Annotated in this window: 408 protein-coding genes, 19 tRNA genes, 6 rRNA genes, 1 other RNA gene, 17 pseudogenes, 2 riboswitches and 2 other annotated features (1 of these 455 cut by a window edge); of the genes and pseudogenes, 381 read left to right on the top strand and 70 right to left on the bottom strand. The window is 42.0% G+C overall.

Features of this window, described 5'->3' with window-relative positions:
• From CJ190_RS08920 to guaD, 4 genes are all read right to left on the bottom strand, one after another.
• Positions 1–383 carry the 5' portion of a DUF3021 domain-containing protein gene (locus CJ190_RS08920; protein ID WP_070598187.1) on the bottom strand. It extends 10 nt beyond the left edge of the window, so 383 of the gene's 393 nt are visible here — the first part of the coding sequence; it begins with the start codon at positions 381–383; its stop codon lies off the left edge, out of view.
• 13 nt (positions 384–396) lie between these two features.
• Positions 397–858, bottom strand: coding sequence for a LytTR family DNA-binding domain-containing protein (locus CJ190_RS08915; protein ID WP_070598188.1), 462 nt, complete (start codon positions 856–858; stop codon positions 397–399).
• Positions 859–1,100: 242 nt separating this feature from the next.
• A complete protein-coding gene (locus tag CJ190_RS08910; protein WP_256374869.1) occupies positions 1,101–1,226 on the bottom strand; it encodes a hypothetical protein in 126 nt (41 codons plus the stop codon).
• Positions 1,227–1,312: 86 nt separating this feature from the next.
• Entirely contained in the window at positions 1,313–2,674 is a 1,362-nt protein-coding gene (gene guaD, locus CJ190_RS08905; RefSeq protein ID WP_083307100.1) for a guanine deaminase, read from the bottom strand.
• Positions 2,675–3,016: 342 nt separating this feature from the next.
• Between guaD and CJ190_RS08900 the strand changes: the two genes are divergently transcribed.
• The 20 genes and pseudogenes from CJ190_RS08900 (at position 3,017) to CJ190_RS08805 (ending at position 24,865) form a co-directional block, all read left to right on the top strand.
• Entirely contained in the window at positions 3,017–4,243 is a 1,227-nt protein-coding gene (locus tag CJ190_RS08900) for a dicarboxylate/amino acid:cation symporter (protein WP_070598189.1), read from the top strand.
• A gap of 109 nt (positions 4,244–4,352) precedes the next feature.
• Positions 4,353–4,573, top strand: a binding site (T-box leader).
• Between the two features lie 112 nt (positions 4,574–4,685).
• Positions 4,686–5,984, top strand: a complete 1,299-nt coding sequence (serS, locus tag CJ190_RS08895; protein WP_070598190.1) for a serine--tRNA ligase — start codon at positions 4,686–4,688, stop codon at positions 5,982–5,984.
• 176 nt (positions 5,985–6,160) lie between these two features.
• Positions 6,161–6,685, top strand: coding sequence for a peptide-methionine (S)-S-oxide reductase MsrA (gene msrA / locus CJ190_RS08890; protein ID WP_070598191.1), 525 nt, complete (start codon positions 6,161–6,163; stop codon positions 6,683–6,685).
• A 320-nt stretch (positions 6,686–7,005) separates the two neighbouring features.
• Positions 7,006–8,046, top strand: a pseudogene (locus CJ190_RS08885) (branched-chain amino acid aminotransferase); the annotation flags it as partial.
• 281 nt (positions 8,047–8,327) lie between these two features.
• Positions 8,328–10,520, top strand: a complete 2,193-nt coding sequence (locus tag CJ190_RS08880) for a copper-translocating P-type ATPase (RefSeq protein WP_230081173.1) — start codon at positions 8,328–8,330, stop codon at positions 10,518–10,520.
• Positions 10,521–10,660: 140 nt separating this feature from the next.
• Complete coding sequence (locus tag CJ190_RS08875) at positions 10,661–10,927, top strand: hypothetical protein (RefSeq protein WP_143739145.1); 267 nt, start codon at positions 10,661–10,663, stop codon at positions 10,925–10,927.
• Between the two features lie 219 nt (positions 10,928–11,146).
• Positions 11,147–12,343 carry a MalY/PatB family protein gene (locus tag CJ190_RS08870; protein WP_070598194.1) on the top strand — a complete coding sequence of 399 codons (1,197 nt, stop codon included), beginning with the start codon at positions 11,147–11,149 and terminating at the stop codon, positions 12,341–12,343.
• Positions 12,344–12,465: 122 nt separating this feature from the next.
• Positions 12,466–12,828 (top strand): MerR family transcriptional regulator, encoded by a 363-nt coding sequence (locus tag CJ190_RS08865; protein WP_070598195.1) that lies wholly within the window; start codon positions 12,466–12,468, stop codon positions 12,826–12,828.
• Positions 12,829–12,935: 107 nt separating this feature from the next.
• Positions 12,936–14,291: pseudogene (locus tag CJ190_RS08860) on the top strand (flavocytochrome c); the annotation flags it as partial.
• 257 nt (positions 14,292–14,548) lie between these two features.
• Positions 14,549–15,259: an HAD family hydrolase gene (locus tag CJ190_RS08855; RefSeq protein ID WP_070598196.1), complete on the top strand. Its 711-nt coding sequence runs from the start codon at positions 14,549–14,551 to the stop codon at positions 15,257–15,259.
• 172 nt (positions 15,260–15,431) lie between these two features.
• A complete protein-coding gene (rpiA, locus tag CJ190_RS08850; protein ID WP_070598197.1) occupies positions 15,432–16,124 on the top strand; it encodes a ribose-5-phosphate isomerase RpiA in 693 nt (230 codons plus the stop codon).
• 12 nt (positions 16,125–16,136) lie between these two features.
• Positions 16,137–16,796 (top strand): HAD family hydrolase, encoded by a 660-nt coding sequence (locus CJ190_RS08845; protein WP_070598198.1) that lies wholly within the window; start codon positions 16,137–16,139, stop codon positions 16,794–16,796.
• 202 nt (positions 16,797–16,998) lie between these two features.
• Entirely contained in the window at positions 16,999–18,996 is a 1,998-nt protein-coding gene (tkt, locus tag CJ190_RS08840; RefSeq protein WP_070598199.1) for a transketolase, read from the top strand.
• A gap of 99 nt (positions 18,997–19,095) precedes the next feature.
• Positions 19,096–19,743, top strand: coding sequence for a fructose-6-phosphate aldolase (gene fsa / locus CJ190_RS08835; RefSeq protein ID WP_070598200.1), 648 nt, complete (start codon positions 19,096–19,098; stop codon positions 19,741–19,743).
• 608 nt (positions 19,744–20,351) lie between these two features.
• Complete coding sequence (locus tag CJ190_RS08830) at positions 20,352–20,756, top strand: TM2 domain-containing protein (protein WP_070598201.1); 405 nt, start codon at positions 20,352–20,354, stop codon at positions 20,754–20,756.
• Positions 20,757–21,273: 517 nt separating this feature from the next.
• Positions 21,274–21,930 carry a nitroreductase family protein gene (locus tag CJ190_RS08825; protein WP_070598228.1) on the top strand — a complete coding sequence of 219 codons (657 nt, stop codon included), beginning with the start codon at positions 21,274–21,276 and terminating at the stop codon, positions 21,928–21,930.
• Positions 21,931–22,285: 355 nt separating this feature from the next.
• Positions 22,286–23,239 carry an NAD(P)/FAD-dependent oxidoreductase gene (locus CJ190_RS08820; RefSeq protein WP_070598202.1) on the top strand — a complete coding sequence of 318 codons (954 nt, stop codon included), beginning with the start codon at positions 22,286–22,288 and terminating at the stop codon, positions 23,237–23,239.
• A gap of 60 nt (positions 23,240–23,299) precedes the next feature.
• Positions 23,300–23,611, top strand: a complete 312-nt coding sequence (locus CJ190_RS08815) for a thioredoxin family protein (RefSeq protein ID WP_070598203.1) — start codon at positions 23,300–23,302, stop codon at positions 23,609–23,611.
• 12 nt (positions 23,612–23,623) lie between these two features.
• On the top strand, positions 23,624–23,911 hold the full coding sequence (locus CJ190_RS08810) for a hypothetical protein (RefSeq protein ID WP_101562079.1): 288 nt from the start codon (positions 23,624–23,626) through the stop codon (positions 23,909–23,911).
• Between the two features lie 165 nt (positions 23,912–24,076).
• Positions 24,077–24,865 carry an inositol monophosphatase family protein gene (locus tag CJ190_RS08805; protein WP_070598204.1) on the top strand — a complete coding sequence of 263 codons (789 nt, stop codon included), beginning with the start codon at positions 24,077–24,079 and terminating at the stop codon, positions 24,863–24,865.
• Between the two features lie 55 nt (positions 24,866–24,920).
• On the opposite strand, the gene CJ190_RS08800 is transcribed toward CJ190_RS08805, so the two are convergent.
• A complete protein-coding gene (locus tag CJ190_RS08800) occupies positions 24,921–25,874 on the bottom strand; it encodes a LysR family transcriptional regulator (RefSeq protein ID WP_070598205.1) in 954 nt (317 codons plus the stop codon).
• A 233-nt stretch (positions 25,875–26,107) separates the two neighbouring features.
• On the opposite strand from CJ190_RS08800, the gene CJ190_RS08795 reads away from it, so the two are divergent.
• The 3 genes from CJ190_RS08795 (at position 26,108) to CJ190_RS08785 (ending at position 29,319) form a co-directional block, all read left to right on the top strand.
• Complete coding sequence (locus CJ190_RS08795) at positions 26,108–26,893, top strand: enoyl-CoA hydratase/isomerase family protein (protein ID WP_070598206.1); 786 nt, start codon at positions 26,108–26,110, stop codon at positions 26,891–26,893.
• Between the two features lie 57 nt (positions 26,894–26,950).
• Complete coding sequence (locus tag CJ190_RS08790) at positions 26,951–27,898, top strand: NAD(P)H-dependent flavin oxidoreductase (protein WP_070598207.1); 948 nt, start codon at positions 26,951–26,953, stop codon at positions 27,896–27,898.
• Between the two features lie 167 nt (positions 27,899–28,065).
• Positions 28,066–29,319: a CaiB/BaiF CoA transferase family protein gene (locus tag CJ190_RS08785; RefSeq protein ID WP_070598208.1), complete on the top strand. Its 1,254-nt coding sequence runs from the start codon at positions 28,066–28,068 to the stop codon at positions 29,317–29,319.
• Positions 29,320–29,539: 220 nt separating this feature from the next.
• Here the strand turns inward: CJ190_RS08785 and CJ190_RS08780 are convergent, their stop codons facing one another.
• The 3 genes from CJ190_RS08780 to CJ190_RS08770 form a co-directional block, all read right to left on the bottom strand.
• A complete protein-coding gene (locus CJ190_RS08780) occupies positions 29,540–29,794 on the bottom strand; it encodes a Txe/YoeB family addiction module toxin (RefSeq protein ID WP_070598209.1) in 255 nt (84 codons plus the stop codon).
• Entirely contained in the window at positions 29,794–30,039 is a 246-nt protein-coding gene (locus CJ190_RS08775; protein WP_070598210.1) for a type II toxin-antitoxin system Phd/YefM family antitoxin, read from the bottom strand. Before CJ190_RS08775 ends, CJ190_RS08780 begins: the two co-directional genes overlap by 1 nt.
• Before the next feature lie 155 nt (positions 30,040–30,194).
• A complete protein-coding gene (locus CJ190_RS08770; RefSeq protein WP_070598211.1) occupies positions 30,195–30,932 on the bottom strand; it encodes a cyclase family protein in 738 nt (245 codons plus the stop codon).
• 320 nt (positions 30,933–31,252) lie between these two features.
• On the opposite strand from CJ190_RS08770, the gene CJ190_RS08765 reads away from it, so the two are divergent.
• Positions 31,253–31,687, top strand: coding sequence for an OsmC family protein (locus CJ190_RS08765; protein ID WP_070598212.1), 435 nt, complete (start codon positions 31,253–31,255; stop codon positions 31,685–31,687).
• A 643-nt stretch (positions 31,688–32,330) separates the two neighbouring features.
• Here CJ190_RS08765 and CJ190_RS08760 read toward each other — a convergent pair.
• Positions 32,331–32,978 (bottom strand): hypothetical protein, encoded by a 648-nt coding sequence (locus CJ190_RS08760; RefSeq protein WP_070598213.1) that lies wholly within the window; start codon positions 32,976–32,978, stop codon positions 32,331–32,333.
• Between the two features lie 171 nt (positions 32,979–33,149).
• The gene (locus CJ190_RS08755; protein ID WP_070598214.1) at positions 33,150–34,292 is read right to left on the bottom strand and encodes a DUF6287 domain-containing protein; all 1,143 of its coding nucleotides are present in this window, start codon (positions 34,290–34,292) and stop codon (positions 33,150–33,152) included.
• Between the two features lie 662 nt (positions 34,293–34,954).
• Here CJ190_RS08755 and CJ190_RS08750 point away from each other — a divergent pair.
• From CJ190_RS08750 to CJ190_RS08735, 4 genes are read left to right on the top strand one after another with little or no spacing between them, the layout of a single operon-like run.
• Positions 34,955–35,767, top strand: a complete 813-nt coding sequence (locus CJ190_RS08750) for a MetQ/NlpA family ABC transporter substrate-binding protein (protein WP_070598215.1) — start codon at positions 34,955–34,957, stop codon at positions 35,765–35,767.
• A 1-nt stretch (position 35,768) separates the two neighbouring features.
• Positions 35,769–36,740, top strand: a complete 972-nt coding sequence (locus CJ190_RS08745) for a methionine ABC transporter ATP-binding protein (RefSeq protein ID WP_070598216.1) — start codon at positions 35,769–35,771, stop codon at positions 36,738–36,740.
• Between the two features lie 2 nt (positions 36,741–36,742).
• Positions 36,743–37,402 (top strand): methionine ABC transporter permease, encoded by a 660-nt coding sequence (locus CJ190_RS08740; protein WP_070598217.1) that lies wholly within the window; start codon positions 36,743–36,745, stop codon positions 37,400–37,402.
• Between the two features lie 39 nt (positions 37,403–37,441).
• Entirely contained in the window at positions 37,442–38,455 is a 1,014-nt protein-coding gene (locus CJ190_RS08735) for a uroporphyrinogen decarboxylase family protein (RefSeq protein ID WP_070598218.1), read from the top strand.
• A 121-nt stretch (positions 38,456–38,576) separates the two neighbouring features.
• Here the strand turns inward: CJ190_RS08735 and CJ190_RS08730 are convergent, their stop codons facing one another.
• Positions 38,577–39,230, bottom strand: a complete 654-nt coding sequence (locus CJ190_RS08730; protein ID WP_070598219.1) for a DUF6287 domain-containing protein — start codon at positions 39,228–39,230, stop codon at positions 38,577–38,579.
• Between the two features lie 494 nt (positions 39,231–39,724).
• Between CJ190_RS08730 and CJ190_RS08725 the strand changes: the two genes are divergently transcribed.
• The 45 genes and pseudogenes from CJ190_RS08725 to CJ190_RS08520 all read left to right on the top strand — a co-directional run bounded on the left by CJ190_RS08725 (position 39,725) and on the right by CJ190_RS08520 (position 87,889).
• Positions 39,725–39,919: a CPCC family cysteine-rich protein gene (locus CJ190_RS08725; RefSeq protein ID WP_070598220.1), complete on the top strand. Its 195-nt coding sequence runs from the start codon at positions 39,725–39,727 to the stop codon at positions 39,917–39,919.
• A gap of 264 nt (positions 39,920–40,183) precedes the next feature.
• Positions 40,184–42,289 (top strand): DUF262 domain-containing protein, encoded by a 2,106-nt coding sequence (locus tag CJ190_RS08720; RefSeq protein WP_070598221.1) that lies wholly within the window; start codon positions 40,184–40,186, stop codon positions 42,287–42,289.
• A gap of 467 nt (positions 42,290–42,756) precedes the next feature.
• Positions 42,757–44,145 (top strand): group II intron reverse transcriptase/maturase, encoded by a 1,389-nt coding sequence (gene ltrA, locus CJ190_RS08715; RefSeq protein WP_257876541.1) that lies wholly within the window; start codon positions 42,757–42,759, stop codon positions 44,143–44,145.
• Positions 44,146–44,319: 174 nt separating this feature from the next.
• A complete protein-coding gene (locus CJ190_RS08710; protein WP_101562074.1) occupies positions 44,320–45,108 on the top strand; it encodes a type I restriction-modification system subunit M N-terminal domain-containing protein in 789 nt (262 codons plus the stop codon).
• A 77-nt stretch (positions 45,109–45,185) separates the two neighbouring features.
• Positions 45,186–45,431: a hypothetical protein gene (locus tag CJ190_RS08705; protein WP_000340428.1), complete on the top strand. Its 246-nt coding sequence runs from the start codon at positions 45,186–45,188 to the stop codon at positions 45,429–45,431.
• A gap of 80 nt (positions 45,432–45,511) precedes the next feature.
• A complete protein-coding gene (locus CJ190_RS08700; protein WP_101562073.1) occupies positions 45,512–46,285 on the top strand; it encodes a replication initiator protein A in 774 nt (257 codons plus the stop codon).
• Positions 46,282–47,109 carry an ATP-binding protein gene (locus CJ190_RS08695; RefSeq protein WP_101562072.1) on the top strand — a complete coding sequence of 276 codons (828 nt, stop codon included), beginning with the start codon at positions 46,282–46,284 and terminating at the stop codon, positions 47,107–47,109. The genes CJ190_RS08700 and CJ190_RS08695 overlap by 4 nt, the downstream gene beginning before the upstream one ends.
• A complete protein-coding gene (locus CJ190_RS08690) occupies positions 47,102–47,587 on the top strand; it encodes a PcfB family protein (protein ID WP_000606600.1) in 486 nt (161 codons plus the stop codon). Before CJ190_RS08695 ends, CJ190_RS08690 begins: the two co-directional genes overlap by 8 nt.
• Positions 47,584–48,318 (top strand): BRO family protein, encoded by a 735-nt coding sequence (locus tag CJ190_RS08685; RefSeq protein ID WP_101562071.1) that lies wholly within the window; start codon positions 47,584–47,586, stop codon positions 48,316–48,318. The genes CJ190_RS08690 and CJ190_RS08685 overlap by 4 nt, the downstream gene beginning before the upstream one ends.
• Positions 48,311–48,877, top strand: a pseudogene (locus CJ190_RS08680) (type IV secretory system conjugative DNA transfer family protein); the annotation flags it as partial. The gene CJ190_RS08685 and the pseudogene CJ190_RS08680, both read left to right, overlap by 8 nt.
• A 54-nt stretch (positions 48,878–48,931) precedes the next feature.
• Entirely contained in the window at positions 48,932–50,602 is a 1,671-nt protein-coding gene (locus CJ190_RS08675) for a recombinase family protein (RefSeq protein WP_101562070.1), read from the top strand.
• Between the two features lie 55 nt (positions 50,603–50,657).
• On the top strand, positions 50,658–51,377 hold the full coding sequence (locus CJ190_RS08670; protein ID WP_270598258.1) for a class I SAM-dependent methyltransferase: 720 nt from the start codon (positions 50,658–50,660) through the stop codon (positions 51,375–51,377).
• Between the two features lie 93 nt (positions 51,378–51,470).
• The gene (locus CJ190_RS08665) at positions 51,471–51,791 is read left to right on the top strand and encodes a DUF3847 domain-containing protein (protein ID WP_070606385.1); all 321 of its coding nucleotides are present in this window, start codon (positions 51,471–51,473) and stop codon (positions 51,789–51,791) included.
• Positions 51,792–52,031: 240 nt separating this feature from the next.
• Entirely contained in the window at positions 52,032–53,492 is a 1,461-nt protein-coding gene (gene mobQ / locus CJ190_RS08660) for a MobQ family relaxase (protein ID WP_101562069.1), read from the top strand.
• A 103-nt stretch (positions 53,493–53,595) separates the two neighbouring features.
• The gene (gene bsh, locus CJ190_RS08655) at positions 53,596–54,570 is read left to right on the top strand and encodes a choloylglycine hydrolase (protein WP_070606383.1); all 975 of its coding nucleotides are present in this window, start codon (positions 53,596–53,598) and stop codon (positions 54,568–54,570) included.
• Positions 54,571–54,640: 70 nt separating this feature from the next.
• Positions 54,641–56,140, top strand: a complete 1,500-nt coding sequence (gene cls, locus CJ190_RS08650; RefSeq protein WP_219350624.1) for a cardiolipin synthase — start codon at positions 54,641–54,643, stop codon at positions 56,138–56,140.
• 124 nt (positions 56,141–56,264) lie between these two features.
• Positions 56,265–56,429, top strand: a pseudogene (locus tag CJ190_RS09290) (nuclear transport factor 2 family protein); the annotation flags it as partial.
• A 10-nt stretch (positions 56,430–56,439) separates the two neighbouring features.
• Positions 56,440–56,808, top strand: a complete 369-nt coding sequence (locus CJ190_RS08645) for a nuclear transport factor 2 family protein (RefSeq protein ID WP_070606376.1) — start codon at positions 56,440–56,442, stop codon at positions 56,806–56,808.
• Positions 56,809–56,912: 104 nt separating this feature from the next.
• On the top strand, positions 56,913–57,077 hold the full coding sequence (locus CJ190_RS08640) for a transposon-encoded TnpW family protein (RefSeq protein WP_070606374.1): 165 nt from the start codon (positions 56,913–56,915) through the stop codon (positions 57,075–57,077).
• Positions 57,078–57,118: 41 nt separating this feature from the next.
• Positions 57,119–58,357 (top strand): annotated as a pseudogene (locus CJ190_RS08635) (VirD4-like conjugal transfer protein, CD1115 family); the annotation flags it as partial.
• 658 nt (positions 58,358–59,015) lie between these two features.
• Positions 59,016–59,207, top strand: a pseudogene (locus CJ190_RS09245) (helix-turn-helix domain-containing protein); the annotation flags it as partial.
• An 18-nt stretch (positions 59,208–59,225) separates the two neighbouring features.
• Entirely contained in the window at positions 59,226–59,486 is a 261-nt protein-coding gene (locus tag CJ190_RS09240) for a hypothetical protein (RefSeq protein ID WP_308216819.1), read from the top strand.
• Between the two features lie 37 nt (positions 59,487–59,523).
• Positions 59,524–59,949: pseudogene (locus tag CJ190_RS08625) on the top strand (TraM recognition domain-containing protein); the annotation flags it as partial.
• A gap of 63 nt (positions 59,950–60,012) precedes the next feature.
• On the top strand, positions 60,013–60,531 hold the full coding sequence (locus tag CJ190_RS08620) for a ClbS/DfsB family four-helix bundle protein (protein WP_101562066.1): 519 nt from the start codon (positions 60,013–60,015) through the stop codon (positions 60,529–60,531).
• A 37-nt stretch (positions 60,532–60,568) separates the two neighbouring features.
• The gene (locus tag CJ190_RS08615) at positions 60,569–60,991 is read left to right on the top strand and encodes an SRPBCC family protein (RefSeq protein WP_101562065.1); all 423 of its coding nucleotides are present in this window, start codon (positions 60,569–60,571) and stop codon (positions 60,989–60,991) included.
• A 67-nt stretch (positions 60,992–61,058) separates the two neighbouring features.
• Positions 61,059–61,676 carry an SAP domain-containing protein gene (locus tag CJ190_RS08610; protein WP_101562064.1) on the top strand — a complete coding sequence of 206 codons (618 nt, stop codon included), beginning with the start codon at positions 61,059–61,061 and terminating at the stop codon, positions 61,674–61,676.
• Between the two features lie 222 nt (positions 61,677–61,898).
• Positions 61,899–62,210 (top strand): single-stranded DNA-binding protein, encoded by a 312-nt coding sequence (locus CJ190_RS08605; protein WP_101562063.1) that lies wholly within the window; start codon positions 61,899–61,901, stop codon positions 62,208–62,210.
• A 1-nt stretch (position 62,211) separates the two neighbouring features.
• Positions 62,212–62,340: pseudogene (locus CJ190_RS08600) on the top strand (Maff2 family mobile element protein); the annotation flags it as partial.
• 726 nt (positions 62,341–63,066) lie between these two features.
• Positions 63,067–64,926, top strand: coding sequence for a group II intron reverse transcriptase/maturase (gene ltrA, locus CJ190_RS08595; protein WP_101562062.1), 1,860 nt, complete (start codon positions 63,067–63,069; stop codon positions 64,924–64,926).
• A gap of 151 nt (positions 64,927–65,077) precedes the next feature.
• Positions 65,078–65,176, top strand: a pseudogene (locus CJ190_RS08590) (Maff2 family mobile element protein); the annotation flags it as partial.
• A 10-nt stretch (positions 65,177–65,186) separates the two neighbouring features.
• Complete coding sequence (locus tag CJ190_RS08585; RefSeq protein WP_000466914.1) at positions 65,187–66,050, top strand: VirB6/TrbL-like conjugal transfer protein, CD1112 family; 864 nt, start codon at positions 65,187–65,189, stop codon at positions 66,048–66,050.
• A gap of 9 nt (positions 66,051–66,059) precedes the next feature.
• The gene (locus CJ190_RS08580; RefSeq protein ID WP_047211601.1) at positions 66,060–66,350 is read left to right on the top strand and encodes a hypothetical protein; all 291 of its coding nucleotides are present in this window, start codon (positions 66,060–66,062) and stop codon (positions 66,348–66,350) included.
• Position 66,351: 1 nt separating this feature from the next.
• Entirely contained in the window at positions 66,352–66,762 is a 411-nt protein-coding gene (locus tag CJ190_RS08575) for a PrgI family protein (protein ID WP_004827263.1), read from the top strand.
• Complete coding sequence (locus tag CJ190_RS08570) at positions 66,653–69,076, top strand: VirB4-like conjugal transfer ATPase, CD1110 family (protein WP_101562061.1); 2,424 nt, start codon at positions 66,653–66,655, stop codon at positions 69,074–69,076. The genes CJ190_RS08575 and CJ190_RS08570 overlap by 110 nt, the downstream gene beginning before the upstream one ends.
• A gap of 7 nt (positions 69,077–69,083) precedes the next feature.
• Positions 69,084–71,657, top strand: a complete 2,574-nt coding sequence (locus CJ190_RS08565) for a CD1108 family mobile element protein (protein WP_101562060.1) — start codon at positions 69,084–69,086, stop codon at positions 71,655–71,657.
• Positions 71,658–71,671: 14 nt separating this feature from the next.
• Positions 71,672–71,911, top strand: a complete 240-nt coding sequence (locus CJ190_RS08560) for a hypothetical protein (protein WP_001080402.1) — start codon at positions 71,672–71,674, stop codon at positions 71,909–71,911.
• Positions 71,898–74,249 carry a leucine-rich repeat protein gene (locus tag CJ190_RS08555; RefSeq protein ID WP_101562059.1) on the top strand — a complete coding sequence of 784 codons (2,352 nt, stop codon included), beginning with the start codon at positions 71,898–71,900 and terminating at the stop codon, positions 74,247–74,249. Before CJ190_RS08560 ends, CJ190_RS08555 begins: the two co-directional genes overlap by 14 nt.
• A 14-nt stretch (positions 74,250–74,263) precedes the next feature.
• Entirely contained in the window at positions 74,264–75,124 is an 861-nt protein-coding gene (locus tag CJ190_RS08550; protein ID WP_101562058.1) for a CD1107 family mobile element protein, read from the top strand.
• 74 nt (positions 75,125–75,198) lie between these two features.
• Complete coding sequence (locus CJ190_RS08545; RefSeq protein WP_101562057.1) at positions 75,199–75,810, top strand: DUF6088 family protein; 612 nt, start codon at positions 75,199–75,201, stop codon at positions 75,808–75,810.
• Positions 75,803–76,786 (top strand): nucleotidyl transferase AbiEii/AbiGii toxin family protein, encoded by a 984-nt coding sequence (locus CJ190_RS08540; RefSeq protein WP_101562056.1) that lies wholly within the window; start codon positions 75,803–75,805, stop codon positions 76,784–76,786. Before CJ190_RS08545 ends, CJ190_RS08540 begins: the two co-directional genes overlap by 8 nt.
• Positions 76,787–76,879: 93 nt before the next feature.
• Positions 76,880–78,601 carry a DNA topoisomerase 3 gene (locus CJ190_RS08535; RefSeq protein WP_101562055.1) on the top strand — a complete coding sequence of 574 codons (1,722 nt, stop codon included), beginning with the start codon at positions 76,880–76,882 and terminating at the stop codon, positions 78,599–78,601.
• Positions 78,594–79,559: a DNA cytosine methyltransferase gene (locus CJ190_RS08530; protein ID WP_101562054.1), complete on the top strand. Its 966-nt coding sequence runs from the start codon at positions 78,594–78,596 to the stop codon at positions 79,557–79,559. Before CJ190_RS08535 ends, CJ190_RS08530 begins: the two co-directional genes overlap by 8 nt.
• Positions 79,560–81,816: 2,257 nt before the next feature.
• Positions 81,817–83,425: pseudogene (locus CJ190_RS09305) on the top strand (Eco57I restriction-modification methylase domain-containing protein); the annotation flags it as partial.
• 209 nt (positions 83,426–83,634) lie between these two features.
• Positions 83,635–87,189: pseudogene (locus tag CJ190_RS09300) on the top strand (helicase-related protein); the annotation flags it as partial.
• 43 nt (positions 87,190–87,232) lie between these two features.
• Positions 87,233–87,889, top strand: coding sequence for a DNA-binding protein (locus CJ190_RS08520; RefSeq protein ID WP_101562052.1), 657 nt, complete (start codon positions 87,233–87,235; stop codon positions 87,887–87,889).
• Positions 87,890–87,977: 88 nt separating this feature from the next.
• Here the strand turns inward: CJ190_RS08520 and CJ190_RS08515 are convergent, their stop codons facing one another.
• Complete coding sequence (locus tag CJ190_RS08515) at positions 87,978–88,091, bottom strand: hypothetical protein (RefSeq protein ID WP_017645383.1); 114 nt, start codon at positions 88,089–88,091, stop codon at positions 87,978–87,980.
• A gap of 355 nt (positions 88,092–88,446) precedes the next feature.
• On the opposite strand from CJ190_RS08515, the gene CJ190_RS08510 reads away from it, so the two are divergent.
• From CJ190_RS08510 to CJ190_RS08485, 7 genes and pseudogenes are all read left to right on the top strand, one after another.
• Positions 88,447–89,073 carry a TetR/AcrR family transcriptional regulator gene (locus tag CJ190_RS08510; RefSeq protein ID WP_000587963.1) on the top strand — a complete coding sequence of 209 codons (627 nt, stop codon included), beginning with the start codon at positions 88,447–88,449 and terminating at the stop codon, positions 89,071–89,073.
• A gap of 84 nt (positions 89,074–89,157) precedes the next feature.
• Entirely contained in the window at positions 89,158–90,039 is an 882-nt protein-coding gene (locus tag CJ190_RS08505; protein WP_070431247.1) for an ABC transporter ATP-binding protein, read from the top strand.
• A gap of 25 nt (positions 90,040–90,064) precedes the next feature.
• Positions 90,065–91,678 carry an ABC transporter permease gene (locus CJ190_RS08500; RefSeq protein WP_048943006.1) on the top strand — a complete coding sequence of 538 codons (1,614 nt, stop codon included), beginning with the start codon at positions 90,065–90,067 and terminating at the stop codon, positions 91,676–91,678.
• 550 nt (positions 91,679–92,228) lie between these two features.
• Positions 92,229–92,354 (top strand): erythromycin resistance leader peptide, encoded by a 126-nt coding sequence (locus tag CJ190_RS09285; RefSeq protein WP_017771940.1) that lies wholly within the window; start codon positions 92,229–92,231, stop codon positions 92,352–92,354.
• Between the two features lie 57 nt (positions 92,355–92,411).
• Positions 92,412–93,143 carry a 23S rRNA (adenine(2058)-N(6))-methyltransferase Erm(A) gene (gene erm(A), locus CJ190_RS08495; RefSeq protein ID WP_000810833.1) on the top strand — a complete coding sequence of 244 codons (732 nt, stop codon included), beginning with the start codon at positions 92,412–92,414 and terminating at the stop codon, positions 93,141–93,143.
• A 216-nt stretch (positions 93,144–93,359) separates the two neighbouring features.
• Positions 93,360–93,884 carry a phosphotransferase gene (locus tag CJ190_RS08490; RefSeq protein ID WP_001176020.1) on the top strand — a complete coding sequence of 175 codons (525 nt, stop codon included), beginning with the start codon at positions 93,360–93,362 and terminating at the stop codon, positions 93,882–93,884.
• Between the two features lie 284 nt (positions 93,885–94,168).
• Positions 94,169–94,381 (top strand): annotated as a pseudogene (locus CJ190_RS08485) (recombinase family protein); the annotation flags it as partial.
• A gap of 399 nt (positions 94,382–94,780) precedes the next feature.
• Here CJ190_RS08485 and CJ190_RS08480 read toward each other — a convergent pair.
• Both CJ190_RS08480 and CJ190_RS08475 read right to left on the bottom strand, forming a co-directional pair.
• Positions 94,781–96,112, bottom strand: a complete 1,332-nt coding sequence (locus CJ190_RS08480; RefSeq protein WP_101562076.1) for a relaxase/mobilization nuclease domain-containing protein — start codon at positions 96,110–96,112, stop codon at positions 94,781–94,783.
• A gap of 1 nt (position 96,113) precedes the next feature.
• A complete protein-coding gene (locus tag CJ190_RS08475) occupies positions 96,114–96,470 on the bottom strand; it encodes a plasmid mobilization protein (protein WP_002839242.1) in 357 nt (118 codons plus the stop codon).
• A 308-nt stretch (positions 96,471–96,778) separates the two neighbouring features.
• Between CJ190_RS08475 and CJ190_RS08470 the strand changes: the two genes are divergently transcribed.
• From CJ190_RS08470 to CJ190_RS08440, 7 genes and pseudogenes are all read left to right on the top strand, one after another.
• Complete coding sequence (locus CJ190_RS08470) at positions 96,779–97,402, top strand: TetR/AcrR family transcriptional regulator (protein ID WP_002839244.1); 624 nt, start codon at positions 96,779–96,781, stop codon at positions 97,400–97,402.
• A 137-nt stretch (positions 97,403–97,539) separates the two neighbouring features.
• Positions 97,540–99,258, top strand: coding sequence for an ABC transporter ATP-binding protein (locus CJ190_RS08465; protein WP_172976488.1), 1,719 nt, complete (start codon positions 97,540–97,542; stop codon positions 99,256–99,258).
• Positions 99,259–101,043: an ABC transporter ATP-binding protein gene (locus CJ190_RS08460; RefSeq protein WP_071152533.1), complete on the top strand. Its 1,785-nt coding sequence runs from the start codon at positions 99,259–99,261 to the stop codon at positions 101,041–101,043. It begins immediately after the preceding gene.
• Positions 101,009–101,590 (top strand): MptD family putative ECF transporter S component, encoded by a 582-nt coding sequence (locus tag CJ190_RS08455; protein WP_004835163.1) that lies wholly within the window; start codon positions 101,009–101,011, stop codon positions 101,588–101,590. The genes CJ190_RS08460 and CJ190_RS08455 overlap by 35 nt, the downstream gene beginning before the upstream one ends.
• Positions 101,590–102,315, top strand: a complete 726-nt coding sequence (locus CJ190_RS08450) for an energy-coupling factor transporter transmembrane component T (RefSeq protein WP_034439174.1) — start codon at positions 101,590–101,592, stop codon at positions 102,313–102,315. The genes CJ190_RS08455 and CJ190_RS08450 overlap by 1 nt, the downstream gene beginning before the upstream one ends.
• An 11-nt stretch (positions 102,316–102,326) precedes the next feature.
• Positions 102,327–103,772, top strand: a complete 1,446-nt coding sequence (locus CJ190_RS08445) for an ABC transporter ATP-binding protein (RefSeq protein WP_071152534.1) — start codon at positions 102,327–102,329, stop codon at positions 103,770–103,772.
• A gap of 67 nt (positions 103,773–103,839) precedes the next feature.
• Positions 103,840–104,025 (top strand): annotated as a pseudogene (locus CJ190_RS08440) (sigma-70 family RNA polymerase sigma factor); the annotation flags it as partial.
• Between the two features lie 100 nt (positions 104,026–104,125).
• On the opposite strand, the gene CJ190_RS08435 reads toward CJ190_RS08440, so the two are convergent.
• From CJ190_RS08435 to CJ190_RS08420, 4 genes are read right to left on the bottom strand one after another with little or no spacing between them, the layout of a single operon-like run.
• Complete coding sequence (locus CJ190_RS08435) at positions 104,126–105,208, bottom strand: virulence RhuM family protein (protein ID WP_101562050.1); 1,083 nt, start codon at positions 105,206–105,208, stop codon at positions 104,126–104,128.
• A complete protein-coding gene (locus tag CJ190_RS08430) occupies positions 105,201–105,683 on the bottom strand; it encodes a ligand-gated ion channel (RefSeq protein ID WP_071152536.1) in 483 nt (160 codons plus the stop codon). The genes CJ190_RS08435 and CJ190_RS08430 overlap by 8 nt, the downstream gene beginning before the upstream one ends.
• Before the next feature lie 8 nt (positions 105,684–105,691).
• On the bottom strand, positions 105,692–106,240 hold the full coding sequence (locus CJ190_RS08425) for an ImmA/IrrE family metallo-endopeptidase (RefSeq protein WP_000062396.1): 549 nt from the start codon (positions 106,238–106,240) through the stop codon (positions 105,692–105,694).
• A gap of 8 nt (positions 106,241–106,248) precedes the next feature.
• A complete protein-coding gene (locus tag CJ190_RS08420; protein WP_000852883.1) occupies positions 106,249–106,650 on the bottom strand; it encodes a helix-turn-helix domain-containing protein in 402 nt (133 codons plus the stop codon).
• A 194-nt stretch (positions 106,651–106,844) separates the two neighbouring features.
• Between CJ190_RS08420 and CJ190_RS08415 the strand changes: the two genes are divergently transcribed.
• From CJ190_RS08415 to CJ190_RS08380, 8 genes and pseudogenes are all read left to right on the top strand, one after another.
• On the top strand, positions 106,845–107,360 hold the full coding sequence (locus CJ190_RS08415; protein WP_219350625.1) for a hypothetical protein: 516 nt from the start codon (positions 106,845–106,847) through the stop codon (positions 107,358–107,360).
• 269 nt (positions 107,361–107,629) lie between these two features.
• Complete coding sequence (locus tag CJ190_RS08410; protein ID WP_101562049.1) at positions 107,630–108,040, top strand: RNA polymerase sigma factor; 411 nt, start codon at positions 107,630–107,632, stop codon at positions 108,038–108,040.
• Between the two features lie 541 nt (positions 108,041–108,581).
• Positions 108,582–108,737: a hypothetical protein gene (locus CJ190_RS08405; protein WP_002837550.1), complete on the top strand. Its 156-nt coding sequence runs from the start codon at positions 108,582–108,584 to the stop codon at positions 108,735–108,737.
• Positions 108,738–108,837: 100 nt separating this feature from the next.
• Positions 108,838–110,508 carry a recombinase family protein gene (locus CJ190_RS08400; RefSeq protein ID WP_101562048.1) on the top strand — a complete coding sequence of 557 codons (1,671 nt, stop codon included), beginning with the start codon at positions 108,838–108,840 and terminating at the stop codon, positions 110,506–110,508.
• Complete coding sequence (locus tag CJ190_RS08395; protein WP_101562047.1) at positions 110,508–112,178, top strand: recombinase family protein; 1,671 nt, start codon at positions 110,508–110,510, stop codon at positions 112,176–112,178. The genes CJ190_RS08400 and CJ190_RS08395 overlap by 1 nt, the downstream gene beginning before the upstream one ends.
• Positions 112,171–113,664: a recombinase family protein gene (locus CJ190_RS08390; RefSeq protein ID WP_101562046.1), complete on the top strand. Its 1,494-nt coding sequence runs from the start codon at positions 112,171–112,173 to the stop codon at positions 113,662–113,664. The genes CJ190_RS08395 and CJ190_RS08390 overlap by 8 nt, the downstream gene beginning before the upstream one ends.
• A 76-nt stretch (positions 113,665–113,740) precedes the next feature.
• Positions 113,741–114,652 (top strand): annotated as a pseudogene (locus CJ190_RS08385) (type I restriction-modification system subunit M); the annotation flags it as partial.
• The gene (locus CJ190_RS08380; RefSeq protein WP_070598395.1) at positions 114,652–115,272 is read left to right on the top strand and encodes a restriction endonuclease subunit S; all 621 of its coding nucleotides are present in this window, start codon (positions 114,652–114,654) and stop codon (positions 115,270–115,272) included. The pseudogene CJ190_RS08385 and the gene CJ190_RS08380, both read left to right, overlap by 1 nt.
• 239 nt (positions 115,273–115,511) lie before the next feature.
• Here the strand turns inward: CJ190_RS08380 and CJ190_RS08375 are convergent, their stop codons facing one another.
• Entirely contained in the window at positions 115,512–115,790 is a 279-nt protein-coding gene (locus CJ190_RS08375) for a type II toxin-antitoxin system RelE/ParE family toxin (RefSeq protein WP_070598393.1), read from the bottom strand.
• Entirely contained in the window at positions 115,790–116,065 is a 276-nt protein-coding gene (locus CJ190_RS08370) for a type II toxin-antitoxin system RelB/DinJ family antitoxin (protein ID WP_070598390.1), read from the bottom strand. The genes CJ190_RS08375 and CJ190_RS08370 overlap by 1 nt, the downstream gene beginning before the upstream one ends.
• A 291-nt stretch (positions 116,066–116,356) precedes the next feature.
• Between CJ190_RS08370 and CJ190_RS08365 the strand changes: the two genes are divergently transcribed.
• From CJ190_RS08365 to CJ190_RS08355, 3 genes are read left to right on the top strand one after another with little or no spacing between them, the layout of a single operon-like run.
• Positions 116,357–117,277: a site-specific integrase gene (locus tag CJ190_RS08365; protein ID WP_070598388.1), complete on the top strand. Its 921-nt coding sequence runs from the start codon at positions 116,357–116,359 to the stop codon at positions 117,275–117,277.
• Positions 117,278–117,331: 54 nt separating this feature from the next.
• Positions 117,332–117,577 carry a type II toxin-antitoxin system Phd/YefM family antitoxin gene (locus CJ190_RS08360; RefSeq protein WP_070598386.1) on the top strand — a complete coding sequence of 82 codons (246 nt, stop codon included), beginning with the start codon at positions 117,332–117,334 and terminating at the stop codon, positions 117,575–117,577.
• On the top strand, positions 117,577–117,831 hold the full coding sequence (locus tag CJ190_RS08355) for a Txe/YoeB family addiction module toxin (protein WP_070598384.1): 255 nt from the start codon (positions 117,577–117,579) through the stop codon (positions 117,829–117,831). The genes CJ190_RS08360 and CJ190_RS08355 overlap by 1 nt, the downstream gene beginning before the upstream one ends.
• Positions 117,832–117,882: 51 nt before the next feature.
• On the opposite strand, the gene CJ190_RS08350 is transcribed toward CJ190_RS08355, so the two are convergent.
• Positions 117,883–119,010, bottom strand: a complete 1,128-nt coding sequence (locus CJ190_RS08350; protein ID WP_070598382.1) for a restriction endonuclease subunit S — start codon at positions 119,008–119,010, stop codon at positions 117,883–117,885.
• Between the two features lie 216 nt (positions 119,011–119,226).
• Between CJ190_RS08350 and CJ190_RS08345 the strand changes: the two genes are divergently transcribed.
• Together CJ190_RS08345 and CJ190_RS08340 are read left to right on the top strand one after the other, a co-directional pair.
• Entirely contained in the window at positions 119,227–122,268 is a 3,042-nt protein-coding gene (locus CJ190_RS08345) for a type I restriction endonuclease subunit R (protein ID WP_070598407.1), read from the top strand.
• An 80-nt stretch (positions 122,269–122,348) separates the two neighbouring features.
• Positions 122,349–123,026, top strand: a complete 678-nt coding sequence (locus CJ190_RS08340) for a hypothetical protein (RefSeq protein ID WP_070598381.1) — start codon at positions 122,349–122,351, stop codon at positions 123,024–123,026.
• A gap of 637 nt (positions 123,027–123,663) precedes the next feature.
• On the opposite strand, the gene CJ190_RS08335 is transcribed toward CJ190_RS08340, so the two are convergent.
• The gene (locus CJ190_RS08335; protein WP_070598379.1) at positions 123,664–123,942 is read right to left on the bottom strand and encodes a hypothetical protein; all 279 of its coding nucleotides are present in this window, start codon (positions 123,940–123,942) and stop codon (positions 123,664–123,666) included.
• Positions 123,943–124,165: 223 nt separating this feature from the next.
• On the opposite strand from CJ190_RS08335, the gene CJ190_RS08330 reads away from it, so the two are divergent.
• Positions 124,166–124,894, top strand: a complete 729-nt coding sequence (locus CJ190_RS08330) for a hypothetical protein (RefSeq protein WP_070598377.1) — start codon at positions 124,166–124,168, stop codon at positions 124,892–124,894.
• 281 nt (positions 124,895–125,175) lie between these two features.
• Positions 125,176–126,039, top strand: a complete 864-nt coding sequence (locus CJ190_RS08325; RefSeq protein WP_070598376.1) for a TPM domain-containing protein — start codon at positions 125,176–125,178, stop codon at positions 126,037–126,039.
• A gap of 145 nt (positions 126,040–126,184) precedes the next feature.
• On the opposite strand, the gene CJ190_RS08320 is transcribed toward CJ190_RS08325, so the two are convergent.
• On the bottom strand, positions 126,185–126,775 hold the full coding sequence (locus CJ190_RS08320; RefSeq protein ID WP_083307116.1) for a helix-turn-helix domain-containing protein: 591 nt from the start codon (positions 126,773–126,775) through the stop codon (positions 126,185–126,187).
• 652 nt (positions 126,776–127,427) lie between these two features.
• Here CJ190_RS08320 and CJ190_RS08315 point away from each other — a divergent pair.
• From CJ190_RS08315 to CJ190_RS08270, 10 genes are all read left to right on the top strand, one after another.
• Positions 127,428–128,351, top strand: a complete 924-nt coding sequence (locus CJ190_RS08315; protein ID WP_143739143.1) for a hypothetical protein — start codon at positions 127,428–127,430, stop codon at positions 128,349–128,351.
• Positions 128,352–128,511: 160 nt separating this feature from the next.
• On the top strand, positions 128,512–128,952 hold the full coding sequence (locus CJ190_RS08310) for a hypothetical protein (protein ID WP_070598372.1): 441 nt from the start codon (positions 128,512–128,514) through the stop codon (positions 128,950–128,952).
• Positions 128,936–129,094: a hypothetical protein gene (locus CJ190_RS08305; RefSeq protein WP_168162792.1), complete on the top strand. Its 159-nt coding sequence runs from the start codon at positions 128,936–128,938 to the stop codon at positions 129,092–129,094. The genes CJ190_RS08310 and CJ190_RS08305 overlap by 17 nt, the downstream gene beginning before the upstream one ends.
• A 68-nt stretch (positions 129,095–129,162) precedes the next feature.
• Positions 129,163–129,696 (top strand): sigma-70 family RNA polymerase sigma factor, encoded by a 534-nt coding sequence (locus tag CJ190_RS08300; RefSeq protein ID WP_070598370.1) that lies wholly within the window; start codon positions 129,163–129,165, stop codon positions 129,694–129,696.
• A 155-nt stretch (positions 129,697–129,851) separates the two neighbouring features.
• On the top strand, positions 129,852–130,049 hold the full coding sequence (locus tag CJ190_RS08295) for a DUF1659 domain-containing protein (protein ID WP_070598368.1): 198 nt from the start codon (positions 129,852–129,854) through the stop codon (positions 130,047–130,049).
• A 31-nt stretch (positions 130,050–130,080) separates the two neighbouring features.
• Entirely contained in the window at positions 130,081–130,323 is a 243-nt protein-coding gene (locus tag CJ190_RS08290; protein WP_070598367.1) for a DUF2922 domain-containing protein, read from the top strand.
• Positions 130,324–130,433: 110 nt separating this feature from the next.
• Positions 130,434–130,718 carry a hypothetical protein gene (locus CJ190_RS08285; protein WP_070598365.1) on the top strand — a complete coding sequence of 95 codons (285 nt, stop codon included), beginning with the start codon at positions 130,434–130,436 and terminating at the stop codon, positions 130,716–130,718.
• Between the two features lie 21 nt (positions 130,719–130,739).
• The gene (locus CJ190_RS08280; protein ID WP_230081172.1) at positions 130,740–130,943 is read left to right on the top strand and encodes a phage holin; all 204 of its coding nucleotides are present in this window, start codon (positions 130,740–130,742) and stop codon (positions 130,941–130,943) included.
• Positions 130,918–131,769, top strand: a complete 852-nt coding sequence (locus tag CJ190_RS08275) for a CHAP domain-containing protein (protein WP_070598364.1) — start codon at positions 130,918–130,920, stop codon at positions 131,767–131,769. The genes CJ190_RS08280 and CJ190_RS08275 overlap by 26 nt, the downstream gene beginning before the upstream one ends.
• A 145-nt stretch (positions 131,770–131,914) precedes the next feature.
• Positions 131,915–132,673, top strand: coding sequence for an SDR family NAD(P)-dependent oxidoreductase (locus CJ190_RS08270; protein WP_070598362.1), 759 nt, complete (start codon positions 131,915–131,917; stop codon positions 132,671–132,673).
• Between the two features lie 120 nt (positions 132,674–132,793).
• On the opposite strand, the gene CJ190_RS08265 is transcribed toward CJ190_RS08270, so the two are convergent.
• Positions 132,794–133,726 (bottom strand): sugar-binding transcriptional regulator, encoded by a 933-nt coding sequence (locus CJ190_RS08265; RefSeq protein ID WP_070598360.1) that lies wholly within the window; start codon positions 133,724–133,726, stop codon positions 132,794–132,796.
• Positions 133,727–134,032: 306 nt separating this feature from the next.
• Here CJ190_RS08265 and CJ190_RS09280 point away from each other — a divergent pair.
• Together CJ190_RS09280 and CJ190_RS08260 are read left to right on the top strand one after the other, a co-directional pair.
• Positions 134,033–134,131 (top strand): annotated as a pseudogene (locus CJ190_RS09280) (MurR/RpiR family transcriptional regulator); the annotation flags it as partial.
• A 207-nt stretch (positions 134,132–134,338) separates the two neighbouring features.
• Positions 134,339–134,638, top strand: coding sequence for a phosphoheptose isomerase family protein (locus CJ190_RS08260; protein ID WP_230081171.1), 300 nt, complete (start codon positions 134,339–134,341; stop codon positions 134,636–134,638).
• An 805-nt stretch (positions 134,639–135,443) separates the two neighbouring features.
• Here the strand turns inward: CJ190_RS08260 and CJ190_RS08255 are convergent.
• Positions 135,444–136,205 carry a sulfite exporter TauE/SafE family protein gene (locus CJ190_RS08255; protein ID WP_308216818.1) on the bottom strand — a complete coding sequence of 254 codons (762 nt, stop codon included), beginning with the start codon at positions 136,203–136,205 and terminating at the stop codon, positions 135,444–135,446.
• Positions 136,206–136,444: 239 nt separating this feature from the next.
• Between CJ190_RS08255 and CJ190_RS08250 the strand changes: the two genes are divergently transcribed.
• The 4 genes from CJ190_RS08250 to CJ190_RS08235 are packed head-to-tail and all read left to right on the top strand — an operon-like array spanning position 136,445 to position 140,466.
• A complete protein-coding gene (locus CJ190_RS08250) occupies positions 136,445–137,749 on the top strand; it encodes a PTS sugar transporter subunit IIC (RefSeq protein WP_102164684.1) in 1,305 nt (434 codons plus the stop codon).
• A 16-nt stretch (positions 137,750–137,765) separates the two neighbouring features.
• Entirely contained in the window at positions 137,766–138,092 is a 327-nt protein-coding gene (locus tag CJ190_RS08245) for a PTS sugar transporter subunit IIB (protein ID WP_070598358.1), read from the top strand.
• A gap of 5 nt (positions 138,093–138,097) precedes the next feature.
• Positions 138,098–139,591 (top strand): sulfatase, encoded by a 1,494-nt coding sequence (locus tag CJ190_RS08240; protein WP_070598356.1) that lies wholly within the window; start codon positions 138,098–138,100, stop codon positions 139,589–139,591.
• Between the two features lie 14 nt (positions 139,592–139,605).
• Positions 139,606–140,466, top strand: coding sequence for a formylglycine-generating enzyme family protein (locus tag CJ190_RS08235; RefSeq protein ID WP_070598355.1), 861 nt, complete (start codon positions 139,606–139,608; stop codon positions 140,464–140,466).
• Between the two features lie 387 nt (positions 140,467–140,853).
• On the opposite strand, the pseudogene CJ190_RS09295 reads toward CJ190_RS08235, so the two are convergent.
• Positions 140,854–141,168 (bottom strand): annotated as a pseudogene (locus CJ190_RS09295) (ISL3 family transposase); the annotation flags it as partial.
• 388 nt (positions 141,169–141,556) lie between these two features.
• Positions 141,557–142,393: a DeoR/GlpR family DNA-binding transcription regulator gene (locus CJ190_RS08230; protein WP_070598353.1), complete on the bottom strand. Its 837-nt coding sequence runs from the start codon at positions 142,391–142,393 to the stop codon at positions 141,557–141,559.
• A 194-nt stretch (positions 142,394–142,587) separates the two neighbouring features.
• On the opposite strand from CJ190_RS08230, the gene ulaG reads away from it, so the two are divergent.
• From ulaG to CJ190_RS08185, 9 genes are all read left to right on the top strand, one after another.
• The gene (gene ulaG / locus CJ190_RS08225) at positions 142,588–143,664 is read left to right on the top strand and encodes an L-ascorbate 6-phosphate lactonase (RefSeq protein ID WP_070598351.1); all 1,077 of its coding nucleotides are present in this window, start codon (positions 142,588–142,590) and stop codon (positions 143,662–143,664) included.
• A gap of 35 nt (positions 143,665–143,699) precedes the next feature.
• On the top strand, positions 143,700–144,149 hold the full coding sequence (locus CJ190_RS08220; protein ID WP_070598349.1) for a PTS sugar transporter subunit IIA: 450 nt from the start codon (positions 143,700–143,702) through the stop codon (positions 144,147–144,149).
• A gap of 21 nt (positions 144,150–144,170) precedes the next feature.
• Complete coding sequence (locus CJ190_RS08215) at positions 144,171–145,652, top strand: PTS ascorbate transporter subunit IIC (protein WP_070598347.1); 1,482 nt, start codon at positions 144,171–144,173, stop codon at positions 145,650–145,652.
• Between the two features lie 45 nt (positions 145,653–145,697).
• On the top strand, positions 145,698–145,991 hold the full coding sequence (locus CJ190_RS08210; RefSeq protein WP_070598345.1) for a PTS sugar transporter subunit IIB: 294 nt from the start codon (positions 145,698–145,700) through the stop codon (positions 145,989–145,991).
• Positions 145,992–146,035: 44 nt separating this feature from the next.
• On the top strand, positions 146,036–146,674 hold the full coding sequence (locus CJ190_RS08205) for a 3-keto-L-gulonate-6-phosphate decarboxylase UlaD (protein ID WP_070598344.1): 639 nt from the start codon (positions 146,036–146,038) through the stop codon (positions 146,672–146,674).
• A gap of 75 nt (positions 146,675–146,749) precedes the next feature.
• On the top strand, positions 146,750–147,445 hold the full coding sequence (locus CJ190_RS08200; protein WP_070598342.1) for a GNAT family N-acetyltransferase: 696 nt from the start codon (positions 146,750–146,752) through the stop codon (positions 147,443–147,445).
• 37 nt (positions 147,446–147,482) lie between these two features.
• Complete coding sequence (locus CJ190_RS08195; protein ID WP_070598340.1) at positions 147,483–148,340, top strand: L-ribulose-5-phosphate 3-epimerase; 858 nt, start codon at positions 147,483–147,485, stop codon at positions 148,338–148,340.
• A complete protein-coding gene (gene araD / locus CJ190_RS08190) occupies positions 148,333–149,049 on the top strand; it encodes an L-ribulose-5-phosphate 4-epimerase AraD (RefSeq protein ID WP_070598338.1) in 717 nt (238 codons plus the stop codon). The genes CJ190_RS08195 and araD overlap by 8 nt, the downstream gene beginning before the upstream one ends.
• 111 nt (positions 149,050–149,160) lie before the next feature.
• On the top strand, positions 149,161–149,841 hold the full coding sequence (locus CJ190_RS08185) for an HAD family hydrolase (protein ID WP_070598336.1): 681 nt from the start codon (positions 149,161–149,163) through the stop codon (positions 149,839–149,841).
• Between the two features lie 152 nt (positions 149,842–149,993).
• Here CJ190_RS08185 and CJ190_RS08180 read toward each other — a convergent pair whose 3' ends face one another.
• Both CJ190_RS08180 and CJ190_RS08175 read right to left on the bottom strand, forming a co-directional pair.
• Positions 149,994–150,674 carry an HAD family hydrolase gene (locus tag CJ190_RS08180; RefSeq protein ID WP_070598335.1) on the bottom strand — a complete coding sequence of 227 codons (681 nt, stop codon included), beginning with the start codon at positions 150,672–150,674 and terminating at the stop codon, positions 149,994–149,996.
• Positions 150,675–150,686: 12 nt separating this feature from the next.
• The gene (locus CJ190_RS08175) at positions 150,687–151,358 is read right to left on the bottom strand and encodes a fructose-6-phosphate aldolase (protein WP_070598333.1); all 672 of its coding nucleotides are present in this window, start codon (positions 151,356–151,358) and stop codon (positions 150,687–150,689) included.
• Between the two features lie 236 nt (positions 151,359–151,594).
• Between CJ190_RS08175 and CJ190_RS08170 the strand changes: the two genes are divergently transcribed.
• Genes CJ190_RS08170 through CJ190_RS08145 form a run of 6 tightly spaced genes read left to right on the top strand, consistent with a single transcriptional unit; the run spans position 151,595 to position 156,742 of the window.
• A complete protein-coding gene (locus tag CJ190_RS08170) occupies positions 151,595–152,395 on the top strand; it encodes an SDR family oxidoreductase (protein ID WP_070598331.1) in 801 nt (266 codons plus the stop codon).
• Between the two features lie 15 nt (positions 152,396–152,410).
• A complete protein-coding gene (locus CJ190_RS08165; RefSeq protein WP_070598330.1) occupies positions 152,411–154,267 on the top strand; it encodes a BglG family transcription antiterminator in 1,857 nt (618 codons plus the stop codon).
• Positions 154,264–154,746, top strand: coding sequence for a transcriptional regulator GutM (locus tag CJ190_RS08160; RefSeq protein ID WP_070598328.1), 483 nt, complete (start codon positions 154,264–154,266; stop codon positions 154,744–154,746). The genes CJ190_RS08165 and CJ190_RS08160 overlap by 4 nt, the downstream gene beginning before the upstream one ends.
• A 3-nt stretch (positions 154,747–154,749) precedes the next feature.
• Complete coding sequence (gene srlA, locus CJ190_RS08155; protein WP_070598326.1) at positions 154,750–155,304, top strand: PTS glucitol/sorbitol transporter subunit IIC; 555 nt, start codon at positions 154,750–154,752, stop codon at positions 155,302–155,304.
• A gap of 11 nt (positions 155,305–155,315) precedes the next feature.
• Positions 155,316–156,335 carry a PTS glucitol/sorbitol transporter subunit IIB gene (gene srlE / locus CJ190_RS08150; protein WP_070598324.1) on the top strand — a complete coding sequence of 340 codons (1,020 nt, stop codon included), beginning with the start codon at positions 155,316–155,318 and terminating at the stop codon, positions 156,333–156,335.
• A 50-nt stretch (positions 156,336–156,385) separates the two neighbouring features.
• Positions 156,386–156,742 carry a PTS glucitol/sorbitol transporter subunit IIA gene (locus CJ190_RS08145; protein ID WP_070598322.1) on the top strand — a complete coding sequence of 119 codons (357 nt, stop codon included), beginning with the start codon at positions 156,386–156,388 and terminating at the stop codon, positions 156,740–156,742.
• 613 nt (positions 156,743–157,355) lie between these two features.
• On the opposite strand, the gene CJ190_RS08140 is transcribed toward CJ190_RS08145, so the two are convergent.
• Both CJ190_RS08140 and CJ190_RS08135 read right to left on the bottom strand, forming a co-directional pair.
• Positions 157,356–157,868, bottom strand: a complete 513-nt coding sequence (locus tag CJ190_RS08140; protein ID WP_070598320.1) for a type 1 glutamine amidotransferase domain-containing protein — start codon at positions 157,866–157,868, stop codon at positions 157,356–157,358.
• A gap of 167 nt (positions 157,869–158,035) precedes the next feature.
• Positions 158,036–158,410 (bottom strand): type II toxin-antitoxin system death-on-curing family toxin, encoded by a 375-nt coding sequence (locus CJ190_RS08135; protein WP_180754110.1) that lies wholly within the window; start codon positions 158,408–158,410, stop codon positions 158,036–158,038.
• Positions 158,411–158,939: 529 nt separating this feature from the next.
• Between CJ190_RS08135 and CJ190_RS08130 the strand changes: the two genes are divergently transcribed.
• A complete protein-coding gene (locus tag CJ190_RS08130) occupies positions 158,940–159,872 on the top strand; it encodes an NAD(P)H-dependent flavin oxidoreductase (RefSeq protein WP_070598318.1) in 933 nt (310 codons plus the stop codon).
• A 369-nt stretch (positions 159,873–160,241) separates the two neighbouring features.
• Here the strand turns inward: CJ190_RS08130 and CJ190_RS08125 are convergent, their stop codons facing one another.
• The gene (locus CJ190_RS08125) at positions 160,242–162,212 is read right to left on the bottom strand and encodes a fructose-bisphosphatase class III (RefSeq protein WP_070598316.1); all 1,971 of its coding nucleotides are present in this window, start codon (positions 162,210–162,212) and stop codon (positions 160,242–160,244) included.
• 281 nt (positions 162,213–162,493) lie between these two features.
• Between CJ190_RS08125 and CJ190_RS08120 the strand changes: the two genes are divergently transcribed.
• From CJ190_RS08120 to CJ190_RS08100, 5 genes are all read left to right on the top strand, one after another.
• Positions 162,494–163,726: a NupC/NupG family nucleoside CNT transporter gene (locus CJ190_RS08120; RefSeq protein ID WP_070598401.1), complete on the top strand. Its 1,233-nt coding sequence runs from the start codon at positions 162,494–162,496 to the stop codon at positions 163,724–163,726.
• Positions 163,727–164,205: 479 nt separating this feature from the next.
• On the top strand, positions 164,206–165,123 hold the full coding sequence (gene rihC, locus CJ190_RS08115; RefSeq protein ID WP_070598314.1) for a ribonucleoside hydrolase RihC: 918 nt from the start codon (positions 164,206–164,208) through the stop codon (positions 165,121–165,123).
• Between the two features lie 288 nt (positions 165,124–165,411).
• Positions 165,412–165,609, top strand: coding sequence for a hypothetical protein (locus CJ190_RS08110; RefSeq protein ID WP_070598312.1), 198 nt, complete (start codon positions 165,412–165,414; stop codon positions 165,607–165,609).
• Positions 165,610–165,622: 13 nt separating this feature from the next.
• Positions 165,623–166,498: a HipA domain-containing protein gene (locus CJ190_RS08105; RefSeq protein WP_070598310.1), complete on the top strand. Its 876-nt coding sequence runs from the start codon at positions 165,623–165,625 to the stop codon at positions 166,496–166,498.
• Positions 166,499–166,611: 113 nt separating this feature from the next.
• Positions 166,612–166,779, top strand: coding sequence for a 2-hydroxymuconate tautomerase (locus tag CJ190_RS08100; RefSeq protein ID WP_070598309.1), 168 nt, complete (start codon positions 166,612–166,614; stop codon positions 166,777–166,779).
• A 69-nt stretch (positions 166,780–166,848) separates the two neighbouring features.
• Here the strand turns inward: CJ190_RS08100 and CJ190_RS08095 are convergent, their stop codons facing one another.
• From CJ190_RS08095 to CJ190_RS08085, 3 genes are read right to left on the bottom strand one after another with little or no spacing between them, the layout of a single operon-like run.
• Positions 166,849–167,697, bottom strand: coding sequence for a hypothetical protein (locus CJ190_RS08095; RefSeq protein ID WP_070598307.1), 849 nt, complete (start codon positions 167,695–167,697; stop codon positions 166,849–166,851).
• Complete coding sequence (locus tag CJ190_RS08090) at positions 167,697–168,308, bottom strand: DUF1700 domain-containing protein (RefSeq protein WP_070598304.1); 612 nt, start codon at positions 168,306–168,308, stop codon at positions 167,697–167,699. Before CJ190_RS08090 ends, CJ190_RS08095 begins: the two co-directional genes overlap by 1 nt.
• 3 nt (positions 168,309–168,311) lie before the next feature.
• Positions 168,312–168,623: a PadR family transcriptional regulator gene (locus CJ190_RS08085; protein WP_070598302.1), complete on the bottom strand. Its 312-nt coding sequence runs from the start codon at positions 168,621–168,623 to the stop codon at positions 168,312–168,314.
• Positions 168,624–168,986: 363 nt separating this feature from the next.
• On the opposite strand from CJ190_RS08085, the gene CJ190_RS08080 reads away from it, so the two are divergent.
• The 20 genes from CJ190_RS08080 to whiA all read left to right on the top strand — a co-directional run bounded on the left by CJ190_RS08080 (position 168,987) and on the right by whiA (position 202,443).
• On the top strand, positions 168,987–170,879 hold the full coding sequence (locus CJ190_RS08080; RefSeq protein ID WP_070598300.1) for a purple acid phosphatase family protein: 1,893 nt from the start codon (positions 168,987–168,989) through the stop codon (positions 170,877–170,879).
• Positions 170,880–171,038: 159 nt separating this feature from the next.
• Positions 171,039–171,527 (top strand): prolyl-tRNA synthetase associated domain-containing protein, encoded by a 489-nt coding sequence (locus CJ190_RS08075; protein WP_070598298.1) that lies wholly within the window; start codon positions 171,039–171,041, stop codon positions 171,525–171,527.
• A 1,008-nt stretch (positions 171,528–172,535) separates the two neighbouring features.
• On the top strand, positions 172,536–173,159 hold the full coding sequence (locus CJ190_RS08070) for an alpha/beta fold hydrolase (RefSeq protein ID WP_070598296.1): 624 nt from the start codon (positions 172,536–172,538) through the stop codon (positions 173,157–173,159).
• A gap of 272 nt (positions 173,160–173,431) precedes the next feature.
• The gene (gene uvrA / locus CJ190_RS08065; protein WP_070598294.1) at positions 173,432–176,260 is read left to right on the top strand and encodes an excinuclease ABC subunit UvrA; all 2,829 of its coding nucleotides are present in this window, start codon (positions 173,432–173,434) and stop codon (positions 176,258–176,260) included.
• A 402-nt stretch (positions 176,261–176,662) separates the two neighbouring features.
• Positions 176,663–177,829, top strand: a complete 1,167-nt coding sequence (locus CJ190_RS08060; RefSeq protein WP_070598292.1) for an exonuclease SbcCD subunit D — start codon at positions 176,663–176,665, stop codon at positions 177,827–177,829.
• Positions 177,830–177,852: 23 nt separating this feature from the next.
• The gene (locus tag CJ190_RS08055; RefSeq protein ID WP_101562090.1) at positions 177,853–180,975 is read left to right on the top strand and encodes an AAA family ATPase; all 3,123 of its coding nucleotides are present in this window, start codon (positions 177,853–177,855) and stop codon (positions 180,973–180,975) included.
• A gap of 245 nt (positions 180,976–181,220) precedes the next feature.
• Positions 181,221–181,577, top strand: a complete 357-nt coding sequence (locus tag CJ190_RS08050) for a PspC domain-containing protein (protein ID WP_070598288.1) — start codon at positions 181,221–181,223, stop codon at positions 181,575–181,577.
• The gene (locus tag CJ190_RS08045; RefSeq protein WP_070598286.1) at positions 181,570–181,935 is read left to right on the top strand and encodes a phage holin family protein; all 366 of its coding nucleotides are present in this window, start codon (positions 181,570–181,572) and stop codon (positions 181,933–181,935) included. The genes CJ190_RS08050 and CJ190_RS08045 overlap by 8 nt, the downstream gene beginning before the upstream one ends.
• 263 nt (positions 181,936–182,198) lie before the next feature.
• Positions 182,199–183,170 carry an alpha/beta hydrolase fold domain-containing protein gene (locus tag CJ190_RS08040; protein ID WP_101562089.1) on the top strand — a complete coding sequence of 324 codons (972 nt, stop codon included), beginning with the start codon at positions 182,199–182,201 and terminating at the stop codon, positions 183,168–183,170.
• A gap of 272 nt (positions 183,171–183,442) precedes the next feature.
• A complete protein-coding gene (gene hprK / locus CJ190_RS08035) occupies positions 183,443–184,423 on the top strand; it encodes an HPr(Ser) kinase/phosphatase (RefSeq protein WP_070598280.1) in 981 nt (326 codons plus the stop codon).
• Positions 184,420–185,310: a prolipoprotein diacylglyceryl transferase gene (lgt, locus tag CJ190_RS08030; RefSeq protein ID WP_070598279.1), complete on the top strand. Its 891-nt coding sequence runs from the start codon at positions 184,420–184,422 to the stop codon at positions 185,308–185,310. Before hprK ends, lgt begins: the two co-directional genes overlap by 4 nt.
• A 46-nt stretch (positions 185,311–185,356) precedes the next feature.
• Positions 185,357–186,439 carry an NAD(P)H-dependent glycerol-3-phosphate dehydrogenase gene (locus tag CJ190_RS08025; protein ID WP_070598277.1) on the top strand — a complete coding sequence of 361 codons (1,083 nt, stop codon included), beginning with the start codon at positions 185,357–185,359 and terminating at the stop codon, positions 186,437–186,439.
• Between the two features lie 171 nt (positions 186,440–186,610).
• Positions 186,611–187,486: a UTP--glucose-1-phosphate uridylyltransferase GalU gene (gene galU, locus CJ190_RS08020; protein WP_070598275.1), complete on the top strand. Its 876-nt coding sequence runs from the start codon at positions 186,611–186,613 to the stop codon at positions 187,484–187,486.
• 89 nt (positions 187,487–187,575) lie between these two features.
• Positions 187,576–188,520: a thioredoxin-disulfide reductase gene (gene trxB / locus CJ190_RS08015; RefSeq protein WP_083307108.1), complete on the top strand. Its 945-nt coding sequence runs from the start codon at positions 187,576–187,578 to the stop codon at positions 188,518–188,520.
• A 680-nt stretch (positions 188,521–189,200) separates the two neighbouring features.
• Positions 189,201–195,935: a collagen-flanked surface repeat-containing protein gene (locus tag CJ190_RS08010; RefSeq protein ID WP_101562088.1), complete on the top strand. Its 6,735-nt coding sequence runs from the start codon at positions 189,201–189,203 to the stop codon at positions 195,933–195,935.
• A gap of 247 nt (positions 195,936–196,182) precedes the next feature.
• The gene (locus tag CJ190_RS08005; RefSeq protein WP_070598230.1) at positions 196,183–197,424 is read left to right on the top strand and encodes an MFS transporter; all 1,242 of its coding nucleotides are present in this window, start codon (positions 196,183–196,185) and stop codon (positions 197,422–197,424) included.
• Positions 197,425–197,663: 239 nt separating this feature from the next.
• On the top strand, positions 197,664–199,385 hold the full coding sequence (locus CJ190_RS08000; protein ID WP_070598232.1) for a phospho-sugar mutase: 1,722 nt from the start codon (positions 197,664–197,666) through the stop codon (positions 199,383–199,385).
• 208 nt (positions 199,386–199,593) lie between these two features.
• Positions 199,594–200,493, top strand: a complete 900-nt coding sequence (gene rapZ, locus CJ190_RS07995) for an RNase adapter RapZ (protein WP_070598233.1) — start codon at positions 199,594–199,596, stop codon at positions 200,491–200,493.
• Positions 200,490–201,491 carry a gluconeogenesis factor YvcK family protein gene (locus CJ190_RS07990; protein ID WP_070598236.1) on the top strand — a complete coding sequence of 334 codons (1,002 nt, stop codon included), beginning with the start codon at positions 200,490–200,492 and terminating at the stop codon, positions 201,489–201,491. The genes rapZ and CJ190_RS07990 overlap by 4 nt, the downstream gene beginning before the upstream one ends.
• Positions 201,492–201,519: 28 nt before the next feature.
• Positions 201,520–202,443 (top strand): DNA-binding protein WhiA, encoded by a 924-nt coding sequence (gene whiA / locus CJ190_RS07985; RefSeq protein WP_070598238.1) that lies wholly within the window; start codon positions 201,520–201,522, stop codon positions 202,441–202,443.
• Positions 202,444–202,555: 112 nt separating this feature from the next.
• On the opposite strand, the gene CJ190_RS07980 is transcribed toward whiA, so the two are convergent.
• Complete coding sequence (locus CJ190_RS07980; protein ID WP_070598240.1) at positions 202,556–202,912, bottom strand: single-stranded DNA-binding protein; 357 nt, start codon at positions 202,910–202,912, stop codon at positions 202,556–202,558.
• A gap of 198 nt (positions 202,913–203,110) precedes the next feature.
• On the opposite strand from CJ190_RS07980, the gene CJ190_RS07975 reads away from it, so the two are divergent.
• The 6 genes from CJ190_RS07975 to CJ190_RS07950 all read left to right on the top strand — a co-directional run bounded on the left by CJ190_RS07975 (position 203,111) and on the right by CJ190_RS07950 (position 209,352).
• Positions 203,111–203,827, top strand: a complete 717-nt coding sequence (locus tag CJ190_RS07975) for a response regulator transcription factor (protein WP_070598242.1) — start codon at positions 203,111–203,113, stop codon at positions 203,825–203,827.
• A 2-nt stretch (positions 203,828–203,829) separates the two neighbouring features.
• On the top strand, positions 203,830–205,302 hold the full coding sequence (locus CJ190_RS07970; protein ID WP_070598244.1) for a sensor histidine kinase: 1,473 nt from the start codon (positions 203,830–203,832) through the stop codon (positions 205,300–205,302).
• A gap of 108 nt (positions 205,303–205,410) precedes the next feature.
• Positions 205,411–205,542: a hypothetical protein gene (locus CJ190_RS07965; protein ID WP_257876532.1), complete on the top strand. Its 132-nt coding sequence runs from the start codon at positions 205,411–205,413 to the stop codon at positions 205,540–205,542.
• Entirely contained in the window at positions 205,539–206,177 is a 639-nt protein-coding gene (locus tag CJ190_RS07960; RefSeq protein WP_070598246.1) for a VanZ family protein, read from the top strand. The genes CJ190_RS07965 and CJ190_RS07960 overlap by 4 nt, the downstream gene beginning before the upstream one ends.
• Positions 206,178–206,180: 3 nt before the next feature.
• The gene (locus tag CJ190_RS07955) at positions 206,181–207,365 is read left to right on the top strand and encodes a class I SAM-dependent rRNA methyltransferase (protein ID WP_070598249.1); all 1,185 of its coding nucleotides are present in this window, start codon (positions 206,181–206,183) and stop codon (positions 207,363–207,365) included.
• 268 nt (positions 207,366–207,633) lie between these two features.
• The gene (locus tag CJ190_RS07950; protein WP_070598250.1) at positions 207,634–209,352 is read left to right on the top strand and encodes an Mbeg1-like protein; all 1,719 of its coding nucleotides are present in this window, start codon (positions 207,634–207,636) and stop codon (positions 209,350–209,352) included.
• Between the two features lie 148 nt (positions 209,353–209,500).
• Here CJ190_RS07950 and CJ190_RS07945 read toward each other — a convergent pair whose 3' ends face one another.
• From CJ190_RS07945 to CJ190_RS07930, 4 genes are all read right to left on the bottom strand, one after another.
• Complete coding sequence (locus CJ190_RS07945; protein WP_111818535.1) at positions 209,501–209,596, bottom strand: type I toxin-antitoxin system Fst family toxin; 96 nt, start codon at positions 209,594–209,596, stop codon at positions 209,501–209,503.
• 122 nt (positions 209,597–209,718) lie between these two features.
• Positions 209,719–210,477 (bottom strand): SDR family NAD(P)-dependent oxidoreductase, encoded by a 759-nt coding sequence (locus CJ190_RS07940; protein WP_070598252.1) that lies wholly within the window; start codon positions 210,475–210,477, stop codon positions 209,719–209,721.
• Positions 210,478–210,781: 304 nt separating this feature from the next.
• On the bottom strand, positions 210,782–211,207 hold the full coding sequence (locus tag CJ190_RS07935) for a lipocalin-like domain-containing protein (RefSeq protein WP_070598254.1): 426 nt from the start codon (positions 211,205–211,207) through the stop codon (positions 210,782–210,784).
• Between the two features lie 159 nt (positions 211,208–211,366).
• A complete protein-coding gene (locus CJ190_RS07930) occupies positions 211,367–212,056 on the bottom strand; it encodes a hypothetical protein (protein ID WP_070598255.1) in 690 nt (229 codons plus the stop codon).
• 273 nt (positions 212,057–212,329) lie between these two features.
• Here CJ190_RS07930 and yaaA point away from each other — a divergent pair, with 273 nt between their 5' ends.
• The 41 genes and pseudogenes from yaaA to CJ190_RS07725 all read left to right on the top strand — a co-directional run bounded on the left by yaaA (position 212,330) and on the right by CJ190_RS07725 (position 252,063).
• Entirely contained in the window at positions 212,330–213,049 is a 720-nt protein-coding gene (gene yaaA / locus CJ190_RS07925) for a peroxide stress protein YaaA (protein ID WP_070598257.1), read from the top strand.
• A 268-nt stretch (positions 213,050–213,317) separates the two neighbouring features.
• Positions 213,318–214,388, top strand: coding sequence for an IS30 family transposase (locus tag CJ190_RS07920; protein WP_101562109.1), 1,071 nt, complete (start codon positions 213,318–213,320; stop codon positions 214,386–214,388).
• 257 nt (positions 214,389–214,645) lie between these two features.
• The gene (locus CJ190_RS07915) at positions 214,646–215,086 is read left to right on the top strand and encodes a PTS sugar transporter subunit IIA (RefSeq protein WP_070598055.1); all 441 of its coding nucleotides are present in this window, start codon (positions 214,646–214,648) and stop codon (positions 215,084–215,086) included.
• A gap of 168 nt (positions 215,087–215,254) precedes the next feature.
• Positions 215,255–216,736, top strand: coding sequence for a glutamate--tRNA ligase (gene gltX, locus CJ190_RS07910; RefSeq protein ID WP_070598081.1), 1,482 nt, complete (start codon positions 215,255–215,257; stop codon positions 216,734–216,736).
• A gap of 182 nt (positions 216,737–216,918) precedes the next feature.
• Positions 216,919–217,284, top strand: coding sequence for a DUF488 domain-containing protein (locus tag CJ190_RS07905; RefSeq protein ID WP_070598056.1), 366 nt, complete (start codon positions 216,919–216,921; stop codon positions 217,282–217,284).
• 15 nt (positions 217,285–217,299) lie between these two features.
• A complete protein-coding gene (locus tag CJ190_RS07900; protein WP_083307082.1) occupies positions 217,300–218,133 on the top strand; it encodes a hypothetical protein in 834 nt (277 codons plus the stop codon).
• A gap of 21 nt (positions 218,134–218,154) precedes the next feature.
• Positions 218,155–219,069, top strand: coding sequence for an FAD:protein FMN transferase (locus CJ190_RS07895; protein ID WP_070598058.1), 915 nt, complete (start codon positions 218,155–218,157; stop codon positions 219,067–219,069).
• Positions 219,070–219,170: 101 nt separating this feature from the next.
• On the top strand, positions 219,171–220,514 hold the full coding sequence (locus tag CJ190_RS07890; RefSeq protein WP_070598059.1) for an alpha-amylase family glycosyl hydrolase: 1,344 nt from the start codon (positions 219,171–219,173) through the stop codon (positions 220,512–220,514).
• 21 nt (positions 220,515–220,535) lie between these two features.
• Positions 220,536–221,342, top strand: a complete 807-nt coding sequence (locus CJ190_RS07885; protein ID WP_070598060.1) for a Cof-type HAD-IIB family hydrolase — start codon at positions 220,536–220,538, stop codon at positions 221,340–221,342.
• 51 nt (positions 221,343–221,393) lie between these two features.
• Complete coding sequence (locus tag CJ190_RS07880) at positions 221,394–222,026, top strand: NUDIX hydrolase (RefSeq protein WP_070598061.1); 633 nt, start codon at positions 221,394–221,396, stop codon at positions 222,024–222,026.
• A complete protein-coding gene (locus tag CJ190_RS07875) occupies positions 222,019–222,600 on the top strand; it encodes an ECF transporter S component (protein ID WP_070598062.1) in 582 nt (193 codons plus the stop codon). Before CJ190_RS07880 ends, CJ190_RS07875 begins: the two co-directional genes overlap by 8 nt.
• Before the next feature lie 89 nt (positions 222,601–222,689).
• Positions 222,690–223,421: a pseudouridine synthase gene (locus tag CJ190_RS07870; protein WP_070598063.1), complete on the top strand. Its 732-nt coding sequence runs from the start codon at positions 222,690–222,692 to the stop codon at positions 223,419–223,421.
• 66 nt (positions 223,422–223,487) lie between these two features.
• Complete coding sequence (locus CJ190_RS07865) at positions 223,488–224,810, top strand: uracil-xanthine permease family protein (protein ID WP_070598064.1); 1,323 nt, start codon at positions 223,488–223,490, stop codon at positions 224,808–224,810.
• A gap of 205 nt (positions 224,811–225,015) precedes the next feature.
• Positions 225,016–226,308: a hypothetical protein gene (locus CJ190_RS07860; protein ID WP_070598065.1), complete on the top strand. Its 1,293-nt coding sequence runs from the start codon at positions 225,016–225,018 to the stop codon at positions 226,306–226,308.
• 222 nt (positions 226,309–226,530) lie between these two features.
• Positions 226,531–227,928 carry a sugar transferase gene (locus tag CJ190_RS07855; protein ID WP_070598066.1) on the top strand — a complete coding sequence of 466 codons (1,398 nt, stop codon included), beginning with the start codon at positions 226,531–226,533 and terminating at the stop codon, positions 227,926–227,928.
• A 535-nt stretch (positions 227,929–228,463) separates the two neighbouring features.
• A complete protein-coding gene (locus tag CJ190_RS07850; RefSeq protein ID WP_070598067.1) occupies positions 228,464–229,948 on the top strand; it encodes a nicotinate phosphoribosyltransferase in 1,485 nt (494 codons plus the stop codon).
• Between the two features lie 45 nt (positions 229,949–229,993).
• Positions 229,994–230,824 (top strand): ammonia-dependent NAD(+) synthetase, encoded by an 831-nt coding sequence (gene nadE, locus CJ190_RS07845; protein WP_070598068.1) that lies wholly within the window; start codon positions 229,994–229,996, stop codon positions 230,822–230,824.
• A gap of 533 nt (positions 230,825–231,357) precedes the next feature.
• Positions 231,358–232,773 (top strand): cysteine--tRNA ligase, encoded by a 1,416-nt coding sequence (gene cysS / locus CJ190_RS07840; protein ID WP_070598069.1) that lies wholly within the window; start codon positions 231,358–231,360, stop codon positions 232,771–232,773.
• A complete protein-coding gene (locus tag CJ190_RS07835) occupies positions 232,773–233,177 on the top strand; it encodes a Mini-ribonuclease 3 (RefSeq protein WP_070598070.1) in 405 nt (134 codons plus the stop codon). Before cysS ends, CJ190_RS07835 begins: the two co-directional genes overlap by 1 nt.
• A complete protein-coding gene (gene rlmB, locus CJ190_RS07830) occupies positions 233,167–233,928 on the top strand; it encodes a 23S rRNA (guanosine(2251)-2'-O)-methyltransferase RlmB (protein WP_070598071.1) in 762 nt (253 codons plus the stop codon). Before CJ190_RS07835 ends, rlmB begins: the two co-directional genes overlap by 11 nt.
• Positions 233,929–233,953: 25 nt before the next feature.
• Entirely contained in the window at positions 233,954–234,490 is a 537-nt protein-coding gene (locus tag CJ190_RS07825; protein WP_070598072.1) for an NYN domain-containing protein, read from the top strand.
• Between the two features lie 12 nt (positions 234,491–234,502).
• Positions 234,503–235,123, top strand: a complete 621-nt coding sequence (locus CJ190_RS07820) for a sigma-70 family RNA polymerase sigma factor (RefSeq protein WP_070598073.1) — start codon at positions 234,503–234,505, stop codon at positions 235,121–235,123.
• 111 nt (positions 235,124–235,234) lie between these two features.
• On the top strand, positions 235,235–235,387 hold the full coding sequence (gene rpmG / locus CJ190_RS07815) for a 50S ribosomal protein L33 (protein WP_060785005.1): 153 nt from the start codon (positions 235,235–235,237) through the stop codon (positions 235,385–235,387).
• Positions 235,388–235,409: 22 nt separating this feature from the next.
• Positions 235,410–235,574, top strand: coding sequence for a preprotein translocase subunit SecE (gene secE, locus CJ190_RS07810; RefSeq protein ID WP_070598074.1), 165 nt, complete (start codon positions 235,410–235,412; stop codon positions 235,572–235,574).
• A gap of 125 nt (positions 235,575–235,699) precedes the next feature.
• Entirely contained in the window at positions 235,700–236,260 is a 561-nt protein-coding gene (gene nusG / locus CJ190_RS07805) for a transcription termination/antitermination protein NusG (protein WP_070598075.1), read from the top strand.
• A gap of 32 nt (positions 236,261–236,292) precedes the next feature.
• Positions 236,293–236,556, top strand: coding sequence for a hypothetical protein (locus CJ190_RS07800; protein WP_070598076.1), 264 nt, complete (start codon positions 236,293–236,295; stop codon positions 236,554–236,556).
• Positions 236,557–236,712: 156 nt separating this feature from the next.
• Positions 236,713–237,138, top strand: a complete 426-nt coding sequence (rplK, locus tag CJ190_RS07795; RefSeq protein ID WP_070598077.1) for a 50S ribosomal protein L11 — start codon at positions 236,713–236,715, stop codon at positions 237,136–237,138.
• Between the two features lie 108 nt (positions 237,139–237,246).
• Complete coding sequence (rplA, locus tag CJ190_RS07790) at positions 237,247–237,948, top strand: 50S ribosomal protein L1 (RefSeq protein WP_070598078.1); 702 nt, start codon at positions 237,247–237,249, stop codon at positions 237,946–237,948.
• Between the two features lie 153 nt (positions 237,949–238,101).
• Positions 238,102–238,240 (top strand) — a sequence feature (ribosomal protein L10 leader region).
• A gap of 37 nt (positions 238,241–238,277) precedes the next feature.
• Complete coding sequence (rplJ, locus tag CJ190_RS07785) at positions 238,278–238,796, top strand: 50S ribosomal protein L10 (RefSeq protein ID WP_070598079.1); 519 nt, start codon at positions 238,278–238,280, stop codon at positions 238,794–238,796.
• Positions 238,797–238,864: 68 nt separating this feature from the next.
• Positions 238,865–239,236 carry a 50S ribosomal protein L7/L12 gene (rplL, locus tag CJ190_RS07780; protein ID WP_060778761.1) on the top strand — a complete coding sequence of 124 codons (372 nt, stop codon included), beginning with the start codon at positions 238,865–238,867 and terminating at the stop codon, positions 239,234–239,236.
• A 523-nt stretch (positions 239,237–239,759) separates the two neighbouring features.
• Positions 239,760–240,740, top strand: a complete 981-nt coding sequence (locus tag CJ190_RS07775; RefSeq protein ID WP_070598080.1) for a LacI family DNA-binding transcriptional regulator — start codon at positions 239,760–239,762, stop codon at positions 240,738–240,740.
• A gap of 184 nt (positions 240,741–240,924) precedes the next feature.
• Positions 240,925–241,995, top strand: coding sequence for an IS30 family transposase (locus CJ190_RS07770; protein WP_101562109.1), 1,071 nt, complete (start codon positions 240,925–240,927; stop codon positions 241,993–241,995).
• Between the two features lie 364 nt (positions 241,996–242,359).
• Positions 242,360–243,307 carry a sugar kinase gene (locus tag CJ190_RS07765; RefSeq protein WP_070598054.1) on the top strand — a complete coding sequence of 316 codons (948 nt, stop codon included), beginning with the start codon at positions 242,360–242,362 and terminating at the stop codon, positions 243,305–243,307.
• A 15-nt stretch (positions 243,308–243,322) separates the two neighbouring features.
• Positions 243,323–244,315, top strand: a complete 993-nt coding sequence (locus CJ190_RS07760) for a 2-keto-3-deoxygluconate permease (RefSeq protein WP_070598053.1) — start codon at positions 243,323–243,325, stop codon at positions 244,313–244,315.
• A 374-nt stretch (positions 244,316–244,689) separates the two neighbouring features.
• Complete coding sequence (locus CJ190_RS07755; protein WP_070598052.1) at positions 244,690–245,292, top strand: class I SAM-dependent methyltransferase; 603 nt, start codon at positions 244,690–244,692, stop codon at positions 245,290–245,292.
• A 276-nt stretch (positions 245,293–245,568) separates the two neighbouring features.
• Positions 245,569–246,786: a quaternary amine ABC transporter ATP-binding protein gene (locus CJ190_RS07750; RefSeq protein ID WP_070598051.1), complete on the top strand. Its 1,218-nt coding sequence runs from the start codon at positions 245,569–245,571 to the stop codon at positions 246,784–246,786.
• Positions 246,779–248,525: pseudogene (locus CJ190_RS07745) on the top strand (ABC transporter permease/substrate binding protein). The gene CJ190_RS07750 and the pseudogene CJ190_RS07745 overlap by 8 nt, the downstream one beginning before the upstream one ends.
• 173 nt (positions 248,526–248,698) lie before the next feature.
• A complete protein-coding gene (locus tag CJ190_RS07740; RefSeq protein WP_070598048.1) occupies positions 248,699–249,142 on the top strand; it encodes a hypothetical protein in 444 nt (147 codons plus the stop codon).
• 127 nt (positions 249,143–249,269) lie between these two features.
• On the top strand, positions 249,270–249,533 hold the full coding sequence (locus CJ190_RS07735) for an ACT domain-containing protein (protein ID WP_070598047.1): 264 nt from the start codon (positions 249,270–249,272) through the stop codon (positions 249,531–249,533).
• 14 nt (positions 249,534–249,547) lie between these two features.
• Positions 249,548–250,903 (top strand): PFL family protein, encoded by a 1,356-nt coding sequence (locus CJ190_RS07730; protein ID WP_219350627.1) that lies wholly within the window; start codon positions 249,548–249,550, stop codon positions 250,901–250,903.
• Between the two features lie 425 nt (positions 250,904–251,328).
• On the top strand, positions 251,329–252,063 hold the full coding sequence (locus CJ190_RS07725) for a glycerophosphodiester phosphodiesterase (protein WP_070598045.1): 735 nt from the start codon (positions 251,329–251,331) through the stop codon (positions 252,061–252,063).
• Between the two features lie 265 nt (positions 252,064–252,328).
• On the opposite strand, the gene msrA (CJ190_RS07720) is transcribed toward CJ190_RS07725, so the two are convergent.
• Positions 252,329–252,844: a peptide-methionine (S)-S-oxide reductase MsrA gene (gene msrA / locus CJ190_RS07720; protein ID WP_180754107.1), complete on the bottom strand. Its 516-nt coding sequence runs from the start codon at positions 252,842–252,844 to the stop codon at positions 252,329–252,331.
• Between the two features lie 347 nt (positions 252,845–253,191).
• On the opposite strand from msrA (CJ190_RS07720), the gene rpoB reads away from it, so the two are divergent.
• The 5 genes from rpoB (at position 253,192) to CJ190_RS07695 (ending at position 271,662) form a co-directional block, all read left to right on the top strand.
• Positions 253,192–256,788 (top strand): DNA-directed RNA polymerase subunit beta, encoded by a 3,597-nt coding sequence (rpoB, locus tag CJ190_RS07715; RefSeq protein WP_070598043.1) that lies wholly within the window; start codon positions 253,192–253,194, stop codon positions 256,786–256,788.
• A gap of 169 nt (positions 256,789–256,957) precedes the next feature.
• Entirely contained in the window at positions 256,958–260,638 is a 3,681-nt protein-coding gene (gene rpoC, locus CJ190_RS07710) for a DNA-directed RNA polymerase subunit beta' (RefSeq protein ID WP_070598042.1), read from the top strand.
• Between the two features lie 294 nt (positions 260,639–260,932).
• Entirely contained in the window at positions 260,933–263,512 is a 2,580-nt protein-coding gene (locus CJ190_RS07705; RefSeq protein WP_070598041.1) for a vitamin B12-dependent ribonucleotide reductase, read from the top strand.
• A 2,140-nt stretch (positions 263,513–265,652) separates the two neighbouring features.
• The gene (locus CJ190_RS07700; protein ID WP_101562084.1) at positions 265,653–270,179 is read left to right on the top strand and encodes a collagen-flanked surface repeat-containing protein; all 4,527 of its coding nucleotides are present in this window, start codon (positions 265,653–265,655) and stop codon (positions 270,177–270,179) included.
• Between the two features lie 889 nt (positions 270,180–271,068).
• The gene (locus tag CJ190_RS07695; protein WP_060778746.1) at positions 271,069–271,662 is read left to right on the top strand and encodes a cob(I)yrinic acid a,c-diamide adenosyltransferase; all 594 of its coding nucleotides are present in this window, start codon (positions 271,069–271,071) and stop codon (positions 271,660–271,662) included.
• 388 nt (positions 271,663–272,050) lie between these two features.
• On the opposite strand, the gene CJ190_RS07690 is transcribed toward CJ190_RS07695, so the two are convergent.
• The gene (locus CJ190_RS07690) at positions 272,051–272,764 is read right to left on the bottom strand and encodes a prepilin peptidase (protein WP_070598025.1); all 714 of its coding nucleotides are present in this window, start codon (positions 272,762–272,764) and stop codon (positions 272,051–272,053) included.
• A 142-nt stretch (positions 272,765–272,906) separates the two neighbouring features.
• Between CJ190_RS07690 and CJ190_RS07685 the strand changes: the two genes are divergently transcribed.
• The 22 genes from CJ190_RS07685 (at position 272,907) to holB (ending at position 288,244) form a co-directional block, all read left to right on the top strand.
• Positions 272,907–272,979: transfer RNA gene (locus CJ190_RS07685), tRNA-Val, on the top strand.
• Positions 272,980–272,983: 4 nt separating this feature from the next.
• Positions 272,984–273,056 (top strand) — tRNA-Lys (locus tag CJ190_RS07680).
• 34 nt (positions 273,057–273,090) lie between these two features.
• Positions 273,091–273,162: transfer RNA gene (locus CJ190_RS07675), tRNA-Gly, on the top strand.
• Positions 273,163–273,192: 30 nt separating this feature from the next.
• Positions 273,193–273,278: transfer RNA gene (locus CJ190_RS07670), tRNA-Leu, on the top strand.
• Positions 273,279–273,297: 19 nt separating this feature from the next.
• Positions 273,298–273,371, top strand: a tRNA-Arg gene (locus CJ190_RS07665).
• Positions 273,372–273,375: 4 nt separating this feature from the next.
• Positions 273,376–273,449 (top strand) — tRNA-Pro (locus CJ190_RS07660).
• 56 nt (positions 273,450–273,505) lie between these two features.
• Positions 273,506–273,579: transfer RNA gene (locus CJ190_RS07655), tRNA-Pro, on the top strand.
• A gap of 513 nt (positions 273,580–274,092) precedes the next feature.
• On the top strand, positions 274,093–274,332 hold the full coding sequence (locus CJ190_RS07650) for a DUF739 family protein (RefSeq protein WP_070597965.1): 240 nt from the start codon (positions 274,093–274,095) through the stop codon (positions 274,330–274,332).
• A 140-nt stretch (positions 274,333–274,472) separates the two neighbouring features.
• Positions 274,473–275,177 carry an ABC transporter ATP-binding protein gene (locus tag CJ190_RS07645; protein WP_070597964.1) on the top strand — a complete coding sequence of 235 codons (705 nt, stop codon included), beginning with the start codon at positions 274,473–274,475 and terminating at the stop codon, positions 275,175–275,177.
• Entirely contained in the window at positions 275,170–276,798 is a 1,629-nt protein-coding gene (locus tag CJ190_RS07640) for a hypothetical protein (protein WP_070597963.1), read from the top strand. Before CJ190_RS07645 ends, CJ190_RS07640 begins: the two co-directional genes overlap by 8 nt.
• A 195-nt stretch (positions 276,799–276,993) precedes the next feature.
• The gene (locus CJ190_RS07635; RefSeq protein ID WP_168162768.1) at positions 276,994–278,115 is read left to right on the top strand and encodes a cation diffusion facilitator family transporter; all 1,122 of its coding nucleotides are present in this window, start codon (positions 276,994–276,996) and stop codon (positions 278,113–278,115) included.
• 118 nt (positions 278,116–278,233) lie between these two features.
• Positions 278,234–278,692 carry a CtsR family transcriptional regulator gene (locus CJ190_RS07630; protein WP_070597962.1) on the top strand — a complete coding sequence of 153 codons (459 nt, stop codon included), beginning with the start codon at positions 278,234–278,236 and terminating at the stop codon, positions 278,690–278,692.
• 30 nt (positions 278,693–278,722) lie between these two features.
• Positions 278,723–281,242 carry an ATP-dependent Clp protease ATP-binding subunit gene (locus tag CJ190_RS07625; RefSeq protein ID WP_070597961.1) on the top strand — a complete coding sequence of 840 codons (2,520 nt, stop codon included), beginning with the start codon at positions 278,723–278,725 and terminating at the stop codon, positions 281,240–281,242.
• A gap of 67 nt (positions 281,243–281,309) precedes the next feature.
• Positions 281,310–281,522 carry a hypothetical protein gene (locus CJ190_RS07620; RefSeq protein ID WP_070597960.1) on the top strand — a complete coding sequence of 71 codons (213 nt, stop codon included), beginning with the start codon at positions 281,310–281,312 and terminating at the stop codon, positions 281,520–281,522.
• Positions 281,523–281,708: 186 nt separating this feature from the next.
• Positions 281,709–282,653 (top strand): 2-dehydropantoate 2-reductase, encoded by a 945-nt coding sequence (locus CJ190_RS07615; RefSeq protein ID WP_070597959.1) that lies wholly within the window; start codon positions 281,709–281,711, stop codon positions 282,651–282,653.
• A gap of 168 nt (positions 282,654–282,821) precedes the next feature.
• Entirely contained in the window at positions 282,822–283,310 is a 489-nt protein-coding gene (gene tadA, locus CJ190_RS07610) for a tRNA adenosine(34) deaminase TadA (RefSeq protein ID WP_070597958.1), read from the top strand.
• Between the two features lie 47 nt (positions 283,311–283,357).
• An RNA gene (ffs, locus tag CJ190_RS07605) (signal recognition particle sRNA small type) lies at positions 283,358–283,447 on the top strand.
• 196 nt (positions 283,448–283,643) lie between these two features.
• Entirely contained in the window at positions 283,644–285,539 is a 1,896-nt protein-coding gene (gene dnaX, locus CJ190_RS07600) for a DNA polymerase III subunit gamma/tau (RefSeq protein ID WP_257876531.1), read from the top strand.
• A gap of 24 nt (positions 285,540–285,563) precedes the next feature.
• Positions 285,564–285,878 (top strand): YbaB/EbfC family nucleoid-associated protein, encoded by a 315-nt coding sequence (locus CJ190_RS07595; RefSeq protein WP_060778736.1) that lies wholly within the window; start codon positions 285,564–285,566, stop codon positions 285,876–285,878.
• Positions 285,879–285,961: 83 nt separating this feature from the next.
• Complete coding sequence (recR, locus tag CJ190_RS07590; RefSeq protein ID WP_070597956.1) at positions 285,962–286,558, top strand: recombination mediator RecR; 597 nt, start codon at positions 285,962–285,964, stop codon at positions 286,556–286,558.
• Between the two features lie 13 nt (positions 286,559–286,571).
• Positions 286,572–287,213: a dTMP kinase gene (tmk, locus tag CJ190_RS07585; RefSeq protein ID WP_070597955.1), complete on the top strand. Its 642-nt coding sequence runs from the start codon at positions 286,572–286,574 to the stop codon at positions 287,211–287,213.
• A 17-nt stretch (positions 287,214–287,230) separates the two neighbouring features.
• Entirely contained in the window at positions 287,231–288,244 is a 1,014-nt protein-coding gene (holB, locus tag CJ190_RS07580) for a DNA polymerase III subunit delta' (protein ID WP_070597954.1), read from the top strand.
• A gap of 60 nt (positions 288,245–288,304) precedes the next feature.
• On the opposite strand, the gene CJ190_RS07575 is transcribed toward holB, so the two are convergent.
• Complete coding sequence (locus CJ190_RS07575; protein WP_070597953.1) at positions 288,305–289,096, bottom strand: GNAT family N-acetyltransferase; 792 nt, start codon at positions 289,094–289,096, stop codon at positions 288,305–288,307.
• 194 nt (positions 289,097–289,290) lie between these two features.
• Here CJ190_RS07575 and CJ190_RS07570 point away from each other — a divergent pair, with 194 nt between their 5' ends.
• Genes CJ190_RS07570 through mscL form a run of 6 tightly spaced genes read left to right on the top strand, consistent with a single transcriptional unit; the run spans position 289,291 to position 293,093 of the window.
• Positions 289,291–289,656: a DNA replication initiation control protein YabA gene (locus CJ190_RS07570; RefSeq protein WP_070597952.1), complete on the top strand. Its 366-nt coding sequence runs from the start codon at positions 289,291–289,293 to the stop codon at positions 289,654–289,656.
• 12 nt (positions 289,657–289,668) lie between these two features.
• Positions 289,669–290,412, top strand: coding sequence for a tRNA1(Val) (adenine(37)-N6)-methyltransferase (locus CJ190_RS07565; RefSeq protein WP_070597951.1), 744 nt, complete (start codon positions 289,669–289,671; stop codon positions 290,410–290,412).
• A 19-nt stretch (positions 290,413–290,431) separates the two neighbouring features.
• A complete protein-coding gene (locus CJ190_RS07560) occupies positions 290,432–290,752 on the top strand; it encodes a GIY-YIG nuclease family protein (RefSeq protein ID WP_070597950.1) in 321 nt (106 codons plus the stop codon).
• A gap of 4 nt (positions 290,753–290,756) precedes the next feature.
• Entirely contained in the window at positions 290,757–291,659 is a 903-nt protein-coding gene (gene rsmI / locus CJ190_RS07555; RefSeq protein ID WP_070597966.1) for a 16S rRNA (cytidine(1402)-2'-O)-methyltransferase, read from the top strand.
• Positions 291,656–292,693: a YdcF family protein gene (locus tag CJ190_RS07550; RefSeq protein WP_070597949.1), complete on the top strand. Its 1,038-nt coding sequence runs from the start codon at positions 291,656–291,658 to the stop codon at positions 292,691–292,693. The genes rsmI and CJ190_RS07550 overlap by 4 nt, the downstream gene beginning before the upstream one ends.
• 31 nt (positions 292,694–292,724) lie before the next feature.
• Complete coding sequence (gene mscL / locus CJ190_RS07545; RefSeq protein ID WP_070597948.1) at positions 292,725–293,093, top strand: large conductance mechanosensitive channel protein MscL; 369 nt, start codon at positions 292,725–292,727, stop codon at positions 293,091–293,093.
• Positions 293,094–293,181: 88 nt separating this feature from the next.
• Here mscL and CJ190_RS07540 read toward each other — a convergent pair whose 3' ends face one another.
• Positions 293,182–294,282: an NAD(P)/FAD-dependent oxidoreductase gene (locus CJ190_RS07540; RefSeq protein ID WP_070597947.1), complete on the bottom strand. Its 1,101-nt coding sequence runs from the start codon at positions 294,280–294,282 to the stop codon at positions 293,182–293,184.
• Positions 294,279–295,307, bottom strand: coding sequence for a hypothetical protein (locus CJ190_RS07535; RefSeq protein WP_070597946.1), 1,029 nt, complete (start codon positions 295,305–295,307; stop codon positions 294,279–294,281). Before CJ190_RS07535 ends, CJ190_RS07540 begins: the two co-directional genes overlap by 4 nt.
• 184 nt (positions 295,308–295,491) lie before the next feature.
• Here CJ190_RS07535 and CJ190_RS07530 point away from each other — a divergent pair, with 184 nt between their 5' ends.
• Complete coding sequence (locus tag CJ190_RS07530; protein WP_064292600.1) at positions 295,492–296,643, top strand: pyridoxal phosphate-dependent aminotransferase; 1,152 nt, start codon at positions 295,492–295,494, stop codon at positions 296,641–296,643.
• Positions 296,644–297,040: 397 nt separating this feature from the next.
• On the opposite strand, the gene CJ190_RS07525 is transcribed toward CJ190_RS07530, so the two are convergent.
• Both CJ190_RS07525 and CJ190_RS07520 read right to left on the bottom strand, forming a co-directional pair.
• The gene (locus tag CJ190_RS07525) at positions 297,041–298,408 is read right to left on the bottom strand and encodes an HD domain-containing protein (RefSeq protein WP_064293168.1); all 1,368 of its coding nucleotides are present in this window, start codon (positions 298,406–298,408) and stop codon (positions 297,041–297,043) included.
• 6 nt (positions 298,409–298,414) lie between these two features.
• Positions 298,415–299,275, bottom strand: coding sequence for a lipoyl protein ligase domain-containing protein (locus tag CJ190_RS07520; protein WP_064293169.1), 861 nt, complete (start codon positions 299,273–299,275; stop codon positions 298,415–298,417).
• A 180-nt stretch (positions 299,276–299,455) separates the two neighbouring features.
• Here CJ190_RS07520 and CJ190_RS07515 point away from each other — a divergent pair, with 180 nt between their 5' ends.
• From CJ190_RS07515 to CJ190_RS07490, 6 genes are all read left to right on the top strand, one after another.
• Positions 299,456–299,896 carry a DUF1934 domain-containing protein gene (locus CJ190_RS07515; protein ID WP_082888681.1) on the top strand — a complete coding sequence of 147 codons (441 nt, stop codon included), beginning with the start codon at positions 299,456–299,458 and terminating at the stop codon, positions 299,894–299,896.
• Between the two features lie 48 nt (positions 299,897–299,944).
• Complete coding sequence (gene rpoE, locus CJ190_RS07510) at positions 299,945–300,586, top strand: DNA-directed RNA polymerase subunit delta (RefSeq protein WP_064293171.1); 642 nt, start codon at positions 299,945–299,947, stop codon at positions 300,584–300,586.
• Positions 300,587–301,655: 1,069 nt separating this feature from the next.
• On the top strand, positions 301,656–302,921 hold the full coding sequence (locus CJ190_RS07505; protein ID WP_013668528.1) for a UDP-N-acetylglucosamine 1-carboxyvinyltransferase: 1,266 nt from the start codon (positions 301,656–301,658) through the stop codon (positions 302,919–302,921).
• A 30-nt stretch (positions 302,922–302,951) separates the two neighbouring features.
• Positions 302,952–304,253 carry a transcription termination factor Rho gene (gene rho, locus CJ190_RS07500; protein ID WP_064293247.1) on the top strand — a complete coding sequence of 434 codons (1,302 nt, stop codon included), beginning with the start codon at positions 302,952–302,954 and terminating at the stop codon, positions 304,251–304,253.
• Between the two features lie 104 nt (positions 304,254–304,357).
• On the top strand, positions 304,358–304,624 hold the full coding sequence (locus CJ190_RS07495) for a type B 50S ribosomal protein L31 (protein WP_013669986.1): 267 nt from the start codon (positions 304,358–304,360) through the stop codon (positions 304,622–304,624).
• A 190-nt stretch (positions 304,625–304,814) separates the two neighbouring features.
• The gene (locus CJ190_RS07490; protein WP_064293246.1) at positions 304,815–305,522 is read left to right on the top strand and encodes a class A sortase; all 708 of its coding nucleotides are present in this window, start codon (positions 304,815–304,817) and stop codon (positions 305,520–305,522) included.
• A gap of 459 nt (positions 305,523–305,981) precedes the next feature.
• On the opposite strand, the gene CJ190_RS07485 is transcribed toward CJ190_RS07490, so the two are convergent.
• Positions 305,982–306,692 (bottom strand): SMI1/KNR4 family protein, encoded by a 711-nt coding sequence (locus tag CJ190_RS07485; RefSeq protein ID WP_101562083.1) that lies wholly within the window; start codon positions 306,690–306,692, stop codon positions 305,982–305,984.
• Between the two features lie 70 nt (positions 306,693–306,762).
• Here CJ190_RS07485 and CJ190_RS07480 point away from each other — a divergent pair, with 70 nt between their 5' ends.
• The 14 genes from CJ190_RS07480 (at position 306,763) to CJ190_RS07415 (ending at position 319,474) form a co-directional block, all read left to right on the top strand.
• Positions 306,763–307,536 carry a hypothetical protein gene (locus CJ190_RS07480; RefSeq protein WP_064293244.1) on the top strand — a complete coding sequence of 258 codons (774 nt, stop codon included), beginning with the start codon at positions 306,763–306,765 and terminating at the stop codon, positions 307,534–307,536.
• A 2-nt stretch (positions 307,537–307,538) separates the two neighbouring features.
• Complete coding sequence (locus CJ190_RS07475) at positions 307,539–308,609, top strand: D-alanine--D-alanine ligase (RefSeq protein WP_064293243.1); 1,071 nt, start codon at positions 307,539–307,541, stop codon at positions 308,607–308,609.
• 4 nt (positions 308,610–308,613) lie between these two features.
• Complete coding sequence (locus CJ190_RS07470; protein ID WP_064293248.1) at positions 308,614–310,002, top strand: UDP-N-acetylmuramoyl-tripeptide--D-alanyl-D-alanine ligase; 1,389 nt, start codon at positions 308,614–308,616, stop codon at positions 310,000–310,002.
• Positions 310,003–310,133: 131 nt separating this feature from the next.
• On the top strand, positions 310,134–311,660 hold the full coding sequence (locus CJ190_RS07465; RefSeq protein ID WP_064293242.1) for a DEAD/DEAH box helicase: 1,527 nt from the start codon (positions 310,134–310,136) through the stop codon (positions 311,658–311,660).
• Positions 311,661–311,673: 13 nt separating this feature from the next.
• Positions 311,674–312,030, top strand: coding sequence for a holo-ACP synthase (acpS, locus tag CJ190_RS07460; RefSeq protein ID WP_064293241.1), 357 nt, complete (start codon positions 311,674–311,676; stop codon positions 312,028–312,030).
• A 141-nt stretch (positions 312,031–312,171) separates the two neighbouring features.
• Positions 312,172–312,768: a DUF2179 domain-containing protein gene (locus tag CJ190_RS07455; protein WP_064293240.1), complete on the top strand. Its 597-nt coding sequence runs from the start codon at positions 312,172–312,174 to the stop codon at positions 312,766–312,768.
• 276 nt (positions 312,769–313,044) lie between these two features.
• Positions 313,045–313,788, top strand: a complete 744-nt coding sequence (locus tag CJ190_RS07450) for an MFS transporter (protein ID WP_224783437.1) — start codon at positions 313,045–313,047, stop codon at positions 313,786–313,788.
• Positions 313,789–313,800: 12 nt separating this feature from the next.
• Positions 313,801–314,292, top strand: a complete 492-nt coding sequence (locus CJ190_RS07445) for an MFS transporter (protein WP_224783436.1) — start codon at positions 313,801–313,803, stop codon at positions 314,290–314,292.
• A 37-nt stretch (positions 314,293–314,329) separates the two neighbouring features.
• Positions 314,330–314,374: riboswitch (PreQ1 riboswitch) on the top strand.
• A 6-nt stretch (positions 314,375–314,380) separates the two neighbouring features.
• On the top strand, positions 314,381–314,884 hold the full coding sequence (locus tag CJ190_RS07440) for a QueT transporter family protein (RefSeq protein WP_060778710.1): 504 nt from the start codon (positions 314,381–314,383) through the stop codon (positions 314,882–314,884).
• Between the two features lie 461 nt (positions 314,885–315,345).
• The gene (locus CJ190_RS07435) at positions 315,346–316,083 is read left to right on the top strand and encodes a MerR family transcriptional regulator (RefSeq protein WP_064293254.1); all 738 of its coding nucleotides are present in this window, start codon (positions 315,346–315,348) and stop codon (positions 316,081–316,083) included.
• On the top strand, positions 316,076–316,279 hold the full coding sequence (locus tag CJ190_RS07430; RefSeq protein ID WP_064293252.1) for a PLDc N-terminal domain-containing protein: 204 nt from the start codon (positions 316,076–316,078) through the stop codon (positions 316,277–316,279). Before CJ190_RS07435 ends, CJ190_RS07430 begins: the two co-directional genes overlap by 8 nt.
• Positions 316,279–317,175: an ABC transporter ATP-binding protein gene (locus CJ190_RS07425; RefSeq protein ID WP_070597943.1), complete on the top strand. Its 897-nt coding sequence runs from the start codon at positions 316,279–316,281 to the stop codon at positions 317,173–317,175. The genes CJ190_RS07430 and CJ190_RS07425 overlap by 1 nt, the downstream gene beginning before the upstream one ends.
• Positions 317,172–317,942, top strand: coding sequence for an ABC transporter permease (locus CJ190_RS07420; RefSeq protein WP_082888693.1), 771 nt, complete (start codon positions 317,172–317,174; stop codon positions 317,940–317,942). The genes CJ190_RS07425 and CJ190_RS07420 overlap by 4 nt, the downstream gene beginning before the upstream one ends.
• Positions 317,943–318,148: 206 nt before the next feature.
• Entirely contained in the window at positions 318,149–319,474 is a 1,326-nt protein-coding gene (locus CJ190_RS07415) for a hemolysin family protein (RefSeq protein ID WP_064293250.1), read from the top strand.
• A gap of 57 nt (positions 319,475–319,531) precedes the next feature.
• Here CJ190_RS07415 and CJ190_RS07410 read toward each other — a convergent pair whose 3' ends face one another.
• Positions 319,532–319,903 (bottom strand): thioesterase family protein, encoded by a 372-nt coding sequence (locus CJ190_RS07410; RefSeq protein WP_064293249.1) that lies wholly within the window; start codon positions 319,901–319,903, stop codon positions 319,532–319,534.
• Between the two features lie 437 nt (positions 319,904–320,340).
• Here CJ190_RS07410 and CJ190_RS07405 point away from each other — a divergent pair.
• The 3 genes from CJ190_RS07405 to rrf (CJ190_RS07395) all read left to right on the top strand — a co-directional run bounded on the left by CJ190_RS07405 (position 320,341) and on the right by rrf (CJ190_RS07395) (position 325,196).
• Positions 320,341–321,888: ribosomal RNA gene (locus CJ190_RS07405) — 16S ribosomal RNA — on the top strand.
• A 211-nt stretch (positions 321,889–322,099) separates the two neighbouring features.
• Positions 322,100–325,003: ribosomal RNA gene (locus tag CJ190_RS07400) — 23S ribosomal RNA — on the top strand.
• A 77-nt stretch (positions 325,004–325,080) separates the two neighbouring features.
• Positions 325,081–325,196: ribosomal RNA gene (gene rrf / locus CJ190_RS07395) — 5S ribosomal RNA — on the top strand.
• Together the 16S, 23S and 5S rRNA genes form the textbook arrangement of a ribosomal RNA operon.
• Positions 325,197–325,281: 85 nt before the next feature.
• Here rrf (CJ190_RS07395) and CJ190_RS07390 read toward each other — a convergent pair.
• Complete coding sequence (locus CJ190_RS07390) at positions 325,282–326,811, bottom strand: IS1182 family transposase (protein WP_101602523.1); 1,530 nt, start codon at positions 326,809–326,811, stop codon at positions 325,282–325,284.
• Positions 326,812–327,131: 320 nt separating this feature from the next.
• Complete coding sequence (locus tag CJ190_RS07385; RefSeq protein WP_101562096.1) at positions 327,132–328,457, bottom strand: ISL3 family transposase; 1,326 nt, start codon at positions 328,455–328,457, stop codon at positions 327,132–327,134.
• 351 nt (positions 328,458–328,808) lie between these two features.
• Between CJ190_RS07385 and CJ190_RS07380 the strand changes: the two genes are divergently transcribed.
• The gene (locus CJ190_RS07380) at positions 328,809–329,351 is read left to right on the top strand and encodes a 5' nucleotidase, NT5C type (protein WP_064292861.1); all 543 of its coding nucleotides are present in this window, start codon (positions 328,809–328,811) and stop codon (positions 329,349–329,351) included.
• A 23-nt stretch (positions 329,352–329,374) separates the two neighbouring features.
• Here the strand turns inward: CJ190_RS07380 and CJ190_RS07375 are convergent, their stop codons facing one another.
• Positions 329,375–330,319 carry a glycosyltransferase family 2 protein gene (locus CJ190_RS07375; protein WP_064292862.1) on the bottom strand — a complete coding sequence of 315 codons (945 nt, stop codon included), beginning with the start codon at positions 330,317–330,319 and terminating at the stop codon, positions 329,375–329,377.
• Positions 330,320–330,460: 141 nt separating this feature from the next.
• Between CJ190_RS07375 and CJ190_RS07370 the strand changes: the two genes are divergently transcribed.
• The 5 genes from CJ190_RS07370 (at position 330,461) to CJ190_RS07350 (ending at position 334,577) form a co-directional block, all read left to right on the top strand.
• Complete coding sequence (locus tag CJ190_RS07370) at positions 330,461–330,826, top strand: thioredoxin domain-containing protein (RefSeq protein WP_082888651.1); 366 nt, start codon at positions 330,461–330,463, stop codon at positions 330,824–330,826.
• A gap of 130 nt (positions 330,827–330,956) precedes the next feature.
• Entirely contained in the window at positions 330,957–331,403 is a 447-nt protein-coding gene (locus CJ190_RS07365; protein ID WP_083307078.1) for a ribonuclease domain-containing protein, read from the top strand.
• A gap of 10 nt (positions 331,404–331,413) precedes the next feature.
• The gene (locus CJ190_RS07360; protein ID WP_064292863.1) at positions 331,414–331,758 is read left to right on the top strand and encodes a barstar family protein; all 345 of its coding nucleotides are present in this window, start codon (positions 331,414–331,416) and stop codon (positions 331,756–331,758) included.
• 14 nt (positions 331,759–331,772) lie between these two features.
• Entirely contained in the window at positions 331,773–332,609 is an 837-nt protein-coding gene (locus CJ190_RS07355; protein ID WP_064292864.1) for a hypothetical protein, read from the top strand.
• Between the two features lie 21 nt (positions 332,610–332,630).
• Positions 332,631–334,577, top strand: coding sequence for a DUF975 family protein (locus tag CJ190_RS07350; protein WP_064292865.1), 1,947 nt, complete (start codon positions 332,631–332,633; stop codon positions 334,575–334,577).
• A gap of 78 nt (positions 334,578–334,655) precedes the next feature.
• Here CJ190_RS07350 and uvrC read toward each other — a convergent pair whose 3' ends face one another.
• On the bottom strand, positions 334,656–336,476 hold the full coding sequence (uvrC, locus tag CJ190_RS07345) for an excinuclease ABC subunit UvrC (protein WP_064292883.1): 1,821 nt from the start codon (positions 336,474–336,476) through the stop codon (positions 334,656–334,658).
• Between the two features lie 193 nt (positions 336,477–336,669).
• Here uvrC and CJ190_RS07340 point away from each other — a divergent pair, with 193 nt between their 5' ends.
• The 63 genes from CJ190_RS07340 to rpsI all read left to right on the top strand — a co-directional run bounded on the left by CJ190_RS07340 (position 336,670) and on the right by rpsI (position 390,885).
• Positions 336,670–337,782 (top strand): metallophosphoesterase, encoded by a 1,113-nt coding sequence (locus tag CJ190_RS07340; RefSeq protein WP_064292866.1) that lies wholly within the window; start codon positions 336,670–336,672, stop codon positions 337,780–337,782.
• Between the two features lie 2 nt (positions 337,783–337,784).
• Positions 337,785–339,098 (top strand): DEAD/DEAH box helicase, encoded by a 1,314-nt coding sequence (locus CJ190_RS07335; RefSeq protein ID WP_064292867.1) that lies wholly within the window; start codon positions 337,785–337,787, stop codon positions 339,096–339,098.
• 59 nt (positions 339,099–339,157) lie between these two features.
• Positions 339,158–340,546, top strand: coding sequence for a bifunctional UDP-N-acetylglucosamine diphosphorylase/glucosamine-1-phosphate N-acetyltransferase GlmU (glmU, locus tag CJ190_RS07330; RefSeq protein ID WP_101562122.1), 1,389 nt, complete (start codon positions 339,158–339,160; stop codon positions 340,544–340,546).
• Positions 340,547–340,630: 84 nt separating this feature from the next.
• The gene (locus tag CJ190_RS07325; protein ID WP_060778693.1) at positions 340,631–341,620 is read left to right on the top strand and encodes a ribose-phosphate diphosphokinase; all 990 of its coding nucleotides are present in this window, start codon (positions 340,631–340,633) and stop codon (positions 341,618–341,620) included.
• A 596-nt stretch (positions 341,621–342,216) separates the two neighbouring features.
• On the top strand, positions 342,217–343,605 hold the full coding sequence (gene ltrA, locus CJ190_RS07320; RefSeq protein WP_257876541.1) for a group II intron reverse transcriptase/maturase: 1,389 nt from the start codon (positions 342,217–342,219) through the stop codon (positions 343,603–343,605).
• Between the two features lie 101 nt (positions 343,606–343,706).
• Positions 343,707–344,270: an aminoacyl-tRNA hydrolase gene (gene pth, locus CJ190_RS07315; protein WP_064292869.1), complete on the top strand. Its 564-nt coding sequence runs from the start codon at positions 343,707–343,709 to the stop codon at positions 344,268–344,270.
• Positions 344,271–344,291: 21 nt separating this feature from the next.
• Positions 344,292–347,837 (top strand): transcription-repair coupling factor, encoded by a 3,546-nt coding sequence (gene mfd, locus CJ190_RS07310; RefSeq protein ID WP_064292884.1) that lies wholly within the window; start codon positions 344,292–344,294, stop codon positions 347,835–347,837.
• 2 nt (positions 347,838–347,839) lie between these two features.
• On the top strand, positions 347,840–349,465 hold the full coding sequence (locus CJ190_RS07305; protein ID WP_064292870.1) for a putative polysaccharide biosynthesis protein: 1,626 nt from the start codon (positions 347,840–347,842) through the stop codon (positions 349,463–349,465).
• A gap of 9 nt (positions 349,466–349,474) precedes the next feature.
• Positions 349,475–349,756, top strand: coding sequence for an RNA-binding S4 domain-containing protein (locus tag CJ190_RS07300; protein WP_064292871.1), 282 nt, complete (start codon positions 349,475–349,477; stop codon positions 349,754–349,756).
• A 76-nt stretch (positions 349,757–349,832) separates the two neighbouring features.
• On the top strand, positions 349,833–350,285 hold the full coding sequence (locus CJ190_RS07295) for an FtsB family cell division protein (protein WP_064292872.1): 453 nt from the start codon (positions 349,833–349,835) through the stop codon (positions 350,283–350,285).
• A gap of 17 nt (positions 350,286–350,302) precedes the next feature.
• Positions 350,303–350,761 (top strand): S1 domain-containing RNA-binding protein, encoded by a 459-nt coding sequence (locus CJ190_RS07290; RefSeq protein WP_064292873.1) that lies wholly within the window; start codon positions 350,303–350,305, stop codon positions 350,759–350,761.
• A gap of 88 nt (positions 350,762–350,849) precedes the next feature.
• Entirely contained in the window at positions 350,850–352,268 is a 1,419-nt protein-coding gene (gene tilS / locus CJ190_RS07285) for a tRNA lysidine(34) synthetase TilS (RefSeq protein ID WP_064292874.1), read from the top strand.
• Positions 352,269–352,373: 105 nt separating this feature from the next.
• Positions 352,374–352,907, top strand: coding sequence for a hypoxanthine phosphoribosyltransferase (hpt, locus tag CJ190_RS07280; protein WP_064292875.1), 534 nt, complete (start codon positions 352,374–352,376; stop codon positions 352,905–352,907).
• A 65-nt stretch (positions 352,908–352,972) separates the two neighbouring features.
• Complete coding sequence (ftsH, locus tag CJ190_RS07275) at positions 352,973–355,123, top strand: ATP-dependent zinc metalloprotease FtsH (protein WP_064292876.1); 2,151 nt, start codon at positions 352,973–352,975, stop codon at positions 355,121–355,123.
• Positions 355,124–355,299: 176 nt separating this feature from the next.
• Positions 355,300–356,181: an Hsp33 family molecular chaperone HslO gene (hslO, locus tag CJ190_RS07270; protein WP_064292877.1), complete on the top strand. Its 882-nt coding sequence runs from the start codon at positions 355,300–355,302 to the stop codon at positions 356,179–356,181.
• Positions 356,182–356,260: 79 nt separating this feature from the next.
• Positions 356,261–357,118, top strand: a complete 858-nt coding sequence (locus tag CJ190_RS07265; protein ID WP_064292878.1) for a pyridoxal-phosphate dependent enzyme — start codon at positions 356,261–356,263, stop codon at positions 357,116–357,118.
• A gap of 256 nt (positions 357,119–357,374) precedes the next feature.
• Positions 357,375–358,424, top strand: a complete 1,050-nt coding sequence (gene dusB / locus CJ190_RS07260; RefSeq protein WP_064292879.1) for a tRNA dihydrouridine synthase DusB — start codon at positions 357,375–357,377, stop codon at positions 358,422–358,424.
• 88 nt (positions 358,425–358,512) lie between these two features.
• A complete protein-coding gene (lysS, locus tag CJ190_RS07255; RefSeq protein ID WP_064292880.1) occupies positions 358,513–360,015 on the top strand; it encodes a lysine--tRNA ligase in 1,503 nt (500 codons plus the stop codon).
• Between the two features lie 346 nt (positions 360,016–360,361).
• Positions 360,362–362,053 carry a hypothetical protein gene (locus tag CJ190_RS07250; protein WP_064292990.1) on the top strand — a complete coding sequence of 564 codons (1,692 nt, stop codon included), beginning with the start codon at positions 360,362–360,364 and terminating at the stop codon, positions 362,051–362,053.
• A gap of 326 nt (positions 362,054–362,379) precedes the next feature.
• Positions 362,380–362,793, top strand: a complete 414-nt coding sequence (rpsL, locus tag CJ190_RS07245) for a 30S ribosomal protein S12 (RefSeq protein ID WP_013669654.1) — start codon at positions 362,380–362,382, stop codon at positions 362,791–362,793.
• Positions 362,794–362,819: 26 nt separating this feature from the next.
• Entirely contained in the window at positions 362,820–363,290 is a 471-nt protein-coding gene (gene rpsG, locus CJ190_RS07240; protein WP_013668505.1) for a 30S ribosomal protein S7, read from the top strand.
• A 102-nt stretch (positions 363,291–363,392) separates the two neighbouring features.
• The gene (fusA, locus tag CJ190_RS07235) at positions 363,393–365,486 is read left to right on the top strand and encodes an elongation factor G (protein WP_013669335.1); all 2,094 of its coding nucleotides are present in this window, start codon (positions 363,393–363,395) and stop codon (positions 365,484–365,486) included.
• 136 nt (positions 365,487–365,622) lie between these two features.
• Positions 365,623–366,807 (top strand): elongation factor Tu, encoded by a 1,185-nt coding sequence (gene tuf, locus CJ190_RS07230; RefSeq protein ID WP_060778677.1) that lies wholly within the window; start codon positions 365,623–365,625, stop codon positions 366,805–366,807.
• 178 nt (positions 366,808–366,985) lie between these two features.
• Positions 366,986–368,401, top strand: coding sequence for a L,D-transpeptidase family protein (locus tag CJ190_RS07225; protein ID WP_064292991.1), 1,416 nt, complete (start codon positions 366,986–366,988; stop codon positions 368,399–368,401).
• Between the two features lie 410 nt (positions 368,402–368,811).
• On the top strand, positions 368,812–369,120 hold the full coding sequence (rpsJ, locus tag CJ190_RS07220; RefSeq protein ID WP_013668846.1) for a 30S ribosomal protein S10: 309 nt from the start codon (positions 368,812–368,814) through the stop codon (positions 369,118–369,120).
• Between the two features lie 45 nt (positions 369,121–369,165).
• Positions 369,166–369,801, top strand: a complete 636-nt coding sequence (gene rplC, locus CJ190_RS07215) for a 50S ribosomal protein L3 (RefSeq protein WP_013669423.1) — start codon at positions 369,166–369,168, stop codon at positions 369,799–369,801.
• Between the two features lie 22 nt (positions 369,802–369,823).
• Entirely contained in the window at positions 369,824–370,447 is a 624-nt protein-coding gene (gene rplD / locus CJ190_RS07210) for a 50S ribosomal protein L4 (protein WP_064292992.1), read from the top strand.
• Positions 370,447–370,749, top strand: a complete 303-nt coding sequence (gene rplW, locus CJ190_RS07205) for a 50S ribosomal protein L23 (protein WP_060778673.1) — start codon at positions 370,447–370,449, stop codon at positions 370,747–370,749. The genes rplD and rplW overlap by 1 nt, the downstream gene beginning before the upstream one ends.
• Before the next feature lie 11 nt (positions 370,750–370,760).
• Entirely contained in the window at positions 370,761–371,597 is an 837-nt protein-coding gene (gene rplB / locus CJ190_RS07200; protein ID WP_064292993.1) for a 50S ribosomal protein L2, read from the top strand.
• Between the two features lie 34 nt (positions 371,598–371,631).
• Entirely contained in the window at positions 371,632–371,910 is a 279-nt protein-coding gene (rpsS, locus tag CJ190_RS07195) for a 30S ribosomal protein S19 (protein WP_013668682.1), read from the top strand.
• A gap of 22 nt (positions 371,911–371,932) precedes the next feature.
• A complete protein-coding gene (gene rplV, locus CJ190_RS07190; protein WP_013669907.1) occupies positions 371,933–372,289 on the top strand; it encodes a 50S ribosomal protein L22 in 357 nt (118 codons plus the stop codon).
• Positions 372,290–372,292: 3 nt separating this feature from the next.
• Positions 372,293–372,943, top strand: coding sequence for a 30S ribosomal protein S3 (gene rpsC, locus CJ190_RS07185; protein ID WP_013668835.1), 651 nt, complete (start codon positions 372,293–372,295; stop codon positions 372,941–372,943).
• Positions 372,944–372,945: 2 nt separating this feature from the next.
• Positions 372,946–373,374, top strand: a complete 429-nt coding sequence (gene rplP, locus CJ190_RS07180) for a 50S ribosomal protein L16 (RefSeq protein ID WP_013669835.1) — start codon at positions 372,946–372,948, stop codon at positions 373,372–373,374.
• Positions 373,367–373,561: a 50S ribosomal protein L29 gene (rpmC, locus tag CJ190_RS07175; protein ID WP_013670083.1), complete on the top strand. Its 195-nt coding sequence runs from the start codon at positions 373,367–373,369 to the stop codon at positions 373,559–373,561. Before rplP ends, rpmC begins: the two co-directional genes overlap by 8 nt.
• Positions 373,562–373,593: 32 nt before the next feature.
• Positions 373,594–373,860: a 30S ribosomal protein S17 gene (gene rpsQ / locus CJ190_RS07170; protein WP_013668808.1), complete on the top strand. Its 267-nt coding sequence runs from the start codon at positions 373,594–373,596 to the stop codon at positions 373,858–373,860.
• Positions 373,861–373,887: 27 nt separating this feature from the next.
• On the top strand, positions 373,888–374,256 hold the full coding sequence (gene rplN / locus CJ190_RS07165; RefSeq protein WP_013669368.1) for a 50S ribosomal protein L14: 369 nt from the start codon (positions 373,888–373,890) through the stop codon (positions 374,254–374,256).
• Positions 374,257–374,283: 27 nt separating this feature from the next.
• The gene (rplX, locus tag CJ190_RS07160) at positions 374,284–374,592 is read left to right on the top strand and encodes a 50S ribosomal protein L24 (RefSeq protein ID WP_060778672.1); all 309 of its coding nucleotides are present in this window, start codon (positions 374,284–374,286) and stop codon (positions 374,590–374,592) included.
• Positions 374,593–374,617: 25 nt separating this feature from the next.
• Positions 374,618–375,160 carry a 50S ribosomal protein L5 gene (gene rplE, locus CJ190_RS07155; protein ID WP_013669078.1) on the top strand — a complete coding sequence of 181 codons (543 nt, stop codon included), beginning with the start codon at positions 374,618–374,620 and terminating at the stop codon, positions 375,158–375,160.
• An 18-nt stretch (positions 375,161–375,178) separates the two neighbouring features.
• The gene (locus CJ190_RS07150) at positions 375,179–375,364 is read left to right on the top strand and encodes a type Z 30S ribosomal protein S14 (protein ID WP_041705886.1); all 186 of its coding nucleotides are present in this window, start codon (positions 375,179–375,181) and stop codon (positions 375,362–375,364) included.
• A 29-nt stretch (positions 375,365–375,393) separates the two neighbouring features.
• Complete coding sequence (gene rpsH / locus CJ190_RS07145; protein ID WP_060778671.1) at positions 375,394–375,792, top strand: 30S ribosomal protein S8; 399 nt, start codon at positions 375,394–375,396, stop codon at positions 375,790–375,792.
• 34 nt (positions 375,793–375,826) lie between these two features.
• The gene (gene rplF, locus CJ190_RS07140; RefSeq protein ID WP_064292994.1) at positions 375,827–376,366 is read left to right on the top strand and encodes a 50S ribosomal protein L6; all 540 of its coding nucleotides are present in this window, start codon (positions 375,827–375,829) and stop codon (positions 376,364–376,366) included.
• A 42-nt stretch (positions 376,367–376,408) separates the two neighbouring features.
• Positions 376,409–376,774 carry a 50S ribosomal protein L18 gene (gene rplR / locus CJ190_RS07135; protein WP_064292995.1) on the top strand — a complete coding sequence of 122 codons (366 nt, stop codon included), beginning with the start codon at positions 376,409–376,411 and terminating at the stop codon, positions 376,772–376,774.
• A gap of 20 nt (positions 376,775–376,794) precedes the next feature.
• Positions 376,795–377,301, top strand: a complete 507-nt coding sequence (gene rpsE, locus CJ190_RS07130) for a 30S ribosomal protein S5 (protein WP_013668649.1) — start codon at positions 376,795–376,797, stop codon at positions 377,299–377,301.
• 11 nt (positions 377,302–377,312) lie between these two features.
• Positions 377,313–377,495 (top strand): 50S ribosomal protein L30, encoded by a 183-nt coding sequence (gene rpmD, locus CJ190_RS07125; protein ID WP_013669956.1) that lies wholly within the window; start codon positions 377,313–377,315, stop codon positions 377,493–377,495.
• A 23-nt stretch (positions 377,496–377,518) separates the two neighbouring features.
• On the top strand, positions 377,519–377,959 hold the full coding sequence (gene rplO / locus CJ190_RS07120; protein ID WP_013669395.1) for a 50S ribosomal protein L15: 441 nt from the start codon (positions 377,519–377,521) through the stop codon (positions 377,957–377,959).
• Positions 377,959–379,257 carry a preprotein translocase subunit SecY gene (secY, locus tag CJ190_RS07115; RefSeq protein ID WP_064292996.1) on the top strand — a complete coding sequence of 433 codons (1,299 nt, stop codon included), beginning with the start codon at positions 377,959–377,961 and terminating at the stop codon, positions 379,255–379,257. Before rplO ends, secY begins: the two co-directional genes overlap by 1 nt.
• A 20-nt stretch (positions 379,258–379,277) precedes the next feature.
• A complete protein-coding gene (locus CJ190_RS07110) occupies positions 379,278–379,931 on the top strand; it encodes an adenylate kinase (RefSeq protein WP_064292997.1) in 654 nt (217 codons plus the stop codon).
• 99 nt (positions 379,932–380,030) lie between these two features.
• The gene (infA, locus tag CJ190_RS07105) at positions 380,031–380,249 is read left to right on the top strand and encodes a translation initiation factor IF-1 (protein WP_013669764.1); all 219 of its coding nucleotides are present in this window, start codon (positions 380,031–380,033) and stop codon (positions 380,247–380,249) included.
• Between the two features lie 23 nt (positions 380,250–380,272).
• Positions 380,273–380,386 carry a 50S ribosomal protein L36 gene (gene rpmJ / locus CJ190_RS07100; protein ID WP_083307092.1) on the top strand — a complete coding sequence of 38 codons (114 nt, stop codon included), beginning with the start codon at positions 380,273–380,275 and terminating at the stop codon, positions 380,384–380,386.
• 25 nt (positions 380,387–380,411) lie between these two features.
• Complete coding sequence (gene rpsM, locus CJ190_RS07095) at positions 380,412–380,777, top strand: 30S ribosomal protein S13 (protein ID WP_060778667.1); 366 nt, start codon at positions 380,412–380,414, stop codon at positions 380,775–380,777.
• Positions 380,778–380,808: 31 nt separating this feature from the next.
• Positions 380,809–381,204 carry a 30S ribosomal protein S11 gene (gene rpsK, locus CJ190_RS07090; protein ID WP_013669034.1) on the top strand — a complete coding sequence of 132 codons (396 nt, stop codon included), beginning with the start codon at positions 380,809–380,811 and terminating at the stop codon, positions 381,202–381,204.
• Between the two features lie 76 nt (positions 381,205–381,280).
• Entirely contained in the window at positions 381,281–382,225 is a 945-nt protein-coding gene (locus tag CJ190_RS07085; RefSeq protein ID WP_064292998.1) for a DNA-directed RNA polymerase subunit alpha, read from the top strand.
• 27 nt (positions 382,226–382,252) lie between these two features.
• A complete protein-coding gene (gene rplQ / locus CJ190_RS07080) occupies positions 382,253–382,633 on the top strand; it encodes a 50S ribosomal protein L17 (RefSeq protein WP_013669270.1) in 381 nt (126 codons plus the stop codon).
• Between the two features lie 209 nt (positions 382,634–382,842).
• Positions 382,843–384,726 (top strand): acyltransferase family protein, encoded by a 1,884-nt coding sequence (locus CJ190_RS07075; RefSeq protein WP_064292999.1) that lies wholly within the window; start codon positions 382,843–382,845, stop codon positions 384,724–384,726.
• 51 nt (positions 384,727–384,777) lie between these two features.
• A riboswitch (FMN riboswitch) is annotated at positions 384,778–384,903 on the top strand.
• Between the two features lie 65 nt (positions 384,904–384,968).
• Positions 384,969–385,808, top strand: a complete 840-nt coding sequence (locus CJ190_RS07070) for an energy-coupling factor ABC transporter ATP-binding protein (protein WP_064293000.1) — start codon at positions 384,969–384,971, stop codon at positions 385,806–385,808.
• Positions 385,784–386,662 (top strand): energy-coupling factor ABC transporter ATP-binding protein, encoded by an 879-nt coding sequence (locus tag CJ190_RS07065; protein WP_064293001.1) that lies wholly within the window; start codon positions 385,784–385,786, stop codon positions 386,660–386,662. The genes CJ190_RS07070 and CJ190_RS07065 overlap by 25 nt, the downstream gene beginning before the upstream one ends.
• Positions 386,652–387,446 carry an energy-coupling factor transporter transmembrane component T family protein gene (locus CJ190_RS07060; RefSeq protein WP_070598121.1) on the top strand — a complete coding sequence of 265 codons (795 nt, stop codon included), beginning with the start codon at positions 386,652–386,654 and terminating at the stop codon, positions 387,444–387,446. Before CJ190_RS07065 ends, CJ190_RS07060 begins: the two co-directional genes overlap by 11 nt.
• A 103-nt stretch (positions 387,447–387,549) precedes the next feature.
• On the top strand, positions 387,550–388,344 hold the full coding sequence (gene truA / locus CJ190_RS07055) for a tRNA pseudouridine(38-40) synthase TruA (RefSeq protein WP_064293003.1): 795 nt from the start codon (positions 387,550–387,552) through the stop codon (positions 388,342–388,344).
• Positions 388,345–388,443: 99 nt separating this feature from the next.
• Positions 388,444–388,635, top strand: coding sequence for a hypothetical protein (locus tag CJ190_RS07050; protein WP_064293004.1), 192 nt, complete (start codon positions 388,444–388,446; stop codon positions 388,633–388,635).
• An 83-nt stretch (positions 388,636–388,718) separates the two neighbouring features.
• Positions 388,719–389,678, top strand: coding sequence for a serine hydrolase (locus CJ190_RS07045; RefSeq protein ID WP_070598122.1), 960 nt, complete (start codon positions 388,719–388,721; stop codon positions 389,676–389,678).
• A 56-nt stretch (positions 389,679–389,734) separates the two neighbouring features.
• Complete coding sequence (locus CJ190_RS07040; RefSeq protein ID WP_013668826.1) at positions 389,735–389,896, top strand: hypothetical protein; 162 nt, start codon at positions 389,735–389,737, stop codon at positions 389,894–389,896.
• 139 nt (positions 389,897–390,035) lie between these two features.
• Complete coding sequence (gene rplM, locus CJ190_RS07035) at positions 390,036–390,479, top strand: 50S ribosomal protein L13 (RefSeq protein ID WP_013669478.1); 444 nt, start codon at positions 390,036–390,038, stop codon at positions 390,477–390,479.
• A 13-nt stretch (positions 390,480–390,492) separates the two neighbouring features.
• Positions 390,493–390,885: a 30S ribosomal protein S9 gene (gene rpsI / locus CJ190_RS07030; protein WP_013668580.1), complete on the top strand. Its 393-nt coding sequence runs from the start codon at positions 390,493–390,495 to the stop codon at positions 390,883–390,885.
• A gap of 189 nt (positions 390,886–391,074) precedes the next feature.
• Here the strand turns inward: rpsI and CJ190_RS07025 are convergent, their stop codons facing one another.
• Positions 391,075–392,274 (bottom strand): MFS transporter, encoded by a 1,200-nt coding sequence (locus CJ190_RS07025; RefSeq protein ID WP_064293006.1) that lies wholly within the window; start codon positions 392,272–392,274, stop codon positions 391,075–391,077.
• A gap of 473 nt (positions 392,275–392,747) precedes the next feature.
• Here CJ190_RS07025 and CJ190_RS07020 point away from each other — a divergent pair, with 473 nt between their 5' ends.
• Together CJ190_RS07020 and CJ190_RS07015 are read left to right on the top strand one after the other, a co-directional pair.
• Positions 392,748–393,815, top strand: a complete 1,068-nt coding sequence (locus CJ190_RS07020; RefSeq protein WP_070598123.1) for a hypothetical protein — start codon at positions 392,748–392,750, stop codon at positions 393,813–393,815.
• A 60-nt stretch (positions 393,816–393,875) separates the two neighbouring features.
• Positions 393,876–401,369, top strand: a complete 7,494-nt coding sequence (locus CJ190_RS07015) for a YPDG domain-containing protein (protein WP_102723042.1) — start codon at positions 393,876–393,878, stop codon at positions 401,367–401,369.
• 206 nt (positions 401,370–401,575) lie between these two features.
• Here CJ190_RS07015 and CJ190_RS07010 read toward each other — a convergent pair whose 3' ends face one another.
• Entirely contained in the window at positions 401,576–402,718 is a 1,143-nt protein-coding gene (locus CJ190_RS07010) for an MFS transporter (RefSeq protein WP_064292195.1), read from the bottom strand.
• 310 nt (positions 402,719–403,028) lie between these two features.
• On the opposite strand from CJ190_RS07010, the gene CJ190_RS07005 reads away from it, so the two are divergent.
• Entirely contained in the window at positions 403,029–404,219 is a 1,191-nt protein-coding gene (locus tag CJ190_RS07005) for an oxidoreductase (RefSeq protein WP_064292194.1), read from the top strand.
• 90 nt (positions 404,220–404,309) lie between these two features.
• Entirely contained in the window at positions 404,310–405,239 is a 930-nt protein-coding gene (locus tag CJ190_RS07000) for a diacylglycerol/lipid kinase family protein (protein ID WP_168162790.1), read from the top strand.
• A gap of 155 nt (positions 405,240–405,394) precedes the next feature.
• Here the strand turns inward: CJ190_RS07000 and nth are convergent, their stop codons facing one another.
• Entirely contained in the window at positions 405,395–406,057 is a 663-nt protein-coding gene (nth, locus tag CJ190_RS06995) for an endonuclease III (protein ID WP_064292192.1), read from the bottom strand.
• 181 nt (positions 406,058–406,238) lie between these two features.
• Positions 406,239–408,110 (bottom strand): flavocytochrome c, encoded by a 1,872-nt coding sequence (locus CJ190_RS06990; protein WP_064292191.1) that lies wholly within the window; start codon positions 408,108–408,110, stop codon positions 406,239–406,241.
• A gap of 278 nt (positions 408,111–408,388) precedes the next feature.
• Between CJ190_RS06990 and CJ190_RS06985 the strand changes: the two genes are divergently transcribed.
• From CJ190_RS06985 to CJ190_RS06975, 3 genes are all read left to right on the top strand, one after another.
• A complete protein-coding gene (locus CJ190_RS06985) occupies positions 408,389–409,930 on the top strand; it encodes an ABC transporter permease/substrate-binding protein (protein ID WP_064292190.1) in 1,542 nt (513 codons plus the stop codon).
• Positions 409,930–410,898 carry an ABC transporter ATP-binding protein gene (locus CJ190_RS06980; protein ID WP_064292189.1) on the top strand — a complete coding sequence of 323 codons (969 nt, stop codon included), beginning with the start codon at positions 409,930–409,932 and terminating at the stop codon, positions 410,896–410,898. The genes CJ190_RS06985 and CJ190_RS06980 overlap by 1 nt, the downstream gene beginning before the upstream one ends.
• 129 nt (positions 410,899–411,027) lie before the next feature.
• Positions 411,028–412,035 (top strand): ornithine cyclodeaminase family protein, encoded by a 1,008-nt coding sequence (locus CJ190_RS06975; RefSeq protein ID WP_064292188.1) that lies wholly within the window; start codon positions 411,028–411,030, stop codon positions 412,033–412,035.
• A 92-nt stretch (positions 412,036–412,127) separates the two neighbouring features.
• Here CJ190_RS06975 and CJ190_RS06970 read toward each other — a convergent pair whose 3' ends face one another.
• Positions 412,128–412,727, bottom strand: coding sequence for an SOS response-associated peptidase (locus tag CJ190_RS06970; protein ID WP_064292187.1), 600 nt, complete (start codon positions 412,725–412,727; stop codon positions 412,128–412,130).
• A 158-nt stretch (positions 412,728–412,885) separates the two neighbouring features.
• On the opposite strand from CJ190_RS06970, the gene CJ190_RS06965 reads away from it, so the two are divergent.
• Positions 412,886–413,650 carry an NADPH-dependent oxidoreductase gene (locus tag CJ190_RS06965; protein WP_070598272.1) on the top strand — a complete coding sequence of 255 codons (765 nt, stop codon included), beginning with the start codon at positions 412,886–412,888 and terminating at the stop codon, positions 413,648–413,650.
• A gap of 597 nt (positions 413,651–414,247) precedes the next feature.
• Here CJ190_RS06965 and CJ190_RS06960 read toward each other — a convergent pair.
• Complete coding sequence (locus tag CJ190_RS06960; RefSeq protein ID WP_064293507.1) at positions 414,248–414,952, bottom strand: RluA family pseudouridine synthase; 705 nt, start codon at positions 414,950–414,952, stop codon at positions 414,248–414,250.
• 161 nt (positions 414,953–415,113) lie between these two features.
• Between CJ190_RS06960 and CJ190_RS06955 the strand changes: the two genes are divergently transcribed.
• The 8 genes from CJ190_RS06955 to CJ190_RS06920 all read left to right on the top strand — a co-directional run bounded on the left by CJ190_RS06955 (position 415,114) and on the right by CJ190_RS06920 (position 423,312).
• Positions 415,114–416,034 (top strand): L-lactate dehydrogenase, encoded by a 921-nt coding sequence (locus CJ190_RS06955; protein WP_064293508.1) that lies wholly within the window; start codon positions 415,114–415,116, stop codon positions 416,032–416,034.
• 580 nt (positions 416,035–416,614) lie between these two features.
• On the top strand, positions 416,615–417,535 hold the full coding sequence (locus CJ190_RS06950) for a phosphate/phosphite/phosphonate ABC transporter substrate-binding protein (RefSeq protein ID WP_224783447.1): 921 nt from the start codon (positions 416,615–416,617) through the stop codon (positions 417,533–417,535).
• A gap of 61 nt (positions 417,536–417,596) precedes the next feature.
• Positions 417,597–418,361 carry a phosphonate ABC transporter ATP-binding protein gene (gene phnC / locus CJ190_RS06945; protein WP_064292531.1) on the top strand — a complete coding sequence of 255 codons (765 nt, stop codon included), beginning with the start codon at positions 417,597–417,599 and terminating at the stop codon, positions 418,359–418,361.
• A 1-nt stretch (position 418,362) separates the two neighbouring features.
• Positions 418,363–419,142, top strand: a complete 780-nt coding sequence (gene phnE / locus CJ190_RS06940; protein ID WP_064292532.1) for a phosphonate ABC transporter, permease protein PhnE — start codon at positions 418,363–418,365, stop codon at positions 419,140–419,142.
• A 3-nt stretch (positions 419,143–419,145) separates the two neighbouring features.
• Positions 419,146–419,922 (top strand): phosphonate ABC transporter, permease protein PhnE, encoded by a 777-nt coding sequence (phnE, locus tag CJ190_RS06935; RefSeq protein WP_064292533.1) that lies wholly within the window; start codon positions 419,146–419,148, stop codon positions 419,920–419,922.
• A gap of 14 nt (positions 419,923–419,936) precedes the next feature.
• A complete protein-coding gene (locus CJ190_RS06930) occupies positions 419,937–420,731 on the top strand; it encodes a metallophosphoesterase family protein (RefSeq protein ID WP_064292534.1) in 795 nt (264 codons plus the stop codon).
• Between the two features lie 217 nt (positions 420,732–420,948).
• The gene (locus CJ190_RS06925; protein ID WP_064292535.1) at positions 420,949–421,950 is read left to right on the top strand and encodes a YhdH/YhfP family quinone oxidoreductase; all 1,002 of its coding nucleotides are present in this window, start codon (positions 420,949–420,951) and stop codon (positions 421,948–421,950) included.
• Positions 421,951–422,055: 105 nt separating this feature from the next.
• Complete coding sequence (locus tag CJ190_RS06920) at positions 422,056–423,312, top strand: amidohydrolase family protein (protein ID WP_064292536.1); 1,257 nt, start codon at positions 422,056–422,058, stop codon at positions 423,310–423,312.
• Between the two features lie 59 nt (positions 423,313–423,371).
• Here CJ190_RS06920 and CJ190_RS06915 read toward each other — a convergent pair whose 3' ends face one another.
• Positions 423,372–424,595, bottom strand: coding sequence for an NADH-dependent flavin oxidoreductase (locus tag CJ190_RS06915; protein WP_064292537.1), 1,224 nt, complete (start codon positions 424,593–424,595; stop codon positions 423,372–423,374).
• Positions 424,596–424,748: 153 nt separating this feature from the next.
• On the opposite strand from CJ190_RS06915, the gene CJ190_RS06910 reads away from it, so the two are divergent.
• The 6 genes from CJ190_RS06910 to CJ190_RS06885 all read left to right on the top strand — a co-directional run bounded on the left by CJ190_RS06910 (position 424,749) and on the right by CJ190_RS06885 (position 430,583).
• Positions 424,749–425,750 carry an LLM class flavin-dependent oxidoreductase gene (locus tag CJ190_RS06910; RefSeq protein ID WP_070598270.1) on the top strand — a complete coding sequence of 334 codons (1,002 nt, stop codon included), beginning with the start codon at positions 424,749–424,751 and terminating at the stop codon, positions 425,748–425,750.
• A gap of 174 nt (positions 425,751–425,924) precedes the next feature.
• Positions 425,925–427,202 carry a mechanosensitive ion channel gene (locus tag CJ190_RS06905; protein ID WP_064292566.1) on the top strand — a complete coding sequence of 426 codons (1,278 nt, stop codon included), beginning with the start codon at positions 425,925–425,927 and terminating at the stop codon, positions 427,200–427,202.
• Between the two features lie 246 nt (positions 427,203–427,448).
• Complete coding sequence (locus CJ190_RS06900; protein WP_060778637.1) at positions 427,449–427,781, top strand: glycine cleavage system protein H; 333 nt, start codon at positions 427,449–427,451, stop codon at positions 427,779–427,781.
• Positions 427,782–427,851: 70 nt separating this feature from the next.
• A complete protein-coding gene (locus CJ190_RS06895; RefSeq protein ID WP_064292567.1) occupies positions 427,852–428,664 on the top strand; it encodes a protein-ADP-ribose hydrolase in 813 nt (270 codons plus the stop codon).
• Entirely contained in the window at positions 428,665–429,537 is an 873-nt protein-coding gene (locus CJ190_RS06890; RefSeq protein ID WP_070598268.1) for an SIR2 family NAD-dependent protein deacylase, read from the top strand.
• A gap of 17 nt (positions 429,538–429,554) precedes the next feature.
• Entirely contained in the window at positions 429,555–430,583 is a 1,029-nt protein-coding gene (locus CJ190_RS06885) for a lipoate--protein ligase (RefSeq protein ID WP_064292569.1), read from the top strand.
• 69 nt (positions 430,584–430,652) lie between these two features.
• On the opposite strand, the gene CJ190_RS06880 is transcribed toward CJ190_RS06885, so the two are convergent.
• Entirely contained in the window at positions 430,653–431,186 is a 534-nt protein-coding gene (locus CJ190_RS06880) for an LOG family protein (RefSeq protein ID WP_064292570.1), read from the bottom strand.
• 249 nt (positions 431,187–431,435) lie between these two features.
• On the opposite strand from CJ190_RS06880, the gene CJ190_RS06875 reads away from it, so the two are divergent.
• Complete coding sequence (locus CJ190_RS06875) at positions 431,436–432,431, top strand: D-2-hydroxyacid dehydrogenase (RefSeq protein ID WP_013669562.1); 996 nt, start codon at positions 431,436–431,438, stop codon at positions 432,429–432,431.
• Positions 432,432–432,543: 112 nt separating this feature from the next.
• Here the strand turns inward: CJ190_RS06875 and CJ190_RS06870 are convergent, their stop codons facing one another.
• From CJ190_RS06870 to CJ190_RS06860, 3 genes are all read right to left on the bottom strand, one after another.
• Positions 432,544–433,425, bottom strand: coding sequence for a LysM peptidoglycan-binding domain-containing protein (locus tag CJ190_RS06870; protein ID WP_064292571.1), 882 nt, complete (start codon positions 433,423–433,425; stop codon positions 432,544–432,546).
• 167 nt (positions 433,426–433,592) lie between these two features.
• Positions 433,593–434,606, bottom strand: a complete 1,014-nt coding sequence (gene galE / locus CJ190_RS06865) for a UDP-glucose 4-epimerase GalE (protein WP_064292572.1) — start codon at positions 434,604–434,606, stop codon at positions 433,593–433,595.
• A gap of 278 nt (positions 434,607–434,884) precedes the next feature.
• A complete protein-coding gene (locus CJ190_RS06860) occupies positions 434,885–436,156 on the bottom strand; it encodes a uracil-xanthine permease family protein (protein WP_372592626.1) in 1,272 nt (423 codons plus the stop codon).
• Between the two features lie 243 nt (positions 436,157–436,399).
• Here CJ190_RS06860 and CJ190_RS06855 point away from each other — a divergent pair, with 243 nt between their 5' ends.
• The 5 genes from CJ190_RS06855 (at position 436,400) to mutY (ending at position 440,767) form a co-directional block, all read left to right on the top strand.
• Positions 436,400–436,747 carry a helix-turn-helix transcriptional regulator gene (locus CJ190_RS06855; RefSeq protein WP_060778629.1) on the top strand — a complete coding sequence of 116 codons (348 nt, stop codon included), beginning with the start codon at positions 436,400–436,402 and terminating at the stop codon, positions 436,745–436,747.
• Positions 436,748–437,006: 259 nt separating this feature from the next.
• Complete coding sequence (locus CJ190_RS06850; protein ID WP_013669101.1) at positions 437,007–437,264, top strand: helix-turn-helix domain-containing protein; 258 nt, start codon at positions 437,007–437,009, stop codon at positions 437,262–437,264.
• Between the two features lie 369 nt (positions 437,265–437,633).
• The gene (locus tag CJ190_RS06845; RefSeq protein WP_064293202.1) at positions 437,634–438,485 is read left to right on the top strand and encodes a hypothetical protein; all 852 of its coding nucleotides are present in this window, start codon (positions 437,634–437,636) and stop codon (positions 438,483–438,485) included.
• Between the two features lie 54 nt (positions 438,486–438,539).
• On the top strand, positions 438,540–439,556 hold the full coding sequence (locus CJ190_RS06840; RefSeq protein ID WP_082888686.1) for a RecX family transcriptional regulator: 1,017 nt from the start codon (positions 438,540–438,542) through the stop codon (positions 439,554–439,556).
• Entirely contained in the window at positions 439,553–440,767 is a 1,215-nt protein-coding gene (gene mutY / locus CJ190_RS06835; protein WP_070598267.1) for an A/G-specific adenine glycosylase, read from the top strand. The genes CJ190_RS06840 and mutY overlap by 4 nt, the downstream gene beginning before the upstream one ends.
• 359 nt (positions 440,768–441,126) lie before the next feature.
• Here the strand turns inward: mutY and CJ190_RS06830 are convergent, their stop codons facing one another.
• Complete coding sequence (locus tag CJ190_RS06830; protein WP_064293535.1) at positions 441,127–441,714, bottom strand: DUF402 domain-containing protein; 588 nt, start codon at positions 441,712–441,714, stop codon at positions 441,127–441,129.
• A gap of 150 nt (positions 441,715–441,864) precedes the next feature.
• Here CJ190_RS06830 and CJ190_RS06825 point away from each other — a divergent pair, with 150 nt between their 5' ends.
• Both CJ190_RS06825 and pulA read left to right on the top strand, forming a co-directional pair.
• The gene (locus tag CJ190_RS06825; protein ID WP_064293534.1) at positions 441,865–443,085 is read left to right on the top strand and encodes a hypothetical protein; all 1,221 of its coding nucleotides are present in this window, start codon (positions 441,865–441,867) and stop codon (positions 443,083–443,085) included.
• A gap of 197 nt (positions 443,086–443,282) precedes the next feature.
• Positions 443,283–445,283, top strand: coding sequence for a type I pullulanase (pulA, locus tag CJ190_RS06820; RefSeq protein WP_070598264.1), 2,001 nt, complete (start codon positions 443,283–443,285; stop codon positions 445,281–445,283).
• A 75-nt stretch (positions 445,284–445,358) separates the two neighbouring features.
• On the opposite strand, the gene CJ190_RS06815 is transcribed toward pulA, so the two are convergent.
• Positions 445,359–446,474 carry an FUSC family protein gene (locus tag CJ190_RS06815; protein WP_070598263.1) on the bottom strand — a complete coding sequence of 372 codons (1,116 nt, stop codon included), beginning with the start codon at positions 446,472–446,474 and terminating at the stop codon, positions 445,359–445,361.
• A gap of 183 nt (positions 446,475–446,657) precedes the next feature.
• Between CJ190_RS06815 and CJ190_RS06810 the strand changes: the two genes are divergently transcribed.
• Positions 446,658–447,113, top strand: a complete 456-nt coding sequence (locus tag CJ190_RS06810; protein ID WP_064293531.1) for a Fur family transcriptional regulator — start codon at positions 446,658–446,660, stop codon at positions 447,111–447,113.
• Between the two features lie 128 nt (positions 447,114–447,241).
• Here CJ190_RS06810 and proC read toward each other — a convergent pair whose 3' ends face one another.
• The gene (proC, locus tag CJ190_RS06805) at positions 447,242–448,039 is read right to left on the bottom strand and encodes a pyrroline-5-carboxylate reductase (RefSeq protein WP_070598261.1); all 798 of its coding nucleotides are present in this window, start codon (positions 448,037–448,039) and stop codon (positions 447,242–447,244) included.
• Positions 448,040–448,103: 64 nt separating this feature from the next.
• Between proC and CJ190_RS06800 the strand changes: the two genes are divergently transcribed.
• The 16 genes from CJ190_RS06800 to CJ190_RS06725 all read left to right on the top strand — a co-directional run bounded on the left by CJ190_RS06800 (position 448,104) and on the right by CJ190_RS06725 (position 455,432).
• On the top strand, positions 448,104–448,925 hold the full coding sequence (locus CJ190_RS06800) for a DUF1189 family protein (protein WP_070598259.1): 822 nt from the start codon (positions 448,104–448,106) through the stop codon (positions 448,923–448,925).
• A 485-nt stretch (positions 448,926–449,410) separates the two neighbouring features.
• A 16S ribosomal RNA gene (locus CJ190_RS06795) occupies positions 449,411–450,958 on the top strand.
• 212 nt (positions 450,959–451,170) lie between these two features.
• A 23S ribosomal RNA gene (locus CJ190_RS06790) occupies positions 451,171–454,074 on the top strand.
• Between the two features lie 75 nt (positions 454,075–454,149).
• Positions 454,150–454,265, top strand: a 5S ribosomal RNA gene (gene rrf, locus CJ190_RS06785).
• 13 nt (positions 454,266–454,278) lie between these two features.
• Positions 454,279–454,352 (top strand) — tRNA-Asn (locus tag CJ190_RS06780).
• Positions 454,353–454,386: 34 nt separating this feature from the next.
• Positions 454,387–454,473, top strand: a tRNA-Ser gene (locus CJ190_RS06775).
• 13 nt (positions 454,474–454,486) lie between these two features.
• Positions 454,487–454,558 (top strand) — tRNA-Glu (locus CJ190_RS06770).
• A gap of 21 nt (positions 454,559–454,579) precedes the next feature.
• Positions 454,580–454,652, top strand: a tRNA-Val gene (locus CJ190_RS06765).
• 13 nt (positions 454,653–454,665) lie between these two features.
• Positions 454,666–454,738, top strand: a tRNA-Asp gene (locus tag CJ190_RS06760).
• A 12-nt stretch (positions 454,739–454,750) separates the two neighbouring features.
• Positions 454,751–454,823, top strand: a tRNA-Phe gene (locus CJ190_RS06755).
• Positions 454,824–454,830: 7 nt separating this feature from the next.
• Positions 454,831–454,911 (top strand) — tRNA-Tyr (locus tag CJ190_RS06750).
• Between the two features lie 29 nt (positions 454,912–454,940).
• Positions 454,941–455,011, top strand: a tRNA-Trp gene (locus CJ190_RS06745).
• Positions 455,012–455,040: 29 nt separating this feature from the next.
• Positions 455,041–455,113: transfer RNA gene (locus tag CJ190_RS06740), tRNA-His, on the top strand.
• Positions 455,114–455,120: 7 nt separating this feature from the next.
• Positions 455,121–455,192, top strand: a tRNA-Gln gene (locus tag CJ190_RS06735).
• Positions 455,193–455,266: 74 nt separating this feature from the next.
• Positions 455,267–455,337: transfer RNA gene (locus CJ190_RS06730), tRNA-Cys, on the top strand.
• A gap of 11 nt (positions 455,338–455,348) precedes the next feature.
• A tRNA-Leu gene (locus CJ190_RS06725) sits at positions 455,349–455,432 on the top strand.
• Between the two features lie 191 nt (positions 455,433–455,623).
• Here the strand turns inward: CJ190_RS06725 and CJ190_RS06720 are convergent.
• Together CJ190_RS06720 and CJ190_RS06715 are read right to left on the bottom strand one after the other, a co-directional pair.
• On the bottom strand, positions 455,624–456,190 hold the full coding sequence (locus tag CJ190_RS06720) for a chromate transporter (RefSeq protein ID WP_064292968.1): 567 nt from the start codon (positions 456,188–456,190) through the stop codon (positions 455,624–455,626).
• A 2-nt stretch (positions 456,191–456,192) separates the two neighbouring features.
• The gene (locus tag CJ190_RS06715) at positions 456,193–456,780 is read right to left on the bottom strand and encodes a chromate transporter (RefSeq protein ID WP_082888666.1); all 588 of its coding nucleotides are present in this window, start codon (positions 456,778–456,780) and stop codon (positions 456,193–456,195) included.
• Between the two features lie 156 nt (positions 456,781–456,936).
• Here CJ190_RS06715 and CJ190_RS06710 point away from each other — a divergent pair, with 156 nt between their 5' ends.
• On the top strand, positions 456,937–458,265 hold the full coding sequence (locus CJ190_RS06710) for an FMN-binding protein (RefSeq protein ID WP_070598410.1): 1,329 nt from the start codon (positions 456,937–456,939) through the stop codon (positions 458,263–458,265).
• 76 nt (positions 458,266–458,341) lie between these two features.
• Here the strand turns inward: CJ190_RS06710 and CJ190_RS06705 are convergent, their stop codons facing one another.
• Positions 458,342–459,967 carry an aryl-sulfate sulfotransferase gene (locus tag CJ190_RS06705; protein WP_064292966.1) on the bottom strand — a complete coding sequence of 542 codons (1,626 nt, stop codon included), beginning with the start codon at positions 459,965–459,967 and terminating at the stop codon, positions 458,342–458,344.
• 320 nt (positions 459,968–460,287) lie between these two features.
• Between CJ190_RS06705 and CJ190_RS06700 the strand changes: the two genes are divergently transcribed.
• Complete coding sequence (locus CJ190_RS06700; RefSeq protein WP_168162794.1) at positions 460,288–460,860, top strand: YdcF family protein; 573 nt, start codon at positions 460,288–460,290, stop codon at positions 460,858–460,860.
• Positions 460,861–461,373: the final 513 nt, after the last annotated feature.

Raw genomic sequence — 461,373 nt, 5'->3', positions numbered from 1 at the left:
TTCTTTTTCAGGAAACGATTAATTTTGTTGATTTTATGGCGGTTATAGAAGTAGTAGCAGGTCCAAATGGCAAAGAAAATGAGAGCAAATTGGAGCGTTGCGCCCACTAGAATAGCGAGGTCGAAGGGGATCCAATGATTGCTGATACTCATCAAGAGAAAGGCTAAAAGTGAGACTGTAAAATGGATGGCGACCTTAGCCAAGAGAGGCCAAGCGCTGTATTCATAAATCACTGAGCTCCCGCCGATCACTGCGCCAAAGAATATGACGGAAGCTAGCATAGAGACATAGGTCCAGTCCTGTGTGTAGATAGCACCCATGATGACCCAGATAATAATGGCTAATGAGACGCTTTGGGAGATAGCATTGACAATGTTTTTCATGGTGAAACTCCTTTCAGATTCCTAAGCGATCTTTGAGCTGGTTGACAAAACGACGGGAAACATTCACCCGCTGCCCGGTCCTTAGATAGGCGTACATATTCCCAGAAAAGGCCATCTCCAAACGCTCAATGGCTTGGATGCGTACCATAGCGTACTTAGAAATACGGATAAAATCTTGGCGGTTCAATTTGTCAGCTAGGCTAGAGAGGCTTTGCCGGCATTGGTAGTTGCCCTTGCTGGTGGTAATGGTTAAGAGGCCCTGGTTGACTTCCAAGTAGAGGATGTCCTCAGTATGGAGGATAAAGTACTGGTCGTCGATTTTCAGGGCGATATCTTTCGGGTTTGGTCTTAAGTAGGAACTGAGTTGCTTTGCTAAGATTTGGGCTTGGTCCTCGCTTGGGGCATGGATGGTGATATAAGTTTCTTTTAGGCTAGGATCAATAGCTTGGCGAATATTAATCGGGCTGTCATCCATTGCTTCACTCCCTTTCTTTAGGTAAATACTGAAATGAGGCGGTCCTTGCTTCAGTTTTAGTATAGCAAATCGCTTGAAAGCTGACGGCTTTTCCAGCTAAGCGGTGGGAAAATTGGTCTAAGCGGTGAAAGGGGAAGGCTGGAAATAAAAAACGACCGACCGTGATTTTAGTCACAGTGGGTCGTTTTGATGGCTTTCGCTATAGTTTATGAAATGAGTTTTCTTTAATTGATTTAAGGTCTCTATTTAGCTAATTCTTCATAAAGCTTTTTGTTACTTTTAAGTAATTTTTCAGATAAGGCCATGACTTCTTCATCGCTAGGAGTAGAGATATCAATATGTTTAGGGAATCTTGAAGTGATATTCATTAGATTACCTCCTTATAAGGTCATGATACTCGCTCGATAAGGTGAAGTAAACAATTTTGTCATTTTGAAAAAATTGTTTTAGATCCCTATCCCTTATCCACCACTAAGTCACCTTGAACCCAAACTTTACGGATGTTTTCCGGGGTGACTAGGTAAATGATTCGTTCAAAGATTTCTCTAGGATCATTAAAGACAGCAAAGTCAGGGAGGATATTGTTGGCATGCTTGGTGTCGATTAATTGTAGGTCACAAGCTTGACCACTTTCAATGCTACCGAGTGGGAGGTCGAGCGATTCACCGCCGCCTTTAGTTGCTAGGTAGAAGGCTTCGACCAAGGAGATCCGGCTGTCTTTAACCCCGCGTTCATCTGGGGCGATTTGGGTATCCACCCCGTCTTCTAGGATTCTTGAAGACACCACGGCTTGGCGGATATTTTCGTAGAGACTCGGTGAGAAGCCCCCGGAAATATCTGTTCCTAAGCCGATATTGACTCCTTGAGCCTTCAAACGCTTGACCGGCAGAACCGCATTAGCGAAATAGGCGTTGGAATAAGGGCAGTGGCCGATCCCGGTCCCGGTTTCTTGGAAAATCTTACCGTCTGCTTCGTTGAGGAAGTTACAGTGGGCCATGACTGATTTAGGACCTAACAGACCGAAGTCGCGTAAGACTTCCGTATCGCGTTTGCCTTGGAAACGTTCCATCACAAAGTCGTGTTCCCATTGGCCTTCGCTACAGTGGGATTGGACATGGGCTTGGTATTTTTGCGCCAAGGCCCCTAATCCAGCTAGGGCTTCATCGGTGCAACTCGGGACAAAACGCGGAGTAACTACTGGGTAGACCCCTTGTTTGTAGTCTTTAGCTAATTGACGGACCTTTTGGATAAAGGTCTCGGTGTCTTGAAGGGCTTGGTCAGTTGAAGCATCCCGGTAGTAGGGTGGGTTAGCTTCAGGGTCATCCATGACTACCTTACCTACTAGACCGCGTTGACCAGCTTGAGCGCAGATCTTGGCGAGTTCATAGGAAGATTCCAGATGAGCAGAAGCAAAATAAAGGCCGGTCGTAGTGCCACGAGCCAGTAATTGTTGGACCAGGTCGCTATAAACGGAGCGGGCAAAGTCCAAATCGGCATACTTGGCTTCTAAAGGAAAAGTACATTCATCCAACCAGACATTGAGGGGTTCATCCAAGGCAATCCCGGCTTGGGGCCATTGGGGTGCATGGATATGGAGATCTACCAGGCCCGGTAGAAAATATTGGCCAGCTTCTAAACGAACAAAATCGCTGCTAGCTTGGGCTTTGGTCAATTCTTCATTGTAAGCAGGGTCCTCTTGGCGGGTGACGGCTTCAATCTTTCCTTGATCATCCACTGCGATTAGCGCCTGGGGGACATAGTCTAACTGGCCGTAAATGGGAGTATGGAAGAGGTCACCTTGGAAATACTGGGTCATCGATTGAATATCCTTTCTATATGTGACGCTTATCGGCTAAGGGGATAAGCGACGATTAAAAGTAAAATAAGTAATAATAGCTATAAAATGATTTAAATGAGAATCAATCTCAGAAGACAACACGTTTATTTTATCAAAAGGCGAACTAAAATCAATATAAAATTAAAAATATACGGAAAAAACAATAAAAATTAGTTAAGCTGGCCCGCGCCAGACCCCTCGGCTAAGGTATTTTTTACATTGTTATGCATAGAGGGCTATCCAGTCAGTTTTACAAAGTGATCACTTTTTGCTAACATGATAAGAATACCATGATAAGAAAATGAAAGTGAGGTGGGAAAGTTGGCAAGAGTACTTGAAAAAAGGAAAATTGGCCTCGTTCCCCGGATTTTATTAGCAATTATTTTAGGGATTATTGTCGGGCAGCTGGCCTTTGTCCCGGAGTGGTTCTTTCGACTTTGTGTCACTTTTACCGGGATTTTCTCGAGTTTCTTGAGCTTCGTGATTCCCTTTATGATTATTGGTTTTGTGGTCCAAGGGATTGCCGATTTGGGCCAGGGAGCGGGTAAATTATTGGGCATTACCGTCTTAACCTCCTATGTATCGACCATTGTTGGCGGTTTTTTGGCCTATTTAATGGCTAGTCAGCTCTTTCCCTTCTTTATTAGTGAGCGTTTAGTCGAGCGCTTAACCCAAACAGCTCCCAAGTTGGAACCCCTCTTTGTGATTCCAATCGAGCCTTTCTTTGACGTGACTGGGGCGATTATTTTTGCCTTTATGATGGGACTTGGAATTTATTGGCTGCGCCAACATGGCCGTGGCCAGGTGCTTTATGAAGGCTTTAGCGATTTTGGTGGGATTATTAGTCAGGTCCTGGCTAAAATTGTGGTGCCATTGTTACCCATCCATATCTTCTGTAATATTAGTAATCTGTCCTATAGTGGTTCGGTGTTTGCGATTATTTCGGTCTTTTGGAAGGTCTTTCTCTGTGTGATTCTCCTACAGATTCTTTATGTGGCTTTTCTATTTATTTTATTTGGGACCTATGCGGGCAAGAATCCTTGGGAGCTGATGAAGAACCAAATTCCGGCCTATATGACTGCCATTGGGACTCAGTCTTCAGCGGCAACCATTCCGGTTAACTTGAAGTCAGCTGCTAAGAATGAAGTGTCTCAAGACATTGCCAACTTTGTCGTGCCCCTCTGTGCTACCATCCATTTGACTGGATCCATGATTACCATTACCGCTAATGCCACGGCCCTCTTATTAATTTACGGCATGCCCCACCAGCTCACTACGATTCTAGGCTTTATCTTAACTCTCGGGGTGTGCATGGTGGCTGCTCCGGGAACGCCAGGGGGAGCGATCATGTCCGCCTTACCTTTCTTACCGATGATCGGCATTGTGGACCCTGGCATGCAACAAATTATGATTTCCTTGCACTTGACCCAGGATTCCTTTGGGACCGCGGCCAATATTTCCGGAGATAATGCCATCGCTGTCTTCATCGACAAGATTTACCATAATTACATCAAAAAAAGCGATACAAAAAGTTCAGACCTGGCCTAGAAAGGTAAAAGACCAGACAAAAGCCATTTGACAAGGCGGTCTTTTCTTCTTAAAATAGGGGTAGCTTTGGAGTTTGACTCCGATAAAGTCTTTCGGGATTTTATTTATAGATCAAGTAATGCTTGTGACTAGTAATCTAGGAAACTTTTTAGCGAGTCCATGGTGGGTGAGAATGGACAAGGAACCTGGGTGAATCCACACAAGGACTGCCTACGACTTAAGAAATAAGGAAGTAGCGCCGGCACAAACCGTTATTTGTAAGTGTAAGGCAAGTCGCTTGCCTTGAAGCAGGGTGGTACCGCGCATAATGATGACCATTTCGTCCCTTTGATAAAAGGGCGGAATGGTTTTTATTTTGCTCAAGCATTGTGGCTGAGGAATTGCTGTTTATCTCTTTTATAAATCAAGGAACCGTACTAATAAAAAGAAATGAGGAATTATAATGATTGATGTGCGTTTATTACGGGATAATTTTGACCAAGTGGCTGAGGCTTTAAAGGGTCGGGGTGTTGAGAAGGAGACTCTCGAACACCTACGCGACCTCGACCAAAAACGCCGCCAAGTGATTGTAGAAGCGGAAAATTTGAAAAAGGAACGCAATATTGCTTCGGACGCCATTGGCCAACTCAAGCGCAATAAGGAAAATGCTGACGACAAGATCCAAGAAATGAAGGCTTTGGGAACCAAGATCAAGGCCTTGGATAGCGACTTGGATAAACTTGACCAAGAGGAACATGATATCTTAGCCCGGATTCCTAACCTTCCTGCTGAAGGCGTGCCGGTAGGGGCAGATGAAGACGAGAACGTGGAAATTCACCGCCACGGAGACCAACCTGAATTCGACTTTGAAGTCAAGGCCCACTGGGACCTCGCTGAAGACCTGGATATCCTTGACTGGGAGGCAGGGGCCAAGGTCTCGGGCTCACGTTTTGTCTATTATAAGGGCCTCGGGGCACGTTTAGAGCGGGCCTTATATAACTTCATGCTGGACCAACACCAAAAAGAAGGCTATATGGAAATGATCACGCCTTTCTTGGTCAACGATACGGCCATGTATGGGACTGGGCAATTTCCTAAATTTACCGAAGACGTCTACCAAATCACTAATGAAGACCAAGACCTCACCTTGATCCCAACGGCAGAAGTGCCTTTAACCAATTATTTTGCTAAGGAAATCTTGAAGGAAGAAGACCTGCCAATTCGAGTGACTGCTTTATCTCCTTGTTTCCGTTCTGAAGCCGGTTCCGCTGGACGCGATACCCGGGGCTTGATCCGCATGCACCAATTCCAAAAGGTGGAAATGGTGAAAGTGGCAACCCCTGACCAATCCTTTGATGAACTGGAAGCCATGACCGAAAACGCGGAAAATATTCTCGACTTACTCGGTTTACCTTACCGTCGGATTGTCCTCTGCACCGGAGACATGGGCTTTTCATCCGCTAAGACCTACGACATTGAAGTGTGGATGCCTGCCCAAAACACCTACCGGGAAATTTCTTCTTGCTCTAACTGCGTGGACTTCCAAGCACGCCGGGCCCAAGTTCGTTACCGCGATATTGACGGGAAGACCCAACTGGCCCACACCTTAAATGGATCAGGTTTGGCGGTAGGTCGGACCGTGGCTGCCGTATTAGAAAACGGGCAAAATGCTGACGGGTCGATCACTATTCCTGAAGTCCTAGTTCCTTACATGGGTGGGGTAAGTCAAATTACCAAGGAAAACGCTCGTGGCCTCAACTAAGACGCTTTTTGAATAACATTACCTGAATCAATCGCTCGCTCAAGTGGTCTACTTGGGGAGCGATTTTTATTTCGTCAAGTAAAATCTCCTCCTAAGCAAAAGAGTTGTTTTCACCAGGAGCAGTCTTTAAAATGAATCATGATTGTAAGACTAAAGTATAGAAAGAAGGACTAAGGATGAGTCAAGCATTAGCAACTTTTGCCGGGGGCTGTTTTTGGTGCATGGTGGCACCTTTTGAAAGGATGCCCGGTATCTTAAAAGTCGTGTCTGGTTACACAGGTGGTCACACTGAAAACCCGACTTATCGCGAAGTGTGTCGGGGAGGAACGGGCCATACCGAAGCGGTACAAATCACCTATAATCCTGAGTTAATTTCCTACCAAGACCTGGTGGAAATTTATTGGCAACAAACGGACCCCACTGACGCTATGGGCCAATTTGCTGACCGGGGGGACTCCTACCGCCCGGTGATTTTCTACCACAATGACCAACAAAAAGCCATCGCCCAAGCCTCTAAGGAAGCCTTGGAAGCAAGCGGTCGTTTTGACCAACCCATTGTCACTCAAATTGAACCCGCCCAAACTTTCTATCCTGCTGAAGACTACCACCAAGACTTCCATGCCAAGAATCCTGACCACTACCAAGCCTATCGCCAAGGATCGGGCCGGCAAGCCTTTATCGACAAGCACTGGCAGGATTAAGCAAGAGGAAAAAACGCATAGCCCCGCCTTTCTTGCTGGGAAGCTGGGCTAGCTAAGAGATAAAGAATGATGAGTGACAAGTAAGCTGGGCCAGTCCCGGCTTATTTTTATAGGATAAATTTCTTCTTGCTTAGCCATGCAAAAGGCATTAAAATATGCTAAATAAAAATTGTCTTTTAATTAAATTGTCGAGCAATTCAAACAAATTACGCCAAAAGTATTTACAAATGAATTTGAAAAGGGTATTATAAGTCTACTTAACTAATGGGCGCCGCTTTTAGAACCTAGTTCAAGCGAGTGCCCAAAATCGTAATTTTGAAAGGGGAATGACAATGTCTGTAAATATCGATTGGAATAATTTAGGTTTTGCTTATATGGACCTTCCTTATCGTTGGCGTGCTTATTGGAAAGATGGCGAATGGTATAAAGAAGGCTTAGAAGAGGGAAAGACTTTTCCAATTGCTGAAGGTGCTCCAGCCTTACACTATGGCCAAGAAGCATTTGAAGGCTTGAAGGCTTACCGTCGTAAAGATGGTCAAATCCAACTCTTCCGTCCAGACCAAAACGCTAAACGGATGGCTAACTCCGCCCAACGAATGTTGATGCCAGCTTATCCTGAAGAAAAATTTGTTGAAGCAGTCGTAAAAACTGTTCAAGCGAACGCTGACTATGTCCCACCTTATGGGACCGGTGCTTCTATGTATATCCGTCCATTATTAATTGGGGTAGGCGACAACATTGGCGTTTCCCCAGCTAAGGAATACATCTTTACGATCTTCACCATGCCAGTAGGTCCTTACTACCGTGATGGTTTAGCACCAATGCCATTTGTCACCAGCAAGTATGACCGCGCTGCTCCATACGGGACCGGTGCTTCTAAAGTTGGTGGGAACTATGGTGGTTCGCTCTTACCTGGTGAAAAAGCTAAGAAAGCCGGCTATGGTGACGTGGTTTACTTAGACCCAGCGACCCATACCAAGATTGAAGAAGTGGGTTCCGCAAACTTCTACGGTATCGAAAAAGGGACCAATAAGTTTGTGACACCAAAATCACCTTCAATCCTTCCATCCATCACCAAATACTCCACCATGTACCTAGCTAAAGAACGTCTAGGTTTAGAAGTGGAAGAAGGCGACGTATACGTGGACGAATTAGACCGCTTTGCTGAAGCCGGGGCTATGGGGACTGCTGCGGTTATTTCACCAGTTTCACGGATCGACCACGGTGACCGTACCTTCAACTTCTACTCCGACAAAGAAGTTGGACCAATCACCCAAAAACTCTACGATGAATTAGTGGGTATCCAATATGGGGACATCGAAGCACCAGAAGGCTGGATTGTCGAAGTTCCTGAAAAATAAAACTTTTGATTTCTCATAAGAAAAAACTAAGTCCGTTTTTTCAAATCATCCTTTTAAAACCTGTCCTTCAATTGTGACCCAATAAACAATTGATGAGAATAAAAGAACCGTCTAGTGAAAGCTAGGCGGTTTTTTCTACTTTAAACAAGCTGACAAGCAGAAAGACTTGCAATTTTAAGTGGAGGCTCTTATACTAAAAGTGTAACGTGATTACAAATGTAGTCAACGCATTAATTAAGTATCAAACAATGAAACCAATTGAGAAAGAAAGGATGAATGAAATGACAACAGCTTGCTTAAATGCCTGTCCCCATGCTTGCCGGCAAGGGGCGAGGTGCACCTGTCAAGAACAATCATGTGGCGGCCATGAAAGTCAAGAATCCGTGAGATCTAATCAACAGGCAGGCGCTAAGAGCTACAGTCAAGCAGCTGACCACCATCACCATGAAGCGGCCTCCTGCCACAGTGATGCTGGTCATGGCGATCATGCTAGCCACGCAGACCACCAAGGCCATGGCGGGCACCACATGGGGATGATGGCAGATATGCAAGAACGCTTCTGGGTGGTCCTAGTGCTCACCCTACCGATTGCGGTCTTATCCCCTATGTTAATGATGATTTTTAATTATTCCATTACTTTTCCGGGCCAAGGCTGGGTTGAATTTCTCCTCGGGACCATCGTTTTCTTCTATGGGGGAAAACCTTTCTTAGAACATGGCTGGATGGAAATTCAAAATAAGCAACCTGGCATGATGCTACTCATTACTTTGGGGATTGTGTCTTCCTACCTTTATAGTGTGTTGACCACCTTTTTCTTAGATGCCAGCATGAATTATTACTTCGAACTGGCCACTTTGATTCTCATCATGCTGCTTGGCCATGTGATTGAAATGAAGTCGCAAATGCGGGCCAATGATGACCTGGAATCCCTGGCAAATTTACTCCCTAATGAGGCCAGCCGCATCACCGCTGACGGAGAGATTGAAGTGGTTGCCATTGACCAACTGCAAGTCGACGACCGCGTCCTCGTCCGTCCTGGGGAGAAGGTGGCTGTTGACGGCGTTATTGTTAGTGGACACTCTAGCCTGGATGAAGCGGTCATTACCGGGGAATCCGTGCCCGTTTCCAAAGAGGATGGCGACCAAGTCATTGCCGGCACCATTAATGGCGATGGCGCCCTGCAAGTTCGAGTGGCTAAGGCAGGCGCCGATTCCTATGTCCAACAAGTCCTAGACCTGGTCAAAGGGGCCCAAGCCCAAAAATCCAAGGCCCAAAGCTTGGCTGACCGCGTAGCAGCTTGGCTCTTCTACATTGCCTTTGGAATAGGGGTTATCGCTCTCGCCATCTGGTGGAACCTCACCACGGCCGCAACCGCCATTCAATTCATGGTCTCTACCTTTGTGATTGCCTGCCCCCATGCCCTAGGACTGGCTATTCCTTTGGTTAATGCCAAGTCTACTTCCCTAGCGGCGCGCTCTGGTCTTTTAGTCCAAAACCGGATTCCTTTCGAGCAAGCCTACCAAGTGGACACCGTGGTTTTCGATAAGACCGGAACTTTAACCAAGGGTGAATTTGCGGTGGATGGGATTTATCCACTGGCTGGTCACAGTGAAGACCAAGTCTTAACCCTAGCAGCCAGTCTGGAACAACAATCCGAACACCCTATTGCTAAGGGCATTGTCAAGGCAGCCCAAGGCAAAGAGGTTAAATTAAAAGCGGTGACTGACTATCACAACCACAGTGGAGCTGGTTTAGAAGGACGAATTGACGGCGACTTAGTCCAAATCCTCAGCCCCAAAGCCACCCGCCAGGCCGGTTATGACTATGACCCAAGGCAATTGGAAAAGATTACCAAGCAAGCCAAGACTGTGGTCTTTGTGATTCAGGCTGACCAAGTGATTGGGGCCTTGGCCGTCTCTGACCAAGTCCGCCCTGAAGCGAAAGCAGTGATCCAAGAACTTCATGACCAAGGCGTAGAAGCGGTCATGCTGACTGGTGATAATGACCAAGTGGCCCAAGCCGTGGCCAAGGAAATCGGCTTAGACCAGGTCTTTAGCCAAGTGCTTCCTGACCAAAAATCAGCTGCCATCCAAAGCCTGCAAAATCAAGGCAAGTCCGTCATGATGGTTGGTGACGGGGTCAACGATGCCCCTGCTCTGGCCCAAGCCCAAGTGGGGGTCGCTATCGGTGCCGGCACCGATGTGGCTATGGATTCAGCCGATATAATCCTGGTGGAAAGTCAATTAAAAGATGTCTTAAATAGCCTGAGTCTCTCCCAAGCCACCAACACTAAAATTAAGCAAAACCTAGCCTGGGGAGCGGGTTACAATATCTTCGCTATCCCACTCGCAGCAGGTTTACTTGCCCCGCTGGGTTTGACTTTAGGACCTGCCCTATCCGGCATTCTCATGTCGCTTTCGACGGTTATCTGTGCGGTTAACGCCCAAAGTCTCAATTTTGAAAAATATGACTAAGCATGACAAGCCAAGTGACTCTATTAGGAGGACTTGGCTTGTTCTTGGTTATTCTATAATAATGATAAAAACTATTTCTTTTCTTATGATTATTGACTATAATAACTTATCCAAATCCTTCGTGAGTAGGTGATAAGATGTTGAAACAAGTGATAGCTTTGGGTCATAAGTATTGTTTTTGGTTAGGGATTGTCGTGATTGTGCTGTCTATTATACTGCCCGACCTCTTCGGTCCCACCATGCGGCCCTTGGCCTATGCCACCCTGTTTGTTTGTCCGGCCTTGGGACTGCTAGGCGGTCTACTTGCCCTCTACCATAAAAGCTTCGGCTACTTTCTCGGCAATCTTTGCCTGATCTTTTCCTTTGGGATTCTCTGGTTTGTGGGGACTTTAATCTTTGGCCCTTAAAAATGAGTGAAATCACAGGGAAACGGCTGCTACATTTTACTCTGGGCAGTCGTTTTTTTCATGCTGTAAGCAGCGGACAGATTATGTGATGGTGATCGGTTATCGCTTTTAGGGATAGCTAGTGATCAGCTTTTAATATGGCGGGCGAGGGGTCTAGGGCCAGCTCCGCCTTGAATCTATGCTACACTTATAGAAAAGACTGGGAAAGGGAGGAATTTGATGAATAAAGCAGATTTAATCGTAGATAGAAGAGGGACGCAAACCACCAAGTGGGGACAGCTAGAAAATGCCTTTGGGGACAGTGACTTGATTCCTTTGTGGATCGCGGACATGGATTTCGCGACAGCACCGGAAATCAAGCAAGTCCTTCACGACTATGTGGAACAAAACCAATATGGCTACGCCCCTGTGCGGCCGGAATACTACCAAGCCATTATTGACTGGACCAAGAAGCATTTCGACTATGACACCGAAAAAGACTGGTATTTCTACACCCCGGGAGTGTGTACTGGGATTGCCTATGTCTTAGTGGCGCTCTTGAATGAAGGCGATAAGGTCCTCATTCAAAATCCGGTCTACAATCCCTTCCGTACTGTGGTGGAAGAAGCCAACCGCACCTTAGTGATGCAAGACTTACTTGGCGACGATGACAGTGGCTACAGGATTGATTTTGTGGCCTTAGAAAAAGCCTTCAAGGAAGACGATATCAAGGCTCTCCTCTTCTGTTCACCGCAAAACCCAACCGGTCGGGTGTGGACCGAGGAAGAGCTCAAGCAAGTCGTTGCCCTCTGTAAGCAATATGATGTCTTACTAATTAGTGATGAAATCCACCGTGACTTTGTCTGGCAAGGCCACCATCACATCGCTATCGATCAATTGGCCCAAGCACAGGATTTTGACCAAGTGATTACCTTAACAGCAGGCTCCAAGACCTTTAACTTGGCCCAATTCACTCACTCCCTGATGATTGTCCGTGACCCGGACTTACGGGCTAAGATCCAAGCCTTCTATGACAAGTTGCATTTGAATAATCCTGGGTCTCCAGCTGGATATCTAGCTCTTGAAGCGGCTTACCGCCACGGGGAAGACTGGTTAGCGACCATTAAGGAAATCATTTACCAAAACTACCAAAACTTGCGTGATACTCTCAAGAAAGCCTTACCTGAGATCAAGGTGGCCGACTTAGAAGCGACTTATCTGATGTGGATTGACTTGGGCGCTTACGTGCCAAGTAAGGACTTGAAGCATGTGGTCCAAGACAAGGCTAGACTAGCAGTGAATTATGGACATACCTATTGGCCTACTAAGGCGAAGGATACCCATATCCGGATTAATCTCGGGACAGACCCCGCGCTCATTGAAGTGGCCGGCAAGAACTTGGTCCAAGCCATTAAAGACTATCAAAGTGAAAATTAAATAAAAATAGTGACAAGTGAATAAAACATAAAAGGGCAAGGGACTTGCCTTTTCATGTGAGATAAAGTAACATATTCATGACAGAAACTACTTAGTCAAGAGAAAGAAAGTGGGGTTTTAGGATGGCAGAGAAACAATTGCGGCGGTCACGGGCGGTTTTTCCGATTGGGACAGTGATGAAACTAACCGATCTTACCGCGCGACAAATTCGTTATTATGAGGAGCAAAAATTAATTGCCCCCCACCGTACTGATACCAATCGGCGGATGTATTCTTTGAATGATGTGGACCGTTTACTGGACATTAAGGATTATCTTGATGATGGCTATAGTATCCAGATGATTTATAAAATTTATAATGAGCCTAAAGACGTGCTCCATGAGAGTAAGCAATTAACTGAGGATGATGTCCGTCGTATTCTTTATAATGAGTTTCTCGCCGCCGGGGGCTTTGATAATGTCCCAGGAGAGAAACCGCGCTTTTAAAGCGATACTAAGCTTCACAGTAGCAGCCTGTCCTTTGAGGGCGGGTTGCTTTTTGTTTTGGGGATAGGAAAAGAGTGGACTCCATTTATATTAAGAGTGAAAGGCAGACTAATATGGTCAACATAAAAGATTCTTATGATGTGATTATTATCGGCTCTGGGGGTGCGGGGATGACCGCTGCAATTACAGCAAGCGACCTCGGACTTGATCCGATAATTCTTGAAAAAACGGACAAAATCGGTGGCAATACCAATAAGGCATCGAGTGGGATGAATGCCAGTGAAACGAGCTATCAAAAGCAAGCCGGAGTGGACGATAAGAAAGAAGACTTCTTTCAAGAAACCCTCAAGGGAGGGCATGGGACTAATGACCAGGATCTGCTCCACTACTTTGTTGATCATTCCGCCCAAGCCATTGAATGGCTGGCTGATTTAGGGATTGTTCTTGATAATTTAACCATTACCGGTGGCATGTCTAAGGCACGGACTCATCGCCCTCACGATGGATCAGCTGTGGGTGGCTACCTGGTTAAAGGCTTAAAGGCTAATGTAGAAGAGCGCCAAATCCCACTTTTAACCCAAGCCAATGTCAAAGAAATATTACTGGAGAAGGGTGAAGTGTATGGGGTTAAAGTAGCAATTGATGGGCAAGACTATGAAGTAAACAGTCAAGCGGTTATTATTGCGGCCGGGGGCTTTGGTGCCAACGCTAAATTAGTCGAAGCAGCCCGTCCTGAGCTGGCAGGTTATGTGACCACTTCTGGTCCTGGGATTACTGGAGACGGGATCCTCATGGCCCAAGCACTGGGAGCGGGCACGGTTGATATGGACCAAATCCAAGTCCACCCCACGGTCCACCAAGAGGAAGGTATCTTAATTGGGGAAGCCGTTCGGGGGGAAGGCGCCATTTTGGTTGACCAACAGGGCCAACGTTTCACTAATGAATTAGGTACCCGGGATGTAGTTTCCCAAGCCATTACCGACCTCCCAGACCACAAGGCCCGCTTGATCTTTGACCAAGGCGTCCGTGACCGGGCCAAGGCCATTGAGTTTTACGCGGCTAAGGGCTATGTGAGTGAGGGAGCCGATGTGAAAGATTTAGCTGAAAAGATCGGCCTTCCACCAGAAAAACTCGTCCAAACCTTATCGGATTATAATCAAGGGCTCACTGACGGAAGCGATGCCTTCGGACGAAGCACAGGTCTCCATCCCCTTGACCAGGCGCCTTACTATGCTATTGAGATCGCTCCTGGCGTCCATTACACCATGGGGGGCTTAAGCATTGACCAAGAAGGCCGGGTCCTCAAAGCGGATAGTAGCGGCTATATTCCTGGACTTTACGCTTGCGGTGAAGTGGTCGGTGGTCTGCACGGATCAAACCGGATCGGTGGCAACTCCATCGGCGAAATTATAGTCTTTGGTCGTTTAGCCGGGCAAAAGGTGGCTGAACGGGTGAAAGGCTAGTTTAACCATAAAGAAAATCAGGAGCTTCAATGATGACGGAGCTCCTTTTTTTATTTTGAAAATTAATGAAAACGCTACATTATAGGATTTCATCTGGCACTTGATCGACTTTATGTTAAAATCGATTTTAGGAAGAAAACAAACTAAGACGGTGAGAAGGGGATCAGCAAGAAGTCGCCCAACTGGCGGCTTTTCTACTGAGTTTACTTTTCCCTTTTTGTCTAACTTAGTGATTATAAATGAAAAGGATGAGACCCTTGATTCAAGCAGTAGGCTGGGATTTGGATGATACCCTATATGACCGTAACTTACCTTATTTAGCCGTTTACCAGTATATGGAAGAGAACGTGATCGAAACTGGCATTGGTTTTGAGACCTTTAATTATTTCTATCAAATGAATAGTGACATTGAGTTTCGTCGCTATACGGATGGACAAGCTTCAGTGGACCAATATCGTAACAACCGAGTCTTGATGACCTATGCGCAGTTTGGTTTTACCATCAAGAAGAAGGACGCCATCCTCTTCAACCAAAAGTATGAAGAAGCCAAAGAAGATATCGTCTTACGACCAGGGGCTAAGGCCTGCTTAGACCTCTTACAAGAGGCAGGGGTACAGCTCTTCCTCCTAACTAACGGCCCTGCCCAACAAGCGCATAAGGTGGACCTCTTAGGGCTTGAGGACTATTTTGACGCAAAGAATACTTTCATCTCTAGTCAGATGGGCACCGCTAAACCAGCAAAAGAAATTTTTCAAAAAGTGGAAGAGTCTTTAGATCTAAATCCAGCCACGACCCTCTATATTGGCGATAACTATGAAGCGGATATGTTAGGGGCCACGCATGCTGGTTGGCAGGGTTTGTTTTTAAATGTCCACCACAAGAAAGCGGAAGATATCGAGGATAAGATTCCGGTTTGTGAAGATATGGAAGCTGTTTATGACTTTTTGAGTCAGGCGGAACTTAACTAGAATAAATAGAATTTAGGGAAATATTGCTAAGGTATTTCCCTTTTTCTATTGTGACAAAGGAAGACATGCCCTATGGCAAATTCTGGTATAGAAATCATAAAGAAATCGGTAACATTCTTATACATTCAAGGAAAAATAGGTATAATGAAGGCAAAAAGGAGGACATAGAAAAATGGATAATAAAGAATTAGTTGGACGTCAAGCAGCTTATTTAGTAGAAGACCATACTGTAGTCGGCCTGGGTACTGGGTCAACGGCCTGGTATTTTATTGATGAATTGGGCAAACGGGTTCAAGAAGAGGGACTTGATTTACAGGCGGTTTCTTCTTCAGTGAAGTCCATTGACCAAGCCAAGGCCTTAGGCATTGAAGTGTTGCCGATTGACCAAGTTGAAGCGGTTGACTTAACCATTGATGGGGTGGATGAATTTACCGATGATTTTGACGGCATTAAGGGGGGCGGTGGTGCCCTCTTAGAGGAAAAGATCGTGGCAACCTATAGTCAACGAATTATCTGGGTCGCTGAGGAACGCAAACATGTGAAACAGCTAGGCGCCTTCCCGCTCGCCGTTGAAGTGATTAAAAACGGTCACCAACACCTCTTTAAACACTTTGAAGACAAGGGTTACCAACCCACCATGCGGAAAACGGAGACTGGCGAGCTCTTCCATACCGATAATGATAACTATATTATTGACTTACACTTAGAAGCCATTAAAGACCCACAAGCCCTCGCCGATGAACTCATCCATTTAGTTGGGGTGGTGGAACACGGCCTCTTCTTAGGGATGACTGAGGACGTTTTGTTAGCCCAAGACGGGGAAGTTTATTTCGTTTCGGGACGTCCCTTCCCCAAAGTACAATAAGTGAGGTGACTTATGCAGGCAGTATTATTTGATATGGACGGGGTCCTGGTTGACTCTGAATGTACCTATCTGGAAACCAAGACACAAATGCTTCGGGACCGCGGCATTGATAAGGATGAGAGCTACCAATATCAATTTATGGGTACCACTCATGAACACATGTGGCAAGTCATGAAAGCAGAATGTCAACTACCAGAAAGCGTTGCTTATTACATTCAAGAAATGAACCAAAGACGCCATGACATGATCGCTCGTGATGGGGTCAAGCCGATTAAAGGGGTAGTGGACTTTGTCAAGGCCTTGCATGGGGCTGGCCTGCCCCTAGCTGTGGCTTCCTCTTCCCCGCGGGCAGAAATTGAACATTTTATGGAAGAATTAGGCCTCAACGACTGCTTCCAGGTCTATGTCAGTGGGGAAGAAGTCGCCCATTCTAAGCCAGCTCCTGATATTTTTATCGAAGCAGCCCGACAATTAGGCTTATCTGCAGGGGATTGTGTGGTCTTTGAAGACACAAAGAATGGTAGTTTAGCGGCTCATCGTTCAGGGGCCTACACCATTGGCTTTGAAAATCCTGACTATCCCAGTCAAGATCTATCGGCCGCTGATGAAATTATTTCTGATTTTTCTAAAATAAATTTAGCGGACTTCCTCAAAGATTTTGAACAAAAGTAAAATGCAAAGTAGGGTGGAAAGTCTAGGGAGAATGGGCTTAAGATAGAAATCTGATAAAATGACGGATTCAGTGAACAAATGAACAGAGAATGGCTGTTGTAAGGGCCATGATTTGGCTGATTATCTGCTTGAAATCGATTCCAAAGTCCGATATAGTTGTTTTTAGAAGATGCATAAATCAATAGCAGTAAAGGAGAAAATGATGTTTAATCAAACAGATGAACTCGCTGTTAATGCAGTGCGTATGTTAAGTATTGATATGATTAACAAGGCTAATTCCGGCCACCCCGGCCTACCAATGGGCTCGGCACCTATGGCCTATGCTTTGTGGGCTGAACACATGGTGCAAAATCCGAGTGACCCCCATTGGACCAACCGCGACCGCTTTGTTTTATCAGCGGGACATGGGTCTGCCTTACTCTATAGCTTGTTACACTTATCCGGCTACCAAGTGACCATGGATGACATTAAACAATTCCGGCAATTGAATTCCAAAACCCCTGGCCACCCAGAAGTCCACTTTACCGAAGGGGTAGAAGCGACGACAGGGCCTTTAGGACAAGGTTTTGCCAATGCAGTGGGCATGGCTATGGCTGAAGCCCATGACGCTGCCATCTATAACCAAGGTGACTACAAGATCGTGGACCACTACACTTACGCCCTTTGTGGGGACGGCGACTTAATGGAAGGTATTTCTCACGAAGCGGCTTCCCTAGCTGGCCACTTGCAATTAGGCAAATTAATTGTCTTCTATGACTCTAATGATATCTCCCTTGATGGCCCAACAGACAAGGCCTTCACTGAAGACAATAAGGGTCGTTTCGAAGCTTACGGCTGGCAACATATTCTCGTTGAAGATGGCCGCGACTTAGAGGCTATTTCTAAAGCCCTAGAAGCTGCCAAAGCGGAAAGCAATAAACCAACCATTATCCAAGTGAAAACTGTGATCGGTTATGGGTCAGAAAACCAAGGGACTTCTGCTACCCACGGGAACCCCATTGGGGAAGAAGACCGGGCCCATGCCGCTAAGGTTTACGGTTGGGAACATGCCCCTTTTGATATCCCTCAAGAAGTCTATAATCGCTTCCAAGAACGGGTGGCTGACCGCGGAGCCCAGGCGCAAGAGGTATGGCAAGAACAATTCAAGGCTTATGAAGCCGACTATGCCGACCTAGCCGCTCAATATAAACGGGCTTATGCCGGCGAACTGCCAGCGGATTGGGCAGACTGCCTCCCAAGCTATGATGTTAATGATGAAGCTATGGCTTCACGGAAGACTAGTCAAAAAGCCATCCAAGCCATTGCCCAAACCCTTCCTGAATTCTGGGGTGGGTCAGCGGACTTGAAGTCCTCGAACAACACCTACATTGATAGCGATAGTGACTTTGAAGCGGGTAATTACGCTGGCCGCAACATTTGGTATGGTGTCCGTGAATTTGGTATGGGCGCAGCCATGAACGGGATTCGTTTACACGGCGGGTCAATCCCTTATGCAGGCACCTTCTTTGTCTTCTCGGACTATCTCCGGGCAGCTATGCGGGTAGCAGCATTATCCCATCTCCCATCAACCTTTGTCTTTACCCATGATTCCATTGCGGTTGGGGAAGATGGACCAACCCACGAACCCATTGAACAATTAGCCGCCTTCAGAGCTATGCCTAACATCAACACCATCCGTCCTGCTGACGGGAACGAAGTGTCAGCCGCTTGGAAAATTGCCATCGAAGCCAAAGACACCCCAACCGTTCTAGCCCTTTCCCGGCAAAATCTCCCCGTTCTCAAAGGAACGGCTGACAAAGCCATGGAAGGCGTTGCTAGAGGGGCCTATGTCTTATCTGATGCCAAAGGCGAGACGCCAGATGGGATTTTGATTGCGACCGGTTCCGAAGTCAACCTGGCGCTTGAAGCTCAAGAAGCATTAGCCCAAGACGGTATCGATGTGCGCGTCGTTTCCATGCCTTGTCAAGAACTCTTCGACCAAGAAGACCAAGCTTATAAGGAAAGTGTCCTCCCAAGTGCTGTTAAAAACCGGATGGCGATCGAAATGGCCGCAACATTTGGTTGGGAACGTTATGTTGGCGACCAAGGAGTAGTCCTCGGCTTAGACCGCTACGGTCAATCAGGTAAGGGCGGCGAAGTGATGGACGCCTTAGGCTTTAACTTAGACAATGTTGTGAAAACCTACAAAAACGCCTTTTAATAAATAGTCAATATTGGAAAAAAAGAAAATGAATGGATTAGCGTTGTTACTTAGGAATTGAATAAAAAACCGCTGCGATTAGTTTTCAAGGAGGCTATCATGAAATTTTTCTTAGATACAGCAAATATTGATGAAATTAAACGGATTAATGACCTGGGTCTATGTGACGGAGTAACCACCAATCCATCCTTAATTAATAAGGAAGGCCGGGACTTTGAAGAAGTGATCAAGGATATTGCTTCTACCGTTGACGGACCGGTGTCTGCAGAAGTGACCAGCTATGATTATGAAGGCATGGTGGAAGAAGCCCGTCAATTAGCGGCTTGGGCTGACAATGTTGTCGTAAAAATTCCCATGACCGAAGACGGCTTAAAAGCGACCCACACCCTCTCTCAAGAAGGCATTAAAACCAATGTGACCCTGATCTTTTCCGTATCCCAAGGCCTCTTAGCGGCCAAAGCCGGTGCCACCTACATCTCACCATTTATTGGTCGGATTGACGACATGGGCGAAGACGGCCTACGTTTAATCGCAGAATTACGTGAAGTCTTAGATATCTATGGCCTAGACTCACAAATCATCGCTGCATCCATCCGCCATATCGGCCACTTTGAAGGCGCAGCCCTAGCCGGCGCCCACGTCGCTACCATCCCAGGGACAATCTTCCCTAAACTCTGGAGCCACCCACTCACCGACAAAGGCATTGAAGGCTTCAAGAAAGACTGGGACGCATTCACGAAAAGATAGAGTGTGACTGGTGCGTCGAAAGGCAAGATCTCTGGAGCTAAAGGTTGAAAGAATTCTTAATGAGAATTCGTCAACCTTTAGTGAAGAGGACGCTTTCCTTGCACCAGGAACAGGTTTGGATAGAGTGCGACAAGCGCGTCAAAGAGTAAGATCGCTGGAAGGAAATGGCGTAAAAATTCTTAAAAAGAATTTGTCGCCATTTTCTGAAGCGGACGTTCGTCCTGTGATGCTGTGCTAAAGGGCGATCCTTCTTATTAATCAGCAGTAATCGCTTTTTAATCAGCTTTTGACGCGAATATTTTGTCACTTTTCTTGCTAAATCCAATAATTGTGTTAAAATTGTATCAGTTCACTCCTATATGGGAGAACTAGTTATCAGTGCATGGTAAAGAAGAGAGGTTGTGACTTCGGTCGCAGCCTCTTTTTCTATGAATAGATATTTCAGTGTGAGAGACTTTTTTCGATTATCGGACAGAAGCCTACTAAGTTATGACGATTTATCCTTACAGATGAAACAAGATGTTCTCTTATAAAATATTTTAGATTTAATTTTATTAGGACACATGATAAAATATCTATGTTTATTTTATTTTCGTAGGAGGAATAGTATGGGAGAAATATTAAAAATTGAAAATGGCGAAGTAGTAGTAGGAAAAGAAGATGGCAACATTATTCGTATTCCTTTAACTCAATTAGATTTCGCACCCAAACCTGGCGATAAAGTTAAAATATTCTCTGATGACGGTACATACTATATTCAACAAAGCAGCAATCAAATAAAAAATACTCAAACTAATGAATCAGGGAAATATCCTGTAAACAAAATAGCCTATGTTGTTCTTGCTTTTCTTTTAGGGGGGATTGGCGCTCATAAATTTTATGCACATAAATATTTATTAGGAATTCTTTATCTAGTATTCGTATGGACTTATATTCCAGCACTTATTGCTTTGATTGAGGCGATAATAGCTCTTACAAAAAAAGCTGATGAAAACGGAAATATTTTTGTTTAATTTCATACTCAATTTAATATAGAATTTATCTGAACTAAAAGTGGAAGAACTCTAAGCACTTAATTTTTGAGGATATCACATTAGGTGTCGATAAAAGCTGTTAGCTTTTTATCGGCACTTTTTTGATAGATAAAACTTTTTGATATAAAAGGTAAAACGATGGATGAGAAGAAAGGGAATAGGCTGTGGCTCTCAAGTTTTTGACATTTTCATTTATGAATACTGAGAATTTCTCGATGACCTTTAGACATAACCAATCACTTTCTGACCATATCTGTTTTTATTTGGTTCATGGCCTACTTTAGCATGTTTATATTATTGTTCTATCCGCTACAGGAAGAAATAATTCTCATCCACACTATTTGATTGAGAATCCTTATTTTTGATCACCATTGCCGGCGCTTTCTCTTCGCATGATCGTTAAAATCTCGTTGACAAGTAGATGGCAAGGGAGTATATTTTATGTGAAAATAATTACATGATCTATTTTTTATTTAATGGGAAAGCTGGTTTAATAATGACTGGATTAAAAAACAATGATTTTTCGGATGTGGTCTTTAAGCGGCGGTCCGTTCGCCACTTCGATCCTGATTTCAAGATTAGTCGGGACGAATTGAAAGAAATCATCAAAGAAACGGTAACCGCCCCTTCGGCATGTAATCTCCAATCCTGGCATTTTGAGATTGTCGATAATGAAGCGGGCAAGGAAAAGTTGAAATCCTACTTTATTCCTTTTAACACCCCGCAAATTGATTCCTGTTCTGCCATGGTCCTAATTTTTGGTGATACCCAATCCCATAAAAATTACCGTAAAGCCTGGGAAGACGATTACCACGCCGGGAAGATTACTAAAGAAGAAATGGAAGACAATTTCTCAAGAATCCTCTTCCGCTATGAAGAAGGGGCCCGTGACTTCCTTGTTAATGATGCCACGGTGGATGCGGCAATGGCGTCCATGCAGCTGCTTTTAGTGCTACGGGCCCACGGTTATGAAGGTAACGCCATCGCTGGTTATGATACCAAGGCGGCTGCAGAAACCTTTGGCTTGGATCCTTACCGCTATATTCCGGTCATGGCGGTTGCTGTTGGGGTACCCGCTAAAAATGGACCAGCCGAAGAAGACCATTCTGATCGTTATGGCCTAGATACGATTTTACATTTCGTGGATGAATAAAGAGGCTAGTCTGATCACCATATTATCAAAAGCATACTTGTTTATTTAACATCCTAATAATCACTCCTTATTAAAGCCCAAGCTCTTAATCTGTGAAGCTTGGGCTTTTTTATTGGCAAGTGAAGGATTGCGAAGCAACTACTCGCATGTAAAAAAGTCACTGACTCATTGAGTGAGTGACTTTTTCCTTTTTAAGCTAAAAGTGTTGGCACGACAACAGGACTCCAACATTTCTTCTGCTATAATATTGGTGTAGAAATAAAGCGCTCTCATGTGATATGTTGAGCAAAATCAAGTTAGACTGCTGGAATGCTAGTCAATTGACGATGAATAAATAATATGAGGAGGAAAGACGATGTCACAATATGATTTAGTGATTGTGGGTGCCGGCCCAGCCGGAATGACTGCAGCGATTTATGGGGTAAGGGCCGACTTAAAGGTCTTAATGTTAGATAAATTAGCTCCCGGTGGCCAAGTGATTAACACCAATGAAGTGGATAACTATCCCGGGAAACCCAAGATTAACGGGGCAGAATTATGTATGGACATGTTCCAACATACCCAATCCTTAGGAGCTGACTTCGACTACAAGACCGTTACCCGGGTCCAAGTAGCGGATGATGGGGTAATGAAGACGATTTACTTTGCTGAAGACGACGACACTGTCCAAGCCCCAACGGTGATTGTAGCAACGGGTACCCGGTCACGGACCTTAAACATTCCTGGGGAAGAACAATTCAAGGGCTCAGCTATCTCATGGTGTGCGATCTGTGACGGGGCCAAATACCGCGATAAGGACGTTGTGATTATCGGTGGGGGAAATTCTGCCGTCGATGAAGGCACTTACCTAGCCGGTATTGTCAACCACTTAACTATTGTTACTGACTTTGACTTGACCGCTGATCCGGCTTCTTGTGACTACCTGCGTTCTTTAGATAATGTCACAGTTTATCCTTATAAGGCGGTTCAAAGCTTCGAAGCCAATGAAGATGGCAGCCTCAAAGGCGTTAAATTTGCCGATAAGGATACCGGCGATAACGAGCAAGTGGTGGAATGTGATGGGGTCTTTGAATATATTGGTGCCGTTCCAAGTACGGAATTTATCCAAGACCTAGGGATTACCGAGTCGCACGGCTACGTTGAAACCGATGCCCATATGGCCACGGCTGTACCCGGAATCTATGGGGCCGGTGACTCCAATAGTAAATTCTTACGCCAAATTGTCACCGCCACTGCAGATGGTGCCACCGCAGCCCAAGAAGCGAGCGGCTACATCAAGAAATTACGGGCAGAAGGCAAGTACCAATAAGCGAAAAGTGTGTATTTGTGCTAAAGTATCAATAAATCAATAAATAAGGAGTGACCCCTAGTGATCAAAGAATTAGAAAAAGATACGTTCAAAGAAGATTTACAAAAGGGGACCGTCTTGGTGGATTTCTATTCCAAAACCTGTGGCCCCTGCAAGATGTTATCCTTCATCTTAGACGATGTGGACAAAACCAAGGGCGATGACCTATCCATCATCAAGATTTCCTTTGAAGAAAACCCTGACTTAGTTGAAGAATACGGCGTCGAAGGCTATCCTACCTTGATCGCCTTTAAGGACGGGGAAGAAGTCAGCCGTAAAGCCGGCCTCCAACAAAAACCTGTCATCCTAAAAATGATCGAATCCGCTGAATAGAGAGTGTGACTGGTGCGCAAAAAGGCAAGACCTCTGGAGCTAAAGGTTGAAAGAATTCTGAACAAGAATTCGTCGACCTTTAGTGAAGAGGATGCTTGCCTTGCACCAGAAGCAGGTTTGAATAGAGTGCGACTGGTGCGCAAAAAGGCAAGACCTCTGGAGCTAAAGGTTGAAAGAATTCTGAACAAGAATTCGTCGACATTTTCTGAAGAGGATGCTTGCCTTGCACCAGAAGCAGGTTTGAATAGAGAGAGTGACAAGCGCATCGAAGAGCAAGATCGCTGGAGGAAAAAGGCGTAAAAATTCTCAACGAGAATTTGTCGTCATTTTCTGAAGCGGACGCTTGCTCAGCGCTTGGAACAGGTTTGAATAGAGTGTGACAAGCGCACTTACTTTTAAAGTAGCTTTTTAATAGGAGCTGGGTAGGATTCTGCCAGCTCCTTTTTAATAAAAGAAGGTGGAAATATGGACAATCAGGCTATTGCTGAATTCATATTGGGCTGGGCCCAAGAAGCCCGCAAGCTGGTCCAAGCGGGTGTAGACCAGGACTTAGGGGTGAAGGAAAAGACCGGGGCCCGCGACTTAGTGACGGTTTTAGACGGTGAACTGGAACGTTTTTACCGCCAGAAAATTAATCAGTATTTCCCTCATGACCGTATTCTTGGCGAAGAAGGCCAGGGCGACCAAGCCCAGTCGCTTAAGGGGGCGGTCTGGATTATTGATCCTATTGATGGAACACTCAACTTTGTCAAGCAGCGGGCCCACTATGTGACTATGCTGGCTCGCTATCTGGATGGGGTCGGCCAGCTGGGCTTGATTTATGGCTTGGACTCGGGTCAGTCGCTCTTGGCCTTGGCTGGGGAAGGGGTCTATTTGAATGGCAAGGCTCTTGACCTTACTAAGCAAAAAGCGATGACTGAATCCAGCTTAGACCAGGTTCTTATGTCGACTGAGGCTCTACCCTTAGATGGGGACTTGGGGCTCTATCAGCTGTCTAAGGCCAGTCTAGGCTTACGGATTTTTGGTTGTGCAGGTTTAGATGTGGTTCACTTAGCCCTGGGACGGACCGGTCTCTACCTTAACCACCTTTACCCATGGGACAATGCGGTGGCCTTGATCCTAGCTGATCTTTGCGGCTTTAGGGTGACTGACTTTAAGGGTCAGCCTCTGAACTTACTTGACCGCCAGTATGTCGTCATGGCTTATCCTAAAATTCATGCCCAGGTTCTCAATTATCTCAAGGACCGGCTTTAAATTTTCCCCTTTGATCTATAGTGATGATCGAAAAGCGCTGAGTAGGAAATATTCCCTAGTCAGCGCTTTTTTCATGGTTAATGGACTGAAAGAGGGGGCCTTTTTCTTGGCTGAAGAGCTGGATGAAATCTTGGGCTGCTTGGCTGAGCTGGGCCTTGGCCTTGTAGATCAGATAAGTCTCCCGGTAGAGCTCCATGTCCTTCACTTCCAGGTATTTGACTTGGGGATAGGATCGACTGGCGCTTTTAGTGGTCAGACTAATGCCAAAACCGGATTGGACCAGGGAAATGATCGAGGCGTCATTCATGACCTTGTGGCGGATATGGATGTCGTTGTAATGAATATCTCCGGTAGAACGCCCGTATTTTTCCATGGCTAGTCGGCGCAGGTGTTCGGAGTCATAGGTGCGAAAGAAAGTCTCCCCTTGAATTTGCTTAAAAGTGATGGCGTCGTCATAGGCCAAGGGGTGGTCTTTGGGGACTAGGATGCCTAAGGGCTCTTTGAGCAGGCGGATACTGTTTAAACCGGGAAAGGCAGGGTCGAATTCCTCGCCACTGAGGCAGGCCAGGTCGTAGCTGCCGTCCATTACCCCCATGACTACTTCTTGACTAAGGACTTCAGTATAGTTGATGGCGCTTTGGGGAAAGTGGTCCTTAAAGGCTTTGAGCAATTCTGGGATGACAAAGTAGGTGGTGGAAAAGAGATTGGAAGAAGCCAGGGAGAGGCTAGCGGTGTTTTGGGCCAGTTCTTCTTGGATCTCCTTAATACTATCGCTGATGTAAGTCATCCCTTGAACGAGGCGCTGGGCGAGTTTGCGACCGGCATAGGTCACTTGGATGTCGCGACCCGATTTGACAATCAGCGGGATGCGGAGCTTTCTTTCCAATTTGGCGATGGCCTTGGAAAGGGTGGAGGGTGACAGGTAGAGTTGGGCAGCGGCTTTAGTCAAACTTTCACATTCGACCACCTTGATAAAGTAAATCAGGTGTTGCCAGTTGAGTTCCTTCATGGTCAGGATCCTTTCAATATTTGAAAAATATTCATCAATAATAGAAATTATTTCAATTTATCTTTTCATTAGAATAATGTATGATTAATCACAAGAGGATTAGTAACCGCTTCCATCATGGCATGACTTAATTCTTGAGTCAAGGGTTAACTTTCCTCAGATCCGCTGATGATTGATAAATTATGAATATTTTTCACTTAAAAGCTTTTTTTGAGCCAGGGAGGAGCTGAAGCATGTTTGATAATTTACTTTATGAAATTGATCACCAAGTCGCGGCCATTACCATGAACCGTCCCGACTCTGCCAATGGCATGGACCAGGGGATGATCAGGGACTTAGTGGCCGCCTTTCGCCAGGTAGAGACCGAGCCGGATGTCCGGGTGGTTGTTCTCCGGGCCAAGGGCAAGCTGTTTTCTGGTGGGGGTGACATGGAGTGGATGAGTCAGATGGTGGACCAAGGGCAGACCTTTGACGCTAGTGATATCTACCGAGCCAACGAAATTGCCCAGGCGATCCGGAATGTCTCTAAGCCCGTTCTGGCCGCGGTTCATGGGACCGTGGCGGGAGGAGCTGCTGGGGTGATTATGGCTTGTGACTTCCGGGTGATGAGCGATCAGGCTAAGATCGTGCCCGCCTTTTCCAATATTGGTTTAAGCGGCGATAGTGGCTTGATCTATTCCTTGATGCTGTCGCTAGGCTTTAGCCGAACCTATGAAATAATGGCATTGGGCCAAGTGATTAGCGCCCAAGACGCCAAGGATTGGGGCCTAGTCACCCGCTTAGCTTCTCCAGAAAATTTTGAAGCGACAGTTAATGACTTTATCGACTTATTACTGAACCGACCCACCCTAGCCTTGGCCAGACAAAAAGCGGCCATGAATGCATTTTTCTACCAAGACTTGGCCAAATTTGGCCTCAGTGAAGCCGTCAATATCCCTTATCTTTCCGGGACTGAGGACTTCAAGCAAGCTATTAAGGGCTTTGTGAATAAGGAAGCTGTCGATTTCCAAGGCAAGTAGGCCAGATGAAGCGACGAATGATTAAATGATAAACAGAAAACTAAGGAGGAAATGTCAATGACCGATGTATGTCACATGTTAAATATTAAATACCCTATCTTTTGTGGAGCGATGGGAGGAATTTCCCGTCCAGAATTGGTTGCTGCTGTGTCTAATGCTGGTGGGATGGGCATCTTGATGACCGCAGGCATGAAAGACGAAGCCAAGATTCGTGAAGCCGTGCAAAAAACTCGGGAATTAACCGATAAACCTTTTGGGGCTAACGTGGCCATTATTTCCGGTAATGCCAAAGAAGTTCTCGAAGTCTTAATTGACGAAGGCGTGAAATTCTTTACGACCGGTGCTGGTGACCCCATCCCATTCATTGATATGATCCATGAAGCGGACGCTAAGATCTTCCCAGTAGTCCCTAGTGCTCGCGTTGCCCGTAAGGTGGAAGACGCTGGCGCTGACGGGGTAGTCGTTGAAGGGATGGAAGCAGGTGGCCACGTGGGTCAAGCCACGACCATGACCCTGACCCGGCAAGCGGTGGAAGCAGTCGACCATGTGCCGGTGATCGCTGCTGGTGGGATTGCAGACGGCCACGGTTTAGCCGCTGCCTATGCCCTCGGAGCTGACGGCGTCCAAGTGGGGACGGTTCTAGTTGCCTCTACCGAAGCGCCTATTCACGACAACTACAAACAAGCCATCGTTGATGCTAACGATACCGCCACCTTTGTGTCTGGTTCGATGACTGGAGCACCTATCCGGATTGAAAAGAACGCCGCCGCTAAAAAACACCATGACATGGACATGGACCCTGAAGTGGATGTCAAAGGCATTGAAGCCTACACCATCCCTTCCCTGACTAAGGCTGCCGCTGATGGGGATGTGAAGGATGAAATCGTAACCTACGGACAAATTGCTGGCTTGGTCCATGAAGTGCGTCCGGTAAAAGACATCATTGAATCCATCTTCCAAGAAGCCAATGAAGTGATTGACGCCTTAGCGGATAAGAAAATTTAAGCCAGGGCGCGTGACAAGCGCGATTAAGAGCAAGACCGCTGGCAGAAAAGGGTGGCAAAATGCTCAAAGCGCATGGAATGCCATTTTCTAAAGCAGCCATCAGGGCTGACTGTTGTTCCAGCCTTATTATTAACAAGTTGAAAATTATTCAAGGAGGAGTAAGAAGCATGACAGAAACACGTAAAGACTTAATTCCTGAATATGGTCCCTTACACGGGGTGAGAATCCTGGGTTTAGGGTCGATTGTGGCCATGCCGCATGCCGGAAACCTCTTAGCTGACTTAGGGGCGGAGTTTATCCAAATCGAACGCCCTGGCACCGGGGATTCCCTCAGAATGTTGGCACCATTTTCCAAAAAAACTAAGGTCTCCAACGGCTGGATGCAAGACGCCCGGAACCGTTTAAGTATTACCCTCGAATCTAACCTCAATAATGCAGAAGCTAAGGAAGTTTTCCTTGACTTGATCAAAGAAGTTGATATTTTCATGGACAATATGGTCTGGTTGAAGAAGTTGGGTATCGATGACGAGGAGATGTTAGCAGCTAACCCAAAACTAGTCATCTGCCACGTGTCTGGTTTCGGTCAAGAAGCCTTTGGTGGAGCGGAAGGCGTTTCTGGTCGGGCCTCCTTTGACATGATCGGTCAAGCCTATGGGGGATTCTTGAACCTAAACGGGGAACCGGATGAGGCACCAATGATCGTTAAACCTTACTTAAATGACTATGTGTCAGCTTTAAACGCGACTTATGGGGTACTCGCTGCCTATATCTACGCCCAAAAGACCGGCAAAGGCCAAGTGGTCGACGTGGCTCAATATGAAGCCATGGCCCGAATCCTCTCAGACACCTTCGTTACCTACACTGAAAATGGGGAAGATAAGGAACGGACCGGCAACAAGACCACAGCCTTCCAACCTTACGGGCTCTTCTTTGACAAGAATGGCGAATACGTGGTGGTTGGTGCCTTTGGACGCAACGTTTACAATCGTTTCCTGGAAGCAGTTGGTTTTGACAAGGAATACTTCGCCTATGAAGTAGCAGGAAACGGAGTCGACGCCGTGATGTCCGAACGTGGTCAAGAGTTAGACCAAAAGATCAAGGAGTGGTGTAGCCAACGGACCGCTAAAGAAATTGAAGAAACTCTGAACGCTCATCGGGTACCCGCTTCCAAGGTCAATAAAGCATCAGATGCCTTGAATTCCGAACACTTCAAGGCTCGTAACAACTTCGTCACCTATACTGACCAAACAAGTGGTGAAGAAGTTACTGCCTTCGGGGTAGTGCCGCATATGAGCGAAACCCCAGGGAAAGTATGGCGCGGGGCTCCAGCCATGGGTCAAGACAATGAATTAATCTATGGCGACCTGCTCGGTTACTCTGAAGAGAAGATTGCTGAACTCAAAGAAAAAGGCCTAATCTAGAAATAAGGATGTGAGGAAGGATCAGGGAGGGAGATTCCTTGGAAGAAAAGATGAAAAGATCAGCCTGCTGGTCGTTCAACTTTTCTGAAAGGATATCCCCTCACCCTTCCGAACTCAACTAGAGAGTGCGCCTGGTGCGATAAAGAGCAGCTCCCCTGCAAATGTGATAGGACTTGTGGGGGAGCTGTTCTTTGTTGTGTAAAAATACTGGTTAGTACATTTAATAATGGTACTTACAAGATAGGACCTCAATAGCAGATGCCTTTATTCGGTAGACTAAGCGGACCTGTCTGCTTAGTCTGCGGGACCAGTAACCGGTCAGATCATATTTAAGGGGTTCCGGTTTACCTAAGCCCTGGTAGGGATCTTCTTTAATCGCTCGTAGAAGCTTATAGAGCTTGTTGTAGGTTTTAGGGTCATGAGCTTTCCAATAATCTCTTTCAATGACCGCCCGCTTACTCCAATGGACTTCCATTATATCTCCTCAACTTCATAATCGCCCTGGTCAAGTTCTTCCATGGCTTGGTAGAGGTTTTCACGATTGGCTCGACTAGAAAGGAGATGGTAGGTTTCCATTAAGCTATCAAAATCCGATTTTGACATGACGACGACATCATTACCGTTTTGTGAAGTGACCGTATATTCGACAGAGTCTTCATTAATGACATCCATATATTTTTTCATATTTTGTCTAAAGTCACTATAATTAGTAATTTCCATAGCACTCACCTCATCATTATTGTACAAGTTTTTGTACAAAACAGCGAATAATTACTCAAGGAAAAACTCCCCTACAAATGTGATAAGACCTGTGGGGGAGCTGTTTGGTTAGGAAATAAGAAATGGCTAAGAAATGATTCTAGTTAAGTGGATTCTTACTCGTCCTCAGGAACCAAGGCATAGACCCGGGCCGGGAAGCTGGGGGCGCCTTGAACCTTGAGGGGAGCGACCACAATGACGGCTCCTTGGGTAGGGAGGGCAGAGAGATTGTTTAAGACTTCGACTTGGTAGCGGTCTTGGTCCAGCCAGTAGAATTCACCGGGTAGAGCTTCTTGGTCATGGTAGATATGACCAGGATCGGTATCCAGGTTCTCATGGCCAATGGCTTTGACGTCGCGTTCATGAGCGAGAAATTCTAAGGCTTCCACTGTCCAGCCTGGGGTGTGAGCTTGACCGTTTTCGTCTTCATTATAGAAGGCTTCCGGGTCGTCCCAGCGTTTGGACCAGTCGCTAGCAAAAGCCACGAAGGTTCCCGCGGGAATCTTGCCATGCTCGGCTTCGTAGTCTAGGATCACGTCTTTGGTGACGGAGAAGTCGGGGTCGGCTGCGACTTCTTTTTCCAGGTGTAAGACATAGAGAGGCAGGATGAGTTCATCCAAGCCCACCCCATCTAAGAGGCGCTTGCCTTGAGAAAAGTGGCCGGGCGAATCGATATGGGTCCCGTAAGAAGTGGCTAGGGTGTATTCCTTGGCGTAAAAGCCGTCCGCTTCAATGGTATTTAGGGTCTTCTCTTGGATAGGACTAAAGGCATTGAAAAGAGGAATATTTTCATGCAATTTGTGGGAGAGGTCCACACGTTTGGCCTTGAGTAATTGGGATAGATCTTGTGACATTAGGCATCGCTCCTTCTTCATTGATTGATTCATTCATTAGGTATTTGAATTGTTCTTATCTTAAGTAAGTCGAGCTAGAAATGCAAGGGTGAAGAGGCTTGGTGTTAGTCATTAGACTTTGAAAAGGCTGTTATAACAGGCTTTTGAGTGGGAGTATAGGATAGTGATCAATGGTGATTTTAGGAGAAAGAGGCTATTTTCCCTCATAAAAAGCTGGATTTTTTAAAAGATGAGCAGAGGTTTTGCCTTGGGAAAAAGAATAGGTTATCCTTGTAAGTGAAAGTTGTAACAAATTGTCATAATATAGGAGGAATTATAGAATGGCAGATCAACAATTTCAAGCAGTAGTTGATGTTGTTAATGGGATGGAAGTGCATAGTCATGTTAGAGACTTTACTTTTGTGATGGATGAACCGACATCTGTTGGAGGAACAAATAAAGGGATGAATCCAATCGAAGCGCTCTTATCCGCACTTGGTGGCTGTAAGGCGATTGTTATTCAAGTTTTTGCTCGCGCGCGTAAGATGAAGATTAATAAGGTATCTATTACGGTTGATGGGACGCTTGACCCTGATGGTCATAGTGGGAAAAACCCTTCCGCTAAGGTAGGTTTAAGTAAGATTAAAACCACCTATCACATTGAAGCCGATAATAGTCCAGAAGAAATTCAAGACTTTGTTGACTTTGTTGAAAAGACTTGCCCGGTCTTAGATTCTATTGTCAATGCGCCGGTGATGGAAGTGGAAATTGATTAAGTACTTGCTATCTAGAAACTAAGCAATAATGTTTTGCGAATAGAATAAAAGAGAGCTTCTCCCAGATCAAGCAAGGTCTAGCTTGAGGAAGCTCTCTTTTTTGACTTTGAATGGCAGCTCAGGGTCGATCAGTGGCGGTAGAAGTGGACAGGGGAATAGTTATTCATTGGATATCGCTCTTTATCAGTTAAAACGATTAGTCATCGGAGAGAAGGGTGAGTCTAGTGGAATTCGCTTTTGTCAATCAAAAGTTAATGAAAAAGCCCATCATAATAGGGATTGACAAGCTTAGATCAAGGCACTATGATTGGACTACAATAACTTATAACTAATGAACGAGCGGGAGTAGCGTTTGACAGGGCATGACGTCCCATTTGACTGAAAAGCCCTTGGTCAATCCTCCCGCGACCTTCTAGCATTGTTGAAAGCCGACTGCCGCAAAATATCCTAGCAGACCTCCATTTAGGCTGCTGAATAGCTTGTGGCGGGGGTATGGAAGAGGTGGTTTAGCGAAAAATGATCGGTCGAATGTTAGTCAGTAAGAAAAAGGACTTGATAAAGAAAGCCTTGAGGCAGTAACTTCTCTGGAAAAGAAGAACTGAATCAAGGCTTTTTTCTTTGCCCTAAAAAGCAAGTGATCGCTTTAACGTTGCAATTTTTGAATGGTTTGAATGACACGGTCAGGCGCATTAGGTTCCACTGCTATTCGTTTGGTTGTATTAGCCATTTTAACCGTTTCATTGATGTAAGTGGACTCCGGTATGGCGTTAAAATCAGGCAGATCGAAGCGCAGAGGGATATTGTAAAGGTTAATGGTGCCGTCACGGTTGCTGGAGTAGGTCACCACCCCATCGACCAGACGATTACCAGCCAGTTGGGTAACGGTTTCTGGGTAGCTGGCCCCATGAGTAAGATAAGGATTAATCAGCGTTCCCTGAGGGATAATGTGAACATTGATGGCTTCAGCCGCTGGGTTAGCGCCCAGTTGGAGCCAGATGCGGGCGTATTCAATAGCTAAGGGGTCATAACTAGCGAGCGGATCACTAGTTACTTGGGAGTCTTGGACCTCTTTTGTGGCTGCTGGTTTGGGAGCGGATTCGCTCGCTATGGCAGAGGACGCTTGGGAAGACTCTTGGCTATTGGACTCTGATGATTGGGAAACATTAGCCGTTTGACTTGATTTTTCTTCAGTTCCTGCTGGTTCTTTGTCGGTTTCTCGTGATGGGGAACAGGAACATCCTGCTAGAGTGGTAGCAACAAGGAGCAAGTAAAGTAAGTTTTTCCATTTCATGATCAATCACCTCTTTACTTAATCATAGCATATTTTGACCGATTATGAAGCGCTTCCAAAGTTAATAAACTCCTATTCAGAGCAAGCAAAAAGACACAGGCACATGCGGGTTAACATGTCCTGTGTCTTGTCTTAATCATTTTAGGGTTTTAAAGATCAACCCAAAATCTATTAATCGACCCGGTAAAAGAAATTCTCTGGAGACTCAATGACACTCTGATCCTGTACACCTATCAAGCGATCACGGCTGTGGTCGGAGGCATCGGTATAGGAGTCGTTGGCATCCCCAATTTGACTACCTGCAGGAGCAATGATTAAAGCAGCACTTCCGGGACCATTAGCGATTAGATCACCTGCTAAAGTGTTGTTTATCACTTTAGCATGGGCGACACTGACCCTTAAGTTAGGACCGGCTTGGCCATTTTGATCAATAGTCATTTCATAGCCCCTGCCATTGCGCCAAGTCCCTACCAAGGTTGAAAAATCACCTTCTTGGATTTGATGGATATCCAGTCCTTGATGGTTAGAGCGAGGAACCGGATCACTCGCCGTTGTCGGGGCGGATTCTTGCTTGGCTGGTGTTGGGACTAAGCTTTGCCAATCGAAGGTCTTGATATCCAGTTCTTTTTCCTTGTCTAAGCCGAGCAGGGGAGCGGGATCCCTGGTATCCTGTAAGTCGTAATCCACCTTTTTCACTTCTTCTGCTTGGCCCTCAGGGGTAATTCGGTAATTGGTGGCGTGGGCTTCCGGTCTAGGCGAGTGGAAGTTATTGTAGATAAAGGTACCGTTGTCATAGATCGTCAGGATGCGACGTTCACCACCGGAACCGGCAACGCCGCCTGCCTTTAACAGGACAGGCTTATCATTTTGTAAGCTATAAATAGCAATAATAGCGTACTTATCTCTAAGAATTAATTCATCCTGGCCGTCCTGATTGATATCGTAAAAGCTGTATTGGATATCCTTGCCATGGGAATCGTTAATAATGGAAACCACATAGGAAGTCTCAGCGTCACCGGGGTTCGCTTTTTGGATTTCTTTGTTTTTAGCAAGCTGTACAATCTCTTGATACCAGTCCAAGGTGCCTTGGTAGAGTTGATGAACTTCTTCTGGTGTTTTACTTTTAGTCGTTTCTGCTTGGGATGTTTGGCTACTTTCTTTTGCTTGATTGTCTTCTTTCTCAGAGCTGCTTTCAGAACTTACCGACTCCTGGCTTTGGGACGTCGCTGTGGATGGCTCAGTATCCTTCTGACAAGCGGTTAAAAGCAAGGTCAGTAGCAGGGGGATGGCAAGTAGGCGGTGTGTTTTCTTCAAGGTTATTTCCTCCTTAAGCTTAAAATTTTACCAGTTTATATCCAAACTAAATTATTCATTTTGTAAATTGAAAACCTTTTCTTTAATTAAAATCCTTGTGGTTGACTTTGTCAAGAGGATTTGAGTAAGGAAGGAGCTTTGTGAGGCTAGTAAGCCGTAGCTCCTTGCTAGCAATTCACATGATATAGAAAGGAAAGACACAGAAGTCTGTTTGGGATAGAGGGGATTCTGTGTTTTTTGTTACGCCCTAAAATCAGCCCGCTTCTATTGTATGAGCTGGCTGAATTTTTTCGTTAAGCATTTCATCGATTGCAATCAGTAACTGATTACTATTGATCGTCTAAGGAAAATCTTCCTAGAATTGGACAGATTAATCGATCAATCCTTACCGGTTAAAAAGGCTGAAGTGTGGCCTTTTTCACCAATATATCCAATCGAGTGAATGTCTTTTTATTGGCTAAATAGCAAAAGAACTGAAGACTCGATTATCTCTGATAGCCAATGGGTATGCTGGTGATATTGCGAGACCGCGAGTCCCTATGCTAAACTTCCAAACTAATAACTGAATAGTTATTAAAAACCTTGAAGAGAGCGATACGAGCGGCGTGCCCGTATTTTTTCTTGAATAGGGGTAAATCGAAATGACCTTTGGAGGTATACACATGAAAAAAATTGTTTTATCAGTTCTTGCGATAGCCATCGTTGCTGCGGGTTTTCTATTCTTTTCCAAACAGCAGGATGAGAAGAAAGTCGTTCTCGGCGTCAGTGGGCAGAGTGCAGGAATGGTTAAATATGTTGAAAAAGCCTTGAATGAAAAGGGCTATAAGCTCGAACTGTCTGTGGCCGAGAGTACCATTGCAAGTAATGAAGGACTGATGGATGGGTCAGTCGATGTCAATATCATGCAACACGAAGCCTATATGAATCAATTTAACAAAGACCGCCAGGCCAACTTAGTCAAGGCCGGTAAACCGCTCTTTGAACAATTTATTGGTGTCTACAGTAAAAAGCATCAATCACTGGATGAGCTGCCTGATGGGGCCAAAGTCGCTATTCAAAATGATGCCTCCAATACTCAACGGGCCCTACGTGTCTTAGAACAAGCCGGATTAATTGAAGTCAAAAAAGATATTCCTAAAGGAGAAACCCTCACTCCGCTCGATGTGACCTCTAATCCACATAATCTTGAATTTGTGGAATTAGGTGGAGGCACCTTGATCGAGTCACTCAATGACGTGGATATTGCGGTATTTTGTGGGCTAGCGGCACATAAGGCCGGCTTTAAGACCGAAGATGCCCTGTATAAATTTAAACCTAATGATTTAAAGGCCAATGCCCTCATCCTAGCAACCAAGGACGGCAACCAAGATAAAGAAGCTATCAAGATTATCCATGATGCCTTTGAATCGAAGGAATCCGCTGAATTGGTCAAAGAGGTAAGTGGAGGGACCTGGTTCCCTTATACAGGTGATTAAGATGACGAAGCCTTTAGTAGAGATCAGACATTTACAAAAAAACTACGGGAATTTTCAGGTGCTATCAGATATCAATCTAACCATCAATGAAGGCGATATCTATGGTCTCGTCGGAAAGAGTGGGGCTGGTAAATCCACTCTCCTGCGTTGCATTAATGGTTTGGAAAGTTTTGACGCAGGATCCATCCATGTTTTAGATGAAGATATTCAAAACCTATCCGGCGATTCACTGAGACATTTGCAAAAAGAAATTGGCATGATTTTTCAGCAATTTGAGCTCATTAATCGCAAAACCGTCCGTGATAATGTCGCCCTGCCTTTGAAATTATGGCATATCGAAGAGAATGAACAACGTATCCAAAGTTTGTTAGATTTAGTCGACATGTCTGATAAAGCGGACGCCTATCCCAGCAAACTATCCGGTGGGCAAAAACAGCGGGTCGGCATAGCCAGAGCCCTCTCTTTGAACCCTAAAATTCTTCTCTCTGACGAAGCGACTTCTGCTCTCGATCCCTCAATTACCCGCTCGATCATCGACCTCTTACAGGAGATTAACCAGAAGTTGAAGTTAACCATTATTGTGGTCACCCATGAAATCGACGTGGTGAAAAAGATATGCAATAAAATAGCCATTCTTGAAAATGGAAAGATTGTGGCTGCCGGGAATACGGTGGACTTGTTCCTTGACCAACCTCCCGCTTTACGGCGTTTAATGGGACTGGAAACGGAGGCTGAGCCAGCCGTTGAAGCGGATCGCTTTGAATTTAAGTTGGTTCTCCGTGATGTTGACCAGCAAAAAGATCTCTTATCACGAATATTCTCCGACTTACAGATCCCTTACAGTATTGAAGACGCCCATTATGAAGCGATTAATGACCGGACGACCGCTTATTTTAAAATTCAAATCGCTTCACAGCACCAATCCTTGTTAGAAACGTATTTGAAGGACAAGCAGATTGAATGGAGGGTATAAGAATGGAACAAAGTTTATTAAAATTATCAGCCGTTTTGGGGCCATCGGTTTTTGACACGGCTTATATGGTGTTTTTCACCATGATTTTATCGACCGCTCTAGGTTTTGTTATCGCGGTGGCCTTGTATTATACCGATAAGGAAGGCTTAAGGCCCAATGCACTCATTTATAGCGTTTTGGATGTCTTCATCAATATCGTGCGCTCCTTCCCCTTCATTATCTTGGTCGTGGCCGTGATCCCCTTAACCCGAGGTATTGTGGGCGGTGTGATTGGACGCACTGCTGCCCTAGTCCCCTTAACCATTAGTGGCACCGCCACAGTGGCTCGCCTATTAGAGAATTCCTTCCGTGAGGTGGGTCGGCCCCTGATTGAGGCCATCCGTTCCTTTGGGGCCAGCGACTACCAAATCATGAAGGAAGTCGTCTTAGTGGAAGCCGCTCCCCTAGTGATTGTCAACCTCACCGTGGCAATTATTGGCATTATCGGAACCACTTCAGCTGCCGGAACCGTGGGGGCTGGAGGCTTAGGTTCCGTGGCGATTAACTACGGCTACAATAGCTTTGACTCGGTAATTATGTACGGGACAGTCCTTGTGATTATCCTGATTGTTCACTGTGCCCAATTTGTCGGCAATTACCTCTACAAACAGTCCTTAAGATAGTAGACACTGTCAAATCATATGATAATGGAGAAAACAAAAATGAGTAAAATAGAACGAATCAAACGAATTATTAATAAAGAAACCACCGACTATGTCCCTTTTTCCTTTAAATCCCACCTGCCCCAAGTCGACCATGACCCGGCAGCATTTGCGCAAGCGCTCGAAGAGAAAGTGCAGCAATATGACTTGGATTATGTTGGGCTCAGCAGTAACGGGATGTTCACGGTGGAAGACTATGTGGATGAAGTCGACCACTCCCCCGTCTTTAAGGGCGGGGTATCCAAGGTGGTCAAAACCCCTTACCAAGAGCCATTGGATTTAAAAAAGTTGCCTAGTGACCTCGATATCAATACGGCGAGTTATCAGCGCGAGTTAAAATCGCTGACTTACTTACTCGATCGTATTGGGGACCAAGTGCCAGTCACAGTGACTTCCTTCAGTCCACTCACCATTCTCGACAAGCTGACTCAGGGTCAGGCGGTCAAATTTATCCGTAGTGGGGAAGACGAACTCATTCATAAAACCTTAGAAAACCTAACCAATGTACAAATTCAATATGTCCAAGCAGCCTTAGACTTGGGAGCTTCTGGGATCTACCTGGCTTCTCAGTTTATTAGCTATGACCGGGTGACCGCTGAAGAATATTTAGAATTTGGCAAGCCCTATGACTTAAAGATATTAGAAGCGGCTAAGGCCGGCTGGTTTAACAGCTTCCACGCCCATGGCACCAATATTATCTTCGACCTGGTTAAGGATTATCCCATTCAGGTCTTTAATTGGCATGCCTTTGAAGCCCTACCTACCGTAGAGGAAGTCTTCCAGTATACCGATTTCGTCCTTAATTGTGGTGTTGACCGCTTTAGCTTTAACGCCTTTAACCGGAATGTGATCCGTGACCAAACCTATCAAATCTATAAGGCGACCCAGGGGCAAAGATTATTACTCAGCCCCTCTTGTGGGACCAATAGTTTCTTTGATCCCGAGCTTATTGACTATATTAAGCAAGTGAAAGAAGAAACCGACCGCGTCTTTAATCTAAGGACTAAGGCTTAGTAGCGAGTTGCCGGTTGAAGATTGAACAATTAAACAATAAAAGACACAGCAGACCCTTATTACTTGAAAGAATTGCTGTGTCTTTTTTAGTGGGTAGAAATCTTGAGTGGATTAGGAATTTTTAGTTGACCCGGTAAAAGAATTCTTCTGGGTATTCGATAGCTTCATAGGTATGTCCACCAAGCAGACGGTCACGACTTTTGTCGGAGGCATCGACAAAGGAAGGGATTGGAGTGACAACTTCTGAGCCTGCAGGAACAATATATAAGGCGGCTCCACCAACACCATTGGATCTTAGATCTGCCCATAAAAATCCATTATCTCTTCTGAAATTACTTAGATTAAGATAGCTATCAGGATCAACGCGACCGTCTTCATAAAAGACAAACTCTTGTCCCCGGCCATTGCGCCAGGTGCCTACCAGAGTGGAAAGGTCGCCTTGTTGGATTTGGTCAATATCAAGGGCCGGATGATTGGAAGCAGGGACAGGATCGGTGCTTGTTTCAGGAGTAGCTGGGCTGTCTGCTGGTTTTACCTGGCTGACTTCTGCTTGATTCTCGCTTTGGCTTTCTTCTTTGCTTGTCGCTGCTTCTTGACTGGTTTTTTCTTGGCTGGATTCTTTTTCTTTACTTTCTTCTTGTGAGGAGCTGCTTTCAGAACTGACTGATTCTTGACTTGGGGAAGTCGCTGTGGATGGGTCAGTATTGTTCTGGCAACCTAGTAAAGTCAAGGTCAGTAGCAGGGCTAGGGGCAGGCGGCTGTATTTTTTCTTCATTGATATTTCCTCCATTGACTGGCTATTTGTTGGGATGAGACAAGCTTAGTTGATGTAAGCCCTTTCTTTAATTAAAGCCTGCGGGGAAGGCTTTGTCAAGGGGATTGTGGCTATTTTGTTTTTTTATATAGATAATGTGAAATTTGAGGGTGCCTAGTAAAGTTAGTCAGCCTTGTTTAGCTTGTGATAGCTAGTTTTGATTTAGCAAGAAAAGAAGATTGGGTCTGTTGAATATGATCGGCTATTCTCATAACTGATCATTTAGAATATTGATTAAACTTTATATATAATAAAGTCAATCGCTGTTCAGTTGAGATAACTGTTGAACTTCAACACGAGTAGCGCTTTGACCACAAAAACTATATTTCAGTCAGATTATTCGCATCAATTAAAAGCTAAAAGAAAGAATGGCTGTTTAAATAAGATGCCAATTTTTGGAGTTCACATCATTATCGGCACAGGGGCAAATATTTATAAAATGAGGCTGAATCACCATGAAAAATATGATCATCATCGACGGCTGGGAATATATTCATTGCCCAGTTTGCCAAGAATTAGTCGAAACCTATGATATTTGCAGTCATTGCCACTGGCAGAACACGGGAGAAACGAACATTGATGGCGGTCCGAATAAAATGACCCTCGCTGAGGCGAAAGAAGCCTATGCTAAAGGACTGAAGATCGAATAATATGGAGTGAGGGGAAGGCATTTGAATCATTGGAGAAGTGCAGAGCATGGTGAGGGCATCATAGTGACTTTCCTTTATCGAATGGAAGGCAGCATAAGAGGAAATAGTAAAAAATGATTTTGTACATCATGAAATTCGTAAAAAGAAAATAGGGTTTTTAGAAAGTTAAAGCAAAATGAGAATATGACTCGTGGAATTACATAAATACGTTTAATCTTTGTTATACTTAAAAGAAAAAAAGACTTTAAGGAATTAGGTGTATTTATGGACGGCAGTATTCAAAATTTAGCTAACTTCTTGAAAAGATCAGCCAAGATTATTATTCCTGTCTACCAACGTAATTATGATTGGAAACTGGATAACTGTAAGCGTTTGTTTTCAGATTTAATGGCTATCCATGAGGAAAAACGGCGGACACATTTCTTTGGTTCAATCGTCGTCAAACCTGGGACTCTGATTGATGAGACCATTGTTATTGATGGCCAACAGCGGATTACAACAGTCTCCTTGTTGTTTTTAGCTTTGTGTAACTGGATGGAAGATAATAATATTAGCGAAGGCTCATTCACCAGTGAGAATATTCGCGATGAATACTTGGTTAACCGCTTATCCAATGAAGCCGACAAATACAAGTTACGCTTGAATATCGAAGGCGATAAAATTTTTAAACTATTATTGACGGATCCTAAACACGCGGATCGGGCAGTTGACATTGGAAATACTAATGTATTGGACAATTATAATTATTTTTACCAACAAGTCGATCAAACGTCTCTTTCAGTAGTTGACTTGATCCAGGTCATTTCTAGATTGGAAGTGATGGGGGTTAATCTGAGTTCACCAGATGATGATGCTCAGTTAATTTTTGAGAGTCTTAATTCTACTGGAGTAGACTTGACTGAAGCGGATAAGATACGGAACTTTCTCTTAATGAATGAAAGCCAAGAAGACCAAAATCGATATTTTAACACGTATTGGCATCCCATTGAAAAACGGACACAGTATGATTTGAGTCTGTTTTTCTGGTACTATATGGCCGTTCAACGGGGGAAATATCCGGTGAAGTCGCGCTTATATGAAGACTTTAAAAAGTATTATGAGAATAATTACACAGATAAGGAAGTCTTCTTTAAAGAGATCAATGATTATTCCTACGCCTTCCAGGAAGTGATTGGGGCGAATACAGGCAATCAAGCCATTGATGATATTCTCTTCCGCCTCAATCAAATCGACCTCACAGTGATGCGACCTTTTCTGATGTCCTTGATATTGGCCTTTAATAAAGGGGATTTGTTAGAGGATGAGGCGATTGCTATGCTAGAACTGATCGAATCCTTTACTGCCCGCCACATTATCGTTAAATCCTCAACAAGTCTGTTTAATAAATTCTATTCTTCTTTATACCGTGATTTTCAACGGCTATATGATAAAGCTCAAAAAGAAGGAGAGATTGTCGAGAAAGTAGACCTTCTTGCTGCGATACTGGTGAATAAGTCGAATAACCTGGCCTTTCCTAAAAATGAAGAGGTATTGGCTGAATTACGTTCGAGAGATTTCTATAATATTCGCCCGAATTATCGTACTTATCTCTTTGAGCGTTTGGAGAATTATAATCATCATGAAATCTTGAATATCTATCAAGGTATCGAAGAAGGCAATTACTCCATCGAGCATATTATGCCACAGAAGTTAAGTAAGACTTGGATCAATGAGCTAGGCCCAAATTATGAAGAAATTCATGAAAGCTACCTCAATCGTCTAGGTAATTTAACCATAACGGGTTACAATTCTAAATATAGTAATAAGTCCTTTCAAACGAAGAAGACGATGGAAAAAGGCTTTGATGAGAGTCACTTCGTTTACCTCAATGCCCTACCAAGAGAAGTTGATCATTGGAATGAGGAGACCATCAAGGAAAGAACGCGTCTCTTAGCGGATAAAGCCTTAGAAGTGTGGCCTTATCCACCAGTCAATTATGTAATTAAAACCGAGAATCAGGACGGCTTGGAATCCTATGATGGGATAAAAGACTATAACAGCTACCAAATTAAAGGATATATTTTTAGAGACCAAGAATATCGTCCAGTAAAGAATTGGAAAACCTTACTGATTGAGGTCTTACAAGAACTTGCTTATTTGGATTATGATATTATTTATCAAGTGGCAGAAGAACAAAGATCGCGTGGCTGGCAAACTCGCTTGTCGATAAATCATTATGGGAATCTTAGTCTGGTGACGAAAGATATTTATATCGATACAGGTATTAGTAATTGGAATAAGATGAATATTATCCGACATCTCTTTGATATGTATGGTATTGATTATAGTGAACTTCAGGTAGACGTGCGTCCGCCTAAGAATAAGAGATAATAGAGAAAGAAATAAAGGCTGAGACGATAGTCAAAGCCTTTTTTAGTGGTGCGCCTGGCATGGGCGACAACTAGGTGGTGAAAGTCCACTACAGACCTTTGCAGTAGGAACTGTTAGCTAAAGACAAGGGTGTCCACCGTGAGGTGGAATCTGAAGGAAGTTGGAGGCAAATACTTGCACTGACGTACAGAAACTTCATAAAGAAAGGCTGTCAAAAGATGGATGAGCTTGCCAAACAAAGTGAAGTCCAATACTGCACGAATCTGAGACAGTAGATGAAGCAGTGACATGAGTAGAAAGTTGTCGTTCTTACCCAGGGAGATCTCACAGACGGCGCAGGAGTCCCCTTATAAGAAGCCGGTCGAAAAAGGTTTACTGTGAGAAGTCAGCCGAAGTCATAGTAGTTTCCTAAGGAAACGAAGGACTGAACAATATCAATGTTTGATTAGATGGGAGGTAGCTCAATTATGGGAAAAGCAGAAAAGTTGCGAAAGCAACGCAGCCTACAAAGGCATAAGGTGGAACCTGAAAAGTATGTAGGTGCGCTTAGTAATTCAGCTATTGAATATATGAAAAGACATGATGGGTCTCTAATGAGTCTCGTCGTCAGAGAAGAAAACCTCATGCGAGCGGCTCAAGCGGTTCGAAAGAACAAAGGAGCAGCTGGTATTGATGGGGTTTCCGCGAAATCTGCGGAAGCCGAAGTAAGGAAGTACCTCAAACCCTTACAACAGAAACTAATAAACGCGACATATAAACCTCAACCGGTGAAACGGGTAGAAATTCCCAAAGCCAATGGGGGAGTTCGTCAATTAGGCATTCCTGTTGTCAGGGATCGGATTGTTCAACAAGCCATTCGACAAATTATTGAACCAATCATTGATCCTCAACTATCATCAAATAGCCATGGCTTTCGTAAAGGTAAGAGTGCACATAGTGCACTGAAACAGTGTGTCGAATATTACGAAGCCGGCTATAAAATTGTCGTTGATTGTGATCTCAAGAACTGTTTTGATAATTTTAATCAAGATAAGATGATTAACTACTTAGAAGGAATGGTTAAAGATCCGGCAATATCACGTATTCTCAGACGTTTTATGAGTGCAGGTGTTATTGATATGTCTGGTCAATTCATTGATAGTCATACGGGCACCCCCCAAGGGGGTGTCATCTCACCGCTTCTATGTAATGTTTATTTGAATGAACTGGATAGAGAATTAGAACGTCGTGGGCATCGTTTTGTGCGCTATGCAGATGATTTTGCGATTTTCGTTAAATCAAAACGTGCAGGCGAACGGGTATTAAAGAGTATTACTACTTACATCGAGAAAGATCTTCGATTAACAGTTAACCATGAGAAGAGTCAAGTGGGTTCGCCAACCCGTTTAAAATTCTTGGGTTGCCTTATCATGCCTACCCGAAAGGGTTGTCGTTTTCGTCCGACGTATGAAGCAAAGAAGAAATTCAGAGCAAAGTTAAAACGTCTGACAAGTCGAAAGCGACCAGGCACCTTTAAAACCATTGTAAAAGAGATCAACCAAGTGACACAAGGTTGGATCAACTATTTTGGAATAGGTTATATTAAAACTTATATTGAAGAAATAGAACAATGGTTAAACCATCGCCTAAGGCAACTCATTTTGAAGCGATGGAAAAGCTGTCAAACGAAGATTGTACGCCTCATGCGGTTAGGATTAGATAGTAATAGTGCGAAACGTATTGCTTTCTCACGTAAGAAATATTGGCGTCTATCTAAAACACCGGAGGTGCACAACGCTCTGACAACAAAAAGACTCCGCCAGTGGGGATTAAAATCATTAACCCTCCTGGCGGAGTCTGCCTATTTAAGATATTGAACCGCCGTATACGGAACCGTACGTACGGTGGTGTGAGAGGTCCTCTGTCCGATTAACGGACAGAGTCCTACTCGATTCTAGAGAGAAGCAAGGATCTTTCCGGAAATTTTTACTGATTTACAGTATAATTAGAATTAAAAACTTTTTTATTATGTGAAGGTGGAGTGAATAGTAATGTCTGAACAAGTAACGACCATTCAACAGGCCCTATGGAACTCGGCCAATGTGCTGCGTTCCAAGATGGATGCCAATGAGTATAAGAACTATACTTTAGGAATTATTTTCTATAAGTTTCTATCGGACCAATTGTTAGAGAAGACCTGTGATTTAATGGGGGAAGACTTTGTTGACCTCACACAAGCGCAAGCCTTGTACGAGGAAACTTATCATGACGAAGAGGACGGAGAAGATCTCCTTAATGAGCTAAGGTATACCTACTCCTATACCATTCACCCCGACTTTACCTTTACCAAGTTCATGGAAAAGATTAATGATAATAATTTCATGTTGGAGGAGTTAGCCCAAGGTTTCCGTGATATTGAACGGTCGCATCCTGACTTTGAGAACTTATTCGAAGATGTTGACCTCATGTCACGTCGCTTGGGGCCAACGCCACAGAAGCGTAACCAGACCATTACCGCCGTGATGAAGGAATTAGCCGGGCTAAACTTTGCTAAGAATGCGGACTTATTAGGGGACGCTTATGAATTCTTGCTGGGCCAATTTGCCTCTGAATCTGGGAAAAAAGCGGGCGAATTCTATACCCCACAGCCTGTCTCTGAACTCATGACTCGGATTGCTATCCAGGGCAAGGAAGACAAGCTCGGTTTGACCGCTTACGACCCCACCATGGGGTTTCGTGTCATAATAGTGATAGAGGCAAATAGTTATGTAAATATAAGGAGTTCAAGACTTCTACCAAAGTTTAAAACTCAAAAAATAAATAGTTGGTGTGCTGCTTAGAGTATCCATTTTAATAATGGGTATTGTAAATAGCATACCAATATAAATAAAGATTATAAATTTTATAAGGAGGATTTATGGATTGTATAGAAGCTCATAAGTATTCTTTTGCAAATAAAACTATGCTTAAAAATGAAAAGAAGTGTGGTTGTTTTTATTGTTGTAAAATCTTTTCTCCAAGTGAAATAGAAGATTGGTGTGAAGATGAACCAGATTGGACAGCTATTTGTCCATATTGTGGGATTGACTCTGTGATAGGAGAATCTATTGGATATCCACTAACAAAAGAGTCGTTAGAAAAAATGCACAAAGAATGGTTTTAGTAAAAATTTAATATGTAAATTTTAGACGATAGAAAGTAATAATTCTGTCGTCTTTTTTATTTCAAAGAAAGGAGGTAAGAATGAATTTTGATTATTTCTATAATAGGCAATCTGAGATGTATAACTTCATTAGGTTACCTATGGTATTAATGGAAGATGAAATTTTTGAGAGTATTTCTATTGAATCTAAAGTTTTGTATTCATATATGCTTAATCGAATGGGTCTTTCATATAAAAATGGCTGGATAGATGAAGATGGAAAAGTCTTTATTTACTACACAATTGAAAGTATAAAAGATCAATTTAATTGTGCCAGTGAAAAAGCAAATAAATTAATAGCTGAGCTTGATATTAAATCAGGAATAGGACTGATTGAAAAGAAAAGACAAGGACTGGGAAAGCCTAACAGAATTTATGTTAAAGACTTTATGAGCATATTTAATAATATGGAATTAAAAAATCAAGAAGTTCGAAAAACAAAATTCCAGAAGTTCGATAATCGAAATTCAAGAGATTCGAATATCGAAAGTCAAGATTTTCGAAAATCGGAAGGTAACTATAACAATATTAGTAATAATGAGTTAAGAAAGAATGATTTTAGTAAAGGGCAAAAGCCTTATGGAATATATAAAAACATATTTTTGACTGATGAAGAATACAAGGACTTAACAAATGAGTTAGGTAGCAGAATTGATGAATACATTGATAGGCTCTCGTCATATATGAAAGCAAATAACAGAGAATATCAAGACCACAAGGCTACGATAATCAATTGGTATCTTAATGATCAGGCAAAAAATATTAATGAAAGCTCAACAAGAAAAATGAATTACGATATAGGAGAGAGTTTATGAAAAGATTAAAATATTTTGTATTAAGAGAAAATGATATTGAAAGAAATTGTCATATTTATTGTAAATTATGTGGTAAAAGAGTCGATGGAGAATTAGTTGACCTTGGATTTACAAAGTTTATTCCCAGAATTAAATGTGAGTGTGAAATAAAAAGAGATAAGGAAAATGAAGAAAAAGAAAGACTGATGAAAATATTAACACTTAAAAGAGATTGCTTCTCATCGCCGCTCCAACACCAATATACTTTTGAGAAATTCCTAAATGAAAAGGGACAAGCTTACAAGGTTGCTTACAACTACGCTAAGAGCTTTGAACAAATGAAAAAAGATAATGTTGGACTTTTATTTTATGGAGATGTTGGTAGTGGGAAGACTTATCTTGCTTGTTCAATTGCAAATGAATTAATCGAAAGAAAGCAAGTTAAAGTTAAGATTATGAATTTATCTCAGGTTATAAACCAAATACAAAAATCAGCATTTAAGCTAGATTCAAATGAAATTATCAATAACCTCTCTAATATTCCGTTGTTAATATTAGACGACCTTGGAATTGAAAGGGATACATCTTATGCAAGAGAACAAGTATATAACATTATAAACTCAAGATACTTAAAAGGTAGGCCGACAATTTTCACTACAAACTTATCATTAGAAATTATTCAAAATCCTAATATTGACCTTGAGTATCAGAGGATATATTCAAGAATACTTGAAATGACAATACCAGTTAAAGTTATAGGAGAAGATTTTAGAAGAAAAATCCATCAAGAGAAGTTAAGAAAATACAAAGAGTTACTTTTATATGGAGGTGGAATAGATGATTAATGAAGAAGTATCAAGGTCAAGTCTTAATCTTGAAGTAAGACTTGCAAAAGCAACAAGTAAAGCAATTCTTGATGCCTTAAAGAAAGTACACAAGCAAATAGAGGAACAAGGAGGCTTGAAAAATGTAATAAAAAATAACGGAGAAGAAGTAAAACTAAAGGATATGGTTAAAAAGGGACAGTTAGAAGAAATTAATCTAAAAGATCCTGAGTTAAAAGAATTAAAGAAAATTTTAAATAAACACGGAGTGAAGTTTTCTGTTATGAAAGATAAGGAAACTGGCAACCACTCTGTGTTTTTTCAATCTAAGGATATAAAGGTAATGGAACATGCCTTTAAAAAAGCAGTTAAGGCTTCTGAAAGAAAGGCCGATAGAAAAGATTCAATAACAAAGACTATAAATAAGTTTAAAGATATGGCTAAGGACACCATCAGCAAAGATAAAGTTAAAAATAAACATAAGGAGCAAAGCTTATGATAAGTAATTTAAAAACATTTGAAAATAAGAATTTTGGGAAACTCACTGTTATAGAAAAAGACGGTGAGTTTTTCTTTATAGCAAATGAAGTAGCAACTATGTTAGGTTATGTCAATCCGAGGAAAGCTGTTTATGACCATGTAGATGAGGAAGATAAGGGTGTAACGAAATGGAACACCCCTGGAGGAATACAGAATATTTCAATAATTAACGAATCAGGATTGTATTCACTTATCCTCTCATCAAAACTACCACAAGCAAAAATATTTAAAGCTTGGGTAACTAGAGAAGTCTTACCAAGTATTAGAAAAAATGGAGGATATATAGTAGGGCAAGAAAAGAAAACTAATGAAGAGTTACTTGCAGATGCAATTCTAGTAGCCAATAGAATTATTGCCGAAAGAGAAGAAGAGATTGAATTATTAAGACCAAAGGCAGACTATTATGACAAATTAGTAGATTATAACCTACTTACAAACTTTAGAAATACTGCCAAAGAGTTAGGAATACCACAAAATCAATTTATAAGTTTTTTAATGGATAAGGGATTAATTTACAGAGATAAGAAAAAGAAACTCTTACCTTATGCAGATAAGAACAATGGATATTTTGAAGTAAAAGAATGGGTTGATCCATTAGGTACACTTGTAGGAATACAAACATTTATAACACCAAAGGGAAGACACTACCTACTAATTTTATTAGATAGTGAAGGTTTCTACGATGAATAAGATATTAGAAGCCATTCTTTCTGATATTAAAAACTTAATTAAAATAGACAACCCAAAGAAATTTATATTATCAAACATTCCTTATTTATCATTCTTATACATTGGAAATATCTTTTCTAAGCACATCAATTCTTATGTTGGAGGAGATATTATTGATAGAATAATGGTGGGAATTTCTGATATAGGAACTTTATCCTATGTACCAAGTATTAATCCAAGGGACTTGTTAGTAGGTATTTCAGTTGCTGCTACTGTTAAGCTAATTGTTTATAGCAAAGGTAAAAACAAAAAGAAATATAGGCAAGGTAAGGAATATGGATCTGCAAGATGGGGAGAAAGTAAGGATATTGCTCCATACATTGATCCTAAGTTTGAAAACAATGTTCTAATAACTAATACCGAAAGACTAACAATGAACTCAAGACCCAGAAATCCTAAATATGCTAGAAATAAAAATGTATTAGTAATAGGTGGTTCTGGATCAGGTAAAACAAGATTTTATGTAAAGCCAAATCTAATGCAAATGCACTCTTCCTATGTAGTAACAGATCCTAAAGGATTAACCTCTTAGGGACAGAGAAAATAATAAAAACTTGGAAAGGAGGTAATTCTCATGTCAAATACGAAAAGAACAGGACAAACGGCACTTTATGAGCGTTTAAGTCGTGATGATGAAATGCAAGGAGAAAGCAATTCCATCACCAATCAAAAACAGCTGCTTGAAAGCTATGCGAAAAGAAACGGTTTTGTAAATATCTATCACTATACCGATGATGGAGTAAGCGGAACGACCTTTGATAGAGAGGGATTTCAAAAGATGATAAAAGCAGTAGAAGAAAACAAAGTATCTACTGTGATAGTAAAAGATATGAGCAGGTTTGGCAGAGATTACCTCAAAGTAGGTTTTTATACCGAAATACTTTTCAAAGAAAAGGGAGTAAGATTTATTGCCATCAATAACGGAATAGATAGCGAAAAACAAGCAGAAAGCGACTTTACCCCATTTCTAAATATTATGAATGAATGGTATGCAAGAGATACCTCAAGAAAAATACAATCCATCTTTAGAGCAAGAATGGAAGAGGGTAAAAGAGTATCACCCAGCGTTCCATACGGCTATTATAGAAACCCTAAGAACAAACAGGAGCTACTTGTCGATAAAGAGAGTTCAAAGGTCGTAAAACGCATTTATAGGCTTGTAATAGAGGGATATGGAGTAACTCAGATAGCAGATATACTAACCAAAGATAAAGTCCTTATTCCATCAGCCTATGCAGAAATACACTATCCTGAAAATAACCACAGCTCCAAGAAAAGAGGAATAGAAGACCCATATTTTTGGACACCAACCACAGTAAGCTATATCTTAGAAAAGCAAGAATATATGGGACATACTGTATTGGGAAAGACAATTAGTGTAGACTACAAAACCAAGAAACGCAGAAAGGCGAAAGCAGATGAACTCATTATCTTCAAAAACACCCATGAAGCGATTATTGACGAAGAAACATGGAATAATGCTCAAAGGTTAAGAAAAACAGTAAGAAGAAGCCCAAAGTATGGTACAACCTCCCACCCATTTACAGGACTTTTAATCTGTTCTGATTGTGGAGGAAAGTTAAGTTACAGAGAGCCGGCAGAACATAAAGAAAAGAAATACGATTGTGATTATTGTTTTGTGTGCCAACATTACAGACACAGAAAAGGCACTTGCAGTATGCACTACATCAAAGTAAAGACAGTGAATGAAATTCTCTTGAAATCAATTAAAGAAATCACAGACTTTGCCAAAGAAGATAAACAAGAATTTCTAAAAGTGATGAACAAATTGTCCGATGAAAAAAGAGAAGAAAAGTATCAAGGGGATAAAGAAAAGTTAGAGAAACTGTCATCAAGAAATGCAGAATTAACAACCCTTATTACAAAGCTATATGAAGACCACGCACTTGGAAAAATTCCTGTAAAACACTTTGATAGATTATTTAATACCTATGATACGGAGCAACAAGACTTAGAAAATCAAATACAGTATTTTGAAGATGAAATAGAAAGTTATCATCAGAGAAAAGTTGATACTGATAAATTCTTAAAGATGATAGAAAAATATACCGATATTGAAGAACTGACAGTACCAATGATAAATGAGTATATAGAAAAAGTTGTAGTCCATGAAGCAACAGGAGGAAGAAAAGGCAAGGAGAGAAAACAACAGGTCGATGTGTATTTTAACTTTATAGGGAACTGTCAAATTCCACAGAAAGCTGATATGGAAAAAGCACCTTAAAAATGCTATAATATTTAGTAATTTAGACAATAAAAATATAAATAGGAGGTAGAATATCGCTGAAAATTGGACAGCATTATTAGATAAATACATTAACAAACTTATTAGTCCCGATGGGAGACAAACCTACGAAAGTAAAGATGAGTTAGTTAATCTTATGCTTAAATTAGCTGAATTGAAAAAAAGCGATAAGGTAATGGATATAGGTTGTGGTTGGGGAAATTTTTCAAAGGTATGTAGTAATTTTTCAGATGAAGTTATTGGTATTGAGCCAAATGCAGATAATTTACAGGAAGCTATAAATCGTAGTAATGGAAATGTAAAATATATTCAAGGAAGTTTTGAAGCATTAAATTGCAATCAAAGCGTTAATAAAGTTATTAGTATGTTAGCATTCCATCAAGTGCCATGGGATTATAAAGAAAAGTCGTTAGAAAATATTTCAGAGATACTTACAACGGATGGTTATTTTTATTTGTGCGATACCATGCTTTTATTTGACGCAGAAAAGGATACCGAATTATTTAATAAGGTATATAGATTTTTATTAAAAGAAACCACGCCTGAAGAAATATATAAAAATTATATAGAACCATACCTTAAAGAAAATGAAGTTTATACGGTTGAAGATATGAGAGAAAATAGTCCCAAGGATAATTGGTTCTATTCTATGAAAGAGTTGAAACATTGGTCAGAAAAAGCAAATATGGAGTTAGTAAAAACGGTAGCTATTTGTCCATTTTTTGGAGTCGTGGTTTTTAAGAAAAAGAAGTAACTAACAATTTAATAAAAAATAACACACTAACAGTAAATCAAAAATGGTTTACTGTTTTTTCTTTGTCCAAAAACAGAAGAAAGGAAAACAGAAATGAAAAACATAGATGAAAAAATTTTAATGACAGAAGAAGAAATCAAGCAGTTACAAAACAAAAGAAAAAAGCTCATCAGTCAACAGAAACAGGAAGAACGAAAGAAAAGGGATAGACGGATTTATGAAAAAGGAGCAGTCTTTGAAAGTATCTTTATTGAAAGCAAGGATTTTACCAAAGACGAATTTTATCAGCTAATCACATTCCCAAACATCAAAGAAGAAGTCAATCAAAAAATCTTAAAAATCATAGAAAAGCGAAAAGAAAATCAAAATCAAAACACAGAAAACCAAGAGGAAGAAACGGACATAGAGGAATAGTCCCTTGTTTACAAGGGCGCACTTATACACCCTAAAGGGTGTGTGCGTTCTCCGAAGGCTCTTGCAGAGAGCATATCAGCTAACGCTGATACAGGGGAGCTACACTCCCCTACGGAAATAAATTTCCTACCCCTTGTGTACTTCCCAAAAGAAATCGGATAAAAAGCAATCCGATTTTTTTTAGTAAGTCTTTATCATCGCCATCGTCCCCACATTAAAAAAGAGAGGAGGTTTTTTCTTATGGCGATATATCATCTTAGTATAAAGATTATTTCAAGAGGAAAAGGCAAAAGTGCAGTAGCAGCTTCCGCCTATCGTAGTGGCGAAAAGATAAAAAACGAATATGACGGAATAGTCCATGACTTTACAAGAAAAGGCGGAATAGCCTATACCGAAATTCTATTACCACAAAATGCACCACAGGAATTTTCAGACAGAGGAACATTATGGAACAGTGTAGAGAAAATAGAAAAAAGTAAAAACTCACAGCTTGCAAGAGAAATAGAAATCGCCCTACCAAAAGAATTAAGCAGGGAAAAACAGATTGAGCTTGTAAGAGAATATGTAAAAGAAAATTTTGTGAAAGTTGGTATGTGTGCAGATATTGCCCTACACGATAAAAATGATGGAAACCCACACGCTCACATATTATTAACTATGAGACCATTAAACGAAAATAAGACATGGGGAGCAAAATCAAAAAAGGAATATATCCTTGATGAAAACGGAGAGAAAGTAAAACTTAAAAATGGCAACTACAAAACAAAGAAAATAAATGCAGTAGATTGGAACGAACAAGACAAAGCAGAGCATTGGCGAAAAGCATGGGCAGATATTACAAATAAATATCTTGAAGAAAATAGCATACAGGAAAAAGTGGATCACCGTTCCTATGAAAGACAGGGCATAGAACAAATACCGACCATTCATTTAGGCGTATCAGCCACCCAAATGGAAAAGAAAGGCATAAATACCGACAGGGGAAATATCAACCGAGAAATCAAACATCAGAATAAGATATTAAAAGAGATTGCAAGAAGAATAAAAGCCTTACTAAATTGGATAAGAGGAATAGGAAAAGAAGAAAAGGCAGAAACTGATAATCTCAAATCTACCCTCCCATCCAAAGAAAATTTGCTATCCGTTTTTAAAAATCTTATCCGTAAAAATGCAGATAACCATAATACAGATTTAGAAAAATACATCGAAAGCTATCAATTCTTAAAAGAGAAAAACATTATTTCCTTATCTGAACTGAAAGAAAGTATAGTTACTTTAAGAGATAAGAATTACAAGACCACAAGAGCCTTAAAAGATACCGAGAAAAAGATTGATGAAAAAACACAACTCATCGACCAGTCAGAAAAATATTTGAAGTACAAGGACATCTACAAAGCCTATGCAAAGTTAAAGAAAATAAAACAGGAAGATTTTTATAATGAGCATACGGCGAAGCTTATTCTATTTGAAAGTGCAAGGAAACATCTCAAAGAGCATTTAGGGGAAAGTAAGACCTTAAATATATCCAAATGGAAATCGGAACTTACCACTTTGAAGAAAGATAAAAAGAGCCTATATAGTAAAATATTAGAAATACGAGAAGAAGTAGAACAGGCTGAAAAAGTTAAGACCTGTATAGAGCAGTTACAGGAACAAGAAAAACAACTATCACAGGTAAAGAGGAATGAGTTAGACCTATAAAACTAAGTGAAAAAATGGTATAATTAAATATAATCACTAAATAGTAATTTTAAAGAGAGTTATATAAAAGATAAGAAATAGTATTAGAAAGAAGGGAAAGAATATGTGTACAGCAGCAACTTATAAAACGAAAGATTTTTATTTTGGAAGAACATTGGATTATGAATTTTCATATGGAGATGAAGTAACAATAACACCAAGAAACTTTGAATTTAAATTTAGAGAAGTAGATGACATTAAGAGTCATTATGCGATAATTGGAATGGCATTTGTTACTGAAGATTATCCATTATATTACGATGCAATAAACGAAAAAGGGTTAGCAATAGCAGGTTTAAATTTTGTTGGAAATGCTCATTATAAAGAAAAACAGGAAGGAAAAGATAATGTTGCTCAATTTGAACTGATACCATGGATTTTAAGCCAATGTTCAAATGTAAATGAAGCTAGAAATTTGATTGAAAAAATGAATGTGTTAAATACTCCATTTAGTGATAAATTACCATTAGCTAGCTTACATTGGATTATTTCCGATAGCACACAATCAATAACTGTAGAGTCTGTTATTGATGGAATAAAAATATATGATAATCCAGTAGGGGTATTAACTAATAATCCATCTTTTGATAAGCAAATGTTTGCCTTAAATAATTATATGTATTTATCACCTAAATCTCCAGAGAATAAATTTAGTAAAGAATTAGATCTAAGTTTATATAGTAGAGGAATGGGAGCAATAGGTCTACCAGGTGATTTATCATCGCAATCAAGATTCATAAGAGTAGCGTATACTAAATTAAATTCTTTTTCTAAAGAAGATGAAAAATCAAGTGTTAGTCAATTTTTTCACATTTTAGGTAGCGTTGATCAACAAAGAGGATGCTGTGATTTAGGTGATGATAAATTTGAAATAACAATTTATACATCTTGCTGTAATGTAAATAAGGGAATTTATTATTATACAACATATGATAATCATCAAATAACAGCAGTTGATATGCACAAAGAAAATCTAGATAGTAATGTACTTATTCGTTATCCTTTGATAAAGGAAGAACAGATAAGAACTCAAAATTAATGTTTATCTATAAAGAAGATAAAAGTATTACATATAAAAATGAATTAGTATGAGGAGAAAAAATATGTGGATGGCAGTAAAAAGAGGAATTGTTGTAGCAATAGGTTTATTAATACAAATTCTATTAACATTATTTATATATTTAAAATTTGGAGAATTTATAAGTATTATTCATGTAGTTTATGGTTTACTTAGTATTATAATTGTTTTAATGATTATCAAGTATAGTAAAAGATTAAGTAGCGATTTAATATGGATATTACTGATTATGCTTTTTCCATTAATTGGAACACTTCTATATATCATACTTAGTAATAATATGAAAAGAAGTAAAGTTTTAAAGAATATTAATGAAAATATAGAAAATGGTCAAAAATACTTAATACAAGATGAATTTATAAAAAAAGAAATCGATACTAAAAATTTAGGACAATTAAAATATATAAGTGAATTTGCAGGATTTCCTGTAACGAAAAACAATGAGATAAACTATTATTCTCTTGGTGATGACGTTTATCCTGTTATGTTAGAAGAACTAAAAAAAGCCCAAAAATTTATTTTTATAGAATATTTCATTATTAATAATGGTACTATGTGGCAAGGAATTTTAGATATATTAAAAGAAAAAGCAAATTCAGGACTAGATGTAAGAGTATTATATGATGATATGGGTTCTTTTGCTATGCTACCTAGTAATTATCCAAAGTTACTGGGGAAATATGGAATAAAATGTATGCAATTTAATAAATTATCGCCATTTGCAGGTATTATTATGAATAATAGAGATCATAGAAAAATGATGATAATTGATGGACATACTGTTTTTTCTGGTGGAATTAATATTTCAGATGAATATATAAATATAAATAGTAAATTAGGAGTATGGAAAGATAATGGAATTAGGATAAAAGGTGAAGCTGTTTGGAATTTTACTGTTATGTTTCTAGAAATGTGGAATTCATTTAAAAAAGAAGATAATGATTATAATAAATACAAATATAATTTTACTGAAAAGTATAAGGAAAATGCTTTCGTTGTACCTTATGGGGAAAGTCCATTAGATGATGTTATAACCGGCGAAGATATTTATCTAAATATTATCAATCAAGCGAAAAAGTATGTTTATATTTATACACCTTATTTAATTATTGATACAGATATGATAAATAGTTTAATCTTAGCTGCAAGAAGAGGAGTAGATGTCAGAATTGTTGTTCCTGGAATACCCGATAAAAGAATTGTATATGATTTAACCTCTTCTTATTTTTATACATTAATTAAAGGTGGAGTAAAAATTTATACTTATACGAATGGTTTTGTACATAGCAAAGTATTTTTATCCGATGATGAAATAGCAACTGTAGGAACAATAAACTTAGATTATAGAAGTTTATATTTACATTTTGAATGTGGTATTTATATGAAGGATACAAATGTAATAAAAGATATCAAAAAAGATTTTGAGGATTCCTTTAAAGAATCACATAAAGTAGATGAAAGAGAAGCAAAAAATGGTTTATTTAAAGGACTATGGCAAGCTATTTTAAGATTATTTGCTCCAATAATGTAAACGATATAATAAAATTAGATAAATAGAAAATTATAATTTGTTGAGAAAGTGTACATTTGTAAATGATGTGAGACCAAAAACAGGAGAGAGAATTTCCTGTTTTTGGTCTCACATCAATTGTATCTCTACAGGGAAAGTTGAAGAATTTGACGGTATTTCTTTGATTGTTTGGACAGCCGATAATAAGATAAAAGTATTGAAAGAGTTTGGCTGTAATTGTAATAACTACAATCCTTACAAAGAGAGTGAAACACCATTGTTTAGAGATGAAAAAGTGAATTGGTTTTAAGGTGATTACTATGGATATAGATAGATTTTTCAAAACGGTTTTATCACAAAATGCAGAAGAACTTAGGAAATATTTTCAAAAGAATGCTGTTATAAAATGGCATTGCACAAATGAGTTTTTTACCTTAGATGAGTATATAAGGGCAAATTGTGAATATCCCGGAAATTGGAACGGAGAAATAGAGAGAATTGAAGAAAATGAAGATACTATTATTTTAGCTTGTCGGGTTTTTCCAACAGATAATAGTGAGTCTTTTCATGTAGTAAGTTTTATCTATCTTGAAGATAATTTGATTGTTGATATGGATGAATATTGGTCTTATGATGGATTGGCACCAGAATGGCGTAAGAAAATGAAAATTGGGAAACGCATTAGGTAAATTTCAATTTTGAAAATCAAGCAATTTAATAAAAACTAACACAGTAACAGTAAATCAAAAATGGTTTGCTGTTTTTTATTGTCTAAAAATGGAAAGGAGAACTTATGGAAGAAGAAAGAAGAAAAATACAAGTACCACCACATAAACAGTTAGTTATGGATATTGGGAAGACAAAATATACTGTAAACCTACATTTTAAGCAAGGTACAGGCGAAACATACAAGGATAAAATATTAAAGCTAATCAAGAGAGAAACAGAAAAGATATAAATTTTTCAAAGAAATTTTGTTTATGTCCTTGACAAATCTTCCCAAAAGGCACACTTGTGTTAGAGTGTGGAAAAATGCTTTATGAAAATGGATATGACATAAAGATTTTAAATACAATAAACTTTAAAAAATCTATGAAATACAATCCATTTGCCTATTTGAGAAGTGAAAAAGATATTTTAAAACTTGTCCAAACAATTATTGCCAACACCAAGGGAGATGGAGAAAAGGCAGGAGAAGATTTTTGGGTAAAGGCTGAAAAGCTCTATTACACTGCCCTTATCGGTTATATTTATTATGAAGCACCAGAAGAAGAAAAGAACTTTAAGACACTTTTAGATATGATTGACGCAAGTGAAGTCAGAGAAGATGACGAAACCTATATGAACCCAATTGATAGGCTCTTTGAAGCTCTTGAAAAGAAAGATCCAAGTCATTTTGCAGTTAAGCAATATAAGAAATATAAGCTGGCAGCAGGAAAAACTGCTAAGTCAATTCTAATTTCATGTGGAGCAAGACTTGCACCTTTTGATATAAGAGAGCTTAGAGAGCTAATGAGTGAAGATGAATTAGAACTTGATAAAATTGGAGATAGAAAAACGGCTTTATTCGTAATAATATCAGATACAGATGATACCTTTAACTTTGTAGTTTCAATAATGTATTCTCAATTATTTAATCTACTATGTGATAAGGCAGATGATGTGTATGGTGGTAGACTTCCAGTTCATGTTAGGTGTCTACTTGATGAGTTTGCAAATATAGGCTTAATTCCTAAATTTGAAAAACTAATAGCGACAATTCGTTCAAGAGAAATATCAGCAAGTATAATTCTGCAAGCACAATCTCAATTAAAAGCAATTTATAAAGACCATGCAGATACAATAGTTGGTAACTGTGATTCAACACTCTTTCTAGGAGGAAAAGAAAAAACAACAGTAAAAGAATTATCAGAAACCTTAGGAAAAGAAACCATAGACCTATATAACACATCAGAAACAAGATCAAATCAAAAATCTTTTGGTCTAAATTACCAAAAAACTGGCAAGGAACTTATGAGTCAAGATGAAATAACTGTAATGGATGGTGGTAAGTGTATATACCAGCTAAGAGGAGTAAGACCTTTCTTATCTGATAAATTTGATATTACAAAGCATAAGAATTATAGATTACTTGAAGATTATGATAAGAAGAATTTATTTGATGTGGAGGAGTTTTTGAAAAACAGAGACAAAATAAAATTAAACTCAAAATCGAAAATTCTCAAAATAAATTTATGATACAAAAACAATTTGTGACTTATAGACGGTTGACTTATAGTCGACAAAGTGCTAATATATAATTATACAGAGGTGCTATTGTATGATCAAAAAAGAATTAGGTCAGGAAATTAGAAAATCATAGAGGAGGAAACATGAAAAAAATTATACATTTACTTTTTTTATGCTTAATTTCAATATTTGTTTTTTTCTGTATTGAATATGTTGTATATAAATTCTTTATTCTCCACAATCCATTATATATAGTTACATTTATATTGTTTTTGGTTGTGTTTTCTTTGGATATTCATTTGTTGAATAAAATGAATTTTCCATATAAGATAATTTCCCCAGCGATTGCGTTAATAACAGTATTTTTAGGTTTGGCACTTTTGAAGTTTTTGCTACCTATTTTGAAATAAATATCGGTTAAAATTAGGCTGAGGAAAGAGAGAATTTCTATGACTTGCACAGAAGAATTACAAGTTATTGGAAGATTATGATAAGAAGAATTTATTTGATGTGGAAGAGTTTTTGAAAAACAGAGATAAAATAAAATTAAACTCAAAATCGAAAATTCTCAAAATAAATTTATGATACAAAAACAATTTGTGACTTATAGACGGTTGACTTATAGTCGACAAAGCGCTAATATATAATCATACGGAGGTGCTATTGTATGATTAAAAAAGAATTAGGTCAGGAAATTAGAAAATTAAGAACAGCTCGTGGATTTACACAAGAAACATTTTCTAAAGCGTGTGGATTGGATAGAACATATATTGCGGATGTAGAGCTTGGCAAGAGAAATATATCAATAGAAAATATTGATAAAATCGCAAAAGGACTTCAAATTACTTTGTCAGAATTATTTAAGTTTAATTCACCTATACAAAAAACAATCATCTTAAATATAAATGGCGAGCAGTTTATTTTAGAAAGTGATACAGAACTCACAATGGATAAGAAAAATTATATTGAAGCAATATGTGAGACAATGTACGATGAAAGTAATGAATGGTATGAAGATATATATGATATGTCCCCATATGATATAGCTGAGCTATTTGAAAAAACAGTAAAAGAAGAAGTAGGAATAACTGTTACATTTAAAGCGATAGACCTTGAAGTATCGATTTTAGAAGATTAGAAATAAGGTATTAATAGGCGATAGAAATTAAAAACTCTCAAGGAAAATATCAGCAAGCATAATACTGCAAGTACAATCTCAATTAAAAGCAATCTATAAAGACCATGCAGATACAATAGTTGATAACAATGATTTTACACTCTTTCTATGGGGAAAAGAAACTATAGACCTATATAACACATCGGAAACCAGATCAAATCAAAAATCTTTAGGTCTAAATTACCAAAAAACTGGCAAAGAACTTATGAGCCAAGATGAAATAACTGTAATGGATGGCGGTAAGTGTATTTATCAGTTAAGAGGAGTAAGACCTTTCTTGTCAGATAAATTTGATATTACAAAGCATAAGAATTACAAGTTGTTGGAAGATTATGATAAGAAAAACTTGTTTGATGTGGAAGAGTATTTAACGAATAGAGATAAAATAAAAATAAATAGGAACAGTTTGATTACAAGATTATGAATTATCCTTAGGATAAAAATATTTTTGATATAATATCTATATATAAACCATGGAGGTAGGCATATGAGGTCTTATGAAAGTAAGGAAGAATTAAAGAATGAGATAAAGAAAACTTTCGAAAAATATATTTCAGAGTTTGATAATATACCAGAAGAACTAAAAGATAAAAGACTAAAAGAAGTTGACAGAACACCAGCAGAAAATCTTGCCTATCAAGTAGGCTGGACGGCTTTAGTATTAAAATGGGAAGAAAATGAGAAAAAAGGTATAGATGTTAAAACACCATCAGATAAATTCAAGTGGAATCAACTTGGAGAATTATATCAATGGTTTACAGATACCTATGCCCATAAATCTCTATATGAACTAAAAGAACAACTAACAGAAAATGTAAAAAAAATTTATCTTATGATAGATGAATTAACAGATGAAGAATTATTTAAACCACATATGAGAAAATGGGCAGATGAAGCAACCAAAACTGCTACTTGGGAAGTATATAAATTTATTCATGTAAATACAGTAGCGCCATTTGGAACATTTAGGACTAAGATTAGGAAATGGAAGAAATTAGTTCTATAGATAGAAAAGTATAAATAAGTTTACTTAGGAGGATTTTATGGCAGTTGCAAATATCAAAGTTACATTAAATTGCCCAATAGAAAAAGTATGGGATAAAGTTACTGACCTTCGTGATTTTGGTTGGAGAAGTGATATCAAAGATATCAAAATTATTGTTGATAAGAATTTTGTAGAGATTACAAAAGATGGGATAGAAACAAATTTTAAAGTTATAGAATGTACGAAACATCAATGCTGGTCTTTTGAAATTGAAAACGCAAATATAAAAGGAACTTGGATAGGAAAATTTTATTCGAATGGAGATAAAACAACATTAGATTTTACAGAAAATATTATTTCTAAAAAATTTATATTTAAACCTTTTGTAGGACTATATTTAAGAAACCAACAAAAACTGTATTTTAAAGATTTGAAGGAAGCACTTAATTGTGAAGAAGCAAGTCATGTTCAAGTGTTATGAAAATAATGAAATAGATAAATTGGAGTAGCCTATTCATATATTTAGATCTTTTCGAAAGGATAAAACAATGATAGAAAGTAGACCTAAGTTTGATAAAATCACATCGTTTGATGAGTTTAATAAATACTATTGGTATCGTGAAGAACTTTCACAGATATGCAAGTTATTAGGATTAGAATATAGAGGTACAAAACAAGAACTCAATTATATTATTGAGCAGTACTTTAAGGGTGATGTGATTAAAAAGTCATCAATAAAAAACATAAAGAAACAAGTTGATTATATTACTTTAGATATGCCTTTACTTGAGTGTGGATTTTCCTTTAATTCAAAATTCAGAGAATATTTTTCTGTTGTAACAGGTGTTTTGCCTTTCAAATTTACTGCAGATATGGCAACGGCTTGGAGAAAAGTGAAAAGACAAAATGATTTGAGTTTTACTATTCAAGATATGCTCAAAGTTTATTATGGAAAATCAGATTATGCTAAGTATGATAATTCGGTTTGTCAATGGAATCAATTTTTAAAGGATTTTTGTGCAGACGAAAATAGTTGTAACTACTCTAATAAAATACAAGTAGCTGCAATTCTTTGGAAAGAAGTCAGAGATTCAAAAAACAAAAAAGTTTATTCACGAGAACTTATAAAAAAATATGAGGATAAAATAGAAGACTATCACAAGTAAACAGAAACTATTTTTTTGAATGAAAAAAATTAATACAGATAGATGTTAGGCGATAGAAATTAAAAACTCTATCGTCTTTTTTTATACTCAAAATTAGGAGGTAAAAATGGTAAGGATAAGAAGTCCCACTTAAAACAATTTAATATATAAGACATTTAGCGATTGAAATATAAGTTCAGTCGCTTTTTTAATTGAAATTTATGGATTAAGGAGAAGAAATTAATGTATAGAGAAATGATAAATATTAATGCAAATTTAGTTAAAGAAGTGGAATTATCAGAATTTGAAAGAGATGGAGAAAAAGTAGATGTAGCAAATTTTACTCTCATTAAAAAATATGGTAAAGGAAAAGAATATACAAATTGTTCAGTCTACGGAGAAAAAAGCGAACGTGCAAAAGAATTAGATAAAGGAGATCTAATCCATGTCTTTGGATATTTCAAAGAAAACAAAAAAGGAGATAAGGTCTACAAGAATTTTATAGTTAAATCACTAAACAAAATAGAAAATAAGAAAGAAAACGAGGAGGAATAATATGGAATTTTTTACAGCTGGAGTTGGAGTTTTAAAAACACTTGTAACTGCAATTGGTGCAGGTTTAGGAGCATGGGGAGTTATTAACTTAATGGAAGGTTATGGTAATGATAACCGTGCGACACGTTCATAAGTGAAAAGCTTATGCACTAAGTCGAAGGACTGAAAGTTCAAAACTTAGGAGAACTGACAATCTGATAGGTAGAATGACGGGGTAACGCCCTGAAATGCCTACACTGATACTCCGATTGGCAATGAATATTAGACTATTTCATTGTCAAAAGCTCGGTGAAGTCGGCAGAGAGTAGCCGTAAGACTGATATTTCATATCAGACACGAAAGCTGTTCAGAGGTGGACGGTGCTACCTATATGTCGGGTGTCGAATACGCATGGTGAGAATGTGTATACCAAAGCACTGACGTACTTCCGAATGTAAGGGTCTAAACGTTTGAATTTGCCTAACGGCAATTCCCATCAAAGATGGGGTGTTTGTGGATGAGTAAGAATGGTTGTTATGAAAATCCATATATCGTTACAGGCGATATGGTGAAAACTAAACACAGGCTTAGAGGAAGAACCTAAACGTATTCAAAGATAAGATTGTCGGAACGTGGTAAGCCAAGAGCATGGAAGCAGTCTAATGCTAATGAAGTGTTGAATGGGAAAATGACTGAAAAAAACAGCATATAACCGTTCTTTATCTTGGTGAAAGCGGTGGCACAGTACCTATGAAGCGAAAATAATAAGTTCGTGGAGGGATAGCCACCAGTCACAGGAAAGTACAAGAACTGAAATTAAGACAAACACAGCTTCGAGTATGACAAAGAAAATCAAATCCGAAAGGAGATGGTGACTGTGTCCACTTCGAAACAAACACTGAAACAAAGCAAAATCCGTTATACGGAATACTATGACTTGCAAAAAGTCCTTGATGATTTATATGAAGATAGCAGTAAGAATAAAGTATTTTCAAATTTAATGGAGTTGATAACTTCAAGAGAAAATATAAAACTTGCCTATCGCAGTATCAAAGGGAACAAAGGAAGTCATACAGCCGGAGTAGATGGCAGAACAATAAAACATCTATCAAGGCTAAATGAAGAAGAATACATTTCTCTCATACAAAAACAGTTTCATTGGTATAAACCACGCCCTGTAAAGAGAGTGGAGATACTAAAGCCTAATGGGAAAATTAGACCTTTAGGAATACCAACTATTGTAGATAGAATTGTACAACAATGTATCTTGCAAATATTAGAGCCGATATGTGAAGCCAAGTTTCATGACAGTTCCTATGGGTTTCGACCTAACAGGAGTACGGAACACGCTATTGCAGAATGTGCAAGACTAATGCAGATACAGCACTTACACTATGTAGTCGATATTGATATACAAGGATTTTTCGATAACGTATATCATGCAAAGCTCATAAGGCAGCTTTGGAATTTAGGAATCCATGACAAAAAGTTACTTTGTATCATTAAGGAAATGCTTAAAGCAGACATAGTTATGCCCGATAAAAAGGTAATTACACCAACAAAGGGAACACCACAAGGCGGAATATTATCACCGCTACTATCTAATGTAGTCTTGAACGAATTAGATTGGTGGGTTTCATCTCAATGGCTGACAATGCCTACGCATTATCCATATAAACAGAGAACGAACAGTCAAGGAACAGAGATAAAAAGCCATACTTACAGAGCTTTAAGAACAAGCAACCTAAAAGAAATATACATTGTAAGGTATGCTGATGATTTTAAGATATTTTGCCGTAATTACTACGATGCAAAAAGAACCTATCAGGCAGTTACAAAATGGTTGCAAGACCGATTAAAACTAAATGTGAGTGAAGAAAAATCTAAAATAACAAATCTAAAACAAAGGTATTCGGAGTTCTTAGGATTTAAGCTTAAGGTTAAACCAAAAGGCAAAAAGTTTGTTGTACAGTCGCATATAAGTGATAAGGCACTGAAAAATGCAAAAGAAAATATTTCTAAATGTGTTGCGGATATAAAAAGACCTGCAAACGAAAAGGAACAGTACAAAGCAATAGCCAAGTATAATGCCACTGTCTCAGGCTTGCATAATTACTACCAAATAGCAACAAATGTAAGTTTGGACTTTGCTAAAATAGCCTTTCACATTAAAAAGCAGATGAACAACAGACTTGATATTAAAACCAGTGGAATGCTAAACAAAGGATTTATCAAAGAAAAATATGGAAAAAGTAAACAGCTTCGCTTCCTTAATGGACATCCGCTAATTCCAGTTGGATATATTAGGACAAAGGACGCAAAACACAAGAAAAAGGTTGTAAATAAATACTCTGTAAAGGGCAGAGCTTTTATTCATAAAAATCTGCAAATCGATGTAGATACACTTGTTTGGTTGATGAGACATCCTGTACTTGATAAGAGTATAGAGTTTGCAGACAACAGAATCTCGCTCTTTGCAGCTCAATATGGCAGATGTGGGGTAACAGGTGTAAAACTTACACCAAACTATATACATTGCCATCACAAGATACCGCTTGAACAAGGCGGTACAGACAGTTATAGCAACTTAATTCTTGTTACAGAAGCAGTTCATATACTTATCCATGCAACAAAAGAAGATACAATCCAAAAATATATAAAAGAGCTTGGCTTAACGGTCAAGCAGATCGAGAAATGTAATAAGCTTAGAAAAATGGCAGGATTGCCACTAATTTAGAAAAAAATAATTTGTTACGAAGTGTGTAAGTCTTAGTTAAAACGTGAAAATCTTTCTTGTGATGGAACGCCGTGTGCGGTGAAAGTCGCATGCACGGTGTGAAGTGGGGGAAAATCCGGAGATAACATCAAAGGATTACCTATCACTATCTGGTGCTAAATCTCAAGGTATTAAGCAGCTTATGGCTGGTGGAGGAATTGTGCTAATCGGTATCAAATTAATTCCACTACTTGCAAATGCTTTAAAATAGGAGAAAGTCTATGTTTGGTATCTTTGACAAGCTAACTGAATTTTTTAAGGATATGCTACTCGGAGGTATCAAAGCAAATCTTGAGTCCATGTTCTTAGATATAAATGACAAGGTAGGAGTTATTGCAACTGATGTTGGTAAAACACCTATGGGTTGGAATGGAGAAGTATATAACTTTATAAAAAACATTAATGATAATGTGATTGTTCCAATAGCAGGTCTTATCATAACAGCAGTTTTATGTATTGAACTCATAAATATGGTTATGCAAAAGAATAATATGCACGATACAGATACTTTTGAGTTTTTCAAATACATTATAAAGATGTTTATAGCAGTCTACCTTGCAAGCCATGCCTTTGAATTTTCAATGGCAGTCTTTGATGTGGCACAAAATCTTGTAAACAAAGCGGCAGGGGTAATCACTACTTCTGCCACTGTTTCAGGAGATCAAATAGTTGCTATGGTTGATACATTAAAAGAAAAAGATGTTGGTGCATTAATAATGATATTAGTTGAAACAAGCCTTGTAAGGATTGCAATTCAATGTATATCTTTAACTATTACCTTAATAGTATATGGGCGTATGTTTGAAATATATGTCTACTCATCAGTATCATCCATACCATTTGCGACTATGGGAAATAAAGAATGGGGTCAGATTGGAACAAATTATATCAAGGGACTTTTTGCCTTGGGACTACAAGGTTTGTTTTTGATGGTATGTTTAGGTATCTACACCGTTTTAATAAGAACGGTACAGATTACAGATATTCACGCAAGCTTGTTTAGTATATTAGGATATGCTCTACTACTTGGACTTATGATGTTTAAGAGTGGAACAGTTGCGAAAAGTATTATGAATACGCACTAGGAGGAATAAATGTTAAAAAAGAAAAATTGTGCTTTATTAGGACTTGGAATTTTATTGGGAGGAACTTATGAGATCTTAAAAGAGAAAAAAAGAAATGAAGAGATTAGAAACTTAAAGAAAAGAATAAATAGACTCGGTAGATGTCACAATGAATTTGTTATGTATCAAGGAGAATACAATGACAGAAATGAAGAAAAACAAGAAGAATTAGAAGAAAGAATTAGCTACCTAGAAGAGGAAACAACATCTAATTATGACCATATACTTGAACTTTCCAAAGAAGAAGTAGAGGGAGATTAAAATGGCGTATGTACCAATACCAAAAGATTTGGACAAGATTAAAACAAAGGTTGCCTTTAACTTAACTAAAAGACAACTTATAGGTTTTTCTGTGGCAGGACTAATTGGCATACCAACCTATTTATTTATGAAGAAATATCTACCTAATGATGTTTCAATCATTGTAATGCTAATAGTAACCCTGCCAATCTTTTTTATAACCTTATATGAAAAAGATACCTTAACTTTTGAAAAATATTTTAAATTTTTCTATCTTCATAAGTTTTATCAACCAACTAAGAGAATAAGAAAGGAGGCATACCTTGAAGCAAAGAAAAAAGCAAATCAGCGACTTAAATCTAAGGGAAAAACAATTAAAAAAAGACCGAAAGGAAGTAAGAAGGCTAAAAACAAAGAAAGATCCAACAAATAGTCTTCTAAGTGTTCTTTTAAAGAAAGAGAAAAAGAGATTTACTGTTGAGGATACAATTCCATATATAAGAATGTTACCAGAGGGCATTTGCCAGTTAGATGAAAAAAATTATTCAAAGACAATTTCATTTCAAGATATAAATTACCAGTTGGCATTGGAAGAAGATAGAGATTTAATTTTTAACCAATTTGCCAACTTTTTAAATTCTTTTGATCCAAGTGTCCACATTGAACTATCATATGTAAATCAATTAGGAAGAAATAGAGACCTACAAGATGCAATTAAAATTGCTGATAAGGGAGACTTTTATGACGATGTAAGAAAAGAGTTTAGGGAGATGTTAAAGCTTCAACTTGCAAAGGGAAATAACGGACTTAAAAAGATGAAGTATATAACCTTTACAACAGAAGCCGATAACCTAGAGCAAGCACGAGCAAAGTTAAATAGACTTGAAGTAGATATTTTATCTAACTTTAAATCTATGGGAGTAAGAGCAGAAAGTCTTGATGGCGAAGAAAGGTTAAGACTTGTTCACGATATGTTAAATCCAGACAAGAACTTTGATTTTTCATATAAAGATTTGAAGAAGAAAGAGTCTACAAAGTCACATATAACTCCCAATATCTTTAATTTTGCACCAGCAAATAATTTTAAATTTGGTAAATATATTGGAGCAGTAAGCCATTTTCAAATACTTGCAAGTGAGTTATCAGACAGAATGTTATCTGAGTTTTTAGATATTGATGACAATATTTATGTAGCTTTTCATATAGATGTAGTTGAACAAGCAGAAGCTATTAAACTCATTAAGAGAAAAAACACAGACCTGGACAGAATGAAAATTGAAGAACAAAAGAAAGCAGTTCGTGCTGGATATGATATGGATATTATTCCTTCAGATATAAATACTTTTGGGGCTGATGTTAAGTCCATGTTATCTGACTTACAAAATAGAGATGAAAGGCTATTTGTAGTTACCATAGTAATGATGAATTTTGCAAGAACTAATCAAAAATTAGAAAACACTATTGCTCAAATATCATCAATTGCAAACAGACATAATTGTCAGGTAAAAAGATTATCTCATCAACAAGAACAAGGACTTGTTTCTGTCTTACCTCTAGGAGTTAACCAAGTCGAAATAAAAAGATTTTTAACTTCATCATCAACGGCAGTATTTATGCCTTTTACAACAGAAGAGCTGTTTATTGATTCAGCAAATTCTTTGTATTATGGATTAAATGCCCTTAGCCAAAACTTGATTATGGCAGATAGGAAGAAACTCAAGAACCCTAACGGACTAATATTAGGAACACCAGGTTCTGGTAAATCTTTCTCAGCAAAGAGAGAGATGGCAAATTCAATTCTTGTCACAGATGATGATGTAATTATTTGTGATCCAGAAGGCGAGTATTCAAACCTTGTAAAACAATTTAATGGAGAAGTTATTAAAGTTTCGGCAAAATCAAAGGACTATCTAAATCCATTAGATATTAATATGAACTATGGAGATGGGGATGCACCTTTAAAGGATAAGGCAAACTTCATAATGTCTATGCTTGAACTTGTAGTAGGAGGATCTGGTCTTACTGCTGCAGAAAAATCTGTTATAGATAGGTGCTTACCAAAGATATACCAAAAGTATTTTGAAGACCCTAAGCCAGAAAATATGCCTATATTAGGAGATTTATACGATATGCTCCTATCCCAAGAAGAGGGAGTTGGCAGAAAACTAGCAACAGAAATGGAAATTTATGTTAAGGGAAGTCTTAATGTCTTTAATAATAGGTCAAATGTTGACCTAAATAGGCAACTGCTCTGTTTTGATATAAAAGAGCTAGGAACACAACTTAAAAAAATAGGTATGCTTGTAATTCAAGACCAAGTTTGGAACAAGGTTTCCTTAAATAGAGGAAGCAAGTCTACAAGATACTATATAGATGAGTTCCACCTTTTATTAAAAGACCCACAAACTGCTTCATATTCAGTAGAAATCTGGAAAAGATTTAGAAAATGGGGTGGTATTCCAACAGGTATAACTCAAAACGTAAAAGACCTTTTAACAAGTCAGGAAATTGAAAATATCTTTGATAATACAGACTTTGTTCTAATGTTAAATCAAGCATCTGGAGATAGAGATATTCTTGCTAAGAAATTAAAAATATCGCCTTATCAGTTAAACTATATTACTAATTCAAATGCAGGTGAGGGATTACTATTCTTTGGAAATACTATTGTTCCATTTATAGATAAATTCCCTAAAGACACCATGTTATATAAGCTAATGACAACAAAACCAGAAGAAGCTAAGTAGGTGTGATATGGATAAAAAACTAAAAAAAGATTTTCAAAAGAAAATTATACGAAATAGGGACGCTCCTGAAAAGAATGTAGATAGTAAACTTGTTCATTCAGATGATTATACAAATAAGATTATTAAGACTAAGGATAGGTTCGGAGATAAAATTTCAGAAAAAGAATCTAAACTTATCCATGAAAATGTATTAGCTAAAGAGCAAAAACAAGATAAACTAAAAGACTTTCAGAAGGCTAAAAACAAGGAAAGAATTAGAAAAGAAGTTTTAGAAAATAAGGATAAGGCTGAAGAAACAAAACAAACTAATCTTGAAATAAGGACAGATGAAAGCTTTAAACTTGATGAAGACTTAGATGTAGACTTCAAAAAGGTAAATTTTGATAGTGAAAACAGTAGAAATATTAATTCTAATAAATTAACAACAGATGATATTTCAGCTAAGGCTCAATCAATAAATAATAAAAAGGCATCAAGTAGAAGACAAGTTCTTAAAAATTATGAGGATAAACTTATCCATAATAAGGATAAATTCCAAGACAAAATTAACGTGAAAGAGTCTAAGCGAATCCAGACAAGTGAAGATAAACCTATTGAAGCAAAGAAAAGCAAGAGAATATATAGAAAAGATAAGCTTGTTAAAGATGAAGTAAGCAAGAACGACAGTAATGCTAATATCGATAAAAAACAAAAGCTTTATCAAGAAAAGAAGTTTAGAGATAAGGAAAAATTTTCTAAAGAGATAGATAAAGAGAGTAAGCTAAGCCAAGTTGATACAGATAAGACTCTTGATAATTCTGAGCTTAAAGACAATAATCAAGAATTTATAAAGGATGAAAAGGAAACAAGCCTTAAACCTTCAGAACAAAAGAAAGTTAATAAAAAGAAGACTTACTACAAAAGAAAAAATTATGAAAGTGATAAATTCACTCGAAAGAAAATTGATGACTTAAAAAATGAATCTAAGAAAGCTACACCGAAAGATTCTAAGAAAGTACAAGATATTAAAGACTTTATCTCAGATAAAAAGATTGGAGAGCTTGAAAAGTCTAAAAGTAAGCTAAAGGATAATATCCTAAAAAATAAAACTAAAGGAAGTCTATCTTCTGGGGTTTTATTATCTGGAGCTAAGTCATCAGAGTTAGTGAGAGATTATTTAAGTTCAGGATCTGATAATACTGGTGTAGAATCTGGAGAAAAGGCCGCTAATGTAAGCTCTAAACTTCATCATGGAATAAGGAAGTATAAGCTAGACAAAAAGAAAAAGTCATTAAAAAAGCTATCTACACTTGATAAGAAAATAAGAAAGAGAAAAAGCAAGTTGGAGTTTAAAAGTGGCTTGGAAGATCTAAAAAAGTCAGATGCCTATATAAAGAAAAATAGATTTAAGAAGTTTTACCAAAGAAAACAAATGAAAAGCATGATAGCTAAAAAGCACGAAACAAGACTTGTAGATAGGGTTAAAAAAGCTATTTTAAGTTTAGGTAAGGCTTCTAAAGAACTAATAGTAAGAAAAAGTAAGATAATTCTATTTTTAGTAATAGGACTAGGTCTTATGCTATCAATCATGGTTGGTGGTGGAAGTGTTGGTATGAGTGGACTAAGCAATTCAGTAAACTCAGTAATGACAACAACATACCTATCACAAGACACAGTTCTAAGTGAAGTTAATCAAGAATTTTCATCAATGGAATATGACCTACAATCACAAATCGAAAGTGTAAAAACAAGTCATCCTGGATATGACGAATATATCATAAACAAAGAAGGAAAAATTGGTCATAATACCCATGAACTTTTATCCTATATAACTTCAAGATGTGGAGAAGTAAAATCAGCATCTGAAGTAAAAGGAATTTTAAAAGAACTTTTCGATAAGATGTATAAGCTTGATTTTAAAGAAGAAATTGAGATTAGAACAAGAACAGTAGCAAGAACTAGATATGATAGTCGTGGCAATCCTTATACTAGCTATGAAAAAGAAGAGTACGAATATAAAAAGTTAATTGTAACTTTAAAGAAAAAAGAAATGGATGAAGTTGTTAGGGAAATATTTAAAGATTATCCAGACAATGTAGTTCATTATGAAGCTCTTCTTGAAGCTAAGGGGAATATGGGAGATGTTTTTGGATCAGGTAATGGGGACTTAGGAGAAATAGTAGATAATCCAAACTTTGGAAATCCTGGTCTTGCTTTTGATTCAGCTACTGCCAAAGCCTTATTTAATGAAGCAGAAAAACATATAGGCAAAAGATATGTGTTTGGAGCAAGTGGACCATCTAACTTTGACTGCTCAGGTTTTGTATGTTGGTCATTTACAAAGTCTGGTGTAAAGAGAATGCCAAGAACAACTGCATGGAGAATATACAAAGACTATTGTAATCCAGTAAGTCCAAGTGAAGCTCAACCTGGAGATATTATATTTTTCCATTCAACATATAACAGTGGAACACCAATATCTCACGTAGGAATATACGCAGGTAATGGAATGATGATTCACGCAGGAGATCCAATTCAATACACATCAATAAATTCAAAATATTGGAAATCACACTTTTATGGTTTTGGAAGACCTAGATAGAAGGGAGATATTATGTGAACAGGAAGCTTATAAGTATTAGAAACAAAAAGAAAAAAATAGAAGAGAAATTGAAAGATTTAAATGCAAAATACAAGGAAATTTGCGATGAAGAAATACAGGTTGAAAATGAAGAAATAATTGTAACTCTTAGGAGGAACAATATTAGCTTGGAAGAATTAATGGAGAAAATCAATGATAGAAAAAGAGAAGAAAAATTAAAAGAAAAGGAGAATATTCATAATGAAGAAATTTAATACGAACAGACTAAGAGCCTTTTTTATGGCTCTTTTATTAGTTTTAACATCAACTGTGCATACAAGTGCATTTGCAAAGTCTGATGTTACTTGGACGGAAGATGATTTTATGTATTCCTCTGAGGGGAATATAATTGCCTTTAGTGGTAAAGGCTTAGAAAAGAAAGAGAAGACAAATATTCTAGTATTTCCTGAAGGAACGAAGTCTATAAATGGAAATTATTCTTTAAGTCATTCAAACGATGAACTTAGATATAAAAGAGAATTTGGACGTGGCAAACATTGGGATAAAGTAATTATTCCTGATTCTGTTAAGCATTTAGGCTATGCTGCCTTTTACGAAGCAAGTATAGACGAGGTAAAACTATCAAATAGTCTAACTTATCTTGGTGGTTTAGCATTTTTCAATTGTGGACTTAGAGAAGTGACTTTACCTGATACTTTGGTAAATATTGAACATAATGCTTTTGAAAGAAATAATCTTCAAGAAATAATTATACCTAAGTCTGTGAAGACAATTGAACAGTATGCTTTTTCAAGAAATAAATTGCACACTATAAAAGTTTTAGGCAATCCAAATATTAACAGTAAGGGAGTATTCCATAATCAAGAAGTTGAATATAGACCAAAACAAAATCCATTTTGCGAAAATCATTTTGGTTTCAACGGAAATCAAGGATTCAAATCTATTCCTAATGGATTAAGTTATGAAAATGGAGAGTTTGTCTTTGATAAGAATGTAGATAGTGTAGAACTTGAATTTGATTATAACAATGATATGTATCAAGGAAAGATGACTATATACAATCCAAATAAATATTCCATTGATACTCAAACAGATTTAACAGGACAAGATATTGATGAAAAGAACAATAAGATTGATGATTTAACTAAAAACATTAAGGACTTAGAAAATCAGATCAAAGACTTAAATGATAAGAAACAAGAAGACCAATCAAAGATAGATGAATTAAAGGAAAAGTTAGAATCTTGCAAAGATAATGGAGAGAAACTAAAGCAAGAAAAAGCTAAGCTAGAAGAAGAGATTAGAGATAAAGACAATAAGATTGCTCAATTGAATAAAGAAATTGAGAATCTTAAAAATTCTAATAATGATGAACTAATAGCAGAAATCACTCAGCTTAAAGATGAATTAAAAAGATTACAAGATGAAAATGCAAAACTAAAAGAAGATTATTCATCTACAAAATGGGAGTTAGAGGCTGAGAAAGAAAAGACCGATAAAAACGAAAATAAAATCAAAGAAATGCAAGAAAAGCTTGAGTCTTTAGAAGGAGAACTTGCAAAGAAGACTAAAGAAATTGATGATAAAGATAATAGAATTAAGGACTTAGAAAAAGCTCTTGATGAAAAAGATAATAAGATAAAAGACCTTGAGTCTAAAAGGAAAGAGACAGAAAATTCTAAGTCAGAATGCTGTAAGAAAATTGAAGAGCTTCAAAAGGCTATTGATAGTTTAAAAGAATCTTCTGAAAATACAAAAAAAGAATTAGAAGAGAAAATTAAAGGACTAGAAGAAAAACAAAAAGCTTCTGAAGAAGAAATTAAAAAGTTAAAAGAAGAGTTAGATAAGAAAATTGAAGAAGCAAAGAAGTTAATCGAGGAAGCAAATAAAAAATCGAAAGAAGAACTTGAAAAACAAGCCAAAGATGAAAAAGAAAAAAATCTAAACCAAGACCTATCAAAGAAATTAGATGAACTTCTAAAACTCCAAAAAGAAAACAAAGAGAAGAAAGAAGATAAGAAATCTCAAGATAAGAAGTGGGACGAACTTTTGAAAGCTGATGACAAGAATATCCTAAATCAATTTGATCTTAACAAGATGAAAAAACAAGAGGAACAACTATCCAAAAAACAAGTTAAAAATGAAAAAGAATTTGCAGTTTTCCAAGTAGACAAAAACTTCTATAACATTATTAACAAAGATGATAAGACAACAGTCTATATGGATGTAAAAACTTATGTAGATCAAGGAAGAACTATGATTCCAGTAAGATATATTGCTTATACTCTAGGTTTTAATGTTGAGTATGACAACTCTACTCGTGAAGCTATTTTCTCCAATAAAGAGAATAATATCTTAGCTAAAAAGACATTAAGACTAAATATTGATACTGGTGTTATGAAAGATTCAGATGGAAAGGTCTACAATTCAGATGTTAAGCCAGTGATTATAAATGGAAGAATTCATGCTTCAATTTCAAATATTGCTAAAGCTTTTGGAGCAAGTCATGGAGATATTAAAGATGGTAAAAATCAAACAATAGAATGGGACAATGCTAGAAAAGCAGTCTATGTATTTAAAAATGTAAAATAAGAAAGGATAGAAAAATGAATAAGAGTATTAAACGAGGAGTAGCCATAGCGTTACTCCTTTTTACATTTACAGTACCAGCAACTACATTTGCTATGACCAATGAAGGACAGATAGAAAGTCAAAACGAGTCAATATATGAACCACAAAAAGAAGAATTTGAAAAAATGTTGAAAGATGATGTTTTTACACCATCAAAAGAAGAAATTCCTTATCAAGATGTTCCAAGAATACCAGGAAATACAAGTGAAGCAAATAAGCCTTCAACTAATCCTCCTAAGAAAACACCACTTGTAAAAGGTGGTAATACTAAGGCAGTAAATAATCTTGCGACTGGGGAAAATAAGGCAAGAGGTTCAGTAATTGAAAATGTAGATAGGAATGGAAAAGATATTACACCAAGTGGAGACACAGAAAAAGATAAAGAAAATCCAGTAGATGTAAGACAATTTTTAACATTTCAAACTAAAAGTGGAAAAACTATGCACCTAATAGTGGATCACTCATCAAATCAAGATAATGTAAGGCTATTGACAGAAGTAGGAGAGCAAGACCTACTTAATATGATTGAATCAGAAGACAAAAATACTATAAAGGTTGAAGAACCTAAGAAAGAAGAAGTAAAAAAAGAAGAGCCTACGGATGTTCCAGTAAAAGAAGAAAAGAAAAGTGGAATAGGTTCATTTCTAATTATTGCACTTGTAATTGGAGGGGTTGTAGGAGCAGGATATTATTTTAAAGTAGTCAAAGCTAAGGAAGATAAAATGTTGGAAGACTTTGAAGAAGATGATGAGGATTATATTAGTGAGTCAGAAGATGAGTCTGACAATGAAGAAAGCCATGAAGAATCTCTAGATGAAGATGATGAACTATTATAAGGATATGAAAATTTAATCTAAATTGATTATTTCTCCCGAATATGATACAATATTCGGGAGAAAGGTGGTGCAAAATGAATTCCTATTTAGATCAAATAAAAAATAGAATTAATGATTTTGATAGCAGAAAAGTTTTTATAAACAATGATTTCTTAGATATAGCAGGAAATGAAACTGTTCGTAGAACTTTAAATCAACTAGTTAGTGAAAATAAAATAAAAAGAGTAATTAATGGATTCTATTATAATCCAATATACAGTGAATTAATCGGAGAGTACGAAGCAGTATCAATTCACGAGTTAGCACTTGCCATAGCAAGAAAATACAATTGGAATATTGCACCATATAGTAGCACAGCCTTAAACTTATTAGGACTTTCAACACAAGTTCCAACTCACTATAAGTATATATCTAGTGGAAGATACAAAGAATATAAAATTGGAGATACAATTTTAGAATTTAAAAAAGTAAATACAGGAGAGATTGCTAATATGTCCCTAAAGACTGCAACAGTTATTCAAGCAATTAAGTCTTTAGGGAAAGAAAATATAACCAACGAAGTTATACAAAAGATAAGAGAAAACTTAGCTGAAAAAGAAAGAACAGACTTAATGAATGAATCAAAATCAGTGCCATCATGGATATATGAAGTAATAAGGGAAATTTGTGAGGGCAAAAATGAATAAGTTTTATATAGAGGACAAAGAAGACTTAAGAGTTTTAATAGTCAATACTGCAAGAAAGAAAAATATATCTGAAGCAGTCATTGAAAAAGACTATTGGGTTACTTTTATCTTAGACTATCTATTTAATGAAAATAAATGGAAAGATTATTTAACCTTTAAAGGTGGCACATCACTTTCAAAGTGTTTTGGACTGATTGAAAGATTTTCTGAAGATATAGATTTAATCTTAGATTGGCGAGTATTAGGATATGAAGAAAAAGAACCATGGATAGAAAGGTCAAATACCAAGCAAGATAAATTCAACAAAGCAGTTAATGAAAAGACAGAAATATTTTTAAGAGATGAATTTTTAAAAGTTTTAGAAGAAGATTTAAAGGATATGGACTTTGAATTTTGGGTTGATAGTCATGATCCACAAACAATTCTGTGTAAATATCCTAAAATTTTTGAATCTAATTATTTAACACAAAATATAAGACTTGAAATAGGAAGCCTTGCAGCATGGACACCTGCAATTGATATTGAAATATTACCAATAATTGGAGAAGCCTATCCAAACGTATTTAAAGAAAAAACCAATATAAGAACAGTATCAGCAGAGAGAACATTTTGGGAAAAGGCAACTATACTTCATCATGAAGCGAATAGACCAGAATCTTCTCCTATGCCCTACAGATATGCAAGACACTTTTATGACCTATATAAAATAGCAAATTCAGATTTCAAAGACAGAGCCTTAGAGGATAAGGAGTTATTAAAGAAAGTAACTGAATTCAAAATGAAGTTTTATCCTAGGAAGTGGGCAAGGTATGAAGAAGCATTAGATGGTAGATTAAAATTAGTCCCAAGAAAATACCGATTTTCTGAAATAGAAAAAGATTATAAGGCTATGGCAGAAATGATATATGGAGAATATCCAAACTTTGAAGAGATTATAAAAGTTCTTAAAGAATTAGAAAAAGAAATTAATAAGTAAATCGAATTCTCCCAAAAATAATATAATATTCGGGAGAAATACTTTGAGCGAGAGAGAAATCTTTCGCTCTTTTTTTTATTTATGGAGGTATTAATGAAGTTAGTAATAGCAGAAAAGCCAAGTGTAGCAGTTACGATTGCAAAAGTAATTGGAGCAAGAACAAGAAAAAACGGATATTATGAGGGTAATGGATACATTGTTTCTTGGTGTGTCGGTCATTTAATTCAAATGGCAAGTCCAGATAAGATAGACGAAAAATGGAAGAAATGGACAATAGACACTCTTCCTATAATTCCTGAAGAATATATTTATAAAATATCTAAAAGCACAAAGAAACAATATGGAGTTTTAAAGAAACTTTTAAACGATAAGAACATCGACACAGCAATAAATGCTTGTGATGCTGGTAGAGAGGGAGAACTTATTTTTAGGCTTGTATATAATCAAGCTAAATGTAAGAAGAAAATTCAAAGACTATGGATATCTTCAATGGAAAACAAAGCTATTGAAGATGGCTTTAGAAATCTTAAAGACGGAGAAAACTTTGAAGACTTATATAGATCAGCAAGTGCAAGAGCAATTGCGGATTGGTTAGTGGGAATGAATTTAAGTAGGCTTTATTCTTGCATTTATAAGGAAACATATTCAGTTGGTAGAGTACAAACACCAACTTTATATTTAATAGCTAAAAGGGATAGTGAAATAAACCTATTTAAAAAGCAAAAATATTATACAGTTGACCTATCTTATGGAGAATTGAAACTTGTATCAGATAGGATTGATAGAATTGAAGTTGCAGAGCAACTATTAAATCTACTAGAAGATGAAATAGTTATTACAGAGGTAGAAGATAAAGAAATAAGCACAAAACCAGATAAGCCTTATGATCTTACTACCTTACAAAGAGAAGCAAATAAATATTTTGGATATTCAGCAAATGACACCTTAAACCTGGCACAAGGCTTGTATGAAAAGAAGCTAATCACATATCCAAGAACAGATAGCAGGTATTTAACCGACGATATGGTTAATACTATAAAAGAATTATTAGAAGGACTTGAAGATGATTTTAAAATCAATGAATCAAACTTTAAGTCTATTTTTAATTCATCTAAGGTTACAGACCACTATGCGATTGTTCCTACTATATCAGGTATTGGAAAAGCCAAAGATTTATCTGATAAAGAAAGCAAAATATATAATCTAATTAAGGATAAATTACTTGCTTCATGTTCGGATAACTTAAAGGAATCTAGTAGAAAAATCAGATATGAATATGACAAGTTTAACTTTAATGCAAGTGGCAAGACTGTAATAGATGAAGGTTATACAAAATATCTAAAGGCATATGGAAAGGAAAGACAAGAAAATGAATTACCAGATGTAAAGACAGGAGATAAAATTAAGCTAACTTCTAAAAATATATCGGAGAAATTCACCAAAGCTCCAAGTCATTATAATGAAGATACACTTTTAAAGGCTATGGAGAATGCGGGAGTAGAATCCCTGGATAAAGATATAGAAGTGGAGAGAAAAGGCTTAGGAACACCAGCTACAAGAGCAGGAATTATTGAAAATCTTATCCATAAAGGTCTCATAATAAGAGATAAGAAAAATTTACTTGTAACTGAAAAAGGCAATAGACTTGTATCGATTGTAGAGGATAAGTTTAAGTCGGCTGAAACAACATCTGAATGGGAGATGAAACTTTCAAAGATCAGCTCTGGCAAGGTAGATAAAGAAGACTTTTTAAGAGAAATAGAAAATAGTATATGGGAGCTTGTAGATAGGTACAAGAATAATCTAAATGAATAAGGTAAAAATATTAGAGCTTTTCGGTGGCATAGGTGCTATTAGAAAGGCTTTTATTAATTTAAAGATACCTTATGAAGTTGTTGATTATGTAGAAATAGATAAGGCTTGTGTTAAATCATATAACGCACTTTATGGAGAGAGTTATAAGCCAAAATCAGTAGTAGGATATAAAGCTCCTGATAAGAAGATAGATTTAGTTATGCATGGAAGTCCTTGCCAAGACTTTTCAAGAATAGGAAAAAAGCAAGGAGGAGTAAAGAATTCAGGCACTAGATCAAGCTTACTATTTGAAACAATTAGAATAATTAAAGAAATGAAAAATAAACCTAAATGGATAATTTGGGAAAATGTAAAGGGAGTCCTGGATAGAAATATGAGGGACTCCTTTTTTATTTATCTAAAAGAACTAGAAAACCTTGGATATGAAAGTAAGTATGAAATATTAAATGCAATTGACTTTGGGATACCTCAAAAAAGGGAGAGGATATTTGTTGTTTCATGTCTAGGAGCAAATAACTTTTCTTTTAATAAATTGGAGAGGAAAGAAAAAAGACCACTAAGTGAATTTTTAGAAAAGGATGTAAGTGGGCTTTATACAATGACCCAACCTTATATGCTGAAATTTTTAAATAAAGGCATAGATAACAGTTTTAGAGGGCGACTAAAAGTGATTAAAGATTTTTCTTATACTATTTCTACAAAACAGATGAGAGTACCTAATTCTGGAATAATAGATATTGGAAATGGTAGGTATAGGTATTTAACAGAAAGAGAATGTTTAAGACTCATGGGTTTTGATGACAGTGATATAAACAAATTAGAGAAAGTACATCCAAGAAGAAAAAATTGCACTTCAAGCAAACTATATAAGCAGGCCGGCAATTCTATTGTGGTTGATATTTTAATGGCGATTATAAAAGAAATTCATAGAATGGAGGTAGAAAATGCAAGTAAATGATTTTAAGAATATACAAGAAGCTATAAAGTATGAAGTTTTGCAAGATGAAAAAGAATATTTAAAACTCTTAAAAGTTATAGGGAATAATCAGAAATATGATTTTTTTAGCCAACTAAGTATATACAACAAAGAACCTGAAGCTAGAGCTTGTGCGACATTTGATATGTGGAAAAAATATTTTGGCAGAGTTGTTATGAGAGGTCAAAAAGGTATTCCAATTTTAGTTGGAAGTGATGTAAATCAAAGAATTTCATATATTTTTGATATTAGTCAGACAACATCAATGGATAGGAATATTAATGAGGTTAGCTTATGGCAATTTGACCACGAAAACCATAACGAGGCTTTACAAGAAATAATAAGAGATTCTTCATTTGAAGCTAGTGATTCACTTAATGAAAATATATTTTCTTTGAGCCGAATTTATGGAGATGAATATATTAACTTGGCTCTTGCTGATTTGAGAATAGATATAGAGGATAGACTTAGCTTTGAAAAGTTTATGAGAGACTCAATATCCTATGCAGTAGCTAATAGGTTTAATACAGTCTATCCTATGGATATAGAAAATTTAAAAAATAATTTTTCTAGGATTAATACAATTTCTTTAGAACAGATAGGTATTGTAATATCAAGGGTTAGCGAAGATATTATAGATGGCACAATAGAAAAATCTAAGGAAATAGATCGTGCTAGGCTGCTGACAGAAAGGGCCGGTGGCGACTATAATAGAGATATAGAAAATATAAATGAAGATAGAGGAGGTAAAGATGATTTATATAGACGAGATGATAGGTCAAGAAGTAGAGATGGACGAATTTTCACAGATGGAAGCGACAGAGGAAATAGCGATGAAGATCGAAGAGAAAACCTTGGACATGATGGAGAAGGATCTGGAATTTATGGAGAGATTTCCGAATCCAACATACGCAGTTCTAAGACTGTCTTACCTGGTAGGGAGCGAGGACATGGAGAACTGGAAGAAACTTCAGGAAATGTACGAGGAGAAAACACTTTTGAACCACCTGAAGGAAATTCAGACTCAGGCAGTGGACTATATCAAGAGAGAGAAAGTCAAGATGATGAAAGCACAAGGATTGACAGAGAAGATGATGATAGAAAATCCAGAGGAATACCAAGGACAGATGAACAACTTGATGGCAACAGTCAAGAAAATGGCAATCAAGGAATACGTGGAAGCTTAGAAAACGAAATAAGCCAAGAAAAGGAAGCTGATGAAGCTTCTTTTTTTGATGACAAAAACACTGAAAATAGAAAAGATTACTGGATTGTAGAATTTAATGAAAACCACGAATTAGTTCCCGATTATAGTGGGCAGATAGTAACCAAAGAATTAATAAATGTCCTAAGACAAAAAGATATCAATGTTAAAGACCATAATCAAACTTATGGAGAAAATGAATTTGGAGAAATGACTGATGATTATATCGGATATTTCAAATTCTATTTTGACCACTATGTAGACGGAGAAGTTGTCGAGCATTATAGGATTGACCTTGGTGATGGTGAAGAAGTAAATGAGCGTGAATTTTCATATTTAGAAGAACAAGTTGCACTAAGTGAGGAGAAATCTTTACAAGAAGAAGCTAAAGAAAATATAGAGCCTAAATTTAAGATAGGCGATCAGGTTAGATATAAAGATAAGGACTTTACTATTACAGATTTTGATGAACTAAGTGGAGGACTTAAAACTGTCACTATCAGAGACAATATGGAGTATATGGGAGGTATGATTAGGGGTTCGGAAGTAATTCCATATAGAAACGATTCGTACCTTGAAGAAATCTTTGAAAATCTAAGTCAAACATCAGAAAAACTAGCAGTAAAAGTTGGTAAAGAATTTATTTTAGAAGATGAGAATACCTTTGATGGAATTAACTTGATTGAAACTGGAACAAAAGCAGAAGTTAATGGGGAAGAATTTCCTTTATATAAGGGCGAAACATTTGAAGAAAGTAGAAAGATTGATGACCTTTTAGATAGTGGAAATTATGAGATATACAAATTATCTGAGCATGAAAAACAAATTGAAAGACAAGTAGAACAAGAAAGCTTTATAGATAACCACAATCTTGAAATTGACCAAATGATGGATAGATACAATGTTCCAAGAGAAGCAGCCGAAAACTTATTGAGGGGTAAAGAAGAGTTAAAAAATCTAGGCTATGAACCTAATAAGGAAAGACTAAGTTTTGCTAGAAATTATGACTTAAAAAATCATATCTACTCAGAATACCTAACACCATCAGAAAGGCTAGATAAAAATATAAAAGCTATTAAAATGCTAAAAAGACTTGAAAATGAAAATAGGAGTCCAAGGGAGTATGAGCAAGCCTATCTTGCTGATTATCTAGGTTGGGGTGGTCTTGCCGATGTCTTTGATGAAGAAAAGGGAGGACAATGGCTTGAAGCAAGAAATATTTTAAAGGAAAATCTAACAAATGAAGAGTATTTGAATGCTAAAGAGTCTACTTTAACGTCATTTTATACACCTAGAGAGGTAATGGATGGAATATATAAGACTCTAACAGATATGGGTTTTAAGACCGGGAATATCCTTGAACCATCTGCAGGAGTCGGCAATTTCATTGGCAATATGCCAAGTGAAATGAAAGCGTCTAAAGTCTATGGAGTAGAAAAAGATAGCCTTAGCGGAAGAATAGCAAGAGAGCTTTATCCTGAAGCTAATATTCAAATTAAAGGTTTTGAAGAAACAAACTTCTCGAATAATTTCTTTGACTTGGTAATAGGAAATGTTCCCTTTGGAGATTTTAAAGTTAACGATCGTGAATATAACAGAAATAACTTTCTGATTCACGATTATTTTTTTGCAAAGTCAATAGATAAGGTTAGGAATGGAGGAATTATTGCCTTCATAACTTCGTCTGGAACTATGGATAAAAAAGATGAATCTGTTAGAAAATATATTAATGCAAGATGTGAGTTTTTAGGAGCTATGAGGCTACCTAATACAACATTTAAAGGACTTGCTGGTACAGAAGTTACTTCGGATATTATTTTTTTAAAGAAGAGAGATTCAGTTATAGAAAGAGATGACGATTGGATTCATCTAGCAACTGATAAAAAGGGTTTGACTTACAACAAATATTTTGTAGATAATCCTCAAATGGTATTAGGGGATATGAAAGAAGTATCTGGAAGATTTGGAAATACAATTACTTGTGATGAAAGAGAAGACGAAAATCTAAAAGATTTAATGGATCTTGCAAGTAAGGAAATATCTTCAAATTCAAAATATGAAGAGGTCGAACTATTGGAAGATGAAGAATTAAGTCTTCCAGCAACAGATGATGTTAAAAATTTTTCTTATACTATTATTGACGAAGAAGTCTACCTAAGAGAAAACTCAGTCTTAATTAAGCAGAATATATCAGATAAAAATAAAGAAAAGATAAAAGATTACCTTGATGTAATGAATGCTTTAAAAGATGTAATAGAAAAACAAAAGGACGATTTTTCTGATGAAGAAATAAAAGAGTCACAAGCAAAGTTAAATGAAGTCTATGATAACTTTTCAAAGAAACATGGCTTTATTAACTCCTTATCAAACACTAGAGCCTTAAAGGAAGACTCAAACTTTCCTTTGGTTTCATCAATCGAAATACTTGACGATGAAGATAATTTCAAAGCAAAGAGTGATATATTTTCAAAAAGAACAATAACAAAGGCAAAAGTAGTAGACCATGTAGATACTTCCCTTGAAGCCTTAGTCTTATCAGTTTCACAAAAGGGATATGTAGATTTTGAATATATGGAATCTATAACAAGTAAAGATAGGGACACCTTGATTGGTGAGCTTGAGGGTGAGATATTTTTAGATATTAAGGATACTGACCTAATAAATAACAGAATGCCCTTTGAAAACTTTAACAATGACGATCCATTTCATTTTTCATATGTATCAGCTGATGAGTATTTAAGTGGAAATATTAGAGAGAAAATTGGCTATCTTAATTCATATATCGGAGAAATTGAAAATGTAATAGATTTAGCACCTTCTGAAAAGAAAGACACATTATTAAACGAGTTAGGCAAACTTAAATATCAAAGAGAAAAATTACAAGAAGTTATGCCTGAAGAACTCACAGCTTCTGATATAAATGTAAGATTAGGAGCAACTTGGATACCTCAAAAAGATATAGAAGACTTTACTTTCAATCTTTTAAAAACACCAGGTTATGATAGGTGGAATATAAATGTTAGGTTCTCACCACATACAAGTGAATGGAACATTGAAGGTAAAAGTGTTGACTCAACTAATGACCTTGCTAACATGACTTATGGTACAAGTAGAGTAAATGCCTATAAGCTAATTGAAAATGCTCTTAATCTAAAAGATACAAAGGTATTTGACCAAGTAATAAATGATGATGGTTCGAAGACTTCTGTATTGAATAAAAAAGAAACTATGCTTGCAAGTCAAAAGCAGGAACTGATTAAGGAAGAATTTAAGAACTGGATATTTGAAGATCCTGATAGAAGATATAGGCTAGAAAAGATTTATAATGAAAAATTCAATTCAATTAGAAATAGAGAATTTGATGGTTCTAACTTAACTTTTGATGGAATGAATACTGAAATTAGACTTCGAGAACATCAAAAAAATGCAATAGCTAGGACTCTTTATGGTGGAAATACACTACTTGCCCATGTAGTAGGAGCAGGAAAAACTTTTGAAATGGTAGCTTCTGCTATGGAATCTAAAAAGTTAGGACTTGCAAGTAAATCATTATTTGTAGTTCCTAACCATCTAACTACTCAAATTGGTAGGGAGTTTATGCAATTATATCCGTCAGCAAATATTATGGTGGCCGATAAAAAAGACTTCCAACCTAAAAATAGAAAAAGATTTATTGGCAGGATTGCAACGGGAGAATATGACGCAGTTATCATAGGACACTCTCAATTCGAAAAAATACCAATGTCTAAGGAATATCAGGTAAGACATATACAAGACCAAATAGATGATATAGTTTCCTTTATTGATGAGAACAAAAGAAATAGAGGAGAAAACTTCACAGTAAAACAACTAGAAAAGACCAAGAAGAAACTCTTGGTAAGGCTTGAAAAGCTAAATGACGACTTTAAAAAAGATGATGTAATAACCTTTGAAGAGTTAGGAGTAGATAAGTTATTTATAGACGAAGCTCATAATTACAAAAACTTATTCTTGCATACCAAAATGAGAAATGTTGCTGGTATTGGTCAAAGTGAAGCCTTTAAGTCTTCTGATATGTATATGAAATGTAGGTATATGGATGAAATGACAGATGGCAAGGGAGTTGTATTTGCTACTGGTACACCAATATCCAATTCAATGACTGAGCTTTATACTATGCAAAGATACCTTCAATATGACGATTTAAAGGCAAGAGGATTAGAACATTTTGATGCTTGGGCTTCTACTTTTGGAGAAACAGAAAACACCTTTGAATTATCTCCAGAAGGTACTGGATATAGGCAAAAGACAAGATTTTCAAAGTTTTATAACTTGCCAGAGTTGATGAGCATGTTTAAAGAAGTAGCAGATATAAAGACTTCAGATATGTTAAATTTGCCAGTACCAGAAGCAAATTTTGAAGTTATTAAAACAAAACCTACTGAGGAACAAAAAGAAATATTAGAAGCTATTTCAGAAAGAGCAGACGCAGTTAGAAACAACCAAGTCGAACCAACAGAAGATAATATGCTAAAGATTACAAATGATGGTAAAAAACTTGCCCTTGACCAAAGGTTAATAAATCCACTACTTCCCGATGATCCTAATTCAAAGGTAAATGTATGCGTTAAAAACATCTTTTCGATCTGGGATAAGACAAAAGAAAATTCATCGACCCAATTAGTATTTTCAGATATGTCCACACCAAAAGGAGATGGAGAATTTAATATCTATGATGATATTAGAAATAAGCTAGTGAATATGGGAATACCTAAAGAAGAAATAGCCTTTATCCACGAAGCAGATACAGACAAACAAAAAGATGAATTGTTCTCTAAAGTAAGAAGAGGAGAAGTAAGGGTATTATTAGGCTCTACTCAAAAAATGGGAGCAGGTACAAATGTACAGAACAAATTAATAGCCTTACACGATTTAGATGTCCCTTGGAGACCGTCTGACCTAGAGCAAAGAAGTGGTAGAATTGTTCGTCAGGGCAATGAAAATGATAAGGTAAATATCTTTAGATATGTCACAGAGAATACCTTTGATTCTTATTTGTGGCAGACAATAGAGAATAAGCAGAAATTCATATCACAAATAATGACAAGCAAGACACCTGTGCGTGTTGCAGAAGATGTTGATGAAGCAAGTCTATCTTATTCAGAAATTAAGGCTTTAGCTACTGGCAATCCTCTGATTAAAGAAAAGATGGACTTAGATAACGAAGTTACAAAACTAAAAATGCTGGAAGCTAACTATAAGTCTAATAAATATAAGCTTGAAGATAAGGTAAATAAAATTTATCCTCAAAGTATTTTAAAAACTGAAATGGAAATAAAAGCAGTTAAAGAAGATATTGCAAATATTGAGAAATTAGGAGAAGGAGATAGCAAATTCACTTCAATCAGTCTTAGTACAAATAAAATTTTAGACAAGAAAGAAGCTGGAGAGAAGCTGTTAGAGGAAATAAAAAAGGTAAAGATAAATGATAGCAAGGTCATCGGTAAATATAGGAACTTAGACTTACAAGTTTCATATAACTTCATGACTAATACTCACACCTTTAAACTACTAGGAAAAGCAGAATACTTTGGAGAGTTTTCAAACTCTACTGATGGTAATATAACAAGACTTGATAATGCCATTGAAAAAATGCCTTCAAGACTTGAGAGGTTAAATCAAAACCTTGAAAACTATAAAGAATCTTTAGAAAATGCCAAAGTAGAATTAACTAAACCATTTGAAAAAGCAGATGAGTTAAGGGATAAGACACTAAGACTAGCTGAAATTAATAAACTTTTAGATATGGGAGAAGTGGAAGAACTAGAAAACCAATCACCATTATTAGAAGATTTAAAAAGGGCGATAGTTGATTATTCCAACTATGAGTTTTCAGAATCTAATAGCTATGAAGACTTTGACAAACTATACCCTGATTTAAGTCATATAGGACTTGCCTATACAGAAACACCAGATGGTAAGCACTCTATTCAATATGAGGTAAATTTGGAAGAAAAAACATGGACTCAGTATGTAGATAATGTTGCTATTAGAACAGAATCTTTTGTAGAAGAAGATATATCTAATTCACAAGCTCTTAAAGATATGACTGAAGCCATAAAGATGTCAAGTTTTGATGATCTGGTATCAGTAGATGAAGAAGATTTAAAACAAGCTCTAGGATTAGAAATAGATGATGATGGAAACTTCTATGATCCACTGGCAAAAGATCTTGATAATGATGGAATACCAGATAGGTATGACAATGATTTTAAAGACAGTGATTACTTTGAATCAACTTATGATGTAGAGGATAATTTTAACGCAATAGAAGAGAAACCATCAATATTGGGACAAATATCAAAATTCAAATCAGAAGAAGAAAAAGATAAAAATCAAGAAAAAAGTGAAAAAGGACAAGAAAGATAGAGGAGGGCGAAAGGCTCTCCTTATTTAATACAAGGAGGAAATTATGGAATACAAAGATATTAGAGAAAATTTAGAAGAAATGATGAATGATAACTACAAGGATTTTATAAAAGCACTTGTGAGCATAGAAAAAGGTGTTACTGACGAAAAGGCACTTGAAGAAGTCTATGTTTTATATATGAACAATGATACAACAGGTCTACTAAATGATGACTTTGACTATATGATTGATGATATGAAAGAACAAGGTAAAATTGTTGAAAATACCAATGAACTTGAAGAAAAAGATGACCTCATAAATCTCGTGGGTAATATAGCTGGCAAAGTAGAAAATCTTGAAAGAGAAAATGCTAATGGAGAAAAGTTCAAAGTAAGTAACTTTTCTCTTGTTTCAAAAGATGACGATGGGAATAAAGTTTATACCAATTGTTCAGCCTACGGAGATAAGGCAAAAGATTTAGAGAACTTAAAACAAGGAGATTTTGTTAAAATATTTGGGCAAGTAAAAACAAGTATTGGTAACAATGGAAAGGAACATAAAAATGTTCGTATTTTATCTTCTAAGCTCTTAAAAGCAAAAGAACAAGTAAAGAGTCAAGATAAAGATAAAAAGTCCATATTAGGGCAAATAAAAAGCTTTAAGACAGATGACAAAACTAAATCAAATAAGAAAGAGCATAGCAAAGGAACAGAGAGGTAAATATCGGCAGTCTACGGACTGCCTTTATTTTTTATATGTATATAGGTTGTATAATGACGTAATAGGGGAAAGGCGTTTTAAATATATTTCATATATTTTTTGACCACTCTACTGTATCTTCCATCCGATAACTTTTCTCCCTAGACATATCCATAATATGGGCCCTATGAGCAAGTCTATCAACGATAGCCCCAGTAAGCATAGAATCTTTAAAAACCTACTCCCATCTTTCAAAGTTCAAATTCATTGTTAAAATTATTGATTCCTTATCAATTCTAGATGATAAGAGTTTAAGGAATCTCACATCCTATCTTATCAAATGAAACATAATCAGGCTTTGAGGTGAATTTACGTAAAGAGCAATGCTAAAGCTTAAAAAATACCTATCTAACAAAGGTGAATTTTTATTTTTATCATATTATGTAGATGGATGTAAATGAATATTATTTTTAAGTATATGTTATTTTTAATTGCTTCATTTCATATTGACTAGATCGGTCAATTTTGATATACTCTAAATGACTAGTTGGGTCATCGGTTTATAAAGAAAGGTGGTTTTGATCATTTATTCAAAATTTAATAACTTAAAACCAGAAAAACAAAAGCAAATTATTAACGCAGCTATAAAAGAATTTGTTCGAAATGGTTTTGAAAAAGCATCTACTAACGAAATTGTAAAAAGAGCTAATATTTCAAAAGGCTCGCTGTTTAACTATTTTAACAGTAAAAAGGATCTTTACTTGTACTTGATTGAGTATAGTAGTAAAGCAATCGTGAATCTAAATGAAGAAATTGATTTGTCTGAAACTGATTTATTTAAAAGAATCGAAAGAGTTGCTTTACAAAAGTTCTATGTTCAACAAAAGTACCCACAGGCATTTGAATTCTTGGCATCAACTAAACAAGAGGAGTCTGTAGAAGTAAAGGATATCATTAAACAAAGGCTCAATCCAATCTATAATCAAGCCATAAATAAATTATATAAAGACATTGATTACTCTAAATTCAGGGAAGGAGTTGATATTGAAAAAGCAATTGAGATTTTGAATTGGACGATGTTTGGTGTAGGAGAGAAAGGACTAAAGGAATTGTTTACCTTTGATGATATTGGTAGATTTGGAGAGAAATATCTAGAAGAGTGGAACGTTTATGCCGAATTACTGAAATATAGCTTTTATAAATAAAACTAAATTAAAGGTGTATTGAAATGAAAATATAATAGCTTTAGATTTTTATCTAAAAAAATTTTAAAGGAGTGTGTCTATATTATGACCGATATAGTAAAAGTACAAGGATTACAAAAAAAGTTTGGTAAATTTCAAGCATTGCGTGACGTTTCGTTCACGATAAAATCGGGGGAAGTGGTTGGGTTTATTGGTCCTAATGGTGCTGGGAAATCTACAACTATTCGTGCACTATTAGGAATTATAAAACGTGATGCTGGTATTGCCGAGATATTCGGTAAGGATGTTTGGAAGGATAGCTTTGAAATTCATAAGCGAATTTCTTATGTCCCTGGAGATGTTGCCCTTTGGGAATCTTTAACGGGAGGAGAAATTATCGATCTCTTCATTAAATTACATGGTAGTGGAGATAAAGAAAAGCGCGATTATTTAATTAAACGTTTTGAATTAGACCCTAAGAAAAAAGCCAAAGGATATTCAAAAGGAAATCGTCAAAAAGTTGGATTGATTGCAGCATTATCTGTTGATTCTGATTTATATATTTTTGATGAACCAACATCTGGTCTTGATCCTCTAATGGAACAAGTTTTCCAAGAAGAAGTTGAAAAAATTAAAGCATCTGGTAAAGCTATTTTATTGTCCTCCCATATTTTAAGTGAGGTAGAACGATTAGCAGATAAGGTTGTAATTATACGCCAAGGTGAAATTGTTGAAACTGGAACCCTTGATGAATTACGACATTTAACTAGGTCTACTGTCACTTTAGTGACAAGTGGAGACGTATCAAAAATGGCTTTTGTAGATGGAGTACATGATTTTGTTCAAAATGATAGCCAAGCAACATTCTCTGTCGATAATCAATATCTCAATAGTATTTTAATTGAAGCTAGCAAATTAGGTGTCACAAGGTTTGAATCTATACCGCCAACACTTGAAGATTTGTTTATGCGTCATTATGAAAGCTAAACCGTGGGAAGGTGGAAAAATTATTATGAAAGAAAAATTTGCTCGTTGGGACACATTGTTTTTACAGTATTTAAAACGAGATTGGAAAAAAATTATTATATGGGTATTGGGACTTGGCATGTTTTCGGCTGGATTTGTTCCAGCTTTCAAAGAAATAGCAAAAGGGCAAGGTTTAGTCGGAATGTTCGAAACTTTGAAAAACCCTGCAATGATATCTATGGTAGGGCCGACTCCAGTTGAAACAGGAGCTGATTATACCTTAGGAGCAATGTATGCAAATGAAATGTTGTTGTTTTGTGGTTTGTTTGCGATGATAATGTCTATTTTACACGTGATAGGTCATACTCGTAAAGAAGAAGATCTTGGCCTTAATGAGCTACTGCGTTCCTTTCAAATAGGTCGTCAAGCAAATTCTCTTGCAGCAATAGCAGAGATAGTCTTTATCAATGTTATACTAGCACTTTTTATTGCAGGAGTAATGATAAGTTTCGGTGCCGATACGATTTCTATTTTTGGTTCCGTGTTATACGGGGCATCAATTGGAATGGCAGGGATTATTGGTGCTGGGATTGCTCTAATAATGGCACAAATTATGCCCACGTCATCGGCTGCAACAGGATCATCATTAGGAATTGTAGGATTACTATACATTGTTCGTGCTGGAACAGATATCTCCAATGTTGACTTATCTATGATGAATCCTTTGGGCTGGACATATTTAACTTTTCCTTTTACAGATAATAATTGGTTTCCACTTATTTTTGCTTTAATTTTCAGTATAATAGTGGTGTTCATAGCTTTTTCACTTGAAGGTGGCCGCGATATGGGGGCTGGATATTTACCGCAAAGAGAAGGGCGTGAAAGTGCAAAGCAGTCTTTGCTGTCCGTCCGAGGATTATTTATAAATATTAATAAAGGTGTCATTATTAGTTGGTTAATCGCATATGTTGTTATGGGTGCTGCCTATGGTTCGATTTATGGAGATATGCAGACATTCCTAGAAAGTAATGAAATGATGAAACAAATGTTTTCTCATACAGGATTTTCTATTGAAGAATCATTCACAGGCACAGTTATGATGGTTTTGATTGGTTTAGTTTCCATTCTACCAATTGCGATTGTAAATAAACTCTTTTCTGAAGAAAGACGATTACACTTAAGTCAGATTTATGCAACAAAAGTAACCCGCAGTCAATTATATTGGACTAGTATAGGGTTATCGATATTAAGCGGATTATTAGGAGTTTTATTAGCAGCAGGTTGTCTTGGAGGTACTGCTATCTCTGCGATGGGGAATAGCGGAGAGATGGATATAGTTGACTTTTTTGCTGCTGGCTTTAACCTTTTCCCTACTGTTTTATTCTTTATAGGTCTGGCAGCGTTAGCTCTTGGATGGGCACCTAAACTAGGTAAAATAGTGTATATTTATCTTACATTCTCTTTTTTATTAAATTTTTTTAGCGGCTTAATAGACCTCCCGGAATGGTTTTTAAATACTGCTATACAAAGTTGGATGCCTCAAATGCCAATGGATGATTTTGAAGCATCAGTTTTTCTTACAGTTACTATAATTAGCATTGCTTTAATAGTAATAGGTTTCTTGGGGTATAGTAGAAGGGATATGAATGAAGGAGCTTAAATTGATTGAATAGTAAATAGTGTAATCTAATGATTTAAATTCTTGTGTTGTAGGTTTTAACATTAGTCGATGAAAGCAATTAAATTTTATTATTACAGTTTCATATATTTGATAAGGATAGAAGTATTCTAAACTAGAATTATATTTCGATTCTTTTGGCGACCATTAGAAAGCTAGTCGTTATGTTCCCACGAACGTACAAATTAGTCGATATGTTCCCATATACAACAGTTTCGCTAAAAATCATAAATACATCAATTCTATCAACTCGTCCCACGTTGAAGCAGCAATTCTGATGACGTATTGTGGTTTGGACAAGGAATAATAGGAGTCAACCACAACATGTAGTGGTTTGAGTACGAAAATTGGGTCAAAAACAGGCTAAAAAATACCGTTTTTTGACCCTTTTAAATAGGGCATTTGACAGATGACATTTGATGTTTCGGGATTAAAAATCCATAGGGTGAGGTAGATTAGCACAGAACTTTATTGAATAGAGAAATTAAAAGTGATATAATCAGTTGCATAAGGAGGAGTTAAATATGTGTACATGTATTGCAGTAGTAGATATTACTTTATCTCATTTATAATGAAAAAAATTAAAGGAGGTAAAGGTATGGGTATGTTTTCTATATTTGTTATTGAGAGATTTCATTATCAACCAAACCAAAAATAATTGGTTATAATGAGCTCTTAAGATTAGTTCATTATAACCGGCAAGGAGAAGGATATAATGAAACAGAAAAACCCGAAAAATACGCAAAATTTCATTACATCTAAAAAGCATGTAAAGGAAATATTAAAATATACGAATATCAATAAACAAGATAAAATAATAGAAATTGGGTCAGGAAAAGGACATTTTACCAAGGAACTTGTGGAAATGAGTCAACGGGTGAATGCTATAGAGATTGATGAAGGTTTATGTCATGCCACGAAAAAAGCAGTTGAACCTTTTCAGAATATAAAAGTTATTCATGAGGATATTTTGAAGTTTAGCTTTCCTAAAAATACAGACTATAAAATATTTGGTAATATTCCCTACAATATTAGTACTGATATTGTAAAAAAGATTGCTTTTGATAGTCAAGCGAAATATAGCTACCTTATTGTAGAGAGGGGATTTGCTAAAAGGTTGCAAAATACCCAACGAGCTTTGGGTTTGCTGTTAATGGTGGAAATGGATATAAAAATTCTTAAAAAAGTGCCACGAGCATATTTTCACCCTAAGCCTAATGTAGATTCTGTATTGATTGTACTTGAAAGGCATAAACCATTTATTTTAAAGAAGGACTACAAAAAGTATAGATTTTTCGTTTATAAATGGGTAAACAGGGAATATCATGTTCTTTTTACTAAAAATCAATTAAGACAGGTGCTGAAGCATGCGAATGTTACTGATCTTGATAAATTATCCAATGAACAATTTTTGTCTGTTTTCAATAGTTACAAATTATTTCAATAAATTAAAAATAATTAAGCGTTCTCTAACTTTAAGAGAACGCTTAATCTTATTACATTGAAAAATGCATTCTATTATTTTCAATTATTATGATATAACATAACTATCATTTTACTTATTTGCATATTTGCACGAAAATATAGTTATCGACGACTATTCTGATAATAGCAACTAATATAGTCAATGATAACTCAAAATTTATTGATATAGTAGGTATATGTGCAACTAATTAGGGAAGATTTTAGCTTGCCATTTCTGAAACAGCTAAAACAAGTATTGCGTAAAGAATGCGCCAGTCTTCCCATGGACTTAAAATGCTTGCTTGGGGCACACATAAAACCCCTTGAACAATCTATTGACAGAGTTGAAGGACTGTCGGAGATTCTAAGACGAAGTAATCCTAAAATGGCCCTATGCCATACAGATATTCATAATTGGAACTTGATGCAACGGGATGAGCAGTTAGTTCTAATTGACTGGGAAGGCTTGAAATTGGCTCCAGTAAAAGCTGATCTCATGTTTTTTGTTGATAAGCCATATTATGATGTATTTATGAACATATACCTGAAATTACACAAAGATTTTTTAATCAATACGGATGCTTTGTTATTCTATCATATTAGACGTAAACTAGAAGATATATGGGAGTTTATTGAACAACTTTTATATGACAATCAAGAGGATAAGGAAAGAAATGAAACTATAAAAGTTCTTGATGGTGAACTGAATAACTTAGTGTTTTGAAAAAAGAATAACGTATTATTAAGCTAAATAATATTGGAGAAGAAAATGAATAAACAAGAATTATATCAAATTGCTTTCAGTATAATTAATCATAAAAAGTTACGGAACTTTGGAACTTCAGGGCATGTGGAGACGGTGGTATTGATGTCAAGGAAAATAAGATAATAGGCTATAAAAGTGTTGAAATTAATGGTTTTTGGGGTTTTAGAAGAAATCCTAAAAGCCATTTTTCTATTTAGATAAATATCTTAATTATAATTAAAGAATAAATTGAGGATCAAGAACCTCAATATTATATAGAAAATAGCCACGAAGCGATCATACCAAAAGAAATCTTCATGCAAGTCTAAGAAGAAATGGATAGACGAGCTAATATGGTAAGTGGCAAAGGGAAAAGAAGAATCTATTCCAGTAAATACGCCCTTTCAAGTATTGTCTACTGCTCTATATGTGGGGATATTTACAGGAGAATAGCATGGAATAATAGAGGAAAGAAAAAAACAAGTTATTTATAGTGTTAAATTACCAACACTCTTATTACTTCCTATGTAATGTTTACAGTTCTAGTATCATAACTTGTTCAATTAGAGGATTTAAACAGCTTTTTGTGGGCTGTTTTTTCTTTTATAAAAAATGATATAATAAATTATGAGATGCGTATTTATTGCTTATTCTCACATGCTTGTCTGTCCAATTATTGGACTAGTAGGTTTAATACTTGGGGTAAGGGAAAAAGATAGGTTTTTTATGGCATTAAATGTCCTTTTTATCTTATTACTTCCTATAGCAATGTTTGCTAGTCATCTAGTAGGATCTCTTTAAGTAAGATAATAAGTTTAGAATAAAAATTTGTAAATAATTTTAAAAAAGCTATAAGTTTATCCGCTTATAGCTTTTTATCTCTCCACTTCCTTTCCATAATAATTTTCATAGTTTTTCCTATACTGAACAAGGTCAGAAAATTGTTCTTTATTCAAAGAATACTCTTGCATAAGGGTGTTCTTTTTTTCTTGCAATTTATCGAGATTTGATAGTATTTCTTTTGTGCTTGGAAGCTTTTTATAGTTTTCTAAAATTTCTTTAGCGGCTATTTTATAAACAGAAAGTTCACTATAATATTCTTCTGCAAATTGCTTATCTTCAGGATTTTTCTTGTGGTATTTATAGATTTCACGATACTTATTTATAGTATTTATATTTTCCATATCTTGAGATAAGCTCCTCATTTCAGCTTCAAATTTCTTTATTTTATCTAACAAGTCTTGTCTATCATCAGCAGATTTTTTGATTAGATCATCAAGCTGGGTAATTGAATTAATTCCTTGTTCTCTTAATTTAATTATTGAATCTGCCATTGTTTTGATATTATGTTTTCTTGTCCAGACTTCGTAACCTTTAGAGGATTGTGCTTTTTCATTAGTAGATATATCAATAACATTTCCTACACGCTTTTTAGTAGGATTAGCTTTATTTTTAATTGCTAAATCTATTCTTTCTTTGATTTTTTCTTCAGTATAATCTTCTCCGATAGTCTTAGCTCTTGTAAATCTTTGCTTATCTTTATGGCGAAAAGCAATATGTTTACCAAATTTAATTTCATAATCAAGAGATTCCATATTTTCTAAAAACTCTTCCCAAGATTTAGACTTATTAATCATTCTATCTATATCAAATTGCAGTTTAGACTTCCAAGAATTGTCTTTCTTGTTTTGATCATATTCATACCAGGATTTACCAGCAGTTTTATATTTTCTTTTGTAAGCTTCATAGTATTCATCAATAACTGAAAGCTTATTTTCTTTACATAATTCATCACTTTGATACCTGATTTTATGGTAAGTTTTTTTGTTAGATTGGTAGCATTTACCAGTCTTGTAATTAACGTTATTAAAAATAACATGGTTGTGGATATGCCCTCTATCTATATGAGTTGCAAGAACAAACTCATAATCATCTTTTAAAATTTTCTTACATAATTCCATTCCAATTTCGTGAGCTTTTATAGGATCAACCTCTCCTGGTAGAAAAGATTGGATTAAATGCCTAGCTAAAACTGTACCTTTAGTATCATTGTCTTCTCGTGTTTTCATAAATTGAATATGGGCAGTAGATGGATGACAGTTAAATGAAGAGACTAAGATTTTTTCATCAGTTTTTTCACTCTTAGTTATATAATCTATTGCCAAATTTAGAGTTGATTTTATAGGATGTATTTTTGTAATTGCCATACTAATCACCAGAACTTTCTTTTGATTTATTAAGAAGTAGGGAATGGATCTGCCATATTTCTTTTGATAAATTTTCTATCTGTTTATTCATTGATTCGATTTCATTCTTGTAAATAACACCAGTTGTATTAGTAGCTTTTGCAATCTGGTTTATGTTATTTGTTACATTCGAAAGTAGCCATTGTAGGTTTCTAAATGGTTCTAAATCTACAACATAAATTTCTTTTTCTAATACACATTTTCTAAGAAAATGGGACATAGTTTTGCAGTTTGCAAGTTTCATTTTCTTTTCAAAGATTTCTTTTTCTTCATCTGTTAAATATATTTTGAGTTGATTATTTCTTTTTCTATTATCCATGGTATATCTCCTTATCATAAAATATTGGGGTCTTAGGGTTCTCCCTAACAAGGTAAAATTGATAAAAAAAGAAGCAGTCCATAAAGGTTCTGCTTCATCAATTTTTCGTAAGTGGGTACTCACTTACTGTGCTTGCTATTAAAGTTATAAGCGTTAAGCCTGTATTTAATTATTAGTAATTATATCATAATTAAGTATGATTTTCTACTGTTCCTATTGACAAAAATAAGATAAGAGTATATAATGATAACTAAGTTATCTATATGCCGCAAACTTATAAATTTAGCCGTTAGTAAAGGAAGTGGGATATGACAGAAATTACTGGTTATGATTTAACACATAAAAAGATTATGGATAGTGGTAAAGTTAATTTTTTAAATGATGGCTATGAACGAGCTAATTTAAGAAAAATTTGCAAAGATGCTGGGGTTACAACTGGTGCTTTTTACAGGCATTTTAATGATAAAGAAGATTTATTTATCAGTTTAGTTGATCCATTGGCAAACGAACTTTTGGGTTTTTATAGCAAGTTTGAAGAGGAATCTTTTCAAAACATAGAAAAAAATTGTGGAGAAGATTTATCAAAAATTAACATTGAAGGGTCAATTGAATCTGCATTATATATGTTTAGCAAAAAAGATTTATTTAATCTTTTAATATTTAAATCATATGGTACGAAATATGATAATTTTATAGAGCTTCTTGTGGAAAAGGAAGATATAAACAGACATAAAGCGTTTCAGATTATTTCAAAGAAAAAGAATATAAAATCAGAAGTCCCTAAAGATGCAATGCATTTGTTAAACCATGCCTATATTAATGCATTGTGTGAAATTATAATGCATTCTCAAACAGAAGAAGAAGTAAAGTTAAACACAAGAATAATTTCGAAATTTTTTTATGATGGATGGGAGAAATTGAGAGGTTTTTAAATATAAGGGAAAGGGTATTAAACACCCTTATATTTTTAAAGTAAAGATAACTAAGTTAGCTAATATAGTTATCTATAATATGGAGGTGTTAAAGATGAAAGAAAAAAGGAAAGGAGATTCCATTGAAAAATAATTATATGAAACGCCTATGGCAGCTGGCAGAAGGAGAACATAAAGGCCTCAAGCTTTCCATTTTCTTGGCAGTTATTGGGGTTCTTTTAGGTATGTTGCCTTATTTTGGCGTAAGCAAAATTGTTTATGGTTTGTTTGTTGGAAATAAAGATTTTTCCTTCTACCTACCTTGGTGTTTTCTAATCTTGATTGGCTATTGCTTAAAACCAATTTTTTACGCCAAGGCCTTGGCAGAGTCCCATAAAGCAACCTTCTCTGTTCTAAGAAATGTACGAATCATGCTTTTGGAAAAGCTGCCTAAAATGCCTCTTGGTACGATTATTGATACCCATAGTGGTGATTTAAAGACAACCATTGTTGATCAAGTAGAAAAAATGGAACGACCTTTGGCTCACTTATTGCCTGAGATGACGGCGAATATTTTAGGGCCTGTATCCATCTTCATCTATCTATTAATTTTAGATTGGAGAATGGCTTTATTGTCACTCGTTTCAATTCCGGTAGGTATGTTTTTTATGTCATTAATTATGAAAGGTTATGCAGAAGATTATAGTAAGTCGGTTGCGACCAATACCGAAATGAATAAAACAATTGTTGAGTATGTTGGCGGAATTGAAGTGATTAAAACTTTTAATCAAGGCGAAAAATCCTATGGGAAATTCACCGATAAAGTGATAGCTAATGCTTCATTTTATTATCATTGGATGAAAAAATGTCAAATGCTGGTGTCCTTATCCAAGAACATTTCACCAACAACTTTGATTACGGTATTACCTGTTGGTTGGATTATGTTTATTAATGGAAGTTTAGAGATGTCAACCTTTATTACGACCATCATTCTTTCTCTTGGTATAGCCGGTCCCTTACTAGCTGCTATTAACTTTGTCGATGCCTTAGCTCAAACAGGGACAACTGTCGGACGAATTGATGAAATCTTAAATGGGACAGAACAAGTTCATCGTAGAGAAAGAGTTCATTTAAAAAATCATGACATTGCTATCAAGAATCTACATTTCTCCTATGAATCAGGAGAAGAAGTTATTAAAGGAATCGATATGGTAATTCAAGAGCAAAGTTTAAATGCCTTTGTTGGGCCAAGTGGTTCAGGAAAGTCAACCATTGCCAAGTTAATTGCTGGTTTCTGGGACGTAGAACAGGGAGAAATATCGATTGGCGGAATTAATTTATTCAATATTCCACTTGAACAACTCTATGATTTAGTTGCTTTTGTTTCGCAGGATATTTTCCTTTTTAACGATACCATCATGGAAAATATTCGAATGGGCAAGCCTTCGGCTAGCGATGAAGAAGTGATTGAAATTGCCAAAGCTTCTGGTTGCCATGATTTTATTATGTCTTTAGAGCATGGATATCAGACCAAAGTAGGGAGTGGAGGAAACCATTTATCAGGCGGTGAAAAACAGAGGATCACCATTGCTAGAGCCATGATAAAAGATGCTCCAATTATCATATTAGATGAAGCGACGGCTTATATTGATCCTGAAAATGAGCAAGTTTTACAAAAAGCAATTAATAAGCTTATTCAGGGAAAAACTATCATTATGATTGCTCATAGGTTATCAACAATAACCAATGCAGACCAGATTTATCTCATCGATCATGGCAAACTTGTAGCAAGTGGCAATCATGAAGAACTTCTTAAAGAAAATAAACTTTATCAAGCCATGTGGGAAGCACATATCGGTGGAAAGGAGGTGGCTTAGATGTTAAGTGGACTTCGAAAGATATGGGCATTTGCAGATAAGGAACGAATAAATTTAAACAAGTCTGTTATTTTTGAATTTGTGTATGCCATCTTCAATATGTTGCAAATAGGAGCCATTTACTTTGTGCTTCAAGCCTTGGTGACAAAAGATTTTAATTCCTTTATAGCACTGAAGGTTTTTCTTATGTTGTTGGTAAGTATTGTTGGAAGGTCTTCTGCCAACTATTTTGCTCAATTAGATCAAACGCATGCTGGGTATTTTATGGTAGCTAATCGAAGAATAAGTATAGGAAAAATGCTGAAGACGGTTCCAATGGGATTCTTTAATGAAAATAATATTGGAAAAGTGACTGGTGTTTTAACAACTGTTCTAGATGACGTTGAGAATACAGCTCCTATGGTTTTAGTTGTTATGATGAGTGGCTTCATTAACTCATTTGTGTTCACCCTGATGATTTTATTTTTCGAGTGGAGAAATGGGCTGATTGTTATAGCAGGAACGGTTTTATATCTATATATTACTTCTGTCATGGAAAAAAAGTCGAGGACACTTGCTCCAAAAAGGCAAGAGGCACAATCTCTTTTAGTAGAAACGATCTTGGAATATATCCAAGGAATGCCGATCATTAAATCCTTTAATTTAACAGGAAAAGGGGACCAAACCGTACGCTCGGCACTAGAAGAAAGTCGCTCAGCCAATCTAGCCTTGGAGAAATTATTTACACCCTATACCATCGGGCAAGAGCTCGTTTTAAGAATTTCCAGTGTTGCCATGATTGTCCTTTCACTTTATTTTTATATCAATGGCACCATGGATTTATTGAAAGCAATTATGTGTATCATCATGTCATTCCTGGTGTTTGCAAGTATTCAATCCGCAGGATCCGCCATGGCGACATTAAGAGTTGCAACAAGTTCTATAGAACAAGTAGAAACAACAGAAAATATGCCTCAGATGGATATTGAGGGCCAGAAGATTACGCCTCATCATACAGATATTGAATTCAATAATGTTAGCTTTTCTTATGATAAAATACCTATTTTAAGGGAGGTTTCCGTTCATATTCCGGAAAAGGCTATGACAGCCATTATTGGACCAAGTGGATCTGGTAAGAGCACCATGTGTTCGCTTATTTCTAGATTTTGGGACGTGGATCAAGGCAGCATATCGATTGGAGATGTCAATATTAAAAACTACACGCTTGAATCCTTAATGGATTTAATTAGCACCGTATTCCAAAATGTTTATCTTTTCCAAGATACCATCGAAAATAATATAAAATTTGGCAAACCACAAGCTAAGAAGGAAGAAGTCATAGAAGTGGCAAAAAAAGCCCAATGCCATGACTTTATTATGAATTTGCCAGAAGGCTATCAAACCATCATAGGCGAAGGCGGCACATCTCTTTCAGGCGGAGAAAGACAAAGAATATCAATAGCAAGGGCTATGATAAAAAATGCCCCGATTATTATTTTTGACGAAGCTACAGCAAATGTTGATCCAGAAAATGAGGATAAACTTCAAGAAGCCATAGAAAGTTTAACAAAAAACAAAACGGTTATAATGGTTGCTCATAGGTTAAAGACTGTTAAAAATGCGAATCAGATTATAGTTCTTAAAGACGGAAAATTAGAGGAGGTGGGGAAACATGAAGATTTAATTAGAAAAGAAGGCACTTATAAGAAATTTATAGAAGCAAGAGAAGAAACAGAAAGCTGGAAGATTAAACAAAATAAGGAGGATTTCAATGAAGAATCGATTAACAGCAAAGGATTTAATTAACGTAGGAATTTATACAGCTATTTATTTAGTCATATTTTTCGTAACAGGAATGCTAGGGGCTGTGCCAATACTTTATCCTACCATATTTATATTAATCCCAATATTAACAGGTATTCCATTTATGCTATTTCTAACCAAGGTAGAAAAGTTTGGAATGGTATCTCTAATGGGAATCATTTTAGGAGTATTTTGGTATTTTATGGGTTACACTTGGTTAGCACCAGCCGTGTATATTCCAATGGCAATTATTGCTGATGTAGTTATGAATACTAAAAAGTATAAAAGTTTTAAAGTTAATACAATAGGATTTTGGTTGTTTTCATGTGCTGAGTTAGGCTGTCAGATGCCAATGTGGGTTATGGCAGATACCTATATGGAAGGAGTAAAACAACAAATGGGTGAGCAATTTGCGACCGATTTAGCGAAATATATGCCACCATGGATGGGAATTGCTGCAATTGGCATCATGTTTGTTGGAGCAGTGATAGGTGCTAATCTAGGCAAGAAAATGTTGAAAAAACATTTTGAAAGAGCTGGAATTGCTTAATGGAGGCTTATAAAACTTATGTTCCCCCAATAAAGAAAGGCTTTTATTTAGATCCGAGAACAAAAATATTATTTATGGTATTCATTAGCACTATAATGTTTTTTGTCTATGACAATATAGGTATAGATATAGCGATAGTTTCTATCGCTATATTCTTGCTTGTATCTAATAAAAATTACAAAGCTGCAACCATATATGGAATTTTATTTGTTTTGGCTGTTATTTCAAGCAAAACTAAAAATATGTATGAATTACCATCCATATTAAACATGATTAATGTATTGCTCAACTCATTAGTCATAAGGCTTTTTCCTATTTTCATGATGGGATACTATACGATTAGTTCCACCAAACCAAATGAATTTATAGCAGCTATGGTAAAGTGGAAAATTCCAAATGCGTTTATTATTCCTGTTTCTGTAGTATTTCGTTTCATACCTACTCTAAAGGAAGAAAATAAGGCTATATCAAATGCTATGCGAATGAGGGGGATACGATTTAATAGTAAAAAAACAAAAGCCAATCCATCATTGTTTTTAGAGTACAGAATTATCCCGCTCCTGTTTTCTGTTGTCAAAATAGGTGATGAACTTTCTGCATCAGCATTAACAAGAGGATTAGATAATGTTAAAGGCAGAACGAGCCTTGTTGAGGTTAAATTTAGCAAATATGATTTTTTGATTTTTCTATTGATTATAGGATTGATAGTTTGGTCTTTAGTATGAGGGGGAAAGAGATGATAAAATTTAACAATGCTAGCTTTACCTATAAGAGCAAAGAAAGACAAGGTGGCGTTTTTAATATAAGTTTATCCATTGAAGAAGGAGAATTTGTGCTACTAACAGGTGAGTCTGGATGTGGGAAAACTACTCTTACGAGACTAATTAATGGCCTTTCCCCTGAATATTATACTGGAGATTTACAAGGTGAAGTGGAGATCAATGGAGAAAAAGTAGGACAAACTAGCATTCAATCACTTTCAAAGGTAGTCGGCTCTGTATTTCAAAACCCAAAATCACAATTTTTCAATGTGGATTCTACAAGTGAAATAGCTTTTGGACTTGAGAATATGGGTGTTGATAGAATGGATATGCTTGACAGGATAGGAAAGATAGCTTATGCATTAAACATTCATGAACTGTTAGATAGGAATCTATTTAATTTATCAGGTGGTGAAAAGCAAAAAATTGCTTGTGCATCTACAGCTGTGATGGAAGCCCCTATTTTAGTTTTAGATGAGCCTTCATCAAATTTAGACATTGAAAGCATTGATGATTTAAAAAATATACTTAAATATTGGAAACAACAAGGCAAAACAATTATCATAGCTGAACATAGGTTATATTATTTAATGGACTTGGTCGACCGAGTTATTTATATGAAAGATGGTCGAATTAGCAAGGATTATAGCATTGAGGAATTTAAGGATATTTCAGACAAGAAGTTGCACGAGATGGGATTAAGATCTTCTCATATTCCTAAGTTTGAGAGTAAAGACATTGAGTATACCAATGAAATAGCACTTGATAATTTTTGTGTATATTACAATAAAGTGGTTGGATTAGAAATCAATCATCTAGATCTTCCTAGAAAACATATAATAGGAATTCTTGGGAAAAATGGTGCTGGAAAATCTACCTTTGCCAATTGTCTGTGTGGTATTGCAGAAGAATCAACAGGGATAATGACCTTAGAAGGAAAAAGCTACGATAGCAAAGAAAGGCTTGAGATTTCTTATATGGTCATGCAAGATGTGAATAACCAACTCTTTACAGAGAGTGTCAAAGAGGAAATTTCAGTTAGCCTTAGTTCAGATGAAATAAGTGGACAAGTAGATGAGATTTTAGCTCAATTAAATTTGTTGGAATTAAAAGAGCTCCATCCCATGTCGCTATCTGGAGGACAAAAGCAAAGAGTAGCTTTAGCTAGTGCCCTTGCTTCAAATAGTCGCATACTAATATTAGATGAACCTACCTCTGGTCTGGATTATCATAATATGTTAGATGTGGCTCAAAGTTTAAAGCAGATGAAAGATAAAACTATTTTCCTCATCACTCATGATCCTGAATTACTAAAGGAGTGTTGTGATTATTTTATTTTTTTGGAAAACGGATATGTGGAATGGTCAGGAAACTATACTGAAGAAAATATTCACAAATTAAATGATTTCTTTAAAACATAAAGATAAAAAAAGAATGTAAGAAACATAAATGACAAAATAATATTACCTTTATGTCGGTGGGCGAAAAATCAAAGTAAGCGAGCAGATATACAAAGTCTACTGGCAAGAAAGAGAACATGAAAAATATTTAGAGCAGGTAGACAAGAAAAAACACTTGCTCTTTTTTCCCCTAAACCATGATGGGAATTTTGAAGATAATCTAGAAAAAAATGTTGATGTAGAAAAAGTTGTAGCCACACAAATGAAGATTAAGAATAAAAAATGTATCAACCCTTACCCTTTAATCAGGATTTAGGTTGATACACAAAATTATTTACACTTCCGCCCCTTATAAGCGTTAATCGTATATTAAGTTATTTTTCTAAATCTTTAGTATTATCTTCAAGCTCTAAGAACTTATCAAAATCACTTTTGTAGAGTCTATCTTGTATAATTCTATATTTTTCAAACTCACTCTCTGCGTGTTTTTTAGCAAGAGCTGCAGATACTTTTCCTGCATCGTTTAAGATTTCTTTATCCCATAATTGTAAAAATCCATTCAATCTTTTTTCCCAATCTTCCATAGTCATAGGGATATGTCTTTCTGCTTGTAGTTCTGCCATGTCCAAATAAGATGAAACAATTCTTTGCATTTGATTTAATTCTTCTTCGTTTAGATAATTTTTTGCAACGACTACATCATATTTATGAATTTTTGAATCTGGAGAGCCTTCCCAAGTTGTAAGTCCCATATTCTTAGTTTTGTGATTGGCTCTATCTACAATTAATTCGGCTGCAGTTTTTCCATGAATGGCATAGTGTAATTTGTTTTGAATAGCTGCAAAAAACCTTTTTGTTGCTTTTGCAGATGGGTCATAGTCTAAAGATGTGGCATAAATATCTGTGATTTTTTGATAGAATCTTCTTTCAGATAATCGAATCTCACGAATTTTTACAAGTAATTTTTCGAAATAATCCTTGGTAAGTTTTGTGCCAGAGTTTTTGAGTCTTTCATCATCCATTGCCCAACCTTTAATTGTAAAATCTTTTACAATTTGGTTTGCCCACTTTCTAAATTGGACGGCACGTTCGTTATTTACTTTAAAGCCTACTGCAATAATTGCTTGCAGATTATAGTGTTTTGTTCCCCTTGAAACATTTCTAGAACCTTCTTTTTGAACTATTAGGAAATTCCTAATAGTTGCTTCTTCTTGTAATTCACTATCGGCATAGATTTTTTTAAGATGTTCATTTATTGTGGCTACACTAACATCATAAAGAGCTGCCATCATCTTTTGAGTTAGCCAAATATTTTCATCTTCATATCTAATTTCAATAGCTTCCTGGTCATCACCATTTGCTGCAATAAATGTCAAGTATTCAGCAGCAGAAGATCTGATTTGAAGTTCTTTTTTTTTCTGATTTTCGTCTTTATTTTTATCCATTTCTTTACTCATAAGTCCCTCCAAGTATAAATTTCATTCTACCTTTAAACACTGGAATACTAATCAAGAATACAATTAAATAATGTATAAAGGAATTTATCATCATACTTTTTGTTATTGGTAATTGATGATAAGTTTGACCGATTATTTTAAAAGCGGCTAGGGTGTTTGTTATAAAATCAAGTGCCAACCATAGGGCGACTGATGATCCTATAAAAGCAATTATATAGTTTAAAAACCTGCTAACCTTTGGTAGCTTTTGATTTATTAAAACTAGCAATATTCCATAAATTATTACTACTGTAATTGAAAGGGGAATAGCTAATTTGTTATCTAGTTTATCTTTTATGGATATATAAAATCCTAAACCTACAACTATAAAATCAATCAAAAATGCTGAGATTTTTACAGAGTAGGTAGTGATGAGATAGTAGAAAACTATTCCAGAAAGGATTAATAAAAAATATCCTGCAATAAAAATTCCCATAGAGTCTCCTAATAATAATCATCATGTTCAGGGCGATAGTTTTTAAGAAAATCTCCCTGAGGAGTATTAACATTAATTGGTTTATTAAACTTGCCCATTTTTGCTAACTCAGAAATTTTTAGATTTAGTAAATTTATATCTACACCTAACTTTCCAGCGATTTCATAATCACATACTTGATCATTGATATTATCAAAGACATCTTCATCACTTATTAATAAATGAGCTGCAAAAATATTTGCTTCAGTTTCAAATTTATTTGTAGGGTTTAGCACTGTCTGGTCATGAAAAGCTCCACCACTCATACAATAATCTCTGTGTAGTTGATCGTGACCTAATTCGTGTGCTAATATCGTCTTTCTATTAAAATTTGTGTTACTACTTATAAAAATAAATCTGTTCCTTTGAATATAATGGTACATTCCTAAAAGTATTTTTGTTTCAGGTAGATATACCAGGTTAATATTCAAAGCTTCTATTAATTCGATAGGATCTCGTGTCTTATATTTTTTTATAAGTCGATTAACCTTATCATATATATAGCGATTCATGCTCATAAAATCACCTAATCTTTTTTCTTACGACCGTATTTCTTGTTTTCTCTTTTAGCTTCCCAATAAGCACGAGTAATAGCTTCAAAAGCAGCATCTTTATCTTCGTCAGAAATTTCTCCACCAGCAAATAAAGAACTTAGACCTTCTGTTAATGCTCTAGCTTTTTCTAATTCTTTTTTGCCACCCATGTTATAAACTCGATTTAAAAACTCGTCACTTTCTTCTAGAAGATAATTGTAATCACAGTCCATAACTTCAGCTATTTTTTTGTAAACCTCGACATCTCTTGGGTATCTTTCTCCGTCTTCATAATGTACAAGAGTTCTTGTACTTATTCCTATCATCTTTGCAAAATCTGCTTGACTTAATTTTTCTTTTTCACGAAATTCCTTTAATCTATCCGCAAAAGCCATAACTTTAACCTCCTGTACTAATGTGCATTTATAACTTTTAATACGAACAATAGTGCTTGAATTATTTTTCAATTTGAGATATAATACAAACTGAACTTATATTCGTATTATAGCACAAACATTCAGGTTTGTAAATAAGTTGTATTGGGGTGATTAGATTGAGAATAAGTAAAACTTTAAAGAATATAATGAACTTGTATGCAGATAGCAACTTGAAATTTGAAGAAATTAGTTCAGCTGCAAAACTTATTTTAAGTTTATATAGACAAGTTACCTGGGCAGTAGATAGCAGGGCAAATTTTATGATGTTTGAGAGTAAAGAAAACTATGGATCAACTTCAGAATCTGCTTACTTGTATCTTTCTACATTTGCTCCAGAAAAAGTTGAAGAAAAGTTTAACAATAGAGTTTCCAATGTAATGGATAGTAAGCTTATGCTTTTAATAATTTATGACGCCTGTGTTAGGTTAAAAGTTTATCCAGAGTATGGAGAAATCTATCATAAGATTATTTATAACTACTACATTGCTGAAAAAAAGATTACTGATGAAGCTTGTATGAGAAATGTATCTTTAGAGAGAACCGTTTATTATCAAAGAAAAAAGGAAGCAATTGCATTGGTTGGTGTAATAATTTGGGGATATACTATACCGACTGCTATTAGTCAACTTGAAGACGGTCGTAGCATTGAAGAAATAATGAACATCTAAGAAATTAATTTATGACGAACTTATTGCGTACTATTTCCGAATGAAAAAAGTACCATATACGAATTTTATGTGTACTTAAGTGCATATATAATATCCATGATGGGTGGTTTGCACCTAAATTTAATATTGGCATTTATTGACCGAAAGAATTTATTTTCTTTCGGTCTTTTTTTATGCCCAGGAGAATATATGCATAGAATTAGAAGTCCTCCTTGTGTGAATTTCATTTTCAAACAAAAGAAATTCATGTCAACAAGGAGGAAAAATTAATGGACAAAGAATATTATTTATTTGTAGAAGGGAAGAAAGTAGTTGTTAGCAAGGAAGTATATCTTGCTTATCATAGTGAATTAAATAAAGAGAAATATCAAATAAGAAGAGACAGGTTAAATAACTGTTTCTTTTTTTGTTCCTACAATCATGATGGAAACTTCGAAGAAAATTTGGAAGATCTGGAATTTGATGTTGAAAAAATTATCGAGACAAAGGAAATGATTGAAGAAGTAAGAAGAGCTATTTCTAAACTCAACCCTGTTGAAAGGGATTTGATAGAAAGTCTTTTTTATAAAGAAGAAACAATTAGAGATGTAGCTGCTAAACTGAATATTTCTCATCCAGCCGTTATTAAAAGGCGTAATAAAGTCTTAGAAAAACTAAAAGAAATGCTAGAAGACTTTTAGATGACAGTTACCAAAAGGGTCTAGTTTTCACTGTTACTTATGCAGTGGGAATTGGACCTTTTTATTTAACTAAATTTATTTTTGAAAATTGGTTACCAAGAAAGACTTCTTTTCACTGTTAAGTATAAGAGGGTGATTTTAACAATTTTGTTTCATCAAGATAAGTATTTTCTGATGGTCAAATATTAAAAAGATTAATAGCTCTCGATAAATTTTGAACCTTAACAATTGAATAGACCAAGACAAGACATTAATCATTTTTGGAGCGTGATAACCTATCCGCCAAGATTTTTCTGCTGGATAATTCGGCAAAACAAGTACTGCTAAGCTAAAAGCAAGGGAAGAAGAAAGGGAGCGATAAGTAAGAGTTTGAATATAGGGAGGGATACCCTATTCGCTATGAAGAAAATGAGGATAATGATACTTCTAAGGTTGAAGCCGGCTCATCCTGAACAGAGGCGGAGGTGAGATTCCTATGTTGTTAATCCAAGGCACTTGTCAATGTCAAAAAACTTAAATTTTATATTGTGAGGTAAAACCTATGAATACAAAAGAAAAGAAGAAATATAAACCTAAAGAGCAAATATCAAAAGAAGATTATTCTAAAAAAATTACTTACACTCAAAGTGATAAAGAGTCCCTCGACTTACTAGATATTGTTGAGCTTTATTTATGTAGAGCTTGTATAAGACTATAAGCTGGGGTGCTGACTTAAAAACTTGGGTGCGGTAAAATATAAGTGGTAGAAGAACTCCTTAATGACTATTTGCCCAAATACAAATTAAGGAGGTTTTGTGATGGAAAAATTTGCTTGTATGTATCTTCGTTTATCGAGAGAGGATGGAGATAGCACAGAAAGTAATTCTATTTCAAATCAAAGACAGATTATCAAATCATATGCAAAGGACAATGATTTTAAAGTTGTTGCTGAATATGTAGACGATGGCTTTTCGGGATCTAATTTTGACAGACCAAAATTTAAGAAGATGATTCAAGATCTTGAAGAGAAGAAGTTCAAAACAATTATTGTGAAGGACTTATCCCGTTTTGGGAGGGATTATATCGAATCAGGTAAATATCTACAAAAGATATTCCCAGAAAAAGGTATAAGATTTATATCCGTAAACGACAACTATGACAGTGAAAATGCAGATGTAAGCGATACACACTTAATTCTTCCGATAAGAAACTTTATTAATGATTCTTATTGTAGGGATATTTCTATGAAGGTTAAATCTTCTAAAGAAATTAAAAGAAAGAATGGTGAATTTATTGGTGCATTTGCTCCTTTTGGTTATAAGAAGGATAGCAAAAACAAACATAAGTTAGTCGTTGATACAGAAGTTTCACACATAATTGAAAGAATCTTTAATATGAAGATAGACGGTTATTCATCTAAGGCTATTGCAGATTTTTTAAATAGCATAGGTTGTGTAACACCATCTAAGCATAAAGAAAATTCTGGCGATAATCATACCACTGGTTTTATTGTTAAAGACTCTAAATGGGACGCAAAAATGGTCAATAGGATTATTACAAACAAGGTCTATATAGGAGTGCTTGAACAAGGAAAAACTAGAAAACTAAATTACAAGTCTAAGAGAGAAGTAGAAGTAAATGAAGAAGATTGGATTGTAATAAACGACACTCATAAGCCTATTATTTCAAAAAGCATTTATGCTTTGGCTAATAAGATGATGCTACGAGATGTAAAACAATCGGCAGATATACCACATATTTTATCAGGAATGCTTTATTGCAAAGATTGTGGATCTTCAATGGTTAGAAGAAAGGTTAAGTCCAAGAATGGATATAATATTTTTTATATTTGTTCTCACTATAATAACAAAGGAGATTGCACAAGACATAGTATAAAAGAAAACTATCTACTGGATATGACTCTTTTTGCACTTAAAGATTATTTGCAAAATTATAATGAACTACTAAGTCAAGTTAATAAGTTAGATGTATCGAAAGTAACATTTAACATAGATTTTGAAAGCTTAAACTCAGAAAAGAGAAAGTATGAAAGACTTAGACAATCTTTATATATGGACTTAGAAGACGAACTTATAACTTCTGAAGAGTTTGAAAGATTTAGAAAAAATTATCTTATTAAAATCAGGGAAATAGAGAAACAAATTGCTACAAAGAAAAATATACTTGCCAACTTGCAAGAAAAGATGAAAAAAAAGGACAGTTTGGTTTCCGAAATTGTTCCCACTGATTTAAGCAGTCTAAATAGACTAACAATTGTATCTTTTATAGATAGAATTGAAATCGGAGAAAACAATGAGATTAATTTTGTCTTTAATAATTTGGAAACAGTTAACTTACTGAAGACCCTTATAAAAGAAGAAAGTGAAAGCAAGTCCGAAGTAAAAAAGAATTTAATTTCAATAAATAAGGTCTTTGGAAATGCTCCTGAAAATAAGACTCCAATGCAATTAGCTGGAGGTGTTTTATAATGGCAAGAACTTCCAAAAGATATATTGAAAAGAAAAGTGAAAAGACAGAAAGAAAAGTCTTTAAGGCCGGAATTTATACAAGACTATCTAACGAAAGAACAGAAGAGTGGAGAGAAAAATCATATTCAATAGAAACTCAAATACTGTCTTGTAAAGAATATGCATTAAAAGAAAATATAGATGTTTTAGAAGTTTACACTGACTATGAATATAGTGGAACAAACTTTGAAAGACCATCATTTCAGAATATGATGCAAGATATTAGGGATAGAAGAATCAATTGCATTATTATCAGAGATTTATCAAGACTTGGAAGAGAATATCTCGAAATGGGAAGATTGATTGATAAAGTTTTTCCATTTTTAGGTGTTAGATTTATTTCAGTTAATGATAAATTAGACACAGTCAAAGAAACAGATTCAAAGAAATCTTTTGAGGTTACTCTTAAAAATATTATCAACGATATGTATGCTAAGGATATTTCAGTTAAGATAAAGACCTCAAAACACAATAGAGCAAGAAATGGATACTTTATTGGATCTGTTCCACCTTACGGGTACAAGATTAAAAAATCTAAAGAAGGTCAAAAGCTTGTAATTGATGAAAATGTTAGATTTATTGTGGAAGAGATGTTTGATTTGACTCTTCAAGGCAAAAGCCAATATGAAGTCGCAAAGCATTTTAATGAAAAAGGCTATGCTCCTGGAATGATTTACTATAAAACTGGGAGAGTTTACAGACAAGATGATGATCCTGAATGGAATAAAGGGACAATTTCAAAAATGCTTACAAACCCAGCTTATACGGGGACTTTAGTACAAGGAGTTAAGCAACAAAATCTTGCAAAAGGAATTAAGCAACATTTTGTAGATGAAAGTCAGTATATAATTTGTGAGAATGCACATGAAGCAATCATTTCTAAGGAAGTTCACGAAAGAATCTTACGAGAAAGACAAGAAAGAAAGAAAAATCATGTTTTCAGTTCGCCAATGCACAATTTTGAAAATAGGGACTATGAGAACAGATTTAAAGGTCTTGTAATCAATAATAATACTGGCAAAGAACTTAATAGAAGAACTCGTATCTATGGTAAGAATAGAGATAGACTTTACTATTCATTTCAGAATGAGAGATTTAGTGGAAGTATAAAACCCGAAAAATCAGTATTCATTATGGAAAGAGATTTAGATCAGGCTATTAGTGATAAAGTTTCTGAGTTTATTATGAAGACAACTAGCAAGACAAAATTTATAAATCGAATTAAAGCTAGGTTTAATAAAGCGACAGATACTTTTAAGAAAGACATTGAAAATCTTAAAAGAAAAAATATAAATGAAGAAAATATCATTCAAAGAGCCTATGAAGAATATAGTCTAGGTAAGATTGATAGAGATGAGTATATATTAAGAAGAGAGATTGCTCAAAGTCATATGTCTACATTTGATAACGAGATTTCAGCAATTGAAGTTAATATATCAAAGCTTAAAAAAGAAAGATTAAAATCAACAAAATGGATAAATGATTTATATGCTTCAAAGAATTTGGAAAAGCTACCTGGCGATTTAATCCATAGCTTAATTGAAAAAATAATAGTTTATGATAAACACGAATTTGAAATAGTCTTTAAATTCAATATAGATAATTTGGTAGGAGGAACAGACGATGAGTAAGATTGCTCTTTATATTAGATTATCCGTTGAAGATATGATAAAGACTGATGAAAGTGAAAGTATCATAAACCAAAGAGCATATCTAAACGATTATCTCGACAAGAATGAAGAATTTAAGAACTTCACAAGAGAAGAATATGTTGATGACGGATATTCTGGAACAAATGAAAATAGACCAGCCTTTCAAAGAATGCTGGAAGATGTAAAGAAAAATAATATCCAGACGATAATTGTAAAAGACTTGTCCAGATTTATGAGAGATTATATAACGCTTGGAGATTATCTTGAAAATATATTTCCATTCCTTGGAGTAAGATTCATTGCCATAAATGATGGCTATGATAGTAACAAAGAAAAAGGAAATGGAACAGATTTAGATATTCAATTCAAGGGACTATTATATGATTTCTACACAAAAGATATTTCTGAAAAGGTAAAGTCATCTATGACTACACTTAAAAAACAAGGAAAGTTTTTAGCTTGGAGTCCACCTTTAGGATACATGAAAGATCCTAATGATAGACACAAAATCATAGTTGATGAAGAAACAGCTTGGATAGTAAAGAAGATTTTTAAACTTGCACTTGATGGTATATCTTCAAGAAATATAGCTAAGATATTGAATGAAGAAAAGATACCAACACCATCAAAAAGAAAGAGTGAATTAACCAATCTTGATTTTGAGTATTCAATTATTAGGACTGCGAAAAAACCTAGACCAACTTGGACTAATGGAAATGTAATAGATGTATTAGCAAATGAAAATTATACTGGAACTTACACTTTCAATATGCAAGACAAGTCAGTTTTAAATCCATCTTCTTTTAAATTCAAACCAAAAGAAGAATGGGGAAGAGTTGAGAATAACCATGAAGCTATTATATCTAAAGAAGACTTTGAAAAAGTTCAAAAAATTAAAGAGAAGAATCTGTTTATGAAAGGTAAAAATACCGATTATGAATGGAGAAAGAAATCTCCACTACAAGGTTTTGCAAAATGTCCAACCTGTAATCACATTCTAGGATGTACTCAATCAAAACACAAAAGACCTGATGGAAGCCTTAGAGTACACACATATTTTACTTGTAGGATATGTAAGTGTAATAATGTAAAACATAAGAACTCAAGAGCAGGAAGCCTTGAAGAGCAAGTATTTGAATCAATAAAAGAAAAATACGGTTTAGAAGATCCAATCAAGGATGAAAAAGTAAAAGTTAAACCTATGGAAAAATCTATCGAAGATCTTGAAGCTAAAAAAATGCAAAGTTTTGAGAAGTATAAATTGGGCAAGATGAATAGACAAAAATTCATTGACTCTAAAAATTCGATAGATGAAGAAATACAAGCAATAAAAGAAAAAATAAAAAAAGCAAAAGAAGAAAAAGAAGTAATAGACAACACTAAACTTACCAGAGAATTGATGGAAAAATATATAGACTCAGTATTCTGTGAAGGAAACGAAGTGTTGAACATAATATGGAAATAGCAAAGGGAGTGAGCAATCACTCTCTTTTACATTACATAACTATAACCCCTTTTTTGTCATAAGCTTGACATGAGAGGGCTCGGGCTCTTTGCTCCTAAATACTAAGAAATATGCCGATGAAAATGTTGAAAATTCTATCCGTTACTTCGGTCAAGAAATCAATACCTCGACCTACAACCTGGCTAAGATGAACATGATGCTCCACGGGGTACCAAATGACCATCAAAAATTGCGCAACGGAGATACCCTGGATGCTGACTGGCCAACTGACGAACCCACTAACTTCGATGTGGTCCTAATGAATCCCCCTTATTCGCAGAAGTGGTCGGCTGATAAGGGCTTCCTCGATGATCCACGCTTTGCGGCCTATGGGGTCCTACCGCCTAAGTCACGGGCAGATTTTGCCTTCTTGCTCCATGGCTTCTACCACTTGCGGACAGATGGCACCATGTGCATCGTCTTGCCTCATGGGGTGCTCTTCCGTGGCGCATCCGAGGGGAAATTACGTCAGGCCATGCTTGAGAATGGGTATATTGATGCGGTGATCGGTTTACCTGAGAACCTCTTTTACAATACCAGCATCCCGACAACGATTATTGTCTTGAAGAAGAATCGAACTAGCCGTGATGTTTTCTTTATTGATGCGTCTAAAGAGTTTGAAAAGGTGAAGACGCAAAATATCTTAACGGAAGACCATATTAATAAGATTATTGATACCTACAACCGCCGTGAAGACGTGGAAAAATATGCGCACAAGGCAAGTTATGAAGAAATTCAAGAGAATGACTATAACCTCAATATCCCTCGCTATGTGGATACCTTCGAAGAACCTGAACCCATTGATATTGTCCAAGTCAGCAAGGACATGCAAGAGATCAACCAAGAACTGGAAAAAACGACAACCGAATTCCTAGACATGGTGGATGACCTGCAGGTGACGGACGATACCGCAGAACTCATTCAGGCGATAAAGGATGTGTTTAAATAATGGCAGAAGAAAGAAAACAACCTGAGCTAAGGTTCAAAGGATTCACGGATGATTGGATTCAGCGTGAGTTGGGTGATGTTGCAGAATATAGAAGAGGATCTTTTCCTCAACCTTATGGTGATCCTAGGTGGTATGATGATAATGGTATGCCCTTTGTTCAAGTTGCCGATGTAAATGATAATTTTCAATTACATAAGAATACTAAGAGGAAAATTAGCAAAAAAGCTATGCCGAATAGTGTCTATGCCCCACAAGATACTATTGTTATTACTTTGCAAGGAAGTATCGGGCGAGTAGCGATTACACAGTATCCTGCATACGTAGATCGAACACTCTTAATAATAGAAAAACTAAATCAAAATTTAAATAAATTGTTTTTTACTTTTTTATTAAGTAACCTATTTATAGAGAAAGCTAGAAAAGCTCCTGGAGGTACCATTAAAACAATAACTATAAAAGAATTGAGTAAATTCAATTTAGTGTTGCCTAAAAATCTATTGGAACAAAAAAGAATTGGAAAAATACTTGAAACAATTTTAAACATTATTACTCTTGAGCAAACTAAACTAGAGAAGTTAAATGCCCTAAAACAAAAACTTCTCTCTTCGCTATTTGTCTAAGTTAAGTAAAATCTCCTCTATCCAGGAAACATAGAGGAGATTTCATTTTGAACTGTGGAAAAATTTCTAATCGTTGATTTTCTTTCGATTACTCTTCTTCCGACACTTCTATTTCAATAATGATATTACAGAACAGGACTTTTCATAACTTACCCTCAAACCTGCAGGAAACTTACAAGCCTAAATTATCACCCGTGTCGGACGCACTAAAAAATGACCACTCCTATTAGAAGGACCATTTATAGGTTGAATAGATCTGAGTGACTACCTGTATCGATAAGCGTGAGGGTAAGAATATCATCTTCTATCAGATAAATGAGTAACCAATCCGGTTTAATGTGACACTCAAAGTAACCGGAGAACTTTCCTTTTAGCATGTGGTTTTTGTATCTAGGATCAAGTTGAATACCTCGCCTTAAGTTATCAACCACTTCATCTAAGAGGGAGAGATCGACTCCACGTTTAAACATGCGCTTATAGCTTTTCTTATAAGCGTTCGTGAACTTGACTTTGTACATCACTCAGACAGTAGTGCTTTCTTTAGCTCTTCCATAGAAGAATAAGAGGGTGTGTCAGGATCTCTGGAAACTCTTCTAGCCTCCGCCATCGCATTTAGGGTAGCTTCATTGAATCGAGGAAGTTCCACGCTAAAAGGAAGACCACCACGTAGAATGCACTGACGCAAGAACATGTTTACGGCACTAGACATATCAATGCCAAGTTCATTGAAAAGTTCATTTGCTTCTGATTTGACTTTAGCATCAATACGAATTTGAGTAGGACTTGTTGCCACGATATCATCTCCTTTCAAAACAACAATAATACAATTAGTATACATTGTCAATCAAAAATATGCCTATAGACCATTTGAGAAATCTAACTCTCTATCGATATTTGAATTTGAATGAGCAAAAGAAGATAGCATCTATCAGTAAAAAATCTATAAATGATCACTCTTGAATAAACGAAATAAAAAAATACCAAGCCTTAAAAATCAAACTTCTTCAATCTTTATTTAACTTCTCAGTAAACTTCCTGATAATAATAAAGTTCATTTGAACAAATATTATCAGGAGGTTTTACTATGGTAAGGAAACGAAAGATTCTTTTTCACCAGTATTTTAAGGAGTGGTTTGAACTCTATAAGTTAGGGGCCGTGCGGGATGTGACCTTGAGGAAATATGATCTAACTTGGCGGCATTTGAAAAGTCTAGCGCCAGACTTAAGCTTGGACCAGTTGACGAAGAAGAATTATCAAAGTTTACTGAATCAGTTTGCCCAGACTCATGAGAAGCAAACCACCTTAGACTTCCATCACCTGGTGAAGGGGGCGATCCTTGAAGCTTATGATGAGGGATTGATTGACCGTGACCCCACGCGAAAAGTTGTGATTAAAGGGATCAAGGGAAAAGCTAAGAAAGCTAAATATTTAAATCAAGAGGACTTGCATAAACTATTGAATCAATTGCACCTGCAGCCGGAGATTTCTTATGATTGGCTTATTCTCTTGGTCGCCAAGACCGGTTTACGGTTCAGTGAAGCATTGGGTGTCACACCTGAAGACTTTAATTTCAGCCAGCACATGCTGTCGATTAATAAAACCTGGGACTATAAGAAGAGCGAAGGTGGATTTGTACCGACGAAGAATGCTTCGTCGGTCCGTAAGATTCGTTTGGATTGGCAGTTAACCCTACAATTCCAACAATTAATTCAAACTTTTCCACTTCAGCGTCCGATTTTTGTCCAAGGTCGTATCCATAATTCGACAATCAACCAACGTCTGGCTAAATTATGCCAGCAAGCGGAGATTCCAGAAATCACGATTCATGCCTTGCGTCATACCCACGCTTCCTTGCTACTTTACGGTGGCGTATCGATTGCGAGTGTGGCTAAACGTCTGGGTCACGCTAATATGGCGACTACTCAGAAAACTTACTTGCATATTATCCAAGAGTTAGAAGATAAGGATAATAACAAGATGATGGAAATTCTTTGTAGATTATAGTTGTTAATTGAAAGCTTGTACAAGTTATTGTACAATATTAATGAGGTGAGAAGGATGGAAGTAACGAATTACAGTGATTTTAGGCAAAATATGAAACATTACATGGATCAGATTAATGAGGATGCCATTGAATATACTGTCACATCTCAGAACGGCAATGATGTGGTTGTGATGGCTAAATCCGATTTCGATAGTTTGATGGAGACTTATCATCTCTTATCCAGTCGTGCTAACCGTGAGAACCTCTATCAAGCCATGGATGAACTCGATCGTGGCGATTATGAAGTTGAGGAGATCTGATGAAAGTTCATTGGAGTCGACGGTCTGTGATTGAACGCGAGGCCTGGAGAGAAAATGATCAAAAAGTTTATGATAAAATCTACCGCCTCTTGCGAGCCATTAAAGAAGACCCATACCAAGGCTTAGGTAAGCCGGAGCCCTTGAAGTATGACCTATCTGGCTATTGGTCACGACGGCTGACGAGACAAGATCGCTTAGTCTATCGCGTCACAGACGATGCCATTGAAGTCCTGTCTTGCAAATACCATTATTAAAAATAAAATCGCCTTTGCTGATTTAACTAGCAGAGGCGATTTTATTGATTTTTAGATGAATAATGATGAGAGAAGTTTTTGTTTTAGGGCACTTAAATTGTCGAGTTTAGTTTGCTCAAGAGTAATAATAGCTTCTAGTTTATGGATAAACTTACTAATCTTCTCTTGTTCTTTGGGTTTAGGAATATTGAAATATTGGTTGGTGATAATTTTCCAATCCGCCCTAGGCATTCTACTTCCTGAAGATATATTAGCTGATTTATAAAAGGTAAAACTTTGTACAAGAAAATATAAAAATAAGTTGGTTATGCGACTAATAGGGTACAACGCCCATATTTCTCCACTTTTATTACCATCTTCTGAAGCAAGCCACCATTTATTAAGATAGGGGCGTAAACGACCATACAGCACATCACCTTTGTAGAATATTGAATTAGATTCGTTTCCCTCACTAGTATTTCCAATCAATCTTCCGGTAGAACTCTCTATATTTTCTAATTGTATATTTTTTCTATAGCTTTGATCGCTGGTTTCATTTCTCTTATTGAATATATTTTTCCCCTTATCCTGAATCCACTCTTCTGTAAAACCACTAAATCTAACCTTAGGATAGCCACTTTCATCAGCAAACATATTCTGCAAAAGATACTCTTTCAACAGCTCTAATTTCTCAATTTTTTTCTGCTCAAGAGTAATAATAGAGTCTAACGACTTAAAGAAGTAACTAACCCTTTTTTGTTCTAAAGAGTTCGTTTTTCGAATGAACAGATTGCGTATTTTCTTTAATGATATAAATTTTTGAGTTCCCCCGTCCAAGCTAATAAATAACTGTTTAGTAATATATGGAGATTGAAGATAATAATATAAAAAAAGATAAAATATTTGTTGAGTATCCTTGATTAATGCCACGTTCTTAATAGCAAACGAAGGTTCTGTATGGATGAGTGCTAAATTGCCAATAGTTCCTATCATTCCCATAAGAATATCATTAATGTCAACTTTTGAGCGAGTATTGATCTTTTTATAATCCTCTAAGGATATGTAGTTAACTCCATCGTAATTAATTTGTCCATTACTCACGTTTTTAGAAGTAACTAATGGAATTCCTGCTGATAGATATTTGGGAGAATCATGTGTACCATCTCTAACATCGGCAACATCCTTTAGCTTATCCTGAATCCAAAAATATTTGAGTAATAGTCTTCAATTTTGAAAGTATTCTTAAATTATCAAGCTTTCACAACAAAAATATTACATTTTTCAACGGATGAAGTTCTTCTGTAAAAAAAATTCACTGAAAGCCTTTATTTTCTTTGCTATACTGAAAGTATTATAAAGAATTGAAGAGCAAATGAATTTTGTATCAAGTGAAGAATGCAACAGGATAGTGATGATATGCCAAAAATTTTTACTCAAGAGCAGCAAATGGAAGAACGCTTAATTGATTTGCTAACGAAAAGGGAATCGCAATGGACCTACCGTTCGGATTTAAAGACAGCGGACGACCTCTGGGGTAACTTCTTCCAACAGTTAGAAGCTAATAATACGGCGAAGTTAGATGGTGTCCCTTTAACTAGCCAGGAAAAGCTGTCGATTAAATCACAATTAGACTTTCCTTCTTTTTATGCAGCTGGAGAATGGCTAAGTGGTGAGAATGGGGTAGCTCAAGTTGAGCTTCATCGTGAGGACGCCTCGCTAGGTTCTTGCCAGTTAATTGTGATTAACGGGAATGAGATTGCTGGGGGTAGCTCTCATTATGAAGTGATTAATCAATTTCGCAGCGAAAAGCGTGATTTTCTTGATCAAGATGGGCGTTTTGATGTGACTTTAATGATTAATGGGATTCCTATGATTCAAATTGAACTCAAGAATCGTTCAGAAGGGTATAAAAAAGCCTTTAACCAAATTGATCGCTACATCAAAACTGGTAAGTATCATGGAATATTCTCCATGTTACAAATGTTTGTGGTGTCCAATGGTGTCGATACCAAATATATTGCTGCCAATAGTAAGCTGAATGCTAAGTTTTTAACGGGTTGGGTGGATGAAGAGAATCAACCAGTAATGAACTTAGAAGATTTTGCAAGCTCTGTGCTCTCAATCCCAGAAGCCCATGAGATGATTGCCAATTATTCCGTCTTAGACAAGTCTAGTAAGTCAGTTATTTTACTACGTCCCTATCAAATTCATGCTATTAAGGCCATTCGACAAGCGAGCTATGAACAAAAGGGGGGCTATGTTTGGCATACAACAGGGTCGGGAAAAACACTAACCTCCTATAAGGTAGCACGCAACCTGCTTAAAATCGCTTCAATTGATAAGACAATCTTCATTGTTGACCGTAGAGACCTTGACCAACAAACTGCTAATGCCTTTACCTCCTATGCTGAAGCAGATTTTGTGGATGTTGATGAAACGGCCAATGTCAATGACTTGATCAAACGTTTAACGGCTAAGGACCGTTCCTTAGTGATTACCACGATTCAAAAATTAAATCATGTGATGAAACGTTACCAGCAAAATCCTGATAATAAACGTTTAAATAAGTTAAGAGATTTAAGGTTGGCAGTCGTTGTTGACGAATGTCATCGTGCAGTGACACCACAGAAGCAATTTGAACTGGAAAAGTTTTTCCAATCTTCACTCTGGTACGGCTTTACGGGAACGCCACTTTTTGCGGAAAATGCTCGGGATGCATTTGGCGATCTTGCTCGAACAACCGAAGAGCAGTACGGGGAGTGTTTACATAAATATACCGTTCAAGAGGCCATGCATGACCAGGCTGTCTTAGGCTTTCAAATTGAGTATAAACGCCCCTTTGATGAATACCAACTCGATCAACTGGTAACGGACAAGTTTCCGAATACTAACCTTGCAGCGATTGATACGAAAGAAAAAGAAGCTCAGTTAGATCCAGCTATATTTGACCATCCCAACCATATGGAAGAGGTTGTGGATTCAATTATCAATAAATCGAAAAATAAATTTGGTTTCAATAACGGGGTTGGTAAGACCTATGATGCGATTTTAACTACAACTTCTATTGACAAAGCCATTGCTTATTACAAACTCTTTAAAGAGGTTAAAGCAGGTAAGCATCCTCGGGTTGCTGTGAATGAATCGACAAAACGAGCGATTTTAGATTTTCCTAAGGTGGCGATAACCTTCTCGCTATCTGATAATGAACACGATTCCCAAGATCGTAAAGAAGCGATGAAAGAGATTCTAACGGATTATAACCGAGAATTTGGCACGAATTTTTCTCTTGAAACCTTGAACGCTTATAACCAAAACCTTAATAATCGCTTGGCACGTAAGTCAGATACCTATAAGGTGCGTTCTGAACAAGTGGACTTGGTAATCGTTGTCGATCGTTTACTGACTGGTTTCGACGCACCGTGTCTGTCGACATTATTTTTAGATCGGCCACCTATGAAACCACATCACCTTATCCAAGCTTTCTCTCGAACTAATCGTTTGTTTGATGAGCATAAGAAATATGGGCAAATTGTCACCTTCCAAACGCCAGCGATCTATGAGGAAGCTGTCAAAGAGGCTCTTATACTTTATTCCAATGGTGGGGAAGATCAGATTCAAGCACCGAGTTATGAAGAATCTAAGCAAGAACTTGATGAATCCGTTAAAGAGTTAAGAGCACTCGTCCCCAATGCGGAGAGTTTCAATAATTATACTGATTTAGCCGAAATGAAACGAGTAGCCAAGGCCTTTCAACGCTTTGACAGTATCTACAAGACGATTGAAGTTTATAGTGACTTTAGTGAAGATGAATTTGTGGCTCAATATGGTTTTGACCGTAAAGAATTTGAAGACTATACCGGATCCTATAATAATCTTATCGAACGGATCAAAGATGAGATAAATGAAGAGGATGACGTTGATGAGGACTATTCAATCGATATCGAGTATGAGATTGAATCGGTTCGGACTGAGCAAATTGATTATGATTATCTCGTACTGCTCATTGATCGTTACCGTGAGTCGACGGAAGAACAAGACAAAGAAAAACTCAAACATGAAGCTGAGAAAACTATTGATGAATTTGGGCGCCGGAAACCTGAATTAAGTGAAAAGATCCGGGACATTTTCCAAGCCATTATTGCCAGTCCGGATAAGTATAAAAATCAGTCAACGGATGAGATTCTAGCTAATGAAATAAACGGTTACAAGGAACGTGTCTTAGAAGACTATGCCAAGGCAGAGTTTCTTGACGAAGATCTTCTTAAATATGTCGCAGCTAACTATGATGAGGACCGTGAAGGCACTCAAATAGGCGAGAGTGAAATGATTAACACAGCCGATTTCGATGCTTATAAGGCGAATACCGAAAATCCCGAATCAAAATTGCAGTATCGTAAGAAAATACGTAATGGCTATAAAGATTTGATTCACGAGAAAATTATGCCTTATGATGTGTAGAAAATAAAGAAATAGTAGAGGTTGCACTAATATATTATAACTTTTATAATATTATATGAATTGATTAGAAAGGTAGTATAATGAACGATAAGAATAAAAAATTGAAAAATAACCAATTCATTGGCGAGGATGGAAAAGTATATCAAACTGTGCAAGTTAAACCTTGGTATAAGAAGTGGTATATATGGACGATCATCATATTAGGGATTCTATTCTTGCTCGCCCTTGTACCTGTTGATCATTCTAATGGTAATCAATCAGAGAGTGCTTCTCATGTAAGTTCACAAGAAACACAAGGAGCGCGGTCGACAGAATCAGGTGAAAATAAGAAAACGATTAGAAAGGCTAATGAAGAAGTTATTTTAGAGAATGCTGATGGAAACAAGGCATCGTTAACCATCAAATCAGCTAGCGTAAATCCGGATAGTATACCTAATTATATGCATCATAGTGATTATTTCGATTCTAGTAGAATGGTTGTTATTGATTTCTCTTATAAAAACTATGATCTTCCGAAAAATTTTGTAGTTAATACTCATGATCTTCAAGTTTATGATGAAGAAGGTCATGCATTAGAACGCATTAGTAAGCAAACAGGTTACGACGAAATAGCTCCTGGTAGGTCAGCTGACTCCCAAGTCTATTTCATGTATCCCGATAAAGAACATAAACCCAAAAAAATACAGATAGATTATGTTCCGACGAATTCTACAAAGCATTCCCCAGTTGCTACTATTGAAGTTGAAGTTAAGCAATAAACTCGACTTATCTAATAGTTAATAGGTCTGCTTATTTCAATTAATTGAATAATAAAAATGATTCTTAAAAATGATATGTAGTAACCCCCTAAAGTTAGAAATAAAAACTAACTTTAGGGGGTTACTACATTCGTATCACAATTCTTGGTTTTAATATATCTGTTTATTTAAAAATGTGTACATCTTATAGATGTTGCAGCTTATTATCTATACCTTAGACAACAATCGCTGGAAGGGTAAGAGTTTGTACCCATAACTGCTTCGTATGAGTATAGTCCTGAAGATACACCATAAACTGCTCTGTAATTATCTTCTAATATTTTAGAACCGCTAACCATATCACTTGGTATCATTTATCACAAATTAAATCAAGGCTTATATAAATACGTATTAAGGCTATGGTAAAATGTCAGCTTTTTTGCAAAATATGAATCTTCTTATCAAAACATGTTCTATAGGCCAGCTCCTACATCCATTGTTCCAGTGATCTAGGCTACTTTTGTCTTTTGTCGCACTTTCTATAGATTGTTTTAGCTAATATTAAAAAAGCGGATAACCAAAGTTATCCGCCATAGCCCTTTAGGCTCTATAAATTGTTTAGTCCTTAAGACTCTATTAATGCTATAACAGGTTTAAATTATTTGTCAAAAATAAATATCTCTTTCAATTTATTGTTTAGAGTGTCCATGTTTTCTTCTCCAACTTTTATCCCGTGTAGTGCGTCTGAAGAGAATCGTGGATTAATGATCCTATTTTTACTAATAATGCGTAGTTGCTCAACTTTAGCAATTGAACCAGACTTCATAAATTTTAATTCTTGGATCAATTTACGATTTCGTAACAAGAGATTATCGTAAAATAATTTTTCTGAGAAATTTATTAAGTAATTTTCATATCGACCATAATAATGCTTCATTACTAAACTCCTTAATCCAAACTCTCTCGCCCTGGTCTGCGTATAGAAATCGACATGAAGCGTGGAGAGTTTCTACTAATGATCTAAGAAAAATAATTATCATTTTCAATTTATTACCTAAAATAAAGGTTATTTATATTATAATAAGTTTATATATCATACATTTATAAATGATTTAGTCATTTTGATGACAAGATATTTATAGGATGGAAGGAGACTTAGTATGGACCAAGAAAATAAAGACTTTAACAATCAGCCGTCTAATGGTGAAGAGGAGAAAGTACGTCAAACAGTAAAGGAAAAAGCTTGGTATAAGAAGTGGTATATCTGGGCGATTATTCTATTAGCCATTCTATTATTGCTCGCTATTGTTAGTGGTGGTCATTCTAATGAAAATCCCTCAGAGACTTCCCCTCAAGTCGCCTCACAAGAGTCGCAAGAATCACAAAAAACAAAAGCATCACAAAAATCAAAAAAATCTCCAAAAATATCAGAACCAGAAGAGGGAAATTTTATAGAAGATAGCCAAACGATTAACAAAGCCAATGAGGAAGTCGTTTTAAAAACTGAAGCTGGCGATAAGGCCTCATTAACCATTCAGTCAGCTCGAGATAATCGGGAAATTTTGCCTAGCGATTTGTATAATAATGAGTATTATGCTGGGAGAACGATTGTCATTGATTACAGTTATAAAAACGATGATCTTCCGAAAAATTTTGTCGTAAAACCCTCTGATTTCGTGGTATACGATGAAGAAGGTTATATATTGGAATGTATTGATCGAGAAACGGATGCTGCTGAAGTCGCCCCTGGCAAATCAGCGGATTCACAAGGCTATTACAAGTTCAATGATGTGGACATCAGACCCAAAAAATTAAAAATTGATTATGTACCAAAGTATACGACACCGCTCGCCCCAATCGCTTCAATTGAAGTGGATGTTGAGCAATAAAAACGCCTAATCTCCTGGTAAATTGGGGTCTTCATTCCAGTGACCTAATCAATAAAAACGATTCTTAAACCGCCTAGCTAGTGGTCTAAGAATCGTTTTTTGTATTACTCATGAATTTAGAATAACCCTAGCCAGCCTGCTTTAAAGAAGGAGTAATCTAAATTAACTAATTAATAAATTAACTTTATTAATTAATAAAGTTCTCATAAAAAGCCAAAGCAAAGCGTGTAAAGATAAAATAGCATATAATAAAAGAAAAAGCACTAGGCGAGGATAGAAAAATGAAAAATGAGAAGAGAAAGCCCAAATTAATCAGTTGCTCGAGTGAGCTTTCCCTGCTGGCGATTCTCTTAGGAATTACTGCCATGTATTATTTTACCTTTCGGACTTACCGGCAACCGGATTATCCAGCGGTTAGCCAAGAATATTACGTGTCCGACTATAGCCAGCGTTTGAATGACTTCACCACCCAGCACATTATGACTGAGGGCTACAAGTTGGAGGAATTAACCCAGGCCAAGCTCGCCGTGGTTGTCCTACCCCGAACTGAAAATGTCAATCGGTCAAAGTATAGCCAGACCCTGGCCAGTCAGTGGGGAATGACGGCTACCCCTGACAATGAATGGGCCCTCCTCCTCTTTAAAACCGACGTCAGCTATCCCAGAGAAACCAGCGTGGACAACCCTTACTTGCATTTAGAAATTGGTGGAGGCTTGAAAGACGAGCTGACTAATCCAGAGATTGAGGCAGTCGTTGACCAGTATGATAATGATATTTACCACAACGTCAATAACTACGACCAGGCCGCCTTTGACAGCTTTAATGCTGTGGCCGGTCAAATCTACCGGGCCCACCAGCAGGAAGTGCCCAGTTCACTGACCCAGTCCTATGAGGAAGTGGCCCAGGACTCTAATCATCAAAGTGAAATCAATAGTTCACTGATGCAAGCCGACCTCAAGCAGGCCGAATCGAAAACCCTAAAGAATCCCGCCCCCCTTTATCGGCAGTTGGGCAAGGCTTTCTTTGCTGCTGTCTGCACCTTACTGGCCCTAGTCGTCACTTGCCTCGTTGCCTTCTTTTTTGCAACAGGATGTATTTCCTTAGCTAAATTCATCGCAAAAATCTTTCATTGGGAAGAGGACTAAGCGGATTTTCCAAAAAAGCTTATCTTATAGTAGATAAAATGAGTGTTCTATTAGTTATTTCTCAGAAATAACCCATTCTTCTCAAAATAGCCCAAATAAAAACACCGTTCCATCTGAATATCAGCTTCAGTGGAACGGTGTTTTCTTATACTCGACCGAGGTGGGCGAAGACCTTACCGAGAACTTCAAAGGCTTCACTATCCTTCACTTGGCTTTTGTCGCCTAGTGGGAGGTAGAGAGGAAGGTCTTGATAAAATTGATAGCGGGCGAATTGTAATTGGCCGGAAACCTTATCAGCTAGACAGAGAATATCGCCGGTCTTGATATCGGCCAAGGGGTCAACTAGGGCGTAGTCCTTTTTACTGAGGGGGGACTGGATGGCGGGATTGTTAATTTTCACCGCAAAGATTTCCTCATTGGGGAGTCCCATACTGGCGAGTTCAAAGAAGTGCTTTTTCTTAGCGGCTTTGAGCTTGCCTTTTTTGTATTTCTTATAGACGGGGACTTCAATGACGTCGGCGCTCTTCATGTCCGAAAAGCCCCGTAAGTGGAGTTCGGAAACCCCGTAGAGATTGGCTAACTTGGTCAAGGTGTCTTGGTTGACTTCCGACTTGCCCTGTTCGTAGCGCCAGACGGTGGATACCGACTTACCAATTTTTTCGCTGACGGCTTCGATAGTCAGTCCGGCCGCCTCCCGCGCTGATTTGAGGCGTTGGGCGAGTGTAAGCATGGTCATTCCTCCTTTGCTTCTTGCAAGATGGCAGTTTTTTCATTTTACTTATTTTTGAAAGGCTCAGTCACTTTTTCCAACGTCGTGGAAAAGCCTGCTTTCCAAAAGGCATTTTTAACTTTTATATATTATACCGAAAAAGGGGAGGAAATACTCGTCAGAATTGTTAAATGAGAAAAATAACACGTGACGTGTGTTAAATAGTCAGAAAAATTTTCATCAAAGTTCCCCTGAGGAAATTCTACCCTGAGTAGACTCCTAGCTGATGATGCTACAGATTGTAGAAATAGAAAAATATTATCGAAATATGAATATACCATAGGATTAGAATTTATGCAAAATATTATAAAAAGCCTTGCTTTTTTCTATTGCATATAATATGTTTAAAAATAAAAAAAGTCAGTGAGCTCTTTTCGTTGGCAGCAGCCCGGGATTTAGCAGGGGAGGAGGATGGTGTAATCAGAACATGTAGCAAATAGGAATAGTGGCCAGAAAGTGTCATCTTTTGCATAGTTAAGAAATAACCTTTCAGTCACAAGAAAAATAGTAGTGCAAGGAGGACTTTAAGTTTTTGAGAAAGCAGTCAGTTCTTATTGATAGCCGGGTGATTTCTCAAGACTTAAAAGCAGTCAGCCGATTGATTCATAAGGAGGTATTCATGACAGTACGACGTGTGGTGCCAACCAGCTTTTGGCGGTCGCTCGAAGCTTTGGACCATTATAGCCAGGAAGAACGTTATTTTGCCTTATATCTAATGACCAATCCCAAGTGTAGCCAGGTGGGGATTTATAGTTTGCCCAAGCGTTTGATTGCCTTTGAGACCGGCTTTAGTCTGGACCAAGTGGAATCCTTACTCAAGCGTTTTAGCCAGGACTTTAAGAAGATTGCTTACTCTCACGCCCAGCAGGAAGTGACCCTCTTACACTCCCTGTCCTACTCCATCTTTGTGGGTGGGCGGCCAGTCATGGATCTCTTGGAGAAGGAATTGGCCCTCGTCCAGGACGGCAGTTTGATCGAAGCCACCTTTGACGCTATGTGTGATTTCTGGTTGAAGTCTAACCGGCGGGTGGACCAGGCCATCATGCAACTTTTCGTCAAGGAGATTAAAAAACGCCGTTATGTGGCCGAGGGCGATAAGAAGGAGGAAGGGGGTGAGAGTGATAAAGAGAGTGGGGATGAAAAGAACAATGAAGAGTCGGCGGACGAGTCGTCCCTGTCTCTCAAGCTTCAAAAACCGCCCTACCAGGATGACTATGAACAGCAGGTCCTCGATCGGATCAAAAATCGCTACCAGATTCTTTTTAATGAAGCCATGCCCGAGGCTGACTTGGAGAAGTTAAAGGCTTATTGCCTGCTCTTTGATGACAAGCTCCTCGAAGAAGCCCTCTACCGGGCTAAGGCAGCCAAGCACCCTTTGTCTTATTACTTTAAGATTTTAGAGCGCTGGGATAAGGACCACATCTACCGCTTGGAAGACCTACCGACTACTAGTGAGGACGAGAAAAAGCTCCAAGCGAAAGTCCAGAAAAAGACTGGTTACCAAGAGATTGTACCTGCTTGGTTCAAGAGCCAGGTTAACTGAGTGGAGGGGACTATGGAGAGTTGTCCGGACAGTCACCTTGATGGGTGCACTTTGGCTGTTGGCAAGGTTTTGCTTAGTGGTTGGGTCAGAGGACAAGGCGCTCTGCCATTGCTTTTTCCTTTGTCCTAAGTGAATGAATATTGAGTAAAAAGGAGTAACCATGACTTTACAAAATAGCATACATTTAATTGAACATTACAACCGTCTCTATGGTTTTGATTTGTTGGATGCTTATGACCATTGTGTCTTGGTATTGACCAAGTTTGCCCTCTTGGACCAAGCCCGAAGCCAAGACCTTGGTCAAGTGCAAGTGGCGCTGGCGGATTGCTATATTGCTTTAGTGATGATGGCGGATTCCTATGCCCGCGTCGAGGCTTTAAGCACAGAAGGTCGGGATGATTTACCACCCCTGGCCCAGGCCTTTACGAATTTGGCCTTGGACCTTAGCTTTGACCGCGATCTGACGCCCGCTTTAAGTGACTTAGTGGGCCATTTATGGCAGGCAGCGGCAGAGTGGGAGCTAGATTTAAAGGACTGTCTGGAAAAGCGGGTGACTGCTTGGTTGAATACGGAGGAGATGGATTATGCGGCAATGGGTTAAAGATTTTATTGTAGCGGTTTTAGCGATTTTACTCTTTCAGTTACGGGGCTTTCTGGTGTCCTTTGGGATGATCGTCCCCTTACTCCTGTGTAGTACGTTAGCGGTCCTCGTGATGGCCCTGTATGAAGGTATTACGGATTAAAGTGGGGAGCTTGCCCTTTTCAAAGATTGTGATGAAGCCTGTGCGATGAAGCAAGAAAGGAAGACAGAATGTTACTTGATAAGTTATATGCCGACCGCTTGTTGCGTGAATTTGAAGCCTTGATCCACAAGACCCTGGCGGACTTAAATATTAGAAAGTGCCACGGCGACTACCAGGACTATGCCCAAGAATTACGACTCAAACTCTTGGATGTGGCTGAACGCTTCGAGGGTAAGCCTCTGGGCCAAGACCGCTACCGTTTTGTCGCTTATGCTGGCCGTTACTTGCGCTGGTCTTTACTGGACCTCTTGCGTCAGACAGAGCGCTTGCCTCAGCTGACCTTATCCGAACATCAAGATTTACTGGCAGATTCCACTTCTTCACAAGGAGAAGCATGTGAAGCGGGGGCAGTGGACTTCCTCCAGGCCGCCCAAGCCAGCTTATCAGAGCGTGACTACCAGCTGACCCTGGCCTTGGCAGAGCCGGATTTATCGATCACTGATATCGCTCGTTCCTTTGGCGTAGCCCGAAAAACCATCTACGCCTGGAAAAAACGTCTGGCTCAGCGCCTCCAGCCCTTGAAGGGATTACTAGAAGATTAAGATGCATGTTAAATACGGTTAATAAATTGGCTCACCCTGGGGTGGGCTTTTTTGATGTTTTTTTTAATATAATCAACTTTCCGAGTAACACTTTACCTTTCTTAATTCGTTTATAGGGTGTAGCTAGCTACTAAAGAAAAAAAGGAGTGATTGGAATGCAAGAATTTATCGATAACAAGTTAGTGGTTAAGGTGACCAATTTTGAAACGGATAAGGAAATGAAGACCACCTTTAATGATCTAGTGGAAAAGCCTGACCTGGCAGCGATTTATGCTGTGCGCGATGCGGTGGCTAGTTTGACCAAGGATCCGGTAACGGAAGTGGAAACCGTTTGCCGTCATGTCTATGTCTAAGTCAGTAGATGAAAAGTAAGGAGGAAAAAGTATGCCAAGCCAAGAAAATTTCAATTTAGAGCTTTTGTTCAAGACCGAAGAAGGCAAATCTAAGAAAGTTACCATTAAAGAACCCAAAGAAGATGTGTCGGCTGAAGTGGCTCAAGCAGCCTTAGCAGCGATTGTTGATGCCAATATCTTCTTGAATGAAGACGGTTTTGATCCCTATGCAGTGGCAACTGGTGCCCGTTATGTACGCCGGACAGTGACAGATATTTACCAAGTCGAAGCCTAACCAAGGGATTGACCTCCCAAGCCCTGCTTAGCGGGGCTTTTTTTATGAGATAGAAATAAGTTAAATAGGAAAAAAAGGAAATAAAATCAGAAGGAGAAAGGAGTGGGGGCATGACAGTGATCGAGATGGGCGGTTGGGCCAGTGCCTTGGTGGCCATTATCACCCTAGTCAGTAAAATCATCCAGTTAATTACGGCAATTCAGCGTTTGATCACTCGTCTAGACGTGATGGCTCAAGAGCTGGACCAGCAAAAGACTCAGCAACAAGCCCTCAAGGACCGGATTCAAATGGTGGAAAACACCTTAATGGAGACGGCCTTTCGCTTCCAGGCGGTGGATAAGAAGTTAAATCACTTAGTGGATTGGGTAAAGGAGATGAGTGAGGAATGCGTTTAAGTAATCAGAGCCTATGACCGCTTGAAGTGGCTAGCCTTGGTCTTTATGCCGGCCTTGAGCGTCTTAGTGAAGGGACTGGGGGAAGCTTATGGTTTGGTAGGGACCGATCTGGCGGTAGTGACTTTGAATTTGTTGGCGGTTTTTCTAGGGTCCATCTTGCAATTGTCGAGTGAGGACTACCACAAGGGAGGTGGCGGCCATGCTTACCGCACAGCAAGTGCTTAAAACTGCTCAAAAGTACCTGGGCATGACCATGGGGTCCAAGGCCCATCGCGACATGGTGGACCGCTATAATCGCGTTCTGCCACGACCGGTGGGTTATGTCGCTAAATATAGTGATGACTGGTGTGACATTTTTGTGACTGCCGTGGCTGATGAAGCGGGAGCTACGGCTTTGATTGGTCGGGAGTGCGGAGTTCAACGCCATATCCATGTCTTTGCTGGTTTGGGGATTTGGCTGGGGCGTGTTTATCCTCAGCCGGGAGATATTGTGTGCTTTGACTGGGATGGGGGTGGCTTTGCGGACCATATTGGTTTTGTAGAAACTGTTACCGGCTCGACGATGACCACGATTGAGGGCAATGCCAGTCGCCGGGTGGCTAGGAACCGTTTTGTTTGGAATGATTGGCGGATCAAGGGCTATGCCCGGCCTAAGTACGGTCGCCTGCTCAGCCGTGCCGAGAAGACGGTGGACCAGTTGGCTCGTGAAGTTTTAGCGCGTCAGTGGGGCAATGGGGCTGAACGGGTCCGACGTTTGCAGGCGGCGGGCTATGACTACCAGCTGGTTCAAGACCAGGTCAACCGCTTAGTGGCTCAGCGTGCTAAGGATGGAAAGGGCGCTGAAGTGGTAGCCGTAGGGAGCACGGTTCGGGTCGATGATCAGGCCACTCACTGGCAAACGGGGCAAAGTATTGCTGACTGGGTCAAGGGCCAGGTCTTTGCCGTGATGGAGCGCAAGCAGATCAATCACCCGCAAAGTGACTGGGCTTATTTATTAAGTAACCGCGGGATTCCCATTGGTTGGATTTTAGCACAGGATGTTAGGGCGTAGTTAGGAAGGGAGAAGGAAAGCAGCCTTGAGGGGCTGCTTTTTATGTTGAGCAATAGAGACTTAGATACAACGGTTTGTAATCGCTTTCTAAACTATTTTTCCTTATAATGAAACTGTAAGAGAAAATTTGAATGGAGGAATGTCAATGTTTGATTTATCGAATCGTGTGGCTGTAGTAACTGGTGGCGGGACCGGAATTGGTAAGCAATTTGCGACAGCTCTAGCTAGTCAAGGGGCTAAGGTAGCGATCCTATCCCGGCGGCAAGAAGTGCTTGATGAAGCAGCCAAAGAGATTGAAAAGAAAACGGGTGCAGAAATTTTCCCCATTTCGACGGATGTGACCGATCCTGAATCGATTAAGGAGAGCCACCAAGCGATTTTAGATAAGTTTGGTAAGGTGGATATCTTAGTCAATAATGCGGGTGGAGGAAATAATGCCCCACTAACGGAAATTACCGATGAAGCTTGGCACAAGACCTTCAACCTTGACGTGGACGGAATGATGTACATGACCCGTGAATTTGGGGCCAAGATGGTTGATAATGGCTATGGCCGGATAATCAATGTGGCATCGATCCTTGGTTTCGGAGGTTTGCCAGAGTTACCAATTATTGACTACGCTGCTGCTAAGGGTGCGGTGGTTAACTTTACCCGGGCAGCGGCAACAGAGTGGGCAACCACTGGTGTGACCGTTAATGCGATCGCCCCCGGTTTCTTCGCGTCTGAAGCTAACGACGCCGAAGCTATGGAAGCGATGAGTGACTTTATTGAAGTTAGAACCCCGATGAAACGCCCAGGTAAGCCTGGCGAATTAGCCAGTGCCGTGGTTTTCTTAGCTGCCGACGAGTCCACTTATGTGACCGGTCAAATTGTGGGTGTTGATGGTGGCTGGACTGCGATTTAGGTTTGATGTGATTGTTTAGTGATTAAAATTTTACTAATAGAAAATGAAACAGGCCTATGATAAGCTTCTGACTTATCATAGGCCTGTTTATTGGATGGGTATAGGCGATGGATTAACTAGCTAAATGTTTTCACACAGAAAGCGTGCGGTATCAATGTCGGTAATTAATTCATCAATATACTGACTCTTGATGGCAGAGAGGATACTGATATGTTTCTTTCTCCCGCCTGCGATACAAATTTTACGGTCAATTTGAGCGAAAGCTTTTTGAGAGACACTAATCCGACGTTCCTCTAATTCTTGAAGGATTTCATTCCCTTCTTGGTTCAGAAAGATAATCGAGGCAATATCGCTAGCAGTATCACTTTCCTTGATGAGGGCAGTTTCTTTTTCAGACAGGTAACCTGTGGAGATGATGTTATTTTCTTCGTCGTTAGGGTTACCAATACTGAAAATGGCGAGGTTAGCCTGGCTAGTCTTATCGATGGTCGCTAGGACGTTGGGGTCATGCATATACATATCCGCAGCGACCTGACTTTGGGCAAAGGCAGGGGCTAGGATTGTGGCTGATTTGGCTAGGTAGTTCTCGGCCAACTGGTTAGCAATGGAATTAGAGTGACGGTTGAAGTTTTTATCCCCGTGGCCACCAATTAGGGGGGTAAAGAGGGCTTTTTTATTGAGGTTGCCATAGCAGTGCTTGGTTAATTCTTGGAGGGTTTGCCCCCAACCGACAGCGATGATGTCATTTTCTGCTAGAATGGTATTTAAATAATTGCCCGCCATTTGGGCCAAAGAGGCGCGAACGTCATGGTTATGGATATCGGTAACCATGACGTTTTTGAGTTGGAATCTTTCTTTAATGATGCGCTCCACGTGCTCGTAGTTAGGCGTGTCATTGACGACGACGGTAATAATGCCCATGTCACGGGCTTTCTTGAGCATACGAGAAACTTTAATCCGGGAAATGCCTTCTTGGTCAGCAATCTCTTCCTGGGTGAGATTGTGGTAGTAGTATGATTTGGCAACGCGGATAAGGTCTTTTTTACTGTTCATGTGATCACCTCGTGGTATATATAACAATGATACGGGAAGAGGGGAGGGAAGGCAAGAAATTTATAAGCTTTTTGGAGACGAGAAGCGAGCCAAGTTTATCCGTTAATAATATACAATATTATGACTACTGTTTATATTTTTGCCAGGAAATGCTTTCTGCTATAATATATTTTATCGGGAATGCTTCACTAAGGAGATGTATTTATGGAAACTAGCATAGCAGAACTGATTAAGCAAAAGTATAACCATTTGCCTAAGTCACAAAGAAAAGTAGCTGATTATATTTTAAATCATTCTGACTAACTAATTAATAATACATTATCAGACCTGGCGGCTGCATCAGGAGTCAGTATTCCTAGTGTAGTTCGCTTTACTCATGCGATTGGCTACTCTGGTTTTAGTGAGTTTAAGAAGTCGATTCTATTAGAAACAGGCCAACAACAAAATCAAAAGAATGGTTCTGAGAAAACCTCTCGTGTTAACCTGGATTTTTCTCCAAATGATTCCTTGAGTGATGTTCCCGAAATGGTAGTGAACAAGTCCATACGTGGAATGCAAGAAACTTTAAATTTATTAGATCATCAAGATTTTGAGGAAGCTATACAAAAAATTGTGTCAGCCAGACGTGTGAGTATTTATGGGATCGGAACCTCTTCTAGTGTTGCCTTAGACTTTGTCAGTCGCCTGATTCGTATTGGTATACCTGCTAGTTATTATTCAGACATTCATCTACAGCAATTGGCCGTTCTTTCATATACAGAAATAGAAGGAATGAATAACGAAACAAAACTCCTTAAGCGAACAGGTTATGTCTATCAACGTTTTGACCATTTACGCACAAGAATACTTCTGATTTCTCGATTAGTATGTAATCAATTTGACCCACGACTAATCACCTTTTCAGAAGAGTAATAGTTCCTCTCTTCTGAATTCCATTGGTTATTTTAAACATGTTTATTTTTAATCTAATTGATTCGCCGCAGGTGAAAATGAAGACTGTGGCAGACTATTTTATTCTGGCGATTATCACTGCAAATAAAATGCCATACCTTTTTGAGGTATGACATTAACAATTAAAATTCTCATCAACAGTATTTGACAAAGAACCCTATTAGAATTCTTATTAACACTATTTGACATAGAACCGAATAAGTGAAAAAATTATGCTTTTCCAAACAAGGGCGGCAAGTCTTTGTGGGTATATGTTCCAGAAATTTGATATATTTTTTTAGGTGTCAGTATTATAAACTGTATGCAAAATACAATAAATAATCTATTCCTAATGAACATCGATCTCACAACGTGTTTCAGTTATAACGTTTATATCGAGCATTTCTGTATATTTTAATGAAGTAATAAGTTCGGTAATGATGCTCTCTTTTTACATTTTAAAATGTATTTAACTCATCATAAGAATAAAAGATTCACTTAGTTTTATATAAAGGAAGGTATGATTTTGTAAAAACTCTTGATTTGTATTGCATATTTTAAATATGATAGCAGCTTTATTTCTGTGACAATATACAACGTATCACGTTAATATAGTTTTATATATCTATTTTTTACATTGAAGAGTTATTGTAAACTATTAAAAAATTTCTGTCATTAAAATCGCTCATTTTATTAATATAAGTTCAAAACGCGGGATGTTTTGTATCAAGATATCGATAATAAGAAGGAAGTATTTTCATTAAAGTTTCATAAAAGTGGTGATACATTATGATAATATTTGATAAGCATTATAAATATTTATAAATATAACAAAAAGTATAATAATTTTAAATAAATATTTTATCTTATTTTCAGATATTTTATTAGATATAACTGCACCTAATTTCCCACCTATTAGTGCTGCAAAAATGATAAAGGGAATCATTGAAATATCAATATCTATTAAACTAGATGTAATAAAAAATGTGACTAATTTAGATAATTGCGAGAAGAAGATAATGCATATCGAATAAGTTGTAGCTCGCTTAATTGGAAAATTAAACATCAGCATAAGTAATGAAACATTAATTGGACCGCCACCGATTCCTAAAAAGCTAGCTAAGAACCCTAATAAAAGTCCACAAAGTAAATATGATATTGTATTATGTAATTTGAAATTTTCCCATATATTCATGGAATGCAAGTAAGAAAATAATAATGAAATAATTGTTAATATAACTTGTATTATTGTTATATAATTTTCATTGTTTGTCATTATTAATAAATAAGTATATGTATATTGCCCTAATATTCCACCTAAAATAGAACCAATGGCTATTTTAAATATCATATTCCACGAAAAAGAGTTATTATTTTTAATTTGTGTTCTTGTAGAAATTATTGACATAGTGAAGACAGCTAAGCTTGAAAAAAAAGAAATTTCTTTAGGACTATGAATATTAATAAAATCAAGCATTGGTTTTATGATAACACCTCCCCCCATTCCAGATATAGAACCAATAGTATTAGCGATTAGAATAATTATCATGTATAGTATCCCTATTATTAACAAGTTAAAAACCCCTATCTTTTCTGTACTTAAATTTATCTTTTGGAAACGCTTACTATATTATAATAGTTATTTTGGTTAAAAAAAGATTAAGGTGACATATTTAGTGTTTGAATAAACATAAAATGTTTGAAATTTATAAACTAAACATATAAATCTTTGTAAGCGCATTCAAATTCTAATAAAATGTTTTATAGAAAGATGAGGAGGTTAAGGACATGCAAATATTAGAATTTTTACAAGCGTTATTGTTAGAACCTGTTATAGTTATTGGACTATTAGTTTTTATTGGATACTTATTAAGTAAAAGTGGAGCTGTAAAAACTATTACCGGCACAGTCAGTGCTATGGTTGGTTTATTACTCATTCTTTTTGGTGGATCAATGTTTTCAAATACATTTAAGCCAATTGTTGAAGCTGTGAGCTCTCATTATGGTATAACAGGTTACCTTATGGATCCCTATGCTATGCGGTCTGCAACTCAGGAGTTATTAGGTGATCGATTTGGTTTTGTTGGATATGTATTTATTATTGCTTTTTTTGTTAATTTATTATTTGTATTCTTCGGCAAATATACAAAAGCTAAAGGTATTTTCTTAACAGGGAATACTGGGGTTGCACATGCACAAGCATTCCTATGGTTAGTTATATATATTTTTGGATTTGGAACATTAACAAGTTCAATAGTAGCCGGTATAATCCTAGGTATATTTTGGGCGTATGGAACAACTTTGCCTATAAAAACTATTAATCACGTTACAAATGATGCTGGTTTTACAATTGGGCATAATCAAATGTTTGGGATTTGGTTTTTTGGTAAAATAGGACGGTTTTTTGGAGATCCGGAAAAAGAAGATGCTGAGAAATTAAGTTTACCTGGGTGGTTAGGAGTTTTTGATCATAATGTAACTGCTATAGCCATCATAATGACAATATTTGTTGGGGGGTTCTTATTATCTATCGGTATCCCTAACGTTCAGGAACTAGCGGGAAAAGAACATTGGCTAATTTATATTATTAAATTAGGATTACAGTTCTCTATGTATATGGTAATTCTACTCCAAGGTGTAAGAATGCTTGTCGGCGAAATAAACCAATCTTTTAAGGGAATTCAAGAACGATTAATTCCCAATGCAGTTCCAGCTGTTGATGTAGCTGCTTTATTGCCTTTTTCACCTAATGCAGCAACACTAGGATTTATTTTTACAACACTGGGAACTGTATTTACAATGGGACTTTTAGTTCTTTTTAAGAGTCCAATAATGGTTTTACCAGGATTTGTACCTTTATTCTTTTCTGGGGGACCAATAGGTGTAGTTGCTAATAAATATGGTGGGTATAAATCTACTATTATTTGTACATTCTTACTGGGAATTATTCAGACTTTAGGTACCGTTTGGGCAATATTAATATCAGGTGTTGGTAATAGCATCGGATGGACAGGAATGTTTGACTGGGCTACAGTAGTTCCATTTATTACAGAAATAATGAGATTTGTTGCTAAAGTGTTTGGGTTAGGATAAAGTGGAGGTATATTTGATGACTAAAGAATTAATAAAAGTAATTTTTGTATGTGGATATGGTGTAGGAAGTAGTGCAATGAGCGCTATGCTAGTTAAAAAAGGACTAGATAAATTAGGTATTCCTAGCGAAGTTGAACATACTGCAGCAGGTGAAGCTTCGAGTTATTCCAATTGGGCGGATATTGTAGCAGTAAATAAGAAATTAATAAATATTGTTAATGTTGATTCATTTCCAGAGCAAGACATTATTGAAGTCGAAAATATAATGGATGGAGATGGAATAGCAAAGCAAATAAAAGATATTGTGGAAGAAAAATATCCTGAACTTATAAAAGGAGATTAAAAAGCATGAAAGCAATAGTTGTGTTATTTGATAGCTTGAATAAAAATTTTTTACCATGCTATGGTGCAAAAGATGTATATGCACCAAATTTTGAAAGATTAGCAAAAAAAAGTATAAAGTTTGAAAATAGTTATGTTTCAAGTATGCCATGTATACCTGCAAGAAGAGAATTGCATACTGGTAGAAAAAACTTCTTACATAAGGAGTGGGGACCTCTGGAACCTTTTGATGATTCTATGCCTGAAATATTGAAAAAGAATGGGATATACAGCCACCTAATAAGTAATCATATTCATTATTGGGAAGAAGGTGGAGGTAATTTCCATACCAAATATTCATCTTGGGAAGTGGTAAGAGGTAGAGAAGGGGATCACTGGAAAGGAAAAGTTGGAGACCCATATATACCTGAAAATGCATACACTCCTACGAATCAAGCAGGTACTAGCGTTTCTAGTGGCTGGCGAAGTGATTGGGTAAATCGAGAATATATTAAGAATGATAATGATCAACCTCTAATGAAAGTTTTTGATTTGGGAATTGACTTTATTAAGGAAAATTTTGATGAAGATAATTGGCTTTTACAAATTGAAACATTCGACCCACATGAACCATTTCTTGTTATGGATCATTATATGAAAAAATATAATGATGAGTATAAGGGAAGACATTTTGACTGGCCTAGAGGAAAAGTCAAAGGTGAATCAGAAGAAGAAATTAGTCATGTAATAAATAAATATAAAGCAGCCCTTACAATGTGTGATATGCAACTAGGTAGACTTTTAGATTTAATGGATCTAATAAATTTATGGGAGGATACTCTATTAATAGTTGGAACTGATCATGGCTTTTTATTAACTGAGCACGATTATTGGGGAAAGAATCAAGCTCCATATTTTAATGAAGTTGCCAATACTCCTCTATTTATTTATGATCCTAGATTGGACATTAAGAATGAGACGAGAAAATCTTTAGTCCAATTTATTGATTGGGCACCGACAATTTTAGAGTTTTTTAATATTGATATTCCTAAAGATATGGAAGGTAAGTCGTTAAAAGATGTCCTAAAGGATGATGATGAGATTAGGGAAGCTGCTTTATATGGCGTCTTTAGCGGTCATGTAAATGTTACTGACGGTAGGTATGTTTATATGAGAGCTGCTGAAAAAGGAAAAGAAAATCATATTTATAATTATACTTTAATGCCTTCCTATATACATAATGCCTATGGGGTTGAAGAACTAAAAAACGCTGAATTTGTTGATGGATTCAGTTTTACAAAGGGACTGAAGGTGTTAAAAGTTCCTGCTAAAGATAAATATGGTGTAAATTCATTTGGAAACCTTCTATATGATCTGCAACAAGATCCTAAACAGTTACATAATTTAAAAAATAAAACATTAGAAGAAAATATGATAAATAAATTAGTCAAGCTAATGAAAGAAAATGATGCTCCTATGGAACAGTATGAGAGATTGGGAATAGAGGACTATTATGAATAGAAAGGAGTTTAAATATGATTTCTATAGATGAGGGCTTTTATAGAATTGGTACAGATGATAAAAATATAGGCTTAGCAACAGATGTCGAAACTCCAAATATATATTATTATTCGAATAGTTTTCAAATTTCAAAATATACAGTAACTAATCTAGAGTTTTCAAAATTTGTAGATAGTACAGGGTATACAACTATTGCGGAAAAAAAAGGGTATTCATATGTTTTTCACTCCCTATGTTCCGAAGATCAAAAAAATAAAGCTGTTCATATAAAAGATTTACCTTGGTGGTTAGAAATAAAGGGGGCTTATTGGAAATCTCCTGAGGGAGAAGATTCTAATATTGAAAAAAGGATGGATCATCCTGTGGTGCATATTTCTCTAGAGGATGCCATTGCATATTGTATTTGGGCAGGAGAAAGACTACCTACTGAAGCAGAATGGGAAATAGCAGCCAAAGGTGGAACAAATTATGACAAATATCCTTGGGGAAATGATATAACATTAAATGGAAAGTACATGTGTAATGTTTGGCAAGGTGATTTTCCTGTATATAATTCACTTGCTGATGGATATTTGGGCACAGCACCAGTTAACACATATCCAAGCAATCAATTTGGTTTATATCAAATGATCGGTAATGTTTGGGAGTTATGCTGTAACCCACCTAAAATTGATTTAAATGAATTTAATTCGGTAACTTCCGAGCAGTTCTGGAATACTTGTGTAGAAAAGGGTTTTGATTATTGTGCTATGAAAGGTGGCTCATTTTTATGTCATCCTTCATATTGCAATAGGAATAGAATTGCGGGAAGGAATGGAGTACGTAAAGACACGACATCAAGTAATTTAGGTTTTCGAACAGTAAAGTCATATTAATAATTATAATTTTAAATAATATAAATTTTTAATGGGGATAAAAGGTAACATTTTTCATTATTCCAAGAGATATTTTGATATCATAAAATAAATTAATTTACAAAGTTTAGTTCTAATACAATGCTTTATTATAATTGTATAAGAGATGGTGTTAATGAGAGCTGTCGTTCTTCATGGACACCATTTTTTATATGCAGTGAAAGTCGCTAGAATGAAAGAAGTCTGCCACAGGCGAAAAAGAAGCCTGTGGCGAATCGATGAAATATAGAAAAGAAGGACTAGACTCCTATTAAAAAGTGATTGGTCGTAGGTCAAATTGATTACATACTAATCGAGGAATCAGAAATATTCTTGTGCGTAAATGGATAGCCATAACCTGTTCGCTTAAGGAGGTTTCGCATTAAAAGTTGTTCGGCAATGTTTACATAGGAAACGTTGTTTCGTAAGACGTAATGTCACCGGGTGATTGCCATTGATAGTATTGAGAAGAATTTCACTTGAATAAAAACCATTTTAAACGATATCTGCATGTGCTTCGTTTGTGTGACCACAGTGTGGGCAATGAGTAGGCTGATCGGTTAATTTTCAAAAAATAATTTTATGGAAAACGTCTCCTTTTTTCTCGTCTACTACTTTTTCTTTTAATTCTATATTTTTATCTTTTATATTAAAGAGATTTTGTATACAATTGCACTGGGTCATGGAATCCGCCTTTCTGTGTTTTGGTTTGTATTTTCAGTATAGGCATTCCATAGCTTTTATATATCAAAAAATGTGCCAATGAAGAGCCTATGGCCTTCACCAGCACCAATTATTATAGAGCCCTAAAAAATTATGAAAAAAATAGGAAATTATTGATATTGTTGAATATTAAGTAAAAATTATACATTTTATGTTTATTTTTTATTTAATAGTATAAAAATTCTCCTAAATTAGATTTTTTCTATTTAGGAGAAAATGCTAAATAATCAATACCTAAATTTTATAAATATACTATTTTAATAAATTATTGTATAGAAATTTTATTTTTATATCTGTATTTAGTAATAATTAAGGAGTAAATATGTCGATGTGTTAAATAAATATGTATTTAAGTGAAATGTTGGTCGATTTCTTCTTTTGAAATGTTAGAATCAACTGTTACTGTAATTACTTGTATACCTGACTCTTCGATTTCTTTTATAGCCATACTATCGCAAAATTCATCAGTTATCAGTATGTCTATATTTTCAGAACCACATACGTAAAAATTAGAATCATTATTAATTTTTCTATAATCTGCAACAAGTATAACTAATCCATTTGTTTTTTCAACCATTAAACGATTAATTTTTGATTCATTGGCATTACTCGTCGTAACTCCATTTATTAAACTAAAACCTGAACATCCAACAATAGCAACATTTGCAAATACTTTAGAAATAGCTTCTTCTGCAATTTGACCAGTCAACGCTTCTTTGGGAAGACGAAGTTCACCACCAGTTAATATAGCGCTAGAAGCAGGGTTAATGGACTCTTTATGTATTTTTTCGTGAATTTTTAAATTGTTAGTAACAATTGTAATTTCTCTATTTGAAAGAAAATCCAATGCGTATAAAGCAGTAGATGAAGTATTTATGAATACAGTATCACCATTTTTAATGAATTTTGCTGTCATCTCACCTATTGATATTTTTATTCGTTCAATATTTGAGTTAGTGGGGCTGCTGTCATGAAAATCATAATTAGAGCTAATTATAGCATATCCATGGTGCTTTTTTATAATACCCATTTTTTCCATTTTATTTAAATCTCTTCGAATGGTCATTGTAGAAACATTAAATTTTTTTGCTAAATCACTCACCTTGATTCCAGAATTAGGAGAAGATTTTAGTAATTTCTCTATATTATTATGTCGTTTTTGTATCTCTTCTATTGAATTTTTCATTACTGATCCTCCTTTCGATAACTATTTAATAATATATTAACATACACTTTTAAAAAGATTTAAAACAGATTAATAAAACGTAAATTCAAACATAAAATAAGCAAAAGATCATATAATATGTTGTAAGCGCTTTTGTTTATTCGTATAATGAACATGTAAACAAAGGAAATTAAATTAATTAGGAGGAATACCTTATGGCTAACTTTGCTAAGAATATTAATGAGATCACTAAAGAAATGTGGCTCAAAAACACTTTTCCTGAATGGGGAACTTGGTTAAATGAAGAAATTGCTAATGCTGAGGTTCCAGAAAATACCCTATCTATGTGGTGGTTAGGAAATATGGGGATTTGGATTAAATCAGATCAAGGGACTAATGTTGTTATCGATATGTGGAATCAAACAGGAAAACAAACGATTGGTTCCGGACAAATGAAAAAAGGCCATCAAATGATGCGTATGTCTGGGGTACGTAATTTACAACCTAACCGTCGTAATCAACCTTTTGTTATTGATCCATTTGAAGTAAAAGATATTGATGTTTTATGTGTGACCCACTCTCACTCAGATCACTTAGATCAAACCACTGCTGCAGTAGTTACAAAGAACTGCCCGAACGCAACTTTTGTCGGTCCTCAAGATGTTGCCGATAAATGGATCTCATGGGGCGTTCCAGAAGATCGTATTCATGTATTGCATCCAAATGAATCGGTGAAGGTTAAAGATGTTGAAGTTGTAGGCTTAGAATCATTTGACCGTACAATGCTCTTGACAGTTGATGATCCAGAGGAATCATTAAAAGGAAAACCTGTTCGTGATATGGATGAACTAGCATTAAACTATTTAGTGAAAACTAATGGTGGCTCTGTATACCATGCAGGAGATTCCCACTATTCAAATATGTATGTAAAACATGGTAAAGAACACGATATTGATATTGCCTGTGTAGCCTATGGTGAAAACCCAATTGGTATTACTGATAAATTAACATCATCAGATGTTTTAAAAGTGGGCGAAGCTTTACGGACTAATGTTATTATTCCAGTCCATTATGATATTTGGTCTAACTTTATGGCTGATCCTAAGGAAATTCTTTACTTATGGAAATACCGTAAAGACAGAATGAATTATCAATTTAAACCATTTGTATGGCAAGTTGGTGGGCGTTATGATTATCCAGGCGATACTGACCACTTTGAATATATGTATGATCGTGGATTCCACGACGCATTTGATTATGAAAATGATCTTCCTTATGATTCCTTCCTATAATTAAAAAAGTTTAAATAAGAAAGTTGCGTGCGAACATGCTGAAATATTTTTATGACAAGGGATTGATAAACTATCCTGAAAAACAACCTAAGGATTGGGAAGAAGCTGTTCGTGTGAGTTGTGACAAATTAATTGAAAAGAATTTAATTACAAAAGATTATGTAGATGCCATTGTCCAATCGGTTAAGGATAATGGCCCCTACATTGTAATTGTTCCTGGTATTGCCATGCCACACGCACAAGCAGAAAATCCTGGTGTTCTAGGTACAGGAATAAGTTTTACTAAATATATGAAGCCAGTGAAATTTCATGATGAGAATACTGGAGAAGATCATTATGCGGAGTTATTCTTTACTTTAGCTGCTAAAGACCCCGATGAGCATTTACAGAACATTCAAAATTTAATGGAATTACTGATGGATGAAGATATTGTTGAAAAACTAAAAGAAACAAATAGTATAGAAGATTATAAAAAATTGCTTTAGTTGCTCTAAAAGGGGGAGAATATGGTGGAAACTTTAGGAAATTGGCTTTTAGCTATTTGGACATTCTTTGCTCAAAATATTTTAACTCAGCCTGCTTTTATGATTGGCTTTATTGTTTTAATTGGGTATATCCTTTTAAAACGTCCGTGGTATGATTGTTTAGCTGGTTTTTTAAAAGCAACTTGTGGATATTTAATATTAACGGTAGGTTCCAGTGGTTTGATTAGTAACTTTAGACCGATTTTAGTAGGTTTAAAGGACCGCTTCAATTTAGATGCGATGGTTATTGACCCGTATTTTGGTCAAAATGCTGTTACAGCGGGTGTTGAAGAAGTCTTTGGACGTACATTTGGTGATGTCATGCTTCTATTATTAATTGCTTTTATTGTTAACATTGTTTTAGTTCGCTTTAACAAACTAACTAAATTACGTGCACTATTCACCACAGGTAACGTACAAGTTCAACAAGCTTCTACAGCATTTTGGATTATGTTATTCTGTTATCCAATGATGGATCGTTGGTGGGTATTGATTATTATGTCAATTATCCTAGGTTTGTATTGGGCTGTAGGTTCAAACTTAACTATTGGTATTTGTCAAGATTTAACTGATGGTGGGGGCTTCGCTGTTGCCCATCAACAAATGTTTGGTTTAACTTTCTTTGCTAAATTAGCCGAAAAATTTAAACCTAAAGATGGTAAAGAATTAAAGAGAATGGAAGATATTCAACTTCCAGGTTGGTTATCTATCTTTAATGAAAATATGGTATCTACCTCTATCCTAATGCTTTTCTTCTTTGGGATTATTCTAACAGTGTTAGGAAAACCTTATTTAGTAGAACTAGGTGCTTTAAAAGCAGAACAAAACTTCTTCTTCTATATTATTCAAAGCTGTCTTTACTTTGCGGTATATTTAGCAATTTTACAGTTAGGTGTCCGTACTTTCGTTGGAGAACTAACGGAGTCATTCCAAGGTATTTCAAATACAATTTTACCGGGAGCTGTGCCAGGTATTGATATTGCTGCTACTTTTGCATTTGGTTCACCTAATGCGTCAACGGTAGGGTTCTTATCAGGTGCTATCGGGCAATTCTTAATGATCGCTTTGTTAATAATCTTTAATTCACCGACAATTGTTATTGCTGGATTCATTCCTATGTTCTTCGATAATGCAGCTATTGGCGTCTTTGCTAACAACCGTGGTGGTTATAAAGCAGCCATTGTCTTGCCATTTATCTCTGGTATTGTGCAAGTTATTGGGTCAGCCTTGTTTGCAACTTGGATTGGGCTATCTACCTATGGTGGATACCTTGGAATGTTGGACTGGGCAACCGTATGGCCAGGATTTACAATTATTATGAAAGCCTTAGGTTACGTGGGTATTGTAGTAGTCATTGCTATTTTATTCGCAATTCCACAATTACAATATCGGAAGAATCCAGAAGGATATTTCATGGAAGTAGAAGATTACGAACAATATAAAGAAAAATTTGAAAAAGCTTAACTTGATTAATAAAGAGATGTAAGTAATAAAAGAGGAGGGTTCTACATGCGTGTATTAGTATCATGTGCCAATGGATCAGGAACAAGTTTAATGTTACAAAAAAGTGCTCAAAAAGCCTTAGAAGAATTAGGTTTTAAAGTGACTGCAATTAACCATACTTCAATTGCAGAAGGAAAATCAACAGCTAAAAATTATGATGTTGTCTTTACTCCTTTAAACTTTGTGAATATGTTTGACCAAGCGGCTAAATCAGGAGTAACAGTTATTGGTGTCCAAAACGTCATGTCAGCAAAAGAAGTAAAACAAAGAATTGAAGAAAGCGACCTCAAACCTGAATAGGCTATTTGGATAGATATTTATGAAAGAAAGGGAAGAAGATAAAAATGTCCTTACCTAAATTACAAATTGCTTGTGACCACAATGATTTACCTAGTGCTCTAGCTGATATTAAAGCTGTGGGTGAAATAGTGGATATTATCGAAGCTGGAACGATTTTGTTATTACAAGAAGGTAGTGAAGCTGTACGTTGTTTCCGCGCACTTTATCCAGATAAATTAATTGTTGCAGATCCAAAATGTGCAGATGCTGGTGGTACGGTGGCTGCTAACTTTAACTCAGCAGGAGCTAACTTTATGACTTGTATTTGTTCAGCAACTATTCCTACCATGGAAGCTGCTGCTAAAGAAATTGAATCAGTTCAAGTTGAACTTTATGGTGATTGGACCTATGAACAAGCTCAACAATGGTTGGATGCTGGGATTGATCAAGCAATCTACCATCAAAGTCGTGATGCTTTACTAGCTGGTGAAACTTGGGGAGAAAAGGATCTTAATAAAGTGAAAAAACTTACTGAGATGGGCTTCAAAGTATCTGTAACTGGTGGTTTAAATGTAGATATTTTAGATCTCTTTAAAGGAGTCGATGTGTACTGCTTTATAGCCGGACGTGGAATTACACAAGCCGATGATCCTGCTCAAGCAGCAACTGATTTCCAAAATAAAATTAAAGAAATTTGGGGATAGATAATTACTTTCGAAAGTTCAGTGTTTTGTACTTATTTACACTGAACTTTTCCTTTATTCTGCTTTGGAGGAGATATGAGACTAAATCGATTTAACCAAACAATAGGTGACGAAATTGAAGATGAAGAAATAGAAGAAATTCCAGTTATTCACTGCCTTAATGGTAATACTGTTCAAATAGAAAAACTGAATTATTCTAAGCATAGCGAGGACTTGTATCCTTTATTAGGGCCATCATCTCCATTAGAATTATGGACTTATCAAAGTAAGTTACCCCCCAAAAATCTAGCTGCTTATGAGCATCGGTTAAGAAAAATGGAAGAATCAGATGATCCTTATTATTTAGTAATAGTGGATAAAGAGAGTAGAAACGCTGACGGAAGTTTTGCACTTCAATCTATTGATTCAAAAAATTTTGCTATTGAAGTTGGTCATGTCTTTTATAGCAAGAATCTTCAGAAAACCATTCAAGCAACTGAAGCACAATTTTTATTAGCTCAATATGTGTTTGAAAAATTGAAATATCGGCGTTATGTATGGAAGTGTGATAGTTTGAATAAAGCTTCTTGGCATGCAGCTGAGCGGTTAGGTTTTAAATATGAAGGAACTTTTAGACAAGAAAAAATTTATAAAGGGAGAAACCGTGATACAGCATGGTTTTCTATGCTTGATAGTGAGTGGCCTTTAAATAAAAAGAGAATATTAAAATGGCTATCACCTGAAAATTTTGATGAAGGTGGAAAGCAAATACACTCGCTATCTTCTATGTAGTTATAAATCATATATATTAGTAAAAGAGGGATATATTGTGGTAACATTAGGGATTTATGAAAAAGCTTTACCTAAAAACATTACTTGGTTGGAACGACTTCAACTAGCTAAAGAATTAGGTTTTCAATTTGTAGAAATGTCAGTTGATGAATCTGATGAGCGCTTAGCTCGTTTAGATTGGACTAAAGAAGAGCGCAAAAAAGTAGTCGATGCGATGTATGAGACTGGTGTTAGAATATTTTCAATTTGTTTGAGTGGACATCGTCGCTATCCTTTTGGATCGAGTGATCCAAAAATTAGAGAGCATGCCTTAGAAATGATGGAAAAGGCTATTGATTTAGCTGTTGACTTGGGAGTTCGTAACATTCAATTAGCTGGATATGACGTATATTATGAAGAGAAAACATTAACTTCCCGTGCTTTCTTTATGGAAAATCTTAAAAAAGCTGTTCATATGGCAGCTTCTAAGCAAGTGATGTTATCGATTGAAATAATGGATGATCCATTTATTAATTCAGTAACGAAATTTAACCGTATTAAAAGCCAAATTCATTCACCATGGCTACAGGTCTATCCTGATTTAGGAAATATCAGTGCATGGCCTGAAAATGATGTTGCCTATGAACTCGAATTGGGAATTGATGAAATTGTAGCCCTGCATGTGAAAGATACGAAAAATGTCACTGATGATTACCCAGGAAAATTTAAGGAAGTGCCTTTTGGAGAAGGCGATGTCGATTTCTTAGGCTGTTTTAAAACATTGAAGCAGTTAGATTATCACGGAACATTTATGATAGAAATGTGGTCAGAAACATCAGATGATCCCGCTGAAGAGATCAAGAAAGCAAAAGATTATGTTCTACCAATTATGAAGGAGGCAGGCTTCAATGTCTAGAGAAGAAATTATTCAACAAATGAAAGAAGATGTTTGTGCGGCTAATTTAAAACTACCTGAATATGGCTTAGTTACTCTTACTTGGGGAAATGTTGCTGAAATAAATAGAGAACTTGGTGTTATTGTTATCAAACCTAGTGGTGTTCCTTATGAGACCATGAAGCCCGAAGACATGGTAGTTACTGATTTAGATGGTAATGTTCTAGAAGAAGATAGTCTTAGACCTTCTTCTGACTTACCTACAGACGTTGTGCTCTTTAGAGAGTTTCCAGAGATAACGGGGATCACTCATACTCACAGTATTCAAGGTGCGGCTTGGGCGCAAGCAGGACGTGATGTTCCAGTTTATGGGACAACACATGCTGATAATTTCTACGGACCTATTCCTTGCACACGTGATCTAACCGAAGAAGAAGTTGAAGAAGCCTATGAAGAGAATACAGGTCATGTTATTGTAGAAACTTTCAAAGAACGTGATATTGATCCAGTAGCTGTGCCTGGCGTTTTAGTACGCAATCATGGGACCTTTTCCTGGGGCGATTCAGCGATGAAATCTGTTGAAGTTGGTAAGGTCATTGAAACGGTATGCGAAATGGCTGAAAGAACCGAAACCCTTTCAAGAAACGCTCAGAAACCAATTCCACAATATTACTTAGATAAACACTACTACCGTAAACACGGTAAAAATGCTTATTACGGACAAGGTTAAAAGTAATATAACTACACTTTATGAGGTGTTGACTTAGGATGTGGTCAACACCTTTTGATTACTTTACTTTAGAGTCATCGATAGCTAAAAATAGAAGGAAGTGTACGAATTTTGGAAACTTTTAAAGATATAAAATTGGTAATTTTTGACTTAGATGGTACCTTGGCAGATACTATCTACGTTTATCATGATGGCTGGAGAAAAGAATTAGAAAAATATAATGTAGATGTTTCCCAAGAAACTTTAAATTCTATGATTGGTCAAACCAGTGATCATAATAATAAAGTTCTAATGAATTTAGCAAATTGTAGTGAAAAAGAAGTTCAAGATATCATGAAAAAAAGAGATGAATATTTTTATGATCAATTAAAAACAGGAAATGTAAATGAAAAAAATGGAGCGATGAGTTTAATAACATCATTAAATGAATCTGAAATACCTATTGCTGTAGCAACGTCATCGCCTGAAAAGCGTGCTCAAACAATTTTAGATACTCTTGGTTTTTCGCCATATGTTTCATATGCTATTTATGGTGAGCAGGTCAAACAAGGAAAACCGGATCCCGAAATCTATCTTAAAGTATTAAATCATTTTTGCTTAAATGCAGAGCAGGCTATAGTTGTAGAAGACTCTTTCGCTGGATTATTAGCAGGCACTCAAGCAAAAATATCAACTTTTTTTGTTCCAGAAATCTCTTTAACCAATTCACAATTATCGAAGGTTGATAATGAGTATTTTGAGGGAACTTTTGAAAATTTATATGATGTAAAAAATTATATTTATAATCATTAATTGCTTATTTCTTGAAAATTATTTGAATTGCATCAAAGAATAGTATATGCTCCTTTGATTTTACCAGGCTATTACAAACTTTAAGTAAAAAAATAAAAACCAGCACCTACTAAAGCTATCTAAGCTTCGGTAGACGCTGGTTTTTTTGTATTTTATTTATCGAATACGTCCTTTATTTCTATTAAAGAATTATAAACACCAATGACATACTGCTCATCCACTTGGTCAAATTCACCATCTCTTAAAGGAATTTCCGGGACGTAAAAGGTGGCTAGCTTGGCACGGCTACTAGCTAATAAGCCGTTTAATGAATCCTCGATTACTACAGCCTCTTGGCTACGGACTTGGAAATGCTCCAAGACTTTAAGATAAATATCTGGCTGAGGCTTGCCGTGTTCGATTTGATTGCCATAAATGACGAAATCGAAATAAGGCATGAGACCACTAATTTCTAAAATATCCTTTCCGCGGTCAAGGGGAGAAGAAGTGGCTACAGCGAGCGATAAACCAGCAGCTTTCAAGTGGTCTAACAAGTCGACTGCTCCCGCTTTTAAATCAATCTTTCCTTGCTTAATGACTGCTTGAAAATACGCATTCCGTTTTTCGCGCGCTTCTTTAGCTAAGGTCTCGTCACCTCCAAGAATCTCTTGGATTAAACGATTATTATGTTGGCGGGTTCCTCCCCGCATTTTTTCGAGCTGGTCTTGGCTAATGCTAGTATTATAATCCTTCAACACCGTCCGCCAGCCTGCTTGATAGATCTTCTCGGTATCCACTAGGGTACCGTCTAAGTCAAAGATAACTAATTTGATTTGCTTAAGGTCTGTCTTCATCGCATCCATTCCCTAAACAAAACTCTCTCGGTCATGCATAGCGGTCCAGTCGGCTGAGAAATCGGAGACTGCTTTTTTTATATTAGCGTTTTCCACAAATTTGTCCACAACGTCATCGCCAACAGTAATATACTGGGCCCCGGCTTCGAGGGCAGCGGTGACTTGGTGGATATTCTTAAAGGAAGCGGCAATGATTTCAGTCTGGCTGTTGCTGCGAGCGAGTTGGTAAGAAACTGATGAAATCACTTCATAAGGGTCGGTATCCAAGTTCAGCATGCGGTTCACGTAAGGAGCTAGGAAATCTGCACCTAATTCAGCTGCTAGCAAGGCTTGAATTTTGGAATAAATGGCAGTAGCGGTAATCCGGACTCCTTCTGCTTTCAAGGTCTTGATGGCCCGTAAACCGTCTTTATTAACTGGAATCTTGATGCAAACCCGGTCATTAACAGCTTTAAGAATCGCATGGGCATCCCGAATGATCCCGTCATAATCCTTGGCAACGACTTGGACATGGAGATCCTTGTCAGCGCCAATTACTTCTTGGATCTGCTGCAAGTGGTTAACCACATCAATCTTACCCGCTTTTTTCAGGATGCTGGGGTTTGTGGTGACTCCTTCTACAGGTAAGTAGGTCACATAGTCTTTAATTTTGTCTAAATTAGCGGTATCCAATACCAATTTCATGGCAATCGTCCTTTCTTCACTGATTAATGATCCGGCCTCTCTCATGGAGGCCTTTTTTTCTTCCTACTATCTCTAGTTTACTAGAAATATCAAAAATGTCAGCGCTTTTATTTAAAGATTAATCAAAGACTTTTTCCATCGGGTGAAAATTCCTTGTATTAATTTTGACAGCGCTTACCGTTACAATACTAAGTGTAAAGAAAAGAACAAAAAATTTTTAGAGAGGTGAATCGATTATGGAAAATTGGTTAGGTATTGAAGGAAAAGTAGTTATTGTCACCGGAGCATCTTCTGGGATTGGGGCTGCTGTAGTGGAAGAATTATTAAATGATGGCTGTAAGGTGGCCAACTTTGATATTTCAGATAACCACGTTGAACACGATAACTTACTCTTCGTCAAAACTGACGTGTCTTCCCGGGAAAATGTGGAAGCCAGTGTTCAAAAAGTGGTGGACCACTTTGGTACGGTTGACGCTGTAGTGAACAATGCTGGGATCAATGTTCCTCGTTTGTTAGTCGATCCTAAAGATCCTAACGGAAAATATGAACTAGATGATGCAACTTTTGATAAAATGGTAGCTATCAATCAAAAAGGTGTCTTCTTGGTTGCCCAAGCGGTGGGTCGGATCTTAGTAGACAAGGGCCAAGGCGTGATTATTAACATGGGTTCTGAATCTGGACTCGAAGGTTCTGAAGGCCAAAGTCCTTATGCAGCAACTAAGGCTGCGGTTTACTCATTTACTCGCTCTTGGTCGAAGGAATTAGGTAAACACAATGTCCGTGTAGTTGGGGTAGCGCCTGGGATTTTGGAAGAAACTGGTTTGAGAACCTTGGCTTATGAAGAATCCCTCTCATATACCCGTGGCATTACCGTCGATGACTTGCGTGCCGGCTATTCTAAGACAACAACAATTCCTTTAGGCCGTAGCGGTAAATTAAGTGAAGTGGCTGATGTGGTGGCTTACTTAGTATCTGACCATTCTTCCTACATTACCGGAGTAACCATCAACGTCGCAGGAGGTAAAACAAGAGGCTAGTTAAGGAGAGGTTTTATGGCACTTGTTGATCGTTGGTATGATATTTTAAATAGTTTATATATGCATCCCAAAATTCCCCAAGCGGAATTTGAAGCGGGACTGAAGACAAGTCGCCAGACCCTCAAAAAAAATATCCAGCTCCTTAACCAGGAGTTGGGAGGCATTGCCAGCATTACTTTAGAAGATAAAGCCTATCACTTGCATATTGAAGATTTTGCCGCTTTTAAGAAAATTCTAGCGGGCAAATTTCGCCAGGATACCGACTTTAATTCTTCCAATAAACGGCAAGCCTATATCCTTAAAGTGCTTATCGAAGAACAAGAGCCAGTCATCATCGATGACCTGGCCGAAGTAACCATGGTTAGTCGTGGAACCGTCAATAATGATATCAATCATTTACGGCAAATTCTTTCTGATTATCAGCTAGCGATCGTAGGGGTTCCGAATAAGGGGCTTAGTCTTAAGGGGCATGAAATCGATATCCGTACTGCCTATGTGAATATCGTGCTTTCTTACTTCAAGGAAGACCAGTTTAGTCTCAAAGACAAGACGCATTTATTAAACTTAGCGCCCAATTTCAATATGACCAATTTCACCAAGGATTTACTCTTGAAAGTTGTCTATGTCACTCTACTCCGTGTCCGTCAAGGGCACGGTTTAAGGAGTGAGATGGCTCACTACCAGAATTTCTTACAGGGGCAAGAGGACTATGAAGGGTTCATTGCAGAAATTGAAGACTATTTTAATTTGACTTTGAGTCATTACGAATACCAGTATCTGGCCTATCCCTTTAATATTTACAATAAGGAAGACATTGTTCCGGAAAGTTTTGACTCCCACTTTGTTGATCAGCTTTACCAGAAAGTCCTCCAGGCCATCCAACGGGACTTGCCGATTGAGTTTGACCAGGAAAAATTATACCAAGCGATGCGCAATCATCTTATTTTCCTTATTCATCGTTTATTATTCCGGGTCAATAGTGATGACTTATTCTTCCATGAGGTCCAGCAGCAATACCCGCTCTCCTTTACCCTAGCGGAGATTACGAGTCGGGTCCTGGAAGAGGAATTGGACCGGGAAGTGCCGGGAATTGAAACCTCCTATCTTAGTCTCTATTTCGAATTGGTCATCAGCCGGCAGGTTAATTTAAAAAGTCAAAAAATTGCCATTGTTTGTCATACGGGCAAGGGAACAGCTCGACTGATTAAGCTACAAATTCAACGCATCCTAGGGACAAGCTTAGAGTTATCGACTTTCTCGGAAGGGGAATTTAATCAGGAAGATCCTAGTCAATACTTTGCCATCTTCACCACCATCCCCCTCGATAAGGCCAAGATCAAGCGGCCCATTATTCAACTGGATAATTTGTTCGATGAGTCCTATATCCGTTCCCAATGGGATAGCGTCCAACGCCATAATCCCCTATTTTCCCAATTGTTGTATTTGGATGTCATCAGTCTCGACCAAGAGGGAGAGTATGCTGATCTGCTCGATGTGATGACTGACCGGGTGATTGAAGCGACCGGGATATCCAGTGGCTTTAAACAGGCCATCTTTGACCGGGAAGCGGTGAGTGATACGGTCTTTGACCAAGGGATTGCTATGCCGCATGCGGTGGTGAATGATTTTGACCAGATTATTTTACTGCTTGGTCAGGTTCAACAACCCATTCAAGAAAAGGGGCGGCCTATTGATCTGGTCTTTCTCTTGGGCATTCCCAGTCAGACTAATCAGGTGATGGACGAGTTACTGATTAATATCTATGAAGCGATTTTTGCGGTAGCTAATAATCAGCCCTTAAAAGACCTATTGAAAACAACGGATTCGCTCGAAGATATTCAAGATATTTTACAAGGAGATGACGCATTGTGAGCTTTATGATCGTATTTGGTGGGATGGCCCTACTTGCCTACTTAGGCCAGGCCTTTCTTGGTTTCCTACAGATCAAACACTTTAACCAAGTCTACCAAAATTTGCGCAAACAAGGCAAAGTGGCCATCGGTAGACGGGCAGGCAAGCTTCGCCAAGGGACGATTGTGATGTTTGCAGTCAATGACCAAGCTAAAATCCTCGATGCTTATAAGATGCAAGGGGTGACCGTATTAGCCAAGTTCAAGCGTCTCCCCCAATATATCGGGCAGGATCTCTATCTGATCGATCGCAAGCATCCCCTAGTACAGAAAGAAAATAAACTCACCCAAATTGCTATGGAAGACGCCCGCGAAGTCTATATTCGTGTGGAAATCGGTGACTACAAAGAAGAAAAACCACAATCCACCTTCCAACAATTAGGTAATTTGGCTACACAGATGAAATATACACTGTCAAATAAAGTTAAAGGACGTGGATAAAAAATGGAATATATTGTTAAATTTGCGGAAGGGTTTATGAACCTCTTCCAAACCGGTGCCGATAACTTCATTGCCTGGATGGGATCCATTGTTCCTCTGGTATTGATGTTAATGGTTGCCATGAATGCTATTATTAATCTTTTAGGGGAAGAACGGGTAACTAGTTTAGCCCGGGTCGCTTCCAAAAATGTCTTTACCCGTTACATGATCTTACCCTTTGTTTCTGCCTTTATGTTAGGTAATCCGATGTCAATGACTATGGGACGTTTCCTGCCTGAATTCTATAAACCCGGCTACATTGCTGCGCAAATGCAATTCTGCCATACCTCCAACGGGGTCTTCCCACATATTAACCCTGGTGAATTATTCGTTTGGTTAGGGATTGCTCAAGGGATTGAAGCGCTCGGCCTCAACCAAATGGAACTAGCGATTCGCTACCTCTTAGTAGGGTTAGTGATGAACTTTGTTGGTGGTTGGGTGACTGACTTTATCACCGCTCGGGTATGTAAACAACAAGGAATTACCCTTTCAAAAACCGTTGATGCGGACATTAATTAAGGAGAATTATCATGAGTGAATATAAAAGCATAAAAATTGTTAAAGGGTCAGGCGGCTTTGGTGGTCCCCTAGTGATTACCCCGACAGAAGAAAAACACAAATTCATTTATGTGGTGGGTGGCGGTGAACGTCCAGCCATTGTGGACCGCATTGAAGAACTTTCTGGTATGGAAGCTGTGAATGGCTTTAAAACTTCCATTCCTGATGAAGAAATTGCCTTAGCGATTATTGACTGTGGGGGAACGCTTCGTTGCGGGATCTATCCTAAGAAAGGGATTCCTACGGTAAATATTATCGCTACCGGTAAGTCCGGCCCCTTAGCTCAATACATCACTGAAGACATCTATGTGTCTAATGTTGGCGTCAATCAAATTGCTTTGGCAGACGGCAGTGAAGAGCCAGTAAGTGCGGTAGCTGCTAGTGAAACTGCTAGTCAAGCGGACGACAAAGCTGACAAGGCCAGCTATGACACCTCTAAGAAAATTACCGAACAAACTGAAAATCCTAGCTTTATCGCTAAAATCGGTATGGGCGCTGGTAAAATTGTTGCTGTCTTCAACCAAGCCGCCCGTGAAGCGATTGAAACCATGTTACATACCGTGATTCCTTTCATGGCCTTTGTTTCCCTATTAATTGGACTTATCCAAGGATCAGGGGTTGGTGACTGGATCGCCCGGGCCTTAACCCCATTGGCTGGTAATGGACTCGGTCTAGTGGTTATTGGTTTTGTCTGCTCCCTACCATTCTTATCACCTTTACTAGGACCTGGTGCGGTGATCAGCCAAATCGTTGGTACCTTGATCGGGGTTGAAATTGGTAAGGGAAATATTCCCCCACACCTGGCTTTACCTGCTCTATTTGCCATCAATACCCAAAACGGTTGTGACTTCATCCCGGTTGGTTTAGGTTTAGCAGAAGCTTCTTCTGAAACCGTTGAAGTCGGAGTGCCAGCTATCCTTTATTCTCGTTTCCTAAACGGGGTGCCTCGTGTCTTAGTGGCCTGGCTAGCAAGTATTGGTCTCTATAGCTAATTATGATAGTAATGCTCTAATCAAAGAAAAGTACAGAAAGGAAATCTACGATGACTATTTATCAAACAGAAGTAAAAAATATTGGTGCCGATGCTGAATTATTCAAAAGTGAAAACATGATCATCCTCTTTGGAGAAGACGCCCCTGCAGACTTAGCTGATTATTGCTATAATATCGACGTTAACCCTATCCAAGGAACGATTGAAGCAGGGCAAACCATCTCTTTTGATGACCAAGACTATAAAATCACTGCTGTTGGTAGCGTCGTAGAGAAGAACCTGACTAGCTTAGGTCACATTTCCGTACGTTTCGATAATTCCACTGACGCTGACCTAGCTGGGACCATCTATGTGGAAGAAAAAACACTCCCTGAAATTACCGTTGGTACCAAAGTAACGATTCATTAATAGAGAGTGTGACAAGCGCGTCGAGGAGCAAGACCGCTGGAAGAAAAAGACGTAAACATTCTCATAAAGAATGTGTCGTCATTTTCTGAAGCGAAGGCTTGCTCTGCGCTTGGAACACGTTTGAAAAGGATGTGAGGAAGGGTCAGAGAGGGAGATTCCTTGGAAGAAAAGATGAAAGGATCAGCTATAAGGATGTGAGGGAGCCGTTAGAGACGTGAATCACTGGAAGAAAAACCATAAGCTCAGCTAGCCTGAGCGTTGGGATTTTCTGAAGTGACTTCATGGCTGGCTCCCGAACTCAACTGTCTGGTCGTTCAACTTTTCTGAAAGGACATCCCCTCATCCTTCCGAACTCAACTAGAGTGTGACAGTCATAAAAAGGACGAAATCGCTGGAGAAAACTGGGATAAGCTCAGCTCGTCTGAGCGTTACCAGTTTTTGAAGCGGACGTTCGTCCTCTGACTGGAACACATTTTAACTAAGAAGTGACAAGCACAAAAAGAGCGCCTTAGCCTCTTTGCCTTAAGCTAAAGTCACATTAGAATATCCAACAAAAAACCAGCGCCCACCGAGCTCGAGTAAGCTTTGGTGGGCGCTGGTTTTTATTTTTATTCTATTTTAGAGCATCAACAATGGCTTGGTTAAAGGCAGGGAGGTCATCTGGTGTCCGGCTAGAGATTAAGCCAGAGGAGTCGATAACGACTTCTTCATCGAAGTAATTAGCACCAGCATTCTTCACGTCAACGGCCACTTGGGCAACAGCGGTAATGTCTTTACCGTGTAAGACGTCAGCGTTAACTAAAAGTTGTGGGCCATGGCAGATAGAGAAGATGGGTTTATGCTTGTAAGCAAAGTGACGCACAAAGTTCAAGACATCTTCATACTTACGGATTTTATCTGGGGAGTAGCCACCAGGAATCAGCAGGGCATCGAAGTCTTCGCCTTTAGCAGAATCAATGCCAACTTCAATTTCTACTTCAGTCCCGTCACTTTTACCCGTCACGGTCACGCCTTTTTCTAAACCGACAGGGACCACTTGGTGACCTGCCGCTTCGAGGGCTTCCTTTGGGGAAGTATATTCAGAATCTTCAAAGAGGTCGGTCATAATACTTGCAATTTTTGCCATAAGTTTGTTTCCTCCTTATTGGTCTTTTGCGTCAGTGGGTCAAGTGTCGAGCCACTGACCAAGTACTTGTCTTTTTACGACTATATTTTTATCCTAGCATGACTGAATGAGAATTGCGAACCTCATGCTCATTGAGTCATTTCCTAGTAGATTGAAGAGGGAGCTACTTAGATATCAAGAATGTCTTTAATGATTATTTTTAAGTCATCTTTACTTATGGAGTTTTCTGCAACTTTTACTACTATATCTTCCATTTCAATAATGAAGTCATCAACCGCATAAGTGTAATGATTGAGGTTCATAAAATATCCTCCTAGAGATATAGCGGTTCGTTTGTTCCCGTCATTAAACATATGGAACTTAACTAATGAAAAAACGAGATGGGTTAATTTATCCAAGAAACTTGGATAGTAGTCATCATTTTGAATATGTATAAGTACACTTTCTAACTGACCATAATCTTTGATACCTTTTAAGCCGCCAATTTCATCAATTACATAATCGTGAATATTAATTGCAAAATCAATATCAATATAGTTCATCTCTACTTATCCTTTAAGCGTATAAAGACATCTTTGTGTTGTTTAATTTGTTTTTTGATTAATTTCAATTGCCGTTCTTGTATTGCACGCTTGTCTTCTTTAACTTTTGACATATTATTTCATCCTCCTTGAATCAAGTCGCTTTAAAAGGCGTTTGTTTAATTAAATTATATAAACGTAATTGCAGTTATAGATTTTTACTAAAGTTATGTGACCGAACTATACATACTATACTTGTTTAACTCTATTATATGAACCATTGAAGAAAACAACAACAGCTAGGCCTGACATTTTCGGTATTAGATTACTACTAAGGTTCTTGGAAATTTTAATCTTCAGCACTTTTTCCACTGCTAAGAAGTAGTCACATTGCTCACTCTTCCTAATATACCTATAACAATATAGTTATCTCAGCGTCTAAAACTTAGCATTTTACAAGTTGTGAATATAAGCACATAATAAACTTGTTAGAACTATTTCTTTTACGTATAAAATTGTTGAGAAAAAAATCATAAAGAGGAGAGATTGCATGAACCGAGTGTGTGAATTATTAAATATTGAGTATCCGATTATCCAAGGTTCCATGGCAGGGGTTGCTGAAGCGCCTTTAGCCGGTGCTGTTTCTGAAGCTGGCGGTTTAGGGGTTATTGCTACTGCTGGCCGTAAGGGAGACTGGTTGCGCGAACAAATTAAAGCGGTCCGCGAAATCACTGACAAGCCCTTTGCTGTGAACTTGATGTTGATGTCTCACAACACGGAAGAAATCATGGAAGTGATTATTGACGAAGGCATTCAAGTGGTCACGACTGGTGCGGGGAATGCTGCCCCTCTCATCGCGCCTTTACATGAAGCAGGCGTTAAGGTGGTACCGGTTGTAGCTAACGCTCGCCAAGCCAAGAAAATGGAAGACGCTGGTGCGGATGCTGTGGTCTGTGAAGGCACTGAAGCCGGTGGCCACGTTGGTGAAGTGACTACCATGCCTTTAGCCCGTGCGGTCATTGCTGCAGTGGATATTCCGGTAATTATTGCTGGTGGGATTGCTGATGGCCATGGTTTAGCAGCAGCCTTTGCTCTTGGTGGGGAAGGGGCTCAATTAGGGACAGTATTCTGTGCCAGTGAGGAAGCCCCAATCGCTCAAGGGTACAAGGAAGCTATCGTTAACTGTGGCTTAACCGATACTGTCGTTGTAGGTCGGTCTATTGGTGCCCCTGTGCGTTTGATCCAAAATGACATGGTGGCTAAACTCCAAGAAGAAATCGATAACGGCTCTAGCCGCGACGAATTCGAAAAATCTAACCTGCAAATGTTACTAACCGCTATTACTAAGGGTGACACCGAAAAGGGTATCGTTACCATCGGCCAAGTAGCTGGTAACATCACTGCCATCCGTCCAGTCAAAGAAATCATCGACAGCATCGTTGAAGAAGCCTGTCAAGCTTTAAACAACATGCCAAGTATCTAATAGAGTGTGACAAGTGCATCGAGGAGCAAGACCGCTGGAAGAAAAAGGCGTAAACATTCTTATAAAGAATGTGTCGCCATTTTCTGAAGCGGACGCTTGCTCTGCGCTTGGAACAGGTTTGAAAAGAGTGTGACAGTCACAATAGAGGACGAAATCGCTGGAGAAAACTGGAATAAGCTCAGCTAGACTGAGCGTTACCAGTTTTTGAAGCGGACGCTTGCTCTGCGCTTGGAACAGGTTTGAAAAGAGTGTGACAAGTGCATCGAGGAGCAAGACCGTTAGTAACACTTCCGGATAGATTGTTCATCATTTTAAAAAGGGCTAGGAAAATTCCTAGCCCTTTGTTGTCTAGATTTTTAGACAGAAGGTCTATAAGATTTTCTCCCCAACGACCCCAGCTTGGTAGGCTTCAATTAAGGCTTTGAGGGCTTGAACCTGGCAAGTCAGCTGCTTACCAATATCGGTTTCTCTAACGGAAATCCGCTCTAATTCCTGGTCCACCACACGGCGGGTCGATTCGATATCGGTTTCGTACTTAATGGCGTCTTCCTTGCCGTGGAAGGGGTGGTGGGCTACCAGCTGCATACCATAGGAATTATAGAGTAGGGTAAAGCCTCCCAGCCCGGTCGTCTTTTGATAGGCCCGGGCAAAACCACCGTCGATAACTATCATCTTCCCACCAGCCTTAATAGCGTCTTCCCCGTCTTTAGCCTTGATGGGGGTGTGGCCGTTAATGATATGGCCCTTGTCGGGGTCGATAGCGAACTCTTCTAAGACCCGGCGGACAAAGTCAATGTCCTCGCGCCAGGAGTAATAGACGTTGCGGTGTTCTTGGTGGGTTTCCTTATCCGCGATAAAGTAGCGTTCAAAGGTAGCCATTTGTTTCTTACCAAAGAGGGCTGAGCCTTCCCCCTGCCAGAGATACCAGGCAAAGTCGAGGTCGGGGTTTTTGCTTTCGTCACTTTGCCGCTTGGCATACATACGGCGGACCACCTGGTCAAACTTGTCCAGTAGGTCCTGGCCAGCCAGGGTTTCTCCGTCGATAGTCGCCGCCATGAAAGTCCCGTCCTCGTTCATAGGGATACAGCCATGGAACATGAGATTATTGTTATAAATCTTATACATGGAGCCCTTGTTGATCAAAAAGGACACATGTTTTTGCAGGCGTTCACTATCCAGAAAGGCGGCCTGCAGGGCTTCCATCACTGCTGCTTCGTCTTCAGTGAGTTTATAAGGGTCCTCTGGATCAACGGTTGGGAAGGAGGTGTTGACCAAAGGATAGGTCTTGCCCTGCCAGTCGATGGTCCCAGCTTGGTAGTCGATTTTGTCCAAGAGGAGGCGGTTATCACAACCAAATTCAGGATGACGGCGGATGACCTGGGCTTCTAACTTAAACTGGATAATGGCCATGGCGAGTTGCATCCGGGCCAATTGCTCGACTTCATCATGGTGGTAGTCGTGGTCTTGGGCCAGTTTGGGCATAAAGCCGGTCAAGTCAGCCTGGCGGTATACCGTATCAGCCAGGTTGACCAAGGGACGGAGCGGGATTCCATAAGCATGTTCGATAACAGAAAGGTTATCATAGCGGGCTTGGATCCGGACCACGTTAGCGATGAGGACCTTGGATCCAGAAGCGGCGCCCATCCAGATCATGTCATGGTTACCCCATTCAATGTCTAGGGAATGCTTCTCCATTAAGAGGTCTAAGATCCGGTCTGGAGCTGGGCCGCGGTCATAGATATCGCCTAGGATGTGGAGGTGGTCGACTACCAGTTCCCGGATCAATTCAGCCAGGCAGGTGATTAATCGGGGCGCTTCGTCCAGGGCAATCACGCTTTGGATAATGCGCTTATAGTAGTGCTCCTTGTTGGAGAGGATAGAGTCTTTGAAGATCAATTCATCCATAATATAGGCCATATCGGGATTCATGGCCTTGTGGACCTTGGAGCGGGTGTATTTAGAAACCACAAACTGGGTCAATTCAACTAGCCGGCTGGTGGTCAGGGTGTAGAACTCATCAATTTCTTCTTGGGAGTCCATCTCCTTGGTCAAGGCCCGGAGTTTCTCCTCGGGGTAGTAGATAATGGTGGCTAGTTCAGCCCGACGCTTAGAGGACAGGCGGTCACCAAAGATTTCGTTGATCTTTTCCTTGATGTTTCCCGACCCGTTGCGCAGCACATGGTTGACGGCATCGAATTCGCCGTGCAGGTCGGTCATGAAGTGTTCGGTGCCCTTAGGCAAGGACATGATTGCTTCTAGGTTAATCATTTCCGTGGATGCGGCGGCCTTGTTGGGAAATTTCTCGGCCAGTAATTGTAAGAATGCAGGACTAAATGCCATGGACTTTCCTTCCTCTCTGAGCGCTTAAGTAGCTAGGGCGGCTCAAGCGCTACGCTTAATGTGCCTTCATTTTACCTGAAAGCGCTGTCGATTTGTCTTTTCAGAAGATGATTTTAAAATTATTTAGAGATTATAGCATTATTTAGAGAATTTGGGTAAAATATGTGTGAAAGCGTTTTAAAGTTCGGCTTTAGTCTCGAACTGCAGGTAAAAGGGGGCGGTCGACTTTCTTTTCGAGGTCAATGAATAAGCTGGAAAGCTTTAGAAAGGTTAGTGATTCGATGAGTATTGTACAAGGCCTGCTGGGTCTAGTGGTCGTTTTTGGCCTCTGTTATTTCCTGTCCTTTGACCGGAAAAATATTAAATATAAAAATGTAGCCATTATGTTAGTGGCGGAAGTGATCTTGGCCCTGGTATTATTCCGGACCAGTCTGGGGTTGACCATTTTGAATGGGATTGCCAGCGGGATGGACTGGTTGATGGCCCAGGGGATTGAGGGGGTTAACTTCGTCTTTGGCGGGATCCAACTGACCGCTGACGGTTTTGTCTTCTTCCTCCACGTCCTTGCGCCCCTGGTCTTTATTACTGCCCTAATTGGGGTCTTAAACTGGCTGGGCGTTTTGCCTTTTGTGGTCAAATGGGTTGGTTTTGGGATTAATAAGCTGACCGGGGCTGGGGAATTGGAATCTTACTTCCCGATTGCCTCAACCGTCTTTGGGACACCCACCAACTATCTATCGGTCGTCGACCAAGTCAAACGGGCCAGTGAGAAGCAATTATTCACTCTCGCTGTTATCCCCATGTCGGTAGTGACTGTCTCCATGTTAGCGGCCTATATGAAATTGGTAAAACCTCAATACGTGGTGGTTGGCGTTCTTATGCAGCTACTTTCGGCCTTAGCGGTCTCTGTGATTGTCAATCCTTATGACGCTAAGGAAGAAATTGCCAAAGGAAGCGAGGCCTACCGAGAACGGGAAGGCCTTGCCGGCGACCAAGGGGAAGAGGAGGAAGGCGAAAAGGAAAAAGAACCCTTCTTCTCCATGCTCAGTGACTACATGATTACAGGATGGAACACGGCCGTTATTGTGGCGGTCATGCTGATTGGTTTCGTGGCGCTCATTTCTATGTTGAACAGCCTCTTTGAAGGGGTCATCAACATTTCCTTTACCGAGTTAGTCGGCTATGTCTTTTCACCATTTGCTTTCTTGATGGGGGTACCTAAAGAAGACATGGTTCAAGCCGGGTCCGTTATGGCCCAAAAGGTCTTGGCTAACGAAGTCGTAGCCATGACCTCCCTATCCGCCCTAGAAGGCTTAAGTGAAAAAACCGCCGCTATTATGGGAACTTATTGCATGAGTTTCGCTAACTTCGGAACCCTAGGGATGGTTATCGGCGGGGTCAAAGCCATCGACGCCCACCAAGGCAATGTCGTGGCCAAATTCTCCCTCAAAATTGTTCTCGTCTCCACTCTTGCCTCCATGGTCACCGCCACAATCGTAGGTTTCTTGTTTTAAAAATTAGGACGTGAGGAAGGATCAGTGAGGGAGATTCCTTGGAGGAAAAGATGATAAGGCCAGCTCTAAGGATGTGAGGGAGCCGTTAGAGACTTGAATCGCTGGAAGAAAAACCATAAGCTCAGCTAGCCTGAGTGTTGGATTTTCTGAAGGGACTTCAAGGCTGGCTTCCGAACTCAACTTGCAGATCGTTCAACTTTTCTGAAAGGACATCCCCTCACCCTTCCGAACTCAACTAGAGTGCGACAGTCACAAGAAAGGACGAAACCACTGGAAAAAATGGGATAAGCTCAGTGAGTGAAGCGGAGCGTTACCAGTTTTTGAAGTGGACGTTCGTTCTGTGACTGGAGCAGGTTTAAATAGAGTGCGACTGGAACCGCTTGGAAAAGCATGTGCCAGTCACAAGTTATGAAAAAACGCATATTAATAAAAGTTATTGGATAGAAACGTCACTTAGAATTTTTTAGGAGGAATTTTTCATGGTAAGAAAAGTCATTTTTGATACAGACCCAGGGATTGATGACGCGATTGCGACTGCTATTCTCTTGAACTCTGACCAGGTCCAAGTGGAATTGATTACTGCTGTCGGTGGGAACGTGGCCTTAGAAAAGACCTCCACCAACGCTTTAAAATTAGTCAACTTCTTTGAAAAAGACATTCCCGTCGCTGCTGGTAATCGCGGACCGCTCTTGACGGAATTTACTGATGCTTCTGAGGTTCACGGAGAATCAGGCATGGACGGTTACGACTTTCCGGAACCGGACAAGAGCCAACTCTTAGAGGACCATGCCGTTCTAGCTATGCGCAAGGTTCTCATGGCAAGTGATGAAAAAGTAACCATCGTGGCAGTGGGCCCGCAAACCAATGTGGCCCTGCTCCTAACCATGTATCCTGAAGTCAAGGATAAGATTGAAGAAATTATCATCATGGGTGGGTCTTTCACCCGGGGCAACAAGCACGTCATGGATGAGTTCAACATCGGGACCGACCCCGAAGCCGCTCAAATGGTGCTGCAATCTTCGGTGAAAACCGTCATGGTGGGCTTAGATATTGGTTACATTGCTACCATCAGCTTGGAAGAAGCGGCAGAATTGGCAGAGAAAACCGAAACCGGGAAGATGATCCACTCCATGCTCCAACACTATCGCTCGGCGCAAACCAACCAAGAGTGGGAAATGTATGACCCTACCGCGATCGCCTATCTCTTAGAACCAGAAATGTTTGAAGAAGTCGAGTGCAATGTGGAAGTAGAACTAGGCAGCCCGCTCACTTACGGGCAAACAGTCGTTGACCTTGACCACAAAACCGACCGCCCCGTAAACTGTGTCGTCCCCACTAGCATTGACCGCGACCGCTTCAAAGAATGGTTCAAGGAAAGCATCTTGAAATGTAAATAGAGTGCGACGGGTGCGTCAAAAGGCAAGATCTCTGGAACTAAAGGGTGAAAGAATTCTCAAAAAGAATTCGTCGACCTTTAGTGAAGAGGACGCTTGCTCTGCGCTTGGAACAGGTTTCATCTCGTTTTTTAGCTAAAACTTAAATCAGAAATATTTTTATACAAGCGATCTACCATAGCTGTTGAGCCTTGGGCAGATCGCTTTTAGAATAGAGGTTGACATTTAGATTATGATATAATTAACAGTAGATTTGAAGGATATATATCGTGAACTAAAGGAGGGGTATCGGTGAAACTTGATTTGAGAACTTTACCAATTTACATTGAAAAGGATATTCGTGCCCTTCTTCATGAACAGGAAGTGGGAGGCTCCTTTGTAGGTGATATTGCTTGTGAGCTCTACGGGTCCATTAACTCGGCCATGTGGGACAAAGAAATTTCTAAAGAAGTAGCGGATTATCTGTTCTCTAAATATTTAGGATTATAGAAGGAGAATGCCTGTGTCTGTGCTTGATTTTACAAAATGTGAGGTTGACCCAACACGGATCTATGGGGGGAGAAATGGAAATAAAATTGGCATTATTTATCAGGGTGTAACCTGGATGCTTAAATTTCCTGTGATTTCCAAGCTAAATCCATATATGCATTATTCAAATAGTAATATTAGTGAATATTTGGGCTGCCATATCGTTAATATATTAGGACTGGAGGCCCAGGAAACTTTATTAGCTTATTATGGAAATCAAGAAGTAGTTGCTTGCAAAGATTTCGAACAGAATGATAAGGTCTTTAAAGAGTTTGCCTTCTTAAAAAATTCCATAGTTGATTCGAGTCAATCAGGCTATGGAACCGAATTATCTGATATCTTAACTTCCATTGATGAACAAGAATTAATAAATCCTGAAAGATTAAGAAAATTTTTCTGGCATTTATTTATAATCGATACTTATATTGGTAATTTTGACCGTCATAATGCAAATTGGGGATTTTTAATTAATCAAAGAACTAGGCAAGTGGAGATTGCTCCAGTATTTGATTGCGGATCATCCCTATATCCTCAAACAGACGAAAAAAGTATGGCTGAATTCCTAAAAGATTCTTCATTAAGAGATAAGCGAATTTATAAATATCCTAACTCAGCTATTAAGATAGATGATGTCAAAATAAACTATCTTACTTTTCTGAGTAACACCAAAAATCAGGACTGTATTCGTGCATTAGAGACAATTTATGAGCGTATTAATCAGAAAGAATCGCTGATTAATCATTTAATAGACAAGACACCCTTAATGACAGAAACACATAAATCTTTTATTCAAGTCATGCTAAAAGAAAGGAAAGAAAAAATTTTAGAAAAAGCTCTATCCTATCATTAGTAATATCTATTTTAATTAGCTAAAAATATAGTTAATAATCAATTCCTTAGATTGATCGCTTTCCTTCTTTTAAGGTATAATTTAAATGAAATTCTTATGAGGAGGTTTTATCCATGCCAGTTGTCAACATTCAACTCATCGAAGGACGGTCCAAGGAAGTTAAGGCAGCGATCGCTAAGGAAATTACCGAAAGTATTTCTAAGCACGCTAACACCCCTAAAGACCATGTTCATGTGATCTTTAACGACATGAAAAAAGGCGATTACTACAACAACAATTAAGACGATAGCGTAAAAATAAGCCCAGTGCCTTTTTAAATAGGACCTGGGCTTATTATTTTTTCTTATTTTTTACTTTTCAGGGTAGCGGATACTTATTCGGTTTTCCATGCCATTGAAGTGGATGGGGTCACGGCCGTCACCGATTTGGTGGACAAAGGGTTGGCTATTTGGACGGCTGACTTCTTCATAGCTCTTAAAGTCTTCATGGCCTTCAGAGTCTTCGCCGATTTCACTTGTTGGAATTTCCAGACTTTTACCATTGATCGATACTTGGGCATCGCCTTGGTTGAAGGATAACTTGGCATTGGCTTCCTCTACCGTCAGATCCACATTCACATCTTCACCGCTAAAGGCCATGGGGAAGGTGGATGGGCTCTTGATTGTGACTTGGCCGTCGTAAACATCCCAATAAAGGTCCTTGAGGGCTTGGTTGAGACTAAGCTCAGCATAGTTACCGCTGGCGTTGAGCCGGGTTTGGGAGAAGTCGGGACCAGCAATTTGGATCCGGATGGGGTGGCGACGGAAGTGGCCGTTACCGAGAATCTTCTCATTAACTTTTAAGAAGGCACCGTCTGCTTGGACATCAAAGAATGTCGTATCACTAGGAATGTCTTCATTATCCAAGTCTTCGCCCTTGACGTCCCAGATCTTGATGGAGTAAGTGTCGGCAGGGATGACTTCAATTTCGCTATGGTCCTTGATGTCGATCTCAACCAGGTCAAAGGCCGATTCAAAGGCCTCTTCATGGACGAGTTGACGGTGGTCAGCTTGCTGTTCGGCCTGGTAGGCCTGGATTTCACTGACGATATGGTCATAGTCAAAGTAGAAGAAAGACATGAAGCCTAAAACCAGGGCCAGCATGGCGACCCCAAAGATGGTCCAGATGCTACGAGTTACTGCATTGCCTTGTTTCTTCATTAGTAATCACCTCGTTTGCGTCGCCATTGAATGGCATACCAAGCTTTCTTGATCATGTTCCAGCAGCCCTTAATCAGCCTGAAGACTAGGTAGATGAGAATGATCACCATACAGAAACAGAAGATGATGACGAAAATCTTGGTTAGGGGATGGAGTTCATTCATCAAGCCTAGTTGGATGGGGCCACTCATAAAGACCTGGGGGTTGACCAGGCTAGCGAGCAGGGTGATGGCGATCACAAAGACGGTAAAGATCACGGCTAGAAAACCGACTAAAAGGCTAAAAACTGTGCCGCCTAGGCCTAAGAATAAGGCAATCAGGAAGGGCAGGCAGATAATGAAGAGCAGGGCCAGGAGAAGATTGCGCCAAGTCTTATGACCGCTGGGCGCTTGCTGGGGACGTTCATCGATAAAGACCCGCTCATTTTCCAGGTATTCCTTGGCAATTTGCTTGGGGCTACCGAGTTCCTGGCAGATTTCTTCCTCTGCTTTGCCTTGGTTTTGAGCGATTTGGAAGTGTTCCTGGTAATCGCTTAGGATATCATTGACCACTGATTGGGGCAGTTTGTGTAAGTAGAAACGCAATAAGTCAAAAAATTCTTCTTTTTTCATGAGCTATCCTCCTTCAAGGATGGCATTGACTCTTTGGACGAAAGTTTGCCATTCCGCAATTTGTTCTTGGAGCGTGGCCAAGCCTTGACTCGAAATGCTGTAGTATTTCCGGGGCGGGCCAGACTCGGATTCCTTCAAATAAGTGGTGACCAGGGCTTCTTTGTTGAGTCGGCGTAGGAGTGGGTAGATGGTGCCTTCGGAAATGGCGATATGCTCAGAGATTTCTTGCACCAATTCATAGCCATAGCAATCCCGCTCCCGAAGCTGCTGGAGGACCAGCATTTCCAGGACGCCTTTTTTTAATTGACTGTTCACATGGACAACTCCCCTCACTATTTTAATTCAATCAGTATCTTGTAATACCTAGTAGCTCTTTAAGTAAAGTATAGCACACTAGCTTGCATTGCACAATAGCTAAGGCCTCGATTTTGGATGGCGCATGTTGTCGGCTTAATAATCACTATAGCTAGCTTGGCAAGGGAAGGAGTTTTTTTATTTTTATTATTTTTTAACGATGAACTTTATTGTCAATAAAATGAGTATTATTCGTCTTATTTGCCTTTACTTCACTTTTACCTAAAACTAACCGCAAATTTACAGGTTTTTTACAATGCTTTGATACAGTGACAGTAAGTTAGTTATAGTAAAAATGATATTTTGAAAGGAGAAAGCGACTCTATGCATTGGGATGACCGTATCAAAAAGGTGGGCCTCTTACTGACTTCGATCTTTGTCTTGGGGGCTTGTGCCGAATCAGGGGATAACAGCGAAACTGCTTCAACGAATAGCGCGGTAGAAGAAAGCCAGGCAACAAATGACAATGGCTCGTCAGAAAGCTCTGGGGAATCCACGGATTCTAAGGAAGGTGAAGCGTCCGAGGAAGTTGACCCGGTTTATGGGGAAGAGAATGGTTTAGATTTAATCGAACTCCAAGAGGATAAACCCGAAGTAGCCCCTGTTCCAGTCAATAATGAACCTAACCGGATTGCCACCAACCTCTTAGAAGAAACCCATGATGCCATGGGCTTTAACTGGTATACCACAGATGAGATGCCAGATGCCAAGGTGAAAATCTCAAAATCTGAAGAGATGTCCGATCCGATTGAATTCCCTGCCGAAGCAACGGAAGTGACTTCTGAATATGCCGAGCGTGATAAGGATGGCTACTATATCTATGCAGCAGCCAAAAAAGATGAAGACGGTAACTTCATTGTCGATGAGAACGGGGAACCGGAAGAAGTTGAAGGCTACTTCACCGACGAACAAATCACTACCGACAACACCCAATGGACCTCTGAAGGGAGTTCCTTAGGTTACTTGGAGCTCCAAGACGTGACCGAGTACTCCTACAAGGCGGAAGCCGATGACCTCGAACCAGATACCCAATATTATTACCAAGTCGGTTCTGATGAGGGTGGCTATTCCAAGGTGGGCTCCTTTAGAACCTCGGGTGAAAAGGGCGAACCCTTCCAATTCATCCACTATACCGATACCCAGAATGCTTACTGGAATGCCAATGTCAATAATGAAGCCGCTTATGGGGCGGATACCCTAGCCCATGCCCTCGAAGTGGCACCGGATGCGGACTTCGCCCTCCATACCGGGGACTTCGTTGAAGTGGCGGAAGTGGAAGATGAATGGGTAGATAATTTAGACCTGTCCCAAGACCAAAACCTCCACTTACCTCATGCCTACACCCCAGGGAACCATGATGAGTACACCGTCTTAGGGGATGAGAAGGACTTGACTGCCTTCAACGAGCATACCAATGTGCCTGTCACGAATGATGCAGTGACTGGGGGTTCTTACTATTCCTACGACTACAATGGCGCCCACTTCGTTGTCCTAAATACTAACGATAATAAGGAATCCGAAGATAATCCCGAACAAGGGGCGATTGGTAAGGAACAGATGGAATGGGCCAAGCAAGATATCCAAGCAGCCCGTGATAATGGGGCCAACTGGATCATCCTGGCCTACCATAAACCCATCTACTCCGCTTCCTACCACGCCCTCCAAGATGAAGACGTCCAAGTGACCCGGGAAGAGTTCGCTAAGTTAGCCGATGAATTGGACGTGGATGTGGTTCTCCAAGGCCATGACCACAACCTCACCCGGACCAAGTCTCTGGTTTACACCAGCGATAACTTCTCTTATGGTGAAGTAGAAGATACGGAGAAGGTTGAAAAAGATGGCGTAGAATACCATGTCAATCCAGAAGGGGTTACCTATATCATCCCGAACACCTCCGGGACTAAGGCCTATGATGCCATCTATATGAAGGGCGTCGACCATGTCCACAAGGTGCGTCCAAAATTAGACTGGATGACCCAAGACGATGTGGAGCTCTGGAACAGTCTCTTCGATGTGGCTGAACAACCCGATGATTCACCGAAGTTCGACCACAAACACGAAAACTACCGCCAATCCCAAAAACAAAACTTTGCGGTTTACACGGTGACTGAAGACGAATTCTTGATTGAATTCTACCAAATGGATGGTAACCTCCATGAAGGAGAAGAGCGAACGGTTGAACTGGTTGATTCTTACGGGATCAAGAAAAATAAATAGACTGTGACAATAATTAAAGTGAACTAAAGTCGCTGGCAAGTGTCAGCGACTTTTTTATCTCGTCAAGCAAGTTCGCTAGGGAGTTCAAGAAAGGGCTAAAATTCGCCGAGCTATAAGCTCTTATGATAAGATAGAACAAATTTAAGGGGAGTGATCATCATGAATCAAGAAGAAATATTCCAATTACTCGATAGTCAAAACATTGATTATGAAGTCAGTCACCATCAAGCGGTCTACAATATGGCGGAACTTGAGTCTATCGATTTGCCTTATCCAGAATATGACGCCAAGAACCTCTTTATCCGGGATGACAAAAAAAGAAATTACTATTTACTTTCTATTAAAGGGGATAAACGGATTGATTTGAAAAAATTTAGACAAGACCAGGGAACCCGGGCCTTGAGCTTCGCTTCTGATAAGGATTTATATCACTATTTGGAACTGACCCCGGGTTCGGTTTCTCCCTTCGGCTTACTTAATGACGCTGACAAGAAGGTCCACTTTTATATTGATAAGGACTTTGTTGATTCAGATAGTTTGATTGGCTGCCACCCCAATGACAATACCGCGACCGTTTGGCTGAAAACCAGTGACCTGATCCAGCTGATTGAAGACCATGGTAATCCTGTCCATGCCTTTACTGTTTAAGTAAATTTGGCCGTTTACGTTAAGGACTAAGAACTTTCACTAAGGGCTTGGTCACTGTCTTTAAAAAGCCAGAAAAACATAAATCATGATAGAGCTTGGGATTTAGTGTTCTGACCGCTTTTTATCTATTAAAAAAGGCGCCAATGGGGAGCCGCTTGCTCTCACCAACACCAACTAGTTAAATTCATTATAATTTTTCAATCGATTGATAGCTATAAGAGCCAATGTAATAAGGCATAAGTCAGTATATCGCTGGAAATAGCAAAATATTCTCTTATTTCGTGATTTACTACTAAGGGCAGTTCAGTTTACCGAAGTATACTTTTATTCATTATTTAACCCGCTCTATTTTGATCGTTAAGAGATAACCCAACTATTAAAAAAATATTGTATTGAACAAAGAAAGAGAGTATTCTTCCTATACTAAAAAGTGAAAAGATAATAAGATTCATTGTTTCTTTTATCACATGACTCCTTGTTATTAGTTATTACAAATTCAACTGCACAAGCTAGTGAAAATATTTCAAATAAAATAATTAAATGAATCGTTGATACAACCGCTATTACTGAATGAGCTTCTGGAGTTGTCTAGCAGGTAATAGTGGGCTAACTATAGGAGGTGGCCTTGTTGGGTTTGCTACATTTTGTTAAAAAAATCGCCGATTATCCTGAGTGTAGGATAAGTGTTGTCTGTATCGACGTACTATTACTTTTATGGCTTTTCAGCGGAGATGGTCATTTTTTTACCTAAAATTTATGTTAATATCGAGTTTTTATAGCTCTACATCAGCCCTCTATAACTCAATAAATAAAAACAAGAAATAAAAACAAGAAATAACTAAAAAGCATATAAAGAGAGCCCCAAAAGTTAGAGTGACAACTCACTTTACGGGGGTCATTTTATGTCTAAAAACATAGCTACGAATTGTAACCTTTACTTGGCTTGGTTGCCTAAAATGAAATCATTGCTTGTATAATATTTATAGATAAGTTGATGGAGGTTGATTGATGAAGAATATTTTAATCCATGGTTTAGGTCAAGATAATAGAAGTTGGGAGGCCGTTCAAAAGCTTTTGGAAACTGAAAATTTGACGACGCATTGTCCCAAGCTCTTTGACTTACTTAAGGACGATCCCTATACTTACGAAAATCTATATCAAAAGTTGGAAGAACAGCTCAATCATTATGATGATAAGGTCAACTTGTGTGGGCTTTCTTTAGGGGGGTTACTGGCTTTAGACTATGCCAAAAACTACCCAAACAAAGTCAATTCCTCAATCTTAATCGGCGTTCCCTATAAGATTCCCCCATTACTCATGACTATACAGTCCCTGGTCTTTAAGCTCATGCCCAAAGCAAGTTTTATCAAATTAGGTCTGACCAAGGATGAATTTATCCGCTTGATATCCTCCACCAAATCGCTAAGCATCCATACTGATCTCGAAAAAATAAGTTGTCAGACCTTAATCATTTGTGGCGAAAAAGATAAATTAAATCTGAAAAGTAGCCAACTGTTTCATGAGGCGATTAAACAGAGCGCCTTGAAAACGATAAAAAATGCAGGCCATGAAGTCAATAGAGATAATCCTAGCGACTTAGCCGGGCTTATATCAGCATTTTGGAAGAGATAAAATAGTATAGATCAAGTCATTGAGGCGATAGGAATTAAAGATTCTATCGCCTATTTTTAATGCAAGTGGACGCTTCAACTTGATTGCTTTCATTCCCAGGCGGGGCTAGTTATAATGAAGAGTGCATCCCGACCGCGGCTATTTGAGCTGGAATTTCTAGGTCTGGGACTCGATCTATGGTAAACTATTCATGAGAACACCTGTTTGTGTTAAAGAAGCGAGCGAAAAGAAAAATCTTAAGACAGCTTTGCGCTCAATTAAGGAAGTGACCGATTGTGAAAGAAGAAATTGTCGTGCGTGGTGCACGCTCTCATAATTTAAAAGATATTAATGTGACCATCCCTCGTAATCAGATGGTGGTCATTACCGGCCTGTCCGGCTCAGGGAAGTCCTCCTTGGCCTTTGATACCCTCTATGCTGAGGGCCAACGCCGCTATGTGGAATCCCTGTCGGCTTTTGCCCGGCAATTTTTGGGGAATATTAAGAAGGCGGATGTTGATTCCATTGATGGTTTGAGCCCCGCTATTTCTATTGACCAAAAGACGACCAACCGAAATCCCCGGTCAACGGTGGGAACCATTACCGAGGTGAATGACTATCTAAGATTGCTCTTTGCCCGGGTGGGTCACCCGATTTGTCCCAATGACGGGACCAAGATCCAAAGCCAGTCGATCGACCAGATGATTGACCGGGTTAAGAATTTGGAAGAACGGACTCGCATTCAAATCCTGGCGCCCATCGTCTACGGCAAGAAGGGTCAACATAAAAAGCTCTTGGAAAAGGTCCAACAACAAGGCTATGTCCGCGTCCGCATCGATGGTGAGATGTATGACGTGGATGACCTGCCGGAACTCAATAAAAATAAGAAACATGACGTTGATGTCGTGATTGACCGCTTGGTGATTAAGGAAGGGATCCGGGCCCGTTTAGCTGACTCCCTAGAAACTGCCCTCCGCCTCACTGAAGGTTACGCCTTGGTTGATATTATTGGCGGGGAAGAGATCCTCTTCTCCGAACACTATGCCTGCCCCTTGTGTGGTTTTACGGTTGGGGAATTGGAACCGCGGCTCTTTTCATTTAACGCGCCTTTTGGCCGTTGTCCGGAGTGTGACGGGATCGGCTCCAAGATGAAGGTGGATGAAGACATTGTGGTGCCTGACCGGACCAAAAGCATAGAAGAAGGTGCTTTGGTACCTTGGTATAATAAGGCTTCCGGCTATTATCCCGCTCTCTTAGACCAGGCTTGTCGGGCTTTTGATATCCCGCAAGATAAGCCATTTGAAGAACTTAGTGACGACCAACAAGACTTACTTCTCTACGGGTCAGGCGACCAGACCTTCCATTTCAACTACCAGAATGAATTTGGTAATGTCACCGACAAGGATATGGCCTTTGAAGGGGTGGCGAATAATGTGGAGCGCCGCTATCACCATTCGACCTCTAACATGATCCGGGAAAGCATGCGCCAATACATGGCCGAATTGCCCTGCCCAACTTGTCACGGTAAGCGCCTGAACGAGCGGGCCTTGGCGGTCAAGGTGGCCGGCTTAGATATTGCTGAAGTGACCGAAAAAGCCATAGGACAGGTCATTGACTTCTTCAAGGATTTAGACCTAGAAGACCAAGATGAAAAGATTGCCCGACCCATTATGGAAGAGCTCCACGCCCGTTTAGGTTTCTTAGATGAAGTGGGCTTGGATTATTTAACTTTGGACCGTAATGCCGGATCGCTCTCAGGTGGGGAGGCCCAACGGATCCGCTTGGCTACCCAAATTGGCTCTAACTTGTCAGGAATTATGTACGTTCTCGATGAACCCTCTATTGGTCTCCACCAACGCGATAATGACCGCTTAATCCGGTCCTTGAAACGGATGCGGGACCTGGGCAATACCTTGATTGTGGTGGAACACGATGAAGATACCATGCGGCAAGCGGACTATCTGATTGATATGGGTCCAGGAGCCGGTGCCCACGGTGGCGAAGTTGTTTCAGCCGGAACTCCTGAAGAAGTGGCCCAAGACCCTGATTCCCTAACAGGCCAATACTTGTCGGGGGAAAAGGCCATTGCAGTGCCAAAAGAACGTCGTCAAACGGATAAGGGTTGGCTGGAAGTTAAGGGGGCAGCTGCTAATAACTTGAAGGGGGTTGACGTTAAATTCCCATTGGGCTGCTTTAACCTGATTACCGGTGTTTCCGGTTCGGGGAAGTCCAGCCTGGTTAATGAAGTGGTTAAAAAGTACCTCCTTCGTCAGCTCAACCGGGCCCAAGTAGTGCCAGGTAAGGTGAAATCGATTGAAGGTTATGAGTCCTTAGACAAGGTCATCGATATTGACCAAAGTCCGATTGGCCGGACGCCCCGCTCTAACCCAGCCACCTATACCTCGGTCTTTGATGATATTCGCGACCTCTTTGCCCAAACCAATGAGGCCAAATTGCGGGGTTATAAGAAGGGGCGCTTTTCCTTTAACGTGAAGGGTGGCCGCTGTGAAGCCTGCAAGGGTGACGGGATTGTTAAGGTGGAGATGAACTTCTTACCGGATATTTATGTGCCGTGTGAGGTCTGCAAGGGGACCCGTTACAATGCGGAAACCTTGGAAGTCCACTACAAGGGCAAAAATATTGCTGAAGTCCTAGACATGCGAGTGGACGAAGCGTTGGAATTCTTCCAATCCATTCCCAAAATCCACCGCAAGCTCCAAGCTATCGCTGATGTTGGCCTCGGCTATGTGGCTTTAGGCCAACCGGCGCCCTCCCTGTCTGGTGGGGAGGCCCAACGGATGAAGCTGGCTAGTGAACTGCAAAGAGTGGCCAGTGGTAATACCATCTACATCTTGGATGAACCCACTACTGGTCTTCACACTCATGATATTAAACGTCTCATTGGTGTTCTCCAACGCTTAGTGGATGAAGGCAATACCGTTCTAGTGATCGAACACAATTTGGATGTGATCAAGACGGCCGACTATATTGTCGACTTAGGCCCTGAAGGCGGAGACGGTGGCGGAACCATTGTTGCCACCGGAACACCAGAAGAAGTCGCCAACAATCAAGCCTCCTATACCGGCCAATACCTCAAACCATTGTTGGGGAAGAGAGTGTGACAGTCACAATGAAGGACGAAATCGCTGGAAAAAACTAGGATAAGCTCAAGCTATAAGGATGTGAGGAAGGATTAGGGAGGGAGATTCCTTGGAAGAAAAGCTGATAAGATCAGCTTGCTGATCGCTCAACTTTTCTGAAAGGACATCCCCTCACCCTTCCGAACTCAACTAGTCTGAGCATTTCCAGTTTTTGAAGCGGACGTTCGTCCTGTGACTGGAGCACATTTGGATAGGCTGTGAGGACGCTGTCAAGACTTGATTTCCTAAAGCGGAAGCTTGCTCTCTCCTTGCCAGGCGATTAGAGAAAAAGTAAATTTTATATGTGTCAAGCTCTCCAAGTGGGGAGCTTGGCTTTTCTTGAGGCAAATCGAGATGACAATGATGAAATGAAGGAGCTGACCCATGAAATTTATCCATACTTCTGATTGGCATATTGGTAAGATTGTCAACGACCGGTCCATGCTGGCTGACCAAGAGGTAGTCCTCCACCAGCTGATTGATGACTTTAAGGCAATTGGCCCCGACCTAGTGATTATTGCTGGGGATTTTTACGACCGCTCTTTACCTAGTCGGGACAGTGTCCGTTTGGCTAATGATCTGATTGACCGCATGATGTTGGAATTAGATTGCCCAGTGGCGATTATTGCTGGTAACCACGATGCCGGCGAGCGGATTGCCTATGGGGCTAGGGCCTATGAGCAGCAAAATGTCCACCTAGCCGGTCTGCCACAAAAAGTGCCCCAATCCCTTGATTTACCAGGGGCCCGAGTCTACCTCCTGCCTTATGCCGACTACCAGGTCATCCGTGAGCTTTATCAAGATCCGACCATTGATAGCCTGGAAAAAGCCGCCGCTAAGCAAGTCCAAGCCATTACGAGCCAGGAGAGTTTTGATCCCGAGCGCTTAAACCTGATTGTCTACCATGGTTACGTGACAGCTTCCAGCTTGGAAGAGGCGGGCGCTGACCTGGAAGAATCGGAGTCGGAGCGTCCCTTGAGTATTGGCACCACGGAATACGTCCCCAGCCGAGTCTTTCAGGACTTTGATTATCTGGCTTTGGGTCACTTGCACGGGGCACAGCGGGTCAAGGGGGAAAACGTCCGCTACAGCGGGAGCCCGCTCAAGTACTCCAAATCTGAAGCCCATCATCACAAGCAGTACCTAGAAGTCGATTTGACTAAGGAAAGGATTCAAGTGACCAAGCACATGATCCAGCCACTTCATGATGTGCGTGTGATTACGACCAGCTTTGACCAGGCCTTAGCGGGAGAGTCGGAGGATTATATTTACTTTGAATTGACTGACCAGACCCCTGTCCATGACGGGATGAATCGCTTGCGGGAAAACTATCCCAACATTATGAACCTGGAATACCTCAATATTGGCCAGGTCAGTGCCCAGCTCCAGGGGAAAATGACTAAGGAGAAGCTCAGCCGCCAGGTCGCGAATCCCATAGAACTTTTTTCCACCTTCTACCAAGACATGTTGGGTCAATCCCTAACAAAAGGACAAAGCCAGGCCGTGGAGACAGCCTGGTTAGAAGCTCAGAAGGAGAGCGAAACGGACTAGTTGACTGAGAAAGGAAGTGGACCATGATTCCCTTACGTTTAGAAATGAATGCTTTTGGTTCTTACCGCGACCAGACTGTGATTGACTTCGACCAGGTCCGGCCTTATGGCTTGTTTATGATTTCAGGAGATACTGGGGCGGGTAAGACCACTATCTTTGACGCCATTACCTATGCCCTTTATGGGGGCGCTTCGGGCTCGAGTCGGGAAGCGAGTGAACTGAAGTCGCGTTTTGCCACGGACTTGGACCTGGCCTATGTGCGCTTTACTTTCGATAGTGATGGCCACCACTACCAGGTCTATCGTCAACCCAAACAAACAGGGCCAGGCGCTGTAAAAGGGCGGTCTAAGGAGTATCCGAGTGAGGTTTTAGAAGTCAAAGTGGATGGCCAGTTAGTCTCCGGTAAGAAAAATGAGCTGGATACTTATCTTAAAACGGCTATCGGTTTAGACAAGGCCCAGTTTACCCAAATTGTCATGCTCCCTCAGGGGGAATTTAAACGCTTGCTCGAGGCCAGCAGTCGTGACAAGGAGGCTATCTTTACCCATATTTTCCATACGGAAGCCATTAATCGTTTTCAAGATTACTTGCAAGAACAATACAACCAGGTCAAGGACGACTTGGACCGGCTTAAAGAGAACTATTCTGCCGCGCGAGAGCGGTTAAAGGGTCTGCTTAGTTCAGAAGACCAGGCCCTTTTAGCAGACCGCTTAAGCGATCAAAGTGATGCTCACTTAGGGGACTTTTTGACTGACTTTTTAGCTGATAAGGAAGCTGACTTCAAGAAGGCTAGCCAAGACTTAGAAGACCTAGAGGCTAAAAGTAAGCAGTTGAGCCAAATCTTAGAATACTTTGATGCTCAAGCAGACCTAGCCTTAGAAAACGACCAGCTCAAGGAAAAGAAAGCTGAGATGGCCGACTTGAAAGCGGCCTACCAGAATTACCAGGACTCGCTTAACTATTACCAGGCCTTAAAAGACCAGGCCCAGGTCCAAGTCGAAGCCCAAGAACTAGCTCAAAGTCAAAGCAGACTGGACCAGGAGGAAAAGGACTATCAAGCAGCCCGAGCGGCTTATGATAAGGACTGGAAGGCTCAAAAGGAAAACCTGGACCGTCTACCGCAAATTAAGGCAAAAATTGACCAGATCCAAGCCGGCCTTAAAGATTGGGCGACTTATGAAAACCTTCAAAAAGAAGTCCAAGCGGGTCAAGCGGAATTAGCAGATTTAGAGGCCAGCTATCAAAAGACGCAAGACCAAGTTGCTAGTCTAGCAGAAGCAATTATCCAGGGGCAGGATCAAATCGACCAGTTAAATCGAGCTCTTCTTGACCCAGCCGACTTGAGTCAAGAAAGGGAGGCCCTCCAGAAAAGCGAGCGTCAACTGGCTGACTTACAAGCTGGTCTTGACCAGCTTAAAAAGTGGGACCAAGCCATCCAAAAGGGAGAAGCCGACTTTGCCCTGGCGGAAGCAACCTGGCAAAAAGATAACCAGGCCTATCTCGCCGCCAAGCAGACCTACCAACGCAACCTGGCGGGGATCATGGCCCAAGAGCTTAGTCCAGACAGCCCCTGTCCAGTCTGCGGGAGTTTCGATCACCCGGATCCGGCCCAAGTGAGCTCAGATAGTTCAGCCCAGTCTTTGGATCAGGAACAGGTGGATCAATTGGAAGCCAGAGCCCAAGAAGCCAGCCAAGCCTACCAAAAAGTTAGCCAAGATCTTAGCTATCACAAGCAAAGTCGGGCTGACTTATGCAGGCAATATGACTTTGACACCCAAGCTAGTGCTAGTGACTGGCAAGACCGGCTGGATCAAGCCCAAGCCAGCTATAGCCAAGCCCGGGTGGCCTACCAAGAAAAACAGGAAAAAGACCAGGCTAACCAAGAAGCCCTGGCTGAAAAAAAGGACCAGGTCAAAGACCAAGAAGATCAAGTCCAAGCTCTCAAGCAAGACTTATCAAAAACAGAAGGACAGATCAGCCGGCAAGCGACCTATTTGGACCAAGTACAAGGACGGCTCAAACAGGCTCAGTCCCTGTTAATTGGAGATTCTCAGGCTGCCTTAAATCAACAAGCCCAAGCTCTCAAGACAGAAAGCCAAGACTTGGAAAGGTTAGCCCAAGATCTGACTCAAAGGGAGCAGGCTCTGAAAGAAAAAGCGGCTGTTTTAACCACTAAGAAGAACTACCAAACAGCGGCCGTCCAGAAAAAACAAGCGCAAAACCAGGCGATTGAAAAGCGCTTGGCGCAAGCCCGCCAAGCATCTGACCTTAGTGATGACCAGGTCAAGGCCCTCCACCAAAGTGACCGGGACTGGCAAGCCATTAGTCAATTACTATCTGACTATTCTAACCAGGTCTATGCCTATCAAAAGTCGGTTAAGGCCCTAAAAGAGAAGCAAAAAGCCTTGGCCATTGATCAAGACCAAGCCACTTATCAAGAGGAGAAGGGCAAGCTGGACCAAGATTATGACCAAGCAAGCAGCCGAGTAGCCAAGCAGCGCGAAGACTTGATCCGACTCAAGGACCAAGCGGCGCTCTTAACTGATTTGTGGCAGAATTACCAGGACCGCTACCAAAGTTTTGGTGACTTGAAGAACTTGTCCGATGTCGCCAATGGTAAGCTCAACAAGAGCCAGCGGATTTCCTTCCAGCGCTACATTTTAGGGATTTATCTGGATTGGATCGTTGAACGGGCCAACCAGCGTTTCTATCAAATGACTAACGGCAAGTTTTACTTTAAACGGGCTGAGGATGAGATTGGCGGCAACCAGGCCAAGGGGCTCAACCTCAATGTCTTTGATTCCTATACCGCTAGCGAACGCAGTGTTCATTCCTTGTCAGGGGGCGAGAGCTTCCAAGCCTCCCTGGCCTTAGCTCTGGGCCTCAGTGATGTGATCCAGGAAGAGGCGGGGACGGTCGACGTGGGCATGCTTTTTATTGATGAAGGCTTTGGTACCTTGGATTCGGAAACCCTCCAACAGGCCCTCGATACTCTAGTTGATCTCCACCAACGCTCGGGACGCTTGATTGCGGTTATCTCTCACCGGGAAGAGCTCAAGCAGGAATTGCCTATCCAGTTAAATGTGGAAATGACCCCTAGTGGGAGTCGTTGTCACTGGCAAGGTCTGCCAGGAGCGGAGGAGTAGTTTTTTCGCATAGTCCTTTCAATGCCCTTCCTGAACCTTCTTCACATCCTTGATTTCTTTAGAATCTTTTAAATTCGGCTTTTAGCAGGTGGGGAGAGTCGAGTCTTGGTTGTGCTTATGGTAAAATAATCTTATATCCCGCTGCTAATATCCTTAATTTTGTTTACATCTTAGCTGCGATTGTCTAATTGCTTGAGCTGGCGGGATCACTATGACTTGTTTGAATCAAGAAAAGGAGAGATTTTATGAAAGCACTGAAACGCTCATTAACTAATCGAGTTTTTGCTGGGGTCTGTGGCGGTTTTGCTGATTACTTTGGCATTTCCGCTCTTTGGCTCCGCATTGCCTTTGCGGTAGCCCTCTTTACCCCGCTTCGTTACCTGGCTATTTTTATTTACCTGTCCTTAATGGTCTTAATCCCTAATGAAAGTTTGGCTAATTTTAAACGCACTTTCTTTGGTGGGGGACAAGACAGAGCGGGTCGGGCTAATCCTCGCCAAGAGGCCTATAGCAAGCGCGAAGATGACGTAGAGCCGGTTTACCGGGACTTAAATAAACGCCAAATTAAAGAAGTCGAGAAGGTTAAGGTTGACCATGATTAGAAATATTATTCGTCTCTTGATCCAAGCCATCCTCCTCCAAGGATTGGGTCGGATCTTCTGGCCCGAGGTGTATATCCAAGACTTTGGCTCGGCAGTGATTGTGGTATTAGTTATCGCTATTCTCTACAAGTTGGTTTATCCGATTTTGAGAATTCTAGCCCTGCCAATTAACTTTCTCACCCTGGGCTTATTTAACCTGGTGCTGAATGGTTTTATCTTCTGGCTAGCCTCCTCCTTAATGGGGAAAGCTTATTTCTGGATTTCTTCCTTCTTCTACTGCATGGTCCTGGCTTTGATCTATGGCCTGGCCCAAGAGCTCTTGAAGAAGATTTTTAATCCCTATCGGAGTGACTATTAATTCAAAGTGAGACAAGTATTCATTGAAGAGACTGCAACTTCGGTTGTGGTCTTTTTTTATTATTCGCGTTTGGCATGGGCTTACCCAACGAAGTTCAGTTCGACTTTTGGGGGAGAATTTTTGTAGATTTTTTATACTGAGAATAGTACGATAATGGTATGTATTAATTATTATTAAACAAAGGAAGTGAATGCTTTTCAATTATCTATCAATCTTTTTATCGTTGAATAGTAAGACAGGGTATAAGCATAGGAGTGGTTGATATGAAGAAAAAATTAGGCATTTTAACAGGAGCGTTTGCAGCCTTATACGGATATAGTCATTTCATTGAAAATCGCTCCCTTTCTAGCTTTTTGATAGAGAACGTGTTTAAAGTCGATAAGCTATTAAATAAAAATTCTTCTTCCGAAGATATTATTTATGAGACATTAGAAAAGTCCGTGGAAGAAAGCAAGCATCCCTTAGACTTACCAAAAAAATATGTTAGATCTGATGTTTCTGAGTTCTTTTTTCAAGAGATGCAGGTCTTTTCTTGGAACGATAAACAAGATGTGAATCAGAAGATAATTTTTTATATTCATGGCGGAAGCTATGTTGCTGCACCACTTTCTTTTCATTATCGAATGGTAGACAGTATTGCTCGACAAACTGGTGCAAAAGTGATTTTCCCTATATATGAAAAGGTCCCCCTTGCAAACTACAAAGATGTTTTTCCAAAAATGCTCGCTTTATATAAAAAAGTTTTAGAAGAAAGTCTCTCAGCAGATCGGATCACTATCATGGGAGATTCAGCCGGTGGTGGCCTGGCCTTGGGCTTATGCTTATTACTTAAAGAGAAAGAGATGGTTCAACCTAAAAATATCATCCTATTATCGCCGTGGTTAGATATTACTAATCGCCATCCTAAAATTGCTAAAATAAAAAAATACGACCCCATGTTAGATCCTGCTCAACTTGATCGGTTTGGTCAGATGTGGTCGGATGGAGACATCAATAATCAATTAGTTAGTCCCATACACGGTGATCCTAGAGGCTTAGGCAAACTATCCATTTTTGTTGGGATCCATGAAATTTTCTATCCAGATATTATGAAGTACCATAAGATGCTTAAAGATTTGAATATTGACCATAACATGATTATCGAACCAAGGATGAATCATGTATATGTCATGTATCCAATCCCAGAGGCTAAAAAAGCTCAACGGAAAATTGCTCAGATTATTCATGATGACTAAGAAGTCATGTATTTCTGAGTGAAAGACTTGTTAAGAAAGAAACTGAAAGTAGAAGAAAAAGGCGAGAAAAGTACACACTGAAGAGTCTGAGAGCTTTTGTTCCAGGCTTTTTTAAAATACGAGCAGTCTAATTAAAACGTGTTCCAAAAGTTAGCTCTTCAGGGGTCTTTTGACTTTTGTCACACTCTCTTTTTATTCAGTCGTCAAGCCTTACTAAAGGCCTAGGCCTATGGTAAAATGAAGTGAGATTTAAAAAGAGAAAGGAAACAATTATGGAAGCAGTAACCGTTAAAGAGCTCAGGGACCAACTTGGGCTAAAGGTGCTCCAGGGAGAGGCGTATTTAGACCGCTTGATCCAGACTAGCGACATTTCGCGTCCGGGTTTGGAATTATCGGGTTATTTTAACTATTATCCCTCGGAACGGGTCCAATTGTTTGGCCGTAATGAGCACTCCTATTTGAAGAAAATGACTAGTGACGAACGGCTTTTGATCATGCGGCGGATGAGTCGGGAAGATACGCCGGTTTTTATTTTTTCTCGTGACTTGATGCCTGAGTACGAGGTCTTTCAGGCGGCTGAAGAAAATAAAATTCCCATTCTCCAAGGCAGTGCGGTAACCACCCGGCTATTTTCCAATATCACCACCTATCTGCAGGAGCGTTTGGCGCCGCGGGTCTCCAAGCATGGGGTCTTTGTGGATGTCTATGGTTTGGGAATCATGATTATTGGTGACAGCGGGATTGGTAAGTCAGAAACCGCCCTAGAATTAATTAAAAACGGCCACCGCCTCGTGGCAGATGACCGGGTAGAACTCCACAAACGCGATGACTATTCTATAGTGGGGGAAGCGCCGGCTATCCTACAGAATATGATCGAAATCCGTGGTCTGGGAATTATTAATGTCCTCACCCTCTTTGGAGCCGGGGCTGTGAAACAGGCTCAACAACTTCATTTGATCGTCCGCTTAGTGATGTGGGATGACGATGAAGATTATGAACGTTTGGGCTCTGAGCCAGAAATGGTTTCTCTGTTAGGGGTTGATGTCCCTCAAATTACTGTTCCTGTCCGTACCGGTCGGAATTCTTCCAATATTGTGGAAGTGGCGGCCATGAACTTGCGGGCCAACAATATGGGCTATAACGCCGGCAAGGAATTTGAAGAAAGATTGACCCAGCTGATCCAAGCCAACCAAAGTGCAGATGCTAAAGCCCATGAAGAAAAAGACCAGGCTAAAGCGGGCGATGAGTCATGATGGCTAGTCTAGTTACTAATCTTCAATCAGGCCTGAATTTACTAGCTATTGACCCGGTAGCCTTCTCCTTTTTAGGGATTGAGATTCGCTGGTACGGGATTATTATTGCTCTGGGCATGTTTTTGGCGGTAGAACTCATCCTCAAAGAAATTGAGCGCAAGGGTTTTGATAGTGACCAGGTCATGGACATGATCATGTGGGCAATTCCTATTGGCTTTATCGGGGCCCGGCTGTATTATGTGATTTTTGAATGGGATTATTACCGAGAGAACCTGGCTGAGATCATTGCTATTTGGCAGGGAGGCATCGCCATTTATGGGGGTGTGATTGCCGGAGCCTTAACGGCGATTATTTATGCCAAACGTCACGGGATGAAGGTAAGCTTCTTAGCGGACGTGATTATGCCTTACCTACTCCTGGCCCAAGGAATTGGTCGCTGGGGCAACTTCGTTAACCAAGAAGCCCATGGCGGTCCAGTTAGTGAAGGTTTCTTACGGGAGACCCTCCACCTACCTGATTTTATTGTTGACCAGATGTTCATCAATGGCCAATATTACCACCCAACCTTTCTCTATGAATCCGTGTGGAACATACTGGGTGTAGGGCTCTTGCTATTTCTCCGCCACCGCGATAAGACCTTGAAATTAGGAGAGACGGGGCTCTTATACCTGATTTGGTACGGGACGGGACGCTTCTTCATTGAAGGCTTACGGACCGATTCCCTTTACTTGGGCCCTTTCCGAGTCTCTCAAGCCCTGTCCTTAGTCTTGGTTGTTATCGGTTTGGCTCTCTTTATTTACCGCCGCACCAAGCAACCTGACCTCACTTATTACAGTGATTATAACTATTTGACCAAGCGGCGGGCTCAAGTTAAGGGAGAACAATAATTGAGAGAACTTGATCAAGTGAAAGACTAAATTAAAGGAGAAGATAATGGTAAAAAAAGCAATTAGCTTACTCGGTGCTGGCTCTTGGGGGACAGCCTTGGCCATGGTCTTAACGGAAAATGGCCACCAGGTGACCCTCTGGACCCACCGACAAAGCCAGGCGGATGAAATCAATCAAAAGCATACCAATGCCGCCTATCTTAAAGAGGTCTCCTTGCCCGAGGAGATTGTTGCCACCTCTGACCTGGAAGCTGCCCTTAAAGGAGCCGAAGTGATCGGTTTTGTGGTACCCACTAATGCTATTCGCGGAGTGGCGGGCCAAGTGGCTGCTATTTTAGGTCAAGCGGATAATCAGACTGACCGGCCCCTGGTCTTCCATGCAGCTAAGGGCCTGGAATTGGAGAGTCATGAACGGGTGTCTGTTATCCTGGAAGAGAGTCTTAAAGACTTAGCTATCCAAGGTCCTGTGGTCTTATCGGGGCCCAGTCACGCTGAAGAAGTGGCCCGCCACGATATTACCGGCATTACCGCTGCTTGTCAGGATTTAGCGGCCGCTGAAGCTCTTCAAGATCTCTTTATGAATGCTTATTTTCGGGTCTATACCAATGATGATGTCATCGGGGTGGAACTAGGGGGCGCCTTAAAAAATATCATTGCCCTCTGTTCGGGAGCCTTAGCTGGCTTGGGTTTTGGTGATAATGCCAAGGCCATCTTGATGACCCGGGGACTAGCGGAAATTACCCGGCTGGGCGTTGCCTTAGGGGCTGATCCCTTTACCTTTGCGGGCTTGAGCGGAATTGGAGACTTAATTGTGACCTGTACCTCGCCTTTTTCCAGGAACTGGCAGGCCGGTTATCAAATTGGCCAGGGCAAGTCAGTCGCTGAGGTGCTGGAAGGCATGGGGATGATTGTTGAAGGTGTTCATACCACCAAGTCGGCCTATGAATTGGCCCAGGCGGTAGGGATTGAAATGCCGATTACCCAAACCACCTACCAGGTCCTCTATGATCACAAGGACTTAAAAACATTAGTGGAAGATCTGATGAAACGCCAAGGCAAGCAAGAAATCGGTTTAGACCGTTTGGCGCTCGAACAGTCCTTGGCCAAACAAGCCCGACTTAAGGACTAGAAGGATGGCTTAGAAGAGCACTATAGGGAAGTTTTAATCGATAAAAAAGTAATAAGAATATCCTTAAGGCTTGATAAATCTTCCCACAACTTTTACATTAAGAGAAGAGACTAGTGACCCTGTTGTCACTAAGATTACCGTGACGATTAATTCACGAATAAAGGAGTAGCTATGACAAAAGTAAGAAAAGCCATTATCCCTGCGGCTGGTTTAGGAACCCGTTTCTTGCCAGCTACCAAGGCCATGGCCAAGGAAATGTTACCAATTGTTGATAAACCCACCATTCAATTCATCGTTGAAGAAGCCCTAGCCAGTGGGATTGAAGATATTTTAATCATTACTGGGAAAAATAAACGCCCTATCGAGGACCACTTTGACTCCAATATTGAATTAGAAGAAAATCTCCACGCCAAGGGCAAGGATGACTTATTAGAAATTGTCCAAGAAACCATTGGCCTCAACCTTTTCTTCAAGCGCCAATCCTATCCTAAGGGACTGGGAGACGCGGTTTTACAAGCTAAGGCCTTTGTCGGGGACGAACCCTTTGTGGTGATGCTGGGCGATGACTTGATGGAAGATGCCGTTCCTTTGACAAAACAATTGATCGACGCTTATCATGATACTCATGCCTCAAATATTGCCGTCATGCGGGTACCCCATGAAGAAACGGGCAAGTATGGGATTATTGATCCTGAAGCCCAATATAAAGACGGTATCTACAATGTCCGCCAATTCGTGGAAAAACCGGACCCCAGTGAGGCGCCGAGTGACTTGGCCATTATCGGTCGTTACCTCTTGACCCCAGAAATCTTTGACCTCTTGGAAACCCAAGAACCCGGGGCAGGTAATGAAATCCAATTGACCGATGCCATTGACCGCTTGAATAAAACTCAGCGTGTCTTTGCCTTGGAATTCACGGGCCAACGCTATGATGTCGGTAATAAGTTAGAGTATATGAAAACCTGTATCTCCTATGGTCTCCGCCATCCTGAAATTAAAGACGATTTACGCGCCTACCTCCTGGACTTAGAGAAGGACCTGAAATAAAGCGCCAGCTAGCCTGGTCCGAGGAGCGCCTGTCTAAGGGATTTGGTTGGGACCAGGGTGACTGAGTTGAAAAAAGTGGAGGAATCAATGTGAGTGAAGCGATTAAAACTTATGATGTTATTGTTATCGGGGCCGGTCCGGCTGGTTTAACCGCAGCCTTGTATGCGTCCCGGGCGAATTTAGCGGTTGCTGTTTTAGAGCGGGGCGTCCCTGGTGGGGAACTGATCAATACCGCCACTGTGGAAAATTATCCCGGTTACAAGAGTATCTCAGGGCCTGACCTGGCCAATAAGATGTACGAAAGCGCCATGCAATTTGGGGCGGAGTATGTCTTCGGTAATGTGAAAAAAGTGACCCCCGGTAAGCCTTATCATCTCATTGAAACCGATAATGGCAGCTTTAAGGCCAAGGCTATCGTTATCGCAACCGGTTCCGTGCACCGGACCTTAGATGTGCCTGGAGAAGAGGAATACAATGGCCACGGCGTTTCCTACTGTGCCGTTTGTGACGGTGCCTTCTATAAAGGGCGTGACATTAAGGTGGTCGGCGGGGGCGACTCCGCGGTTGAAGAGGGCAGCTACCTGACCCAATTTGCCAACAGCGTTGACATTATCCACCGCCGCGACCAATTACGGGCCCAAAAAATTCTTCAAGATCGCGCCTTTGCTAACGACAAGATTTCCTTTACCTGGGATAGCGTAGTCAAGGAAATTAAAGGCGACGGCAAGCAAGTGACCAGCATCCTGGTGGAAAACGTCAAGACCAATGAAGTAACTGAAGTGCCAGCAGGCGGAGTCTTTATCTATGTGGGCCTCTTACCCAATAGTGAAGCGTTTAGGGACTTAGGGATCACTGATGAAGAAGGTTGGATCTTAACCGATGAAAACATGGCCACTGCTGTGCCGGGAATCTTTGCCTGTGGGGATGTCCGGAAGAAGAAATTACGCCAAGTTTCTACTGCAGTCGGTGACGCCGGTAGTGCTGGTCAAGAAGCCTACCAATACGTTGAAGCCTTGGAATCAGAAATCGAATAGCTTCTGCTCAAGGGCAATTGCTAATAAACAAATAAATCCAAGAGATGGAAACTAGGGGAAGTTCACTTCGCCTAGTTTTTTTGTGCTCAAAAAAGCCATTTCCGATGGCGCTTATCTGGAGGGACCTGGCCAGGATCAGCTGGTGAAAGTTTTGCTCGATTATACTTAATCGAAGACAATTATCAAGTAAAAAAACACATTCCTTAAGTAAAACAAAAAATAGTTTAAATTTTACTAAATTATGTGAATTATAAATACAATAAAATGTTTTTAGGCTATTTTTCAATTGAAAAATATATACCGTGAATAAAAAACAAACCCCTTGAAATCAAGCTTTCAAGCCCTTTTCAAATAAGAGAATTTTTAAAATAAAAAAATTATCAATCCTTTTGACATAATTTTTTAAAATCACTAGTTTTTTAATCCCTTTTTTGCTTAACTAATAGCAAATTTTTATATTTTATAAAACATTATTTTATTTTAATGCTGATAAAAATCCCAAAAGTAATTGAAGGCTCTTTGTCTATTAGTGAATCAAATGATTCGACCTGGGTTTACTTTGGACCGTTTAGAGACGACACATCGTCAAGTCCTCAATTCGTCTCAGACTACAAGCAAACCATTTTCTACAGACCTTCTTACTTACGTTTTTTAGAATATATGAAAGGGGAAAATACTTAATGTTAGGAAAGAATAATACTAAATTATATCGTGAAAAAATGGCGAATAAATTGTATCGTTATTCCATTAAGCGATTAAATATTGGAGTGGCTTCAGTGGCTGTGGCTGTTGGTTTGCTCTTTATGGGAGACGCTACGGTAGCTCGTGCAGCCGCTAATGAAACAGTAGCTGCTGAAGCAAAAGTCACTACTCCAAATCCTCAAGATCAAGGGTTAAGCTCAGGACAAGGGCAAAGTAGCCCAGCAGAATCAGCCAGTCAAAACAAGGCCCAAGCTGTTGACAATAAGGCTGCAAACAGTCAAGCAGCCAGTCCACAAGCCAATGACAAGCAGCTAAATGATCAGCCCCTCGCTGAAAATACCCCAGTCAGTCCAACAGCGACCGCGCCTACAGAAAGGTCTAAAGCTGAAGAGGCCAAGAGCGCAGTAACCTCGCCAGCGTCGACAGCTGAAGCGCCAACAGCGGCAGATGCCAGCCCAGCTCTAGCTTTAACTGCAGTCGCTCCAGTAGCAAAGCCAGCAGAGGCCGATACAGCAACTTACTATACTGGACCAGAAAATGAACAACCCGCTGTAAATACAGATAAAGAAGCTCATTCCCTCAAGGTTGAAAATGAGAATCTTGAAGGCGATAAGGTCGGCAAACGTTATCAAGACTACTTTGCCGGCCGAGCAGAAGCTGGTAAAACAGTCAAGGCGGTCTACATTCATGATGGCGTAGAAACACCACTTGAAGAGACGGTAGCTGAAGCAGATGGCTATTGGAAAATCCCATTAAATCCTGTCAAAAGCTTAGTGGACGGGGATAAGGTTCGCGTAACTGATGGAAAGACCACTAAAGAAATTCCGGTTGCCAGCAAGTTTGGTGGCTTTATTACAGATTCCCCTCAATTGACCAACGAAAAAGGTAATGGGAACCTTACCCTAGCCAGCAAGAAATTTTATTTATATTTCTTAAATGGAGAACGAGAGAATCTAGTGGCTTTAGGGGCCAAGGCAGTGATTACTTATCCAAATGGGGAAAAGCAAGAAATCCCGATTACCAATACTGAGGATAAAGTGACGGTTAATATTCCTGAGAATCAATTGCCATTAAAGGTTGCAGAAGGTTATCAATTAAATGAATTCGCAAATTCCAACATCAGTATTACCTATGTTGATCGCAATGGCAAACCTATTGCTTCTGCCAACGGTCTTGATAAAGAGTCTAAAAATATTGTTTATAAGGATAAGGAACGCCACTTCAATGTTTTATCTGCTTATGCAGAAGAAAATGTTCCACAAATTGTTGATATCTATAAGATTTCTGGGACCGTCTATGATGACAAGAATGGCGATGGGGCAAGCACAGGAGACAAAGCCCTCAGCAATATCAAGGTGAACCTGTATAATCCTGATACAGGAAAACTTCTTGATAGCACCACAACCGACTTAGAGGGACGTTATACTTTTAAAGACTTACCAGGTTATAATGCCTATACAGTGAAATTCGAAGAACCCAATCGTTTTGCTTCTGTTAAGAAAGGGAAGCAATTTGTTGGGAAGGAAAAATTCATTAGAAACCTCACGAAAGATGAAGTCGTTGATACAGCCTTCCGTAAGATTAAACATTATGAAGTGCGTACGGAAACCGACAAGCACACTTCATCGGTTGAGACGACCCCTCTGCTCCCTAAAGGCGTTCGAGTGGTTAAACAAACCGGCCACGACGGTGTGAACCGAGTAATCTATGAACAAACACGTGACGTCTTAGGCGATGAGAATCTAACGGAAGAGAACTTTACCGACTACTACACCAAGAAGAATTCGAAAACATTAATTGAGCGTCAAGATGAAGTCGTTCTTGAAGGAACAGGCCCAGCTCTTCCAGACCTAGCAATTGATGTTCAAACCAAGCCTGGTGAAAAAGATGGTAAAAAGGGAACTTATGTGACCTTTACCTATCCAAAATATGACCAAAATGGTAATAAAACCATTGAGACCAAGACAGCCTTCATCCCAGATGGCGAACGTGGCCCTCAAGGTGAAAAGGGTGAAAAAGGTGACACCGGCGCCCAAGGATCAAAAGGTGACAAGGGAGACCCAGGTAAAGACGGTGGAACGCCACGGGTAGAAATCATAGGGAATGTGAAGAAAGATCCTAAAGACCCTAAATCTTATACAATAAAGATTACTAATCCCGATGGAACGAGTCACCAAGCGGTTATTACAGACGGTAAAGATGGCAAGTCTCCTGAAATTGACTGGGTGGATAATAAAGATGACACTTATACAGTAAAAGTTAAAGATGTTGACGGTACCACGCATTCAGCCACGATCCGAAACGGTAAAGACGGCCTGACACCAAAAGTAACCGCTGTTCGCAACGCAAACAATGACGGCGTAACCCTCACCATCACTCCTCAAGTTCGTGATGAAAAGGGCAATATCATTGACGGCAAACCACAAACCGTGGAAATCAAGGACGGACTGAAAGGTGACAAGGGAGACACCGGAGCCCAAGGCCCACAAGGTGAAAAAGGTGACACCGGAGCCCAAGGCCCACAAGGTGAAAAAGGTGACACCGGCGCTCAAGGACCAAAAGGCGACAAAGGTGACACCGGAGCTCAAGGCCCACAAGGTGATAAAGGTGAACGTGGTGAAAAAGGTAAAGACGGAGTCGACGGTAAATCGCCAGAGATTTCAACCACTGAAAACCCAGATGGCAGTCACACAGTCACCGTCAAGAATCCAAATGGCACGACCACTTCCTTCGTCGTGAAGAACGGTGAAAAAGGTGACAAGGGCGATAAAGGTGAAACTGGTGCCCAAGGAGCCACTGGTGAAAACGGAAAAGATGGGCTTGCACCAAAAGTAACTGCTGTTCGCAACGCTAACAACGATGGCGTAACCCTTACTATCACTCCTCAAGTGCGTGATGAAAAAGGTAACGTCGTAGACGGCACGCCACAAGTGGTAGAAGTCAAAGATGGAGCCAAGGGTGCCAAAGGTGAAAAAGGCGACCGCGGAGAAACCGGTGCCCAAGGGGCCGCTGGAGTTAACGGTAAAGATGGGATCGACGGAAAATCCCCTGAAATTTCAACCACTGAGAACCCAGATGGTAGCCACACAGTCACCATCAAGAATCCGAATGGCACCACCACTTCCTTCGTTGTGAAGAACGGAGCGAAAGGTGACAAAGGTGATAAGGGAGACAAAGGTGAAACTGGTGCTAATGGTAAAGATGGCCTCACACCAAAAGTAACCGCCGTTCGCAACGCATCTAATGACGGCGTAACCCTCACCATTACTCCTCAAACACGTGATGAAAAAGGCAACATCGTAGACGGCACCCCACAAGTTGTGGAAGTCAAAGATGGAGTCAAGGGCGACAAGGGTGACACAGGGGCCGCTGGAACTAACGGAAAAGATGGTGTCGACGGCAAATCACCAGAAGTTTCAACCAGTGAAAACCCAGATGGCAGCCACACAGTCACGATCAAGAATCCAAATGGAACGACTACTTCATTTGTCGTGAAGAACGGCCAAAAAGGTGACAAGGGCGATAAAGGTGCTGCTGGAACGAACGGCAAAGACGGCCTCACACCAAAAGTAACCGCCGTTCGCAACGCATCTAATGACGGCGTAATCCTCACCATCACTCCTCAAGTTCGTGACGAAAAAGGCAACATCGTCGATGGTACCCCACAAGTCGTAGAAGTCAAAGATGGAGCTAAAGGAGACAAGGGTGAAACCGGCGCTCAAGGTTTACCAGGTGAGCGTGGTGCTCAAGGTATCGCAGGAACCAACGGAAAAGATGGTGTCGACGGAAAATCCCCAGAAGTTTCAACCACTGAAAACCCAGATGGCAGCCACACAGTCACGATCAAGAATCCAAATGGCACGACCACTTCCTTCGTTGTGAAGAATGGAGAGAAAGGTGATAAGGGTGATCAAGGTGCTGCTGGAACGAACGGCAAAGACGGCCTCACACCAAAAGTAACCGCCGTTCGCAACGCATCTAATGACGGCGTAACCCTCACTATTACTCCTCAAACACGTGACGAAAAAGGCAACATCGTAGATGGTACCCCACAAGTCGTAGAAGTCAAAGATGGAGCCAAGGGTGATAAGGGAGACACCGGCGCTCAAGGTTTACCAGGTGAGCGCGGTGCTCAAGGTATCGCAGGAACTAACGGAAAAGATGGTGTCGATGGTAAATCCCCAGAAGTTTCAACCAGTGAAAACCCAGATGGCAGCCACACAGTCACGATCAAGAATCCAAATGGAACGACTACTTCATTTGTCGTAAAGAACGGCCAAAAAGGTGACAAGGGCGATAAAGGTGAAACTGGTGCCCAAGGTGCGGCCGGTGTAAACGGTAAAGATGGTAAGGATGGCAAATCCCCACTCATCTCAACTAAGGATAACGCTGACGGTTCTTACACCATCACCATTACTAATCCAGATGGGTCAACCTCCAGCACGACCGTTAAGAATGGAAAAGACGGTCTCAACGGAAAAGATGGTAAGTCTCCAGAAGTTTCAGCCACTGAAAACCCAGATGGCAGTCACACAGTCACCATCAAGAATCCAAATGACACCACCACTTCCTTCGTTGTGAAGAATGGTGAAAAAGGTGACAAAGGTGACAAGGGAGACACCGGCGCCCAAGGAGAACGTGGCGCTCAAGGCGTCGCTGGTGCAAACGGTAAAGATGGCAAGGATGGCACGACCTACCTACCAGTGGTGGAAAGAAAGCCATATGGAAATGAAATTAAATTCTACCCTGTTAACCCAGAAACCGGGAAAGTGGACACCACTAAGGAACCTGTTGCCAGAGCCATTGTCAAGGATGGCCAAGACGGTTTAGCACCTAAGATCTCCGCGCGTCGGAACGCTACGAATGATGGGGTCATTATCACAGTAACGCCTCAAGTCCGTGGTACAGACCGTGCAGTTTCTGATGGAGCACCTGAAGTGACGGAACTGAAAGACGGTAAAGATGGTGTCGATGGGAAATCCCCAGATATTGATCTATCGACAGATGCTAACGGCAACCATGTGGTGACAATTACCAAAGCAAACGGTAAGCAAAAAACAGTCACCATTACGAACGGTAAGGATGGCAAAGCCCCAATTGTTGAAAGTCAACCAGGTAAAGATGCAAAAGGACATAGTGGTACTCGAATCCTGGTCAAAAATCCAGACACTGGCGCTGTCATTTCTGAAAGCTTTGTCAAAGATGGTAAAGATGGAAAAGACGGTAAGGACGGTAAAGATGGTAAAGCTCCAATTGTTGAAACCAAGTCTGGTCAAGACCGGGCAGGACAACAAGGTACTTACATTATCGTCAGAGACCCAGATACCCATGCAGTTCTCAGCGAAAGCTTTATCTCTGATGGTAAGGACGGACAAACGCCTAAGGTTGAAACCACTCCAGCCATCAATGAAAAAGGTGAAAAAGGACATGACATCAGCTTTATCCATCCAAAGACTGGTCAAGTTATCAGCAAAGTCTTTGTCAAAGATGGTAAAGATGGAAAAGATGGCAAGAACGGCCAAGACGGCTTAACACCTGATATTAAAGCGGTCTTCGATAAGAATGGCAAACAAATCGGTGTTGAAATTCGCTTAACTGATCGCAACGGGAAGCTATTGAGTCGAGAATTCATCTATAATGGTGAAGATGGCCAAACCCCAATCATTGAGACCGAACCAAGCGACAATCCTAAAGAACCAGGTACCAAGATTATCTATAAGAATCCAAAAACTGGTGAAGTGATCCGCCAAGTCTTCGTTCGTGACGGTAAAGATGGCAAGGATGGTCGTGACGGTCGTGATGGTAGAGACGGTAAGGATGCGAAGGGTGTCGAAAAGATCACCGTCAACAATAATGGCGATCTTGTGATTATCAACAGCAATCACACAACGCAAGTGATCCCACGTCCAAATAATGGAGGCATTAAAGATGCCAAGGTTGATGAAGCAGGCCACCTGATCATCAGTCTGGAAGACGGTCGGACCATTGATGCGGGACATGTCCGCGGTAAAGATGGTCGTGACGGTCGCGATGGTAAAGATGGCAAAGACGGTAAAGACGGTCGCGGCATTAAGAATGTGAAGCTTACCGACAATGGGGACTTCATCGTGGTCTACACAGACTACAGCATTGAAATTGTGGGCAATGTCTGTGGAACATGTCCAGCCCCAACAAAACCTAGCCATTCTGACCAACCGACTCCAGAGCAAGCAGAACACTCAGACGAGCCTGGTAAATTAGACCAAGGAAAATCATCTGACCAAGGGGACAAAGCTGAGTCTAAAGACAAAGCGAAGACCCCAGAAAGCCCTCAAGAGACGGTAGTTCCTCAATCACCAGAAGGTCCTCGTCCAGCAGATACAGATCATCCAAAGGGACAAAAAGACTTAGAAGAGATTCCTACTGAACCTTCAGACCAAGTGGTGACCACCACAGTTAAAAACAAAAAGCTTGCGCCAGTGAAGACCTATAAACTCACTCATCAAAAAGCCTTCAAGACGAAAGAAAATGCATCATTAAGTGTTCAACATGTCAATGCCCTTCCTAGTCATGAAGCCAAGCAAGAAGTGGCTCAAGCCAAGAGTCAATCAGCCAGCTTGCCAAAAACAGGCTCAGAAGCTGATTCCGCTCTTCCAGTACTCTTAGCTGCTGCCTTCTTGCTCACTGGAACAGGACTGGTTACAATCAGTAAAGAGGATGAATCCGTTCAATAGCAAAGGGTCATGCTTAAATAACAAAGAATCAATCAGTCATAAAACGCTTTTTAGAGGCCAAGACAATCTAGTCGAGGCCTCTTTTTTATGGGGAAAATGAGTGATGAGCGAGTCTGGGAGCAGCTGACTGGATCAGAGAGTGGGGACGTCTCAGCGCTAGTAAGGGCTTTCCTGATCAAAATTCCAAACAAAATTCCAAAAAACTGGTATAGTGAATGAGTAAAGTTTTATAGAAATGAGGAATTCAATGAAAGAAAATAAGTTATTTTATGGTTGGTGGGTCGTTCTCGGCGCCATTATCATGTTAGCAGTCATGGGACCTGCCTCGGTGGCGGTGGCCAACCTCTTTCAACCTTACGTCGTTGAAGAATTTGGCATTGCCAACTCAGCCTTTGCCATTGTCAACTCCATTGTTTTAGGGATGGGAATCTTTGTTTCCCCCTTTGTCTCCCAACAATTTGCTAAGAAGGGCAACTTCAAGCGCTTCTACCTGATTGGTGTGCTTGCCTATGCCATTTCTTACGGTTTGTATGCCTTTGCCCCTAATATCTATGTCTTTTATTTGCTCTCTATTGGGGTAGGTTTTGGTTATACGGCTACGACGATTATTCCAGTTTCCATGCTGGTGAATAATTGGTTTGTCAAGAGCCGGGGGACAGCCCTGAGTCTTTCCTTTGCTGGACTTGGTCTAGGAGGAATTATCTTCAGTCAATTACTGACTGCTTTAATCGGTAATATGGGTTGGCGGATGGCTTACTTGGTCTACGCCATTATCATGTTAGTGGTAGGAATTCCTATTGTGATGATGCTCTTTGTGGAACATCCTGAAGACAAAGGCCTCCATGCCTTAGGAGCAGCTGAAGCTGATGATACAAGTGACGACCAGGAAGTGGACCATTCTGGGGTGAAGTTGCCTACCCAAGAATCCTTCAAAAAGCCTTTCTTTATCATGTTATTAATCGGTACCGTCTTTATCGGTATCTCTAATAACGGGGGCTTGGGGCAATTCCCTCCCTTTGTCCAACAACTCCATGGTGCTTCTAAGATGGCCCAAATGGTCTCCATCTATTCTGGGGTCGGTATCTTAGGCAAGTTAATTCTTGGTGTCGTTAATGATAAGTTTGGCGTCCGGATTGCAACGCTTTATGCTTCGCTACTTTGCGCCTTAGCTTACTTCTTGATGCTCTTCAGTGGCAATTACACCTTTGTCTTCCTGATGGCCATTTTCTTTGGTTTAGGGAATGCTATTGGGACTGTCCTACCGCCATTGATGACCTCATCGATTTTTAACGCTAAGGATTATCCTAAGGCCTACGGTATCGTCCAAAGTGCCTTGATGTTAGGGATGACTTCCGGGTCACTCTTGGCAGCTACCCTAGCAGATGTTTCTGGGACCTATCAAACGGCCTGGATCTTCCTCGCTGTCCTATCTGCCTTAATTGCAGTCTTCTGGATTTCAGCCCACAAACAAGCACAAAAATATATGTAAGTAATGACTTAAGCCATTGACCTCTTGGTCTTCTATAGGGAGACTAAGGGGTCTTTTTTATTTGGGGATTTCTCTTGGAATGCTTAAAATGGTTTAGGGAGAAAAGTTACTTGATTCAATCTTTTAAGAACGATTGGCTTCTTTACGGCAATGCGAGCGCTTGTTCTGGGAGAAAAGACAGCAAAGCCAAGGAGAATTTGGTACAATAGAAGTACGAAAAATAAAAGAGGAGTGATCCCATGACTTGGAAAGATGCTTATGAGCAATGGAAGAATTTTCCTGATTTAGATGCTCAAGTTCGTGCTGAATTAGAAGAATTAGAAAAAGACGAAGATGCCCTCCAGGAAGCTTTCTACAAAGAGGTAAACTTTGGAACGGCCGGAATGCGTGATTTAATGGGTCCCGGGACCAACCGCTTGAATATTTATACCGTCCGTCAAGCGACAGAAGGTTTGGCGCGCGTGATGGAAGAGTATGGTCAAGAAGCCGTTGATCGTGGGGTTGCCATTGCCTATGACGGCCGCCACCATTCCCTAGAGTTCGCCCAAAATGCGGCCCGAGTGCTCGGTCAACATGGGATTAAGTCCTATATCTTTGATGGGGTGCGCCCAACGCCAGAACTCTCCTTTACCGTCCGCCATTTAGGGACCTTTACCGGGATTATGATTACCGCTAGCCATAATAACGAATACTACAACGGTTACAAGGTTTACGGGGAAGATGGGGGCCAAATGCCACCACAAGACGCTGATGCCTTAGTCAACCACGTCAAGGATGTGGATATGTTAACCATCCCTCTGGCTGACTTGGAGGAGATCAAGGCCAAGGGACTCTATCAAGTGATTGGTAAAGAAGTCGATGACGCTTACTTGAAGAACTTGGAAACCGTTACCGTTAACCCCGACATCATTGACAAGATGAAAGACAAGGTGACCATTGTCTATACTCCACTCCAAGGGACAGGACAAAAGTTAATGGAACAAGCCCTGGACAAGGCTGGCTTTGAAAACATTGTCTACGTGGAAGAACAAAAAGAACCGAATGGGGACTTTTCCACTTTGGATGAACCCAACCCCGAATATCCCGAAGCCTTTACTTATGCGATCCGCTACGGGAAGGAAAACCATGCCGACTTGCTGATTGCTACTGACCCGGATGCTGACCGGATGGGAGCAGCGGCTTTAATGCCGGACGGTTCTTACAAGATTATTTCTGGGAACCAAATTGGGGCCCTCTTGACCCACTATATCCTCACTGCCCGTAAAGAAGAGGGAACCTTGCCAGCTAACGGTGTGATCGTGAAGTCTATCGTGTCGAGTGACCTCCCAGCTAAGATTGCGGAATCCTTTGATATTGCGACTGAAAACACCCTGACTGGCTTTAAGTTTATCGCTGAAAAGATCCAAGAATATGAAGAAACGGGTGAACACAGCTTCCTCTTCGGCTTTGAAGAAAGTTATGGTTACTTGATTAAGCCATTCGCCCGCGACAAGGATGCGGTCCAAGCCGCCCTCTTATTTGCGGAAGTAGGGGCCTTCTACAAGGACCAAGGCAAGACAGTTTATGACGGGCTCCTAGACCTTTACCAAGACTATGGTTACTACCTCGAAAAAACCATTTCCCTGAAATTTGAAGGCCAAGCAGGAGCTAAGAAGATTGAGAGTATTATGGCCAACTTGCGCCAAGAACAACCCCAAGAAATTGGCGGCCAAGCGGTGATTCTTACCGAGGACTTCCAAACTGGGGAACGGGTGGACGCTCAAGGTCAGGTGGAACACTTTGACATGTCCCGGTCCAACGTGCTCAAGTACCAACTTGAAGATGGCTCATGGATTGCCGTGCGCCCTAGCGGCACCGAACCTAAAATTAAGTTCTACATCGGTGTGAAGGCCGATTCCGAAGACCAAGCGGCCCAAAAAGTGGACCAATATCGCCAAGTCATGCAAGCCTTGGCTAAATAGTGGGCCTGGGATAAGGTCTAAAAGATAAGCCAATACGTTAAAAAGGGCGCTGGGATTGATTTCCAGCCTCTTTTTGCCTAAGGGGTGGTCTTTAGGATCTTTTCTAGAGAAGGCTCTTGAGTATTTTTAGGATTTATTTAATTGCTGCTTATCTGGATGCTTGCTATAATGAATAGGATTATGACGGTGTTAGACCAAAGGAGACATTATGTCAGAAAATAATGAATTAAATATTGTAATTATTACCGGGATGAGTGGAGCCGGGAAGACGGTGGCCTTACAGAGCTTTGAAGATATGGGTTACTTTTGTGTGGATAACTTACCGCCTTCTCTCTTACCGACCTTTTCCGAGTTGATTAAGAAGTCCAAGGACATCAACCGGGTGTGTTTGGTGATTGACTTAAGGTCGCGGGAATTCTTCGATGAGTTTGTTCATGCTCTCCAACTCTTGGATGACAATCCTCAAATTCATTCCCAACTGGTCTACTTAGAGACTAGTGATGCGGCCTTAGTGGCTCGTTACAAGGAGAGTCGCCGGAACCACCCCTTGCAAAAGGATGGGGGAACGATTTTAGAGGGGATCCAACGGGAACGTGAGGAGCTAAGTCCAGTCCGGGCCCTCTCCCACCTAACCATTGATACTACCTCGATCACCCCCAAGGAATTACGGGCGGCCTTGAACCGGGAATTTCATGTCTCGGATGCGTCAGGCTTTATCATTGAAGTGATGTCCTTTGGCTTTAAATACGGGATTCCGATCGATGCGGATATCGTTATGGACGTCCGCTTCCTTCCTAACCCTCACTATATTGACGAATTGCGTCCCTTAACCGGGGAAGACGAGTCGGTCTATAACTATGTTATGGACCAAGATGATACCGAAATTTTCTATCATAAATTTATTGACCTCTTAGACTTCACCCTGCCCCTCTATGAAGCAGAAGGCAAGGCTAGCTTGACCATTGCCATTGGCTGTACGGGTGGACAACATCGGTCAGTGGCCTTGGCCCGCCGGATTGGTCAACATATTATGGACACGACGAACTACACCACCCACATCAGCCACCGCGACCAGAACAAGCGCAAAGGAACGGAGCGAAATCAATGAGTGAGTCAAGGAACTATTATCCTAAAATTACTGTCATCGGCGGAGGAACCGGACTACCCATTCTCTTGTCCGGTTTGAAGAGCGCCAACTGCGATTTGACTGCCGTGGTGACAGTGGCCGATGACGGCGGCTCTTCGGGCAAATTGCGGTCGGCCTTGAACACCATCCCACCGGGGGACCTGCGCAACTGCCTGGTCGCCTTGTCGGATACCAATAGCCTCTATAAGGATGTCTTCCAATACCGCTTTGCCCCTGAAGACCAGGAATTCTCAGGGCATGCTATCGGCAACCTGATCATTGCGGCCCTGACGGAAATGCGGGGGAGTATTTATTCTGCCTTGAAATTATTATCAGTGACTATGGCGGTCAAGGGGAGGGTCCTACCTGCCTGTGAAGAACCGCTCATCTTACAAGCCCACTACCAAGAGGGCGATATGATTGAAGGGGAGACCACCATTGTTGAGGAAAAACGTCCCATCCAGTCCATCGCTGTCCGCCTGGCTAACCAAGAAGCTAAAGACCAAAGCGTGAAAGCAGGGCGGGGCGTGGTGGAAGCCATTATGGGGGCAGATATGGTAGTTTTAGGACCTGGTTCCCTTTATACATCGATTTTACCCAATATTGTTATTCCAGAAATCCGTCAGGCCCTCCAAGAGACCTCGGCCACGGTAGTTTATATCTGTAATATTATGACCCAGCTGGGGGAGACAGAAGGCTTCTCCGATGCTGACCATTTACGGGTGGTTAACGATCATTTAGGAGGCCATTATGTCGATGCCTGTCTATTGAACCGGACGACTGTCCCTTATGAATACATTGAAAACAATGAGGTCCTCGATTATCTGGTCCAAGTCAGCCACGACCGGCAAGGCTTGAAAGACCAGGGGGCTGAAATTATCGGTTGGGATTTCTTGAACCTTAAGGCTTCAGGGGTCTATCACGATAAGGATAAGCTGGTCCAAGCCCTGATCCAGGTTTACCGCGACCATCATCACTAATTATTAAGAAGAGAAAGTAGGCGATCATGTGGTTTCTTTTGCTGCTAGTGTCAAGAAAGAACTGACCCAGTTACAGCTTGACCAAGAGGAAGCGCGTGCAGAACTATCCGCCATTATTCGTATGAACGGTGCTTTGCAGATCGTTGAAGGCGAACTCTCACTGAACATTCAAACGGAAAATGCTGCTATTACTCAAAGAATTTATACCCTCTTAAAAACTTACTTCCAGGTCCATGGGGAAATCTTGGTCCGTAAGAAGATGAAGTTAAAGAAAAATAATGTGTATATCGTCCGGGTCAAACAAGCCGTTGACCTGCTCTTAGATCAATTGGGGATCTTAGGAGACTCCAGTATCTTGGAGACTGTCCCCAGTGCTATCATTATGAATGACTCCACTCGCAGGGCCTATTTAAGGGGGGCTTTTCTCGCTGGGGGATCAGTGAATAATCCGGAAACATCTTCCTATCATTTGGAGATCTATTCCAGTCATGAAAGCCATGCCTTGCAACTGGCTGATTTAATGAATCTCTATCATATGAATGCTCGGACTACTAACCGGCGTAAGGGGGTCATCACCTATCTCAAAGAAGCTGAGAAAATTTCTGACTTCTTAGCCTTACTTGGGGCAAGCAGTGCCATCTTGCGCTTTGAAAATGTCCGGGTTACCCGCGATATGCGCAATTCGGTCAACCGCATGGTGAACTGTGAGAACGCCAATATGAATAAAACCATCGATGCGGCTGCCAAGCAGATCGCAAGCATCCAGCACATTCAAAACACCATTGGCCTGGATAAATTGCCGGAAAAACTCCAAGAAGTCGCCCAAGCCCGCCTAGATAATCCCTCGGCGACTATTAAGGAACTCGGCGAACTTCTCCCCTCCGGTCCCGTCTCCAAGTCCGGTATCAACCACCGCCTAAGAAGACTCAACCAATACGCGGAAAACATATGATGTGACAAGCGCATTAAGGAGTAAGATCGCTTGATTTCCATGACGACTTAAAGTAAACAGCCAGCTGACTTAGTTAAGATTCAGCTGGCTGTTATTCTTTGTTTGATAATGGTTATAGCTTAGTGACTTCAATGTTAATATCTTGGACGGCTTGATCGCCTTGTTTCTTACGTAAGAAGAAGACTTCGCGGACGATAACTTCCAATTGGTAAACTTCTATTTGGTCTTTATTGGTATAGTGGTTCATGTGTAAGTTACCAACGATACCCATTTCATCGCCCTTATCGAGGTATTTATCGATGAGTTGGGCGGTTGCATTCCAGGCGGTAATCGGAATAAAATCGGTCTGCTTTTCTCCTGCCACAAAACGGTTGACAGCCAAGGCATTGTTTAGGACCTGGTGTTTATTTTCGGTTTGGTTGAGTTCAATGTCCCGGGCTAAGCGGCCAATTAGTTGGACTTGGTTCATCTCTTCACCTCCTCTCCTTCTATTAAGCCGCAAAGCGAAACAAATTTTGTCCTTTAAGAATTATTTATCTTTCACATTCTTTGACAATTTTTTCATAAATTTGCTTATAATAGGAAGGGAATACCCTATGCCAATGAACCATCGCCTAGGATAAGAAAAAAGTCTTCAGAACGAAGCAGTAAAAAGGAGGACCATGGCGTGAAAATTTTGATGATTGAAGATAATACCAGTGTGGCAGAAATGCTGTCCATGTTCCTTGACCAAGAAGAGGGCTGGGAGAGTCACTTTTCCTATGATGGGCAGGAAGGTTACGACTATTACAAGGCCCATGAAGATGAGATTGATATTGTGATTTTAGACCTCAACCTGCCTTCTAAAGATGGCATTAGTATTTGCCAAGATATCCGCAAGACCAACCAAGAGGTCATTATTATCATGCTGACGGCACGCGATAGTGAGAGTGACCAAGTGTTGGGGTTGGGGATTGGGGCGGATGACTATATTACCAAACCCTTCAGCCCCTTGACCCTGGTAGCTAAGATGCACGCTCTCTTAAGGCGGCGGGATGCCAATGACAAGCGGGAGAGCCCAGAACAAGAAGAGAAGCGTCTGATTAAGACCAAGTATTTAACGATTGATACCAACACCCGGGAGGCTTCCTTCCACGGTGAGCCTATCACTAACCTTACCCCCAAGGAATTTGATATTTTAGCCCTTTTGGCTTCTCACCCCAAGCAGGTCTTTACCCGCGACCATCTCTTGACGAGTTTGTGGGAAGACCCTTTTTACGGGGATGAACGCACAGTGGATGCCCATATCAAAAAGCTCCGTCAAAAGATGGAAAAGAATGGCCCCCAAGTCATCCGCACCGTCTGGGGCGTGGGCTACAAGTACGATGAAAGTGGGGAGAAATAAGCTTGCGTTATTTATACCAACAATTAGCTTCCTTTGCGATTTTGGTTTTGGTGACGGTCTGCGGGCTTTCCTTTACTTTTTTTCGTTATACGGAGAGTCAGATCTACCAACAGGTATTTGATGATTTAGAGACCGTCTATTCTGAGATACAGGGCCGGCAGGTCTCCCGGGAGATGCTGGAGGAAGCCCAAAATTGGTTTGAGGATTCCTTTCAAATTAAAATATTCTGGTATAACGCGGATAACCAGCGTATCTATCCCCAGTCCTTAACGGATAAGGATAATGGCGACTATGCTAATCAGGGTTTGCCCCCAAAGGACATTGCCTTGATGAAAGAAAAAGGCCGCTTGGGCTTATTTGACTACGACTTGGGATTTACCGGAGATAGTCCTGATGCCTATGCCATTGCAGTTCCCTTAGAAGACGGAGAAACGGGCGCCTATTCGGGCTACTTGGTGATTGGCCAGGCGGCTGGTGGGATTCGTCAAACCATCAATAAATTAAAGATGAATATCTTCCAGGGCGTGGCGATCTCAGTAGTGGCAGCGGTGATCTTAGCCATTATGATGGCCCGCTACCAAACCCAGCGGATCAACCGTTTGCGCCAGGCCACCCGGGCCGTTACCCAGGGCCATTACCTGCAAATTCCCTCCGCCCACCGTGATGAATTAGATGACTTGGCGGATGACTTTAACGATATGACGGCATCTTTGGCTGAATCCGAAGTGGAAATTAGTCGCCAAGAGCAGATGCGCCACCAATTGATTATGGATATTGCCCACGAATTACGGACGCCCCTGACAACCATGAACGGACTCTTGGAAGGCTTGCGCTACCATGTCTTCCCCAAGGACAAGGAAGAGCGCAGCTTGGAGCTCTTGCATAAGGAAACCCAGCGTTTAATCCGCTTAGTCAACGATAACTTAGACTATGAGAAAATTCGGGCCCATGAGATTGTCCTCAACCGGGTGACTTTTTCCGTTAAGAAAGTCTTAGGAGAAATTGTCATCCAGGCCAAGGAACTCACCGCCAAAAAAGACGACCGGATCGTCTTGCACTGTCCCGACCAGCTGACGGTCTATGCGGATATGGACCGCTTCCGGCAAATTATTTTTAACTTGGTCCACAACGCTATTCAATTTACCGAATCCGGGACCATCACGATCGACGCTGACTTAGGCGAAGACCAGTGGACCACGATCCGTGTCCGAGATACGGGGATTGGCATGTCTGAAAGTGACTTGGCTAATATTTGGGAACGTTTCTATAAGGTGGACCAATCACGCAAGGCCTCGGCTTACGGCGAATCTGGGCTGGGACTATCGATTGTTAAGCAACTGATGAAGGTCCACCAAGCAGATATCCGAGTAACTAGTGAAGTCGGTAAGGGGACCCAGTTTACCCTGCGCTTCCCTCCAGAAAGCCAAGTCCAGGCTGATGAAGCAGCTGCTGACTCGGAAAATAGTGAGGATTGAAAGCCAAAAACACGCCCCTGACCAGGATAATCCCAGCTAGCAGTACGACCCTATCTAGGATCAGTTTGCTAGGAAACGATAAAATTTAACAAAAAGGAGACCTTCTCCATGTGTACCTATTCCTATCCAGATAGGATCCAAGTGCTAGTACTGATGAGTAGACGCTTGCTTCTTGATCCCGACAGTAGAGCAGGGGTTGAAGACAATGACCGGGCAAGTAGGAAGTGGCATGCCTTATGATTTTTCTCGGCCCACTTTATCAGTTACTCGCTGACTTACTGGCGGACCGGGTGAACCATTTTCCCCTGATCCGCCTCTTAATTTTTTCCCTGGATAAAACCATTCTTTATACTTTAGTCTTTATTGGCCTGTCTGCGCTCTTTAGCTATTTCAAAAAGCATCGCCAACCCCAGTGGCGCTTGGATTGGTCCAAGTATGGCCATGTTTTAGCGCTTTTTATTTACTTGGTTCTCCTCCTCCACCTCACGGTCTTGCGCTACGACTGGCAATGGTGGCACTTGTCCCTGGTTCCTGGCCTTAGCTTGAGGGACTTTCATTGGCTGCCCTTGGTAGATACCATCAAACTGGCCTATGGGGATTCGAGTTTTTCTTATTGGTATAACTTTTTTGGCAATGTCCTTTGGTTTATTCCCTTTGGTTGGTTGCTGGCTTATTTCTACCGTGGCAAGAAGCGTTTCTTCCGCGTCCTCCTATTGGGGATGAGTTTTTCCTTTATGATTGAATGTGGCCAACTCTTTTTAGGGACAGGCCTTGGGCATATTGATGACGTGATTTTTAATAGTATGGGCGTGGTGATTGGCCATTTTGCCTATGACTGTAAACAGTTCTTCCTAATGAAACATGAAAGCAGGTAAAGTATGCGAACACTCACTCTTAGAAAACGCGCCAGCCAAGCAGCACGCGCGGGACGCTTATTATTGAAAGAAGATGATTTTATTCAGCCGGTTCACTTTGAAGAGGGCGACTTGGTCCAAATCAAAGACCATCAAGGCGACTTTCTAGCCTTGGCCTACCTGGCCCGGCAGCATAAAGGGATCGGCTGGATCTATAGTTATGACCGCCAGACGAGCTGGGGGCAAGACTTTTTTCAAGAACTCTTTCAAAGGGCTAAGGATAAACGCCAGGCCCTCTTTTATGATGACTTGACCACGGCCTTTCGGGTTTTTAATGGCGAGGGGGACGGTTTAGGAGGCCTGACGGTGGACTACTATGCCGGTTATCTGCTTTTGCAATGGTATTCTTTAGGAATTTACCAAAATAAAGCGGCCATCATTGCTGCCTTAGCAGCGGTCTACCCTGAAGCCCTAGCCATGGAAGGGAAAAACCGTTTCAAAAGCCAGCAAGTTCCCCATAAAAACGAATTACTCTGGGGACAAGCCACTAATCAACCGGTCTTGATCAAAGAAAACGGGATCAATTATGTCACCCGGCTTTCAGATGGCTGGATGACCGGGATCTTCCTCGACCAAAGAAGGGTTCGTGATTATTTAATGTCGCGTCTGGCCCTGGGAAAGCGGGTCCTTAATACTTTTTCCTATACGGGGGCCTTTTCTTTGGCCGCAGCTATGGGAGGGGCCTTGTCGACGACCTCAGTGGACCTGGCCAACCGGACCAGGGAATTGACCGCTGAACAGTTTGAAGCCAATGGCATTGACTTGGGTGATAATCATAAGGTTTATGTTATGGATACCTTTGACTATTTTGCCTATGCCAACCGTCATGACCTGACTTATGATGTGATCGTGATGGACCCGCCTAGTTTCGCCCGGAATGGTAAGCAGGTCTTCAAGGTGACCGAACAATACCCCCAATTGGTTCAGGATGCGCTGGCCATTCTCAGCCCCGGCGGCTACCTCATCTGCTCGACCAATGCCGCTAACTATTCGCCTAAGACTTTTCAAGCGGATATCTTAAAGGGGGCCCAGGCTGGAAATGAAGTGCTAGAACTGGTGGAGAGCTTTCACTTACCAGAAGATTTTCCCGTACCGCCCAAAAGTCCTGAGAGCGATTATTTAAAAGTTAGAATCTATCAAAAGCAGTGAGAAAGTGGTCAAGGCTAGGAAGGTATGAATAATTAAATAGTTATGGCAAAAAAATAAAAAAAGTATATGTAAGCCCTTACATATCTCAATTCTTCGTGTTACAATAGATGCGAAGCAATCGAGAGATTGCATCATCCTTTCATTTTTGTTTTTTTCCTTTACAACCCACTCAGACAGTGGGTTGTTTTTTATTGTCCATATTTCTTTTTTGCTTTCCGACCAGGATTCTCTATAATAATGGTAAGTCAAGGCTATGAGGAGGGAAACGATGCGGATTCTTGATTACTTACAAGCTAAACAGGACCAAAGCTTTACTGATTTGGCCCTCAATGAAGTGGATATTGCGGCTCTAACTGAGTTAAGCAACCTGCCCCTGGCGGGACTCTTAACTAATAACCTATCCGGAGAAAAATATATTGATCTAGCTACCCTCTACCAGGCCTTATTGGATCAAGACTATTCCTATCAGGGCTTGTGGGAGTGGATCATGGCGGGGCGCTATCAAGTCTTGGAAGCTATGGCTAATAGTCAGCGTTACCAAGACATTCGTCTTTATGGTTTTGTTTCCCAGTTAAATCGGGAGGCTGTCCTCCAATTTGCAGGCTTGGTGGTAGAAGTGCCTGATCATTTTAAAATAATCGCCTTTCGGGGCACAGATGACCACCTCGTCGGCTGGCGGGAGAACTTCAAACTGGCCTATCAAAAAGCCATGCCTTCGCAAAAGGCAGCAACAGATTACCTCCGCCAAGTTTTGGATTATTCAGTCGACTCAGAAGAAAAACTTATCGTTTCTGGTCATTCTAAGGGAGGCAATTTGGCTATTGTCGCTGCTATCCAACAAGAAAAATCCTACCAGGACCGCTTGACGGCGGTCTACGCCTTTGATTCGCCAGGTATCCACCGAGAGACCTTGGCGCAGGAAAACTTCCATCGCCTGCAAGGGCGGATCCATGAATATGTACCGGAGGACTCCTTAGTGGGCATTATTCTCCATGCGGCGGTTAAGCCAGTGGTGGTGAAAAGTTCGGGAATTTCTCTTATGCAACACTTGATGGAGATGTGGCAGGTGGAGGAGGACCATTTTCAACGTGTTCAAAGCACGACCCCGGCCAGCCAGTTGGCCCAAGCCACCATGAATGTCTGGATGCAGTGGCAGGGTCAAGAAAATATTGAGCGCTTCTTCTTCCTCGTTTTTGAACTCTTGAGTCAAACCGGTATCGATAGTTTCAAGGATATTGACCAGGATTTCTCGGGCTTCATCGGTAATTTGTACCGGGGAGGCAAGTCTTTAGACCGGTCGACCCAGCGTTTTCTGATGTCGACCTTGAATGATTTAGTTTTGATTGGGCGGGCCTTGAAGCGTAGGAGACGGACCAGTGAGGATACTTACTATCCCCAATCCATCAAAAATGAAGTCCTCCAACAAGTCAGCCACTGGCACCAAGACCACCCCTGGGTGAGTGTCCTGGTGGGGGGAGCTTTAATCTTTTCGGGGCTGGTTCTTTTAGTCAAGCCCAGCTATGATTTGAGCTTCCTGGCAGGTTTTTTCCTGTTAGTCATCTTTATTTCCGGACTCTGGGACTTGCGCTACTTTTGGACCCAGCCTCAATCACGCTTGCGGGGAACTTATTTATTAGCAGCCGTTTTGGCCTTTGGGTTATCAGGGGCAGGCATCTATCTGGGCGGTCGTTTCCTTCCTATTCAAGTGGGCGTGTGGATGATTGGCTTGAGTCTGATCCGGATCTGGCAATTTTATCGGATTCATACGGATCATTGGGACATTCCCCTGAGCGGGATCTTGCTCTCCCTAGTCACTTTTGTCATGGGAATCCTGCTTATCAGCCAGCCCCGCCTATCTACCTACCTTCCCCTTCTCCTGGCCTTAGCTTTTATCCTCTTGGGCTTAGTGATGGTGGTGTCATTAATCATCTACCAACGGGAAAGTAAACTCTATGACTTTATCGACCGCTGGGAAGAAGAGAAGTAGGGCAGAATTGTTTTGAAAATTGGTCGATTGATGACGTCATTGAAATGCGGCAGGGTAAAAATTTTCGATTTGAAAAGCAAAATAGCCATCCCACTGCCATGGGATGGCTATTTTTCGCTCTGCGGCTTAGCGTGTGGGCTGGTGGCAACTAATCATCGTCTCGTGTCTCTAGCCAGAAACGGAACAGCTCAATCACTATTCTCACTAATAGTGGAGCGATAAATAGGGGGTTGCCAGGCTTCAAAGCATGGCATAAATTACCCTGATTTGATAGTAATAATACCCTAGTGTTAATAAAAAGCAAACAAGCCCAGGTGACTATAAGACCTGGGCTTGTTCGTTATTTAATCTTAGCTAGTGATTATCCTATTCGCCACCGGTGATCCCGATCGCTTCGCCGGTAATCTTCGCAGCCCCGTCAGAAGCTAGGAAGACGGCTAAGGCACCGATTTCTTCGGGTTCAATGAGTTCTTTCATCCATTGAGCGCCTAAGATATGGGTTTCCAGGGCTTCTTGTTTAGAAGTCCCGTCTTTTTCGGCCAGGTCACCTAATTGATTTTGGATTAAATCAGTATTGGTAGCCCCTGGGAGAATGGAGTTAGCGGTAATGCCGGCCTGGGCATATTCCATAGCGACAGTATTAGTGAAGCCGATTTGGCCGTGTTTAGCCGCTACATAAGCTGACTTGTATTTATCGGGACGACGACCATGTCCAGAAGAAATGGTAATCACCCGGCCCCATTCATTTTTGGTCATGTAGGGGAGGGAGTACTTGGTCATGAGGAAGGTCCCGGTTAAGATGGTACCGATCACTTGGTCCCAGTCAGATAGGGGGAAGTCTTCCACGGAATGAATTCTTTGCAAACCTGCATTATTGACTAAGACGTCAATGTCACCGAGTTCTTTGGCGATGGCTTCGGTCGTTGCTTTGACTTCGTCTTCGACTTGGATGTCACAAGGGAAACCGTAAAGATTGTCATTCCCTTCAGCAGCCTTGTCTAATTTTTCCTTAGTCCGACCGAGAATAGCCACCTTATCTCCGTTTTCTGCAAAACTTTTAGCGATAGCGAGACCAATCCCTGACCCGCCACCAGTGACTACAACAACACGATTGGTATTTGCCATAAATGAGTCCTCCTTATGAATGTCTATTAAAAATTGTTTCTAAATCTTATCAGATGTGACTGTCGCACTTTAGTTGAGTTCGTACGCCGGCCTTGAAGTCCCTTCAGAAAATCCAACACTCAGCCAGTTGAACTCGGAAGGGGTAGGGGATGTCCTTTCAGAAAAGTTGAACGATCAGCAAGCTGATCTTTTCATCTTTTCTTCCAAGGAATCGCCCTCCCTGATTCTTCCTCATATCCTTATAACTGCGCTTATGGGATTTTCCTCCAGTGGTCTTGCCTTTCGGTGCACCCGTCGCACTCTTTTATTGATGGGGTTCTACGCGTTCCCATTTGAGTTGGTCTTCGGGGTGGAGGCCGTTATAGATCGATAAGATCTTGCCGTCAATTTGACCGACCCGGGGTTGGGCTTGGCCTTCCCAAGTAGGGTTCATGGAAACGTCCATGTGGTGGGTGACTTCCCCTTTTTCTTCGTCCACTTCAAAACGACCTGAGTAGGCCATGTAACCGTGGGCTGCTTCAGCCATTTCTTCGGTAGTTCCCGTGTGGATGTCTCCAGATTCATATGGGGTCCGACCCACTTTGGATAATTGAGCTGACATGTAGCCATCAGGATTGTACATAATAAAGCCCTTAGCGTCTTCGCCGAAAGGATAAACTTTTTCGCCGTCTTTTTCAGTTTCGTAAGAAAGCAAACGCCAGGTACCGATTAATTGATCACGCATTGACATCGTCATTCCTCCTCATGTTTTATTTTTGGTGGCCAGTATTTGACCACCTACTACTTTTATTATAAGGGTAAGAAGCGGAAAAAGCTGGAAATTAGACTTAGGAGCGAAGAAGAAAAAAGCCCCCAGCCATTTTTTAGCTGAGGGCTCACTTGATTGGATTTAGTCTTTATCAATTAGACGGTTAAGTTGGTCTTGGAGTTCCTGGGCCACGTGGTCACGTTCTTGGCGGAAATTTTCTTTAGACCCTTGGAAGGTGACGGCTTGTCCGCAATAGATTTTATGGGTTTTGCGGTTGGCGTAGAGGGGAACAAATTGAATATGCTCTTGGTATTTACGGTAGTAGAGCTTCTCTAAGTGGAGAAAGCCTTCATAGATTTTTCCTACCGGCTGGTCTTTACTTTGATAGTCCACATCAGGAAAGATAGTCACCGGGATACGCTCTTCTAGGGCTTGGAGACTACAGGTAAAGGTCTTCTTGAGTTGGCGGCTACCGCGATAAACGGGGATAACCCGGGCTTGGTTGAGAAAGAAAGAAGCGATCCAGGCTGCTGGAAAAGCCAGTAATTTGGCAATGGCTTTGGGCAGGTGGAAACGTTGGGTAAAGGTATAGTCCACAAAGTGTTGGTAGCAGGCCTTGGGCTCAGTTAACTTAGCCAAGACCCAGATCCGCATAAAAATGGTAGTCCAGATGATGATTTTAAGCGGGCCTCTAAGGTTTTCATGGTGGGAGACAAAGACAGTTGGCTGGTTCAAATCAACCGAAGCGTCTTGGTCGATGCGGTAGGTAGGTATAAATAAACGCACGATTCTTCTACAAAAACCCAAGACTGGACCAAATTCTCTTTCCATTTTCCTCTACTCCCCTAAAAAACTGATAAAAAAACCATAATATAATTTGACTTTTTTGTCCAATAAAGTTATTTAATCAACAATAAATGGTAGAGTGTGACAGTCACACAAGAGGACGAAAGCACTGGAGCAAACTTATGGGAGATAGGCGACAGCCTACCGTAAATAGTTTGTGAAGTGGACGTTCGTCCTGTGACAAGCGCGTCAAAGAGCAAGATCGCTATGACTCTATGGTAAAATAAGACCAGCAGAACTCTTTAAAGGAGACTTTTCATGAAAATTATTTTCTCACCCGCAAAAGAAATGAGCCTCGATCATCCCTTAGCAAGCGATTGGCAGCTAAATTCTAAAAGTCAAGCAGTGGTCCAGGCACTTCAATCACTGAGCCCTGAAGCAGTGGCGAATACCTTGAAGGTAAAGGACAAACTCTTAGCGACCAACTTAGCTTACATCCAGGCTTTTGACCAAGAGCGTACCTATCCGGCCATTCGCCTCTACCACGGTTTGGCTTACCGACAGCTGGACTTGGACTTAAGCGACGCCAGTATTAAGACCTATCTGAAAGACCAGGTGCGGATTTTGTCTGCCCTCTATGGGCCCATCCCTGCGACCCAGCCCATTAAGGCCTACCGTTTGGACTTATCCATGCCCTTGAAAGTGGCAGGCCAGTCGTTAAGGAAGTTTTGGCAGGGGGCTTTTGATCAAGCCTTTGAACCGGGAGAGACCGTTCTTAATCTAGCCAGCCAGGAATTTGCCAGCCTGCTCGATCCCGACCGCTATGACTGGATCGATGTGGATTTTTACCAAGTGAAGGATGGTAAGCGTAAACAGCATTCCACGACTGCTAAAAAGGGCCGGGGGCAATTACTTAATTACCTCATCAACCATCAAGTGACTGATCTCAGCCAGGTGAAGGCATTTAATGAGGCAGGTTACCGCTACCTGGCCCAAGAATCAAACGCCCACCACTTGACCTTTATAAAAAAGGCTTGAGTGAGTGGAAGATCCAAGTGGGGAAAATTCCAGGAAAAATTCTGTTATTCTCAACCTTTCATGGTAAACTATCCCTAACACGAATTGACGGGCCAGCGACCCTTGCCAGAAGGTTAAGCGCCCATTAAAAGGAGCAGGAAGATGTTTGATTTCTTAAAGAAAAAAGGTAAATTGTAAAATGAAGTGCATAGAGAAAAGGACGACAAAAAACCAGTGATGCTCTATACTTAAAAGCGTCTAAACCCAAGTAAAGGAGCACTCACTGGCTATGAAACATTCTAACACGAAACCTAGATCATATACACACCTTTCTGCAGAAAAACGCGGAATTATCCAAGCAATGCACCAAGAAGGACATAAACAGAAAGAGATTGCTGACGCCGTTGGCGTCAATCAATGCACCATATCTCGTGAACTAAAACGTGGAAAAACACGTCAAATGAACTATGATCATACCTACGTTGATGTCTATCTTGCAGAAACTGGCTCGCGTGTTTATAAAGATAATCGGTCAAATTCTAAAGCCAGAGGCGCTTTGTATGGAAAATCTAACTTCATTAAAGCCTTTGAGGAAGCCTTACTGACACCTAAAGAAGACCGTATTTTCAGTGTTGATACGTTTATTCATGATTACCGCAGAAAACACCCTTTAGAAAGAGTTCCTTGCACCAAAACCATGTATAAATATATCAATCTTGGTTTATTAAATGTGAGGAATATTGATCTTCCTATGAAAACAAGGATTCGTCCAAGAAAACAACCTAGTGAACCGCGTGGGACGAATAAAAAGGTATTTGGAAAAAGCATTGATCAGCGATGCCCAGACGTCCTTTCAAGAGAAGAATTTGGTCACTGGGAGCTTGACCTCGTGATAGGAAAGAAGACTAAAGGAGAGCCATGTCTTATTACTCTAGTTGAACGGAAAACGCGAAAATTCCTCACCAAGAAGACTTGGAAGTGGGATGCAGATTCCATTGTAAAATCGGTTAAAAAGGTGATTCTTAAAGAGGGTCAAGCGTGTTTTAAAACCTTAACGACCGATAACGGCAGTGAATTTTCTAAACTATCTCAGCTTGAGTATGCTCTGAAGGATTTGGAAGTCTTTTTCGCCCATGCCTATTCAGCTTGGGAAAAAGGCAGTAATGAGAGACATAATCGCATGTTAAGAGAATTCTTGCCCAAAGGGACAAGCTTTAAAAAGCTGACATACCAGGAACTCGCACACTATACGAATACAATAAATAATCGCTTTAGAAAGGTCTTAGATTATCAAACCCCTAACGACTGTTATAACCTAGAAGTTGCGAAACTTCAGGAAACGCTTAAAGAAGCAGGCTAAAGTGCTTAACAAAGCATAGAGATTCAGTGTGGGCCAGTCAAGGTCCGCTTCGCTCTCCACCTTGACAGCCCCACCCTGAATCTCTAAATGATAATCAAGCACTTTAAGCTAGAGAAAAACGGGCCAAGAATTATTGACTTTATCAGCTTTTTAGTTATTTGGCATGACACTGGGATTTTTTAAAATAAATATGCACTTGATATTGCAATTTACCCTTAAAGAAAAAAGCTAAAAATACCCCAGTAACCCTCGAAGCGATTGCTAAGGGAGAATTAGTGCCTTTAGAGACAGTCTCTGACCCGGTCTTTAGCCAAAAGATGATGGGGGACGGCTATGCCATTGAGCCCGATGACGGCGCCATTTATGCCCCAGTGACTGGGACGGTGACTACAGTATTTCCTACCCAACATGCCATTGGTATGGAAAGTGAGGAAGGACTCGAAATCCTCCTCCATTTAGGCTTTAACACTGTTGATTTGGATGGAAAACCGTTTAACTCTAAGGTAGCTGCCGGTGACCAAGTCAAAGCCGGCCAGCTCTTGACCCAAATGGACCTGGAAGCCGTTCGCCAAGCGGGAGCAGAAACGACTTGTGTGCTGGTTTTAACCCAAGCGGACCAAGTGGAAAGCTTGCAGCTGACTGATCCTAAAGCCGTTCAAGCAGGGGATAAGGTTGGTCAAGTGACTTTGAAGGGCTAGGAGTGGACTGCTGACGAGCTTGTTCGAATTTGAAGTACTTTTTTGGGGGGATCCCCTTACTTGCAGGAAGTCTTCGCTTTTTGGCCCATTCCTTTTTATGCAGGGCCAAGTTATGGTAGAATAGAAACGATTGAAATCTTTACAGACAAAGAGGAGATGGCTAAATTTATGTCCGATAAGATCAGAGTGCGCTATGCGCCAAGTCCAACGGGTTACTTACACATTGGCAATGCGCGTACCGCTTTGTTTAATTATTTATTCGCACGTCACGAGGGTGGCGACTTCATTATCCGTATCGAAGACACCGATAAAAAACGGAATGTGGCTGATGGGGAGAAGAGCCAAATCGATAACCTGAAATGGTTAGGTTTGGATTGGGATGAAAGCCCAGAAAACCCAGGCCAATACGGTCCCTACCGCCAATCAGAGCGTTATGATATCTATCAAAAATACATTGACCAATTGATTGAGCAAGGGGACGCTTACTATGCTTATGATACCGAAGAAGAACTAGAAGCGGCCCGCCAAGCCCAAAAGGCAGCTGGAACCATGCCTCACTATGAAGGTACCTGGCGCGATCGTTCCGAGGAAGATATCCAAGCAGCCCGAGAAGAGGGGCGTCCAGAAACTGTTCGTTTCCGGATTCCAGAAGGGGAAACTTATACCTTTGACGACATGGTGAAAGGAGAGGTCAGCATCCATTCTGAAGATATTGGTGGCGACTTTATTATTTGGAAGAATGATAAGTCACCAACCTATAACTTCGCTGTGGTTGTCGATGACCACCTCATGGCCATTACCCATGTCTTACGTGGGGATGACCACTTGTCTAACACCCCTAAACAAATCATGATCTATCAAGCACTAGGCTGGGAGCCACCTGTTTTTGGCCATATGTCCTTGATTACCAGTGCCGAAACCGGGAAAAAACTCTCCAAACGGGATGGGTCCATCATCCAATTCATTGAGCAGTACCGTGACCTGGGTTACTTACCTGAAGCGATCTTTAACTTTATCGCCTTATTGGGTTGGTCACCAAAAGGGGAAGAAGAAATCTTCTCTAAGGAAGAATTTATTGAAATTTTTGACCCTAACCGTCTCAGCAAGTCGCCGGCTGCTTTTGATAATAAGAAATTGGAATGGATCAATAACCGTTACATGAAGGCAGCTGACGAAGAAACCGTCGCTCGTTTGGCCATTCCTCACCTGCAAGCAGCGGGACGGGTCTCTGAAAACCCAAGTGAGGAAGAATTGGCATGGACTAAGAAATTAGTATCCTTATATAAGGATGAAATGTCTTATGCGAAACAAATTGTCGACTTATCCGACATGTTCTTCCATGATTCCCTAGAAGTGGATGAACGCGGTAAGGAAATCCTGTCCGCAGACACTGCCTATGAAGTGGTGAACGACTTCAATAATAAGTTGGACGCTATTGAACCTTTCGATGAAGAACACATCATGGCGGCCATTAAACAAGTCCAAAAAGACACTGGCATTAAAGGAAAGAACCTCTACATGCCCCTGCGTGTTGCTACTTCAGGTAAGGAACACGGTCCTTCCATCGGCTTAACCATTGAAGTCATGGGTAAGGAAAAGACCAAACATCATTTAGAAGAAGCCCTCAGTAAGATGGGACAAGCTGAATAAGAAAAGGTAGTCAAGTCAAGGCTAGGACAAAAGTCCTAGCTTTTTTCAATATACGAACTATCAAAACCTGCTCCAAGCGCAGAGCAAGCATCCTCACATCCTTCTTATTTCTCCTGTTTGTTGGGATTTGTTATACTATATTTATGATATTGATGTTTTTTTAGAGATGAGGGTGTGTTTTGATGGAGATTGCGATTAAGCGAGCTTATGCGGACTATGATCCTAGTGATGGGGAGCGGATTTTAGTGGATCGCTTGTGGCCACGGGGGATCAAGAAGGAAGATGCCCATGTGGACGAATGGGAGAAAGATTTGGCCCCGAGTGATGACTTGCGCAAGACTTTTCACCAAAACCCTGACCACTTTGACCGCTTTAAGTCAGCCTATAAACAAGAACTCAACCAGAAGCAAGCTGCCCATGAGGCCTGCCAACGTCTATGTCGAAAGGCGGCTGACCATAAGATTACCCTAATCTATAGTTCCAAAAATGAAAGCGAAAATAATGCTGTTGTGTTACGTGAGCACCTGTTAGCTATGCGGGTGTATTAGAAAGAAGTGAGGCCGATGAAGCGATGGCTTAGAATAGCCTTAATTGGTATAGTGATGTCTGCTTTACAGCTGGTATTTGACTTATTTTTACCCAACCCATCCTTTCAAGGAATCCTACCGCCTTCTTCCTTGCTGGAGTCTGGAAACTATCCGCTCTTGGCGTTTCTAGTGGGTTGGCTGGTCTTTAGTCTGATGAGTGCGGGCTATGAACTGATCGATTTACGCCTGCCAGGGACCAAACGCTATAAAACCTGGGTCTACTTGGCTTGTGAGTTGGTAGTTTTCATCCTTTACCTGTGTGAACCCTTGCCCCACCGCCTGCCGGTTGATTATTTCTTAAATAGTCTGAAGGCAGTTCTTCTCTTCATGGTCCAAGGGGCTTTGATTGAGAAATTATTGGCGACTAAACGCCATCATTATCAACGCAAGCCCTTTATCTATAACCGGGCGCTTGTGGTCTATACTTTGGCCATGGTGATTTTTCGTTTCTTTGCCTACCGGGGCTTAGACATTTATAGCATGGGGGACGATTATTTAACCATTTCCCTCATTTGGTCAGCTATGCTGGGCTTGACCCTTGGTGGGGTCTTTTGCGTCTTGCAACGTTATCTCAAACGTCAAGATAAGAAAGGCAAAAACTACCAGTTTACCTGGGGCTTTTTTGCACCGGCAGTTCTGGCTTACCATGCCTTCTTTGCCTTACGTTATGAGATTGCCCTGGTCGATCTGGTGAGTCGGGCGGGTCTTGATATTATGGCTGTCTTCTTAGCCACTTGGATTGTCCTTCACTGGCAAATCGATGAATTGGCGGGAGTGAAGCAGGAACCGACCGTGTCGGGTGAAATTTAATGGATAAGAAAGGGGAGACACATGGAAGCAGTAAAATTAGTTGAATTAATGGGAACCGTGATCGAAATGAAGGTTGGCCACCCCAAGGCCGAGGCCCTCTTAGAAGCGAGCGAAGCCAAGTTGCGCGATTATGAATATCGTTTCTCCGCTAACCGCGATGACTCCATGCTGATGCGGGTCAACCAGGCAGCTGGTCAAGCGGCAGTCAAGGTGGATGAGGACCTCTTTGACCTGATCCAACTGGCTAAAAAAGTCTCGCTCTCGACTGAGGGGCGCTTTAACTTGGCGATTGGGCCTTTGGTGAAGCTCTGGCATATCGGCTTCTCCGATGCCCAGGTGCCTAGCCAAGAAGAGATTGAAGACCGGCTGGCTATCATTGACCCCCATAAGGTCCAGCTTGACCCCACGACCTGCAAAGTGTATTTAGAAGAGCCGGGGATGGAGATTGACCTGGGGGCGATAGCTAAGGGGTATTTTGCCGACCAGATTGTGGCTGATTGGCGCCGGGCCGGGGCGGATTATGGACTGATTAACCTAGGCGGTAATGTTTTGGTGATGGGGGATGCCCCTAACCGGGAGAATGGTTTTTGGCGGATTGGAATTCAGCGACCGGATGCGGTTCGTGGAGAAATCATGGCTACGGTCCCGGTCAAAAACCAGTCAGTGGTGACTTCGGGAATCTATGAACGTAGCTTTAAACAAGAAGGGCATTCCTACCATCATATCTTGGATTCTCGGACAGGTTATCCGATTGAGACGGACTTGGCCAGTTTAACGATCATTGCTCCCCAATCGGTTTTCTGTGAGATTTGGACCACTGCCCTCTTTCCCTTAAGGGCTGAGGAAGCCGTGGCTGCCATTAATGACTTAAAAGGCGTTGAAGGTTTGGCAGTCACCCAGGATGGAAAAATTTTAGTCAGCCAAGCGCTAGCCTAATCGCCTAGAGAAATTAAGCGCTTTTTTAGGCCCTGATGTGATATGATAAAAGCGACTAAGGAAAGGTGCAGGCACTTAAAAAAGGAGCGTGAAATGGACCGATGGCGAAGGTAACCAATTTGACCTTAAGGCATAAGTTAGCTTATAAAATTTTTATCCGGAATTATAGCGAAGCGGGGACTTTTCAAGCAGTTATCCCTGACTTGGCCCGCTTGAAGGCCTTGGGTGTGGATATTTTAATTTTAGCGTCGATATTTCCCGTGACCGACCAACATCCGGAAGGAGAGGTCGGCAACCCTAACTTTGTGAAGAATTTTAAGGATGTTGAGCCCACTTACGGGACTATGGAGAACTTCAAGGACTTGGTCCATGCGGTTCACCAAGCAGGTATCCAGTTAGTGATTGAGTTTCCTATGACTCAACTGGCTAGGGATTCCCAAGTGATTGAGGAGCGGCCGACTTACTTCATGCGTAATCAGGAGGGCCAGGTCTATACTCGTTTTCCCGGTTATGAAAAGGGGGTTGACCTCGACTTTTCTAACCCTAAGCTCTGGGACGAATTGATCGACACCTTGAAGGAGTGGGCCCTCTATGTGGATGGTTTCTCCATTCGCGACGCCCAATTAATCCGCACCGAGTTTTGGAATAGTGCCCGGGCCGAAGTGGAAGATGTCCATCCTTATTTCTATTGGATGGGGAACCTTCTGGCTGACAATACCATGTTTCGTTTGCGGATGGATAATGTCCAGTATTCGACAGAAGGGGAGCTCTACAGTAATTTCGATGTTCTGGACGAGGGCAATTTGGCTGAATTTTACCTCCGCTATTACCATGGAATTTTGGATTTGGATAATCTGATCTATGTCCTGAATTTAAGTGAGATCCAGCTGCCTTTTACCGCTGTGAAAAACCGGGCCCTGGAGTTCGCCAACCACCCCCGGGTCGCTTCGCTTGTGAAGAGTCAGGCGGATTTGCGAAATTGGACCGCCTTTTCCCTCTTTAAGAAGGGCATGGCCCACTTGATCATGGGACAAGAGTATGGCTTGGCCGATCCCATTCCCTGGGATAAGGCAGAAAGTATGGATTGGACTGTCAAAGAAGACATGACTGAGATGATCCAGCGGCTCTCTCAAATTAAGAAGCGCGAAGCTTGCAAGAGTGGCTACTTCTTCTACCGGGGAGTCAAGCCTAATGTGATTATTTGTGGCTACCACTATTACAACCAACACTTATTTGGTATTTTTAAATTGAAAGCCGATGGGGAAGACTTCTGTGAGGTAGAATTATCCCTGCCCCAAGGCGACTATACTAACCTGTTGAACGATGACATCTATACTATTAATGAGGGTCGTTTACGCTTGGGAGCAGACCCTGTCATCATTTCCTATGAAGGCGATATGGAGGTTCAGGTCAATAGCCAAGCAGACTACTTCTTAAAGCATTAAACAATGAAAGGAAATTAAAGCATGTATCGATTAGCTGCATTTGACGTTGATGGCACCCTCTTAAAGAGTGACTCCAGCTTGAGTGAGGCCACCCACCAGGCTTTGAAGACGATGAAGGAAGCAGGTATTGAAATTGTGATCTCTTCCGGCCGCCCCTTACCTGGGGTGGAATTGATCCAGGACCTGGTTGGTAAGGACTTGGTCCGTTATTTATCCAGTTTTAACGGGGGCCGGATTGTTGACTCCTGGTCCGATAACCAGGTCATTTTTGAAGCTGTTCTTCCCCCAGCGGAAGTTGATGAAATCTGTGACTTTTTAGCCGACTACGATGTCGATATCAACACCTATGATGACCATAATGTCCTCGGTCTCAAGTCGCCTAAGCATGACTATATGGCTCATGAAGCCAAGTTGACCGGTATGCCGATAAAAATTGAAGACTTCCGCGAGACGGGGGCTAAGGTCAATAAACTGATGGTGACTGGGGAGCCCAGTTACTTAGAGACTGTTCGTCAAGACCTACCAAAAGAGTGGTTTGACCGCTGGAATATTGTCAAATCAGCTCCTTATTTCTTAGAATTTAACCCGCTTGAGGCCAATAAGGGGTCGGGCTTAGCCCATTTGAGTCAAGAAATTGGGGTTGACCAAGAGCAAACCATGGCTTTTGGCGACCAGGAGAATGACCTGACCATGGTGGAATGGGCCGGCTTAGGCGTGGCCATGGGCAATGCAGTAGCTAGTGTCAAAGCGGTGGCGGACTTTGTGACCCATACCAATGATGAAGAAGGGATTAGCCACGTGGTGGACCAGTTTATTAACACAGACTAGCTGGCTCATTCGCCCAAGTGAGCGGTTAAGAAGCAGTAAGGAGGACCGGCCATGTTAGAAGACTACCAAGCCTTTTTTAAGGCCTATGAGGGGCAACCTTTAGGGGTAGAACGCTTTTATGCGGTGTTAATCCCTATCGTTTCTTTGGCAGGTCAAGACCCAGCCTTGCTCTATGAACACCGGGCTCCGGGGATCTCCCAAGCCGGCGACGCTGCCTTTCCGGGTGGTCGGGTAGAAGCGGGAGAGAGTTTTGCCCAGGCGGCGGTCCGTGAAAGCCAGGAAGAATTGGGAATCGCCCGAGATAAAATCCAAGTTCTCGGTGAAATGGATTATATTGTTCAGAGCAAGCGGGTGATTGCAGCCTATGTGGCTTATTTAGCCATCGATCACTTAGACGAATTGGCCATTAATGAGGATGAGGTCAAGCATGTCTTTACGGTTTCCTTGGCTGAACTGGACCAGGACCAGCCTGAAATTTATCGGATGGAATCCAGACTTGACCGCGGCCATCACTTCCCTTATGATCGTATTCCAGGAGGGAAAAATTACCGCTTCAAGAACTATGTGGAGGAAATCCCTTTTTACAATATTGATCAAGAAAATCTTTGGGGGTTAACGGCCCAACTGACGCATCGCTTTGTCCAGTTGACCGCTCACTTACGGAAAGGAGCTAGCGATGGCTAGAAGAAAACATACCGCCCTTCAAAATAAAACCATTAGTAGTTTATTTATTGCGATTTTAATTATGCAGACCTTTGTTCCTTGGATCGGTTACATTCCGCTCGGGCCAGCTAATGTGACTATTATCCATATCACGGTGATTGCTGGGGGTATGGTCTTGGGTCCGGCTGCAGGAGCTATGCTGGGTTTGGTATGGGGCGTTTTGTCCCTCTTCCATAATATGATCCAGCCCACCATCCTCTCGCCAATCTTTTTAAATCCTTTGGTATCTGTTCTCCCGCGGGTCTGTGTCGGTTTCTTGTCAGGCTGGGCAGCGACTTTCTTAACAAAATGGCTACGTCCTGAAATCAGCCGGATTATTGTGGGAGCCCTAGGAACCATTACCAATACTTCGCTGGTGATTGTGATGACTGCTCTCTTTAGTGCTGAAGCTTATGCCAAGGCCTTGAATATCCCGGAAACGGCGGTTTTAGGTACCTTTGTGGGGGCCTTAGGACTTAATTTTATTTTTGAAATTATTGCTGCGGCCATCCTGGTTCCTATTATCGGCAGTGTTTTTGACCGGGTGAAAAAATAGTTTTTTTTATTTTGAATCCCATTGAGCGAACGTCCCGCTTCTTACTTTTTCTCTTAGTAGGAAGGGACGTTTTTTAAAAGGAGTTTTTTATGCGTTTATTGGATCTTGTGCAAAAAGTATGTCACTTATCCGCCACCAAGGCCAAGCGGCTTATCCATGAGGGGGAAGTCAGCTATAAGGGGCAGCCCCTAATCGATGTTAACCAGGCCCTTGACCCTGATTTGATGGCGATTTTTTACCGGGGGGAACGGATTGGACAGGGCTTAGGCCATCATTACATCATCTATAACAAGCCCGCTGGCCAAGTGTCCGCCAAAAAAGACCCCCACTGGCCCACGCCTTACGACAACCTACCCAAAATGTACCAGGGGACTAGTATTGTGGGCAGACTGGACCGGGACGTGGAGGGCCTTCTCTTACTAACGGATAACGGCCAGCTTCATTACTTTCTGGAACATGCCCGCTTCCATATCGCTAAGACCTACCAAGTGAGTGTCAATGGCGACCTCGAAGCTGACCTGGTGGGAAAATTTCAGGCTGGGGTGACTTTTGCTGATGGGACCACTTGCCGGCCTGCCCAACTAGATATTACTGGCCCAGGTCAGGCGATCTTAACCATTGACCAAGGGATGCGCCACCAGGTTAAGAAGATGTTTCTCGCCAATGGGCTCAAGGTTACCCACTTAAAACGTCTGTCTCTAGGGCCACTCCAACTGGATTCTAACCTGAAAACTGGTCATTTTCGCCCCTTAACGAGAGTAGAAAACGAACAAATTGTAAAAATAATGGAAAATAATTCGCGAAACGACTTGAAAAGATAAAAGGATTCCGTATAATAGGAATGTATGATTTAGTAATGTTCGTGTTTATGAAAGGAAACTCTACTTATGACAAGCACGTCTCGCAACTCACACTTAGAAGCCGGTATCGATGATCACATTCCGGTTTCTGAAGCGTTGACCCTGGGTTTACAGCATGGCCTGTCCATGAATGTTTATATTGGCCCCATGATTATCGCTGGGATTGTCGGCCTGAGTACCGGTCAAACTTCAGCAGTGATTCAATCAACCTTTATCGCCTGTGGTCTAGCCATGATTATCCAAACCAAGCTCATGCACCTGCCAGTGGCGCAAGGGGCTTCCTTTATTCCGATTGCGGCCATTAGTGGGATCGCCATAGCTAATGGCGGTGGCATTGCCGGTTGGGGCGTAGCCATGTCAGCCGCTCTAGTGGGGGCCTTGGCCTTACTCTTACTGGGCTTTTCTGGTTTGATGGATAAGTTTGTCGATTACTTCATCCCTCAAATTGTGGGCGCGGTCCTCTTGCTCTGTATTGGTCTGTCTCTAATGCCAGCGGCTGTGAATAACATCTACACCGCCCCTCAAGCCAGCGTCGGCCAAAATGTAGTCCTCGGTGTGGTAGCCATGATTAGTATGGTGACTGCTACGCTCTTGGGGAACCGTCTGACCGGTTTAGTAGGGAAAGTGTGCCGGATTGGCTCCATATTGATTACCTTTTTGATTGGTTGCTTATTGGCCCAGTTTATGGGAGTTTTAGACCTCAGTCCGGTAGCGAACGCGCCATGGTTTAGTTTGCCAATGCTGATGTTTAAGGATTTTTCTTTCCAATTTGACCTGCCATCAGTGCTAACTATGCTAGTGATCTATTTACTGCTCTTGTCCGAATCGACTGGGGCTTGGATTGCTCTATCCAATGCTTCAGAAACCCCATTAACCAAGGACCGGATTAATAAAGGGGTGGTGGGAGAAGCCCTAGGTTGTCTCTTGACTAGTTTACTGGGAACCAGCCCGGTAACAGGATTTTCTTCTAATGCCGGGATTATTTCACTTACCCGGGTGGCCAGCCTCCCTGTCTTCTACTATGCTGGTGGGCTCTTTGTCCTCTTTGGCCTGTCCGGAAAATTATCTGCCTTGATTTCAGTGATCCCAGGAGCCATTATTGGCGGAGTCTTTTTGGTCATCTGCGGAACGATCTTCCTCGCTGGCCTACAAAGCCTGCAAAGCGTGGAAATCAAGCAAAAGGAAACTTTCCTCATTGCCTTATCGGTCGGGACAGTGGTTTTAATCCAATACATGCCGAGTGACTTTCTCTTGACCCTACCGCCTGTCCTCCAATACTTCTTCGGTTCACCGATTTCAGTGGCTAGCATTGTGGCCATGGTCTTAAACAAGGTCTTACCGGAAGACTAATCATTATGAAATCAGTTAAAGCATTCTCCTCTGAGGATGCTTTTTTCTTGTGATCAGGTGCTTTTTCATAAAAAATCCTTAAAAAGGCTGCATTTATGGGAAATAAATAGTAGAATGAAGACTAAATGTCTAATGAATGGTAAAATTTATTAAGTAAAACTGAGACTTTGATCTCAATAAATTAAGTAATGAGGAGCGAAGAAATATGAAGAAAGGACTGAATTGGAAAGCAGTCATTGTGGCCTTACTTTCCGTTGTGGTCGTCTTGGGTGGCGGTGTTTACGCGGTCATGCAGAACCAAGACATCAAGCAGGAAAAAAGTGATGGGAGTGTGGAAGCCGCTGAAAAGGCAGTCAGTGCCCTCTACTATGATGACCATAAAACTTTCCTAAAAGAAAATATCGCCAAAACTGAAATTGAAGCCGTGAGAAGCCAAGTTGAGGGCTTAAATCGCTATTCAGGTGCCCGTAAGGAGCTTAATAATCAGTTGGACCAAGTGGAAGCACGCTTTAAAGCTCAAGAAGGGGTTAATAATCTCTTTGAACGCATCAAGGATAAGCCCGCACTGAATGGGGCGACGGTACAAAAATATGTCCTCATCAATAAGAACCTTAAAGAGGATGACCTGAATCAGTTTAAGGAAGACCAACAAAAGCACTGGCCAAGTGATGGCGACGAGTTCTACCAAGCGCTCAATGGCCTGGTTGACCAAGCCGACCAACAAGGGCAACGCTTTAAGGCATTTGAGGAAGACATTCAAAAACTTAAAGACAATGCCAGCTTGACCTATGACCAATTAGACCAAGCCATTGATGACATGAAGGAAAAAATTGAAAAAGAAGAAAATCCTTATCTGAAGGCAGAATTATTAGAGCGCTTAGGCAAGGCTCATAAAGAAGTGGTTGATATAATCCGCAACCGCAAGCTGCAAGCAGCCAATGAAGCCAAGGCAACGCCCGAAGAGAAGAAGAAAATTGAAGCGGAAGCCAAGAAAGAAGAGGCTCGGGTCGACGAAGAGAATAAAAACCTCCAAACAGAAACCCAACGCTTGCGCCAAGCAGCTGACCAAGCCAATGCCCAACATGAGCAACAAGTCCGGCAAAATCGTCCGGCTAAGCCAGTGGAACAAGCCAAAGCAGAGAAGCCTGATAATACTCAATCTCAATCCCAATCTCAATCTCAGGTTCAAGAATCCTCTTCTAAGGCTCAATCGTCAAGTCAACCAGCCTCACAAAGCAGCCAGGCTAGCCAGGCTTCTCAAGCTGACAAGCCACAAGAAGCTAGCCAAGGGAACCAAGCCAGTTCAGAAAATAGTCAAGGCAGCGCGCCTTCAACGAGTCAACCAACGACCCCACCAGAGAATCCATCGCCTCAACCAAGTGTCGAGTCGAAGCCGGCACCAACTGGGGATGTGCAACCGACTACGCCAAGCGAAAGTAAAGTCGTTGAAAGTACGCAGCCACCAGCTGCTGAGAATGGAGCGGCTAGTGGTCAGTAAGATTTAAATGAATCTTAACAGGGCAGCTATTTTCATTGCCTGCTTTTGTGCTAAAATAGGCCTTATGAAGGAGGGGCTGGGACAAAAGTCCTGGCCTCTTTTAAATTGCAATTAAAAATAAAAAACGTGTTAAAAAGTTCGCCCTGGTCCCTACTTCATACAGAGGAGACTGGGGGTGCTGATCACTTTTGGCGCACGTTTACCAATAGGAGGCTGTAAGCCATGCAAAAAAATGGAGAATGGACCAATTGGTACCGCATTGTCATTTGGGCAACTGAGGCGCTGATTTTATTCCTTTCCTATCTTATTTCCTTTTTAATCCGTTATCAAAGTCGCTATATCCCCTTAGAAAATGGGGAGGCCTTCCAGAGTGTCTTTCCATGGATCATGCTGATTTTCTTAGTGATCAACCTCCTGTCTGGGGTCTATGTGCTCTATAACAAGACCCGGGGGGACTTATTTTTCATTACTCTGATCGACCAAGGCTTGATTGCGGCTATGACCATGATCTTGAGCTTTATCGGGCGTTGGTTTGCCTTTCCCCGTTTGGTGATATTGATTGACTTTTTCGTCAGTGTGACCCTCTTATATTTCTTTAGGAGTCTGGTCTTTAGTATTTACCGCCGTTATGCCTCGACCAAGCGGGTGATGATTATTGGTTACGAAGACGAGGTCTTTTCGGCCATTTATAACTTTAAGAATAGTAAGAGTTCCCGCCACTTAGTCACCCATGTGGTCTTGTCGGACTTTTATAATAATATCTGTAAACGCTTGGACGATATTGATATTGTTTACCTGGCTTCCTCCATCCCAGAAAAAGAAAAATTAAAAATCTACGGGCTCTTAATGCAGAAGGAGAAGAAGCTCTTCCTCAATTCCAAATTTGAGAACCTGGTCATGGTGAACCCGAATATCATGAGCTTTGAGGACGAATCCATTATTGAAACCTCGGACTTTCGGATTCCTGCTGACCAAGCCTTGATCAAGCGGGGCTTAGATATTATCTGCTCGCTACTATTGCTCATTATTGCCTCACCGATCATGCTGGTCACTGCGATTGCCATCAAGTTAACTTCTCGCGGTCCGGTTTTCTACCGGCAAGTACGGATTACTGAAAATGGTAAAGAATTTGATATCCTGAAGTTCCGCTCCATGGTGGTGGATTCAGAGGTCCAATCGGGTCCAGTGATTGCCCGTAAGAATGACTCGCGGATTACCCCGGTAGGGAAGTTTATCCGGGCCGTTCGGATTGATGAACTGCCTCAGTTAATCAATATTTTAAAAGGGGACATGTCCTTAGTTGGTCCTCGTCCAGAGCGGCCATTCTTTGTGGACCAGTTTCAAAAACAAAACCCCCACTATTACTTGCGCCATAATGTCAAAGCCGGCCTAACCGGTTATGCCCAAGTCTATGGCAAATATGCCTCTGACTTTAATAGTAAGTTGAACTTTGACCTTATTTACATCAAGACCTATTCCTTGATATTGGATATGAAGATTCTCCTACAAACCATTAAAGTCCTCTTCGAAAAAGTCTCCTCCAGTGGGATTGACGAAGATAACCTACCCACCGAAAGCCGCGAAGACATCGAGAAAATGGGCATTGAACTCGTTGAGTAGGATGTGAGGACGCCGCTAGAGACTTGAATTGCTGGAGGAAAATACCATAAGCGCAATTATAAGGATATGAGGAAGAATCAGGGAGGGAGATTCCTTGGAAGAAAAGATGAAAAGATCAGCTTGCTGATCGTTCAACTTTTCTGAAAGGACATCCCCTACCCCTTCCGAGTTCAACTGACTGTGCGTTGGCATTTTCTGAAGCAACTTCAAGTCTGGTGTCCGAACTCAACTAAAGAGTGCGACAGGTGCATCAAAGTTCGATAAAGCTACGGATACTGTAACTGTAACTCGTTCGGGCTTGGAACACCTTTCTAGAAAAATAGTCATCCATTCAACAGGCTGGGAGAAAGTCCCGGCCTGTTTTTGTTTTGATCAGACGGGTATGACTAAAGTCTGTAGATAAAGCGCTTACTGATAGCTTATTTATGTTACAATGGGGGATAAATCTATGGCTTTAGCTGGTAAAATGGTATAATAGAAACACTCAAATAAGGCTATGTTGAAGCAAATTTAAGAGAATGTGGAGTGAAAGAAAATGACAACTTATCCAGATGATAGTCTGGCCTTACACACTGACCTTTATGAAATTAATATGATGAAGACCTATTGGGAAGCGGGAAATGCTGATCAACGCTGTGTCTTTGAAATGTATTTCCGTAACAACCCTTTTGAAAATGGCTATGCCATTTTTGCTGGTTTAGAGCACTTGACCCAATACTTGGATAATTTAACCTTTAGCGAAAGTGATATTGCCTACTTGCGTGAAACCCAAAATTATCCGGAAGAATTCTTGGAGTATTTGGCCAATTTCCGCTTTAACGGGACTATCCGTTCCATGGTGGAAGGGGAAGTCTGCTTTGCTAATGAGCCCCTGCTCCAAGTTGAAGGTAGTTTGGCTGACTGTCAGCTTATTGAAACGGCTCTTTTGAATATTATTAACTTCCAAACCCTGATTGCTACTAAGGCTTCTCGGATTCGAACTGTGTGTGGCAATGACGCCTTGGCTGAATTTGGAGCGCGCCGGGCCCATGAATTAGATGCTTCTATTTGGGGAGGACGGGCCGCTTATATCGGCGGTTTTGACTCCACTTCTAATGTCCGGGCTGGGAAGATTCTTGGCGTTCCCGTTTCCGGGACCCATGCCCATGCCATGGTCCAAGCCTATCGGTCTGATTATGAGGCCTTTAAACATTATGCGGAGTCGCACAAGAATTGCGTTTTCTTAGTGGATACCTATGACGTCTTAAATTCTGGTGTCCCCAATGCCATTCGGGTGGCCCGGGAAATGGGCGATAAGATCAACTTTGTCGGTGTCCGTATCGATAGCGGGGACATTACCTACCTCTCCAAACGCGTTCGTAAGATGCTCGATGAAGCTGGCTATCCTGATGCCATTATCGTGGCTTCCAATGACCTGGATGAAAAAACCATCCTTAACCTAAAAATGCAAGGGGCTAAGGTCGATTCTTGGGGAGTCGGGACGAAGTTAATTACGGCCTATGACCAAGCTTCCTTAGGTGGGGTCTATAAGCTCTGTGCCATTGAAGACGAAAAGGGCGACTTGGTGCCAACCATGAAGCTTTCCTCTTCGCCAGAGAAGGTAACCACCCCAGGGAAGAAACAAATTTGGCGGATTACTAATAACCTGGATGGTAAGTCAGAGGGCGACTATGTGACGGTTGAAGATGAAGTCCTCGATACCAGTCAACCCCTCTACATGTTCCACCCTACCTATACCTATATTAATAAGACAGTCGAAGACTTTTCTGCCCGTCCGTTACTACAGACCATCTACCAAGATGGAAAACGGGTCTATGACTTGCCGGCTTTAGAAGAAGTGAAGTCCTATGCTGAAGAAAGCTTAGCAGCGCTCTGGGATGAATACAAACGGATCCTCAATCCAGAAGCTTACCCAGTCGACCTGTCACAAGAACTCTATGACTTGAAGATGGACAGTATCCATGCCATCCATGAACGGGTCAAGGCGGGGGCGAAGAAGAACCCAGTGAATGAGTCATAGTCCAAACAGCGCCTTTTGATTTAGTAAGATGAGGAGAATACCAGCATGCGAAAACAACAAGCAGAGATTATCCAGGCCTTAAAAGTGGCGCCTAGTATCGACAGTGCTTATGAAATCGAACGCAGCCTGACTTTTATTACGGACTACCTCAAGCGCTACCCCTTTCTAAAAACCCTAGTATTGGGCATCAGCGGGGGACAGGACTCGACCTTAGCAGGTAAGTTGTGTCAAATGGCCATTGAGCAGATCCGTCAAGCGACCCAGGATGATTCCTACCAATTTATTGCGGTAACCCTGCCTTATGGTCAACAAGCCGATGCCCAAGATGTTAAGGATGCTTTGGCCTTTATCCAGCCTGACCAGGTCCTCGATGTCAATATCAAGGGGGCGGTCGACCAACAAGTAGCTGCCTTAGAAGCAGGGGGGCTTAAGCTTTCGGACTTCAACAAGGGGAATATTAAGGCCCGTCAGCGGATGGTCGCCCAATACGCCATCGCTGGGCAATGCAGTGGGGTCGTTGTGGGGACTGATCACGCCGCTGAAGCCGTGACTGGTTTTTATACCAAGTTTGGGGACGGGGCCTCTGACATTGTTCCTCTCTGGCGCTTAAACAAGCGTCAAGGCAAGCAGCTACTTAAGGCTCTGGGTTGTCCCGCCCATCTCTATGACAAGGTTCCCACGGCTGACTTGGAAGATGACCGGCCCCAATTGCCGGATGAAGAGGCTTTGGGGGTTTCCTACCCAGCCATTGATGATTACCTAGAAGGCAGGCGGGTGAGTGACCAAGACGCCCAAACCATCGAAAATTGGTATCAAAAATCAAAACATAAACGCCACCTGCCTATTAACCTTTATGACACTTGGTGGCGAGAATAATAAGATAAAGAGTGAAAGAGGCTGCTGACTGAGGTCAGGGCCTTTTTTCTTGCTTGAGTTCGCTTTTTGGCCTTGGCCATGCCGTTTGCCTATCTATAAATCCCTTTTTGAGCGTTTTCTACTCTTGTCTATAGCCCAACCGAGAGGAACTTTAATTTTCTCTTAGGCTATTCTCATGAGATCGCTCTCATTGCTTAGATAGGATATGTCTTTTTTATCAGGGCTGATCAAGAGAGGCTCAGAAAGTCTTTTGATTCCAAGAAGCGAATTTTTTAAACTGAAGATGAAGGGAAGGCTAATGGAAGAAACGCTCGGTGCTATTGGCTTGGTTGACAGTTTCCTGAGAGATTGGCTTTAATGAAGGGGCAGTGAGAATGCTATTTATTCCCTGCTAAAAATAATGATTTAGGGAGAGGAGGATGCTCTCGGTCACAGCTTGCTAAGGAGAGATTGTTAAAAAGCGGCAATCAATGGTAAAATGATCCTAAGATTCTATTTGAACTATTGAATTTATTGCTGAAGGGATTTTAAAAATGTTAACAGTTTACAATACCTTAACCAAAGCGAAGGAAGAATTTCATCCTATTAACGACGGTAAAGTGAATATGTATGTGTGTGGACCGACTGTCTACAACTATATTCATATCGGTAATGCCCGCAGTATCGTGGCCTTTGACGTGATCCGTCGCTATTTGGAATACCGAGGCTATGAGGTGAACTTTGTATCTAACTTCACCGACGTTGACGATAAAATAATCAACCGGGCCAAAGAAGAAGGTCTCACTAGCCGAGAAGTCGCTGACAAATACATTGCAGCCTACTATGAAGATATTGACAAACTCAATGTTAAGCGGGCCACCCTCAACCCCCGAGTTCTGGAAAATATTGATGCTATTATTGAATTTGTCCAAGACCTGGTGGATAAGGACTATGCCTATGTGGTGGACGGGGATGTCTATTACCGGGCGCGGAGTTTTTCTTCTTACGGTAAATTGAGTGACCAATCCATTGATGACTTAAGAAGCGGTGCTAGCGAGCGTGTGAGTGCCGATGAGCAAGGAAAGAAAGAGGACAGTGTCGACTTTGCCCTCTGGAAGGCAGCCAAGGCTGGCGAACCTTCTTGGGATTCTCCTTGGGGGGCAGGGCGGCCTGGCTGGCATATTGAATGCTCAGTCATGTCTACCCGTTACCTGGCCGATACCCTGGACATTCATGGCGGAGGCGCAGACCTAGTCTTCCCTCACCATGAAAATGAACGGGCCCAATCGGAAGCCCGTACCGGAAAAACTTTCGTTAATTATTGGTTACATAATGGTTTTGTGACCATGGGTGATGACGGAGAAAAGATGAGTAAGTCCTTAGGTAACTTTGTCCTGGCTCACGACCTCTTGAAGGAAGTTGACCCTACCATTGTGCGTTTCTTCCTAGCCAGTGCCCACTACCGGGCGCCGGTCAAGTTTAGCCATAGTAACTTGGAGGACGCCAAAAGAAACTTGGAACGCTTGCAAACGGCCCATGATAATATCAACTATCGTTTACAAGATGCTAAGGAAAGTCTAGCAGATGATGAGAAACAATTAGGTGAATTACAGGCCCTGGATGAACATTTTATTCAAGTCATGGATGATGACTTCAATGTTCCTAATGCCTTAACCGTGATTTATGACGCCCTCAAACGGATTAATATCTATATGGAAGCTCCCCAAGTCTCCCAAGCAGTTCTTAAGGCTTATGACCAACAACTTAGCCAATGGTTAGCCGTTATTGGTATTGAATTTCAAGAGGCTACTCTCCTGGACAGTGAAGTTCAAGCCCTCATTGAAGAGAGAGACCAAGCCCGCTTGGATAAAGACTATGAGCGCAGTGATGCTATTCGCCAAGAGTTGCTTGACCAAGGGATCGTCTTGGATGACACCCCTCAAGGAACGCGTTGGAGAAGAAGTAAGTAATGGATAGGAAAGCAGTCAACCAATTAAGTGGCCTTACCCTGGCTTACCTGGGCGACGCGGCTTGGGAGATTCAGGTGCGGACCCATTTAGTGGCTAGTGGACTCACCCGCCCCCATGATCTCCATGAGCGGGCCACCCACTTTGTCAGTGCCAAGTCCCAAGCCAAGCTAGTCAAGCATTTATTGGATAGTCAGGCCTTAACTGAAGTGGAAGTGGGCATTTTTAAGCGGGGACGTAACAGCCAAAGTCACAGCTCGGCTAAAAATGCGGATATCCATTCTTACCGGCAAGCGACGGGTCTGGAAGCTTTAATGGGCTATTTATACCTGGTGGATACAGACCGTTTCCAGGCCTTGACCCAAGCCAGCATGGCCTACTTAGAGGAGGAAGAGCATGAGTTCTAAGTCAAAAAAAGCCGCTACGGATTTCGTCTTGGGCTACCACGCGGTACAAGCTGCCTTAGGGAGCTCACAAAAAATCTATCAGGCATACCTGCAAGAAGGCCAACATTCTAAGCGCCATCAAGCCATTGAAAAGGAGCTGAAGGAACACCAAATTCCGACGAGCTACCGGTCAAAAAGGGATCTCGACCAGTTGACTCAGGCGGCTAACCACCAAGGCTTTGTCTTGGAAGTAGCTGCTTACCAGTATTATACGGTGGACGACTTATTCCACAGAGCCCAAGCTTTAGATGAAGATCCTTTCTTTATCCTTTTGGATGGGATTATGGATCCTCATAACCTGGGCAGTATCTTACGGACGGCAGATGCCTGTGGGGCTCATGGAATTATTATTCCTAAGCACCGGGCTGCTGGCGTGACACCCACTGTAGCTAAGATTTCTACCGGTGCTATTGAATATGTTCCTGTAGCTCGGGTAACCAATATGACCCAAACTATTGAACAATTAAAGGAAAAGGGGGTTTGGGTCTTTGGTACCGATATGGCGGGCCAAGATTATTGGGATATGGATGCCAGTTTACCGATTGCCCTAGTCATTGGTAACGAAGAGAAGGGAATTTCTCCTAGGGTCAAAAAGTCTTTAGATGGGGTCCTAACTATTCCCATGCGGGGCCATGTCCAAAGCTTGAATGCCAGTGTAGCGGCTGCTTTAGTCATGTATGAAGTCTATGGGAAACGGCGGCTGACTCCTTAACATTTCCAAGGTGGTGAAAAGGTGTATGCGCAGGGAAGTACTTATTGTGGATGGTTATAATATGATCGGGGCTTGGCCAGAATTAGTCAAACTCAAGGGCCAAGACGATATTGAAGGTGCCCGCGACCAATTGCTACAGCGCTTATCTAACTATGCGGCTTACCATGCCTTGGAATGCTGGGTGGTTTTTGATGCCATGTTTGTCCCTGGACTCTCTAAGTCCTATAAGAAGTACCGCTTGAATGTGGTCTTTACCTCTGAAGGGCAAACGGCTGACTCTTACATTGAAGCCATGATCCAGCGTCAAGTGGGGGTCTTAACCAATGTTACGGTGGCTACCTCTGACCTGGCTGAACAGCGGCTGGTCTTTCAACAGGGGGCTATCCGTCAATCAGCCTTAGAACTCTTAAAGGATGTCCAACAAACCGAAAAAAACATCCGCCAAGGTGAAAAAAATCACGACCGGCTCGCCTTAAATTACCAAAGGCGTAATCCGTGGACCTATCACCAATTACAAAGCCTCAAGAACCTGCTGGATGATCTCAGTCAGACAGAGGAGTAATGGAGTGATACCGTGGAAGAAAAGCTTTCCTATGAGGAAATGGACAATCAATATTTAATTCATTTGTTAGTGGAAGGCCGCGATGACCGGGCCTTCGAAGTCTTATATGAGCGCCATCGTTCAACCGTTTATTTCTTTTTGCGTAAGTATTATGGCCATATTGAAGATGTCGATGATTATTTTCAGTTAGCGGCCATCAGTCTCTATGAAGTTTGTCAGGACTACCAGGCCAAATCCCTAGGCTATAGCTACAGCCTTTTTGCTGCTCTAGGCAGGCGGATTGAGAGCCGGATCATTGACCAAATGCGCAAGCAAGGCTCTAAAAAACGACTTCCCAAAGCAAAAAGAGTCTACTATGACGGTATCCTTTGTGAAGACGGGGAAGCTGCCTTCCTTAACCAGATTCCCCAAAGGCACTATTCCAGTCCCGACCAGGCCTTATTAGTGAAGGAAAGCTATCAATCTTACCAGCTGACCCTCTCGCCCTTAGAAAGGGCGGTCTTAAATGGCCATCTCACTCAAAGAAGTGATGAGGCGATGGCCCAAGACCTGGGTGTTTCGGTTAAGCAAGTCAGGCAAGCTTATTACCGCTTGCGGGCTAAGTGGCGCCGACACCAGGCTGCAGGGGATTAACTGGCAAGCTTTATCAGAAGAGGCTGTTAGGGCACTTTTCCTAAGAAAAAGTTGACTTTGCCACTTAAAGTCGTTACCATGTTTAAGATGGAAGAGTAAAGGAGCTTGACTATGGCATCCAATAAAATCATTTTAGCTTGTTCTGAGTGTGGGTCCCGTAATTACACCATTAAGAGTAATAACACCGCCCGTACGGAGCGACTTGAAGTCAAGAAGTACTGTCGCTTTTGTAACAAGCACACCTTGCATAAGGAAACCAAGTAGGATTAGTTATTGAGGAGAGCATATGATTAACGCATTTAAAGAACTAAAAAAGGTGACCTGGCCGAGTGGACGTGAATTACGTCGCGACACCGCTATTGTTATCATTACTATTATCATCATGGCCATCTTCTTAGGCCTCACTGATGAAATTGTTACCCAACTATTTAACCTCTATATCCAACTCTAAGCGAGCAGTCAGGCAGCTCACTGGGCGCTTGCCTCTCTTTGTGAGTGTGGTATAATTAAAGCAAGTAAACAAAGGACCTTTCCCTAGTGGAAGGTTTTTTCATTTAGGATAAAAAGGAGAGACTTATGGCGACTGAAATTGAACCACAAAAACAATGGTATGTCCTGCATACTTATTCAGGATACGAAAATAAAGTCAAAGAAAACTTAGAAAGTCGGATTACTTCCATGGATATGGAAGAATATATCTTCCGTGTGGTCGTTCCGGAAGAAGAAAAATTACAAAAGACCAAATCAGGCCAAGAAAAGGTCGTCAAGACGCAAACTTTTCCGGGCTATGTTTTCGTGGAAATGATTATGAGTGATGAAGCTTGGTTTGTGGTCCGGAACACCCCGAATGTGACCGGCTTCTTAGGCTCTCATGGTCAAGGGTCCAAGCCCGTGCCCCTACTTCCAGACGAAGTGCACCGTCTCTTACGTTCCCAAGGTATATCTGCACCCAAACGCGATATTAGCTTTGAAAATGGTGAAGTGGTGGAAGTTATCGATGGGGCCTTCTTAGGCTTAGAAGGTCGCATTGAAGAGATCGATGCAGAACACCAAAAACTAAAATTAACGATCGAAATGTTTGGTCGGGAAACCATTGCGGAAGTGGACTTTGACCAAGTGGATAAATTAGACGCCTAAGTCTAGAAAGAATGATTCAGGGAGGTAGGACCTTGGCCTGGCTATGGATTTTTTTATTGGCGGTAGGTATTGGTAGCCTTTTGGGCCAAGTGCTTAACCATAAGGTCAAGGCGGGTGCCAGCCTAGCTTGTATTTTTTGGACCTTCCTCGGAGCAGGACTGGGTCAAGTCTTAGTGAGTGGTGGGAAGCTCTTTGTGACCCAGCTTTCCTGGCTGACTGTCCTGCCCCTGGCTCTTCTCTTTGCTATGGTTTATAGTGCTTACTATAATTACCGCTATCGCTATCGCCATGAATAAATAGAGAAAAGTGAAAATATCACTTGCAAAGCGAATTGCTTTGTGCTTTAATAATACATTGTGTACGTCCTCATAGAAGACGCTACAACTGTGGGAGGAGAAATCTTTAAACTCCACTAAACCACAACACGGACAAGAACTAAGGAGGAATGTTTCGTGGCTAAAAAAGTAGACTCAGTTGTTAAATTACAAATCCCTGCTGGGCAAGCAAGTCCTGCACCACCTGTTGGTCCTGCATTAGGTCAAGCGGGTATTAACATTATGGGATTCTGTAAGGAATTTAACGCTAAAACTCAAGAGCAACAAGGTTATGTTATTCCTGTTGTGATTACTGTTTATGAAGACCGTTCATTTACTTTTGTTACTAAGACCCCACCAGCAGCAGACTTATTGAAGAAAGCCGCTAAAGTGGAAAAAGGTTCCGGCGAACCTAACAAAAACAAAGTCGCTACCGTAACAAAAGATCAAGTACGTGAAATTGCAGAAACCAAAATGCAAGATCTTAACGCAGCCGACGTTGAAGCTGCTATGCGTTTGATTGAAGGTACTGCACGTTCAATGGGAATCGTTGTAGAAGGCTAATTCCTAGCAAACGTTGTCTAGATCGCTCAGTCAATCGCCATAATACCTTATGGGTGTTATGAGTGGGAGGACTATCCGTTAAAACCACATAGGAGGAATGAAAATAAAATGGCAAAACAATCTAAGAAATTAAAAGCAGCATACGAAAAAATCGATGCAAGTAAAAAATACGATGCCAAAGAGGCTATCGAATTATTAAAAGAAGTTGACTTCGCTAATTTTGATGCTTCCTTTGAAGTATCTTACCGTTTAGGGATTGAAGTGAAGAAAAACGACCAACAAATCCGTGGGGCTATGGTTCTACCTAAAGGAACCGGTAAGAGCCAAACTGTTTTAGTCTTTGCTCAAGGCGAAAAAGCTCAAGAAGCTAAAGACGCTGGTGCAGATTACGTTGGTGACGACGACTTAGTTCAAAAAATCAACGATGGTTGGATGGACTTCGACGTTGTTGTAGCAACTCCAGACATGATGGGTAAAATTGGTCGTTTAGGTCGTGTCTTAGGACCTAAAGGTTTAATGCCAAACCCTAAGACTGGTACTGTTACCCAAGATGTAACTAAAGCAGTTAACGACATTAAAGCTGGTCAAATTGAATACCGTGCTGACAACGGTGGGAACGTTCATACCTTAATTGGTAAAGTTTCCTTCAGCACTGAAGACTTACTTGAAAACTTCAAGGCTATTCATGATACCTTAGTTCGTGAAAAACCAGCTGCAGCTAAGGGTCGTTACATCAGAAACTTAGTCATCACCACGACCATGGGCCCTGGGATCCAAGTGGACCCAAGCTCAATCGGTGAAGACATCTAACTTAAATTAGTAAGGGGGCTGTGATATACCGCAGCCTCTTTTTAATTAGACGGCGACAGTCACAACAAAGGACGAAATCATGAGGAAGTTGATATTTTTTAAAAACAAGTATTGACAAGTTCAAGTGATTTCAGTATTATATTTAATGTTGATTATTTCAATCAAAGCGAACCGAAGACAGTTAGTGGCTTGAAGCCTTAATTTCTAACCGAGGGAGATAATAACACTATAAGACTTATAGTGTCTGGCAATCTCTGTGTCTTTTGGGGACATGGAGTTTTTTATTGCTTATAAAAAACTCTATCTTATTTTATCGGAGGTGAAACTGAGTGAGTGAACAAGCTATTGCTAAAAAACAACAAGAAGTTGATGCAATTGTTGAACGTATTAATAATTCAATTTCCTTCGTGGTAGTTGACTATTTAGGTCTTACAGTTTCTGAGGTTACTGAGTTGCGTAAACAATTACGTGACGAAGATGTTTTCTTCAAAGTAATTAAGAATACCATGATGCGTCGTGCTTTAGACCAAGCTGGTATTGAATACCATGAAGAAGTCTTCCAAGGACCTACTGCTGTGGCTTTTTCTGCCGAAGACGCTGTTGCACCAGCCCGTATCTTAGCTAACTTTGCTAAAGATGCTGAAGCCCTATCACTTAAAGGTGGGGTTATCGACGGTAAGATCATGACTAAAGAAGAAATCCACAAGATTGCTTCCTTACCAAGTCGCGACGGTTTACTATCCATGTTACTTTCTGTATTGCAAGCACCAGTCCGCAATGTGGCTTACGCTGTTAAAGCAGTACAAGACAAGTTGGAAGAAGATGCTCCAGCTGAAGCAGCTGAATAATCAGTGGCTTTTAGCTTAATGATGTAAAATCCTAAACAAAATACTTAAATAAATGGAGGAATTTAAAGATGGCTTTAAATATTGAACAAATTATTGCTGACTTAAAAGAAGCAACAATCTTAGAATTAGCTGACTTAGTATCAGCAATTGAAGAAGAATTCGGCGTTTCTGCTGCAGCTCCTGTAGCAGTTGCAGGTGCAGGTGCTGGCGAAGCAGCAGCTGAAGAAAAAACTGACTTCGACGTTGAATTAACCGAAGCAGGCGCAGCTAAGATCAAAGTGATCAAAGCTGTTCGTGAAGCAACTGGCTTAGGCTTGAAAGAAGCTAAAGACTTAGTTGACGGCGCTCCAGCAGTTGTTAAAGAAGGTCTTCCTAAAGAAGAAGCCGAAGCTCTTAAAGCTGCTATCGAAGAAGCCGGCGGTAAAGCTGAACTTAAATAATCTAAGTAGAGCGTGACAAGCGCGTCAAAGAGTAAGACCACTGGAAGAAAAAGGCGTAAAATTCTCAACGAGAATTGTCGCCGTTTTCTGAAGTGGACGCTTGCTCTGCGCTTGGAACAGGTTTGAGAAGGATGTGAGGAAGGATCAGGGAGGGAGATTCCTTGGAAGAAAAGATGATAAGATCAGCTTGCTGGTCGTTCAACTTTTCTGAAAGGACATCCCCTCACCCTTCCGAACTCAACTAGAGAGTGTGACCAGTGCGTCAAAGAGTAAGACCACTGGAACACTTTTTAAATGACATTCATAATGAAAAGAGGTTAAGATTTTTGTCTTAACCTCTTTTTTTATTGTCTGATAAAACTGCCAACAGCCCAGCTCATTTGAAATTAAGCGGTAATGAAGTGGCAATTACTTAGTGCTGAGAATAGACTTGTTGAAGCAGCAGAAGAAGGCATATTTTGTGCCAAAAAATCCCCTTTAGGTCTGCTATAATAGATAAGACTAAATGGGAAAGGGAATGTTGATGAATAAACGTGTAACCATCCAAGAAGTAGCCGACCAAGCCGGAGTGTCTAAAACCACGGTGTCGCGCTATCTGAATAAGAAATATCATAAAATGTCGCCTGCTACCAAAAAGCGAATTAAAAGCGTCATTGAAGACTTAGGCTACCGGCCCAGCCGTCAAGCCCAAGCTCTAAAGTCCAAGCGCTCCTATCTCATTGGTGTGGTGATTGCTGATATTTCTAATATGTACGCCTCCTTACTGCTCAAGGGGATGAGCCAGGTCTTTAACCAGGCCAAGTGGCAGATGATTATTTTGGACTCCTTGGGGGAGGTTAACTTGGAACGCCAGTACTTGGAGCGCTTAATTGATCAGAATGTGGATGGAATTATCCTCCAACCAGCAGCCATCACCAGTCAAAATTACCAGTTTATTGAGGAGTTGCAGCTTCCTCTCATCCTGGCTGACCGTAAAACCTATCCCAGCAAGTGGTTAACCATTGGCACCGATAATGAAGCAGTGATCACTCAGCTGTTTGCCCAGATTAACCTCGCTGACTACCAAGCCTTTGTGGTGGTGAGTGAAGTTTTGGCCCCGGTTTCTACCCGTCAGGACCGCTATCAAGCCGTTGTGGCTGCTTGTGACCCGGACCCTGTCCAATTAATTGAAGTTGGTCAGGCTCACTGGCAGGAAGCCATCTTAGACCTGGCTGGCCAGCGGAAGACCCTCTTTTTTTGTAATAATGGTCGGGTTATGATCGAAGTTTTGCGTATTTTGAAGCAGGGCCAATTCCAAGTCCCCCAAGAGGTGGGGGTGACGGGCTTTGATGATTGGCACATGACCGATATGATTGGCCCTGGCATTACCAGTATTGAACAACCCACTGAGAAAATAGGAGCAGCCTTAGCCACAAACTTACTGCAAGCTATCCAGGCAGAACAAGAATTAGAGCCAGGTTACCAAGCTATTCCTTCTCATATCTCTTTACGGTCCTCACTTTAATAAGGGACCAATGGATTTATCGTTTTTATCGACATAATTAAGAAAGAAGTGTCTCCAGGAGGCACTTTTTTTTATAAAAATGGTAAATTGTAAAATGAAGTGCATAGAGAAAAGGACGACAAAAAACCAGTGATGCTCTATACTTAAAAGCGTCTAAACCCAAGTAAAGGAGCACTCACTGGCTATGAAACATTCTAACACGAAACCTAGATCATATACACACCTTTCTGCAGAAAAACGCGGAATTATCCAAGCAATGCACCAAGAAGGACATAAACAGAAAGAGATTGCTGACGCCGTTGGCGTCAATCAATGCACCATATCTCGTGAACTAAAACGTGGAAAAACACGTCAAATGAACTATGATCATACCTACGTTGATGTCTATCTTGCAGAAACTGGCTCGCGTGTTTATAAAGATAATCGGTCAAATTCTAAAGCCAGAGGCGCTTTGTATGGAAAATCTAACTTCATTAAAGCCTTTGAGGAAGCCTTACTGACACCTAAAGAAGACCGTATTTTCAGTGTTGATACGTTTATTCATGATTACCGCAGAAAACACCCTTTAGAAAGAGTTCCTTGCACCAAAACCATGTATAAATATATCAATCTTGGTTTATTAAATGTGAGGAATATTGATCTTCCTATGAAAACAAGGATTCGTCCAAGAAAACAACCTAGTGAACCGCGTGGGACGAATAAAAAGGTATTTGGAAAAAGCATTGATCAGCGATGCCCAGACGTCCTTTCAAGAGAAGAATTTGGTCACTGGGAGCTTGACCTCGTGATAGGAAAGAAGACTAAAGGAGAGCCATGTCTTATTACTCTAGTTGAACGGAAAACGCGAAAATTCCTCACCAAGAAGACTTGGAAGTGGGATGCAGATTCCATTGTAAAATCGGTTAAAAAGGTGATTCTTAAAGAGGGTCAAGCGTGTTTTAAAACCTTAACGACCGATAACGGCAGTGAATTTTCTAAACTATCTCAGCTTGAGTATGCTCTGAAGGATTTGGAAGTCTTTTTCGCCCATGCCTATTCAGCTTGGGAAAAAGGCAGTAATGAGAGACATAATCGCATGTTAAGAGAATTCTTGCCCAAAGGGACAAGCTTTAAAAAGCTGACATACCAGGAACTCGCACACTATACGAATACAATAAATAATCGCTTTAGAAAGGTCTTAGATTATCAAACCCCTAACGACTGTTATAACCTAGAAGTTGCGAAACTTCAGGAAACGCTTAAAGAAGCAGGCTAAAGTGCTTAACAAAGCATAGAGATTCAGTGTGGGCCAGTCAAGGTCCGCTTCGCTCTCCACCTTGACAGCCCCACCCTGAATCTCTAAATGATAATCAAGCACTTTAAGCTAGAGAAAAACGGGCCAAGAATTATTGACTTTATCAGCTTTTTAGTTATTTGGCATGACACTGGGATTTTTTAAAATAAATATGCACTTGATATTGCAATTTACCTTTTTATAAAAATATCGAAGCGCTTACATTTTTCCTTGACTTTTCTTGTTGTTCACTTTATTCTTAATTTAGGAAACCGGTTAACCTAATCAAATAATAGGTTAAGCCGATAGAACCGTGTTGCGAACAAATTTAGAGGAGGACATATCGATGCATTTAGATTTTGTAACTTTTGGTGAACCTTTATACATGTTTTATGCCAATGAACCGGGCGCTTTGGAAGATGTCAACGACTGGTCTCGAGCCTTGGCGGGAGCGGAAACCAACGTGGCCGCAGGCTTATGCCGCTTAGGCCATCAAACGGGTTTGGTGACCAAGTTAGGTGAAGACATGCTGGGCCGCTTTATTACCAAGGCTATGGCTAAGGAAGGAATCGATACCACTGGTGTTCAAACGACGGATGAACGTTTTACCGGCTGGTACATTAAGGAAAAGAATGAGGAAGATGACCCCGCCATTGAATACTTCCGTAAGGGCTCTGCCGCTTCAACCATGAGTGTGGAGGACTTTGACGAAGACTACTTTGCTTCAGCAGATTATATGCATGTGACCTCAATCTTCGCCGCTTTATCAGAAGATTGCTATAATTTTTCCAAAAAAGCGGTTGAATACATGCATAAGGCTGGCAAGGTGATTTCCTTCGACCCTAACTTACGTCCTCAATTATGGGACCATGACCGCATGGTGGAATTCGTCAACGAAACGGCTAAATCAGTAGATATCTTCCTGCCTGGTTTAGAAGAAGGCAAGCTCTTAACTGGCCTTGATAAGGCAGAAGACATTGCCCAATTCTATCTCGACCGGGGGGTAAAAATTGTTATTGTTAAAACCGGCGCTTCCGGAGCCTACTATGCAACCAGCGAGGGCCAAAGCGGCCAAGTGGCAGGCTATCAAGTGACCCCAATTGACACGGTCGGAGCAGGGGATGGCTTTGCTGTCGGCGTCATTTCTGGCTTGAAGGAAGGCCTTTCCTTAGAAGATAGCATCTTACGTGGTAACGCCATTGGGGCCCGTCAAGTGACCTTTGAAGGAGATAATGACGGTTTACCTAACCAAGAAGAATTAAAAGAATTTATGGCCAATACCAAGCGGGCTTAAGGGGGTTAGTCTAAGATGAAAATTGAAAAAACCATTGCGAAAATCCCGGGCGGGAATATTATCGTTCCGCTCTTAGCCGGGACCTTACTGAATACTCTTTGGCCTACTGCCCATGAATATTTTGGTGGAGTGACGGGAGCTTACTTAACGGGGTCGTCAGCTGTTTTATTCTGTTTCTTCTTCTGTGTAGGAGCCTCAGTAAACCTTAATGCTTCTGGGGGCTACATTGCCAAGAAGGGCTTGCTCTTATCAGGAGGTCGGCTCTTAATTGCTTTGGCACTAGGGTTAATTCTAGGAGCAGTTTTACCTGCTGAAGGGATTCAAAGTGGCTTGCTCACTGGGGTGTCTACCCTGGCTGTGGTGACTGCCTTTAGTCAAACCAATGGGGGCCTTTATGTGTCCATTATTCCTGAAGGGCGCGAATATGATCTCGCTGCCTTTCCCATGATTGCCATTCAATCGGGGCCTTTCTTTACCATGTTGATCTTAGGTTTGACCGGGGCGAGTTTCCCCTTCGGTTCCATCGTCTCTACCCTCTTACCCTTTGCTTTAGGCTTAATTGGGGGGACCTTGGACTCCGATGTGCGGGATAAGTATGCTCCTGGGGTAGGAATTTTGATTCCTTTCTTTATCTTTGCCTTAGGTTATACGCTGAACTTTAAGACCATCTTCCAAGCCGGGCTTAGTGGCGTAATTGTTGGTGTGGCTGTAGTATTAATTACCGGTGGCTTGCTCTCCTTCTTAGATATTAAGTGGTTAGGGTCAGACGGCGTAGCTGGTTGGGCGCAATCATCCACCGCGGGGGCAGCGGTAGCCGTTCCAGCCGTGATTGCGGGAATCTCTGAACAGTTCCAACCGGTTGCTGAATCGGCGACCGCCATTGTGGCAACCTCAGTCATCGTGACGGCTATCCTCACCCCATTAGTCACTTCATGGGCGAAAAAACAAGCTGAGAAGAAAAATCTTCCTGAAGCACCAAGTGAAGTCTTAAAAGAAGTGAAAAAATAAGTGCTTATACCAGGACCTTGTTCCTGATAGCAAAATAAAGGAAACAGCGATGGAAAAACTTGCCGTCGCTGTTTTTGTATTTTTTTCTTGTGGACGGGGACAACTACCAGTAGAATAGGAATAAAGGATGCGAGGAAGGATTAGGGAGGGCGATTCCTTGGAAGAAAAGCTGAAAAGATCAGCTATAAGGATGTGAGGGAGCCGTTAGAGACTTGAATTGCTGGAGGAAAATACCATAAGCACAGGGAAGCTGTGCGTTGGCATTTTCTGAAGCAACTTCAAGGCTGGCGTCCGAACTCAACTTGCTGATCGTTCAACTTTTCTGAAAGGACATCCCCTACCCCTTCCAAGCTCAACTATAAGGATGTGAAGTGATGAGTCATCAATATTTTGAAGATAATAGTCAATTGGCCCATGATAAGAAGACCTGGCAAACAGTGGTTAATGGGCGGACTTATGAATTCATAACGGATAGCGGGGTCTTTTCGCGGGGACGCTTAGACTATGGGACGCGGGTCATGCTGGAGGCCCTTTTAAAGAAAAATAAGACTTACCATAAGATCCTGGACTTGGGTTCTGGCTATGGGCCAGTAGGGGTGGTTTTAGGCGACCATTATCCCGATGCTGATTTGGACTTGGTTGATGTCAATGAGAGAGCTCTTGCCCTAGCTAAAGAAAATCTAGCTTTGAATCAAGTTGGACCAGCACATTTTTATCTTTCCTCTGCTTATGAGGGGATTAGTCAGCAGGATTATGACCTCATTATCACCAATCCACCCATTCGGGCCGGGAAAAAAGTGGTCCATGGCTTTATTGAGGGTGCCTATGATCACTTAGAGCCGGGCGGAGACCTGGTCGTAGTGATTCAAAAGAAGCAAGGTGCCCCCAGCGCGAAAAAGAAAATGGAAGAGGTCTTTTGTAATGTGACTGAAATTGACCGCGATAAGGGCTACTGGGTCCTGGTCAGCCAGCGTTAGCTGGACGAAAAAAGGGATATTTTAGCTTGAAATTTTAAGAAAAATAAAAATTCTTAGAAAAGCCTTTACATTGTATTAAAAATTAAAAAAGACTAGAAAAAAAGCCGCCGCTTATGCTTATAGCTAAGCGGTTTTTTATATTTATGAGAATAAAATGAGAAAAATGAGAAAAACTCTCTCTGAGAGAGTGGGCTAGCCATAAGTTTTGAAATATGGTCAGGCTTTTGTTAGGTTAATTATTGTGTTTTTACTATCAATTGCGAGAGAGGAGAAATTATGGCGTCAATAAAAGTAGAAAATTTGACTAAAATTTTTGGCTCAGCCCAAGCCATAGATAAAGCGAAAAAATTAGTGGAAAAGGGTGAAACGAAAGAAGAGATTGTTAACCAAACTGGTGCCACAGTGGGGGTTTACGATGCCTCTTTTGAAGTCAATGATGGCGAGATCTTTGTCATTATGGGGCTTTCTGGTTCAGGAAAGTCAACCTTACTTCGGATGCTCAATCGTCTCATTGAACCCACTCATGGACAAGTCAGTATTGATGGGGAAAGTGTCACCCAAGCTAATGACGAAGAATTGCGCAATATCCGCCGCAAGAAAGTCAGCATGGTTTTCCAAAGTTTTGCGCTTTTCCCTCATAAAACCATTCTCGAAAATACTGAATTTGGTCTAGAAATCCAAGGTGTCGATGGCGATGAGCGACGCAAACGGGCCCAAGATGCTCTAGAAACTATGGGCTTATCTGCCTACCAAGACCAATTGCCTGACCAACTCTCTGGTGGGATGCAGCAAAGAGTGGGGCTAGCTAGAGCTTTAGCTAGCGATACTGATATTCTCTTAATGGATGAAGCCTTTTCAGCTTTGGACCCCTTGATCCGGGCCAACATGCAAGATGAACTGATTGAACTGCAAAGTAAGCTCAATAAGACCATTGTCTTCATTACCCATGACTTGGATGAAGCTTTGCGCTTAGGTGACCGCATTGTATTGATGCGTAATGGCCACATTGAACAAATTGGTACCGGGGAAGAGATCCTGGAAAATCCTGCTAATGACTATGTGGAAACCTTTGTTGGCGGCGTGGACCGGTCTAAGGTCTTTACCGCAGAAAACGCTATGGAAGCACCTGGCTATGTCTTCAATAAGGACCGGGTAGGTGCGCGGGTAGCCTTGAAGATTATGCAAAATGAACATACCTCCACCTTGTATGTCATAGACGGTGACCGCAGGATCCATGGTTATGTGACTGACAAGGACCTGGCTGATCTAATTCGTCAAAACAAACAAAGCAAAAATATTTATGTGGACGAAATTATCCGTACCGATAACCCCTTGGTCAATCAAAATACACCAATTAATGAAATGTATGATCTCATGAGTGAAACCAATATGCCGATTGCGGTTGTCGATGATGATAAACGTCTGCTCGGCTACGTGGACCGGCGCTTGGTGATCGACCAATTATCTGGACAAGGAGGCGATAACAATGAATAACATTTTACTATTTCCCTTACAACCCCTACCCGTTGCTGACTGGGTGGAAGCGGCCACCAATTGGCTGACCACGACTTTCTCAGGACTCTTTGATGTGGTGCAAAGTATCGGGTCAACCGTGATGAACTCGGTGAATGATGTTTTACTCTGGTTCCCACCATTTCTATTCATTCTCTTAGTGGCTGCCTTGGCTTACTTTGCCACTAACCGCCGCTTTGGGGTCCCAGTCTTTGTCCTGGTTGGTTTAGGTTATGTGCTCAACCAAGGTTTGTGGAGTCAATTGACCCAAACCATTACCCTGGTTCTCATTTCCTCCTTGGTGTCCATTATTATTGGGATTCCGTTAGGGATTTTATCGGCCAAGAGTAAGTGGGTTCACATTATCCTAAAACCGATCCTTGACTTTATGCAAACCATGCCGGCCTTCGTTTACCTGATTCCGGCGGTTGCCTTCTTTGGTATCGGGATGGTACCGGGAGTCTTTGCTTCTGTTATCTTTGCCCTACCCCCAACGGTACGCTTTACTGAATTAGGCATTACCCAAATTTCTACGGAGTTAATCGAGGCGGCTGATGCCTTCGGGTCAACCCCATGGCAAAAACTCTTCAAAGTCGAGCTTCCCTTAGCCCAAGCGACCATTATGGCTGGGGTCAACCAAACCGTGATGCTAGCGCTCTCCATGGTCGTGACCGGGTCCATGATTGGGGCACCTGGTTTAGGACGCGATGTCTTATCTGCCTTACAACGGGCCCAAGTTGGTAGCGGCTTCGTGGCTGGTTTAGCTATCGTGATCTTAGCCATTGTGGTTGACCGCATTACCAATGGCTTTGCTTCACGTGACAAGTAAAGGAGGATGAAGAATGTTTAAAAAAATTGCCCTCGCGCTCTTAGCTGCCTTAGGTTTACTTTTAACCTTTGGGAGTGAAGATGCTTATAAAAGTAGCCTCTTTTCAGCTGGCGGGGCTGGCGGAGAGACCGTTACCCTGGCCTATGTGAACTGGGACAGTGAAGTGGCTTCTACCCAAGTCATTGCTGAAGTTTTACGCCAAGAAGGTTTTAATGTTGAACAAGTCCCCTTGGATAATGCCATCATGTGGTCTTCAGTAGCTAGTGGGGAATCGGATGCCATGGTATCCGCCTGGTTGCCTATTACTCACGGCGAACAAATTGACCAATATGGCGATCAAATGGTCTTTGCTGGTACCAATTTAGAAGGGGCACGTACTGGTTTAGTGGTCCCTACTTATATGGATCAAGTGAATTCCATTGAAGACTTATCTTCAGAAGCAGGCCAAACGATTACCGGGATTGAACCTGGTGCTGGGATCATGGCTTCAACAGAAAAGGCTCTGGAAGAATATCCTAACCTTGCTTCTTGGAATTTAGCTTCTTCCTCGTCAGGGGCCATGGCGACTTCGCTAGGCCAAGCTTACAATAACCAAGAAGAGATTGTTGTGACTGGCTGGAATCCTCACTGGAAATTTGCCGAGTACGATTTAAAATATTTGGAAGACCCTAAAAAGGTTTATGGTGAAGGAGAGACCATTAATACCTACACCCGCCAAGGTTTCCAAGAAGATAATCCTCGGGCTTATCAAATTCTGGCGAACTTCCATTGGAGCTTAGAAGACATGGAATCCGTCATGCTAGATATTGCTAACGGCATGGATCCTAGTCAAGCGGCCCAAAAATGGATTGAAGCTAACCCAGACAAGGTCAGTGAATGGACCGCTGAATAAGCTAAGCGGATGAGCAAAGCAGTAAAATAAAAACATGAATTCACAAGCAAGCTTTTTTTAAAAAGAAAGCTTGCTTTTTTGTTTGAGGTCATAGTATAATTGATGTGTGAAATAAATCACTAACTTTGGTTAAAAAGTTAAAAAAAGCAAAGATAAGAAAGGAAGTTATTCGAATGACAAAATCAATGAAGTCCTTAGAGTTTCATTTTCATAATGGTGGGGTATGGGAAGTCCCGATCGAACATATCGGTGATGTCTGGATTGGTCGGATTACCACCTCTTATGGCCGTATTAACGGCCAGGGGGATATTGTGGAAATCCATCCATGTAAGACCTTCAAAGTTGAAATTCTTCCTGATGCGGACGTTTTCCAATCCCAAAGCATTGTACAAGGTGGCTTAATGGGTGGCATGTTTGAGAATGTGGTTAATAATAATGACCTGGAATACCTCACCATTCATTGGTCTAGTGGCCGGGAATCAGAAATCTACTTCCAATTTAAAGCCAGCACCAGCGACAAGGTCGATAATGTGTACATGAGCTCAAAAGTGAAAGAAAATGGTAATCTTTATATTGTAATTAATCGCCAAGCGACTGTTGATGACATCTTTGAATAAGCGAATGAAATAGCCTTCATTCGATTGGAAGTTGGGACTGAAAGTTCTGACTTCTTTTTTCATATTTTAAGAAAGTTTAACTTATGCTATTATAGTGGGGCATAAAAATTAAGGAGGTTTACTGCTTATGAATGCGGTAATTACTGTTGTAGGTATTGATCAAGTCGGAATTTTGTCTAAGGTAAGTACGGCTTGTGCCGAGAACCAGGTGAATATTGTGGATGTTGCCCAAACGGTAATGGATAATTATTTCACCATGACCATGCTCGTGACAGTCGACGAAGAGCAAGTGGCTTTTAATGACTTCCAAGAGAGTGTGGAAAACTTAATACCGGGCATGCAGATTACGGTCATGCATGAAGATATCTTTAAGGCCATGCATCGTTTATAGGAGGCAGACTCGTGATAGAAATTAATGATATTCTAGAAACTGTCAATATGATTGCCAAGGATCACCTCGATGTTCGTACCATCACTATGGGGATCTCCTTACTCGATTGTTGTGACACAGATATTGAGCGGTCCTGTGAGAAAATCAAGCAAAAAATCAGTCAAAAGGCCAAAGACTTGGTTCCTGTGGCTGATCAGTTGAGTCGACAATTGGGGATACCAATTATTAATAAGCGCCTTTCGGTAACCCCTATTGCCCATCTGCTGGCCGTTTCTGGTGGCGATCCTGTCCGCTACGCCAAATGCTTAGACCAAGTCACCAAGGATATCGGCATTGACCTCGTCGGAGGTTATTCTGCCTTAGTACAAAAAGGCTTCGCAGCGGGGGACCGAGACTTGATTGCGTCTATTCCTCAAGCCTTAAGTGAAACGGATAATGTCTGTTCGTCAGTCAATATCGGCTCTACCCGGTCAGGGATTAATTTAGACGCCGTCGCTTTAATGGGGGAAACTATCCGCCAAGCTGCTGAAGTGACAAAAGACCGGCAATGCATTGGGGCAACCAAGTTGGTCGTCTTTTGTAATGCGGTTGAGGATAATCCTTTTATGGCTGGAGCCTTCCACGGGAGTGGGGAAGCGGATTGTGAGATCAACGTGGGGGTCTCTGGCCCTGGGGTGGTCCGTCAAGCCTTAGAACGCCTACCTAAGGATGCACCGATTAACCAAGTGGCTGAAACCATTAAAAAGACTGCCTTTAAAGTGACTCGTATGGGACAGTTAATCGGAAGCCAAGCTTCCAAAGCGCTAGGGGTTCCCTTTGGTATTGTGGATATTTCCCTAGCACCAACTCCTGCAGTAGGAGACTCGGTAGCTCGAATCTTAGAAAGTATGGGGTTAGAAACAGTCGGTGGTCACGGGACCGTTGCTACGCTAGCTCTCTTAAATGATGCTGTGAAGAAGGGTGGCCTGATGGCTGCTGAACGGGTAGGGGGCCTATCTGGTGCTTTTATTCCGGTTTCTGAAGATGAAGGGATGATTGCCGGCGCCCAAGCCGGGGTTTTAGACTTACAAACCCTTACCGCGATGACGGCGGTATGTTCAGTAGGACTTGATATGATTGCAGTTCCGGGGGAAACCACAGCTGAAGTCTTAGCGGCAATTATTGCTGATGAAGCAGCTATCGGGATGATTAATGGAAAGACAACAGCGGTTCGTTTAATCCCAGCCATTGGTTACCAAGCCGGAGACTGCTTAGAATTTGGTGGTCTCTTCGGTTCAGCACCAATCATGCCGTTAAAAACCTCTTCGCCGGAAGTCTTTATCCGCCGCGGTGGCCATATTCCTGCACCAATTCAAGGATTGAAGAATTAATCATTAAAACGTTTCTGTATCAAAAAGACAATGAGACTGGGTTCAATCCCAGTCTTTTTTTGTTGGAAGAAAGGGAGCATGCCTTTTGCACACCAAACGCACTTTCTAAACCCCTTCCAAGGAATCTCCCTCCCTGATCCTTCCTCACATCCTTTTCAAACCTGCTTCTGGTGCAAGGCAAGCGTCCTCTTCAGAAAATGTCGATAAATTCTCTACGAGAATTTTTTACGCCATTTTCCTCCAGAGGTCTTGCCTTTCGGCACACCAGTCGCACTCTAACTCTTTACTTTATTTTTACAAAATTCATGGGAAGTTTACTCCAAATTTACTCTGGCTTAATATAGGCTGGTTAGAATAAGGGTGATGTAGCTGGGTTGACCAGTTTTAAAGACTGGAAAAGGAAGATAAGGAGATGCCAAAGGATAATGAAATTATATGCCCACCGAGGCTATAGTGCCCGCTATCCCGAAAATACTATGCTGGCCTTTATTAAAGCCTATGAAGCTGGAGCAGATGGGATTGAGTGTGATGTCCAGTTGACCTTAGATGGCCAAGTAGTGGTTTGTCACGATGAGCGCTTGGACCGGACGGCTAATGCGAGCGGTTGGTTGCGAGACTATAAGTATGCTGACTTACGCTGTCTCCGCTTCGACCGCCTCCATAACCAAGCTGATGCGCTTGACTTGGTTCGCATCCCCCATTTAAGTGAGTTATTAGCCTGGGCTGCGCCCTTGGACTTGACCCTGAATATTGAATTAAAGACGGGCCTCTTCCCTTATCCCGGTCTAGTCGAAGCGGTGATTGACTTAGTAGAGGCCTACCAGATGCAAGAGCGGGTAATTATCTCTTCTTTTAACCACCAGAGTATCCTTAAACTTAAGGACTTAGCGCCTGACTTGGCTTGTGCTTTCTTACAGGAGGACTATTTGGATAATCCTGGTGCTTATTGTGCTGCTAGGGGAGTGGGCTACTATCATCCTGACTATAAATTGCTGGACCCGGCGACGGTGAATAACTTACATGACCACGGCATTATGATTAATGCTTGGACAGTAGACGATCGAAAGATTTATAAAAAATTCAAAGAGTGGGAACTAGCCGGCTTGATTACTAATGATAGTCATTACCTGGAAAGTGCTCCAGTCTTAGCTAGTTATTAAGCTGTCTGATGGCAATGAAAAAAAACAGCAGGGAAGTCGATCCTTGCTGTTTTTAAGGTTTAAAAATAATGGATAAAAAAGGATGTGGGACAAGTCAGCCTTGTTCTGACAGCTTGTATCGCTGCCCTTCGCTTGTCACACTCTATTTAAACCTGTTCCAAACGCAGAGCAAGCGTCCGCTTCAGAAAATGACGACAAATTCTCTTCGAGAATTTTTACGCCCTTTTCCTCCAGCGGTCTTGCTCTTTAACGCGTTTGTCACACTCTATTTCCATTTATCTTCGATGAAGCGGTGACGGGCGATGGCGCTTTCGTCGGCTTGGTATTTATCGGGGCTCTTCTTATAAAAGTCTTGGTGGTAGTCTTCTGCTGGGTAGAAGGGGCCGGCTGGGGTGATTTGGGTGACGATGGGGTCATCGAAACGCCCGCTTGCTGCTAGAGCTTTTTTGGAAGCTTCGGCAGCTTGGCGTTGGTCCTCAGATAAGTAGAAGATCTCGGGCCGATAGGACGATCCCCGGTCCTCGAACTGCCCCATGGCGTCAGTTGGGTCAGTTTGTTGCCAGTAAATTTCGAGTAATTCGTCATAGGAAATAATGGCGTTATCGAAGCGAATTTCTACCGCTTCGGTATGGCCAGTTTTTCCGCTTTTAACTTCATGGTAGCTGGGATTAGCAACATGTCCTCCCGTATAGCCAGAGACGACCGCTTCAATGCCTGGTAACTGGTCAAAGGGTTGGACCATGCACCAGAAGCAGCCGCCTGCAAAGATTGCACGTTCGATAGCCATAATGACATCCTTTCTCTTTTGTTCTTGCATCTATTATACAAAAGCTTCAGCCGAGAAGCTATCAAAGATTCACTTTTAAGAAAAAACTTCTTGACATCTAGGAAAATAGCTAGTAATATAGTTAATGATTGATTATTAAATAGAAGAAGTGTACGAAATATTGTCCGTAGGCTTTGATGGGATAAAACAAAAGAAGTAGGCTCGGCCTTGAATCTTTTGTCTTTTTTTTGCCCAAAAACGGGTAAAAAGAGGCGATTTTATCACATTTTAATCATTTCTTAATAGTTTCTTAATAATTGCAGGCTAAAAGATTTACTTTTTGGAGAGGTGGCTACTCATTCATGGCAGGACATAATGTTGAATACGGCAAACACCGCGTACGGCGTTCTTACTCGCGCATCAATGAAGTGCTCGAGTTGCCAAATTTGATTGAGATTCAAACCGAATCTTATCGTTGGTTATTGGATAAGGGGATTCGGGAAATGTTTAATGATATTTCACCGATTGAAGACCACGGGGGCAAATTGGCCTTGGAATTCGTGGATTATTCCTTCCAAGAACCCAAATATGACATGTCTGAATCGCGTCAACAAGACACTAACTATGCGGCGCCAATGTATGTTAAATTGCGTTTAATCAATAACGAAACCGGTGAGATTAAGGACCAAGAAGTTTTCTTTGGGGACTTCCCATTGATGACCGATAGCGGGACTTTCATTATTAACGGTTCAGAACGGGTTATTGTTTCGCAATTGGTCCGTTCCCCTGGGGTTTACTACAATGATAAAGTAGACAAAAATGGGAAACTCTCTTACGGAGCGACTGTGATTCCTAACCGGGGAGCTTGGTTAGAAATGGAAACCGACGCCAAGGATATTTCCTATGTGCGGATTGACCGGACCCGTAAGCTGCAAATGACCGTTTTGATGCGGGCCTTAGGTTTTGGTTCGGATGACCAAATTCGTGAACTCTTTGGTGACAGTGAAACTCTGAATTTAACCTTAGAAAAGGATGTCCACAAAAACCCATCAGACTCACGAACTGAAGAAGCCTTAAAAGATATTTATGAGCGTCTCCGTCCTGGTGAACCTAAAACGGCAGAATCTTCCCGTAACTTATTAAATACGCGTTTCTTCGACCCACGTCGCTATGACTTGGCCGCTGTTGGACGCTACAAAGTCAATAAGAAATTAGATTTAAAATCTCGTCTCTATAAACAAACCCTAGCGGAAAACTTAGTCGATAATGAAACTGGTGAAATTGTCCTTGAAGCTGGGACTGTTTTCACCCGTGAAGTCTTAGATGAAATTAGCGATAAGTTAGATAATGGCCTAGGTTTAGTGACGGTCTATCCTAATGATGACGCTGTGATCACTGATCCAGTAGATATCCAACTCATTAAGATTGTTGCACCTAAGGATCCTGACCGGGTAGTGCATGTGATCGGTAATGCGATGCAAAATTCCGACTACAAGTCGCTAACCGTAGCTGACGTGTTAACCGCCATGAACTACTTCTTGAACCTCTATGAAGGTTTAGGAACGACCGACGACATCGACCACTTGGGTAACCGTCGGATCCGTTCTGTGGGTGAATTGTTACAAAACCAATTACGGATCGGTTTAAGCCGGATGGAACGGGTGGTCAGAGAGAGAATGTCTATCCAAGACATCGATACGGTTACCCCGCAACAATTAATTAATATCCGTCCTGTGGTGGCATCGATTCGTGAATTCTTTGGGTCATCCCAATTATCCCAATTCATGGACCAAAACAACCCACTCTCTGAGTTAACTCACAAACGCCGTCTATCTGCTTTGGGACCTGGTGGTTTAACCCGGGACCGGGCCGGTTACGAAGTGCGTGACGTTCACTATTCTCACTATGGCCGGATGTGTCCAATTGAAACCCCTGAAGGACCTAACATCGGTCTGATCAACAGCTTGGCGACCTATGCCAAGATTAATGACTTTGGTTTCATTGAAACCCCATATCGCCGGGTAGACTGGACTACCCACAAGGTTACCGATAAGATCGATTACCTAACGGCGGATGAAGAAGACCGTTTTGTTATCGCTCAAGGGAACACGCCTTTAAATGAAGATGGTTCTTTTGCGACAGATACCATTATGGCACGTAAGATTGAGGAAAATATTGAAGTTTCCCCTGAAGAAGTCGACTACATGGACGTTTCCCCTAAACAGGTGGTTTCTGTCGCAACCGCATGTATTCCTTTCTTGGAAAACGACGACTCCAACCGGGCCTTGATGGGGGCCAACATGCAACGGCAAGCGGTGCCACTCTTAAACCCTCATGCGCCTTTGGTTGGGACTGGTATGGAATATAAGGCAGCCCATGACTCCGGTGCTGCAGTAACCTGTAAGCGGGCCGGTGTGGTGGACTATGTCGATGCCCGTGAAATCCGCGTACGGACGGAAGAAGGCGCCTTAGATAAGTATGAATTAGTGAAATTCTACCGGTCTAATGCCAGCTCCTGCTACAACCAAACCCCATTGGTACATAAAGGCGACCAAGTGGACAAGGATGAAATCCTAGCCAATGGACCTTCCATGGAAGGTGGGGAATTAGCACTTGGACAAAACCCAATCATTGCCTTCATGACCTGGGATGGTTATAACTATGAAGACGCGGTTGTCCTTTCTGAACGTTTGGTTAAGGAAGACGTTTATACCTCGATCCATATTGATGAACTTGAATCCGAAGCTCGTGACACCAAATTAGGGCCAGAAGAAATCACCCGGGAAATTCCTAATGTGGGTGAAGATGCCCTCCGTAATCTCGACGAAAACGGAATTATCCGCATCGGTGCTGAAGTAACCGATGGCGATATCTTAGTGGGTAAGGTCACTCCTAAGGGTGTGACTGAACTCAGCCCAGAAGAACACCTGCTCCATGCCATCTTTGGTGAAAAGGCTCGTGAAGTTCGTGATACTTCCCTACGAGTACCTCATGGTGGCGGCGGTATCGTTAACGACGTCAAAGTCTTCCACCGTGAAAACGGCGACGAACTCAAACCGGGTGTTTCCATGATGGTGCGTGTCTACATTATCCAAAAACGGAAGATCCAAGTTGGGGATAAAATGGCTGGTCGTCACGGTAACAAAGGGGTTGTCTCCATTGTCCTACCAGAAGAAGACATGCCTTACCTACCAGACGGGACCCCAGTAGATATCTGCTTGAACCCATTAGGGGTGCCTTCGCGGATGAATATCGGGCAGGTCTTAGAACTCCACTTAGGGATGGCTGCCCGTAACTTAGGTATCCATGTGGCTACGCCTGTTTTTGATGGGGCCCAAGATGAAGACATTTGGGAAACCGTTAAAGAAGCCGGTATGGCTGAAGACGCGAAGACTGTTCTATATGACGGTCGGACGGGGGAACCATTTGATAACCGCGTTTCTGTAGGGGTTATGTACTACTTGAAACTCTCCCACATGGTGGATGATAAGCTCCATGCACGTTCCATTGGGCCTTACTCCCTAGTTACCCAACAACCATTAGGTGGTAAAGCACAGTTTGGGGGACAACGTTTCGGGGAAATGGAAGTTTGGGCACTGGAAGCATACGGTGCTGCTTACACCCTACAAGAAATCCTTACCTACAAATCAGACGACGTGGTAGGCCGGGTCCAAACCTATGAAGCGATCGTGAAAGGTGACCCTATTCCTAAACCAAGCGTACCGGAATCTTTCCGCGTCCTCGTTAAAGAATTACAATCCCTAGGTTTAGACATCCAAGTCCTCGATGAAAACGATAAGGAACTTGACTTACGTGATGAAGATCCTATCCAAGTTGCCCGTCGTGATCACAAAGAAAACCAAGAACAAGAAGATGAAGACAAGGATAAGAACCAAGAAGAAAAACAAAACGAAGGCAATGACGAAGAAATCATCGCCAAAAAACAAGCAAATGAATAGGTCGTTTAACTGTTAAAGGATGTGAGGACTCCGTCAGAGACATGATTTTTCTGAAGCGGACGCTTGTTCAGCGCTTGGAAGAGCTTTAGAAAGTTTATTATTTAAAAGAATCGTATGAATTTGTTCTCGCTTTTAGCAGTTTCAGTGATTAATGAGGGAGGTTGACCTCTTGGTCGATGTAAATAAATTTGAAAGTATAAAAATTGGTTTAGCCTCACCAGATAAGATCCGTTCCTGGTCCCATGGTGAAGTCAAGAAACCAGAAACAATCAACTACCGTACCTTAAAACCAGAAAAAGACGGTCTTTTCTGTGAACGTATTTTTGGGCCAACCAAGGACTACGAATGTGCTTGTGGAAAGTATAAACGGATCCGTTATGCGGGTGTAGTATGTGACCGTTGTGGGGTTGAAGTAACCAAGGCTAAAGTCCGTCGTGAACGGATGGGACACTTGGAACTCGCTTCACCAGTTACCCATATTTGGTACTTTAAAGGCATTCCTAGTCGGATGGGCCTGATCTTAGATATGAGCCCACGGTCTTTAGAAGAAGTGATCTATTTTGCTTCCCACGTGGTGATTGATGGGGGTGACACGCCTCTAGCGCCTAAGCAATTGCTTTCTGAACGGGAATACCGGGAGTATAAGGCGGAGTATGGTGACCGTTTCCAAGCGGGCATTGGTGCTGAAGCCATTAAGGAACTCTTACGCCGCGTAGACCTGGACCGTGAATGTGCGGAATTAAAAGAAGAATTACGGACTGCCAAGGGTCAAAAACGGACCCGGGCTATCCGCCGCCTAGACATCATGGATGCCTTTAGAAAATCCGGTAACAAACCGGAATGGATGGTTCTTGATGTGATCCCAGTGATCCCACCTGAACTACGTCCGATGGTGCAATTAGATGGGGGCCGTTTCGCAACCAGTGACTTAAACGACCTCTACCGCCGGGTGATTAACCGGAATAACCGTCTAAAACGTTTATTAGACCTCAATGCACCAAATATTATTGTTCAAAATGAAAAACGGATGCTCCAAGAAGCTGTTGACGCCTTAGTGGACAATGGCCGTCGCGGTCGTCCGGTGACTGGACCGGGTAACCGGCCACTCAAATCTCTTTCACATATGTTGAAAGGGAAACAAGGTCGTTTCCGTCAAAACCTCTTAGGGAAACGGGTGGACTATTCAGGTCGTTCCGTTATCGCCATTGGCCCGCACTTGAAGTTCTATCAATGTGGTCTGCCTAAGGAAATGGCTTTAGAACTCTTTAAACCCTTCTTGATTCGGGAATTGGTGGACCGTGAAATTGCCACCAATGCTAAACATGCCAAACGGATGATTGAACGCAAGGATGATGCTGTGTGGGAACCCCTCGGCGAGATCATGCGTGAACACCCGGTATTGCTTAACCGGGCACCTACCCTCCACCGTTTAGGGATCCAAGCCTTTGAACCAGTCTTGGTTGAAGGAAAGGCTATCCGCCTGCACCCATTAGCCTGTGAAGCCTATAATGCCGACTTTGACGGGGACCAAATGGCGGTCCACTTGCCTTTAGGAGAAGAAGCCCAAGCCGAAGCCCGTATCTTAATGCTGGCTGCTTCCCATATCCTAAACCCTAAAGATGGACAACCTGTGGTCACCCCATCTCAAGACATGGTTTTAGGGAATTACTACTTAACCCAAGAAGAAGCTGGGATGACTGGGGAAGGAATGAAGATTTCTTCACTCAGCGAAGCCCATATTGCTTATGCCAATGGGGCGGCCCAATTGCATACCCGGGTTGTGATTAGTCCTAAACACTTCCCTAAATATGCTTGGACCGACCAACAAAAAGAACAATTAATGATTACCTCCATTGGTAAATTGTTCTTCAATGAAATCATGCCGGCTGATTTTGCCTATATTAATGAGCCCACATCAGAAAACTTAAATGGCCAAACGGCTGATCGTTTCTTCGTCAACCCTGGGGAAGATACTGACCAAGCCATTGCGCAATTAGAAACTACCGCTCCATTTAAGAAGGGCTACTTAGAAGAAATTATTGCCGCTATCTTCAAGCGCTTGAAGGTTACCGAAACCTCACAATTCTTAGACCGCTTGAAAGCGTTGGGTTACTACTACTCCACCAAGTCAGGGATTACCGTTGGGATTGCTGATATTACCGTTTTAGACTCTAAGAACCAATACGTGGATAAGGGTCACAAACGCGTGGACAATATCATGAAGCAATACCGTCGTGGTTTAATTACCGATGACGAAAGATATGACCAAGTCATTAACACTTGGAATGACGTCAAGAACGACATTGAAAAAGAATTAACCCACAGTCTGTCCCCAGACAACCCCTTCTTTATCATGATGGACTCTGGTGCCCGTGGTAACATCTCCAACTTTACCCAATTAGCGGGGATGCGTGGTTTGATGGCAGGACCAAGTGGTAAGATTATTGAACTGCCAGTTACTTCTAACTTCCGTGAAGGGCTATCGGTTCAAGAAATGTTTATCTCCACTCACGGGGCCCGTAAAGGGATGACCGATACCGCCTTGAAGACAGCCGACTCTGGTTACCTAACCCGTCGTCTGGTTGACGTTGCCCAAGACGTGATTATCCGGGAAAATGATTGTAATACCGACCGTGGTTTAACCGTTTCAGCCATTAAAGAAGGCAACGAAATGATCGAAAGCCTAGCTGAACGTCTCACCGGTCGTTATATCCAAAAAACTGTCCGTGATCCAAAAACCGGTGAAATTCTTGCTCACCATAATGAGCTGGTTTCACCAGAAACTGCTGCTAAGATTGAGGATGCTGGCATCAAGCAGGTCACCATTCGCTCCGCCTTCACTTGTCGGACCCGTCATGGAGTATGTAAGTACTGCTACGGTTCTGACCTTGCAACCAATGGTGAAGTAGAAGTCGGTGAAGCAGTTGGTATCGTGGCTGCCCAATCCATTGGGGAACCGGGTACCCAGTTGACCATGCGTACCTTCCATACCGGTGGGGTTGCCGGGGATGACATTACCCAAGGTTTACCTCGTGTTCAAGAAATCGTTGAAGCCCGTCATCCGAAAGGGCAAGCGGTCATTACTGAAGTGACCGGTGAAGTGGTTGCCATTGATATTGAAGAAGAAACCCGGACCAAGACAGTTACCGTTAAAGGGGAAACCGATGAACGGGAATACAAGGTGCCTTACACTGCCCGCATGAAGGTGAGTGAAGGGGACTTGATTGAACGTGGTGCCCAATTGACGGAAGGGTCCATTGATCCCAAAGAATTGCTCCGGATTACCAACTCCCTCACCGTAGAAAACTACATGTTAGCGGAAATCCAACGGGTTTACCGTCAACAAGGGGTGGACATTAACGACAAGCACGTGGAAGTCCTCTTACGTCAAATGATGCGTAAGGTAAGAGTCTTAGACCCAGGCGCTTCTGACTTGTTGCCAGGGCACTTAATGGACATTGGTGACTTTGAAGATGCCAATGAGGAAATCATTAAGACTGGCCAACAACCGGCTACCTGTCAACCAGTCCTTTTAGGAATTACCAAGGCAGCCTTGGAAACCAAGTCCTTCCTATCTGCCGCTTCCTTCCAAGAAACCACCAAGGTCCTCACCGATGCGGCCATTAGTGGTAAACGGGATGAGTTACTCGGATTGAAAGAAAACGTCATTATTGGTAAGATAATTCCTGCGGGTACTGGTGTCGGACGTTACCGTCACATGGAACCAGAAAAATTAGGCGTGGAACAGGTTGTTGAAGTGCCGGCCCATGAGCCATCCGACAACGAAAATTTAGCAGAAATTGCTACAATTACCAAACCAATCGATGAAAACTATAGCGGTATGCCTTAATCAGGTATGAAGCATTTAAAACAGGATAGGCGCATATCCGACTACAAGATATGCGCCTCTCTTTTTGCCCAAGGCGATGAGACTGGGCTTTAACCAATTTGAGTCAAGCAACAACACTACATATAGTGTTGTTGCTTTTTAATTGATACTATATATTGATTTTTAGCTTGCTTTATGCTTAAGTTTTTCCTATAATAGCAATGCAGCTAATTTTTAGCCGATAGACCATTAACTTAACTCACGCTAAAGCAGCTGAAAAGTCTACTAATAAGTAAAGTATAAAGGAGATTCATTATGGAAACTGCGATGAAGAATATAGTGGAATGGAATAAAGAGGCCCTCAACCAAGCCATCCAATCCTTTCCCCAAGTTTATCCGATGACAGAAGACATGAACAAAAGCTTTTCTGGGATTAGTCGGATGGTCATGTTGGACCGTTATTCCTTTAAAGATACCATGAAGGAAACCCTGGCTCCAGGTGACTTGGTGGTCCTAACTGTCCGTCCTGACCCTCAATATCCTGGACGGGGGATTGGGATTGTCCAAGCCATTGATAATAAGACAGTAACCATTTGGGTTGAAGAAGCTTATCGTGGTTCCTTAATGGGAGAAGAACAGGAAACTGGTATTGTTCAACGCCCCTTGGATGAAATCGACAAACCTTTAGAAATCTACTATGAACAAATTGCTAAACGGAACGCCCATGGTCTAGCAGCCATTGACCGTGACGAAGACCACCGTCAAGACATCGAAGCAGCCTTCTTCCGCGAAGAAGCGGCTGGAAACTTCGTGCCAGCGGGCCGGGTTTTATATGGTGCTGGGTCAGGAACTGACGTGACCTACTTTAACTGCTACGTGATGCCTTACGTGCCTGACTCTCGGGGTGGGATTGCTGACCACCGTAAGGAAGTCATGGAAATTATGTCTCGTGGTGGGGGTGTAGGGACCAATGGCTCTACCCTAAGACCACGTCATTCTTTAGTTCGTGGGGTTAACGGCAAGTCCTCTGGAGCAGTTTCTTGGTTGGACGACATTGCCCAATTAACCCACTTGGTGGAACAAGGGGGCAGCCGTCGTGGGGCCCAAATGATCATGTTAGCTGACTGGCATCCAGATATTTTAGAATTTATCATTTCTAAGATGCAAAACCCTCGCATCCTTCAATTTATCAAAGAAAGCTCCAAGGACAGCTACATTAAGCAATTAGTCGATGAAAAGTTAAAATTCGTCTACTCCACCCCAGCTCAAATTGACATGTTCCAAGCGGTCGTTGACCTCAAGGAAAAACAAGGCGGTGAGGTGAGTGATGCCGCCTATGCGGAAGCCAAGGAAAACTTGGAACTGGGTGGTCACTACGAAGTCAATGAACCGGACTTCTTAACTGGGGCCAATATTTCGGTAGCGATTTCCTCCGACTTTATGGAAGCTGTTAAGGAAGGCAAGGATTGGACCCTACGCTTCCCCGCAGTGGAAAAATATGACCAAGAAGAAATGGAAGCCTATGATAGCCAATGGCAAGAAGTTGGCGATGTGCGCGAGTGGGAAGCCATGGGTCATGAAATTACCGATTACCGGACCCTACCTGCCAAAGAACTATGGCAATTGATCAACATCTGTGCCACCTATGCGGCCGAACCTGGGATTTTCTTTATTGACCGGGCCAACGAAGACACCAATGCTGTGGCTTATGGTCAAAAGGTGGTGGCGACTAACCCTTGTGGGGAACAACCACTAGCGCCTTATTCTGTATGTAATCTGGGTGCCATTAACCTGGCCCAAATGGCAGATAAGGAAAACAAACGTCTCGATAAAGAAAAATTACAAGAAACGGTAGCTACCGCCATCCGCATGCAAGATAACGTCATCGATGCCACACCTTACTTCTTGGAAGCCAACAAGAAACAAGCGCTCGGTGAACGTCGGATTGGTTTAGGGGTAATGGGCCTGGCTGACCTCTTAATCTACTGTGAAAAACGCTATGGCTCTGAGGAAGGTAATCAATTAGTCGATGAAGTCTTTGAAACCATCGCCGTAACGGCTTACCAAACCTCCATCGAACTCGCCAAAGAACGGGGCAGCTTCCCCTTCTTAATTGGAGAAACAGAAGAAGAAACCCAAGCATTAAGAGAACGCTTTGTCCAATCCGGTTTCATGCAAAGAATGCCTGAAAGTATCCGTGAAGGCGTCTTGAAGTACGGAATCCGCAACTCCCACTTACTTACCGTGGCGCCAACCGGAAGTACCGGGACCATGATGAATGTTTCTACCGGGCTAGAACCTTACTTTGCCTTTAAATACTACCGGACTGGTCGCTTAGGTAAATTCATTGAAGTGAATGCTGATATCGTCCAAGAATACCTGGACCAACATCCAGAAGCCGATGCTGACCATCTCCCTGACTTCTTTGTTTCAGCCATGGACTTAAGCCCAAGAGAACACGTTGATGTGCAAACCACTATCCAACGTTGGGTAGATAGCTCCATTTCTAAGACGGTGAACGCACCTAAGGGTTACGCTGTTAACCAAGTGGCTGAAGTCTATGAAAAACTTTATGAAGGTGGCGCTAAGGGTGGGACCGTTTATGTTGACGGGTCGCGGGATTCCCAAGTTCTCACCTTAAATAAGGATGAACATGAAGACAGTGACCAAGCTTCCCAAGCCGATCAAAACAAACAAGCCGATGTGGTTGTCGTTGATGACAGTGACGAATTACGTCAATTAGTCGACCAAGCCCAAGCTGAAGCCAATGAAGAAGTCGTCTTCGGTAGCGAACTTGGCAATACCTGCCCAATTTGCCGGACCGGGATTGTGGAAGAAATTGGCGGCTGCAACACTTGCTCCAATTGCTTCGCCCAATTAAAATGCGGCTTATAATAAAATAACTTTAAAAGAATAAACTAGATTAATGTAGTAACCCCCAAAAGTTGAATTCAAGATTCAACTTTTGGGGGTTATTTTAGGTTCTATAATATCTGTATTATTATAAATCTGGTATTGACACTTGCCCCTAATCTGCTCATTTTATTCGTTTAAAGAAAGCCTTGCTACGCAAATTACAAGTTCCAATTCAAGCCTTTTTATTTGATTTTAACTAAGAGTATTACTAAAGTGAAAGTGAAAACGCTATCAAAAAATATTTAGAGGTGGTTTTATGTTGTCCTCGAGAGAGCAGAGACTAGCGTTATTAGGTTATATTATGTTGATGGTATCTTTATTAGGATTTTTCTCGATTTATTTACATAGTTCATCATCCCCACTAAGTATTTGGGTAATTTTAATGTTGGTTGGAGGAAGTATTGTAGGGTGGAAAACGTTGAAATTTTCTTCTCAAATACAAATAAAGTTGGTTTTATGTGATTTATTGTTTATTTTAAACTTTTATATTCTTTCAAAATGGGAGCTTAAGTATGGTTTAAATTATATTTTAGCAGGGTTTTTGGGATCAATATTGATAACTTATATTAATGAAAAATTTTTAAAATAATAAGATAATTATGGAAAGGGATTGTTAGCCATCGTTAGGAGCTTGCAAAGATTATTAAATCGGATTCTTATAAAATTCTGAATCATCACGTACTATTAAATCTTGTTATATTGTTCATGGAAATCTTCATAAGAAATTGTGAGATAGATGAATCTAAAGGAAGCTATTTTCTGGCTCTTTTTTATTACATATCTCATTTATTTCGGCTATTTCCTTCTACTAGTTGGAAGGAAGCGCATTCATTTATCGACTCAAATAATTCTTATAAAAAACTATTTTGATTGGTGTTGTTGTATCAAGGGTTAAGTGTTGTAAAAGGTTACTGATATTAGTATTGCAATCTTTACTATCTTTATCCTTTTGTTTATGATTAATTATATTAGGGATAGATAATTTACTAGAACCCTTAAAATTGAATTGTTTGAATAGGTCTATCAGTTTGATAGTTAACTTAATGAGTGCAATCATTAAGTTAGATGTAGTGCCCCTAAAGTTGGATTTTGAGTTCATCTTTTGGGAGATTAGATTTAGACTTATAGTCCTTTTTGTATGTTAGCCCCTAATCCCACTCCTGACTCGAATATATTACCGTGTGAGACAAGCTGGAGTTGGCAATCAGAATTTATATTAGAAGAAGCGTCCCCCATAGTGGAGACCTTGAGGCCTTGACTCAAGGTCAGCAAACTTTAGGGAAACTTTTTGTTATTTAGCTTAACTTGGCTCATCGGGTCGTAGCAGGGGTGGACTACTGGGGGCGATAGTCAGGACAGCCCCAGGCTGACCTGGCCTGGGGGGAGACAGGGAGTGGGCACTTTATGGCGTGGTAGTTAAGGAGAATGATGTTATTTAATATTTACCTTCAAAAGAACTATAGCGTTAGCTTTCAGTAAATAAACTTAGCTCTAGAAATTACACACTAAACATTGTTAAAATAAATGCTTATAGAAGGAAGAAATTCTAAAAACTATAAGAAAAGCCAATAATTTAGTATATAAATAAAAATAATAATCGTATTTATTGATAAATATATACAGTTTATTTGTAAAATAAATTAAAGTTTAAAGTGAGCGAAGAATAATTACATATAAGCCAGATTTTTTATTTAGCAGGATATTACGGCTATTAATTAATATATTTATGTAATTTGATAAATTTGATTCAATGCCATTTGTAATATCTCCCACGTCACCTTTATTGATTCTTCACAAATATACGTAAACTATCTAGCATATCCAACATATATAGTCAATTGGAAAGGAGATGAAGCCGAATGACTTCATCTTTTTTTTACATGGAACAAAAATGTATTTTAATTGCGTTGAATATTTCCTTATTATTTAGACAATTAAGATTAAAAACCTACTGTTATTTGAATTTATTTTATATTTGCATTATTTATTTTAAAATAATCAAAAATAAATATCAGTATTATTTGATGAAATCCTTGCGTTTTTTTTTGTACGATTCTCATGCTTAGATTGATTTAAGCGATGATCTATTTTTTAAACTAAAGAAAACGGAGGGGAATTTATGATTGGTAAGAATAATCTTAAATTACTTCAGAAAAAAAGAAGTAATAAATTTTATCGTTATTCAATTAAACGTTTGAATGTTGGCGTTGCATCAGTAGTGGTAGTAGCTGGCTTACTTTTCATGGGGAATGCAGCAGTCGTTGAAGCTGCAAGTAACCAAGAAGTAAGTGCACCTGTCGCTGAAACTGTATCAGCACCAAGTAGTAATGAAACCAGTGAAGTGACAGAAGCTCAGCCAAGCTTGCCAGAAACAAGCGCGACTGAATCTGACACAGTCGTAGCTTCTGAAAAAGAGGAAGCTAAAGCTGAAAATGACCAAAACCCGGATGGGAAGAATGCAGAAGCAGGAGACCAAGAAAGGCCTGAACGCGCAGGTTTTTATGCAGCAGATGCGGCTAAGGACGATACAAAAGAACGTTTAGCCTTGTATGCTAATGCTAGCCAGATTCCAGGGAAAAACGTGAATAGTGAGATTCAAAATGTTGAAATCAACATTTCAAATCCAAAGAGTCGAGTAGGAGAAGGAACCGTTCAACCTCAGGCAAGTGGGTCTTTACGTGTTGATACATCTTTCAATATTGGCAATGGCGCTAAAGCTGGTGACTATTTTGATATTCAATATAGCAACAATGTGAACCTGAATGGGGTAATGCAAGATGCTGCGGTTTCTCTTAAGCCAATTTACTTCAAAGGGGCCGTTCTAGCTGAACCAGTTATCCTGCCACAAGACCAACGTCGGATTCGCTATGTCTTAACACCTACAGCTGAATTGCTGAATAATGTTAAGGCAAATGTCAGCTTCCCAATCTTTATCGATCCGAAAACTGTTCCCCAAGATGGCCCTCAGACGATCATGGTATCAGTAGGCGACCGTTCTCAAAGCCACGTGATAAATGTAGATTATCAAGGCATTGGTAGAGATCAACGAACAGGTGTAAGTAACGAGATCCTCGTTCAAAATATCGACGGAAATGAGCAGAGTTTCCGTGTTCAAGGGGTAGCCAATGCGACACACATCAACCTGCAAACTGGTGCTTATCCACTAGAAGCAGATTACCAAGCAGTTAACCGACATTTAAACCCTGGTGTTCCAACAATTGCGATTACTAAGAAGGATGCTCAAAGTGACACAAGCTTTAGCCCATCGGATACGGTCCATGTTTACCGGATCCCTAAAGGTCAAGAAATTAACCAAAGCTTATATCACAATCCAAATACCCTCCAAGAAGTAACCAATAACTTAAATATCAAACGTACGCCTGATGGTATCTTTATCGAACTACCTAACGGCACTACCGATGCTTATTACTACACTGTAGATACTAAGTTTAAACCAGCAGCAGATGGGCAAACCACTGTATCTGCCAAGGGTACCTTATATGCGAACAATTCGCCATTCTACTGGACCTTTGATATTACGAAAGAAACCAATAAAGCGGATGGTACAGGCCAAGTCGCTCAAGAATATAATATTGGGGACTACGTATGGGACGATGCCAATAAGAATGGCATCCAAGATGAAGGTGAAACTGGTATTGCAGGGGTTAAAGTAACCTTACGTGATGCACGTGGTGAAGTCATTGAATCTACCGTAACGGATGCACAAGGCAACTACCACTTCCTTCAAAAACCTACCGGCGTATACATTGTGTCCTTTGATACACCAGCTGGCTATCTACCAACTCAAGCAAACCAAGGCACAGTTGGTAAGAATTCACGCGGCAATCAAGTAGTTGTTACCCTTGAAAATGGCAATGACCTGACTGTTGACGCTGGCTTCTACAAAGAAGAGAAAAAAGAAGATAAAAAATACACCAGCTTTGAAATGACGACTGAAGAAGTTCCATTCGAAGTTCAAACCCGTGAAAATAACAATTTACCTAAAGGGGTAACCGTTGTTGTTCAAGGTGGTGTGAAGGGCCGCGACCGCATTATTTATAAACATGAACTTGTTGAAACAACAGAAACAGGTAAGGATACCATTCAAGTAGATGGTAAGAATTATAAATCTTACTTTACTGAAGTCAGTCGTGTGCGTGAGCTGGAGCCCCAACCTGAAATCCGTGAAATTGGGACGAAAGAAATCGTTGAACCTAAGGACGGCAAATCATCATTTGTCAAACTTGAACCAGGTACAGACCAAGAAGGCCGCCAAGGTAAATGGATTATCACCTACTTTGATAAGAATGGCGATAGCCAATTTGGCGAAGATGAAGTAGTCTCACGTGAATTTGTAGCTGATAGTAAAGATGGTGCGCCAGGTAAGAATGGTGAAAACGGTAAGTCATCCTATGTTCACGTCGTGAAGGGACCAAATGAAGCAGGCGAACCAGGTCAATGGATCATCTCTTACTTCGATAAGAACGGTGACGGCAAGTTCACTGAAGATGAAATCGTCTCAACTGAATTCGTAGCTGATGGTAAATCACCTAAGGCTAACGTGACAGACAACGGCAATGGAACTCACACTGTAACCATCACTAACCCAGACGGCACTAAGAGCGAAACTGTTATCAAAGATGGTAAGGATGGCAAGTCTGCAACTGCTGAAGTGACAGATAACGGTGACGGCACCCATACCATTACTATTACCAACCCAGACGGCAGCCAGACCACAACTGTGGTTAAAGACGGTGACAAGGGCGAAAAAGGTGACAAGGGCGACCCTGGTAAAGACGGTAAGTCACCTAAGGCTGAAGTCACAGATAACGGCAACGGTACTCACACCGTAACTATCACCAACCCAGATGGCACTAAGACTGAAACTGTTATCAAAGACGGTGCTAAGGGTGAAAAAGGCGACCCTGGTCAAAATGGTAAATCCGCTTACGTTCACGTCGTGAAGGGACCAAATGAAGCAGGCGAACCAGGTCAATGGATCATCTCTTACTTCGATAAGAACGGTGACGGCAAGTTCACTGAAGATGAAATCGTCTCAACTGAATTCGTAGCTGATGGTAAATCACCTAAGGCTAACGTGACAGACAACGGCAATGGAACTCACACTGTAACCATCACTAACCCAGACGGCACTAAGACCGAAACTGTTATCAAAGATGGTAAGGATGGCAAGTCTGCAACTGCTGAAGTGACAGATAACGGTGACGGCACCCATACCATTACTATTACCAACCCAGATGGTACGCAAACGACCACTGTGGTTAAAGATGGTAAAGATGGTAAGGACGGCAAAGATGGTAAGTCACCAAAGGCCGAAGTGACAGATAACGGCAACGGTACTCACACCGTAACTATCACCAACCCAGATGGGACTAAGACTGAAACTGTTATCAAAGATGGTAAGGATGGCAAGTCTGCAACTGCTGAAGTGACAGATAACGGTGACGGCACCCATACCATTACCATTACTAACCCAGATGGTACGCAAACGACCACTGTGGTTAAAGACGGTAAGTCACCTAAGGCTGAAGTGACAGATAACGGCAATGGTACCCACACCGTAACCATCACTAACCCAGACGGCACTAAGACCGAAACTGTTATCAAAGACGGTAAGGATGGCAAATCTGCAACCGCTGAAGTGACAGATAATGGCGACGGGACCCATACTATTACCATTACCAACCCAGATGGTACGCAAACGACCACTGTGGTTAAAGATGGTAAAGATGGTAAGGACGGCAAAGACGGTAAGACTCCTTCAGTTAAAGTACAGCCAGGTCAAAATGATAAAGGCGAAAAGGGTCAATGGATTATCGTCTTCGATGGTGATAACAAAGAAATTTCACGTGAATTTGTACGCGATGGTAAAGATGGACAGTCTCCACGTGTAGACATTCGTGATAATGAAAACGGAACCTATACTATCATTGTAACGAACGTGGATGGCTCCACTCAGGAAACAATCATTCGTGATGGTAAAGATGGCAAGTCACCAAAAGTTACCGTAACTGATAATAAAGACGGTAGCTATACCATTACTGTAATTGATACTGATGGCACCAAGACTGAAACGATTGTTCGCGATGGTAAAGACGGTAAAGATGGTCGTGGTATTGTTAATGTATACTTTGATGAAAATAAACATTTAATCATTGAATACACAGATAAAACCAAGGTCGACTTAGGCTACATTTGCAACATCTGCAAGAAAGAAGATAAACCAGGTACCCCAGGCGGTAATACTCCAGGCGGCGACACTCCAGGTGGTACTACCCCAGGTGGCGACACTCCAGGTGGTACTACCCCAGGTGGCGACACTCCAGGCGGTAATACCCCAGGCGGTAATACCCCGGGCGGCGACACTCCAGGCGGTAATACCCCAGGCGGCGACACTCCAGGCGGTAACACTCCAGGTGTACCAAACGTTAAACAAACGAACCATGTAGTTGTTAAGAAGACTGACACTCCTCAATCTGCAAGAAAAGTTGTTAAGGATAAGCAATCTGTTAACACTAAACTACCTCAAACAGGAGCAGTAGCAGGTGTGTCGACAGCAGCTCTTACTGTATCAGTACTATTGGGCTTTGCTTCATTAGCTTTAGGATCAAAGAAAAAAGATTAATAAAAAATAATCGCAGGTATTTCTACTCAATATCTTCCCAATATGTATAAATGATAAAAAGGTATATCAATGAAGCCAGACGGTCGATTTGATATACCTTTTATCTATTATGATGAGATTAAATTATTGTACTTTGAAAAAGATGAATTAATTTTAGAAGCGATATTTTACTACTCACCCCTAACCCCCACCCCAAGAACAGGGCCCATCCCCTGTCTTCCACCGGGCCAGGTCAGCCTTTCAGTCTGTCCTGGTCAGCGGCTCCAGCCAGGGGATGGGGCGTGACATACTATTTATGATACAAATGCTAGTGGCCAAGATTAATTCATATTCACTAATAAGGAAAACCTCCATCTTAAGTACACATACTACTCTTTGTTGTTCGAGGATGTACTCGATGTAAAGTTAGTTCAAAAGTGACTAGGGCATGTTGACATTTCGACAATATTAAATATCTATACTCATGTGATTAATGCTAAGCGAGTACTTGATGATGATTTATTTGCATATTTTATAGTTGATATGTAGTTTTTTTGCTTAATTCCATTATTAGTATATTGCACAGTTTTCATGATTTTTGTCTGACTTTTGAAAAATAGACTAAGAACTAAAAACACCGTGATAATAAGATTTGCAAATGTTTGTTATCACGCTGTTTATAGATGATGGACCGTGAAAGGCTCGAACTCTCGACAGATGGATTAAGGGCGTAGAGCATCTGAAAAGAATCATAAACCATAGTTAAGCAACTATCGATTATTATTCGTGAAGTGGACGTTTAGGCTGCCTCTTGCAACATGTTTTCAAAGAGTGTGTCACACATTAATTTATCACCATTTAAATCGTATTTATTGGCCAAATACTTTATAATGTAAGTGAGGTGATTAATATGCAAATTTATACCCGAACAGGGGATAAGGGGACGACCCGGATTATCGGTGGCCAGGAAGTTCCTAAAGATTCTCTACGTGTCAATGCCTATGGGAGTGTTGACGAATTAAATTCATGGATTGGTGTCACAATTAGCGAAAACGAGTCATGGCCGGAATTAAATGAGGAATTAATTCAAATCCAACAGTATTTATTTGACTGTGGCAACGACTTTGCCACTCCTGAGGGCAAGGGCGAGTACCGCTTAAAACAAGCCGCGATTGATTGGTTAGAGGAGCGGATTGATACCTACAATCCTCAAGCCCCTGCGGTGGAATCCTTTATCCTACCCGGTGGTAGCCGTTTAGCCAGTCGTTTGCACTATGCTCGGACCGTGACCCGCCGCTGTGAACGCCACATTGTTTCCTTCATGCGTGAAGAAAGTTCCAGTCCCGTCGCTTTGAAATTTATTAACCGCCTATCCGACTACTTCTTTGCGGTCGCCCGCCTTGCCAATGTCAAGGTCGGCCTATCTGACATCCTCTACGAACGTAGTGGCAAGGTCTTCCATGACGAATCCGAATTGAGTAAGGCTGACCTCAAAGACGATTAGCCCTTATTGATGAGGGGGCATTTATCGATTTGCCTAGCTGGGACTTCTCCCAGCTTTTTAAAAAATACGAACAGTCTAATTAAAACGTGTTCCAAAAGTCAGCTCTGACGTCCACTTCATAAAGGGTGTGAGACTTGGCGCATAGGCTTGGATGATTGGAGCAAGTCAGAATAAAAGCGAAATATTCGCTTGTTTCTGACTTGTGAAATCACTTCAAGCCTGCCAAGCCAAACCCAACTACGAACTATGTGCGATAGGCCTTCGCCTATCATTCATAGTTCGTTCCAGTTGCTATAGCTGTTCGAAGCGCAAGCGAGTTACAGATATAGTATGCGTAGCTCTTCAGGGCTTTTTTGACTTTTGTCACACACTCTTTTTTGCTTAAAATTTAATAGGCAAAGATTAAGGTCAAATCAAAAGCCAACCAGATCAAAGGGAAGAAGGCTAGGGGTTCTTTGAGAGAGCGTTGCTTCAAGTAGGCGGCCAGAAAAAGATAAGCCAAGGCCAAACCGGAAGCCAGGCAGATAAAGAGGGGATACATTCTAGCTGGAAAAAAGAGAGAAAGGCTAAGAAAAATTTTGATATCGGCTCCTCCCAAACTCCCCGGCAATAAATAGATGAGTAGCCCTAAGACTAGCCCACAGGATACAAGCTGAAGCAAGAGACTGGGATAGTGACTAGCGGGGGTATAGAGGCCATGGTAAGCGATCAAGCTTAGAAAAAAGAGGACTTGAAAGCGATCAGGGACCCACATTTCCTCCAGGTCAGCCATAGCCATGACAAAAAGCAGGCTGTGAAGGTAGACCAAATAAGACCCTCGCCCAGGAGAAAAACGGGCAAGAATAAAGAGACTCAAGAGGGCAAAAACGCCTTCAAATACCGGATAGGTCCAGGCAATGGGCTGCTGACACTGAAAGCACCGGCCCTTTGACAAGCAATAACCGATTAGGGGAATAAGCGCCAGGGCGGATAAAGTGACCTGACACTGGTCACACTGGGACCGGGCCCAAAGAAAAGGGAGCTTTTTTAGGTAACGGTGGCTAAAGGCCATCAGGCAGGAAGCCAGAGCGGCAAAGAAGAAAAATTGTAGGTAAACCAGCATGAAAGCACCTCCTAACTTATTCATCCGCAAAACATAAAGAAATTATTTGACCAGGAAAATTTTTATCAAATTCACTTGACGATTATAAGTAAAAGTGGTATTATTTAATAGTTGTCTGATCAGGACAGCAAAAATAACTCAGGGAGAATTAGCTCAGCTGGGAGAGCGTCTGCCTTACAAGCAGGATGTCGGGGGTTCGAGCCCCTCATTCTCCATTATGATTCGTTAGCTCAGTTGGTAGAGCATCTGACTTTTAATCAGAGGGTCGGGAGTTCGAGCCTCCCACGGATCATTATTGTAAGCATACCTCGTATTGTCTTACAAATGCGGAAGTAGTTCAGTGGTAGAACATCACCTTGCCAAGGTGGGGGTCGCGGGTTCGAATCCCGTCTTCCGCTTAGCCAAATGGCTTTGAAAATTATTATTATGCCGGGGTGGCGGAACAGGCAGACGCACGGGACTTAAAATCCCGCGGTGGTTAAACACCGTACCGGTTCGATTCCGGTCCTCGGCATAACCGTTTAAATGATCAAGCACCCATGGCTCAACTGGATAGAGTACCTGACTACGAATCAGGCGGTTGCAGGTTCGAATCCTGCTGGGTGCATTACCGGGAAATAGCTCAGCTTGGTAGAGCACTTGGTTTGGGACCAAGGGGTCGCAGGTTCGAATCCTGTTTTCCCGACTCGATGGAAAGCGTCAGTAAGGCGCTTTTTATTTTTCTTAAAAAACAAAGGATGACGGGAAGTAGCTCAGCTTGGTAGAGCACTACGTTCGGGACGTAGGGGTCGTCGGTTCAATTCCGGTCTTCCCGATAAGCTGATTAAACAAGCTATTTAGCGATCTTTGGATCGCTTTTTTCTTTTTTCGATAAAATGGCAAAAATAAGTAAGAAGTCTAAAGCTTTTGGGCAATCAGCAAGTGATTATTTATTAAAGAAAAAAATAAATTTGTTAAATTTAACATAATTTAGAAGGGCTTTTAATAGATTTTTAGACAGAATAGTGTATAGTAAGTGAGTGGGCACTCATTTATTAAGATGACTGTAACTTAAGCCGATTGGCCTCATGGCTTCTGGTCCTTGGACTGATGAGTGGACCAATTGATAAAGGCTATGGCGCTTGCTACTAAGATTGCCTTTGGCTCACTTGAATGATCGAGATGAAGTCACAGCCCTTTATCAAAGAGAGGACTAGAGGCTTAAGCAATTATTGGGGATAAGTCCACAGCGATACAGGCTGGGAGCCTCATGGCCCCTTGCTGATGATCCTTATCCTCATGAGTGATTGAATGAGTTTTAACAAGTGAAAGTGGATTGGAGTGTGTTTATGGAATTCGACTATCGAAGATTACGTGGCAGGATTATTGAAATTTATGGTTCGGTGAAGAATTTTTCCAAGGCGATGGAATTGTCAGAACCGACTATGTCCATGAAGTTAAATGGTGGCTTATCTTTTAGCCAATCACAAATTTATAAGTCTTGCGAATTATTGGATATCGACCATGAAGAAATCGGCCGTTATTTCTTTACTCCTAAAGAAAATCAGGCAGAAGCAAATGACAATTAAAGAATCGTGAAAGCGATAGGCATGATGAAGGGCCTATCGTTTTTTCTTAGCGACTATTTGCCTTTAAGGCCCCGGGATTCTTTGTTATACTAGAAGGGCAATGACTCCAGAGGGAGAAAATACACATGGAGGCGAGTAGCATGGAATTGCACATTGAAAATATCGACAAGCATTTTCAAGAACAGGAGGTTCTTAAGGGCGCTTCCTACACCTTTGAAGCCGGTCATATTTACGGACTCTTGGGACGGAATGGGTCAGGGAAGACGACTCTCTTTCGGATTTTATATGGGGACTTGGAAAGCGATGGTGGCCGGGTCTCCTTAGTCGAAAACGGCCAGGAGCGAGCCATTGAACCGGAAGATATCGGTATGGTCTTTGCCGAAAACTACCTGCCTGACTTTCTTACCGGCTATGAATACATCAAATTTTACATGGATATCCATGCTCCCAAAGATACTTATTCAGTCGATGATTACTTAGACCGCTTGGGCTTTAGTCAGGAGGCCCGCCACCGGATCATCAAGGGCTATTCCAGTGGGATGAAGAGCAAGTTGGCGATTCTCTGCCTCTTGATTTCCAAACCGAAAATCATTCTCCTTGACGAACCTTTGACAGCCATTGACGTGATTTCCAGTCTCGAAATTAAACGCCTGCTTTTAGACTTGGGTCAGGACCATATTATGATTATGTCTACCCACATGATCCAATTGGCCAAGGATATATGTGATGATATTGTTCTCTTACATCAAGGCCAGCTGCGTCACTTTGAGAGCGCCCTGGAGGACGAGAACTTTGACCAGTCTCTTATTGAAGCCTTGAGCGTGGAGGATGAGGGCCATGACTAATTACCAATTCCTTCAGCAACTCAAGGCGACCCGCTCGCTGAACATCTTTCTTTACTATCTCCAACGCCTCCCCCTAATTGGTAAATATATTCCCAATCGCTGGTTTGAGGCCAAGCATGTTAAGCGTCTGATCACTTGGCTGGGCACAGTGGGGGAAGTTTTTAAACAAATATTTGGCAAAGCTTTTTATTTTGTGGCTATTTTCCTCCTCGGTTACATTGGCGACCCTGGGCAAGAAAATACGGTTCGTTTACTGGCTATTTTTTGCTTTTCTTTAGTCTTAGCGACCTTCTGGGTCAAGTTAATTGATCCCAACCAAACCTTTGACCGCCTGTGTATTTATTACTTAAAGATGAATCCCAAGCGCTATTACTTGAATATGACCTTTATGGAGGGTTTAAATTTTGTCATTTTCTACGGGCTAGCTGCGACCATCACGCTAAAAGCCATGGGGCTTTCTCTTTTTAGTGGAATGAATATGACCCTCTTTTTCCTCGGCTTACGCGTCTTAGCGCAATCCCTCTACCTGAAGCTGGTTAATCCCAAGCGCCAAGTTCCTAACCAACCCTTTACGGTAGTGATGATCGCCATGATTTTTGTCGCTGGGGGGCTTTTTGTGGGCTTGTCGATTATGGAAAACTCGGCCAGCTTCCACTTACCTATCAACTGGCTCTTCCAGCCCCTCACCGCGCTTTTGGGAGTGGTCATGGCAGGGGTTGGGGCCCATTGGCTAGCAAAATCCGACAAATACCAGGCCTTGGCCCGGTCAAGCATCAACCATGACAGTATCCGCCATATCGATCAAGCTGTGACCAATGCCCAGTCCGCTAATGTTAAGGTGGATGTAGAAGATATCAAGGTCCCGGCTAGTTCCGATCAGTATGACCACTTACAGGGGATTAGCTATATTAATGCCATCTTCTTTGACCGACTGGGCCATCGCTTGAACAAGCAACGCCGGATTATCTTTATGATTGTCTTAGGTCTCTTTGCCTTAATCAGTGGGGGAATCTTTATCTACCAATTCTTCTTCCACGGTGACTTAGGCATTAGCCAGGCTGACTTGGAAGAGGCCTACCAGACCTACTTGGTTGTGATGGTGATTTATGCCTGTCTGTTTTTGAATATTGGGGAATCCTTTACCCGTTTTTGCTTTTTCAATATGGACCGCTATCTGATGCATAATAATTATTATCGCAATCCTGACCTTTTGGCAGAGGCTATGGTGATCCGCTTTCAGCGTTGCTTCCGCTATAATTTACCCACCTTGCTGGTTCTCATGCTAGGTTCTAGCCTGGTCTACTTCCAGTTGGGCGGCCAACGCATACTGCCTTTGGGGGTTTTACTCCTTAGTCAAATCGTGGTCATGGTTTTCTTTACGGTTCACTACCTCTACTTATATTACTGGCTCCAACCTTTTACCGCCAACCTGGAAAGCAAGAGTCCACTCTATAATATTATCCGCTCCTTGAGTATTTTTATTCCCTACCTACTTTATATGAATGCCGAATCCATTGGACCACGAGTGATTTTAGGTATCTACCTCTTTATTATCGCCTATATTATTTTAGGTTATCTCCTGTTGAAGTTTATCGGGCCTAAACGCTTTGTCTTACGTTAGACCTTAGACCTTGTCCTTACTGCGGGCAGGGTCTTTTTTCTGAAGGCTGTTAATAGATAGGGTTTTAGTTTTAGACTAAGCGACTTTATTTAATAACTAATTAAATTTACTTAAAATATGAGACTACAGAAGTAGTTATTGTTTGTACTGGAAAGAAATGATGATATGATAGGGTATCATAAGGAGAGTGAAAACATGGAAACACTTTACAGGATAGTCGGTATCGAAAGCCAACGTCAATATGATTGGTTAGCTCAGCAAATAAAAGACCTCAACCAAGATAAGGGCTTTGCCATTCAATTAGACCAGGATATCGTCCGCTTAAACCGCCAGGAAGAATTACTTTACTTACGTCGTTTTTTAGCCTTTGAACAATTTTCCCTTGTCCCCTTAGATTCCGAGGGCCAATTAGATGAGAATAAGCGTTTACAATTTAGAAATAGCCAAGAAACGGCTAAGAAGATGCGTTTGGTTCTCTTTCTCAATGCCTTTTTCACGGTCTTTGAGGCCTTCTTTGGCTGGACCTTAAACAGTGCAGCCATTCTCTCGGATGCCATCCATGACTCAGGGGACGTCTTAGCTATTGCCATTGCTTGGTTCTTTGAAAAAATTTCTGGCCGTGAGGCAGATAATCGTTATTCTTATGGCTATCGCCGCTTTTCCCTGCTTGGTGGACTGATTACAGCAGTCTTTCTCCTCATCGGATCCGCCTTTATCCTAGTGACTTCTATTCCTAAGCTCTTTAATCCTGAACCGATCCATGTGACGGGGATGTTCTGGGTGGCTGTCTTTGCTGTAGTGGTGAACGGCTATTGTTCCTGGATGATGCATAAGGGCCAGTCAGCCAATGAGCAGTTACTCAACCTCCACCTCTTAGAAGATGTCTTAGGCTGGGTAGCGATTTTGATCCTCTCGGTGATCCTCCGCTTTACCAATTGGTATTTCTTAGATCCACTGCTGTCGATTTTGACTGCGGCTTGGATTATCAGCCAAAGTTTCCCTCGCTTCCTTAATATTTCTAAGATTTTCCTCCAAGCGGTTCCCGAAGGTATCGATGCCCAAGCCATTGGCCAACAGATCTTAGATTTAGACGAGGATATCGATGGCTTATCCCACCTGCATATCTGGTCAACCGATGGGGAACAACATATGGCCAGTGTTACCGTTCTTACCTGTCGCTTAACGGCGGATGAACAAGAAGAACTTAAACAAAAAATCCGCTCCTTGGTAGCTAAATATAATATAAATCATATAACCATTGACACGGTTTACGATCCTGACCATTCTATTCAAAGAGAAAGTAGCCAGCGTAACTAGGTCAAAGCCTAATGAGGTCGCTATTTGTGAATTAAATAGTTGACCTCATTCCTTTTTTTGCTTATTATTAAAGTATATTAGTCAAAGTTAGTCAATAATTAGTGAAGGAGGTGAGGACATGAGCAACCGGAATATGTCAGATATTATTGAAGCCTATCTAAAAGAGGTGCTTCAGGATACTGAACGGGTCGAAATCAGACGGAGTGAAATTGCTGACCGCTTTGAATGCGTGCCTTCACAGATTAATTATGTGATTAATACACGTTTTACCCCCAAGCAAGGCTATCAAGTCGAAAGTAAGCGGGGTGGTGGTGGCTATATCAGAATTATGAAATTGAATATTATCGATGATGCGGACTATATTGATAATATGATTAGCCTCGTAGGCAACGACATTTCTTTGCGTGATGCTGTATCGATTCTCACTAATTTGATGAAGAATGAACTGCTCAGCGAGAATGAGGCGGCTATCATGCACTCAGCCATTGACAAGGAAGTCATGTCGAATTTTAAATCCCCGGATCGTGTCCGCGCAGTGATACTTAGAAACATGTTAGAACATTTGAAATATCACTAATTACTCCGGTAATTAGAAAAGGAGACAACTATGAAAGACATCTATACTGAAAAAGCCAAGACCGCGATTGGATTTGCCAAAGAAGAAGCTGAATACTTTCGTCATCCAGCCATTGGTAGCGAGCATATGCTTTTGGGCTTATACCGCGAAAGTGAAGGTGTTGCTCATGCCGTCTTAAGCGACTACTTGCCAAGTTATGAGAGTCTTCGCGAAGAGATTGAATTTGTTACCGGCTATGGGACCAGTGACACAGCGACCAGTCAGGAAGACCAGGTACAGTTTTCCCCACGGATGCAAGAAGTCCTCAACCAAGCCAGAGACTTAGCCAAGTCCATGCAGGCTTCTTTAATTGGTACGGAACACTTATTATTGGCCTTGATCAATGAGGAAACCCTGGCTAACCGCCTGCTTAAGAATCTCGATATAGATGTTAATCGCCTGCGTAGTGATGTCTATCAGATGTTAGGGCAAAAAGAACCGGTCAGAAATCGGACGAAAAAGCCACGGGGCAAACAAGGCAAAAGCAAAACGCCAACCCTGGATAGTATTGCCAAGGACCTGACTCAAGCTGCCAAGGATGGCAAGTTGGACCCAGTGATCGGCCGCCAACAAGAAATGCGCCGGCTTATGCAAGTCTTAAGCCGCCGGACCAAGAATAACCCTGTTTTAGTTGGTGAACCGGGTGTCGGCAAAACCGCCATTGTTGAAGCCCTGGCCATCCAAATGAGCCAGCACCAGGTTCCCGAAAACTTGCTGGATAAACGCCTCATGGTCTTAGATATCGGGTCTTTAGTGGCTGGGACTAAGTACCGTGGTGAGTTTGAAGACCGGATGAAGCATTTAATTGAAGAAATTGAAGATCAAGGCAATATTATTCTCTTTATCGATGAAATTCATACCATTATTGGTGCTGGGGGAGCAGAAGGGGCGATTGATGCCTCCAACCTGCTAAAACCTGCCCTGAGCCGGGGCCAAGTCCAATTAATTGGGGCAACCACCCTCAATGAATACCAAAAATACATTGAAAAAGATGCGGCCTTGGAAAGACGTTTTGCTAAAATTTTAGTTGAAGAACCAAGCCTGGAAGATACTGAGGCCATCCTGAAAGGGATCCGGCCTGCTTATGAAAAATACCACCAAGTGGCCATCCCTGATGACAGCATTAGCGCCTGTGTACGCTTGAGTTCCCGTTATCTGTCGGACCGTTTCCTACCGGATAAGGCTATTGATGTTATGGACGAGGCAGCCGCTACCAAGCGTCTGGATAATCCGATAGCTAATGGGGCTCGGCGAAAGAAATATCAAATTGAACAGGAATTAAAACGTCTCAACCAAGAAAAAGAATACCATGTCCGTAACCAGGCCTTTCAAAAGGCGGCTGCGGTCCATGCCCAACAAGCAGACTTAGTCAGAGAGCTCGGTCGTTTGGAAGAAGATGAAGGCGACCAAGAGGGTCAAGACAGCTATGACTTAAGCTTGACTAGCCAAGACGTGGAAAACTTGATCCATGCGTGGACCGGTATTCCTGTGCAAGAGCTGAGTCAAAGTGACAATGACCGCTTAATTCACCTAGAGGACCGTCTCCATGACCGGATCAAGGGCCAGGATGAAGCAGTCAATGCCGTCGCCCGGGCCATCAAACGCTCACGCAGTGGTTTAGGACAAAGAAACCGTCCTATTGGTTCCTTTATGTTTCTCGGCCCGACCGGGGTTGGGAAAACCGAATTAGCCAAGACCTTAGCCGAAACTCTCTTTGGCTCCCAAGAGGCCCTGATTCGATTAGATATGTCTGAATACATGGAGAAATATTCTTCTAGCCGGATGATCGGGTCAGCACCTGGTTATATTGGCTACGAAGAAGGGGGCCAACTGACTGAAAAGATCCGTCAACACCCTTATTCTATTGTCCTCTTTGATGAAATTGAGAAGGCCCATCCGGATGTTTTTGACCTCTTACTCCAAGTCCTCGATGACGGTTATATCACTGACAGCAAGGGTCGGACGGTGGACTTCAGAAATACTGTGGTTATCATGACCTCTAATATTGGGGCCACTGAATTACGGGATGAGAAGTTGGTCGGCTTTGGCCAAGGAAACCAAGAAAAAGACTATCAAACCATGAAGAAGCAAGTCTTGGATGCTTTGAAGAAGACTTTCCGACCGGAGTTTCTTAACCGGGTTGACGAAGTGATCGTCTTCCACGCCCTGAGTCAAGATAACTTGAAGGAGATTGTCCGCAAATTTACCGATCAAATTAGCCAACAAGTTGAAGAACAAGGATTGACCTTACGCTTTACCAATGGGGCGATTAAGCAACTGGCTAAGGACGGTTATGACCCAGAAATGGGCGCCCGGCCAGTTCGCCGTCTCATCCAAAGACAAATTGAAGATGCCCTGAGTGACTTGCTTATTGAAGGCAAGGTCCAAGCGGGAGACCGCCTCCAAGTGGGTAGTCGCCAAGGCAATTTCTACATCCGTACCCAACACGGAGACGGCAGCGAAAGTCAGGCTGATTTGGCCAAGGTCGAGGAAAGTCTGTCCCTCGGATAGTCCAAAGAAGACTTTATATCGCTTTTAGTGTATGATAAAGACAAGCTTAATAAAGAGGAGGGTTACTATGGACAAGACAACAAAATTAGTATTAATTGGTTTAGGTACAGCTGCTGCTATTACAGCCATTGTCGCCTTGGCAATGTATGAAGAAGACCAAAATCAAACGCTAAGCAAGGCTTGGGACGATGTTTCTGATAAGGCACAAAAGCAAGGAAAACGTCTAGCTAAACAAGTTGATCAACTTGATTTACCTGAATGGGTAGAACGTTTTGCCTAAACTCTCATCGATGCGAGTGCTTTGGCACTAAACAGCAATACTTAACTACATGAAGCGGTTATGACTCGGTCAGACCGCTTTTTATTTTATTATAAAAGCTTTTTGTAATTGGGAAAATCCATGCTACAATAGACAAAAGTAAATTTAACACATTGTATTTTGCCAAACAGTGAAGGAGGAAAAAAGATGAAAATTGTTATATTGGGTGCCGGTGGTATGGGTTCCCGTTTCGGCTTAATGTTTAAAAAAGCTGGTAAGGATGTTGTCTTACTCGATGGGTGGGATAAGAATATTGCAGCCATCCGCGAACACGGAATCCGCGCTAACTATAACGGGGAAGAGGTTCAAGTCGATATTGATATCTATTCATTCGATGACTATGACCCTGACTTGAAGGCAGACTTATTAATTGTTTTCACCAAGGCCATGCAATTGGAAGACGCTATCCAAGCAACTCGCTCCATTGTGACTGACCAAACCAAGGTTTTATGTCTCATGAACGGGATTGGCTATGATGACATCCTCCGTCAATATTTTGATGATGAACAAATCGTTTTAGGAAACACCATGTGGACAGCTGGCTTAGAAGGCCCTGGGCGTCCGAAGTTATTCGGTAATGGCTATGTGAACCTACTTAACCTGGGTAAGAGCGAGGAATCGGCAGCAGCAGCTAAGAAAATCGTTGAATTACTCGATGAAGCTGGCCTAAACGGGATCTATGAAAAAGAAATCTACTACCTCATCTACAAGAAAGTCTGCGTTAACGCCACCATGAACGGCTTGTGTACGATCTTAGAATGTAATATGGCAGACTTGGGAGACGCTCAAGCTTCCCACGATCTCATTAACCAATTAGTTAAAGAAGTGGTTGATGTGGCCAATGCCGAAGGGGTGGAAATGGACCTGGATGAAATGATCGAACACGTGGGTGAATGCTTTAACCGCGAAACCATTGGTGGTCACTTCCCATCCATGTACCAAGACTTGGTTACCAATCACCGCCTTACTGAAATTGACTACATTAACGGTGCTATCGCCCAAAAGGGTGAAAAACTCAATGTGCCAACCCCTTATAACCAATTCTTAACCAGTCTGGTTCATACTAAAGAACAATTACTGAACGCTAAATAATCATTTTAGCTCTTGGCTGCTGCAGTCAAGAGCTTTTTTTTCTGAAAGGGGTGCTTAGCCTGAAGCAAAAGCAGACTGCTTCAAGTGATTAAGGAAGACTCCTGGTCACACTTGCTCCTTTCGTCTGCTCTTAGTTATAATAAAAGGAAGTTAGAGGGGGGATGAGCCATGGATGACAAGGCAGATGATTTTATGCAAGCCGCCATTGACCTAGCCAAAAAGGCCCAAGCGATTGATGAGGTTCCCATTGGGGCAGTGGCCGTTTACCAAGGTCAGGTGATTGGACGGGGTTATAATCTACGCGAAAAGAGCCAGGATGCTACTGACCATGCCGAAATGCAGGCGATTCGCCAGGCCAACCGCTACTTAAATAATTGGCGCTTGAATGATGTTGACCTCTATGTCACCCTAGAGCCTTGTAGCATGTGTAGTGGGGCCATTGTCTTGAGCCGGATTCGCTGCCTCTACTATGGGGCCAGTGACCCTAAGGCGGGAAGCTGTGGGTCACTCATGAATTTGGTCCAAGATCCCAGGCTCAACCACCAAGTTGACTTAGTGAGTGGGCTGAGAGGAGAGGAATGCAGTCAACTCCTCAAGCGTTTTTTTAAGGACCTGCGCAAGCGTCGCAAGGCCGCTTCCCGCAAACCCAAGTCTTAGGGTTTGACAAGTGAGCTAAAAACATGCTAGTATATAATTTGTCGAAAGACCGTACGACAAAGGCAAGGGTGTGAACCGAGTCAGATCCGGAAGGAAGCAGCTATAAGCATTTGCTTGTCTTGTGTTGTACGTTATGCACTTATTCAAGGTTGGGACAAAGGTTCCAACTTTTTTATTTTCAAAAAATGACTAAGAATTTTCCCTTAATCCCTAAAGACTTGGCCCAAGAGCCGTACTTTTACGAGCTAGCTGGCCGAGAGTATTTTAGCTCATCCATGGATATCTAGAGGGGATTTGGTTATAATGGTTGAGAATGAAGGAAGGGAGGCCATGATGAGTTATCAAGCTTTATACCGGAAGTGGCGGCCGCAGACTTTTGCGGATATTGTCGGCCAAGAAGCGGTTTCAAGGACCTTGAAGAATGCTATCAGCCAAGATAAGACCAGCCATGCTTATTTATTTAATGGCCCGCGGGGAACAGGGAAGACCTCTGCCGCTAAAATTTTTGCTAAGGCGATTAACTGTCCCCAACAAAAAGATGGTGAACCCTGCAATGCATGCCATCTCTGCCAGGCCATTACCGAAGGCCGTTTGGCGGATGTGATTGAAATCGATGCGGCGTCTAACAATGGGGTGGAGGAAATCCGGGATATCCGCGACAAGGTCCGTTATGCCCCTACTGAGGCGACTTATAAGGTCTACATTATCGATGAAGTCCACATGCTCTCAACCGGGGCTTTTAATGCCCTGTTAAAAACCTTGGAAGAGCCACCCAGCCGGGTCATCTTCATCTTAGCGACTACCGAAGCCCACAAAATTCCGGCAACTGTGATTTCACGTACCCAGCGCTTTGACTTTAAACGGCTCTCTAACCAAGCCATCAAGGAGCGGATGGCCTATATCTTAGACCAAGAGGGGGTTACTTATGAAGCCGAAGCCTTGGACCTGATTGCCCAAGATGCCAATGGAGGCATGCGGGATGCTTTGAGTCTCTTGGACCAGGTGATTTCTTTCTCCCAAGGGACGATTACCACGGCCATGACCCGACAAGTGACGGGAATTTTAAGCGATGAGCAAAAAATTAGCTATGTCGCCGCCATAAGCCAAGGCGACACGGACCAAGCCCTGGAGGTTTTAAGGCAGATCCTTCAAGCGGGCCGAGAAGCCAGCCGTTTTGTTGAGGAAATGTTGCTCTTTACTCGGGACCTCTTATTAGCTAACCAAAGTCAAGCCGCTCAAGAGACGGATCTGATAAAAAACTATGACCAGTCCTTCTACGACTTGGCCAAGGGCTTAGACCGCCAGCTGATCTACCAAATGATGAAAGAATTTCGCTCGGTTCAAGAAGATATTCGCTTTGCTATCCAAGGCGATATTTATTTAGAAGTGGCCACCATTAAGTTGGCTGACTGGCCAGATAGAGAAAGTAGTCCCTCGCGAGCGACTGACCAGGTTCCAAGTGATGGGGAACAAAAGCACTTGACCCAATTAAATCAAGAAGTCCAAGCCTTAAAAGAAGAACTTGCTCAACTGCAAGCCAGTCAAGGGCAAGCCTCAGCCAGCCCCGCCCCTGCTAAAGAGGCAGCTAAGTCAGCGAATGATAAGCGGCCCAAGCAGGTCCAAGGGCAATTTAAGCCGGCCTATTCAGCCATCTATAAAACCCTGAGCCAGGCCACAAAAACCGACCTCAACCAGCTAAGCAGTGTTTGGGATCAGGTGGTCGGGTCTCTTCCTACTGTCCAACAGGCCCTCCTCCACCAAACCGAGCCGGTAGCTGCCAGCCCCGAGGCCTTTGTCTTGAGTTTTGACTATGAAATTTTCTGCCAAAGGGTATTTGAGGACAAGGAATTACAAAAGGCAGTCGCCAACCACTTGCAAAATCAAATTAACCACCCCGGCCGGATGCTGGTGATGACTAGTGATCAATGGCAGGAAGCCAGGGGCCGTTATGTCAAGGCCTACCACGAAGGCCGCAAGGATGAACTGATCCAGTCCCAAGCCGAAAAGGAAAACAATGGATCCGACCAAGCCGACAGTCCAGCCAGTCCAGTCGCTGACCAAGAGGCTGAAGTTCCTGCAGACCAAAAAGCCGATCGCTCACAAGCGCAAGAGGAGTCGACTTCAGCATGGCTGGCAAAGGAAGACCAAGAAGCCCAAGATCCGCTCACCCAGACCATGGCTGATCTTTTTGGGGCTGACAATGATCATATAACCCTCAGCAATGATTAATCAAAGAAGGAAAGAGGAAATGAAATGGCAAACAATATGATGAATATGCAAAAAATGCTCAAAGAAGCCAAAAAAATGCAAGCAAAATTAGAAGAATCGCAAAAGGACTTGGAAAAACAAGTCTTTGAAGGCAAGGAGCCCTCAGGTATGATTAAGGCCAAGGTGGGAGGCGACCGCCGGGTCAAAGCGATTGAAATGGATCCAGCAGTGATTGATCCTGAAGATCCTGATATGCTCAGTGACCTTCTTATTGCTGCAGTCAATGACGGTTTAAGTAAGGTGGATAGTGCTCAAGAATCGAATATGGGGAACCTTTCTAAAGGCTTTCCCGGCTTCTAGGAACTTGCTTTAGGAAGTGGGGGAGCTCAGACTCAAGTTGTCTGAAGACTTTCCCCACTTTTTCATTAGAAGGAGTTGAAACTATGCAATATCCCGAACCGATCGCTCGCCTGATCGATAGCTTTAAGAAATTACCTGGGATTGGGGCAAAGACGGCGGCTCGTTTAGCATTTTTTGTCCTGGATATGGACCAGGCCGATGTGAATGATTTTGCCGAGGCCTTGCACCGGGTTAAGCAGGAAATGACTACCTGCTCGGTCTGTGGCAATGTTACCCAGGAAGATCCTTGTTTAATCTGCCGTGATGATGACCGGGATGGGTCTGTGCTGATGGTGGTTGAAGAGGCCCGTGATGTGATGGCTATGGAGAGAATGCAAAATTACCACGGCAAGTATCATGTCCTTCATGGGGTGCTCTCACCCATGGATGGGACCGGGCCGGATGACTTAAATATTCGCTCGCTCCTGCAACGTTTACAGGATACTCAGATTAAAGAAGTGATCATTGCTACCAATGCGACCGCTGAAGGGGAGGCGACGGCTACCTATCTAGCGCGTTTAATTAAGCCTGCCCAAATCAAGGTCAGTCGGATTGCCTATGGCCTTTCGGTGGGTAGCGATATTGAATATGCGGATGAGATGACACTCATGCGGGCCCTTGATGGTCGTCAGGAACTCTAAGAGGAGGATAAGGATGTCAGGTGTATTTATAAGCATTGAAGGACCGGATGGGTCAGGAAAAACCACCCTAATCAAAGGACTCAAGGCACGTTTGGACCAGGATTTAAAGCAGGCCCCCATTTTTTCTAGGGAGCCGGGTGGCGACCGGATCGCTGAAGAAATTCGTGATATTATCCTTTCCCCAGCGAATACGGCACTCGATGCGCGGTCGGAGGCCCTACTCTATGCGGCGAGTCGTGCCCAGCACCTGGCTCAAAAGATCCGGCCCGCTCTAGTCGCTGGGAACATGGTTCTCTGTGACCGCTATGTGGATAGTTCCATTGCCTACCAAGGGTATGGGCGAGAACTTGGGGGCCAGGCTGTCAAGTGGATCAATGACTTTGCTACCGACGGCTTACTGCCCGATTTAACCCTCTACTGTGATATTTCCGCCGAAGAGGGCATTGCCCGGATTGAAGCCGGCCGGACTGATGAGATCAACCGCTTGGACCAAGAATCCATCGCCTTTCACCGCCGGGTGATTCAAGGCTACCAAGACCTCTTGAAAGAAAACCCTGACCGGATTGTCGCTATTGATGCGAGCCAACCCGCCGCAGCCATGCAGGCAGACGCTTATGAGTTGATTCGTCAGCGCTTTCCCCAATTTTTTTCTTAGTAGAAAGGACAGCCATAATGACCCAAGCCTTTGCCATTGAAGAAAAACAAAGCCAACTGGCTCAGTTGATGCGCCAAGTCATCCAGAATAGACGTTTAGCCCATGCTTATTTATTTGAGGGCAACGCGGGCTCTGGTCAAGCTGACATGGCGATCTTTCTGGCAGCGGCTTTATTTTGTAGTCAAGAAGATAAACCTTGTGGCCGCTGTGACCACTGCCAGCGGGTAATCCGAGGCGACCATAGTGATGTGGAATGGCTGACTAAGGATGCTAACAGCATTAAAATTGACCAAATCCGTGAGCTCAAGCACAATCTATCCCTGACCGGTTTAGAAGGCCGGGTCAAAGTCTTTGTGATTGAGGCAGCGGAATCCATGACGCCGCAAGCGGCTAATTCTTTATTGAAATTTCTAGAAGAACCCCATCAAGATGTCTATATCTTCCTCTTGACCAATAACCGGGAGGCGATCTTACCGACCGTTCAATCCCGCTGTCAGGTGATTCACTTCCCTTCCCTAGCGGTTGACCAGGCCGTCCGTCTCTTTGTTGATCAAGGGATTGCTAAGGCCCAGGCCCAGGTGATTGCCTGGTTGACGACGGACTTGGATAGTGCTTTGGCTTTAAATGAGAATCAGGTCTTCCATGACCAGTGCCAGCGCCTCGACCAATGGCTTCAGCTCATTGTGGCCAGAGACGGGCGCGCCTTTACCATGGTAGCTACTGATTGGATGAAAATCTCCCGCAGCCGCCAGGATAACCAGCTCTTGTTGCAACTGTTGACCCTCTTACTTAGGGATTGTCTCTTAATTAAGAGTCAAAGGAAGCAGGAGACCTTAGACCAGGTCCTCGTTCGCCCGGATCTAAAAACCAACCACCAGGCCAAATACCAGGCCTACCCTGAAGGCTTATTCCTTGACCTGTTAAAATTAGTGACCAAGGCGCAAAAAATGATCAAACAAAATGTCAGCCCCCAGGCCAGCTTGGAATACTTTGTCTTAGAAAGCTGGAACTTAGAGAAAAAATACCTGTAAACCAAAGAAAAAGTGCTTCTCGCAAGTTAGAAAATTTGCGAGAAGCACTTTTTTAATGGTCTAGTCTTGATAGTAAAATTGCTCTTTAAAGTCCTGGTCAATCGGTCGAGAGAAGGCTAATTCAAATCCCTGGCCCACAAAACCTAGGTGGTCGTAAAATTGCCGGGCTGGACTATCCGCGTCACAAACTAAGATCAGTGTCTTCTCAGCTTCCTGTCCCTGCTTATAAGCCCATTGGACTAGCCAACGGCCAATTTCCTGTTTCTGCCAGTCTTCCCTCACGGTCAGGTGGTCAATCTCAATGTAGTAGCGAGAAGTGATCACTTGCATGACTGCGATTACTTGCCCTTGGTCAAAGACGGCCAACTGATGAATATTGTCCTTCAGAAAGGCTTCGCGGTAGTAGCCCTGCATTTCCTCTTGGTAGGCTAAACCATAGTCCTTATCATAATGGGCTTGAAAGGCTAGAAAAGCGGGCAGGCTATCAGCGGTAATTTCTTTTAAGTCAAGATTTTTGGGCTGATTTTTGCCGCTCGGGGTCGGCTTGCTTGCTAGACTGACCAGCTCAGTGATTGCCAATTGGTAGCCGGCTTCAGAAAGATAGGCATAAAGTGCCTCATCCACCCCTTGGTTCATGGGCAGGTGGATACTGATTTCGGGCAGGTCGAAGGCACAAGCATAGTCCATATACTGCTCCTCCAAGATCAGCCATTCGTCCAGACCGGGCTTAAAATCGAGGGCCATGAAGTTACTGAGCGGCACATGGCGGGCGGCTTGGTTAATAAAGAATTGGTAGAGTTCATTGTCCTCATAGTGACTAATCCAATGGTAAGTGGCATTAAAATCTAACATACTGGCTCCTTCTCGCTGATTTTATCCTTAGTCTACTGGAAAAAAGGGCAAATGAGAATAAGACTGGTTCAATTTTTTCCTTGTTTTAAAAAGCCAGAAAAAACTTCAGTCTCTCCCATCGAAAAAAATAGAAATATGATAAAATAGGTTTTGAGTTTAATGGTCTATCAGAATATGTAATAAGGAATGATAGTATGGAGACAAGAGATATTGTCACTCGCCTCAATACCCTCAGCGAGCAACTGGGCCAAATGCAGACCGAACTAGAGACAATTACCGATGAGTGGGGTAAAGAATTAATCAAAAATCAAGACCTACAGATGGAAAACCATTATTTAAGAGAGCGGGTCAACCAATTATTAGCCAACGAACAGCCGGAAGAGAAGGAGACCGCTCCCGAAGAAAAGGATGGGCAACGCTCACCGGCCTTACAAAACCTCTTAAATATTTATGAAGATGGCTTTCATATTTGTAATATTTCCTATGGCCAAAGACGAGAAAATGCTGAGCAATGTATGTTTTGCTTAGATATTCTTTATGGTATGGAAGGTAAGCGTTAGAAAGGGGATTGGATGACGCTATTAGCCAATGAGCGCATTGATCAATTAAGCCAATTTGACCGTAAGATCATCCAAAGTGATGATACTTTTTCCCTGTCGACAGATGCCTTGTTTTTGGCCTACTTTGCCCGGGTGAGAAAGACCAAGAAGCAAAAAATTGTCGACTTCTGCTCTGGAAATGGGGCCATCCCTTTGATCTTATCCGCCATGACCCAAGCCTCAATCGAGGCGATTGAAATTCAGCCTGAATTAGCTGATATGGCCAGACGGTCGGTAGCTTTAAACCATTTAGAAGAGCAAATCACTATCCATACCGGCAATATTCAATCTGCCACCCGCCTGGTCAGGCCAGAATCGGTGAATGTGATTACCTGTAATCCGCCTTATTTTAAGGTCTATCAGGACTCATGGATTAATCCCAATGACAAAAAGGCCCTGGCCCGGCATGAAATTGCCATGACCTTGGAAGATATTTTTAAGCAGAGCCAAGCCTTACTGAAGGAGCGGGGGCGCTTAGTCTTGGTCCACCGGCCAGAACGCTTGACCGAAATAATCCAAGCTGGGCTTAAGTACCGACTCATTCCCAAGCGCTTGCGTTTTGTCCACCCTAAGCCCGATAAGCCAGCCAATACGCTCCTCATTGACTTTATGAAGCGGGGGCAAGAAAAGGGTCTACAAGTCCTGCCCCCCCTCTATGTTTATACTAAGGACAATGTGTATACGGAAGAAGTGAAGGCTTATCTCCACCAAGGCTAATAAGCAGTCCTGTCACTACATGTATGTTCTTCTCTGCCATGATGATAGCCTCTATACGGGCTACACTACCGATGTCGAGCGGAGGCAGGAAGAACATAATAGCGGCAAGGGAGCTAAGTATACCCGACCAGCCAGCCGGCGACCCTGTGCCATGGTCTTTGCTAAGGCTTTTTCCAGTCGCCAAGCCGCTACCCAAGCGGAGTACCGCTTTAAGCAATTTTCACGTGCCGAAAAGATTAAACGACTAAAAGCATATGGTGTGAAGGATTTTCATTACCGGCCGGGCATCCCCTGCCAATGGATCGGTTTAGATGATGACTGCAGTAGAGAAAGAAGGTGAATCCATGCAACAACAAAAAAGTTTTGCCAATGAAGAGACTCAGGGGAATCTTTATTTAGTGCCTACCCCGATTGGTAACCTGGAAGACATGACCTTCCGGGCTCTTAAAGTCCTCCAAGCGGTGGACTTGATCTTGGCTGAAGATACTCGCCACACACAAAAATTATTGAATCACTTTGAAATTGATAAGCCACAAAAGAGTTTTCATAAGTATAATACCCAGGAGCGCATCCCTGAAATTCTCTCCCTTTTGGCAAGTGGCAAGAACTTAGCCCAGGTCAGTGATGCTGGTATGCCAGTAATTTCTGACCCAGGAAGTGAATTGGTCCAAGCCTGCCTAAAAGCGGGTATCCCAGTGATCCCTCTGCCAGGGGCCAATGCGGCCTTGACCGGGCTGGTTGCTAGTGGACTAAAGAGTGAGGCTTTTACCTTTATTGGTTTCTTACCCAAGAAGGCTAAGGACCGCCGCCAGCAATTAATGACCTATCAAAATGCTGGAGAAACCCTAATGATCTACGAGTCCCCCTACCGGATCAGTCAGACCATTGAGACGGCCATTGAAGTCTTTGGTCCCGACCGGCCAGCTTGTGTGGTCCGGGAATTGACCAAGTCTTATGAAGAATTTAACCGGGGCTCCTTGGCTGAATTAGGCACTTATTACCAGGAAAACCCCGCCGTCAAGGGGGAAATTTGCTTTTATATTGAAGGAAATCCCCATCCCAAGTCAGCGGCGGAACAGTTACAGGCAGGGATTGACCACCTGCCTCTCAAAGGCCAAGTCGAGTGGTGGATGGAAGAAGAAAGGCTATCCTCTAAAGAGGCCATTAAAAAAGTGGCCAAGAATAAAGGCTTAAAGAAACAAGAAGTTTACCAGGCCTACCACGAAATCGGTGGGGAGGCCCCATGATTTTCTACCTAGGAGGTGGTTTACTTCTTGCCATCGCTTTATTACTCTTTATTCTTGCCCCGCGTAATTTGTGGGATTCTTGGATTGCTAGTCTGGGACTCATTATTCTTTTTTACGCCATGGGAAAAGACCCGAACTTTGCGGAATCCCAATGGCTGTCCCTAATCTTTCATGGGATAGAGGGCTTCGTCAATTACATTGCCCCTTCCTTACTTTTAATTTTTGGACTGGCCATGTTTACCTATGCCTTGTCTCTCTTTCAGGAAGAACATAGTTACCTCCAGCTGGTCATCGGACTGAGTCTGGCGGCTTTCCTAATTCTAGTGGGCTTTGTGCATTATTATGTCCGTTTCAATCCCGAACTGATTGCGGATAAGCACTGGCTGCATATTTTAGACTTTGTGGTGGCCTACTATGTCTTACTTTTGATCAACTTTCTGGTCAATTCTTTGAGACTATGGCTGATTGAGGATGATCGCAAGCAGGATTATATTATTATTCTAGGCTGTTTATTTAATAGTGATAATACTGTCTCCCGGATGCTAAAGATGCGCTTGGATGCATGCTTAGCCTATGTGGGACGTCAGAAGTTCCTCTACCATCACATTCCCATCCTCATTGTTTCTGGGGCAGCCACGGTATCTAAGAGTGACTGGTCGGAAGCTGATGTTATGGCCCAGTACTTGAAAGACCAAGGCATCCCTGAGGATAAGATTTGGCGAGAAGACCAAGCCACCAACACCCATGGTAACTTTGCCTACAGTAAGCAACTGATCGAGCGGGTCCAACCTGTCAAGAGCGCTCATATTGCTTTTATTACCAGTGCCTTCCATCTTTATCGGAGTCAACTCTATGCCAACCTGGAAAGCCTCTACCAAGTCACCGGTTTTGGGGCCAAAACCACACTGAGAGAAACCTTCAAACATGGAATTAGAGAGTTTGTCGCCATCTTATTTATGCACCGCAAGTTGCACTTATTGATGACGGTGGTCATGTTTGGAATCGGTTGGCTGAATTATATTCATTTTGATTAAGAGTTTTTTTATCTAGAGAGGAGATTATGATATGTTACAAGAATTTAAGGCTTTTATTGCTAAGGGGAATGTGATTGAATTAGCCGTCGGGGTTGTTATGGGGACTGCCTTCACCGCTATTGTGAACTCCCTGGTTAAAGATATTTTAACGCCTCTATTAGGGATTATTTTAGGCAACATCGACTTGTCGGCTTATAGCATTGAAGTTGCCGGCGCCACATTTGGTGTAGGGAACTTTGTTAACGCTATTATTTCTTTCTTATTAATTTCTCTGGTCTTATTCTTTATTGTTAAAGCCTTTAGCCACTTCAAACATGAAGAAAAGAAAGCGGAAGCAGCTAAAGCAAGTAATGAAGAAGTCTTATTAACGGAAATTCGTGATTTATTAAAGAACAAATAGAAATTCAGACGGAAAGCGACTCGACTCGTTTATTGTAGGCAAATAAAAAGCGAAGCTAGTGCAATGGCTAGTTTCGCTTTTTATTTGATTAGCATTTAATGTAGTTTTCAACCGGGTAGTCACTGGGATCGAGCTGTAAACCGCTGCCTGTGACCATAGCGGCGAGTTCGTGGCCGATAATGGGCCCGGTGGTTAAGCCGCTAGAGCCTAGGCCAGAAGCGACATAGATGTGGTCATATTTAGGCAGGGGCCCGTAAAAGGGGGCAAAGTCGCTGGTATAGGCCCGGGTGCCGACCTTGAGGGCTTGGTAGTTTGAAAAATCAATGGCGGGCAGTAAGTCCTGAGCCGTTGTCATGATTTCCTCTAAAGCGTTTAGGTCGGGAGTCAGGTCAAAGCCTTGGTCATTTTCATGCGTGGCCCCTAAGAAGAGGCGTTGGCCCTGGTGAGGAATGATGTCCGCTTGACCCTCAGGCATAATTAGCGGCCATTGTTCAGCCTGACTGATATGGTCGTAAACCAATAATTGACCCTTTTGAGGCCGGATATCCACACTTTCTGTGTATGGGGCCAGGATTTCTCCTAGCCAAGCGCCTGCTGCGATAATGACCCGGTCATAGCTTTCTTCTTGAATGATGACCTGGGTTGAATGAATGGCGTCAATGGAGACCGCTTCAGGGATAATAGTCAGTCCCTTAGCTTGGGCTGCGCTGAGTAGTTCTTGGCAGAGTAATTCGCCGTCAATAACGGCCGCTCCAGAATCAATTTGAATCAGGTCCTGGTCATAAGTCCAAGGAGCTAGGGCCGAATGAGCCTGGCTAGGATTTAGGCGACGGATCTGACCAATAAGCGGGGCCTTTTCCTTACGACGGTTAGCGATGGCCATGAGTTCATCAAGCATTTTTTCCCGCTTTTTCAAAAGCCAGGTCGTCCGTTTTTGGTAGGCCTGGGAAGTGATGCCTGCTTGGGATAAATCGCTGATCAATTGGGGGTAAAAATGGGCCCCGGCATTGGCCATCCGGTACCATGGCTTATTGCGACGCTTGGAGAACCAGGGGCAGATAATGCCGGCTGCTGCCTTAGTGGCCTGACCCATGCCACGATCGTAAAGGGTGACTTGGCAGTCAGTCTGGCTAAGATAAAAGGCAGTCACCGAACCGACAATTCCTCCACCAATGATCGCTATTTTCATTCTTGATCTTCCCCTTTCTTATCTTTTTCACTGTCTTGGTCATGTTTTTCTTGGCGGGCAGCCTTGAGCTTGGCTTCTTTTTCAGCCTTGGCCCGCTTTTTCTTTTGCGACCGGTAGGAAGCCCGACTGATCAGTGGGGTATTGAAGAGTAAGGTCTCCCAAATTCCGGTCCGATTCGTCCTGTCTTCCTCAATTTCAAGGTCATCAGCCTCTAAGGCATGGCCATGTCCGCTAGCCAGACGGACATCATCATCGTTTTCTTCTTCCTGGTCATCATCAAGATCTTGCTTTTCCTTGTCTGGGCTAGCCAAGGCCTTGTCATAGATTAGGTAGCCACTGGCGGTCAGGATGAGTAGAAAGACCAGCCAAATGGGGAGCTTAATGACTAAGACTTGGTAAAGTAAGGAAAAATAAGGAACTAAGCCGATGAGGAGGAGAATAATGGTAATAATGACTAAGTAGACCCAATTATAGCCTTCATTCCAAGCATCTCCGTAGTCACTGGATCGGGTGAATTGAAAGGCAAAAAAGATAAACATGATGGAGAGTAAAAGCTCCAATAAAAGACCCAGGACACTTAGGGGTAGGGGCATATTTAAAGCCTGTCCCAAAGAATGATAGACGCTGAACCCTTGAAAAAAGATTAAGAGGGCGTAAAAGCCATAAGAAATGACTAGAAAGAGTAACAGGTACTTAGTCAGGGTGTGGGGTTGGTCATGGATAGTGACTAAGTGGTGCCTTCTGATAATCTGGCGGGCATAGGCCTCGGCATCATTCGGAAAGAGGTATTTGGGTAAGAGATGGCGGGTTTGGGCCCCTTCCAAACGGTCAAGGAGTTGGGTCAGGTCTTCATCGATTGTCAGTTGGGGTTCGGCATGGGTGTAGAGATAGGCCTGGCACTGGAAGAAGTACTGCCGCCAAGGTTGGTCGAGGTCTTTAGCCCGTTTTTGATTGCTTTGGTAGACCTTTCTGGCTTGGTCTTTTTCTTTTTTTAGCGCTGCTTTTTCTTCACTGGTTTCAAACACGTCTATTACTCCTTTATTAAAAGCATCATTATTAGCTATATTTTAAAGGAAGTCAGTCAAAATAGCTACTCCTCAACTATAGCGAGGAATTTTTATATTTTCCGCCACTTCATATTTTCTATGCTATAATAATCAATAAAAATTTATATATCTAATGTTTTCTAAAGGAAAGGAAGGATTTTTTGTGAAAATAAATCATCGTTACTTAAATACAGCCCCCTCTATTATTCGCGAGTTTGCTGAAACTTTTGCCCAAATTGATGGTCTACTTCCCTTCACGATCGGGGAGCCTGATCTTAATGCCCCTGAAACGGTTAAAGACGCCATCAAAAAGGCTCTAGATGAAAATAAGACCCACTATGCATCGGCTAAGGGGCTTGGAGAATTGGTCGAGGCCATCGTTGCTTATTTTAAACGTACCCAAGATCTTGATTTAAAAGCTGATAATGTGATTATTACCAATGGGGTCACCGAAGCTGTAAAGATCGCTATGGATGTTTTCATTAATGAAGGCGATAAAATTATTGTTCCTTCTCCTTTCTTTGGCCTTTATGAAATGACAGCAGCGATTGCGGGGGCAGAATTGGTAACCTTAGATACCAGCCAAACCGACTTCAAGTTAACCCCTAAGGCCTTGGAACGAAGCTTGGACGCTAACCCAGAGACGCGTTTAGTCCTCCTAAACTACCCTAATAATCCGATTGGGAATACCTATACCAAGGATGAAATTCGTGAATTAGCCGAAGTGATTAAACGCTATGATGTCTTTGTCATTAGTGATGAAATTTATTCAGACATGATCTATGACCAAGACCATTATTCCATCTACAACGAAATCCCCAACCAAACCATCTATCTCAATGGTCCTTCCAAGAGTTACGCCATGACCGGACTTCGGATTGGTTTCATCCACATGCCTGATGGCTACGTGACCCAAGGCTTGGTTTCCCACCAAACCATGGTTACCAGCGTGTCTACCCCTGATCAACACGGGGCCATAGCTGCCTATAATGAGTGTGATGACTTCGTCGTGGAAGCCCGTGATAAATTTAAGAGTCGCCGCGACCTGCTCTTAGAAGAATTACCTAAGATTGGTTTAGAATTTGTTCACCCAGCTGGAGCCTTCTATATCTTTATCAAGGCACCAGAATCATATCATGGTGATGACAAACAATTTGCCCTTGACCTAGCCCACCAAGCCAAGGTCGGGGTGATACCAGGCTTTGCCTTCGGTAATGCCGGTAAAGGCTATGTCCGTTTCTCCTACGCCTCTTCTTACGAATCCATTCAAGAAGGATTGAAACGTTTAAAAAACTTTGTTGACCAATTAGGTTAAAAGGATGTGAGGAAGGATCAGGGAGGGAGATTCCTTGGAGAAAAAGATGATAAGATCAGCTTGCTGATCGTTCAGCTTTTTTGAAAGGACATCCCCTCACCCTTCCGAGCTCAACTTCAAGGCTGGCGTCTGAACTCAACTAGAGTGTGACGGGTGTACCAAAGATCGATAGAGCTACGCATACTATATCTGTAACTCGCTAAAGCTTCGAACAGCTATAGCAACTGGAGCTAAAGAGCAAAAATTCTTGAAAAGAATTTCTTGCACTTTAGTGAAGTGGAGATCGATCTGCACCCGGAACACGTTTTGACTAGAGTGTGACAAGCTCCCATGAAACCATAAGCTAAAAAATAAGCCTTCCCACATCAAGCGGGGAAGGCTTTTTTAACTTGTTAAACTAATCTAGGGCTTTTAATTTACCGGTCTTGGTCATGTCATGGATAGCCTTTAAATCAGGTTCAAAGAGGCTGATCTTGTCATGGTTCTTCCCGTAGTAGAGTTCATTAGGGAAATAGAGGCGCTCATCACCTAGTTCTTGGCCGGTAAAGGCCCGGATGAGCTGGCTGGCTTCCGACAGTTCTATAATAGTCCCGTCTTTTTCCAATAATTCAATCTGGGTCCGGGGGTTCTTTTTGCTGGGGTCATAGAGGTCATAGGGCAGGTCATAGTTACTGTTATAGGCAGTATAGTAGTTAATATCGTAGCCCATTTGTCCAATCTTCTCTTGGAGATCTTGGGCAGTTTCTGCTTGAGCATTGGAGTCAAAGGTGACCGACTTAAAGGGCTTACGGTTGATGAAACGCTTGGACAAGTCCACCAGAATCGGGTCATCACTGGTTAAGATCCAGTGTTGGAAGTAGGTTTCCATCACCCCATCATCGACATGGAGGTAGTCGGTGAGGTCCCACTCATTTTTCAAAAAGGGCACCAAGAGTGGCGAGTGCTTGATAAAGTACTTGGGATTGTCTTGGTAGAGGTCTTTAGCCCGTTTTAAGAGGCGGTTGAGGATCATTTCCATGGCCCGAGAAACCGGGTGGAAGTAGACCTGCATATACATTTGATAGCGGCTGACAATATAGTCTTCCACCGCATGCATGCCGGCATAGTCAAACATAATCCCTCCCTGGTAAGGACGCATGACCCGTAATATCCGTTTGAGGTCAAAGGCCCCATATTCAGCCCCGGTAAAGTAGGAGTCTCTTAAGAGATAGTCCATCCGGTCGGCGTCGCATTGGCTCGAAATCAGTTGGACCACTTGGGGGTTGGGGTAGCTGTGGTTGATGACGGCAGCTACTTTATTGGGAAAATCAGGAGAAACGGTAGTCAAGATTCGGTTGACCTCCGTCTCAGGGGACATGATGATAGCCCGGGTGACGGCTTCATGGTCAGTACCAAAAAGTTTTTCAAAGGTGTGGGAGAAGGCACCGTGGCCGATATCATGGAGGATAGCAGCACAGAGAACCACTAGGCGTTCTTGGTCATCCCACAAACCGTCGCCTGGCTCTTGACTGGGATAATTGCGTTGGAATTGGTTGACAATCCGGCGGGCAATTTCATAAACCCCCAGGCAATGGGCAAAACGGGTGTGGTCCGCCCCATGGAAGGTAAAGCTGGTTGTGCCTAATTGTTTAACCCGGCGCAGGCGTTGGAATTCCTTGGTATTAATAAGGTCTAAAAAGATTTGGTGTTGGATATGGATATAACCATGGACCGGGTCACGGAAGACTTTTTCCCGGATCCGGCGGTTAGCTTCTTCAAATGACATAAATAACTACCTTCCTTCAGTTAAACGTTGGTTACGTTTGATCATGCGTTGGACCTGGTCATGTAAAATCTTTTGATCTAAAGCCGCCAAGTCGATCTCTTCAAAGTAAGTCCCTAAGTCTTGGCTAATGACTTCTTCAAAGGCCTCGGTCACTTGGTCTGTGCTTTGGAGTCTGGGCAGGCTCGCCTTGAGGTTGGCCATGCTGTCGGGGTTAATGATAGGGTACTTGGTTTTTGTGGCTTGGTCTTGCTTACCTAGTTGGTAGAACTTTTTCACCACTTGGCCGCGGTAATCTTGTTGACCGTAAAGGGAGAGGTAAGTAAAGATTCCAATGGCTCCACCAATCCGTCTTTGGGCAATACCGGCAATTTTTTTACCTGCTAAGCTGACATCAAATTTACCCGGGCAGTAGGAATCACTCACTTCTCCGGTGGTTAGTTGCAGTTGGTAGGGGGCCAGTAAGTCCTGGAGGAGTTGGACCTTGATTTGGTAGGCCTGGTCAATACTCAGCTTATCGGGATAACTATGGGGACCCAGGTGGAGGGTATAATTGACTACCCCAGGTTCACTAATGACCGCCAAGCCCCCGGCCGGTCGCACCACCGCTTGGTAGGGGGTTTTTTCTTCGACGGCTTCCAATGCCTGATTCAGATAGGGTAGGCGGGTGTCCTGCATGCCTAGAATGAGGGTGGGGTCGGTGGTCCAGGTGTGTAAAATCAAATCGTAGGGGAGGGCTTCCTTGTTGAGGCCGTTTAATAGGTAGTCGTCAACGGCAAAAGGGAGTAAGGGCGTCTCCTTGGCGTAGTGCACATTGAGACGGGCGATTCTTAGCCTTGGCCCCTGATGAAGATAATTCTTGATTAACATGCAATCCCTCCTCAATAATTTGCCTATATTATAGCATAAAGTGAATAAACAAAGCCCCTTTCAGTGACCAGACAAGCAGGAAAAAGCCTTGACTTTATTAAAAAAATTCACCTATGCTATACTCATTGAAGAGAAACAGACTACTTTGTAAAAAACAGTGAAAGAGTGAGAGGTGGACTAATGAGTAGAATGAAGGAGACCATTCATATCCGTGGCGTCAACCACATCCAGCAGGCGGGGGAAAAGCAGGAATTGATCATCGACCAAAAAGGCACTTACTTTGCCCATCCCCACGCTTTCTTTATTGAATATGAAGAAGATTTTCAAGGAGCTAAGAGCCGGGTGCGGTTGAAGTTTGACCACAAGCAGGGCCTAACCATTAAGCGCTCAGGTCATTCTGTCCAGGCCACGATTCCCTTAGAACTGGGAAAAAGGCAGAGCTTTCTCTACCGGATCAAGGGTTTGCCTAACTTAAGTCTGTCCAGTGAACTGGACCAGATCGAGGTGGAAGAGTTTGAAGAAGGGGGCAGGATTAACTGCCACTACCGAATTTTTGAAGACTTGGACCAAGAATTGGGCCAATATCAATTGCAATTGAAATATACTTATGATGTAGTGTAAAATAGATAGAGTATGACAAATTTTTTAGCCTGAAAGGATGACGCTTGAGTGAACTTACAACGCCTAGACCACCAAAATAAGGAGGAGCTATCTTTATTAGAAGTGGCTTATGAAATTTTGGCTGAGAGTAATGAAGTTTATGATTTCAATCAATTATTAGCAGCTGTGCAAGAATATCTTGACTTGACCGATGACCAAGTGGCTCAACGCATGGTCACCTTCTATACCGAATTAAATACTGATGGAAGTTTCATTTCCTTGGGTGAAAACCGCTGGGGCTTACGGGCTTGGTACCCAATTGATTCCATTAACGAAGCCATTGTTTCTTCCATGGATGATGAAGATATCAAAGAAAAACATAAGACTTCCCGTCGTAAGAAAGTCAACGTCTTTGATGAAGGCAATGAGGACATGATCGACTACAATGCCGATGACCCAGAAGATGTTGATGCTTATGAAGCAGACTTTGATGATGAAGATTACGACGAAGAAGACTATGACGATGTCGACGTGGATGACGACGATGAAGATAGTGACGAAAATGACGAATTGAAAGATTATCAATCTGACTTGGATGAGTTAGGTGATGATGAAACCGAAGATGACTTAGAAGATGGTCTGGAAGGCGACTTAACCATTCTCGATGATGAGGACTTGGAAGACGAAGAGGAAGACGACCACGACTTCTAAATATCAGAGTGCGACAGTCACGCCAGAGGACGAAAACACTGGAGAAAACTGTTATAAGCTCAGCTAGCCTGAGCTTTGACAGTTTTTGAAGTGGACGTTCGTCCTGTGACTGGAGCATGTTTAAGCGTGTGACTAAAGTTAAGAAGGCTGGTATAAAAACCAGTCTTTTTTGTATACCCAGCTCCCCTCTTGACGCGCTTGTCGCACTCTATCCAAACCTGCTCCAAGCGCGAGGTGAGCTCCATTTCAGAAGTCTTTGCAAATCCTCTTTGAGGATTTACTGCAAACTTCTTCCAATGGTCTCCCCTCTTTTTGCGCTTGTCGCACTCTCTAGTTGAGTTCGGAAGGGGTAGGGGATGTCCTTTCAGAAAAGTTGAACGATCAGCAAGTTGAGTTCGAACGCTAGCCTTGAAGTCACTTCAGAAAATACCAACGCACAGACTTGCTGTACTTATGGTATTTTCTTCCAGTGATTCAAGTCTTTGGTGGCGTCCTCACATCCTTATATCTGATCTTATCATCTTTTCCTCCAAGGAATCTCCCTCCCTGATCCTTCCTCACATCCTTTACAAACCTACTCGCTGACAAAAGTGAACTCCGCTTCAGAAATATTTGGCAATCCTTTTCAAGGATTACCGCATATTTCTTCCAGCGTTTCACTTTTTGTCGTCAGCTCGCACTCTTCTTTCCTTCACAAAGTTTTTTTAGGAAGTGGATCGGGAGTTTTTCAACTTAGCTGTTAAAAAGGCTAAATTTTTTATTAAGAATTTTTTGACGGATTTTACCAGGGCTTTAACTGCTGGATGAATTTGTGATCGATTTCATTAGTTGGAGCTTATTTTGATTGAAAGGGCATTAGGCTTGATACCAAGGGCTTTTAGGGAGAGAAAGGAATTAAAACAGAATTTATTTTTACTTTTCCTAAGAAAAAGATTTAAGCCAGAATAACTTAAAAGCTCGAATACATCGATATAGACTGACTTGGTATTTTAGTATACAATAAATCAGTATAATTATTTTACCCCCCAATCCTCAAATCCTCACTTGTGAAAGGAATTTTATCAACGAAATGAAAAAATTTATTATCGAAGGCGGACGACCACTTAGCGGAGAAGTGTTAGTTTCTGGGGCTAAGAATAGTACTGTGGCGCTGATTCCTGCTGCTATTCTGGCAGATAGTCCTGTTGTCTTAGAGGCTGTTCCAACGATTGATGATGTTGATTCGCTGATTAGTATTTTAAGAGATTTTAATGTCAGTGCTGATTTCCAAGAGCACGTCCTACGTATTGACCCCAGCCAGATGGAAAATATCCCCATGCCCGAAGGAAAGATCCAAAGTTTGCGGGCTTCCTACTATTTTATGGGGGCCTTACTGGCTAAGTATGGTGAAGGCACCGTGGGGCTACCGGGTGGGTGTTCCCTCGGCCCCCGTCCTATTGACCTCCATATTAAAGGTTTTGAAGCCCTAGGCGCTAAAATTGAAAGTGAAAATGGGGCCATCCACTTTTCCACCCCTAATGGCTTAACTGGGGCCGATATCTATCTGGATGTCGTTAGTGTTGGAGCGACTATTAATATTATGTTGGCGGCTGTCAAGGCTAAGGGCCAAACGGTGATCGATAACGCTGCCCGGGAGCCTGAAATTATTGACGTGGCTACCCTCTTAAATAAAATGGGGGCTAACATTAAAGGGGTAGGGACCTCAACCATCCGGATTGAAGGGGTTGACCACTTACACGGGGTCAGCCATGCCATTATCCCAGACCGGATTGAAGCCGGGACCTATCTCACTGCCGCTGCCTTAGTTGGCCAAGGGGTTTATGTGAAGAACGTGATCTTTGAACATATTGAAGGTCTAGTGGCTAAGATGGGCGAAATGGGCGTCAAGATGGATGTCTATGAAGACAAGATCTATGTCCACCCCCAAGCCGATGATTTGGAGATGGTTAATATCAAAACCGCTGCCTATCCCGGCTTTGCCACGGACCTCCAGCAACCTATTACCCCACTCCTGATTACTGCCCATGGAAGTGGCGTGATCGAGGACACCATCTATCCTAAACGGGTCAACCATGTTCCTGAATTACAACGGATGGGAGCAGATATCCATGTGGTAGATGACACCATCCATATCAAGGGGCCTAAGTCCTTAACCGGTACCAAGGTCACCGCTTCTGACCTCAGAGCAGGGGCTTGTTTGATCAATGCCGGCTTGGCTGCTTCTGGACGGACCGACCTCTACGGGGCTGAGCATATCCTGCGGGGTTACGATAACATTTGTGAAAAATTACAGAAATTAGGAGCCAAGATCGACCTGGTTGATATCGACGACTAAGGGCCTTTACTCCTTTAAGAAAGGGTGCCTATGACTAAGAAGAAAGCAAAATTTGAAAAAGATGAGCTCTTAACCTGGGAAGATCTGGAAGGCCTCACCCTCAAGCAAATCTATGACTACGCCAAGGAATATAAGATTCCTTACTACAGTCAAATGAATAAAAAGGAACTGATTCTAGCCGTTATCCGGGCCCAAGAAAAGAGCCAAGGCTATTTTTCAGTGGAGGGCATCCTGGATATTACCGGTAATGAATTTGGTTTCTTGCGCCCGATTAACTATTCCCCCAGTCAAGAAGATATTTATATCTCTAATTCCCAGATGCGCCGCTTTGGCTTACGGAATGGGGACCTAGTCTCAGGGACTGCCCGGCCACCCAAGAATAATGAACGTTATTTGGGCTTGATGCATGTCTATGGGGTCAACGGCAAGGATCCTGAAGAAGCCAAACAGCGTTCGCACTTCCCAGCTTTAACGCCTATCTACCCTGACCAGGCCTTGCGCTTAGAATCGGCACCTAACCGCCTATCGACTCGGATGATTGACCTCATCGCTCCGGTCGGTTTTGGCCAACGGGGCTTAATTGCGGCCCCTCCCAAGGCTGGTAAGACCGTCCTATTAAAAGAAATAGCCAATGGTATCAGTGAAAACTACCCGGAGGCAGAATTGATTATTCTCTTAATTGATGAACGCCCCGAGGAAGTGACTGACCTCGAGCGCAGTGTTCAAGGGGAAGTGGTCAGCTCGACCTTCGACCAAAAACCCGACAACCATGTCCGAGTAGCTGAATTGGTCTTAGAACGGGCCCGACGTTTGGTCGAAGATAAGCGGGATGTCATTGTCTTGATGGATTCCATCACCCGTTTAGCCCGGGCCTATAACTTGATTGAACCGCCTTCTGGTCGGACCTTATCCGGAGGATTGGATCCGGCTGCCTTATATGGTCCCAAGCGCTTCTTTGGTTCCGCCAGAAATATTGAAGATGGCGGATCACTGACCATCCTAGCTACCGCCTTAACCGATACTGGGTCGCGGATGGATGATATGATTTATGAAGAATTCAAGGGCACCGGCAATATGGAATTACACCTGTCCCGGCAACTGGCCGAGCGCCGGATTTTCCCCGCCATTGATATTAAGAAGTCAGGCACCCGCAAAGAAGAACTGCTCTTAAGTGACCAAGCCCTAGAAGCCCTCTGGCAACTCCGCCAAGGCATGCAGGGGAATAGCCAAGAGTATACCGAGAGCTTCATTCATGAGTTATCGCAAACCAAGACTAACCAACAATTTATCGAACGCTTGGCTTCTTTTGGTCAAGCTTTGAAAGAAAAATAAAAAAGTCTTGAAATCAAAAAAACTCTGTGATAGTATATTGCTGTTATGTAAAAATAATCTCTAAATTGAAAAAGATTTAGGGCGCAAAGGAGAGTAGACGACTAATGAAACAAAATATCCATCCAGATTACCATCCAGTCGTTTTTATGGACACAAGTACAGGTTTTAAATTCCTATCTGGTTCCACAAAAACTTCTGATGAAACCGTTGAATGGGAAGACGGTAACACCTATCCATTGATTCGTGTGGAAATTTCTTCCGACTCCCACCCATTCTATACCGGACGTCAAAAATTCACCCAAGCCGATGGACGTGTGGACCGTTTCAACAAGAAATACGGTTTTGCCGACGCCAACGCCAAGAAAGACTAATAAGATTACAAGAAGGAGCTTGCCATTCATGTCAAGCTCTTTTTTTATGCCTCGTGACTTTCGCCTGAAATTTTTAAGGATTTACTTAAACTTTTCTATAAAAGTCTTTACTTCAACTTCCTGACTTGTTTTTTTATAAAAAGTGGGTAATAATTAGAACGATTTCGTTATGCCAAATAAAGGAGTTATTATGAAAAAGATTAACTGGAGCCGCATATTGGGAATTCTCCTGATTCTTGTAGGAATCGGTTTTATCATTTACCAATACGTTCCCGCTGTGCAAGTGTATATTAACCAAAAAACTTATGCCCTAAGCAATGTCGACCGTGACCAAGTTCTCAAGAACCAGGAAGATAACTCAGGAAACTACGACCCTAACCAAGTGACTATGGTAACCCCTGAGATGGTCCGGGCTGCTCGGAAACGGATCCGCGAAGGCAGTGACGAACTCAATGTGATCGGCGCCTTGGCTATGCCCAAACAAAATATTTCGATTTCGGTGATGAATGGCTTAAGTGAGAGTGTTCTTTTAAGTGGAGCAGGGACCTTTTACCCCAACCAAGAGATGGGGGTCAATAACTATCCCTTGGCCAGCCATAATATGGATGCCATTGCGCCAGGCTTGTTGTTATCTCCCATGGTGGAAAATACTTCTTTAGGGGATAAAATTTACTTGACTGATATGAAGAACATTTATGAGTATGAAACCTTCTATGCCCAACAAACCGATCCTAGCCGGGTAGACATGGTCACGCTTGAATCCAAGGAGCCGATAGTGACCTTGGTGACTTGTGAAGAATCCACTTCCGCTGCCATGCGTTATATCGTCCAAGGCAAGCTGGTTAAACAATGGCCTTTTGAAAAGGCACCTAAAGAAGTGATTGAATACTTTAGTTAAGAAGCTTCTTAACCCAAAAATAAAAACTGCCTCCTGTCGTATGGACAAGGGGCAGTTTTTCTATCTATTGATATTTTTACTGTATTCCAAAAGCATAAGGAATGCTCATCGATTGCTTTGATAAAGAAGTTAATTACATAAATAAACTTCTAATTAATAAACCGATGATTAAACCCACCACAAAAATTAAAATATAGCGCAGGGTATTGTTATTATTCTCTTTCATAAGTTTTCCTCCTTAATGAATGGCTATTTATCACTTAAATGTTACATCCTTAGCCTAACAAAAAAACAGCGCTTTCAAAGAATTTCACTCAGTCCGTATCTAAGCCCTCCTGGCTAGCTTGATAGGAATAAAAAGTTTGGCCTTAGATACCAATAAAAAACACCTTAAGAAAACTTGATTGAAGCAGTCTTCTTGAGGTGTTTTATCGTCGGATTCGAGCGGTTGTCAGTGATTTATTTATTTTCCAAGTCTTTGAGGTAGGCCCAGGCCAGGTCACGGTAGCTTTCCTCTGGGTGCTGACTAAAGTAGGTGACCCATTTTAAAAACCAGGTCTGGTTAGGATGGCGTTGGTAGCGTTGAAGGAGTCTGTCTAAATCAGCCGAACCATTGACATGGAGAAAGGCGGCATTAGCCCGGTGGTAGCTATCGATCGGGGGCGCGGGTAGGGGAAAGTGCCGTCTTTGTCCCAGACTAAGAAAAGTTTGAAAGTCTTCAGCCAGTAGGAGTTTTTGTCCTGTGGCAAAATTCTGATAGTAAACTTTAGGCTCACTCCGGCTTTCCCTTAAGTCTTTGGGAAAGGCCAGGTAGGCCACTGCGGCTTGATCTTCATAGAAGATAATCTCATGGTCGTCTAATTCCTTTGAAAATTGGAAGGTCGCTTGGTCCAAGAGATTGGGTACCAGGTAGGGGCGGTTGACAGGTCTGGGATAAAGCCCGGCGATATAGGGAATATAGACGGCATCCAGGGCATCAGGACTGGGTTTAGGGCTTTTGAAATAGCCTTTAGAGCTATAGCCACCATTAACCTGGTTGACTAAGTTGTGGTAGGCAATAGGGAGGTCATGGACCATGATCGCTCCTTTGATGGGTGTTTGTGAGAGATAAGTATAGTAATGTTTTTGGAAGGGGAGGGCGAGCAAGTGAATATTATGAGCGCCTTTCATAAAAAGATGTGTCACTCCTGTCTAAAGTTTGGTATCATTATATGGTACTGTGAGGAGGGAGCTGGTGGTTATGAATTATATTTATATTTTGCTTGATCCAACAAGTAATCATGTAACCAGTCGTGGTCTGGGGGTTTTGCACCTGAAAAAGGCCATGAAGAAGTTGCCCCGTAATTTAGTGCTCCTGTCTAGCCCTAAAGATATGGGCTCCTTTGATGATTATACACGTTTTGAACTGATTCGCGGAGAAAAAAGCGTTTCTGATTTCTTGATTGAACAGGAAAGCGTGGCTAATCCCCATGTCAAATGGATCGATTATGATTCTCAGGAGTTACTGCATCAGTTAGATCCCGGTGAAATTGCCGAAATGCTCTATTTGAGTCATGCCAACCGGCACTGGCATTCACCCTTCTTCTATAAATTACAGAATAATTATGTCTGCCTACCCATGGAAAATCATCTGGTAAAGGTTTATTATCGCTATATCAATGAATTTTTCTATCAATTGGCACTTAGAATTAAAGCCTGTGTGGAAGATAGCGGGGTAGGCAAGCGGTCACTGTTTTTCTTAACTAGCTCTTTAAGCACTAAGGAAATTCCCCTCCCCTCACTGGAAACCATAGAAGAATTACGACCCTTGCTTTATGAAGGGGCTATTTTTGATTTTTCCCAGGTGGATTGGGCCCGGCAAAGTGACCTAGTTATTCCGATTTATTTGGCAGAGGACCAAGTGGATGAAACCATCAATCGACTATCAGAGGCAAAGTTATTAGCCAAGCTGACCTATGATTCAGCGAAGGGTTGGTCGATTAAAGAACTTTCGAACGAAATATTTGGAGGCTAATTATGAAGATTGTCTTACTATACGGAGGACAAAGTGCTGAGCATGATATTTCTATTATGACGGCGCAATCAATTATCAAGCATATTAATTATCAAAAGCACACCTTGTTGCCTGTCTATATCACTCAGGACAACCAATGGATTAAGGGGACGGCGATTGACCAAGCGCCGGAAGCGGACCTTCCGCTCCGTTTTAATCCTGCATTGGACGCTAATGACCCTGAACACGGCGACTTAGTCAGTCCTTGTCAGGTCTTTAATGGGGAAGAAGTCATCGCCTTCCCAGCCTTACATGGTCCCCACGGAGAAGATGGTAAGATTCAAGGCTTATTTGAAAGTTTGAATGTACCTTATGTGGGCGCGGGTGTTCTAGCTAGTGCAGCGGGCATGGATAAAATTATTTCCAAGCAGCTCTTCCAACAAGCCCAAATTCCCCAAGTGCCTTTTACCTCATTGACACATTTTGAATGGGACCAAGAACGGGCCAAAAGCCTCACCCGGATTGAGGGGGAATTGGTTTATCCGATCTTTGTTAAACCGGCTAACCTAGGGTCTAGTGTGGGGATCTCCTGCGCTAACGACCGGGAAGAATTAATCCAAGCCATTGAGCTGGCCTTTAACTATGACCGCCGGGTAATTGTGGAACAAGGGGTGGAAGCTCGTGAGGTCGAAGTGGCCGTGCTCGGTAATGATGCTATTGAAACGTCAGTGGCTGGGGAAGTGGTCAAGTCGAAGAGTTTCTATAACTATGAAGAAAAATACATCAATAATACCGTCGAATTAGCCATCCCTGCCGACCTACCTGGTGAGATTATGGATAAGATCCGCGCTTATGCTGCTAAGGCCTATGCTGCTATCGATTCTAGTGGCTTAACCCGGGTGGACTTCTTTGTCACCCATAATATGGATATTTACATCAATGAAGTCAACACCATGCCTGGTTTCACCCAATGGTCCATGTATCCATCCTTATGGGAAGCGACTGGTATTCCTTATGACCAATTGCTGGAAAGATTAATCCAATTAGCCTTAGAACGTTTTGAAACTTATAAAGGATTGAAAAATGAGCAGTGATCAGATGAAAGCATTAGCCATCAATGAGATTGTCAAAGCCGTGGCGGCTGTGGACTATGACTCCACAGCCGCCCATAACTTCATTACATCGGTAGCCTTTAATTCTAAAGAAATCAAGCCAGGGGGCTTGTTTATTCCCTTGAAAGCTGCCCGGGATGGCCACGATTTTATCCAAGATGCCATCGACCATGGTGCCCGAGCCACCTTGTGGGCCAATGATCCCGCCGATGCGCCTAGTGAGATCCCGGTCATCCAAGTGGAAGACACCTTCACCGCCTTTGTTGACCTGGCCAAATACTATCTGGGTCTCATCCAACCTAAGGTGATTGCCGTTACCGGTTCCGCTGGCAAGACCACGACCAAGGATATGACCGCGGCTACCTTATCAACCACCTTTAATGTCTATAAGACCCAGGGTAATTATAATAACCAACTAGGGGTTCCTTTTACTATCCTCTCCATGCCGGAAGATACTGAAGTCCTGGTAGTCGAAATGGGGATGTCAGGACCTGGTGAAATTCGCTTCCTCGCCCAACTCTGTCCCATGGATGTCGCGGTGATTACTATGATCGGGGAGAGCCATATTGAATTTCTCGGCTCACGGGAAAATATTGCTAAGGCCAAGCTCGAAATTCTAGAAGGCTTAAAGGAAGACGGTACCTTTATTTACCCAGGCGACGAACCCTTGATTGACCAAGCGGTGGTCGACATGCCGGAAATCAAAAAGATCCGGGTAGGCCTGGATGAATCTGAGGATGTCTATGCCGAAAATATTGTTAACGAGCGCGAGCATACCCATTTCTATACCAACTTATCCCCTAATGTAGAGTTATCCATTCCTGTGAGTGGTGATTATAATGTGAAGAATGCCCTGATGGCCTGTGCGGTAGCCTATAGCCAAGGCTTAGCGGTGGAACAAATTAAAACACCCCTGAGTCAGTTTAAGCTAACGGCCAACCGTAGTGAGTGGTTGCTGGGTAAGGATGACATCCAAATTCTCAACGATACCTATAACGCCAACCCCAGTGCTATGCGGGCAGTCATCCGTAATTTCTCCCAATTAGAACGTCCCGCTGTCACCAGCCACAAGGTTCTGGTCTTAGGGGATATGTTAGAATTAGGTAAGTACAGCGCCAGCATGCATGCCAGCATCGCTGAGGAAATTGATAGCCCTCAAATTGACGGAGTTTATCTCTATGGTAAAGAAATGCAAGCCTTGGCCCAAGCCCTCCAGGAAAAGGGTTTCCCTGAAGATAAGATTCATTACTATCCTGAAGATAAAGCGGCTTTAATTGAGGATTTACTGGCCCAAGTTCACCCCCAAGACCAAATTCTGGTCAAAGCCAGCCATGGTATGGGACTGGCCGAAGTCGTTACTGCCTTAAAAGCTTAAGGCTAAAAACACTTTAACCAGCAATTTTATGCAATCCGTGCTATACTAGAACAAGTGAATACAGCAAGAACATAAGAGCTCGCCTTATGCAGGCGACTCTTTTTTAATAATAAGGAGGAATCTCTTCGTTAATGAAATTTGAAGAACTTAATTTAGATCCTAGACTGCTCCAAGCGGTCAAGAATATGGGCTTTGAAGAAGCCACCCCTATCCAAGCACAAACCATTCCCTACGCCTTAGAAGGGCGGGATGTTTTAGGTCAGGCCCAAACTGGTACCGGGAAAACCGCTGCTTTTGGCCTACCCCTCTTAGAAAAAATCGACCACCATACCGACCACATCCAAGCCCTGGTGATCGCGCCAACCCGGGAATTAGCCATCCAAAATGGCCAAGAACTTTACCGGCTAGGTAAGGAAAAAGGCGTCCGTACGGTCAATGTATACGGTGGGGCCAATATCCGCCGGCAAATCCATCAAATTAAAAAAGGCGCCCCAGTCGTTGTGGGAACGCCGGGCCGGTTAATCGATTTAATGAAACGCAAGGTCTTAAACTTAAACTTTATCGAAACCTTGGTCCTAGATGAAGCCGATGAAATGCTTAATATGGGCTTTATCGAAGACATTGAAACCATTATCCGCGCTACTCCGTCTAACCGGCAAACCTTGCTTTTTTCAGCCACCATGCCCAAGGAAATCCAACGCATTGGTGAGCACTTCATGCAAGACCCGGTAACGGTTAAAATTGAAGCCAAGGAAATGACCGCAGATACCATCGACCAGTACTTTACCAAGTGCCATGACCGGGAAAAATTTGATCTTTTAACCCGCTTTATTGATGTCAGCCATGCCAAACTGGCTATTGTCTTTGCCCGGACCAAGCGTCGGGTGGACGAAGTTAGTCGCGGGCTGATTGAACGGGGCTACCAGGCTGAAGGCATCCATGGGGACCTTTCCCAGGAAAAACGCTCGAGCATTATGAAGGACTTTAAAGACGGCCGCTTGGAAATTTTAGTGGCTACTGATGTGGCTGCCCGTGGTTTAGATATCAGTAATGTGACCCACGTCTATAACTACGATATCCCCCAAGACCCTGAAAGCTATGTCCACCGGATCGGCCGGACCGGACGGGCAGGTAAGGGCGGTATGTCGATTACCTTTGTCTCAAACCATGAAATGGGCTACCTGCGTACCATTGAAAACCTAACCCACAAAAAAATGTCTCCTCTCCGTCCACCAACGGAAGAAGAAGCCTTCACGGGTCAAGTTAAGCAATCTCTAGCTGCGGTTGAGGAACTCTTAGAAGAAGACCGTGATGACCAATACGAAGAAGTGGTCAACTACCTCAGCGAAAACTATACCGCGGAACAATTAGCCTTGGCCGTGGTTCGCTCCCAAATGAAGGATAAAAATGATGTCAAGGTGTCCATCACGCCTGAACGGCCTTTAGGGCGGAAACGTTCTGATAAGAACCGGGGCAAGTCCCACTCTAAAAACCGAGGCCAGCATAAGGGGAGAAATCACCACTCCAAGCAAAGACCTAAAAACAATAAAGGCCAAGGCAAGTCTAAGCATACCGGCAAGAATAAGCGCAACCAGGCTAAGAAAGGCAACAAGCCAGCTAGAAACCAATCCACTAAGCAATCATTTACCATTCGTTAAAGGATAGTGGCTGATGATTAAAGGGATAGGTACTGACTTAGTTGACATCAAACGGATTGAAAAAGCGCAAAAGCAGCGCCCCGATTTTGCCAGTCGGGTTTTAACGGCAAATGAACGAGAAGCCATGGAAGCCAATAGTAGCTGGAAGCGGCAGATGGAATTTCTTTCGGGCCGCTGGGCAGCTAAAGAAGCCTTTGCTAAGGCCTTGGGGACGGGGATTGGCCTGGCTCTATCCTTCCAGGACTTAGAAATATTAAATGACCCAAAGGGACGTCCTTGCCTGAACACCGCCGTCTATTCGGGCAAGATTTTTCTCTCGATCACCCATACCGATGACTATGCCCAAGCTTTTGTGGTCTTAGAAGAATAAAGGATGCTAGAACTACAGTCTCCGGCAACATTTTGCCGACTGGCTGTAGTTTTTTCTTTGTTTATTAATATTGCTTTTTTATTTATTATTTCTTTAATTACAATCTGATCTGTGCTAATTTTACTAGGGAGGAGGAAGGTTATGAACCTGTATATTTTACTTTTTATCTTTGGAATTAACTTAATTTACATTATGCTCAATACTATCCGCACCTTGTTAGCTATGCGGGGTTATCGGTCCATTGCGCCCTTTATCGCCATGATTGAGGTGACTATCTATACCATCGGGCTTTCTGTAGTGATGAAATACCTGGAAACTCCGATCTACCTGGTGGTTTATGCCCTAGGTTACGGGATTGGGATCTACCTGGGCATTCTCTTAGAAGATAAGATTGCCCTGGGGCATGCAGTGATTCAGATTTTTACCCAGTCAACCGATAATCATTTGGCCCAAAGCTTGCGCCAACAAGGTTATGGGGTGACGGTTCAGACCGGTTACGGCCGGGATGGCGACCGCTTAATCATGACGGTCTTAACTCCACGGTCACGGGAACAGCAAGTCTGCCGGACTATTGAAGCCATTGATCCCAAGGTCTTCTATATCTCCTATGATGCCAAATATATCCACGGTGGTTTTTGGACCAAGCGCTTGCGTCCCAGTCTTCCCCATCCAAGTAATCCGATAAAGAAAAGGGCTGAAAAGCAAGAGGAGAATGAAAGAAAGGTCAAGGAAGACTAGGTAAATGCAGACCTCTTGGCCAGAACTCTCCGCTGACGAGGCCTGACCTTGTGTGGGATTAGAAGAATAAAATAGTAGACAGCATGCTTTCTGTTATTTTTTAAGAGCCCCTAGAGTCAAACTTGAAAAAGTAAACGACTCTCGGGGCTTTTCCTATTTTCTGATTGAAATTGACAAGGACTCGCTTGCTGTATATAATCATTAAATTAATTTAAAAGTAAACTAAAAATTCAGGTTCAGTGATGACGAGAAATCGATGATTAGTGGTCAAGGAAAGTGTTCTCTGGTCATTTTATTGAAAGTAGCGAAAGGGGTGAATTGATTTTGAGAGGAAATAAAAAGTTATCTTTTAGAAAGGGTTACCCTTTACTGGCAAATTATGGGATCTCCTTAATGGGTGATAGCCTTTTCTTATTTGCCATCAATTGGTTTCTCGTTGCTCAAACGCAAAATACGGCCTTACTAGGGAAAATAAATAGTATTAGTACTGCAATTTTATTGTTTTCCAATATTCTAGTCGGACCATTTGTTGATCAATTGAATCGAAAAAAATTATTAATCTTTTCCGACTTAATGAGCTTTTTCGCCTGCTTAGCTTGTTCTGTATTATATAAAGATTATCTTGATGATCAATTAATATTAATTCTTACCAGTGCGATCTTGAGCCTTGCACTGGCCATCAATTCCCCCGCAGCCAAGGCCATCGTCCCTCATGTGGTTTTAGGGGAGGCTATTGAACGCTTTAATTCTATCCAAAATACCCTATCAAGTATCATTAAGGTAGGCGCTCCGATTATCGGTTCGCTTATTCTCTCCCTTAATAATAATTTTAATTTTTTTATCCTGATAAACGCCTTATCCTTTTTATTATCAGCGCTAATCATTGCTTCTGTGCCTTACCATGAAAGTAATCACTTATCGACTAGTCAGTCCTTTCAATTTCACACCCATTTTGTCTCTGGCTTAATGTATGTATGTAGTATGAAAAAGATTTTAGGGGTCATGGTCTTTATTTCCTAATTAAACTTTATAATGACTTCTTATGAATTAGTTATTCCCTATGCCATCAATGTTTTATTAAAGGAGTCTGATAAGATATATAGCCTGGTCCTTAGTACAGAAGCTCTGGGTGGTATTCTTGGAGGCGTGATACTAAGCTATCGTGGGAGTGGCCAATCAGAAGAAAGCTTTATCCAAGACGTCAAGTATCTAGCAGTCGTCTTGTTAATGGCGGGATTCTTTCAGAATCTTTTCTTTATATTCCTGTGTGCCTGGGTAAATGGCTTTTTCCTGGTTCAAATTAACGCTAAGGTGTTTACCATTATCCAAAAGCATAGTGACCAGGAATTTTTAGGTCGGGTATTTTCCTTACTCTTTGTTTTTAGCTCTTTGTTTTCACCTTTAGCCAATGGTGTATTTGGCCAGCTCATTCCGCTCGTGCAATGGCATAGCTTTACTGCGGCTGGAATAGGGGTAGTTGTGGTTTCCTATAGCATCAAGAAGTTATTTTTTGAGAGACCATAAAGACCTCTTTCAGGAGAAATAATTGTGTTACAATGGGGTGTGCGTTGTTCGAAACCATCCAACGTAAAAAAACTAGGAGGAAAATATTATGCAAGAGAATAAAACCCGGCCCTTAGTCATTAATGCCTTAGTGGCTGCGATTTATGTGGTGATCTACTTTATCGCCCCGCAAATCGCTTATGGACCGATTCAATTTCGTCTATCTGAAGGGCTTAACCATTTGAACGCTTTTGACCGCCGCTATAAATGGGGTGTGGTGGCAGGTGTTTTCATTGCCAATTTCTATGGCTTTGCCAATGGCTTAGGTTGGTATGACCTGGTCTTTGGGACCTTCCATACGGTGATTAGTTTCTTGATTTGTGATTGGATCTACCCTAAGCTTCCTTCCGTTAAGGCCCGCTTAGGCGCGACGACAGTGATTTTCTCATTGATGATTTTCATTGTGGCTTTTGAATTGAATTTAGCCTTCCAATTACCTTTCTGGTACACCTACTTCACCTTAGTGGTCAGCGAGCTGATTGTTTTAGCCATCACAGCACCACTCATGTACTGGATCGACCGTCAAGTCCACTTCCACGAAAAAATCGCATAAGGACATTTGATATAGAATTTGTATGTGAAGAGAGTGTGACAAAAGTCAAAAGAGCTCTGAAGAGCTACGCATACTATATCTGTAACTCGCTAGCGCTTCGAACAGCTATAGCAACTGGAGCAAACTATGGAAGATAGGCGAAAGCCTATCGCACATAGTTTGTGAAGTGGACGTCAGAGCTGACTTTTGGAACACGTTTTGAATAGATAGTTCGTATTTAAAAAAGAAGCTAGGTTTTCCCTAGCTTTTTTTATCCAAAATTTTAAATAGTATGTATTCACAAAATAGATAAGAGCTGAGAAGAGAAAAAATGACTGTCTGTTGAAGTCTTTGCCTAAAAAGGAAATTTTTTTGAAAAAATATGGGGAAAAGACTTGCTCGTGACCTTGCGTCATAAGCTAATCTACAGGCAGAAAGGAGGAAAAGCAATGCTTAATGAAGAGAAGAAAGGAAGTGAATCGATGGCAACTTATACAAGTGGTGAATTGGCTAAATTAGCGGGGGTGACTGTGAGAACGGTCCAGTACTACCACAAACGCGGTCTGGTTCTTCCCACCAGTATTTCTGAAGGGGGTCGGCGTTTATACTCCCAAGGCGACCTCAATCAAATGAAGACGATCTGCTTTTTGAAAGATCTGGGCTTTTCCCTGGACGATATTAAACAAGTCCTAGATGAGGACAATGCCCGGGACTTGATTGATTTATTAATCGACCAACAGATCCAAGCCCTGGAGGCCAAGCGCCAAGAAGAAGAAGCCCAGCTTGACCGGCTAAGGGCCCTGCAAAAAAGCCTCAATTCATTTACTGACCTTTCTGCCACTGGCTTATCGAGCATTGCCAAAATGATGAATAAACGCAAACATGTTCAACAATTACATCTTTTTATCCTATTAACGGCTTTGCCGATCAGCCTCTTAGCAGGTTTGGCGATTTTCTTACTGGTGACTCAGGGGAACTTTGCCTGGTTGGCCCTCTATTTCATCCTGGCTATTCCTTATGGACTTGGTATTAGCCGTTATTATTTCAAACAAGTGGCCTATATTTGTCCGGAATGTCATTATGACTTTCAACCGGACCTGATGGCAGCAATTTTTGCTAAACATACCCCTTATACCCGAAAACTAACTTGTCCGCATTGCCACTACCATGGCTATTGCGTCGAAACTCTCGCTCAGAAAGAAGGAGACCATCATGAATAACTTGAGTGAATATTTACCCTTTTTAATTCCTGTTATCGTCTTACAAGTTGCTTTGTTAGTTTACACCCTCCACCATATCCTCACCCACAAGACCTATAAAAGAGGGGGGCGGACCTTCTGGTTGGTCGTGGTGGTCGTCTTGATGCAATTTGTTGGTCCTATTCTCTATCTCATCTTCGGTAAGGAGGAGGACTGATGGCAATTTTGACCTTGGACCAAGTATCCAAAAAATTCGGTAGTCATACCATCCTCGATGATTTATCCATGACGGTGCCCCAAGGGAGTGTCTTTGGTTTTATCGGAAGAAATGGGGCCGGTAAGACCACTACCATGAAACTTATCCTGGGACTCATGTCCGCCGACCAGGGGCAAATTTTTGTCAAGGATGAGCGGGTTAGCTATGGTCAAACCCAAACCAACCGCTATATTGGCTACCTGCCGGATGTGCCGGCCTTCTATCCCTTTATGAACGGAGAAGAATACCTGCGCTTTTTGGGACAGATTGCTGGCATGTCAGTCAGTGATTCTAAGAAACGGAGCCAGGAGCTCTTAGACCTGGTCGGCCTAGCCCAAGACAAGCAGCGGATTAAGGGCTATTCGCGGGGCATGAAGCAGCGCTTAGGGATTGCCCAAGCTCTGATGGGTCGGCCACAATTATTAATTTGCGACGAACCCACTTCGGCCTTGGACCCCCTAGGAAGGCGGGATATTCTAGCGATTCTATCTAATATTCGCCAGGAAACCACGGTGCTTTTTTCCACCCATATCTTGTCAGACGTTGAAAAGGTGTGTAGCCATGTGGCCCTCTTAAACCAAGGGCAGATTGCTTTAGCTGGCCCCTTGGAAAACTTGACTCATCAGGTGGGCGGACCGAGCTACCAGGTGGAACTGGAGCAGGCTGAAGACCGCTTGAGCTTTCAAGCGGCCTTTCCCAAGAGCCAGCTTGACCAGACCGGTAAGTTGCGCTTTTCTAGCCAAGATTATCCCTTAAAAGCTGTCTTAGCCTGGTTGGCTGACCAAGACTTAACGCTCAGGCAGGTTGAGCGGGTAGAGACGTCTTTAGATGATTTGTTTCAAGAGGTGGTTCGATGAAGACATTAATGACTTTACTGAAGAAAGAATTTTTAGCCCAGTGGCGGGGCGGCCAGCTTTTTATTTTAATTCTGGTTTTCTTTGTCATTGGTTTAATGAATACCGCCTTGGCCTTAGCAACTCCTTGGATGCTGGAACAAATTGCTAGCCAAGACAACGGCCTAGCCATCCAGGTTCAAGCGGTAGAAGTGACGGCGACCATGGCCTGGGAGCAATTTTTTAAGAACCTGCCCCTAGCCATGCTCTGCTTTGTCTTTTTGGAGAGTCAGCTCTTGACTAAGGAATACCAGACGGGGACCTTGATTCTGGTCTTGACCAAGGGCTTGAAACGGAGCCAATTCCTCCTCGCCAAATTTATCTTCCTACTCACCCTTTGGACGGGGGCCTATAGTATTTGCTGGTTAACCACCTTAACTTATACCCAGTATTATTTAGGTAGTGTTAACCAGGATGATTTAACCCTTGCTCTCTTAGCCTGGTATGGCTTTGGACTCTTGGTTGTCAGTCTCATCTTAGTGGCTTCCACCCTGGCGACTTCCTCTAGCGGAGTCCTAGTGACCTTGTTTGCTAGTCTCTTAGTCTTTTATGTGCTGAGTGTCTTCCCACAAAGTAAGGATTATTCTCCGATCCTCTTAACGGAAGGCAAGGCCCTATTAGGAGAAAGTTTGGATTTTGAAGCTTACCGTCAAGCGGTTTATACCACGGCAGGGTTGATCCTGAGCAGTCTTTGTCTCAGTTTTCCCCTCTTTAACCGCCGGCAATTGTAAATTTTATCGCTTAGCGCTTGCTGACATTTGAATAGATGTTTTTGCCCGGCTAGTCCGGGCCTTTTTTATAGAAAGAGAAGATAGATCAGGGAAGGCTAGGTTTTCCCTTAGAGAATGCTTGGAGCAAAGTATAGACGGGCGAAAAAAATTATAATATACTAGACTAATATAAAGACATTTTTGAAGCAATGAAGGAGAAATGATATATGGAAGATCCGGGGGCCTCTTCGATCCTAGGACAAATAATTTTAATACTGGTATTAACCTTAATTAACGCTTTCTTAGCTGGGGCAGAAATGGCCTTTGTTTCTGTTAACCAAGGGAAGATCAACCAATTGGCTGAGGAGGGTGACCGCCGTGCTGTAAAAGTGGTTCAATTACTGGACAAGTCGGATGACTTTCTGTCTACCATTCAGGTAGGAATCACTTTTGCTGGCTTCCTGTCCTCGGCATCGGCTGCCAATACCTTTGTGGGCTACATCTTGCCTTATTTGGCCAATATTCCCGCTGCCGAAATTCTAGCTACGGCAATCGTTACGGTGATTTTGTCATATATCTCCCTAGTTTTTGGGGAGCTCTTCCCTAAGCAAGTCGCCATCCAGATACCAGAGAAGTACTGCCTGTTCTCGGCAGGAACGATATCATTCTTAAATAAAGTGTTTACCCCTTTCGTCTGGTTATTAACCGCCTCGACTGACGTCTTAAAGGCGATCGCGCCGATCGACTTTACCCAAAGAGAAGAACGCCTGACCCGTTCAGAAATGCGGAAGTTAATTGAGAGTGGCCGCAATGACGGGATTATTGATATGGATGAATTCCGGATGATGCAAGGGGTGCTCTCCTTGGATTCCAAGCTGGCTAAGGGCGTGATGGTGCCACGGACAGATACCTTTATGCTGGATATTGAAGATGACCGTGAGGAGAACTTGCAGCTCATTCTTCAGTCCCAATATTCTCGGATTCCGGTTTACCGGGATGACAAAGACGATATTCTAGGCATTGTCCATGCCAAGGATGTTTTACGGGAAGCCAACCGGGTGGGCTTTGAAAATATTCAGATGGAAAACATCATGCGCGAGCCTTACTTTGCACCGGAAACGGTCTTTATCGATGATTTGCTTTTAGAGTTTAAACGTAACCACCTCCATATGGCCATCTTAAAAGATGAATATGGGGGCGTGGTTGGTCTGGTGACCTTGGAAGATTTGATTGAAGTCATTGTCGGGGACATTGAAGATGAGTACGATGAAATGTCCTTTAAATATAAGAAAGTTAGTGATGACACCTATATCATTGACGGAAGTATGCCGATTGATAAGTTTAATCAGCTATTCAATGCCCATATCTATTCGGGCGACTCCGATACCATGGCCGGCATTATTATTGAACACTTGGGTCGTTTTCCCCAAGATACTATTAACGAAAGCATCCAAGTTGATGACTATCTCTTCACCACAACCGATGTAGATGATGGACGGATTCGTAAAATCAAAGTCCACTACCAACCCCGTGAAGAAGGCGATGACGAATAATAAAAAGCCTAAGTTGACCTTGAGCGCTTAAAGACGCTGGGCCACTTAGGCTTTTTTCTATTGAAGGGATGAATTGTCTTGGGTTTTCTTCATAAAGCTTTCCTTATTGACTTTCACTCGACGGTGGTCTAAACGACCAATTAATTGGTCTTGGCAATAGGCTTGCATTTGGAAATGGTAATGACGATCATCGTGGTCAACCAATTCACAGTGAATGCGGATTTCTTCATTCAAGAGACTTGGAGCCAAATGTTCTAACTGAGCATTGGTTCCTACGGTTGTTTCGTCTTCCGCTAAGTAGTCTTTCAAAAATCGTACTGCTGCATTTTCGAAATAACCTAAGAGCCAGGGGCTGGAAAGCACTTCTAAACTTCCCGAGCCGACTTGATTAGCCAATTGGTGGGGTAAAACAGTAAAATAGGTATCCATAGTAATCCTCCTTGAGCTGCTAATAAAAATTTAAATTAATTATACCATAGCTGTTGACAATATCTAAATAAGCTGGTACTCTATTAGAGTTGCTTGAGAGCGAACAGCTCCCCAGCAAAAAATATTTCAGAAAGCTATTGACAAAATCTTCTGAATGATTATATAATATAGTTCCTGGCTAAGAGCTTTTGCCAACAAAACTTTAGAAAATGAAAATAATTTAAAAAAGTTGTTGACAAAAATCTAAAAGCTATGGTATACTAATTAAGTCGCTGTCGCAGAAGACAGCAAGATTAGACCTTTGAAAACTGAACAAAGAAGACGAACCAAATGTGTAGGGCATCAACATTTTGTTGATGAACCAACAATTCAAACAATAAGTCTAGACCAGACTATAACTAGTCAGCAAACAAATGAGCTATCAACGCTCATGATTCTTTCATGAGAGTTTGATCCTGGCTCAGGACGAACGCTGGCGGCGTGCCTAATACATGCAAGTCGAGCGAACCGACGAAGTGCTTGCACTTCTGACGTTAGCGGCGGACGGGTGAGTAACACGTAAGGAACCTACCGATAAGCGGGGGACAACATCCGGAAACGGGTGCTAATACCGCATAGGAAAGGCCGCCACATGGTGGCCTTTGGAAAGACGGCTTTGCTGTCACTTATCGATGGCCTTGCGGTGCATTAGCTCGTTGGTGGGGTAACGGCCTACCAAGGCAATGATGCATAGCCGACCTGAGAGGGTAATCGGCCACATTGGGACTGAGACACGGCCCAAACTCCTACGGGAGGCAGCAGTAGGGAATCTTCCGCAATGGGCGCAAGCCTGACGGAGCAACGCCGCGTGAGTGAAGAAGGTTTTCGGATCGTAAAGCTCTGTTGTAAGAGAAGAACAAATTGGAGAGTAACTGCTCCAGTCTTGACGGTATCTTACCAGAAAGCCACGGCTAACTACGTGCCAGCAGCCGCGGTAATACGTAGGTGGCAAGCGTTGTCCGGATTTATTGGGCGTAAAGGGGGCGCAGGCGGTTTCTTAAGTCTGATGTGAAAGCCCACGGCTTAACCGTGGAAGTGCATTGGAAACTGGGGAACTTGAGTACAGAAGAGGAAAGTGGAACTCCATGTGTAGCGGTGGAATGCGTAGATATATGGAAGAACACCAGTGGCGAAGGCGACTTTCTGGTCTGTCACTGACGCTGAGGCCCGAAAGCGTGGGTAGCAAACAGGATTAGATACCCTGGTAGTCCACGCCGTAAACGATGAGTGCTAGGTGTTGGAGGGTTTCCACCCTTCAGTGCCGGAGTTAACGCATTAAGCACTCCGCCTGGGGAGTACGGCCGCAAGGCTGAAACTCAAAGGAATTGACGGGGACCCGCACAAGCGGTGGAGCATGTGGTTTAATTCGAAGCAACGCGAAGAACCTTACCAAGTCTTGACATCCTTTGACCACTCTAGAGATAGAGCTTTCCCTTCGGGGACAAAGTGACAGGTGGTGCATGGTTGTCGTCAGCTCGTGTCGTGAGATGTTGGGTTAAGTCCCGCAACGAGCGCAACCCTTATTGTTAGTTGCCAGCATTGAGTTGGGCACTCTAGCGAGACTGCCGGTGACAAACCGGAGGAAGGCGGGGATGACGTCAAATCATCATGCCCCTTATGACTTGGGCTACACACGTGCTACAATGGATGGTACAACGAGCAGCGACCTTGTGAAAGCAAGCGAATCTCTTAAAGCCATTCTCAGTTCGGATTGTAGTCTGCAACTCGACTACATGAAGCCGGAATCGCTAGTAATCGCGGATCAGCACGCCGCGGTGAATACGTTCCCGGGTCTTGTACACACCGCCCGTCACACCACGAGAGTTTGTAACACCTGAAGTCGGTGAGGTAACCTTTGGAGCCAGCCGCCGAAGGTGGGGCAGATGATTGGGGTGAAGTCGTAACAAGGTAGCCGTAGGTGAACCTGCGGCTGGATCACCTCCTTTCTAAGGATATATTCGGAATACATATTTGAGTCTTCTTTGTTTAGTTTTGAGAGGTCTAACTCTCTATTGTTCTTTGAAAACTGAATACTATCATAACATTCCGCATTTCTATTTTTTGCGAGATAGAAATGTTAATAAACCAATTTTACCAAGCGTAAAAACCGAAAAAGAAAGAGTTTTAAAACTTTTCGCATCATACAACTTAACCGGTGGTTAAGTGAATAAGGGCGTACGGTGAATGCCTTGGCACTAGGAGCCGATGAAGGACGGGACGAACACCGATATGCTTCGGGGAGCTGTAAGTAAGCTTTGATCCGGAGATTTCCGAATGGGGGAACCTCATTGTTTTTATCGACAATGGTCCACTCAGTGAACACATAGCTGAGTGGAAGGTAGACGTGGTGAACTGAAACATCTCAGTAGCCACAGGAAGAGAAAGAAAAATCGATTTCCCGAGTAGCGGCGAGCGAAACGGAAAGAGGCCAAACCAGCGTGCTTGCATGCTGGGGTTGTAGGACTGATGGACGGGAGTGAATGAGCTAGTCGAACGCCATGGAAAGGGCGATCAGAGAGGGTGACAATCCCGTAGGCGAAAGCTCAACCACCTCATTCAGTATCCTGAGTACGGCGGTACACGTGAAATTCCGTCGGAATCCGCCAGGACCATCTGGCAAGCCTAAATACTCCCTAGTGACCGATAGTGAACCAGTACCGTGAGGGAAAGGTGAAAAGCACCCCGGAAGGGGAGTGAAAGAGTACCTGAAACCGTATGCCTACAAGCAGTCAGAGCCCGTTAAGGGGTGATGGCGTACTTTTTGTAGAACGGACCGGCGAGTGACGATAGCAAGCAAGGTTAAGCTGAAGAAGCGGAGCCACAGCGAAAGCGAGTCTGAAGAGGGCGTTGAGTTTGTTGTCGTCGACCCGAAACCAAGTGATCTACTCATGTCCAGGCTGAAGGTGTGGTAAAACACACTGGAGGGCCGAACCCACGTCTGTTGAAAAAGGCGGGGATGAGGTGTGGGTAGCGGTGAAATTCCAATCGAACTTGGAGATAGCTGGTTCTCTCCGAAATAGCTTTAGGGCTAGCCTCGGATGATGACTATTGGAGGTAGAGCACTGTTTGATCGAGGGGTCCATCCTGGATTACCGACATCTGATAAACTCCGAATGCCAAATAGTTTAGTCCGGGAGTCAGACTGCGAGTGATAAGATCCGTAGTCGAAAGGGAAAGAGCCCAGACCACCAGCTAAGGTCCCAAAGTTTCAGTTAAGTGGAAAAGGATGTGGGGTTGCTTAGACAACTAGGATGTTGGCTTAGAAGCAGCCATCATTGAAAGAGTGCGTAATAGCTCACTAGTCGAGTGACCCTGCGCCGAAAATGTACCGGGGCTAAACTGAACACCGAAGCTGTGGATCCGTAGGATGGTAGGAGAGCGTTCTATAGGCAGAGAAGCATGATCGTGAGGACATGTGGAGCGTATAGAAGTGAGAATGCCGGTATGAGTAGCGAAAGACGGGTGAGAATCCCGTCCACCGAATGACTAAGGTTTCCTGGGGAAGGCTCGTCCTCCCAGGGTTAGTCGGGACCTAAGCCGAGACCGAAAGGGATAGGCGATGGACAACAGGTTGAGATTCCTGTACTTGTTTGATTTGTTTGAGCGATGGAAGGACACAGAAGGCTAAGCGGAGCGCGGAGATGGAAAGACGCGTCCAAGCAATGAGTGAGAAGGTGAGTGAAAGGCTTGCCTCAGGCTTCATGAGTTGTGACGGGGAGGGAAGTTTAGTACCGAAGCCGCCGACGTCACGCTGTCAAGAAAAGTTTCTAGTGAGAATCAAACAACCCGTACCGCAAACCGACACAGGTAGTCGAGTGGAGAACACTAAGGTGAGCGAGCGAACTCTCGTTAAGGAACTCGGCAAAATGACCCCGTAACTTCGGGAGAAGGGGTGCTGACCGCAAGGTCAGCCGCAGTGAATAGGCCCAAGCGACTGTTTATCAAAAACATAGGTCTCTGCCAAATCGAAAGATGATGTATAGAGGCTGACGCCTGCCCGGTGCTGGAAGGTTAAGAGGAAGGGTTAGCGTATGCGAAGCTCTGAATTGAAGCCCCAGTAAACGGCGGCCGTAACTATAACGGTCCTAAGGTAGCGAAATTCCTTGTCAGGTAAGTTCTGACCCGCACGAAAGGCGTAACGATTTGGGCACTGTCTCAACGAGAGGCTCGGTGAAATTGTAGTACCAGTGAAGATGCTGGTTACCCGCGACAGGACGGAAAGACCCCATGGAGCTTTACTGTAGGTTGATATTGAATGTTTGTGCCACATGTACAGGATAGGTAGGAGCCATCGAAGTCGGGACGCTAGTCTCGATGGAGGCACTGGTGGGATACTACCCTTGTGGGATGACCATTCTAACCCGCGACCATTAGCTGGTCGGGAGACAGTGTCAGTCAGGCAGTTTGACTGGGGCGGTCGCCTCCTAAAGTGTAACGGAGGCGCCCAAAGGTTCCCTCAGAATGGTTGGAAATCATTCGCAGAGTGTAAAGGCAGAAGGGAGCTTGACTGCGAGACCTACAAGTCGAGCAGGGACGAAAGTCGGGCTTAGTGATCCGGTGGTTCCGCATGGAAGGGCCATCGCTCAACGGATAAAAGCTACCCTGGGGATAACAGGCTTATCTCCCCCAAGAGTTCACATCGACGGGGAGGTTTGGCACCTCGATGTCGGCTCATCGCATCCTGGGGCTGAAGTCGGTCCCAAGGGTTGGGCTGTTCGCCCATTAAAGCGGTACGCGAGCTGGGTTCAGAACGTCGTGAGACAGTTCGGTCCCTATCCGTCGCGGGCGTTGGAAATTTGAGAGGAGCTGTCCTTAGTACGAGAGGACCGGGATGGACACACCGCTGGTGTACCAGTTGTTCCACCAGGAGCATGGCTGGGTAGCTATGTGTGGACGGGATAAGCGCTGAAAGCATCTAAGCGTGAAGCCCCCCTCAAGATGAGATTTCCCATACTTTGAAAGTAGTAAGACCCCTGAAAGACGATCAGGTTGATAGGTTTGGAGTGGAAGCTTAGCAATAAGTGGAGCGGACAAATACTAATCGGTCGAGGACTTATCCAAAGGATAAGGTTGTATGAGGTTTACGGAAGGCATGATAGATTCAGTTTTGAGCGAACAAGCTCAAAAAAAATAAATTGTACGGTGACGATGGCAAGAAGGACCCACCTGTATCCATCCCGAACACAGCAGTTAAGCTTCTTAGCGCCGAATGTAGTTGGGGGTTGCCCCCTGTGAGACTAGGACGTTGCCGTGCTAACTAAGGAGTCTGGGACAAAAGTCTACGGACTATAAAAAAAAAGAGAATCTACAAATTACTTAAGCGTGATTTGTAGATTCTCTTATTTTCTTGCTTTTATTTTGCTATATTTTTTCAAATTATTGGCCATGAAGGCCAATCCAACATCAGTTTTAACCTTTGTTTTCCCTCTGAGGTTAAATCGAGTGAACCCTAAAATAGCCTTTATCTGGCCAAAAACTGGTTCAACGTCAATTTTCCGTTTGGAAAAGAGCCTAGATCCTTCTTCAGATAAAAGCTTCTGTGTTTCTATATTCTTTAATTCCTGATAGTTTTTATTATAGTAAAGCGCCTTTTGCGGCGCATTTTCTGGATCCAAAGGCTTATAAACCTGAATTTCAGAAATATAACCACTCATTTTATTTTTTCGTTTTTGGAGATGACTAAAGAAATAAACCGTGCCATCAGGATGTGTGAAAGTATTACTTTGCTTATCGTAACTCCAATTATCCATATTTTTAGCTGATTTTTTATGTTTCTTTTTCTGCTCTTTATCAAACCGATTGTATTTAATCAAATGGTTAATTTTATGGTTATCTAAATAAGTAAGGTTTTCTTCGCTACCATAACCAGCATCAGCTACAATGCATTTCGGGGAATTAGGAAAACTTTCAACAAAGGGTTGTAAAGTCCGCGTATCCGTCGGATTGTGGAAAATATCATAATGAAGGACAAATTGGTTTTCAGTCGCTACTTGGATATTATATCCCGCTTTCAATTGCCCATTCATCATATGGTCATCTTTCATTCGCATGAACGTCGCATCAGGATCTGTTTTTGAATAGCTATTTCTTCCGTTAAATGTTTCAAACTGTTTGGCATACTTTTGTTTGCGAGGTAGAAAATCTTGACTCACTTTACGGTAATGTTTTTTCAAACGACGGCGTTCTTGTTTACGTTGATCTGGCCCTTTTACAGGAGTTTCCTCAATATCTTCAGTGAGTTTATCGATTTCTTCCTTAAGCACTTTAGATATCTCTTGAAGCATCGTTTCTTCTAGATCTAAATTTTCATCATATTGGATTCCAGCATCAACCATCGGTTGAATTTCATTAAAGTAATATTCACGTGAGGTCACTTTTAATCGCTCTGCATATTTTTCAGTTGCCTTTTTCCAAACAAAAGAATATTTATTGGCATTCGCTTCAATTTTAGTTCCATCGATAAAGCAATTTTCTAAATGAATTAATTTCTCTAACTTTAACTGAGTGGTAAACTCAACGAATAGATTTTCTAATAAAGATCTGCAATTTTCTGAAGAACGGAAGCGATTAATCGTTCGATAGCTAATAACTTGTTGAGCGACTAGCCACTGCATGGGTAAATTTTCAACCATCAGTTCCTCTATTTTTCTTCCGCTAAATACGCCTTTACTATAAGCATATAGAAGTGCCATGATTAAAGGCTTTGGATGATAGGCAGGACGGCCGTCCTGCGTACTGAAGCTTTCAAAGTATTTTTCATCCAGAGATTCAATAAAATTATAGATTGAAAATACAATATGATCTGGATCGATACATGCAGATAATTCTAGTGGAAGTGTTGTTTGATTCATGTTATATTGTATGTACATAAGAAGCACCCCTTAATCTTTAGTGTGGTTACTAATATTATAACAGGGTGCTTTTTTAATACCTAATTTTAAGTAAAAGGGTTAAGAAATTAGTGAAAACTAACTTCTTAACCCTTTTTGTTTTGGTTCTTTGTCAAATCGTGTTGATGAGAATTTATATAATTAATGTCATATCAGAACTGGTATGACATTTTTTAATATTTGCCGATCAAAGAAAAATGGGGACGATTAAAAGACCTCTTATTTCTTGTTTTTTCGCCATAGGCGAAAATAAAGAGTAAGAAAGCAATATCATAAATAATGAATAAGTATCACAAAGACTATGCTGCTTCTGAAAAAGTGAGAGGCCGAGGTTGAAAATCATTACATACCAATCGAGAGGCCATTATTATACGTATTCTTAAATGATCAAAACGACGATACCCATATCCTGTGCGCTTAATCAGTTTCGTTTTATTGTTCATTCCTTCTATTGGACCGTTAGATAAAGTATACGTTAAAGCTGTACAAATACCTTCTTGATATCTTTCTAACGTTTGAAAAATGGTTCGTACTCTACGTGGAAATGTGTATTTCTTGACTTCAATAAGCAAGTCTCTAAAGGACTGAATATCATGGGTATAAATACTATATTTTAGGCGATTAACGTAAGTATAGGTGCGCGATAATTCGGGAGATAAATTGGTGAGGTAATCAACAATCATCTGTTCTGAAACGAGACCGTCAAAAAGTCGATGAGTATATAAGTTTTTAAAGTCAAGTTCCCATTCATTTTTTAAAGGCAACTTCCATAGCTGCTTTAATTTGCGATAATCACGTGGTGATTGATAGCGAATCTGATTCATTAGCTGAATACGTACGGAATTGATGGCCAAATTGAGATGTTGAATGACATGAAAACGGTCAAATAGAATTTTTGCATTGGGAAAACAAGCGCGGATGACTTCGATATACGGGCTATACATATCAATTGTAACGATTTTGACGGCTTGACGACTTTGGTAAGAAAAACGCATAAAGTAGTGGATTAATTCGCTCTTTTGTCGATTTTCAACAATATCAATTAACCGATGGTTCACTGGATCAATAAAAATAAAGCTCATCGCACCACTGACATTTTTCACTGATTTAAATTCATCAAAAGAAAGGTACTGGGGCAAATAATTAAATTTAGGAAGTAATGCTTTTCCTCTTTCTTCTAGAAGTCGAATCACCGTCGATACGGAAACATTGTGTTGTTTACCAATAAGAGTCATCGCTATCGTCTCACTGAGAGCAAAAGTGATTGCATTTTTTAGCGTGTTAGAAATATAACAATTAGCAGTGACTATGGGAGTTTTAGCATTAAAAGTCCTTTGGCAGTGTTTACAAAAGAAACGTTGCTTTTTAAGACGCAAAGTAACGGGTTGCCCATCATTAATGGTTGTTAGTAAGATATCGCTTGAATAAGAACCATTTTTAACGATATCAGCTTGTGATTCGTTGATATGGCCGCAATGGGAACAGTGAGAAGGTTGGTTAGTTAAGTTCCCAAAAATAACCTTATGAACGATATTGCCTTTCTTTTCCTCCACTACTTTATCTTCAATTTCAATATTTTCATCTTTTATATTAAAGAGATTTTGTATACAATGGGATTGAGTCATGGAATCCGCCTTTCTGTGTGTTTGTTTGTATTTTCAGTATAGGCTTTCCATGGCTTTTTGTGTATAAAAAATGGTGCCAATGAAGAGCCGTTGGCTCCCATCAACACCAAATATTATAGAACCTTTGTTTTGAGACTTTTGTCCCAGACTCTTTTTCTTGCTTTCTTTTGGAATTGCCTAGGGCTCTGTGTTTTAATAGGGCATAGGATAAGTAAGTTATTAAGATCATCAAAACCGTTTACAAGACTGTGAAAACAAAAAAGCAAGCAGGACTGAATTAGTTAAAACCTGCTTGCTGGCATTAGAAGGAGAAATTACTTTTGCTTACTCGTTAAGAAAGGAAGGACGCCTATGCAAAAAATTGCTGTTGATATGGACGAAGTGATTGCGGATTTTTTAGCTAAGCAACTTCGTTTGTTTAATAAAAGCTATGATTTTCAAATTAAAAAAGAGGATCTTCATGGGAAGAACTTGGATCAATTATTTCCCCAGTACCAAAAAGCGCTCCATGATATGGTGGCTGATCCTAGTTATTTTGCTGATCTTGATGTCATAGAGGGGGCACAAAAGGCTCTTTGGCAACTCAATCAGGATTATGAAGTCTTTATTACTACGGCTGCAATGGAGTTTCCTAGTTCTTTTACTGCTAAGTATGAGTGGTTAGTCCGCAATTTTGACTTTATTCCCGATAGTCACTATGTGTTCTGTGGGAAAAAGTCGATTTTGGAGGCTGATTATTTGATTGATGATAATAGTCGTCATTTTCAAGGCTTTAATGGTAAGGGGCTGCTTTTTTCAGCCCCCCATAACTTGACCGAAAATTATCCCGACCGGCTGGATAATTGGGAGGCAGTCCTGGACTACTTTTATGGATCTGCTCGATTGACTGAATAAATTCCTAAGTAAAAAGCTTTTTATTAGTCGTCTTCTTCAAGGTTACTTTCCTTAACCAGGTAAAGTGGACGCCTTTTACTTTCCAGAAAAGTCTTGCCAATGTATTTCCCCACAATGCCGAGAGAAAGCATTTGCAAACCACCCATGAGCAAAATAATAACAATGGTTGATGTCCAGCCTGAAGTAGGATTACCAAAGAGCAGGGTACGGACCATAAAAAAGGCAGCTAGTCCTATGGCCACAATAAAGACAATGAGACCTAGGATAGCGATGATATTGAGGGGAATTTGTGAAAAAGAAATAATCCCTTCTAAGGAATATACCAAGAGATTCCAAAAACTAAAATGGCTGTGGCCAAATTGGCGTTGGTGGTTGGGAAAATCGATATAGGTCTTTTGGTAGCCGACCCAATTAAAGATCCCCTTAGAGAAACGGTTGACTTCACTCACTTTGAGGACAGAATCGACCATTTGTCGAGTCATCATGCGGTAGTCTCTTTCCCCGCTGCGAATAGGGGTGTGGGATAATTGGTTAATCAGCCAGTAAAAGAGACGGGCACATTGCGACCGAAACCAGGATTCTCCTTGCCGGTCTTGACGGCGGGTCACCACACAGTCATAGTCTTCTTCTTTGAGTTTTTGGTACATAGGGACCAATAGTTCAGGCGGGTCCTGGAGGTCGACGTCCATAATCACGACATAGTCTCCGTGGCTGTGTTGTAAGCCAGCATAGATACCTGCTTCCTTGCCAAAATTCCGGGAAAAAGCCAGGTAAGTCAGCCGCGGATCTGCTTGGCTCAGGGCCTTGATTTCTTGGAGGGTCTGGTCTGTTGATCCGTCATCAATAAAGAGGAGCTGCCAGTTCAATTGGTCAGGAAAGTGAGACATGGTCGCTAACATGGCCTGGTAGTAGGGACGGATATTATCGGCTTCATTGTAGCAAGGGATAATGATAGAAATTGACTTCAATGGGGTCACCTCATGTTTACTTTACAAGTCTGGTTCTCATGCTTACACCCTTGAGTATAGCAAAAGTCAGGACTTTTATAATTCATTTATTTTAATTTTTATGAAATTTAAGTTATTATAGTAGGGAAAGGTTGTGGAAATATGGCTTATAGTGAAAGTGAATTTAATGAAGCTGTTGAAAAATTAAACCGTGTGAACGCCAAGGACCTACTCTCTAATCTAGATAGTAAGGAAGAATCCTTAGTTTTCGTGGGTCGGCCAACTTGTCCTTATTGCCGCAAGTTCCTACCTAAATTAATTGAAATTATTGAAAGCGATGATTTAGAGTTTGCCTATCTGGATTCGACGGCCACCGCAGAAAGTGTTGCTATTCAAGAATTTAGAGAACAAGCCCAAGTGGCAACAGTACCTGCCCTAGTGCGTATCGGTGGGGAAAAACGCTTAGAAAACTTAGGCGTTGATTCCTCCGATTCAATTGAAAGCATTAGAGAGAAAATCGCCCAATAATTTCTCACTAGCGACAAAATAAAATAAGAGCAAGTCTCTCGAAAAAGGTGTCAATGCTGGGCTGGGCACCTTTTTTCTTTTAGCTAGGCTTTTGCTATAATAGAGGAAAATGAAGTAGGTGATTATAGCAATGAAGCGGTTTTTAACTTTTCTCTTAACGGGAATTTTAGCCTTTTGCCTAGCGGGTTGCCAAGAACTTGACCAAGTTTTGGATCAAGTCTCCCAGCAGGCAGGAGACCAGGTGGAGTATGGGCAGGTTTATCGCTCTGACGAAGAGGTCAGTGCCTATCTCAATGCCTACCAGGAACTTCCGCCCAACTACATCACTAAAAAACAAGCCCAGGCGGCTGGCTGGGAAAGTGATAAGGGCAATTTATGGGAAGTGACCGATAAGAAAACCATTGGTGGCGACCATTTTGGTAACTTTGAAAAGAAGCTACCGGCTGATGAAACTTACCGGGAGGCCGATGTTAATTACTACGGGGGCTATCGGGGCGATGACCGCCTGGTTTATTCCTCATCTGGTGACATCTACTATACGGATGACCACTACCAAAGTTTTAAACAGTTGTATTGAGGTGAAGACAATGAATGGAAAAAATAAGACCAGGAAGATGCAGACATCTCCTAACCGCTACCATGGCCAGGTTAGCAACAGCCCCCAGGCTTATCAAGTCATTCTTGACGGTCGTTTGATCAAGAATAGCCAGGACCTCTATCGGGCCTTTGCCCAGGGGATGGATAAGAGCGTGACTTTTGCCGGCAACTTGGATGCTTTATATGATGTCTTGACTGCCAACACAAAACCTCTCCAGCTGATTCTGAAGCACCCCGTTGATTTAAGAAGCAATCTGGCAAGCAAGGCCGAGCCTTTTTTTACTATGATTAAGGCGGCAAGAGCAGCAAATCCCCAGCTTGAAATTATTGACTAGAAAGGAAGAGTCATGTGACAGCCAGGAAGACTTTACTTTATATTGCTGGTCATTACCCTGACTTAGACAAGGCCGATTTACAGTTATTATTAGAGCGGGGAATTGGGATTGTGACCCAAATTTTTACCCCAGATCGTTGGGAGTCGCCCTATGCTCTAAGTGAGGACCAATGGCTCTTATCCTTTAACCATACGGCGTCAGCCTTCTTGGCCTACCGCTTGCTCGAGCAGCTCTTGTATCCGATTCAAGTTAATGCCAGCATCGCTTATGGCAGTCTTGCTTCACAAGCGGGGCTAGTTGCCAGTCCAGCCTACCACTATGCCAGTCAAGCCCTCTTGGAGGCCCAGTCCTTGGGAGAAGGAGTATTACTCTACAATGCTAATTATTTAGAGGACCAGCTGACCAATATGCTGCTTTTGGCCTGGCAAGAGATCATCAAAGAACAGTCTGAGATTCAAAGAGCCCTGCGACTGTCCTATGAAGTCCAATTCCCGCTCTATACGGCCTATGCCATGACCAGTGACTGGCCCTTTCAAGAGATCGAAGCCTTAGAAATCTTAAAAATGCCGGTCTATGCTATGGAAGACAAGTTACAGGACTATCAAACCATTGACTTTCAAGCGCGAAAGCCCTTAAAAATTGTTGATTTACATGCTAAAATACAGAGTGACCATTTTTATGTGACTGGTCTCTATGAAAAGGGTTATGCCAGTGCCATAGCCAAGATGAACCAAACTAGCCGGCAAAACGTGGATTATCATTTAAAGTCAGGACGCTTTGCTGCTGAACGTAATTATGCAGCGGCCATTGTTTTACAATTGGAACGTGAAGAAAATGCTCTTAGTGTTTAAGGAGTCATAAGGAGGATATACATGCAGCTGAAACTTAATCAAAGCAACCGCGAGCTTAAAGATAAGGCCAAGTCAGCCATTTCTGGTAATCGCTTGTCTTTAACCGGGATGTTTTTACTTAATCTAGTCATCACTTTTGCTTTTACCAGCCTTTTGGCCTTTTTAGCCAATTGGTTGCAACCCCTTAGTGTCCAATCTTTTTCGATTAACCGGGTATTTTTAGATACGCCGGGTTTGATTGGTGAAATAATCAACCAAGTCGGACAAAGTACCGATCCTATCGCCTTAGGGATCACCCTATTGGTGACCTTCCTAATCAGCTTTTTCATGGTTCAGGTCTGGGTCTTTGGTACCCCCTGGTCCTTACTTGAAATGGTTGATGGGGGGAACCATCATATTGGCCGGGTATGGTCAGCCTTTACCCATCGGCCTATCCGCCACTATATTACCAATTTCTTGGCAGCTATTGTGCGCTGGTTCTCTGCCTTTGTCTTTTATTTAGTTTTAGCCACGATTTTATTTTTCTACTATGTGGTCGTTCTTTCTACGGCCCGGGCAGCCATTGGTCAAGTGACCGGTATCGTTGTTCATGTGCTCTATCTGTTGATTGCGCTATTATTACTATTTTTACTTGCTCTCTTGACTAGCTGGCTCTACTATGGTTTTAACTTCATTATGTTCCCAACTTACGATAACGAAGAAACCGGTGTTTTCCGGTCTTTGAGAATGAGCTGGCAACTGATGCGGGGCAATAAGTGGCGGCTCTTCAAGATGGGTTTAGGCTATGTCTTCACGCCCTTGATCATTGGTGGGCTAGTCAGTTCCTTGCTGGCTTACTTTAGAACTGCCTTTCCTCAAGCTGACTATTATTTCTGGGCCCAATTAGGCTTGGGAGTGCTGGTGGTCTTATTCTTATTTGGTAATCTAATTAAGTTCATGGTGGTTCAAGCGGTCTTTTACCGTGAACAAACTAAGCAATATGCCCTCTACCTTAATGATCACTTCCCTGGTTTTGGCGCTGAAGCCAGCGATAATATTGCTGATTTATACCACACTGAAGATCGTCCTCAATTTACCGCGGATACTATGGCCATCGATGCCTCTGAATTAAACGCTCTGGATGATTCTGCTTCTTCCAGTGACGATTATCTTTCCGAAGCGGCCTTTAGAGAAACCTATGGCCCAGACCAAGATGATTTTAAGGCAGTCGCTGAAGAGACTTATAGTCAAAGCCAAACCACTTCTTATCCAGAAAGTGAGAGTCCAGCTCTTGACCCCGCTTCATTAGATCCTGAAGAGAACGATGAGGAGATTATGGTAATGGCACCAGCTGACAGCCAAGATGAGCCTGCTCGCTCTGATTCGCAAAAGGATAATGAGTCTGATAAGCCGGATGAAACTGCCTATGACTATGCTGACCCAGGCTATGTCCTCGATGATAGTCAACAGGAGGAAGTCCTGCCGGCCTCAGATATCTTCGACTTGGCTGAAGATTATAGTCAGCCTGAAGCAAGTCCTATTAATGAGGAAACTCTTCCAGACCAAGCGGAAGCCCCTCAAGATAAAGCAACTGACCTGACCGACACAGTAACAGATACTAACTCAGTTGAGAACCGTCCAGAGGAAGAAGAAACAAGCGATTTTGACTTCCCCGTCCTGGAAGAATCAAGCCCATCAGACGACAGTCAATCATCAGCGGATAAAGCTGATTTAGAAGCAACTGTTGAAGAGGAGTCTTCAGCTGAACCAGCGGGTGAAATTGTCGAGAAGAAACCTTATGACCCTTATGGCTACAACACCCCTAAGAAGACCAACTTTAAACAAGCCAAGCATAAGGACGACATCCTCCTCGCCGCTGACCGCAGCGCGGAAAGCAGTTATGATAAGTCTATTGTGAATCAATCAGATTTCCTTGATGGGGATCCTTTGACTCCAGATCAAGAAGACCAAGATTCAACCGATAAATAGTAAAAATACATAAGAAAAAACGGAGTAGCTTGAGACTTACTCCGTTTTTTTGCTATTCAATTAACTATGAAATAGGGCCTAAGAACTCTTATCTTGGTCTGAGTAAGGCGAGCCCTTGTGGCCTTCCCAAGCCAGCCGGTGGATGGATTCGGCGACTTGTTCAGGGATACCCAGGTCTTGGATTTCACTGACATCAGCCTGGCGGATGGCCTTAATGGTTTTAAAGTGGCTGAGAACCTTGCGCCGGGTTTTCGGACCCACCCCTTTAACACTATCAAGACGGGATTGGAAAGAATTCTTGTGGTGGACTTGCCGGTGGAAGGTTTTGGCATAGCGGTCGACTTCGATTTGAATTCTTTGCACCAAATGGAAGGCCTGGGACTTGGGATCTAGGGGCACAATGGCATGGTCATCGCCAAAGATTAAGTGGGAGGTCCGGTGTTTGTCATCTTTGACCATGCCGGCAACTGGTAAGTCGTCGAGGCCCAGTTCATTGATCAAGACATCCCGGGCGGCATTGACTTCAATACTGCCCCCGTCCATGAGCACGATATCCGGTAGGTCCTTGCCTTCTTTTAAAAGCCGGCTATAGCGGCGGCGAATCACTTCTTGGGTAGCTTGGTACTCATTGGCTCCCTGGAAGGACTTGATCTTAAACTTGCGGTAGGCCTTCTTATTGGGACGACCGTCTTCATAGACCACCATCCCACAGACATTGTCCACCCCTGATATATTGGAAAAGTCAAAGCTTTCCATCCGTCTGAGATAGGGCAGATTTAAAGCGGCACTAAGCTCCTCAACGGCTCCCCGGGTTTTCTTCTCATTCATTTCTAATAAGCGGAATTTTTGTTCATGGGCCAATTGAGCATTTTCGGTAGCTAGGTCCAGCATATGGCGTTTATCCCCGCGTTTAGGGTTGACCACGGAGATCTCGAGAGCATCACTCAAGAGATGGGTATCGATATTTTCCGGTACCAATACTTCCTTAGGCAGGGTGTGGTTTTGCTCTTGGTAGAATTGAACTATATAAGAGGTCAATTCTTCGGCGGGATCGTTATAACAGGCGAAGAGGGCCGAATCCCGCTTGATAATAGAAAACTGGCGCAGGAGGAAGACTTGGATGCTGATCCAGCCATGGTTGTAGTAATAGGCAAAGACGTCGCGGTTATTGTATTGCTTACTCATGACGTTTTGCGGTTCAACAGTTTGCTCAATATAGTTAATTTGGTCCCGGTATTCAGCGGCCCGCTCATAGTGCATATTTTCTGAGGCTTGAGCCATTTTATTCTGAAGGTCCTCTTTAATGGTTTGCACGTCTCCATTCAAAAAGCGGGTAATCCGCTTAATCTGTTGGGCATATTCTTGGGCCGATACCTCATGGTCACAGCAGCCAATGCATTGGCCCAGATGGTAGTAGAAGCAGGCCCGTTTTTCATTCTTACCGCATTTCCTTAAGGGATAGGTTTTTTGGAGCAGGTCCCGAGTGCTGGTCGCGGCATTAACATTGGGATAAGGACCAAAGTACTTGCCGCCGTCATTTTTGACGTCAGAAGTGATGATCAGTTGAGGATCTTCTTCATTGGTAATTTTCAGGTAGGGATACATGGTCCCGTACTTGAGCATAATGTTATAGTGGGGTTTGTATTTTTTGATAAGATTAATTTCCAACAAGAGGCTTTCTTTGTTGGTATTGGTCATAATGACTTCGAAGTCAGCGATTTCTGATACTAATTGGGCGGTTTTCCCGGTATGCTGACTGCGGAAGTAGGAATGAACCCGGTTAAAGAGATTCTTGGCTTTTCCAATATAGATAATATGTTGGTTGCGATCTTTCATGATGTAACAACCTGGTTTTTTAGGAACTAATTTCAGTTTATTTTCGATCAGTTGGTTGGCCACCAAGAATCATCTCCTTTCTAATCCATAATGTTTGTTGTCTTTAAACTCATCTATCTATTATAGCAATCCCGCTTAAAAAATCCATCCAAGCCGCCTGGCGGGTGAGCTTATCTGGGATAAAGCGGGCGGCTTATGCTAAAATATAAGGAGTACTTAGCTCACTGAGATCATTTAGTCAAAGGGAGGCAATCATATGAGTCAAAAGAATCAATTCTTGAAGAAGGGCTTGCAATCTGCTGCTGTCATTGGGGGCAGTCTGGCCTATCTTTATTTTCAAAATTATCAACTGGGAAAAACCCATTATTTAGTTGAAAGTCCCCGCTATGCTGGCGGTTTGGAAGGGGTGAAAATTGCCCACTTGTCCGACCTTAATTTCCCTGACCAAAGGGTTAAGGTGGTCGATATCTTGAAGGCTGTTAAAGAGGAGGAGGTCGACCTGGTTGCTATTACCGGTAACCTTATCCATCCGGAGAAGGCCTTTGACCGCCAAGAATTGGCTGTTTTTATCAAGCAATTAGCCAACCTAGCCCCAGTATTCTATGTTAGCGGCTCCAATGAAGTGAAGAGTCCTTATAGCCATTTAATGGAAGAGCTCTTAAGACAAGCAGGGGTCAAGGTCTTACATGACCAAGCGGAAACCATCACGCTTCATGGCCAAGACCTGGTTGTTATGGGCCTGGCGGAAAAACCAGGCCGCCACTTCTTAAAAGGGGATGCCTTACGTTATCTCCCTCTTGAAGCGGACCAATTAGCCCTGCCTAAGATCTTACTCGCCCACCATCCTGAAGCCTTCTTACGCTACCATGAATCGATCGAGAAATCGCCCGACCTGGTTCTTTCTGGTCATGCCCAAGGCGGACAAATTCGGATACCGGGACTAGGAGGCCTTTACGCCTCTGACCAAGGCCACTTGCCCCAATATACCGAAGGAGTTTTCCGCCTTCCTGGGGACCAATACAAGTGCCTAGTGATTTCACGGGGAATCGGGACCCCAAAATGGCATGTTCGTTTCAATAACCAATCAGAACTGGTTTTGGTGCAATTAACCGCTTCTAAAGAAGCTTTCCTGGAACGGGAACTGGCGGAAACCGACCGCGAAATTGCCGCTTATGGGGGTTTGTCCTGGAAACAAGCCAAGGCCATCCTCAATAATGAGGTCGATGAAGAATTAGCTGCCCAAACCGCACAGGCTGACCTAGTCCCAGCCAAGTCAGAAGTAGAGGCTGAGACATTAGCTATTACGGATCCTGACCAAGGCCAAAGAAGCAAGTATTTAAGTATTCAAGAAGAGAGCGATGAGGTTTAATTTTGAAAGCAGAGCAAGACAGTTTACTAGCCAGCCACTTAGCCCAGCCCCTTAAGGCAGAGTGGGAGGCACAGGGCTTTGACCAGCCCACACCCATCCAAGCTGCAGCCTGGCCCCGTATTTTACAGGGGGACAATCTTTTAGCCTTATCGGCGACAGGGACTGGGAAGACACTGGCCTATCTTTTAGCCAGCTTCAATCATGTTCAGGCCCAGGCAGGTTTGCAGTTAATTATTCTGGCCCCTTCCCAGGAATTAGCCAGTCAAATTGCTAGTGTGGCTCGCCCTTGGGCCCAATCGCTTGACCTAAAACTCCAGCTAGTCATTGGTGGGGCTAACATCAAGCGCCAGATTGACCAATTGAAGGCCAAGCCGGAAATCGTAGTGGCTAGTCCAGGGCGGATTAATGAACTCATTGAACAGCGCAAATTAAAAGTCCACCAAGTTAAATATTTGGTCTGTGATGAAGTCGATGACTTGCTAAAAGCTGACAGCCTTCCTCTATTCACAGATTTAATCAAACGCCTCCCCAAACACCGGCAAAATATCGCTTTTGGAGCCACCATCACCCAAGACAGCTTGACCAAGGCTAAAGACTTACTGGCCATTGACCAGGTCATTGACCTCAGACGGGACCTGTCCAGCCGGGCCAATCTCCACCATGGCTACCTGCAAACACCGGTCCGCAAAAGGGTGGACCGCCTGCGCAGCCTGGCCCAATTGGCCGACTTTAGGGCCTTAGTTTTTGTTCGTACCAAGGCCGATGTGGACTTACTGGAACAAAAATTAAGCTACCATGGTTTGCCTGTAGCCTCCTTGCATGCGGAGATGAGTGGGCAAGACCGACAAAGGGTCATCCAAGCCTTTAACCGGGGGCAGCTGGTTTATTTATTCACGACCGATTTGGCTAGCCGGGGCTTGGATATTCCTGGCTTAGCCTATGTGATCCAATATGACCAGGCCAAAGACCAGGCCACCTATGTCCACCGCAGTGGCCGGACCGGGCGGATGGGGCAAGAAGGCTTGGTCTTGACTTTCTGCAATAATGACCGCACCCTGAGAGAACTCAAACAAGTCTTACCAGAAGGAACCGAGCTGGAAGAGTACGCTCTTTACCAAGGCCAGCTGGCCAAAGCTGCTAGCCAGCCCCAGCTAACAGGCCATGACCAGGCAAACAGAAAGGCCAAAAAGCCTCAGTCTTTTAAGCAGTCTGCTCATTCAGTTGGTCACTTAGCCGGCAAAAGTAAGAAAAAGAAAAATCGAAAACGCCAGCAAAAGAACAAGGGTGCCCGGCGTAAAAAAACAAAAAAGAATTGAAGCCCAAGAAAAACTTCATTAGAATAATAGAGGACTAAAAATGAAGGAGTGCATATAAAATAATGGATCGTTATGCGATTATCCTTGCTGCTGGTAAGGGAACCCGGATGAAATCAAATAAGTATAAGGTATTACATGAGGTCGCTAATAAGCCCATGGTGGCTCACGTCTTAGACAATGTTAAAGCAGCCGGCTTTAATGAGGTCATTACCATTGTCGGTTTCGGAGCCGAAGAGGTCGAAAAAGTCTTAGCAGGGCAAAGTCAATTCTGCCTCCAAGAAGAACAATTAGGGACGGGCCATGCGGTCTTACAAGCGGAAGATTTACTGGCTGATAAGGCAGGCTCTACCCTGGTGATTTGTGGAGACACGCCCCTAATCACCCGGGCTACCCTGGAAGACTTATTGGATGTCCATGAAGCTGAAGGGGCTAAGGCTAGCATCTTAACCGCTAAGGCAGAAGATCCTAGTGGCTACGGTCGGATTATCCGTAGGCAAGACGGGTCGGTGGCTAAAATTGTCGAAGAAAAGGATGCCAAGCCAGAAGAAAAGGCGGTTAAGGAAATTAACACCGGAACCTATGTCTTTGATAACCAGGCCCTTTTTGAGGCCCTCCACCAAGTTGGCAATGATAATGCCCAAGGGGAATATTACCTCCCGGATGTGATTGAAATCTTACGTAGCCAAGGTGAACGAATTTCGGCTTATCAAATGGCTGATTTTGGCGAATCTTTGGGGGTTAATGACCGTCAAGCCCTGGCCCAAGCCAACCAGCTTTACTATCAAAGAAACAACCGCTACTGGATGGATAATGGAGTGACTATCTTAGACCCACAGTCGACTAAAATCGATGCGGAAGTCTCCATCGGCCAAGATACCATTATTGAAGGACAAGTGACCCTCTTAGGACAGACCCATATCGGAAAGAACTGCCATATTCAAGGCAATAGCCAGATCGTGGATAGCCAAATTGGCGATGAAGTGACGGTGGATTCCTCTAAAATTGAAAGCAGCCAAGTCGGCTCTCATACGTCAATTGGCCCCATGGCCCATCTCAGACCCCAATCAGTATTAGGAGAATATGTCCATATCGGTAACTTCGTTGAGATTAAAAATGCTAGCCTCGGGGACCACACCAAGGCCGGCCACTTAACCTATGTAGGCGACGCTGACTTAGGCAGCTATATTAACCTTAGTTGCGGGGTGATCTTCTGTAACTATGATGGTTATAGTAAGCACCGCAGTCAGGTGGGCGACTATAGCTTTATCGGTTCCAATGCCAATATTGTTGCCCCGGTTAGCCTGGCTGATCATAGTTTTGTTGCTGCTGGCTCAACCATTACTGAAGACGTTCCTAAAGAGGCCCTGGCCATCGCCCGGTCACGGCAAAGTAATAAAGAAAATTACTGGCATAAATTACCTATTTCTAAAAATAAGCCGGAAAGTTAACCCTAAAGAGCTTACATCTATGGTAAGATAGTATGGTAGGGACTTAGTTTTTTTACATTTAGGTTTTAGGAGGAACTTATGACAATGTCAGAACATGAAGATAAAAACTTTAAGCTTTTCTCATTAAATTCTAACAAACCCTTGGCACAGAAAGTTGCTGATTGTTTGGGAATTGAATTGGGAAAAATAAATGTTAACCACTTTAGTGATGGGGAAATTCACATTAACATTGAAGAATCCATTCGTGGGGATAATATTTATATTTTGCAATCGACTTCTGCACCAGTCAATGAGAACTTAATGGAACTAATGATTATGATCGATGCCTGCCGCCGGGCTAGCGCTGATCAAATCAATGTGGTGATTCCTTACTTTGGTTATGCCCGCCAAGACCGTAAGGCCAAGCCACGTGAACCGATTACATCCAAATTGGTCGCTAATATGATAGAAGATGCTGGCGCTACCCGAGTGCTCGCTCTCGACCTACATGCCAGCCAAATTCAAGGTTTCTTTGATATTCCGGTGGACCACCTCATGGGAGCTCCGCTACTGGCTAATTACTTCCTTGATAAAGATCTTTATCAAGGCAAAGACATTGTCGTTGTCTCTCCTGACCACGGCGGGGTGACCCGGGCTAGAAAATTGGCTGAATTCTTGGATGCGCCAATTGCTATTATCGACAAACGTCGTCCACGTGCCAACGTCGCCGAAGTCATGAATATTGTTGGTGAAGTCAAAGGCAAAGACTGTATCATTATCGATGACATGATCGACACCGCCGGCACCATTACCGCTGCTTCTAATGCCTTAGAAGAAGCAGGTGCTGTTTCGGTAACTGTCTGCTGTACCCACCCTGTCCTATCTGGCCCAGCCATTGAACGCCTAGAAAACGCTAATATTGATGAAATTGTGGTAACCGACTCAATCAACCTCCCTGAGGAAAAGAAAATTGATAAGATCACGACAGTATCTGTTTCTGAACTGATTGCTGAAGCCATCTATCGGATTCAAAATAACAAATCAGTGAGTCCGCTTTTCCGTGAACAATTCAAGGGTATGGAAGCCAAAGACTAGAAAAAAGTAAAGAAGAATAATCTTAGTGTAGAGGAAGCTTTGACTGATGTCTGAGCTTCTTTTGCATTTAGGCGAAAAAACTTGTGAGGCTAGGATTTTTTCGCTAAAATGAAGAAAATTACTAGTAGCAAGTCATCTGTACATCCCCTCTCTGGGGGCGGTGTACAGATTTTGTTGGTGCGCCTGGCATGGGCGACAACTAGGTGGTGAAAGTCCACTACAGACCTTTGCAGTAGGAACTGTTAGCTAAAGACAAGGGTGTCCACCGTGAGGTGGAATCTGAAGGAAGTTGGAGGCAAATACTTGCACTGACGTACAGAAACTTCATAAAGAAAGGCTGTCAAAAGATGGATGAGCTTGCCAAACAAAGTGAAGTCCAATACTGCACGAATCTGAGACAGTAGATGAAGCAGTGACATGAGTAGAAAGTTGTCGTTCTTACCCAGGGAGATCTCACAGACGGCGCAGGAGTCCCCTTATAAGAAGCCGGTCGAAAAAGGTTTACTGTGAGAAGTCAGCCGAAGTCATAGTAGTTTCCTAAGGAAACGAAGGACTGAACAATATCAATGTTTGATTAGATGGGAGGTAGCTCAATTATGGGAAAAGCAGAAAAGTTGCGAAAGCAACGCAGCCTACAAAGGCATAAGGTGGAACCTGAAAAGTATGTAGGTGCGCTTAGTAATTCAGCTATTGAATATATGAAAAGACATGATGGGTCTCTAATGAGTCTCGTCGTCAGAGAAGAAAACCTCATGCGAGCGGCTCAAGCGGTTCGAAAGAACAAAGGAGCAGCTGGTATTGATGGGGTTTCCGCGAAATCTGCGGAAGCCGAAGTAAGGAAGTACCTCAAACCCTTACAACAGAAACTAATAAACGCGACATATAAACCTCAACCGGTGAAACGGGTAGAAATTCCCAAAGCCAATGGGGGAGTTCGTCAATTAGGCATTCCTGTTGTCAGGGATCGGATTGTTCAACAAGCCATTCGACAAATTATTGAACCAATCATTGATCCTCAACTATCATCAAATAGCCATGGCTTTCGTAAAGGTAAGAGTGCACATAGTGCACTGAAACAGTGTGTCGAATATTACGAAGCCGGCTATAAAATTGTCGTTGATTGTGATCTCAAGAACTGTTTTGATAATTTTAATCAAGATAAGATGATTAACTACTTAGAAGGAATGGTTAAAGATCCGGCAATATCACGTATTCTCAGACGTTTTATGAGTGCAGGTGTTATTGATATGTCTGGTCAATTCATTGATAGTCATACGGGCACCCCCCAAGGGGGTGTCATCTCACCGCTTCTATGTAATGTTTATTTGAATGAACTGGATAGAGAATTAGAACGTCGTGGGCATCGTTTTGTGCGCTATGCAGATGATTTTGCGATTTTCGTTAAATCAAAACGTGCAGGCGAACGGGTATTAAAGAGTATTACTACTTACATCGAGAAAGATCTTCGATTAACAGTTAACCATGAGAAGAGTCAAGTGGGTTCGCCAACCCGTTTAAAATTCTTGGGTTGCCTTATCATGCCTACCCGAAAGGGTTGTCGTTTTCGTCCGACGTATGAAGCAAAGAAGAAATTCAGAGCAAAGTTAAAACGTCTGACAAGTCGAAAGCGACCAGGCACCTTTAAAACCATTGTAAAAGAGATCAACCAAGTGACACAAGGTTGGATCAACTATTTTGGAATAGGTTATATTAAAACTTATATTGAAGAAATAGAACAATGGTTAAACCATCGCCTAAGGCAACTCATTTTGAAGCGATGGAAAAGCTGTCAAACGAAGATTGTACGCCTCATGCGGTTAGGATTAGATAGTAATAGTGCGAAACGTATTGCTTTCTCACGTAAGAAATATTGGCGTCTATCTAAAACACCGGAGGTGCACAACGCTCTGACAACAAAAAGACTCCGCCAGTGGGGATTAAAATCATTAACCCTCCTGGCGGAGTCTGCCTATTTAAGATATTGAACCGCCGTATACGGAACCGTACGTACGGTGGTGTGAGAGGTCCTCTGTCCGATTAACGGACAGAGTCCTACTCGATCGTTAAAAAGAAAAGGATGATAGATATGAAGTTAGTGGTTGGATTAGGCAATCCAGGAAAAGAATACGAAGGTACCCGCCATAATATTGGCTTTATTGTCCTTAATGAATGGGCCTACCGCCACCATGAAAGCTTTGACCGTTCCGCTTTCAATGGGGTCTATTTTAAACGCCGGGTGGCTAATGACCAGGTGATCTTTGTCAAACCCACTACTTTTATGAATCTATCCGGTCAATGTGTGTCTGGCTTTATGAATTATTATCACATCGACTTAGAAGACCTCTTGGTGGTCTATGATGATATGGACATGGAACCCGGCCGCCTCCGCCTGCGTAAAAAGGGCTCTGCAGGCGGTCATAATGGGATGAAAGATATCATTAAAATGCTTAATTCTAAAGACATTCAACGGATCAAATTAGGTGTTGGTCACCCCCAAGGCAAGGGTTCGGTAGTTAACCATGTCCTAGGGAAATTCTCCAAGGAAGACCAGGGCAAGATGTTAGAAAGCAGCCAAGCGGCCGCCGATGCCATTTCTTACTGGTTAGAGGGCAATAGCTTTGAAAACACCATGAATCGATTTAATAACTAATAAAGAGAGAAAGACGTGGAAATGAACTTAGAAAATTATCTCAATGAGAAAATTATTGACAGCAAGCTAAAAAACACCTTGAGGACGGGGCAGAGCGTTCTCTACCTGGGTTTACAGGCGGCTAGTAAGGCCTACATGATTGCTGAAATTCAAGCCAGCAATCCAGATAAAAAGACCGTGGTCTTAACCAACAACCTCTTGCAGGCGGAGCGTTTTTATGAAGACCTGCAAACCTTCAATCCAGAAGCCGACCTCCACCTCTATTCCAGTCCAGAAAGTGTGGCTGAAGACTTAGCCATTCAAAGCCCGGAAGCTCTGGGGGATCGTTTGGCGACCTTAGACTGGTTACTTGATGAAGATAGTAGCGGGATCTTAATTACTCCTATCTTCGGACTGAAGCGTCCCTTGACTCCAGTGGCCGAATGGAAGCAATTGGTTAAAAGCATTCAACGGGGCCAAGAGCTAGCAGTCGACCAGCTGAAAGCAGACTTATTGCTCTTGGGTTATGAACGGGTGGAGGCCGTTTTACGACCAGGTGAAATAAGTGTCCGGGGGGATATTGTTGACCTCTTCCCCCTAACTAGTCCCCAGCCCTTACGACTATCCTTGGCCTTCGATGAAGTGGAACGTATTACGACTTTTGACGTCAACAGCCAAAAGAGCCAAGACGACTTAGAAAGCGTCACCATCTTACCGGCTAAGGACCTCTTGTTTAGCCCTGACCGCCTAAAAGCTGGGGTAACTCATTTAGAAAAAGTAGCCCAAGAGAAAGTTGAGAAGCTCCAAGATGAAGCCATCAAAAAACAAGTCCAAGCCATCTTCCAGGATGAAATCCAAGCCTGGTCAGCGGGGGAAAGGACCGAACGGACCCATTATTTTAGTCAAATCCTCTATCCAGACTCCTGCAGCCTCCTTGACTATGTGGGGGAGGGGCAGACTCTAGTTCTGGATGATATGACCCGGCTGATTGAATTATCCCAGGAAATTGACCAGCGAGCAGCCCTTTATCTGCAAGGGAAGGTGGAAGCTGGCCATCTGCCTCCGATCGACCAGATCTATTTAGATAGTCATGACCAAGTGATGGCCTATTCGGGGCGGAAGTTTTACCTGGCTCAATGGCAGAAGGGTTACGGAAATATGCGCTTTGATGGCCTCTATCAATTCCAAACTCGGACAGTGACACCTTTTTACCATAATAAAGAAGCCATTAAGCTGGAATTTGAAGCCTGGCTGAGAATGGGCCGGTCTTTACTGATCTTTATCGAAGAAGAAGACAAGGCCCGCGACTTAGAAAAAGACCTCAAAGCCATGGACTTTCAGGCGGTCTTGACCCAGGCAGATCAAATCATTCCTGAAGCCATTAATATTATTGCTGGCCACTTGTCGGGCGGGATTGAATTTGTTGACAGTCAAGTGGTCCTCTTAGCTCAAAGTGACCTCTTTGACCAGGCCAAGCGCCGCCGTCGTAAAAATACCAATAATCTCTCTAATGCTGAGCGCTTAAAGAGCTACCAAGAGTTAAAACCCGGCGACTATGTGGTCCATGTTAACCACGGGATTGGTCAGTTCGTTGGGGTAGAGACCATCGAGGTAGCAGGAAACCACAAGGACTATCTCAGTATCGTCTATGCCGATAATGCCTCTATCCACGTCCCCATCGACCAAATAGACTTGGTACAAAAATATGTCTCGGCGGAAGGTAAGAGCCCCAAACTCAACAAAATGGGCGGAATCGAATGGCAAAAGACCAAGCAAAGGGTCAGCAAGAAAATTGAAGATATTGCCGATGACTTGGTGGACTTGTATGCAGAAAGGGAGACCAGAAAGGGCTATGCCTTTAGTCCGGACAACGAAGACCAGGCTGCCTTTGAAGACGAATTTCCTTATCCTGAAACTGATGACCAGCTCCGCTCAATCCAGGAAATTAAAGCTGACATGGAAAAAGAAAAGCCCATGGATCGTCTCCTCGTTGGGGACGTGGGCTTTGGGAAAACTGAAGTTGCCATGCGGGCCGCCTTTAAGGCTATGCTTGACGGTAAGCAAGTCGCCTTCCTGGTGCCGACGACTGTCTTAGCCCAGCAACACTACGAAACCATGCTAGAGCGCTTTAAGGACTATCCTTTTACTATTGACTTATTGAGTCGTTTCCGGAGTCCGGCTGAACAAAAGCATGTCATTAAGGGCTTAAAAGAGGGCAGCGTCCAATTAGTGATCGGTACCCACCGACTCCTATCCAAGGATATTAAATTCTTAGACCTAGGCCTCTTAGTTGTCGATGAGGAACAACGCTTTGGGGTCAAGGCCAAGGAGAGATTAAAGGCCTTGCGGAAAAATGTTGATGTTCTTACCCTAACGGCAACACCGATCCCTCGTACCTTGAACATGTCTATGATGGGGGTCAGGGACTTGAGTGTGATTGAAACGCCACCAGCTAACCGTTTTCCGGTACAGACCTATGTCATGGAACAAAATTATGGGGCGATCCGGGATGCCATTGAACGGGAGTTAGCCCGCAATGGGCAAGTCTTTTACCTCTTTAATAATGTGCAAAATATCCAAGAAAAAGCCAACTTTATTGAGGAATTAGTCCCCCAAGCTCGGGTAGCGATTGCCCATGGTCAGATGCACGCCAATCAATTAGAGGAAGTCTTAATGGACTTCTTGGCCGGCGATGACGATGTCTTAGTCACTACCACCATTATTGAAACCGGGATTGATATGCCCAATGTCAATACCCTTTTAGTGGAGGATGCTGACCGGATGGGCTTATCGACCCTCTATCAATTACGGGGCCGGGTAGGCCGGTCCAACCGGGTAGCCTATGCTTACTTTATGTACCGGCCTGATAAGGCCCTCAATGAGGCCAGCGAAAAACGTCTGACCGCCCTCAAAGACTTTACTGAATTAGGGGCAGGGTTCAAAATCGCCATGCGCGACCTCTCCATTCGTGGAGCCGGCAACCTCTTGGGGCAAGAACAGCATGGTTTTGTCAATTCGGTGGGTTATGACCTCTTTCAACAGATGCTCGATGAAGCCATCCGTAAGAAACAAGGCAAGGCAGCTAAGCGGCCTCAGTCACCGACAGAAATTGAATTGCACATTGATGCCTATATTCCTTCAGAATATATCCAGGATGAAAATCAAAAGGTGGAAATCTACAAACGCATCAACCTCCTGGACGATGTCGATGCCATGTGGGACTTGGATGATGAATTATTGGACCGCTTTGGTGAGCCTCCGGTAGAAGTCCAATGGCTCTTAGCAGTCGGGGCGATGAAGTCCTATGCTACTGCAATAGGGGTGGAGAAAATCACGCGTAAGGGGAAGGGGATTGAGCTGGTCTTTACCAAGCAACAAGACCCTAGCCAATTGACCCCGTTGATTTTCAAGGCTCTAGAAGATATCCCTATGAAACTACAAATCAAGATGGCCAATGACCAATTAGTCATGCAGTTAAACACTAAAGAACTCTCAACCGATCAGTGGTTAGACTATCTGCTCCAATTCTTAACCCAGCTCAGTAAGGATTTAAAGGCGGAATCTGACCAAGTGGAAGGGGAGAACTAGGGATGGTGTCGAGTAAAAACCGCCGCAGTCAACAAGCCTTAAAGGGAGCCAGCTTGTTGACCCTGGCCGGCATTATCGCTAAGATTCTCAGTGCGGTTTACCGGGTTCCCTTTCAAAACCTAGTGGGTGACACGGGTTTCTATGTCTACCAGCAAGTCTACCCCATTTATGGGATTGGAATGACCTTTGCCCTCAGCGGCTTACCCAATTACGTGGGTAAACAAATTAGCTGGCAGGTTGACCTGGCCCACCGCCGCCTGTTTTTGCGTCGTTATAGTCTCCTAGTAGTCATTTTTTCTTTATTGTGTTTTAGCCTGACCTTTTTTCTAGCCCCGCTTTTAGCCCAGGGAATGGCTGACCCCAACTTGGCAGTGGTGATTCGGAGCGTTTCCTATATGTTCTTAGCCATGCCTTTTCTCCTTCTCATTCGGGGAGCCTTTCAGGGCCGCAATGATATGAAACATACCGCCGTCTCTCAGGTGATCGAGCAAGTAGTCCGGGTCGGGGTGATCTTAGGGGTGGCTACCCTTTATAGCCAGGTCTATAGTCAGGACTGGTCCCTCTATGACATGGGGGCCTGGGCCATGGCCTCGGCTGGAATTGCCGGTTTTACGGCAGCTAGCTACCTAATCCTGGCTCTATTTCAATCCCGGGGCACCCAGCGCTTATTCCAAGAGTCGAAAAGAAGTCGCGCTCTGGCTGAAGATCCGCCTTATCACTTGACCTGGCCCCAGATTCTGAGGACCTTTGTCACCGATGGCCTGGTGATTTGTAGCTTTTCAGCCTTACTGGTCTTCTTTCAATTAATTGATTCTTTTACCCTTTATGACGGTTTACTGGATTTTGGTTTGGATAGCGAACTGGCTAAGGTTTATAAGGGGGTCTATGACCGCGGCCAGCCCTTTGTTCAATTGGGCATGGTCTTTTCCCTGGCCTTCCAGACCTCTTATTTGCCCCTGCTTTCTCAGGCCTTTGTCAAAAAACAAAAGGCCCTATTTAAGGAAGCAGCGGCTCGTTTTAGCCGCTTAACTTTCTTTATTAGTCTATTGGTCACGGCAGGGATAATGGCTATCTTGCCGGAACTGAATGTTATGCTCTTTAGTGATGCTAAGGGTAGCGGGGTCTTAGAACAGTATCTATTGATGATTGTCTTGGCCAGCTGGGTATTGATCTACCATAATATTTTCCTAGGCCAGAACCAGTGGTTTTATTCGGCCATGGCCCTGGGCTTGGGATTATTAGTCAAAGGGGTCTTTGCCCACTTGCTGGTTAGTCGCTTTGGCCTAGTGGGAGGCGTCTGGTCCACTTTACTGGCCTTAATTGTGATGCTGATCTTGATGCACCACTTTATCCCCCATTCGATTAAAGCCGAGAGTCAAATGGGGATTTTACTGAGAGATACTAGCCTATTGGTCCTGCTCATGTGGCTGGCCATTATGGCTTTGCGCTGGCTCTTTTGGTTGAATTTCCCTAAAGGTCGGGCCTTTGCCACTTTATTTGTGGGCTTGGCTGTCCTTTTGGGAGCAGGTGTCGTATTATTAGTAGTAAGAAGATACCCGATACTTAATCCGGCTGAGTGGCAAGAGCTTCCCTTGGCTAAATATTGGATCAAAAATAAGGAGAGTTAGGAAGAGTCTATGCGAATTGATAAATTTTTGAAAGTTGCTCGTATTATTAAGCGACGTACCGTGGCCAAAGAGGCCTGTGACCAAGGCCGGGTGGCTGTTAATGGGCGGCCGGCCAAGTCCGGGACCAACTTGGAAGTTGGTGATACCGTCAAGATCGAGTTTGGAAATAAGTGGCTGACTTTGAGAGTCGATGTCCTAGAAAATTCGACTAAAAAAGAAGACGCCAGCAAAATGTACACCATTCTCGATGAGGAGTGGAAGGAAAAAGCCAGCGAACCTGAATTTTTTTAATTAAAATAGGAGCTATACTTTTTAAAAGAAGCAAGGTACAATAGGAAGGGTACTATTTTGTGAAAGGATGCTAAAGATGGGCGACCAAGGCAAGGAAAATAAGAATAAAATTACTTCCATTGCACGCTACGCTGGTAAGAAGGAGCAAGAAGACACTAAGAAACAGAAATGGCATGACTTAATCATGCACTCGCTCTTAGGCTTTTGTTTATTAGGCTCCCTATTATGTCTGTTTGGCGTCTTCCATGCCCAAATTAAGACCCGGTCCTTAAGCGAACAAACTGAGCAGGCTAAGCAACAAAGGCAGAGTGAACAAGAAATTGTTGACTCCCTAAAGAACCAAGTGACCTTATTAAATAATGAGTCTTATCTGGCGAGTTTAGCCCGGGCCCAATATTATCTCAGCAAAGAGGGCGAAATTATTTTCTCCACGCCTGAAGATAATGATTCCATGAAGGCAAAAAGTCTTAACAAGGCATACCTAGAAGCGCAAAATAATCAAAACAAAGTCAATAATGAAAAAAATTAGGAGGATCATAAGCTTTCATGACCGTAGAAGTTGGGGAAAAAGTAACTGGTAAGGTTACAGGAATTGTTAAATTTGGTGTATTTGTCGATCTCGGTGATGGAACCAGTGGTTTAGTCCACATTTCTGAAATTTCCGATAGCTATATTAAAGATATCAATGATTATCTACAAAAAGGCGATGAAGTGACTGCGATTGTCACTAAAATTCAACCAGATGGAAAGATTGCCTTATCCATGAAGGACGCCAAGGATCACAAGCAAGCTGAGCCTAAAGCACAAGCTAAGCATGGTAATAGCGGTCCTAAGCCAGCTAAGGCTCATAATAGCCATAAGAAATTTGACCGTAAGCCACAAGCAAAAACCAGTGACTTTGACGCCATGATGAATAATTTCTTAAAGGAAAGTGATGATCGCTTAACTTCCTTGAAGCGTAATACCGAAGGCAAACGTGGTGGTCGCGGTGGCCGTCGCGGCTAATGACAAGAGATGAAGAATAGAAAAAATTACCAAGAGGTTATGACGCTGGTCACAGCCTCTTTCTTTATTTTTATGAGGAAGGTGGAAGATGTTAGAGCTCAGTCAACTTGCCCAAATGATTTACCAAAAGTTAGTGGCAGAAGATAGCGACTATTTAGCTAGTCACAAACCTTATGCCTTGGCGGTTTCTGGTGGTGTGGATTCCATGGCCCTTTTAAGGGGTTTTGAGACACTGCAAGCGACTCATGGGCTAAATTTCTTTGTCATCCATATTAACCACCGCCTGCGCCCTGAATCTGAAGCTGAGCAGGAAATGATGGTGGCCTATTGCCAAGAACGCGACTTGGACCTCAAGGTAAGTATTTGGCAGCACCCGGACGATTTAGGCGGCAATGTTGAAGCCAAGGCCCGGGCCTTCCGCTACCATGCCTTTGGAAAAATTCTCAAAGACCAGGCCTCCTTGCGCCTGGTGACGGCCCACCATAGTGATGACCAGGTAGAGACCGGTTTAATGCGACTGGTCCATGGCGGACATTTGGCCAGTTTTAGGGGAATGGAGGTCCTTAGCCCGCTCTACACCTACCCTAAGGCCCAAATTCTCCGACCCCTTCTAGACATCGATAAAGCCAGCTTGTATGAACTGGCTAGAGAAGAAGGGATTCCCTACCAGGAAGACTTGACTAACTGGGATAGGCACTTCCAACGTAATCGTTTCCGCCAAGACATTATTCCTTATCTGGAGGGGGAATCTGTCAACTTCAAGGAACATTTCCGCCATTTTCAAACTGACCTCAAGGCCTTATTAGACCTGGTTCAACCCCAACTCAACCAGCTGCTGGCTAACTTATTTGACCAAGAAGCGGGCTGTTTTCGCATCGACTTGGAAGTCCTGGGTCAGTATTCTCAAGCGGAACAAGTCTTATTAATGGAAATGCTTTTTCAGCGCTTTGAGACACCAGAACTCTTGGCCTTCACTCGGGCAGGAATGGAGGATTTGGTCGCTTTTCTTAACCAGGGGGCTGCCCAAGGGCAATGGGCCTTGCCAGGAGACTATGTCCTGGATAAGGTCTACCAGGCCGCCTTTGTCCGCTTGAAAACCAACCCAGCTAGCTATTATCAAGTTAATCAGAATTTGTCAGAAAGACAAGTCGAATTGGGCGGGCCTTCTGTCCAACTAGAAAACTTCGCCCTAAGCTGGACTTTGGCTGGTCAAGAAAAGCATCAGGACACCAGCCAGAGCTTTTACCTGTCTCAATCCCTAAGTGACCAAGCTCTGACTATCCGCCACCGGCAAGCTGGCGACTATCTCAAACTCCCCTCAGGAAGCCAGCAAAAAATCCGCCGTTTCTTTATTAATGAGAAGATACCTCAAGCTGACCGTCAGACGGCCTGGCTGATAGTCCGAGGCCAGTCTTTTGTCCTTGGAATCTTAAGTCAAAAGGGGCAATGGCTCTACCGCTATCCTCTGAACGGGGAGGCGGCTTTTAGCCAAATTCAGCGAGTCTAAGCATTCCTTAAAAATTGTCTAAAAGGGCTGAAAATGTTGCAGACAGGTAGCTGCTTTTGCTACAATTAAGGACATAATTGAACTTATATAACACGGAGGCTATACATGAACCAAGAGATTAGCGATATCTTAATCAGTACGGAGGAAATCCAAGCCATTAATAAGCGCTTAGGCGAGGAAATTTCCAAAGATTATCAAGACCAAGACCTGCTTGTGGTCGGCATCCTTAAGGGATCATTTTTATTTATGGCTGATTTAATCCGAGAAATTAATGTCCCTTTAGAAGTGGACTTTATGGCGGTTTCTAGCTACGGCGACGGCACCGAATCAGGTGGTGACGTTAAGATCCTCAAAGATTTAGAGGCTTCTGTGGCTGGCCGGCATGTCTTATTGGTAGAAGATATTGTCGATACAGGCTATACCTTGGAACGCCTAGGTGAACTCTTCAAAGAGCGCCAGGCTGCATCGGTAAAAATATGTGCATTTTTGAACAAGGCTGACCGCCGACAGGTAAAAGTTGAGGCTGATTACCTCGGCAAAGAAATTCCTGACGCCTTTGTGGTGGGATACGGCATGGACTATGCGCAAAAGTACCGTAATCTACCTTATGTAGGGGTTTTAAAGAGCGATCAGGCTTAATCTGTGTTATACTTACCTATCTGGATAAGACCGATTTAGTTTAAAATTAGAAATGGAGCTAATGTATGCAAAGAAAAGGATCAAAGAGACCCAATAACTTTTTTTCCAGTGGTCTAATTATCATTGTCATTTTCTTGGCGCTTCTAGGAGTGGTGAATTTCTTCTCGTCAGGAGGGAATTCGGCTGCTTCAGAGGAAATTAACCAATCCGAATTCATTCAAAAACTGAAGGATAAAGAAATTGAAACGGTTCAAATTAAACCTCGCGCAGGCGCCTATGAGATCACCGGGAAGTACCGGGAGGACAAGGAAGGAAGTGAGTCATCAACTTCCAATAATATTCCGATATTAAATAATACTGAACTCGACCAAGCGAAGGGCTTCATTGTTCATGTATTACCTAATGACTCAACCCTGTCAGCCATTAACCAAGCGGCAGAAGATTCAGGGACCGAAGTCGTGGCCCAAGAAGAAGATCAAACGAATATGTGGATTAGTTTGATCATGAGTGCCATTCCCTTAATCTTCTTCGTCTTTATCATGTATATGATGTTCTCACAAACCCAAGGTGGGGGACGGAACAACCCCATGCAAATGGGAAAGAGCCGGGTAGAAGACGTCTCTAAAAAATCACGGGTGAAATTCTCTGACGTGGCTGGTTGTGAGGAAGAGAAGGAAGAACTGGTTGAACTGGTTGACTTCCTCCGTGCTCCCAAGAAATACCACGATATTGGTGCTCGGATTCCTAAAGGGGTGCTTCTGGAAGGACCTCCAGGGACTGGTAAAACCTTACTAGCCAAAGCGGTAGCCGGGGAAGCCAATGTACCTTTCTACTCCATCTCGGGGTCAGAATTTGTGGAAATGTTCGTCGGTGTCGGGGCTAGCCGGGTGCGTGACTTGTTTGATACGGCCAAGAAAAATTCGCCTGCTATCATTTTCATTGATGAAATTGATGCGGTTGGTCGGCAACGGGGCGCAGCTTCAGGGAGCGGTGGCCATGATGAACGTGAACAAACCTTGAACCAACTCTTAGTTGAAATGGACGGTTTTGAAGAAAAAGACAATGTGATCGTGATTGCAGCTACCAACCGTTCTGATGTCTTAGACCCAGCCTTATTACGTCCAGGACGTTTTGACCGCCAAATCTTAGTGGGTCGTCCAGATGTGAAAGGCCGGGAAGCCATTCTGAAAGTTCACGCCCGCAACAAGCCACTAGCTCAAAATGTCGACCTCAAAGTGATTGCCCAACAAACACCAGGCTTTACCGGGGCGGAATTAGAAAACGTCCTCAACGAAGCCGCCTTATTAGCCGCCCGTTTAGATAAGAAGAGAATCGAAATGGTGGATGTGGATGAAGCCCAGGACCGCGTTATCGCTGGTCCGGCTAAACCAAACAGCCAACCAAGCTTAGAAGAACGCCGGGTAACCGCCTTCCACGAAGCTGGACATACCGTCTGTGGTATGGTCTTAAGCGATGCTCGCGTTGTTCATAAGGTGACCATTGTTCCTCGTGGTAAAGCGGGGGGTTATGCAGTGATGCTACCTAAGGAAGATCAAACCATGCACTCCAAGAAAAACCTTCACGAACAAATTGTGGGGCTGCTTGGAGGACGTGCTTCAGAAGAAATCTTCTTCGACACCCAGACCACTGGGGCATCCAATGACTTTGAACAGGCAACCTCTTTAGCCCGTAGCATGATTACTGAATATGGGATGAGTGAGGAATTAGGTCCGATTTCTTATGAAGGAAACCACTCCATGAGAGGCACCAATCCTTACCAACAAAAATCTTATTCAGGTGAAACAGCGGCTAAAATCGACCAAGAGCTCCGCAAGGTTATGGACCAAGCCTTGGAAGAAGCCAAAGATATCTTAAGTCAGCATAAGGAGCAAGTCCGTGTGATTGCTGAACACCTCTTAAAACTAGAGACCTTAAATGCTAAACAAATTAAGAGTTTATTTGAAAACGGTCGTTTACCTGAGGATGACGAAAGTCAACAAAGCGGTCATGAAAATGAACCGATTTCTTATGAAGAAGCCAAAGAGAACTTGAAGAAATCTCAAATTGAACGTCAAAAGAAGGTTCAAGAAGAGGTCGATGATTCCAAGGAAGAGACCATTAGCTCTCCAGAGGAAGACCGTCATGAGGATGATTCAAATGAAACTCAACATGATGATGCTTCTCCTCAAGAATCAAATGATGATGACCAAGAATAAGCTTAACTTGATCGGTTAAGTAATCGGGACTGCGCCAAAAGACGCAGTCCTTTTTTCATGAGAAAATTATTGCAAATGAATTTAGTCCTTAGCTATGAACTAGCAAAAATCAATCATTTGCTATTGATAGGTGAATTAGGCATAATAAAAAGGCATTAAGGAAAGGAATTTAAAAAATGACAGATAAGTTAATTAAAGCAATTTCTAAAGATGGTTTTGTACGTTGTAGTGTGATCGACGCCGGTGACTTAGTGGAAGACGCCCGCCAACGCCATGATACCTGGAGCGCAGCCACAGCCGCTTTGGGGCGGACTTTAATCGGGACTTTGCTCTTAGCTGGCGATATTAAAGACGATGCCAGAATGTCGGTTCAAATTAAAGGAAATGGTCTAGGTGGAAAAATTGTCACGACCGCTAATGGAGCCGGCGAGGTCAAAGGTTATATTGACAATCCCCATGTCTCTCTCGACTTGAATGACCAAGGGAAGCTGGATGTCCGTAAAGTGGTTGGCACTGAAGGAACTTTTTCAGTCACTAAGGACCTGGGTTTGAAGGAACCTTTTAGTGGACAAACTCCGATTGTTTCGGGAGAGATTGCCGAGGACTTCACTTATTATTTAGCAGCTTCGGAACAAATTCCTTCTGCTATTGGCCTTGGCGTTTTAGTCAATCCGGATGAATCAGTCAACAAGGCAGGGGGTTGGATGTTACAAGTCTTACCGGGAGCGAGCGAAGAAACCATTAGCCGTTTGGAGCGCACCGTTCAAGATCTCCCTCACATCACTAAATTACTCAGCCAGCATGCCAGCCTGGAGGAAATTATTGAACGTCTCTTAGGTGAAGGCCAAGCCAATATCTTGTCTACCCATCCGATAAGCTTTACTTGTGACTGCACCAAGGAACGCTTTGCTAAGGGTTTAGTCAGCCTAGGCAGTCAGGAACTAAAAGCCATTATTGAAGAAGATGGTCAGGCAGAAACCGTTTGCCATTTCTGTAATAGTCATTATCACTACAGTAAGGACGACTTGGAAAAACTCCTAGAGGAGGCCCAAGCCTAGTCCTTTACCTTTAGTTGCTTAGTTGATTATGCTAAAATAGTAATAATAAATGCCAGAAGCTGATGAAGAGGTGTGTAAAATGGTAGAAAAACTGGATAATTTGCTCTTGACCATTGGAGAGACTCCACTGATTAAATTACAGCGGTCAGTTCCTTATCAAGCAGCGGATGTTTATGTCAAATTAGAAAAGCAAAATCCCACTGGTCACATCAAAGACCGTTCCTTATTAAATCTGTTGGAAGTCTATGAAGAGAGAGGCGACCTAACCAGTGGGACGACGCTAGTGGTCTGCGCTGACTTTGTCACTATTCGTTCCTTGGCTTGCCTAGCGGCGATTAAGGGTTATGATGGCGACTTCTTCCTCAACGAAGTGGTCAGTGAGGCTGACTTGAAAACACTGCGTGAATACGGTATGACCATTCATCCTCTCAGCGATCCTGACAAAGTCACTGAGCAAAGACAAGCTGCCATTGAAAGTGGCCAAAAAGAAGAAACACTCTTGCTTCATCCTGATAGTGACTATGCCTGCTCGGTGGTCCACCAGCTGACTACGGGACCGGAAATTATTGAGGCCTTAGACGGGAAAGCTCCGAATGCCTTTGTCTCGGCGGTATCAACAGGAGCAAGTCTCTCTGGTATCGGCCGGGCCCTCAAAGAAGCATCGGAAAAGACCGCCATTTATGCTGTGGAAACAAGTGGTCAATCAAGCTTAAATGATCTTGACATGGCTAGCGACTTACCCCTCCTAGATACCAGTCTCTTTGCTGAGATTATCCGGGTCCAAGACGGCCGCGCTTATCAAGAACAAGAGTGGCTAAAGGTCAATGAAGGCCTTGAAGTCGACTTCCAATCTGCCCTAGCCATTACTGGAGCGATTGCCCTTGCCGAACGCCTCGGCCGGGGACATAAGGTAGTCACCATAGCTAATGGGCGGTAAGATAAAGGATGTGAGGACGCCGTCAGAGACTTGAATTGGTGGAGGAAAATACCATAAGCACAGGAATCTGTGCGTTGGCATTTTCTGAAGCAACTTCAAGGCTGGCGTACGAACTCAACTAGAAAGAGTGCGACAGTCACACTAAAGGACGAAATTAAAGAAAGAAAAAGGGCTGAGGCTTTTGTCTCTGCTCTTTTCTTCTGCCGTTTTTTCTGATAGAATCATTTGGTGTGTCTATAATTAGAAAGGGAGTACTATGATCAAAATCGGCAATATTGAAATCACAAACCCCATTGCGGTCGCTCCGATGGCTGGTGTCTCTAACGCCGCCTTCCGAACCATTGTCAAGGCCCAGGGAGCGGGACTGGTTGTTTGTGAAATGATTTCTGACCAAGGGATTCATTTTAGAAACAAAAAGACCCTATCCATGCTGCATATTGAGGATGAAGAGTGGCCGCTTTCCGTGCAGATCTTTGGCGGTCAGGCCGACTCCTTAGCTGAAGCGGCCCAATTTATTGAAGCTAATACCAAGGCTGCCATCATTGATATCAACATGGGCTGCCCGGTTAATAAAGTGGTGAAGACCGATGCGGGATCAAAGGCGCTCTTAGATCCTAATGAGGTCTATAAGCGGGTAAAGACGGTTGCCGATGCAGTTTCTATCCCAGTCACAGTGAAAATGCGGACGGGTTGGGACGATGACCATATCCTAGCCGTGGAAAATGCCCTGGCAGCCCAAGAAGCTGGTGCGAAGATGATTGCTATGCATGGTAGAACCCGGGAGCAAATGTATACCGGTAAGGCTAACTGGGACATTATCAAGCAAGTCAGTCAAAAGCTCTCGGTGCCTTTCTACGGCAATGGAGACATCCGAACTCCCGAAGAAGCCAAGTACGCCCTCGACAATTATGGGGTTGATGGCGTCATGGTCGGACGCGGTTGCCTAGGTAACCCCTGGGTAATCCACCGCATGGTCCATTATGTGGAGACCGGGGAACTCCTCCCTGAAAAAACCGGTCTGGAGCGGATTGAAGCCTGCAAGGACCACTTGACCCGACTGGTTGACTTAAAAGGGGAAAGTGTTGGAGTCCGTGAATTTCGTTCCATGGTGGCTTATTATCTCAAAGGAATCCCTCGTTCGGCTAAGGTCAAGGTGGCCTGTACCCAGGCTGATTCCTACCAAGAAGTCGTTGACCTGTTAAACGATTTCGCTAAGGCAACCAAAGAACGCGAAAAGGCCCCTAAACGGAAACGTCTATCACGTGAAGAACGTTTAGCACAAAGAGAAGCTGCTAAAAACCGGTAAATAGTATAGAATAAGAGGGAAGACCAAAAAACATGCCTGAAGGGCTGTTTTTAATAGAATGAAATAAAATAGTATGGGAGTGTCGATAATGGCAAAGGAAAACCAAAAGCATGAAGCGATGAATGACCAAATGCAAGTCCGTCGCGAAAAAGTAGATGAATTAATAGAAAATGGCTACCAACCATTTGCGAAAGGCTTCAAGCGCGATGCCCTCGCTCAAGAAATCCATGACCAGTATGAAGCTTTTGACAAGGATGAACTGGCTGATAAGGCAGTTTTTGTTAATATTGCTGGCCGCCTCATGACAAAAAGAGGGAAGGGACGGGCAGGTTTTGGTCATATCCAAGATGGGTCTGGTCAAATTCAAATCTATGTTCGTAAAGACGAAATTGGCGACAAGGATTATATGGATATCTGGAAGAAGGCTGACCTCGGTGATATTATCGCTGTTTCAGGTTATGTGATGCGGACCAATACCGGGGAATTATCGGTTAAGGCAGAAGAATTAAAACATCTAACCAAGGCGCTGCGTCCCCTTCCTGACAAATACCATGGTTTACAAGACAAGGAACAAATCTACCGTCAACGCCATTTGGACTTGATTACTAACCGGGAGAGCTATGACCGCTTTGTTACCCGGTCAAAGATCATCAGTGAAATCCGTCGTTTCCTTGACCAACGTGGCTATTTAGAAGTGGAAACCCCAGTTTTACATAACATTCCTGGGGGAGCAAATGCCCGTCCTTTCGTTACTCACCATAATGCTTTAGACATTGATTTATACCTACGTATTGCTTTGGAACTCCACCTCAAGCGCTTAATCGTAGGAGGAATGGAAAAAGTTTATGAAATTGGTCGGGTCTTCAGAAATGAAGGGATTGACCACACCCACAATCCTGAGTTCACCTTGTTGGAACTCTATACTGCTTATAGCGATATGTGGGACGTGATGGACTTAGTCGAAGAATTATACCACCATATTGCTAGCCAAGTGGTGGGATCAACCACTATTCCTTATGGGGACCACCAATTAGACTTTTCTGGTCAATGGCGCCGGGTCCACATGGTTGATGCTATTAAAGAGGCGACCGGGGTCGACTTCTGGCAAGAAATGACCGATGAAGAAGCGCGTCAGCTAGCTAAAGACCACCATGTTGAAGTCAAAGACACAGATGACTTTGGCAAGGTAGTTAACGAATTCTTTGAAACTTTTGTGGAAGAAACCCTAATTCAACCAACCTTTGTTTATGGTCATCCTAAGTCAATTTCACCATTGGCACGGGCCAATGAAGAAGATAGTCGCTTTACTGACCGCTTTGAAGCCTTTATTGCTGGAGCGGAAGCAGGGAACGCCTTTACTGAATTGACTGACCCAATTGACCAACGGCAACGTTTCGAAGCTCAAGTCAAGGAAAGAGAACTTGGTGACGATGAAGCCCAACACATGGATGAAGACTTCGTGGAAGCCCTAGAAACCGGGATGCCACCAACGGGCGGTCTAGGAATTGGGATTGACCGTTTGGTAATGATCTTCACCAACTCCGACTCTATCCGCGACATCCTACTCTTCCCAACCATGCGTAATAAATAAAACAAGAGAGTGCGACAAGCGCAAAAAGAGGGAGAGAGCTACGCATACTATATCTGTAACTCGCTTTGCTTCGAACAGCTATAGCGATTGGAAGAAGTACGCCGTAAATCCTCAAAGAGAATTTGCAAGGACTTCTGAAATGGAGCTCAGCTCGCGCTTGGAGCAGGTTTGAAAAGAGGCTGAGTTTTTGCACCAGCTGATCTGATAGAAGTCTTAGGCTGCTTGATTTTCACTAAATGGAAGATGAAGCAGCCTTTTTTTATTGGTATAATTAAGTCAAACAATACTTATAGATAAATAACGATGAAGAGACGCCCGAATAAAAGTTACTTGAGGAGGAAAGTTTATGAAAGACGTTACCCATTCAGAAAAAGAAGGTCAAAAGAAAAAAAGTCGCTTGAGAAGATTGCGCTGGGGCTTACATGCTGGTGCTCTCTTGATCCTACTCGGCTACTATTATTTTTACCTACCTCCTTTGAACTATGCCTCCATGGCTTTTTGGGCCTTTCTTGGCATCGGGGCTTTACTCTTCTTTATTGCTGAAGCGATCTATGATAGTGAGCTAAAACGAACTCAGCGCCAGAAGGCTCGGCAAGCTAATCTCGGCCAGCGTTTGCGGTCTGCCTTTAGTCAAAAAGACCGGCCCAAGCGTAAATATCGGCTTCTTTTTGCTGGACTAGGGCTTGCACTACTTGCCTATCTGGCTATCCAGGTGATTTATAGTCCCTTGTTCATGGCTGACCGCTATGCTCACATGATCGAGCTGGATAAGAAGGGTTTTAAGGAAGACTTTCCAGAAACTGATGTGAGCCAGATTCCCTTAATTGACCGCGATACAGCTGCCTTATTAGGAAACCGACGCTTGGGCGAACTTTCTGAATTGGTTTCTCAGTTTGAAGCAGCCCCTGACTATACGCAGATTAATATTCAAGGCCATCCCTACCGGGTATCCCCCTTGGAATATGCTGGTTTTTTCAAGTGGTTGAATAATTTTAGGCAGGGGATTCCTAACTATATCCAAGTCGATATGGTCTCAGGAGATACTAAATTAGTGGACTTAGAAAACACCATGAAATACACCAATGATGATCTCTTCTTCCGCAATGCTAAACGGGTCTTGCGTCTACGCTATCCCTTTGCCATTTTTAACCAACCCTCCTTTGAGGTCGACGACCAAGGGCATCCCTACTATGTGGCGACCACTTATGGTAAGCATTTTATAGTTAAGGAGCCTGAACCTACAGGAGTGGTCTTATTGGATGCGGTAAGTGGGGAGACCCAGCACTATCAACTGGACCAAGTTCCCGGCTGGATTGACCGAGTCTATTCTTCCGACATCATCCTCCACCAACTGCAGATGAACGGGAAATACCGGGGCGGCTTTTGGAATGCCTTATTTGCTAAGACGGGTGTGACCAAGCCTACAGCAGGCTATAATTACTTGCCGATGAACGATGACATCTTCCTTTATACCGGGGTCACTTCTGTGGCTCAGGATGCTTCAAATATCGGCTTTGTCTTGGTTAATATGCGGACCAAGGAGACTAGTTTCTATCCCTTGACCGCGGCTGAGGAAATGTCAGCCATGAAGTCTTCGGAAGGGTCTGTCCAAGAAAAAGGCTACCAAGCAACTTTCCCACTCTTAATTAATTTAAAGGGCAATCCCATGTATATCTTGTCTCTAAAGGACCAGGCCGGATTGATCAAGCAGTATGCCTTAATTGATGTCAATAACTATCAAAATGTGATCATCGCTCAGTCAGTCCCTGCTTTGATTGAAGACTATGCCAAGGCTAGTGGCGCCCATTTTGAAGAAGTCAGCCAAATGGAAGACCTTAAAACCATTGAAGGTAACTTAGACCGAATCGCTGCTGTAGTCAAAGAGGGCAATTCAGTCTATTACTTGAAGATCGATGGCAGTATCTACCAAGTCCCCATTCAACTTAATGAAGAGCTTCCCTTCCTAGTGCCCGATACGGCGGTTAAACTCCAAGTCAAAGAGGACGGCCAGGTAGAGAAAATGGAAATCCTTGATTAGTTGTTTAGTATAATAATGTAAAAGCCGGAATTCCGGCTTTTTTGGTGTATTTTTTCTTATTTCTATCTCTATTGATCTAAAAGAGGAATTTTTGAATGAATTTGTTGACATTAGATCCAAAGGGTGGTAGAGTATTTAAGGTGCTTTTTGTATACAGATTCCTGTAAACAAAATACAGTCGTGCTGACTGATACATCATGGCACAACATAAATCACCAATAATCGATTCACTAGGTGTCGATTATTTCTTTTTTGTAGTAGATGACACACCAGGATGTGTGGCTTTAAAATGAAAACAGAAGAATTGGAAGGAGGAATAATAGTAAATGCCTACTATTAACCAATTATTACGTAAACCTCGTAAATCTAGCAAGGCAAAATCAAATTCACCTGCTTTGAACAGAGGTTATAACTCAATGAAAAAACAACCTACCCGTACCAACTCTCCTCAGAAGCGTGGAGTATGTACTCGTGTAGGGACAATGACACCTAAGAAACCTAACTCAGCCTTACGTAAATACGCTCGTGTGCGTTTATCCAACATGGTTGAAGTAACTGCTTATATTCCAGGAATTGGACACAACCTTCAAGAACACAGTGTCGTACTTATTCGTGGTGGTCGTGTTAAGGACTTACCAGGGGTTCGTTACCACATCGTTCGTGGCGCTTTAGATACCGCTGGTGTTGAAAACCGCCGTCAAAGTCGTTCTAAATACGGAACCAAAAAACCTAGAGACTAAGATTAAATCAGAAAGGAGGGCATTGGATGCCTCGTAAAGGACATGTTGCAAAACGTGATGTATTGCCAGACCCAATTTACAATTCAAAAATGGTTACTCGCCTAATCAGCCAAATCATGGTTGACGGTAAACGTGGTAAAGCAGCAACCATCTTATACAATGCTTTTGATATTATTAAAGAAGAAACTGGAAATGACGCTATGGAAGTTTACCAAGAAGCACTTGAAAACATTTCTCCAGTTCTAGAAGTTAAAGCGCGTCGTGTTGGGGGTGCTAACTACCAAGTGCCTATGGAAGTTCGCCCAGAACGCCGTCAAACTTTAGCTCTTCGTTGGCTCGTTCAAGCAGCTCGTAACCGTGGTGAAGGAACCATGAACGTTCGTTTAGCGCGTGAAATCATGGACGCTGCTAACAACACCGGTGCTGCCGTTAGAAAACGTGAAGAAACCCACCGTATGGCTGAAGCCAACAAAGCTTTCGCTCACTTCCGCTGGTAATAATTTTTCCTGCTTTATTAGTGGAAATTTCCTAGTACGGCAGGTATTATAAGTGAGGACAAGTTTTTATTCTATTTTAAAGTAAAGGAGAGTTATTCAAAGATGGCTAAAAGAGAATTCCCTCTTGAAAAAACAAGAAACATCGGAATTATGGCCCACATCGATGCCGGTAAGACAACCACGACTGAACGTATCTTGTACTATACCGGTAAAATCCACAAAATTGGTGAAACCCACGAAGGGGCTTCCCAAATGGACTGGATGGAACAAGAACAAGAACGTGGGATTACGATTACTTCTGCAGCAACAACTGCACAATGGAAGGGTTATCGAGTAAACATTATCGACACCCCAGGGCACGTGGACTTCACAGTTGAAGTTGAACGTTCCTTACGTGTTCTTGACGGTGCCGTAACCGTTCTTGACGCTCAATCCGGGGTAGAACCTCAAACAGAAACTGTTTGGCGTCAAGCTGATACCTACCATGTTCCACGTATCGTATTTGCTAACAAGATGGACAAGATCGGTGCTGACTTCTTATATGCTGTTGACACCATCAAAGACCGCTTAGGAGCAAATGCTCACGCAATCCAATTACCTATTGGTGCTGAAGATAATTTCACTGGAATCATTGACTTAGTTAAGATGAAAGCTGAAATTTATGAAGACGAAATGGGTCAAGTGATTGATGAAGAAGATATTCCAGAAGAATATCAAGAACTTGCTGAAAAATGGCGTACTGACCTTGTTGAAGCAGTTGCAGATACTGACGAAGACTTAATGATTGCTTACCTAGAAGGTGAAGAAATCACTGAAGAACAATTAAAAGCTGCTATCCGTAAAGCAACCTTGAACTTGGAATTCTTCCCAGTATTATGTGGATCTGCCTTCAAGAACAAAGGGGTTCAATTAATGCTAGATGCAGTTATTGACTACTTACCTGCACCTACTGACGTTCCTCCAATTGAAGCAGAACGCGCAAACAACCCAGATGAAACCTTTGAAGTTCGTGCAAACGATGACTCACCATTCTCAGCATTAGCCTTCAAGGTTATGACAGACCCTTATGTTGGTCGTTTAACCTTCTTCCGCGTTTACTCAGGAACTCTTGAAGCTGGTTCTTACGTGCTGAACGCTACTTCTGACACCCGTGAACGTGTCGGACGTATCTTATTGATGCACGCTAACTCTCGTTCAGAAGTTGAAGAAGTCTTCTCTGGTGACATCGCTGCTGCGGTTGGTTTGAAGAACACCACAACTGGTGACACCCTCTGTGATACCAAGAACCCAATTATTTTGGAAAGAATGGAATTCCCAGAACCTGTTATCGAAGTGGCTATCGAACCAAACACCAAGGCTGACCAAGATAAGATGCAAATTGCTTTGGGTAAATTAGCTGAAGAAGACCCAACCTTCCGTGCAAGTACCGACCATGAAACTGGTCAAACCATTATTGCCGGTATGGGTGAGTTGCACTTAGACATTATCGTTGACCGTTTGAAACGTGAATTCAACGTTGAAGCAACTGTTGGTGCTCCTCAAGTGTCTTACCGTGAAACCTTCACTAAACAAACACAAGCCCAAGGTAAGTTTGTTCGTCAATCTGGTGGTAAAGGTCAATACGGGGACGTATGGATCGAATTTACCCCTAACGAAGAAGGTGCCGGTTTCGAATTCGAAGACGCTATCGTTGGTGGGGTTGTTCCTCGTGAATACATCCCTTCAGTTGAAGCTGGTTTGAAAGACGCTATGGAAAATGGTGTCCTAGCAGGCTTCCCATTAGTTGACGTGAAGGCTAAGCTATATGATGGTTCTTACCACGATGTCGACTCCAGTGAAGCAGCCTTCAAGGTTGCCGCTTCTCTTGCATTACGTAATGCAGCTAAAGATGCTGGCGCTGTAATCCTTGAACCTGTGATGAAGGTTGACATTGTTGTTCCTGAAGACTACTTAGGCGATGTTATGGGACATGTTTCCGCACGTCGTGGCCGTATCGAAGGACAAGAACCACGCGGTAACGCTTTAACCTTACACTCATTTGTGCCACTATCTGAAATGTTTGGTTACGCAACGACCTTACGTTCAGCAACCCAAGGACGTGGGACATTTACCATGACCTTTGACCACTATGAACCTGTTCCAAAATCTGTCAGTGAAGAAATCATTGCTAAATATGGTAAAGGTTCTGAAGATTAGTCTAAAGGCTTAAAAATCAAGGAAAGATGAGGTAGAGTCCTTGACTTTATCAAGGCCTATCTCATATAATTAAACTACTGAATCTATATACATAAGATAGAAATTTAGTGTTAACTTTTAGGAGGAAAATTATACAATGGCAAAAGAACATTTTGATCGTAGTAAACCACACGTAAATATCGGTACTTTAGGTCACGTTGACCACGGTAAAACCACTTTATCAGCAGCTATCGCTACTGTTTTAGCTAAAAATGGTTTCGGTGAAGCTAAAGACTACGCTGCGATCGATAACGCACCTGAAGAACAAGAACGTGGGATTACTATTAACACTTCTCACATCGAATACGAAACAGCTAACCGTCACTACGCTCACGTTGACTGCCCAGGTCACGCGGACTACGTTAAGAACATGATCACCGGTGCTGCTCAAATGGACGGTGCGATCTTAGTTGTTGCCGCAACTGACGGTCCTATGGCTCAAACTCGTGAACACATCTTACTTGCTCGTCAAGTTGGGGTTCCTTACTTCGTTGTATTCTTAAACAAATGTGATATGGTTGACGATGAAGAATTACTTGAATTAGTTGAACTTGAAGTTCGTGACTTATTAAGTGAATATGGTTTCCCAGGAGATGACGTTCCTGTAATTAAAGGTTCTGCATTAAAAGCTCTTGAAGGCGACGCAGATGCTGAACAAGCTATCTTAGACTTAATGGAAGCTGTTGACGAATACATCCCAACTCCAGAACGTGACACTGACAAACCATTCATGATGCCAGTTGAAGACGTATTCTCAATTACCGGTCGTGGTACCGTTGCTACTGGTCGTGTTGAACGTGGTAAGATCGAAGTTGGTAAAGAAGTTGAAATCGTTGGTTTAGCTGACAAACCTGAAAAAACAACTGTTACCGGTCTTGAAATGTTCCGTAAAACACTTGACTACGCTGAAGCAGGTGACAACGTTGGTGCCTTATTACGTGGTATTACCCGTGAAAACATCGAACGTGGTCAAGTTTTAGCTGAACCAGGTACTATTACTCCACATACCGAATTCAAAGCTGAAGTTTATGTTTTAACTAAAGAAGAAGGTGGACGTCACACCCCATTCATGAACAACTACCGTCCACAATTCTACTTCCGTACAACTGACATTACCGGTGAAGTTATCTTACCAGAAGACACACCAATGGTAATGCCTGGTGACAATGTTACTATGGAAGTTAAATTAATTCACCCAATCGCTATTGAAGAAGGTACTAACTTCTCAATCCGTGAAGGTGGCCACACTGTTGGTGCCGGTGTTGTTTCTGAAATTCTTTAATTTTTAGAACATGCCAAGAAAAAGAGCTCATCCGAGCTCTTTTTTCATTTTAAAAATAATTTTAGAACTAAATGGTTTACAAAACAGGTAATTGTCGGTATTTTATTAATAGTTATTTACTAAATTAAGACAAATTGTTAGAGAAAAAAGGAAAACAACTTGTCGGGGAGGAAAAGATATGGCTAGTAAGCATAGTGGAAAAAAGGGCTTTTTAATTGCTCTGGTAACAGTGATCAGTGTCTTAGCACTGGTTTATTTAGGAGGGAGCTACTATTATCAAGGACACTTCTTGCCAGAAACGGTGATGGCTGCAACAGATATTAGTCACCAAAGCCCAGACGAGGCAGAAAGTCGCCTCAAAGACAAGCTATCCAACTTAGGGGTTAAGATCACGGAAAAAGATCAAGTGATTAAGGAAGTCAAACCCCAAGATATAGGGGTTCAATTTAATATCAGTTCTTCCCTAGAACAGCTCTTAGACCAACAAAACGCTTGGAAATGGCCTTTAGCCTGGTTTAACCAAGACCATGGCGTTCTAGCAGTTGAAGAAAGTAAGAATAATGATGCTGCCCTTAAGGAATTAATTAATGACTTAGCGATTAATAATGCTGAACGCCAAGCTCCCACTAATGCCCAAGTGGTGGTCGACCAGGCCAATAACCAATTAAGCATCAAAAAAGAAAGTAAAGGAAACCAAGTTTCAAAGGAAAAGTTAGGCCAATTGATTCAAACGGCTATCGACCAAGGGCAAGATCAGGTGAAGTTGGAGGATGCTTACTTAGAGCCTCAAGTGAAGTCCGACGATCCCGAAATACAAAAGCAGATGGAGCAATTCAATAAGATTTCTTCCATGAAGCTAGCCCTTAATATCGAAGATAAAGACTATCCGATCGACCCAGCCACCATTCAAAGTTGGCTGATCGTCCAAGCAGATTCTTCTCTAGATGTTGACCGCTCTAAGATTTCTGCTTACCTACAAGAGTTGAACCAAAAAGTTTCGGGCTTATTGAACCCACATGAATTTAAGTCGACCATGTCAGGGACAGTGACCATTTTCCCTGGAATTTATGGCTGGTATATTGATCGTGACCGGGCCGTAGAAGAAGTGGCCCAAGCGGTCTTAGCCGGTGAGGATAAGAGTTTTGAACCAAGTATTGCCGGCCAAGGCTACAAGGTTGATAATTTCTTTGGGGACACTTATATTGAAGTCGATATCCCTAACCAAAAGCTATTCCTCTATGAGAATGGCCAACTGAGTCTGGAAACCGATGTGATCACTGGTCAAGACAAGTCGCCGACGATTCCGGGTGCCAATGAAATCTGGAATATGGAGTCGCCAAGTATCCTAAGAGCCAATTCACCAATCACAGGGATTCCTTATGAGCAACCAGTGGATTATTGGATGGCCTTTGACTACCATGCGGAAGGCATCCATGATGCCAAGTGGCAACCGGCCTTTGGGGGTCAACTCTACCGCAACATGGCAGGGTCCTATGGCTGTGTCAATACCTCAATCAATGTTATGCCAACCATATTTGCTAAATCATACGTGGGTATGCCAGTGGTCATCTTTAATGAGGAATCGCTCCATTAATGGCTAAGTCATTTCATCGAAGATAAATTGACATCTTATATAGTAGAAACCGGGTCAAAACTTTAAAATGACTCGGTTTCTTTTTTGTTTGTAAAGCAAGGGTTGGCTTATTTTCTAGCGATTAGGTTTATATATAGATCTGTCTGGGGAGGTCTGAAATAATAGGGTAGATAATCCAATTTTTTGGCGATTTTTTTAAAAAAGTAAGCGAAAACCCTTGATATCACATCGACATGTCTGTATAATTGTAAGAGTGCTGTAAATTCCAGGGGTTACTATGCCCTGGGGTCAAAACAGCCCAAGCTTTGAAGTATGAGGTTGCGACACACCCGGGAGCTTTGCCAAGAGGGTGGAGCCGGTCTTTCATATGGAGCTAGTCAATCGTAGAATTATGACGAGGAGGAAATATAATGGCAAAACAAAAAATTCGTATCCGCTTAAAGGCTTATGAACATCGTGCGCTAGATCAATCCGCACAAAAAATTGTAGATACCGCTAAACGTACAGGAGCACAAGTAGCAGGGCCAATCCCACTACCAACTGAACGCTCAATCTTCACCGTGATCCGTGCAACTCACAAGTACAAAGACTCACGGGAACAATTCGAAATGCGTACACACAAACGCCTAGTGGATATTGTTAACCCAACACCTAAGACAGTCGACGCTTTAATGAAACTCGACTTACCAAGTGGTGTGGACATCGAAATCAAACTTTAATTTAGTTAACCAATTTTTAAAAAATAATTTTATGGAGGTGTAATCATGACTAAAGGAATCTTAGGTAAAAAAGTAGGTATGACTCAGTTCTTCACTGAATCTGGCGAATTAGTACCAGTTACTGTTATCGAAGCTCAAGCTAATGTTGTTTTACAAGTGAAAACTTTGGAAAACGATGGTTACGAAGCTGTTCAATTAGGTTTCGACGACAAACGTGAAGTTCTTGCCAATAAACCTGAACAAGGTCATGTAGCAAAAGCAGAAACTACTCCTAAGCGCTTCATTCGCGAATTCAAAGATGTTGAGCTAGGAGAATACGAAGTAGGTAGCGAAGTAAAGGTGGATATTTTCCAAGAAGGCGACATCGTTGATGTAACTGGAACCTCTAAAGGTAAAGGTTTCCAAGGCGCGATCAAACGTCATGGTCAACAACGTGGTCCTATGTCTCACGGTTCTCACTACCACCGTGCTGCTGGATCAATGGGTATGGCTTCAGATGCTTCCAAAGTCTTCAAAGGTAAAAACTTACCAGGACAAATGGGTGGCAACACTGTAACCATTCAAAACTTAGAAATCGTTAAAGTGATGGCAGACAAGAATGTTATCTTAGTAAAAGGTAATGTTCCAGGTGCTAAAAAATCACTCGTTGAAATCAAGACAGCTGCTAAATCAGCTGAATAATTGAGGAAGGAGGAAGAAAATAATGGCTAAAATCAACTTATATAAACAAGATGGTTCACAAAACGGCGAAATTGAAGTAAAAGACGATATCTTCGCTATCGAACCAAACGAAACCGCAATCTTTGATGTTATTTTGATGCAACGCGCTTCCCGTCGCCAAGGAACACACGCAGTGAAAAACCGTTCCGCTGTTAGTGGTGGTGGACGTAAACCATGGCGTCAAAAAGGAACCGGTCGTGCTCGTCAAGGTTCTATCCGAGCTCCTCAATGGGTTGGTGGTGGACGCGCATTCGGTCCTACCCCACGTTCATACAGCTACAAGTTACCTCGTAAGGTACGTCGCTTAGCTTTACGTTCTGCATTATCACGCAAGGTGAGCCAAGACAACTTAGTAGTTGTTGACGCACTTAGCTTAGATGCACCAAAGACCAAAGAATTCAAAAACATTCTCGAAAACTTAAATGTTAACGAAAAAGTCTTAGTAGTTGTTGATAAAGACAACACTAACGCCCACTTATCTGCACGTAACTTAAACAATGTTACCGTAGTTGATGAAGATAACGTGAACGTTTACGACTTAGAAAACCATGTGAAAGTGCTTATGACTCAATCAGCTCTTTCTAACGTAGAGGAGGTACTTGCATAATGAGTGCTCAAGATATTATTCTACGCCCAATCATTACTGAAGCTTCAATGGAAGCTATGGATGACAACAAGTACACTTTTGAAGTAGCTACTGACGCTAACAAAACTCAAGTGAGACAAGCTGTTGAAGAACTTTTCCAAGTAAAAGTTGTTAAAGTAAACATCCTTAATGTACGTGGCAAGTTAAAACGTATGGGACGTTATGCAGGTTATACCCGCAAACGTCGCAAAGCCATTGTCGAAGTTGCCGAAGGTCAATCAATTGAAATCTTCCCAACAACTGATGAAGATTCTGAAGAATAGGAGGAATTAACGTGGCGATTAAAGTTTATAAAGCGACAACTAACGGACGTCGTAATATGTCAGGTTCCGATTTTTCCGAAATCACCAAGAAAACACCTGAAAAAAGCTTATTAGCTAAACAATCCAGAAGAGCTGGACGTAACAACCAAGGTCGTATCACTGTTCGTCACCATGGTGGTGGACACAAACAAGCTTACCGTTTAATCGACTTCAAACGTAACAAAGATAACGTTGAAGGCGTGGTTAAGGCTATTGAATACGATCCAAACCGTTCCGCTAACATCGCATTAATCCATTATACTGACGGGGTTAAAACCTACATCATCGCACCTAAAGGTTTACAAGTAGGTACCCGTATTCAATCTGGTGCTGACGCTGATATCAAAGTAGGTAATGCTTTACCACTTAAGAATATCCCAGTTGGTACTGTGGTCCACAACATCGAAACCAAACCTGGTAAGGGTGGCCAATTAGTTCGTGCCGCTGGTACCAGTGCTCAAGTTTTAGGTAAAGAAGACAAATATGTCCTAGTAAAATTAAACTCTGGTGAAGTACGTTTTATCTTAGGTACATGCCGTGCTACTGTTGGTTCTGTTGGTAATGAACAACATGAATTGATTAACAGCGGTAAAGCTGGACGTAGTCGCTGGTTAGGTAAACGCCCAACTGTTCGTGGTTCCGTAATGAACCCTAACGATCACCCACACGGTGGTGGTGAAGGTCGTGCACCAATCGGACGTAAGGTTCAAATGACCCCATGGGGCAAACCAGCTCGTGGTATTAAGACTCGTGATAAGAACGCACGTAGCAATAAATTAATTGTACGTCACCGTAGCAAGAAACGTTAAACTAACTAGATCTTGACGAAAGGAGCCAGAGTAAATGAGCCGTAGTATTAAAAAAGGACCTTTTTGTGACGAACACTTAATGAAAAAGGTTCAAGAACAACAAGACAACGATAAAAAACAAGTAATCAAAACATGGTCCCGTCGTTCAACAATCTTTCCTAACTTCATTGGTTTAACGATTGCTGTTCACGATGGACGTAAACATGTTCCAGTTTATATTCAAGAAGACATGGTTGGGCACAAATTAGGTGAATTTGTTCCTACCCGTACTTACCATGGTCATGCTGCAGACGACAAGAAGACACGTCGTTAATGCGAGAGGAGGAAAATAAATAATGGCAGAACAAGTTTTATCTGCAAAAGCTACTGCGAAAACAGTTAGAATTCCAGCCCGTAAAGCGCGCTTAGTAATTGACTTAATTCGCAACAAGAGCGTTGGCGAAGCAATCGCTATTCTAAAAAACACCCCTCGTGCAGCTAGTCCTGTGATTGAAAAGGTGTTAATGTCAGCTGTTGCTAACGCAGAACACAATTCAGACTTAGATGTAACTAAATTATATGTCAGTGAAGCCTATGTGAATGAAGGGCCAACCATGAAACGGTTCCGTCCACGTGCTAAAGGCGCAGCTTCACGTATCAATAAACGCACCAGCCACATTACTGTTGTGGTAAAAGAAGCAGAGGAGGAGTAATTAGTGGGTCAAAAAATTAATCCAACCGGTTTACGTATCGGGGTCATTAAAGACTGGGATGCACGCTGGTTTGAAGAAAAAGATTATGCCAACACGTTACATGAAGACTTAGCTGTCCGTGATTATATTGAAGACGCGCTAAAAGATGCTTCAATCTCACAAGTTGAAATTGAACGTGCAGCTAACAAGGTAAACATCAATGTGCATACGGCTAAACCAGGGATGGTTATCGGTAAAGGCGGTAGTGAAGTAGAAAAACTCCGTAAAGACCTTAACCAATTAACCGGTAAACGCGTACACATCAACGTTATCGAAGTTAAACAACCTGACTTAAGTGCAGAATTAGTCGGCGAAAACATCGCTCAACAATTAGAAAACCGTATCGCTTTCCGTCGTGCCATGAAACAAGCCATTCAACGCACCATGAAAGCAGGCGCTCAAGGTATCAAAGTCCAAGTATCTGGCCGTTTAAACGGTGCTGATATGGCTCGTACCGAAGCATTAGACGAAGGAACTGTTCCACTACATACCCTACGTGCTGATATTGATTATGCCTGGGTAGAAGCAGACACCACCTATGGTAAAATTGGTGTTAAAGTTTGGATTTGCCGTGGAGAAGTTCTTCCAACAACTAATAATCAAGAGGAGGAATAATCGTGTTAGTACCTAAACGTGTTAAACATAGACGTGAGTTCCGCGGAAAAATGCGTGGAGAAGCTAAAGGCGGTAAAGAAATCGCCTATGGTGAATATGGCTTACAAGCATTAGATTCTAAATGGATCACCAACCGCCAAATCGAAGCAGCCCGTATCGCGATGACACGTTATATGAAACGTGGAGGGAAAGTATGGATTAAAATCTTCCCTCACAAACCATACTCCGCCAAAGCCATTGGTGTTCGTATGGGTTCCGGTAAAGGTGCTCCAGAAGGCTGGGTAGCTCCTGTTAAACGCGGAAAAATTTTATTTGAAATTGCAGGGGTGCCTGAAGAAGTTGCTCGCGAAGCGCTACGTCTTGCCGCCCACAAATTACCAATTCGTTGTAAGATTGTCAAACGTGATGTAGGTGGTGAATCGAATGAATAAATTTTCTGAATTAAAAGATCTTTCCGTGGCTGAATTAAACGCAAAGGAACAAGAATACAAACAAGAGTTATTCAATTTACGATTCCAATTGGCAACCGGTCAATTAGAAAATACTGCGCGTATTAAACAAGTTCGTAAACAAATTGCTCGTATTAAAACAGCATTGCGTCAACAAGAACTCGCGTAAAACGTTAATCAGTAAAGGAGGATATTAAAGAAATGGCAGAAAAACGTAATCACCGTAAAGTTCTACAAGGACGCGTTGTTTCCGACAAAATGGATAAGACGATCGTTGTCCAAGTAGACACATTTAAATTCCATCCAACATACAAAAAACGTATTTCGTATTCCAAGAAATATAAAGTACATGATGAAAAGAATTCAGCAAAAGTAGGCGACACCGTTAAAATTATGGAAACCCGTCCACTATCTAAGGATAAATATTTCCGTCTAGTTGAAATTGTTGAAAAATCAGTTATTATTTAACGCTAACTGGAAGGAGGATACTAGAAGATGATTCAAACAGAAAGTCGCTTGAAAGTTGCTGATAACTCAGGAGCACGTGAAGTCCTATGTGTCAGCGTTTTAGGTGGTTCAGGTCGTAAAACAGCTAACATCGGTGACGTTATTGTATGTACAGTAAAACAAGCTACACCCGGTGGCGTTGTTAAAAAAGGTGATGTGGTAAAAGCTGTTATTGTTCGCTCCAAGAGTGGAACACGTCGTGCTGATGGTTCATACATCAAATTCGATGAAAATGCCTGTGTAATTATTCGTGATGATAAAACACCACGTGGAACTCGTATCTTTGGACCAGTAGCTCGTGAATTACGTGAAAACAACTATATGCGTATTATTTCACTCGCTCCAGAAGTACTTTAATCATATTGAAAGAGAGGTGTCCAAAAGATGCGTATTAAAACAGGTGATAAAGTAGAAATTATTGCTGGTAAAGACAAAGGCGTTCAAGGAACAGTTTTAAAAACTTTCCCTAAGAAAGATCGCGTGCTCGTTGAAGGCGCAAACTTAGTGAAGAAACACCAACGTCCATCCCAAGCAAATCCACAAGGCGGCATCATCGAAGAAGAAGCTGCAATTCATGTATCAAATGTCCAATTAATTGATCCAGAAACCAACGAAAAGACCCGCGTTGCCATTGAAGAACGTGACGGCAAACGTGTTCGTGTGGCTAAAAAATCTGGCAAAGCCTTAGATTAATCAAGGAAGGAGGAACTAACAGATTATGGCTAATCATTTAAAAGAAAAATACAATAACGAAGTAAAGAACGCTTTAATTGAAAAGTTTAACTATACTTCTCCAATGCAAGTGCCAAAAGTTGACAAGATTGTTTTAAATATGGGTGTCGGCGACGCTGTCTCCAACTCAAAAAATCTTGAAAATGCAGTTGAAGAATTAACCAAGATCTCTGGTCAAAAACCAATTATCACCAAGGCAAAGAAATCAATTGCTGGTTTCCGCTTACGTGAAGGTATGCCTATTGGTACCAAAGTTACCTTACGTGGTGAACGTATGTATGACTTCTTAGACAAGTTAATTAATGTTTCACTTCCTCGTGTTCGTGACTTCCGCGGAATTAGTAAACGTTCCTTTGATGGACGTGGTAACTACACCTTAGGTATTCGTGAACAATTAATCTTCCCAGAAATCGACTTTGATGAAGTTGATAAAGTTCGTGGTTTAGACGTTGTTATCGTAACTACCGCAGAATCTGATGAAGAATCAAGAGAATTATTGGCACAATTAGGAATGCCATTCCAAAAATAGTACAAGGAGGCGAACGGTTTGGCTAAAAAAGCAATGATCGAAAAGAATAAACGTAAACCTAAGTATTCAACACAGGCTTACACACGTTGTGAACGCTGTGGCAGACCCCACTCTGTTTACCGTAAGTTTAAATTATGCCGTATTTGTCTTCGTGAACTTGCCCATAAAGGACAACTTCCAGGGGTCAAGAAGGCTAGTTGGTAATCAAGTAATATAAAGGAGGGTGTACTTAGATGGTCATGACAGATCCAATTGCGGACTTCCTAACTCGTATTCGTAACGCTAACCTAGTGCGTCATGAAACAGTTGAAGTTCCAGCTTCAAAAATGAAAGAAGCAATTGCTAAAATCTTAGAAGAACAAGGCTATATCAAAGGCTATGAAGTCTTAGAAGACGACAAACAAGGGATTATCCGCGTATTCATGAAATACGGTGCCGATAACCAACGTATCATCACAAACTTACGCCGTATTTCTAAACCAGGATTACGTGTTTACGCAAAAAGTGATGAAATTCCTAAAGTGTTGAACGGTTTAGGAATTGCCATTGTTTCAACATCTGAAGGTGTTGTTACTGACAAAGAAGCACGCCAAAAGAACATTGGTGGCGAAATTCTTGCCTACGTATGGTAAGAGAGAAATCATTATAGAAAGAGGTGCAGCCTAGATGAGTCGTATTGGTTATAAACCAGTTGCCGTACCAAGTGACGTAACCGTATCTGTTGACGGTTCTACTGTTACTGTTAAAGGCCCTAAAGGTGAATTAACACGCGAATTCAATCCATTGATTAAAATCGCTCAAAACGAAGAAAATGAATATACTTTTGAACCAGTTAACCAATCAAAAGAAGCCCGTTCTATGCATGGAACGTCTCGTTCATTATTCTATAACATGGTATTAGGGACCCACGAAGGTTTCTCTAAACAATTGGAACTATCCGGGGTTGGTTACCGTGCTCAATTACAAGGTAAAAAACTTGTCTTACAAGTGGGATTATCCCATCCAGTAGAATTTGAAGCACCAGAAGGTATTGACTTTGAAGTTCCAAGTAATACTGAAATCAAGATTAATGGTGTTGACAAAGATAAAGTTGGCGAATTAGCTGCTAAAATCCGTCAAGTACGTAAACCAGAACCTTACAAGGGTAAAGGGATTAAATACGCTGGCGAACACATTATCCGTAAAGAAGGTAAAACTGGTAAGTAATAAGCTTACGGTACTTTACCTAATAAAAATAACAATTAAGAGGTGACAAAATTGATTAGCAAACCAGATAAAAATGCATTACGTCAAAAACGTCATGCACGTATTCGTCGTAATCTTTCTGGAACAGCAGAGTGCCCACGCTTGAGCGTTTACCGCTCAAATAAACACATCTACGCTCAATTAATTGATGACGTAGCGGGTGTTACGCTTGCAAGTGCCTCTGATGCCAATTCAGAATTAAATAAAGGAAGCAAAACTGAAAATGCCCAAGCAGTTGGCCAAGCCATTGCTGAACGCGGTAAAGCAGCAGGAGTTACTGCAGTAGTCTTTGACCGTGGGGGTTACCAATATCACGGCCGTGTCAAAGCCTTAGCAGAAGCCGCTCGTGAAAATGGATTAGAATTCTAAGCAAAGGAGGATACCTAAACATGGCAAAAGATTTCGTTCAAATTGATGACAAAAAAATTGAAGATCGCGTTGTTGCTATTAATCGAGTAACCAAAGTTGTTAAAGGTGGTCGCCGTATGCGCTTTGCAGCCTTAGTGGTTGTTGGTGACGGTGAAGGTCACGTTGGTTTTGGTACTGGTAAAGCATCAGAAGTGCCTGCAGCAATTAATAAAGCGATTGAAAATGGTAAGAAAAACATGATCGCGGTTCCACTTGCTGGTACAACTATTCCACATGAAGTCATTGGTAAATTCAATGGTGGTCGTGTTATGCTTAAACCTGCTAAAGTCGGTTCTGGGGTTGCCGCTGGTGGTCCAATCCGTGCCGTTGTTGAATTAGCCGGTATTGCTGATATTACTTCAAAATCTCTCGGATCCAATACACCAATTAATATGGTTCAAGCAACTATCCAAGGTCTGGCTGAATTAAAAGACCCTAAAGAAGTTGCTCAATTACGTGGTAAATCCGTACAAGAACTATTAGGTTAGGGGGACAAACCATGTCAGAAGTAAAAATTACTTTAAAGAAAAGTTTAATTGGTCGCAAAGAAGATCAAATTAGAACAGTAAAAGCACTAGGTTTAAAACATGTTGGCTACAGTGTTGTAAAGACACGCGATGAAGCAATTAATGGTATGATTAATAAAGTAGCCCACCTAGTCTCTGTTGAAGACGTAAAATAATATCTAAAGGAGGTGCAGACTAGATGGCATTACATGAATTACAACCCGCAAAAGGATCTCGTCATTCACGCAAACGTGTAGGTCGTGGATCAGGGTCAGGTTGGGGTAAAACCTCTACCCGTGGTCAAAAAGGACAATTAGCACGTTCCGGTGGACGTACTCGTCTAGGCTTCGAAGGTGGACAAACTCCACTTTACCGTCGTATCCCTAAACGTGGTTTCACCAACATTAACCGTAAGGAATATGCGATTGTTAATATCGAAGACTTAAATGTTTTTGAAGACGGCTCAGAAGTTTCAGCTAATGAATTAGCTGAAGCAGGTTTAATCAAGAAGGAAAAAGCTGGCGTTAAAATTTTAGGACAAGGTAACTTAGAACGTAAGTTAACAGTAAAAGCTGCTAAATTCTCAGCGTCTGCAAAAGAAGCTATTGAAGCCGCTGGGGGAGTTTGCGAGGTGATCTAATGTTTAGCACCTTGAAACAAGCCTTCAAGGACAAAAATATTAGAGGTCGAATCTTCTTTACTCTATGGATGTTAATTGTCTTTAGAATCGGCTCACATATTACCGTTCCCTTTGTTAATGCTGGAGCGGTATCGACTTTAGCAAATTCGGGCCTATTCGGCTTGTTAAATACCTTTGGTGGTGGAGCCTTAGCGAGTTACTCCATCTTCTCCTTAGGTGTTTCACCCTACATTACTGCTTCGATTGTTATCCAGCTCTTGCAGATGGAAATTGTTCCATCATTTACCGAGTGGTCCAAGCAAGGGGAGGTAGGGCGTCGGAAGTTAAATAAATGGACGCGTTACTTTGCAGTAGCGATCGCTTTCTTTCAATCATTAGCATTGTCTTTAGGGTTTAACTCATTAGCCCAATTTGGTTTAATTCAAAACCCAAGTACGACAACATACTTATTCATTGCCTTGATTATGACAGCTGGATCCATGTTTGTAACCTGGATTGGGGAGCAAATTACCCAATATGGGGTAGGTAACGGAACCTCATTGATTATTTTTGCAGGGATCGTTTCACGCGTCCCTACAGAAATTGTCGCTTTTGTAAGTTCCAAACTTCTCAAGGTGGAAGGCAACGCCTTGGTTCAAAATGGCCTATTGGCATTGGCCTTTATCCTGATAATGATCCTAATCATTACCTTTGTGGTCTTTATCAACCAGGCTGAACGCCGGATTCCGGTGCGCTATTCTAAACGGGCCAATAGTGCTAACCAACGTGCTCACCTACCATTGAAAATCAATTCAGCTGGCGTTATCCCAGTGATCTTTGCCAGTTCCTTAATCATGGTTCCGCAAACGATCTTGAATTTCTTTAGAGCTTCTCACGGAGAGGCTGAATGGTTTAAACTCGTCTCACGGATCTTTTCACTACAAGATCCTTTAGGAATTACCCTATATGCGGTGACGATTATTCTGTTCACTTTCTTCTATGCCCATATTCAAATCAATCCAGAACGAGTGGCTGAGAACTTCCAAAAATCAGGTGCCTACATTCCTAGTGTTCGTCCTGGTTTAGCGACTGAACAGTTTATTTCAACGGTTCTCAATCGTCTAAGTTTCTTTGGTGCACTGTTCTTAATGGCCATTGCAACCGCGCCTTTAGTGCTATCGTATGTCTTAGATATGTCACAAAGAGTCGCTTTAAGTGGGACTAGCTTGTTGATCGTTGTCGGAGTCGCATTAGATACCTATAAACAAATTGAAGGACGTTTAATCAAACATCGTTATATTGGATTCATTCGTGAATAGGAAATTGGGAGTGCATAGAGATGAAAAGAAATATTATTTTGATGGGCCTACCTGGTGCAGGTAAGGGAACCCAAGCTGAACGCATTGAAGCAGCTTATAAAATTCCTCATATTTCTACTGGTGATATGTTCCGCCAAGCTATGGCTGACGGCACGGAATTAGGGAAGAAGGCCAAGTCCTATATGGATTCTGGTTCTTTAGTACCTGATGAAGTAACCAACGGCATTGTCAAAGATCGCTTAGCTCAAGTCAAAGACGATGAAGGCTATATGTTAGATGGTTTCCCAAGAACCATCAACCAAGCCGAGGCTTTGGAAGAGATTACGGCAAGTATTGATCAACCCATTGATGCAGTCATTTACATTGATGTTGATCCTGAGGTGTTAAAACAACGTTTAACCGGTAGAATCATTTGTCGTTCATGTGGGGCAACTTATAATGTTAACTCTAACCCACCAAAAGAAGAAAACACCTGTGACCGTTGTGGGAGTCATGATTTCTACCAACGTGAGGATGACAAGGCTGAAGTTGTCGAAAATCGTATCCAGGTGAACCTCGAACAAACCAAGCCCCTGGTTGAATTCTATGAAGCTAAGGGCAAACTCTATAAGGTTCCTGGCGACATTGGCATTGAAAATGTCTTTAACCGCATTTCTGAAGTTATCGAAGATTAGACTTGATAACTATTCTTTGTTGTGGTAAAATATTCGAGTTAGTCGAAAGATACACCTACTGTTTGAAGCTATTACTTGGATAGACTGGGAGGATATATTGTGGCTAAAGAAGATATGATTGAAGTTGAAGGTACTGTTACTGAATCGTTACCAAATGCAATGTTCAAAGTCGAGCTCGAAAACGGCTTTGAAGTTTTAGCGCATATTTCAGGAAAAATGCGTGTTAATTATATCCGTATTTTACCTGGCGACCGTGTAAAGGTAGAAATGTCTCCTTATGACTTAAGTAAAGGACGTATTACCTACCGATTCAAGTAATGGTGGTATAAGGAGGTAAAAGAGTGAAAGTTAGAGCATCAGTAAAACTTATTTGTGAAAAATGCAAGGTAATTCGCCGTAGTGGCCGTGTGATGGTTATTTGTGCGAACCCTAAACATAAACAACGTCAAGGTTAATTAATAGATAGGAGGGACCAGATAAATGGCACGTATTGCAGGAGTAGATATTCCTAGAGATAAACGCGTTGTTATCTCATTAACCTACATTTTCGGTATCGGTAAAGCCACTGCTGAAAAGATTTGTGAAGCTTGTGATGTTTCCGAAGATACTCGTGTTCGTGACCTCACTAACGATGAACTTGACCGCCTACGTAAAGAAGTGGACAAGATCAAAGTTGAAGGTGACTTACGCCGCGATATCAATATGGATATCAAACGTTTACAAGAAATTGGTTCATACCGTGGTATGCGTCACCGTCGTGGCTTACCAGTTCGTGGACAAAATACTAAAAATAACGCACGTACCCGTAAAGGTAAACGTGGCTTAGCAATCGCTAAGAAGAAATAATTAATTTAAAATAAAGGAGGTTAGCATACAGATGGCAAAAGCAAAACGTCAAGGATCACGTAAACGTCGTGTCAAGAAGCATGTTGAGTCAGGCGTTGCACATATCCACTCAACATTCAACAATACTATTGTGATGATTACTGATGAACAAGGAAATGCGATTTCTTGGTCTTCTGCAGGGGCTCTTGGCTTTAAAGGTTCCCGTAAATCAACACCATATGCTGCACAATTAGCTTCAGAAACAGCTGCTAAAACAGCAATGGATCATGGGATGAAAACCGTAGAAGTATCGGTAAAAGGTCCTGGCTCTGGTCGTGAATCTGCTATTCGTGCACTTCAAGCTGCAGGATTAGAAGTTACTGCAATTCGTGATGTAACACCTATTCCTCATAATGGTTGTCGTCCTCCAAAACGTCGTCGTGTTTAATGTTTTAAAACGATTGATGCATTTGGACTTACTTAAAGGTGCAAGTTTTCACGTTTTGAAAGGGGTAAACTACTAGATGATCGAAATTGAAAAGCCAAATATCGAAACCATTGAAACCAGCGAAGATAATAAGTTTGGTAAATTCGCTGTCGAACCACTAGAGAGAGGTTATGGGACGACTTTAGGTAATTCCCTTCGTCGTGTACTTTTATCCTCATTACCAGGGACAGCTGTTACATCGATAAAGATTGAAAATGTTTTACATGAATTTTCAACTATTCCAGGAGTACGTGAAGACGTTACCCAAATTGTTCTTAATATTAAGCAACTTGCGCTTAAATTATACGATGTCGATGAAAAGGACATTGAACTTGATATCACTGGACCAGCTGAAGTAACTGCTGCAGATATTACTGCTGATGCGGACTTCGATGTTTTGAATCCAGATCTACATATTTGTTCTTTGGCTGAAGGTGCCAAAATCCATATTCTGATGCATGTTAAGAATGGACGTGGCTTTGTTCGTGCTGAAAACAACAAAACGGACGACATGCCTATTGGTGTCATTCCGGTCGATTCAATCTATACACCAATCAAGAAGGTTAACTACCAAGTAGAAAATACCCGGATCGGTGAAGTCAATGAGTACGATAAATTGACTTTCGATATTTGGACGGATGGAACGATTGCCCCTAAGGAAGCTTTAAGCTTAGCGGCTAAAGTCTTAACGGAACATCTTGCAATCTTTGTTAGCCTAACTGATGAAGCTCAAGAAGCTGAAATCATGGTTGAGAAAGAAGAAACACAAAAAGAAAAAATGCTCGAAATGACCATTGAGGAATTAGACTTATCGGTACGGTCCTATAACTGCTTGAAACGGGCAGGGATTAACACCGTTGAAGAACTTACTCAAAAGACTGAAGCAGAAATGATGAAGGTCCGTAACCTAGGACGTAAATCATTAGACGAAGTCAAGGGCAAACTCGACGCATTAGACTTATCTTTAAAAGATGATGACTAATATCTTTAAGAAGGAGGAATACTAAGAATGAGTTACCGTAAATTAGGTCGTAGTAGCTCTCAACGTAAAGCCTTATTACGTGATTTAACTACTGACTTATTAATCAACGAACGCATTACCACGACTGAAACTCGCGCTAAAGAAATTCGTAAAACTGCTGAAAAAATGATCACTTTAGGTAAAAAAGGCGATCTCGCTTCTCGTCGTCGCGCAGCAAGTTACTTACGTAATGAAGTGAGCGATGTTCGTGTTGAAGACGAAAAAATCGTTATTGAAACCGTTCTTCAAAAGTTATTCAATGACTTAGGTGAACGCTACGCTGACCGTCAAGGTGGTTATACTCGTATTTTGAAAACCGAACCACGTCGTGGCGACAACGCTCCAATGGCGATTATTGAATTAGTATAAAACTTTTGAGTGTTATGATGATGGAAAGGGGCTTTTGCCTCTTTCCGAGTCTAGCTCTTTCATCCCTAGGCAGAAGTCTAGGGATGAAAAAGTTTGTTTTTTATTGAGACATATTATATGTCTTTTTTTTTGCGCTTTTTTAGTTTTCGGTAGAGAATATTTGTTATAATAATAATGTTAATGAACATTTATAGAGAAGAGGTTTCCCCATGCGCCAAGAACGGCTATATTTACCTCAGCTAGATACCCTGAGGCTCTTTGCCATGCTTGCCATCATTTGCTATCATTTCTTCACCAATTCCTTGCCGGGTGGCTTTTTAGCGGTGGATATATTCTTAATCCTATCAGGCTACTTGGTGATCAGTCAGTTAGAACGGCGGTTTAGGGAAGGCAAGTCCTTCAGACTGGGCTGGCAGTTTTTCAGGCGCTTAGGGAAGATGTTTTGGCCCTTGGTCTTTTTTATTATTCTCTTACTAGCGCTCTTACTTCTATTTCAACCTGAGCTGTTAACCAATATCCGCCCAGTGGTCTTCTCCAGCTTGGCCTTTGTCAATAACTGGTATCAGATTGCCATCGGGTCTTCCTATTTTGCTGAATTTCTCCACCCCTCGCTTTTGACCCATCTTTGGTACTTAGGGGTCTACCTACAATCGCTAGTGGTTTTTTATTTCATCTATGGCTTACTGCGGCGGCGGATGACCAAACAGCATTTTACTTATTTCTTAATCGTCTTAGCCTTGATGTCAGTGGCCTGGATGGCTTTTATCTTTACTCCCGGTCAAGATCCCAGTCGGGCCTACTATGGGACCGATAGCCGCTTATTTTCCTTTTTACTGGGAAGCATTGCTTTCTTGATGGGGGAAGAAAGCATGGACTTCTCACATCGCTTGCTTAAGACGTCTTGGACGCCAGACTTAATTGCCCTAGTGACTGCTGGTATATTAGCAGTCTTGATGAAATTCTTGAATGATTCTTCCATATGGACTTACTACGGGGGCATGTTGGTCTTTGACCTACTGGTAGTCTTATTTGTCTTGGCTATTGTCCAAGATCAGTCCTTTATTGGTAAGGCTCTTCGTTTTAAGCCTTTGGCCTATATCGGGCGGAAGAATTATTTTGTCTACCTGACCTATTATCCGATTTATATTGTCTTTACCGCTCACGCCAGTCAACAAAACTGGTTTACCATGCAACCGTGGTTACAGGTCTTGGCCATCTTTGTAATAGGTCTACTCTTAGACGCCTTAGTTAACCAGCGCTTAGTGACAGTCCCGATTTATTTACGGCCTAAAGGGGAGCCCCTGCGTTTAATTACAGGCTTTCGTCAAGTCCGGTCTAAGGAGACTCCTTGGTATCAAAAAGTTCTCTTTTGGGGCTTTACCCTGGTTCTAGCCCTGGCTCTCTTTGCCCTGGTGACGGCACCTAAGGGCGAAGTGGTTCTCAAGTCTGAAGCTGAAGCCCGGGAGGCCCGTGAAGCGATCGAACAAGCCAACCGGGAAAAGCATACCATCGCTAGTGATAGTGACGAAGATATTGAAAAATACCGGCAATCGCTCAGTCAAGACCAACAGGCCATTGTCAGTGATTTCTCCAATGAGGTCCTCTACCAGGCGAACGGCCTCAGTTTTACCTTCTTAGGCGACTCCTTAACCATCGATGTCTCTAAGGGGATTACGGCCCTCTTCCCACGGTCAAATATCTGTGCCAAGGTGGGACTCCAAGTCTACCAAGCAGGTGAAATGATCGATAGCTTTAGCGCTGATAATGAGATCCAGGATAAAGTGGTGGTAGACTTAGGAGCCAATGGTGGCTTTACTTCCCAACAAATCAACCAATTGCTGAAACGCTTTGAAGGTAAGAAGATTTACCTGGTCAATACCCATGTCAACCGACCTTGGCGCCAACAAGTTAACGAAGCCTTGAAAGCAACCGCTGATAGCAGGAAGGACTGTCAATTAATTGATTGGTCCGCTTACTATGATCAAAATGCCCAAGCCGATTGGCTCAGCCAAGATGGCATTCACTTCTCAAAAGCGGGGGTCAAGGCTTGGACCGACTATGTGGGACGGGCACTAATTGAAGATAATAAGTGATAAATCAGTTGAAATATAGCACTGGTTCCGTTACACTAATAAGAGATTTACAGATATCTTCGGGGCAGGGAGCGTTTCCCGACCGGCGGTAAAAGTCCGCAAGCTATCAAGGGATTGATAGGAATGAACTAGTGTAATTCTAGTACCGACAGTAAAGTCTGATAGGAGAAGAGTGAATACGATAACTATAGCCCCTCCGTTAATTTGAACGGAGGGTTTTATTTTAGAAATGGGGAGACAACTTGGAGTCGATCATCTCTGTCAAAGATGTTAGCTTTCGCTATGATAAGGAAGAAGACAAACAAACCATCAAACAGGTTTCTTTTGATATCTTTGACCAAGAATGGGTAGCCATTATCGGTCATAATGGCTCAGGAAAATCTACCATGGCCAAACTAATTGATGGCTTATTAGAAGCAGAATCCGGCCAGATTCGGGTAGCCGACTTAGAGCTCAATGAAGCTAATGTCTGGACGATCCGGCAAAATATTGGTCTGGTTTTTCAAAATCCTGATAATCAATTCGTTGGGGCTACTGTTGAAGACGATGTGGCCTTTGGCTTGGAGAATGCTGCGGTGCCACACGATGAAATGGTCGAGCGGGTCAATTGGGCCTTAGAAGAAGTCGGTATGTCGGCTTATCGGCAATATGAACCCAGTAACTTATCAGGGGGGCAAAAACAACGGGTAGCCATTGCTGGCATTATTGCCCTCCAGCCCCGGGTCATTATCTTAGATGAAGCTACTTCCATGCTTGACCCAGAAGGGCGTGAAGAAGTGATGGAGGTCATCCGCCGTCTAAAGGAAAAGAGCCAGCTCACCGTCCTATCCATTACCCATGACTTAAGTGAAGCGGCCAGTGCGGACCGGATCTTAGTTTTCCGCCAGGGAGAAATCGTTAATGAAGGCAAACCGGCAGAAATATTTTCCTATGGGGATAAGTTGATCGATATGGGATTGGGCGTGCCCTTTAGTGCGCAATTAAAAAATGCCCTAGCCCAACGTGGTTTTTCATTTAAAAAAGATTACTATACTGAGGAAGGGTTGGTGGATTACTTATGCAAATTGAATTCCAAGGCGTAAGTTATGCTTATGGGGCAGGCACTCCCTTTGAAACCTTGTCTTTGCATGATGTCAATTTAACCATTCCCGACCAAAGTTTTACCGCCTTTATTGGCCATACCGGTAGCGGGAAGTCAACCGCCATCAAACACCTTAACGGCCTCCTGAAGCCTACCCAAGGAACAGTTCAGATTGGGCCAGACCAGGTGACCAAGAATTCTAAAGGGGAAGTTCTACGGCGCATCCGCAGCCAAGTAGGGATTGTTTTTCAGTTCCCCGAGTCGCAACTTTTTGAAGAGACTGTCCTTAAAGATGTCATGTTTGGCCCCTTAAACTACGGAGCCAGTGAGGAAGAAGCCCGTCAAAAAGCCATTGAAGCCCTTGACTTAGTTGGGTTAGCGAGTGAGCTTTATGACCAATCACCCTTTGACTTATCTGGTGGGCAAATGCGTCGAGTAGCTATTGCTGGTATCCTTGCCATGGAACCCCAGGTCTTAGTCTTGGACGAACCCACGGCTGGTTTGGATCCTAAAGGCCACCGGGACATGATGGCCATGTTCTACCGACTCTATAAGGAACGCCAGTTGACGGTGGTTCTGGTGACCCATCAAATGAATGACGCCGCCCAATATGCCAATCATATTGTCGTGATGAATAAAGGAACCGTGGTTCGTCAAGGACCCACAGCAGAAATCTTTTCTGATGCTGACTGGCTCAGAGACCATAGCCTGTCACTACCTGATAGTTTAGAATTTAAGGCGGTTTTAGCTGACCAAGCAGGAATTCAACTCCAAGACAATCCGCTAACCGTTGACCAACTCGCGGATAGTATTCTTAACTATTTTGAACTAGGGGAGGTTCAAGATGAAGAATAAATTTATTATGGGACGTTATTTGAACGGGGATTCTCTGGTCCACCGAATGGATCCAAGGGCCAAATTGATCATTATGTTCATCTTACTGATCTTTATCTTTTTCGCCAATAATGGCCTGACTTATGGGATCTTAGGTCTCTTAGTGGTGGGCTTTGTCTGGTTGACCGGGATTTCTTTGAAAATCTTTCTCAAGGGCTTAAAGCCGATGATCCTATTGATCCTAATTACGGTGACCTTACAATTATTCTTTACCCGGACAGGGGAAGTCTACTGGCAATGGGGCTTTTTAGCCATCACCGATGAAGGTCTATGGAATGCCTTATTTATCTTTTTACGTTTCGTTTATATTATTTTCATTTCTACTATCCTTACCTTAACCACTAAACCCCTGGATATTACTGATGGCTTAGAAAGTTTGATGAAGCCCTTAAAAAATATTCTACCAGTCCATGAAATTGCCCTAATGCTATCCATTGCCCTGCGCTTTGTACCGACCTTATTAGAAGAGACGGATAAGATTATGGATGCCCAATGGGCCCGTGGGGTTGACTTTAGCGAGGGCTCCTTAATGAGCCGGATTAAGGCCATTATCCCCATTCTAGTGCCCCTCTTTGTCTCGGCTTTTGACCGCGCCTATGACTTATCCATTGCTATGGAAGCGCGTGGCTACCAAGGGGGCGAAGGGCGGACCAAGTACCGTTTACTCCACTGGCACCAACGCGATACTATGGCTATCGGGCTAGTGGCTTGTGTTTGCCTAGCAATATTAATCTTTAGGTCCTAATGGTCAAGGCAAGTGAAGAATGAAAAAAGTGACAAAGCTGGCAGTGATGGCCGGCTTTTCCTATTTATTTGTGATTATATAAGGAGAGAGGCGTTTGATAATTATGCAGCAACGCTATAAAGCGACGATTGCCTATGATGGTAGCCCCTATGTGGGCTTTCAAGTCCAACCCAATGGTCCCAGCATCCAAGCTGCCCTGGAAAAGGCCTTGAAATTAATGACGAAGGGCCAAGAGATACCTGTCTATGGGTCTGGCCGTACCGATTCTGGGGTCCATGCCCTAGGGCAAGTGGTTCACTTTGACTACCCTTCAGAGATTGAAACGAAGGGCTTATTACGGGCCTTAAATAGCATCTTAGATGACGCCATTTGTGTGAAGGCGGTTGAACCGGTGGAAAAACACTTCCACGCCCGCTACCATGCCTTGAGAAAGGCTTATTTATATAAGGTGTCCTTGGCCCCTTTTGTTTCGCCTTTTGACCGCCATTACGTTCTCCACCATCCCTATCGTACTGATGTTTCTCGGATCCAAGCCGCCTTGCCGGCCTTGATAGGGGCGCATAACTTTAAGAGTTTCTGCTCCACTAAAACGGATAAAACCGTCTTTGACCGGGAGATCTACCGGGCCGAATGTCAGTCCTCTGAGGACGGCCAGGCCTTGACTTTTTATTTTGAGGGCAATGGCTTTCTTTACAACATGGTGCGGATTATTGTGGGGACCTGCTTGCAGATTGGCGATGGTCTGCGTCCAGTGGACAATCTCAGTGACTTGCTAAGGATTCAAGACCGGAACGCCGCGGGGCCCACCGCCAAGGCACATGGCCTCTACTTGCACCATGTGGACTATCCCAGTCGAGCGGAACGGATTGCTAAGTCAGAGGCGAACGGCTTCTATTAGAGAAAAAACTAGGCCTTTATCGGCATTTTTGCTATGATTATAGTACTTATTATTTGTAAAAATATTGTAAAATAACCCTTATTATAGAAAGAGGATTGGATGCCAAGATACCGCAAGTTATATGATGAAGACGGTAACGAATTTATTGTTGAAGAAAAGTTAAAAGGGGAAGAACTGGAAGAGTTTGGCGATGCCTTACAGGGCTGTGGAGCTAGTCTGCAAGGCTGTGGTTGTTTATTAACTTTATTCATAACCATACCGATTTTACTCATGCTGGCGGGGATATTTTAGTTAGCCTTGGTATAGCTTATTCCAATTGAAAGACACTGTATACTATTGATCGGTAAATAATACAAGGAATTGTGGAGGAAAAGATGGTAAAGATAAGTTTCTTGCTAATAGGCTTGATCATCCTAGGCGGCTTTGCTTATTTACTGGTGCGGGCCATTCGCTTAGATAAGTTAAAGGCCACCAAACAAGTATTGGCAGTCATTACAATGCTTTTATTTGTACTTAACCTGGGCCTGGCGGTCTCAATTATCCGCCAGCAGGCTGCGGGAGAAAAGCAGCAAATCGACAAGATGGCTGACCAATACCTGGCCTGGCTGGATAAGGAAAGCGGGGCCAGACAATCTAAGGCCTTGGAAAGTGCCTTGCAAGGCTTAGTCAGCGACTTGACAGAAGGGCAGGTTGGGATAGCGGTTTTTAACCAAGAGGGGAAAAAGATCGTTGCTATCAATGACCAAGTCGACTTTATTACTGCCTCTACCTATAAACCTCTTCTAGCCGCTGCTGCCCTTTACCTCTTAGAAGAAGGGGAAATTAGTGCCAGTCAGGAAGAGCGGATTAAACAGCTTATTATCCCAACTATCCAGTGGTCTGACAATGACCGCGCTATTACCCTAGGGCGCGATATTGTCAATTATGACCGCTTTAACCAAATTATGCATGATTGGGGTTTTCAGACTTTTCGTGTTGAAACCTCTGGGGACTATTCCTTACATATTACTCCTGAAGACTTGGCCCGTTTTTACCAGGAACTGGAGCAGGGCAAGCTATTGAATAGCGAACATACGGCCTTCTTGCTCGAGCAATTGCAGCAGTCTCAGGAGCCAATCCCCTTTGACGAGGCCCTGGCTGGAGAGGATAATTATTGGAACAAGTATGGCTTGCTCACCGGTATCTACAATGAAAGTGGAATTTATAAAGACGCCAAGGGAAAAAGTTATTACCTGGCCGTGATGACGTCCGATTGGTTAGCCAGTGATAGTGAGAAAACGGACTGGTTTAAGCAATTAGCTGAGGTCTTTAACCAGTACTTGTATAAGGAGTAAAGGTTCAAGGAAAGACCTTGTAGATAGATGAGAAATGAAGGATAAGGAGCAGACCAATGCTGATCTTTTTAGGTTTTCTAGTGGCCCTGGGTTTAATTGGGTCGTCTTACTATTTTTACAAGCGGGAAGGGCGAGGTTTCTACCTTCTTTTCGTTTTGATTGGCTTCCTCCTATTGGCGGCCATGGTGGTCTTGTCGGCCTATTATTTTTTGGGCTAAGTAGGGGCTAAAAAATAAAAAAGACTTGACTTTAGGTGAAATTAAAGCTATGATATTAGACGGTATTGTTTGCCCCACGATCGGCCCCGGAAACCAATTGTGATACGCAACAATCGTAAAGTAAACGGAGGAAATAAACATGCGTCAAACTTATATGGCAAAAGCTAGCGAAGTTGAACGTAACTGGGTTGTTCTTGACGCGACTGATATTGCATTAGGTCGTTTAGCAGCTGTAGCAACAAATATGTTACGTGGTAAAAATAAACCAACTTTTACCCCTAATGTTGATACTGGTGATCACGTGATTATCATCAACGCTGATAAGGTAAAATTAACTGGTAATAAAGCCCAAGATAAGAAATACTATCACCACACTGGTTACCCAGGTGGGATTAAAGAAACCACTGCTGGTAAATTACGTGCAGAAAAACCTGAACGTTTAATTGAAACCGCAGTTCGTGGTATGTTACCTAAGAATCGTTTAGGCCGTAAACAATTCACCCACTTACATGTATACAGTGGTAGCGACCATAAACATCAAGCGCAACAACCAGAAACCATCGATATTACAGAATTAATTTAAGGAGGGAACAGCAGTGGCACAAGCAAGTTATCAAGCAACAGGACGCCGTAAGGATTCTACTGCCCGCGTACGCTTAGTACCTGGTACTGGTAATATCTTCTTTAACGGTAAAGCGATGGAAGAATACTTACCATACGCATCCTTATTCGTAATCGTTAAACAACCATTAGCCGTAACACAAACTGAAGGTCAATATGACATCCATATTAACGTTCAAGGTGGCGGTTTTGCTGGCCAATCTGGTGCAGCTCGTCACGGTATTGCCCGTGCATTATTGGAAGTAGATCCTGACTTCCGTAAACCATTAAAAGAAGCTGGTTTATTATCACGTGACCCACGTATGAAGGAACGTCGTAAACCAGGTCTTAAGAAAGCGCGTAAGGCACCTCAATTCTCCAAACGTTAGAATTGGCGTCATTACAGCATTTACAACACCTCTTGGTTCACGCCATGGGGTGTTTTTTCTTGCCTTTTTTTCAAAGTTCACGCCACTTTTCACGCTAAGTTCACGCCATTAGTTTTGAGCGTAAAGAATTGCTTCATAACAAAAGAAGCCTCTCAACAATTTTAACTGGTTGAGAGGCTTTTTCAGTTTTTATTTGGTCATGTTACTGAATCTGTTCCAATAATAGAAGCCTAAAAGCAGCAGGAATGAGATCAGAAAGCTCATGGAAACAATTAAACTGGTTGAAAATCGATTAAGCAGAAGACTCATAACCAATAAGCAGAGCATGGAAAATAGACGTGATACGGTTGACTTTAAGGAAACTAGAGAAGAAATATTATCTTCTGAAACGGCATCATTAAAATAGGAGTTGACTATATATTCAATTAGGAAAAAGAGAAAAACGAATATAATATATGCTGAACTAAATAAAAAGAATTGCTTGGATAGGAGTAAAAAGGGAAGAATGACCATTATCAGTATCAATAGCTTGATAGAGAAATGCCTCTTTTTGAATCGTTCTTTCACATGATCAATGGGTACACTATAAGCAACTATAGTGATTACTTGAAAAATGACATAATAGAAAATAAAATGTTCTTCTTTAACTGATTTTTCTAGTAAAAAAGCCTGCCAAAGTTGGAAATGAGTTTGAAAGAAGATTTGACTGATCAAAGCCACACAGAATATTTTTCGTAGTTTAGCATTATGCATGAGTTCGGAAAAACTTTCTCTAATTTGTTCTTTCATTAAGACCGTATTGATGGAAATAAGATCTTCATTTTTTCTAGGATTTTCTTGGTAAAGAAAGTAAACCAAGAAAATAGAAATGCCGGTTAATAGAATGGCTAGTAAATAAATAAGGATGTTTATTTTAAAATATAAAAAACTACCTAATACACTGCCTAATAGTAAGGCAAAGGTTTGGGTATTATTATCAATCGAAACAAATTGAGGAATCAGGGCACGATCACTTTCTTTTAAGGAAACAATAATTTCTGAATCTAAAGTACCACTATCAAAGGCAGAGGCTATGCCATAGGTAAACCAGGCAAGTGCAAGGGTCCAAAAATTTGAAGTGAATAGAACTAAACAAAACATCACTATTAACAAAACTTTAGACAATAAATATAAGGATTTTCTCGACCACAAGTCTGAAATGACTCCACTGGGAAACTCGGAAAGAATCATTCCACCACTATAGGCCATTTGGATAAGAGCGATTTGTGAGAGTGATACTCCTTTTGCCAGTAAAAGCACCGTTAAAATGGAATGGGGCAGCGCATATGAAATGGTGGTTAAGAAAATCGATAGAAGATAAATTCTAATGTTTTTTTTAAGTAGGTTCATCACTTACACCTTCTTACTAACTGTTATTTAGCTAAAATTATTTTATAAATATTAACTCTTTGAGTATAAAAGTCAAGCTGATAAGTAAATGAAAGATTCTTAGAGAGAAATTGTGTTATATCGATGTTAATTTATTTATAACTTATAGATAGCTAGCGATCGTTTATAAATAATTTACTGTTTTATTTGGTGGAAATTTTCAAAACTTTTTATAACATCCGCCCTCTCCGAGCTAGGAAATATTAGCTCGGAGAGGGCGGTTTTTCTTTGTTTCATCGCAAGAATGACTACTTACTAAAAATTCCCTTATAAAGGTATAAAATAAGATTTAAAGAAAAACAATTTTGTTTATTTACATATATTTTATTATAATTATTAAAAAGAAAAATTATTATAGAATATATGCTAAAAATCCTTTATAATAATAGCGCTAACATGTTAGAAAATATTATTTATTAAAAAGAGGAATGTTTATGTTAAGTAAAAATAATCAACATGAGCAGATACGTAAGCGTAGTCAACGTAACTATCACTATGCTATCAAGAATCTTAAAATAGGTGTATTTTCAGTAGCTGTATCGGTAGGATTGAGTTTTCTAGGGCAAGGGGCTATTGTCCAAGCCGCAGAACTCCAAGCTGCTGACACGCTACCAAGTTCTGCTACTGTTGTCGATGAGAATGCTAAAGAAAATAAGAATAGTCCAGTACTAAATGAAGCTGTCCACGCTGAAACGCCTGCTTCCAATACACAAGCAAGCAGCAAGCCAGCTGAGGTTCAGCCAGAAGCGCCAAAACCAGCCCAAACTGGTCAAGCAGATAAGGTTCAAGCAGAAGCGACAAAACCCGCTAAAGCTGAGCCCACAGCTGAAGTTCAACCAGTATCTGACGAAAAAGAGAATAAAGTAAGTAATGTAGAGAAGGCAGCTTCTCTACAGGCTGAAAAACCTGCAAACGAAGTTGCTCAACCAGAAAAGGGAGAAGAAAAACCTGCTCCCAAACAGGATGCAGCCTCCGAAAATTCTGAAGTTCGGGCCGTGAATTATGAGGGTGAAGGAGAACGAGTTAATACCTCAGCACCTAAGTCGATTGATGAAGTTACCCTGCCTGAATACGCAGGGGCTTTGTCGCATAATTTCTTTGAAGAAGGATTAGAAAATTCGACAGATAAAATAAAAAGCTTTGTATTGGATAATCCAGAAGTGAAAAAGGCCCTCGAAAAGAGCGGTATTGATCCAAGTACCATTGATGTTAAAGTAGATGACTCTGCCTTTAAAGTGACAAGACCATCTGACCAAGGGACACAAACTCATTCCACCACCTATGGACCTAATCGTCGTGAAAAAGCTGCAGATATTATTGTGACTTTAACTAAAAACGGTAAGAGTAAGACGATCAAAGTAAGAGGGGTTTACTACCGTCCGCCTTATTCCTTCCAAGATAAGGGAACCGGAAGTCCAGCAAACCATTCAATGCATAATGTTGGCAAGCTCAATGTTAAAGATCCCAATAACTATACCCTAACTCAAGCAGAAAAAGATTAATTTATTGAAGACTTTAAAAAAGCAAACACCCACATTGATTTAAAAAACGCCAAGTTTGAAATGAACGACAAGGGTGATTTAACCGTTAGTCAAGATGGACTTTCCTACTTGGTTCCTAGCACAGAATTTGTTTCGGCTGTTGGGAAGATTGATGATATCTATTTGTTCTTGAATCCTAATGATAAGAGTCCAAAAGGGTTCCGTTCGACCGAGCTGCCCCCTGTTAATATTCCAATTAGAAAAGGCGATTATAATAAACTTTGGGCGGTTGAAAAACCAGGGACTAGTAAAAAGCACTTGTCCGGATTGGACTTTAAGCAAGATGGCGAAAAAATTACTATTTCAGGTAAGTTTGATTCGGGACAATCCAATGATACAGGCGGTAACCGTGCCTTAGGAATTAATAACCAAGAGGGCGATTTTACCTATAAACAATCCTGGTCAAATTGGTTTATGGTTCGGATACTACCTGTTAAGACCGGTACTCTAATTCGCAATGTTGATGAAGTTGACAAGCATTTCAAAGTCAATGAAATTGAAAATTTAGTGGACATTAATTACGATGCTCTCAAAGGAGTCTGGGTTGACGGTAAGAAAAAATGGGGCCTAAATAATATGTCCAAAGCCCAACTGATTGCAGATATTAAGTCGAAGATTAGCAAACATGTTAATACTGATGGCCTAAAACATGAAATTGGTAGACAAGATTTTGTCGGAACGCTAACCACTGATAAAAATGCTACTTCACCTGAAATTATTGCAACCGCTATCTATTACTCTGAAAAGATCAAGGAAACTCTGGTCAATGATCCTGCTAACTTAAACCCAAATGAACTCGCGTCTATCAAAGCCAAGATAAAAGAACGCAACAAGGCGCTTGGTCTATCTGATGATGACATTACGGTTGACCAATCAGGGAATATTTCCATCCGTATTAAAGATCCAAACTCTAAAGAAAAAGACGGCAAGACGACAGTCAAATTCAAGGAATCAGCGCCTTTGGTAACTGCTAGCTATCCAGAAAAGACCGTTCAAGCGGGGGATACAGTGACCTCAGCGATCACACCAAGTAAGAAGGATGACCCTAACTACAAATTCCCTGAAGGCACAAAATTTGAATTACCAAGTGGAGATGGCGTAAGCAATCCAACTGGTTTAACCGTGGATCCAAAAACCGGTGAAATCACCTATAAGGCTCCAGCAGATGCTGAAGAGAAGGATGTCGAGGGAACGATCAACGTGACCTTACCAGGTGAAGACAAGCCAACACCTATTCCTTATCTCATCCATGTTCAACGTCCAAGTTATGCCAAAGTGAGATATGTCACAAGTGATGGCAAGGATATTGATCCTAAATTTAGAGCAGAAGCTGAAGACAAGTATCCAAGTGAGATTGAAGGTAAACGCGATAGTCGGGTAATCGAATACGCCGGGAAAGAGGACTTCTCTGCGCCTAAATTCGTTGGTTATGTCTTCGAAAAACCACAAGTAAATGGCCAAAACCAAAGCTTCAATCCACAAAAGAATGCCACTCTAGAACTTGTTTATAGAAAAATTGACGAAATCATTCCAGCCGACTCCGGACAAGGCAAGCCTGACGGTTACGTTAAGGTGACCTTTAAGGATGTTGAAGGCGGGAAATTAGACCAAGCGGATGCTGATAAGGTTTACTTCGTCAATCCAAAAGCGGGCGTCAAAATTTCTGAAGACGGCGCGAACTTAGTTGGCAAGGACAAGAATGGTAAAGAGCAAAAAGTTGCTCTGCCAAAAGTTTCTCCTGATGAAAAATATGAGGTTAACTATCACAAACCTTCTGCTAATGAAACCACAACTTGGGCTTACGATAAATATGACCAAGTCGGTAAAGAAATTACCGAAGATAAGGAATTTACCGCCCAAGTCCTTAAACAACAAAAAGAAGAATTCGAACCTAAGTATGAGGACAAGACAGGCATCCCGGGTGAAGAAGTCCCAGTAGAGAAACCAAACTTCACCGACAAGGACGGGAATCCAACTACCGCGCCAAACGGTACCAAGTACGAACTCGGTAAAGACGCCCCACAAGGTGTCACTGTCAACCCAGACGGTAGCCTAACCGTTAAGGTTCCAGAAGGTGCCAAAGACGGCGATGTAATTACTGTTCCTGTTAAGGTAACTTATCCAGATGGAACCAGCGATACAGTCAACGCCAAAGTCACTGTCAGCGATCAAAGTCAAAAGGTTGAACCGAAGTATAAAGACAAGACCGGTATTCCAGGTGAAGAAGTTCCAGTAGAACAACCATCCTTCACCGACAAAGACGGGAATCCAACTACCGCGCCAAACGGTACCAAGTACGAACTCGGTAAAGACGCCCCACAAGGTGTCACTGTCAACCCAGACGGTAGCCTAACCGTTAAGGTTCCAGAAGGTGCCAAAGACGGCGATGTGATTACCGTTCCTGTTAAGGTAACCTACCCAGATGGCACCACAGATACCGTCAACGCTAAGGTGACTGTTAGCGACCAAAGTCAAACCGTGGAGCCTAAGTACAAAGACAAAGTGGGCACCCCAGGCTCATCCGTAAAAGTTGACCAACCAGAATTCACTGGTAAAGATGGCAATCCAACCGAAGCCCCAGAGGGCACTAAGTTTGAATTGGGCAAAGACGCTCCACAAGGCGTAACCGTAAACCCAGACGGTAGCCTAACCGTTAAGGTTCCAGAAGGTGCCAAAGATGGCGACGTGATTACCGTTCCTGTTAAGGTAACCTACCCAGATGGCACCACAGATACCGTCAACGCCAAAGTGACCGTCAGCGACCAAAGCCAAACCGTAGAGCCAAAATACAAAGATAAAGTAGGTACTCCAGGCTCATCCGTAAAAGTTGACCAACCAGAATTCACTGGTAAAGATGGCAATCCAACCGAAGCCCCAGAGGGCACTAAGTATGAATTGGGCAAAGACGCTCCACAAGGCGTAACCGTAAACCCAGACGGTAGCCTAACCGTTAAGGTTCCAGAAGGTGCCAAAGATGGCGACGTGATTACCGTTCCTGTTAAGGTAACCTACCCAGATGGCACCACAGATACCGTCAACGCCAAAGTGACCGTCAGCGACCAAAGCCAAACCGTAGAGCCAAAATACAAAGATAAAGTAGGTACTCCAGGCTCATCCGTAAAAGTTGACCAACCAGAATTCACTGGAAAAGACAGCAATCCAACCGAAGCCCCAGAGGGCACTAAGTATGAATTGGGCAAAGACGCTCCACAAGGCGTAACCGTAAACCCAGACGGTAGCTTAACCGTTAAGGTTCCAGAAGGTGCCAAAGATGGCGATGTCATTACCATTCCTGTTAAGGTAACCTACCCAGATGGCACCACAGATACCGTCAACGCCAAAGTGACCGTCAGCGACCAAAGCCAAACCGTAGAGCCAAAATACAAAGATAAAGTAGGTACTCCAGGCTCATCCGTAAAAGTTGACCAACCAGAATTCACTGGAAAAGACAGCAATCCAACCGAAGCCCCAGAGGGCACTAAGTATGAATTGGGCAAAGACGCTCCACAAGGCGTAACCGTAAACCCAGACGGTAGCCTAACCGTTAAGGTTCCAGCAGGTGCCAAAGACGGTGACGTAATTACCGTCCCAGTGAAGGTAACTTACCCAGACAAAACCACAGATACCGTCAACGCTAAAGTGACTGTCAGCGATCAAAGTCAAAAGGTCGAACCTAAGTACAAAGACAAGACAGGCATCCCAGGTGAAGAAGTACCGGTAGAAAAACCAAACTTCACCAACAAAGAGGGAAACCCAACTACCGCGCCAAATGGTACCAAGTACGAACTCGGTAAAGATGCGCCACAAGGCGTGACCGTAAAACCAGATGGCAGTCTAACCGTTAAGGTCCCAGAAGGCGCTAAAGACGGTGACGTAATTACTGTTCCTGTTAAGGTAACTTATCCAGATGGAACCAGCGATACAGTCAACGCTAAAGTAACTGTCAGCGATCAAAGTCAAAAGGTAGAACCTAAGTATAAAGACAAGACCGGTATTCCAGGTGAAGAAGTCCAAGTAGAACAACCAAACTTCACCGACAAAGACGGGAACCCAACTACCGCGCCAAATGGTACCAAGTACGAACTCGGTAAAGATGCGCCACAAGGCGTGACCGTAAAACCAGATGGCAGTCTAACCGTTAAGGTCCCAGAAGGCGCTAAAGACGGTGACGTAATTACTGTTCCTGTTAAGGTAACTTATCCAGATGGAACCAGCGATACAGTCAACGCTAAAGTAACTGTTAGCGACCAAAGTCAAACTGTTGAACCTAAGTACAAGGACAAGACAGGCATCCCAGGTGAAGAAGTTCCAGTAGAACAACCATCCTTCACCGACAAAGACGGGAATCCAACTACCGCGCCAAACGGTACCAAGTACGAACTCGGTAAAGACGCTCCTCAAGGGGTAACGGTTAAACCAGACGGAAGATTGACTGTTAAAGTTCCAGAAGGTGCCAAAGATGGGGATGTAATCACCGTTCCTGTTAAGGTAACTTACCCAGATGGCACCACAGATACCGTCAACGCCAAAGTGACTGTCAGCGATCAAAGTCAAAAGGTAGAACCTAAGTACAAGGACAAGACAGGCATCCCGGGTGAAGAAGTTCCAGTAGAACAACCATCCTTCAGTGATAAAGATGGCAACCCAACGACAGCACCAGAAGGAACGAAGTACGAACTTGGTAAAGATGCGCCACAAGGGGTGACCGTGGGTCCAGATGGCAGTCTAACCGTTAAGGTTCCAGAAGGCGCCAAAGATGGTGACGTGATCACGGTCCCTGTTAAGGTAACTTATCCAGACGGCACCAGCGACACGGTAAACGCCAAAGTGACTGTCAGCGACCAAAGTCAAACCGTTGAACCAAAATACAAGGATAAAGTGGGCACCCCAGGCTCATCAGTCAAAGTGGACCAACCAGAATTCACTGGGAAAGACGGCAAGACCACTCCAGCTCCAGAAGGGACCAAGTATGAACTCGGTAAAGATGCCCCACAAGGTGTGACCGTGAACCCAGATGGAAGCTTGACTGTAAAAGTGCCAGATGGCGCCAAAGACGGGGATGTAATCACCGTTCCTGTTAAGGTAACTTACCCAGATGGCACCACAGATACCGTCAACGCCAAAGTGACTGTCAGCGATCAAAGTCAAAAGGTAGAACCTAAGTACAAGGACAAGACAGGCATCCCGGGTGAAGAAGTTCCAGTAGAACAACCATCCTTCAGTGATAAAGATGGCAACCCAACGACAGCACCAGAAGGAACGAAGTACGAACTTGGTAAAGATGCGCCACAAGGGGTGACCGTGGGTCCAGATGGCAGTCTAACCGTTAAGGTTCCAGAAGGCGCCAAAGATGGTGACGTGATCACGGTCCCTGTTAAGGTAACTTATCCAGACGGCACCAGCGACACGGTAAACGCCAAAGTGACTGTCAGCGACCAAAGTCAAACCGTGGAGCCTAAGTACAAAGACAAAGTGGGTACCCCAGGCTCATCAGTGAAAGTGGACCAACCAGAATTCACTGGAAAAGATGGCAAGACCACTCCAGCACCAGAAGGCACTAAGTACGAACTTGGTAAGGACGCTCCACAAGGCGTAACCGTGAACCCAGACGGTAGTTTAACTGTTAAAGTTCCAGAAGGCGCTAAAGACGGTGACGTGATCACTGTTCCTGTGAAAGTGACCTATCCAGATGGCACTAAAGATATTGTTGAAGCTAAAGTAACTGTCAGCGACCAAAGTCAAACCGTTGAACCGAAATACAAGGACAAAGTGGGCACCCCAGGCTCATCAGTGAAAGTGGACCAACCAGAATTCACTGGAAAAGACGGCAAGACCACTCCAGCCCCAGCAGGCACCAAGTATGAACTCGGTAAAGATGCCCCACAAGGTGTGACCGTGAACCCAGACGGAAGCTTGACTGTAAAAGTACCGGAAGGCGCCAAAGATGGGGATGTAATCACCGTTCCTGTTAAGGTGACTTACCCAGATGGCACCACAGATACCGTCAACGCCAAAGTGACTGTCAGCGATCAAAGTCAAACCGTTGAACCAAAATACAAGGATAAAGTGGGCACCCCAGGCTCATCAGTCAAAGTGGACCAACCAGAATTCACTGGGAAAGACGGCAAGACCACTCCAGCTCCAGAAGGGACCAAGTACGAACTTGGTAAAGATGCCCCACAAGGTGTGACCGTGAACCCAGATGGAAGCTTGACTGTAAAAGTGCCAGATGGCGCCAAAGATGGTGACGTGATTACCGTCCCAGTGAAGGTAACCTATCCAGATGGCACCAGTGATACGGTAAACGCCAAAGTGACTGTCAGCGATCAAAGTCAAAAGGTAGAACCAAAATACAAGGACAAAGTGGGCACCCCAGGCTCATCAGTGAAAGTGGACCAACCAGAATTCACTGGAAAAGACGGCAAGACCACTCCAGCCCCAGAAGGTACCAAGTATGAATTGGGTAAGGACGCCCCACAAGGTGTGACTGTCAACCCAGACGGTAGTTTAACTGTTAAAGTTCCAGAAGGCGCTAAAGACGGTGACGTCATTACGGTTCCAGTGAAAGTAACCTACCCAGACGGGACCACAGACACTGTGGAAGCCAAAGTCACTGTCAGCGATCACAGTCAAAAATACACACCTAAACCAGTGATTACCTTGGTGGATGACCTGAATAAGATCACTAAGGAAGAACAAGACCAAGCAGTCAAATCGTTGAAAGACTTTAATAAAGACCTACCTAAGGACACGGTCATCACCATCGATAAGGACGGCAATGCGATCTTCACCTACCCAGATGGCACCACAGATCTCATCGAAAAAGATAAAGTCTTTGCTGAACGGGAAACTACCTTGCCACCAGTCTTCAATAAAGTGAAGGAAGGCGACAAGCAAATCAGTGGTAAGACAGAAGCCTTCGCTAAGGTTATTGTGTCGATTCCAGGGCTAGATAAGCCAGTTGAAGTAACTGCTGATAAAGACGGTAATTTCCTTGTTCCAGTTCCTGATGGAATTACACTGAAAGCCAAGGACAAGATTACAGCTACTGCTCAAGGCAAGGATAAGAAGGTTTCAAAAGTAGGAGAAGTGCTTGTGGAAGAAATCCCAACTTCACCGCTACCTTGCCCTTCAAGTCCAGAACCAGCTAGTCCAAGCCCTGAACCTAGTCATCCTTCAGCTCCTCAGGTAGAAGACAATGATCACCCAAGTCAAGAAAGTGGTCATAGTCAACAACCAAGTCAAACAACAGTAGTTGATCACAGTCAACAAGCAAAGACTGATCAGTCTACTGAAACGCTTGCTAAGGAAACTCCTCAAGCACCTGCTACCGCAAGTCCAAAGCTCAGCCAAGTGGAAGAGAAAGAATCTCACACTGAAAAAGCTCCTCAAGCTGAAAGCACATACACTAGCCTACCTAAGACCGGTGTGGTTGCAGCACCAGTAGCCTTGGAACTCTTGTTAGTTGCTGCAGGAGCAATCCTAGCCCTTCCAAGCAAACGGAAAAATAAATAAAAGCTTTTAATCATCACTAGATAATTCTTACCAACCAGTCACTTGATGTAAAAAAAGCTTAAAAGAAAACCGATTTCTCCTAGCTAGATTTTTTACTAGTTAGGGGAGATCGGTTTTTACTTTAGCCAAGAAAAAAGGTGTTGAGGAGCAGAAGGCTTCACCCAACACCATAAGGAATAGTTATTTATAGGAATGAATTGCTAGCATTAAGTAAAATATTTATGGTTAAAGAAAACCAAAAAGAAGACAGCTAAGGCAAAGCCAATGGAAATCCAAAGCGTTCCGCTGAGCCCGAGCGAAGCGATGGTTAAGCTACCCAGTAAACTAGACAGCATGATGGCTAAGTCGTAGGAAGTCGCGCTGACGGAATTAGCTAAGGCTTTGCCATGGTCAACCTGTTTAGTGGTTGCGGTTTGCAGGAGGGTCGTCATCGGCGCAAAGCCTAATCCCCAGAGGGCGAAGGCCAGGTAATTAATCAAGGGACTAGGGACGTTAACCACTAAGATAAAAATGGCGATGGCGGTTAAAGCCGAGATCGCTAGGGTTAATTTAAAGAGATAGCGGTCAATAAAGCGGGCGACAATGCCGATCGATAGGAGGGCGCCAACCCCAAAGGCTGCTTGGGCAGAGGCCACGGCAATGCCTGCTGTTTGGGCAATGAGTTGGATAAAAATGTAAGAAATATATTGGGCCATCACGATCAGAATCGTTGCCAAACTGGCAATCAAAATTCCCTTATTTTTTAAGAGCTTGCCGTAGTTGTTATCAGCGTTGTATTCTTCACCATCTACTGGAGGGAAGAGCTTCAAACCAAGGAGGGCGGAGGCAATAAATAAAAGCGTAATTAAAACAAATCCCATCCGCCAACCAAAGGCCTTAGCAAAAAGCGTTGCTAGAGGTAGGCCGACACTCAATCCAAAAGTCACTCCCGCTAGGACAATGGCAGTTCCACGTCCTGCTAGATGCAAAGGTAAAAAGCCAATAGGGTAAGATCCTAACATGGCCCAGAGTGCTCCCGCAGCTGCTCCGGCGATAATCCGTGCCAAAAAGGCAATGAGAAAGTTGGGGGCAAAAGCAATGCATAAATTGCTGAATGCGAAGAAGCCGCAGACCCATAGCAAGTAGGTTTTCCGGTTGACCTGTGAAAAGGCCCGGGTAATGGGAATACCAACTGCGGCCGACATAATGGCATAGGTTCCAATAAAGAGACTCATTCGTCCTAAAGGCACGTTAAAAGCACTGGCCATTTCTTGCAAGAATCCTGAAGGCAGTAATTCTGAAATCATCGCAATACAAGCAATAAAAGCTAGTATCAATAAATTTTTCCAAGGAAGTTGCTTAGTACTCATAAAACAGTCCTTTCTTTTATTAATAAAATTTTATATAACCATTGCTATCATATCACGAAAGTAGGGGGATAAAAGAAATTTTAAGTCAAAAGAATTGCGAATTTCTCCCAAAAAATAGGATTAGGAATAGTGAATTTTTAAACCTAGTCAATCAATGTTCACGATTGAACAGAAGTAAAATTCATCATTTTCTGGAAATTTTAGCGAATTTTGCTAAAATAATGTCCAAAGGAAAAAACAAAACAGGCCGTTTCTTTTTGGTTCAATAAGAATTATTAAAAAATGGCTTGCTAGCGAAAGGATACTTACTATGACTAAAAAATTAACTGATACCGTTACTTTGCGGCACGGGGCTCAATTAAAGGGCCGGATTGTCCAACCGCCAATGTTAACTAATAGTGGATTGAGTGAAGGTTTTGTCAGTCAAGACACACTCGATTATTACGCAGCGCGTTCAGAATCAGCTGGATTGGTGATTGTCGAATATTGCTATGTGATTAAGGATGGAGGTCCCTCCCATACCTGGGCAGCTAACAAGGAGCAGTTAGGGATCCAAAGTGATGAACACATCGAAGGCTTAAGCAAAATTGCCAAAAGCCTAAAAGCAAAGGGGAACAAGGCCGTTATTCAATTGAACCACTCCGGACGGGAATCTAATTTTCCAGCCCGCCACGGGGGTCGCGCCTTAGCACCGAGTGCCATTGACTTTTCTTTCTTAGACTATCCAGTCCAAGAAATCACTGAAGAAGAAATTGAAGCGACCATTAAGGCCTTTGGAGAAGCTACCCGCCGCGCCATTAAAGCCGGTTTTGATGGGGTAGAAATCCATGGGGCTAACCACTACCTCCACCAACAATTCTTCTCCAAATGGTCCAACCAACGGACCGATAAGTGGGGCGGTTCCTATGAAAACCGGACGCGCTTTATCCGCGAAGTCAATGATGCGGTCTTTGAAGTGGTTAGAAAAGAAGCCCCTGCTGACTTCATTATTGGTTACCGGATCAGTCCGGAAGAAATTCACGGGGACAATGTGGGCTACACCTATGAAGATTCTACCCGCCTAGTGGAAGATTTAGGTAAGGATTATGATTTTGACTATATCCATGTTTCTAACTTAAACTATAAGGGTAAACCCGCTGGTCAAGACAAGACTTACTCCCAATTTTACCGTCAAGTCTTGCCTGACGAGGTGAAGTTAATTGTCGTGGGGGGCATCACTGATGAAGAAAAAGCCCAAGATGCCCTAAACTATGCTGATCTAGCAGCAGTCGGCCGGGGAACTTTGATTGATCCTCAATTTGGGAAGAAAATTTTAGAGGGTCGCGGCGATGAAATAGTCACTGCCATTTCGCCAGAACAAGTGAAAATTTCCAAACTACCACCCGCTTTGATCACCCTCTTCTCAGACCCACAAATGCCATTGAAAATGCCAGGTCGTGAATCGATTTACCATCTGCATGATCTCTATAAGGGAGACGACTATTACCGCGAAGGCTATTAATCGTCAGCTTTTATAAGCTGGTCAAAAGCGAAGAGAGAAGGGCGGCAAGGAGCAAGCCAAGGACTCATTAGACAAAAAGGGGACATGACTGTGATTGAAATTATTTGCCATGAAGAGGCTGGACTAGGCCGGGGAAGGAAAGTATTGGACCAGGTTCAAGCTTATCTTGATGACCACCAGCAGGGCTATCACGTGCATACTAGCGCTTATCCGGGTCATATCTTTGACTTAGTGCCAGAGCTCTTGGATAACTTTCAAAAGGAGAGCCGTCTCTTGGTGATTGGCGGCGATGGGACTCTTCATGAACTAGTTGCCGTCCTCCAAGCTAAGCAAGTCGACATTCCCCTGACCTATTTACCAGCGGGGTCGGGCAATGATTTCTCACGTTATTTCCAGCAGGATAAAAGCAGCTTGTCTGACTATTTAGCCCCTTTAGTGAAAGGACGGTCTCCTAAAACGCTGCCCATCTACCACTACCAATTGGGCCAAGAGGGACGTAGACGGTCTTTGGTCAATAGTTTAGGGCTGGGTTTTGATGGTGTCGTCATTGAGCAAGCCATCAAGCTTAAAGAAAGTCAGGGAATCTTCCGCAAGCCCTGGGGCAATAAATTGCGTTACCTCGTAGGGCTCTTTCAATGCTTACCCCGGCTGTCACTTTTTAATTGCCAGTTGAAGATTGATGGCCAGCCCTATCATTTTGACCGCTGTGCCTTAGTAGTCTTTATGAATAACCCCTACTTTGGTGGAGGCATTCATCTCTACCCCTTGGAAGAAATCAAGGACCGCAAAGTGTCTGCCATTGTTATTCATGATATTAACCCCCAGGCGATTTTAGACCTCCTCTACCGTATTTTTATCAGTCACCAGCAAGAGACCTCTCCTTATATGACTCATTTAAGCGGGGAAGTGGTTGAGGTGGAGATTGATAGTCCAATGATTAGCCAAGTCGACGGGGAAAGCTTAATGATTGACCAATATCCTGTCCGTGTCTGGCAAGGTCAGCAGCGCTTCTACTTGTAAGCTTAGTTGATAAGTATATAGAGTCCTACTGAGCGTTTTGACTCCCATGGCTGACCTTTATATTCTGAGAGATATTAAAATTAGCGCTGACCTCGTGTCAGGCAGAAAGAAAGCGAGCAGTCCGAATAAGGGACCTGCTCGCTTTTAAATTGATCTTATTTTTCGCCTGCTTTAGGGAGCAGATCTTCTTCACTGGGATCAGGAAGGTGAAATAATTGCTCATAGGCATAGCATTGCGGATTTCTAGCAGTACAAATGTAACGGCCAAAGCGAACTAAGGCTTGGTGGGCTTGCCGCCATTGCGATTCATCAAGTAAGTCAGTGACCCGTTTCTCGACCTCTTTCACGCTGGCGTCTTGGTCAACGATGCGATGGTGCTTGCAGACTCTTTGAACATGGGTATCGACCGCAAAGGCGGGGACATCATAGGCGATGCTCAGGACCACATTAGCCGTTTTACGCCCGACACCAGAAATGCTTTCGATGGCCTTACGGTCTTTAGGGACCTGACCATTGAAGTCCTCAATAATTTGTTGGGCAGCTTTTTGGATGTATTTGGCCTTATTCTTGTAGAGGCCAATGGGTTGGATATAGGGTTCCAGGTCTTTAGGACTGGCTTGGGCCATCTTTTCGGCGGTGGGGTAGTCCCTGAATAATTTGGCAGTGACCTTATTGACTCCTTGGTCAGTCGATTGGGCGCTGAGAATCACAGCAATCAGCAATTGAAAGTTGGTTTCATAGTTTAATTCAGTGGTCACATGCGGGTAAAACTTAATCATCTCTTGGAGGAGATAATAGGCATTTTGGTCAGATAACATAAGGGTCACCTTTCTTAGTGGAATTCAGCAAGAAATTCTTTTCTTTGAAAGAAAATATTGCTAGTGATAACTATACTTTACCATGACTAGCGGGAATTCGCTGGGTTAACCCTTGCAATCAAAAAAGCTGAGCACTTTTGTACTCAGCTCTTTTAGTCGTTATAGCTTATAAGGCTTTTATTTAAGCTTCTTGGCTGGCGTTCTTACCGGCAATCCGTCCATAGGTAAAGATATCAGCTAAGGCATTACCACCTAAACGGTTACCAGCATGGACACCTCCGGCTACTTCACCAGCAGCGTATAGGCCCTTGATGATTTCGCCGTCTTGGTTGATGACATGGGCATCAGTATCGATCTTCAAGCCACCCATAGTGTGGTGGACAGCTGGTTTACGTGGGGTCGCATAGAATGGTGCGACTTCTACCTTCAAATCGAAGGCATTCTTATGGAAATCAGGGTCTTCCCCTTGGTCCACATAAGAATTATAGGTAGCTACGGTTTCTTCTAGCACACTTGGGTCGATGCCAATTTGTTCGGCTAATTCGCCAATGGTATCAGCCCGGTAGAGGGTACCGTCTTTTACTTGTTGGTCGATTTTTTCTTGGCTGGTATTGTAGGCTGTCTTCTTAATTTCATCGTCAGCAATTAAGTAGAAGAGACTGCCGTTAGCGATGGCTGCCTTGGAAATTTCATCCCGGGTACCAAATTCATTAACGAAACGTTTGCCTTCTTGGTTGACCATGAGGAAGTTTGCTGGTGGAACTTGGAGACCGGTGAAGAGTGCTCCGGTTTCTGGGTCACAGGTTGGGAGCATTTGGATCATGCCCATGTCGACTAAGTCAGCGTGGACTTGTTCTCCTAATTGAATCCCGTCACCAGTGATGGCAGGGGAGTTAGAGGTTTTAATATCATCGTCAATCCGTTCCCAGTAGGTGTTGTATTCTTGGAGCATCTTGGTGTTGGCCCCAAAACCACCAGAACCTAGAACAACGGCTTTGGCATTAACGGTTAAGCTAGCGCCTTGGTGGTCTGCTTTCACCCCAACCACACGGTCGTTTTCTACTAATAATTCTTTAACGCGGGCATCAGTGATGATTTGGCCGCCATTGTCTAAGATGAATTTTTCGAGGTTCTTGACATAGGCATAGCCGTTGTCACTGGTTGGTTGGTGACCACGCCGCCACATTGCCCCAACTGGCATTTCCACACTCTTGTAGTTGAAGTCCACCCCAATGTCTGATAACCAGTGAACGGAGTCCAAAACGTTATCGGTTAAGGTCTTGACCAGGTCGTAGTTCCCATAGACTTGATTACCCTTGAGGTCAGTCCGCTTACCACCGAGGTAGGTTTGAATCCGGTGTAAGAGGGTGGAGTCGAAGAGGTATTCATCCTTACCTTCAACTTCGTCTAAGTAAGCCTTAATTTGCTTTCTTAGTTCACGGAAGTCTTCCAGGTATTCTTGGTCGATTTCACTTTCATCAAGATTGTAGATTTCTTCTAGGGTGTGGTCTTCACCAGGGAGGGCCTTGAATTCATTTTGCCATTCAGGGTCAGCAGCGTTCATTGGGCCACCGGTACGGACGGTATTTCCCCCGATCACAGGGAATTTTTCCAGTAAGATAACCTTCTTACCGTTTTGTAAACTAGCAGCAGCTGCGGATAAACCAGCACCACCACCACCAACGACTACCACATCCGTTTCCAAGTTTTCGTCTTGGGCTGTTTCTTTTTCAGGTTTAGGACGTTGGCGTAAGACTTCTGGATCAGCGCCGGCTTCTTTAACAGCGTCAGCCACTCCATCGATAATGCCGTGGCTAGACACGGTAGCACCAGAAACGGTATCTACATTTAAGGTTTGCCCAGCGATAATGTCTTGGGGCACTTCAGTAAAGACCGGGCTAGCGATTCCCTTGGTTTCCCCGCTAGAATCGACTTCGATTTTTTCGATTCGGTGTTCAGATAACTCAACTGTCATGGGGAGGGAGCCGTTATGTCCATTAGCACGCACATGATAGGTGCCAGGTTTAAAAGTTAATTCTTTAAATTCACTCATGTTTGCATTCCTTCTTTCTCTTTGGTATTTTCTTGACTCCTTAAGAATAGCACAAGTGACTTGATTTTGTCAGCGCTTACACTCGCTTTGGTAGCCTTTAGCTATGCCTTTTTAAGAAGTCTTTAATGACTGAACGGTTATATAACTAGAGTTAAAAGCCATGCTTTAAAATTGCTATTTACTGTCCTTTAATTTAAGCTAATGAGAGCTTAATTGTCGCGTAGACCTGAGCGATTTCAGTCAACAATGAAAAGCAAGCATAGTAAGAGGATGGACAAATGATTGCAGAATTAGGAAGTATTTTTCAAGAACGTGGCAGTGACTTACTAGCGGCCAGCTGGGAACACCTGACCCTGTCTTTAACCGCCTTATTAATTGCCCTTATCATCGGGATTCCTTTAGCGATTGGACTTCGCTCTCAGCCCCGGATTGCTGAGGGGGCTCTGCAGGTCACCAGTGTTTTACAAACCATTCCTTCATTAGCACTTTTAGGGCTTTTAATTCCTTTAGTTGGGATTGGGACGGTGCCAGCCTTAATCGCCTTAGTTGTTTATGCTCTCCTGCCTATTTTTCAAAATACCTATGTGGGCCTCACAGAGATTGATGCTTCTATCGAAGAGGCGGCGCTGGCCTTTGGGATGTCACCCCTGCGACGCTTATTAAAGGTGGAGATACCGATTGCCTTACCCGTCATTGTATCTGGCATCCGCCAAGCCCTGGTTTTAATTATTGGAACGGCTACCCTTGCTGCTTTGATCGGTGGCGGGGGCTTGGGAACTTTTATCCTCTTGGGAATTGACCGTAACCAACCGCTTTTGACACTAGTGGGGGCAATCGCTTCGGCCCTCTTAGCTTTGACCTTTTCCGCCTTGATTAAGTTCTTGCAGAATAAGCGACCCCTGGTGGTAGTGACTAGTCTCTTGGGACTTTTCCTGGTGATTGGCGGGGTGAATCTTTACCAAAATGTTCAAGCCCCTGATCAAAAAGTGGTGATCGCCGGGAAATTAGGCAGTGAGCCAGATATTTTGATCAATATGTATCAGGAACTCATCCAAGCTGAAAATGACCAGATTCAAGTGGAATTGAAGCCCAACTTTGGAAAGACCAGCTTTCTCTTTGAGGCCCTTGACCACCAAGAAGTGGATGTCTATCCTGAATTTTCCGGCACCATCCTTGGCAGCCTTTTGGGAAATACGCCGACTAGCAGTTCTGGAAAGCTTTCTAAGGAAGAAACCTATGACCTAGCTAAGCAGGGCTTGGAGGAAGAATACCAACTCACCTTATTAGAACCCATGGCCTATGAAAATACCTATGCTATTCTGATGCGCCGCGACCGAGCTCAAGCCATGGGAATTGAAAAAATTTCTGATTTAAAGCCCTATGCGGATAAGTTAAGGGCGGGCTTTACTTTAGAATTTATTGACCGCGAAGACGGCTACCAAGGCATCCAATCTCTTTACCAGATGCAATTTGGCCAAGTCTCCAGTATGGAACCGGCTTTACGCTACCAAGCTATTGCCCAGGGGGAGGTCGACCTGGTGGATGGTTATTCGACCGATAGTGAAATCAAGGCCTACGATCTAGTGGCTTTAGAGGATGACTTGGGCCTCTTCCCCCACTACCAAGGAGCGCCCATGCTAAGATTCGACTATGCCAAAGACCACCCCCAAGTAGTAGCGGCCCTGAACCGCTTAGGGGGCATGATTACTGAGGAAGAAATGATTCAAATGAACTACCAGGTCAGTCAAGAAGGACAGTCAGCCCAAGACGTCGCCCATCAGTTCTTGCTTGACAAAGGCTTGATTGGAGGTGACCAATAATGAAAGATTTTATCCGTTTTGAATCTGTGAGCAAGGTCTACCAAGATAAAATAGTGGTTGATCACTTAGACCTAGCCATTTCAAGCGGGGAATTCTTTGTCCTAGTAGGTCCATCAGGGAGTGGTAAAACTACCACCCTAAAAATGATTAATGGTCTAGTCCAACCAGAATCAGGCAGGGTCTACTTTAAGGGGCAAGATATCCGTTCCTATAACTTAAATAAAATGCGCTGGCAGATGGGCTATGTTCTGCAAGATATTGCCCTCTTTCCCACCATGACTGTGGAAGAGAATATCGAAACCATTCCAGAAATGATCGGTATGGCTAAGGAGGAACGGCAGGCCAGGACCAGAGAGCTCCTCGACCAGGTCGGCTTAGATCCAAAAAAATATAGCCAACGTTATCCTCACGAACTCTCTGGGGGTGAACAGCAGCGGATAGGGATCTGTCGGGCCATTGCTGCTAAACCGCCTTTGATTCTTATGGATGAGCCTTTTTCCGCCTTAGATCCACTTTCTAGAGAATCGCTCCAGGATCTTTTACTGGACCTCCACCACAAAATCCAAACCACCATTGTCTTTGTTACCCATGATATGGATGAAGCCTTGCGCTTGGGGGACCGGATTGCCATCATGCAAGGCGGGCGCTTAGTCCAGGTTGATAGCCCTAAAAATATCAAAGCCAAGCCAGCCAATGAATTTGTCCGCCACTTTTTTAAACAGGGGAGTTTAGTGAATGAAGAACCGACCTCGGTCGCTTCACTCTTACAGGCATTGCCAGCGATAAAAGGAGAAGCGGTTGGTAAATTAGCTAACGACCTGCCCCAGCTTGATAGCCAGGCCTCCATGACTGAGCTCTACCAGGTCCTGGCTCAAGAGGAAGCGGTAATTATTAGCCATGAGGGGAAAATATTTGGCCACTTAAGTCGCTCGGAAGTCTTTACTTATCTGGCTGAAGAGAAAAAATAATCGATCAATTTTAACTCAAAAATTGTACTAACCCTTAGCCACTGAAATTGGCCAAGGGCTTTTTTATAACTTTTTTCTGAATTATTGTTACTATATAAGTGGATATTGTTATAGAAAGGAAGTTGTTATATGACAGAAACACGATTATTAGACCAAGAAACCATTAAGAAAATGTTGACCATGGACAAGGTGAATGAAATTGTTGAAAAAACCTTCCAAGAGGTAGGGGAACGTCGGGTCAAGAACCCAACCAAGGTCACCTTAGACCTAGGAAACAACAGTGATTGGCCTGAATATGAAGGTTATATGAATGCGATGCCTGCTTATATTGGTGGCTTAGATGTTGCTGGTTTAAAATGGGTCGGTGGTTTCGATGGCAAACGGAAAGAGGCCGGCTATCCTTACATTAATGGGCTTATTCTCTTGATTGACCCTCAATTAGGAACCTTTAAAGCAGTGATGGATGGGACCTTAATTACTAACCTCAGAACTGGTGCTCAAACGGCTGTTGCCATTAAGTACCTAGGTTTTGAAAAGGGGGCTGACCTTAACTTAGCCCTCTTCGGTACCGGGATGCAAGCTTCTATGCAACTCCATGCCATTGCTGACTGGTTTAATATTAAACACGTTAACCTCTGGCACTACCATGACAAAGGGGTTAAGGAATTTATCGCTGAACATGAAGACTTAGTGGATGGCGATATTGACTATGTGACTGACGTGAAAGAAGCCTGTGACGCCGATATCGTGATCACAGCAACCAAGTCACAAGAAGCCTTACTTGACTACCAAGATGTTTCTGGTGACACGGTCATTATTCCAATTGGTTCCGGTCATGAAATCGGTAACCACCTGATTAACTATTCTGACCACATTGTGGTCGACCACATTGGCCAAGCCCTACACCGTGGCGCTTTAGCGGATGCGGCCACCAAGTCAATTATTGATGAAGACGATATTGACGCAACCATTGGTCAATTAGCTTCAGGTCGTTTAACCTTACCAGGCCTACGTAAGGGGACCACTATCTGCGTACCAATCGGTATCGGTGCTTTAGACATTGCTATTGCTGGTCAATTAGCCAAAGAAGCAGAAGCCGAAAACATTGGTTCCACTTTCTCCTTCAATCCTTATTAATAAAAAGCACTAGAAAAGGCTGCGACAGTTTCCTTTCAAGTCAGAAAATTTTGACCAAAGGGAGGGCTGGGCAGCCTTTCTTTTTATTATTTTTAGTCTTTCAGGTTGAGGGTCATATTGCGGAAGTTCTTATTATCAGTCTCCTTTTCCATGAAGAGTTGGGCATTGGAGTTCTGATAGTGGCGGGCAAAGTCATAGTCATTGAGCCAAGATCGGATATCTTTGGCTTGGACGAAATAGGGCATGCGGTGGTGGACTTCCTGAGCTAGCGGATTAGCTGATTGGGTCATGAGCACAGCCCGGGGATGGTTTGACCTAGATTTAGGCATTTGATAACAGCCACCCACATAGAGAATGTCATTACTGGAAAAACGGTAGCGTTCTTTGTTCTTGGTCCACTCATAGTAGCTGGACATAGGGAAGAGACAGCGACGGTAGTGAAAATCGGCTTGAAAAGTTGCCTTATCCGTGATACTTTCCGAGCGGGCATTGATCAATAATTGCCCCTTATTAAAGCCCGCATAGCCCCACTCCATGCCGCGCGCATGGACAGACTGGTCCGGGTTAGCGCTCAGAGTGAGCACGACCTGGCCAGGGTAGAGGGTCCCAGTTTGGATGTCGGGATCATTGGCCCGTTGGTAGAAGTGCTTGAGCAGGGCTTCTTCCTGATTAAATTCATAACGACCACACATGCTGCTTCCTCCTCAATGATTATTTTAGAAGTTTCCAAAATTTATTGCGATTTTCAGATAACTGTAGGTTTTTACTAGTGAATGAATAAACTTCTTCAGTAGACAAGGCCTAAGTCGATTGCTAAACTTTACCATATAGTATATTAGGAGGTTTTTGGATGAACAAGCAAAACTCATTGATTGAACAACAATTGAACCACCGAACCATTCGTGAATTTACAGAAGACCAGATTAGTGATCAAGTGATTTCAAAATTAGAAGAGGTAGCGATCCATACCGCAACTTCAACCGGTATGCAGTATGCCAGCGTTATCCGGGTCAAAGATCCTGATAAGAAAGCCCAAATTTCCGAAGTATGTAACCAGGACTATGTTGCCCGGGCGCCCGAGCTATGGATTTTTATCGTTGACCTGTATCGCAATACTCAAATTGCTAAGGAACATGAAGCAGATACGGCTTCTTCTCATCAATTAGAACGTTTCTTCCAAGGCTATAGTGATGCTGTCTTGATGGCACAAAACGTGAATAACGCCGTGGAATCCTTAGATATGGGGGCTGTCTTTTTAGGCAGCATTCAAAATAACATGGGAGCCATGATTGATATTCTAGAGCTTCCCGAATTAACGGCTCCGGTCTTAGGTCTGGCATTTGGTCATCCTAACCAAGAACCCCAATTGAAGCCTAGGATTCCTAAAGAAATGCGAATCTTTGAAGATACTTACCATTACCCAGACAATGCTAAGGAAATTATGGATACCTATGACCAAGAAATGACCACTTACTATGACTTACGTGACACTAACCGGCGGGTCGACTCCTTCTATGAACAAGTCGTGAAAAAATCCAACCTCCGGCAAAGTCGACGGGAAGAACTAATCGAAGACTTACGCAAACAAGGCTTCAACGTCCAACCCATTGAATAGAGAGTGCGACAAGTGCGTCAAAGAGCAAGACCGCTGGAAGAAAAAGACGTAAGAATTCTCTAAGAGAATTTGTCGCCATTTTCTGAAGCGGACGCTTGCTCTGCACTTGGAGCAGGTTTGAAAAGGATGTGAGGAAGGATCAGGGAGGGCGATTCCTTGGAGGAAAAGATGATAAGAGCAGCTATAAGGATGCGAGAACGCCGTCAGAGACTTGAATTGCTGGAGGAAAATATCATAAGCACAGCAGGCCTGTGCGTTGGTATTTTCTGAAGTAACTTCAAGTCTGGCGTTCGAACTCAACTTGCTGGTCGTTCAACTTTTCTGAAAGGACATCCCCTCACCCTTCCAAACTCAACTAGAAAGTGCGACGGGTGCGCAAAAGATCGATAGAGCTACGCATACTATATCTGTAACTCGCTAAAGCTTCGAACAGCTATAGCAACTGGAGCTAAAGAGCAAAAATTCTTGAAGAGAATTTCTTGCACTTTAGTGAAGTGGAGATCGATCTGCACCCGGAGCACGTTTAAAGAAAGTGCGACAGTCACAACAAATGAGAGCACCTCATCACTGGGGTGCTCTTTTTTACGTCATGAAATATCAATCTTCACCAGTTGTGAACTGATCTTTGAATAGATTCCAGGGCTGCTTATTGAGGGGGGGAGTACTGGTAAAAGTCATTGTTTCTTTTTTGGTGGGATGGATGAGGCTTAAGTGTTGGGCCCAGAGCGCAATTTGTTGGCCCTTGTGACTATATTTTTGACCGTATTTTTGGTCGCCCCAGAGTGGGTGTTGGCGGCTTTGAAATTGCACGCGAATTTGGTGAGATCGTCCGGTATGAAGGCGAACTCTAACCAGGGCGACTTGATTACTGTGCTCCAGTAATTGATAGTCAAGGACAGCCTTTTTACCGCGCTTATCCTTCTTATTCACCACGCTGACCTTGTTTTTTTTACGGTTCTTGTAGAGGTAATCGGTCCAGGTTTCTTGATCTTTTAGAGTCAAATTTTGGTCTTGAACCACAGCCAGGTAGTCGCGCTTGACCCTATGTCTTCTAAAATCATCCGACAAGCGACTAGCGGCCTTGGAGGTCTTTCCAAAGACCATCACCCCACCCACTGGACGGTCCAGGCGGTGGAGCAGGGCCAAGTAGACATTACCTGGTTTATGGTCCCTTTCCTTAATAAATGCTTTGAGTGCTGACAGTAGGTCTAGGTCACCACTAGCATCTTCTTGGACCGGCATATTGATTGGTTTTTCCACAATGAGCAGGTGGTTGTCTTCGTATATAATGGGGATAGGCATGATCTCTTCCTTTCCGGTATGGTCAATTACCAGTATATACTAGATTGGCTTTTAATTCATAGAATAGAAAAGGCCAAAAAGAAAGAATTTTCTGAAAATTTACCGCTTCAAAGTCAAAAAGTGTGGTATAGTATGTAACAATAAATGAAAGGAGTGATTGGATGTCACGTCATGTAGCAGTTTTTGGAATGGGAAATGTTGGGTCTACTGTTGCCCATCAATTAATCCTTAATGGCCATGTTGATGAGTTGACTTTATTTGATACCAATGAAGCAAAGGTGAAGGCAGATGCCTTAGACTTTGAAGATGCTATGAGTAACTTAAACCACAGCGTCAAAATCAATGTCAATGATCAAGCAGCCCTCAAATCAGCAGAAGTTATTGTTTCTGCTTTAGGGAACATTGGCTTAATTGGTGGCGATAACCCTGACCGCTTTGGTGAGTTAAAACACAACCGTGAACAAGTGAAAAAAGTTGGCCAAACGATTAAAGAATCAGGCTTTTCTGGGGTTTTAGTTGTCATTACTAACCCTAATGACGCGATTTGTAACTTATACCAAGAAGTTACCGGTCTAGCCAAGGAAAAGGTTATTGGAACCGGGACCTTGTTGGATTCTGCACGTTTACAACGGGCTGTGGGTAAATTATTTGATGTTCATCCTAAATCAGTCCAAGGTTACAGTTTAGGGGAACACGGGGACTCCCAATTTGTGGCTTGGTCAACCGTTAAAGTCATGGGCCAAAGCATTTACAAGCTATTAGAAAAAGTCGACTTCAGCTTAGAAGATGTCGACCAAGAAACCCGTGATGGGGGTTATGTGGTCTTCTCTGGTAAGAAATATACTAACTACGGGATTACAGCAGCAGCTGACCGATTAGTTGATGCAGTTCTCTCCGATAGTCATGAAGAATTACCTGTTTCTAACTACCGTGAAGAATATGGCACCTATCTCTCCTATCCAGCTATCGTTGGTAAAGCAGGGATTGTTAAACAAAGTCAATTAGACTTGACCGAAGAAGAACTCGCCAAATTACAAAACTCTGCCGACACCATCAAAGAAAAATCTAAATTCGAAGATTAATAATAGAGTGCGACAGGCACGACAAAGGACGGAACCATTGGAGAAAACTGTCATAAACTCAGCTATTAGGATGTGAGTATGCCGTTAAAGACTTGAATTGCTGGAGGAAAATACCAAAAGCACAGGAATCTGTGCGTTGGAATTTTCTGAAGCAACTTCTAGGCTGGCGTCCGAACTCAACTGGCTGAGTGTTGGCAGTTTTTGAAATGGACGTTCGTCCTGTGACTGGAGCAGGTTTTAATAGAGTGCGACAAGCGCATTAGAGAGTAAGACCCCTGCAAGAAAAAGACGAAAAAATTCTCACAGAGAATTTTTTGCCCTTTAGTGAAGTGGATAGTTTTCTTGCACCAGGAACACGTTTTGACAACACACTAGTATAAAACTGGTGTGTTTTTTTATTATTTTCAAAATATAGATATTATTTATTAATTAAAGTTAAGGAAAAAAGTTTACCAATAACAAAATAGCAAGGAATGTATTTACTTAAAGTTAGCAAACAATTTACATGAATATTACATAACCCTGATATACTGACGTAGTTGATAATATGTTAGTGTATGAGGAAAGGAATGTATGTGTAGTGAAGAAATTGAAGCGTTTAACCTTATTGCTTGCGAGTTTCTTTTTCTTAGGTGCTTGTGGAAATCAGGAGGCCTCTGACCAATCCGGCAATGAACGTCCTGAAATTAATGTCCAATTTGTACCTACTAATAATGATGGATCAATGGAAGCAAAGGCTAAACCATTTGAAGAATATCTTTCTGAAAAATTAGATGCTGACGTCACTGTAACTTTAGCAACTGATTATTCAACGATCGTAGAAGCAATGGCTTCAGGGCAAGTGGATTTGGGTATCATGCCACCAGCTGCCTACGTACAAGCCCGTCAACAAGGCGCTGCTGAAGCTATTTTGACATCTGAGTTAGGTGCTTATAACCGTGAGACTGGTTTGCCGGAGGAAGGTGAAACTCGGAGTAGCTTTAAAGGTGAAGTATTAGTACCAGCTGATAGCGATATACAAGAATTTACGGATTTAAAAGGTAAACGTATTGCTACACTTAGTCCAAACTCAGCAAGTGGTTATATTTACCCAGTTGCAGAATTAAAACAAGAAGGTATCGATCCAACTGTTGAATCGACACTAACAACTGTTAATGATATTCCTAGTCAAATGACCGCTTTGTTAAACGGTCAACAAGATGCAGCCTTTGTCTTTGAAGGAGCAAGAAACGTTTTCCAAGACAGTTTTCCAGATAATGACTTATTAAAAGACTTACGTGTTCTATATCTAACAGAAGGTGATATTCCAAATGATGCTATTGCTGTTCAAACAGATATGGATCAAGAGTTAAAAGATAAAATTAAACAAGCCTTCTTAGATATGCCAAAAGACGAAAAAACTAAAGAAGTGATGTCATTATGGGGACATAAGGGCTATGCTGAAGCAAATGAAGCTGCTTACGATACCATTCAAAAATATATTCAAGCAGCAGCAGAATAATTCAGAATCACACCATGTCCAAATGGATTTGGTGTGTTTTTTAATAGGGGGATAGGATACTATGCTGGAATTCAAAGATGTTAGTAAAGAATATTCTAATGGTGTAAAAGGTTTAGATAATATAAATATTCAAATAGAAGACGGAGAATTTGTATCTATTATTGGCCTAAGCGGCGCAGGAAAAAGTACGTTTTTGCGCTCGATTAATCGTTTAATTAACATCACTAAAGGTGAAATTGTAATTGGTGATAAATCAATAACTAACGCTTCTAAGAAAGAGCTTCGTATGCTTCGACGCGATATTGGTATGATTGCACAAAGTTTTAATTTGGTGAAGAGAAGTACTGTTCAAAAAAATGTTTTGTCAGGTCGTTTAGGCTATTATTCAACCTGGAAGAGTATTCTGGGCTTATTTTCTCAAGAAGATTATGAGTTATGTTTGGAGGCCTTGGAACGGGTTGAATTAAGTGATAAATTACATTCTCGTTGTGACGAACTAAGTGGTGGACAACAGCAGCGGGTTTCAATTGCAAGGACCTTAGTTCAACAGGCCAAGATTATTTTAGCGGATGAACCTGTTGCTTATTTAGATCCAATAACTTCTCAACGGGTTATGAGTGACTTAAAAAATATTAATACCACTTTAGGAAAAACAGTATTGGTTAATATTCATTCGGTTGAACTGGCAAAACAATTTTCCACTAGAATACTGGGTTTTAAAAAAGGGAAAATTATTTTTGATGGGAGTCCAAATGAATTAACGGATGATCAATTATCAAAGATATATGGGCAAGATATTGCAAAAGTGATGGAAGGAAGTGTTTAGGGTGAAGCTTAAAGATACGGTCCACTATAATCTTTACCATAACCTTTTCATCCTCTTTATTGTAATTATATGTTTATTAGCCAGTGTTTCCATTACAGACGCTGATTTTTCAAGTCTGTTTACAAATACTAAACAAATGACGAGCTTTTTAAGTCGTTTTTTAAAACCAGATTTTTCCTATATTCCAGAGTTAATTGGACCAATGTTTCAAACTTTGGCTATGTCTGTTGTGGGTACAGTTCTTGGTGTTCTTGTGGCGATTCCTTTTTCTTTGCTAGCAACGACTGTAGTTACTGATAATAAAATTATTACATCTATTTTTCGATTTTTACTAGGTATTATTCGAACAATCCCTAACCTTCTTTTAGCTGCCTTACTAGTAGCGATAATTGGTATAGGTGAATTTACTGGTGTAATGACAATTGCTATTTTTACTTTTGGAATGGTGTCACAGTTGATTTATGAAAGTATCGAAACAATTGATTACTTACCAATTGAAGCAACCTATGCCGTAGGTGCAAATCGGATTCAAATGATATTTTGGGCAATTTTTCCTCAAATTATAGCTTCAATTATTTCTTATTCATTCTATGCATTTGAAGTTAATGTTAGAGCTTCCACAGTTTTAGGCTATGTTGGTGCAGGTGGAATTGGTGTAATTTTAAATTCATCACTAGCTCTATTGCAATATGAAAGAGTATCCATGATTATTCTAATGATTTTACTCGTTGTTTGGCTCACTGATACCGTCAGCGAAGCAATTAGAAAGCGGGTGCGCTAATAAATGATCAAAAAACAAAATAAAAACTGGATTTATATGTTGATTTTAGTCCTTGTATTTGTTGTATCTGCAATAACCATAGACTACTCAGCATTAGAGAATATTAAACTTGCTAATATCGGTAATGTTATGAGTGGACTGATGACACCAGACTGGTCCTTTATTTATGATGGTAGTGGTGAAGATTTAGTATCGCTCTTATTAATTACTATCGGTATAGCTTTTCTAGGAACTTTTATTGGTACAATTTTATCCTTACCTTTTGTTCTATTTAGTGTCTCAGATTTTTGGAAAAATGCTCCCTGGGTAGCTAAATTAGGCAAGTTAATATTGAATGTTTTACGAGCTTTTCCTGAATTAGTTTATGCTATGATTTTTGTTAAAATGGTAGGCCCAGGCCCCTTTGCCGGCGTAATGGCAATTGGCATTCATCAGATTGGGATGATAGGAAAGTTATTTACTGAAGAGATAGAAAATGCAGATGACACGCCAGTGGAAGCGATGGAAGCTGTTGGAGCCAATTTCTGGCAAATTTTATTTTATGCACGAATTCCCCAAGTATTACCTATGTGTGGCTCTCTAGTATTGAATCATTTTGAAATTGCAGTTAGAAGTGCTTCAACTCTAGGGTTAGTAGGAGCTGGAGGGATCGGAGCCCCTCTAATTTTCGCTATTCAAGCGCGTAATTGGCCAACTGTAAGCATTATATTAATTGGTGTAATTATTACAGTTTATCTAATTGATCAATTAGCAGGAATGATAAGGAATAGATTACGGTAAGGTTGTGTAAATTTATGAAAATTTTGCATTTGTCTGACATTCATTTTAAAGTGAAATATTCTGATTCATCAACCGAATATTTACAAATGCTTCAATTGATGCAGCATCCACAATTGAAATTGACTCATTTAATTAATTTGTTGAAGAATAAAGGTGTTGAATATGATTATGTAGTAATCACTGGAGATCTTTGTGATGATGGTACAGTGGAGGATTATCAGCAGTTAAAAATCTTGTTAGATAGCCTATTATCAGTGCCTTACTTTGTTGCTTTAGGTAATCATGATATCAAGGAAAATTTTTATAAAGGATTTTTGAATCAAGAAGACAATAGACCTTATTGTAAAGTTTTTAACTTAGAAAATTTTTCAATCGTTAGCTTTGATAATTCTCAATATGGATTATCAAATGGTTTTATAGACAACGAGCGCTTAAATTGGTTAAAGGAAACATATCGAAAGCTAAATAATGGACCAGTTCTTCTTATGATGCATCATCATTTGATTGAAAGACAAGCAGATATTCCGGCTTTAGAAACTCCCAAGGTTTTTCGTCAAATCCTATGCGACAATCCAACGATGGGGATATTGACAGGACATACTCATCACCAATTTGCGGATTATTATCAAGGGATTCCTTATTTTACAGCTGATGCTATTGCTTTTGCTGGTCAAGATATGAGTGATGGAAAAGTTCGATTTGATGAAAATTATGGAGCTAATATTTATACTATTAAAGATCGAAAAATAATAAATAACACTGTTTATTCATTGTATACAGGAAAAATTATTAAAGAAGTTCAGTTTTAAATAATCGGTACAATGATACATAATATATAAGCCAATATAATAAAGTTATTTGTATATAGAAACGCATATTTTAAAACAAAATGTCTAGGAGTCTACGACTAGTTCGTAGGCTCTTTTCTGGTCTTAAAAGAAAGCGCTTCCCTTGATTTTTAACCCCCTTCTTGACATACTGCAAGTAGAAAATTGTAGTACTCGATAAGAATATGGAGGGATTAAGATGAAGGAGACTTTTAAAGCTGTTGTTGTGCGTAGCCATGACGATGAAACCTCTTATGCTTTAGAAGATTATCAATTGGGAGATAAGGCGGTGGATGAGGGCGATACGATCGTCAAGCTGGCCTATTCATCGATGAATTATAAGGATATGCTAGCCACCCAGCACCAGGGAGGCGTGATTCGTTCCTATCCACTCATTCCTGGGATCGATGCTAGTGGGGAAATCGTTGAGACCAGTCATCCTGAGGCCAAGATAGGAGAAAAAGTGATTAATACTTGTTCAGCAGCGGGAGTGACCCATAACGGCGGTTATAGCCAATACCTCAAAGTGCCCTATGAGTGGTTAGTGACTCTGCCAGAGGGGATTAGTGAAAAAGAAGCCATGATTTATGGGACAGCTGGACTGACCGCTGCTTATTCGGTGGATAGCCTATTGAAGCACGGTATGGACCTTGACCAGCAGCCTGAAATTCTGGTCACTGGTGCTAGTGGTGGGGTAGGGAGTATCGCCTTAGCCATCCTGAATAAGTTAGGTTTCAAAAATATTAGTGCCTTGATAAGGAAGGATTACCAAGAGTCATTAGTTAAACGATTAGGGGCTAGTCAGGTGATCTGGCCAGCGGATTTAGAAGGGGACAAGCCCTTGAATAAACGCCGCTTTGACTTTGTCTTAGATACGGTTGGGGGCCAGGTTGCTGCTCAGGCCATGACCTTTATTAGCGAGTGGGGATCGATGACCCTGTGTGGGAATGCAGGAGGCAGTAAGTTGGAGACGACCGTCCTTCCTTTAATCCTTAGGGGGGTGAACTTGCTAGGCATTAACAGCACAGAACTTGATATCAATTACCGGCAGGAATTATGGAATAAACTCGCCACTGACTGGAAGGTGGTTGACCGTTTATCTTATGACAGTGTGGGCTTAGACCAAATTGAAGAAACAGTTGAAGCCTTAAAGGCCGGTAAGCATATGGGGCGAACCATCATCGACCTACAAAACTTTTAGGAAATGGCTGAGCCAGTCTTGACCAGCTTTGGATAATAAACTTTCAAAAAACGTGAAAATAGAGTAGGATGGAAGTGTAACGATTAAATTAATGGAGGTTATGCTATGAAGAAAAAATTTACTAATGCAGTAATTTATAAGCAAGCAGATGCCAATGAATTTATGATTGAAGACGGTAAATTTACTGCTTTTGGTAAGGATTTAGGTGAAGCAGATGAAGTCATTGACTTAGGGGGTAAGTTAGTTATCCCACCTTATGTGGATTCTCACCTGCACTTAGACTACTATTTCACCGGCAAAGCTGATAACTCTGAAAATGCGACCGGGACCCTCTATGAAGGGATTGCTCGCTGGTCTCACATTAAATTAGGACAAAGTAAAAAAGAAGCTAAGGAACGCATGTACCAAGCAGTCCGCGACGTGATGGCATACGGTACCCAATATATTCGGGCGCAAACGGACTGTACCGATCCTGAATTAAAAAATATCGAAGCCATGTTGGAAGTTCGTGATGAATTAAAAGATAAGGTCACTATCCAAGTGGTTGCCTTCCCTCAAGAAGGGGTCTTTGCCTATAAAGACGGTAATGGTCAAGGCCTAGAATTGATGGAAGAAGCCTTAAAAATGGGGGCCGATGTTTTAGGTGGGATTCCTCACTTTGAATGGTCGAGAGAACTCGGGGAAAAATCCATCCATAAAATTGTGGAATTAGCCATGAAATATGACAAGTTGATTGACGTCCACTGTGACGAAACCGACGACCCTGAGTCCCGCTTCGTTCAGTTACTCAATGCCTTGGTCTTAACAGAAGGTTATGGCCCCAGAACAACAGCTAGTCATACCTGTTCACTAGGTTCAGCAGATGACGCTTATTTCTTCCGTCTCATGCAACTCTTCCAACAATCCAAGATGAACTTCACCTCCCAACCCACAGAAAATATGTACCTACAAGGGCGGTCAGACTCCTATCCAAAACGTCGTGGCTTGACGCGGGTAGCGGAATTTTTCCACAATGATATTAATGTTTCCTTTGGTCAAGACTCGATTGTCGATCCTTGGTACCCAGCTGGTAATGGAAATATGATGAATATCTTAGATAATGGGATCCATGCTGCGCAAATCATGTCTGACGAAGACTTTGAACGGGTCTTGGATTTAATTACCTATAATGGGGCTAAAACCCTCTACATCGAAGACCAATATGGCCTAGCAGCTGATAAACCAGCCAACTTCATCGTTTTAGATGCGCCAAGCCCATTTGAAGCGGTCCGTAACCGAGTAGAATGCCTGGCTTCGGTTCGCAACGGCGAATACCTCTTCAAGAAGAAACCGCGTGAATTTGAAATTGGCTTAGATATTTAAGAATCATCAGACTAAAAAAGCAGACGCTTTTAAAACTGGGCGTCTGCTTTTTTTGCCTTTTATTGATAATCCTTAAAGTAAGAAGTGGTATCTTGTTGGTTTAATTGGCGGAGGTCCTGGCGGGTTGCTTGGGGTAAGGAACCCCCATAGTCCATAAATTCAACTAAGTCCTTAAAGGCTCCTTGGGGGATGGCGAGGTCAGCTAAGTCTTTTGGGTGGAGACTGATATCGATAGCATCTTCTTGCCCTTGGGCCAATTTGGTCACGAAGTCAGGTTCAGTGACAAATACAGAAGACAGTCCCACCATATCCGCATGTTCTAGGGCAGCTAAGGCCTTATCAGGAGAATTAATTCCTCCGGTAGCGATGACTGGTACCCGGCCATCGATATGGTCCTTAACCACTTGGTTGACATACTCGCCTTTATGCTTTTCGCTACGAACTTTTTCGAGGTAGATGTCATGGCCCCAGCTAGCAATGGCATAGTATTGGATATCGGCAACATTTAGGAGACGGTCGAAATAATTATTAAATTCATCAACGCTATAGCCAACTTTATTGCCCCGGGTTTCTTCTGGGGTGCCGCGGAAGCCCAAGATAAAGTTCTTCACTCCGGATTCATCAATCGCCTCTTGGATGGCTTGAGTAGCCTCAACCCCAAAGCGGGCCCGGTTTTCTAGACTTTGGGGGCCATAATGGTCCTCTCTTTGATTAGAGAAGGGAGAGAAGAATTGTTGGGGCAATAACCGTTGGGCGTTAGAAATTTCTACCCCGTCAAAACCGGCTTCAATGGCCCGTCTGGTGGCTTCTTTATATTGTTGGATGACGTGGTCAATTTTACGCTGACTCATGGCTAGGACGTCATGTTCGACTGGACTCTTGAGATGCATGTAGCTAGGTCCGTAAACGACATGGTAGTCTTTTAAAGTTGCCTTAGCAAAACGCCCAGCATGGGTCAATTGGAGGATGGCCTTGGCGCCGTCCTTTTTCATGGCCTTGGCCAGCTGACTTAGGCCCTCAATAAAACGGTCATCGCGGACACTAGGTCCAAATTCAAACAATTGGGCATAGTCTTCAATATAGGCTGCAGTAGTGACTTGTAAGGGAGCAGACTGGCTACGTCTTTTGGCGTAATTGATGTCTTCATCGGTTACAAAACCTTCCCGAGTCGACGAGTTGGTCGTCAGGGGGTTTAAAGAAAAGCGATTAGCCAATTCAATCCCATTGGGCAAGGTCAGTGGCTGGAATAAGGCTTGGTACTTAGGGTTCAATGCTTGCTTCATAATAACCTCCTAATGATTTTATTAATTATATTCTATGGCTTTTAACCTAAAATGCCAAGTCAAGCTAAGTATGAATCTTCTCTAGGGTCCAATGAATGTTCTTAGTCATGCCGTGTTATACTATAAGTGAATAAAATAAAGGAGGTCTATCGGGTGAAATTAAGTGTTTTAGATTATGCAGTGATTGATGAAGGCAAAACCGCTAGCCAAGCCTTAGCCCATACGATTCAGTTAGCCCAAAAGGCGGAAGACTTGGGTTACCAGCGCTTTTGGATGGCCGAACACCATAATGTTCCCGCCTTTGCTTCTTCGAGTCCAGAAGTCATTATGATGCAATTACTCAATAATACCCAACGTATTCGGATTGGTTCGGGAGGTATCATGTTGCCCCATTACAGTCCTTATAAGGTGGTAGAAAACTTTAAGGTGATGGAAGCTTATTTTCCAGGACGGATTGATCTGGGCGTGGGCAATAATATGGGGACACCCCTAGTTAGAAAGGCACTGGAACGGGCTAGTGACAAGATCCCTTCTTATGAAGAGGACTTGAGACAAGTCTATAACTATCTCACCCAAATTGATGATGGGCAAACTAGAATTTTAGCCAATCCCCAAGTCGAAGACTTACCGGCAATGTGGCTCTTATCCACTAGTGTTCGCCGGGCTAAGTGGGCCGCTGAAGCGGGCTGTGCCTATGTTTATGGGATCTTCCCCTATGCCAGAGAAGATGCTCTTGAAGTGGGACGCCAAGCTATTGCCACTTACCGCAAGCACTTTAAAGCCTCACAATTATTACAGGAGCCTAAGGTCATGTTTTCAGCCTTTGTAGCTACCGCTGACCAAGAAGAAGTGGCGGAAGACTTGACCCGGTCCTTAGATTTATGGCTTTTAGGTCAAGATCAGTTCTCTTACTACCAACGGATGCCATCCATCAAAACGGCTAAAGCAACCGAAATCACTAGTCAGATGGCTGAAAAAATTAAGAGTAACCGCACTCGGATGCTCCATGGCAAGGCCAGCCAAGTAGCCAGCCAGCTGAAGGATTGGATCAATTACTTAGATGCTGACGAAGCTCTGATTATGCCCCTAGTTCCAGGAATTGACAAGCGAATGCAGACACTTGAACTTCTGGCTCACTATTTGGAGACCAAGTAGGACTAGGAACAAAAATACTTTCTTATAATCGTAAAACTTCTTTATTAAGTACAAAATATTTGTCGCTTTGTGTAAATTTTAAAGGAAAAGTTCATATTATTTTAAAATATTATTAAAGGTTGATATAATTAAGGTAATAAAAATAGTAATATTTTGTATTAGGAGGAGATTATAATGGATTTCTTACATACTTTATTAGATCCAATTATCGCAGCAGTTCCTAATATCCTAGGGACTATTCTCTTAATCCTCATTGCCTGGATTATTGCGGTAATTGTACGTAAATTGATTGTCAAAGGCCTGCGTGCCATTCACGCTGACCGCACTTTCCAAAAATGGGGAGTGGCCAAGAATGAATCAGATGCCAAGGGTGTTATTAAAACAGTAGCCAGTGTTGGTTATTACTTGGTCTTTGTATTCTTCTTACCAGCGATTTTAAATGGTTTAAATATCGGTGGCGTTCTCGAACCAATTACCAATATGTTCGATAAGTTCTTTGCTTTCATTCCAAATATTATTGGTTCTGGACTTATCTTGGTATTAGCTTTCTACCTCTGTGGATTTGTCCGCGACTTGGTACAAGGCCTGCTCGAAAAGGTTGACATCGATGGCTGGATGAATAAACTGGTTAACAAATCTGAAGGGGCCGTTGGTGAAACGGTTAAAGACCAAGTGGATGCTGCACCAAGTGGTAATAAATTAGCCAAAGTTGGCGCAACCATTGTTTATGTTTTACTCTTCATCCCACTATTAACCGCTGCTCTAGAAGTTTTAGGTATTGAATCGATTAGCCGCCCAATTATTAATGTCTTAAATATGATGTTAGCGGCCATTCCAAATATCTTGGTAGCAGCCATCTTAATTGCTGTGGGTGGCCTAGTTTCTAAGTTAGTTGGTGACTTGATCGAAAACTTACTGGAAGCAGCTAATATCAATAAGTATACCAAGTACCTCAATGCTAGTGGCGATGTCAACGTGAAATTATCAGCGATCGTTGCCAACATCGTAAAAGCAGTCATTGTTATCTTCTTCTTTGTTGAAGCTCTCAATGTCCTTCAATTAGAAGTCTTAAATACTATTGGTGCTGCAATTATTGCCTACCTACCATTAGTACTATCCGCTGTGATCATTCTTATCTTAGGAGTTGTTGGTGGAAATCTCTTATCCCAATTCCTCAAAGAATCAACCGGATCAAATATTTTAGCTAATATTGTTCAATATGGTTTAATTGCTCTGGCTATCTTCATGGCTCTTGACCAATTACAATTTGCTCAAACTATTGTCAATACTGGTTTCATGTTCATTGTTGGTGGAGCAGCAGTTGCCTTTGCCTTAGCCTTTGGTTTAGGTGGACGTGACTTTGCTAAGAAGCAATTAGAACACCTTGATCGTAAATTACATGAGGGTGAAGCAGACAAGAAGGACCAAGATGGTGACCACTCTCAATTCTAAAAGTAAGCGATAAATAAAGTGAGACTGTGGCTTTTGTCACAGTCTTTTTTCTGCCTTTAAAAGGGGGATTTGACTTTTTTCTTAATAAAAAGCGAAGTTATCTATAAAGAAAATTAGTATTTATCTAATCACTTAAAAGAGATTTAAATTTTTGGGTCTCCCTCACTTATGTGCTAGAATAGTTAAGGATAAGTTGGGCAAGTGATTTGCTCTAACGATAAATTTAAATAAAAAGGAGAATGAAGAATGACTAAACGTGGAAATTACTTATTTGTAGAACAAAATGGCGATCTTTATACGGTATCCATGACTCCTGAACTACAAGATGATATCGGTACGGTAGGCTATGCTGAATTTGCCCAAGAAGACCAAGTTGAAAAAGATGCTGCCTTGTTAAATATTGAAGCATCAAAAACCGTGATGGAAATTCAATCCCCTCTCAAGGGAACCGTGGTTGAACGCCATACTGAAGTGGTTGACCAACCTTCCTTATTGAATTCTGCTAAAAGCGAAGAAAACTGGATTGTTCGCTTAAAAGATGTCGACCCAGCTGAATTTGACGCTTTAGAAGAAGCTTAGGGTGATATTGAATGATTCTGTGCTAGAGATTAGACCTTTAGCATAGGATTTTTTTATTGGGGGGAGTAGCTTGACAGCAGAAGAATTGCTAAGGCAAATGATTGATTACTTAGAAGCCGAGCGAAGTGATAAGTACTATCTCAGAAGGAAGGTTGAAGGCAGGACTGACTATGGTGATTATTCCTTGCATGACAAGTGGCGGGCTCTGATAAATACCCGTCCCGCTTGGCCAATTAGTGAGGATTACCTGGACTTAGAAGATGACTATTTAAAGCGTTGGCGTGACCAAGAAGGGACCGTTAGTCTGGATCAATTAGAGCCAGCTCTAGACCAGATTTATCTATGGCAAGGGGATATCTGTCGCTTAGCAGTTGATGGGATTGTCAATGCAGCGAATTCCTTTCTATTAGGTTGTTTTATCCCTAATCACAAGTGCATTGATAATACCATCCAAACCCGCGCCGGTGTCCGTTTGCGGCTAGCATTGAACGATATCATGGAAGACCAGGGCCATAATGAGCCGGTTGGCAAGGTCAAGACAACATCGGCTTACCACTTGCCGGCTAAGTATATTCTCCATACCGTGGGCCCAAGAATTGAATCTGACCGGGTCAGTCCCATCCGTCAAAACCTGCTCAAGCAATCCTATCTTTCCTGCTTAAAAGAGGCCGATCGACTGGGATTGACGAGCTTGGCTTTCCCGTGTATTTCTACGGGTGAGTTCCACTTTCCAAATGACCTCGCTGCTCAGATTGCCTTCAATACAGTGAGAGACTATTTAAAGGGTAGCGGATCATCTTTGCAAGTTATTTTCAACGTTTATCTGGATCAAGACCTTCATTTATATCAGGACTTAATTGACAGAGTAGAAGGGGAAGAGTAGATGAGTGATAAAGAAACAGTTTGGCAAGCTTTAAGCCAAAATTATAATAATGAATCAGACCTTTTGCGGTCCCTAATGGAAGAAGCCCAGGCTATCCTGGTGGGGATCGGTGCTGGTATGTCAGCTGCTGACGGCTTTAGCTATGTGGGTGAGCGCTTTGAACAGGCCTTTCCTGACTTTATTGAAAAGTTTAATTTGTTTGATATGTTGCAAGCTTCGCTCTACGATTACCCCAGTCTGGAAGAATATTGGGCTTTTGCTAGTCGTTTTGCCATTATGAATGGGATTGAACAAAAACCTGGTAAGGCCTACCAACATTTTAACCACTACCTTCAAGGCAAAAATTACTTTATTATTACCACCAATGCAGATAACGCCTTTCCTAAGGCTGGCTATGACATGGATAAGGTGCACTACTACCAAGGCAAGTATGTCCTCATGCAGTGTAAAAAGCATTGCCAGCCTGTGACCTATCGCGATGACGCCTTGCTCTACCGTATGGCTAAGGAACAAGAAAATATGCGAATTCCTAGTGAACTCGTTCCTTATTGTCCAAATTGTGGCGCCCCCTTGGAGTTAAATAAACGGACAGCAGAAAATGGCATGGTAGAGGATAAGGACTGGCAGCTTCATCAAGCAGCCTATGAAGAATTTGTTAATCAAAATCAATACGACAAGATACTTTATTTAGAAATTGGTGTGGGAAATACCACCCCACAATTTATTCGCCAACCCTTCCAAGCCTGGACTAAGGAAAATCCCAAAGCCCTTTATGTGATGATGAATCAAAAACCTTACCATATTCCACCATCCATTAAAGACCAAAGCTTGCGCTTGACTGACGATATTCAACAAACACTATGTGGACTTTAAAAGGATAAGTGATAACAATGTATTTAATTGATTTAAAACGTGATGGTCAACGGATTTATGACGGAGCTCTGGCCTTGGCGGCTCAAGTCTACGCCCAAAGTCATATTTTCTTGGATGAGGATATTCTCTTCCCTTACATGTGTGATCCTAAAGTAGAAATTGGTAAGTACCAAAATGCCCGGGCTGAAGTCAACCAAGACTATATTGACCAAGAACATATTCAAGTGGTCCGTCGCGATACTGGTGGTGGTGCGGTTTACTGCGATCGCGGTGCTATCAATGTCTGCTTCCTAGCTGACCATAAATCCAATGATTTATTTGGTAATTTCGAAAAAATGTATCAACCGGGTATCAAGGCCTTAGAGGATATGGGAGTTCAAGGCTTACACACTAAGGGCCGCAATGACATGTACCTAGGCGATAAGAAGGTGTCAGGTGCTGCCATGACCTTAGTCGGTGACCGGGTCTATGGAGGTTTCTCCCTTCTCTTTGATATCGATGCTGAAGCCATGGTGAAGGCCCTAAATCCTAATCAAAAGAAAATTATTTCTAAGGGGATTAAATCGGTCAAAAGTCGGGTAGCACCAATTCGCCCAGCCTTAGCGCCAGAATTCCGCCATATGTCTATGGATGAACTCTTTGAAGCCCTAGTCTGCCGACTCTTTGGTGTAGAGGAGTTCGGGCAAATTAAGCAATATGAATTAACCGAGGAAGATTGGCAAGGGATTGACCAACTAGCTAAGGAAAAATATAAGAATTGGGATTGGAACTATGGCAAGGCCCCGCAATACACTTACAACCGTGATGACCACTTCGACCAAGTAGGAACAGTTGAAATTTCCATTGAGGTTGAAGATGGCAAAATTAGTCAATGCAAGATCTGGGGCGATTTCTTTGGCCAAGCCGATATTGCTGAATTAGAAAAGCAATTAATTGGTGTGAAGATGCGCCGAGACGACCTATTAAAGGCACTGGATGAGGTCCAACTCGAGGACTATATCAGTCACATGACGCCTGAACTACTCGTCGACCTTATTCTCTCTTAATCAAGTTAAAAGCGATTTTCTCAAAGCCTTATCAAATGATTGATAAGCAAAATTGAGAAAATCGCTTTTTTAGTGGTTGAGAATCGTTTCGATTTCAGCTAGGGAAGAGACAAAGTGGATTTGGTCTAATTCTTCTTGGGGCATAAAAGCTTCGGAGACCATGGTCTTGAGGAGGGAGTGGAGGACGTCATAGAAGTGGTCCACATTATAAATGATGATGGGGGTCTGCTTGTTTTCCAGGCGTTTCCAGACCAAACTGTCGAAGAGTTCTTCCATGGTTCCCAAGCCCCCGGGGAAGATAATCATGGCGTCGGCTAATTCCATCAGTTTTTCTTTACGTTGATTCATGGTATCAACGACCTCTAAGTGATGGATATCGTAATTGGCGACTTCGGCCTCTACTAGGACCAAGGGGATAATTCCAATCACTTGACTACCACTTTGGCTGGCAGCAGTGGCAATGGTCCCCATTAAACCAGTCCGACCACCGCCATAGACCAACTGGTGATTGTTCTGGCCAATCCATTCACCTAATTGCCAGATCAGGTGTTCATAACGTTCATTGATCCCTAAATTGGACCCACAGTAAACCGTAATTTTCATGATTAATCTCCTTTTTATCGATGAGAATAAGTGCTTTAACCAGTATAACTAAAGCCAGAGTGAAAGTAAAAAAGTGCGAATTGTCTAATTAATTCACAATTGTATATTTTATTTAAAGCATTTAAAAAGAACCGCTAAAAATCGCTTGACAAAGGCTTTTGCCTCTTTTAAAATTATCCATGTGAATAAGTAATCTATGCGAAATAGATTAATAATGTGAAGGTTCACACTTATGAAAGGATGAAAGTGATGACTAAGATTTATATGTATGGTGTCAGCGAACAAGAAGAAGATCTCGCTAAAAAATGGGGCGAAGACAACAATGTTGAATTAACCCTTGATGCAGATATTCTTTCTGAAGCAACTGTTGACCGTTGTGAAGGCTACGATGGGGTATCTACCTACCAATATACTCCTCTAGAAGACAGCGTTTACCCAGTTTTAAAGAGCTTTGGTATTAAGAACATTGCTCAACGTATGGCTGGTTTCGACCCTTACAACCTTGAATTAGCTGCTGAAAATGACGTGATCATTTCTAATGTGCCAGCTTATTCACCAGAATCCATTGCTGAATACACTCTAGCACAAGCCTTAAACGCTATCCGTAAATTATATACTGTTAGAGACCATTCTAACCACCATGATTTCAGAGAATCTCTCTATATCCGTGGTCAACGTTTAGGGACTAAGACCGTTGCTATCTTAGGTACTGGCCGTATTGGTCAAGCAACTGCTCGTCTTTTCAAAGGCTTCGGCTGCAAGATCCTTGGTTACGACCTCTATCCAAATGATAAATTAGGGGACTTATTGGAATACCGTGACACACCTGAAGAATGTGTGAAAGAAGCCGACATTATTTCCCTTCACTTACCTTCAACTGATGATACCTATCATTTATTTAACGCTGACTTACTCAAACAATGTAAGGAAGGCGCTGTGATTATCAATGCTGGTCGTGGGGCTTTAATTGACACTGACGCTTTACTTGACGCTCTTGATGCAGGTCATTTACAAGCTGCTATGTTAGACACCTACGAAAACGAATTCGACTATGTCAAACATGACTGGTCACATAAGGGGATTGTTGACCAAACCTTCTTACGTTTATTACACCATCCAGCAGTTTCATACACCCCACATATTGCTTACTATACTGATGAATCCGTTCAAAACATGGTCTTCCATGCCTTGAATGCTACAAAATCAGTGATTGAAACTGGCGATACTGAATTACGTGTTAACTAATCGTTAATCGATAGAATATAGAGAAAATAAAAAGACTAGCCCTAGCTGTTAAAGCGATGTGGCTAGTCTTTTTTGCTTTATCAAATAGTGGTGGGGGAAGAAGCCTTCTGTCTTATTTGACTTTAATCCTTTGACCAGGCATAAGCGCAGGCCTGGTCATGCCGTTTAAGGCCATTAACTCGTCGACCGTCATACCATGAGCTTGGGCGATGCGGTAGAAGCTATCACCAGCTTGGACTTGGTAGCTGTCTCCAGTTTGGACCTGGCTTTCTTCTGACATAGAAGACTGGGAGGGATAGTCACTGCTAGGATTTGAGCTATCAGGATCAATAGACTCTCGTGGCAGCTTGGAGTCCGTCGTTTTTTCTTCCTCTGATCGCTTTATTCTTACAGCCCTTCTTGGGTAACGAGCTCGTTTAGATTCATACTGGGCGATTTTTTCGTCGAGAATAGCTGGGTCTTGTTCCTGGTCTTTAGTCCTCAAGGCCTGGTCGGCTGGCTTCTTTTCCTCTGGCCCATGATAAACAGAGACATCCTCTTGGTCAATCTCCCAGTTATCAGCTTGGTAGTGGTCTTGGCCAGCAAGTTGTGAGGATTGTGCCTTGAGACCTAGGAGGTTATCATTTGCCGCCCCCTGATAACTGGGGCTTGCTAGGAAGAAGACCAGCCCTAAGAGTCCAAGGACCACTCCCCATTGGAGGGGTTTAGCCAGTTTTTGCCAGAAGTTTTTAATGGGAGTTAAGCCAGGCTGGAGTTGGCTATTGACCTTTTCTTGGACTTGGCGTTTGAATGGACTGCCTTGATCCTTGTTTTGGCTGTTTCTGTGAGGTGGGACTCGATCAATTCTCTTAAAAAGTGGTAGCAGGATGCGGGTTAGCTGGTCAATAAGATAATAAACGAGGCGGGCCAGCATCTTAATGAGGGATTTGAGGGTGGCTCGGATTTCCTGGACCAACTTGCGCCAGGAAAAATTGGGTCCTTGTGAATCTGACATAGGCTTTCCTTTCTTTATTTAAGCAGGTTTTCTTTAGTTTAAACATTTTAGGGTGAACATGCAAGCTGGCTAAGAAGCTTTAGGTAGAACTAGCGGGACTTTCTTATTAAAATCAGCCAACAAAAAAAAGAGTCTGCCAAAAGTGACAAACTCTCTCTTCTTGATTCTTAATCTTCGTAACCGTTAGGGCAGGTTTCTTGCCAGTGCCAGGAGTCCCGGCACATATCAGCTAAATCTTCTTCCGCTTCCCAGCCTAGCAGTTCTTTAGCGTAGGATGGGTCAGCATAACATTCAGCCACATCACCAGCACGGCGTTCGTCAATAACATATGGAAGCTCAACCTGGTTGACTTCTTGGAAGGTATTGACTAAGTCCAGAACGGAGTAACCTTGGCCGGTGCCTAAGTTGACAATTTCCAGCCCTTGGTGCTTATTGGCGTAATCGATGGCTGCAACATGGCCCTTAGCCAAGTCAACCACGTGGAGGTAATCACGGACGCCAGTACCATCATGGGTATCGTAGTCATTACCAAAAACATGTAATTTTTCTAACTTACCAATGGCTACTTGGGTGATATAAGGCATGATATTATTAGGGACGCCTTGGGGGTCTTCACCGATCAGGCCACTTTCGTGGGCCCCGATAGGGTTAAAGTAACGTAAGATCATAATTGACCAGTCAGGGTAAGCCTTATAGGTATCTTTTAAGATTTGTTCGCCCATGACCTTACTATAGCCGTATGGATTGGTAGCACTGGTAGGTAAGTCTTCGGTTAGGGGGGAGACATTGTTCATCCCATAGACTGTGGCACTTGAAGAATAGACAAATTCCTTCACATCAAATTCCTTCATTACTTTTAATACTTGAAGGAGTCCACCCATATTATTGTGATAGTAGTCAATTGGTTTTTCAACGGATTCACCGACCGCTTTAAAGGCTGCATAATGAATGACAGCGTCGATGGATTCTTTTTCAAAGATTTGGCGTAAGGCATCTCCATCTAAGATATTTGCTTCATAGAAAGTTGGACGCTTACCAGCAATTTTTTCGATGCGGTCAAGAACGGTTGGCTTACTATTAGAGAAGTCATCGACAATAACAACTTCGTAGCCAGAGTTGATTAATTCAATAACGGTATGCGAACCAATATAGCCCGCTCCGCCTGTAACTAAAATGGACATAAGTCTCTCCTTTATTCATTTAATTACTTGGTAAAATTCACTGATTATCCTTATTATACCATTGAAATGAAGGGCTTCTTTCAAAGATTTTTTAAATATTACTGGAAAAGATGGCCATATGATTATAAAAAAGAGACTAAGAATTTGTCCTAGTCTCATCTATAAATATGAACTTTCTAATCAAAAGCTGCATTTGTCGCACTCTATAGTTGAGTTCGAACGCCAGCCTTGAAGTTGCTTCAGAAAATTCAAGGCTCTGACGGCGTCCTCACATCCTGTTATTTCGTCTTCAAAGTTTTGATTTCAGGTAGGAGTAGGTTAAGAATAATCCCTACCATAGCGGCTAGGGCGGTTCCAGAAAGGGTAAAGGCCCCTAATTTAAGGACTGCGCCTCCTAGACCGAGAACTAACATGGCACTAGCGATGACTAGGTTACGGACCTGGTTGAAGTTTACCCGGGCTTCAATGAGGACTTTGAGGCCGTTACTTGCGATAACCCCATAAAGGAGGATAGACATGCCACCGAGCACAGCAGCTGGGATGGTTGAAATAAGGGCGGTAAATTTACCCAAGCAGCTAAGCATAATCGCTAAGAGGGCGGCATTACGGATAACGGAAACCGAAGCCACGCGGGTGAGGCCAATGACCCCAGTGTTTTCTCCGTAAGTGGTATTGGCAGGTCCACCTAGGAAGGCAGAAACCGAAGTGGCAATCCCATCACCCATCAAGGTCCGGTGGAGACCAGGATTCTTGAGAAATTGACGGCCACAAATTTCACTTAAGACGGTATGGTCACCAATATGTTCAGAGATGGTGACTACCGCCACTGGCAAAATAGCAATGGCTTCTGGGCCAAAGTTAAGTTGGTAGCTGTTAAAGAATGGCGTCTTAAAAGGTAGATAGAAATCAGGGATCTCAAACCAAGCAGCATCAGCCACTGGGCTAATATCGACTAGGCCGAGGCAGGCAGCGACAATGTAGCCACCAACTAAACCAATCAAGAAAGGAATCACCCGAATAAAGCCCCGACCATAAACATTAACAAAGGCACAGATCAGGAAGGTGATTAGGGCGGTCAACATTTGTTGCCAGGTTCCGTCTGGAGTGAATCCCGCGTTGGTGACAGCAGATGAGGATAGACTCAAACCGATGACAATGATCATCGGACCAATAACAATTGGAGGTAGGAGGCGGTCAATCCAGCTGCTCCCTAGCATTTTAACTAAAAGAGCTACTAAGACATAGATTCCGCCGGCTAGCATGACCCCAGTTTGAGCCGCGGAAATATCGCCACCTAACTGTTCGATAGCGTGGGCCATTGCGCCAATGAAGGCAAAGGATGATCCCAGATAAACAGGCACCTTATTTTTGGTAGCAAAGTGGTAAATTAAGGTACCGATCCCGCTACAGAAGAGAGCAACCGATACCGGTAGGCCCAAGATTAAAGGAACCAGAATGGTTGCACCGAACATTGCAAAGACGTGTTGGAAACTTAGAAGCAGTCCCTCACCACGTGGGGGCCGATCCTCGATGTCATAATTCATTTTCATTAAATTTTCTGCTGATGTCATAGTATCTCCTTCCAAAAATCTCAAGGGAAATTCCCTTAACTAAAATAAAGCGGCTAATTTAGCCCAAATCTTCGAAATTATACACCAATTCTTCACCCTTGACAAGGGTTTAGCTAAGAAAATCAAGCGTTAGTGAATAAGAATAAGCATTTGTCCTCCTACCAATAATCTTGTATACTAGTAAAGAATGAGAATTATTGTCTATTATTGAGGAGTGGCAAGATGAAAATTGGTCAAATAATTAAAGAACAACGTGAGTTAAATAATATTTCCCAAGGACAATTGGCGAGTTATCTAAAAACCACCCAACAAACAGTGTCTAATTGGGAAAATAATAAAAGCTATCCTAACGTGGAAAACTTAATATTACTATCATCAATTTTTGATCAACCGATGGAAGAATTGTTAAATGAGGATATCCAGGACATTTCTGAAGCAACCGGACGGGTGATTCCAACGCGTTTGGATGATGAAGAGGTGAAGCGCTTTAACTGGAGTCATCTCTTGCTTGGTTTTGGAGCAGGCTGCTTAGTGACCTATTTGCTCAGTCACTTAGGCCAAGAAGACTAGTGCTTTTGTAGCCTTACAAGTGCTTTGATTAATTAGCCTTCTAGGCCATGTTAGGAGCTTATATCTATTGGTTGGCTTTCCTGTTCTCCCTATTTTCTTGATGCGTTCACTTTGCTGGGAATTTATAAATATTTGAGATAGCTCGTCCAAAGTTTATATCTATGCATTATCTTATGATTTATGTATAATATAAATATAGGATATATGTTTATTAAAAATATTATGATGAGTTGTGTGAAATATTTAGGAGGGGATGAATATGGATACGCATAGAGAAGACCTATCCCTTGATGAAAAAAATATTGCAAGACAACAAGCAAGTATTAAGGCTTCTGATGTGTTGCTAAAAATCCGTCAAGAAAAGGGGCTATCCCAGGCTCAATTAGCGGATATTTCTGGGCGTAAGCAAAGTTATATCTCACGGGTTGAATCACGTCAACAAAATATTAGTTTAGGTACCCTACAAGAAATTGTTAATGCTGTAGGTGGCCATCTCGTTGTCGATGTGCACTTCTAAAACTGATATCAAAGACGGAATAGCTAGGTGCGTAAGACCTTGAAACAACAAATAACTAGAATCTTATCTAGGGATTTGTTGTTTTTTAATACTTTAAAATGATATGCTTGCTAGTCAGCTATCCAACGACTACTATGTAAAGGCAGAAGAAATGCCCAAAGCGAACGAGGTAAACAGGAGATTTTTTTGTAAAAGCAGGGTAAATTTTAGGTAAAAAAGTGGATGTAAGCGTTTAAAAGGAAGTTTTGTAAATTCCTGGTAAAAAATGGATTAGCTTTAAGTAAAGATAGTCTTTACTGGAAGAATATATGCTATCTTAAAAATGGTTTCTCAATAACTGAGAACTAATACAATGAAGGAGTACCAGAAATGTTGGAAAACATGTCGCTAACGTCTTGCCATATGTCCCCGTCTCAAGTGGGAGAAGATCCTGCTGCTGTAAATACCAGTGAGGCCCAATCCCTAGAGTCACCAGCTAAGTCGACTCTAGCTAATGAGGCTCCAGAAGCAACTCGGTCATCTGACAATTCTTCCCTTATTTCAAATAAGGATAGTGACCATTGCCAGCACTATGCTTTGAATTTACCGCATAAGTACCTTTCTTTAGTGGAGGCTGACGACCTGATTAGAGCCTATCGGATAGCTCAGGAAGTTCCGCGGAGTATCGGGCATTTTCGTGAGGATACCCTAATGGTCTTAGAAGTCAAAGGCCGTTTGCTGAAAAATCACCCAGATAAATCCTATTTAAAGGGGTCTTTGATCTTAACCAGTGAAGGTTTCTTGTACCGGAGTCAGTGTACTTTGGACCAATTATTAAAATCAACCCTAAAAACGCAAATGACTGATCGACTGGTTCAAGAACCAGTAAACCTAGGAAATACTTGGCTTAGGCCCTTCTTCCTGGGGAAGCACTTATTGATGCCTCTGCGCTATCGTAACCAAAATTTTCACGGCTACTTAAACCTCAACTTGGTGAAATACTTTCACTTCTTCCCGGTAGGGGGTCGACCGGTGACCATCGAAACGGTTGCATCGACTTCCTTAGTTTTACCGGTTAAAAATGTACAAATCAAAGCCCAACTTGAATTTGCCTACCACTTGTGGCAGAGTTATTACCTAGACCTCTTATCGAATCCTTTAATCGAAGATCCGATAGAGAAAATGCAGTCTTATTTATTTTTCAAAGAATATTATCAAGAACAGCAAAGTGAAAAAGTCTGATTTAGAACAATTATTGAAATCTAACTCAGACTAAGCGTATGGAATGGTGAAAACATGCTAGAAGATAATCAGCCAGTAAAATTAAGTGAGATCAATCCGGAGAAAAAGTCCCGCCCAAAAAGAGTCAGAGCCTTAACCGATGAAAGTGACCAGCTGACCAGGCCAAAAAGGAAGAGTAAAAAAAGCGGTTATCGTCCTAGAAAAGCAGTCACCTCTTCTGACCCAGAAGGCTTAGACCAAGACCAGGAGAGAGTTTTAGCAGGCAAGATTACCATGATCGAAGCCCAAAAACGTCATAAGAAACGTTATAATGTCTACCTTGACGGCGACTTTGCTTTTGGGATTAGTGAAGACACCCTAGTCCGTTATGCTCTGTCTAAGGGGCAGTACTTAAGCCAAGAGGAAAGTAAAAATATCCTGGCCAGCGAAAGCGATAACCGGGCCTATCAGATTGCCCTAAACTATTTAAGCCATAGTTTACGGTCTAAAAAGCAAGTTAGCCAACGTTTAGCTAAGGAAGACTATTCCCAAGCGACTATTGATAAGGTCATGGGGAAATTGGAAGATTTATCCCTAGTTAACGACCTCTATTACGGCCAGTCCTATACCCGAACGGCAAAGACCATCAACCGAAAAGGCCCCAAGGTGATTGCTATGGAACTGAAGGAAAAGGGCCTTAGTGAAGACACCATTGACCAGTCCTTGTTGGAGTATAGTGAGGCTGATCAAATGGAAAACGCCCACCACTTGGCTAAAAAGAAGTTGCCTAGCTTGCTTAGAAAAAACTCTAACCTCAAAGCCAGGGAGAAATTGCAACAATTCCTCTATAAGAAGGGCTACAATAATGACTTAATTAGCCAAGTTTTATCCCAACTAAAAGAGTCTGACCAGCTTGACCGCGATGAAGGTGCGGCTTTGAATAAGTATTTTAAACGCTATTGGAAGAAGTACCGGAATTTGGATGAGAAAGAACGACGTTTCAAAGTAAAAACCATGCTTTTTGGCCGGGGCTTTAAGAGTGAAGCCATTGATGCAGCTATAAGGCAGGCAGAGGAAGAAGGAGAACTGTGAGCGGAAGTAATCAAGATTTTTCCCCTAAGGATTGGATCGGACAATCAGCCATTGTTGATTTAGGACCGACCATCGAGGGAGTCGAAGTCTGGGGAGAAGAAACTAATCAAGCTTTTCGTAAGACCTTGTTTGATTGGTATGACAAGGAGGGCCGCCACTTACCTTGGCGGGAGAGTAAGGACCCTTACCGGATTTGGATATCAGAAATTATGTTGCAGCAAACCCAGGTCAATACCGTCATTCCTTACTATCAACGCTTTTTACAAGCCTTTCCCACCGTCGAGGACCTGGCAGCGGCAGAAGAAGATGACTTACTGAAACTTTGGGCCGGCCTAGGCTATTACTCAAGAGCTAAAAACCTCCACCGAGCAGCCCAGGAGATTGTGAATGACTATAGTGGTCAATTTCCCCAAACCGCTAAAGAGTTAAAGCAGCTATCGGGAATCGGACCTTATACAGCTGGCGCTATTGCCTCTATTGCATTTGGTCAGGCCGTCCCCGCCATTGATGGGAATGCCATGCGAGTTTTCAGCCGACTCTTTACCATTAATGCTGATATCAGCCGGCAAAAGAACCACGCTATCTTTCGTGAAGTAGTGGCTTATGTCATGGGCGATGAACGGCCAGGGGACTTTAATCAGGCGCTAATGGATTTGGGGAGTAGTTACGAAACCGCTAAGAAGCCCTTGAGTGATATTAGTCCTATCAAAGACTTTAACCTAGCTACCTTGACCGGGACTGAATTGGATTATCCGGTGAAATTATCCAAAACCAAATCCAAAACCATTCACTACCAAGCACTATTGCTGGAGAATAGTCAAGGCCAGTACCTGATTGAAAAACGACCCAGCCAGGGTCTCTTGGCTAATTTGTGGACGGTTCCGCTTTTTGAAGTGGCTAACCAAGAAGAAGGTGACCAGCAAGGGGGAGAAGAGCGCCAGCCTTACCAAAACCTGGTTGCTGAAGCAGAGGCAGTTTACGATCTTAGACCAGTCGTGATGAAAAAATCCATCGGCCATGTCCGGCATGTCTTTTCTCACCGACTTTGGGAGATTGATCTCTACTATGCTAAATTATCTCCCGCAGCCGAAAAACGCTGGCAAGACCAAGAAGATAGTGATTGGGTTTTCTTGCATGACCTTAACCGTCATGCCTATCCTACCGTTCAAATGAAGATTTGGCGGGCCTTAAAAGATTATCTTGATCAATAAGAGTGCGACAAGCGCGCCAAAAGGCAAGACCGCTACGCATACTATATCTGTACGTCGCTAACGCTTCCTACAGCTACAGAAACTGGAAGAAAAAGACGTAAAAATTCTTTGCGAGAATTTGTCGTCATTTTCTGAAGTGGACGCTTGCCTTGCGCTTGGAGCAGGTTTGGTAAGAGTGCGACAAGCGCGCCAAAAGGCAAGCATTCGCTAATAAACTAGTAATGCCCAGCTGAGTTAAGTTGCATAATAAAAAACGTCGACCACTCTATGGTGTCGACGTTTTTTATCAAGACTTTAATCACTTGAAAAGGTATAGCGCATCACGCTATCTGCTTAATCATCACAGTCTGATGATCTTATTACGACTGAATCCGCTTTTTCTTCTTATATTTGTAGCTTTTCTTCCGTCGCTTACGACGTTGGGTCAGCTGACAGTAGCGTTCGTACCAAAGATCGACATAAGGTTTTGAAAAGGGACCTCTTTCTTCCTCGATCCAACGTACTAACTCTTTGAGATGGCTTTTAATGATTATATCTAATTCTTTAGAATAATGCATTTCATGACCATGCTCTAAATACTCGTCAATATCTAACAGGCGTTTTTCCCCATCAGGGAAAATTTTAATATCTAAATCATAGTCGATATACTTTAAGGCTTCTTCATCAATGACATAAGGAGAAGCTAGGTTACTATAATATGAGACACCGTTCTGCCTTAACATGGTGACAATATTGAACCAATATTTTTTATGAAAATAGAGTAAAGCGGGTTCACGTGTCACCCAACGGCGACCATCAGATTCGGTAACGAGCGTGTGGTCGTTACAAGCAATAATGCTTTGCTCGCTTGTTTTTAAGACCAAACAGTCGCGCCATGTTCGATGGAGTGAGCCGTCATGTTTATAACTTTTGACTGTGATGAATTCTCCTTCTTTTGGATGATACATCACATGACCTACTTTCTTCACTTGGAAAAACCAAAGTCAAAAATAGTATAACATAGCTTAAGGAATAGTGTATAGGTAAAATATTTTTTTCTCGTTTTTGAAGCTGTCTCATGTTACAATCTTTTAAGAAGAAGGAGAGGAGCAAGTTAGATGAACACATCTAGAGATCAACAGCGTAAGATAGCTATTATTGCGACAATAATTACTGTCCTCTTAGTGGCTGCTTTTTACCTGATTGGTAAGCAAAGACAAGCAGGGCAAGGCAATGTCGCCTATGAGTCAAAAAGCCAAGCAAGTAGCCAGGTAGAAAGTCAAGCGCCTAAAACTAGTGATCACAGTCAGGCAGCTAAGCGTTTTGAAGACAAGCGTCAAGAAGCGACTCTTAACGATTATTTAGCCTATATTAATCAAGCAGGGACCCAAGCCAAAGTGGCTACGGTTAAGGTTCAAGGGGAAAGTGATCAATGGCTAAGTGAGCACATCAAGTCCAAAGCCCAAGCAGCAGACTTGGATTTAAACGTTCAAGCTTATGACTATTCGGGCCACAGTAGCCAGTCCTTGTTAACGAGTGATTTGGTTGACCAGGTAGCTAAGGAAAAACCACATTTACTAATCCTTCCCTTGACCAGTGAAGTTGACTATGCCCAAGGGAGAAGCCTGGAAGATACCTTGGTTAATTTGAAACAAGTTTACGGCCATCTTCGGATTGCTTCCCCAGAAACTAATATCGTTTTCCTGGCTTTACCATCTTATAGTGAAGCAGCTAATGGCCAGGGCACATACGGCAGCTTCTTAGTCCGCTTGATCCAAGCCTTAGAAGAGTCTCATATAAATATCATGGACCTCAATAAGGCTTTCGAAGCGAAGAACTTTGCCCCTGAGAAGATCTATGACCAAGAGTCAGGTCTATTCAATGACCAAGGCTTTAAAGCCTTAGCAGATCTCTTTGGACAAGCCATGCAGGAAGAACACTTTGATCTAAGTCATGGCTTCCAAGGCAAAAATGATGACAAGGCTGCCTTAGAAGAATCCATGGCTAAGGAAAGTCAAAGTATTAGAGATAAGAAGAAAGCGGAAGCTCAAGAAGCCCAAGCGGCCCAAGCTGAGGCTGAAGCGGCGGCTGCTCGTCAAAGTCAAGCCGCTGAGTCACAAAGACAAGAAGAAGCTAAGCAAAGAGAAGCGGCTCAAGCGGAAGCGGACCGTCAAGCTCAAGCAGCCCAAAGACAACAACAGCAACAGCAGTCCCAAGTGGCTCCTAACCAACAACCAGCCAATGGCCAAGGTCAAGCGCCAGCTCCAGCTCCTCAAGCGCCAGCTGCTGGGAATAATAATCAAGCTCCGGCCAACCCCTATGGTGGACAAGGACAATAGATTCATAGTTTAATCCTTGCCTCAGTCATTTTGAACGAGATTTAAGATATTAGCAGTCAGGTCTAGCTAGCAATTAGTTGAGAGCTGACTGCTTTTTTTTATGGCTTGTTTCAATAGCTAAGATAGCTAAACGCGCCCATCCTGGGTATAATGAAGGGGAAGATGAGTGAGTAAGAAGAGTACAGAGAGGTTATTAAGTGAAAAATCAACTAGAAGAACGTTTAGATAAAATCCTCCAGGGAATCTCTCCCCAAGGTTCCAGCTTAGACCAAGCCATGGATGACCTGGTCAGAGAGCCAGAATTTGATGACTATTTTGCTAGTCAAGCCCGGCTAGGGGCTAACTACCGGGCAGAGACGACTAATTTTCGGCTCTGGGCTCCCCTGGCCAGTGAAGTTAGCCTGCTCATTTACCAGGACTTATATAGTAATCGACAAGTCCAATATCCCATGCAACGTCAAGACCGGGGAGTTTTTAGCTTAGATCTTCCTGGTGATTGGCATAATACCGCTTACCTTTATAAGGTATCCTTTCCCAATGGAAAGACTAATTTTACGAGAGACCCTTATGCCATTGGATCGACCCAGAATAGTCAGCGCAGTGTGGTGGTTGATTTGTCTCGCACTAACCCCACTGATTGGGACCAAGACCGTGCGCCCGCACTAAAGAGTCTTTCTCAAGCTGTGATTTATGAAGCGAGTGTGAGAGATTTGACTAGTGCGGATAATTCAGGCGTCAATCCCAAGTGGCGGGGTAAATTTCTAGGCCTCAGTCAAAAAGGGACTAAAACGCCCCAAGGACAGACTACTGGCCTTGACTACCTAAAAGACTTAGGAATCAGCCACCTCCAGCTTCTGCCCATGGCTGACTTTAAGACGGTGATTGAAGGGATCGAGGATAGCGATAATTATAATTGGGGTTACGATCCTGGCGATTACAATGTCCCTGAAGGTTCTTATGCCACGGATTCTGCTGATCCTATCTGTCGGATAAAAGAAATGAAAACCATGGTCCAATCCCTCCACCAAGCGGGCCTTCGTGTGATTATGGATGTGGTCTACAACCATGTCTATGATTACATAAACCACCCCCTGCAACTAACTGTCCCTAACTATTATTTCCGTCGCGACCCCGATGGCACCATTAGTAATGGGACGGGCGTGGGGAATGATACCGCCTCAGAAAGAAAGATGATGAGAGAGTATATTGTCCGTTCGGTATGCTATTGGGCCAAAGAATATCATATTGATGGTTTTCGCTTTGACTTGATGGGGATCCATGACGTCACGACTATGAATAAAGTCCGTCAAGCTTTAGATGAAATTGATCCAAGTATCCTTATCTTAGGTGAAGGTTGGAACTTAGGGACTTACCTGCCCGAAGAAGATAAGGCTTGCCTAGTCAATGCTTATAAGACTCCCCGAATTGCCTATTTTGACGACCATTTTCGTGACAGTGTCAAGGGCTCTGACCAAGGGGAGGGCAGGGATACCGGCTATGCCAGCGGTAAGTTTTCTGTGGAGCGGACCCTCCTAGCCAGTTTTTTAGGTGGGGAGCGGTTGAATAAGTTGGCGATTAACGTCAAGTCGCCCCTGCAATTGGTTAAATATGTGGCCGCCCATGATAACTGGTCCTTGTGGGATAAACTAGCCATTACTCATAGCTTTGAAAGTCAAGCCAAGCGGCAAAGGCGGCAACTACTTGCCAATAGCCTTGTCCTCTTAAGTCAAGGCATCCCCTACTTGCATGCTGGCCAGGAATTCTTCCGTACTAAGCAAGGTGTCCGTAATTCCTACCGTCATGGGGACCATATCAACCAGATTGACTGGTCCTTACGCGATAAACACCAGGGTGCTGTGGATTACCTGAGTGATTTGATTGCTTTTCGCCAGGCTCACCCAGTTTTTCACCTATCTGATTTTGGAAGCATTGACCAGGCAGTGGAGGTTTTGAAGGCAGATTTTCAAATTATTGCTCTTCTTTACCATGAAGGAGACGCTGACTACCTGCTGGTATTTAATGGGCAGACCAATACCATTCGTTTTACCCTGCCTGAGGGGGACTGGCAAGTCCTGGCTGAAAATTATCATTTCCTCTCTGCTGATGAAGAGAAGTCTATATTAAGTAGTGAACAACCTCTTGTTGTTGAGGAACTTTCGCTAAGTATTTTGAAACAGCAAGGATCAGAAAAAGCTTAGCCAATTTCTTGGATAAAAGAAAAACTCGAGCCTATCATTGTCAGGTAATCTACCGACTGATTAGCTCGAGTCTTTTTAACTATCTAATTTATCTTTTAAGGCGTAATGGTCATGGTCTTCTTCGTGATGGGTATGGTAGGAGCGGACCAAGGTATTGAGATGGATGAGAGAACTCTCGACCTTGATCATGGCCCCTGTGATTAAGATTAAGGAGTTGCTCTTCTCAATCCGGTAGTTCAAGGATTCTGTTTCTGAACCTCGGTTGAGGTCGGTTTCCTTAATGATATGATTCATCAACTCCTGACGGCGTATCTTAGTCGGCTGGAAGAAGTTCACCTCAGCCGGTGAAATGCGGCCGTCAAATTTAAGGAAGATCTGCTCATGGGCGGCACAGAGGGTTTCAATTCGCTCACGTATTTGAATCCGCAGGTCATCATCTATCACAAAGAGAATATTAGTATGGGTGTGGATAGTATGGAGCAAATTAGTCATATCCAATAAAGATTGGATGAAGCTCCGATAAACCACTAGCTGCCGTTTCCTGGATACCCTGCGACTGGCAAACCAAATGGGTTCTTCTTTGGAAAGTTGAAAGAGATCGCGAATATAGTTGATTCGCTTGTAGGCCCAGTCCAAGTCTGAAGTCAGGGAAGAATACTCGCCATTTTTTCTCAAGATGGCCCGCAAACGAATCAATACTTCTGAAGAGGTGTCCGAAATTTCCTTGTAGAGGACATTGTCATACTTAGGTGGCATGATAAAGACATTCACCAAGAAGGAGATCACCACACCAAGGATGTTTTCAATCACCCGGGAAGTCGCAATGCCGATTAAGTCATTGACGTTATCGACAGGCTGTAGCATGATGATAACTACGGTAATTGTGGCCAGGGAGATCACGTCTTGGAGTTGAATGGCATTCATAATAGCGATAAAAATAATGACGGTCAGGCCAACCACAATGGGGCTATTTCCAAAGAAGTAAGACATGACCACGGCGGTTAAGCCACCTAAGAAAGCAGCAGCTCCCCGCCTAAATAGGGTATACCAGGTTTTTTTAACGGATTGTTGCAACCCGAGAACCGCAACAAATGTTGGTTGCATAATCTCAATATGGGGTAGGAGGCTAGAGATAACCATGGCTAGCATGACGCCAATGCCGGTTTTTATCGTGCGAGCACCTAATTTCATTGGTTTTTAATCGTCCTTTTCTATTTTAATCGATACCATTAAGACCTTGAATTACTATATAGCATAGCATGATTTTCTTCAATAAGCATAAGTGAGAATTTTAACAACTTAAGGGAAAAATATGATATTTTACAGGCTTTCAATTATAATTAGCTAAAGGGCTGATGGAAAGGAAGACAACACATGGATTATGAGCAATTATATGTCGATGCGGTCGCTTATTTGCGTGAACGCCGTATTCGCCTAACCTCCCCACGGAAAAAAATACTAAAACATCTGATTGTGGCTGACCATCATCCTACTGCCGAACAAGTCTATCAAGAGCTCTCCCAAGAAGATCAATCGGTGAGTTTAGCAACGGTATATAATACCTTGAACATCTTTACCGATATTAACCTGGTCAAGGAAGTGCGTGCGAATGATGGGGCCACCCATTTCGATTTCTTCTTGAAAAAGCACTATCACATCATTTGTCAAAACTGTGGAAAAATCGTCGATGTCTATTATCCCGATGCGGCTAAAGTAGAGCAAGCCCTGACTGAAGTGGAAGACTATGCGGTAGAGGCTACTCAATTTGAAATTACCGGCCACCACCTGGAGTTTTATGGGATCTGTCCTGACTGCCAAGGCATCGACTAGATGTGCTTTAGGATATCTCGGCTTAAGATGGGAAAACAGAAAAAAGGCTATCTTGGGATAGCCTCCAGCATACTTAAGTATTGAATACTTTACTATTAACTTGAAATTTATGGACTTTGCTCGCCGGCTTAGTTGCCTTTGGCTTTTTGGCAAGCAGCGATGACAGCTTCTATGGCAGCGGATCGTAAGCCTTTTTCCTCTGCCTTACGGACGCATTCAATGGAGGTACCAGCAGGTGAGCAGACCGCATCCTTGAGTTGACCGGGATGTTGTCCAGTTTCTACGACCATAGCTGCAGCACCTAGGACGGTTTGGGCGGCTAAGCTTTGGGCTTGGGAACGTTGAAGACCTTGTTGACATCCGGCGTCTGCCATGGCCTCGATTAGCATGTAGACAATGGTGGGACTAGAGCCAGATAGCCCAGTGATGGTTGCGAATTGGTCTTCACTGACTTCAGCAACTAAGCCCAACCCTTGGAATAAATCTTTAACTGCTTGGTAGTCTTTAGTTGAGACCTGGTCATTGGCGGTCATAGCAATCACCCCTTGGCCGATTTTCACGGCAGTGTTTGGCATGATCCGGACGATAGCAGTTTGGTCGCCGAGAATTGTCCCTGCTTGCTTTAGACTATAACCAGCCGCTACGGTGACGATAATGGCATCCGCTTTGAGACTGTTCTTGATTTTGTCCAACACCTGGTCCATTAGATAAGGTTTTACCGCCACAATGACGAGGTCAGCTCCTTGGGCACAAGTTTGGTTATCAGTTGAGCAGGCAATGTCAAAATGTTGAGCAACTTTATCTGCGCTGGCTTGGCTAGCGGTCGCAGCCTTAATTTCTAACTGTGCTTGATGATCACTAGATTGTAAGCCGGCGATGAGGGCTTGGCCCATATTTCCAGCTCCAATAACGGCAATGGTTTTCATAGTTACGCACTCCTATCGCTTACAAGTATTTTCTGAAAATATCATAGCAGAAAGGAACCCCTTCATGCGCTCTTCTTTAAAAAATATTTTAACTTCTGCCTATGTTTATCGACAAAGGCGCTCACTCAACACTTTTGGGATGGTAATAGTTATTCTTGCCCTAAGTCTAATTTTAACCTTACCCTTTGCTTTACGTTTTCAGGGGGTAAATAATGAAGTTTTTGACCAATCTTACCAAGAATTATTAGCAGATTTTCCCAGTCAGGGTGTTGACCAGAAGCTAAAGGATTATACCGTTCAAGAAGGGCAATTAGTTCCCCGAGATGGGGCTAAGGAAAAGGAGGAAAAAATGGATGCGCCAGCAATAAGTATCGGGATTTTACCCAAACCGGAAGAATTAGATACTCTTTTTCTGAATAACCCCTCGGCCTTTATTTTTCTAGAAGATATGATGGTCTATCAACCTCGAGAAGGCGATGACTTTTCCGCACCTTATAATAGAAACACACAGGACAAGCTAAGTAGTCAGGAATTACTGGAGCAGTTCTATCAAAACTATCAGAAAAACTATCGTAAGAGCCAGAAATACTTATTCGTCGGCATGCGTCATATTCTCTTTTTACTTTTTCTTATCCTATATAGTCTATTAGCTGCTGTGATCCTCAACCGCTTGCGACTAGCCCGGCGCTTAGATTTCTATAATCTGAAGGAGTGCTATGGGACAAGTCTACTTTCCTTGATTTTACCCAGCTTCCTTGCAAGTTTATGGGGTTACTTTAATCTAAATAACCGCTTGATGGCGTTTCTAGTCATCCTATTAAGCCTCGGGCAGCTCATTATGGCTTATTATTTCACTGGCTTTAAGGAAAAAAACTTACCTAAATAGTGATATATCTAGTTATTATATGGAATATGAACAGCTAAGGGGAAACAATTATGAAAAAAGTTGGAGAAAGTTATTGACAAACAATGGGGAACTTGGTATTCTATAAAAGTTGTTTCTCACGAGGAAAGATTTATCTCGTAAGAAAATAAATCAAAAAAACTTGTTGACAAACAACTTAGCGATAAGCTATAATAATTCTTGCTGATCAAACAAAACTGATCGGAAAACTTAATTCTTTAACCAGCTTTAAACACTTCAAAAAACTTTTTTAAAAAAGTTGTTGACAAGAATCTAAAAGCTATGGTATACTAATTAAGTCGCTGTCACAGAAGACGGCAAGATTAGACCTTTGAAAACTGAACAAAGAAGACGAACCAAATGTGTAGGGCATCAACATTTTGTTGATGAACCAACAATTCAAACAATAAGTCTAGACCAGACTATAACTAGTCAGCAAACAAATGAGCTATCAACGCTCATGATTCTTTCATGAGAGTTTGATCCTGGCTCAGGACGAACGCTGGCGGCGTGCCTAATACATGCAAGTCGAGCGAACCGACGAAGTGCTTGCACTTCTGACGTTAGCGGCGGACGGGTGAGTAACACGTAAGGAACCTACCGATAAGCGGGGGACAACATCCGGAAACGGGTGCTAATACCGCATAGGAAAGGTCACCACATGGTGGCTTTTGGAAAGACGGCTTTGCTGTCACTTATCGATGGCCTTGCGGTGCATTAGCTCGTTGGTGGGGTAACGGCCTACCAAGGCAATGATGCATAGCCGACCTGAGAGGGTAATCGGCCACATTGGGACTGAGACACGGCCCAAACTCCTACGGGAGGCAGCAGTAGGGAATCTTCCGCAATGGGCGCAAGCCTGACGGAGCAACGCCGCGTGAGTGAAGAAGGTTTTCGGATCGTAAAGCTCTGTTGTAAGAGAAGAACAAATTGGAGAGTAACTGCTCCAGTCTTGACGGTATCTTACCAGAAAGCCACGGCTAACTACGTGCCAGCAGCCGCGGTAATACGTAGGTGGCAAGCGTTGTCCGGATTTATTGGGCGTAAAGGGGGCGCAGGCGGTTTCTTAAGTCTGATGTGAAAGCCCACGGCTTAACCGTGGAAGTGCATTGGAAACTGGGGAACTTGAGTACAGAAGAGGAAAGTGGAACTCCATGTGTAGCGGTGGAATGCGTAGATATATGGAAGAACACCAGTGGCGAAGGCGACTTTCTGGTCTGTTACTGACGCTGAGGCCCGAAAGCGTGGGTAGCAAACAGGATTAGATACCCTGGTAGTCCACGCCGTAAACGATGAGTGCTAGGTGTTGGAGGGTTTCCACCCTTCAGTGCCGAAGTTAACGCATTAAGCACTCCGCCTGGGGAGTACGGCCGCAAGGCTGAAACTCAAAGGAATTGACGGGGACCCGCACAAGCGGTGGAGCATGTGGTTTAATTCGAAGCAACGCGAAGAACCTTACCAAGTCTTGACATCCTTTGACCACTCTAGAGATAGAGCTTTCCCTTCGGGGACAAAGTGACAGGTGGTGCATGGTTGTCGTCAGCTCGTGTCGTGAGATGTTGGGTTAAGTCCCGCAACGAGCGCAACCCTTATTGTTAGTTGCCAGCATTCAGTTGGGCACTCTAGCGAGACTGCCGGTGACAAACCGGAGGAAGGCGGGGATGACGTCAAATCATCATGCCCCTTATGACTTGGGCTACACACGTGCTACAATGGATGGTACAACGAGCAGCGACCTTGTGAAAGCAAGCGAATCTCTTAAAGCCATTCTCAGTTCGGATTGTAGTCTGCAACTCGACTACATGAAGCCGGAATCGCTAGTAATCGCGGATCAGCACGCCGCGGTGAATACGTTCCCGGGTCTTGTACACACCGCCCGTCACACCACGAGAGTTTGTAACACCTGAAGTCGGTGAGGTAACCTTTGGAGCCAGCCGCCGAAGGTGGGACAGATGATTGGGGTGAAGTCGTAACAAGGTAGCCGTAGGTGAACCTGCGGCTGGATCACCTCCTTTCTAAGGATATATTCGGAATACATATTTGAGTCTTCTTTGTTTAGTTTTGAGAGGTCTAACTCTCTATTGTTCTTTGAAAACTGAATACTATCATAACATTCCGCATTTCTATTTTTTTGCGAGATAGAAATGTTAATAAACCAATTTTACCAAGCGTAAAAACCGAAAAAGAAAGAGTTTTAAAACTTTTCGCATCATACAACTTAACCGGTGGTTAAGTGAATAAGGGCGTACGGTGAATGCCTTGGCACTAGGAGCCGATGAAGGACGGGACGAACACCGATATGCTTCGGGGAGCTGTAAGTAAGCTTTGATCCGGAGATTTCCGAATGGGGGAACCTCATTGTTTTTATCGACAATGGTCCACTCAGTGAACACATAGCTGAGCGGAAGGTAGACGTGGTGAACTGAAACATCTCAGTAGCCACAGGAAGAGAAAGAAAAATCGATTTCCCGAGTAGCGGCGAGCGAAACGGAAAGAGGCCAAACCAGCGTGCTTGCATGCTGGGGTTGTAGGACTGATGGACGGGAGTGAATGAGTTAGTCGAACGCCATGGAAAGGGCGATCAGAGAGGGTGACAATCCCGTAGGCGAAAGCTCAGCCACCTCATTCAGTATCCTGAGTACGGCGGTACACGTGAAATTCCGTCGGAATCCGCCAGGACCATCTGGCAAGCCTAAATACTCCCTAGTGACCGATAGTGAACCAGTACCGTGAGGGAAAGGTGAAAAGCACCCCGGAAGGGGAGTGAAAGAGTACCTGAAACCGTATGCCTACAAGCAGTCAGAGCCCGTTAAGGGGTGATGGCGTACTTTTTGTAGAACGGACCGGCGAGTGACGATAGCAAGCAAGGTTAAGCTGAAGAAGCGGAGCCACAGCGAAAGCGAGTCTGAAGAGGGCGTTGAGTTTGTTGTCGTCGACCCGAAACCAAGTGATCTACTCATGTCCAGGCTGAAGGTGTGGTAAAACACACTGGAGGGCCGAACCCACGTCTGTTGAAAAAGGCGGGGATGAGGTGTGGGTAGCGGTGAAATTCCAATCGAACTTGGAGATAGCTGGTTCTCTCCGAAATAGCTTTAGGGCTAGCCTCGGATGATGACTATTGGAGGTAGAGCACTGTTTGATCGAGGGGTCCATCCTGGATTACCGACATCTGATAAACTCCGAATGCCAAATAGTTTAGTCCGGGAGTCAGACTGCGAGTGATAAGATCCGTAGTCGAAAGGGAAAGAGCCCAGACCACCAGCTAAGGTCCCAAAGTTTCAGTTAAGTGGAAAAGGATGTGGGGTTGCTTAGACAACTAGGATGTTGGCTTAGAAGCAGCCATCATTGAAAGAGTGCGTAATAGCTCACTAGTCGAGTGACCCTGCGCCGAAAATGTACCGGGGCTAAACTGAACACCGAAGCTGTGGATCCGTAGGATGGTAGGAGAGCGTTCTATAGGCAGAGAAGCATGATCGTGAGGACATGTGGAGCGTATAGAAGTGAGAATGCCGGTATGAGTAGCGAAAGACGGGTGAGAATCCCGTCCACCGAATGACTAAGGTTTCCTGGGGAAGGCTCGTCCTCCCAGGGTTAGTCGGGACCTAAGCCGAGACCGAAAGGGATAGGCGATGGACAACAGGTTGAGATTCCTGTACTTGTTTGATTTGTTTGAGCGATGGAAGGACACAGAAGGCTAAGCGGAGCGCGGAGATGGAAAAACGCGTCCAAGCAATGAGTGAGAAGGTGAGTGAAAGGCTTGCCTCAGGCTTCATGAGTTGTGACGGGGAGGGAAGTTTAGTACCGAAGCCGCCGACGTCACGCTGTCAAGAAAAGTTTCTAGTGAGAATCAAACAACCCGTACCGCAAACCGACACAGGTAGTCGAGTGGAGAACACTAAGGTGAGCGAGCGAACTCTCGTTAAGGAACTCGGCAAAATGACCCCGTAACTTCGGGAGAAGGGGTGCTGACCGCAAGGTCAGCCGCAGTGAATAGGCCCAAGCGACTGTTTATCAAAAACATAGGTCTCTGCCAAATCGAAAGATGATGTATAGAGGCTGACGCCTGCCCGGTGCTGGAAGGTTAAGAGGAAGGGTTAGCGTAAGCGAAGCTCTGAATTGAAGCCCCAGTAAACGGCGGCCGTAACTATAACGGTCCTAAGGTAGCGAAATTCCTTGTCAGGTAAGTTCTGACCCGCACGAAAGGCGTAACGATTTGGGCACTGTCTCAACGAGAGGCTCGGTGAAATTGTAGTACCAGTGAAGATGCTGGTTACCCGCGACAGGACGGAAAGACCCCATGGAGCTTTACTGTAGGTTGATATTGAATGTTTGTGCCACATGTACAGGATAGGTAGGAGCCATCGAAGTCGGGACGCTAGTCTCGATGGAGGCACTGGTGGGATACTACCCTTGTGGGATGACCATTCTAACCCGCGACCATTAGCTGGTCGGGAGACAGTGTCAGTCAGGCAGTTTGACTGGGGCGGTCGCCTCCTAAAGTGTAACGGAGGCGCCCAAAGGTTCCCTCAGAATGGTTGGAAATCATTCGCAGAGTGTAAAGGCAGAAGGGAGCTTGACTGCGAGACCTACAAGTCGAGCAGGGACGAAAGTCGGGCTTAGTGATCCGGTGGTTCCGCATGGAAGGGCCATCGCTCAACGGATAAAAGCTACCCTGGGGATAACAGGCTTATCTCCCCCAAGAGTTCACATCGACGGGGAGGTTTGGCACCTCGATGTCGGCTCATCGCATCCTGGGGCTGAAGTCGGTCCCAAGGGTTGGGCTGTTCGCCCATTAAAGCGGTACGCGAGCTGGGTTCAGAACGTCGTGAGACAGTTCGGTCCCTATCCGTCGCGGGCGTTGGAAATTTGAGAGGAGCTGTCCTTAGTACGAGAGGACCGGGATGGACACACCGCTGGTGTACCAGTTGTTCCACCAGGAGCATGGCTGGGTAGCTATGTGTGGACGGGATAAGCGCTGAAAGCATCTAAGCGTGAAGCCCCCCTCAAGATGAGATTTCCCATACTTTAAAAGTAGTAAGCCCCCTGAAAGACGATCAGGTTGATAGGTTTGGAGTGGAAGCTTAGCAATAAGTGGAGCGGACAAATACTAATCGGTCGAGGACTTATCCAAAGGATAAGGTTGTATGAGGTTTACGGAAGACATGATAGATTCAGTTTTGAGCGAACAAGCTCAAAAAATAAATTGTACGGTGACGATGGCAAGAAGGACCCACCTGTATCCATCCCGAACACAGCAGTTAAGCTTCTTAGCGCCGAATGTAGTTGGGGGTTGCCCCCTGTGAGACTAGGACGTTGCCGTGCAATCTTATTTTATTCCGCAATAGCTCAGTTGGTAGTAGCGCTTGACTGTTAATCAAGATGTCGTAGGTTCGAGTCCTACTTGCGGAGTTATGGCGAGTGAGTCCTCAGGCTTTAAGCTATTGGAGAGTTGTCCGAGAGGCCGAAGGAGCACGATTGGAAATCGTGTAAACGGGAGACCGTTTCAAGGGTTCGAATCCCTTACTCTCCGTTTATATTTTGTTGGCCCGTTGGTCAAGCGGTTAAGACACCGCCCTTTCACGGCGGTAACACGGGTTCGATTCCCGTACGGGTCATTACTTCTTTAAGAGTAATCAGGAGAATTAGCTCAGCTGGGAGAGCGTCTGCCTTACAAGCAGAATGTCGGGGGTTCGAGCCCCTCATTCTCCATTATTCATATATTGGTCCGGTGGTGTAGGGGTTAACATGCCTCCCTGTCACGGAGGAGATCGCGGGTTCAAATCCCGTCCGGACCGTTCTTATAATGGGGTCCGATAGCTCAGTTGGTAGAGCACTTGATTGAAGCTCAAGGTGTCGGCAGTTCGATTCTGTCTCGGACCATCCATTAGGAGGGATAGCGAAGCGGCCAAACGCAGCGGACTGTAAATCCGTTCCTTCGGGTTCAGAGGTTCGAATCCTCTTCCCTCCATAAAATGATAACTATTCTCATTTGAGAATAGGGACATAGTTTAACGGTAAAACTACGGTCTCCAAAACCGTCGATCTGGGTTCGATTCCTAGTGTCCCTGTTAAACCTGTTATATATCATATATATATGGCGAACGTGGCGAAGTGGTTAACGCATCGGATTGTGGCTCCGACACTCGGGGGTTCGATTCCCCTCGTTCGCCCTTACATTGGGGTATCGCCAAGCGGTAAGGCAACAGACTTTGACTCTGTCATGCGTTGGTTCGAATCCAGCTACCCCAGTTTGATGATTATCATGCTAGTGGTAATTGTTTAGACCTCTTCTTAAAAGAAGAGGTTAGTTTTTAATTAAATATGGCGGTATAGCCAAGGGGTAAGGCACGGGTCTGCAAAACCTTTATCGCCGGTTCAAATCCGGCTACCGCCTTTTATATATAAGCCGGCGTGGCGGAATTGGCAGACGCGCGGGACTCAAAATCCCGTGTCCTCACGGACGTGTGGGTTCGACCCCCACCGCCGGCACTAAAGAAAACGTTGTTATATCAAGCTTTTTAATAAAGTGATATAACAACGTTTTTTTGTTTGATAAGAAGTGTAACGAAAAAGGTAACGTTGAATTTAAATTTCATTATGTAGACTTTTAGTTACATTGTAATCAGTTTTCTAGCTAGCTCAATAGTGTCTTTTTATTATATAGTGGCTAATAATTTCCTTTACACCACCATAAAAACTGCTTGGTATATTACATTAATGACTCCTGCTATGACGATAACTAAGATGGGATTGACTTTATATCTGATGAGTATGGCCAAGGCGAGGCCAAAGATGACTACGGCTACCCAATTGATATTGACTAGGGCAATTGGAGCTTCACCCCAAAATGCGGAGATTAAGATTAATAAACCGGCTGCGGCAATCATAGCTACTACAGCCGGGCGTAAGGCCACCAGCACGTTCTGTAAGAGGTTAAGATTACGATATTTGAAGTAGAGACGGGCGATAATGCTCACGATAATAATGGAAGGTAAGATTGAACCCAGAGTGGCAACAATAGCGCCCAGGGGCCCAGCCAGCTTAGTTCCTACAAAGGTTGCGGAATTGATAGCGATCGGACCGGGCGTCATTTGCGAAATGGTGATCAGGTCGGTAAATTCCTGCATGGATAGCCAAGAGTGGTTTTCAACGATTTCTTCTTGAATCAAGGGCAGGGCAGCATAACCACCGCCGAAGCTAAAGGCTCCAACTTTTAAAAAGGAGATAAGTAATTGCAAATAAATCATGATTAGCGTCCTTTCCTACTTTGTAACCAGCTGTATATTACTCCTAGTCCAATGCAGCTTAAAATAATATAGATAATATTAACGGCAAAGAAGTAATTAGCAATAAAGGCAGCTAGCATAATAATAACCAGAATGGGTTGCTTACGCCGCCAAACGTCAGCAACCATATCTAAGACAACGCCGGCGATAACGGCTGCCACGCCAGCCTGCATGCCTTCCAAGAGGGTCTTAACCCAGAAATTTTGGATAAATTGTTGGTAAAAGAGGGCAATTACCGAAATAATCAGCATGGGTGGTAAGATGGTGCCTAAGACAGAGACTAGGATACCGATAAAGCCAGCTAATTTGTAACCGATCACGATCGCGCCGTTCACTGCGATTGCTCCGGGAGAAGATTGGGCAATCGCCACTAGGTCTAGCATCTCGTCTTCTTCAATCCAACCATAATCATCCACAAAGGTCTTTTTCATGAGGGTTATGATGACATAGCCCCCACCAAAGGTAAAGGCAGAGAGGTAGAAAGTCGACCAAAAGAGTTTGACCAGCATCTGGCGCTTACTTTTTGAGTCTTTAAGCATTTTTTCGTACATTGAACAGACTCCTTCTTTAATAGTTATCTCTAGTTTACTTTTATATGGTTGATTAAGCAAAGAAATAAGCAAAGGGTTCTAGATATCATTGGTCTTTAGCTAGCGATTATTATACAATGTAATATATACAATAAAGATTTAGAAAGGCTGGAAAAAATGGCAAAATTTAAACCAGGCTCTTACCATGAAGAAGCTCAGGGCTTTCTGGATATGGTAGAAGTTGATGTAAAAGTTAGTGAAGATAAGATTGAAGATATTCAAGTTTCTGAAGCTGATTCAGAAAATGTTGGTAGCCTAGCCATTAAGCACTTGGTTAATCAAATCCTAGATAAGCAAAGTGTTGATGTGGATGTTCTGTCAGGCGCTACGCATTCTTCTGAAGGACTCATTCAGGCAGTCAAAGAAGCCTTAAGGATCGCGGCCGGGGAACCTGAACCTAATGAATTTACTCCAGGAACCTATTATGGTGAAGGGGACGGCTACAAGGGGAAAGTGTCCTTAGCAGTGACTGTTGACGAGAACGAAATTACCGATATCAAGTATCGGGGCATTGAAACGCCAGAACTCGGTGGTCAAGCCTCAGAAAAATTAATCCAACAAATCAAGGAAGATGGCAGCAAGCGTGAATTTGATGTGGTTTCTGGGGCAACCTATACCACGATGGGGATGCAATACGCCTTAGACCGGGCCTTAGTCTATGCTAGAGGGGATGAAGATCCTGACGCTGAACCTTACTCCTTCCAAACCGATACCCGGGTAGATTTTGGGACAGGTTGGTTAACCTTGGATGAAGTCCAAGCCATCCTTGATAACTTAGAAGTGGAAATTTCTTTTGTCGATAAGCAAAACCGTTTCCTCTACTATAACAAACGCCGCCATCAAGAAGATGCGGGGACGCCACGGTCTCCAGTAACTTTAGGAGGCAATGTTTCTGATTGTCACCCACCACAAATCCGTACCAAGGTGGAAGGGATTATGGAAGACCTCCATCATGGTCGTCGTCGCAGTGAGAGTATGTGGTACACCAAGGGCAACGGGAATAAGGTCTACTTACACTACCGTCCGATCTATGACCAAAAAGGTCGCTATCTCGGGGTCTTAGAAACCGTTCAAAATGGTAAACCCTTCATTGATACGGCGGAATCCTCTTGGGACCGGACCTTGCATGACCCACATGTATCCAACCCCTTCCTGGGTGAAACCGCTGAAGACGTTAACCAATGGTATCAAGAACGCTACGAAGCGGGTCTTGATGATGAACTCCAACATGCCATTGAGAAACCTTATATTGAAGCTAGCGAGGGTGGCCCAAGACCAGATACGGTATCCAAGGCAACTTCAAAAGCTAAGGATAAAGAAGAAAATGAAAGTAAGGATGCGGTGTCAGGTGCCTCACAACATGAGCACAAGATGCCGAATCCAATGCCTAAAGAAGAAATTGAAAGAGGCCGGGATAGCGTTTCTGGGCCGACCGCGCCTCATTAAAGAGCGGCCAATTTAAAATCATTCACTAAAAAACCTCAAGCCAGGCTAGCATTTGCCTAGGCTTGAGGTCTTTTGTTTAAAGAATATTTTCATAGAAGAAGTCTTGCAGGTCTAACTTAACCAAGCGGTAGGTCCAACGGGGGACAAAGAATTGAAATTGCCGGATAAGATCTCCTTGGGGATTATATTCTCCGAGGATATTAGTCATCCCGCTAGTGGTAATATAATTACCTTTATAGACTTGGGCTGAGGAAACGATGGAGGAATAGGGCACTGGAAAGGCTTGGACCAGGTCATAAGTTCCGCTCGCTTCATCCACCTGTAAATTATAAAAGTAAGAGTAAGCATCAAGCACTTCTGGATCAAATTCTTCGCTCATTTCCTGAGGCAGGTCGATAACCAGGTCATCTCGGGTACCCAGACGCCAGTAGTTATTATCGAAGAGGGTTAAATTGTAAAAGCCATCATTAATCGCATTGGATTGGAAACGAACACTATGTTGGCCGCCAGTCGGCTTAAAGTCGCTGTCAGGAGTGAGCAGGTAATACTCATAACCCGTCCCCGCCCAAACTGCTTCCGGCCCGATGATATAGTCAACGGTCACTTGGTCAAAGACATTGGATAATTTAATCAGTGATGAGGTTTCCCTGGAAGAAAGAATTAATTCATCACCATTGATGACATCAATGGCATTAATATGGATCCAGTCTAAATTAGTCAAATTACCCTCTTCATCCAGGACGTTAAAGCCATCATCAGTGTAATCGATATCTGAATAGTCTTGGTCAGGGTGTGCGGCTAAATAACTAGCGATCTCATTTTGAGCCCGGTTCTGGTGGGTGGCCATCACGGGTTGAAAATAATTAGGAAAAATCGCTTTTAAGTCGATCAGTTTCTGACTTTCACCTGTCCGTAAATCGAGATAGGTGATGGTGTCTTCAATGGTATCCGTCTGATCGTTAGTGGTTAATAGGAAGGCCGCATCCTTTTTCTCGTTAACAATGAAGTCATGGTGGACAGAATAATTAGGCAATTCATAGATGCGAACGGGTTGGCCTAAGCCATTCAGAACAGCTAATTTGCCGTTGCTTACCCTAACCAGCAGGTGGTGCTTATCCAGAAATTGATAGTTTTCTAAGCGGGCGCCGTCAGAGACCAATTCAGAGCGAATGATCCCATTATTATCATATAAATAGGAAAACTTGGCATTATCCTGGTCGCTCCCCATGCTGGCATAGAAACCATCAGTCAGTTCTTCCCTTCCAGAGTCGTAGAGGACTTCCATTTTGGTCTCGTAGTCAGTGGCCTGGATATCGGGGGCACTAATCTGAAATTGATAGTCGGTTAACTTGTTATTATCAATATCGTAGAGATTAACTGTCAGCTGGTTAGCTTCATTAGGCACCAGACCGATCATAGTAAATTCATAAGCACTGGGATCCTGACTGTAATTGACCGGTTGGAAAGTGAGGGAATCGCTGGATTCAGACTCGATGGTATAGGTTACTTTGCCAATGTCTTGATCAGGGTCAGGCAAGTAAGTATAAATGGATTGAGTGAAGGTTCCAAAGGGGTTCATAATGAAAAGCCCATCCTCATAGGACTTATGCTTGTTTTGTAGACTCTTGATCTGGTCAGAGATACTTGCTTGGACCTCTTCATCATAGTAGGAGAGGTCGAGAGCCTGAACTTGGTCAGTCAAACTTAAAAGCTTCTCGCCTGATTCAATCCTGTCGCTGACCGGTTGATAGATTTCCTTATAATCACTGAGGGACTGGCTTGTGTGATTAGGCAGCTGACAGCCAGCTAATAAGCATAAGGCCAGTATAATAAGATATTTAATGATAAAACTCTCCTTTAAATACAAAATTTAAGTGCGAAGGGTTATTTTATCATAAAATGTTTACTTTTTATAGAGATAAAACCATTGTTTAGGCAGGGAAATTGCTATAATAAGGTAAGTCATTTTGTAAGAATAATAGCTTTAAAGAGCAAAGCTTACTTGTGAAAGGAGGTCAAATGATGAAAAGAAGATGGCTAACCGGTCTCTCTCTAGGAGCGCTTCTTGGCTTAGGATTGAGGTCCCTCTACAAGCACTTGGACCAAGGGCAGCCCCCGCAAGTTTCTGACTTAATTATCGTGGCCGAGGGTCCGGCAGTCGAACGGGGTGAAAAGGCGGTTCACTTACTGCAGGCAGGCTACAGTCGGGCTGATAAAATGATTGTTTCTCCCCGCTATACTGATGTGGGGGAAGACCTATTTGTCGGTTACCAGCGTTTGGGGGCCAAGCGGGAGAACTTAATCGAGGAAAAGCAGGCCACATCCACCTGGACTAATGCGACGACTTCCTTAGCCCTCATGGATAAATTGGGCTATCATTCTGCCATTGTCGTGACCAGTGACTATCACATGAGACGGACGCGGCTGGCTTTTGAGCGAGTTAACCGCGACTACGGCTTCCAACTCAATTTTGTGAGCGCCTATTTTCAAGGGGAAAGCTATCCAAACCACCCCTATACCCAAAACATGGCCTTGCAAGAGTTGTATAAGTATATTGGTTATTGCTTGCACTTGAATCATTGGATTGATTTGTAAAGATAAGCGAAGTCAAGAACAGTTAAATTGGCTTCAAGTGGCTAAGTGAATACAGGACAGAATAGCAAAAGTCCATTAAATAAAAGAGGTTAGGTGAATGGTCCTAACCTCTTTTATTACATTATAGCTTATTTAGCGTGAGCTAATACTTGGGCTTTTTCTTTGGCTTGACGTTTGCTTTCTTCACGTTGCACTTGTTCTAAGCTCTTGTAAGGGCGGCGTTGTTCGAAAAATCTTAACATAATGGTTTTCATCCTTTCTCGTTTTTGATTTTTACCTTTTGACTTGGCCAATGATTGGCCTTATGTAAATTTTACGTAAACTATTCTAGCGTATTGTAAATTTAATGTAAAGCTAATTTCGGATCTTTTTACATTTAATTAACATTTCCTAGGAATTTCTTAATCATTCCTTATAAATTTACTTATTAGTTAATATTTGTAAAAAGACCTATTTTTATTTACCGAAAAAATACCTATTATTTACAAACTTTACTCAAAAGCGGCGCTAGAA

Origin of the sequence: Aerococcus loyolae (genome assembly GCF_002871915.2) — a bacterium.
GTDB lineage: Bacteria > Bacillota > Bacilli > Lactobacillales > Aerococcaceae > Aerococcus > Aerococcus loyolae.
This window is presented reverse-complemented; position numbering and strand designations above follow the sequence as displayed.

Excerpts from the sequence above, each read along its gene's own strand:
- CJ190_RS08915 (WP_070598188.1), bottom strand. The coding sequence starts at position 858 with ATGGATGACAGCCCGATTAATATTCGCCAAGCTATTGATCCTAGCCTA.
- CJ190_RS08910 (WP_256374869.1), bottom strand. The coding sequence starts at position 1,226 with ATGAATATCACTTCAAGATTCCCTAAACATATTGATATCTCTACTCCT.
- guaD (WP_083307100.1), bottom strand. The coding sequence starts at position 2,674 with ATGACCCAGTATTTCCAAGGTGACCTCTTCCATACTCCCATTTACGGC.
- serS (WP_070598190.1), top strand. The coding sequence starts at position 4,686 with ATGATTGATGTGCGTTTATTACGGGATAATTTTGACCAAGTGGCTGAG.
- msrA (WP_070598191.1), top strand. The coding sequence starts at position 6,161 with ATGAGTCAAGCATTAGCAACTTTTGCCGGGGGCTGTTTTTGGTGCATG.
- CJ190_RS08880 (WP_230081173.1), top strand. The coding sequence starts at position 8,328 with ATGACAACAGCTTGCTTAAATGCCTGTCCCCATGCTTGCCGGCAAGGG.
- CJ190_RS08870 (WP_070598194.1), top strand. The coding sequence starts at position 11,147 with ATGAATAAAGCAGATTTAATCGTAGATAGAAGAGGGACGCAAACCACC.
- CJ190_RS08865 (WP_070598195.1), top strand. The coding sequence starts at position 12,466 with ATGGCAGAGAAACAATTGCGGCGGTCACGGGCGGTTTTTCCGATTGGG.
- rpiA (WP_070598197.1), top strand. The coding sequence starts at position 15,432 with ATGGATAATAAAGAATTAGTTGGACGTCAAGCAGCTTATTTAGTAGAA.
- CJ190_RS08845 (WP_070598198.1), top strand. The coding sequence starts at position 16,137 with ATGCAGGCAGTATTATTTGATATGGACGGGGTCCTGGTTGACTCTGAA.
- tkt (WP_070598199.1), top strand. The coding sequence starts at position 16,999 with ATGTTTAATCAAACAGATGAACTCGCTGTTAATGCAGTGCGTATGTTA.
- fsa (WP_070598200.1), top strand. The coding sequence starts at position 19,096 with ATGAAATTTTTCTTAGATACAGCAAATATTGATGAAATTAAACGGATT.
- CJ190_RS08830 (WP_070598201.1), top strand. The coding sequence starts at position 20,352 with ATGGGAGAAATATTAAAAATTGAAAATGGCGAAGTAGTAGTAGGAAAA.
- CJ190_RS08825 (WP_070598228.1), top strand. The coding sequence starts at position 21,274 with ATGACTGGATTAAAAAACAATGATTTTTCGGATGTGGTCTTTAAGCGG.
- CJ190_RS08820 (WP_070598202.1), top strand. The coding sequence starts at position 22,286 with ATGTCACAATATGATTTAGTGATTGTGGGTGCCGGCCCAGCCGGAATG.
- CJ190_RS08805 (WP_070598204.1), top strand. The coding sequence starts at position 24,077 with ATGGACAATCAGGCTATTGCTGAATTCATATTGGGCTGGGCCCAAGAA.
- CJ190_RS08800 (WP_070598205.1), bottom strand. The coding sequence starts at position 25,874 with ATGAAGGAACTCAACTGGCAACACCTGATTTACTTTATCAAGGTGGTC.
- CJ190_RS08795 (WP_070598206.1), top strand. The coding sequence starts at position 26,108 with ATGTTTGATAATTTACTTTATGAAATTGATCACCAAGTCGCGGCCATT.
- CJ190_RS08790 (WP_070598207.1), top strand. The coding sequence starts at position 26,951 with ATGACCGATGTATGTCACATGTTAAATATTAAATACCCTATCTTTTGT.
- CJ190_RS08785 (WP_070598208.1), top strand. The coding sequence starts at position 28,066 with ATGACAGAAACACGTAAAGACTTAATTCCTGAATATGGTCCCTTACAC.
- CJ190_RS08780 (WP_070598209.1), bottom strand. The coding sequence starts at position 29,794 with ATGGAAGTCCATTGGAGTAAGCGGGCGGTCATTGAAAGAGATTATTGG.
- CJ190_RS08775 (WP_070598210.1), bottom strand. The coding sequence starts at position 30,039 with ATGGAAATTACTAATTATAGTGACTTTAGACAAAATATGAAAAAATAT.
- CJ190_RS08770 (WP_070598211.1), bottom strand. The coding sequence starts at position 30,932 with ATGTCACAAGATCTATCCCAATTACTCAAGGCCAAACGTGTGGACCTC.
- CJ190_RS08765 (WP_070598212.1), top strand. The coding sequence starts at position 31,253 with ATGGCAGATCAACAATTTCAAGCAGTAGTTGATGTTGTTAATGGGATG.
- CJ190_RS08760 (WP_070598213.1), bottom strand. The coding sequence starts at position 32,978 with ATGAAATGGAAAAACTTACTTTACTTGCTCCTTGTTGCTACCACTCTA.
- CJ190_RS08750 (WP_070598215.1), top strand. The coding sequence starts at position 34,955 with ATGAAAAAAATTGTTTTATCAGTTCTTGCGATAGCCATCGTTGCTGCG.
- CJ190_RS08745 (WP_070598216.1), top strand. The coding sequence starts at position 35,769 with ATGACGAAGCCTTTAGTAGAGATCAGACATTTACAAAAAAACTACGGG.
- CJ190_RS08740 (WP_070598217.1), top strand. The coding sequence starts at position 36,743 with ATGGAACAAAGTTTATTAAAATTATCAGCCGTTTTGGGGCCATCGGTT.
- CJ190_RS08735 (WP_070598218.1), top strand. The coding sequence starts at position 37,442 with ATGAGTAAAATAGAACGAATCAAACGAATTATTAATAAAGAAACCACC.
- CJ190_RS08730 (WP_070598219.1), bottom strand. The coding sequence starts at position 39,230 with ATGAAGAAAAAATACAGCCGCCTGCCCCTAGCCCTGCTACTGACCTTG.
- CJ190_RS08725 (WP_070598220.1), top strand. The coding sequence starts at position 39,725 with ATGAAAAATATGATCATCATCGACGGCTGGGAATATATTCATTGCCCA.
- CJ190_RS08720 (WP_070598221.1), top strand. The coding sequence starts at position 40,184 with ATGGACGGCAGTATTCAAAATTTAGCTAACTTCTTGAAAAGATCAGCC.
- ltrA (WP_257876541.1), top strand. The coding sequence starts at position 42,757 with ATGGGAAAAGCAGAAAAGTTGCGAAAGCAACGCAGCCTACAAAGGCAT.
- CJ190_RS08710 (WP_101562074.1), top strand. The coding sequence starts at position 44,320 with ATGTCTGAACAAGTAACGACCATTCAACAGGCCCTATGGAACTCGGCC.
- CJ190_RS08705 (WP_000340428.1), top strand. The coding sequence starts at position 45,186 with ATGGATTGTATAGAAGCTCATAAGTATTCTTTTGCAAATAAAACTATG.
- CJ190_RS08700 (WP_101562073.1), top strand. The coding sequence starts at position 45,512 with ATGAATTTTGATTATTTCTATAATAGGCAATCTGAGATGTATAACTTC.
- CJ190_RS08695 (WP_101562072.1), top strand. The coding sequence starts at position 46,282 with ATGAAAAGATTAAAATATTTTGTATTAAGAGAAAATGATATTGAAAGA.
- CJ190_RS08690 (WP_000606600.1), top strand. The coding sequence starts at position 47,102 with ATGATTAATGAAGAAGTATCAAGGTCAAGTCTTAATCTTGAAGTAAGA.
- CJ190_RS08685 (WP_101562071.1), top strand. The coding sequence starts at position 47,584 with ATGATAAGTAATTTAAAAACATTTGAAAATAAGAATTTTGGGAAACTC.
- CJ190_RS08675 (WP_101562070.1), top strand. The coding sequence starts at position 48,932 with ATGTCAAATACGAAAAGAACAGGACAAACGGCACTTTATGAGCGTTTA.
- CJ190_RS08665 (WP_070606385.1), top strand. The coding sequence starts at position 51,471 with ATGAAAAACATAGATGAAAAAATTTTAATGACAGAAGAAGAAATCAAG.
- mobQ (WP_101562069.1), top strand. The coding sequence starts at position 52,032 with ATGGCGATATATCATCTTAGTATAAAGATTATTTCAAGAGGAAAAGGC.
- bsh (WP_070606383.1), top strand. The coding sequence starts at position 53,596 with ATGTGTACAGCAGCAACTTATAAAACGAAAGATTTTTATTTTGGAAGA.
- cls (WP_219350624.1), top strand. The coding sequence starts at position 54,641 with ATGGCAGTAAAAAGAGGAATTGTTGTAGCAATAGGTTTATTAATACAA.
- CJ190_RS08645 (WP_070606376.1), top strand. The coding sequence starts at position 56,440 with ATGGATATAGATAGATTTTTCAAAACGGTTTTATCACAAAATGCAGAA.
- CJ190_RS08640 (WP_070606374.1), top strand. The coding sequence starts at position 56,913 with ATGGAAGAAGAAAGAAGAAAAATACAAGTACCACCACATAAACAGTTA.
- CJ190_RS08620 (WP_101562066.1), top strand. The coding sequence starts at position 60,013 with ATGAGGTCTTATGAAAGTAAGGAAGAATTAAAGAATGAGATAAAGAAA.
- CJ190_RS08615 (WP_101562065.1), top strand. The coding sequence starts at position 60,569 with ATGGCAGTTGCAAATATCAAAGTTACATTAAATTGCCCAATAGAAAAA.
- CJ190_RS08610 (WP_101562064.1), top strand. The coding sequence starts at position 61,059 with ATGATAGAAAGTAGACCTAAGTTTGATAAAATCACATCGTTTGATGAG.
- CJ190_RS08605 (WP_101562063.1), top strand. The coding sequence starts at position 61,899 with ATGTATAGAGAAATGATAAATATTAATGCAAATTTAGTTAAAGAAGTG.
- CJ190_RS08585 (WP_000466914.1), top strand. The coding sequence starts at position 65,187 with ATGTTTGGTATCTTTGACAAGCTAACTGAATTTTTTAAGGATATGCTA.
- CJ190_RS08580 (WP_047211601.1), top strand. The coding sequence starts at position 66,060 with ATGTTAAAAAAGAAAAATTGTGCTTTATTAGGACTTGGAATTTTATTG.
- CJ190_RS08575 (WP_004827263.1), top strand. The coding sequence starts at position 66,352 with ATGGCGTATGTACCAATACCAAAAGATTTGGACAAGATTAAAACAAAG.
- CJ190_RS08565 (WP_101562060.1), top strand. The coding sequence starts at position 69,084 with ATGGATAAAAAACTAAAAAAAGATTTTCAAAAGAAAATTATACGAAAT.
- CJ190_RS08555 (WP_101562059.1), top strand. The coding sequence starts at position 71,898 with ATGAAGAAATTTAATACGAACAGACTAAGAGCCTTTTTTATGGCTCTT.
- CJ190_RS08550 (WP_101562058.1), top strand. The coding sequence starts at position 74,264 with ATGAATAAGAGTATTAAACGAGGAGTAGCCATAGCGTTACTCCTTTTT.
- CJ190_RS08545 (WP_101562057.1), top strand. The coding sequence starts at position 75,199 with ATGAATTCCTATTTAGATCAAATAAAAAATAGAATTAATGATTTTGAT.
- CJ190_RS08540 (WP_101562056.1), top strand. The coding sequence starts at position 75,803 with ATGAATAAGTTTTATATAGAGGACAAAGAAGACTTAAGAGTTTTAATA.
- CJ190_RS08535 (WP_101562055.1), top strand. The coding sequence starts at position 76,880 with ATGAAGTTAGTAATAGCAGAAAAGCCAAGTGTAGCAGTTACGATTGCA.
- CJ190_RS08530 (WP_101562054.1), top strand. The coding sequence starts at position 78,594 with ATGAATAAGGTAAAAATATTAGAGCTTTTCGGTGGCATAGGTGCTATT.
- CJ190_RS08520 (WP_101562052.1), top strand. The coding sequence starts at position 87,233 with ATGGAATACAAAGATATTAGAGAAAATTTAGAAGAAATGATGAATGAT.
- CJ190_RS08515 (WP_017645383.1), bottom strand. The coding sequence starts at position 88,091 with ATGCTTACTGGGGCTATCGTTGATAGACTTGCTCATAGGGCCCATATT.
- CJ190_RS08505 (WP_070431247.1), top strand. The coding sequence starts at position 89,158 with ATGACCGATATAGTAAAAGTACAAGGATTACAAAAAAAGTTTGGTAAA.
- CJ190_RS08500 (WP_048943006.1), top strand. The coding sequence starts at position 90,065 with ATGAAAGAAAAATTTGCTCGTTGGGACACATTGTTTTTACAGTATTTA.
- CJ190_RS09285 (WP_017771940.1), top strand. The coding sequence starts at position 92,229 with ATGTATTGCAGTAGTAGATATTACTTTATCTCATTTATAATGAAAAAA.
- CJ190_RS08480 (WP_101562076.1), bottom strand. The coding sequence starts at position 96,112 with ATGGCAATTACAAAAATACATCCTATAAAATCAACTCTAAATTTGGCA.
- CJ190_RS08475 (WP_002839242.1), bottom strand. The coding sequence starts at position 96,470 with ATGGATAATAGAAAAAGAAATAATCAACTCAAAATATATTTAACAGAT.
- CJ190_RS08470 (WP_002839244.1), top strand. The coding sequence starts at position 96,779 with ATGACAGAAATTACTGGTTATGATTTAACACATAAAAAGATTATGGAT.
- CJ190_RS08465 (WP_172976488.1), top strand. The coding sequence starts at position 97,540 with ATGAAACGCCTATGGCAGCTGGCAGAAGGAGAACATAAAGGCCTCAAG.
- CJ190_RS08460 (WP_071152533.1), top strand. The coding sequence starts at position 99,259 with ATGTTAAGTGGACTTCGAAAGATATGGGCATTTGCAGATAAGGAACGA.
- CJ190_RS08455 (WP_004835163.1), top strand. The coding sequence starts at position 101,009 with ATGAAGAATCGATTAACAGCAAAGGATTTAATTAACGTAGGAATTTAT.
- CJ190_RS08450 (WP_034439174.1), top strand. The coding sequence starts at position 101,590 with ATGGAGGCTTATAAAACTTATGTTCCCCCAATAAAGAAAGGCTTTTAT.
- CJ190_RS08445 (WP_071152534.1), top strand. The coding sequence starts at position 102,327 with ATGATAAAATTTAACAATGCTAGCTTTACCTATAAGAGCAAAGAAAGA.
- CJ190_RS08435 (WP_101562050.1), bottom strand. The coding sequence starts at position 105,208 with ATGAGTAAAGAAATGGATAAAAATAAAGACGAAAATCAGAAAAAAAAA.
- CJ190_RS08430 (WP_071152536.1), bottom strand. The coding sequence starts at position 105,683 with ATGGGAATTTTTATTGCAGGATATTTTTTATTAATCCTTTCTGGAATA.
- CJ190_RS08425 (WP_000062396.1), bottom strand. The coding sequence starts at position 106,240 with ATGAGCATGAATCGCTATATATATGATAAGGTTAATCGACTTATAAAA.
- CJ190_RS08420 (WP_000852883.1), bottom strand. The coding sequence starts at position 106,650 with ATGGCTTTTGCGGATAGATTAAAGGAATTTCGTGAAAAAGAAAAATTA.
- CJ190_RS08410 (WP_101562049.1), top strand. The coding sequence starts at position 107,630 with ATGGACAAAGAATATTATTTATTTGTAGAAGGGAAGAAAGTAGTTGTT.
- CJ190_RS08405 (WP_002837550.1), top strand. The coding sequence starts at position 108,582 with ATGAATACAAAAGAAAAGAAGAAATATAAACCTAAAGAGCAAATATCA.
- CJ190_RS08400 (WP_101562048.1), top strand. The coding sequence starts at position 108,838 with ATGGAAAAATTTGCTTGTATGTATCTTCGTTTATCGAGAGAGGATGGA.
- CJ190_RS08395 (WP_101562047.1), top strand. The coding sequence starts at position 110,508 with ATGGCAAGAACTTCCAAAAGATATATTGAAAAGAAAAGTGAAAAGACA.
- CJ190_RS08390 (WP_101562046.1), top strand. The coding sequence starts at position 112,171 with ATGAGTAAGATTGCTCTTTATATTAGATTATCCGTTGAAGATATGATA.
- CJ190_RS08380 (WP_070598395.1), top strand. The coding sequence starts at position 114,652 with ATGGCAGAAGAAAGAAAACAACCTGAGCTAAGGTTCAAAGGATTCACG.
- CJ190_RS08375 (WP_070598393.1), bottom strand. The coding sequence starts at position 115,790 with ATGTACAAAGTCAAGTTCACGAACGCTTATAAGAAAAGCTATAAGCGC.
- CJ190_RS08365 (WP_070598388.1), top strand. The coding sequence starts at position 116,357 with ATGGTAAGGAAACGAAAGATTCTTTTTCACCAGTATTTTAAGGAGTGG.
- CJ190_RS08360 (WP_070598386.1), top strand. The coding sequence starts at position 117,332 with ATGGAAGTAACGAATTACAGTGATTTTAGGCAAAATATGAAACATTAC.
- CJ190_RS08355 (WP_070598384.1), top strand. The coding sequence starts at position 117,577 with ATGAAAGTTCATTGGAGTCGACGGTCTGTGATTGAACGCGAGGCCTGG.
- CJ190_RS08345 (WP_070598407.1), top strand. The coding sequence starts at position 119,227 with ATGCCAAAAATTTTTACTCAAGAGCAGCAAATGGAAGAACGCTTAATT.
- CJ190_RS08340 (WP_070598381.1), top strand. The coding sequence starts at position 122,349 with ATGAACGATAAGAATAAAAAATTGAAAAATAACCAATTCATTGGCGAG.
- CJ190_RS08335 (WP_070598379.1), bottom strand. The coding sequence starts at position 123,942 with ATGAAGCATTATTATGGTCGATATGAAAATTACTTAATAAATTTCTCA.
- CJ190_RS08330 (WP_070598377.1), top strand. The coding sequence starts at position 124,166 with ATGGACCAAGAAAATAAAGACTTTAACAATCAGCCGTCTAATGGTGAA.
- CJ190_RS08325 (WP_070598376.1), top strand. The coding sequence starts at position 125,176 with ATGAAAAATGAGAAGAGAAAGCCCAAATTAATCAGTTGCTCGAGTGAG.
- CJ190_RS08320 (WP_083307116.1), bottom strand. The coding sequence starts at position 126,775 with ATGACCATGCTTACACTCGCCCAACGCCTCAAATCAGCGCGGGAGGCG.
- CJ190_RS08315 (WP_143739143.1), top strand. The coding sequence starts at position 127,428 with ATGACAGTACGACGTGTGGTGCCAACCAGCTTTTGGCGGTCGCTCGAA.
- CJ190_RS08310 (WP_070598372.1), top strand. The coding sequence starts at position 128,512 with ATGACTTTACAAAATAGCATACATTTAATTGAACATTACAACCGTCTC.
- CJ190_RS08305 (WP_168162792.1), top strand. The coding sequence starts at position 128,936 with ATGCGGCAATGGGTTAAAGATTTTATTGTAGCGGTTTTAGCGATTTTA.
- CJ190_RS08300 (WP_070598370.1), top strand. The coding sequence starts at position 129,163 with ATGTTACTTGATAAGTTATATGCCGACCGCTTGTTGCGTGAATTTGAA.
- CJ190_RS08295 (WP_070598368.1), top strand. The coding sequence starts at position 129,852 with ATGCAAGAATTTATCGATAACAAGTTAGTGGTTAAGGTGACCAATTTT.
- CJ190_RS08290 (WP_070598367.1), top strand. The coding sequence starts at position 130,081 with ATGCCAAGCCAAGAAAATTTCAATTTAGAGCTTTTGTTCAAGACCGAA.
- CJ190_RS08285 (WP_070598365.1), top strand. The coding sequence starts at position 130,434 with ATGACAGTGATCGAGATGGGCGGTTGGGCCAGTGCCTTGGTGGCCATT.
- CJ190_RS08275 (WP_070598364.1), top strand. The coding sequence starts at position 130,918 with ATGCTTACCGCACAGCAAGTGCTTAAAACTGCTCAAAAGTACCTGGGC.
- CJ190_RS08270 (WP_070598362.1), top strand. The coding sequence starts at position 131,915 with ATGTTTGATTTATCGAATCGTGTGGCTGTAGTAACTGGTGGCGGGACC.
- CJ190_RS08265 (WP_070598360.1), bottom strand. The coding sequence starts at position 133,726 with ATGAACAGTAAAAAAGACCTTATCCGCGTTGCCAAATCATACTACTAC.
- CJ190_RS08255 (WP_308216818.1), bottom strand. The coding sequence starts at position 136,205 with ATGATAATTATTCTAATCGCTAATACTATTGGTTCTATATCTGGAATG.
- CJ190_RS08250 (WP_102164684.1), top strand. The coding sequence starts at position 136,445 with ATGCAAATATTAGAATTTTTACAAGCGTTATTGTTAGAACCTGTTATA.
- CJ190_RS08245 (WP_070598358.1), top strand. The coding sequence starts at position 137,766 with ATGACTAAAGAATTAATAAAAGTAATTTTTGTATGTGGATATGGTGTA.
- CJ190_RS08240 (WP_070598356.1), top strand. The coding sequence starts at position 138,098 with ATGAAAGCAATAGTTGTGTTATTTGATAGCTTGAATAAAAATTTTTTA.
- CJ190_RS08235 (WP_070598355.1), top strand. The coding sequence starts at position 139,606 with ATGATTTCTATAGATGAGGGCTTTTATAGAATTGGTACAGATGATAAA.
- CJ190_RS08230 (WP_070598353.1), bottom strand. The coding sequence starts at position 142,393 with ATGAAAAATTCAATAGAAGAGATACAAAAACGACATAATAATATAGAG.
- ulaG (WP_070598351.1), top strand. The coding sequence starts at position 142,588 with ATGGCTAACTTTGCTAAGAATATTAATGAGATCACTAAAGAAATGTGG.
- CJ190_RS08220 (WP_070598349.1), top strand. The coding sequence starts at position 143,700 with ATGCTGAAATATTTTTATGACAAGGGATTGATAAACTATCCTGAAAAA.
- CJ190_RS08215 (WP_070598347.1), top strand. The coding sequence starts at position 144,171 with ATGGTGGAAACTTTAGGAAATTGGCTTTTAGCTATTTGGACATTCTTT.
- CJ190_RS08210 (WP_070598345.1), top strand. The coding sequence starts at position 145,698 with ATGCGTGTATTAGTATCATGTGCCAATGGATCAGGAACAAGTTTAATG.
- CJ190_RS08205 (WP_070598344.1), top strand. The coding sequence starts at position 146,036 with ATGTCCTTACCTAAATTACAAATTGCTTGTGACCACAATGATTTACCT.
- CJ190_RS08200 (WP_070598342.1), top strand. The coding sequence starts at position 146,750 with ATGAGACTAAATCGATTTAACCAAACAATAGGTGACGAAATTGAAGAT.
- araD (WP_070598338.1), top strand. The coding sequence starts at position 148,333 with ATGTCTAGAGAAGAAATTATTCAACAAATGAAAGAAGATGTTTGTGCG.
- CJ190_RS08180 (WP_070598335.1), bottom strand. The coding sequence starts at position 150,674 with ATGAAGACAGACCTTAAGCAAATCAAATTAGTTATCTTTGACTTAGAC.
- CJ190_RS08175 (WP_070598333.1), bottom strand. The coding sequence starts at position 151,358 with ATGAAATTGGTATTGGATACCGCTAATTTAGACAAAATTAAAGACTAT.
- CJ190_RS08170 (WP_070598331.1), top strand. The coding sequence starts at position 151,595 with ATGGAAAATTGGTTAGGTATTGAAGGAAAAGTAGTTATTGTCACCGGA.
- CJ190_RS08165 (WP_070598330.1), top strand. The coding sequence starts at position 152,411 with ATGGCACTTGTTGATCGTTGGTATGATATTTTAAATAGTTTATATATG.
- srlA (WP_070598326.1), top strand. The coding sequence starts at position 154,750 with ATGGAATATATTGTTAAATTTGCGGAAGGGTTTATGAACCTCTTCCAA.
- srlE (WP_070598324.1), top strand. The coding sequence starts at position 155,316 with ATGAGTGAATATAAAAGCATAAAAATTGTTAAAGGGTCAGGCGGCTTT.
- CJ190_RS08145 (WP_070598322.1), top strand. The coding sequence starts at position 156,386 with ATGACTATTTATCAAACAGAAGTAAAAAATATTGGTGCCGATGCTGAA.
- CJ190_RS08140 (WP_070598320.1), bottom strand. The coding sequence starts at position 157,868 with ATGGCAAAAATTGCAAGTATTATGACCGACCTCTTTGAAGATTCTGAA.
- CJ190_RS08135 (WP_180754110.1), bottom strand. The coding sequence starts at position 158,410 with ATGAACTATATTGATATTGATTTTGCAATTAATATTCACGATTATGTA.
- CJ190_RS08130 (WP_070598318.1), top strand. The coding sequence starts at position 158,940 with ATGAACCGAGTGTGTGAATTATTAAATATTGAGTATCCGATTATCCAA.
- CJ190_RS08125 (WP_070598316.1), bottom strand. The coding sequence starts at position 162,212 with ATGGCATTTAGTCCTGCATTCTTACAATTACTGGCCGAGAAATTTCCC.
- CJ190_RS08120 (WP_070598401.1), top strand. The coding sequence starts at position 162,494 with ATGAGTATTGTACAAGGCCTGCTGGGTCTAGTGGTCGTTTTTGGCCTC.
- rihC (WP_070598314.1), top strand. The coding sequence starts at position 164,206 with ATGGTAAGAAAAGTCATTTTTGATACAGACCCAGGGATTGATGACGCG.
- CJ190_RS08100 (WP_070598309.1), top strand. The coding sequence starts at position 166,612 with ATGCCAGTTGTCAACATTCAACTCATCGAAGGACGGTCCAAGGAAGTT.
- CJ190_RS08095 (WP_070598307.1), bottom strand. The coding sequence starts at position 167,697 with ATGAAGAAACAAGGCAATGCAGTAACTCGTAGCATCTGGACCATCTTT.
- CJ190_RS08090 (WP_070598304.1), bottom strand. The coding sequence starts at position 168,308 with ATGAAAAAAGAAGAATTTTTTGACTTATTGCGTTTCTACTTACACAAA.
- CJ190_RS08080 (WP_070598300.1), top strand. The coding sequence starts at position 168,987 with ATGCATTGGGATGACCGTATCAAAAAGGTGGGCCTCTTACTGACTTCG.
- CJ190_RS08075 (WP_070598298.1), top strand. The coding sequence starts at position 171,039 with ATGAATCAAGAAGAAATATTCCAATTACTCGATAGTCAAAACATTGAT.
- CJ190_RS08070 (WP_070598296.1), top strand. The coding sequence starts at position 172,536 with ATGAAGAATATTTTAATCCATGGTTTAGGTCAAGATAATAGAAGTTGG.
- CJ190_RS08060 (WP_070598292.1), top strand. The coding sequence starts at position 176,663 with ATGAAATTTATCCATACTTCTGATTGGCATATTGGTAAGATTGTCAAC.
- CJ190_RS08055 (WP_101562090.1), top strand. The coding sequence starts at position 177,853 with ATGATTCCCTTACGTTTAGAAATGAATGCTTTTGGTTCTTACCGCGAC.
- CJ190_RS08050 (WP_070598288.1), top strand. The coding sequence starts at position 181,221 with ATGAAAGCACTGAAACGCTCATTAACTAATCGAGTTTTTGCTGGGGTC.
- CJ190_RS08045 (WP_070598286.1), top strand. The coding sequence starts at position 181,570 with ATGATTAGAAATATTATTCGTCTCTTGATCCAAGCCATCCTCCTCCAA.
- CJ190_RS08040 (WP_101562089.1), top strand. The coding sequence starts at position 182,199 with ATGAAGAAAAAATTAGGCATTTTAACAGGAGCGTTTGCAGCCTTATAC.
- hprK (WP_070598280.1), top strand. The coding sequence starts at position 183,443 with ATGGAAGCAGTAACCGTTAAAGAGCTCAGGGACCAACTTGGGCTAAAG.
- lgt (WP_070598279.1), top strand. The coding sequence starts at position 184,420 with ATGATGGCTAGTCTAGTTACTAATCTTCAATCAGGCCTGAATTTACTA.
- CJ190_RS08025 (WP_070598277.1), top strand. The coding sequence starts at position 185,357 with ATGGTAAAAAAAGCAATTAGCTTACTCGGTGCTGGCTCTTGGGGGACA.
- galU (WP_070598275.1), top strand. The coding sequence starts at position 186,611 with ATGACAAAAGTAAGAAAAGCCATTATCCCTGCGGCTGGTTTAGGAACC.
- CJ190_RS08010 (WP_101562088.1), top strand. The coding sequence starts at position 189,201 with ATGTTAGGAAAGAATAATACTAAATTATATCGTGAAAAAATGGCGAAT.
- CJ190_RS08005 (WP_070598230.1), top strand. The coding sequence starts at position 196,183 with ATGAAAGAAAATAAGTTATTTTATGGTTGGTGGGTCGTTCTCGGCGCC.
- CJ190_RS08000 (WP_070598232.1), top strand. The coding sequence starts at position 197,664 with ATGACTTGGAAAGATGCTTATGAGCAATGGAAGAATTTTCCTGATTTA.
- rapZ (WP_070598233.1), top strand. The coding sequence starts at position 199,594 with ATGTCAGAAAATAATGAATTAAATATTGTAATTATTACCGGGATGAGT.
- CJ190_RS07990 (WP_070598236.1), top strand. The coding sequence starts at position 200,490 with ATGAGTGAGTCAAGGAACTATTATCCTAAAATTACTGTCATCGGCGGA.
- CJ190_RS07980 (WP_070598240.1), bottom strand. The coding sequence starts at position 202,912 with ATGAACCAAGTCCAACTAATTGGCCGCTTAGCCCGGGACATTGAACTC.
- CJ190_RS07965 (WP_257876532.1), top strand. The coding sequence starts at position 205,411 with ATGTGTACCTATTCCTATCCAGATAGGATCCAAGTGCTAGTACTGATG.
- CJ190_RS07960 (WP_070598246.1), top strand. The coding sequence starts at position 205,539 with ATGATTTTTCTCGGCCCACTTTATCAGTTACTCGCTGACTTACTGGCG.
- CJ190_RS07955 (WP_070598249.1), top strand. The coding sequence starts at position 206,181 with ATGCGAACACTCACTCTTAGAAAACGCGCCAGCCAAGCAGCACGCGCG.
- CJ190_RS07950 (WP_070598250.1), top strand. The coding sequence starts at position 207,634 with ATGCGGATTCTTGATTACTTACAAGCTAAACAGGACCAAAGCTTTACT.
- CJ190_RS07940 (WP_070598252.1), bottom strand. The coding sequence starts at position 210,477 with ATGGCAAATACCAATCGTGTTGTTGTAGTCACTGGTGGCGGGTCAGGG.
- CJ190_RS07935 (WP_070598254.1), bottom strand. The coding sequence starts at position 211,207 with ATGTCAATGCGTGATCAATTAATCGGTACCTGGCGTTTGCTTTCTTAC.
- CJ190_RS07930 (WP_070598255.1), bottom strand. The coding sequence starts at position 212,056 with ATGGAAAGAGAATTTGGTCCAGTCTTGGGTTTTTGTAGAAGAATCGTG.
- yaaA (WP_070598257.1), top strand. The coding sequence starts at position 212,330 with ATGAAAATTATTTTCTCACCCGCAAAAGAAATGAGCCTCGATCATCCC.
- CJ190_RS07920 (WP_101562109.1), top strand. The coding sequence starts at position 213,318 with ATGAAACATTCTAACACGAAACCTAGATCATATACACACCTTTCTGCA.
- gltX (WP_070598081.1), top strand. The coding sequence starts at position 215,255 with ATGTCCGATAAGATCAGAGTGCGCTATGCGCCAAGTCCAACGGGTTAC.
- CJ190_RS07905 (WP_070598056.1), top strand. The coding sequence starts at position 216,919 with ATGGAGATTGCGATTAAGCGAGCTTATGCGGACTATGATCCTAGTGAT.
- CJ190_RS07900 (WP_083307082.1), top strand. The coding sequence starts at position 217,300 with ATGAAGCGATGGCTTAGAATAGCCTTAATTGGTATAGTGATGTCTGCT.
- CJ190_RS07895 (WP_070598058.1), top strand. The coding sequence starts at position 218,155 with ATGGAAGCAGTAAAATTAGTTGAATTAATGGGAACCGTGATCGAAATG.
- CJ190_RS07890 (WP_070598059.1), top strand. The coding sequence starts at position 219,171 with ATGGCGAAGGTAACCAATTTGACCTTAAGGCATAAGTTAGCTTATAAA.
- CJ190_RS07885 (WP_070598060.1), top strand. The coding sequence starts at position 220,536 with ATGTATCGATTAGCTGCATTTGACGTTGATGGCACCCTCTTAAAGAGT.
- CJ190_RS07880 (WP_070598061.1), top strand. The coding sequence starts at position 221,394 with ATGTTAGAAGACTACCAAGCCTTTTTTAAGGCCTATGAGGGGCAACCT.
- CJ190_RS07875 (WP_070598062.1), top strand. The coding sequence starts at position 222,019 with ATGGCTAGAAGAAAACATACCGCCCTTCAAAATAAAACCATTAGTAGT.
- CJ190_RS07870 (WP_070598063.1), top strand. The coding sequence starts at position 222,690 with ATGCGTTTATTGGATCTTGTGCAAAAAGTATGTCACTTATCCGCCACC.
- CJ190_RS07865 (WP_070598064.1), top strand. The coding sequence starts at position 223,488 with ATGACAAGCACGTCTCGCAACTCACACTTAGAAGCCGGTATCGATGAT.
- CJ190_RS07860 (WP_070598065.1), top strand. The coding sequence starts at position 225,016 with ATGAAGAAAGGACTGAATTGGAAAGCAGTCATTGTGGCCTTACTTTCC.
- CJ190_RS07855 (WP_070598066.1), top strand. The coding sequence starts at position 226,531 with ATGCAAAAAAATGGAGAATGGACCAATTGGTACCGCATTGTCATTTGG.
- CJ190_RS07850 (WP_070598067.1), top strand. The coding sequence starts at position 228,464 with ATGACAACTTATCCAGATGATAGTCTGGCCTTACACACTGACCTTTAT.
- nadE (WP_070598068.1), top strand. The coding sequence starts at position 229,994 with ATGCGAAAACAACAAGCAGAGATTATCCAGGCCTTAAAAGTGGCGCCT.
- cysS (WP_070598069.1), top strand. The coding sequence starts at position 231,358 with ATGTTAACAGTTTACAATACCTTAACCAAAGCGAAGGAAGAATTTCAT.
- CJ190_RS07835 (WP_070598070.1), top strand. The coding sequence starts at position 232,773 with ATGGATAGGAAAGCAGTCAACCAATTAAGTGGCCTTACCCTGGCTTAC.
- rlmB (WP_070598071.1), top strand. The coding sequence starts at position 233,167 with ATGAGTTCTAAGTCAAAAAAAGCCGCTACGGATTTCGTCTTGGGCTAC.
- CJ190_RS07825 (WP_070598072.1), top strand. The coding sequence starts at position 233,954 with ATGCGCAGGGAAGTACTTATTGTGGATGGTTATAATATGATCGGGGCT.
- rpmG (WP_060785005.1), top strand. The coding sequence starts at position 235,235 with ATGGCATCCAATAAAATCATTTTAGCTTGTTCTGAGTGTGGGTCCCGT.
- secE (WP_070598074.1), top strand. The coding sequence starts at position 235,410 with ATGATTAACGCATTTAAAGAACTAAAAAAGGTGACCTGGCCGAGTGGA.
- nusG (WP_070598075.1), top strand. The coding sequence starts at position 235,700 with ATGGCGACTGAAATTGAACCACAAAAACAATGGTATGTCCTGCATACT.
- rplA (WP_070598078.1), top strand. The coding sequence starts at position 237,247 with ATGGCAAAACAATCTAAGAAATTAAAAGCAGCATACGAAAAAATCGAT.
- rplL (WP_060778761.1), top strand. The coding sequence starts at position 238,865 with ATGGCTTTAAATATTGAACAAATTATTGCTGACTTAAAAGAAGCAACA.
- CJ190_RS07775 (WP_070598080.1), top strand. The coding sequence starts at position 239,760 with ATGAATAAACGTGTAACCATCCAAGAAGTAGCCGACCAAGCCGGAGTG.
- CJ190_RS07770 (WP_101562109.1), top strand. The coding sequence starts at position 240,925 with ATGAAACATTCTAACACGAAACCTAGATCATATACACACCTTTCTGCA.
- CJ190_RS07765 (WP_070598054.1), top strand. The coding sequence starts at position 242,360 with ATGCATTTAGATTTTGTAACTTTTGGTGAACCTTTATACATGTTTTAT.
- CJ190_RS07760 (WP_070598053.1), top strand. The coding sequence starts at position 243,323 with ATGAAAATTGAAAAAACCATTGCGAAAATCCCGGGCGGGAATATTATC.
- CJ190_RS07755 (WP_070598052.1), top strand. The coding sequence starts at position 244,690 with ATGAGTCATCAATATTTTGAAGATAATAGTCAATTGGCCCATGATAAG.
- CJ190_RS07750 (WP_070598051.1), top strand. The coding sequence starts at position 245,569 with ATGGCGTCAATAAAAGTAGAAAATTTGACTAAAATTTTTGGCTCAGCC.
- CJ190_RS07740 (WP_070598048.1), top strand. The coding sequence starts at position 248,699 with ATGACAAAATCAATGAAGTCCTTAGAGTTTCATTTTCATAATGGTGGG.
- CJ190_RS07735 (WP_070598047.1), top strand. The coding sequence starts at position 249,270 with ATGAATGCGGTAATTACTGTTGTAGGTATTGATCAAGTCGGAATTTTG.
- CJ190_RS07725 (WP_070598045.1), top strand. The coding sequence starts at position 251,329 with ATGAAATTATATGCCCACCGAGGCTATAGTGCCCGCTATCCCGAAAAT.
- rpoB (WP_070598043.1), top strand. The coding sequence starts at position 253,192 with ATGGCAGGACATAATGTTGAATACGGCAAACACCGCGTACGGCGTTCT.
- CJ190_RS07705 (WP_070598041.1), top strand. The coding sequence starts at position 260,933 with ATGGAAACTGCGATGAAGAATATAGTGGAATGGAATAAAGAGGCCCTC.
- CJ190_RS07700 (WP_101562084.1), top strand. The coding sequence starts at position 265,653 with ATGATTGGTAAGAATAATCTTAAATTACTTCAGAAAAAAAGAAGTAAT.
- CJ190_RS07695 (WP_060778746.1), top strand. The coding sequence starts at position 271,069 with ATGCAAATTTATACCCGAACAGGGGATAAGGGGACGACCCGGATTATC.
- CJ190_RS07690 (WP_070598025.1), bottom strand. The coding sequence starts at position 272,764 with ATGCTGGTTTACCTACAATTTTTCTTCTTTGCCGCTCTGGCTTCCTGC.
- CJ190_RS07650 (WP_070597965.1), top strand. The coding sequence starts at position 274,093 with ATGGAATTCGACTATCGAAGATTACGTGGCAGGATTATTGAAATTTAT.
- CJ190_RS07645 (WP_070597964.1), top strand. The coding sequence starts at position 274,473 with ATGGAATTGCACATTGAAAATATCGACAAGCATTTTCAAGAACAGGAG.
- CJ190_RS07640 (WP_070597963.1), top strand. The coding sequence starts at position 275,170 with ATGACTAATTACCAATTCCTTCAGCAACTCAAGGCGACCCGCTCGCTG.
- CJ190_RS07635 (WP_168162768.1), top strand. The coding sequence starts at position 276,994 with ATGGAAACACTTTACAGGATAGTCGGTATCGAAAGCCAACGTCAATAT.
- CJ190_RS07630 (WP_070597962.1), top strand. The coding sequence starts at position 278,234 with ATGAGCAACCGGAATATGTCAGATATTATTGAAGCCTATCTAAAAGAG.
- CJ190_RS07625 (WP_070597961.1), top strand. The coding sequence starts at position 278,723 with ATGAAAGACATCTATACTGAAAAAGCCAAGACCGCGATTGGATTTGCC.
- CJ190_RS07620 (WP_070597960.1), top strand. The coding sequence starts at position 281,310 with ATGGACAAGACAACAAAATTAGTATTAATTGGTTTAGGTACAGCTGCT.
- CJ190_RS07615 (WP_070597959.1), top strand. The coding sequence starts at position 281,709 with ATGAAAATTGTTATATTGGGTGCCGGTGGTATGGGTTCCCGTTTCGGC.
- tadA (WP_070597958.1), top strand. The coding sequence starts at position 282,822 with ATGGATGACAAGGCAGATGATTTTATGCAAGCCGCCATTGACCTAGCC.
- dnaX (WP_257876531.1), top strand. The coding sequence starts at position 283,644 with ATGAGTTATCAAGCTTTATACCGGAAGTGGCGGCCGCAGACTTTTGCG.
- CJ190_RS07595 (WP_060778736.1), top strand. The coding sequence starts at position 285,564 with ATGGCAAACAATATGATGAATATGCAAAAAATGCTCAAAGAAGCCAAA.
- recR (WP_070597956.1), top strand. The coding sequence starts at position 285,962 with ATGCAATATCCCGAACCGATCGCTCGCCTGATCGATAGCTTTAAGAAA.
- tmk (WP_070597955.1), top strand. The coding sequence starts at position 286,572 with ATGTCAGGTGTATTTATAAGCATTGAAGGACCGGATGGGTCAGGAAAA.
- holB (WP_070597954.1), top strand. The coding sequence starts at position 287,231 with ATGACCCAAGCCTTTGCCATTGAAGAAAAACAAAGCCAACTGGCTCAG.
- CJ190_RS07575 (WP_070597953.1), bottom strand. The coding sequence starts at position 289,096 with ATGTTAGATTTTAATGCCACTTACCATTGGATTAGTCACTATGAGGAC.
- CJ190_RS07570 (WP_070597952.1), top strand. The coding sequence starts at position 289,291 with ATGGAGACAAGAGATATTGTCACTCGCCTCAATACCCTCAGCGAGCAA.
- CJ190_RS07565 (WP_070597951.1), top strand. The coding sequence starts at position 289,669 with ATGACGCTATTAGCCAATGAGCGCATTGATCAATTAAGCCAATTTGAC.
- CJ190_RS07560 (WP_070597950.1), top strand. The coding sequence starts at position 290,432 with ATGTATGTTCTTCTCTGCCATGATGATAGCCTCTATACGGGCTACACT.
- rsmI (WP_070597966.1), top strand. The coding sequence starts at position 290,757 with ATGCAACAACAAAAAAGTTTTGCCAATGAAGAGACTCAGGGGAATCTT.
- CJ190_RS07550 (WP_070597949.1), top strand. The coding sequence starts at position 291,656 with ATGATTTTCTACCTAGGAGGTGGTTTACTTCTTGCCATCGCTTTATTA.
- mscL (WP_070597948.1), top strand. The coding sequence starts at position 292,725 with ATGTTACAAGAATTTAAGGCTTTTATTGCTAAGGGGAATGTGATTGAA.
- CJ190_RS07540 (WP_070597947.1), bottom strand. The coding sequence starts at position 294,282 with ATGAAAATAGCGATCATTGGTGGAGGAATTGTCGGTTCGGTGACTGCC.
- CJ190_RS07525 (WP_064293168.1), bottom strand. The coding sequence starts at position 298,408 with ATGTCATTTGAAGAAGCTAACCGCCGGATCCGGGAAAAAGTCTTCCGT.
- CJ190_RS07520 (WP_064293169.1), bottom strand. The coding sequence starts at position 299,275 with ATGTTAATCAAGAATTATCTTCATCAGGGGCCAAGGCTAAGAATCGCC.
- CJ190_RS07515 (WP_082888681.1), top strand. The coding sequence starts at position 299,456 with ATGAGTAGAATGAAGGAGACCATTCATATCCGTGGCGTCAACCACATC.
- CJ190_RS07505 (WP_013668528.1), top strand. The coding sequence starts at position 301,656 with ATGAAAAAATTTATTATCGAAGGCGGACGACCACTTAGCGGAGAAGTG.
- rho (WP_064293247.1), top strand. The coding sequence starts at position 302,952 with ATGACTAAGAAGAAAGCAAAATTTGAAAAAGATGAGCTCTTAACCTGG.
- CJ190_RS07495 (WP_013669986.1), top strand. The coding sequence starts at position 304,358 with ATGAAACAAAATATCCATCCAGATTACCATCCAGTCGTTTTTATGGAC.
- CJ190_RS07490 (WP_064293246.1), top strand. The coding sequence starts at position 304,815 with ATGAAAAAGATTAACTGGAGCCGCATATTGGGAATTCTCCTGATTCTT.
- CJ190_RS07485 (WP_101562083.1), bottom strand. The coding sequence starts at position 306,692 with ATGAAAGGCGCTCATAATATTCACTTGCTCGCCCTCCCCTTCCAAAAA.
- CJ190_RS07480 (WP_064293244.1), top strand. The coding sequence starts at position 306,763 with ATGAATTATATTTATATTTTGCTTGATCCAACAAGTAATCATGTAACC.
- CJ190_RS07475 (WP_064293243.1), top strand. The coding sequence starts at position 307,539 with ATGAAGATTGTCTTACTATACGGAGGACAAAGTGCTGAGCATGATATT.
- CJ190_RS07470 (WP_064293248.1), top strand. The coding sequence starts at position 308,614 with ATGAAAGCATTAGCCATCAATGAGATTGTCAAAGCCGTGGCGGCTGTG.
- CJ190_RS07465 (WP_064293242.1), top strand. The coding sequence starts at position 310,134 with ATGAAATTTGAAGAACTTAATTTAGATCCTAGACTGCTCCAAGCGGTC.
- acpS (WP_064293241.1), top strand. The coding sequence starts at position 311,674 with ATGATTAAAGGGATAGGTACTGACTTAGTTGACATCAAACGGATTGAA.
- CJ190_RS07455 (WP_064293240.1), top strand. The coding sequence starts at position 312,172 with ATGAACCTGTATATTTTACTTTTTATCTTTGGAATTAACTTAATTTAC.
- CJ190_RS07445 (WP_224783436.1), top strand. The coding sequence starts at position 313,801 with ATGACTTCTTATGAATTAGTTATTCCCTATGCCATCAATGTTTTATTA.
- CJ190_RS07440 (WP_060778710.1), top strand. The coding sequence starts at position 314,381 with ATGCAAGAGAATAAAACCCGGCCCTTAGTCATTAATGCCTTAGTGGCT.
- CJ190_RS07435 (WP_064293254.1), top strand. The coding sequence starts at position 315,346 with ATGGCAACTTATACAAGTGGTGAATTGGCTAAATTAGCGGGGGTGACT.
- CJ190_RS07430 (WP_064293252.1), top strand. The coding sequence starts at position 316,076 with ATGAATAACTTGAGTGAATATTTACCCTTTTTAATTCCTGTTATCGTC.
- CJ190_RS07425 (WP_070597943.1), top strand. The coding sequence starts at position 316,279 with ATGGCAATTTTGACCTTGGACCAAGTATCCAAAAAATTCGGTAGTCAT.
- CJ190_RS07420 (WP_082888693.1), top strand. The coding sequence starts at position 317,172 with ATGAAGACATTAATGACTTTACTGAAGAAAGAATTTTTAGCCCAGTGG.
- CJ190_RS07415 (WP_064293250.1), top strand. The coding sequence starts at position 318,149 with ATGGAAGATCCGGGGGCCTCTTCGATCCTAGGACAAATAATTTTAATA.
- CJ190_RS07410 (WP_064293249.1), bottom strand. The coding sequence starts at position 319,903 with ATGGATACCTATTTTACTGTTTTACCCCACCAATTGGCTAATCAAGTC.
- CJ190_RS07390 (WP_101602523.1), bottom strand. The coding sequence starts at position 326,811 with ATGTACATACAATATAACATGAATCAAACAACACTTCCACTAGAATTA.
- CJ190_RS07385 (WP_101562096.1), bottom strand. The coding sequence starts at position 328,457 with ATGACTCAATCCCATTGTATACAAAATCTCTTTAATATAAAAGATGAA.
- CJ190_RS07380 (WP_064292861.1), top strand. The coding sequence starts at position 328,809 with ATGCAAAAAATTGCTGTTGATATGGACGAAGTGATTGCGGATTTTTTA.
- CJ190_RS07370 (WP_082888651.1), top strand. The coding sequence starts at position 330,461 with ATGGCTTATAGTGAAAGTGAATTTAATGAAGCTGTTGAAAAATTAAAC.
- CJ190_RS07365 (WP_083307078.1), top strand. The coding sequence starts at position 330,957 with ATGAAGCGGTTTTTAACTTTTCTCTTAACGGGAATTTTAGCCTTTTGC.
- CJ190_RS07360 (WP_064292863.1), top strand. The coding sequence starts at position 331,414 with ATGAATGGAAAAAATAAGACCAGGAAGATGCAGACATCTCCTAACCGC.
- CJ190_RS07350 (WP_064292865.1), top strand. The coding sequence starts at position 332,631 with ATGCAGCTGAAACTTAATCAAAGCAACCGCGAGCTTAAAGATAAGGCC.
- CJ190_RS07340 (WP_064292866.1), top strand. The coding sequence starts at position 336,670 with ATGAGTCAAAAGAATCAATTCTTGAAGAAGGGCTTGCAATCTGCTGCT.
- CJ190_RS07325 (WP_060778693.1), top strand. The coding sequence starts at position 340,631 with ATGTCAGAACATGAAGATAAAAACTTTAAGCTTTTCTCATTAAATTCT.
- ltrA (WP_257876541.1), top strand. The coding sequence starts at position 342,217 with ATGGGAAAAGCAGAAAAGTTGCGAAAGCAACGCAGCCTACAAAGGCAT.
- pth (WP_064292869.1), top strand. The coding sequence starts at position 343,707 with ATGAAGTTAGTGGTTGGATTAGGCAATCCAGGAAAAGAATACGAAGGT.
- mfd (WP_064292884.1), top strand. The coding sequence starts at position 344,292 with ATGAACTTAGAAAATTATCTCAATGAGAAAATTATTGACAGCAAGCTA.
- CJ190_RS07305 (WP_064292870.1), top strand. The coding sequence starts at position 347,840 with ATGGTGTCGAGTAAAAACCGCCGCAGTCAACAAGCCTTAAAGGGAGCC.
- CJ190_RS07300 (WP_064292871.1), top strand. The coding sequence starts at position 349,475 with ATGCGAATTGATAAATTTTTGAAAGTTGCTCGTATTATTAAGCGACGT.
- CJ190_RS07295 (WP_064292872.1), top strand. The coding sequence starts at position 349,833 with ATGGGCGACCAAGGCAAGGAAAATAAGAATAAAATTACTTCCATTGCA.
- CJ190_RS07290 (WP_064292873.1), top strand. The coding sequence starts at position 350,303 with ATGACCGTAGAAGTTGGGGAAAAAGTAACTGGTAAGGTTACAGGAATT.
- tilS (WP_064292874.1), top strand. The coding sequence starts at position 350,850 with ATGTTAGAGCTCAGTCAACTTGCCCAAATGATTTACCAAAAGTTAGTG.
- hpt (WP_064292875.1), top strand. The coding sequence starts at position 352,374 with ATGAACCAAGAGATTAGCGATATCTTAATCAGTACGGAGGAAATCCAA.
- ftsH (WP_064292876.1), top strand. The coding sequence starts at position 352,973 with ATGCAAAGAAAAGGATCAAAGAGACCCAATAACTTTTTTTCCAGTGGT.
- hslO (WP_064292877.1), top strand. The coding sequence starts at position 355,300 with ATGACAGATAAGTTAATTAAAGCAATTTCTAAAGATGGTTTTGTACGT.
- CJ190_RS07265 (WP_064292878.1), top strand. The coding sequence starts at position 356,261 with ATGGTAGAAAAACTGGATAATTTGCTCTTGACCATTGGAGAGACTCCA.
- dusB (WP_064292879.1), top strand. The coding sequence starts at position 357,375 with ATGATCAAAATCGGCAATATTGAAATCACAAACCCCATTGCGGTCGCT.
- lysS (WP_064292880.1), top strand. The coding sequence starts at position 358,513 with ATGGCAAAGGAAAACCAAAAGCATGAAGCGATGAATGACCAAATGCAA.
- CJ190_RS07250 (WP_064292990.1), top strand. The coding sequence starts at position 360,362 with ATGAAAGACGTTACCCATTCAGAAAAAGAAGGTCAAAAGAAAAAAAGT.
- rpsL (WP_013669654.1), top strand. The coding sequence starts at position 362,380 with ATGCCTACTATTAACCAATTATTACGTAAACCTCGTAAATCTAGCAAG.
- rpsG (WP_013668505.1), top strand. The coding sequence starts at position 362,820 with ATGCCTCGTAAAGGACATGTTGCAAAACGTGATGTATTGCCAGACCCA.
- fusA (WP_013669335.1), top strand. The coding sequence starts at position 363,393 with ATGGCTAAAAGAGAATTCCCTCTTGAAAAAACAAGAAACATCGGAATT.
- tuf (WP_060778677.1), top strand. The coding sequence starts at position 365,623 with ATGGCAAAAGAACATTTTGATCGTAGTAAACCACACGTAAATATCGGT.
- CJ190_RS07225 (WP_064292991.1), top strand. The coding sequence starts at position 366,986 with ATGGCTAGTAAGCATAGTGGAAAAAAGGGCTTTTTAATTGCTCTGGTA.
- rpsJ (WP_013668846.1), top strand. The coding sequence starts at position 368,812 with ATGGCAAAACAAAAAATTCGTATCCGCTTAAAGGCTTATGAACATCGT.
- rplC (WP_013669423.1), top strand. The coding sequence starts at position 369,166 with ATGACTAAAGGAATCTTAGGTAAAAAAGTAGGTATGACTCAGTTCTTC.
- rplD (WP_064292992.1), top strand. The coding sequence starts at position 369,824 with ATGGCTAAAATCAACTTATATAAACAAGATGGTTCACAAAACGGCGAA.
- rplW (WP_060778673.1), top strand. The coding sequence starts at position 370,447 with ATGAGTGCTCAAGATATTATTCTACGCCCAATCATTACTGAAGCTTCA.
- rpsS (WP_013668682.1), top strand. The coding sequence starts at position 371,632 with ATGAGCCGTAGTATTAAAAAAGGACCTTTTTGTGACGAACACTTAATG.
- rplV (WP_013669907.1), top strand. The coding sequence starts at position 371,933 with ATGGCAGAACAAGTTTTATCTGCAAAAGCTACTGCGAAAACAGTTAGA.
- rpmC (WP_013670083.1), top strand. The coding sequence starts at position 373,367 with ATGAATAAATTTTCTGAATTAAAAGATCTTTCCGTGGCTGAATTAAAC.
- rpsQ (WP_013668808.1), top strand. The coding sequence starts at position 373,594 with ATGGCAGAAAAACGTAATCACCGTAAAGTTCTACAAGGACGCGTTGTT.
- rplN (WP_013669368.1), top strand. The coding sequence starts at position 373,888 with ATGATTCAAACAGAAAGTCGCTTGAAAGTTGCTGATAACTCAGGAGCA.
- rplX (WP_060778672.1), top strand. The coding sequence starts at position 374,284 with ATGCGTATTAAAACAGGTGATAAAGTAGAAATTATTGCTGGTAAAGAC.
- rplE (WP_013669078.1), top strand. The coding sequence starts at position 374,618 with ATGGCTAATCATTTAAAAGAAAAATACAATAACGAAGTAAAGAACGCT.
- rpsH (WP_060778671.1), top strand. The coding sequence starts at position 375,394 with ATGGTCATGACAGATCCAATTGCGGACTTCCTAACTCGTATTCGTAAC.
- rplF (WP_064292994.1), top strand. The coding sequence starts at position 375,827 with ATGAGTCGTATTGGTTATAAACCAGTTGCCGTACCAAGTGACGTAACC.
- rpsE (WP_013668649.1), top strand. The coding sequence starts at position 376,795 with ATGGCAAAAGATTTCGTTCAAATTGATGACAAAAAAATTGAAGATCGC.
- rpmD (WP_013669956.1), top strand. The coding sequence starts at position 377,313 with ATGTCAGAAGTAAAAATTACTTTAAAGAAAAGTTTAATTGGTCGCAAA.
- rplO (WP_013669395.1), top strand. The coding sequence starts at position 377,519 with ATGGCATTACATGAATTACAACCCGCAAAAGGATCTCGTCATTCACGC.
- secY (WP_064292996.1), top strand. The coding sequence starts at position 377,959 with ATGTTTAGCACCTTGAAACAAGCCTTCAAGGACAAAAATATTAGAGGT.
- CJ190_RS07110 (WP_064292997.1), top strand. The coding sequence starts at position 379,278 with ATGAAAAGAAATATTATTTTGATGGGCCTACCTGGTGCAGGTAAGGGA.
- rpsM (WP_060778667.1), top strand. The coding sequence starts at position 380,412 with ATGGCACGTATTGCAGGAGTAGATATTCCTAGAGATAAACGCGTTGTT.
- rpsK (WP_013669034.1), top strand. The coding sequence starts at position 380,809 with ATGGCAAAAGCAAAACGTCAAGGATCACGTAAACGTCGTGTCAAGAAG.
- CJ190_RS07085 (WP_064292998.1), top strand. The coding sequence starts at position 381,281 with ATGATCGAAATTGAAAAGCCAAATATCGAAACCATTGAAACCAGCGAA.
- rplQ (WP_013669270.1), top strand. The coding sequence starts at position 382,253 with ATGAGTTACCGTAAATTAGGTCGTAGTAGCTCTCAACGTAAAGCCTTA.
- CJ190_RS07075 (WP_064292999.1), top strand. The coding sequence starts at position 382,843 with ATGCGCCAAGAACGGCTATATTTACCTCAGCTAGATACCCTGAGGCTC.
- CJ190_RS07065 (WP_064293001.1), top strand. The coding sequence starts at position 385,784 with ATGCAAATTGAATTCCAAGGCGTAAGTTATGCTTATGGGGCAGGCACT.
- CJ190_RS07060 (WP_070598121.1), top strand. The coding sequence starts at position 386,652 with ATGAAGAATAAATTTATTATGGGACGTTATTTGAACGGGGATTCTCTG.
- truA (WP_064293003.1), top strand. The coding sequence starts at position 387,550 with ATGCAGCAACGCTATAAAGCGACGATTGCCTATGATGGTAGCCCCTAT.
- CJ190_RS07050 (WP_064293004.1), top strand. The coding sequence starts at position 388,444 with ATGCCAAGATACCGCAAGTTATATGATGAAGACGGTAACGAATTTATT.
- CJ190_RS07045 (WP_070598122.1), top strand. The coding sequence starts at position 388,719 with ATGGTAAAGATAAGTTTCTTGCTAATAGGCTTGATCATCCTAGGCGGC.
- CJ190_RS07040 (WP_013668826.1), top strand. The coding sequence starts at position 389,735 with ATGCTGATCTTTTTAGGTTTTCTAGTGGCCCTGGGTTTAATTGGGTCG.
- rplM (WP_013669478.1), top strand. The coding sequence starts at position 390,036 with ATGCGTCAAACTTATATGGCAAAAGCTAGCGAAGTTGAACGTAACTGG.
- CJ190_RS07025 (WP_064293006.1), bottom strand. The coding sequence starts at position 392,274 with ATGAACCTACTTAAAAAAAACATTAGAATTTATCTTCTATCGATTTTC.
- CJ190_RS07020 (WP_070598123.1), top strand. The coding sequence starts at position 392,748 with ATGTTAAGTAAAAATAATCAACATGAGCAGATACGTAAGCGTAGTCAA.
- CJ190_RS07015 (WP_102723042.1), top strand. The coding sequence starts at position 393,876 with ATGAACGACAAGGGTGATTTAACCGTTAGTCAAGATGGACTTTCCTAC.
- CJ190_RS07010 (WP_064292195.1), bottom strand. The coding sequence starts at position 402,718 with ATGAGTACTAAGCAACTTCCTTGGAAAAATTTATTGATACTAGCTTTT.
- CJ190_RS07005 (WP_064292194.1), top strand. The coding sequence starts at position 403,029 with ATGACTAAAAAATTAACTGATACCGTTACTTTGCGGCACGGGGCTCAA.
- nth (WP_064292192.1), bottom strand. The coding sequence starts at position 406,057 with ATGTTATCTGACCAAAATGCCTATTATCTCCTCCAAGAGATGATTAAG.
- CJ190_RS06990 (WP_064292191.1), bottom strand. The coding sequence starts at position 408,110 with ATGAGTGAATTTAAAGAATTAACTTTTAAACCTGGCACCTATCATGTG.
- CJ190_RS06985 (WP_064292190.1), top strand. The coding sequence starts at position 408,389 with ATGATTGCAGAATTAGGAAGTATTTTTCAAGAACGTGGCAGTGACTTA.
- CJ190_RS06980 (WP_064292189.1), top strand. The coding sequence starts at position 409,930 with ATGAAAGATTTTATCCGTTTTGAATCTGTGAGCAAGGTCTACCAAGAT.
- CJ190_RS06975 (WP_064292188.1), top strand. The coding sequence starts at position 411,028 with ATGACAGAAACACGATTATTAGACCAAGAAACCATTAAGAAAATGTTG.
- CJ190_RS06970 (WP_064292187.1), bottom strand. The coding sequence starts at position 412,727 with ATGTGTGGTCGTTATGAATTTAATCAGGAAGAAGCCCTGCTCAAGCAC.
- CJ190_RS06965 (WP_070598272.1), top strand. The coding sequence starts at position 412,886 with ATGAACAAGCAAAACTCATTGATTGAACAACAATTGAACCACCGAACC.
- CJ190_RS06960 (WP_064293507.1), bottom strand. The coding sequence starts at position 414,952 with ATGCCTATCCCCATTATATACGAAGACAACCACCTGCTCATTGTGGAA.
- CJ190_RS06955 (WP_064293508.1), top strand. The coding sequence starts at position 415,114 with ATGTCACGTCATGTAGCAGTTTTTGGAATGGGAAATGTTGGGTCTACT.
- phnC (WP_064292531.1), top strand. The coding sequence starts at position 417,597 with ATGCTGGAATTCAAAGATGTTAGTAAAGAATATTCTAATGGTGTAAAA.
- phnE (WP_064292533.1), top strand. The coding sequence starts at position 419,146 with ATGATCAAAAAACAAAATAAAAACTGGATTTATATGTTGATTTTAGTC.
- CJ190_RS06930 (WP_064292534.1), top strand. The coding sequence starts at position 419,937 with ATGAAAATTTTGCATTTGTCTGACATTCATTTTAAAGTGAAATATTCT.
- CJ190_RS06925 (WP_064292535.1), top strand. The coding sequence starts at position 420,949 with ATGAAGGAGACTTTTAAAGCTGTTGTTGTGCGTAGCCATGACGATGAA.
- CJ190_RS06920 (WP_064292536.1), top strand. The coding sequence starts at position 422,056 with ATGAAGAAAAAATTTACTAATGCAGTAATTTATAAGCAAGCAGATGCC.
- CJ190_RS06915 (WP_064292537.1), bottom strand. The coding sequence starts at position 424,595 with ATGAAGCAAGCATTGAACCCTAAGTACCAAGCCTTATTCCAGCCACTG.
- CJ190_RS06905 (WP_064292566.1), top strand. The coding sequence starts at position 425,925 with ATGGATTTCTTACATACTTTATTAGATCCAATTATCGCAGCAGTTCCT.
- CJ190_RS06900 (WP_060778637.1), top strand. The coding sequence starts at position 427,449 with ATGACTAAACGTGGAAATTACTTATTTGTAGAACAAAATGGCGATCTT.
- CJ190_RS06890 (WP_070598268.1), top strand. The coding sequence starts at position 428,665 with ATGAGTGATAAAGAAACAGTTTGGCAAGCTTTAAGCCAAAATTATAAT.
- CJ190_RS06885 (WP_064292569.1), top strand. The coding sequence starts at position 429,555 with ATGTATTTAATTGATTTAAAACGTGATGGTCAACGGATTTATGACGGA.
- CJ190_RS06880 (WP_064292570.1), bottom strand. The coding sequence starts at position 431,186 with ATGAAAATTACGGTTTACTGTGGGTCCAATTTAGGGATCAATGAACGT.
- CJ190_RS06875 (WP_013669562.1), top strand. The coding sequence starts at position 431,436 with ATGACTAAGATTTATATGTATGGTGTCAGCGAACAAGAAGAAGATCTC.
- CJ190_RS06870 (WP_064292571.1), bottom strand. The coding sequence starts at position 433,425 with ATGTCAGATTCACAAGGACCCAATTTTTCCTGGCGCAAGTTGGTCCAG.
- galE (WP_064292572.1), bottom strand. The coding sequence starts at position 434,606 with ATGTCCATTTTAGTTACAGGCGGAGCGGGCTATATTGGTTCGCATACC.
- CJ190_RS06860 (WP_372592626.1), bottom strand. The coding sequence starts at position 436,156 with ATGAAAATGAATTATGACATCGAGGATCGGCCCCCACGTGGTGAGGGA.
- CJ190_RS06855 (WP_060778629.1), top strand. The coding sequence starts at position 436,400 with ATGAAAATTGGTCAAATAATTAAAGAACAACGTGAGTTAAATAATATT.
- CJ190_RS06850 (WP_013669101.1), top strand. The coding sequence starts at position 437,007 with ATGGATACGCATAGAGAAGACCTATCCCTTGATGAAAAAAATATTGCA.
- CJ190_RS06845 (WP_064293202.1), top strand. The coding sequence starts at position 437,634 with ATGTTGGAAAACATGTCGCTAACGTCTTGCCATATGTCCCCGTCTCAA.
- CJ190_RS06840 (WP_082888686.1), top strand. The coding sequence starts at position 438,540 with ATGCTAGAAGATAATCAGCCAGTAAAATTAAGTGAGATCAATCCGGAG.
- CJ190_RS06830 (WP_064293535.1), bottom strand. The coding sequence starts at position 441,714 with ATGTATCATCCAAAAGAAGGAGAATTCATCACAGTCAAAAGTTATAAA.
- CJ190_RS06825 (WP_064293534.1), top strand. The coding sequence starts at position 441,865 with ATGAACACATCTAGAGATCAACAGCGTAAGATAGCTATTATTGCGACA.
- CJ190_RS06815 (WP_070598263.1), bottom strand. The coding sequence starts at position 446,474 with ATGAAATTAGGTGCTCGCACGATAAAAACCGGCATTGGCGTCATGCTA.
- CJ190_RS06810 (WP_064293531.1), top strand. The coding sequence starts at position 446,658 with ATGGATTATGAGCAATTATATGTCGATGCGGTCGCTTATTTGCGTGAA.
- proC (WP_070598261.1), bottom strand. The coding sequence starts at position 448,039 with ATGAAAACCATTGCCGTTATTGGAGCTGGAAATATGGGCCAAGCCCTC.
- CJ190_RS06800 (WP_070598259.1), top strand. The coding sequence starts at position 448,104 with ATGCGCTCTTCTTTAAAAAATATTTTAACTTCTGCCTATGTTTATCGA.
- CJ190_RS06720 (WP_064292968.1), bottom strand. The coding sequence starts at position 456,190 with ATGATTTATTTGCAATTACTTATCTCCTTTTTAAAAGTTGGAGCCTTT.
- CJ190_RS06715 (WP_082888666.1), bottom strand. The coding sequence starts at position 456,780 with ATGTACGAAAAAATGCTTAAAGACTCAAAAAGTAAGCGCCAGATGCTG.
- CJ190_RS06710 (WP_070598410.1), top strand. The coding sequence starts at position 456,937 with ATGGCAAAATTTAAACCAGGCTCTTACCATGAAGAAGCTCAGGGCTTT.
- CJ190_RS06700 (WP_168162794.1), top strand. The coding sequence starts at position 460,288 with ATGAAAAGAAGATGGCTAACCGGTCTCTCTCTAGGAGCGCTTCTTGGC.